The organism is Paenibacillus odorifer (genome assembly GCF_000758725.1).
GTDB classification, from domain to species: domain Bacteria; phylum Bacillota; class Bacilli; order Paenibacillales; family Paenibacillaceae; genus Paenibacillus_AQ; species Paenibacillus_AQ odorifer.
In genome coordinates, this window is sequence record NZ_CP009428.1 from 1,095,760 (window position 1) to 1,557,132 (window position 461,373).

The window sequence follows — 461,373 nt, forward strand, 5'->3', positions numbered from 1 at the left end:
AGAGATTTATTATACAAAAGAAAATGAGGATTCACGTGTCAGCATCATGAGAAGGCTCAGTCTTGCCTATGCTACGCATGGAGCTCCATTAACTTATCAAGTTGCCAACAAAGATGTGTTAGCCGACAAGCTGGTATATGTTCGGGCCGTGGATACTTCTACATTGAAGCCTCTTGCGGGAAGCGGAGCGACCTCAAATAAGGTGCTGGTTAATTTCGTTAACTTTGAGTCTACTCCACAAACTGTGAGTGTAAATGTGACTATGCCGAAAAACGGGGTGTATGAAGGGGAACGTTTTGGAAACGGGGATACGTATGAAAAAGCAAGAAGCTATGTAACAGGTAAAAAGGCTACTCCCACGTTAACTTTTACGGAGACACTTGCTCCAGGAGAGGCTGTGCAGTATATTTTGCAGCCTTCCTCTGAAGTAAAGCCGTCGGCCCCTAAAGGATTCAAAGCCGCAGCAACAAAAGGTTTAGCTGTAAAATTAAATTGGTTGGAGGCACCGGGAGCAAGCTACGAGCTGCTTCGTGCTGAAGGTAGCGGGGGGGAAATGAAGGTGGTAGCCACCGGTGTGAAGCTTACAGAATACACGGATCATAATTTACGTGAAGGGACGTTATATACCTACGCGGTAAGGGTATCAGGTTCAAATCTACTTTCCGACAAAATTCAGATTACAGCCACCGGCCTGGTTCCTCTGGATCGGACAAAGTGGAAGGTAACCTCAAATGTGAATACGGTGGCATCAGCTCCAAGTCTGGCCATCGATGGGGATCGGCGCACGCGCTGGGATACGGGGAAACATCAGGTTTCTGGAGAGTATTTTCAGATTGATCTGGGTGAAGCACATGAAATTGAGAGAATAGATTTGGACAGCACGTTATCACCATTTGATTATCCAAGAGACTATGTAGTTTATATTTCTGACGATGCTCAAAACTGGAAAAAACTCACGTCTGGTAAAGGTACGAAAGAGCTTACTAAGATATCCGTTTCTAAAGTGAAGACGAGGTATGTAAAAATTGTACAGACCGGAGCCGGCGGGAATTATTGGTCTATTCAAGAGCTACAGGTGTACTCCAGAGAATAAGCAATCCTTTGAATTTATATAACTGTTAATAGAGCATACTAAATAACCTCAGCGGGATCATTCTCCCGCTGAGGTTATTTTTGTGCTTTAAATAAAATGGAGACCAGACATATAAGGTAATGGAATTGCCTCAGATTCCCCTGAGGAATCTGAGGTGCGAAGCGGGCTCGCTGGATCAAACAGCAGCGAGATCAGCTCCTTGTCGTCCACGGACGACAAGTCGAGGCTACGCTTGCGGCATACTTCCGTCTGCCGCAAAAGCGCTTCCCGGTCTGCGATGCAGACCGTCCCGCTGTTCGCGCCGGCGCTTAAGGAGGCGCCGGCGTCCCGCAGAAGCGCGAGCAGGCTGCGCTCCTGCCACGGCACAGGCACTTGCAGCGTGCCAACGCCGCTGCACAGAGCCGCCTTGGCCAGCAACGCCGCTACCGCTTGCGGCTGGCCGGCCCAATCCACCGCCGTCGCTGGGCTCGGCGCCGGTACATCCGCCGCGGGCACAGCCATCGCGGCGAACCCCTCGATGCTGCCGTCCCGCACGGCTACGAGTGTGCGCTGGGACAAGCCCAGCACACCCGCGTAAGCCTCGGCACCCAACAGCAGCGCTAGCTCACCCGGACTGTACATCTGTCCGGCTTCGCGTTCATTCAGCAGCCGGTTGACGGCGAAGAAGTCGCCCGGCTGCATTGGCCGCAGCGTCCATTCATCCCCTGCTGCGGCAGCAAGTGCGTGAGCCGAGCTTGCGTTCAGCTCGGCAAATTGCGTACCGCCGAACGGTACGCATCCCGCTCGGGTATACAGCGAGCGGTCACCCGAGACAAAGATAAGTGATGCGCCAGCATTCGCAGCATGGGTCTGGCATAGCTGTAGAAGCTGACCGGCTAGTCCCTGGCCGCGATAAGCAGGATCTGTGCAAACTGCACCGATGGAGAATACGTTCAGGAGAGCTTCTCCAGTGCGGATCGTGGAGGGCACTAATCCCATAAAAGCAGCGATGTTACCGTCCTCGGCAACGGCTGCATAAGAGTGAGTGTAACCAGGGCTGAAAATCAGCGGAAACAGCTCTTTCATAGAAGTGTCGCCGGCTTTGCGAAAGATGGAATGGGCTAGAAGCGCGGCTTGATCCAGCTCCGCAGGTTTAATTAATCTCAATTGCATTTACAGTCAGCCTCCTTATATGTAAATACGAGCAGGGTAGGAAGGAATTATTTTAAGTATAAGCCCCAGCGGATGAAATCTTCAATCCTGCTTATATTATTCAATGTCTCAAAAGGATGTGGATAAGGGTAATAACGTACATAAATAAGGAAGCTTATATTTTAAGCTAGAAGAGAAAGGGAAGTGAATAAACGGTGACCCAACTTGCAGATAATATCATATTATTGCTGGCAGCTCTCTTACTTGTAGGTGTGTTTTCCACCAAATTCTCCACTAAATTTGGAATGCCAGCGCTAGTGCTTTTCCTTGCTGCGGGGATGGTACTGAGTCAATTTATCTTTTTTAACAATGCTTCCTTAACACAAATGGCCGGGATTTTTGCGCTGGTTGTTATCCTGTTCGAAGGTGGGATGCAGACCAGTATTAAGGATATCAAGCCTATTATTCGGCCGGCATTATCCTTATCTACGGTAGGCGTATTGTTAACGACAGCTATCGTTGGGGTGTTCGCTAAGCTGATTCTTGAGGTGTCATGGGCGGAAAGTTTTCTGTTCGGAGCTATCGTGGGTTCGACTGATGCGGCTGCGGTCTTTTCGGTATTAGGCGGTAAGAATATTGACAAACGACTGACCTCGACACTCGAAGCGGAATCAGGCAGCAACGATCCTATGGCGGTGTTTTTGACAGTATCGCTGATCGAATGGATTCAGCATCCGGATATGGCGATATGGGGACTTGTGCTGTCCTTTATATGGGAGATGGCAGTTGGTTTGGTGATAGGGATTGTACTTGGCAAAATCGCAGTATATCTTATCAATCGAATTAACCTGGATTCCACGGGGCTTTACCCGGTATTGGCGATTGGATTTGCTGTCCTAACCTACGGGTTATCTGCACTCGTTCATAGCAGCGGCTTGCTGGCTGTCTATGTAATGGGTCTTACCCTTGGCAATTCTGAGCTAATGTATCATCGAACAATTATGAATTTTAGTCATGGCTTCGCTTGGATGATGCAAATATTTATGTTTATATTGCTGGGTCTACTGGTATTTCCACAGGAGCTGGCAGAGGTGGCTTGGCAAGGTATATTGCTGTCCGTCATTCTGATGGTTGTGGCAAGGCCCATTGGTGTGTTTATAAGCTTGCTCTTTTCCAAATTCTCTATTCGTGAAAAAACACTGATTTCCTGGGCAGGCCTGCGCGGAGCCGTTCCAATTGTACTGGCAACCTATCCGCTGCTAGCCAATCTTCCCCACGGACGACTGTTCTTCAATGTGGTGTTCTTCGTCGTGCTGACCTCAGCAATGATTCAAGGAACAAGCATTTCACCGCTGGCTTCCCGGTTGAAGCTGGTGGGACAAGAGGATTCAGCACAGCCATCACTGATGGAGCTGGTCGCCCTTGGCAAGACAGATTCCGAGTTCAACCACATAGGAATTGAACCTTACATGCCCATTGCCGGGCAGAAAATCTCCGATATTGGACTGCCAGATGATATCTTATTTACTGCTATTATCCGGAATAAAAGCATTGTCACCCCCCATGGCAGTACCGTCATTGAGCCAGGGGATACTGTATATGTCTTAAGTCCAAAGAGCAAACGCGATGAGATGAGGGCTTTTTTCCGGAGTCAGAAAGGGAAGACGGCGGAGGAAAATATATCTTTGATTTAAGTTTAGAAAGAGGCTGTTATCCAGAGTGTGACAGAGATAATAGGCGGTATAACAAAAGTTATGCTAGAATCGGCAACATGTAAATCTTCAAAGTGGTTGCAAAAAGCAAAAGGATGTGTTAAATTGTATATAGATTTAGAATGAGTCTAAATACAATATAATAAATTAACCATAGGAGGTTTTATTAATGAGTACACAACTAAAGAGCCAAACTGAACTGCACGCTGCTTTGAACCGCCAGACCGCGAACTGGTTCCTGCTTGGGGTAAAGCTTCATCATTATCACTGGTATGTTAGCGGATCCCAATTCTTCACGCTGCATGAGAAGTTTGAAGAACTCTACAATGAAGCTGCTGGTTATGCAGATGATTTGGCTGAGCGCCTGCTTGCTATTGGTGGACAGCCTGCCTCCTCTATGAAACAATATTTGGAGCTTTCCGATTTACAGGAAGCTCGTGGTGGCGAAGATGCCAAGGGTATGGTAATGGAGCTGGTTAGAGACTTTACGACTGTCTCTAAAGAACTGCAAGCTGCGATTGCTACTGCAGAAGAACTGGCTGATCAACCTACTGCGGATCTGCTGATTGGTATTAGAAGCAGCATTGAGAAACATGCATGGATGTTGAATGCTTTTATCGCCTAAGACAACAGTCTTATAAAGGATAGAACCACAAAGAGCGCCTGCGTATAGGATACGCATGGCGCTCTTTGTTTTGTTGTTTTACTGCTGAACACAACTATTTAATAAACACACCCCCGAAGGGGACTACCTCGCGTAGAAATCGTTTAACAATTCCATCATCGTTATTATCTCTTTCGAATCGGCGGTTCTGACGTCCTGCCTGAAACAGCACAGGCCCGTGACCTGTCATCTTCCAGTGATAGCTCATATGCTGGCTAGCCAAATGGTTGCCGTAAACGGTGAGCTCCAGCTTGGCATTCTCAGGGTAGGCAATAATGCTGCCTGCATCGACATAAAGGGGGTTGGTCGGATGCAGTACAGCTTCACAGACCGTACCCTCCGTCAGTATGCCAATCATGCCATTGCCCGAAAATTTCACCTTTACAATATCCCGTGTAACGAGCACATTTTTCATGCTTAGCACCCGGGTCTCCAGCGAAATACCTATACTGTAGAAGAAGAGATGCTTAAAGTCGTATAGCAGATCGCTTTTACCATCGAGCTGCAGGATTTTTATGCGATAGCCTGGCGGAAGGGCGGCAACGAAATGGCAAGGACCTGCCATATCGGAACGAATCAACTTTCGCTTGCGGTATATGCCCTTTACATCCATAAATCTGTCCGCTCGTCCTGAGGAAGGACCTTGATAAGCGATAATTTGTTGTGGATGGAGTACATGAACCTCTTCCTTCTCCTGAAGGGAGAAGGCTACGGCTTGTCCGCTTCCACTGTCGCTTTCATCTTGGATATCGATGTTCATAGTTCATCTCCCTCATGCTGTGACTGTGATCTTCAATGAATACGTAAGACTAACGCAGACGATCGCCTTTTCGAGAACGGTAAAGCATGCTGAAACGAATAAAACGGATCAGTATAAAATAACCTAGGATTAGTCCAATCCCTGTAAAAATAGTCACTTTGATTTTATGATAATATTCTTCGCGTGCCGTCCGGTCATTTTTTAATTCATCAACCATCTGCGTCAGTTGGCGATTCTGCTCTTGTAGGCTTTCGTTCTGTATCCGGTAAGCTTCCATCTCCTGCGTGGTATTCGCGAGCTTATCCTTTGCCTGCTGAAGCTCTTCAGCAGTTTGCTGAAAACCTTCCTTTAATTCATTCACTTCGTTTGGCAGCTCGGAGAAATTTTTAACTCCATTATAGATATCACTGAATATATTAGCTTTTGCTACAGGAGCTGGCAGGCATACAGTAAGCATCAGCAAGAACAGGAGCGAATATAACAGCTGTAGATATGCTCGGGATTTATGTTGCTTCATCTATATAATCACCACCCAATTTAGGCTTGTAGTTCTTTTATTTTAACACAGCTTGACAGCTTCTGACAGCGTACGCCATGGGACTGGCAATGCTTATAATGAAAGTAATTTTTACCTCCTTAAGGTTTTCGTTTACTCATTATTAAACACGATCAGTCCGTGATTATCTCGATTGAGAAGAGGTACTATTTATCGTATACTTTGGACGAAAGGGGCTGCTGTCGATTGAACAAATGGCTTAAAACAATATTGCTTCTGATCGGATCTGCTTTTTTGACTAGATTGATCCCATTTTCATCTTTGTTTCGGAATTTAGACACGATGATTCATGAATTTGGTCATGCTCTGATGACCTTACTACTGTCGGGTAGTGTGCTGAGGATTGAATTATACGCAGATCATAGCGGTGTAACCTATTCAGCCATTCAAGAAGGGGGCAAGGCAATATTAGTTTCCCTCTCGGGTTATTTGCTAGCCTCCTTATTTGCACTTCTGCTCTTCTATTTATATAGTAAGGGACGCCATGATTGGGGCCTTATCTTAGCTACGGGTGTGGCGTTGATTATGCTCCTGCTATACGTACGAGGAAGCTTTGGCATGATGTGGTTGGGCGGATTTATTGCGTTAAATATTCTAATGCTGGTGGTTTGGAAGAAGGCCAGCAAATATTATTATTTGTTATTGGCCTTTTTAACCTTGGAGGAGTCTGTAATGGGAAGTTTATTTCTGGTATACGCGGCTGCTGTATCACCGTCCCGTGCAGGAGATGCCAGCAATCTGGCAAGAATGACTCCCGTACCGGCTATATTTTGGGCCACACTGTTTTTTATATTTTCTCTGTTGTGTGCCAAATGGGCACTGGGACTATTTTTCAAGCGAGAGCGAGTGCAGACTAAATTAGGGAGTCGATGAGAAAAAAAACATAAAATTTTCGTCATAAAAAGACAAAAGGGGTTGTTTTTACAAGAGTCAGTCTACTAAGCATGTAGAATGACTCTTTTTTTGTCGATAATATAGAACCGAACATACATTCCATGACATGGAGTTGTCCGCCATTATTGGTACATTAATAGAAGACCCAAAAAAAGAAAGAGGTGGAAATAATGATAGAAAGTATTCATCCCGTATTCACATGGAGTCAAAATCGTATTTTTGCAGGCGGCAATCGTAATGTTATCTTGCTTGTCGAATGGAAAGGGAATATGCCTTCAGAGCACAGCCGACCCAGCAGTTATAAAGTGGTTGCACGTGAAATCGAACTGCGGGTTTGGCTTGAACCCCATGTAACTTTTAAGCGCTCGTATGGGTGTGAGTTTGAAGTCGGTGAAGGCAGTTCGCTACTTCTTAAGCTTGGCAAAATAAAAACGGGGCAACGAAAGTTTATTGCACTGGAATTCAATATCTCTACTACTATTGCAGGTAGATATGAAGCTCTTTCCTTACAGTGGAAATATAAAAAGCCAACCGTAGAGCGTGTTCAAGAGCTTCCAGTAAAGGTTCTTGAGCTAGAATACACTCATCATACTCAGGTTCTGAATGAAACCTGCTGCTTTCATGTAGAGAAACATCTGGAATTGTTAAAAACAGCTGAAACGATTGAGGAGGCAACCACGTTGCAAAATGAAGGACAACATAGTCAAGCTCATGAAATGCTCTGCCGTCACGCAGATAAATTACTATTACTAGCCGTACGTTCTGGAGATCCTTTACTACTTAAAGAGGCCGAAATGTTGTATAAACAGATTGGATTCGAGTATCAGAAGCGGGGTAAAACTGCTACTGGAAATTGATATAGGACATACAACTAGAAGATGCATATTGACGAAAAAAGACCTATACATAAATTTGTTTTGTCAGCGGGTTCGGCGGAAAATAATCAGAAGAATTGTAATATAAAATGTGGTAACATAGTAAAAAAGTTCTATCACACTATTACTTTTTTTCATAAAATAATGGGTCTATTTAACCATAAATCAAGGGGAACTGAATATGACAGACCGATTAATCCGACTGATGCGCATTATTACACTTGTTCAAGCCAAGCCAGGGATATTAGCCCGTGAATTGGCGGAACGCTGCGGCAACAGCGAGAGAACGATATACCGGGATATGGACGCGCTTAGCGCCATGCATATTCCTATAACCCACCTTGGACATGGAAAAGGCTATGCTTTTATTGGCAATTTTGCACTTTATCCTTTGGATTGGTCGGAAGAAGAGGCGGCTGCGTTTTCGCAATTACGCTATATTATGGAAGATATTAAACCCGTTCTGCCTATCGATTTTGAAGGCGCTTATGAAAAAGTAGTCGCAGCTGAATACAAGCGAAAGGCAGAGCGGGAAGAAACGATAGAACGTGCAAGAAGAGAAGCAGGTACAAGCTGGTTGGAAAGAAGCGGTGCACAGATGGAGCATCAATCTTTTTTAACACCTATTTTGGAGTCTTTATTAAAGCAGAGGAGTATTCAAGCGAATTATTGCGAGAATGCGGTGGAGGAGAAGGAAATAACCATCGATCCTTATTGTTTAGTCCCACTGGAAAATCGTTTTCATCTCATTGGATTTTGCCATCATCAGGGTGTTATTCGTACATATCATATCAACGATTTTTCAAACGTAAAGCCATTAAACCGCTGCTTCTCAAAGGAATCATTTGATTTGCAAGCTTTTATGAAGCAAAAATGGTCACTTGACCGCGATAGTTTGCAGGTAGAGTTTAAAGTGAAATTTTCGGAGCGAATCATGGAAGGGCTAAAGAAAGAGGATTTGCCCTATAAGCCGAATAAAGTAGACCGTCAAGCTCGGTGTTGTTATTTTAAAGTCGCATTGGAACAAGATATTGCATTTGTCCGCTGGATTAAGCGATTTGAAGAGGATGCGGAAATTATAGAGCCGTTTTATTATCGTGAAGTGCTCAGGCAGCAGTTGGAGAAATGGATATCGCAATATAAATAAGATGGATTCTCACCTTCAAATGAAATATTCGTTTACATATATTGTTACAAATCAAAAATTATAGAATATTTCTCTTGTTTGGTGAGTCTTTTTATAATACCGCATACATTTAATAACATAATTGCAATTTAGAGGTTTATTTTTATCCTCGAATTTGACCTTTGTTCAATTTTATACAGAAGAGGGCTATTCTCTAGATCCATTTGATTCTTAAAAATGAATATATTAATCCGGGTGAGCTTCTTGGGGGAGTGGATTATCCATTATGTTGAATGTACTTGGCTTTAACCTGGTGGGTGACGGTCAACATGATGTGCTTGGCCCACAGATGAAGAATTAATATCATTCGTGAAATAGGTGTCTTTGCAGCCCTATTTAGGGGAGTCAGAGGCATCTTTTTTGTGTGCAAAAAGCCAAAATCATTATTATATATTGTCTAATTATAACAATATATAACTAAACATATCTAAACATATCTGTAGTTATAGAAAAACGAAAAAGTGTATGCTAGAATAGCATCTAAATATATACATACGAAATTGGGAGGAATGGAAATGTTTAAGAAATGGACACTCTCCGTGATGGGGATATTGGCAATCGTTCTGGTTGTGAATTTATCTGCAGGTCCAGGGAGAGAGGTGCAAGCAGCCACCAAGAAGACTGAAATTATTGTTTCCGCTGCGGCTAGTTTGCAGGATAGCCTGGATAAGATTGCCCTCCTTTATGAAAAGAAACATCCCGATATTGATTTGGTTTTTAATTATGCAGCATCCGGTACTCTGCAAAAGCAGATTGAGCAAGGGGCTCCGGCGGACCTGTTCTTCTCTGCAGGTGATAAACAGATGAATGCACTGGTGGAAGGTGGACTTATCTCCGATCATAAGGTTCTGCTTAAGAATCAATTGGTTGTAGTCGTACCCTCAGATTCAAAGGTTAAATTAACAACGATTACTCAGCTTACGGATAAAGCTTTTAAGAAGGTGGCAGTGGGACAGCCTGAATCTGTACCAGCGGGTCAGTATGCTCAGCAATCATTGACAGCGAAAAAGGTCTGGGATCCGCTGCAAAGCAAACTCGTATTTGCCAAGGATGTGCGTCAGGTTCTCTCTTATGTAGAAACAGGAAATGCCGATGCCGGTTTTGTCTATAAGACAGATGCGCTTACTTCAAAGAAAACTAAAATCGCTTTGACGGTCGGTCCACATGTACACAAAGCTATTAATTATCCGGCAGGCATCGTGAAGAGCTCGAAGAATCAAAAGGCAGCTAAGGAGTTGTATAGTTACCTTCAAAGCAAGGAAGCTAATGATATCTTTGTAAGTTATGGCTTCCTGCTTCCTTAAATAGAAATTACGAGTAGAAGCGGGTGGAATAAGGTTGGAAATAAATTGGACTGATTTCTTCGCCCCGGTATGGCTTTCCGTAAAAATATCTGTGATTACAAGCATTATTGTATTCATTTTGGCAACAGCTGCTGCGAAGGCTATGGCGGGCCGGAAGTTTCCCGGTCACAGCTTGGTAGAGACTATAATGCTGCTTCCGCTCGTATTGCCGCCGACGGTCGTAGGATTTGTGCTTTTAGTTATTTTAGGCCGACGAAGCTGGATCGGCAGATGGTATGAACAGATGACGGGGCAGACGATCCTGTTCACATGGGGGGCAGCTGTTATCGCCGCTGTAGTCGTAGCTTTTCCACTCGTATACCGCACAGTGAAGGCGGGTTTCGAAGGGATAGAAGCAGATCTTGAAGATGCGGCGCGGGCACAAGGGGCAAGTGAACTGCAGGTACTGCGTTATGTCACGCTGCCGCTTGCGGGCCGGTCGCTGGCAGCCGGTTATGTTCTTGGTTTTGCCCGCGGTCTTGGGGAGTTTGGCGCTACCATCATGGTAGCTGGCAATATTCCGGGCCGCACGCAAACCTTACCCACAGCGATCTATGTTGCGGTAGATGGAGGCAATATGACCCTCGCATGGATGTGGGTATGTTCAATTATTGTTATTTCAGCCGCTATGCTGATGTTTGTGAATCGGCGTTCTTAAAAAAACACCAGACAGCGATTCTCCGGTTATTGGAGAGTTGCTGCCTGGTGTTTTTGGTTTGAAGCGGGTGGTTTGAGCAGATGCTGGGCAAGTGAACCCGGCAACTTTGATGTCAGCTTCTAGCGCCGTCGGATTTTGATGGAGTCTGTGAGTTAACTGCATTCTATACAGTTATTCCGTCTGCATAAGGAATCGTTCTAACTTTAATTGTATTCTATACAACTAAAACTAGAAAAGTCGCCTATGGGGTAGTAAATCAAGAGAAATAGGTGTACCAAATACAGTTATATCTAATTTGCGAGTTATTCGAAGTAATATAGTTGTACGAAATACAGTTAAACGCTTCTGCATAATGCTCCCGTCTTCTGCTGTGACCCATTAAGTCTCATAAATTATCGTCCCTGTTTCCGTGAGATCATATCCGTGAATGGACCCAAGCTCACTCTGGAAGGCTGGTGAACGCAAAATATCAATCACGGCAGCAATCCATTGCTCATGATCCGGTTTTTTAATCATCACCAGATCGTAGCACTCCTGAATCATAGGAACGAAATCAACACCGTCGACAATCTTAGCGGCTTTCTCGGTGCCGATGGCTACATCTGCTTCTCCCCGGGCCACTTTACCGGCAACTGCCAAATGGCTGTTCTCCTCGTTCTCATAGCCTGATAGGCTGGCTGCTGGAATGCCATGCAATCGAAGCTGTTCATCCAATAATACGCGTGCACCTGAACCTCGTTCTCTATTGATCAGCGTGAGTCCGTTCTGCTCTAAGTGAGACCATTCATGAATACCCCTGGGATTCCCTTTTTGTACATAAAAACCTGCACTTCGGGTAAGTAGGCGAACTACAACATAAGAGCATCCTACGAGTATTTTTCGGATATAGGGTAGGTTGTATTCTCCAGTATCCCCGTCGAGCAGATGTGTGCTGACAATGTCCGACTCCCCTTTATACATGGCTATCAGGCTATCAAGACTCCCGGCATAAGAACGAAGAGGGCGTTCAGGCAGAGCCCGTTCCAAATAGGTAGCTAGAATATCCAGTGACATATCCTGACCTGTAATCACCAAGCTGTGTCCTACAGCTTTAAGGTGGGGAGATTGTGCTGGCATTTGAGCTGGATTTGTACCGGAAAAGGCCAAGGGTATTGCTGGTGGAGTCTGGGCCATTATAGTAGTAGGATTAGCGGTGGACGCCCCACTCCGTGTATTTTGTTTGTAGGTTTCCAAATCGGATTGATCCACGCGCATTTGTTTTCCTACACGGTAGGAGGGGAGCTCCCCTTTTTTAATTAGATCATATACTTTTAATTTTGATATTTTTAATAAGCGGGCAATTTCCTCTGTCGTATAGGATGTATTATCGGACATGACAAAAGCCTCCAGAACTTCATATTAGGACAAGACTACCCTATTTTGAAGTCCTGTGCAATTAGCCTATTGTTGTTTACCCGCCTGCTGTGTACTGGATAATTTGATCAACTCAGAGACAGTGACAAATCGAAAGCCTTTCTTTTCTAATTCCGGCAAAATAATTTTAAGAGCTTCTCTAGTTTGTGACTGCCCGTGCACATGATCATGAAATAGAACGATGTCCCCATTACGTGCATTTCGAATGACCTTGTTCGAAATACTGTACACGCCTGGGCGATTCCAGTCACGAGTATCTTGATGCCAGGACCATAATATTGGCTTCAAGCCCATATTGTTAGACAGATCAACTAAGGTCTCGTCATACATGCCGCCTGGTGGTCTGAACAGTGAACTATGTTTACCGGAGACTTTTATAATCTCTTCTTCGGTCAATCTTAGCTCCTGCTCAAATTGTGCTTCATTAATAGGTTTTTTAAAATAAACGTGATTGTAGGTATGGTTAGCTAATTCATGCCCCTCAGCAATAACTCGTTTCGCTACCTCTGGATAGGCTGCAATTCTTTTTCCTATCGCAAAAAAGGTGCATTTCGCATGATATTGATTCAATACCTTTAAGATTTGATCGGTTTCAGAAGGGTCAGGACCATCGTCGAACGTCAATGCAATCACTTTTTGGTTAGTATGTACTTCCCAAATCATGTCTCCTCTTTTTTCGTAGTAGTCGCGGTTTTTGCTTGGACTACCTAGAGCAGAGTTCGTGAAGCATAAAAAGAATGTAAGGGTGATCATCATAATTTTGCTGCAAGTTTTCATCATTTCACCTGTTTTTTTATTTTAGAGTGCTCCTTTTGGGGGTCGGTATATTCATAGTTTCAGTTTTGTATAGGCAACCAGTCTTTTTTCGTGCTCATTCTTCTTTCTACTATATCTTCATGTACAGGTTATGAGATTCATTTTGGCTTCTGACGATTACATAGTTATCCACGTGACCGTCTATAATTAAATTAGCCTTTGTATTTTGATGTGAAAATTGTTATGAAAATGCCTTATAATGAAGTACTATATACAGACATTTGGTTAGGGTGGTGGGAACATGACACTTATTGAAAAAAGAGAACACCGGCAGTATCCGGAGATTACCCGCCTAGAAACGTCGAGAGCTGCTTATGAGCGTGATTATTCACGCCTGATTCATTCGCCTACTTTTCGGAGGCTGCAAGGTAAATCACAAGTATTCGGGGCTGGGACGGGTGATTATTACCGCACGCGTCTGACTCATTCACTTGAAGTTGCACAGATTGCTCGTGAGGCGGCGAAAAGTCTGCTGCGATCGTATCCAGAAGTGGAAACCACCAAGGCGGAGAATCCGGGTCTTGTTATAGATCCAGAGGTAGTGGAATGCGCAGCTATCGCTCATGATTTTGGCCATCCTCCCTTTGGACATAAAGGGGAAGAAGTGCTGGATAATATTTTGGAACAGCTTATTGAAAAGAAAACTAACGAAGCTGCGCTGCAATCAGGCGCAACGGGTGTGGATCGCCTGCTGATCCATGAGCAGATGAAGCAACGTTATGAGCATTTCGAAGGCAATGCCCACAATTATAGGCTGATTATGTTTCTGGAGAAGCGTGAGAATATCGATGGGCTAAATCTGTCAGATGCTGTGCTGCTAGGCATAAATAAGTATCCTTTTCCCGGCACCTCGCTGAAGAAGGGGATGTACCTTCACGAATGGGGATATATTTCGGAGATCCGCAAAGAGTGGGGAATACCGGCAGGTAAGAAAACGTTAGAGGCTCAGCTTATGGACCTTTGTGACGATATCGCTTATTCTGCACATGATCTGGAGGATGGGATTAAAGCCGGAAAGATTGAAGTGCATGAACACTTTATGCATGATTCTTATATCCAGCGGTTAATCGTAGAGAAAATCACCACGCTCGAGGATTTCTTCTGGAAGGGCTGGGAAGAGGAAGGCATTCGCGCGAAGGTCGAGGAAGTGCTCAGTTCATTTCTTCGGGTTTGGAAGGAAAAAATGCCAACCTGCGAAAATGACTATTCCCGCACTCGACGTGAAGTTAAGGCTTATTGGGTAAGTACCTTTGTCGCCAGCTTGGGAGTGATCCAAGATGGAGACTGGAAGAAGGTCACCTTTATAAAGGAAGGAAAAGAAGACGAAGATATGCTGCGGACCGTAAGTGTGCTGAAAAGCTTCGCGTGGGTTACTATGATCCGTGATTTGCGTGTGCAGCGGCTGCAGAAACGTAGTGAGTGGATTTTGCGCCGTCTATGGGGAGCATTTTTGGATCCACAGACCTCTAAAGCCATTATTCCATCGGATTGGCTGCAGCGATTTGAGAAAGATCAGAAGCAGGCAAAACCGATTTGGACTTGGGAGCATATGGTGATTGATTATATCGCAGGGATGACTGATGCTTTTGCAGAGAAAATATATAATGAGCTGTACGGACTGAAAGTCGGCTCGATTTATGATTTGGATTAGAGGCTCTTAGACAAGTAGTCCCTGCTGTTCATTTAGGATGATCTAAATGAACAGCAGGGGCTATTTTTATAAGGATTATTGATTTAAATACCACTCATATGCAGTTCTTTCAAGATTAACCACAAATTCTTCTTTCCCGTCTATATAAGCTGCAATGTCCTCTGGGAATTGTTTGGCAAGAGTATCCTTCAAATCTCCGTACTGTTTAACCGTCTCCGGATGTGATCGAAGGTAGTCTCTTACAGCCAGATGACGGTCGATATCTATCTTATTATCCATTTGGAAGACATGAACATGATGGGTTCTGCTATTTCCGCCTTTTCTGAAATATCTTCTGCCACTGATACCGAACTCACCCATACATTCATAACCAAGTGCTGTCATTTGCTGGTTGAACTCATCTACAGCTTCGATATTTCGTACTACAGGCATTATATCTATGATTGGTTTAGCTTTTAGTCCGGAAACAGAAGTGCTGCCAATATGGTGAATATCAACGAGGGCATCAGCAAAGATGTCTTTAATCTTCTGAGCTTCTTCAATGAACATTAGACTCCATTGCTCGTTAAATTCTGTGACCGTGACCTTCATTTCACTAACCCTCTCTTTATGGATAACTTTGGATTTTCTTATTATAGAACAGATGTTCTTGTTTTGTAAAGCATATTATTAATATTGCCGGTCGTAATCAACAAGATTTAGAGAAGGTGTGCCTGATGATAAGTAAGACTTCACATTTTCGGTAAAAATATTAACGATCCGGTCAGCGTATTGATCTGTAATTCCAGCGGAGTGTGGAGTGATGATTACTTGCTCCATAGACCAAAGCGGATGATCCTGCGGAAGGGGTTCGGTCTCAAAAACATCCAACCCAGCGCCACGGAGTTGTCCGCGATTCAATGCATCGATCAGAGCCTCAGTATCGGTAGTTGCGCCACGGCCAATGTTAATGTAATAGGAGCCTTCTTTAAACGCGGAGAAGCTGGTGGCATTAAATAAATGCTTGGTCTCATCGGTAATAGGAAGGGTATTGATGATGAAATCGCCTTGGCTTACAGCTTCGGATAAACGATCTGTTGTATAGATTTGATCAAAGTCTGCGACTGGCTTACCGGAACGGCTGACACCGATAGTCTTCATCCGGAAGGCTTTAGCAATTCTGGCGGTTTCACTGCCGATCGCTCCAGTTCCAGCTATAACGGCTGTTTTGCCGGACAGCTCGCTTTCACTGCCATCAGATTTCCAAATATGGTTCTGCTGATTGCGTACAGCCGTATGCAAATTACGTGTGAAGAGAAGCATGAACCCGAAGATTACCGCAGAAATAGGCTCGGCATGAACTCCGCTCCCACTGGTGAGCAGGACTCCTTGTTCCTTAAGACGATCGAGAGGAAGTTTCTCAATACCAGCAGACCAGGACTGAACCCAGCGAAGGGAGGACTCGGGGCGAAGGAGTGTATCCGAAATACCTTTAGCCCAGCCGATTACGATTTCTGCGTCTGCAAGCAGCTGCAAATCTGGATTTTTGGCGTCTCCTTGTGTGAATGTATAGCCTGGGGCAGCCGCTTTGATCCTTTCCTGCTGCTGAGATGTAAGTGGTTGTAGACATACTATAGACTTAGTCATGATGTGTTCCTCCTACTTTGTGGTTTAATGGATATGGATCATGTTATAGGTTAAGAATACCAAATCTATTGGAGAAGGTGAAATTGACCATGAATACTAAAGTATCAGAGAACGAATCAGAACGGCTTTTTCTAGCTGTGAAATTACCTTCTGAGCTGCAAGAAATAGTGGCGCAGGCATGTTCAAAGCTAGCTGGAAATTTTGAATTTGCTAAATGGACAAATCCGCAAGATTATCATATTACCCTGCAATTTTTAGGAGATACCCCCAAGACCGTAATTCCAGATTTAGTAAAATCATTAAGGCAGATCGCGGGTCAAGGCAGCCCCTTCAATCTCTCTTTGGACAAATGGGACACATTTGGTCTTCCAGCTTCCCCAAGAGTCCTGTGGATAGGGGTTTCTGGCGAAATAGAGGCATTAAATCAATTAGCTGCGAGAGTGCATTCTGCGACGTTTCCATTAGGTTTTTCAGGCGAATCCAGGGCCTATAAACCGCATCTTACCGTGGCTCGAAAGTACCGGGGAAAAAATTCATATGATGATAAATTGCTGGAAAACTTACTGAAATTGGATGGTGATTGGAACCTAAAAAACTATCAGAGAGACTGGACGATTGATAGTTTTGTGTTGTATGCTACCAGAATGTATGCCATTCCTATGTATGAAATTATTGAAAAGTTTACAGTTTAAAATCGATAATAAAGTTTTCAAAGCTTCCGTTTTCGGTTACATACAATAGGAATGTGCCGTGAAATAGGAGGAATATCATGTTAATTTTTAAACAAAACCGCTATATTGCGTTGCTCGTTGGCGTTATACTAGTGTGTTTCTCTGCCATAAGCTTATTGCAACCCGAACAAGTTGCGGAAGGGAAGATGGACAGGGTGCAGATGGATAAGTTGCAATCCACCAGCCGTGCATCCGTACTTTCTCTTTTGCAAGATGAATCGAAGTCTAGTATAACGAGTAGCATTACGAGGGGCATTACTGAAGTTACACAAGCCAATAAGCTTAATAACACACTCAGTCTTTTAAGTTCCGCTTGGAAACCGGCGAAGGGTGTGGAATGGCTTAGTGTAAAAAAAATAAAACAAAAAAACACAAAAAACACATCGAACGTTTCCATTATTCGGGTGAAGGCTGATGTAGTACAATCCAAGCCAGCTGCGCAAAAAGCGTCGCAATTGGCGGAAACAGCAACAAAGAGTAGTCAGGCGACAGCGAAGATAGCCTCGGCTTCTCAGAAACATCCCCTCACAACATTGTACTTCTCTCGGACAGAGCTATTAAGCCAGGAGCAGCAAAGTAAAGCAACCCGGCGCTACGCTGTATCCGAAGAAGAACTGCTTCTGCTACAAAAAATTGTAATGGCAGAGGCGGAAGGTGAACCGTACAAGGGCAAGGTGGCAGTTGCCAACGTTGTTCTGAATAGGCTGCGGTCAGCCAATTTCCCCGACACGATATATAAAGTTATTTATCAGAAGAGCCAGTTCAGCCCTGTAGCTAACGGGCGTCTTAACCGTGTGAAGCCTAACGATGATAGTATTAAAGCGGTGAATGCTGCACTCTCCGGAGTAAAGGAAGTTCCCGATAATACTTATTTTTTCTTGTCGCTAAAACTTGCACAGGATCTGACCGTACATCATTCACAGACTTATGTTAAAACTATTGGCAATCATACTTTTTATAAATAATTTGGTGGATCTGTGAACCTCAGCGCTATATAGGGTAAACTAAACTATATGAATCTGGAGGTGGAAGATAACCATGAAAATCACTTATTATGGACATTCAGCTCTGCTGGTAGAGACGGGGAACGTGAAGGTTATTATTGACCCTTTTTTGTCAGGTAATCCGAACTCCGGTATTTCACCTGCCGATATTTCCGTTGATGCCGTTCTGCTTACTCACGGCCACTCTGATCATTTAGGAGATGCTGTCGAAATTGCCAAGCAGAATGATTGTCCGATCTTTGCGGTGTTTGAGCTTGCCGAATATTGCCGGATGAAGGGTGCACAGGTTAAGCACATGAATATAGGTGGTAGTCATACCTATGCAGGGATGACTGTGAAATTTACGCAGGCGTTTCATTCCTCATCCATTCAGGAGGGCGATTCTTGGATTTATGCTGGACAACCCGCGGGGATTTTGTTGACGATTGAGGGCAAGACGATTTTCCATGCGGGGGATACCGCACTATTCAGCGATCTGCGCCTCATTGGAGAAAGGAATGCGATTGCCCTGGCAGCTCTTCCTATAGGCGATATGCTAACCATGGGACCGGATGACGCCTTGCTGGCCGCACGCTGGCTACGGGCGGATAAAGTGATCCCGCTACATTACAATACATTTCCGGATATTGCTCAGGATGGTGCTGATTTCTGCGATCGCCTGCATCAAGAGGGAGTAGAAGGTTTTCCGCTTAAAGCTGGTGAGAGCGTAGAAATTTAACCAATCCGATTTATATTATAAAAAAAGCAGGTAGCCGGGGGAAATTCCCTGACTGCCTGCTTATTCTTTAAGGTGTAATACATACAGGTTCTTCATTACGTGCTTGCGCTCTTGTGCCTCTGATTTCAGTTGCCTCGCTTACGGGGTTACCTAACATCTTCAGAACAGTAGTCGCACAGCTTTGCGGTTGATGTTTATCTGGAGCGAGACGTCGTCTGCGTTGCTCTTCCAGAACTGAATATTCACGAAGCATCATAGTGAACCATTTGTTCACTACTTCCGAGTCGAGCACCTCTGCCAGCCCAAGCTCTACGAAATATTGGCAGTTTTTCTCTTCCTGACCTGGAATAGCTTTATAGAAAAGCATTGGAATTCCTTTGGCCTGACCTTCCGTACAGGTCATGCCTCCAGGCTTCGTAATCAGCAGGTCTGAGGCATCCATCAATTTATTGATTTCACTGCTATATCCCAGAATTTTAACATTGGGATGATTGAGCAGTGGATTGGACTTCATTTTGGCGATTAGCTTCTCATTGCTGCCCATACAGAAGACGAGCTGAATATCATCCATTCTGGCGGTGAGGGAATGCATAATCTCTTTGCCGAACATCAGCCCCCATCCTCCGCCCATAATGAGTACGGTTGGAATATCAGCCAATCCCAGTTCCTTGCGTAGCAGCGTCTTGTTGGAGCGTTCCCAGAACTTTGGATGCACTGGGATGCCAGTGACGGTTACTAGCTCTGGAGCGATCCCACGGCCTGTCAGAATGGACTTGACGCGTGGGGTAGATACGAGATAACGATTGACCTCAGAATTTACCCAACTCCCATGTGCATCATAATCAGTAATTAATGTATACAGAGGCACATGTAGTCCACGACGTTTCAGTCTGGAAATGACCGCAGCCGGAATGGGATGAGTGCAGATAATTAAATCAGGCTTTAGCTGCTCAATGACCTGTGAAGCATGTGTATAAAAAATCCGGTGAAGCGCCATTTTAGTCAACGGGTTCAATGATTTATGATATTGTGTCTTATACATCATGCCGACCAGCTTAGGCTGGCTGCTAACTGTTTTGCGGTAAGCGGAAAGAATCCAAGGGGCGACCGTCGGGTTAAGAAATTTCCCCAGCTCGATGACTCGGCATTGGACATCCGGATTCAGCAGCTTTATTCCTTCGGCCAGAGCATAGGCTGCTCCTGTGTGGCCCGTACCGAAGCCTTCCGAAAACAGCAGTACTCTTTTCTTTCGCATAAGTTCACCTGCTACTTTCCTTTTCTATAGAAATGCGTTTCTTCTTCTAATTATACTAGGAAATCTATACTATACTCACATTATACAAGTAAGACGTAAATAGAAAGTTAAAACCCTGCAATAAATAAAAAAAATAAAAGGTTCGCCCAAAGTATTGCAAACTAGAAAACAACATGATAAAGTAGTGAATGACCAATTGACCGGATTAGTAAAATGGTCAGAAGTCAGCGGGAACGATATTTTCTGGAGAAAGGAAGTGTGCACAGGTGGCAGTGGTGGATCGAAGACAGCAGGTGCTTCAGGCCGCAGCAAAATCTTTTTCATTATTTGGCTATAAGGCAACTACAATGGATCAGGTTGCTAAGATTGCAAATGTCGGTAAGGGGACCATCTACACCTTTTTTACAAACAAAGAGCAATTGTTTGACGAGATCCTGCACGATATGATGATGGAAATGAAGACGATTGCTGAGCGGGAGATCAGGCGAGACAGACCCTTCTTTGACAACTTGCATCGTGTGCTGGATGCTCTGCTTGAGTTTCGAAGTGAGCAGGAGCTATTCATAAAACTTTCCCAGGAGAATCGCGAATTCGGTACGCCGCAGGCTGGAGAAGGACTCGAGAAGATCGAGAACGTAGTTTTAGAATATTTAGAACGGGAGGTGCAACAAGCGCTCCAACAGGGAGAAATCAAACCTTGCGATCCCAAAATCGTCTCGGTAGTCATGTTCAGATTATATATTGTATTGACTGCTGAACTGAATAAAACACATACTCCCTTGGACAAGGAACAGATCAAGATGTATTTTCATTTGTTTCTCGCCGAAGGATTGGCACAGTAAGGGTTGATTCAGGACAGGGATGGCGTTCTCAGCTTCACTCGATTCGCTTTCCCTTAACAATTCTCAAGATGGATTAGGCATTGAAAAAGAGCCGCGAGGCATTTTTTTATACCCTGAATTGACCGAATGGGGAAAACAGTCACTTAGTGTTACGTAATATTTCGCAAACAAAGCATTTTAAAGAGAGCATAAGCTCATAAGGAGAGAACCAGAATGAAATCATTATCCGTATTTACCAAGGATCTTGGCGCAGCCCTTAGAAATCCGAAGGTGCTAATTCCAATGATTGCTATCCTATTTATTCCGGTGATGTACAGCGGATTCTTCCTGAAGGCATTCTGGGATCCGTATGGCAAGATGAATGAGCTTCCGGTTGCTGTGGTCAACCAGGATGTCGGCGCTAATTATGAAGGCAAGCAACTACAAGCCGGTAATGATCTTATAGAAGAGTTGAAGGTAACCGACGGCTTCCAGTGGAACTTCGTTTCCCTTGAAGAAGCGGAAGCAGGAATGAAGGACAATACTTATTATATGTCGATCATTGTTCCGGAAGACTTTTCTGCTAAAGCTACTACTCTTATGGATGATGAACCACAGCCTGCAAAAATTATTTATGAGCCAAATGAAGGTTACAACTTCTTGGCTGGTCAAATCGGTGGTACGGCTGTAGCAGAAATTAAAAATAAAGTATCTGCTAAAGTAACTGAAGCTTATGTAGAGTCTGTATTCAATCAGATTACAGAAGTATCTGATGGATTGGGCGAAGCAGGAGATGGAGCCTCCAAGATCGCTGATGGCGCTGGTAAGCTAGATGACGGAGCCTTGAAGCTGAAAGATAATCTACTTGTACTGACAGATGGTACAGGTAAACTTCAAAATGGTGTAGAACCCCTTACACAAGGCGTGACTGATTTGAATGCAGGTGCTACGGCGCTTAAAACAGGATCAACCACGTTGGCAAGCGGATTGCAACAACTGTCTACTGCACATACGCAGCTTCAAGACGGTGTTGCACAGAGTGCTGCCGGCAGTAAACAACTTAGTGACGGCTTGAAACAAGCTGTAACAGGTGCAACACAGCTTCAGGCGGGAACGCAGTCTGCTGTGGATGGTACTTCTAAACTACAAGCAGGAACACAATCTTTAGTTGATGGCAGCGCGAAGCTGGAAGCAGGCTTAACTTCTTCCGTAGATGGCAGCGCGAAACTGGAAGCAGGTTTGCAAGCTTCCGCCGCAGGCAGCACGAAGGTAACTGAGGGTGCTAAAGCGGTAGCTCAAGGATTGGAGCAATTGGCACAGGCTAGTCCTGAGCTGGCACAAAATCCAGCGGTACAGAAGCTGCTGGCAGCCAGTGCAGCTGTGGCACAAGGCAGTGAGCAACTGCAACAAAGTCAAGAGCAGCTGGCACAGGGTGCTACTGCACTCCACAGTGGGCAAGAGCAGCTGGCACAAGGTGCAACTCAATTGCACTCAGGTTCACAGCAGTTAGCTGCTGGTGTAACTCAGTTGCATGATGGAGCACAGCAATTAAATGCTGGTAGCACACAGCTTTTGACAGGACAACAAAAACTGGCACAAGGCGCATCTGCACTTGTAACCGGTGGAGATAAGCTGAATGCAGGGATGCAACAATTTGGTGCGAAGCTTAAAGAAGCTGCAGCTGGAGGCAGCAAGCTGGCTGAAGGCGGTAAAGCGCTTGGCGATGGTACTACAAAACTGTTAAGCGGTGTAGGCGAACTAGGTTCCGGTATCAGTGCTGTAGCAGATGGTTCGAAAAAACTGGCTGATGGCGCAGGCGAGCTGAAAGATGGTATGGATGATCTGAAATCTGGATCAACAGAACTGGCAACTAAGCTTGGCGATGCTGCTGAAAAAACAGGCAGTGTGAACAAAACAGATGCAATGATGGAAATGTTCGCACAACCAGTGGTGGTTGAGGATCAAGTTGTGAATCATGTTCCGAACTATGGTACAGGTTTTGCTCCTTACTTCCTATCCCTTGGATTGTTTGTAGGTGCTTTGATTTCAACAATTGTTATTCCAATGCGTGATTCGGCTGTCCTTGGTGCTAGCCGTATGAACCGTTTCATTAGCCGTACGCTTACTTTCACAATCATGAGCTTTATCCAGTCTATGCTGGCTGCTGTGGTTGTATTGTATGGACTTGGATTGGAAGTACAAAGTAAACCGCTATTCTTCGTATTTACATTCTTAACAAGTTTAGTTTACACATGGGTAGTTCAAGCGATTGTTACTTGGATGGATCAACCGGGACGTTTCGTTGTTATCGTTATTCTTATTTTCCAATTAACAACTAGTGCCGGAACATTCCCACTTGAATTGATCCCTGATTGGATGAAATTCTTTAATCCACTGCTTCCAATGACTTACACAGTTAGTGGTCTTAAAGCAGTAATTTCTACAGGTGACTTCAGTGCAATGTGGGGAGATGTAGGTATCCTGGCAATCTTTGGTCTTGGATTCCTTGCTCTTACCTTCGCTTACTTCATGACTCGTAGCCGTGAGAATGAAGTTGGAGTGAAAAGTGAACAAGTTTTGACTGTATAAACTGATAGATTTTTTGAAAAAAAAGTATAAAAAAGCGTCTCCTCCGGGAGACGCTTTTTTTGATTTAAAATCATAAAAACCCTTTTTCTTGCAAACATATTAGAAGGGATGAAAAATCGTGTAACGCTTTCATTGCATATGCACTTATGCGTTATTTATGTATAATTATGCATCGTGAAGTTTTTTTAAACTTTTACTCGCTAAAGCTGTGATGCAAAAACAAATGTTAATCAGCATCATAAAAAAGTTTAAATTGCGCTGATGTTACCTCGGTGATAAAATAATAGCACTAATCTGGATTGAATAATTATTAAGATTTTCATGTGAAAAATTTTCCTAAGACATTGCATACTTTATAATAGAAAGGTTGCGTTCGATGAAACACACTGAACTGCCCGTAAAACAGGGCCTGTATGATCCCCAGTTCGAAAAAGATGCTTGCGGCATGGGATTTGTAGCTCATATTAAAGGCACACCGTCTCACAATATCGTAAGTAATGCTTTGACAATGCTCTTTAATATGGAGCATCGGGGAGGCCAAGGTAGCGAACCCAACTCTGGTGACGGAGCAGGTATCATGCTTCAAATTCCGCACCGTTTCTTTGCAAGTGAAGCTCAGAAGCTAGGCTTTACTTTGCCGGAACAAGGCCATTATGGCGTGGGCATGATCTTTTTATCTCATAACGAAGAAGTTCGGGCGCAGCATGAAGCCCTCTTAAGCAATATTATTGCTGAAGAAGGTCAAATAGTACTCGGCTATCGTGATGTACCTACCTATGATGAAATGCTTGGCAAGACAGCGAAAGCTGCTAAGCCTTTTGTGCGTCAAGTGTTTATCGGCCGCTCGGCTTCGGTCACGAATGAATTGTCTTTTGAACGTAAGCTTTATGTTATCCGCAAACGTGCGGAGCTTGCCATTCGTTACGGTGGTGTAGAAGAGGCTGAATCCTTCTATATACCAAGCTTGTCGTGCCGTAAGATTGTATACAAGGGCATGCTGACTACAGAACAAGTCGGACAATTCTACCTGGATTTGCAGAACGAAGAGCTGGAATCAGCGATCGCGTTAGTTCACTCCCGTTTCAGCACGAACACCTTCCCAAGCTGGGAACGTGCGCATCCCTACCGTTTTATGATCCACAACGGTGAGATCAACACCTTGCGTGGTAATGTGAACTGGATGCATGCACGCCAGTCATTGTTCAAGAGCGAAGTGTTTGGTGAAGATCTGAACAAGATCAAGCCTGTTATTAACCCGGATGGATCGGACACTGCAATGTTCGATAACACCTTTGAGTTTCTCTATTTGAGCGGACGCTCCCTGCCACAGGTAGCCATGATGATGGTTCCTGAACCATGGAGCAATCATGATAGTATGGATGCTGATAAAAAAGCATTTTATGAATATCACAGTACTCTGATGGAGCCATGGGACGGGCCTGCTGCAATGGGCTTTACCGATGGGATACAAATCGGCGCTATTCTGGACCGTAACGGTCTGCGTCCTGCTCGTTATTATGTAACGAAAGACGATATGATTATTTTATCCTCAGAAGCCGGTGTACTGGACATTCCAGCAGAGGACATCTTATATAAAGACCGCCTGAAACCTGGACGCATGCTGCTCGTGGATACGAAGGAAGGCCGCATTATCTCGGATGAGGAAGTTAAATCGGCTATCGCCTCTGAGAAGCCTTATCGCCAGTGGCTGGATGAGCATTTGATCAGTCTTGATGAGCTTCCGGATGCGCCTGAACTGCCAAATCCTAAGCATGACAATGTACAACAGCTACAGCAGGCTTTCGGCTATACTTTTGAAGACTTGCGCAAGGTGCTTGAGCCAATGGCATCTACTGGTGCTGAAGCTGTCGGTTCCATGGGTTATGATGCTCCACTCGCTGTATTTTCGGACCGCCCGCAACGTCTCTATAACTATTTCAAACAAATGTTTGCTCAGGTAACGAATCCACCCATCGATGCCATTCGTGAAGAGCTGGTTACATCCACAACGACTACGATTGGACCAGAGCGTAATTTGCTTAAACCGGAACCGGAAAGCTGCCGCCAGATCTCGCTGCAAACGCCAATTCTTTCGAACGAAGATTTTGCTAAGATTCGCCATGTTCGCCGTGCAGGCTTCAAATCGATGTCTATTCCAATTCTTTTCCCGGCTGAGCTTGGGGCAGAAGGATTACGCATCGCGCTTGAGCGCATGAACGAGGCTGCTGACCGTGTTATGGCTAAAGGGCATAACATTCTGATTCTGACTGACCGCGGTGTGGACAGTGAGAATGCTGCGATTCCAGCTCTGCTTGCGGTATCGAGTCTGCATCATCATTTGATCCGCCAAGGAACACGGACGAAAGTAAGTATTTTGCTGGAATCCGGTGAACCACGTGAAGTCCATCATTATGCGCTGCTGCTCGGTTATGGGGTGAGCGCAGTAAATCCTTATCTGGCTTTTGAAAGCTTGGATGATATGATCGGCCAAGGCTTATTGCGGGGAATCTCGCATGAAAAAGCAGTGAAGAACTATATTAAAGCTGCGACTAAGAGCGTAGTTAAGATTCTTTCCAAAATGGGAATTTCGACGATTCAATCTTACCGCGGTGCGCAGATTTTTGAAGCTGTGGGTCTGAACTCTGAGTTCGTGGATCGCTACTTTACTTGGACACCTTCCCGGATTGGCGGTATTGGCCTGGAGGAAGTGGCAACTGAGGCACTTATCCATCATAACCGTGCTTTTACAGAAAAAGACGGAAATGATAAGGTGCTTGATTCCGGTGGCGATTATCAATGGCGTAATGATGGGGAAGAGCATCTTTTCAATCCACAGACCATTCATCTGCTTCAGCACTCTGTGCGTAGTGGGAATTATGATATGTACAAGAAATATGCTGCCCTTGTTCAAGGAGAAAGCGAGAAGCAATTGACGCTTCGTTCCTTGTTGCAATTCAAGTCAGCCTATGAACCGATTCCACTGGAAGAAGTAGAACCGGCATCGTCTATTATGAAACGGTTTAAGACGGGTGCAATGTCCTTTGGTTCCATTAGTAAGGAAGCACATGAGACACTGGCCATTGCGATGAATCGTATCGGTGGCAAGAGTAATACGGGGGAAGGCGGCGAAGATCCAGCTCGCTATATTCCGGATAGCAATGGTGATTCACGCCGCAGTGCGATTAAACAAGTAGCTTCCGGACGTTTTGGTGTTACCTCGAACTACCTAGTTAACGCTGATGAGATCCAGATTAAAATGGCTCAGGGCGCTAAACCAGGGGAAGGTGGACAGCTTCCAGGACGTAAAGTTTATCCTTGGGTCGCTGAAGTACGTGGCTCAACAGCAGGTGTCGGTCTGATCTCACCTCCACCGCATCATGATATTTACTCAATCGAGGATTTGGCAGAGCTGATCTATGATCTGAAGAATGCAAATCCACGTGCAAACATTAATGTTAAGCTCGTATCGGAAGTTGGAGTGGGTACGATTGCTGCTGGTGTAGCCAAAGGGCGCGCTGATATTATCTTGGTTAGTGGCTATGATGGAGGTACAGGGGCATCGCCGATGAACTCCATTCGTCATGCGGGTCTTCCGTGGGAGCTTGGCTTGGCTGAAACCCATCAGACATTGATGCTCAACAATCTGCGTGACCGTGTTGTTCTAGAAACAGATGGTAAAATGTTAAGCGGCCGCGATCTGGCTGTAGCTGTATTGCTTGGGGCTGAAGAGTATGGATTTGCTACTGCTCCGCTAGTATCTGTTGGCTGTATTATGATGCGTGTCTGCCAAATGGATACTTGTCCGGTTGGTGTAGCTACCCAGAATCCGGATCTTCGTAAGAACTTTACTGGGGATCCGCAGCATGTAGTTAACTTTATGACCTTCGTGGCACAGGATCTACGTGAAATTATGGCAAGTCTCGGCTTCCGTACAATTGAAGAGATGGTAGGCCGTACCGATTGCCTAGACGCAACTCAGGCGTCGAAGCATTGGAAGAAGAAAGGCATAGATTTGAGCAGCCTGCTGCATACACCGGAATTACCGGAAGGAAGCACACGCTTCCGCAGTAAATACCAGAATCATGGTCTGGAAGAGACACTGGATGTCTCGCAGCTGCTCGACCTGGCAGCACCTGCATTGGAATCGGGTACGGCTGTTGAGGCATCTCTGCCGATCACGAACGTAAATCGTGCCGTCGGAACTATCCTTGGCAGCGAGCTGACCCGCAAGTATGGGGCAGCAGGTTTGCCAGATGATACGATTCGGTTTCATTTCACCGGTTCTGCTGGTCAAAGCTTGGGTGCATTCGTGCCTAAGGGGATCACACTTACGGTGGAAGGAGATTCCAATGACTATGTAGGTAAAGGATTGTCAGGTGGTAAGATTATTATCAAGCCATCTCCGAAAGCTACCTTTGCTGCTGAGGACAATATCATTATCGGAAATACTGCATTCTACGGTGCAACAGGTGGAGAAGCTTATATCAACGGTATCGCTGGTGAACGTTTTGCCGTCCGTAACTCCGGAGCGAAGGTTGTTGTAGAAGGCGTGGGTGACCACGGCTGTGAATACATGACTGGAGGCCGAGTGGTTGTCCTTGGTGAAACTGGCCGTAACTTTGCGGCAGGGATGTCAGGCGGTATCGCTTATGTCTACGACCCAGATAGAACCTTCATCGGCCGCTGCAATCTCGAAATGGTACTGCTCGAGAGAGTGGAAGAGTCTGAGGAGATCGAAGAGCTGCGTGAGCTGATTATCCGCCATACCGAGCTTACAGGTAGTGCGGCTGGCGCACGGGTACTGGATCAGTGGGCAGATAGCTTGCCGAACTTCGTTCGTGTCATTCCGAAGGATTACAAACGGATGATGGAGCAAATTCGCAAGGTAGAACAAACCGGATTGACCGGAGAAGCTGCGTTGATGGCTGCATTTGAAGCGAATATGCGCGAGCTTGCCCGTGTTGGCGGCTAAACTGCTGTACCTGAATGAAATAGGAATTAAATGAATAAGGGAACCTGACTCTTCCTAATGCCGGAGAAGTCAGGTTCCTTTTTTTTAGATGGCAGACTCGTATCCTCTAGTGATTTTCGGGAAAAAGGGTATATGTGGTAAACTAGGTTATAGATGAAAGGAAGTGAGACTATGTCGAATACAGAAATATTGATGGAGCCTGTTGCCCGCCTGCAGGGAGTCACCAAAAAAATCGGCTCGAAAACGCTGGTGAGCGATTTAACGCTGGACATCCCGCCTGGACAAATCTTCGGTTTTTTGGGGCCCAACGGAGCAGGTAAGACTACTACAATACGGATGATGGTGGGGTTGATTTCCATTAGTCGTGGAGACATCTTGATCTGTGGCCGTAGTATTAAAAACCATTTTGAAGAGGCTATCGCAAATATAGGGGCCATTGTAGAAAATCCTGAGATGTACAAGTTCCTATCCGGTTATCAGAATCTGCGCCAATATGCACGGATGGTGCCAGGGGTAACGAAGCAACGGATAGACGAGGTCGTCGAGCTAGTTGGACTAGGTCAAAGAATTCATGACAAAGTTAAGACCTATTCACTGGGAATGCGTCAGAGGCTGGGAGTGGCTCAGGCACTGCTGCACAGACCCAAGCTGCTGATTCTAGATGAGCCAACCAACGGCCTGGATCCACAAGGGATACGCGAGCTTAGAGACTATTTACGCCGTTTATGTCAGGAAGAAGGAACAACTGTATTCGTCTCCAGTCATTTACTTTCCGAGATGGAGCTCATGTGTGACAGCGTGGCGATTATCCAAAATGGACGACTGGTGGATGTGAAGCAGCTGAAAGGGGTAGGCAATACTGCAATGCCTCTGGGAGAAACCTTGTTCGAGGTTGATAATGCTGAAGCTGCTCTAGCCCTCATTGGACGTGGAGTATTTAAGAGTGGGGGACTTGTGCTTGAGGCAGAGCGTGAGGAGATCGCAGAATTAAATGCCAAGCTAGTGGCAGGTGGGATTAAGGTGTATAGCATCAGAGCCCTTGCCCGTACGCTGGAGGATCAATTCTTAGAGGTTACAGGAGGTGAAGGAATTGGGTGAATTTACAGCTCTCATACATAATGAGAATATCAAAATATACAGCCGTGTCCGCACATGGATTATGCTGCTTATTCTTGCAGTGATGAGCGTGCTGCTTCCTGCGCTTATTTATTTCACAAGCGAAGGCGATTCATCGCTTATGGGGCTTTGGGATAACTTTCAGATGACGGTGAGTATTGCGTTCTTCTTGAATACAATATTTACCGTTGTAGTGGCTTCTGACTCCGTAGCGGGCGAATTTACCTGGGGAACCATCAAGCTGTTGCTGATTCGCCCGTGGAGTCGCTCCAAGATCCTGCTCTCGAAATATATTTCCATGGTGTTATTCAGTTTGCTTAGCACCGCAGTATTGATTGCTTTTGGCTTTGCTGCTTCGTTAATCTTCTCCTCATCTTCGGGAGATACGATGTCATCCATTACGGCTTGGAGCCCAGCGGAATATTCCTTCCTAGATCTCCTATGTCGTTACATTGAGCTTTTCCTGACCGCTGCTCTGGCTTTCATGGTATCTAGCGTATTCCGCGCAAGTGGACTGGCTATTGGATTATCCTTATTTATTATGTTTGCCAAGAGTATTTTTACGGTTATTTTTAGTCCAGAACGGTTTGAATGGGCCCAATACTTGATCTTCACACATATGGATCTAAGAGGCTACCTATTGTCGGATACGGGTCCGGGGGGCTCTACACTTGGCTTCTCCATAGCTGTACTAGCGGTGTACTATATCCTATTCCTGGCCATTTCCTGGATTGTCTTCCGTAAAAGGGACGTTGCCTCATAGAAATAAGTCTAGCCGGCTTCGAGTGTTCCTTGTGCTTTGGAGGAGCGCTTGGCTGCCTTGTCCTTTTTCATATTACTTTTGGGCTCACCTGCTTTTTCAGAGGTGGGCTGTTCTTGCATGGCAATGGAGCCATTCAGGAGGCTGCCTTCCATAATGCTAAGTGCTCCTGCTGAAATATTACCATGTAACTCCCCGGTTCCGGTCATAATGAGTCTGCGGTCTGCGGTAACATCCCCGTATACTTTGCCGGCAATCACGATTTCCTCCGCTTTAATACTGGAGCGCACTGTTCCTTCTTCTCCTACAGTCACGACACCACTGCAAATAATCTCACCGCTAAAGGTACCCTCAATCCGCAGGTTTGTATCGCATTGCACCTTGCCCTCCAGTGTTCCTCCATGCCCTATTAAGGAATCGGTAGATTTAAAGGGGACACGCTGCTGCCGTTTGTTCCACATTTATAAATTCCTCCTATTATATATATTGAATGAATCCTTAGGGTTTGACATACGCCAAAGGGTTGACAGTTTTATTCTGCTTCACAACCTGAAAATGAAGGTGAGGACCTGTGCTTCGGCCAGTGCTTCCAAGCAAGCCGATTTTTTGCCCCTTGCTAACCTTGTCTCCGGCAGATACGTTCATTCCGTTCAAATGCATGTACCAGGTTTCCAACCCGTTTGAATGCTTAAGCACGATGTATTTTCCGCGTGCGCCCATTTGTTCCGCAGTAATAACCTCGCCATCTAAGGCAGCATATACAGGATCACCGATGTTCCCGGCAATATCGACACCGGAATGGAAAGCAGACAAACCTTTGAATGGATCTGAGCGGTAGCCGAAGCTTGAAGAAATAACTTTGGACTCGGTAGGCCAAAGCGGTACTGCGTTAATTCTAGCCTTTTCTGCACGGGCCTTTTGAGCTTGCAGATTTGCTTGTACGTTATTCTCATGCTCTGCCTGTGTGATTGTCTGTGTGATACTTTCCACCATTTCATCAAGCATTCCGTGAATCTCCTCAAAGTCATCCTTAGTTTCTTCCACCAAGCTTGTAGCGTCGTTCTGATACACCGCGATGTATTCTCCACCAACCTGTGGGGTGAGTGTTTTTGGAAGGGCTGCAGTAATGGCTCCAAAGCGGAAACTTATGGCGGATAGAGAAGTGGAAGATGAGTTCTCTTCAGTACTCTGCTTAAAGGAGGTCTCTTTAGGAACAGGAGAAGAAAGACGGCTCGATAAACCTAATGTTGAATTTGAAGTGGCCGATCCAGCTTTTGATTTTTCTGTTGCGGATTTCTCCGGTTGGGATTCATTCGTGTCTGTAGCGGCAGCAGCACCTTTGCTTTTGTTAATCAATACTTGCAGCTCCTGTTCCAGTGCATTTACACTCTTCAGCTTGTCTTTAATGTTATCTGCCTCTTCCGAAAGTTCGCTGACCTGGCTACGAAGCTGGGTTAAATCTTTATCCTTGTCGGCGACCTTCATTTCCATGCGGAGATTGGTTAGCGATAGTGCGGCTGCCTCGGCTTCTAGCTGTGAGATGGACTGAGAGGCATGGAAATGCATAGAGGTGACCAGACTGGAGATAGAGAGGGCTGCTGCTGCCGGCAAAGCGAACGCTAGCGGTTTGGAGATGTGGAGCTGTTTGACTGGACGTCCGGCATCCCTTACGACAAGCAGCGTAATCCGTTTATGATCTGGCTGACTCTTCATGGCTTCTCCTTTCTGCGGCTTATGGCAGCCGCTTGCGATACCTGAGGCTAACGACTTTTCTTCCATTAGGCTCATCCGAATTGTCCTACTACTCTATGTATTCCATATCTTTCAGGAACATGACAACGGTTTGTTTGAATAAAGAAGGAGAGTTACGGCAAAACCTGTACTAGAGTCATCGCAGAGAGTCTATTGCATCTGTTTTTATTAATTGAGGGGGTAGAGAATTGAAGATTTTTGCGATAATTCTAATTCTTTTTATCATACAGATTGCATTGATTGTATTTCTGGAGTACCGCCGCCCGCAAAGGGCTATAGCATGGTTGTTTATTTCCTTCTGTTGTCCACCGCTTGGTCTGGCATTCTATTATTTTCTAGGTCGTGACTACAGACAGAATAGAAAATTGAACAAAAGATGTACTTCGCTCTTCCGGGAAATTCGTTCGTATGTCACTGGCAAGATTAAGGTAGTAAAACAAGCGTCGGATACTGGAAACGCTCAGTTTGAGAATAACGAAGGTTTATTGGTTTTGCTTGCAGAGCTCTCGGAAGGGCCTATTACAGGCCATAACAAAAGCAGAGTACTGTCAACTGCGAGAGAAGCGTACGACGCAATGCTGAAAGCCATGGAAGAGGCAAAAGAACATATCCACATGCAATTTTATATTTATCGTGATGATGAGATCGGAGAGCAATTTCAGGACGTTATGATTCGAAAGGCGCGGCAGGGAGTTAAGGTGCGTTTGCTTTGTGATGGACTGGGCAGTCATCGATTAAGCCGTAGGTTTATTCGAACCATGAGAAATGCCGGGGTGGAGTTCCACTTTTTTTTACCTCCGGTTAGTTCTTTACTGGATCGTCGTTTTAATTTCCGCAATCATCGGAAGATCCTAGTGGTGGATGGATTGATTGGTTTTACGGGTGGAATGAATATCGGGGATGATTATTTAGGAAAGGACGCCAAGATGGGTTACTGGCGCGATACTCATCTGCGTCTAGAAGGTGATTCTGTTTATTATATTCAGTATGTCTTCCTGAAGGATTGGAGACTGGCCTCTGGTGAAGGTATGAGCCATCCTCGTTTGTTCCCTGAGCACTCTTGTAAGGAGCAAGAAGCCGTGCAGATTGTAGGAAGTGGACCGGATGCTGCGATCGATGCTTCTCAGGAGATGTATTTTGCCGCTTTTTGCTCTGCTAGGGAACGGATCTGGATTACTTCGCCGTATTTTATTCCGGACCCTGCGATTTGTCGTGCTTTGAAGAGTGCAGTCCTTCGTGGAGTGGATGTTAGAATCATCATTCCGGCGAAGCCTGATAATAAGCTCGTTTATCATGCTTCTTTGTCTTATCTGGAGAATTTACAAGATGCAGGCGTGAAGTTCTATCGCTACACCAAAGGATTTATGCATGCCAAAGTCATGATTGTGGATGATCTGCTGGGTACGGTGGGAAGTGCGAATCTGGATATGCGCAGCTTCTATTCTAATTTCGAAATGACAGCGGTTTTGCTGCATCCTGAGACGATAGCAGTGCTAGTCGCGGGGTTTGAAAAGGATCAAAAGAACAGTGAATTCATTGATCCTGTAAAATTTAAGGAGAGAGGGAGAATTGTCAAACTCGGTGAAGGGCTATGTCAGTTGTTATCACCGCTGTTATGACCGGAAAGAGGACTAAATCTGAATTTTTCGAAGGATAGTACGTGTTCCATTCATTATTAGAGCATATTTTGTGATATAATAATTGTATAAGAAGAAATGTAAGAAAGTATAGATTGTAATTATACTTCCGAATGTTTCAAAACTATATTGTTAAATTGTAGGGGGAGTTCTATGAATGTGAGTCCACAAATGTTTACCAAAGAGGAGCAGAACAAACTGCAGAAGACCGGTGCCCATAAAATGGCTAAGTTCGCGCAGCGTATGGTTATGTTATCCATTGGGGCCGCCATGATGGCTGTTGCACTTGAGATATTCCTAGTACCTAATCAAATGATTGATGGCGGGATTACCGGTATCTCCATTATTTTATCACATTTATTCGACATTCCTCTGGGTATTTTATTGACACTGCTCAATCTTCCGTTCCTGTTAATCGGTTATAAGCAAATCGGTAAGACATTTGCCTTATCTACCTTATATGCGATTTTACTTATGTCTATCGGCACTTCAATGCTGCATCATGTAGAGGCCTTTACAGTTGAACCGATGCTTGCTGCCGTGTTTGGCGGTATCATACTAGGTGTAGGTGTTGGGTTGGTTGTACGTTTCGGGGGATCTCTAGACGGTACAGAAATTGTTGCGATTTTAGTGGCTAAGAAGCTTCCCTTCTCTGTAGGTGAAGTAGTTATGTTCTTCAACCTGTTCATCTTGTCCGGAGCTGGATTTGTGTTCGGTTGGAATAACGCGATGTTCTCCCTGATTGCTTATTATATTGCATTTAAGGTTATTGACATTACCCTTGAGGGTCTGGATCAATCGAAATCAGTATGGATTATCAGCGATAAATTCCGCGATATTGGGGAAGCTCTGACAGAGCGTCTCGGACGTGGTGTTACTTATTTAGATGGAGAAGGCGGATTTTCCGGTGAGAACAAGAAAGTGATCTTTGTAGTTATCACCCGGTTGGAAGAAGCTAAGCTTAAAACCATTGTTGAAGATTGGGATTCTGATGCATTCATCGCAATAGGTAACATCCATGATGTTAAAGGTGGCCGCTTCAAGAAGAAATCCATCCACTAGCGTAGCTCTTAAGTATCATTAACTGAAAGAAGGTATTTTTACGGATAAAAAAGCAATAAATACGGTGAACAAAGCTCGGCATGCCGTATTCTTATATAGTATACCTTCTGTCCTTGAGTGGGACGCCAAATAAGCTCGTAGCATGTAGTTGATGCTGCGGGCTTATTGCTGTTTTTGGGGCTTTTTTCAATGGGATTGCTCCTTTATGGGAGCTTAGCGATGAGTTGTTCAACAGGCTGTGGTGGCACTTTCTCTAAAAGATCTCCCATACGCTGAAGGCGTTCCTCGATATTAAGCAGATGAAAATTAGAGGGAGATACATTTTGCTGAACCTCCTCCCAGAGCAAGGGTGTAGAAACTGTAGCAAGCGGTCTTGCACGCGGTGTGTAAGGTGCAGCTAATGTTTTGCCGCTATAATGCTGGAGGTAGTCAAAATAGATTTTATCTCCGCGATTCTTTTTTAGACGTTCCAGTGTGAACAGGTTGGGATGCTTTTCGGTGACATAACGACCCACAAAATGCCCGATTTTCCGCAATCCATCAAAAGTAACACCAGTCTCGATAGGGACGATGATCTGCACCCCGGTAGCACCAGAGGTTTTGGGTACAGAGGAGAGGCCAAGGGAGGTTAAAACCGCCCCAACGATCGCAGTTGCTTCCATGATACGAGGTTCGATTTCAAGTGAAGGATCAAGATCAATCATCCATTCACAGGGCAGCTCGCTGCCTACATAATGCAGGGAAGGGTGAAATTCCAAAGCAGCCAGATTCCCCAGCCAGATCAGCTCAGGTAAGCCTTGCAGCTTGATATAGTTAATATTCTCGTGTACAGCGGTTTGGACAAAGGCCGGAAGAGGATCAGGCGCATTTTTCTGATAAAAGGACATTCCAGAGATGCCGTGCGGATAACGAATGACGGTAAGCAGCCGGTCTCGGCAATAACGCAGCAGATAGGGAGAGAGTGCAGCGAGCTTTTGCAGATAAATCCGTTTTGTAATGCCACATTCAGGCCACAGCAGCTTCTCTGGATTAGTGATGATGATTTCTTCTCCGTCTATGGTAATTGTACCTTTGATCGCTGCCGGCATCGGGAAACTCCTTTCTGTGATAGGAATGAAGGTATTATGTGTCAGTCTGCTCCTTTTCATGAAAAAAATATTCCCAAAGTGTCCCTTTTGGATGATCATAAGACTTATAAAGATATACGATTATTAGAAAGGGGAGTTTGCTGATTTTGGACGGGATCGAGCACACCGTTGTTCGGGTACAGGCAGGCGAGGTTGAGTCTTATGCCTTGGTCGTCGAGGCTTTTCAAAAGCCGATTTACCGCTATTGCTGTCGGCTGCTTGGGAGCCGTACTGAAGCTGAGGATGCAGTACAGGATATTCTGGTAAAGGCATATCAGCATATAGGCACATACCGCCCTACCGCGAGCTTCTCTTCATGGCTATATAAAATTGCCTACCATCATTGCCTTAGTCTAATCCGCAAACGTCAAAGCCATATAAAGTTTATGGCGCTTTATCAACCAGATCCGCCTGCAGAAAGCCCGGAACAGTTGATGGACCGTTACATATTTAACGAACATCTGACTTTAGCCCTCGCGAAGCTGAAGACAGAGGAGCGAAACCTGTTAGTACTTAGAATCTTTGAGGAACAGAGCTTCCCGGAGATTGCGGAGATTCTGGATAAGAATACTGATGCTGTGAAGAAGAAATACAGGCGAACGATTACGAAGCTTGGCAAAATGCTGAATGCTCAGAAAGGGGGAACGGAATGGTGCGGCAACGAAGCTTTGTTGAAGAGAAAATGATAAAGAAAATGGATGCGGTAGGGAGCTGCGAAGAGCTGGATGTAAAAGCAGCTGTTATGAAGCGGGTAAGAGCAATTCATGAACAACAGAATAGGATTGACGGTGAAAGGACGAGCATGGTTAGCGAGCTGAAGCCGTTCCCAGAACCGGAAGATCCTATTATGCAGAAGCAAAAGGAGATGCCCCAACACCCGTCTAGGTTTAGAAAAAGAGTGCTCACTGGAGTCTCCGCGGCTGTATTGCTGGGGATTATCGGGTTGGGTGCTCTGCAGCTGTCTGAACATGGAAAGTTATCGGAACAAGGTAGCCAGTTTACAATTGATATCACAAAACCCCAAGGTGGTATTATTACACTAGTGAACAGCGGAGGGAAGGCTGTTGTGAAGACGGTGCATAATAATACGCCTGATCCGACAACCTCGCCTGCGATAGAGAAGTATCAGAGCTTATCTATGACTTATAAAGAGCAAGTGCTTGCTCGTTTAAACACTGGGGAAATGGCTGCTTATTATGTGAAGGATGCTGAATTAAATAAGCTGGAGTTAGGGTTAGGCTATGGAAATCAATTGCAGTTTGCTTTTATTTCGCCGGTGTATTCGAAATATCAAGACTTCGTAAAAGAATTAAAAAATGTTGGCGATTTCTGGCCAGGGTTGCCTTCCTCGTTAGCTGATGGTTATGAATTCGAGCAAGGAACTTTTAATGCAGCTCCCCTATACAGGTCGCTAGACACAGAATATGAAGAAATCCTTGAACAATTTCAAAAAAAGGCTACAACCGATAAAACTGGCCAAAAGTTGTTTATGGAGAAGATAGCTGTAAATTCCATAGATAATGCTGAAGTTACCTACCACAAGGGACATGAAAGAATAACACTATCCTTAAGGCAGAGTGCCTTTAGGGGTTATACCATGCAAGTGTCTATCTTGGAAGGCCAGACTGCTGAAAAATGGTCTGTGACAGGCACGAGGAAAGAGGCAGTTTTTATCGCGGCGGGTACTGGAAAAGGGAAGAAAGCTTGGTCTTCTCAGAATCGATTGTATTGGTATGATGAAGCCACCCAGATGGTTCTTTCTCTAAGCGACAAGCAGGAGAGTAAACTGACTCGTGAGCAATGGCAAAAGATTGCCACCAGTTTTATTCACTAGCTACTGTACTAACTGTACATTATGAGAAGTTGTCTCAAAAGTAGTGAATTCTACTTGGGAGGCAGCTTTTTTTATGGAATAGGAAAAGTAATGGATATTACTGTGCCATGGGACGATATGCCACGCGTAGTGTTCTATGCTACTGATTGGGGCGGTGGGCGATGTGCTATGTGTGATTTTCGTGCGGCTTGCAGTAGATGATTTTGTGGAATTAGTGGTATATGTGACGGTGGACTATGGGCGTTACGTTCTGTGTTTGTGCAATGTATAGAGTGCTTTAAACTAATTAGGGAAAAACTCCCTGAAAATAGCCGCTATTTGCTCTAAATGAACGAAATCAGGGAATTTCTCCCTAATAATCATGGGAATTTCTTTATTCGTTGCCGAATTGGCTGAATTTCAGGGAAGTTTTCCCTAATTATAAGTCCGATGAACAGAAATCTCTGAATTTTAGGGAGAAATTCCCCAATTATTCTATAAGTGCTTTACTTATTGCATCACTTGGTGCGTCACTTGTAATGTTAAGAACAAAAAAGAGGCTGTCCCCAAAGTCGTGAACTAGTTGCTTGGGACGACCTCTTTTTTTGTGAGAAAATGTCCCTTTTTCTAATGATGGATTGTTATAGAAGTGTAGTTAAAAAAAGTGGTGAAAATACATTACCATTTTGAAGGAGAGGATGTTAGAAATTGAAGCTTCATTATGATTTCAAAAAAACACTGATCGCACTCTCTGCAGCAATCTTGCTGGGAACAGGAGTGGCCGGGGGTGTGGATGTACCTGGCTTGTCCCTTACAATTGCGGTGGCATCAGGACAGCAGGCTGCATCACAAACCGATCAGAAGACTCAAAAGGAATTGCAGGCACTCGTAGCTGGAGTGAAGGAAGGTTCGCTTTTGGCCTACTACGTACGGGATAAAGTCTCCAATCCACAGGATACGATCAGCTTCTCTGGTAAAGGGTTTGTTTTTAAAGACTATAAATCCTTTGCAGCTAAGTTTAAAGCGCTAAAGGGTCCGTCTTCTCCGCAGCCCGGAAATCTTCCCAAAGGCTTCGCTCTGGCGACAGCCATCATCTATCCACCGGCTGTAGCTAATGATTCAGAGCTGTACTTGCAACTAGAGCAGGAATTGAAAGCAGCAGCAGCTGCTGGTAATTCTAATAAACAGTTGTTTAGTAAAATCATCAGCTGGAACCAGACGAATTTGTCTATGCAGCTGTATGCCAAAGGAAAAGCTAATTTTAGCATTGTAACTGGGTCGCCGCCCGCCAAACTTCCGGAAGGAGCGGTACCTTTTGTAAGAGCTTCGGAATCTAAGAAAGAATTAACGGTCAACGGCAGGAAAGTAGTACTTACAACTGATTCCGCTAAAGACGCAAGCTTTAACACAAAGCTAGTGTGGCTGGATAACTCAGGCACGATACAATATACCCTTTCAGACAATCGGGCTAGTACGCTGACGACAAATGAAATGTTGGCGGTAGCTAAAACCATAATCAAATAACCAAGGGGTTAAAGGAGGATATTATAATGATGATTAAGAAAAGTGCGGCGATTACAGCCTTAAGCTTATTAGTATTGATGAGTGCGGTGAGTGGAACAGCAGGTGCAGTGCCTGCGGGAAGTAATAATAAAAGTAAAGCTACCGCACCCGTTGAGCAGAATACGCCGGTATCTTCAACGATTGAAGCTTTGATTGCCAAAGAAAATACGGTTCCCTTACAAGCAGGCGAACTTAAGGTTCTGTATGTAAATGATAAGAAATCTAATCCATATGAAACCTTGAGTATAAGCTATATGCCATATAGATTCAGTTCTGTAAACGAAGCGGCGCAGAAGTTTTTTTCCTTAAGCGGGAAGTCACTCCTGATACCCACTTCTCTACCAGAGGATTATAAGTTGCAGGATGTCGTTTTAAATCCAGTGATTCCAATGTTTTTTAGCTCAGAGTATAAGACTCTCAGGGATCAGTTAAAAGCTAAAGCCCAAGCTGCTGGCAAAAAGGTGATTTCGCAAAGCTTGAAGTGGAGCAATACAGAAACTTCTATCACCTATCTACGAAATGGAGAGAGGGTGAATTTAAGATCTGCACCTGCATACACGCTACCGGAAGGGGTGACTTTGGCCCAGCTGCCTGGCGACCAAGATGAGAATTTGAACATCAACGGAGTTGAGGCGGTTTACACAGTTTTTGGGCCTCATCACGGAGATCTTAAAGTCCAGCTGGTATGGTCCAGTGCTGATGGAAGTGTCGATTATACGCTTACGAGTACAAAAAATACTGCGCAGACAAAGGCAGAGCTGGAGGCCCATGTAACAAGACTTACAGTGCAATAAGAAACGTCCTCCCACTTCAGATTGGGAGGACGTTTCTTTATTAATTTATCCTTTTTGCTCCATTGTGCATGACTCCGGGGGAAGATCCACTTTAGCTTGAGTAACAGGCTGACGCAGAGTGCCTGAGGTGTTCCATTCCAGAAAATGAACTTTGAAGACGAGCTCCGGCTTTATCCAAAAAGCACCCTTGCCTCGCTGTGGAACATCAGCAAAGGGCATCCGATCCAGCTTAAGGCGGTGTGCCTCCGCAGTTAAGTCGCGTTTATCCTGTACAGTCAATTTGCCCGGACCGGCATGTCCGATATAATGCAAATTTCCTTTATCATCATAAAGACCAAGAAGTAGTGCGTTGACGATACCGTCACGGAACGTCACACCCCCGGCTACAGCTGTAATATCAGAACTGATTTTGCGTTTCTGCCAACGTTTATCTTTTCCGCCCGGAGCATAAGTACTGTTGATGTCCTTGCAGACGATTCCTTCCAAACGCTGGTTCTGAGTGGCGGCGAACAGTTCTGTAGGATCGGTATAACTTGGCACAGCTTGAACATGGGGATGGGGCAGCAGAATGTCACTTAACAGCTGCTGCCGCAAGAATAATGGTTGATCCATCGTCGATTGGCCATTATAAAACAGAATATCAAAAATCATATAAATGACAGGAACCTGATGCCTAACGACGGAAATCGTGGAACCATTTTTTAAACTGTCCCTCCGCATCACCTCGTGAAATGAGGGTTTGCCGTCCTTGAGTGCGATGATCTCACCATCAAGAATAACGGAGCCAGCCTTGCAGTAAGCAGATACATCAGTAAGCTCCGGGTATTGCATGGTACGGTAATTGCCACGTCTGTTAATAAGCTGAGTAGTGCTTCCATCGTAATAGGACAACATCCGCACACCGTCCCATTTAATTTGTGCGATCCACTGGTCACCTGCTGGAAGCTGCCCAGCCAGTATAGGTTCAAAAGGAATAATGGGCTGAAGCTTCATCCGCAGAGCCTCCTAAGATACGGTTGTTTTGCTTTTTGTGCTGCGGCGTTTCGGTTTCGGCGTAATAACAGGAGTCGGCCCGGAGACCTCGTTTTGCTGCTCCGCAGGTTCCGCGGCGGTTGTTTTGGTCTTGGTTGTTTTTCTTTTGGCAGCAGGAGCCGCTTTAGTTTTGGTTTTTGTGGTGCCTGTTAATGAAGGACCAGGGTCTGAAGGAATATGCTGCACAGCTTGAATACTGGCCTGCAAGGCAGCCATTAGATCAATCACATTGCTTTCCTGTTTAGCAGGAGCGATATGAAATTCCTCGCCTGCAATTTTATGTGAAATCAGATCAAGCATACGCTGGCGATAATCATCGGTATATTTTGCCGGATCAAAAGGAGTGGATAGCTGTGAGATCAGCAGCTTAGCCATTTCCAGCTCTTTATCGTTCACTGTCCCTGCTTCGGGCAGACCGGGCACTTGTGAGATCGGCCGCACCTCATCTGGATAAAAAATGGTCTCAATCGCAAGGCAATCCTCAAGCACACGGATCGCTGCCAGACTGCTTTTTGAGCGAATTGAAATTTTGGCGATGCCAATTTTACCTGTCTGCTTCATGGCCTCCATAAGAAGTCGATAAGCATTTGAGCCTGCCTGATCCGGGGATAAATAATAGGTTTTTTGAAAATAAATCGGATCGATTTCCGTCAGGTCAACAAAGTCGAGAATGGAGATGCTTTTACTGGTCTCGTCGGATAGTTGATCCAATTCCTCTTTGTCGAAGAGAACAAACTTCCCTTTTTCATACTCATATCCTTTACCGATCTCTTCCCAAGCGACCTCTTTGTCACACACCGGGCATTTGCGTACATACGACAGCGGGCTGCCACATTCCTTATGGATATAACGCAGAGAAATGTCCTTGTCTTCCGTAGCGGAGAACATTTTAACCGGAACATGCACAAGCCCGAAGCTGATGGCACCTTTCCAAACGGTATGCATGAGAAACACCTCCTGATCTAAGTTGATTTGCTTTGGGTTAGTATGAGGCAGGAAAGGCTTTTCTAGCCGGGTGCATTTTTTGAGAAGCTTGGGAAAAAATAAACTCGGACCTGTGAAGTTGAGGAGGAGAATCTAAGGTATGGAACCAAGAGATAACGAATGGAGCGATGCGCTGAGCGAGCAGGATATTCCGGCCACAGTTGTGGATTGGGAGAGCATTATTGCGCCCACGGAGGCCAGTCAGGTATCCGATTCGGAAAAGCTAGATGCGGAACGAACCCTCGAAGATACGTCACCCTTAGAATCGTAAACTTTAGGAAAGATAAAGGAGGAGAACAGTTGTGGACGTCAAACGGGCACAGGATATTTATGCTTCTAAAGAAACGGTAAGTGTACATTTGGATGGGGAGCCTGTATGGATTGAACATGTGGATGAAGAGAACGGAATGGCTACGGTACAAGTTGGCTCTCGACCAACCAATACGCACACTGTGGGTGTTGAGCGACTCGAAGAGCAAGAGCACTAACAAAGGTCTACTTAGAGCGTACGTTAAAGCTGAATTATAGTTTTTAAAAAAAGAGACTTTTTATGCTTAAGTTTGCGTAAAGGTCTCTTTTTTGATTTGGAGCATAACTGACATCAAGGTTGACGGTGTAAGATTTAAACCAATATATTGGATCAGGCAGGACAGTCCATTATTGTTGCGCTGAGTTCAGGAGTTATTGCGACAGTATTATTTTTTCAAGCTACGGATATGGTAAGGAGCAGTATGAGCGGATTAGCGGTAGTCGAAGCCACTCAATCTCGCAGCGTTCTGTATCGAAATCCAGCTTAACCATGCAAGTGAAAAAGAGGGCTGTACCTCCTTCGGCTTAAACAATGGGCAGGGACAGTTGTTGCGGTGGATGGACCATACCGATATAATTGAATGTAATGGTTTTCGACAGGGATATTTTAAAAGGTGGTAGTTGTAGTTGGACAAAACAGTCGAAACGGTGTTCACGTACCGTTCTTACAATCTGCAGGATACGGAGCAACTGGCAAGTGCAATAGCTGCTGCTTCAACGGCAGGAATGGTTATCGGTTTGGACGGTGATCTAGGCGCAGGAAAAACGGCCTTCTCGCAAGGTTACGCTCGCCATCTTGGAGTGAAAGGGATCGTAAACAGTCCTACTTTTACTATTATTAAAGAGTACGAAGGTCGTCTGCCGTTATATCACATGGATGTATATCGGATTTCACTTCAGGAAGCAGATGAGCTTGGATTGGATGAGTATTTCTATGGTCAGGGTGTTTGTTTGGTAGAATGGAGCAGTATTATTACGGAGTTAATGCCGCCGCGGCATATGCATATATACATGGAAACAGTTGGACCGGAGGAACGAATCATTACGGTGACCGGAATCGGGGCGCCTTATGGTGAGCTTTGCCGGGAGCTGATCCAGAAGTGGGGTTAATGAATATGACGAATGAGAATACAGAGCCGCGCAAGCGGCTTTTAGCGCTGGATACATCAACTGCTGTATTGGGGGTTGCAGTGACCGAAAATGGAGAATTATTGCATGAAATTAATGCTTCCGGTGAACGGAATCATTCGGTGCATTTGCTGCCGATTATAGAGCAGGCGCTGCAAGCTTCGGGAACAACCGTTGCTAATCTGGGCGGGATTGCAGTTGGTGTGGGTCCGGGATCTTATACGGGAACACGGATCGCGGTTACGGCTGCCAAAACGCTGGCTTGGGCATGGAATGTCCCAGTAGTTGGTGTTTCGAGCCTGCATGCTGTGGCATGGGGTGGGTATGAAACAGCCCTTAAGAATAAGACGACAGCAGAGTCAGGACAAGCCAGTGCGAACAGTGGCTACGGTCCAGACTGGATCATTCCACTGATGGATGCGCGCCGAGGACAGGTCTACACAGGGTTATTCGCAGCGGATGGGAATAGTGTTCTCAGCCGCCTTGAACCAGATGCCATCCGGTTGATGGCCGACTGGGTGGAGTACTTGGCAGAACGTTTACAACAGGCTTCAGCCGAAGGAACTAAACCAGCTATTCTATGGTTTGTTGGAGAAACCGCTGTACATGGCAGCGAAGAATCACTACATCCGCTGGCGGAACTCGGCACTTCTGTAGCTGTTCCTTATGAGCTGGAGGGGCGTTGGACAGGCTTCCTTGGTGAAGCCCGGCTGCAAGTAGAGAATGATGATATTCATAGCTTAATCCCTAACTATACTCAGATTTCGGAAGCGGAGGCCAATCTGCGGTTAAGTAGTAAAGGAGGCTTAAAACGATGACGGAAGTGGAATCATTGAGAGCACAAGAGGCTGATCTTGTTTTTCGCCTGATGAAGCTGGAGGATATACCGGACATCCTTATTATTGAGCGTGAAGCCTTTACCATGCCGTGGACAGAGGAAGCTTTCCGGAATGAGCTGACGCATAATCATTTTGCTAAATACATGGTCATGGAGCTGGCGGGTCATATAATTGGCTATGCTGGAATGTGGGCTATCGTGGATGAGGCGCATGTGACGAATATTGCCTTACTCGAAGCTTATCGTGGACGTAAATGGGGTGAGCGCCTGTTGGAAGAGTTAATGAATACTGCCTCTTACGTAGGCATGAAGTCCATTACACTTGAGGTGCGGGTATCCAACGAGGTAGCTCAGAATTTATATCGTAAAAAAGGCTTTCGTTCTGCCGGCACGCGCAAAGGATATTATTCCGATAATCGCGAGGATGCACTCATTATGTGGGCGGATCTACCGGAGTATAAGGAGCACGGCTATTTGGAAGGAAGCGTGGACTTGAAATGAAGACAGAAACAGGCACAGCTCAACCTGTACTAATACTTGCTATAGAGACGAGTTGTGATGAAACCTCGGTGGCCGTGGTCAAAAACGGATCAGAAGTGTTATCCAACATTATCTCGAGTCAAATAGAGACACATCGCGCTTTTGGGGGCGTGGTGCCAGAAGTGGCTTCCCGTAAACATGTGGAGGTAATTACGCTCGTAATCGAGGAAGCGCTCGCCAAGGCAGGCGTTACACCCGAACAATTGACTGCGGTAGCGGTGACTCAAGGCCCGGGGTTGGTGGGCGCTTTACTGGTCGGTGTAGTAGCAGCTAAAAGCCTTGCCCTTGCATGGGGCAAGCCGTTAATTGGCACGCATCATATTGCAGGCCACATCTATGCTAACCGCCTGGTTGCAGAGTTGCAGTATCCTTGCATGACACTAGTAGTGTCAGGTGGACATACTGAACTGGTTCATATGGAGCGTGAGGGTGAATTTCGAATTATCGGCCGCACGCGTGATGATGCTGTAGGTGAAGCATATGATAAAGTGGCTCGGGCGCTTGGGTTTCCTTATCCCGGTGGCCCCCATGTAGACCGCCTGGCACGCGAAGCGACGGAAGTTGTTGCATTGCCGCGGGTATGGCTGGAGCCGAACTTTTATGATTTCAGCTTCAGCGGTCTAAAATCGGCGGTGCTGAATGTGGTGAATCAGAGCAAAATGAAAGGTCTTGAACCCAATGTCGCAGGCATCGCCCGGGGGTTCCAAGAATCCGTAGTAGAAGTGCTGGTGGAAAAGGCGGTACGCGCCGTTAAAGCCACTAACTCCAAACAGTTATTGCTCTGTGGGGGTGTCGCTGCTAATGGTGGACTCCGCTCGGCATTAATCTCGCGCTGTGAAACGGAGGGCATTGAACTTATTATTCCTCCACCGGTGTATTGCACGGATAATGCGGCGATGATTGGAGCGGCTGCATACGTGAAGTGGCAGCATGATGGAGGAATACCGCTGGATATGGTTGCTGACCCTGGATTCTCACTGGAACAATGGTCTGTATCTGCCTATTGACATCATTTGGAGCTAACGGGTATAATCAGTTCAATTAAACAAGCAAACGCGATGAGCGGAAGTAGTAAGGATACTCTGGGATAAGAGAACTGCGGGTGGGTGCAACGCAGTCGAAGGAGTCCTGAACTCGTCTGGGAGCGGAGCGGTGGAAGCATTACTGGCAATTGTCGCCGGAACGTTTGTACACCGTTTACGGGTAACCTCCGTGATAGGGTGGTCTAGTACCTAACATACTGGACCGTAGAGTGGATGTTCAATTGGAATCGGCAGGAACTTAGCCGATACAGAGCATCAACAAGAGTGGTACCGCGAAGGTTAACAGCCTGTCGTCTCTTGAATGAGATGGCAGGCTTTTTTGTATGGATTTAGAGTGGTGAATAATTTATATAATACACGCTAAGAACGGGAGTAGTAGAGTTTGACGGTGAACAGAGAGCTGCGGGTTGGTGCGACGCAGTCACCGGATTTCTTGAAGCTCGCCCGGGAGCGGAGCGGCGGAACAAGAGTACGCTGCCTACGGCTGTCCTCGTTATCGGACCTTCCCGGTTTAAGCTGGCACTCCAGCTTAAACCGGGAAGAAGAGCTGGACGCAGCTTTAAGGCTTGTTATTAAGACAGCCGATGCGTCAAAAAGAGTGGTACCGCGGAGGGGTAACCCGCCGTCTCTTTATTAGAGACGGCGGGTTTTTGCGTTCTTGTAGAAGAAGTCCGAGTTATGGACTCATCGCTACATAAGACGCCAAAATTGAACGCTCTGCACATTGTGCAGAGATTCATTTGTATCAGCTGCCGGCAGCAGTGGGTGGGAAATGAGCAGAACCGCAAGTCGACGTGTGGTTCTGCGCTGAAGCATAGGATAGAGATAAAGCATCCAATTACATGAAAACAAACTAGGAGGAATTCAGATGATTATTCCAGTTAAGAAACGTATACAAATTTTCGATACGACTCTGCGCGATGGTGAGCAAGCCCCTGGGGCGAGTCTGACTCCTGAGCAAAAAATATTGCTGGCCTATAAGCTTGCTGATCTGGGTGTTGATGTAATGGAGCCGGGGTTCCCGGTATCGAGTCCTGGAGATTTTGCAGCGGTGCAGACGATTTCGCGCAAGGTGCGCAACGTGGAGATTTGTGGTTTCGCGCGGGCCGTAAAAGGAGACATCGATGCTGCAGTCCGGGCCACTCAAGACGCTGAACGTCGGCGGATTCACTTGTTTATTTCTTCTTCTGATATTCATTTGCAGCATCAACTGCGTATGAGCAGAGCTGAAGTCGTAGCTAAAGCGCGCGAGATGACGGCTTATGCGCGACAATTCTGTGATGTAGTTGAATTCACGGCCATGGACGCTGCACGGACAGGGATTGATGATCTGATTGAAATGGTTGAGGCAGTTATAGAGGAAGGGGCCTCCATTATTAACCTGCCGGATACAGTAGGATACGCATTGCCACATGAATATGGCGAGATGTTCCGGAGAGTGCGGCAGGGAGCAAGAGGCGGCGGCAAGGTCAGCTATAGTGCCCACTGTCATAATGACTTGGGGCTGGCTGTAGCTAACAGTCTGGCAGCGATTGATGGAGGGGCGACTCAGATAGAAGTCACCGTGAATGGTGTAGGCGAGCGCACAGGGAACTGCGCGCTGGAAGAGCTTGTTATGGCGCTCGAAACCCGCGGCGATGCAATCGGTGCAGAAACAGGTATCGTGCTTGATAAACTGTATGATACTTCCCGGCTGATTAGTGGAGCGATGCATTTCCCAATCGCCTATAACAAGCCGGTCGTCGGAAGAAATGCCTTCCAGCATGAATCCGGGATTCATCAGGATGGCCTGCTCAAGGATCGTAGTACCTATGAGATTATGGATCCCGAACGGCTGGGCATCCCCCGCAGCATGATCATTCTGGGCAAACATTCTGGCAGACATGCGCTGAAGGATCGGGCTGCGAAGTATGGAATAACGCTGGAGCCTGCGGAGCTGGATGCACTTTATGAGTCCTTTAAAGAGACCGCTGACCGTCAAAAGGTGGTCAGTGATGACCAACTGCTGCAAATGGTAAGCAGTACAACTGGACAACAAGCTCAGGTCTATGAGCTGGGTGAGGTTCAGGTATTGGCGGGCAGTGCCCAGCGCCGTGTAGCTGCAGTTACGGTACGCCATCTGCAGACTGGCCGGGAAACGTCACATACCAGCACTGGCGAAGGCCCGCTTGAAGCGATTATCGCCGCTATTGGGCAAGGGATTGCTGAGGAGATAGACTTTGCAGGACTCGAGCTTCATTCGCTTGGAAGCGGAGAGAATGCTCAAGCAGAAGCAGCGGTGATGGTGGAGTGGGAGGGCCTAAAATTCAGAGGCACGGCCACTCACCAAGATATAATTATGGCGGCTGGCATCGCTTATATCGCAGCCTGTAATGCTGCCCTGCTCTCTACACAGATTGTCTAAAATACGACGTGCCCGCTGTCAGTTTAGGAGATAGCGGGTTCTTTTTTTAGCATAAATTCGGTCTTGTAAAATGGGGTTACGTCTTTTGTCAAGTTGTGGACAACGTTATCCACATATTCTGCCTGAGTTGTGTAAAAAGTGCGTAAAATCAGCAATAACGGCTTTTTTCAAAATGCTCTAATAAACAATTTTGTTGGCAATGAAACACTGTGAGAATTGTGGATAATGTGGATAGATCCGTGGATAATAATTCCTTTTCCTTGAAAATACCGATTTAACGCATAAAAAAGACCCCGAAGGGTCTTTTAAAGTAGGGAGTTATACACGAAACCTGTGTATAGAGCTGTGGATAACTATTTATGAACAAATCTAGAACGATGAAAAAATATTTATAAGGAGGATTTACATTATTCGTCAGCAAGGATTTCCCATTCGCTAAAGAAATCTGCCAGCTGAGATTTTTTGTTCTTTAGGTCCTCTTCATAACCTTGAAGTGCTAAATAATCCTGATAAACTTCAGGTTTAGTCATTTCATGCTCTATAAATACGATCGATTCTTCGAGTGTGGCGATGTTCTCCTCAAGCTCTGCGATACGCCGTTTGCGGTTACGCTCTTCACGCTTAGCCTGCTTGTCTGCTTCAAAAGAGGTTACAGCGCTTTTTTCAGGTACAGCAGTGTCCTTATTGACGTTTTTAGTAGCTAGTTCAGCGGCATCTTTTGCAATCTCTTCTAATTCTCGTTTCTTCTCGACATAGTCATCGTAGTTGCCGAGGTATTGGTCGATCCCTTCGGGATGCAGCTCCAGTACGCGTTCAGCCATTTTGTTCAAAAAATAACGGTCATGGGAGATGAACAGCAGGGTGCCTTCGAAATCAATTAAAGCAGATTCCAGAACCTCACGGCTGACCAGATCCAAATGGTTGGTAGGTTCATCGAGAATTAGCATATTTGCACCGCGGAGCATTAGTTTAGATAACGAAACCCGAGCTTTTTCGCCGCCGCTGAGTGCGGAAATTTTCTTAAGAACATCCTCTCCGCTAAAAAGAAAATTGCCAAGGATCGTACGAATTCTGGCTTCCTCGATCATTGGATATTCACTCCACAGTTCTTCCATAACCGTATTTTGTGGATTAAGTCGGGTTTGTTCCTGATCATAATAAGCAATTTTTACTTTAGTGCCCCAATTCACCGTTCCGGCAGAAGGCTCACGGGTTCCGGTCATACACTGCAGCAGCGTGGATTTACCGATACCATTGGGACCAATCAGGGCAGCAGTCTCCCCGCGACGAAGCTCAAAAGAGGCGTCCTTGAATAAAGGTGAACCTTCATTAAAGGCAACCGCAACATTGCGCACTTGAAGCACCTCTTTTCCAGACATGAAGTCTGGCTCAAAGGAGAAGCTAGCTTTCTTCAGATCGCCCATTGGGCGATCTAGACGATCCATCTTTTCAAGCGCTTTGCGTCTGCTCTGTGCACGTTTTGTGGTGGATGCCCGGACAATATTTTTCTGAACGAAATCCTCCATCCGCGAAATTTCATCCTGTTGCTTCTCATATTGCTTCATCCGTGCTTCATATTCGGCAGCCTTCAAATCTACATACCGACTGTAGTTACCTGTATAACGCCGGGACTGGTGCCGCTCGATCTCTACAATAGTAGTCACGAGCCGGTCTAGGAAATAACGGTCATGGGATACAACCAGAATCCCGCCAGCATAGCTGCGGAGGTAATCCTCCAGCCACGTTAACGTTTCGATATCCAGATGGTTAGTAGGCTCATCCAGCATCAGAAGATCCGGAGCCTGAAGCAAAATACGGGCCAGCGCGAGCCGGGTCTTTTGGCCTCCGCTAAGGGTAGAAATGGGTGTATCCGGTGGAAAATCACTGAAGCCCATGCCGTGTAGGACACTGCGAATCCGTGTATTCATTTCATAGCCGCCGTGGTCCTTGAACCAATCCGAACGCCGCGCATATCGTTCAAGCAGTTCTTCGTACCGCTTGGGATCTTCCGCGAGCTTAGGATCAGCAATACTTACTTCTAACTCTCTCAGCTCAGTTTCGGCTTCGATCAGCGGAGCGAAGACCGCCATCATTTCTTCATGAATGGTTTTGTCAGATTGCAGTCCGCTATTCTGAGCTAAATATCCGATTGTTGTTTCTTTTGATTTATGAATTTGACCGCTGTCATAAGACATCTCACCGGCCAGAATTTGTAGAAAAGTTGATTTGCCGGCACCATTCACACCCACTAGCCCGACACGTTCCTTTTCATTTACCTGTAGGCTTATGCCATCCAGTACGTTCTGTATACCATATGATTTAGTAATTCCTGTCGCTTGAAGAAGCATAACGATGAAACCTCCACCCTTGCATATTTCGCCTTGGTATTTATCCCTCAGCCGTATGAACAACTTATTCTATAGTTTACATGAAAAGCGTTTCCCAAGCGAGGGTTCGATCTAATGTAAGGAGGGAATAACGACCTAGTCCGATAACACAGTTCTATCCACCTTGGCGAACCGGGGAGAAGAGTGGTAAACTGGATTTACAAACAAGGATAAACTAGGGATGAATAAGAGGGGGAAGCCGACAATGTCCAGCAAGGAGTCGGAGATCTCCAGAGTAAAGCAACAACTACGAGCGGAGAAGACCATCGCCCGAAACGAGCTGTCTTCGGACCAGAGAAGTAAACTATCATTTCAAGTCTGCCACTATGCATTGGAGTGGCTGGACACGAAGGATATAACTTCACTAATGGCCTATGTGTCTTTTCGTTCAGAGCTTGAAACCCGCCCACTTATCACACAGGCGTGGAAGGATCAGCGTAAGGTGCTGTTGCCGCGTGTAATTCCAGCAAGCGGTGAAATGAGTGTCCACGTGGTGAATGCATGGAGCGATTTAGAGCCGGGAAATTATGGTATCCATGAACCTATCGTCTCCAGCAGAGATTTATTAGAGGTTGAAGAGATTAAGCTACCTGCTGTTGTTTTCGTACCAGGGCTAGCATTTGATCTTCAAGGCGGCAGGCTTGGCTACGGTCGAGGATACTATGACCGGCTACGTGTGTCTTGGGAGAACGCCGGGTACGTTAGCGCACAGCCTCCGATATGGATCGGGTTAGCTTACAGCATGCAGTTGGTTCCAAGAGTGCCGATGGATGAGCATGACGCTTTAATGGACATGCTGATTACTGAAAATGGTATAGTGCACTGCCGAAAAGGAGAGTGAGCCATGGAATTGACCCATTTCAACGAGCAGGGAAGAGCTCGTATGGTGGATGTGAGTGAGAAGGAGATCACGAAGCGGACAGCTGTCGCGCGGAGTATGATCAAGATGGCTGCTGGAACGCTGAGCGCCATTAAGAGTGGCAAGATCAGCAAAGGTGATGTCCTTGCTGTTGCACAGATTGCCGGAATTATGGCGGCTAAGAAGACGTCAGACTGGATTCCGATGTGCCACCCGCTGCCACTTACCGGTATTGATATCAGCTTCTCCGATAACAGCGAAGATGAACTTTATATAGAAGCAACAGTCCATACTACAGGAAAAACCGGAGTAGAGATGGAGGCTTTAACCGCTGTTTCTGCCTCAGCACTAACGGTGTACGACATGTGTAAGGCTATTCAGAAGGATATGATTATCGGACCGACGCTACTGGTATCTAAGAGCGGGGGCAAGAACGGAGATTATACGCTCGAATAAGTATCAGTTGCTTATGTTCGAAGCGCTGATGCGAGCAGGCTGAACTGTACAGCCAACTATACATATAGAGAGGAAGGACAAACCTATGGCGTGGAAGACAGCAATCCTAACGGCCAGTGATAAAGGGGCCAGGGGCGAACGGGAAGACACGAGCGCCCAGGTTATTCGGGAGCTGGTGGAAGAGGAACTAGGTGGCGAGATCATTGAATATCGAATCGTTCCCGATGAACAAGATGAGATTATCGCAGCATTGATTGAACTGACGGACTATTTTCAGGCAGATTTGGTACTGACCACCGGAGGCACAGATCTGGCAATTCGTGATGTGACCCCGGACGCTACTCGGCGAGTGGTAGAACGGGAAGTGCCTGGGCTCTCAGAAGCTATGCGCAGCACAGTGATGCAAAAAAACCGTGCAGCTATGCTTTTCCGTGGGATATGCGGCATTCGTGGACGCACGTTGATTGTCAATTTACCTGGAACGCCGAAGGGTGTCCATGAGAATTTGGCAGCTATTATGGATCAATTGCCGGAAGCGCTGCTCATGGTAACTGGCCAATACCGCCAATAACCCTTTGTCATCTTCTTGTCACGTCACAACGATAATCTATTTATAGAAGAAAGTGGATGTAACTGTGACATAAGTTATGGTATTATTAAATTAAAGTAAACGATACCATGAACGGACAGGTGGACAAGGAGGAATAATAATGTTTAGTGGAATTGGAACTCCTGGTATTATTTTGTTGGTCATACTGGCACTTCTGCTCTTTGGCCCAAATAAACTGCCAGAGCTAGGCCGTGCAGTTGGACGAACCTTCCGTGAATTTAAGGAAGGCGCGCGTGAAATCATCGGGGATAATGAACCGGTGAAGAAGAGCGAAGCTCCTGTGCCGACGGCCCCGCAAACGGTCGCTGCAGATATTCCTCAGGACAAACGCCTGCCGGAATAATAGAAGATCTTTCAATGGGGCAATCTCAGGAGTCTACTAGACTTGAGGAGACGCCCCTTTTTCTTTGCTTTCCGCAGCAACGGACACTGCTTTGAAGAAAGTTAGTGTTATCTTTTTTACTCTTGTCATGGGATGGTGTCTGGATGTCTCTGAAATCGGAAGAAATGTCGGTGGTGGATCATCTCACCGAGCTGCGCAAACGGATTATTTATGTGTTAATCGTATTTGTCCTTGGATTAATAGGCGGTTTATTTTGTGCAAAACCCATTTACGATTATTTGATTAGCACGGACCTGGCGCAAGGTTTTGTTCTGCATGCATTCTCATTCTGGGATGGCATTGGGATGTACATGAAGATCGCGATGGCCGTTTCGCTAGTGATTTCTGTCCCGTTTATTGCCTACCAATTGTGGGCATTTATCAGTCCAGGCCTTCGGCCGGAGGAGCGAAGTGCGACACTGCGTTATGTTCCTTATGTGTTTGTTCTTTTTCTTATCGGTCTTTCTTTTGCTTATTATATTGTTTTTCCAATGGCACTTTCGTTCACAATCTCAATTACCAGAAGCATGGGACTGGAAGAGACCTACGGGATTGCACAGTATTTTAACTTCATGTTCAGCCTGGTATTGCCGCTGGCCTTGCTGTTTGAACTTCCATTGCTGGTGATGTTTCTGACCAAACTAAGAGTTCTCAACCCGCTACGCTTGCGTAAAATGCGTCGGTATGCCTATTTCACGCTTGTATTTATCGCCGTGGTTATCACACCCCCGGATTTTATCTCAGACTTTCTGGTGACGATTCCACTGCTCATCCTGTATGAGTTCAGTGTATTTTTATCTGCATTTGTCTATCGCAAGCAACTTGCTGCGGACGCGGCACGGGATGAACGGTATGTTCAGAAGCAGGAGTGAGGAAAAAAGGCTGCCGCTAAGTAGATTTTCTACGAATGTGGCAGCTTTTTTGCTATAAGTTGATTTCATTAGTTGGATTGAATACACTTAATAAGTAATTGTTATCGATCGATCAGGATCATTAGATGCAAAGGTCTAACCATTCTAGCAACGTTCATATCTATAAGGGGTGAGAGGAAAGCGCTGGAATCCTACGCATATTTTCAAAACCCGTGGATACAATGTAATAGAGTGTGTGCTTGGACAAGCATTGAAACGTATTTTTTTGCGAAAACTAATACGAATTTGTGTAAAAAGACTTGAAATCCGGGCTCAAGTTGAGTATCATAAAAATTGTTGTTAGCACTGCACGCTGTTGAGTGCTAACGCTCTTGAAAAATAGGAGATGGGCTGGAGATTAGCAGGCTTCCATTGATATTTTTCAAGAACATCACAGAATTCTAAGTTTGGCCCGTAAGTTCTAAACTATGTTTTGAAGCAAAATAACATAATTTTAAAGGAGGCTATTTTTTCATGATCAAACCATTAGGTGAACGCGTATTGGTGCTACCGAGCGAGCAGGAGGAAACAACTTCATTCGGGATTGTGCTTCCGGACTCCTCGAAAGAAAAGCCACAAGAAGGAACGATTATCGCAGTAGGTAGCGGAGCTTTGAAAGATGGAGTACGTGTAGCGCTTGAAGTTAAAGAAGGCGACCGTGTTCTTTTCTCTAAATATGCAGGAACAGAAATCAAATATGAAGGTAAAGAATATTTGATTATGAAAGAAAGCGACATTCACGCGATTCTTGACTAAGCAGGAGTCGATCATAAGCTAAATCTAAACTACTTAAAGTAATAGGATATACAAAAAATTCTAGGAGGTAATTACACAATGGCTAAAGAAATTAAATTCAGTGAAGAAGCTCGCCGCTCTATGCTTCGTGGTGTAGATGCTCTGGCAAACGCGGTAAAAGTTACACTTGGACCAAAAGGCCGCAACGTGGTGCTTGAGAAGAAATTTGGTAGCCCACTCATCACTAACGATGGTGTAACGATCGCTAAAGAAATCGAACTTGAAGATGCATTCGAGAACATGGGTGCTCAATTGGTTAAAGAAGTTGCTACTAAGACTAATGATGTAGCCGGTGACGGTACTACAACTGCAACGGTTCTGGCTCAAGCTATGATCCGCGAAGGTCTGAAGAACGTGACTGCTGGTGCTAACCCAATGGTTATCCGTAAAGGTATCGACAAAGCGGTTCGTGCAGCTGTTGAAGAATTGCAAAAAATCGCTAAGCCTATCGAAGATTCCCAAGCTATCGCTCAAGTAGCTGCTATCTCTGCTGCTGACGATGAAGTAGGTCAATTGATCGCTGAAGCTATGGAAAAAGTAGGTAAAGACGGTGTTATCACTGTTGAAGAATCCCGTGGATTCGCTACTGAGCTTGAAGTAGTAGAAGGTATGCAATTCGACCGTGGTTACATTTCCCCGTACATGATTACTGATACAGACAAAATGGAAGCTGTTTTGGAGAATCCATACATCTTGATCACTGATAAAAAAATCAGCAGCACTCAAGAAATTCTTCCATTGCTTGAAAAAATCGTTCAACAAGCTAGACCGCTTGTTATTATCGCTGAAGATATCGAAGGCGAAGCACAAGCTATGCTGATCGTGAACAAACTGCGTGGAACATTCAACGCTGTTGCTGTTAAAGCTCCTGGCTTTGGCGACCGCCGCGAAGCTATGCTGCAAGATATCGCTGCCCTGACTGGTGGCCAAGTGATCACTGAGAAGCTCGGTCTTGATCTGAAGAGCACTTCCATTGAACAACTGGGTAACGCACGTCAAGTACGCGTAACTAAAGAAAACACAACAATCGTAGACGGAAGCGGCGACAAAGCGGACATCAATGCACGCGTAAGCCAAATCCGTGCTCAACTGGAAGAAACAACTTCCGAGTTCGACAAAGAGAAATTGCAAGAGCGTCTGGCTAAATTGGCTGGCGGCGTAGCCGTTGTCAAAGTTGGCGCTGCAACTGAAACTGAACTTAAAGAGCGCAAACTTCGCATCGAAGATGCCCTGAACGCAACTCGCGCAGCAGTTGAAGAAGGTATCGTATCCGGTGGGGGTACAGCTCTTGTGAACGTATATAACGCTGTTGCTGCTGTAGACGTAACTGGCGACGAAAAAACTGGCGTTAACATCGTGCTTCGCGCGTTGGAAGAGCCAATTCGCACCATCGCAGCTAACGCTGGTCAAGAAGGTTCCGTAATCGTGGACCGCTTGAAAAAAGAAGCAGTAGGTATTGGTTACAATGCTGCTACTGGTGAATGGGTGAACATGTTCGAAGCGGGTATCGTTGACCCTGCTAAAGTAACTCGTTCCGCTCTGCAAAATGCTGCATCCGTAGCGGCTATGTTCTTGACTACTGAAGCTGTTATCGCTGACAAGCCTGAGCCTGAAAAAGGCGGCGGCATGCCAGATATGGGCGGCATGGGTGGAATGGGCGGCATGATGTAAGGAAATCATTATCGAAGCAATTCGATGATGAGTTTCCTTGAGAGGAAACACCATTTGACCACATAGTACAAAAATGAGAGACCTTCATAAGTTCATTGAACTTTTGAGAGGTCTCTCATTTTTTTGTGGGTATAATTTAATCTAATTCTTGCTCTAAAACCGTTTTTACTAAACGACGTACTTCATCTGTTGATCTTGTATTCATTAATTGGTTTCTTAGTTCGCCTGCGCCTCTAAATCCACGAACATAGATTTTGAAAAAGCGAAGAAGTGGTTTAAATAAACGTGGCTCGAGTTCACTAGAATATTTATCGTGAAGATCCAACTGTAAAAGAAGTAAATTGAGAAAATCCTTCGCGCTATGTTCTTTAGGTTCTTTTTCAAAAGCAAATGGATTGGTGAAAATCCCGCGGCCAATCATGACTCCATCAACGCCGTATTGTTCTACTAATTTTAATCCTGTTGCGCGGTCAGGAATATCTCCATTAATAGTTAACAACGTATTTGGAGCAATTTCATCGCGTAATTTTTTTATTTCAGGGATTAGTTCCCAGTGTGCCTCTACTTTACTCATCTCTTTTTTTGTACGAAGGTGGATGGAAAGATTGGCAATATCTTGTTTCAATATATGTCCCAGCCAATCGCGCCACTCGTCAACATCAGAGTAACCCAATCTTGTTTTAACACTAACCGGCAATCCGCCTGCTTTTGCTGCTTGAATAATTTCTGCTGCTACTTCAGGATGTTTTATTAATCCAGCACCTTTTCCATTCGATGCGACGTTTTGTGCTGGGCATCCCATGTTTAAATCGATACCACGAAAACCAAGTTTTTTCATATCAATGCTCATCTGTTCAAAAAATACGGGTTTATCACCCCAAATATGAGCGACAATCGGTTGCTCATCTTCTGTGAACGTTAATCGACCACGTACGCTGTCTTTTCCTACAGGATGACAATAGCTTTCTGTATTTGTGAATTCTGTGAAAAATACGTCGGGCTTTGCAGCTTCACTAACGACGTGACGAAATACAACATCTGTGACATCTTCCATGGGTGCTAATATAAAAAACGGCTTCGGTAAATCCAGCCAAAAGTTTTGTTCGTTACTCATAATATCTCCTCTTGTTGTAATATATAAAAACGATATAAGGATAGCAAAGTCCTATACCCATCATACATAGTATCATTTTTTTTCGTTTGATGCACAGAATCAATGATGTGAGAATGTTCGTCCATGGCTATTTGTTTATAATCTGTTTATTGATACTTGTTATAATCCTGTAGATGAAAAGTTTGTAATATAAAGTCGAATCGTGTTAACGAATCGATTATAGACAAACGACATAACGCAACCAAAGAACAGGGGGATAAGCAAGTGAACAAAAAGCAATGGATAAGCTCTATATTGGCTGCTGCTGTATTATCAAGCCCTATCATTATGCCGACCAAAGGATCGGCAGCTGCTTCCTTTATTGATATTGATGGCTCATATGCAAAGAAAGCGATTGTTGAGCTATTCGATCAGGGGATAGTGACCGGTGTTGGAGAGAGTAAGTTCTATCCTACGTCGAATATTACAAGGCAGGATTTTGCAATTATTTTAGCAAAGACATTAAAGCTGGATGTTTCGAACCCTCCTGCACTGCCAACCTTTCTGGACGTTCCCACAAGCAACTACGCATACAGCTATGTGGAGGCAGCTGTCAAAGCCGGATTGATTAAGGGTACAGGCAGTAATCTTTTCGGCACGGGGCAAAATTTATCACGTCAGGATATGGTCGTCATGTTCGTGAGAGCATTGGGAGTCAATCCTACGGGTAAAGCTGGAACTTTGCAATTTGCTGATAGTAGCCAAATTGCTGATTATTCTAAGGATTTTATAGCTGCCGCTGTGGAATATGGATTGATTACAGGATATAATAATTTTTTTAATCCTGATACCAAAGTAGATCGTCAGGCCGTAGCTCTAGTAGCTTCTAAGTTTCTGAAGTTTAAGGAGAACGGAAACACTGAGCAGCCCGCTTCCACCCCAACTGCTCAACCGAGCAAAGAACCGGTAACAGTGCCTACTCCTGTTGTTGGAGGGTCTTCGTCTTCGCAAAGTGAGCATAGCAGTAATTCAGATACAAATGCACCTGTGGTTGAAAGTACCAAGTTCGAGGCGATCGACAACTACAACGGGACACAAGATCAGCTTCGCGGGTTAGCGGGAGCCATCGGGGAGCAAGGAGCAGCGGTACAAGCCTACCTGTGGACGGATGCGAATGAGAACGGTGAAGTAGATGCCGATGAATTAGGAACAGCCATCACATTAGGCACCAGTGCAGCAGATGGATCTGTGAGTGCGGCTAATATTGGTGATCTGAACGCAGGAACGTATCGTTTCGTGATTACCGCTAAGGATTCATCCAATAATGAATCAGCGAAGAAAGCTGCACATGCGGTTACGGTGACCTTGAGCAAAAACGATGTTCCGGATACGACTGCACCGGTAGTGGACGCAACTAAGTTCGAGGCGATCGACAACTACAACGGGACACAAGATCAGCTTCGCGGGTTAGCGGGAGCCATCGGCGAGCAAGGAGCAGCAATACAAGCCTACTTGTGGACGGATGCGAATGAGAACGGTGAAGTAGATGCCGATGAGTTAGGAACAGCCATCGCTTTAGGCACCAGTGAAGCAGACGGATCTGTGAGTGCGGCCAATATTGGAGATCTGAACGCAGGAACGTATCGTTTTGTGATTACCGCTAAGGATTCATCCAATAATGAATCAATGAAGAACGCTGCACATGCGGTTACGGTGACCTTAAGCAAAAACGAAGTTCCGGATACGACTGCACCGGTAGTGGACGCAGCCAAGTTCGAGGCGATCGACAACTACAACGGGACACAAGATCAGCTTCGCGGGTTAGCGGGAGCCATTAGCGAGCAAGGAGCAGCGGTACAAGCCTACCTGTGGACGGATGCGAATGAGAACGGTGAAGTAGATGCCGACGAATTAGGAACAGCCATCGCATTAGGCACTAGTGCAGCAGATGGATCTGTGAGTGCGGCCAATATGGGGGATCTGGCCGCAGGAACGTATCGTTTCGTGATTACCGCTAAGGATTCATCCAATAATGAATCAGCGAAGAACGCTGCACATGCGGTTACGGTGACCTTAAGCAAAAACGAAGTTCCGGATACGACTGCACCGGTAGTGGACGCAGCCAAGTTCGAGGCGATCGACAACTACAACGGGACACAAGATCAGCTTCGCGGGTTAGCGGGAGCCATCGGGGAGCAAGGAGCAGCGGTACAAGCCTACCTGTGGACGGATGCGAATGAGAACGGTGAAGTAGATGCCGACGAATTAGGAACAGCCATCGCATTAGGCACTAGTGCAGCAGATGGATCTGTGAGTGCGGCCAATATTGGGGATCTAACCGCAGGAACGTATACTTTCGTGATTACCGCTAAGGATTCATCCAATAATGAATCAGCGAAGGACGCTGCACATGTGGTTACGATTGAGCTTGTTAATGGTGTTCTGACCACACCTACGGTTACTAGCTCTATATATGGCTTTGACGGAGGCGGCGGTTCAAAAACAAAACAACTGATAACGGGTTCTACACAATCGCGCATTCGCTTCGACTTTTTCTCCGGAGAAAGCTTTACGAATGCTGAAATTCAGGTAACGATGGAAGGCATTACCTTTACCACAAACGACTATTATACCATTAGTGGATGGACACATCCGACGAGTGATCAAATTAGCAATAATGGGCATACGTTAACTTTCACAGGAAGTAACATAGGTGTTTCGGATATTGCTTTTGAACTTCACAATAAAGTGATGCCGGCACCCGGGACCTATCTCATTAAGTTCAAAGCAGATGCGGATGGACCTGGAACAGCCAGATCTTATTCCGAGGAACGAGTCATTACCTTAATTATTTTGCCACCGGCTTAAACTAGAAGCTTCTCATGAGTTCTTTGAACTTGTGGGAAGCTTCTTTTTTTATGAAAAATAGGATTGCTCAATATAGTCTAAATGAGTATTATGAGTAAGGTATGTTCATATAAAAATAGAGATAAACAGGATGGAGAGCACCATGAAAACAACACGTCAGAACGCATTGATTTTCTCGTTTACTTTTATGGCTTTTATTCTGGGTACGACGGAGTATATTATTGTTGGTTTACTCTCTGAAATATCCTCAAGCCTCGGAGTTACGCTTGCGACAGCCGGGGGATTGGTATCTGGCTTCGCGATTTCTTATGCCATTGGTACACCAATTATGATGTCCTTGTGCAGCCGTGTTCCGAAACGGATTACGATTCTTGTATCACTTGTATTGATTTTGCTGCTGAATTTGTGGAGTGCTGTAACTGGAACTTACAGTATGCTGCTGGTGACTAGAATAGTTACTGCCATACTATGTGGCTTTGTTCTTTCTGTAGCCATTACGGTAGCGAATGAAGCGGTTGATCAGGAGAAGAGAGGCAAAGCGATTGCTACAATTTTGAGTGGTTTTGCTATTGCGAATGTTTTTGGTGTGCCGATCGGTACTTTCGTCGGGCAGTTTTTTAATTGGCCAGCAGCGTTTGTTCTGAATGGGATATTAGCTGGAGTTGCCATAGTCCTAAATTATATCTATATTCCACGCCAATTACCGAAACCTGTGCCTAGCTCACTCAAGGATCAGATCGGATTGCTCACAAACGGCCGCATTATTCTTGCATTTCTCATTCCGGTTACGGCAGTGGGAGCCGTATTTGTGATGTATACTTACATTACACCTATTCTGGAGCAAGTCATGAATGTTCCTAAAAGCTCGGTTAGCGGTGTGCTGTTTGTATACGGAATTGCCACGATTGTCAGCAACTGGATTGGTGGCAAGGTTGCGACCGGGAATGCGGTTAGTAAGCTGAGATTCGTGTTCCTTATCCAAGCTGTGGTCTATGTTATCTTTAGTATGACCGCATCTGTTTCCATTCTTGGAATGATTGTGCTAATGGCTCTAGCCATGATGTCGAGTATTGTGAGCGCCCCTGCACAGCTCTATTTGATTGACTTAGCTAAGCAGTTCTCACCAAAAACGAAGGATCTTGCTGCCTCATTGAATCCAGTAGCCTCAAACCTGGGAATTGCAGGCGGGTCCGCGATCGGTGGAGTGGTTGCCGGGCATGGAGGATTAATCTCTCTTCCTGTAGCTGCTGCCATCCTGGCGATATTGGCCTGTGTGATTACGTTGATATGTTATAAGATGGATCATCAAAGCCACGCAGCGGTCATCACTCAGCATCATAACTTAACCTAATGAGATGATATAAGATATCCCGGCTTCATACGAGTTCATTGAACTTGTGTGGAGCTTTTTTTATATGATAAGCTTCAAAGCGTTGACTTCCTACAGATTCAGTGCTAAACTTATCTTAAGTTAAAGATATTTAAAGTGAAGATAAAAAATCTCGATACTATCCACCAAAGAGCTTGTACAGTAGAAAAAGATCTTTTTTTTAAGTGATATCTTAACATTAAGATAATTAAACTAAACCTTCTTGTTCTTGGGAATTATATTACGAGTCAAAATCAACTAAACATTAGGAGTGTATAACAATGAGAAACTTAAAAGGGATTCACCACGTTACAGCCATCACAAGCAGCGCAGAGAAAAATTACGAGTTTTTTACTTACGTGTTAGGTATGCGTCTAGTGAAGAAAACAGTTAATCAAGATGATATTCAGACGTATCATTTGTTTTTTGCAGATGATAAGGGCAGCGCCGGAACAGATATGACCTTCTTTGATTTTCCTAACATCCCTAAAGGGGTTCATGGAACTAATGAGATTGCGAAAACATCCTTCCGGGTACCAACAGATGCTGCATTAGACTACTGGGTTAAGCGTTTTGATCGGCTTGCAGTGAAGCATACCGGCATTAAAGAGCAATTCGGCAAAAAGACATTATCCTTCGTAGATTTCGATGATCAACAGTATCAACTTATTTCAGATGAATTGAATAAAGGTGTCGTATCAGGTACACCGTGGCAAAAAGGGCCTATCCCTTTGGAGTATGCAATAACGGGCTTGGGACCGATCTTTGTACGAATTGCTGACTTCAACTACTTCAAAGAAGTATTGGAGAAAGTGATGTTGTTTAAAGAAATTGCTCAGGAAGAGACGTATCATTTATTTGAAGTTGGCGAAGGCGGAAACGGTGCACAAATTATTGTAGAGCATAACGAGTTCTTACCGAATTCACGCCAAGGTTTTGGGACTGTTCACCATGCTGCATTCCGTGTAGAGGATCGTGCGATGCTGGACGAGTGGACAGAGCGTTTTGAAGGCTTTGGATTCCAAACTTCAGGATATGTAGATCGTCACTTCTTCGAGTCGTTGTATACACGTGTTGCACCACAAATATTGTTTGAGCTTGCCACTGACGGGCCAGGATTTATGGGAGATGAGGAATATGAAACCGTTGGCGAGAAGCTTTCTTTGCCACCTTTCTTGGAACCTAAACGTGAGCAAATTGAGAAGTTAGTCCGTCCTATTGATACCGTTAGAAGTACGATCGACTTTGTGAAAGAGTGAAGAAGGGGCTGAGGAAATTGATTTCAATTGATCCAAAGCACAACAGTGAGCGGGAAAATTACAAATTATTAATTGGCACTATTATTCCTAGACCTATAGCCTTTGTCACAACACAATCAGAAGAGGGTCTCTTAAATGGTGCACCTTTTAGCTATTTTAATATCGTTTCGTCTAATCCTCCAATGGTTTCATTGGCTATTCAAAGACCAGCAGGCCGTTTAAAAGATACAGCCCGTAATATTTACGATAATCAACAGTTTGTTGTGCATATTGTAGATGAGGAGAATGTTGCGAAGATCAATCAGACTGCAGCCACATTACCTGCATCTGAAAGTGAAATTGAATTGGCGAATCTTACACCGATTCAAAGTACAAGTGTAGCTGTGCCTGGCGTTTTGGAAGCGAAGGTGCGGATGGAGTGCAAGCTTGTTCAAGCAATCCCTCTAGGGGGTGAAGAACCTGGGAGTGACTTGTTTATTGGCGAAATTGTTCAATTCCATATCGATGAATCGATCTATCAGGAGGGGCACATTGACCCGAGAGTTCTAAACGCTGTGAGCCGCTTGGCGGGAAATAATTACGCAACTCTTGGAGAGATTTTTACAATAGATAGGCCGGAATAAGCAACTATAGAATAGACCTGCTAGTAAGCAATGAAGCCTACTTAGCAGGTCTTTTTGTGTACCGAAGCTACAGCTCGTCCGCAACCCCCAACAAAGCAATCCCTAGAATCACAACGATAATAACGGCATATTGTGCCTTGCTTAGTTTTTCTTTGAGGAAGATGCGCGATAATATTACGGAAAAAATGCTGTATGAAGCAATAAGTGGTGCCGCGATAATCGCGTTGCTGGACATAGCAAATACGTAGAAGAATTGTCCGGTCGTTTCCAGAATGGCTGCGAAGCCCTTATCCCGTTCTTTAAATAGGTTGAACTTTACCTTTTTAAAAAATTTCAGGTATGTAAAAGACAAGATGGCACATATAAAGAAGGTGTATTCATACGCGAGCAGAGCTGCTTTTTCGCTAATCAGGCTGAGTTCATCCAAATAAATAGCATCGGCAAAGGTGCCAAGTCCATCGATTAGGCAGTATAGGATTGGAAAAATGATGGCGATCACGCCAATCTGATATTTTTTATCAATCTGTGTGGCACTTTTTTGAAGCGCTTGGTGTTCTGCTTTCTTTTCCAAGATGGCGATGCCGATAATGCCTAAGGTGATAACGGCAACACCAACGATTTCAAACGCTCCTAGCTCATGGGTGAAAAAGATGAATAATAATATCGTCGTTACAGCGCCAGATGAATTTTGTACGGGGGAGGCAATGGATAACTCAATATATCTAAGTCCAATATAACCGACTGCCATCGACAGGATATAGAGTGCAGACACAGGGAAATATCGGATTAAGTCCATAGGATCAAAGGTCAATCCTTGAATGAGCATATAAGCTGTCGCGTGAATACCCATGACTATCCCCACGATAATGACAATCTTAATATGGCTATACCGATCCTGACTATCGGTCCCCTTTTTATAAAATAAGTCAGCCCCTCCCCAAGCGAAGGCCGTTAATAATGCAAACATAAACCACATGATCATTGCTCCTTGATGTAATTTAAAATCCCCGCCGATTATACCAGATTAGATTCTACACAGGGTGGTCATTTCGTCACACATAAAAAATACACCCTCAAGAATCGACTGGACAAACCATAGGTTTATCGAATGTCTATTCTAAAGGGTGTACTTCATAACATAACAGAGGCGTAAGGCGTTCTATCTTAACGTAGAGTTTTCAATGCGCCACTCCAAGCCAAGACTTGATCCAGCATCCCATTAAGATTGGTAAGATGCAGATCCGCTGGTTTAAACACAGTTCCGTTCTCGAAATCAGTGAACAGTGACAACGCAGGGTGTACACGAACGTCTGCTACAGATAGTTCTCCCAAGATTCCGCGTAGATGTTCAGCTGCACGAGCGCCCCCTACGGAACCATAACTTACGATACCTGCTGCTTTATTATTCCAAGCTTCACGGGCATAATCGAGCGCATTTTTCAGTGATGCAGAAATACTGTGGTTATATTCTTGTACGATAAATACGAAACCGTCTAGTGTAGCAAGTTTAGTGTTCCAAGCTGTTGCTTGTTCAGTTGCATCAGCCTCACCCAATAGTGGAAGCTTGAAGTCTGCAATATCTATGATCTCATAATTAGCATCCCCGCGTGCATCCGCAATCTTTTTAACCCATTCTCCTACTTGCGGGCTTAAACGACCTTGACGAGTACTTCCGAGAATAATACCGATGTTTAATTTTGACATTGTTTGTTCCTCCTCAATTTTTGTTCTACCAAATAGTTTGTCTAGAAATCCCATGAAGTACACAACCTTTAAAAATTATTTATCTCAAGAGTAGTAAACTCTGGTTGTCTTTAAGTTAAGTATCTTTAAGATGAGATAATAATACCGCACATAGTGTGCTTTGTCAAGCAACTTTATAATAGTTAGTTCATAGCTTTGATTCACCTTTACAAAATTAGTTGTTAGGAATATAATTGTTTAAGCAACTATTAAAACAGTGTTAATTGAGAAGGGATACGATCATGACGACAAAGCATAACCAATCCGAGCTTACGTTAGGATTTATGATGGGTACGACCTACCGTAAATTAAGCATGTTATTTCAAAATGGGCTGAAAGAACATGATATAACACCGGAGCAATGGTCAGTCCTTTTTCATATTGACAGAACGGAAGGTCTGATTCAGAAGGACATCGCTAAGCGCTCTGGTAAGGATAAGCCAACTACAACGCGAATTCTGGATCATTTGGAAGGAAAGGGACTGATCTACAAAAGAACCGGTGAAAACGATCGGCGTTCTTTTAAAGTCTATATCACAGAAAAAGGAAGGTCTCTGGTGAAGGAAACCGTTCCTATTGAAGATAAGGTGACAGAAGAGATTATGAACTGTATTTCTAGTAAGGAATATGAGTTGCTCATGGAATTGCTGCTAAGAATAAACAATCATGTAGATCAAATAACAGATGGAGAGTAGGAAGGCAAGTTATGTTAGAACAACAAGAACTACGTACGAAATTATGGACCAAATCTTTTATTGCTTTAACGATTAGTGCTTTATTTTTATTTATGAATTTACAGATGTTGTTATCTTCATTTCCGTCTTACGTAAAAAGCGAATTTCAGGCCGGAGATATTATGGTCAGCCTCGTTACCAGCGTCTTTGCATTAACTGCGATCGCTTCACGTTTTATGACCGCTTTTCTGATGCGGAAGGTTAGCCGCAATGTATTATTATATATTGGCTTAGCAATTGCCGCCGCTATAACCGGCCTTTATGTTGTAGCAGATTCCATTGGCTCGCTGCTGCTGATGCGTGTGGGCTATGGGATTGGATTCGGGATTGCCAGCACGATTATTCCAACGATTGTTTCGCAGATTATTCCGAGCAAAAGAATGGGTGAAGGGATAGGTTATTTCGGTTTATCTACCAGCCTGGCGATGTCGATCGGTCCGATGATTGGCTTAAATGTGATGAAACAATCGGGTTTTGGAACACTGGCTATGATTGGTATGGTAACCTTACTTCTTGCCTTTCCAGTACTTTTATTTTCTCGTTCACTTCCTGCACAACCGAAAAAACAGCCAACCCCAACTCAAAGCGAATCCACCAAACCTCTCAAGGTTCCGTTTAATACAAAGTTAGTATTGCCTGCCATTCTAAATGTCATGTTGGCAATTACCTACGGGGGATTGCTAAGCTTTATCGCTTTATTCGGCGAATCAGTTCATCTGGAGCAAGTGGGTCTGTTCTTTTTATTTAATGCGGTTACGATCATCATTATAAGACCTATCTCCGGCAGATTATTTGATAAAAGAGGACCAGCTTCTGTCCTAATCCCGGCGGCGGTTTGCGTCGTTGCAAGCTTAACTGTGCTTTCTTATACGACCTCTATGCCAATGCTCATCGTTTCCGCTTTGCTATATGGACTTGGTTTCGGCGCTATTCAGCCAACGATCCAGGCTTGGATGCTTCGCACCTCAACACCTGCACAATATGGTATGGCCAACAGTATGTTCTATAACTCAACGGATTTGGGTGTAGCCAGCGGAGCCATTATTCTGGGGGCAATCTCGGCAGCAACTGATTATGGGATAATGTATCGTTATTCGGCTGGGTTTATGGTGTTGTTCCTTATCGTGTATGTGGGAATTCAGATTAACAAGGCTAGAGTGAATCCTTCAACCTTAAGTCAATAGGGTTCGGAGATTAAGCCAATCTTTATCTACTATTCATATTATTTTAAGCTAAGAGGGTTATAGTAATCACATAACCCCCTTATAATATAGACTTTGACCCTGCCGGACGTTGGCAGGGTCCTTTTTTTGTGTATGAAGAGAAGAAGTACATTATGTCGATGCACTTTTCTGGCAGGATGGATTATGCTTAGAAGAATAGGAATCGAAGGGGGAGAGATTTGCGGATGAATATGACATGGAACTTAGATAGTTTATATCCTTCCTTTGAATCGGAGCAGTTAAAAAGGGATCGCAAGCTACTGGGCCAGCATGTACAAGATTTAAAGCGGTGGGCTAAGCACCATTTGAATGTAAAAGACGTTACAGCCATGCCTGTGGAGGGCTTTTTAAGAATTTATAATGATTATAAAAGCGTATATGTATGCTTGTTAGCTTATGCAGAGTTAACACTCAGCGCAGATAGTGGCTGCGAGGAAGCTATGAACCTTGCTGATGATATTGAGGAGGCCAATTCAGAAATCATCGGGGTAGTTGTGGCTTTTAAGCGCTGGTTTAGCACTTGTGATCATATGGATGAGCTTATAGTTAGCTCACCTTATCTAATGGAGCATCAATTTTATTTGCGAGAACTCCTGTTACAATCCCGCTATGAGTTAAGCGAAGAACTTGAAATGGCCATAGCCAAAATGCAGAGTACAGGATCCAAAGCATGGAGCAGACTGTATATGGAGAGGACTTCAAGTACACTTGCAGATTTAGTGGTAGATGGGGAAACTAGACAAGTGACACTTGCGGAGCTAAGAAGTATGGCTTATGAGAATAATGCCAGCTTAAGAAAATCTGCTTATGAAGCAGAGGCAGAAGCCTGTAGTCTTATTGCTGAGGTCTGCGCAGCCAGCTTAAATGGCATTAGTGGTGAGGCGCTGACGATTTATGGCATGCGGGGTTATCAATCTTCTCTGGAAAAAGTGTTAATCGCTTCGAGAATGGACAGCGAGACTTTAGCAGCTATGCTCACTGCTCTTGGGGAGAGCCTGCCAGCCTTTCATACCTATTATCAAAAGAAAGCCGAGCTGCTGGGACATCCGGCAAAGCTGCCTTTTTACGATATTTTTGCACCAGTCGGTGTAGAAAACGGGAAAATTACATACGCTAACGCCAAAGATACAATCATCTCGAGCTTCGCAACCTTTAGTGAGGAACTGGCTTGTTTTGCTCAGAAGGCTTTTGATCAGCAATGGGTTGATGCAGAACCTAGATCAGGCAAAGGGGGTTATGGATTTTGCATCGATATTTTCCCGATTGGCGAGAGCAGAATTATGACCCAGTTCACCGGAAATGCCATAGATATTAGTATCCTTGCCCATGAGCTCGGCCATGCCTATCATAGCTCCTGTCTGGCTAATGAAACGATGCTGAATACGGATTACCCGATTCCGATTGCTGAAACGGCTTCGATTTTTTGTGAGACGATAGTGAACCATGCCATAATTACAAATTCAACGGAGAAGGAAGCTCTGCTTATTCTGGAGAGAAGTATTTCTGATGCCGGTTATTATCTTGTAGACTTTTATGCCCGTTATTTATTTGAGATCAAATTATATGAGAGAAGAGCATTAGGCCCGCTGTCTGTTCAAGCGCTAAATGAATTGATGATTGCCTGTATGGTGGAAGCCTATGGTGAGGGCATTGACCCGGGTACAATCCATCCGTACATGTGGATGAACAAAGCTGGATATTTTATGGCTAGTAATGAATTTTTGAATTTCCCGTATTCCTTTGGTTTGTTATTCTCTAAAGGACTGTACGCGGAATATTTAAAGAGGGGCGAAGAGTTCGCCCCTAAGTATCGCCAGTTCCTTAGGGATACCAGCAAACATAATATTGTTGATGTAGCAACAACAATGGATCTAGATGTTCACTCCGTCGACTTCTGGAGAAGTGCGTTGAAGCTGATAGAGAGCGACATTGGGGTGTTCATCGCTAAAGCCTAAACAACTCTCCAATTATGGTCACAGGTAGCTTCAATTTGGCCATGCTTTTCAATGTAGTCGGTGACAATTTCAGATATGTCGATCATAATTTCTTGAACAATCGGCTTACCCTTATACATCTCATAATCTCCGCCACCGCTGGCTCTATAATTGTTCATAACAACCTCATATTCTTTAGAGTCCTCTATAGGCTGACCTTGGTACAGCAGATGGAGGACTCTTTCGCCTGCAGGTCTAACGGTATCAAGCTCGTATTGTATTCCTTCCCACATATCATAATTGTAATGCTGTGGTTTAGGCTCGATGTAGGCGGGGTTAACGGCTATTATTCCGTTCTCGTCTTGTTGGAAATAGTTAGCGGTTTGTTCTAAGGCCTCTCTAATATCTTGTCCTGTCAGTCTTAGGACGGTTAAGGTGTTGGGATAAATGAAGTTCGATAAAATGTCTCTGCGTGTGATGGTTTCGCTGAAACCCTTGCAATCGTTACTGAGTAAGGCTGCTGTAGAAATGTCTACGCCAGCAGCCTCCATTTGTACCTTATTCATAAATTCTATAAAAGGATGGTCAGCCAAGCGGCATTCATCAGCACTGGAAATAGACAGGTCCCCGATAACCGTTCCTATTCTCTCATCCAGCCAGGTTTGTGTTTCTGATTCAAGAGTACTGCTCAGCTCTAGGATTATTTCATCTGCAGCTGTTGTCTCATTAACGGTAAGGAGCTCGGCATGTTTACGCTGAATCTTCCAGTGTGTATTTTCTTTTTGGAAGATAACTGAAATTTTACCGAGGGAAAGTCCATTACAACCAGGTTGTATGATTGTAACACCGTTCAACTCCCCAGCTATGGAGCGGTGCTGATGTCCGGTAATTAACACATCTATGCCCTCTACCTCTGTACACATGGCGTAGGCTTGATTCTCCCCCGTTAGTCTCTCTACAGGTTCTCCACTGCTTAGATCGCGTTCGAATCCGCCGTGGTAAGCTACAACGAGCAGATCAGGCTGCTCTTCTGCCCGTATAATGGCACACCAATGCTTTACAGTCTCTAGCGAATCCTCAAATTGAAGCCCTTCAATATGGCTAGGGTTCTCCCAGTGGGGGATGTAATGCGTCGTAACCCCTAGAACGGCTACTTTGATTTTATCTACCCATTTGATGATATAGGGTTTACCAAAGGCGGGTTGATTTGTCGTGTTATCTATAATTCCAGCTGATAACCAAGGAAAGCGGGAATCCTGAACGGCTTTATTCAGCAGAGTTTTGCCAAAATTGAATTCATGGTTGCCAATAATTGCAGCGTCATATTTCAATTCATTTAGTGCAGCTATGCCCGGATTCAGCTCATTACTATAATGTGTAGCTGCATAATAAGTTAACGGTGTGCCTTGAATAAGATCGCCGTTATCTATAAGGATCAGCTCAGGAGTATGGGATCTTTCTTGTTTAATGAGGGTAGCAATTGTTGCTAAGCCTGCTGGTCGTTTCTCCCCCGTGCGGTAATCGACGGGCCCAAAATGTCCATGTAGATCACTTGTTACGAGGATTTCACAGGTTATTGAATTCTCTTTATTCATAGGTAGCCCCTCCTGATAATAAGTTCAGACCTCATTCTAGCAGATAAATTGCTAACTTTAAGAGATTGGAATAAATTTTACATATATTTGATGCTTGGTTGCTATTGATTTAATAAAACACATCTATAGTTTAGAAGTACTCAAAAATAAAAATAGAAAACAGTGGAGGTCTTTCGTTTGAGAAAAATCAGTAAATTCGTATTGCCGCTAATGATGTCTATTACATTGCTTAGTGGTTGTGGCGCTAACAACACTACAAATAATGCAAACCAAGGATCGACGGACGGGGCAAATGCACCGAAGGAAACGGCAGCTCCTGTAGCAGAGGGTTATGTTCCAGAGAAGCTTACTGTACAATTTGTTCCTTCTCAAAATGCAGATACGCTCGAAGCTAAAGCGAAACCTCTTGAAAAATTACTGGGTGACAAGCTCGGTATTCCTGTAGAAGTAAGTGTCTCTACTGATTACAACACCGTTATCGAAGCTATGGCCTCTAAAAAAGTGGATGTAGGTTTCCTTCCTCCAACTGCTTACGTGTTAGCTAAAGAAAAAGGAGCAGCTGAGGTTATTCTTCAGGCTCAACGTTTTGGTGTAAATGATGAAACCGGTGGTCCAACAGATGAATTAGCGGATTTCTATAAATCTATGATTATCGTCAAGAAAGATTCTGCGATCAAATCGGTTGCCGATTTGAAAGGTAAAAAAATTGCCTATCAAAACGTTACATCCTCTGCAGGATTTGTATGGCCGGCTGCAACGCTTATGGATGCGGGACTTGATCCGCTGAAGGATGTACAAGCCATTACGGTTAAAGGTCATGATCAAGGCGTGCTTGCTGTGCTGAATGGTGACGTAGATGCAGCAGCTATTTTCCAAGATGCCCGGAACACGGTCGTTAAGGATTATCCAAAAGTATTTGAAGATACTCAAGTTCTCGCCTTTACTGATAAAATTCCTAACGATACGATTTCGGTCCGTTCAGATATGAATAAAGAATGGATTGAAAAAATCCAGCAGGCATTCATTGATATCGCAGCTGACACAGAAGGCCATGAGATTATCAAAGACATTTACTCTCATGAAGGTTATGTGAAATCACAAGACAGCAACTTTGACATTGTTCGCGAATACAACAGTAAAGTAAAAACAGAGTAGAACAGGCCGTTCAAGGATACAACGATGTTGGTGTATAACAGGCATTAAGGATAGCCAGCTCCGGATTCCCCCCCGGATCTGGCTATCTCTTTTATACGAATATACGAAAACACATAAAGGGATGATTTCATGATAGAGCTTCGTAATGTATCCAAAACGTATCTAAACGGAACCAAAGGATTAAACAACATTAACCTGACCATTCCAGCCGGAGAATTTGTAGCTATTGTTGGTCTTTCGGGAGCAGGGAAGTCGACCTTGCTGCGTTCCATTAACCGGCTTCATGATATTTCCGAAGGTAATATTCTTATTAACGGACAGTCCATTACGAATGCAAAAGGAAGCCGGCTACGAATGATCCGTAGGAATATCGGAATGATCTTCCAAAGCTTCAACTTAGTGAAACGTACGACGGTGCTTCGTAATGTTTTGGCAGGACGGGTGGGCTATCATTCCACACTGCGGACGATACTTGGCAGATTCCCACAAAAGGATATCGATTTAGCCTTCGAATCGCTTGATCGGGTAAATATCGCCGAGAAGGCCTATACACGTGCAGATCAGCTATCTGGAGGTCAGCAGCAACGTGTAGCTATTGCCCGTGTTCTTGCGCAGGAGGCACAGATTATCCTCGCAGATGAACCTGTAGCTTCACTAGATCCGCTCACAACCAAGCAGGTTATGGATGATCTAAAGAAGATTAATATGGAACTCGGGATTACGACCATTGTGAATTTGCATTTTATTGATCTGGCTAGAGAATACGCTACCCGGATTATCGGGCTCCGGGCAGGAGAGGTTGTCTTCGATGGTCCTGTATCAGAGGCAACCGATGAGAGGTTTGCTGAGATTTACGGCAGACCGATTCATCAGGATGAGTTGTTGGGTGAGCCTGTACTCGGAGGCGTGTGAGATGAGTGTGAATGCAGAGAAGCTACATCCCAAACCGCCAAGAAAGATAAAACATTATTTTACAGCCATTATATTAGTAGTATTACTGTGGAGAAGTGCTGTCTTAACCGATTCATCCTTCGGAGAGCTGATTTCCGGTCTGCCGAATATGCTTGATTTGCTTAAGGAAATGTTTCCCCCGAACTGGGGGTATTTTGACAACATTATAGATGCGATGCTGGAGACGATCCGGATGGCGCTGGTTGGCACAACGTTTGGTGCCATTCTTGCGGTTCCGGTTGCGCTGTTGTGTGCAAGCAATATTACGCAAAGCCGTTGGCTTCATTATCCGGTCCGTATGCTGCTGAACCTGATCCGCACGATTCCCGATCTGCTGTTGGCTTCTATCTTTGTGGCCATTTTCGGCCTCGGTGCGCTTCCTGGGATATTTGCTTTGACGATATTTTCGTTGGGGCTGATCGCCAAGCTTACCTATGAAACGATGGAGACGATTGATCAAGGACCTTTGGAAGCAATGACTTCAGTGGGGGCTAATAAGATTCAACGCATTATGTTCGGAGTCATTCCACAGGTACAGGCTCATTTTATGTCTTATGTCCTATATGCCTTCGAGATTAATGTTCGTGCTGCGGCGGTTTTAGGTCTGGTAGGAGCGGGTGGGATCGGCCACTATTATGAAGTCACCCTAGGCTTTTTGGAATACGATAAGACTTGCACCATCATCTTGTTCACATTAGCAGTAGTACTGATTATTGATTATGTAAGCACTAAGCTGCGGGAGAAATTAATATGAGTAAATCATGGAATACCCTTGTCCCTAAACCCCGTAAAAATCGTTTTCGTTGGCTGATTTATGTAGCCCTAGCTGCGTTATATATTTGGGCTTTTTCGGGAGTGCCGTTTAATGGATTCAAAGAAACCGCCGGGATCATTACTAAAGCAATTTTTGCCGGGATATTCTCACCTGACTGGGCCTTCGTTTATTTACCAGATGGGGAGGATCTCCTGCGGGGATTGCTCGAGACGTTAGCTATTTCAATCCTAGGCACTTTTATCTCGACCTTTTTATGTATTCCTTTTGCATTTTGGGCTGCAGTTAACATGAGCAAGGGAAAGGTAATTTCAGGTTCCGGCAAGCTGATGTTGAGCTTTATACGAACCTTCCCTGAGATTATTATGGCTTTGTTATTCATCAAGGCTGTTGGACCGGGTTCTTTTGCAGGTGTGCTGGCTCTGGGACTACATTCGGTGGGCATGCTCGGCAAATTGTTCGCGGATGAGATTGAGAATATCGACAACGGTCCACTCGAAGCTTTAATTTCTTCTGGCGCCAGCCGCATGCAGGTATTGTGGTTTGCGGTGTTACCGCAGGTGCTGCCGGGATTCTTATCCTATACCTTATATAGATTCGAAATTAACGTTCGTTCGGCTACGATTTTAGGTGTGATTGGAGCAGGGGGGATCGGCACACCGTTAATCTTCGCGCTCAGTTCACGGAATTGGGACCGCGTGGGGATTATACTGCTAGGTATCATTGCGATGATCACAATTATTGATTTGATTTCCGGCAAGATCCGGAAGAAGCTGGTGTAATCGAGTTGCATAATGATATGTGAGACAAAGACCTCCTTAGGGTATGAACCGAACCTAGGGGAGGTCTTTTATGATATGATCCATACTATATTGGACCATTCGAAAATGGATGAAAAAGTAATAATTATTTTTTCTGAAACATATGTTGGTCTATCCGACTTGTACCAAAGGAGTTGAAGGTTTGGAATCTGCGCTTATTGGCAGCTTTGTATCGGCAATGGCTACCGTTCTTGGAGCATTTCCGATCCTGTTCGTGAAGAGGTTATCCGAGAAGTGGAAAGATATCCTCGTAGCCTTCACTGCGGGGATTATGGTGTCCGCCTCCACGTTTGGACTCATGCCGCAATCGATCAAAGAATCGGGGATTATCGCTTTAACCTTGGGCTTGATTACCGGAGTGCTGCTGCTTGATTTAATTGAAAATAACATCCCGCATATCGATGTGGAGAATAAGCCCGGTTATACCAATATGGATTCAAAAGCGCTGCTTGTTATGATTGCGCTGTTCATCCACAACATACCAGAAGGCCTCAGTACAGGTTTCAGTTATGCCAGCGAACAGGCCAGTTTAGGTCCTACCGTGGCGATTGCCATTGGCGCACAGAATATGCCGGAAGGTTTGATTCTTGCAGTCTTTCTAATGAATTCGCGAACAAGCAAGCTAAAAGCCTTAGGAATCGTTACGCTTACCGGTTTGATGGAGATGGTATCTGCGGTGATCGGGTATTTTACTGCCAGTTACCTGCATAATGTTGTGGGTTATGGTCTCGCTTTTGCAGCCGGAGCTATGCTCTTTATCGTCTACAAGGAGCTGATTCCGGAGAGTCATGGCCATGGTTATGAGCGGCCTTCGACGTATTCGTTTATTTTTGGATTATTGATCATGGTGTACATCACGCAGATATTTGGGTGAGCAAATAGAACTCTAATCTATAAAAAAGAAGACCAATGAAATGCCAGAGCAGCTTTAAGCTGCCTGACCTCATTGGTCTTTGTCTTGTTATAACTAAGCTTTATCCCCGCAGAATCGCCTCAATTTGCTCTAGCTCTTCAGCGCTAAGCTCTGGGGCATTTAAGGAAGCGACGGCATCTTCAATCTGGCTTACCTTACTTGCGCCGATCAATGCAGAAGTTACTTTGCCTCCACGGAGTACCCAAGATAAAGCTAGCTGAGACATTTTTTGTCCACGTGCGGCAGCAATCTCGTTCAGTTTGCGAACCTTGCCGATCGCCTCTTCGGTAATGGCATTCTCAGACAGGAATACACTTGGGCCAGCGGCACGGGAATCAGGAGCGATTCCGTTTAGATAGCGATCGGTTAGTATGCCACCTTGTAGCGGGGAGAACACAATGGAGCCGATGCCTTCTTCAGACAATACATCCTGCAAGCCATCTTCAATCCAGCGGGACATCATGGAATAGTTTGGCTGATGAATCAGGCATGGCGTGCCAAGTCGACGCAGAATTTGTGCCGCTTCGCGTGTTTGTTCAGGTCCGTAATTCGAAATCCCGACATACAGCGCTTTACCTTGGCGTACCACGAGGTCCAGCGCAGCCATGGTTTCTTCCAGTGGTGTATTTGGATCTGGGCGGTGGTGATAAAAAATATCAACATAATCCAGTCCCATACGTTTTAAGCTTTGATCTAGGCTGGAGACGAGATATTTTTTGGAGCCCCATTCACCATAAGGACCAGCCCACATATAATATCCAGCTTTAGTCGAGATAACCATCTCATCACGATAAGGGGTCAGATCCTTTTTAAGAATTTGGCCAAAGCTTTCTTCGGCGGAGCCTGCGGGTGGACCGTAATTATTGGCAAGGTCAAAATGAGTGATTCCAAGATCAAAAGCTCTTCTTACCATGGCGCGGCCATTCTCAAATAAGTCGTTGCCGCCAAAGTTATGCCATAGACCAAGCGAGATCGCTGGCAGGAGTAGACCGCTCTTTCCGGTGCGATTATATTTCATATTGTCATATCTGGTAGCGCTTGCGTTATACATGATTTATTCCTCCTATAAACACTTATTACTTAGTAAGTTACGTCCTTATTGTAGCGAAAGATCGCGGACAAACGTATGTCAGCAAGGAAGGAGTTTATAGTACAATGTCATTTTCGAGATGACGGCTACGGTATTCTTTTGGCGAACAACCTTTCACCTTCTTGAACATCCGCGAAAAGAGTAAGGGGTCCTGATAGCCTACAGAACGTGAGATTTCACCAATCGTGCATAGGGTCTCTGTCAGCAGCTCGCACGCCTTAGCGATGCGGAAATTTAATAGATACTGCTGTGGTGGCATACCTATTGTCCGTTTGAACAAGGAGGATAAATATTTGCGATCCAGCTTAAGCGAAGAGGACATCATCTCAACCGAAATATTTTCACAATAATGTGTATGCAAAAAGTGCAGGCATTGCTCGACGTAAATACTCTTTTGACGTGGTAGAGGAAGTACATCTGGAACTGCTGGCACCGCTCGAAGTAACAGAGAGAAGAACTCATACATAATTGCTTTTAGAGGTAGATCCAGGCTGTCCGAAGCTTCAGCTGCTTGTGTCAGGAGCTCGTACAAATTAGGCATAAGCTGCTCATCCATTGGAAAGATCGGATGCTCAGGTGACAAGGCAGTTTTGGCTAAAATATAATCAACCTGCTCCCCGGTAAAAGCTACCCAAGAATAGGTCCATGGATTTGCTATGTCTGCTGTGTAGGCAGTTACGATATGCGGATAGGTGAGAAAAGCTTGTCCTGGTTTAAGATAATGGGTCTGTTCACCCACAGTAACTTCACCTGTTCCTGTATGGATAAAATGTATCTTATATACGTCACGGACCCCAGGCCCAAAAAAATGCCCGGGAAGACACTGCTCCCGCCCCCAGTAATGGAGATGCAAGTCGGGATTGCCTCGGAAGGGACGCTCAGAATTATAGTTAAATATCGCCATGGATGATTCCTTCTCTTTCTTCTATAGAGTTGATCTAGGGTAGTTGTACCCGCTTACTTTTATTATACAGCATATTTTAGAAGGAATATTAACTCGGAATTGCAGGCAATTCAAAGATCGTAGTTTATCCTTGTCCAGTTTGGTTAAGTAAGCTATGAAGCTGAACGTATGAGCTAACTACATCAATAGGAGGTAATGGAGATGAATAAGAGAATAGTGGGTGTCTTTGCTGCCGAATACGAAGCTTCGCGAGCTATTGAGGAGTTGAAGCGTCAGGGCTGTAGGACAGAGGATATTTCGATTATCGCGAGAAATAAAGCGGATGAGGAAACGCTTAGAGACGAGTCGGGAACCGTGGCCCCGGAAGGTATGGCTACTGGTGCAGCTACTGGTGGCCTGCTGGGTGGAGTAACGGGGCTGCTGATGGGAATTGGCGCTTTGGCTATTCCTGGTATTGGACCTATTATTGCAGCAGGACCTCTTGCGGCAACGCTTGCCGGAGCGGCGATAGGCGCAGGCAGTGGCGGGTTAGTCGGCGGGCTTATTGGCCTTGGCATTCCTGAAGAGGAAGCAGAGAGCTACGATAATTACGTGGATGAAGGTCATATTCTAGTAATGGTGGATGTGGAAGGCGAGCAGAAGGAGCAAGAAGTGAAACAAATCTTCGCAAAGTATAACAGCCTGAACGCAGAACGCTTTGAGAAAGTTGCTAATATAGATCCATTAGCGAGTGAGCGTATTGGAAATAAATAAGAAGCAATTAGCATTCAGTGTAAAAAAACAAAACAGGCTATCTCACTAGCAAAGGATACTGCTAGTGAGATAGCCTGTTTTTTGTGGTTTTATAGAGACACAGCATTTTGTCTAACGGTCTGCGCAGCCGGTATTTCTTTTCCTGGCAGGAAATGAATGCTGCGGATATAGCGGATTGTCCGGCTCTGTGCCCGCATGATTACCGAATGTGTCTCCGCGCGTTCTTTGCCGATAAAACGGACACCGTTCAGGAATTCACCTGACGTTACACCCGTGGCGGCAAAGAGGACGTCGCCCGTGCCAACCATGTCTTCCATGTATAGCACTCGCGTTGGATTGGCAATTCCCATGCGTACACAGCGCTGCAGCTCTATGGGTCCATCCGGGAGCAATCTGCCCTGCATTTCACCACCAAGGCATTTCAGTGCAGCGGCAGCAAGAACACCTTCCGGTGCTCCACCGGAACCCATATATAAATCGACATCGCTGTCTGGTAGTGCAGCCGCAATAGCGCCAGCGACATCTCCGTGACCAAGCAGCTTAATTCGTACCCCGGCTTCACGCAGGCTATTAATCAGCTGCTCATGCCGTTTGCGATCCAGCACCATTACGGTTAACTCGGAGAGGGATTTGCCAGTGTAATGGCAGGCTTTTTGCAGAGTGATCTCTACAGGGTCCTCGAGTCTAAGCTTACCGGCAAGCTCGGGTCCGCAGGCTAACTTCTCCATATAAATGTCCGGGGCATGCAGCAGGCTGCCTTTATCTGCTATAGCAATAACAGATTGCGCATTATGCAGGCCGCAGGCAACAACCTCAGTTCCTTCGAGTGGATCGACGGCTACATCGACAGAGGGACCTTTTTGGTTCCCGACTTTCTCACCAATATAGAGCATTGGAGCATCATCCATCTCTCCTTCACCAATCACAACAGTTCCGTCGATGGACACAGAATCGAACATGGAACGGATCGCAGTCGTGGCTGCATCATCTGCCGCATTTTTATCGCCCCGCCCAATCCAACGAGCCGAGGATAAAGCACCTAGTTCAGTTACCCGTACAATCTCAAGGGCCAGTTCGCGCTCCATTCTAATTCCCTCCAGTGCATTCTATATATTTTGTAAACTGAAATTTAGATATAACCCATAATAATACCAGCGGTTTCTTCTATAGCCTTGTCAGTAATATCAATTACAGGACAGCCCAGCTTGTTGAACAATGAAGCGGCGTATTCCATCTCTTCGGTGATCCGCTCCAGACTTGCATATTGGGAGCCTGTCGGTAATCCGAGAACCTTAAGCCGCTCAGAGCGGACCTTCAGCATGTACTCGGGTTTCATGGTTAATCCGATAAGCCGGTTCGGCGGCAAGCTTAATAGTTCTTGTGGAGGACCAATCTCCGGGATAATCGGATAGTTAACGACTTTTTTTCCTCTATGGGCTAAAAAGATGCTAAGCGGTGTCTTTGAAGTACGGGACATGCCCAGCAGAACGATATCGGCTTTGAGCATGGCACCCAGATCACGGCCGTCATCACAGGCGACGGTGAATTCTATAGCTTCTATGCGGCGGAAATAATTCTCGTCGAGCTGGTGGAGAAGACCCGGCCGCTGCTGAGGAGCATCGTCGAAGGTATCAATGAAGGCCTGCATCATAGGGCCCATGATATCAACGATCCGCAAATCAAGACGTACCGCTTCCTCGCGGATCATTTCTCTTAATTCTGGCTGCACTAATGTATAGGCGACAAAACCTTGATGCTGAGCTGCTTCTTCCATAAGCTTGCGTAGCTCGTCTTCATGCCTAATATTGCCGTATCTTTTAATGGTGACCTGCTGATTCTGAAATTGGTGAATAACGGCCTGCACGACAGCCTCTGCCGTATCTCCTATAGAATCCGAGCATATCGTTATTAAGTTGGAAGATTGCTCGATGCTCATGGGTTCCTCCTGTTATCCTTTGGCTTCAAGTTCGAGGAGAAGTTTGATGATGGAGGTTTTTGTTAAACGTCCTACCACATCCAGTTTTGTACCGCCGTCTTCAGCAGCGCTGGGAACAACCACCGGCAAACTGTCTACCTCGTGAAAAATCATCTTATGTGCAGCTTCAAGCACCGGCTCATCCGGTGAAGTTGTGACCACTTTGGGCTGGCGCGTCATAACCATGCTTACGGGCATGGAGACTGCACCGGGGTTGCCCAAGGTTACCTTTAGGAAATCCTTACGTGAAGCAACGCCCGTGAGTTTACCCTCTTCGTCACAGATAATAAGAGTGCCTACATCTTGTAGAAAAAGCGTAACTACGGCATCTTGAATAGTTGTGGTCTCACGGATAACTATAGGTACACTTTGAATTTCTTTAACCATCGTTTCCTGCAGCAGATAACCGCTTCCCTGACGACTGGATGATTTCAATCCTGGGAAGTACCCGACCTTCGGCTTGGCGTCGATATATTTGAGCATAACCAAAACAGACAGATCCGAGCGAATTGTAGGCCGGGTAAGATTCAAACTTTCGGCAATCTGTTCGCCGGTAATCGGAGCTCTTTTGTTAACGATATCGATAATCTCTATTTGACGTGATGTCAGTTCGATCACAATTCCCTCCACTTCCGATAAAAAAGGCATTCCTCTTTAGAAAAGAAGCGCCGTTAAGCGAATCCTCCTTTCATATATGAGTCATATTTAGCTGTGTTTAATTTAACTTGTTTATATAATACGCAATAGTGGTCATAAATGCAATATATAGTACGTCATATATTTGATTTTTTTAACGCAACAGTGTTTATCTTCTTTTTTTGCAGTAATTGCTTTAAAGCATCAGCATTCACTAGGATTGTTCCGGCAATGATGGTGAACACTCCGAGAATTGTAATCCAAGATACGGACTCCTTGTAAAAGAAAAAGCCTACACCCACCGCAATCGGTGGAGAAATATAAAGCCAGGTAGAAGGAAACACTGGGTTGGTCTTAGCTACGAGCCAGTAGAATAAGGTATGGCCGACCATGGAGCCGATAACTGTGAGATAGAGCAGTGAACCTGCTGTCTCGAATGAGAAGAGAAATGCAGGATGTACTTTTTCCGTGGCAAAAGAAAGAATGAATAACAGTGCACCGCCATACATCATTTGAGCCGCATTCAGTGCGATCGGTGAGACTTCAGGTATACTGTTAATTACTTTTTTGGAGTAAATCGCACCTACAGCATAGCAACACTCTCCAATTAGGACTACAGCGCAACCGATGAGCCACAGTGGTGAAATATCAACGGCGAGATTGGGGAGAACCAGCAGCAGTACGCCAGTGAAGCCGATGATGCAGCCATATAGGGAGATGGCGGGTGCTTTTTGCCGAAGAATAGAGGTTTGGAGCAGCAGGATCATGATCGGTCCAGTGGCAGAGAGTACAGCTGCAAGCCCTGAAGAAACATATTGTTCAGCCCAGTAGAGACCCGCGAAGGTGCCGAAGGTTAGAGCAGACCCGGTGAACAACATTTCTTTGCGCAACAGCAAGGAGAAGCTGGCTTTTCGTTTCCAGACCATCCATAGGAATAGAACAGCGCCCGCGACAAAAAATCTTAAGCCCGCTGAAAAAAAAGGAGGCGCACCGGCATCTACACCGATTTTGATAGCTAGAAAGGTCGTGCCGAAGATCAGACATACAAGTGCATAAGCAAATAAGATCATTTTGAAAGTCCCCTTTTGTGTGCTTTATAAAATATAAGAATTTATAAGCTGGCATTTTGTTAATCATATAGGGGAGTGGACAGAACAGATTACCTTGAGTAGAACAGATTAATTCAGAAATCGTGTACAATATGATTACTAGGTTGTTCGGAGAGGAGTTGGTCAGATGAAAAAAGTTGTAGGAGCGGAGCATAATCATCCCTTGTTTCGGCAGGTCTATGAATTTCTATTAAATCGCATGGAGCGAGGGGAGTGGGTCGCACATGATAAGCTTCCTTCTATACGGCTGCTGGCGGAGGAGCTTAAGGTACATCGACTGACCGTATTCAAAGCGTACAGACGGTTGACGGAGGATGGAAAGGTTTATGTAAAAGATAAATCAGGATATTACGTGGCACCCATAATCTCGCTTCCTGCTATTGAAGTAGGAGCCGCAGTATCGGCTTATGCGCTCACTAACCCGCTGTCTGATATTCAGAGAGTGCCAGTTAAGTATCAGTTCTCGCAGGCGCTGATTGATCCGGGGCTGCTGCCGAATCTTTTTCTATCTGACTATGTCAAAAAAGTGTTCGATCTATATCCCAAGGTAATGGGAACGTATGCCTCGGTCCAGGGGGATAACGAGCTGCGTGAGACGTTAAGCCACCATTTTCGGAAGCAACATCGGCTGCAGTTAACTTCGGAAGAACTGCTTATTACCTCGGGTGCGCAGCAGGCGATCAATCTGATTGCCCGGGTTGTACTTGGTCCTCTGGATACAGTGCTTGTGGAGCGGCCTACTTATAGTGTTGCTATGGATATTTTTCGCCGGGAGGGGGCACGGTTGGTTCCGGTAGAGATCACTCCGGAGGGATATGATCTGGAGGAAGTAGAAGCTTTGATGAAAAAGCATAAGCCGCGTATGTTCTACATTAATCCAACGCATCACAATCCAACTGGATACACGGTACCTGTGCAACAACGCAAGCTGTTGGTAGAACTAGCCGAACGTTATCGCTGTTTACTGGTGGAGGATGACCCGTTCCGCGATATGTATTTTGATGAGGAGCCGCCGCCGCCCTTTTTTGCTTATGATACGGAGGGGTGGGTGATCTATATCAGCAGCTTCAGTAAATATGTAGCCCCTGGCTTACGAATCTGTGCGGTGGCTTGCCGATATCCATTTATGGAGCGTCTAATCACGGCCAAATCACTCGCGGACAATGGCACTCCGCTGCTGAATCAAAAAATATTTCTACATTACTACACCTCCCCACGCTTGCAACAGCATCTCGGTAAGCTGCGCATTGCGCTTCAAGTGCATAAGGAAATCGTAGAAGAGGAGCTGGCGGGTACTGGCTGGGAATGGACGACTCCGCAAGGCGGATTAAATCTATGGGTGAAACTACCGGAGCATCTTACGATGGATCACCTGTTTGCTTCAAGTATGGCGCAGTCGATCGCTTTTGTTCCTGGGGAGTTATTTGATCCACTGGGGGAAATGAAGTCAAGGCTTCGCCTAAGTTATTCCTTTGCAAGCGAAGGGGTGCTACGCGAAGGAATACAGCGTTTGATTGGGATCGCGCACAGTTTGTGAGTGGGTACAGCAGGTATGGGGGATTAATGAAGAGGATATGAGGAGTTTAAGAAGATTAGAGGAATTGCTACCGGATAAACTTGTATCACTTGTTTGGGAATTCCTGTAACACTTTCCACGTTTGCTCCGTCTGTAAGGTAAAGAAGGGGGTTATCAAAGTGCGAAAGATCAATTTCCGAAAGTTCAATTTCCGAAGTCCAATGATGATATTTCTAGGTGTCCTATTAATATTTACGGCTTTGCTGACGGTGCGGCCCTCAGTCACTTACGCCTGTTCCTGTGTTATGCCTGCGGAGCCACTGGAAGCTCTTGAGAAAAGTACAGCTGTCTTTGTCGGGAAAGTAGTGGACATGAAGGAGCCGTCACAGGGGAACATAATTTCTTCTGCTGATCCAGTAAAGGTAACCTTTGAGGTGGATTCCAGCTGGAAAGGGGTCGAGGGGAATCAAGTTACATTGACTACGGCTTTATCTTCTGCAAGCTGCGGCTTTGAGTTTGTGGAAGGGGAAAGTTACATTGTCTATGCTTATGCTAGAGACGGTGGAGACTCTGGTAATCTGGAGGCTAGTTTATGCAGTCGAACTAAGCGGCTAACCGCTGACTCAGTGGATCTGAAAGAACTGGGGCCCGGTATTTCGGCAACGACACCTACCGCTTCTCCGGAGGTAACCCCGAATAATTCACCGGAGTCAGGAGCTGGGAGTAATGAGTCTGATTTAACGGGGAATTCTTCTGGGGACAGTGATTCCGTTCCACTTGTTACTGTGGGGATCAGTGGCGTGATTATCGTTCTGATAGCTATAGCTGGCGCTGTTCTATACCGTCGTAGAAATGGTGGAACGCGTAAAAAATGACTCTAACTGTACTGTAGAGTCACGATATGTAATGGTGAGATCAAAGTGGGCAGTAAGAGTATATAAGGTGTTGTGCTGAAACAAGCGGTCGCTCGGGATAACATCCGAGCGACCGCTTATTTGTTTGAGATGACCTTGAGTAACTGGTGGGCTTGTTGGTGGCTGCTGGTGCTGGTGGTTGTGCTGGTGCTGGTGCTGGTGCTCAATTGTAGCTCGGAACCATCTAGAATCAATAATTAGGGAAATCCTCCCTGATTTTATCGTGTTTTACTCAATATTAGCGATAATTGCGGAATTCCTCCCTAAAATTCTGCGGAAATTGCCCTTTTTGCCTATAATCGGCTAATTATTAGGGAGAAATTCCGCAAAAAGTTCAATGTGTGCTTATAAAGTTCGATTATTAGGGAGAAATTCCCTAAATATGAGTTCAAGGAGGGCAGAATTCTGTGAAGCAAGATGAACTCTAGATATTGTAGGTGTTGCAAAGTGTAGCAAGGTTAATTTGGGTGATGTGATTAAGGTGAATTTAATGAGTTAATGATGAATTTTTGCGATGTAAGTTGAAATCAGTTGAAGTTAGTTGTGAAGTTACTTGAAGCTAGTTGAAGTCAGATAAAGTTAGTTAAAGTTAGACGATGTCACTTGAGTTTAGATCGCAAACCTACCTCACCCTCGTCACACCCACCCAAATAACCGGGCAAGCTGAGCGACAGCAAAGGTTACTCCGATGGCGATACCCAGCGGAATAACTGCTGAGAGAACGGCCCACTTCATGCTTTTTGTTTCCTTGTAAATGTTCACGAGTGTCGTACCACAAGGATAGTGAAGCAGGGAGAACAGCATCATGTTGAGTGCGGTCAGCCAGGTCCAGCCATGTGAGAGAAAGACATCTTTGATACTGCCTAAACTGTCGATATCAACCATAGCGCCTGAGGACATATAGCCCATAAGCAAGATAGGCAATACGATTTCATTCGCAGGAAGTCCAAGAATAAAGGCCATGATGATAAAGCCGTCCATGCCGAGCATATGTGCAAACGGATCAAAGAATGCAGCCATATGATTCAGTACAGAATCGCCGCCAATAAACAGATTGCCTAGAATCCAAGTGATAATCCCGGCAGGGGCAGCAACGACGATAGCCCGAGTAAGTACGTTAAGGGACTTATCTTTGGAGGAAATAAGTATGGTCTTCCAGATTTGTGGACGGCGGTAGGGAGGAAGCTCCAATGTGTAATGTGTGGGAACCCCACGCAGCGCAGTTTTGGACATGACCAAGGAAACAGTCAAGGTAACAATGATGCCGATTAGAACCATCCCCATTAGGACGGAGGCAGTGGTGAATGTACGAAGCGCACCTGTCGTAGCGGCTCCTGCCATAAATAAGGAAGACAATAAAATCAGCGTGGGCCAGCGGCCGTTGCAAGGGACAAAATTGTTGGTCAGTATAGCCAGCATTCGTTCACGCGGCGATTCGATGATTCGTGTGGAGAGGATAGCGGCCGCGTTACAGCCGAAGCCCATGGACATGGTTAAAGCTTGCTTGCCATGACCACCTGATTTTTTGAATAGTCGGTCCATGTTAAAAGCAACGCGTGGCAGATACCCGAAATTCTCAAGCAGAGCGAATACGGGGAAAAAGATCATCATTGGTGGCAGCATGACACTGATTACCCATGAGGTGCCTCGATACAAGCCAAGCACAAGCACGCCGTGCAGCCAAGCTGGGGCATGGAGAGCCTCAAATCCCGCTGTCAGATATCCTTCGATGAAGCCAAAGAAGGTAGCGAGCCAGCTAGAAGGGTAGTTAGCCCCGGCAATCGTAATCCAGAATACGACACCGAGAATGGCGAGCATGATGGGAAAACCCCAAATTTTGGAGGTCACGATATTATCCAGCTTATAAGTGCTGTTCAGTTTCTTCTTATCCCGATAAGTAACTGCATCCCCGCAGATGCCTGCGGATACGCCATATATACCACTGACAATCTCATCCCGAATGGCTCCGCCGTCAGCGAGCTTTTTTGCGGTAGACAATAGGGAATCTAGAGCGTCAGAACCCTTAGTGATAGGCAGTGACTCCATGGCCGATGACCTCCTTTGCTTCGGGTAAATCCTTGCTTTTCATATGTTCTTTGAGTGAAGTAAGCAGGCTGTCATCACCGTCCAATAAGCGCAGTGCAATCCAGCGAGCGGGATATTTGGTGCCGATGGTTTGCTCTACCAATGGTGTAAGCTCGGCAATTCCCCGTTCGATCTCTTCGTTGTAACTAATGCGCAACGGCTGCGCTGTGAATGCGCCTGTAGCCACTCGCTCCACTTGATCCAATAAGGCATCGATCCCGATTTTATTGCGTGCCGATATCGCAACGACGGGTACGCCGAGACGTTTGGAGATACTCTTCAGGTTGATGTCGATGCCCAGCTTACGTGCTTCATCAATGAGGTTGATGCAGACAACCGCCCGTCCGGTAATCTCCAGCACTTGCAAGGCAAGATTGAGATTACGTTCCAGCGAAGTAGCGTCAAGCACTACAAGTGTCACATCTGGCTGTTCAAAAATAATATAATCTCTAGCCGCTTCTTCATCCGCGGAATTTGAGTATAGGGAGTACGTTCCTGGTAAATCTACCGCGAGGTATGAATGGTTATTGTGTTTGAATTCCCCTTCGGCAGTAATGACGGTTTTACCTGCCCAGTTTCCAGTATGCTGTCGCATGCCGGTTAGCAGGTTGAATAGTGTGCTTTTTCCAGTGTTAGGATTGCCTGCAAAAGCGACGGTGAACTGACTCATGCTTCTACACCTCCAATTAATTCTCCGAATATTAAAGAACTTTCTTCTCTACGCAATGCAATGGTCGTATTGCTTACCCGAAAAGCTATAGGATCTCCTAATGGACTACGCCGCAACACCTCTACGATATTCCCGACTACGAACCCGAGGTCCAGTAATCTTCTTCTAAGCACACCTTGGACTTCAATGTCGCTGATGCGCAGCGTGCTACCCTTTGCAGCTTCTGATAAAGGAATAGTTGTTCCAGTCATGAGATCCCTTCTTTCATTTATATTTTTACCGCCTATGGTTTTTATTTTGTGTATTAGAACATTTCTTGTAGTCTGGCACAACATTAGTATATGGCAACAACTTTGTCCCTGCAACAAGAATGTTTCCCTTAGGCAAAATAAAATTAAGCAAAAAAAGCCCCTGACGAAAAAGGGCTTGTACGCTCTTTTCCGCAGGGTTGAGCTTAATTCCTAATTAGCAGTAAAATTACGACCAGCTGCCAAAATCAAGTGTACGTCCGGTCTCGACCAAGGTTTTAATATTACTCAGAACCTGCCACCAGGCGTTGATACTGCCAGCATATGAAGGATCATCAGGATGCCATTCATCGTGGATAAGCGTAAGCTTAGTAGTTCCACCCACCGGTTCAAGCAGCCAAGATATACGCGATTCATATCTTTCTGTACCCTTATGATAGGAGGGGCCGACCTTATGCGTGAAACGAAACGCTTTTTGTGGAGTGAACTCCAGCAGAGTCCCATATACATGTATCGTTTCATCGCCATCTTCACCGGGACCAACATATTCCAGCAATTCGCCTTCTTTAAAGGTGGATTGGATTACGCTACCGTAGTAAATCTGTTTAGTACCTTCCGGAGAGATCAAAGTCTCCCATACCTGCTCAGGTGTTCCGCCAATATAAAATTCATAGTGAAGTTCTTTCATTTGTTATTCCTCCTTGGTTTGTACAATCATTAATTCCCTTAGACTTATTTACACTATACAAAAGGATCACTGACAATTACGGTCAGTGATCCTAAAATAATCATTTTAAGTTTTATAATAAGCTGCCAGATCGGTAGCTATTGCGGACAGCTTTTGCTTCAGAGCTAAAGGCTCTAGGATTCGTAGTGTTGATCCATAAGGCAACAAGAAGTAAGGCGCATAAGTCAGTAAGGAGGTCTCATCGACTTGAAAGCGGGCTTGTCCGTCAATACGCTGCACCAGAGTATGTCCAAACAGCCAATGACTGCATAGATCGTTCAGGATTCCTTCATCAGCGGCGATGACTACTGCTATGAGTTTCTCTGGAGTATTTGGTGTTGGCAGCAAGCTTTTTAACAAAAAATCACGTGCAGAGAAGTCAGCAGGACGGGCAAACACAGCTTCTGTACGTTTCAGTTCAGTCATTCTATCGACTCGGAAAGACCGAATTCCTTGCCTCTGATGGCAATAAGCAACGGTGTACCACTGCCCTTTCCACAGTACAAGTCCATAAGGATCAATAGCGCGGGAAGAAATTGTCTCCCCGTTTCCCTTCCGATATTCCATCTGGAGGGTATGTCCGTTCGCCGTCGCTAATTCAAGCTCTTGCAGCAGGTGGGGAAGCGGCACAGCAGGGGAGTGGATGGTTTCTATCCCGCCCTCATGACGCTCCATCTGTTCTAATTGCTGCGCATTGCTGTATCGTTTCAGTTTGGCGATTGCTTGATCTAGAGCTTCTACATAAGGATATCCAGTTCCCCGCGCAAAGGAGGCGGCTTGCAGGAGGGAACGCTGTTCGTCGGAGTCAAAGAATAACGGGGCCTCGGAAAAATGTTCCGGAAGGCTATAGCCACCACCAGGTCCACTATCCGCGATAATGGGTACGCCACTGATGCATAACGCGTCGATGTAACGATAGACAGAGCGGACACTGATCTCTAGCGCTTCTGCTAGTTCCCCGGCGGTTCTTCCCCGTTGCTTGAGCATCCAGAGAATGGATAACATGTGATCAGCCTTGGACATAAATCAAGAACCTCCTTGCTTCATTAATTAATAGCTCACTAACTATAGCAAATTGTCTAATGATCAGCTAGAGAACCTTTTGGTGCTGACATAAGTTCCAAGCCGCGAAGTACATCCAGGGTTATGATTCTTTTCGACATGTCGTTACACCATTATTTTCTTGAGACTATGAATGTAACGTGATCTCGCAATAAGGAAATAGATAGTTTGCACAACCAGAAATACAGCTGATGTAGTAAGCACGGGCACAGTTACATTTGTGATATTAATCTGTTTCAGTATCGGACGAATCACGACAAGAGTCTGGATGGTGGCAATAATAATCGGAATATAGAAAAGTACCGAAATCTGTTTGGTAGCAGAAGCTGACATTTCTTTAGTGCTTAAACCGATTTTGGATAAAGCATTATACATTTGCTTATCTGTATTGAGCTCAGTATGAAGCTTAAAAAAGAGAAAGCTGGCCGATGAAAGTGAGAAGATCAGAGCGATAAAAATCCCTATAAAGCTAAGCATGGCGGCTCCCTGCTTGGTCGATAGATAGCTGTCTGCTCGCGATCCCAGTATAGAGCTGTATTGATGATTAGCCTTGTTAGCGGCTTTATTCCATTGGATGAGGTCTCTGGTGACAACAGCTTCAGCTGAGCTGTCATTAGGTGTAGGACCGTCCCATGCAGGGATTTTGTATAGATATTTCACATAAGGTCTCGTGTACTTCTCTGTTGAAGTAGAAATCTTATGATATAAGTTGTCATCTACGATTAGAAGTGAGGTGGCCATTGGATCTACTGGATGCACCTTTGGTGTTCGTAATTCTTTTAGCATCAGCTCCTCATCTTTCTGAACCTTCAAATGAATCGCTCGATCAGCAGCAAAATTCTGTGAATCCATATGTGGGTTCAGCAGTAATACAGCTTCTTTTTCAGACAAGGGCCCAACCTCGGACACATCCATTTGTAAGCCCAGTTGATTGAACTGTGAGCGGGATATCAGATCAATTCCAAGTATTTTTTCCTTATCGATTCCTTGAATGGAAGCAGAGATTAGTTCTACTTTATTCTCTGTGTACTCGACTTTAGCATTCTTTAATTTAGTGTGAATGGGCTCTAAATCTGGTGCTTCATCCTTCGGATCATAAATCGTATAACTCACAGCGAATGGGGATTTTTTATAGAGGTCTGAGTTCGCTTGATTAATCGATAAAAGAATCCCCGATGCCATGCAGGCAAGCGAGGTAACTACAGTTACAAGGAAGAGCATTCTTGCATTGTCTTTAATCTTATAACTCATCTCAGAAATCCACAGCAGATTGGTTCCGCGCCACAGCCGCTTGCGTCTTAGTTTTAGTAAGCGAATGCCCAATACAGATAACTGAGAGTAGAAAAAGTAGGTTCCAGCGATACCTGTGACAGCGGCGACTAACAGTGAGGTCGGGGACAATTGCTTCCGAATCGCGAGAGCGCCGACGGTCAACAGTAGAAGCCCAAAGAATGAGAACAATAAGGAGACACGGGGTTCTTTTTTAGGTTTAACATTTCCCTTAAGCAGTTCAAGAACTTGATGCTTACGAATGAACAATAATGTGAAGATCGAAATGACCAGAAATAATGAAATGAAAGAGATAGAGGTAATCATTAACGCCTTCATTGGCCAATAAAAGGGCAGTGGCTCCATGCCCATAATTGTCGTGCTTAGCAGCAAAAATAACTTGGATAAAAGCATGCCGAAAGACACACCTGTTACAATAGAGAGCAGTCCGATAAGCATATTTTCTATAAGAATCAGCTTGTTGATCTGGCCAGGGCGTGCGCCTAAAATCATCAGTATGCCGAACTCCAGATTACGCATTTTCAGAAATGCGCTAATCGAATATAGAACGAAAAAGAACGCAAAGATAAACACGATGTAAGAAGCAATTTGCATGCCGGAGGCTGAATTCGCACCCAGCTCGATGTTGGTAATACTAGGGTGGTAAATAAAGACTGAATAAGAGAAAAAGATCATGACCATAAAAGCACTGCTTAAGAAAAAAGCAAAATAAGCGCGTGAATTACGGCGTACATTATTAAACGCGAATTGAGGAAAGTTCATGACTATTCCCTCCCCAGAACGAAAGTGTGTCGATAATCTTTTGGAAGAAGGCCTGACGGTTATCGCCCCGATGAATTTCCGCTGCTAGTTTGCCGTCTTTTATAAAAACAATTCGGTTGCAGTAGCTCGCTGCCAGTGGATCATGTGTTACGAGCATTAGCGTGGTGCCTTCTTTGTGATTAATATCCTCCAGCGATTCCATCACCATCCGCGAAGAATTGGAGTCAAGCGCACCCGTAGGTTCATCGGCCAAAATAATCGAAGGAGAGGTGATGATCGCCCGGGCAATTGCGGTCCGCTGACGTTGTCCCCCTGAAATTTCATAGGTGCGTTTGCTCAGAATATCGGTAATGTTTAAGCGTTCTGCGACTCTTTGAAGCAAGATCTCCATCTGGGAGAGCTTACGGTTATCCAAAGTCAGGGGCAGCACAATATTCTCGGCGACGGTTAATGTCTCAAGCAGGTTGAAGTCCTGAAACACAAAGCCTAGTTGTTTTCGGCGAAAGTGGGCGAGCTCTTTTTTATTCAAAAGATAAGGGTTGCTGCCGTTGATATTCACTTCGCCAGAGGACGGCTGGTCGATTGTGGATACCATATTGAGCAGTGTTGTTTTACCGCTACCAGACGGTCCCATAATTCCGACAAATTCACCTTTTTCAATATTTAGATGAATATCAGTGAGGGCTTGGGTCACTATTTTGCCGGGGTATACCTTATGAAGTCCTTTGACTTCCAATACGTTCATATCATTCATTCCTTCCAATACAAAAATGATTTCATCCGCCTTATTCGGGGAACGGGTTATGTATATAATTTATAAGATCGAGAGATTAGCTGCTATGGATTTACCTTAAGGTTTCCTTACAGAGAAGTTAAGGTTATGTTCGCCTTTCTCCTTGTGAAGAATGGGTTGAGAGATAAGTAACCTATAAAGAAGAAGGAGGCTTCAAAGCCATGAATAATGACGACGAAGTCCCCTCAATATTATTTCTGTAGATGATCACTGTTGCTAAAAATAAGCCGCACGCGGGTTCCTTCCCCGAGCCGGGACTGAATATCCACCTTGTGTTCGAGCCTGTTGCAAATCTCCCGGACGAGATACAGCCCCATCCCTGTCGATTCATGATAATGTCGTCCGCGGTCACCCGTAAAGTAGGGATTAAAGACCCGCTTCAGATCCTCAGGAGAAATGCCGATCCCTTGATCGGTAATATCCAGAATAGTGTCGGTGCCCACACGCTGAGCTGAGAGGGTAACGGTTTTGCCAGAACCGGAGGTATAGTTTACGGCATTAGTTAAGATTTGGGCCAGCATAAACATTAACCATTTGGCATCGCTATATACCGCTAGATTGGCATCCACCTGTATATCTACTTTTATGCCCCGGCGTATGAATAGTCTGCGATTTTCGGCTACCGCCTCACTAACGGTTTTGCGCAGAAGTAACGGTTCAACTTGAAAATCATTTTCAAATCGGTCAAGTCTTGAAGTGTAGATAACCATCTCCAGCCCTCCGCGCAGACGTTCCAGTTCCTCCTGAATACTTGCGGCAGCCTCCTCTTCAAGATCCTTTAGCGTAAGCTGAATTACAGAGAGCGGGGTCTTCATTTGATGAACCCAGCGATTCATGAATACGATATGCTGATCCATCTGGCGCGCATGCGCATTCACTTGCTCTTGATACTGGCGGTCAATAAGCTGCAATAACTCATGGATAGCTTCTGAAAGAGGAGTGTCTCCTAAGGAAACAAGATGTTTTTGGAGCATGTCCATAGGTTCGCTTAATGCTGCATACAATCTCCGGTGCTGAACGTATCGGTAGCCTAGATATAGCAGTAGAACTACGGTACTCAAGGCGATTCCATAAAGCATGATAGAGATAGGTCTGTTCTCACCAGACAGCCAATACAGCAAAGGGATAAGCAGCATCTGAAGCAGATAGAATAGGATCAGTGAGATCTGGTCTCTCCAAAAAAGCCTCATGGCGTATCCTTAGAGACATTAAGCCGATAGCCAGCGCCTCTTACGGTTTCCACAATGTCACCAAGACCGAGATCCTTGAGCTTTTTGCGGACACGGGTTATGTAGACATTTAATGTATTGTCATCTATGAAATGCTGATCCTTCCACATGAGATCGAGCAGACGCTCCCGGTTAACCACTCGTCCTTCCTTAAGCAGTAAAGCTTCCAGTAGAACCGCTTCCTTCTGGGTTAGCTCACTCGTGTGCCCGTCGTATTGGATCACATATCGTTCAGGATAGAGGATTAAACCTCCAGACTGGAGTTTATGCTCTTCTTGAGTCTGTGAGTATGAACCGTATGCTCTACGTATGTGGCTGCGGATTTTGGCAAGCACAACCTCATAGTGAAAAGGCTTAGTGATATAATCATCCCCGCCATTCTCAAGCGCCATCACCTGATCCATTCCACTATCCCGTGCAGAAATGAACAGAATCGGGCAGAGTGAGAGGGAACGGATCTGGCGGCACCAGTAGAACCCATCATATTTAGGCAGATTGACGTCCAGTAAGATAAGGTCAGCCGAGCTTTCATTAAAAGTCTCCAGCACCCTGTTGAAATCTTCTACAATAATTGTAAGGAACCCATATTTTGATAGATACGTGCTCAGCAAGCTTGCCAGCTTGGCATCGTCCTCTATGATTAGAATTGTCTCCATATTTTCACTCCTTTGTTCAGTAATACAGTAACATGGACAAGGAAAATTATGCAAAAAGAGTACTCGTATTCGTGGTCAACGTAAGAATCTAGCTAGTTTTACCGAAGGGGAATTTAGCTGATCTAAGTCTAGCTGACCTAAGTCTAGCTGATCTAAGTCTAGCTGATCTAAGTCTAGCTGACCTAGCCTAGCTGGCCTAGCTCTAGCTGATCTAGCTCTAGCTAACCTAGCCTAGCTGACCTAGCTGTAGCTGATCTAGCCTAGCTGACCTAGCTGTAGCTGGCCTAGCTCTAGCTGACCTAGCTTTAGCTGACCTAGCTCTAGCTGAATAGCTCTAGCTGATCCAACTTTAACCGATCTACCGCTAATCGATCCAAAACTAACTGATCTAAAATCTAACTCAGCTAGATCTATGCAATCCAAATTTAGCTCAAGCGGCTTATCCAGACTTAATTGCACTTTGTACACTTATTTCTGCGTAGATAGTCCATAGAAGCCATTTAATTGCACTTCGTGCAACTAAAAAGGGTGAATTCGGTGCAATTAAAGGAAAACCGGAAATTTAACTGCACGAAATACAACTAAACTAACTTTTGAATGAGCATTCTGAGGAATAGTTGCACTAAATGCAGTTAACGGATGCGTGGAGCTCATAATTATCGCTTGAAAAAGCTTGATCAGTGACTTTTTCCTCCGGAAGAAGATCGCGAACGCCAAAACTTTCTCTAATTGCACTTTGTACACTTATTTCTCCGTAAATAGTCCCTAGAAGCCATTTAATTGCACTTCGTGCAACTAAAAAGGGTGAATTCGATGCAATTAAAGGAAAACTGGAAATTTAACTGCACGAAATACAACTAACTATCTTTTAAAGGAGCATTCTGAGGAAATAGTTGCACTAAATGCAGTTAACGGATGCGTGGAGCTCATAATTATCGCTTGAAAATACTTGATCAGTGACTATTTCCTCCGGAAGAAGACCGCCCACTCCAAAACTTTCTCTAATTGCACTTTATACACTTATTTCTGCGTAGATACTCATTAGAAGCCGTTTAATTGCACTTCGTGCAACTAAAAAGGGTGAATTCGGTGCAATTAAAGGAAAACCAGAAATTTAGCTGCACGAAATACAACTAACTATTTTTTTAAGGAACATTCTGAGGAAATAGTTGCACTAAATGCAGTTAACGGATGTGTGGAGCTCACAATTTCCACTCAAGAAATGTTTGTTTTGTGAACGTACGGATCATATTCGGTAGTATAAAATAATAATAACTAATTATGATATATGCTTCATTTTGCATCCCCCTTAATATGAAATTAAAGAGAGGGGCGCGGAAAATGAACATTAATTTTAGAAGCTACCGTTCAGAAGATCTGCTAAAGGTACGTCATTTTCTTATACAAAGTTATAGTAAGCTAAAGACTCCAAATACCTGGCTTATAGACCGCTGGGAATTCGTTGTTTTTTTTCAGGAGACGAGAAGTGGAACGCTGGAGCAGTGGGAACAAAAAGTAGGCTTATGGGAGTATGAGAATGGAGAGCTTGCAGCTGTAGTGTGCATGGACGATGGGTTCTATTTTCAGTGTGCTGAGATGAATCCTCCGGAAAAATTACTTGAAGAAATGTTCGCTTTTGCTGAACAAAAAGCTGAGGAAGAGAACGGTGGTTACGTAGAGCTGTATGTGCCAATACCGGAGAATATGACTTCTGCGGCGGAGGTTGCTCGTAAGAGGGGGTATCATCAAACGGGTGGTAAGGAAAGCGTAAACTCCTTGCGATTGAATAAGGAATTTCCTGTGGAGCTCCCCTCTGGATTCAGAATTTGCAGCGGAGATGAGATCGAGGTTACTGCAAAAGCGCTCGGACATATTATGGCCTTCGACTATGCAGAAACGGTGGAGGCAGAGCTCACGCTGCTGCATTATGGGAATATGAGTAACGCTCCAAGCTATAATCCGCAGCTCGATCTTAGCGTTGTGAATGACGCGGGCGAAGTGGTTTCCTTTTGTAATATTTTTTGGGACAGCAGCAATAGAATTGGCGTTCTGGAGCCTGTAGGCACATCCATTAATTATCGAAAGCTGGGACTGGGACGGGCGGTCCTACACGAAGGATTTAACCGTTTAAAACAACTCGGAGCTAGTAAAGTTTACGTAGGTTCGATGCAGCCTTTCTACGAGAAATTGGGCTTTACTACTGAAGTTTGGTTGCAGGTGTGGGAATATTCAGGTCACACAGATTAAGTTGCACCGGCTGCCCCCAACACTGGATCTGTCAGCAGTACCTAAACTGGCAACGTACTATGAAAAATCCCCTTGATGGGTAAGTCATCAAGGGGATTTTTGGGTTTGAGCTTGGCAATCATATGCTGCACAGTAGTTTCATACGTCGTACAGCAATCATACCGCCATAGCAATTATGCGCTGCAAACTGCCTCTGATTGCACTTTGTACAATAGAATCATATATTCTTAGTAGCCGTCTGGCCAAGAGATTTTATTGATATTTGACTACAATTGCATTGCTGATCTGACGCCCGGGGGACGTGAGATATTTGCCGTTGTAGTAGAGCCCGCTGGATGCACCACCATCCAGATTCATGGCTTGATACGCTCCAGCTTGCTTCATCATTTCTGCCAGCTGTGGGATGGTGGCTCCACCAGTGGTTAGCAGAATGAGCTTATGGTCGCGTGTTAATCCGAGCGCGCTGCGGGCTCCGCCGCCGGTCAAGATTTTCGGATCCTTGAAGCCTTCTGCCGCAACATTAAGGGATACCTTGCCGTTCACAAGAAGACGCGGGCCGGCTTGAAGAGCTCCTTCCATGGAGCCGGAAGCGAAGCGGCTTGTGAAATCCAGCCCAGGAATCAGTGACGCCAGATGGTTGCTGTCATAGGTAAAAATCGTCCGGCGATCCCCGGAGCTATTTTTAAGCATTTTTCCACCGCTGACAATGTAACCGTATGGAGCTTTGTATGCCCCTTTTGTATAGGCATCAAAAAACGTTCCGTTAATCGCAACTACGGCATTATTACGTTTAGCCAGACTGCTTAGGTCCTCCACTTTTCCAACCGTATTTCCAGCCAGTACGACATCAAGTTTCACCTTAGGATGCAGCAGGGACACTGTAACTGTCTGGGCTTTGAAGGATCTGCCGCCAACCTTGAAGGTTTTACTAGCGCTGACAACTGGTGAAGAATCCGCTTTGATTAGTGCGCCGGACTGTACAGGAACAGTGGTTGCAATATCATTACTCTTAAGGGTTAATGAAGAGGCTTCCTTATCCCAAGTTAATTGAATGCCAAGTGTTGTGCTGATAAAAGACAACGGAATATATACCGTGCCGTTATCACTGAAAGCAAGATCAGTTAGTGTAACCGACTTTTCATTGACGAGCGCAGCGGTTTGACCTAATGTAAGCGTTATGGTTGTGTCTGCATTCGTAATGCTTATACGTTTTTCGTTAGGATTCCATACAGATTGTATACCAGTGAAGCTATTTAATAGACGCAGTGGTATGTATGAATGGTTATTCTTGTCCACATAGACGGTGTTTTTAGGAAGCGGTGTTGCACCAACAGTGGAAGGGCAAGTGGCGACAAGTGGAATGAGCAGTAAGAAGGTAAGAAACAAAGTGGACCCTAGCTTTTTCATCATAAACAATTACTCCTTATCTTGTAGCTGTTGTAAAAAACGACAAGGTTTATTATACCTCATGTTCAAAAACTTGGATAACCTTTATTTTTAAATGTTCATAGGGTGAATCTGATAGAATATAGATTATATTATTTATATTAGCACTGAAGTAGCACTGAAATTAGCACTATAACTAGCACTATAACTAGCACTACAACCAGTATCACAACTGCCACTAGACTCATTAGCTAAAAGGAGATTTTTATGACTACAATAGGTTTAATTCGCCATGGAAGTACCGCGTGGAATAAAGAAGGCAGAGTGCAAGGGCATACGGATAATTCATTGGATGCTGAAGGCCTGCAACAGGCACAACTACTGGCTGAACGTCTTAGCACAGAACAATGGGATTACATATATTCAAGTGATTTACTCAGAGCGCGGCAAACGGCAGAGGTTATTGCAGAAAGATTAGGCCTTGAGATCACGGGTTTAGCGCCGGGCATTCGAGAGATGTATGCGGGACTTATTGAAGGAACTACGCAGCAAGAGCGGATTGAACGATGGGGAACCGATTGGAAGACGTTAGATTTGGGTTTGGAAACTCCAGAAGCCAGCGAGCTCAGAGGCAGCGAAGTGATTGAAGAAATTGCGGCGAGACATCCAGGCAGCCATATTCTGATCGTTAGCCATGGTGCAATTTTACGCAGTAGCCTTAGAAGACTACTTCCAGAACTGGACGGCACAGTATTATTGAACAATACGTCAATTACGCGAATAACAAAATCCGAATCGGATGGCTCCTGGAACTGCGAGTTATATAATTGTGCGCGGCATTTGGAGAAAGAGTAAGTGTTCAGATAATGTTCAGAGCTTTTTTATATATTGGTATCGCAGTACAGTAAGCTAATTATTTGTAGTTCAGAAGGATGTGCGAATTAAAGGTGGTAGAGGTTCAGATTTATTTACAAACGTTAATGTCCATTATCATCGCAGGAGTTGTAGGTTATTTAGTATTGAGATTTTACCGGGATGTTGCTAGTAAGGAATCAAAACAAAGAGCGGTTTACACGGGCCTTTCCATTATAACTATCGTCGTTGGATTGTGGGCAATGCATCAGTTAGGCAAAAAATCCTTAGAAGAAACTATAGAGGTCAATGGGGGGATTTTCACTCCGTTATTGATATACGCGCTTACGATAGCTGTTTTAATGTTTTTGCTTACACGGCTGAACCTTGTTTTGGCGGAAAGAGAGCAGCTTAAGGAACTTGCCTATAAGGATGGCTTAACGGGGCTGTTAAACAAGAATGGAATGGATCACTTTTGGGATCGCTGCAAAGTAAATGAGCAACTAGCCGTATTGTTTATGGATTTGAACCGTTTCAAATCAATTAATGACAGCTTAGGACATCATGTGGGCGATTTACTGCTGCAAGAGGTGGGAGGAAGGTTAAGTCAATTCTCCAGCAAAAGAAAACGCCATATTTTCCGCATAGGCGGTGATGAATTTGTGATCGTAGCTAAAGGCTGCAATCAGAAGGAAGCGGAGCAGTTAGCGGTGCAGATTCTGGAGAAGACGACCAGACATTATCAGCTGGGAGAGCACAACCTCTTTGTATCTGCGAGCATAGGCATCAGCATTAGTCATGGCAAGGTGGATCATTTCAGGCTGCTGCATGAAGCAGATACAGCGATGTACACCGCCAAACAGCTCGGGACAGGTCGTTATTCAGTTTTTAAAAATTAGTTTGTTAAATGTAAAATATAAGCGTCAGCCTTGGACATAAATAGATGTCTAAGGCTGACGCTTTTTTAGGCTCCCGGTGTGTGAAACTTGTGGGGTACTTGCTTGCGTCCCTTCATCAAGAAAAGGCAGAGCAGGGCAACCGCCATACTAATCGCTGCTACATAGAACAGGATGGAGTAATCAAAAATATCAATCATTAGCCCCAGCAAAGGAGGCGAGCTGATCGCTGCCAGTGAAGAGACCAAATAATACATCCCTGTTCGAGTACCAATACTTTCCTCAGTCCCCGTAGCAACAACATAAGGATAAGAGTTGATGTTGATACAAGCCCAGAAGATTCCTCCTGTCAGGAGCAACGCTCGAAGCACCAGCAGGTCCTGTGCAAACCCAACAAGCGCAAAGACCGTCATCAGGCCACATACGCCGACGATAATGATCTTCTTTTTCCCGAATCGCCCACCCAGCCAACCGCTCGGAATAGCGAACAGCACAAAGGCAAGGGAGAAAAAGGTAAGGGAGAAGGAGGCTGCTTGTTCACTGAGGCCCAGATGGTTTTTACCATACAACGTGAATAAGGTTTCGACCCCTTGATAAGCTACAAACCAGAAGAAAATCGCTGCCAGTAGAAATACTGTAGTACGATCCAGCTGGCCGCGAAAGGAGACTCTGGAAGGCTTAACTATCGTCGCAGAAGGGCTCCCCGCTGTATCGGATAGAAGCGTAGGGCTTATATTCACACCATCCCGTTTTTCTTTGATGAAGCGCGATACGATAAACAGACATAACAGGGTAATCAGTCCAGCAACGAGAAACGGCAGCGCAGGATTTGATTTATAGAGGATCGAACCCACGCCGAAAGCCAGAATTGATCCGAATCCACCCATGAAATTAATTAGTCCGTTAGCCTTTGTACGCTGCTCTTCAGGTGTTATGTCGGGCATGAGAGCGACGGTAGGGGAACGGTATAAACTCATGGCTAAATTCATCAGCATCATAAATAAAAGCAGTGTAAATAGTCCGGTATGAAACGGAATCAGCATAGTCAGCACGGCAGCGAAGGGCATACCGATCATAAGATAAGGCATTCTGCGTCCAAAACGCGAGGTCGTGCGGTCACTCCGATTGCCGATCCAAGGCTGCAAGAATAAGGCGAAGTAATTATCAATCGTCATCATGAAGCTGATTAGGGCTACACTATGTACATATTTTTCGAGGAAAAAAGGTACAAATGCGTTATACAGACTCCATGTAATGCTGATGCTGAAAAAGCCGAATCCGAGCAGCCAGACTTTTTTCACACCATCACACTCCCTTGTCAGCCAGAAGTCCAGCCAACAGGTCTGGATGATCGGTAATAATGCCTGATACACCAGCTTCAATTAAATATTTCATCCGCTCGGGATCGTTAACGGTCCAAGGATGGTAGGCGACGCCATGCTTTGCAGCTTCTTCGACGAATTCAGGCAGTACCGCAAAATGATACGCATGCAACGCGGTCGCTCCAAGCGTAGCTGCATAATCCCAAGGACGATACAGACCTTCCCCGTAGAGAATTCCTGTTCTGATCTCCGGTGCCAGCGACTGACAGTAAGCTAGTGAATAATGGTTGAAGCTCGAAAAAATGACGCGATCGCTCATCTTGAAATCCCGTACGGCCGCGATCACTTTTTCCTCCATGCCCGGATATAAAAAAGTGCCATTTTTAAGCTCGATATTTAGTATGGTATCTCTACCTTGCAGCAGATCTAATAAATCCTCCAGCAATGGAAGGCGCTCATCTTTGAATTCAGGTCCGAACCATGAGCCTGCGTCCACTTCCAGCAATTCTGCGAGTGAATGATCCTTCACATAGCCGGTTCCGCTTGTCGTGCGGTTTAGAGTTTCATCATGAATGAGGACTAGGCCGCCATCCTTGGTCATTTGTACATCAGTTTCTATTCCAGTTGCACCCAGCTCAAGACCTTTGCGGAATGCTGCCATAGTATTTTCTGGACACACTGCCGACGCTCCACGATGCGCAAAATTAATGATGTTGTTCATAAGTTATTGTCCCTCCAACTTTAGTGTTTGCTATGCCCCTATAGATGGGGGCTACTTGTCATATTCCACAGAGAGTAAAGAAACCCTGTCTGGAATTTTAATTCAGTTGTTCATAGCGCCATAAGGGATTCGTTCCAAAAGTCCAGCTTCATAGATGCTCCGCAGCTTCAGCTCGGGCATATGAATATAACCGATATAACAATCGCATACCTTCATGCGGCAGCTTCTAACCGCAGAGAGACCTTCGAGCCCATCACGGTAAAGATTGCCTATGACACCTCTGTCCTTATAGCAGCGTTTCACAAGCCCAGCGCCCTGTACATAAAAAACATCTTTTCCTGCATTGCAGGCTTGGCCAAGGCTTTCATAATCCATAGCATTTACAGAAAAATGTGGATCAATCTCGCTAAGGAAGGCAAAATCCTCAGCTGTATAATAATCCGGTTTATCTTTGTAAGCATTGACCCATAAGTACACGTTCTCTGGTAATGCAGAGCGAAGTGAAGCTATAGCTGAAAAAGCGCTGCGTATTCCAACGCTTCCCACACTAAACGGAACGTCGTTCTCGTATAAAGTCATACATTGCGCCAGAAATTTATCCTCCCGCACTTGTCCGGGGTGGTAGGTGGCCCAAAAGGCCACTTTTTTACGATTCAGCTGGGAGATGAAATCCAGGTTGGCAGAAAGGTTGGTCTGAATCGCTACCTTCTCTACATGGTCCATATTGGAGAGCGCAATCATTGCTTCTTTGTACCAGCGATGAATCAGCCCTTCGCCATAGGGATTAAAAAATATAGAAAGCCGATGACCTGCCGCACCTTGCTCAGACGCCCATGCTACAAAGGCCTCCAACCCCTGGCGGTCCTTGGCGAGCGTAGCTGCGCTGTCTCTTGTTTTGCCAAAAGGACAATAGGGGCAATCATAGTTGCAGGACGTGAGGGAGCCGCGGTAGTAGAGGACCGCATTCATGGCAATACGAACCTTTCCATCTGCTCTCGGATCTCCCCAGAAATAAACCAATCCCCAATCGAATCAGAGTAACCCATCCCTTCGGTGGTAAGACGCAGGATGCCATCTCCCTCCTGCCCAAGACCGGAATGAAGCAGGTTGGACAGCTCAGGATAATCACTCCAGAGTGATTGATCGAAACGCTGGCTGTAATCTTCAAGCTTCAGCCCTTCGCTATGTAGAATCGCCTTCAGAATAAAGCGGCGTTTCTGTTCTTCAAGACTCAGCACAATTCCGTAATCCGCAGTATCGTAACGATCCGTCGCAATGTAATCAGCAATAATGCTCTCGGTTGCTTTACGGCTTACCCCATAACGGGAAGCGTAATGCACATGGCGGGTGTAGGATCTGGCTCCGCAGCCCAAGCCGACCATTCCTTCTTCTTGGCAGCTATAATCGAGAATGGGTTTAGCTGTTCCTGCGTCTTCCTTGGCGAAACGACGCATGGAGTATTGGCGATATCCTCTCGCTCTAAGCAGCTGCCCAGCGGCTTTGTAGCAATCTAGGCGAATATCGTCCTGACGCTGGATATCACCAGGCTTCACAATCGTATGCTCTCGGGTGTAGAGCGGATAGATGAAAATTTCCTCTGGCTCAAAGCTGATCGCTTGATTGAGCGAATATAGCCAAGAGTCGACCGTCTGCCCCGGAAGCCCGTAGATCAGATCTAAATTTAATATGGGAAAATCATATTTCCCCAGCAGCTCTAGTGCCCGATACACCTCATCCGGATTTTGTGGGCGATAGATGGCCGCCGATTCAGCAGCGACAAAACTTTGGATGCCCATGCTGACCCGATCCACCGTATATTCTTTTAGAATATTCAACTTCTCTTCGGTAATCGTCTCCGGTGAAGTTTCCACTGAGATGGAGGCTGTATTTGTATCCAGTCCCATCGTATCAACGGCAATGTGGAACAAGCGGCGGAGCTGATCTGCTGCCAGCAGGGTGGGAGTTCCGCCGCCGATCGCAAAGCGCGCATAAGGTTTATGTCTGGTGAATTCCGCCCATTGCTTTGCTTGGCGTTCCAGTGCATCCACGTATGTGGCATGAACATTTGCGCGTTTATCAGGCAGGGTAAATAGGTTGCAGAATCCGCAGCGTGCGCCACAAAACGGAATATGCATATATAGAAAGAAAGATTCCGCAGGCTCATCACGCCAGAGTGTTTCTAGCGGCATCGGAGGCTGCAAATCCCTGTAAGCCGTTTTGTGTGGATAGGAATACAGATAAGAACGGTAAGGGTGGGCAGTAATGCTGTTTTTCCACTTATGAAGCTCTTCTAAAGAGAAGGACGATAACGTCATATCAGTTCTCCATCCTTTCCTTGGTATAAATATTATAAAATAAACTCCCGATAAGGGACGTTCCATACCGTCTCGTGGGCTAGGCGATGCCCCTGATAGCCATCTTCCCCATAAGCGGTTCCATGATCTGAAAAAGCCAGGCAGAAGACCGGATTGCCGCGTTCCCGGAACGCATCGAACAACCGGCCCAGTTCACCGTCCACATAACGAAGAGCGGCGCGCTGGCTGTCTACGGAGTCTTTTTTAGCACCAGGTACAAAATAATGATTTGGTCCGTGAATGGCAGAGACGTTGAGGAACATAAACAATCTTTGCTCGCTAGGAGTATCCTTTAGCAGCTTCAAGGCATGGTTCACCTGATGCTCTGTGGAACGCGGATTGGTCACACCGAAGGTCATCCGCCAGTAGCTTTGCTGGAAATAGCTTGGCAACACACGAGCGAGTGGATTTTTTTTGGTGAAAAAAATAACACCTCCAATACAAACCGTACGATAGCCCTCAGCAGCAAGTCCTGACACGATATCCGGCGTATCGAACAGCCATGTATGGGGATGCGTCTTCATTCCGGTGTTTCGGGAATGGAACATGCGGATATGCTCGGTTTTATCCGTTGTGGCTGGAGTTGGCAAGAAGCCGCCGAAAAAAGCGTGATGGGCCGCATAAGTAAAGCTGCCGGGAGTATGTCTTTTCTCCCAGGGTCCCGTTCCGCACAGGTTCGGGCAGTTCGCTTCCTCCATAGTAGCTGCATCGTATCGAAGGGTATCGAGTGTGATCATTAGAATGTCATGGGTGCCAACGATAGTGTTCATATCCATTAAGAGGATCCTTCCTTTATAAGCGGTGTTGAGGGATGAGTAATATAGTCTCTGGCGGTCAATACCTTCATTTCCCATTCGTAGGTGCTGCAGCCACGGTATTTCACATCGTACAGCAAATCGCCAAAAGGATTAACATCGGCGACAAAACACTGCTGCGATCCTCCAGATATCAGCACGTCTATCCCGGCAACTCCAGAACGGGGAAATGCCGCCAGCGCTTGCAACGCGGTATTTCGTACCTGCTCCTGTATGAATTCTGATAGACCGGCTTCCGAAGGAGACATCCGCTGGCTGCGTAAATGCAGATTCGTAATTGGGGTGGAACTTACACGAGCAATTGCATGACAGGCTTCGCGGAGAACCACGAGCTGGCGGATATCGAAGGCTTTGCCGTTATGGCCGATCTTAGGAATCCATTGCTCGGCATAACCACCATGTCGATAAATCCAGTTAATAATGCCGGAGATCGTAGCGGTATCTGTGTACCGCCGCAGTTTACCGGAATTATAGTAAATGGGTGGTCGGGTGATATAATTCTCGACCCCCACTGTAGTTAAGGCAACTTCGGCACCTGTAACGGGATGGAGCTGATAGGCGATCACCCCGGAAGCGGCAGAGCCGAAGGCTAGCTTGATGAATACCCGGTGCATTCGCCGGGATATCATCATCTCACGGAGAGAGGCATAGTCCGTAGGCTGCTGTTCCACGCCTAATGGACGAGGAATAGTGATGCCTGCCTCACTTAGAATCTGTTGTGTCCGACGTTTATCGGTCATGGCCGCAATGTCTGCGGGGTCATTTAACCATAGCGAACCTGAACAAACCTCTTTGGCTTCGCGCTGTAGTCTAGCCAGCATGCGGCAATAACCGCGGAACCATTGCGAAGGATGATGCAGGACACCCTGCATCTCCTTCAATTGATGAGCTACCTTCACACGGAGTGGGCGCGGATCAGGTCTTTCAGCGTAGGGATGCAGCGAATCGTCAACATCAACGGCATCAGGTGCGCCAAGAGCGATTAAGGCACGTTCTACTTCAAAGCTGCTTCCAGGCGATTCCAATCTCAGCAGCGGGGGAGCCGCACTGAGATCTATTCCGTTATAAACAGCCGGCTGGCTGGATAACTGCTGCTTCTGCACTTCCAGCAGATCACCTAACGATTGACCTTGCAGGAACTCAGCATACGATAAAATGATGGCGGGTGGCATTCCGAGATCGGAACGCGCTTGCTGAATGCCGCTAGTTCGTTTATCTCCGGGAATACCAATAACGATCATTGGCCGCATGAGGGGCTCATTCTGTGATGGAAGGATAACGCCAGTCTTCCTCATCATCGCTTTCCTGCTTGTCGCTGACATCGACAGGCAATCCACTCTTTTGCCAGCGGCTGATCATCTCGTCAGACATATAATGATGGCTTAGGTTCAATGCCTTTAGTCCCTTGATTCTCTCGCTGGCTAGAAGCAACTCAGCCCCCTCGTCGCTGAGGGTACCTAGAGACAGATCTAGCGTATCCAACTGATCCAGAATTGGAGCATTTGCTACTGCACCGGCGATTTCATCTTGTATTTCGCTATTTTTTAATCCCAGATAGGTAAGTTTAGGGAACTTTCCTACTTCTAAAAGAGGTAGAATATCTGCGAGGCTTCCGTCAAAGCCGTAGTTATCTACGCCAAGATATAGTTCCAGCTTACGCAAATTCGGCAATTGGCTGGCTGCAATATTTTCAAGCACGGTTTTACTCAAGCCACCAGTGATAATAATTAGCTTTTCTAACTTGTCATGTTTTAGCTCTGAGAGGCTTAGCTCATTTCCACCTTGAATGGTGAGTGATTGTAATTCTGGAAAGGCAGGCAACAGCGGTGATAGATCGCTTTGGGTAATCCAAGAAATCTCGCACTCCTCATAACCCATCTCACCAATAAAAAGCTTGCGTAAAGCAGGGAAGCTTGCACTATGCGTAACCAGCGCATCCACAACCTCATCGGAGCTATTCTCGTAGGCTTGCCCCCAATCACCAATAATTAGGCTGGTTAGTGACGCACTTTCAGCGCTGCTGCTTAACTTCTCAATTGCTTTGCCAATTCTTTGACCTTCTTCGAATTCGTCGTATCCGATGCTAAGCTTTACTTCCGTCATGGGTGTTCCCTCCCGGAAAAATTTAACTTCGAAAATACCCTATCATCTGTAGCCGAGGGAGTCAAATAGCTGAATATAACTATAGTTAAACTCTCCATATTATTGAGGTGAAATTTTGTGGTAGGTTTATACTAGAGGCATTTTTATTTTTTTGGAAGGAGTTATTCGTATGAAGAATAAACTTCAGGAATGGATTATTGAGACGGATATAATTAAAATGCAAGAGGCTCTGGAAGCAGGTTTAATCAACTCAGAGGATATAGTTCAAGTGTATTTGGAGCGGATCCATAAATACGATATAGACATAAACTCTATTTTAGAAATAAATCCAGAGGTTATACAAATCGCGCGAGCACTCGATAAAGAACGAGCAGAAAAAGGGAGCCGGGGGAGCCTGCACGGTATTCCTATTGTATTGAAGGATAATATAGACACCGCGGATAAGATGCATACGAGTGCCGGTTCTGTAGCTTTAGCTGGATCAATTGCGGCAAAAGATTCATTTGTAGCGGCCAAGCTTCGATTGGCGGGGGCTATTTTACTTGGGAAGGCGAATATGTCGGAATGGTCTAATTTTATGTCTAGTACAATGCCTGCGGGATATAGCTCGCGGGGAGGGCTTGTACTGAATCCGTATGGACCTGGGACGGTATTTGTCAGTGGTTCCAGCTCTGGGCCTGCGGCAGCCGTAGCAGCGAATCTGGCAGCAGCAGCGATCGGAACGGAAACCGCAGGATCTATTATCGGTCCAGCCAGCCAACATGCTCTTGTCGGAATCAAACCTACGGTGGGATTAGTCAGCCGTACTGGAGTCATTCCCATTTCAGTAAGTCAGGATACCCCTGGGCCTATTGCTAGAACGGTTACAGATGCGGCAATTATTTTAGGGGCATTAACCGGAGTGGACGCCAACGATTCAGCAACATTTTCAAGCAAAAAATACGCTTATACAGACTATACTTCAAGTTTAGATAAAAGCTTTATACGACAAGCAAGAATAGGTATTCCACGGCATTATTATAAGCATTTAGACACTGAGAGGCTTGCAATTATGGAAGCAGCTATCTTGACCTTGAAGAACGAAGGGGCTACCATTATAGATCCTGTCACAGTACATGTTGAACAACAGAATTGGAATAATGATGTGATTTGTTATGAATTTAAAAAAGGGCTCAACCAGTATTTAGCACAAGTAGATGAATCCGTTCCGATTCACTCTTTGCAGGAATTGATAGCCTATAATGAAAGACATGCTGAGATTGCCTTGCAATATGGACAAGACACTCTGACAAGATCAGAAGAAATAACATTAACTGAAGAGGTCTATGAAGAGAAGAGACAAGAATACAAGGAATTAGCGCTTGAGCAAGGAATAGATTATGTGTTGGAACAATATAGTTTAGACGCGTTATTGCTGCCTGGTGATGTAGATGGCATGTATATTGCGGCACGCTTAGGTTATCCATTAGTTACCGTTCCGGCGGGATATGTATCTCAAGGCATTATTGATGCGGATGGGGATTCGACCAGGGGGCCTTTTGGTGTTGTTTTTTCCGGAAAAGCTTATAGCGAGCCTACGCTCATAGCCTTAGCATACGGGTTTGAACAAGCTACGTATCACCGGATTCCTCCTCAATTGGAGTAGAATTAGGCTAACTTAGAATAGAAGGAAGCGATCAGTTTGAAGTATTGCCTGGAATGTGGGACTGCGTTAGTAATGAAAGAAGCCGATGGGGAAGGGCAGGTACCTTATTGTAATGCATGTGAAATGTTCCGATTCCCTATTTTCAGCACGGCGATTAGTACAGCAGTATTAAACAGGGAGAAAAACAAGATTTTATTAATTCAGCAATATAATCGGCCAGACTACATATTACTCGCAGGATACGTGAACAAAGGTGAAGATGCGGAAACGACTCTCGTACGTGAGGTAAAAGAAGAGGTAGGACTTGATATTGTCGCTTATGAATATATGCGCAGCTTGTACTTCGCACCATCCAATACGCTAATGCTGAATTTTATAGGTGTTGCAGATTCGGAGGACTTGAGCCAGGTGAGTACTGAGGTTGATCATGCTGAATGGTTTACCTTGGAAGAAGCCGCCAGAGCGATTAAAAAGAACAGCCTAGCCGAAACCTTCTTACTGGCGATTATTGAGAAATTGAACGCGGGACAGGTACAGGTCAATCCGGTAGCTGTTGGAGGAAATTAAAAAGGAGCCATGAGGCTCCTTTTTGTTGTTTCCATGCAAGGGGGGAATTATTTAAGCTTATACACACGAGCTTCATAAGGGCGAAGCTGAATTGTGTTTAGTTCTTCTTCTGGATTTACTTCGTAGTTGGCAATAAGCAGTTCCTTCGTTTGGAATTTCACAGTAGAAGGAAGTTCGAAGGTCGCGGGCACTCCGAAGAAATTCAATACAACCAGTAGCTGTTCTTCTCCAAGAGTACGCAGATAAGCATAGATCTGCTCGTTCTCTTCAGCCAAGATCGTATAGCTACCATATACGATAATTTCATGCTGCTTGCGTAGCTCAATAAGTCTCTTATAATAGTAAAAAATAGAATCAGGATCAGCCAGCGCCTGCTCCACATTAATTTCCTTGTAATTAGGATTTACGGCTATCCAAGGAGAGCCCGTCGTGAAGCCTGCCTGCGGCTCGGCGTTCCATTGCATTGGCGTACGGCCATTGTCCCGGCCTTTAATGTAAATGGAGTTCATGATAGCTTCTTCCGAATGTCCGGCAGCCAAGTATTCTTTATACATATTCAGGATTTCAATATCTTTGTAATCGTTGATGGAATTAAACTGTACATTCGTCATGCCGATTTCTTCGCCTTGATAGATGTAAGGTGTGCCTTGGAGCGTGTGCAGCAGTGTTGCGAGCATCTTGGCAGACTCTTTCGGATATAGCTTATCATCTCCGAAGCGGGATAACATACGCGGCTGATCGTGGTTGTTCATATACAGACTGTTCCAACCTTTACCGTCCAGCGCGACTTGCCATTTGGAAATGATGGACTTGATGTCCGCCAGCTTCCAAGGCTGCACATTCCATTTGCCTCCAGGTCCGGAATCGACGTCCATGAGCTCGAAATGGAATACCATGTTAAGCTCGTTGCGATCCTCGGAAACATACAGTGAAGCTTCTTCTGGAGTGACATTAACGGCTTCGCCCACTGTCATGATATCGTACTTGGACAGGACCTCACGGTTCATTTCCTGCATATACTCATGTACGCGTGGTCCGTTAACGAAATAGTCTCCTCCGAAGTGGTACGTAGGCTGTTCTCCGTTATTTTCTGGGGCAACGCTAGGTAATTCCGGTACTTTGGAAATCAAGTTGATTACATCCATGCGGAATCCGTCAATACCCTTGTCCAGCCACCAGGTCATCATATCGTAGACTTCCTGGCGCAGCTTAGGATTATCCCAATTCAGGTCGGGTTGCTTTCTCGAGAAGAGATGGAGGTAATATTCCTCCGACTTCTCATCGAATTCCCAAGCCGAACCGCTGAAGAAGGAGCCCCAGTCGTTAGGCGTCTGTCCGTCCTGGCCCGGCCGCCAGATATAATAATCACGATAAGGATTATCCTGCGATTTGCGGGACTCCACGAACCAAGCGTGCTCATCAGAGGAGTGGTTGACCACGAGATCCATAATCAGCTTCATGCCGCGGCTGTGAAGTCCAGCTAGCAGTTCCTCCCAATCAGAGAGTGTTCCGAAATCATCCATAATACTTTGATAGTTACTGATATCATAGCCGTTATCGTCGTTTGGCGACTCATATACCGGGCATAACCAGACTACGTCGACGCCAAGCTGATTTAAATAATCGAGTTTCGAGATAATGCCCTGCAGATCACCGATGCCGTCCCCGTTACTGTCTTTGAAGCTGCGGGGGTAGATTTGATAAACTACGCTTTCTTTCCACCATTTCTTATCCATGTATAACTCTCCTATCTCTCTATATAAATCTTAGTTATTTAATGGACCCTGATGTTAGTCCACTTATAATCCATTTTTGCGCGAACAAATAGACCACGAGCATCGGGGATAAAGCGAGCAGATACGAAGCAAAGGCTAAGTTGAAATCTGTGCTGAATTGACCTTGGAAGACATACTGTACAAGCGGAAGTGTGTATGAATCCTGATCACCGAGCAGAATCAACGGCAGCATAAAGTCGTTCCAAGTCGACAGACAAGAGAGGATACCAATTGTTGCACTGACCGGAGCAAGAAGTGGGAAAATAATCTTCCAGAACGTTCCGAATGTCGTTGCACCATCTACTGTGGCAGCTTCCTCTAGCTCATAAGGAATAGAGCGGATATAGCCAGTGTATACAAACACGTTAAAAGCCAAGCCATAAACAATGTATAGAATAATAAGACCCAAAATGTTGTTCATATGCAGATCCGTTGTCACTTTGACCACAGGCAGCATAATAATCTGGAAAGGAATAAACATTGCGCTGATAAAGTAAAAGTAGAGCGCTTTGAAGAATTTTCGGTTCATATTGCGGGCAATCGCGTAGGCTACCATGGAGTTGGTAAGCAAGATGAACACTACTGATGTTATTGTGATCGTGGCGCTATTTCCCAAGGCGTTGAAGAAATTAGTTGCCTTAATGGCATTGGCGAAATTCTCAAAATGCAGGCCAGTCGGCAGTGAAAAGATGGATTGAGCCATTTCCTCGGGATTCTTTAACGCGATAGCAATAGTCATGTACAGCGGAAAAAGGATTAGTAGTGAGCCTAGCGCGATAAGAATCGTTGCAGGCCAGTTGCTTGATTTTTTGATCATAAGTCCATCTCCCGTTTCTGCAGAAATTTAAGCTGAAGGGCGGAGATCACAACGATCACGATAAAATAAATCACGGCGTTCGCCGATTGATAGGCAAATTCTCCGCCTTGGAAGCCGCCTGTATAGATTAAGTGGGCAATGGATTGTGTTGAACGTCCAGGTCCCCCACCTGTCAAGGCTACGATTTGGTCGAATACCATTAAGCCGCCCTTCATCGCCAGCACCATGTTGATCGTGAAGAAGGAAGCAAGCATTGGAAAAGTAATGCTCCAGAATTCTCTCCAGCGGCTAGCGCCGTCCAGATTGGAGGCTTCGTAAAGATCTTGCGGAATCGTCTGTAGACCTGCCAGATAGAGAATCGTGTTATAAGCAATTCCCTGCCAGACGGCTACAATGACGATACCGATCCAGGCCCAATCGGAGTTGCCGAGAATGTTCTGCGAAAGGAATTCGCTGCCAAGCTTCTCGCCCCAGATAGGGAATACATTTGCGAACAAATAGTTGAAAATAAAGCCGACAATCAGCACGCTGAGGATATTAGGCAGGAAATATACACCGCGGAAAAAGTTTTTGGCTTTAATCTTGGCGTTAAGCCCAAGCGCAATCAACAAACTGATGATGTTGATGAGAATAGTTGTTAAGATGGCATATTTAAAAGTGAACACATATGAATTCAGCACATTTTCGTCTTGAAAAATGTTAATGAAGTTCTTAAATCCTACGTAATCAAAGCTGTCACTGAAGCCGTCCCAGTTAGTGAACGAATAATAAATACCCTGCAGTGCAGGAAAGGTGTGAAAGGCAAAGAAAAGAAGCAATGCCGGTATAGTCATTAGATAAAAGGCGACTCGGCGTTTGGCCATCATGTAATCCTCCTTGGAAAAGAGAAAGAGAAGGGGGAGTCCCGTTCTCTTTCTCGGCTCTTATTTGTCAGGTCTTGTTATTTCCGGTCAGCTACCTTATCCCATTCTTTATCAAGCTGTTTCAGGTACGCATCAACATCTTTCTTTTGCAGGAAGGCTTGATTGATGGTATCCACTTTCATTGCACTTGGGATGTAGTGGTCCGCAAAGTCGGCCAAGTTACCTGAGGTAAATGCTGCTTTGAAGCCGTCCATTGTCGGATCATCTTGTGTTACACCTTGCACAGCTGGGAATGCTTTTTGCTCGTTAATGTAGAGGCTGACATTCTCAGGCTGGAGCAGGAATTCAACGAATTTTTTAGCTTCTTCTTTATGTTTAGTGCTTTTAGAGATAGTCAACAATGTGTCTACGCCAGAAATGACCTTATTGTTAGCAGCATCATTTGTCGCTGGGAAAGGGAATACACCAAGCTCAATGGATGGATTAGCCTTCACGATTTCTGGGATCGCCCATACCCCTTGCAGATACATTGCAGATTCACCTTTTGCGAAAGCTGTGTTGCCGTCATTGTAGCCTTTTCCAAAAATATCTTTCTGACCGAACTCCGTCAGCTTAAGCAGCTTTTCAGCAATTTCGTTGAAGCTGTCTGCGAAAGTCACAGTACCTTCAGTACGCTGCTTGAAGAAATCATTGCCTTTTATGATTGTAGAGAGGGAGTTGAACGGCGTAAGGGTTGTCCAGGAATCCTTAAGGGTCAGGTAAAAAGCATTTTTACCGCTGTCCTTGAACTTTTGAGCGACGGCAATGAACTCGTCCCAAGTGGTTGGCACAGTAACGCCGGCTTCAGTGAACATCGCTTTATTGTAAATGACACCACTTGCGTTCGAAGAGAATGGAAGACCATTCAGCTCGCTAGAACCCGTCAGGTCTTTCAGCATTTGAACATAAGCAGGCTGGATACTTTCAGCAAGTGGATCACTAGAGAAGTCTTCAAACAGACCACTTCCGGATAATGTTTTGTAGGTGTCAGTGGCACCGATACCTACCACGTCAGGAATGTCTTTTTTAGCTGCACGAGTCTTCAGTACTGTTTCGGCATCTGGTGGGTTCACTTGAGTGACTACGATGTTCGGATTGGCTTCATTAAATTTCGCAACCAGCTTGTCGAAGGTGGCTTTGGCTTCGGTCTTATTTTGGAAAAACTCGATTTTCACCTTGTCACCGGAGGAGTTCCCGCCGCTAGATGTGTTGTCAGCCGCATTGTTACCACTATTGCTACCGCAGGCGCTAAGCACGGACATAGCCAGTAGACTAACCATTACGGGTTTAATTGTTTTTTTCATGATAAATCCTCCTAATAATGTGTTGGTATTATGGTGAATTTGGTAAGAGTAAACGTTTACGTTGATTGCAAATTTAAATGATATTCATGTTCTTCTAAGCGACGGGTATGCCATAAAAGAAACAGTAAACGTTTACGTAATATTGATAAAAAGACTTAGGTAAGCGATCTTACCGTTTGTCTTTCCACAATTGTGTGATCGACAATCTGGCTGTTCACAGACTCGCCTGTTTCAATCATCTGAATGAGCTTCTCCACGGCGATCTTTCCAATATCGTACAGCGGTTGGCGTACTGTTGTTAAAGGCGGAATAACCATTTTGGCTAATCCAAGATCGTCATATCCCATAATGGAGATATCCTCGGGCACGCTTAGACCATTTTTGATAACGGTGGAGAGGGCACCAATCGCCATTTCATCACTAGCAGCAAAAACGGCAGTCACATCAGGCGCTTGCTCCAAAAGAGTCTCCATAGCTATACTTCCGCTCTCATACAAAAAATCTCCGTAAGCAAGATAGCGGCTGTCAAAAGGAATGCCATTTGCTTCAAGCGCATGCTTGTAACCTTCTGCTCTTGGCGCACCAGCGATAAGATCGCTAGGGTTCCCACTAATCATGGCTATTTTGCGGTGACCTTTTGAAATTAAATAGAGGATAGCGTCAAAAGCAGCTCGATAATCATCTACTTTCACATAAGGGACCTTGGCGAATTCTGTTTGGGAAGAGACCAGTACAACGGGGATCCTCATGGTTTCTAGCACATCGTAATATTCTTTCTTAAGGACTTCACTCGAAAAAATAATGCCATCAACCTGTTTCTCTCTCAGGAGCTGCAAATACTTCAACGTTCTTTTACCGTCCTGATCGGTATTGCATACCATCACACTGTAGTTCCGTTCATTGGCCAATTCTTCAATACCTTTGAGCAGATCGGAAGAGAAGGCACCAGAAACACTAGGGAACATTACACCAATGGTCTGTGTACGCTTATTGATTAGACCCCGGGCAATCGCATTGGGTTGATAACCAATTTCTTTGATCGCCTCATTTACCTTTTGTTTCGTTTTGTCCGAATACCCACTTAAATTGTTTAGCACGCGAGAGACTGTGGCAATGGAAACGTTCGCTTTCTGTGCAACATCTTTAATCGTTGGGTTCATTCCTATGAGCTCCTTAAACTACGGTTATCCTTGAATTAAACGCTTACGCTGATGAGAGTAAGTTATGAAGGAAGAGAACGTAAACGCTTACCCCGAATATAAATGCTGGTAGGCGCTTTTGTCAACTGTACTTAAAAAATAAAAAAATGATCAAAACTACGCAAGAGCAGTAATCTTTTAATAGGAATGATACCGATGTATATACCAAAAATTTACTTAGAAATATCGGAATTGACAAAAGAATATTGGAGGTCTAACATTTAGAGAGTAAACGCTTACGTAAAATTTTAAAATATGGCATGCAAGCCCTGGTTTTAATGATTTACTCGGATAAGGAGTTGCATTTATGAATATTTATCTCGAGATTCCGGATGTAGATAAGCACTTTCCTTACCGCAGTTTACTCTGCAATGGTGATACGTTGTGTTATCCGCATTGGCATAAAGAAATTGAAATTATCTATGTTACCAAAGGAAGCCTGAATCTGGGAATTAACGATACCCCTATTCACATGGAGCAGGGCGAGGTTCAGTTTATCAATGGTGGGGATGTGCATTATTTTCTCTCTTCACCTGAGAGTGAACGGGTAGTGATTCAATTTGACCTGAATTTGTTCCAAGAAGTAGCCGCTTTGAACGGTAATGACTACTCACTTCGTGAGGTCTTTACGCTTATGGAGTATTCCAGTTCAAGATGGCCCGTGGCAACTGCCGCGAAGGTCAAAGGGCTGATTGAGAGTATTTACGAGGAAGATGTACAGCGAAGAGAAGGGTATGTTTTTCTAATCAAGGCTAGATTGTTTGAACTGCTGACCGTTATTTTACGGGAGGTGCCGAAAAGTCCGATCAAGAAACAGCCTAAGTTCTCGGAAGATACACTGAATCAATCCAGAGAAACACTGGAGAGACTAGAGCGGATTTTTATTTATGTGGAGCAGCATTATCAGGAGGCTATTTCGCTGAATGAGGTAGCTAATTATATGGGTTTTAGTCCTTATTATTTTACCAAATTGTTCAAGAAAAACACGGGCATGACCTTTATCGCGTTCTTAAATGAATACCGGCTTAACAAAGCCAAATGGATCTTGATTAATGAAGATCTGCCGATGTCTGCCGTGGCGGAAGCAGCCGGGTTTGGCAGCGTGAAGACCTTCCATCATTTTTTCAAGGAAGCAACGGGGATATCCCCGCTGAAATACCACAAGACAATATTCGGGAATAATACAGCAAGATTGCAGGAAGAAAGCCCTTCCTCAGCTTTGTATGATAGAGATATCAAAACAGGAATAAGTGGAGGTTAGACCAGAATGACTTTAACAGTAGGAATTATCGGCTGCGGAGGTATTGCGAACGGCAAGCACATGCCCGCGTTAAAAAAAGTAGAAGGTGCGCGAATGGTTGCTTTTTGTGATATCGTCGCTGAACGTGCCGAGAAGGCAAAAGCGGAGTTTGGAGATGAGCAGTCCGTAGTTTACACAGATTATAAAGAGCTTCTTAACGATGCAAGTATAGATGTGATTCATGTATGTACGCCGAACATTTCCCATGCGGAGATTTCCATTGCGGCTATGGAAGCAGGCAAACACGTAATGTGTGAGAAGCCGATGGCTAAAACCACGGCAGAAGCACAAGCGATGATCGAGGCCTCAGAGCGAACTGGGAAAAAGCTGACCATCGGTTATCAGAACCGTTTCAGACCAGATTCAGCTTATCTGCATGCGGTATGTGAGAATAATGAGCTTGGTGAGATCTATTACGCCAGAGCTAAGGCTATCCGTCGTCGCGCTGTCCCAACTTGGGGTGTGTTTTTGGATGAAGAAGCGCAAGGTGGCGGTCCGTTGATTGATATCGGCACCCATGCGCTCGATTTGACCCTGTGGATGATGGATAATTACAAACCTAAATATGTCGTGGGCAACGCTTATCATAAGCTGTCCGGTCGTAAAAATGCTGCAAATGCTTGGGGCCCGTGGGATCCTGAGAAGTTTACAGTTGAGGATTCCGCCATTGGATTCATCACTATGGAGAATGGGGCTACCATCGTCTTAGAAGCAAGCTGGGCACTGAATACACTCGATGTCGGTGAGGCCAAAACGGTACTTTGTGGGACTGAAGGCGGAGCAGATATGGAGAACGGTCTGCGCATTAACGGAGAAGCCTACGGTAAAACATTTGAAAAGCATATCGGTCTGGATGCCGGTGGCGTCGACTTTTATGATGGTGCGGGAGATGATCCTGCGATGATAGAGGCAGCTCAGTGGATTGACAGCATTGTAAATGACACCGAACCTGTAGTGAAGCCGGAGCAGGCGTTGGTTGTGACTCGCATCTTGGAGGCTATTTATAAATCCTCTGAAACTGGAATGCCTGTGTTTTTTGAATAATTAAGCAAATTCGATGGTCATAGATAAATATGAACTAGGAGTGTGTCCCAAGTGACAAGAGTAACCGTATGGAATGAATTCCGTCATGAACGGCAGGAAGAAAGAATTCTTAAGGTCTATCCGCAAGGTATTCATGGACAACTGGCCAGCTTCCTTCAAGAAGCAGGACTGGACACTCAGACAGCTACGCTGGATGAACCAGAGCACGGACTGACGCAAGAGGTATTGGATAACACGGATGTACTGATCTGGTGGGGACATATCGCCCATCATGAAGTAAGTGATGAGATTGTAAACCGTGTACATGCGCGAGTGCTGCAAGGTATGGGACTTGTAGTGCTTCATTCGGGCCATATGTCCAAAATCTTTATGAAATTAATGGGCACCAGCTGCGATCTGAAATGGCGTGAAGCTGAGGAGAAGGAGCGCCTGTGGGTCATGGACCCAAGTCACCCGATTGCTGAGGGCATTGGTGAATACATCGACTTGGAGCAAGAGGAAATGTATGGTGCGCATTTTGATGTGCCAGCACCAGAGAGTCTTGTATTTGTCGGCTGGTTCGAAGGCGGCAACGTCTTCCCAAGCGGATCGACCTACCGTAGAGGCAGCGGGAAGATCTTTTATTTCCAGCCTGGTCATGAATCTTACCCAACCTATTACAACAAGGATATTCAAAAAGTTATCATCAATGGCGTGAACTGGTGTGCCCCAACGAAACGTGACTATCCGGTTTACGGACATTCTGAAGCCTTAGAGCCTATCAAAGAAAAGGTGGTCGTATAAATGAAATTAGGCGTATTTGATCCTGTATTTGGAAGCTTGAGTCTTGACGAGATGTTAGATAAAATCGCCGCCGCAGGTTTGAATGCGGTAGAAATCGGCTCGGGTGGTAATCCCGGTAATGCTCACTGTCCGACAGATGAGCTGCTTGCCAGCGAGTCAGCACGTCAAGAATATTTGGAAAAGTTCACGAAACGTGGCATTATGATCAGTGCCTTCAGTTGCCATAATAACCCGATTTCACCAGATAAAGAAGAAGCCCGCGCTGGGGATGAAATTCTCCGTAAATCGATCAAGCTGGCTTCACTCATGGGTGTTAAGGTCGTGAACACCTTTTCGGGAACGGCTGGGGACAGCGATGAGGCAAAAGCACCGAACTGGCCAGTCACGCCTTGGCCTACCGTGTACAGCGACATCAAAACCTGGCAGTGGGAACATAAGCTGATCCCTTACTGGAAGGAAATCGGCAAGCTGGCCGAGGAGCATGGCGTTAAGATCGGCATCGAGCTGCATGGCGGCTTCCTGTGCCACACCCCTTATACGATTTTGAAGCTTAGAGAAGCAACCTGCGATGCTATCGGAGCCAATCTGGATCCGAGCCATCTGTGGTGGCAAGGTATTGATCCTGTAGGTGCTATTAAGATTCTCGGTAAAGCTGGCGCGATTCACCATTTCCATGCCAAGGATACTTACTTGGATCAGGACAACATCAATATGTATGGTTTGACCGATATGCAACCTTATGGCGATGTGCAGACCCGCGCATGGACCTTCCGCTCCGTTGGTTGTGGGCACAGCATATCTGAGTGGTCAGATATCATGAGCGCGCTGCGCACTTACGGTTATGATTACGTGGTGAGCATCGAGCATGAAGACCCTCTTATGACGGTTGACGAAGGCTTCCAACGTGCAGTAACCAATTTGCAATCCATTCTTATTCATGACCAACCTCAGGGTATGTGGTGGGTGTAAGGTCAATTTAGAAAGCCTTGATTCTCTATTAAGAGAATCAAGGCTTTTTCTGTGTGTAGTGGGGGTGGAGGGGAAAACGGAAGAGCGGAAGGGAGTAGAAATGAGCTGGCAAAGAGATAGGGAGGAGGTAGAGACGAGTAGGAGCTAATAAGAAACGAACTAGAAACTAACCCAGAAATGTACTGGGAACGAACTAGTAACTAAACCAGAAATGAAACAAGAAACGAACGAAAAACCAACTAAAAACCAACTAAAAACCAACTAAAAACCAACTAAAAACGAACTAAAAACGAACTAACTAACTAACTACCAATCAAAAATGAACTAGTTTGCTAACGGACTCAAATGCAGCTATTCGCGTGTTTTAGGTCTTTTTGAGCGAGTTTCGGACCCGAGAGACCTTATTGGTCGTGAAAAGCAAGGGATTCGAGGTGTTTAGAGCAAATAACTGCGCTGGAGTCCGATAGCATCTCAAAACAGCGGATTTGTTGCAAATAGGGTCTCTGGAGTCCGCAACTAATGTGCTTATGCGCTAGCTGATCTTCGATGGTAAAACCGTAGTTAGTTTGGGGGCTGGTGCGTTGAGCTTCGGTAGAATGGGATACGGGTAAATGTGCAGCGCAGTTAGTCTGGGACTGGAGCGGAGCGTGGTGGAGATGTGTTGGAGATGTGGTAGAGAAGTGGTGGAGATGTGGTGGAGAAGTGGTGGAGATGTGGTGGAGAAGTGGTGGAGATGTGGTGGAAAAATGGTGGAGTTTTGGTGCAGATGTGGTAGGTAACTGTGCTAACGGTAACGGGCAAATGAGCGGACGCAGTAATGAACGCAGTAATGTATGAGACGTAGGGCGGAAATGTATGAGACATAGGGCAGAAGTGTATGAGATGTAGGGCAGTAATGTATGAGACGTAGGGCAGTAATGTATGAGACATAGGGTAGAAATGATAGAGACATAGGAAAGAACAAGGTAGAACTGTGCTAAAGGACTCAGATGCAGCTATTCGCGTGTTTTAGGGTTTTTTGAGCGAGTTTCGGACCCGAGAGACACTATTGGTCGTGAAGAGCAAGGAATTCGAGGGTATTTGAGCAAATAACTGCGCTGGAGTCCGATAGCATCTCAAAACAGCGAAATAGATGCAAATAGGGTCTCTGGAGTCCGATAGCATCCCAAAACAGCGAAAAAGTTGCAAATAGGGTCTCTGGAGTCCGCAACTTATGTGTTTATGCGTTAGCTGATCTTTGCGTATCCAAAGGTCGGCTTTTTGTCGTGCATTCACTGGTTACAGTATTGCAATCTCTGCGTCAAGCGGGAGGGGACGAGTTGAAAAGAATAGGTACAGGCTGGTACGCAACATATTTGAAATGATTTCGTCTTTATATAACGGAGGTGGAGCAAGATGAATTTATGCTTTTCGGGAGGCCGGTTTCAAACTTTTTTACAGCGGAACATTAAACTGATGCTTGTATTTGGGCTTTTGTTCGCTGCTTGCTTTACAGGAGTTGGAAGGGTGGAAGCTGCTGGCTCAGATCTGATCATCGTGAACAAAAAAACAAACAAACTCGCGTATTTCAGTGACGGCAAGCTGGTGAAGACTTTTCCGGTTGCCACAGGGAAGTCGAAGGAACTGACGCCAGAAGGTAGCTTCAAAATGGTGGTTAAAGTAAAAAACAGACCCTACTACAAAGAGAAAATTCCCGGTGGGGATCCGGCCAATCCGCTTGGCGACCGCTGGCTGGGGCTGGAAGTGAACGGGACCTATGGCACGACGTATGCGATTCACGGCAATAATAATGAGTCATCGATAGGGAAGTATGTTAGCGCTGGTTGTATTCGAATGCATAATGATGATATTCATTGGCTGTATCCAAAAGTAGCCAAGAATACTCGAGTTATCATTACAACGAGCACACTGGCTATGGAGAATATTGCAACTAAAAACGGGTATTCTGTAGGAAGCAATAAGTTTGCGGGGACTTTTGAGATCAATGGGACGACAACAAAGCTGAAGGATCCTTTTATATTGGAAAATTCCCGTGTGTTTGTTCCGCTGAGAGAATCCGTGGCCTTACTGGGTGGAACTTTGCAGAGTGAAGCGGGGACAGGTGCACTGCTAATTACGATCGGCAATCGTACGGTGACACATAAGCCATTATCCAATAAGGCTATTGTGAATGGAAAATCCATTACGATTTTACCGTCACGCAATGAAAATAACCGATTACTAATTCCGCTGAGTATCTTGCCTGATTTATTTGCTGTTCAGGTGCAGTGGAATGCGCAGACTCAGGTGGTAAAGATTAAGTTATAATTGTTCTTGACCTTTTATTTCTGATTTAAATTGTTATATACTGTACTTATTCTAAAAATACGGACAATTACGGAGGGCCACCGACTGATGAATAACTAACACGTTTCCTGAAACAGACCATAAAGTTTGTGAAGTGCATATGCACAAGTCACGGAGCACCCGCGCAGGGTGATAACGGTCAGGGATACGTGTGTCGGTCGGGGGCCTTACGATGCTTTTATATGGATAGTTCTATCTATTGTGTTGGTTTACTCTGCATCCAGCAGGTGATCACGGCCGTAGTCTATCCATGTCTGGGCACATTCCCCCTTCATACGCTATTCGACCGCAGACCGCTGGCTGCGGTTTTTTATTTGCAATGAAATCGGAGGAATGAAAGATGACTGTAATTAAAGCGAAGAATTTACGTAAGGAATGGAACGGGATCCCTTTATTTAAGGAGGTATCCTTTGAGATAGCAGAAGGAGAGCGCGTGCTTTTATTTGGACGAAATGGGATTGGCAAAACCACACTGCTTAAGGGGCTGATCGGTCGGCTTACTTTTGAAGAGGGAAGTATCTATCATGGCCTGTCATCTGAAGAATGGGGTGTGCTCGATCAACAGCTTGAGGTACCAGGGGAAGTAACCGCATTGGACTACGTTCTTTCAGGGTCAGCGCAGCTGCCTGAATTAAAACGCCAGCTGGAAGCCCTCAGTCAGAGATTGCAGGAGCAGAAAGCTGATAACGAAGCTGAGTTGGCTGAATATGCAGAGGTGTACGATCGTTACTTGCAGCTTGATGGATATGGCTGGGAGGTCAAAGCGGAAAAAAGTCTAAAGCAGCTCAAGCTTGAACATGCAGTCTGGGAATTGCCATACGCCTCACTTAGTGGAGGGCAAAAGACACGGGTGCAATTAGCAGCATTATTAGCCCGGCAGCCCAAGCTATTGATTCTGGATGAACCGACCAATCACATAGATGGAGAAACGATGGAGTGGTTGGAGCATTGGGTGTGCAACTACCCTGGAACCGTGTTTTATGTATCACATGATCGAACATTTATTGATCGAACTGCGACGTCTGTGCTGGAGCTTAGTCCAGAGGGATGCCGGCGTTATTCGGGTGGATATACACAGTACCGGGAGCAGAAGACTATAGAGCTGAGGACATTGGAGGGACAATATAAAAAGCAGGAGCAGGAAAAGGAGAAGCTGCTGGAGAGCATTAGGCGGTATGCAGAATGGTTCCAGCAAGCGCATCGTGCTGCCGGACAAAACGATTTCCTGCGTTCGAAATCCAAGAAAAATGTGTCTCGTTTTCATGCCAAGGAAGCTGCGCTGGAACGGTTAAATAAGAACCGTGTAGAATTGCCCCGCGAGACTGGCAAGCTGAAGATGAAGCTGGAAAGCGAAGAGTTTCTGGCAGATTCTTTACTGACACTCCGTGAGATAGAGTTTGCCTATAAGGGGAGTGCGCCTTTTCTTAGGAATTTCAGCTTGTCGCTAAACCGGGGAGACCGATTGTCTATTCTGGGTCCTAATGGTGTTGGAAAGTCTACGCTGCTGAAATTAATTGCAGGGATCAATAAGCCTACACAAGGTGAAGTACGGCTGCATCCACGGACGACAATCGGTTATTTTGCACAAGAGCTAGATAACTTAGAGATGAACTCTACGATTCTGGATAGCTTGCTTGAACTGCCGGGAATGACCCAGACGGAGGCGCGGACAATTCTGGGTTGCTTTTTATTTACGCGGGACGATGTATTTAAACGGATTGGGGATTTGAGTCTGGGGGAGAAATGCCGTGTGGCTTTCCTCAAGTTGTATTTTGGAAAAGCGAATTTATTGGTCTTAGATGAACCCACTAATTATCTGGACATTGACACTAGGGAACGTGTAGAAGAGGCACTGATGGTGTATCCCGGTGGACTAGTGATGGTCTCTCATGACCGTTATCTTCACTCTAAAGTGGCTAATCGCTTGGTGATATTAGAGCCGTCTCAGGCACCAAAGTTTTTTCAAGGAACGTATGCTGAATACTTCGCAAAAGACAGAACCCGTCTGCTTACTGGTATAGAACAGGCTCGGGAGGATGACCTTGCCCTTCTGCAGCTGCGTCTGAATCAGTTGATTCAGAGTAGCAGTGTGGATTCTGAGGCGGAAAATGCAGCGCTAGTGGCAGAAATCGTTAATTTGCAGCGACAAATACAGGAACTAAGGGGCGAGGGGAAACCCGCATCCTCCTAAGCTGATAAAAAACACAACCTTGCTCAGGATGAATTTATCTTGAACAGGTTGTGTTTTTAGATAGGAGACGTAAGGTGTAAGGTGTATAATTTGGAGGAATGTGGATTTTTTGGCGATAAAGAAACCTTGAGAGGATGGTTGCAGAATTGCTGAAATTGGGCTCTTTTATATTGGAATTACTTCGATTATGTATATTGCTTGTGCTGACTTTATTAGTTTTGGGTTGGGCAGAAAGATTGATCTATCAATTGATATTTGGTCAGCCCGTGTATAACTGGAGTATGGGATTCGGGAATTTATTGTTATTTTTTATGCTGTACCGGAATCATTTTCAGTTTAAAGGCTGGTATAAATCAGAGAAGAACCAAAAGCTAACGCTCCTCACCACAAGAATAATCACCGTAATTTCCATAGGACTAATAATCCTGCCGCTAGGGCTGAGCTGAGCTTATGAAGATTAGGATCATAGGTGCTTGCGGCAGCGGCAAATCCTATATTGCCCGGGAGTTATCTAGAAAATATGGTGTAGAGTATTACGAGACAGACAACTTGGTATGGGACAGAAGTGCCGAGAATTTGCGTTTTTCAGTTGAAGCAAGGGATGCTCAGTTGGAAGAAATCCTTGATAAACCCTCATGGATTCTGGAAGGTGCACATTATAAATGGGGACAAGAGAGTTTTAAAGCTGCTGACTTAATCGTTATTTTGAACCCTAATAAAGTGATCAGGGATTTGAGAGTGTTTACAAGGTATATAAAAACAAGACTGGGTTTAGAGCAAGCGAATTACAAGCAGTCATTTAAGAATCTGTATGTGATGATTTTTGAATGGAACCGTGGATATGATCAGGAGGCCGCACATAGGATTATAGAGTTAACGGATACTCTGTCTGATAAACGGGTAATTGTTAAAAATAACAAAGAGCTGGAGCCCATTATCCAAGAGCATCTGAGGAAGGGATTGTTAAATAGGGATTGAGCGACAAAGTAAACGATAGAGAGAGGAGTGCTTGCATGGATAACATTCTACCCGAGCATTTGGATCAGGAGAATTTCATAGGGTTTTGGAAAAGAGTGCTGGCTTCCATTCTTGATTTCTTGGTCATTGGAATACCTGGGGTTATCGTATACTGGATACTCAATTCATTAGCTGTTTCATTACACTCGGAGATACCTATTATCCTGGAGTACATTTTGTTTATCGCATTTGATATCTTTATGATCGTTAGATTTGGCGGAACCCCTGGGAAGCTGATTTTAAAAATAAAAATTGTCAATGAACACGGGAATTACCCAACAGTGAAGGAAGCTCTGATTCGAAATGTTTTCCGAATGATTAGTATGATTCTTTCAATGGTAATTGCGGTCAGCAGCTATGACTTTACCGTTATTTCCGCCAAATTATCCTTATGGTCGGATTTGGCTTTTGACCTCACTCAAATCTTGGGTCCAATCATGCTGGTGGATTACCTGTTGGTTGGATTCCATCCCCGTAAACGTGCGATTCACGATTTGCTGGCTGGCACTTATGTTGTTGATAAATCCGCAATTTGAAGAATGCTTTTCACCAAGCATTCTTTTTTTAAATATTAGGTATTTTACTATTAAATATTTTAGTGTTAAAATACTTTTATAAGCAGCCGATCATCATGAATGTCAAAGGAGAACCTCTTGGAAAATCCAGATATTTTTAAGCTAATACATGCAGTTGAATTATTTACGAATGAAGTTATTGTTCGATGGATGAACGCATTTGATCACAATATTGGGATATCTCCAGTTCTAGTCTTGGGTGAATTGAATAAAAAAGGCCCCTTGAAGCAGACTATTTTGGCTAAGAGACTAGGATATACGCCGGGAGCAATGACAAACATTGCTAATCGACTAATTAAGCAGGGGATGGCCGAGCGAAAATATAACGAAGATGATCGACGGAATGTACTTCTATCTATCACGGACAAAGGAAAAGACGTTCTGAAGGAAGCACAGCTTAAGGGACAGGAGCTAAGAGCTGAAATGTTCCAAAAGCTCAATGAGGAGGAACTGCAGCAATTCTTGAAAATCTATGAGAAGTTGTTAATGAGCTTTGATAGCTCTGAAACATAAACCAAGTCATCTTAGAAGCACAATAACATTATAAAGGGGTATGAACATGGGAAGAGTTCAAGGTAAAGTTGCATTAGTAACTGGAGGCGCTTCAGGTATTGGCTTATCAGCTGCCACTCTATTAGCTAGAGAAGGAGCAAAGGTTGTCATTGCCGATTTTAATGTGGAAGCAGCCAAAGAAGCAGCATCTAAGATTAAATGTGAAGGCGGAGAAGCTGAAGGTCTTTTCTTAGATGCCTCCCAAGCGGATTCGATCAAGGAAGCTGTTGATTTCACAGTTGCTCAGTATGGCACCATCACAATATTGTTTAATAATGTAGGTCTAACTAATCTGCAAAAAGACCTTGATGTGGTCAATATAGATTTGGAAGAATGGGATCGCCTGATGAACGTGAATACTAAAAGTGTTCTGTTAGGCAGCCGTTTTGCTATTCCTCATATGATTAAAGCGGGCGGAGGGTCGATCATTAACACGGCTTCGATGTCAGCATTCGCTGGGGATTCATTGCGTACTGCTTATGGCTCCTCTAAGGCAGCGGTTGTGAACCTTACTCGATACATTGCTACACAATATGGTAAAGACAAAATCCGTTGTAACGGCGTGGCACCAGGGCTGATCCTGACACCTGCGGCAGCAAGAAATATGCCGCCAGCTGTATTGGATATTTTTCAAAAATTCAACGCCCTACCTTATCACGGTGAAGCCGATGATATCGGCAATACGGTTTTGTTCCTGGCATCGGATGAATCCAAATTCATCACAGGCCAAACGATTGAAGTAGAGGGTGGTCATTATATGTCTAACCCAAGTATCACGGATTTCCAGAATTACATGATGGAAGCTAAATCTAAATAAAAGATTATGTGTAATTAAAAATCCGGTCCATGCTCGAATTTATCGAGCGGGACCGGATTTTGGTATTTTAATGAATTAGCGTACCTCTAAAACCTCCTGCATAAAGGTCTTCAGAGCGGAGGGTTTGGCACTTGCGATCCATTGCTTTAACTCATCAGTTTGACCATTCATATACCATCCAAGCTTCTCTTTTAACTCTTGGTCAAAGACTTTAGGTTGATTTTTTCGTTCCGCTAACAGTTGTTTAATCATTTGTGGCCAGCGATACCCACTATGACCAAAGCTGAGTTCAGGATAACGCTCAGCAAGTGTCATTACCGAAGAGAGTGATTCACCAGCGTATAATTCTGCCGCCAAAAAGCTGCCAATAAAACGATGGCTATCATCATACTTTAGGGCGATCGCGAATTGTTTACGAGCTTCTTCAAGCTTCCCTTGTTGCATGAGGGCTGTGGCGTTAATAGAAAGTACATAACCGTTAGTATTGGGTCGGTTTAGTTCGTTGTAGTAGGAATAATATTTGTTATACGACTTCCAGTCGGCATGGTCAAAATAGTACTGCGATAATGTGAAGGCGTAATTAGTAGAAGGCTGTAGTTGTATTAGCTTTTCGAGTAAAGGAATCGCCTTATCTTCTAATGTTGTATCCTTTGTGAGGGACGATTTTGCCAGCATCATCTTTACTAGCATGTGCAGGGCATGAACATCCTGTGGGTCATCGGCAATATTTTGTTGGTACATTTCTAGTGCCTGATCCGTTTTCTTATCCAGTAGTAGTTGGTCAGCCGCAGTAAGCTCTCTTTCCTTGAGATAAAAGAACGGCAGATTGCCGACAGTGTCTTCGTTCAGCCTGTAGCCATTACTGCGGGTAATCAGGCGTCCATCTGCATCTAAGGCTTCAATATTCCAAGAAAAGCGCACTTCGGGATTCATAAATCCGAGAAGGGAGAGGGGGTCAATAGATTCCCAGCCATCTCCACTGCTGCCATAGGAAAAACCGCCGCCATCGTAAAGTTCTTCTACTGGAATGGAGATATGATTATCTACAATACGATCCCGAATTTGTACACCCAACACGGCCCCCTCCCCGCCACCGCTTAAACGATAGTAAGCTGCACCTTCAACAGCTTTCCAGCGGAAATCTATGGTCTTGCCCGTTAGGGTTTCCTGATTAATGGGAGACTGCAGCTCAAGCAGAGGTTGTAGAACTATGCTCTCATTCAACCTGCCATCCGGTTTAACTTCAATCCAATCGTCATATTGTACAGGCCAGGTCCAACCGTCGATCTGATCATAGCCAAGTCCAAGCTGTAACTGATAAAAGCCCGGAATCACACCGTGAAATTCGAAACGTCCTTCAGTATCTGTGACGATTCGGTAGGGTTCAGCAGAAGTGATGCTATGGTTAACTTCGCTTTCAGCACGGAGAAAAATACCTGCCCGCGGAACTGGGGTGCCATCGCTTCGTGTAAGGGTACCGGAGACGACAGCAGTTGAAGTATTTCCCATATCTATAGCAGACTGAATTGCGGTTCGAAGCGATTCCAGCTGTCTTTCAGTATCTGAAGTCCCAGCTTCTGGTGCTGCTGCTGATCCTGTATTGTCTGTGGAGCCTTCGTTCGAACTGCTGGTGGCAGCGTTCATTTGTTTATGAATATCCTGCCAGAATTTTTTGTACCTCTCCAAGCCATCTTTTACTACGGCAAGTGCTTCCTGCGCTTCGCCTTTTGTAAAGAGTAAACGCCCGGTAAGCCATGCTTTTTGTGCGTTTAGCTCTTCCTGATACTCGGATGGAAAGGGGGTTTGTTCAAGAATTGTTTCAGCGGTTGTTATATCGCCACTATTTAGGGCTCGCTCCGCTCGAAGGAGCTCCAGTTGTTTAGCTATATCGGAGTTGCTGTTTGACTGTTTCGTTGCGGTGATTAGCGCTTGATCTCCATCTTCCTTTCGGCCAAGAGCATCATATTCATAAGCTAACTGCTTAGCCGCAAATATACGTGTATTGTCCGAAGGCCCCTCAAGGATATATTCCTCAAGCAAAGGTACTATGTCCTCCGGTAACAGACCGGAACGCTGGGTTTCATCATTACTCCACTGGCTCATCGAAGGGCTGACATTAACGTCATATCTGTAGGGATCATAGCTGTGATCCTTATCAAGGATGTTTGTACGGATTAGCTCGATACGTTTACTCCCGGTTGTGGAAGCCAGCTTTTGCAGAAGATCAGTTCTAGCTATGTTAGATTGAATAGCTGTGCTCTGATCTATCTGCCTTTGTGAAGGTAAGAAGTTAAACAGAAGAATAAGCAGGGAGGCAGGGAGTAACACGAATAACACCAGATGTTTGATTTTTATCTTAATTCTCATGTTTTTTCACCGCCTGCTCGTAGATATCCTTCCAATACGTATTGCCTCCAGCTTCGATTAGTTCTCGGTTCGCACGCTGCGGGGTATTTTGTTGTGGCTGTTGTTTAACCTCTGGTTGATGTAGGGTAAGCGAAACTACTAAAATAATAGCACCGATCGCACCTATAGGTTTGACAGGGATCTCAATTTCTTTATTCCACAGCGCCAATAAACGGGCTCCAAAGGTTGGAGGATGAGTCTGCTTAATGACCCGGTCGTGTCCAGTGAACTGGAGGTTCTTTAATTCTTCATCCAGCTGCTTTTTGACCGCATCGCGTTCTGTATTCATAAGAAATGTCCCTCCTTCACCAAAATCTTTTTTAAGAGCGTCCGGCCTCTGGCGAGTCTGGATTTGATCGTATTTTCAGATGTATTTAATTGCTCGGAAATTTCCCGGATACTCATCTCATGAAAGTAATATAACGTCAGACATTCACGGTATAGATAGTCGAGATTTCTCATGGACTCGGCGAGCCTGACATTATGCCATTCCACCATAAAAAGCTCTTCCGCTCCGGCTGTGAAGTCAGCATCCTCGTTAGTTTGCAGCTCTGACCCTCCCGCCGGGAAAATATTACGCCAGCTCCACGTCCTTTGCCTCATGCGGCAGCGATTGACTACTATCCGTATCAGCCATGCCTTCAGCCGATCCGGCTCCTGTAACTGACTCATTTTGGCATAAGCTTGAATAAAAGTATCTTGTACCGCTTCTTCGGCACTTTGTCTATCTTTGAGCAGTAAAGAAGCGGTTCGCAGCAGCATATCTCCATATTCGTCCATTAACAGGCGGAGAGCTGACTCATCTTTTGCCACAATTCTCTCTATAATATTCAGATGTAGCTCCCCTCCCTTTACTAATAAGATGCGGATTGGAGGATTAAGGTTGCGTTTGGATGGAAAATTATTCAACAAATGTCGCGATTGCAGTTCGCCGGATAAGAGGTTACTGTTGGAATCTATTGTACAGATTGCAATGGGTCGCTTTTTCAAGCAGGATTAGCTCCTTTCTATTGTACGTTCTGCAATGAAACCCTTCGAGGCTGGGAATGACGGGTAAGGTCATATAGTTCATAGGTTTATGAGTTTACGAGTTTATAGTTAGATGGAGTTATGTGGAGATTTTAAAAGAGAAACTTACTTGAGTTAGGTGTCGGAAAAAAGGGTTTTATGTAGAAAAATAGAGTGTGTATGAATTTATATTTGTAGATATGGGTAAAAGAGGGTTATCCAGAAAAATTGCCGCTATCCTGCAACTATTTGATTTTCAGCTCGTCTGTATGTTCAGTTTCATTTTTTGTAAGACGACTTTAAGGTAATCTATTAAGGAGATGACATCATGCCAGTACAGATAAAATTAATAGCAGGCTCTATCCTACTCGCAGGAATGATTGGGCTTGCTGGATGCAGTTCGAACAATGAGGCGGGGAATTCAGAATCCCAGGCAACGGCGCCAACAGAAACGGCTGTAACAGCAACCTCTGAGCCGGAAGTTAGTCCATCAAGCACCCCAGCAGAAACTGCACCAGCAGCGACTTCCTCCCCTACGGAGACTGATAAAGATTCAACCGGCTCAAATTCACAAAATAGCGACAAACAGCTTAAAGAGTTGCTCGAGCTTGCCAAAAAGGGGAAGGTACCCGGTGTAAAATATGCCGCTCATACCGGACTCATTGATGAGGTCGAAGCGGATTGGGGCAAACCTGATCAACAAGAGTCAGCGGGAAAAGGTATTTATGCTACCTACACTGACAAACATGTCGTGTTTGGATTTAATAAAGGAAGTTTAATCTTCGATGTTCGTTCAAGTGATTCCACACTGCAAAAGCTGACGCTGAAGCAAATTGAGGCAACACTCGGCAAGCCTGACGATACCAAAGTGAACGGAGACGATAAGATTTACACCTATCAAGCCAATGACCAATACCAGCTGAAATTTATTATTCCAAGCTCGACCGGTACAGTAGATCATATTTCCGTGTTTAGTGAACAGGACTCTTTTAACAATATGGCTGGGTAAGTGGCATGGGTTAGAAGAGGAGAGAGCAATTTTGCAGAGGAATCTGTGGGTTGCTCTTTTTGTATGTTCTTTTTTGAGGTGGAGTAGGCCTTGGACGGACTGTTATAATGTAACCAATGAGCGGGTTCGGGGAAAGTGAGGTTCTATCATGCAGCTGGAATTAAACGAAAGTGAATATAAAGTGACCGCAGAAGGGATAACGATAGAATTATTCCCAAAAGAATTTACGCTTTTTCAGTTCTTGTATAAAAATAGAGGGCGTACATTCAGTCGAGAACAGCTGTTGGATAAAGTATGGCCGCTTGAATATCCGGTAGAGCGAACAGTAGATGATCATATTTATCGGCTTCGTAAAAAGCTAGGCAAGTTTCAAGACTTAGATATTAAGACTGTTCGGGGATTTGGTTATAGTCTGACTATGCAGGAGCCCTCAGCTGCTATGGCCAATCCGACTACATATGACTTAGAGATGCAAAAGACGATGCGGGAGGTATTCAAGAAATATCACCTATATGGCCAAGGTCGCTCGATGTTAATCCTCGCACGCCAACAGGATGTTTTGGGGTATGCGATGGATCCGTTTTATTCGATCTATATTCATTTTGTACAGGGAGATTTGGATTGGCTGCTGAACACAACCGAGGTGGGGATAGAGGAACGGTTTTATTCCTTATTAATCTGTTATGTTCTATTGGGTGATCCTAAGAAAAAATTAGAGTTCTGTGAGTTGGTCCTTGAGAAAAAAATTCTTTTGCCGCCTCAGCATCGCGAAGTGGAGATTCTAAATATTCTGGATTTGTACACGCTGGCAGGGCAACCGGAAAAAGCACTGGAACGACTAAAGCTAACATATGAAGTGATTAAAGAGCCGGGGTATGAGAGTTTCATTCCTATAACGGCGACCTCAGAAATGCTTACACACTTGTGGATGGGAACAGAAGATCACGTAATAGAACGGATGGCAACAGACATTGAAGCACTTTTGCTGGAGAAACCTTATTTGCGTGAGATTGGTAGTTATAAAGTTACAAGGGGCTTGTGGTTTCTACGGCGCAAGTCTTGGCGTGAAGCCGAGCAACTGTTGGATGAGGCACTTCAGGTGCTTGAGATGTCAGGGTTCGTGCCGATACGGATATATGCATTGTACCGAATAGTTCATTTTTGTAAACAGTTTCCACCTAAGCCAGCTTTGTATCGCAAATATGTGGATATATTTGAACAGGAGAAGGAAGAGCGGGGATTCCATCGGTTAGAACAATCCTTGGATACCGTGCTTACGAACCTTGTGACTGCCCCCTGATAATTCTCTGACAATTCTCCATTACATTAAGGTCATGCTAATAAGTTCTTAATTGTAATTTGGAGGAATGTTTAATGAATGCTTCAACACAAGCAGGCACGAGCCTGCTTAAGAACAAGGTGTATATGCGTGTGTACAGCGCATATGCGACGGCTACCTTTGGGGATTGGTTCGATGCCTTAGCAATTCAGGTACTCGTAGGGTACCGCTGGCAGGCCAGCCCGCTAATGCTGGCTTTGATTCCGGTCTCCATAGCTTTGCCGGGGATTTTGCTGGGCTCGTTCGCAGGGGTAGTGGCTGACCGACTGAACAAGCTGAAGCTAATGCGGATGTGTGATCTGCTTACGGCATTGTTAACCGTATTCGTATTATTTGCTCCCAGTATGGTGTGGTTGCTCCCGTTATTGATGTTGCGTGCTGCCATTTCTACGTTAAACGTGCCTGCTCAGCAGTCGATGACCCGTAGTATGGTTAGAGAAGACCAACTGCTTCAAGCTACCTCGCTTAATGGGCTTGTAAATCAAGGCTCGAAAATCGCGGGACCTTTACTGGGCGGCTTCGCGTTGTCTGTTCTTACGCCACAGTGGTGTATATTGATCAATGCTTGCCTTAGAGGCTGTTCCTATTTGCTCCTACTTACAGTTAAGAAAAGTGAAGTAGAACAAGTTGGCACAGAAGGCAAGGGCGATCAAGAGGAACGTGTTGCTCTCCGCACGATGTGGAAAGAAGGCTGGAATTTTATGCTGCATAGTAGGTTGCTGCTAAATACCATGCTGTTTGGCATAGTCTGTTCAATGGCTATTCAGATGATTGATTTTCAATTCACCAGTCTATTTAGGGTACTTGCACCCTCTAATGAATCTTTACTGGGCTGGCTCGTGGCGGCATCCGGAGGCGGTGCTGTATTCATCATTATGGTCATGAACAAAATGAATCGCGGAACAGGTTATGGCTGGAAGCTTGGAACGGGTTATGTGCTGATGGGTTTATCGGTTGGGGGACTTGGACTGCTTCAGCCAGGAGCTTCCAGTATTTCTGTATTGCTATTAGGGTTCTTACTAGGTATTGGGAATGGAATTTTTATTATCACGTTCAATTATTGTCTGCAAAAAGAAACACCCCCGCACATGACAGGGCGTGTGTTCGGTATTCAGAGTACCATTCTTAGCGGAGTTATGATTGGCGCACCACTTCTCGGCGGAATGATGGTTCAGATTGCTGGGCCTAGCCGTATCTTTTTGAATTTCGGCATCGTAATCGCTCTGATTGGTGTGCTGGGCATCGCATTTGGGCGTGTGCTGTGGCCTGCGCAGAAAGAGATGAACGATAGCTCTGCGGAGCAATCTAGGACAGTTGAGGTGATGGAGGGGAGCTAGCAGGTAGCACGCTAGTCTAGCTAGCGGGACTTCCTAACTGGACTAGATTAGCTAGACTGGGAAGGTTGAGTGGCAGAGAGAACCTAGCGTGACAACCTAGCAGATACTTAGCTAGACTAGACAGGTTGAGTGGCAGAGACAATCTAGCGTGACTCCCTAGCCGATACTTAGCTAGACTAGACAGGTTGAGTGGCAAAGATAATCTAGCGTGACTCCCTAGCAGATACTTAGCTAGACTAGACAGGTTGAGTGGCAAAGATAATCTAGCGTGACAACCTAGCCGATACTTAGCTAGACTAGACAGGTTGAGTAGCAAAGATAATCTAGCGTGACAAACTAGCAGATACTTAGCTAGACTGGAAAGGTTGAGTGGCAAAGATAATCTAGCGTGACTTCCTAGCATTTAGTTGCAGAATGTGCAGTTAAATTCCCCTCCATCGATCAAACTGGGATTTAGTTGTATTTTGTGCAGTTATTATTTGATATTCTCCCTTTTAGTCTAGGAATGATGATTTTTAGTTGCACAAAGTGCACTTATTTGCTCAGGATGTCTCTTTTTACGCTTAATAGCTGTATATAGTGCAATTAAGAGTCTCCTTAGTCATAGTCGCCTTAATATGTGACTTCTCAGTATGTGACTTCTCAGTAAGTGACTTCTCAATAAGTATCTCCTTAATAAGTGACCTCTCAATAAGTTATTACTTTGTGATCTAAAGCAACTGCTGCACGAAACGTTATAAGTTACAATATTACCTAGCCCGATAGGACAGTTTCTCGTCCGTAAGGGCTTTTTTAGTGTGTAGAGGAGATTGGCTAGAACATTAGAATTTGTAGAGGTAAAGGAGGGAAAGGATGGCTACTTTTATTTATATGGTGAGGCACGGTGAGTCGCCCAAACTGCCCGGAGAAACTGAAAGGACTCGCGGACTAACCGCGAAGGGGGAGGAGGATGCCCGCAAGATAACGGAAAAACTACGTCTGGAAGGAATTCAAGTCTTCTATTCAAGTCCATACCTTCGGGCTATACATACGATTTCTGGATTGGCGCAGGAGTTAGGAGCAGAGATTCAGAGTGTTGAAGACCTCCGGGAAATCCATTTCTCGGACGGAAATAAGATTACGACTGATCAGGAGCTGTATCCATTACTGACAAAAATGTTTGAAGATCCGGATTTTGTCCCAGTTGGTGGGGAATCCATTCATGCGTGTCAGAAGCGTTCAGTTAGTGTGCTGGCAGAAATACTGAGCAATCACAGCGGTCAAAAGGTTGCTATTGGAACTCACGGGGCAGTCATGACGCTTATGATGAACTATTTTGATGCCAAATATGATCTGAGCTTTCTTCTTCAAACCACAAAGCCGGATATTTATAAAATGAAGTTCGCAGGCGGAACGTTAGTGGATGTGGAGAGGTTATGATTATTGGGGACTGCTTACAAGCGTCCCGAGTCATCATCAACCTGAGGCTTACGGACCCAGATGACATTATTCGCAGATTATTAGCCTTTGGAGCATGGTTTCGGACTCCAGCGTCGTTATTCCTTAAAAAGAGCACCTTATTGGGTGTTTTTTATGCCAATAGCGACTCTGGGGTCCTTTCTCATCCCAAAAGTGGGGAATTGCTGCATATAAGGTCAGCTGTGTCCGATAGCGGCTTCACACACGTAAATACGTACGAGTAAATACGCACGAGTAAATACGTACGCGTAATTAGATACACGTAAATGGGTACGCGTAAAATACATACGCATAAATAAGTACACATAAACACGTACGCATAAATGCGTACAGGTATAAGTACGCGTAAACTACGTCCACGTAAATACATACGCGTAAATTACGTACGCATAAATACGTACGAGTAAATACGTACGCAAAAATATTACCGAAACGAAAATGGGTAAGGGGATCTGGATTAAGTAAGGTTGGCTTGTGAACAGTACTTCCACTATGAAAAATACGGATTCTCAAGCCAAGCTGTGTTTAATCATAACGTTAGTCTAGCGTTAGACTAGGCTAGCTAAGGTTCACCCTTTCATCTACTCTAAGAATAGATCTATCTATAGTCTATAGAGCTATCTACAAGCTATAAAACTATCTACAAGCTATAAAATCGCTTAGTATTCGCAGTCACTAACTCTTCCGCTTCGCCGGGGGTGTAACCATGGAGCGCTCCCCAAGCAGCGGCGACTTCCCGAATCATAGACGGATGGGTGATTTTCCCCGCAAAAGGTCCTTCGAACGGCCAAGGCCCATCGGTTTCAGCCATGACTAGCTCTGGGGGATAACGGCGGGCAAGCGCCTGTATCTCCGGCTCATACAGGATATCCGGGGTGAAGGAGATATAGTAGCCGTTCTTAATCATACGGGCAATGGCTTCTTCTGGACCTTTGAACCAGTGAAAGTGGGCATGCTGTATGTTATGTTTTTCCAGGAGATCACAAGCAATAAGCGCATCTTCATAGACAGCATGCAGCACCACAGGTTTATCGAGACGGGCAGCTAACCCAAGCAACTGATCCAGCAGCTCAATATAGGGCTCCATATCAAAGGTTTCGCCACGTTCTAAAGCTTCAGCACGCGTATAGTAAGGCAGCCCGATTTCCCCCACAGCAATATAATCCTCACTAGATTGACTCTCGATCCATTTCAGCAGAGCAGCCAGCTCAGCATCCTGCGGCAGGGGTTGCTCTGGATGAAAGCCATAAGCTGGACGGACCACGCCGGGATTTATGGCTGCAAGTCTTTGGGTGCGTATACAAGAGTCCAAATTCATAGAGACAGCGATAAGGGCTTTAATTCCCATGTCAGGTAGTTCACTCAGTATCTGTTCGGCAACTTCAGGTTCATATTGCTCTAAATGTATATGGGCATCAATCATAACTGTTTACCCTCCACGTAAGAAGCTAATTCCTCATGAACCTCAAAGCGAATAGAGTCGGGTTCCATTCCATCTTTTCCCGGTTTGTAGGCAAAGGTTAGTGTGCCAATACTCTCCAGAAATCCAATATAAACATTTGTTTCCGCCTTTAGCTTGCCCTCTTCCACTATGTAGTGAGTAACAGCACCAATGCCGGCTTGTTCGCCTAGATTGCCATCCTCAGCACGATCTGGATATCGCAAAGTCACCATGGATGGAGTTGAGCCTTTAACTTGAATTTGAATCAGGGCGTCCCCTTTTTCATTAGAAATTTTTGACGTAACCAATGCGGAGGCGGCTTTATCTGCAGAAGGGACAGTGACTTCTTCCCACGGGTTAGGCTTAATCACGTGAAGTTCCTGCATGGACATGCCCGTACCTGTTCCGAGCCACAGAATGACAACGACTTCTTCCTGTCCATCCTGATCGATGTCGGCATAATGAATCTCAGGAGGGTAACTTAGGAGTCTGGGTGTTTCCCAATCAAATGTATGCTTGTTACCGTTCACCTCTACAACAAATCCTTCGTAGGTACCGCCATCTTTAAGGGCAGTATACAGCTTCACTTGGTTATTTTCTGTAGCAATAGCGAGAGGTTCGCTGGGTGTTCTGACGGTAGTACTAACATCCCCTGATGTTATTAATACTTCAGTTCCAGCTGCATTCAGCTGCGCAGTGGCACCAGACAGAGAGTTTAAGGAATCGGCAGGAATATATAAAATACCATTTCGTAGAATAGCTGGTCCTTCAAGCGAGGTTTGATATCCATCAGCTTGCATATACTCATTGTCCGGCGTCAGAACATAACTACTGCTTCCATCAGAGATGGTCAAGGTCTTTAAGTTATTATCCCATTTTTGTTCTGAGGTGTAGTATTCCATTAGTACTTTTGCAGGTACATAGACCTTATCATCTAGGAAAAAAGGGGAGAGAGTAGGAAGAACGGCTTCGCCGTCCACGATTAGTTTCAGTGGTGCTGAAGTAGCTTGTGTTTGATTAATAGCCATTGTTGTATCCATATCTATGGTTGCCGATGCTCCGCATCCGGCCAAAAAGAGCGTGATAGCTCCTATAGCGATGATTTTATTCATAATTACCTCCAGGATAAAGTCCAGTCCCCTTAAGTATAGAATAAAACAGCGCGTTGTAGGTCACTTTCTATTAACAAAGAGAATACAAGCTTGTTACAGTTCGCTAGTTTTTTATAAAATGCAGGCATCCACGCAATAAACGACGAGTGTAATAGAAAGAAATGAACAAAAGTAAGGAGAGGCACAGACCAATTGGAAGGCTGAGAATGTTCGGGAAATCATAATCTGGGAAGGCATTTAGTCCTATCCCTTTGATGCCAACAATACCTAGCACACCACCGATAGGTGCAATGATTGCACAGACAACACTCCCCACGGCCCAGACACTAAGGATCGGTACACAGAACAAGATGGTGGCACCTTTGGCGATATTTTTGAGTATAGTGGCTCCTGACAAATGAGTGATTTTTTCCATGTAGACTCTCCTTTATTGGTTTAAAAATACAGTTCGGTCAACTTGCGACTTAAGATCCACCGTTAGACTTTTGCTATAGCGGATTTCCCCAATGGTACAACCCGGTCCGACGATGATTTCTTCACCGCACACAAGGTCAGCTGTCGTCCGGTATAACGTTATGCTAGTTCCTTCAATCGTTGTGCAGGTGAGTTTTCGAAAAGGGTGCATCAGCGCATTAATCAACTTGGAAGAGGGTTTAACGATAATGTCACCGCCAGCTCTCATAACCTCGACTGTGCTTCTATTGCCTAAACGGATCTCAATCGATGAATCTGCATTTAGTCTCTTTATGTTCACAGCACCTTCAGCATAAAAAGTCCCGGCTGCAGCATTTTCTGCTACGGACATGTATCCAGAAGATCGGAGATTATCTGCTTGGATATTTTGAACGCGCAGACTCCCTAGATTGTTTACCTGATTGGCCTTACAATTCCCCCCAATTGTACAGTCGCCAGATACTTTGAGTTTTGATGTCGAGACACTACTTTTAGTACTTAAGTGGCCAAACACATCAACAGTAACCGCACGAATATTCTCTCGGACAAACAGCGAACCTCTTACCTTCAACGGTGGATCGATCATGTCAGTACGTTCATAAGTATTGTTATTATTGGACATTTACAGTACCGTCCTTCAAAATATATTTTAATAATTAAAATATATATTCATTATAATATATAGTCAATATAATAAATTGGGAGTTTAACATAAAAAACACTGCCGTCAGTTTCCTGACAGACAGTGTTTATAGAAAAGAGTATAGCTGATAAGGAGCAAAATGAAGGCTGTTAGTGCATCATTTGTTCCATCAATTTATTTATTTGTTCTAAAGTTCCGGAGATTTTATTCAGATCTGAGGTAGGAAATGCTTCAAATATTGTATGGATACGCTGATCGCCTTGTTCTGTAAGGACAATATTGACAACTCTGCGGTCTTCTTTAGTCCGCACCCGTTCAATAAGTCCGGCTTCCTCAAGTTTATCGCACATGGAGGAAGCGGCTCCGGGTGTGACCACGAAGCGTTCAGAGATGTCAGTAATGTTCAAGCTTCCGGTAAGCCGGAGTTGAAACAGCAGCATGATCTGATTGTGAGTCAGGGTTTCCTTTTTAGTGATCATATCAATGAAAAACTGGGATTTCTGCTGCACATTTGCCATAGATTCCATGACCTTATGGATAGCATTTTGTTTCTCTTCCTTTGTGCTCATAACATTGCCTCGCTCCAATTTACTTTAGTTACTAAAATATATAGAAGCTATATTAAGCTTGTCAAGTTGACGGGTTACTGTAGCTTGGTTAGAAAGACTGAATTTAGCGCTGGAACCCTTCTTTTTTTTATATCTTGTAATGAAATTGGAAATATATCGTATTAACTGATGAATTTACTTAGCTAAGTGAAAATTTGGTGGGAAAGGAGAGTTAGATTGATGCATGAGCGCGCATTGCTTCATCCTTTTGTAAAAGAGAATATACAGGAAAATACTGACATAGATGTTTTGTTCACAACGATTTTTGAAACCTACTATAAAAGAATATTCAACTACATCGCTTACCGGGTTAGTTCTCTCCATACGGCTGAGGATCTGACAAGCCTTGTTTTTGAGAAAATGTTGGCGAAACTATCGACCTATTCTCAGGAAAAAGCTCCTTTAGAGGTATGGTTATTCGCCATTGCCAGAAATGTGGTCAATGATCATTACCGGAGTTTTAAAAGGAAAAGTTTCTTTTCGCTGGATGCCGTCAAGGAACTGGTTTCTAGCAGAAAAGATCCGGAAAGCTTGATCCTCCAGGGAGAACGTAGTGGAAGGCTTAACGAAGCCTTGAATACATTGAGCTCAAAGGAGCGGAATATTGTGGCTCTTAAATTTGGTGCTAATCTGAGAAATAGAGAGATTGCCCAGGTTACGGGAATTTCGGAGAGCAATATCGGTGTGATACTCTACCGGACTATGAAAAAGCTGAAGACTGAAATAGGGAGCGTGGAGCAGCTATGAACAGTAAAGACATACAGCAGAAGTTCTCAGCAGATTTAGATGAAAGTATATATGGAGCGGCAAATGATTTAAAGGGTGCTGGGGAGTACAAGGAGCTGCTGGAGCTAGGCAGGGTTCTGGCCCATAAAGATTTCAGCGAGGGCTCTGACAAAACAGCCATTCTGAATAAGGCTCGGAGAAAGTATGCCGGCCAAAAGGAGGAGAAAGGATTGCGTACAAAACATAGATTAAGACGTCCTGCTGTTATGCTGGCAACTTTGCTAGTGGTTAGCGTATTAAGTGTAACTTTTGTGCAGCCGTCATTTGCACAGGAGCTGTTAATGAAAGTATTGCAAACGATAAACTTAGGCCATATTGTAGCCCATGAAGTAGAATTTTCTGCGGATTCCAACGTGATTCCGGATGACTTTAAGGGGAAGATTTTTGATAGCAAAGGAAATGCGCTTGTGACCCTCGACGCTGCTCAAAAGGCAGGTGATATCTACAATGCTGATGGGGAAAAAATCGTCGGAGTTGAAGACGGCAGACTGGTTACGCAATCTGAGAGGGATCAAGAGAAAGCGGAATTGCTGATCGAGAGGGATTCTAGCAAGCTAAATGAATATACGATTTTTAATGTGGGATTGCCGGAGTATTTGCCAGACGGTTATACCTTTGATCGTGCAGAGTTTTATAAGGATAGCAATGGTGAAGTAATCAACAGCAAATATATTAATTTATATTTTGTTAATGAAGCTACCGATGAGATCATCTCGATGCAGCAGCGGCACGCTGATTCCGAAACGGCTTATGAGATGTCGACGGATGGCACAATCGAAAAAGTGAAGATTAACGGAGCTGATGCTGTATTGGTTAATGGAAAAGGGTTGGACTGGGAAGCCAATGGAGTCTTATACGGTGTAACATCAGCTAGCTTGGACAAGAATGATTTGATCAAAGTTGCTGAGTCTATCCGCTGACTGATTTTTTAGAGAGATAGGCGGTTACTGTTCGAGTATATATAGGCAAGGGGATGATCCATATGGATCTCCCCTTTTTCGCTTTATTGAGGGCACATGCAAACAACGTTTGGGAGAATATAGCTGTACTTCGTACAACTATATTTCTGCGAAATAACGCTTGGATGGATATAATTGTATTTCGTACACTTATTTTCACGATTTATCCCACTATAGGAAGTTTCTCCGCTTTTTAATTGTATAGAATACACTTAAAATCAGAGTAAACCTTTTTGCATATGGAATAAGTGTACAGAATGCAGTTATCTCATAGATTTCTGCGGGATCCGGCCAAAGCTGGCGTGTAAAGCCGAACATCAGCTTCCACCTGTCCATAATCTGTTCAAGCAAAGCTGAACATCAGCTTCCACCTGCCCATAATCTGTTCAAGCAAAGCTGAAGACTAGCTTCCACCGCCCATAATCTGCTCAAGCAAAGCTGAAGATCAGCTTCCACCGTCCGTAATCTGCTCAGGCAAAGCTGAAGACTAGCTTCCACCGCCCATAATTTGCTCAAGCCGAACATCAGCTTCCACCTGTCCATAATCTGTTCAGCTGGCGGTCAGCCTCGGCTTACTTCATCTACTCCATTAAGCCGCTGCAGAGTAAAAAATAAATCGAACGATTTATTCTCTATGTACCAATACATAGTGTAAGACCGAAGGAGGGATTGAGAGGGATGAAACATCCAAATGAATATTCTCAGCTCATTGCGCTTACGCTAGACGGCAGCCGTGAAGCGTACAGTGAACTATATGAAGCAACGATTCGGGATGTGTATCAGACCGTTCATTTTCTCGTTCGCGAAACCTCCGATGTGGATGATGTTGTTCAGGAGATTTATATTCAGGTGCACCGGTCGCTTGAGCAATTTGACGTCAATCGTCCTTTTAGGCCTTGGCTTATGGGGCTGGTTATGCGGCAAATTCATGCCTATCGAAGAAAGAGATGGACGCATCTCCGAATGGTTAAAAAAGTAGAGCAGACTGATTTAAGGATGGAACCTGATTTCACTAGTGATGTTGTGGACAGGTTAGCTAACCGCCGTCTACTAGCAAGTGTAGATCGTCTTCCATTTAAGCTGAAGCAGGTGATTATTCTGCACTATTTAAATGAATATTCACAGGAAGAAAGTGCCGCGATACTGGGTATCCCTCTGGGTACGGTGAAATCCCGTATTCATGCTGCACTGCACAAGCTTCGTCAGAAGCCGGAGAATCATACTCTTTTTAAGGGAAAGGTGGAGGACCTGCATGAATTTCAATGAAGAGTTACGGACAGTTCTGCAGGAAGAGGCGAGAAATCTAAGTGCCCCACCGGAACTGAAGAAGCAAATACTAAATCAGACCGAGACGAGATCAGGGGGAAGACGAATGAAAAAATGGCTTGTAGCAAGCATTTTGGCGGCTGCATTATTAATTCCTACTGGAGCATATGCCGGATATAATTATTTGGCGGATACCCTGTATGGCTCACAAGCAACTGCTGCTACGATTGGAGTAACCCAGCAACAATATGACAGGCTTGAAGCCAAGCTGCAGAACGCGAAACAAAGCTTTAACGAAGAGGAATTTACAAGATTGATGTCTTTACTAGAGGAATTGGGAGCTTACAATCTGCAAATGGCCGATGCTGACGGAGTCTTTCACCTAGAACAGTTAAGTGCGAAAGATCAAAAGGCATATAATGATTTACAGGTTGAGCTTAAACCTTATTTCGAGAAAATGAATGAAAATGAAATCCCTCAGGCAAAGGCGGCTGTCGTTGATCGTGATACTTTCTGGAATGGCGTGCTGGAAAAAGCTGAACAGAGGTTTACTAAAGAAGAGTTTGAGGAGATCGAACAATTAATAAATGAGTTGCAACGCTATGATGCCAAGGTATTTGATGCAGATGGAAGTGTTCATATGGATCGGCTTTCGAAAGAGGAGATACAAAACCAAGAGAAGTTAATTGAAGCGCTCGGTCCTTATATAAATAAGCTGGACATGATGATTAAACCTAGTTCTTAGTTGAATTTAAATGCATGTATTGAATAACTATGGATAGAAGTAGCATTAGAAAAGCCACCAGAAAAGGTCTAATACACCTTGTGTTCTGGTGGTTTTTTACATTCGGCTAATTTGTATTTTATACATCACTAATTGAATAAATGTATAATCAATTAAGCCAAAAAAAAGTATTTGACCACTGGAATAATTAGACATATTATTATTTAAATACTATTGATCTATATATGAATCATGATGGCGAAAGGTGGCTTTGATCATGAAGCAGATGACCATTCGTGCAGAACTGGCGGACTACCTCAAGAAGAATGGAATAACAATTAATCAATTCGCAGAGGTATCTAAAGTGAATTCGGGCACAATTAGCAACATTATCAATGGGAATCGGCCTATAGCCATGCAGCAATTAGACCGTATTACAAAAGGTATGGGATTAGAAGAAGGCGGCTTTTATGATATGTATGTGGAGGAGTGTTTCATACATTCCAATCCCAATTGGAGACGACTTCGACCTTTTCTATATCGCTGTGCTGAACTAGATAAGCTGGAATGTATAAGTCGGGTGATTGGAATCATGATGGACAGCCTATCTTATACACCCTCGTTGTTTGATACAGCAGAAGATTTTTTTGTACAAGGAAAATATGATGCTGCAGCGTTGTTATACCGGAGTGTCGCGGAGAGTGAGAAGTATCAGCATTCAGAGCGGCTGGCTTTTTGCCAATACAGACTGTTCACGATTGCTCTAGGAGGCGATCAGGATCTGAATTTGCGAGCAGCTGTGCAGTTTGAGGGTTTTGTAAATCGGCTTGATGAAGTCGATCAACTTGACGCGCTGAAGGCTCTGGCGAATACATATAGCGCATTGAGGTATTGGGATAAGGTAATGCTCATAGCTATTGAAATTGAAAAAAAAGCATCCATTCAATATAAGTATAATAATGAGCGAGCCAGAAAAAACGGGTTACAGAAGGAACCTGCAATGCCCTTATTTTCATATATTCTATTTTCTTATGTGTTACGTTCAGTAGTTTACAGAGAGCTGGGAGATTATGATAGAGCATTGCAGTATGTTAACCTTTACATGGATATGAGCTGGATCCGTGAGGATACGGAGGAAGCTTTGCAACTTATGAATCGATGTATGGGTTGGGCACAGGGCAATATATATTTACTGAGAATTTTAAAAGGTGATGTGACAGCGCTTCCGGAATATGTGACCTATATTGAAAAAAGAGAGGAAGACATTCTTCCAGGTCTGTTCAAAATCCTTCAGGCAGCCAATCACTATGATTTTAATGTGGATGATATTCTTCAGCGGTTTGAGCAAGAAATATCAGATTATAGAGATCAGCAGAGAAATCTTAAATGTTATAATCGACAAATTATCGAAGACAGATACACTTTTTTTATGGCTGAAATAGCATTGTATTATATAAGAAGAGGAAAATATGAGCTTAGTATAAAGTATATAATGGATAGTTTGGAGACTTCTGTAAGGATTAATAACGAATCCTGTATAATAAAGTGTGTCAGAATGTTTGAGCAGCTTCGGCATACTGCATCTTTAGAAACGCAGAAGCAATACCAAAATCTGATTAGAATCAATGAAAAGAAAAATGGTTTTGTTATTGGAAGTGCCTAGTATTGATAGTTTTATAGAAGAAACAAAAAAGAGTTTTCAGATTAAATCTGAGATCGCTATCTATTGAATTGTAGTAATGCACTTTAATGTAAAATATAGAATTTGACATATACCTCTAATATATTAAATTAGGGAGGTAGTGTTAATGAATGATCAGGAAATTATCCAAAAGAGAATAGAGGGTGCTAGAAAAAAACTTTATTTAATGGAGAGGCAACACGGAGGGCTTTTGCATCCGAATGTGATCAGACAGTCCATGAGATTAGATGAATTAATTAATCAGTACAATAAAGCAGTACATAGCGATAATGAGGATTGAAGAGAATGGTTAAACACCCTACATAATGATATTGCAACTTCTGATGAAGTATAGAGCCAGCGCTGTGCGCGGGCTTTTTGGCTTGTTGGATCTCATAAAATAAATCAATGCTGCACGCTTGTCATGCCCGTCTGCATATTGCGGCCAAGTCCCTCATAGACATGTACTAATCAATGCATTCAAAACAGGTTAAGGGGATGATGTCATGCGCCGGATAACATGGGTACTCGCGATCATTATGAGCGTGGCCCTGGTGATGACGGGGTGCGGGAAGAAGGATGCCGCTTCCGTAGTCAAGGATTTGAACAATGTGGCTGACAAGTTGGAAAGTAAGCAGGGAACGTACCAAGGTTCTGGCACAATGACCCTGTATACCGGGGAACAGCCGCAGGAGTATAAGGTAGAAGTATGGTACAAGAATCCTTCCTACTACCGGATCAGCTTGGCAAATGTTCAGAAGGATATTACGCAGATCGTACTTCGTAATGATGAGGGAGTGTTCGTACTCACACCAAGTATGAATAAGAGCTTCCGTTTCCAAAGCGATTGGCCGGATGATCAAGGTCAGGTCTATCTGTATCAGACGTTGGTTCGTGGCATAGTTTCGGATAATAACCGCCAATTTGTGGAAGATGGAGATAACTATGTGTTCGAGGTAGCCGCGAATTATCAAAGCAATGCCCTTGTGCGGCAAAAGATTTGGCTTGATAAAAAGACTTATGAGCCTAAACAGGTTCAAGTCTCTGATTCTGAGGCGAAGGTAGTTGTAAACGTGAAGTTTGACACCTTCAAATTCGATACGGATTTCACCAAGGATTCCTTTGATATGGAAAAGAACATGGCCTCGGGTAAGTCCGCAGAGAGCACAGTAGCTGAGGTTGATGAGAATGGTAATCCGGTTACAGCTCCTGAGGGCCAAGAACAGGCTGAACAACCAGTGGCAGCAGAGCTTGGAGACTTTGGGATCATTGAACCTGATTATATTCCAGCTGGTGTAGAGTTCAAGGACTCGCATAAATTGGAGGGCAACAAAGACCATGCTGTTCTCATCCGATATGATGGGATTTATCAGTACACTATTATGGAATCCCGTCCACTGGACCGTGCGGTAGCACTGGCGCCTGGAACCCTGAAAGACCTTGGTTTTACGTGGGGAGTTCTGAGTGGGGATGAGCAGCAGACATTGACTTGGATGTCTGAGGGTGTAGAGTACCGAATTACAAGTGCCAATCTTCCTGCTAATGAAATGATGCAAATTGCCGCTTCTATGGAGGCACAATCGGGTAAATAATAAAAAGTAGGCGGATACTGCGTTTTGTGGGATTCTTTCCTCTACAACGTAGTATCCGCTTTTCTTTATTTGCCGGGGCTCCAGCACACATTGACAGCCACCTTCTGTAGCATTACCATTGGTACTAAGACAATGATTAATGCAATGCAGCAATGACGTTTTACTACAACGTAAGAAGGTGACTTGAAGTGCAAGCAAGCTATCGACCGACAGTAGCCGAAATTAATCTGGATGATTTGCGTGCCAATTACGAAGCCTTTCGCCGCTACTTGCCGGCAGAGACAAAGTTTATGGGATGCGTCAAAGGAAATGCGTACGGCCATGGAGCAGTGGAAGTGACACGGGAGCTGGAAAGACTCGGAGCAGATTATGTTAGTGTGGCTTTTTTGGATGAAGCATTGGAGCTGCGTCAGGCGGGAATACTGATTCCTATACTGGTGCTTGGCTACACTTCCCCAGAAGGAATAGCCGTTGCCTGGGAGAACCATGTAACTGTAACACTGTTCACACCGGAGGTACTGGAGGCTATAAGACAGCTTCCTATAGATCCGGAACATCGGCTAAAGGTGCATATCAAGATTGATAGCGGGATGGGACGACTGGGTCTTTTACCAGCTGACGCACCTGCATTTATCTCTGAAGTGCAGTCTGTTGCGCAGGCGGAGCTGGAGGGTATGTTTACCCATTTTGCCAAGGCAGACGAACAAGACAAAAGCTATACACTGGAACAGCATCGACGGTTCATGAGCGTGGCGGAAACGCTGCGGGAGCAGAACATTCAGATCCCGATCATACATACGGGCAATAGCGCTACGGCCATTGATTCACCTTATTTATCCAGCAACATGGTGCGTGTAGGCATCAGCTTGTACGGATTTTATCCCTCCACAGAGGTGAACCGTCAACTGGTAGAACTACGTCCGGTATTGACGCTGAAGACGCAGGTTGTATATGTCAAAAGCCTGCCTGCCGATTGGGGCGTCAGTTACGGCACTAGGTACATCACAGAGAGCGAGGAGATTATTGCAACGCTACCTGTGGGGTACGCAGATGGATATTCCCGCATGCTAACTGGCAAAGCGGAGGTGCTAATACGTGGACGCCGCGTTCCTGTCGTCGGAACAATCTGCATGGATCAGTGTATGGTATCACTCAAATCTTTCGCTGCAGAAGCGGAACAAATTAAAGCAGGCGAAGAAGTTGTTCTCATCGGCCGTCAAGCTGACGTGATGATCACGGCAGACGAGTTGGCTCTCCAGCTTGGAACAATTCACTACGAGGTTATCTGCATGTTGGCTCATCGGGTGCCACGCGTTTATATAAGTGAAGGCACACTTCCTAAATTAGTAAATGCTCTACTCACAAACTGAAAGTTCTTGACAGTGATGTTATACAAGGGAGAAAATAGAAGGAATTGTATCGTATTAGGAGATGTGACTAAAAGCCTATACGAACCACCATTTCTAGTTTATAATGGGATGCAGCATACTTGATATACTGGCGGCATATATTCCTTGTATAAAATTCCTTGTATATTGTAACACTGGAACACAAGGGCAGAAGGTTTGTGGGGGTGGAAGAGAAGGTGGCTAATTTGCAGAACACCAAAAGAATCATGATCAGCTTGCCCGATCATCTCTTGCAGGAAGTGGACGGAATTGTTCAATTGGAGAATTCCAACCGGAGTGAATTGATTAGGCAGGCCATGAAGCTGTACTTGAGCGAACGGAGGAAACGTTCCATCCGGGAGTCCATGCAGCGCGGCTACATGGAAATGGCTAAGATCAACTTGACCATGGCATGCGAGGCTTTCCTCGCGGAGGAAGATGCAGACAGCACTCTTGGCCGCTTAGTAAGCGGGGTGTAGACATTGATCGTTAAACGTGGCGATGTTTTTTTTGCTGATCTTTCGCCGGTTGTAGGTTCTGAACAAGGCGGAGTAAGGCCAGTTCTGGTCATCCAGAACGATATTGGCAATCGCTTTAGCCCGACGGTAATTGTGGCTGCAATCACAGCCCAAATCCAGAAGGCTAAGTTACCTACACATGTGGAAATTGACGCAGCTGCTCATGGCTTTGACAGAGATTCTGTTATTTTGCTGGAACAGGTTAGGACGATTGACAAACAACGCTTAACTGACAAGATCACCCACCTTGATGATGAAACGATGAAAAAGGTGGATGAATCGCTGCAAATCAGCCTTGGTCTGATTGATTTTTAATCACCCTAGGTTATAGATAACTCATGAGATTGGCGCTCGGGTACGAATCCGGGCGTCTTTTAATGTGCGTTTTTGCGTATAGTAAATAAAGAATCGTTAGGTCTTCACTTTTTGAAAATGATCTGATATTATTAGACCGTACGGTCGGTTTAGGAGGTGCTTAGAATCAAAGGACGCTCAGACGGAGAAGAAACTAAAAAAAGAATTGTGCGTAAGGCCACGCAGCTGTTTGTACAGAAGGGTTATGCTGCCGTAACTATGAATGAAGTTTGTGTAGCCTCGAATGTCAGTAAGGGCAGTCTGTATCACCATTTTCCGAGCAAGGATGAGCTTTTTCTATTTGTAGTGGAAGTGGATACGTTAGAGTGGCTGCAAGCGTGGAATGATAAGAAACAGGAAATTGCAGGGATCGAAGAACGATTTTATGCGTTAGCCGAGCACTACGCAAATGATTTTCAGAATCCACTGATTCATGCGCTCGAGGAATTCTCCAGAAGCAGATGCCACCCGGAAGAGATTAGCAAGCGGCTTTCACTTCTTTATGAAGCAGCCTCACATGCTTGTCGTGATCTTTTGAAGGAAGGGATTGAAACAGGATATTTGGTAAAAGGCGACTTGGAGAACTATGTAATTATCGTGAGTGGCATGCTTGAAGGGATTGGAAGAGTTTCTGAATTCTCGATTCATGAGAAGACCCGGGAGGATATAAAAAAATATTACCGGGAAGCAGTAAATTTATTATTACAAGGGATTCGTACGGGGTAAGATAACGAGGGGCATGAAAAGAAGCTTTACATTCAGGATTATGAAGGCTGAAGCTTCTCAAAGGCACCGGAATAGGAAGGGTTATTTTTTTACTATTATTTAGACCGGATGGTCGGTCTTAACATCATAATATTCGAAGATTTGGCTTTAAACACACGGAGGGTTAATACAATGTCATTGTTACTTAGAAACAGAGGCGCTATGCTGCTTGTTATGCTTAATATTTTTCTGGCTTTCACTGGAATCGGGCTTGTAGTCCCAATTATGCCAACCTACATGAATGAGCTTGGGATCAGCGGAAGTACCGTCGGGCTCTTGGTCGCCTCATTCTCGCTTGCCCAATTATTAATATCGCCATTTGCCGGCAGATTATCCGACAGAATCGGTAGAAAAAAGGTGATTGTCGCAGGTCTGATTGTGTTTGCGGTATCGGAGCTGATTTTCGGTCTGGCCAATGTACCTTGGCTCTTGTTCGTTTCGAGATTGCTTGGTGGTGCAGGAGCTGCTCTAATTATGCCGGCAGTTATGGCTTATGTAGCGGACACGACTTCTTTTGAAGAGAGAGCTAAAGGAATGGGACTAATTAATGCAGCCATTACCACCGGCTTTATTATTGGTCCTGGGATTGGCGGTTATCTTGCTGAGCTTGGAATGCGGGTACCCTTTTTCTGTGCGGCTGGTGCAGCTGGAGTTGCAGCTCTAATTACAGTTTTAATCTTGCCCGAGTCTCTGTCTGAAGAGAAACGTAAGGAAGCGAAGTTATCGAAAAATAATCAGGAAAGCTTCTTGACACAGCTGATGCGTTCTTATCGCGAACCCTATTTTTTCGGCTTAATTATTGTATTTGTCATGGCTTTTGGACTGGCTAATTATGAAACGGTGTTCGGATTGTTCGTGGATCATAAATTTGGCTTTACGCCTAAGGATATCGCTTTTGTAATTACCTTTGGTTCTATTGCAGGTGCGGTGGTGCAGGTGTCCGCATTTGGCTGGATCTTGAATAAATTCGGGGAGAACAAGGTGATCTCCACTTGTCTTATAGTCTCATCATTGTTTATTCTGCTGACCTTGTTTGTAAGCGGCTTTTGGGCGATTATTACGGTTACCTTTATTGTGTTCTTTGCAATGGATATTCTGCGTCCAGCAGTAGGTACACAGCTTTCCAAAATGGCCGGAGAATCGCAGCAAGGTTTCGTAGCGGGAATGAACTCAGCTTATACAAGTCTCGGAAATATTGCTGGGCCTATCGTCGCAGGGTATTTGTTTGATCTTAGTATTAACTTCCCATATGGGGCAGCCGCGCTCGTTCTGGCTTTGTGTTTTGTATTGTCACTGAGTTCCGGCAAACGGGGAATGGGGCAGCGGGCGTAATCGCTAAATCCGGGCTCTGACCCGTCCACGATGCCTCGCTATATGCGCACAGCGGTTCAGTACAACGCGCGCTATTCGGGCTGGTCTTTGGTGCAGAGCCGAATCTGTGATACTATTTTAATTATGAGATCAAGATATGTATAAGCAGATTGTGTACGGGAAGAGGGATACTAATGGCGGTAGATAACAGCAATACGGAAGTCATTACGGATGAGGCAAACGCACAGCGGGAGCAGGAATTGATAACCGTAGCGATTGCCAAGGAATTGAACATTAGTGTGAAACAGGTACGCACTACGGTAGGATTGCTGGATGAGGGAAATACCATTCCGTTCATCGCCAGATATCGGAAGGAAATGACAGGTGAGCTGGACGAGAATGCGCTTCGTGATATTGAAGAACGGCTGGGTTATCTTCGCAATCTAGGCGAACGTAAAAAAGACGTTATACGCAATATTGAAGAGCAGGGCAAGCTGACCAAGGAGCTTCATGAGCAAATTATCAATGCGGTCAAGCTTCAGGAAGTAGAGGACTTGTATCGTCCCTTCAAGCAAAAGCGTAAGACGCGGGCTAGTGTTGCGAAGGAAAAAGGACTTGAGCCGCTGGCTAACTGGATCTTGGAGCAGCAAAGACAAGGGGACCCGCAGACTGAAGCATCGAAATATATTGATGTGGAAAAGGGAGTAGAGAGCGCAGACCAAGCGCTGCAAGGCGCACTGGACATCATTGCCGAGAACATAGCAGATGATCCTGCGATCCGCTCTTGGGTTCGCCAGTATACAGCAAGTCAAGGTATTCTTGTGTCTGAAGCAAAGGATGCAGAACAAGAATCCGTATACGAAAATTATTATAGTTACCGTGAACCTGTACACAAAATGCCACCTCACCGCATCCTAGCAATTAACCGTGGTGAGCGTGAAAATATATTAAAGGTAGGCATTGAGGTCGTCACTGATAAAATTCATGCCTATATTGCACGGAAAATTATTAAAGGGCCATCCCCGGTGAAGGAACTGCTGGAAGCAGTGACTGAGGATGCCTACAAACGTTTGATTGCTCCTTCAGTAGAGCGCGAAGTTCGTGGAGAGATGACCGAACGTGGGGAGAACCAGGCGATTTCGATCTTCTCTGGCAATCTACGTAGCCTGCTGCTGCAACCGCCAGTCAAGGGGCGTTGTGTTCTGGGGGTTGACCCTGCATACCGTACTGGATGTAAGCTAGCCGTTGTAGACGATACTGGTAAGCTGCTAGAGGTAGCCGTGACCTATCCGACGCCGCCGAATAACAAGAAGCGCGAAGCTGCTGCTAAGTTCAAAGAGTTGATTGCTAAGTACGGCATTCAGCTCATCGTAATCGGCAATGGCACAGGCTCGCGTGAAACGGAGCAGTTTACGGCAGAAGTGATTGCCGAGATTGGCAATCCAGAGCTGGCGTACCTGATCGTTAATGAAGCGGGAGCGAGTGTCTATTCTGCTTCCAAGCTGGCGCAGGAGGAATTCCCGGATCTGGATGTAGCGGAGCGCAGCGCGGCTTCTATCGCCCGCCGTGTGCAAGACCCGCTGGCGGAGCTGGTGAAGATCGATCCGAAAGCTATAGGTGTGGGACAGTACCAGCATGACGTCTCCCAAAAGCATCTGGAGGAGAGTCTTAAAGCCGTCGTGGAATCGGCGGTTAACCATGTTGGCGTAGATGTCAATACGGCATCTCCTGCCTTGCTCTCTTATGTAGCAGGGGTTAATGGAACGATTGCTAAGAATATCGTTAAATTCCGGGAAGAGAACGGCAAGTTCACGACCCGGAAGCAGCTGCAAAAGGTTCCTCGTCTAGGTGCCAAGTCCTATGAGCAATGTATCGGCTTCTTGCGGATTCCGGGTGGAGACAACACCTTGGACCGCACGCCTATTCACCCCGAGTCCTATCCGGTGGTGGATCGTTTGTTCCGTGAGCTAAGCCTCGATGTGAATAAGCTTGGCAGCAAAGAAGTAGCCTCACAGCTTGAGGTACAAAATGCCGAGGAGCTGGCTGTGAAGCTGGATGTCGGCGTGCCTACGCTGCGCGACATCCTGGAGAGCTTGCAGCGTCCGGGCCGCGATCCGCGCGAGGAGCTGCCGCTGCCGATCTTCCGCACCGATGTGCTGAAGATCGAGGATCTGGTTCCTGGCATGGAAATGCAGGGAACCGTCCGCAACGTTATCGATTTCGGCGCATTCGTCGATATCGGCATCAAAAATGATGGGCTGGTGCATATTTCCCAGCTCAGCGGCAGCTTTGTGAAGCACCCGATGGACGTCGTCTCCGTAGGAGACAATGTCACCGTCTGGGTGATGGGTGTTGACCTGAAGAAGGGCCGGGTCAGCCTGACCATGCGTCCGCCGCGTGTTGAGGCGGGAAGCGTGAAGTAGACAGATAGCAGTGATCCTCAAAGAACGACAACAAGAAGCCAGTCTCCTATTATTGGGGACTGGCTTCTTGTTGATTATTTTCAGCTGCAACCCTTTTTGTCATTATAGTAGTGAAGGACGTGCACTCTTTGGGTAAGTTTAGAGTAACAGTTGAACTAAGCGTTTATTACTAGGAGGAGATAGATGTGGGAAATCCATTGAAAGAATTAAAGAATAGTGTGAATGGCCTAAAGCAATCCCTTGATGGAGTTAAGCAATCGGTAGAGGGATTGAAAGAACCTATAGATGAGAAGAAGGGAAATATTCAGGTCACGTTGGAGCAAGCGAAGGACAGATCTGAGGAATTTAAATCGGAGATCAGTCGTATGAAGGAATGTGTGGAGGAAACTAAGCTGGTTGTTAATGAGGCGAAGGAAACGGTAATGGAGGCGGGCGAGGTGCTATACACTCAGAAACGCTATAAAAAATTGTTGAAGCGAAACCGAAAAATGCAGCCTGCAAAGGCAGGCCGCCGTTTACTATAATCCGCCGGAAGTCCAAACACGAAATCTTTTTAATTATAGGAATGAGAGGGAAGCGCATTTAAAAAAATCTGCAACAGCTCATTTACCGAAGCCTCCATATTGGAACGTTGCTCAGCTGCAAGCCAATCCTCTTGAATGATGATGTAGCTGCAGGAGCTGCTTTTTAAATAGCTGTATATTATTTGTGCTTCGTCAATTTCATGGCGCCCGATCGCTGCCGAGGTCTGATTGGGTTCACTGTGAAAAGTGGTCATAATCGCTGACTTTATTGCCGCTTGCAGGTGGGTGATATCCGGTTGATCATATTGTAGCTTGGTATGGGACAGGATACGGTTGCCCTTGAGCAGAATGAGTTTAAGCGTCTGTTCATTCATGGCCTCAAGAACTGCAATATTCTGATTCTCCTGTGCGAATTCGATGACCTTCTCTTTGTGAATCAGGAAGCTGACAGCTCCAATATAGTCCCTGTATTTGGCGGCGGTTTCGAAGTCATAGTGCTCCGCGACCACTGCCATCCGTTGCTCCATTTCCTCAAGGATACTGGAATCTGAGCCGTTTAGTAAGCCAATGACTCGATCAATAATTTTATTATATTGAACAGCGGCATCTCCGCCTGCACACATCCCTATGCATAGGCCAAGCGAATGGTTTAGGCATAGGGAATTTTTAAAGCTAGGGTTACTGCAAAGGATTCTTGAACTTTCTTTAATGCCTTGCACGGCCCGTTCCACGGTGCTTCTGCTCGTATAGGGACCAAAAACCTGAGTGCCTTCTTTGACCGCAGGATCATAGGTAATCTCTAACGAACGTATTTTTTCATCCGCTCCTATTACGATATAGGTATAAGCCTGCGGATTTTTCATTTTTTTATTGTACATGGGTTTGATCTCTTTAATTAATTTGCATTCCAGCATAAAGGCTTCAAATTCGGTATCCGTAAGGATGATTTCCAGATCTTTAATATTTCTTACAAGCTGTTTAACCTTTGGGGAATGAGATTTTGAGTTTTGAAAATAGGATTGGACTCTCCGTTTTAACTGTTTTGCCTTGCCAACATATATAATATGACCGAGATTATCCTTCATGAGATAAACGCCGGGAGTTAGGGGAAGGCTTTTAAGTTTTTCTGTTAAATGAATAGTAACCCCGCCCTCTCATAAGAGTTGTATGATTGATAGTTTTAGTATAAGCTTGCAACCTTCATTTGTTCAAATCAGTCTAAAGAGTGAAGAATCAAAGCTAAGGAGGGATCTTATGTACTTCGCAAAAAAAATCGGTGGGCTGGCGCTTATAGCAGCTATGTTATGGCTTACAGCCTGCAGTGGAACGCCAGAAGCGGGAACGGAGCCGAAGCAGACGCCTGAGCAGTCACAAGAGCAGGCACCAGTGCAGACGCCAAAGCAGACACCAGAGCACACACAAACTGCACAGCCAGCGGCTACTACACAACCACCACAGGAGACGGAACTACCACAGGAGACGAAGACATCAAGTACGGGGCAGCCGCAGGATCTAGAGGGATTGCCGCCATTAGTTGAGGAAGCGGCGTCTACGGTAATGAACTCCATTAAGAATAAGGATATGAAGCAATTAGCGGCGTGGGTACATCGGGATAAAGGGCTACGCTTCTCTCCTTATGCATACGTGGATACAAAAAATGATCTTGTATTCACCCAGGAGGAAGTAGAAGGATTAATGAATGACTCTACCAAAAGAGTCTGGCGAACATTTGCTGGCTCCGGTGATTTAATCGAGCTTACATTCGCAGATTACTACAAGCGGTTTGTCTACGATGCGGACTTCATTCAGAAGGCCGAAATTGCTGTGAACAAGGGGCTTGGACAAGGGACGACGATCAACAACTTAAACGAAGTGTATCCAAAGGAGCAATATGATTTCGTTGAATATCATATTGCTGGAATCGATCCTTCTGTCGAGGGAATGGATTGGCGCAGCCTGCGTCTAGTTTTTGAGAAGATCGGAGAAGACCATGCATTAGTCGGCATTATTCATGATCAATGGACGCCTTAGCTTACGGACTCAGATGACGCTAATATGGACGCCTTAGCTTACGGACTCAGATGGCGCTATTATGGACGCTGTTTGCCTGCTTCAACTGATTATTCACATCCGTTGGCATACGCTGATCCTTACGGACCTAGATGACGCTATTCGCGTTTTTTTAGCGATTAGAGCACAGTTTCGGACTCCAGTGCAGCTATTCATCAGAAAAAGGCATATCTATGGTGCTTTTTGAGCCAATAGCGACGATGGAGTCCTTTAGTAGTCCAAATGTGCGATTATGCAACGAATAAGGTCAACTGGGTCCGATAGTAGCTGCATTCCTATCCGCTGTAGCCCCATCTGTTGCACACCTAACTGGTGCACACCTAACTGCTGGACACCTAACTGCTGCATACCTAACTGGTGCACACCTAACTGCTGGACACCTAACTGCTGCATACCTAACTGGTGCACACCTAACTGGTGCACACCTAACTGCTGCATACCTAACTGCTGCATACCTAACTGGTGCACACCTAACTGCTGTGCACCTAACTGCTGTGCACCTAACTGCTGTGCACCTAACTGCTGTGCACCTAACTGCTGTGCACCTAACTGCTGCACACCTATCTTCTGCACACCCATCTGCTGCGTTCGCATAACGCAAACATTGGAGCATCGCTGACCTGTATTTTGTTTTTGGCTACCTGCTTCAGCGGATTTTCATATCCGTTGATACACGCTGATCCTTACGGACCCAGATGACGCTATTCGCGTGTTTCTAGCGATTGGAGCACAGTTTCGGACTCCAGTGCAGCTATTCAATAGAAAAAGGAATATTTATGGTGCTTTTGGTGCCAATAGCGACTATGGAGTCCGATAGCATCGTAAAAGTGGCATATTTTTGCGTATAAGGTCATCTGAGTCCGATAGCTGCTGCGTCTGTGTAAATATGATCTAATCGCTCGAAGTTTGATGTTCATCATCGTCAAGTAGCTTCATGCACAAATATGATCTAATCGCTCGAAGTTTGATGTTCATCATTGTCAAGTAGCTTCATGCACACAAATATGATCTAATCGCTCGAAGTTTGATAATCCTCACTGCCAAGTAATCAGCATTTCTGAGCCTGAGTTAGCTTGAGGACCCAGATGACGCTATTCGTATGTTTTTAGCGATTGGAGCACAGTTCGGACCCCAGTGCAGCTATTCGTTAGAAATAGGTTCATATTGAATGCTTTTTGAGACAATAGCGACGATGGAGTCCGATAGCTAACAACAAGTTGGATTATGAGACGATCTATGGGGAATTACCAAAGACGTCCCACCCCTGCTTAAATATGTGTCAGACCCTCGTGGGGCCTCCTCTGTAAAAGTGGGGGCAAAAATTATAATCAGTACAGCTTTTTTTCGGGAAATATGCTTTAAACATGGAGTCTCAAGTGCGCTTCTGGAATTTCCCCCTGCACCGGAAGCCACACCAAAAAAACCGGCAGAGGATTCTGCCGGGTAATACAGGATAGATTAAGAAATTAAATATTAGCAGGTTTAAGCTTTCTCGCTTCTTGCAGATGAAAAGACAAGTATAATCCTAATCCGGCAAGAGCCGTCAACGTCCAGAATGCAATGTGGACCCCTTTGAGCATATCCAATGGAAAGGATAAGGAACTGGCACTCGCAGTAGAAGTCATTATCGTTACAAGCAAGGCGCCTCCTATTGAACCGCTGAGCGAGCGCAGCGTGATTGTCATTGGAGAAGCATGTGCAACCATGGTGTTGGGGATACTTGCCATGGCATAGGCCGTAATTGGAGCCATAACTGCCCCTACTCCAAACATAAGCAGGGCATACATTATAACCAGTAGATTAAAGGACGTCTCAGTTGATAACGTGAGGGAAAGAGCCGCTGCCATGATCAGAATGAGCAGAAATCCTCCCTGGGTTACGCGGCTAACCCCAAACCGGTCATATAGTCTGCCTGAGATCAGACCGGAGACACCAATCAGCAGTGCACCTGGCAACAACATAAGCCCGGACTCCCTTGGTGTTAAGCCTCTTATCGTCTGTGCATACAGAGGAAGAAGGAGTTCAACTCCCATCATCACCGCAAATAAGATCACCCCCACAATAGAAGAACGGGTAAAGGAGCGGTGCCGAAACAGCTTGAAATCGAGCAAAGGTGCCGTGAGCTTGAGCTGTCTTTTAATAAACAGCGCCACGATCAGGAATCCGGCCAGAAGGATGATCCCTGCGACAACAGGATTTCCCTTTTCTTCCCCGACAATGCTAAAACCATATAATATACCAGCGAATCCGAGTGAAGAGTAGATAATGGACCTGGTGTCGAGCTTGGTCTGATGAGTCTCTCCCACGTTCCGCAGCGTGAAATGCGCTAAGAATAAATTGGCGGCTGCGAGCGGAGCCACAGCATAAAACAACAGTCTCCATGAATGATTCTGAACCACGAACCCAGACAGAGTAGGCCCAAGTGCAGGAGCCAACCCCAGAACCAAACCGACTACTCCCATCGCTGCACCGATTTTCTCCTTCGGGAAGACTCTGAGTATCGTCGTCTGAAACAGAGGGAACAGCAGACCCGCACCGATGCCTTGAACCAAACGCCCCGTCAGGACTAGGGGGAAACTCCAGGCGATCCCGGCAATCAGTGTTCCTGCTGTGAACGCTCCGACAGAGGCCATGAACAAGGCCCTCGTAGTAAACTTTCCGATCAAAAATCCAGCAACAGGAACAGTTATACCTATCATCAGGTAGTACACCGTAATCAGCCACTGCGCTTGATTCTCATGAATGGCAAGATCCTGCATGACACGCGGCAACGCCGTATTTAACATCGTTTGCATTAATTGGGCTAGAAAATTGGCAACCACCAGAGAGGCTACAATAATGCTGGGTTTATTAGTCAAGCTGTCTTCACCGCTTTCAGAGGTATTATTCGGATGCAGTGAGCTGCTGCAAGGCATGTATGGATAATATCCCCACCTCTTGTTGCCGTGGTTGTCCATCCTTGAATATGAGTGTGGCCGGTATACTCATCACGTGGTATTTTCCAGTCGTCTCCGGGTTGTCATCCACATTGACCTTCACTACAGTTATTGTAGCATCCGACTCCCGCTCAAACTCTTCCAGCACAGGTGCAAACATCCGGCACGGTCCGCACCAGGGCGCCCAGAAGTTGACTACAGTTATTCCTTTCGGTTGAATGAGTTGTGCAAAAGTAGCATCTTCCGCATGGAGAACTGCCATTATGAATCATCCTTTCAAGATTGATAAAATATATTATAGATCCATTATATCTATAATTAGGATAAATAATAGACTTAGTGTATCCACAATATATCTAAATCAGTATTTTGTCAAACCGATTTTCACTTACTCCTGTGCTTGTACATATAAAACAAAAAGATCCGTTAAGTGCGCTTGAAGCAGTTGATAGATCTATGATTGTAAATGATGCGGTCGAGAGGACTCGAACCTCCACGATATTGCTGCCACACGAACCTGAATCGGGCATGCAATTCGGTCACTAGCGGGTTGTAAAATCCTTGTATAATCAAGGATTTTTGCGGTTTTTCTGTTTTTCTCAAGCACAACAAGGGGATGCCGAGTTCACCCAAAACGCAGTCAATTTTGTAAGTTTGAAAGAACTCAGAGAGAACTCAGAGAGAACTAGACAAGAAACAGCTGTGTTTAAGGTCATCTGAGTCCGATAGCGGCGTTACTTAATCAATTAGAGTTCGGAGTTGGGATAAAGGGGGAAGGAACAACAAACAGCAAACAAGGGATGCTTCAGCAGCCATATGATGGCTTTTGAGGCATCCCTTCTCCGTATCTCAGCCGTCATAAACGGCAGCTGGAAGTCCAAATATACACCGCAGTTGCGTTGGACTCTTAACTCTAAAACCTTCAAGTTGAATTTATATTATTGTGCCGCGCTAGAAGACGAATAAGAAGCAGAGCCAGTTACAGGTTGAGCGACAGCTTTGTATCCATCTGGCAGATAAGTGGCAACAGATGCCTTTGTGATCACCTGCGCGTACATTTTCCCTGGTTCAGGAGCAGTCACGTTAAAGTAAATCACAGCCGTATTGTCTTTACCAAATTCGATTCGCTCAATCACCAGCCCATACCCGGGGTTAGGCAGATTATTAACGGTAAGTGTGGCTTTATTTACGCCTTCACCCGCTTTGGTCAACGTAACCTCTGTTTCGTAGGTGGGAGTAGTGGGACTGCCATTAGATACAATTACACGTTTAGCAAAAGCGGCTGCATCATAGATGAGAGCGGCTGCTTCAGAGCGGGTAATAGCATCATTTGGCCGGAAATTACCGTTCTTATCGAGTGTGGCAATATGTGTATTCAGCAGGATCTGGAGACTATTTATAACCTCCGTAGAGAGTTTATCGCCATCCTTAATGTCTACATACATCAGCGTAACAGGGAAGTTACCTTTACTTTGCAGCGCTTGCGTCAATAAGTGAGCGAACTGAGCACGGGTGATGGTTCCGTTAGGATCCACTGTCCGGTCGAGTGAAAGACCATTTTGCTTGGCAGTCAGGAAAGCCGAAGCATACCAGGCTTTGTCGTTTACTTTATCGAAATAATCACTGGCTTTGGAAGAGTTACTACCTACCGCTGGTTGCGGAGTCAGATTCAGACCCCCAACGATGAATTGTATCCCTTGCGCAAAGCTTACCTTAGATTTAGGGGCAAACTTATCTTTGTCTACTCCGTTTATAATCCCCTCTTTATGCAAAGAGTTGATTTTTGCTTCCGCAGGATCACCTTTCAAATCTGAAAAAGCAAAAGCGGATGCCCCAAAAGACACACTCGCTGCCAAAATGCCGCAGGCTATAGTCATTTTTTTAGCGTTATTTATGAATAATGGTTTTTTCATTTGCGTCACCTCCATACTCTTAGATGGTAGATTAGACCAAAATGTTGCATAGATTTTAAAATATTATAACGATTCGAGTAAAAACTTATCCGCGCAGGAGTGACTCGGCACCATCTACATAAATCTCAGTTCCCGTAACATGAAAAGATTCATCCGATGCGAGAAATAATACCAGATTGGCAACCTGCTCAGGCTTACCCGGTGCATTTTCCAGCGGATGATTACCTTCCGGAAATTCCACAGGAATCTTCACTTCTTGAAGATCATCGCTTTTATACGTATTATCTCCAATTTGTGTATCGATTGATCCAGGACAGATTGCATTTACACGGATGCCGTATTGCGCCAGCTCTAGTGCAGCCATTTTCATAAAAGCAACTTGTCCTGCCTTGGAAGATGAGTAAGCGGAAGCGCCAATGTTCGAGAATACTCGGTTGCCGTTAATGGAGCTGGTGATAATGATGCTGCCGCCATTTTCTTTCATATGGGGGATGGCATATTTTACTGTGGCAAAGGTGCTGCGTAGGTTGGTATCCAGTGTCTGGTCCCAATCTTCGATTTCTAGTGTTTCGATTGGAGACCATGTACCATTAATGCCAGCATTGGCAAAAACAATATCAATCTTCTCGGCCGCCTCCCCAACCTTACGAATACTTTCTTCGACCAGACCTGGATTGGAGACATCGCATTCAATTACTGTTGCTGTACCGCCAATAGATTCAATCTCACGTTTAGTTTCATAGGAATCCTCGGGAGTGCGGTCAAGCATATATACCTTAGCTCCGTGTTGGGCAAACCTTATGGCTGTAGCTTTTCCAATACCGGAACCAGCACCTGTAACCACTGCAACTTTATCCTGCAAACGTTTATCTGTCATGATGAATTTCCTCCTCGGCGTTAGATTTCTTATTAGTAATTACATACCCGGCATAGCTGAATCTAACCAATTGAACTGGAGGGTGGAACAACGTGGGTGGATATATTACTATGGAATATAAGGATGTAAATAATATAAATTCAGATAAATCTAGCTCATGATAGGGGAACTATAGATGATTCAGCAGCAGGGAGCAGAACGGATTAATGTGGGGATATTTGCCCATGTGGACGCCGGGAAGACGACAACAACGGAGCATATTTTGTATGAAAGCGGTCGCATTCGCGCGCTTGGCAGCGTAGACACTGGGACGGCATTGACGGATTCAATGGATGTGGAGCGGCAGCGGGGGATATCCGTACGGGCGGCATTGGCTTCTTTTGCTTGGAAAGGTGTGCAGATTAATCTGGTCGATACCCCGGGGCACGTCGATTTTCTGTCCGAAGTTGAGCGGTCTTTGCGGGTGATGGATTGTGCGGTGCTTATTCTTTCAGCCGTGGAGGGTGTGCAGGCCCAAAGTGAGATGATCTGGAACGCGCTGCGGAAGCTGGGAATCCCCACGCTTATTTTTGTGAACAAAATGGATCGCGTAGGCGCTAACCCTGAAGCTGTGCTGGCAGAAGCGCGAAATTATTTGTCTAGTGATATCATTCCAGTTCAGCAACCCATCGGCAAAGAGAAGGGGTACATAGGAGCAAGAGATTTATGGGAGAACGAAGCTGATGCTAGCGCACGAACAGAATTATTAGAGGCGTTAGCGGAACGGGACGAAGAGCTGTTGGAGAAGTATATGTCAGGTAGCACTATTGATTTGGCTGAATGGAAAAAATATATGAAAACAGCCTCCTCATCAGGCCGCTTTTTTCCGATGGTTTATGGCGTCGCCGCCAAGGGGCTTGGGATTACTGCCTTGCTGGATGCGATGGTTGAGTATTTTCCGCGCGCTGGTGGGAATGTGGAGGGGGCGGTGTCAGGCATCGTATACAATATTCAGCGTGATAAAAGTATGGGACGGATGGCGTTTGTCCGCCTTTATGAAGGGACGATCCGTAACCGCGATACGCTGATGAATTATACGCAGGATATTCAGGGGAAAGTGACCCAGATCCGCAAGGTCGAAGGTGGTCGGACCGAGGATGTCGGAGCGCTTGAAGCCGGAGATATTGCTGTTATCTATGGCCTTTCAGGGGTGCGCATCGGAGATGTGCTCGGCCATCCGGGGGCCATTCCGGAGGAGGCGAAGCTGGCTGTGCCGCTGCTAACGGTGCGTGTATTCTGGGAACCAGATGTGGATGACCATAAGGTTATCGGAGCGCTGCAGGAACTGGCGGATGAAGATCCGCTTTTGGATGCGCAGTGGCTGCAGGATGAGCGGGAGCTGCATATCAAAGTAATGGGACCGATTCAGCTGGAGATTCTGAACAGTGTTCTGGAGGAGCGATATGCGCTGAAGGTTACTTTCGGTCAGCCTTCTGTCATATATAAAGAAACGCCAGCCCGTGCCGGGGAAGGTTTTATCGCTTACACGATGCCGAAACCGTGCTGGGCGATTCTACGCTTTCAGATTGAGCCGGGATCTCCGGGCAGTGGTTTAGTCTACGATTCGGTAGTGCGGAGTTCCGACCTGCTGCCGCAATACCAGAGCGAAACCGCACGCCGAGTACCAGAAGCCTTACAACAGGGTTTGTATGGCTGGGAGGTTACCGATCTTAAAGTGACCTTGATCGAGGGACAACATCATGTGTGGCATACCCATCCGCTGGATTTTGCGGTGGCGACTCCGATGGGAATTATGGACGGACTCGCTCGGGTAGGCACTAAACTCCTAGAGCCGATTCTGCAGGTTCGCATCGTGGTTCCTGAGGAGAATGGCGGACGGGTGATGAACGACCTCGTTCAGATGCGCGGCACGTTCGAGCCTCCCGTGCTGCAAGGCGAGCGGATGATCATCGAAGGACGTCTGCCGCTGGCAACATCGCTCGATTATCCCGTCAGCTTAAGCTCCTACACGAAGGGGCGCAGCACGTTTACTTCTTTTTTTGCCGGCTATGAAGAATGTCCACCAGACGTATCTGCTGAGCGCACCCGCCGGGGCGTGAACCCACTTGATCAGGCGAAATATATATTAAGTGTGCGAAAGGCACTGCAAGGTTAAATTGAGGTAGAAGGACTATTGAGACTAATAGGCAGGGTGAAGACAAAGGAGCGTGTCAGCGATGTTAGTACTAAGATATACTCAGAAATTATTAAAAGATATGAAAGTAGCTCCAGTAGAAGTAGAAGACATATCCTCCTTTTTTAGTTGGCATGTGAATATTATGCAACTCAGAAAAAAACATATTTTATTTGTACATGATGCAAGCCGGTTATGTATATTATTGGATGGAATAAGAAGTGGTCAAGCTGATAAATTGGTTGAAAAGTTCAGAATAGAACTTAAGGAGTATTTATTGCAGGAGGGTTTTAAGAAGCAGCTCATAAATCAGTATTTATTAGAGGCCGGAGAAATCACTATATCCCGTACAAATAATAAAAGTGTACTTGGAACAATGAATGAAATAACACTATACAATTCAGTAGCTCAAAGTGATTTCAGCAGCTTGCTTGAGAGGAATAAGTGGTTGAACACTATTATATATAAACCTATTGATTATAAAGAGCCCATTAATGTCTTTAGAGAATCCTTAAATAGTTACTATTCATAAGCAAGTACTGTCAATCTTGGACTAGCTGAAGCTTTTATCGGAAATCTGAGGGGGAAATAAATTGAAGATTAGAGAAGCAACAGCTAGTGATATAGACGGGATCGCTGTTGTCCACGCTGCGAGTTGGAAAACCACGTACAGAGGGCTAATTTCGGACGAGTTTCTCGATAAAATCACCGTGGAAGCAAGAAGAAAGCTCTGGATTCGGAATTTTGAAAACCCCAATAAAGACGAGGTTATGTATGTGGCCGAAGATGGGGCTGGGACGATTATTGGTTTTGCAAATGGTGGTGCGCGAAGAGGGTCAGATCTCTCTGATCTCTATGATGCGGAGCTATATGCACTCTATTTGCTTAAGGAACAGCAAGGAAAGGGTCTTGGAAGGCAACTCATAAGAAGCGTAGCACAGAATTTATTGGAGAAAAATTATAGCTCGTTCATGACTTGGGTGGTAACAGGAAATCCCGCGATTCATTTCTACCACAAAGTGGGTGGGCAATCTGTTGCGACAAAAGAAGTGAAGCTTGGGAATGAGATTGTTGAAGAGATCATGATCGGGTGGAGGGATATTGGGGTTGTTGGGGATTAAGAGCCAAGGAGAGCGATGTGCAGAAGCTTTTAACTGTATTTTGTACAACTATAATCCCACAAATAACCCGCCAAAGGATATAACTGTATTTCGTACACCTATTTTTGTGATTTATTACTCTATGGGCACATTTTCTAGTTTTTAAGTGTACAGAATACAATTAAAGTCCTGATGATCCCCCTTGGATGCGGAATAAGTGTATGAAATGCAGTTATTTTACGAGTTCATAAAGCTCCGTGCACAAAACTATCTAGAGAAGGCCAGGTTTTTTTCACTAAAAAATAGGATGAGTTAAAGGTTGTGAGAAAGTGAGTGATAAACAAGCACGGCTATTTCGTATGGAGCAACTGAAAAAAAGAGTGAAAATAGAGAACCCACTAGGTTCCCTGTACAGTGAGTGTATCGAAGCTTTAGGTCCCAACACAAGAATATATAGTTTAGAAAAGTCGTCCGAGATTGTAGCTATGATGGAGAGTATAGTTAATTTCACACAGTGGGCGCGGATTGACTGGGAATCTATTGATCAAAAGAAATCCCTTAAGACACCGGAAGAACTGAAAGACATAGAGTCTATTTTATTGCGTGATAACTATTTTATTGTGTGGAATGAGTTCAATCTTCCGGTAGTGGAGACTAATTTAAAAAATATTATAAACAATTTCAATGATGTTATTGCTGTTGGATTTGATACATGGATTGTAAATTTGGATAAAGGAATTATTATTGAAAGTCATCACGAGGGGGATTTAACAGTGGGTTGGATCTCGCCTCCTCCACTACCAGCTTAACCATAGGCTCTAATGGATGCACAGAGAGTAAAAAATGTACGTAATTCACACTGCGCTAATAACCTCAAGTTTATCCTTCATACACATAACAAGCTTATATTAAGTATAAGAGTCTTAATATGATCTATTAGCCTATAGACTTTATTCCCCCTCAGACTCAGCCTTCTTCCGCGCCCGGAAACGCCGCACCTTCATAAGGTTGCCACAGGCTTTGTCATCGCAGTACCGCTTGGAGCGGTTGCGTGTATCATCGTAATAGACCCAGAGGCAATCGGGATTCTCGCAGATACGGAATCTTGTGGGTTCTTTTTCAAGTAATGCCTCGGCAAAAGACGCTGCAATCTCCGCCATTACCTGCTCCCAGCCACTATGGAGTGGCAATAGCTTTATTTCCGCTTGCTCGTCGCTTTTCCACACAATTCGCCGTATAACAGGACCCTTGTCCATATAGACATTGAGCTGTTCCAGTATTTCTCCATACACCGAGTTTCCTTGCACAATGGCCTGTACCCAGTTCCATAGTAGTGAGCGAAGCTTTTTAAGCTGCGCCATTTCTATCGTGTTCGGCATCTGTGTTTCTAATAGAGCATACTCCTTCAGCCATTTAAAAACCCACTCTTCTTCATCGAGTCTGTCCCGGTCTTTATTCTTATCTCCTGTTCGCCAATCCCGCCAGTAGCTGTTAATGAAATCCTCCCACAACACGGTCTGTTCATCCTTTCCGATTCAACGCTCATTACAAATCATTGTAACAGTTAAAAATAAGTTTAGCTAGTTACTTGAATACAATCTGGAAATATGCTACATTTCTTTTGTAACCACTATATTATGGTTTAAGTAGTTACATATTAGTTCGCTTTGAAGTAGTTCTTTTTGAAGCTACACCATGAAGTTTATGCTTACACAAATTTTTAGGAGGTTGAACATGCAAAATAAAATCAGTGAGGTCTTGCTCCAAAATTGGGATTATTGCATGGATATCGAGGATTGGGCTCCGCCGCTTAGCGATGCGCTGGAAGGTGTGGATAGCAAACAGGCTCTTTGGAAGCCAGAGGGTGGGGCGGCCAATTCTATCTGGGAAACGGTTAACCATCTAACTTATTATAAGGTGCGTTTGCTGCGAAAGCTAAAAGGGTTGCCCAAACAACCCGATGCTGAAAGCAACGATGATACCTTTACTGTAACAGCTGAAGGAGAAGAAGCATGGGCGAAAGCCGTTGCAGACCTGAAGGACGTGCATGCTGCTCTTAGAGAAATCATTGAAGCGTTGGAAGAAGGCGCGTATGATTGGGGCGGTTCGGGTCATGCGCCAGGGGAAGAAGTAATGAGCCTTATCCTACACGATTCTTACCATACTGGACAAATTATTATGCTGCGTAAATTGCAGGGTTCTTGGGTGTCCAACCGTAGTTTTAATTAGAACCTCCACATTTAAAAATACAAGCCGTACACTGCTATTCCGGTATACCCGGGTCAGCGGAGGTACGGTTTTTTTTTGTGCAACTCTGGTAGGCACGAGTATATATTCTATATTGTTTTTTTTGGTTGATTTGGATAAATTAAAACGCGATATGGATATGGGCTCAGAAACTAATCACTGATATCATATAATCCAAAGGCTGAATTAACAAAGAACTAGAGCTGCAGATGATTCCTGAAGATTTAAGGGTCATCTTTTTTGATGAGGAATCAAGTTTATCAGGCGGAAGGGAGTGTAAAGATTGACGAGGTTTGGACAGTTAAACACATTGCGTAATCAAATTTTCCTGGGTTTTATGTTTGTCATGGTGATCGTACTAGCCACGGTTGGTTTTTTTATGTACGGGCAAGTTTCGGTTCTATTACGCAATAGTGCGGAGAAGCACATTGAACAGACTGCAGTTCAGGCAACGGGCAAATTGGATGTACTGATCCGGCAGATTAATACGTTGACGGCGCAAGTGGCAACCAACGCCTCCATTCAGCGATTGCTCGCTCAAGAGGCTGAAGGAAAGCCGATCAGCTTCGCCGAACGTCAAACCATCCAGCAGGAAGTACGTAAATATGAGGCGTATGCGACAGGGATTCGTTCCATTGAGCTGTATGCAGGTGATTATCAGAAATTACTTTCGGTTGATGACGCCAGCCTGAACAATCGAGTATCCGAAGAATGGATCAGCCGGGTGGACGAGGGCAAAGGACGTCTCGTATGGTTTGGACTTGACCCGCGGAATTCGGATATCGTCATTGCGATTCGTAATATTAGGCTGATTGATCATTCATTCACGAAAGCTGGCTATATTATGGTTCAAATTGAGAAAAGTTACTTCCAGCTTACGGATGAGGTGGACAGCTCACAGGCGGAAACGCGTGAATTAATGAGATTATTTGATGAAGCGGGACGGCAAATTTCTTCCGATTTTTCCGTAAATGTCAATGCAAATAAGATACTGGATCATGGAGGAGAAAAGGTTGAGGTTGGCGGAGAAGACTACATTGTAATTCAGAAGCAGTCCAAGGCAACAGGTTGGAGGCTAGTAATCCTTACTCCAGTTGACTATACGACAGAGGGGATATCTGTCCTTCGTACAGCGATCATCGTATCCGGTGTTGTTGGCAGTTTATTGTTTCTCATCTTTACTTTTATTTTATCCACGATGATTACACGGCCCATACTGAATTTGATAAAAGTGATGCGCGGTTCACGATTTGGAACCTTGAAACCGATTTCAGTCACTTCTACCACTATGGAGATCAATGAGCTCAATAATACTTACAACCAGATGGTTCACTCTCTGAATGAACTAATTGAAGTCGTCTATCAGAAGGAGATCGTCCAGAGTCGCACAGAATTAAAGGCACTTCAGGCTCAAATCAATCCGCACTTTCTATTTAACACATTAGAAGCATTCTACTGGGCCCTCGATGAAAAAGGTGAGGAGGAATTAGCTCAAATTGTGGTTGATATGTCGGGGCTTTTTCGTTATGTCATCAATCGAACTGATGATGATGAATGGGTGACTATCGGCGATGAGCTCGACCATGCCGAAAGATATTTGAAGATTATGGAGATGCGTATGCTCGACAGGTTATCCTGGCGGATTGAGTCAGATGAAGCTTGCCGAAGTGTCCCGCTACCGAAGCTGTTAATCCAGCCTCTTGTCGAAAATGCGATTCTTCATGGCGTAGAGCAAAGGGTTGGACCGGGGACAGTCATGCTAATTGTCAGACCTTCAAGTCGTCCGGGATATACATTGGTTACGGTAACTGACGATGGTCCAGGGATGGATGCAGCAAAGATATCGTCTATCTATCACACCATGGAGAAGGGGAGCATGAGGTCTTCCAAAGGGACTGGGATTGGTATTGCTAATATAGAGCGGAGACTGAAACTCAGTTACGTAGACAATACGGACGGGCTTGAAATACGAAGTGAAGAAGGTTATGGAACTAGCATCTCTTTTGAAATACCAAATGAACCTGGAGAGGGGAAAAACACGTGAAAACTATACTCATCGTAGATGATGAACCGAGAACAAGAGAAGGGGTTCGTAAAACATTAGAAGCCTGGTCATCCGGTCAATATCGCATCGAAACCGCAGCAAGCGGTGTTGAGGCACTGGCATGGCTGCAAAATAACGAAGTTAATCTACTTATTACCGATGTGCGCATGCCTGAGATTGGAGGGCTAGAATTAGTTGAAAAGCTGAACGAAATGCCTCATCCTCCAGTGGTTATTGTGATCTCCGGCCATCCTGAATTTGACTATGCACAGAAAGCCTTGCAGTTTGGTGTAGTTGAATATTTACTGAAGCCACTCGACAAAACGAAGCTGGTCCGAGCAGTGGAATTAGCATTGAAACGCAAGGATGATATTTATCGAATCGAACGAATGGAGAAGCTGATCGATCCCAAGCTTATGGAAACGGTACAGCAGGAGAAAGTGTATAGCACTCAAGTGCGTGAGGCACTCCAATACTTAGACGAACATCTTCACGAATCGATATCCATGCGTGATATAGCGGATCAATTACACATGAATGCCAGCTATTTCAGCGTCCTTTTCAAAGAGCAGACGGGACTGACTTACAGTGAATATGTAACGAGAAGGAGAGTACAACGAGCCAAAGAACTACTGGTGAGCACCCGGCTGTCCATTGCTGAAATCGCGGAACAAGTAGGCTATCAGACGGCCAAATATTTTGTGAAGGTATTTCGTGCACTCGAAAATGTTAGTCCAGGGCAATACCGGCAGAACGTCATGACCACGGAGGAAAGAATCCAATAATAGTGGTATTAGTCCCAATCCTTATGACCTTACGACATCATGGGATCCAAGCTACAATTTAGTTAAGCGGTTACAAGGCCGCTAGACAACAATAGAAAAGGGGTTGTAAGCGTGCGCAATAAAAAATGGACAATATTGTTCTTAACGATGTGCCTCGTTCTTGTCACAGCTGGTTGTGGTCAAAAAGATAACAATGCAGGTGAATCTAAAGGTAGTGCAAATGGGGGAAGCGACAAAGTCACCGTTAACTTCATGCATTTATGGCCAGAAGGTGTTTCTGCCGGACAAAATAAAATTGTTAATCAAATCATTAAAGAATATCAAACAGAGCATCCCAATGTTGTAATCAAGCAAGAGGTTCTGGACAACGAGCAATACAAAAATAAGCTGAAGGTATTGTCTGCTTCTAACGAATTGCCAGACGTTGGGGTAACTTGGGCCGCTGGCTTTTTGCAGCCTTACGTTGAAGGAAATCTGTTCGCACCTGTAGATGACTTGTTGAATGGTGAATTGAAAGACAAGTTCGTCGCAGGAACTACAGAAGCTTATGCTATTAACGATAAAACGTATGCGCTTCCACTTGAGTTTAACATCGCACCTATCTACTACAATAAAGCTATTTTTGAAAAGTATAATCTTGAGGTTCCACAAACCTACGATCAGTTTAAGCAAGTTGTAAAAACACTATCTGATGGGGGCATTGCACCGATTGCTCTCGGCAATAAGGATCGCTGGACAGGATCGCTTTGGTATATGTATCTGGCTGATCGGATCGCAGGCCAACAGGCACTTGCAGGTGCGATCAGTGGATCAGGCTCATTTATGGATGAAGGATTAGTAAAGGCGGCATCAGAGGTCCAATCACTTGTAGACAGCAATGCATTTGTTAAGGGATTCAACGGTTTATCAAATGAAGAGGCAAAATCAGAGTTCGTAAATGGCAAGGCGGCAATGTACATGATGGGATCATGGGATCTGCCAAACTTCACAACGAATGAAGAAATTCCACTGGAATTCCGTAATAGTGTTGGTTTCTTCAAATTCCCGACAGTTGAAGGCGGGAAGGGAGACATTAACAGCTGGGTAGGTGGACCAGGTGTAGGATTATTTGTCGCTGAGAACTCTGAGGTAAAAGAAGAAGCAAAATTATTCGTCGAGTATTTCGTATCCAAATGGGGAGAGCAATCCGTAACTGGAGCAGGCGTTATTCCAGCTACGAAGGTGGACACCGCCACACTGGATCTACCACAGCTCTACATCGATTTGTTTAACGAAATGAACAAAGCTAGCAGCATCACTTTATTCGCAGATGTTCAAATGCGTGCCAATGCAGCAGAAACGCATCTGAATATGATCCAGGCTCTTTTTGGCAAAGCGGTGACGCCAGAGAAGTATTCCGAGGAGCATGACGCGGCCATCTCCAAAGGCAACTAAAGCTTCGACAACTAGGCGAAGGGGACAATTAGCTTATCCGGCAGCGTGATGCCGGATAAGCCTTTCCTCAAACGGTTTATGAAGGAAAGGAGTCGGACACTTTGGATAAAGTGATGTCTAACAAAAAAATAATCGCGTTATATGTATTTCCCGCCTTGCTTCTCATTCTGGCTATTGTATATATTCCGATTGTTCTAACGGGTTATTATGGACTGAATAAATGGAATGGCATAGGTGCTCTGACTTTTATCGGATTTGATAACTATAAAGCTTTGCTAACAGACCAAACCTTCTGGAATAGTGCTTGGCATTCTCTGCAGTTAGCGTTGTTTTCTACCCTAAGTCTCATTATTTATTTGGCAATTGCTATGGTATTAGCCGCCCGGATCAAGGGAGCTAACTTGTTTCGCAAAATATATCTGATTCCGATGCTGTTATCGTCCGTTGCGATTGCGCAGCTTTGGCTAAGAATTTATCATCCGACGAACGGAATTGTGAACAGCTTATTAGTTTCCATTGGTTTTGCTAATCCTCCTGCATGGCTTGCAGAGCCTACATTAGTTTTGTTTGCTTTATTTATTCCCATTCTGTGGCAATATGCTGGTTTCTATATTCTGATCTATTACGCAGCACTCAAGAATATCCCGACCTCTCTGGAAGAGGCAGCAAAGATTGACGGAGCCTCTGCCTTACAAATCGCTTGGAAAATTAAGCTTCCACTCGCAATGGAAGTCATCAAAGTTACGATTGTTCTAGCCGTTGTAGGTTCTCTGAAGTATTTTGACTTAATCTTTGTTATGACGGATGGAGGTCCTAATGGCTCTAGTGAAGTGATGGCGTCTTATATGTATCATCAGGCTTTTCGGGCTTATGATTTTGGCTACGGGAGTGCAATTGGATTCTTCCTGCTCGTCATCTGTCTCGTCATTACTTGGGTCATTCGCAAATTAACTGCTACGAAAGAATCGATCCAATACTCATAAGGAGGGGCGCTTCATGATGTCTGGAACTGCAGGAAGGCTAGAAATCGGGCCAAAGACAGGCGGCGCAGGTGCGGAGATCACACGTAAATTCGGCTACTCATTGCTATATATCGTGTTGATTGCCGTTGCTGCTCTGCAATTGTTTCCGCTTGTATGGCTGCTGTTTTTCTCATTAAAAAATAATCAGGAAGTGTTCAACCTTCCTGCTCTATCGTTGCCGATGAATCCTCACTGGGAGAATTACGCGAAGGTCTGGAATGTAGGGAACATCAACGTGTATTTCTTCAACAGCGTATGGATTACCATCGTGGCTACGGTGTTAACGGTTATCTTCGGGAGCTTGGTTACGTATGCAGTTACCAGGATGAAATGGAAGGGAAGCTCGTTCGTACTGGGTTTGTTTATGGTAGCGATGATGATTCCTGTTCACTCCACGCTTATTCCGTTATTTAGTATATTCAATAAGATTGGCTTAACGGATCACCCTTTGTCACTTATTTTGTCTTATGTCGCTTTTAACATGCCGATAACGATTATGATTTTGCTGGGTTTCTATTACGCACTGCCACGCGAAGTGGAAGAGGCCGCGGTTATTGATGGTTGTTCCGTGAACAGAATGTTTTTTAGAATTATACTTCCTATGACAAGCTCGGTGATCGCGACTACAGCCATTATTAATATGATCTATAACTGGAACGAATTTATTTTTGTAAACACATTTATTAGTTCTGATTCTTACAAGACGCTGACCGTGGGGGTGCAAAACTTCATTGGTCAATATACAACGGATTGGGGTGCGATCGGGGCAACGCTTATGATCAGTATTTTGCCTATCCTGATTACATTCCTGTTCCTCAGTAACCGTATCGTTGAGGGAATTGCGGCGGGTTCGGTTAAAGGGTAAGTAGAAAGAAGACCTGAATTTCTCAGCTCGAAAAGCTGAAGAGAATTCCGGTCTTTTTTTTTAATCCAATCTAGAATTTTGATTCAATCCTGAAAGCCTCGGGTTAATGGAGGCTATCAAAGATGAACATTCGAAAGGAGAGATTGCTGATGGAACCGGGCTATAAGGATAGAAGTGTTGAAGTGGAGCATAGGGAGGTACAACGGAAATCGGATTCCAGCGTTGTCGCATCTACCTTTATTAAATATGCTGCTTACATTATAATATTTTTTGGTTTTCTGTTCTTTTTGGTTAAATATGTATTTCCTAAGTTTTAAAAACAGAATATGTTCCATGTTATTGAAAAAGGATGTGCCTGCTATTTAGGGACATCTTTTTTTGCTGTAATATGTTAGTATGTATTTCAATAATTTAGGATATTTCCGATTGTGGCAACTTATCAAAAATATGGGTTAAATGATGTCAACGAGTTAACGTGGGGGCTGTGAGATAATGAAAAATATGAAAAAAGTTATTTTGCTAGGCATTATAGTGGTACTTGCATTCGCGATAGTAATTAAATTTAACCATGGAGATACTGCTGGGGAAGATTCTCTAGTAGCTGAGGCTACAGTAGTACATGAAGTGCCTCCAACGACGTCTTCTAAGGAATCTGTAGTGGCAACAGCTGAAATCTCTGCCTCAGCGGACGGAAAAGATTTAAAAATACGGATGTCTGGAGGTAATTCTAATAATTTTGGCAGAGAAACATGGGGAAAAGGTGAGATAATCTCATTTTCTGTGACGAATTCAGAGGAACAAGAACTTGAGATTGGGCTCATGTCGGTAGAGACTGAAGAGATTATCAGTGAAACACTTCGGACGGGTACAGGCATAGTGGAAATTACCATCCCCGAAGATGGTGTTTACCGTATCTATATAAAAAACCATGCTCCTGATCCTGCCAACTTTGAAGTTAATCTAAATAAGGAATTATTGAGCCCTCTAGTGTAACCGAGTATTGCCTCTAACAAAAACGGATACCGTCTTCTTAAAAGACGATATCCGCTGCTTTAAAGATGTCCTAGATCTTAATCATACGAGGCTATAACTTCATCTCATTACTCGATTCCGCAGAATTACGATAAAAGAACCAGCACTCATTCAGCAGCTTGATCTGACGGCGGTCTTTTTTGTAATAGGCTTTCATTAGCTGATGGCAGAGCCACTGTGGCAAGCGAATCCCTCCTCTAACAACTTACGTAAGTTAGAATATGGAGAAATAAGCCTAAAGGTGCGGATTACAGTAGGCTTTCTGCTTCCTCTTCGTACCACTGCTCCAATTGAGCCTGTAGCGCTCGGATCTCAGTAAGCAGGGAGATCAGTGGGTAGTTCTTCTGCTCTTGAACAGAGGCGAAGGCCTGTTCCAATCTATTGATATAATCCAGACCGGACTCCAGGGAGTAATCCTCACGTAACAGATCCAGCGAGTCACATTCGGCGATGGCTAAGGGCAGATCCGGAACATTATCGGCTGTCAGCTTATCGATTTCTTTGTTCAGGCGTAAATTGAGCGCACTTAGTTGGTACGCATATTCCTCAGGCATTTCCACGAATTGTAATTCTTGATTTTGCTGCAAAATTACATACCGCATTTTCGGCATTGTTCATTCTCCCTCCGTACTTGTCTTCCTTCTTGACAGTTTAGCCTATGCACAAGTTACAATTCAAGTAGAGATCTTATTTCCCGTGGAAAGGACTTGTGATAGAACGCTATGGAAACTATGAGCAACGAAGAGCTGCAGCTGTGGATTGAGCAGGTATCACGGGACAGCTTTGGCGTGCCGTTTAGACACAAGGCGAGCTTTAACAGCCGGTTGTCCTCAACGGGCGGCCGATATTTTACCAAAAGCCATAATATAGAGATTAATCCCCATCAGCTTGCCATGTTTGGCAGAGAAGAGACGGAGCGGATTATCAAGCATGAGCTCTGCCATTATCATTTGCATTTGGCTAAGCGAGGGTATATGCATCGTGATGCTGATTTCAAAAGCCTGCTGGCGCAAGTCGGCGGAAGCCGCTACTGTCAGACACTGCCGGGTGCAAAAGCTCGGAAGTCGTTGCCCTATCGATATAAGCTTGTATGCAGTGCCTGTGCCATGGAGTATCCGCGTAAGCGAAAAGTAGACCCTAAGCGTTATCGCTGCGGTAAATGTTCGGGCAAGTTGAAGTTATTTATTTTATAACCAAACCTAATAATCCGACAAAAGAAACAGCTTGCTGAGGCGAAATGATGCATCCTTCTAAATCTTTGATATCCACGATCAAGCCACTGAACTCGCAGTCACTAAGATCGATCCCATTAAGCTTTGATCCTGACAATGTGGCTTGATCCATATTACACTCGCTGAAGCTGATTTTTTGGAAATTTGACTGATAGTAGTCGGAACTCATTAATGAACTGCTCTCAAAAGCAACCTGCTTCAGATTAGCGAATCGAAACGTAGCAAAATCCCCGATACAATCTACTACACGAACATTTTGGAATCTGCCTCTTGTAAAGTCTGTGCCAATAAGCTTGCAGTTTCTAAATTCAGTTCGATGAATAATGCCATTCGTAAAATCCACATTAGATAGATCACAGCGATCAAAAATCACGTCCATAAGCTCGATCCCAGTTAGGGAGCACTCCGTAATCGTTACATTTTTAAAAATCACGCGATCAAAGCTGACCTTATTAGCCTCTTGATTATCAATAACCGTATCGCTGATGCCGCAACAGCTGAATTCGTCCTTGGTTTGCAGCGAATATATTTGCTCAGGAAGAAGAGAGTCTGGATCTGCTATTTTTGGCGAATCAATTTTGAAATTCATATGTACCTCCGTTTGTTTACTCTTTGCGGGTAGCTAAAACTAACTATCATCGCGTTAAACCGATTTGTCAATCTTCATGAAGGTTGTAGGGATTGGATATCCGTACAAATACACCTTTTTCTGGATAAAATCGCACATCGTTTTGTAAGCGTTCCCAAACTAATATGAAAAGGAAGTCCATATTAATTAGAGGGGGCACATGTATGAAACGAATCAGGTCCGCAATGGCGGGTCTGCTCGCGCTGCTGCTGATTTTTTTAAGCTTGCCTGTAATGGGAACCGGTAAAGGTTCCGTAGGAGCAGAAGGGGTTGGAGGAACAGGCGCTGAGCAAATTCCATCAGGTACGGTACTCATCAAGAATAAGTGGAAAAACAACTTTTTATATGAGACATCCGCAGGAATCGTGCGTTATGGCATGACCAATCCAGCCGATACTTCAGCGCATTGGACGGTTGAGACGGTGAATGGGCTGTCACGAATCAAGAATGTGAAGACAGGCCATTACATTACAATGGATGGTAACAACGGCAAAGAGGATTCACTTAAGGCGGCAGAACGCCAAGGTTCAGGAAGTGTTGCGGATCAGTGGCTGATCGATACTTCCAATCGCAATGGATACATGATCATCCGAAGTGCGACTGTGCCAGAGGGGAAGTTGGTTATCCACGAGGAGAATCAGCTTGGTTATGCGCAAGTAAGCTCGGATATCAATGTTACGTTTGAGAGTCCGCAGTGGGCTTTTATAGTTCCAAATGCAGCACCTGTACGGCTAGAGAGCCGTCTCCGCCCCGGTCAGGTAATGTATGAAAGTGAAGGGAACGTTCTTTACGGTAAACAGCCTGTCAGCAATGAAGCAGCACAGTGGTATCTTGAATCAGGGACGGATGACGGAACAGTAATGATTCGCAACCGTGCGACAGGCCATTATATTAAGCAAAATGAAGTGACCTGGGCTGGGGTTTTTTCGCAGGAAGTCGATATGGATCACGTGAAGCTAAGTGAGTGGACCCAAGAGCATGCACCAGGCCCTGATGGAACGGGCTTCATTACCCTTCGTAACAGTGGTTTAACTGAAGAGGGTAGTCCATTATGGCTAAATCCGCAATTCAGCGATGACAATAATGTGCGATCTAACAGCTGGCCGGGTTCAGCCTCTAATCCAAGTGCACAGTGGAGAATCGTGCCTATTTCCGAATTACAGCCTGTACGACTGGCAACTTATACGGATGCACAAGTGGCTACAGATTTTTTATATGAATCCGTAAACGGCGAGCTTAAGCATGGAATTATTGCGCCAGATGCCGCCAACACCTCTGACTATCTATGGTATATAGAGGATTATGACGGCAATAAGCGTATCCGTAATGCGGCAACCGATCATTATGTTTCTTATAGTGAAGGTACCGCCAAGGCCTTGCAGATTAGCGGAAGTCAGCCGTCGGATCAATGGATTTTTAATGATTCCGATGATTATGATGATTACCAGACGCTTCAGAATCTCGAAAGCACAGGCATTTATTTGTCTACATTGGGTGGAGAACAGGCTGGTGCGATTGGGGATGCGACTTCTTTGAGCGCTCAGTGGCAGCTTTTAGATCCTAACACACCGACTGACGGCACAATGCCATATTACCGGATTCAGAATGGCTGGAAGTCATTTTATTGGTATGAGAGTGTTGATGGTCTTTTAAAATATGGAAATATGCAAAAGGACGGCTCCGATCAATGGCTCGTGGAGAAATATAACGGCCGCAAGCTGTTCAAAAACAAGAAAACGGGCCATTACATGAACACGATGAACATGCCAAATGGCCACCTTCAGGTCACAGAGCTTCCAGACAGAAATCATGTGGAACGAGAATACATCTGGACAGGCAAAAATGTTGGGAACAACACCTACGTAATCAGTAGCGTTCTAGACAAGGAACTTAATAAAATCCCAGAGAAGTATATTTCACTTCAGAACCTCACTAAATATGCTGAGTACGGAGTGATCAATCCAGGTTGGGGCAGTCCGCAGTGGAGATTTGTACCGGTTACCGAGATAAAACAAGACTTGTTCCGTTTTCAGCTAGATGCTGTAAATGGAGAGGATCAATATCTTAAGGACGGTCCTTTGCTGACTTCTCCAGCTGCACTAGAGGAATTGCCAGAATCTAAGACGGTTACTGAAGCTGTCTATGCTGACCAGGACTCTGCTCACTCTAACCAAAATCTTGCACCTCTAGCAGCTGCCAACGAGGATGTAACAGTAGGCCAGGCTACTTATGGTCCACTTGATTTGAATGACGATTCCTTTGTCTGGCAGTTGCAAGAAATAGCCGGCAGCAATGGATCGGTGAAGATAAAAAATAAAGGCACTGGACGCTATCTCTCCCTTGAGCATATAGGTGGGGCTGTAGATGAGATTGATCCTAAAGTTAGCGTTCAGACTTTGCAAACAGTGTACGATGTATGGGCCAGCATTAAGTGGAAGGTTGATATGCAGGCGTCCGGTGTGACTACCATTATGAGCTCATGGGCTGGTCACTATATCTATGGTGCGCCGGATGATAACGGCAACCCAATTCTCCGAATCAGTAAAGCTGCAGATACAGCGGAAAAAAGCAGTGCACATTTTACTGCTGAAGCGGTTGAAGCGATTGCTCCGCCATTGCCTGATTACCCTGTAAGATTCAAGAATGCAAGCAGTGGAGAGTATTTATACGAAAATGAGCATGGGGTTGTTCTGTACGGGCAGCCGTCAGCAGACAATGGATTTTCGCACTGGAATGTATCTGTGCAGGAGGGTAAACAGACGATCACCAACCGGGCAACAGGTCATTTTTTAACGCTGAATGGTGATTATTCATATTTGGAGAGCAGTAGTACAGATCCTGCTGTAGACGGAGCATCCGCCTGGGAAGTGAGCTTGGCTTCCGATTATACACATTACACCATTCGTAGTCTCTTTGGAGAATACGACGATGAATTAATAAACATTGCCAATAAGACAGGATATGCTGAACGTGCGCTTTTGCTAGAAAGTGAGGGTACGGCACTATGGACACTTGAGGCGGCTCCACAGGAGTTTACTACTCCATCTGGAGAACTGCGCAATAACAATACAACAACTCCAGTTCAAAATGATACCAACATCATAACCATTGTACCGAAAGGCATGGCTGGTAAAGTATTGGCCGAAAAAGAGGGGGCTGTCCTATATGCAGATGCTTCCGATGTGGCGGCTCAATCCCAGTGGCTGGTGCAGGAGATAAACGGACGCAAACGAATTATGAATGTTCAGACACAACATTATCTTTCACTCAATGAATCGGGCCAAGTGGTCTTGTTAGCTGCTGGAGATACAGAAAGATCCCAATGGAAGCTGGAAGAGAAGTTAGGTTATGCTGTTCTGCTAAGTGCGAATGGAACAGGTCTTCTTTCTCACAGCGCATCGGCTGTTCAGCTTGGTTCTGCTGCAAATGGAACTGATAGTGAGCTCTGGAGCTTCTTACCTATCCCTGCTGATGCAATTTATGCAGGAGGAGAAGCATTCAAAGGGGAACGTGTTATACGGTTTGCAGTCAACGCCCAGCAGGCTGGGGAATACGATGCTGTTATTCGATACAAAAATACCGCTGCTGCCGCAACGGATCTGGCACTAGAGGTGAATGGATTAAACGAAGGGGGCAAGGTTAGTCTTGGCAAGTCTGCCTCTTGGAAGACTGTAGCGGTAAAACTGCAGCTTCGCGCAGGCATCAACACGGTTTCTCTAAGCAGTGACAACGTGGATTGGAGTAAAGTAACCCTTGATAGCCTGACCGTAAAAAACAGCGTAAACAAAACATACCGTGGAGCAACGGTTCCATATATCAGCTATGAAGCTGAGGATGCGGCAACAAACGGAACGTTGATTGGTTCGTCGCGGAAATATCTCAGCATGGCTTCCGAGGCTTCTGGACGACAAGCGGTGGCCTTAAAGAATACGGGAGATTATCTAGAGTTCAAGCTTGCAGAATCAGCTAACTCCATCGTTCTTCGATATTCTATTCCTGATAGTCCAGATGGGGCTGGTGCGGAAGAAACCTTGACTCTATATGTGGATGGAGTTAAGAAGCAGCTTAAGCTGACATCCAAATATGCTTGGGAATATGGCAGCTACCCATGGTCAAATGACCCTCGCCAAGGCAGTGGACACCGCTTCTTTGACGAAATCCATGCTCTGATCGGCGATGCTCCTGCCGGAGCAACTATTCGCTTAGAGAAGGGAACAGGAGACAACGCAGCTTCTTACGTCATTGACCTGGTGGATATGGAGCAGGTTGCCCCTGAGTTGGCTCGCCCGGACGGATTTATTTCCGTAACGGATTTTGGAGCGGGAGCGAATGATGAGGGAGATGATACCGCAGCCTTCAAGGCAGCCCTTGCCGAAGCGAATGCGACAGGTAAAGGTGTGTGGTTCCCGGCGGGTACCTTTAATGTCGGTGAGGGTCTGCTGGATCTGGATACCGCTGAAATACGTGGTTCCGGCATGTGGTATACAGTTCTGAATGGAGCTAAGTTTTATGGTCACGGCGGTAAGGTTGGTGTTTACGATCTGATGATTGAAGGCGGCATTAACGAACGGGATGATGAAGCGATCACCAACGCTTTCCATGGTGCTTTTGGCCAAGGTTCGATTATACAGAACGTTTGGATAGAACATACCAAAGCAGGCTTGTGGTTAACTCAGCCGATGGGTGAAAAGGCGCGTACGAATGGTCTGTACATGGCAGGTCTGCGGATCCGCAATCTTATGGCAGACGGAATTAACTTTGCCGTAGGGACTGGCAACAGCATGATGGAACAAAGTGACATCCGCTATCCAGGGGATGATGGAATCGCAATGTGGTCGTTTACTGACGGCAAGTTGACGGATGTGAATGGTACGGAACGTACACCGAGCTATAACAACACGGCACGTTTTAATACGGTATCCTTGCCTTGGTTAGCGGATAACATTGTAATCTTTGGGGGGAAAGATAACAAAGTCCAGGACAACGTGGTAAAAGACACTGTGACTAATGGAGCCGGGATTGCAGTCTCTACCCGTTTCACCGCCGAGCCCTTCCAAGGAACAACGGTTGTGGAGCGAAATACCTTGCTTAGAACTGGCAGTTACGATTCCGGTTACGGCGTGAATCTGGGTGCGTTATGGCTTTATGCTGGTGAGAGTGATCTGAAAGGAAAAGTACTCATTCGCAACAATACGGCACTGGACAGCACTTATTCGGGGTTGATTGCTCAAGGTGATCTAGAGGGAGATACTCTCACTTCCATTGATGGAGTTGTGCTGACGAATAATGTATTGGATGGCGCAGGTACAAGCGGTATAGAAGTTACGAAAAATCTGAAAGGGAGTCTGTTGGTCGACAACATGATTATTCGTGGTGAACGGATGAACCTACTGACCAATGCCTCTCCTGACTTAAGCATTAAAGAACAAAATCAAGGAATAGCCTCAGCCATTAAACCGTTCTCTATCAAACTAGCAGATGGACAGAGCGGGCCTGTGATATTAGAGCAGGGTAAGTCAGCTACGCTTAAGGTACTAGATAAAGAAGGCAGAGATCTTACCGCACAAGCTACTCTAAATATTATGAGCAGTGAGATTGCTACATTTACCAACGACAGTCTTAATGGAATTCAAGCGGGAATCACAGACTTCACGGTAACTGTGGGCAACGAGAAGAGGGGATATACAATTGAGGTGCTATCACCTGGCGGGACAGATCCTGTAGATCCGATCGATCCTGTGGACCCAACAAGTACTCCTAGTCCGACGAGTACTCCAGAACCAACAAGTACTCCTGGTCCAACAGACCCTACAGGGTCAGTGAACCCTGTTCAACCCGGCACACCGACGGCTACACCAGCACCTACGCCAGCAGCTAATCATGATGTGCAGCTAAAAGCTAAGGCGACTGCAGGGCAGGCTGTTATCGAGATTTCAGCTAACGGTGACGGCACAGCCCGGTTTAGTGCAGATGCTTTACGTAAGGCGGCGGCACTTAGCCCCAAAGCTGTGCTTGTTATTGAAAGTGGGGGGATGAGCTACCGCTTCCCGTTAGAGCTTGTGGAGAGTGTGCTCAAAGCCGCACAAATGCCGGCAGGCACACTGGAGTTCAATGTAAATTCGCTAAGCGGAAAAGGATTGGAACAACTGCTTGCCAAAGCTAAGCAGCAAGGCTTTACTGTGCAAGGAACACCGGCTAATTTCACTCTAAAGGTAACGGATGGAAAAACCTCTGTAGCAGCAAGCGGGTTCGGTACCACTTATGTAGATCGTACATTTATGCTTAAGGAGGCGCTGGATGCGAAGACAGGTGTAGTCCTTATTTACGATGAACAGACGGGTTCCTTCCGTTATGTACCTGCATTGTATGAGCTCGTTAATGGGATGACCAAGGTTACGGTTAAGAGCAGTATTGCGAGCGGTGTATTTGTCGCTGCGCTGCACCCTGTGACTTTTGGAGATATTTCCACACATTGGGCGAGAAATGAGATTGAGAGACTTGCCAGCCGACTGATCTTGACCGGACAATCCACAGATACCTTTGCACCTCAGAAATCTGTCAGTCGTGCCGAGTTCGCAGCTATGCTGATTCGATCGTTAGGTCTTGTAGCTGCGAATACGACGAAGACCTTCAGTGATGTGTCCGATTTATCTTGGTATGCAGCGGACGCCAGAGCTGCTGCAGCCTTAGGACTGGTTCAAGGCTATGAGGATGGAACCTTCCGTCCGAACGTCCCTATTACACGGGAGCAAATGGCTGTTATGGCAGCCAGAGCAATGAAGCTGCTGAATCTAGAAGCTGAAGGATCTAGAGCAATCGTTGCTGCAGATGTTTTCAGAGACGCTTCAACTATTTCCTCATGGGCTAAAGAAGCAGTGTCTGACCTGGCTGCAAAAGGCATTATGAAAGGTCAACCATCAGGCAGCTTTGCACCTAGCAGTGATACTAGCCGTGCAGAAGCCGCCGTAATTCTTGTACGGTTGCTTAGAGCAGCTGAATTATTGAATTAGCTACCGTAGTAGAAGCTACAATATGGCATAAGTAAAAGGACAGCAGAGCAACGATCCTCCGGTTATTGGAGGATCGCTGCTCTGCGTTTTTGACGATGGCTGGCCTGCTATAAAAGCTTATGAGCAAGCGAAAGCTCATTGACTTTGAGTAACCCAATCACTTGCATAAACACCAACACCAACATCGCCGAGCTATCATTGGCTGAGGCTTGCGGACCCCAATGACGCTATTGGCAAGTTTTTAGCCTTTTGGGCAGGGTTTCGGACTCAAGTGATGCTATTCGTTCGAAAGAGGCTCATATTTGGTGTTTTTCGTGCCAATAGAGGCAATGGGGTCCGATAGTATGCCAAATATGCGATTATGCTGAGTATAAGGTCAACTGGGTCCGATAGTAGCTTCATATCCGATTCCGATACAGACTTATTTCAGTTTTCCCATCGATAGATTGACTCTGTAATTTCCGAACTTCAGCAGTTCGTCGAGAAAGCTATTCAACTCCTTTTGGCTTCCGGTACGAACACGTATCCAGTAGCAGCCTTCTCCGCTGACCCTATGTATTTCTTTTACACTATCATGCTGCTTTGCGAATGTCTGAAAGGCTGGGTGAACCGTATTCGAACCCAAAAAAACAGTAATAAAGGCATGAATAGTCTCCCCAACCTTATCCGGATTCCAGCGGACCGTGTAGCCTTCAATCACTCCGGTGTCCTGCATTTTGCGAATACGTGCGCCCACAGCCTGACCGGTCATATGCACTTGCTGCCCAATATCTTTGTGACTGATCGTGGAATCTTCAATTAGAAGCTGCAGGATGCGAAAATCCACATCATCTATAAAATAAGAACTCATTATTATCTAAAATCCTTTCTGCGTGAAAGTAGAACAGGCCAATCTTTTTCCAATCTCAATGTATTCTGTTTCAAGGTCCAACTATAATTAATTGTAGCAGAAGATATCTGAAAGAAAGAAGGGCTTCCGATGAAAATACAGCATATTCGCAACGCGACCCTATGGCTAGAGTATGGTGGCAGTACATTTTTAATTGATCCTATGTTGAGTGAACAGGGTGCTAATCCACCTATTTTTAATACTGACAATGATCGCCGCAATCCGCTCGTTCCTTTGCCGGGAGCCGTAGAACAATGGCTGAGTCCTAATGCAATTCTTGTCACACATCTACATCAGGATCATTGGGATGCCGCTGCTATTTCTTTGTTGCCGCATGATCTACCACTATTATGTCAGGAAGGAGATGGAGATAAATTAGCGAAGCAGGGGTTTGAGCATACCACGGAAATTAGCGGTTCACTGACGTTTAATGGAATAACTATAACACGTACTGATGGACGGCATGGCACTGGAGTGACTGGTAAACTTATGGGTAAGGTATCCGGGTTTGTGTTTCAGGCGGAAGGCGAACCTGTTCTATATGTGGCTGGGGATACGATTTGGTGTGATAAGGTGAGAATGGCATTGGAGGTTTTTAAACCTGAGGTGACCGTTGTGAATGCTGGTGGTGCGCAGTTTTTAAGCGGATGCCATATTACAATGAATGAGCAGGATGTCGTAGACCTATGTGAATATGCTCCTTCTACTAAAGTGATTGCTGTGCACATGGACGCCATTAACCATTGTTTGGTTACCCGAGATAAGCTAAAAGCTCATTTAGAGAAGGAATCGTTGGGGGATCGGGTACAGCTTCCGCAGGATGGAGAATGGTGTAATCTATAGACGGAGAGGGATGGAAATCTCTTTAAAAAATCTAGCAAGCGGCCGAATAATAGCATAAATTTGAAAACGATCACAAAAATTATTTTGCCCGCTTGACTAGACCTTGAAATCATGATAAATTAATTCATGTTCACTTGTAATGTTCCCTGATAGCTCAGTTGGTAGAGCACTCGACTGTTAATCGAGTTGTCACAGGTTCGAGTCCTGTTCGGGGAGCCATTTTCATGGAGAGATACCCAAGTGGCTATAAGGGGACCCTCTGCTAAGGGGTTAGACTGCGTAAGCGGTGCGTGGGTTCGAATCCCACTCTCTCCGTTCTGAATTACATAAGAAGAGCTTCCATTCTGGGAGCTCTTTTTTGTTGTGTGTGAATTTATTTTTCGGTTGCTATATGCGATTCTGAGAAACGGTGTATTCAATATTTTGGAAGGGGAATGGTGTGGAGGGATCGAATGTTTAATTGATAAGTGTGAAGAGTTTAAAGGAGGGAGCATGAAAACAATAAATCAAATACAAACAAAACCGTCAAGCCGATATGATAGTTTTGATCCGGATCAAGAGGGGAATAAAAATACTATTTTTGCCGACGTAATAATTGATGGTAGATCTCTTTACCAAATGTTAAAAAAATATGATAGGGTTCCTTCCCTCGGGTGGGGTAGTGAAGAGCATCAAAGGAAAATGATTAATTATTTTTTGTTAAACGAAATGCATGAATATTTGTACTACAGGTACCCAATATTAGTCTGTCCCTGGTGTGGCGATGAAGAGTGTGGCTTTATATCCGTATTTATTGAGAAAGAAGAGGATCTTATCATATGGAGAGATTTCAAATTAGAATCCGGTAATAAGACTATTGATATAGGCCCTTTTTGCTTTAAATGGGATGAATACGAAAAAGTTATTAAAGAGACATTTGGAACTGCGGGGATTCAATAAAGTAAACCTGAAAACCCATGGAAGAGATGTGCTCAAATAATTTATATGGGAAAGATCTATGAGTAAATCCAATAACTACATGGTCAAAGGAGTGGAATCAACATGGAACTGTTTAAGCAAATCCCCTTGTACAGATTTTTGGCATTATGCAATGAAAGTGGTATGGAAAAAAACATATTAGACTGCGGAGCGGGAGGGGATTCACCTCCACTAAGTTTGTTTGCGAACTATGGATACAGTACAAACGGAATTGAGATGAATGACGAACAAATTAAAAGAGCTAATCAGTTCGCAACTGAAAGGGGACAGAATCTAAATATACAACAAGGCGACATGAGACAGTTGGCGCTAAGTGATGAGTCGATGAGTTTTGTGTATTCATATAACTCTATTTTTCATATGAGAAAACAAGATGTGGAAAAAGCGATAAATGAAATGAAACGCGTTCTAAAACCTAATGGATTATTATTTGTGAATTTTTTAACCCTAAAGGATTTTAGAGTCGGCGATGGAGTTGATTTGGGGGATAATCAGTTTGAACAAATGGAAGACGATGAATTCGTAATACACTCATATTATGATTATCATGAGGCGGATTCTATGTTTGATGATTTGCAGTTATTATACAAAGAAGATCGAGTACTGGAAAGAAAGTTTGAAGGCGAATGGATACGACAAGGATTTATCGATTACATATATAAAAAATAGCTGGATGCTGAAGAACATATTAGTAGCTCCGAAAAAACTAGATATCTGCGAACAATACGTTCACGCTGTGGACCACGAGGTGTTGGTTCGATAGAAGGTAAAGGTTTGAAGAAGAGTTAGCCAGGTGGACAACCCCACGAGTCTAGTGCAAACTACTGTTTCCTAGGGTGATTTAAGCCGCTTGAATGTCAATCAGCACTTGATGCTTGTTCGCAACCATTATACTTCGGGGGGGATTTCAGATGGATGTAATTATAAATAACTCAATGATTCAGTTGATTCAAGGAGATATAACTAAATTAGATGTTGATGCTATCGTCAATGCAGCAAACACAAGCTTGATGGGTGGAGGCGGAGTAGATGGAGCTATCCATAGAGCTGGTGGAAAAGCGATATTAGAGGATTGCATGAAAATTCGTAACCAAAGGGGAGGTTGTGAGGTTGGAGAAGCGGTAATAACAACAGGAGGAAATCTGAAATGTGAATTTGTTATTCATACCGTTGGTCCTGTTTGGAATAGTGGAAAGAATAACGAAGAAGAGAAGTTAAGGAATTGCTATAAAAATTTATTAATATTAGCTGAATCTAATGAAGTAACAAGTATTGCGATACCTAATATAAGTACAGGAATATATAATTTTCCGAAAGATCTTGCTTGTAGCATAGCTATAGATGAAGTTTCAAAATATATTATAAATAATAAGTCGGAAATAAATAAGGTTATTTTTATATGTTTCGATGAAGCGAACTATGAACTATATAGGAATGAATTAAAGAGATTTTGTTAGAATTTTGATGTTTACCAGAAAAGGAGATGTGCCAATGAATAACAGATCAGATTTGCTAAATCAGTTTAAGGAATGGAATGGATTTGTTCTAGAAATTATTGATTTAGATTGGAAAACACCCATCGCTGAAGGAAAATGGACCATTCATGATGTTGTTAGTCATATTTTGTTATGGGATAAATACTTCTATGAATCGACGATCGAACCGATAGCATGCGATAAAGCGATAACACTTCAACTTATTGATTTCGATCAATTCAATAATGATGCTGTTATATATGGTAAGACAAAAACCAAAGACGAATTAATAGAATTGACTGTGAAGTATCGTAACTTAATATTAGATTGTATAAGTAGTCTTGAGGAGGGAAAATACTCAGGCAAATATGTGGACGGAAGGTTTTCCTTTGAGTCCTATTTAAAGGATTTTATATCGCATGACCTACATCATATGATGCAGATTAAAGAATTAAAAAAGAAAATGATGAGTAATTGACTCGTGACGGAAGTGCAAAGAATGGAACTGACCACCCTAATTAGCTTTCTCTCACTCGATTATTGTGTGGGACAGAGCTTTTTTTTGCGCAAAAATAGAGATACAACTTGACCAGGAACTCATAATAAACTCGAAAAACACATATCCAAAGAGACAAATGTTATATTATTTATCATTAAATGCAATCTGTAGGTAAAATCAAAGACTCCCCCTCTGAAAATCAAACTTTAAAAATCTCCATAATTCTCCTGTTTTCTTCTCTTTACCCACTTTCTATCTATATACGTCCCAAAGGATTAACTCAAAATGTTATGTAATATAACATAAAATATTGAATATTATAGTAAAAACCACAAATTTTACTGACGAATGTATAGTGCTGTGTTAATATAAGTGACATAAAACGATGAAAATGAATGTAAGCTAAAGAAAGGTGTTTTTAAAAATAAATATGGGGATTGGGGGACGGCGATGGAGTATTTCATTCAACAGTTAATTAACGGGATTTCTGTAGGGAGCATCTATGCTCTGATCGCACTTGGGTACACCATGGTTTACGGAATTATTAAATTGATCAATTTCGCCCATGGGGATGTGTTTATGGTTGGGTCGTTTATTGGATTGTTCAGTGCCAGGTACTTGGCTTCAGCAGGGCTTCCTCCGATACTGGTCTTACTTATCTCATTGGTGATCTCTATGACAATCAGTGCGTTGCTGGGGATGTCAATCGAACGGCTAGCATACAAACCTCTACGAAAAGCTTCGCGAATCGCTGTGTTGATTACTGCAATTGGCGTTTCTTTTTTGCTGGAATACAGCGGTGTGTTTGTGCTTGGTCCTCAGGCTAAAGGATTTCCGGAGATTCTTAATAAGCAGCAATACAACTTGTTTGGTTCCTCGATTCAGGTGGACTCCAATCAAATCATGATCTTGGGGACGACGGTTATTTTGATGATCATCCTTCAGTATATTGTGCACCGAACGAAGATTGGTAAAGCGATGCGGGCCGTTTCTTTTGATATGGAAGCAGCACGGTTGATGGGGATTAATGTAGATCGGACCATTTCAGCCACCTTCGCGATAGGATCTGCACTTGCGGCAGCAGCAGGCGTTATTTTCGGAATGACTTACAATTCAGTGGATCCGATGATGGGGGTACTTCCGGGGCTTAAAGCTTTTGTGGCTGCGGTTCTAGGTGGCATTGGCAGTATTCCTGGTGCTCTGGTAGGGGGACTTCTGCTGGGCACAGTCGAGACAGAGGTTTCTTCTCTGGGATACTCTTCATGGCGTGATGGTGTGGCATTTGCTGTACTCATCCTAATCCTTATCTTTAAACCATCCGGGCTATTTGGTAAAAATGTCCGCGAGAAAGTGTAGGGAGATGCCTATGAAGAAGATAAACAAGTCATTTTGGATAGGCATTGTCTTTTCTATCATGCTATATATCGTCATTCAAGTTCTTCTAACAACGGGAATATTTGATGATGTCATGGAGTCTACGCTAATTCTAATTTGTATAAATGTCATGCTGGCGGTGTCTTTGAATCTGATTAATGGGATAACGGGGCAATTCTCAATCGGGCATGCTGGATTTATGTCCATTGGTGCTTATGTTTCTTCCATTTTAACTTTGAACTTTGAGATGCCATTCGTGCTGGCGCTAGTGATCTCTGGACTGATTGCTGCATTTTTCGGTGTGCTTATCGGGATTCCGACCTTGCGGTTGAATGGAGACTATCTGGCGATTGCTACGCTGGGATTTGGTGAGATTATCCGGATTGTCCTGCTCAATACAGAATATGTGGGCGGAGCTTCAGGTCTTAGCGGCATCCCCAATCAAACGACTTGGACGATTATGTTTCTGTTCACACTGGTCACGATTGTTGTGATCAATAACTTTATACGTTCCACTCACGGCCGGGCTTGTATAGCGATTCGGGAGAATGAAATTGCTGCTGAAGCGATGGGGATTAATACAACTTTGTACAAAGTCATTGCTTTTTCACTTGGAGCATTATTTGCGGGAATAGCTGGTGGTCTCTCTGCTCATAAGTTCTACGTCATCAATCCTGGCAGCTTTAATTTTCTGAAATCATTCGAAATTCTAGTCATGGTAGTGTTAGGTGGGCTAGGAAGTACAAGCGGGGCCATCGTGGGTGCGATTGTACTGACGGTGCTCTTCACGGTGCTTCAGGAATATCCGGAGCTGCGAATGATTATTTACTCGGCGATTCTAATTCTGATGATGATTTTTCGGCCTAAAGGGCTGCTTGGCAGCTCGGGTTTTTCTTTCTTGAAATGGTCTAAAAAGGAGGTCAAGCCAAGTGACAGCATCAACAGTGGAAGTGCTTCTTGATGTTCAACAAGCAAGTCGTGCATTTGGCGGGCTTAAGGCGCTTAACGAGGTATCTCTCCATATTAATAAAGGCGAGTTGATTGGGCTCATCGGACCTAATGGCGCGGGAAAAACAACCCTTTTTAACTTGCTGACAGGTGTATACCCGCCTTCCAGTGGCGATATTATCCTCAGCAATCAGGCAGTAGGCGGGATGAAACCTTATCGGATTAACCGAAAAGGGGCAGCGCGGACATTTCAGAATATCCGTCTATTTACTTCTATGACGGTGCTGGATAACGTTAAGATCGCATTTCACCAGCATGCCAGACATTCGATGTTCACTTCCATGCTCCGTCTGCCTAAGCATTTTGCAGAAGAAAACGAAATTACGCAAAAGGCTATGGATATTCTCAAAATATTTAATCTTGCCGATCAATGTGATGAATGTGCCGGGAATCTTAGCTACGGAAATCAAAGGCGTTTGGAAATTGCGCGCGCGCTTGCAGCAGGACCTAAGCTTTTGCTATTGGATGAACCAGCCGCAGGGATGAACCCGAATGAAACTCGGGATCTAATGAATCTTATTGCCTGGATCCGTGAAGAGTTTGGGCTGACGATCCTGCTTATCGAGCATGATATGTCCCTGGTTATGGGGGTGTGTGACCGGATTTATGTGCTGGACCGCGGAATGTTGATTGCTGAAGGTACGCCCGTTGAAATACGGAATCATCCCAAAGTCATAGAAGCCTATTTGGGACAGGAGGCGTAGTGGACCATGCTTAGCGTACAGAAGATCAATGTATATTATGGGGCTATTCATGCCTTGAAAGATTTAAGTATGAATGTAAAAGAAGGCGAGATTGTAACTCTAATCGGCGCAAATGGAGCAGGCAAGTCCACGTTGCTTAAGACGCTTTCGGGACTGCTGAAACCCAAAACAGGCAGTATAGATTTCATGGATAAATCTATTACGAATCAGAGTGTTCAGTCTATTGTAAAACAGGGGCTTATTCATTGTCCGGAAGGCAGGCGTGTATTTGCTAATATGTCTGTGGAAGAAAATCTGGAGCTAGGAGCTTTTTTACAGGATTCAGGCAGCTTAGCTGCTGATTTTGCCAAGGTCTACTCCACCTTCCCGCGTCTTTTAGAAAGAAAAAAACAGCTTGCCGGCACATTATCCGGCGGGGAGCAGCAGATGCTTGCTATGGGGCGCGCGATGATGGGGCATCCCAAGCTTTTATTATTAGATGAACCCTCGATGGGGCTTGCTCCATTGCTCGTTCAGGATATTTTTCGGATCATCCAGGAAGTAAATGCCTCTGGAACAACAGTGCTTCTTGTAGAACAAAATGCCCATCAGGCGCTTAAAATTGCTCATCGGGCTTACGTTCTTGAGACGGGCAGAGTGGTGCTTGAGGGAGATGCCAAGGAATTGGCAGATTCGGAAGAGATCAGAATGGCTTATCTGGGACATTAATTCATCGGCTAGTTCACAACAGCATCACAGAAAGAACCTATAAATTATTTATTTTGGGAGGCTGGAAGAGGATGAAGAAAATCGGGGCCATATTGCTGACTGCGTTACTGGCTGGTGGATTGCTGGCAGGCTGTGGGAACAAGACAGACAACACTACTGCTGAAGGTGGGAATGCTGGTGGAGGGACCATCAAGATTGGAGCAGACCTTGAGCTTACAGGCGGCCAGGCTTCCTTCGGTGATTCTGCACTCAAAGGGGCAAAGCTGGCGGTAAAAGAAATTAATGACGCAGGTGGAATACTCGGCAAAAAACTTGAACTGATTGAAGCGGATAATGCTTCCAAGTCGGAAGAGGCGACACGCGCAGCGCAAAAGCTGATTACTACCCATAAAGTTGTAGCTATTATCGGTGCAACTACATCTACGAATACCCTCGGGATTGTTCCCGTTGCTCAAGAAAAAGGCATCCCGCTGGTTAGCTCCTCAGCCACCAATCCCAAAGTAACAGTTGATGAACGTACTGGAGATTTGAATGAATGGGTATTCCGGGCCTCATTTATTGATCCTTTCCAAGGCGAAGTAATGGCTAACTTTGCTAAGGATACACTTAAAGCGAAGACGGCAGTTATTTATACGGATGCTTCAAGCGATTATTCCAAAGGGCTGCAGACTTTCTTTAAAGCAACGTTTACTAAGAACGGTGGCTCTATCTTAAGCGAAGAATCCTATCAACAAAAAGATTCTGATTTTAAAGCTGTATTAACACGTATTAAAGAAGCTAATCCCGATGTTATTTATCTTCCAGGCTACTATGAGGAGGTCGGCAAAATCGTAAAGCAAGCTCGCGAAATGGGGATCACCGTTCCGTTTATGGGCGGGGATGGCTGGGATTCACCTCAACTGGCTGAGATTGCCGGAGCGGATGCCCTAAACAATACGTTTATGTCCAATCACTATTCACCTGAAGATAGCTCGCCAGAAGTGAAATCGTTCGTAGATGCCTTCAAAGCTGCTAACGGTGATCTTGTTCCAGATGGGATGGCTGCGCTTGGATATGACGCCGTGAAACTAGTGGCAGACGCCATTACACGTGCGGATTCCACAGAACCTGAGAAGCTGAAGGATGCACTGGCGGGGACGAAGGATTTACAACTGGCCACGGGTAAAATCACAATGAATGAAACGCATGACCCGGTAAAAGCAGCTGTGGTGCTAAAATTTGTAGATGGGGTACAAACCTTTGAGGCAAAAGTAAATCCATAAGCGTTGTGATTAGAGGCGCGTACCTTTATTGGTGCGCGTTTCTTTTAGTTTAAACTTTTTTTAAAAAAAGGCTTGTCAAAATTCTTATGGTTTGATATACTCATTTTTGTTGTGACAAGAAAATAACTTGTAAAGCATGGCCCGTTGGTCAAGGGGTTAAGACACCTCCCTTTCACGGAGGTAACATGGGTTCGAATCCCATACGGGTCATATTATGCGGTAGTGGTGGAATGGCAGACACGCTATCTTGAGGGGGTAGTGGGTGTATACCCGTGGAGGTTCGAGTCCTCTCTACCGCATACAAATAAAAAGTAAGAAACCCTTTGTTCGCAGAGGATTTCTTACTTTTTTTTTATAAGATTAGAAGTGAAATTCAGTGGCCTCAGGTCATCTCTTAAAAGCCCCAGCATACTGGGGATAGAGCTGTCTTATGCAGTCTGGGCAGATATCATGGGTGAATTGCAAAGAAAGTTGATGCTTTAAGAAATGTTCAATGGTGATCCATTCATCCTTGGGATTACGAATACATTTACAGGAAGCACAGATTGGGATTAGCTCAAAAGATGATGGTAAGGTTGAACGGAGGTTTATGATCTCCGGATGAAGAGGTTCTTCTTTATAGGGGCCCACATCATATAGTGAAATTATAAAAGTGGCTTCTGGGTGCGGATCTGAGAGAAATGGATAGATCTCCAAACGGAAGATTCGTTTCCCTTTATTAGCGGTTTGTATGGAGAATTCGGAAGTATAAACCTGATGCTCTCTGCGGAGTATATATTTCACTGATTCATAAAGCTTGGCCCATTGATCGGGATCGATAATCACATCTTGCATGAGCTCTGAGTAATACGCACCAATCCATTTCTTATTAGTAGAAAGACCATATTCATGACTAAAGGCCTTCCACCTACTGTTGGTGAACTGGATAATCCCATGACTGTTGATTACCACCGCATTGTGCGGTAAAGCTTCAAGTGAATGGATAATGGAAGATGATAAGCATTTTGACAAAAGTCACCGCTCCCTCCTAGAGATCATTCAGGATGATAAGTTAACAAAGGGGGCCAGACGGTATTCTAACAGATACTTGTCACCTGAGTCGCCTCTTATCGTCACTCCAGCCATATGATATAATCGGATAATACATAACAATACTAATTATATACTTTTTTACGTTATTTTGCAATAGGTAATTACGTAAATAAGTAATTTATTTTTAGATGGAGGGCGATTCACCGATGCAGACCATATACGAACGTATAGAATACCTGATTAAGCAGAAAGGTTTGACCAAAAAATCATTCTGTGAGCAGTTAAATATCAGCACAGGTAATATGGGAGATTGGAAGCGGGGGAAGACTACTCCAGGAACACATAAGCTGATTGAGATCGGTGATTTTTTTCATGTTAGTCTGGACTGGCTTATTCTCGGCAAAGATACACCGGATACTGTACGAGAGAGCGGCGTAGACTATGATTTGAGTGATGTTCAGCTATCGGAAAGCCGAGTAGATGAATTACTTCCAGCAGAAAAGAATTTTATCAAGGAATATATAGCTTTTGCTGAATATCGTAAACAGAAAATGGTCGACGAAGAATCTTAAAATCTGCATCTTTACTTTTGAGAAAAGTACATTTATAATAATGAATGTTGACCTCAAACAATTTATGTTCTATGTTTAACACACCGCGCGGTAGTGGTGGAATGGCAGACACGCTATCTTGAGGGGGTAGTGGGTGTATACCCGTGGAGGTTCGAGTCCTCTCTACCGCATACAGAATGAAGAAAGAGGCCTTGCGATGCAAGGCTTCTTTTTTTGTACATTCCTCAATCCACAACCTACTTCTTTACAAGCGGCACGCATAGATTGGCTTCGAATCCTTCATCATCCGGACCGGACTTTTCCGTGTATTGGATGTAAAAGACTCCATCAGGGTTGAACTTATAACCGGAATCCGGCAGCCATTCATTATGTATATAATTCCAGGTATGTTGAAAAGCCAACTGAGGGAATCCTTTTGCAGTAAATATAGCATAGGCAGACGCAGGAAGTTTCTTATGAACAAGGCCTTCAGGGATACAATCTAACTGCTCGACTTCAACGCAAAGGAAAAAATCAATATCCCATGTGGTATGCTCCCACAGTTTAGGCACGGATGTACGGTTCTGAAATAGACCGAGATAACAACCGCTGCTTTGAACTTTTGTGGGTATAGTATCAAATTTTGCATCAATATCCAGCTCGCCAAAAACATATTCCCAAAGATTCGCGTATGGCTCCCCGGATGAGTTTACATTTGTCCAGCCAATAACATTTAGTTCGGGTATATCAAGCAGTTGAACAGTCACCGATTGTCCCTCCCAGCAAAAATATTTCAACAATATTATAAAATATTCCAAGAGATTAAAGGGTGCTGATATATAGCGATATTATGACGTTCTTTCTAGTTAAAAAGGATACTTTACCGCATAACAACAGGGGGCTGTGTGATGTGGTGAGTATCCTTTTTCTAATGAATTATTTTAAAAGCTTGGAAATATCGGATTCGATCTGCTGTGGAGTGGTCTTAGGAGCAAACCGTTTTAGAACACGGCCATCTTGGTCAACCAGAAACTTCGTAAAGTTCCATTTCACACTTTTTGAGCCTAAGACACCAGGAGCTTCTTTGGATAAGTATTTGAATAATGGATGTGCTTCATCGCCTTTTACGTCAATCTTCTCGAACATAGGGAAGGTTACCCCATAATTAATCTCGCAGTATTCCGCAATTTCATCACTTTCGCCAGGCTCTTGTCCAGCAAATTGATTGCTTGGAAATCCTAAAACTTCGAACCCGCGGTCCTTGAATTTCTCGTACACTTCCTGAAGACCTTTATACTGGGGAGTAAATCCACATTTGCTGGCAGTATTCACAACCAGGAGTACTTTACCCTTGTACTTTGACAATGATTCCTCTTCACCCTTAAGAGTGTTGACCTCAAAATCATAAATACTCATGGATGACACCTCCATAGCTAATTTAAGTTTTTAACAATTTAATTGTACACTATTTATGGTCTGGAGCCAAATAAGAAAGTATTATGAATCATTCCTCATCATCGTTTCAAATCATACCTGTTGTTTAAAGTATAAAGTATGAGCATGACCAATACAGCTTGATGAAGGAGAAGATGACTCATGAAAGCATTATACACAGCAACTACAACAGTCCATGGCGGTCGTGAAGGCTCCATTGAATCCTCGGATGGCGTGTTAAAGCATAATCTAAGCATGCCTAAAGAGCTTGGAGGACCGGGAGGTTCTGGTACCAATCCAGAGCAATTATTCTCGGCTGGTTATGGAGCGTGTTACGAGAGTGCACTAGCGAATATCGCGCGTAAAGAGGGCGTGAAACTCCATGACGTGGAGGTAACTTGTAATGTGTCCATTGGGAAGGATGACAGTGATGGAGGCTTTAGACTAGCTGTGAGAATGGATGTGAAGCTGCCAGGGATTGAGCATGACAAAGCAGAGGAACTGGCGAAGAAGGCTCACGAATTCTGTCCTTACTCCAAAGCAACCAGAGGTAATATCGAGGTTGAATTAAAGATTGTTGATTAAATGTATCTGTATATATTTTATGGAAATAATGGCTAAATAGAGACGTAAATCATAAAAGAGTAATAAATAGCTGCCGTGTTAGGCGTCTTTGGTTGACATCACCCTTAAAATTCTTTAATATGTCTAAGTATCTGAGAATGTGCCTGCGTGTGCAATTTACAACCAAAAATTTAAATAATGGGTGATGAAGATGTCTTACAGACCGAATATTACGAATGTGACCAAAGCCAGCAGCAACGATAAGGAAGGATTGTACGAGTTCATTATCAAGCTTGCTGATGGAACGGAGTGCCGCGCGTTTTATCATCGGTTTCCGGAATGGAAAATGACGAACATCAGCCGCCTGCTTAAAACTCCATGTCCAATTTGCCGCAAAGATTTCATCTGCAAATGCATGGAGGCATTCACTGCTGATTTCGAAGGGCAAATGATCGGGGATCAATGGATTGAGAAAGCAATCGCAGAATAATTAAAGAACGGCACTTGATGGCGCGGGAGGATATCCCGCGTTTTTGTTTACCCAAAAAAGCAGAAATTTACGCCTTTAAGACGGAGGGGGAGCCATGAACGAAGAACTGAACCTTATGAAAGATAAGTCCATTGTGTTGATAGACGGAGTGTGTCATCTTTGCCAGGGGGTAGTTCGTTTCATTATCCCGCGTGACCCCGAGGCTAAATTTCTATTCGCACCTTTACAGAATGAAATTGCGGCAAATCTAATGAAAGAGTCCGGACTTCAGCCTGGACAATTAAACACGGTGATTTTACTGGAGAACGGAGTGTATTATACAGAGTCGGCCGCTGTGCTAAGAATTGCCCGTAAATTGAGATTTCCTTGGCCTGCCGCATACGTGTTCATCTTAGTACCACGCCCATTGCGCAATGCCCTTTATCGGTATGTAGCTAAGAACCGCTATCGTTGGTTCGGACGTGATGAGCAGTGTATGCTCCCTACCCCAGAGATCAAACGGAGATTTTTGTAAACCATAATCTGGGAGAATGTTATAATGAAACTATAAATTGGTATAGTTTTTTCATATTATCACTAGGGGTGAACGAATAGTGAAACGGAAAGGGCTTCTGCTTTTTATAGTCATGTTGTTATCTTTAAGTATGATCGGTACGGCCTCAGCTGCCCCCAAGCTTCGTATTATGGTGAACAATTCAAGTGTGGATGTTGGTGTGCAAATCGTGTCGGGGAAGACGCTGGTTCCGCTGAAAGCTTTTGAAAGATTCAAGAATACTTCTATTCAATGGGATGCCAATACCAAGCAAGCTACGATTGCTAGAGATTCTATGAAGATTAAACTTACGGTTGGTTCACGGACGGCTTGGAAGAACTCGGAAGCTGTACAATTGGATGTAACGGCCAAAATAGTGGATGGAAGAGTAGCGGTACCCATGCGATTTATTGCGGAGGCTCTTGGAGCGAGAGTAACAGTAGATGCTGCTACGAATACAGTCTGGGTTCAGGAACGGGCCAATGCTAAACTTGTGCAGAATTATAATAGTAATGACTTAGTTGTTTCCCGCATAGCTGCTTTGCAATTCCCGGTTGAAGAAAGAGAACCCTCCAAATTGACGGGTGATAATGAAGCATTGTCCATGACGTATTATTTTCCTGAAGGCAGATCTGATGGTTATTTTATAATGTATGGACATTTCGTAAAGTATTATGAGATCAAGGATAATATTGTAAAAGTAGTTTGGGAAGCTGATCTAGATATGTCCAAAGAGGCTACAAATAAAGATTTTACCGCGATATTCGGTTACCCAGTTGCGAAGGAATATGGTAAAGCACCTGTTCTAGCTCCATCTTATGCCTCTTTTTATACGAGTGTTTGGGGAAGTCAGATTATTTATGGAATGGTTCATGCGGATGGAACTACTAAAGTTTCAGGACAGTCTCTGACTTGGGACGATACTAGAAAACCATTTGTTGTGGCTATACCTGGAGAGACCAAGCTTCAGTAATATATAAGTCAAATAAATATGGAGATGAATTATGAATAAGGGGAAACCTAAAGGTTTTATGCGTTTTGATTGGCCTTATCATTTTGTAACTATGCCGCTTGCGCTGATTATATTTGTATGGTCGGGAATTTATGTCGTTCAGGTGTTACGTGATGATGGTGCTTTAACAGTGCCCTTGCTATTATTTGGTTTATCTCTATGCCTGTTATTTGCGATTACTCGAATTCGAATTTATGCGACAAAAAATCAGGATCGAGTAGTGAGGGTGGAGGAGCAGTTCCGGTATTTCCGATTGACAGGTGAAGCATTAAATCCAGAGCTTGAATTAGCTCAGATTATTGCGCTTCGGTATGCAGGAGATGAAGAGTTTCCGGCACTATGTCAGCGGGCGGTGAAGGAAAAGCTTAGTCCTGCCGATATCCGGTCTGCCATCAAGAATTGGCGCGAAGATACGATGAGAGTCTAAAAACCACTTGATGTGCGAAAAAACTTATTGCTGCCTTCTTATATATATGCTACTATAGCTGTAAATTAAAGGGATAGTAACGGAAGCACCGTTCAATGTACCGTATCCACGGTTATTGTCGGTGCTTTTTTGCTGTCTTTTTTTTGATAATATTTATAAATTTCTTGCGAAAGGAGAGAGGTTTTATGGCGGCAAGGATTGTACTCGCAGTGCGTGAAAGTCAATATATCGAACCATTGCTACACTATCTTCATCATAGTGAGTATGGAGAAATGCTGCGAATCACGGCTTTTAGTCGGCTGGATGCTTTTATCGAATTTATGAGGGGAGAGGATATGCCCGATGCTGTTGTAGGTGACGTTACTTTTATCGAGGCTTGGCTTGTGGAGGGAAGAAATAAGGTGCCTTGGGCAGTTTTAAGTGAGGAGGGAGCTTATCTTAGCAGGAGTTCTAAAAGCTTGGCTGGAGGCATCATGATTGCGAAATATCAGGCACTGCCTTCTCTGCTGGGAGCATTTATTCAGCTATGTGAAGTGAAACGAGCTAGAGGTTCCTCTGTATTAGATGAAACGCTGCTGCTCGGTATCGTCTCCTCAAGCGGGAATACGGGCAAAACTACAGTAGCTATGAATATGGCTAAGCAGCTAGGTGAATTGGGGCTTTCGGTCTTTTATTTGAATCTTGAAAGTGTGGACAGCAGTGGATTATTTTTACGGCCCCCTGCAGGAAATACGCCTGGACTAGAGCGGCTCCTTTATGAAATCAAAGCCAGCCGGGATAAGGGCGGAGCCGATACGATTGATTTGGGACAATACGTGATTAGGTATGATCACCTTCGAAGTGCTGCTTTTAGGCCAATTATTAATGTAAAAGAAATGCTGCAGATGACTACGCAGGATACGCTAGATTTGTTGGCGCTGTTGGTTGCGGAAAGAAATTTTGACGTAATTATAATAGATACCGGCAGTATTGAAGAAGAACGTGCCAAAGCTGTGTTACATAAATGCGGAATTCTATTGTGGGTAGTTAGAAATGACGAGGTAAGCATTCATAAGACCATGAGATGGCTATCCCATTGCAATGCTCCTAATTCTGGTATGCCCAGCCAAGTGATGGACAAAAGTAGATTTGCCGTGAATTTTGCCGCAGATGGTTTAGAGGTGTGGGCACCTCCGGAAGGAATTACCGTTGAAGGTGTACTTCCGTATATCCCATCTTGGACGCTGCAGCACCGTGAGGAGCTTTTTCTGAACTCACCACAATTCCAAAAGGAGATCTTACAGCTGTGCAAGCAAATTATAGAACCGTCGCTTCCGCAAGTATTCACTGGTAAAGGTTTACATGAATGAGGAAATGTTTAAGGCACTTCGCAGTGATATCCGGGCAGGATTAGATGTTACTTCTGCAGTTGGGAATCGTGAACTCACCCAATATATTGAAAGGACAATTTTGGACAACGAAAATCTGCGATATTTAACAGCACAGGAGAAACATGAGCTCGTGAAGAGATTGTTCGATTCTTTTCGAGGATTGGATGTGCTCCAGCCATTAGTGGATAATCCGGCGATCACTGAGATTATGATTAACAGCCATAGTGAGATTTTTGTAGAAGAGGAGGGGCAGATTCGTCGTCTTCATTTGGAATTTGAGTCCAGCAGCAGGTTGGAGGATATTATCCAGACGGTTGTATCCGGTGTGAACCGGGTTGTAAATGACTCTTCTCCTATCGTTGACGCTCGGCTAAAAGACGGATCGCGTGTAAATATCGTGCTTCCGCCAGTAGCTCTGAAGGGCCCGGCGATGACCATTCGTAAATTCCCTGAAACACCGATGACGATGCAGGATTTAGTCCGTCGTGAAGCCTTAAGCTTGGAAGCCGCAGAGCTGCTGCAGATCTTAGTGGCTGCTAAATACAATATTTTTATTAGTGGCGGGACCGGCTCTGGGAAGACCACATTTCTTAATGCGTTATCTCAGTATATCCCCCCACAGGAGAGGGTCATTACGATAGAGGATTCCGCTGAACTGCAGATTGTAACTGTGCCGAACCTTGTTTCACTGGAGACCAGGAATGCCAACACGGAAGGTAGAGGGGAGATTTCCATCCGGGATTTGATTCGTTCTTCCCTGCGAATGCGGCCCAACCGGATTGTTGTGGGGGAGGTACGGGGAGCGGAATGTCTCGATATGCTGCAGGCGATGAACACCGGACACGATGGAAGCTTGTCTTCGGGCCATAGTAACAGCGCACACGATATGGTCAGTCGACTGGAGACGATGGTGCTGAGTGCTGCGGAGCTTCCGGTAGCTGTTGTTCGCCAGCAAATTTCATCGGCAATTGATATCTTCGTACACTTATCACGTCTCCGTGATCGTTCCAGGCGGGTGATGGAGATCAGTGAGGTTGCGGGGCTGAAAGACGGGGAAGTAATCTTGAATCCTTTATATGAATTTCAAGAAGCTGGTGAACGAGAGGGAAGGGTGCAAGGGGGGCTGCTTCCCTGTGGTAACCCATTGTTGCATACAACGAAGCTTAGGATGGCTGGCGTAACCTCCTATCCATTGGCTCAATAGAGATTCAAAATTCCAGAAGGGGGGAGGTCATGCTTAAGTTTAAATTTGTTGCTGCAAAGCCTGTAGAAGCGGATCCTGACGGTCCTTCGTTATTACCAGATTATAAGGTATACGAATTGACCTTGCAGCAGAGGATTCTGACCCTTATTGCAGGTGGACTGCTGATGCATGGAATTGGATATCTTTTTTATCATCATTGGCTGCTGTCGTTGCTGCTTATGCCGGGCGGAGCTTATGCCCCGCATATACTGCGTAACTATCTACTGAAAAGACGTCGAAATGCACTGAATTTACAATTTAAGCAGACGTTATTTTCGCTGTCTTCCTCCCTTTCAGCTGGGCGTTCGGTGGAGAATGCATTCCGAGAGGCGGTTCAGGATTTACGTATGCTCGACCCGGAGGGAAGCAGTGATATGATCTCCGAGTTAAACATTATCTGTGCACGCATGGAATATGGACAGCCTGTGGAAGAAGCGCTGCGGAACTTTAGTGAAAGAGCGGGAATGGAGGACATCGAGCGATTCGCGGATGTGTTCTCGGTCTGTAAACGTACTGGTGGTGATCTTGTAGAAGTGGTGCGCCGTACATCAACGATTATCGGTGAGAAGCTGGATATTCAGCAGGATATTGCTGTAAGTATTGCTCAGAAGAAATTTGAGGCTAAGGCACTGCTGATATCTCCGCTGATCATGGTGATGTTTATGAGTTTGACGGCTGGAGAATATATGCAACCTATGTATACAGGAGCGGGTATAGCCATATCGACAATAGCGCTTGTTGCTTTATTCCTATGTTATCTCTGGACTACTAAAATAATGGACATTCCACTGTGAAGGGGGTGAAAACATGCGCTGGCTATGTGCGGTGGTTACTGTTATTTTGCTAATAGTCTGGGTTCTACTGCGAATTCAATGCGGCAACAGATATGTCGCGTTACGCAGTCTTCCTATGGAAGGATTACGGCTTCGGAAGTTAGGCGAACCGTTATTACTGCTTATTGAGAAGAGTGGTATCGCCAGTCGGTTTCCCTCACTGCTGTTCAGAATTCAGCGTTCTCTACAGCGCAGTTATGGGATGCGTTATAGCGCAGAGCGGACCCTGCTGTTCATGGGTGAGATGATAAGTTACAGCTGGCTGTTGCTTGTAGGTGGAAGTTTGATTACAGCATTTAGTGGCGAACAGGCAGGTATGACATTGGGTGTATTTTTGGCAATTGCTCTACCAACCGCTATGGTCAGTGATCTGCACAAAAAGGTGAGAGTTAGGGAGCAGAATATTATGCTCGAATTGCCAGAGCTGCTGAACAGTATTGTGTTGTTGGTTGGCGCAGGAGAGACCGTGCAACGAGCTATTATTCGCTGTGTGGAAAGCCACCGGGGGGATACGAATCATCCTCTGTATAAGGAGCTAATGACTATGACTAGTGAATGGGAGGGCGGATATTCCTTCCAGCAGGCGTTTGAAAATTTCAGCAAGAGATGCGCTGTGCAGGAGGTATCGGTATTCACAACGACAGTTTTGCTGAATTATCGCAGAGGTGGAGCGGATTTTGTGCTATCGCTACGTGATCTGTCGCGGATGCTGTGGGATAAACGAAAGGCACTTAGCCGGACGCGCGGAGAGCAGGCATCCTCCAAATTAGTTTTTCCGATGGTAGTTATCTTTTTAATAGTAATTGTACTGGTGGGAACGCCAGCATTTTTGATGTTAAAAATGTAGGAGGCTGAAGCTGATGGTATCAACAATGTTGGACAGTATGAAGAACTTTTGGGAAGACGAGGAAGGGTTAGGAACTTTGGAGATGATTTTGATTATTGCTGTGTTGATTGCGGTTGTTCTTTTGTTTAAGGACAAAATTCAAGAGGTAGTAGAAGCCTTAATTAAAACGGCGGGTGAAAAGAGCCAGGAAGTATTCGATTGAACAAGCTTAAGGGTGATCAAGGCAGCTTTACTATTGAAGCGTCACTTCTGTTGCCGATCGTCATGTTTATTACGATGCTTCTTTTGTTTTTTTGCTTGTATAGCTATCAGAAGTCCATGCTGTTGCAGGTGGCTTCAGGAGCTACTGAACGGGCGGCTTACAACTGGGACAACAGTCACAAAGAGGTCTCTGGTTCTTACATGGCTGGTGAGTATGACTCCCTTTATTGGAGAATTGGGGATGATGCCTTGCTAACCTCATTATTCGGTGGAGAAGCTGGCAGTGCTGGCGTGACAATAGAGTTGCCCGGTGAAGTATCAGATAAGGGTGATTTGCCAGTGCTTAAACTGGGCCATTCGTCTACCATGATTCCGGACAATATGCCAGGAACTATGCGTTATGCTCACAGCCTTACAGGACGGAGAGTAAGTGCTGAGTTAAACCGTCTGCTGAGCTTACCTGTGCTTGATAAGGTTCTATCGGATGAGGCTAAACCAACTGTTGAAGCCCAGTCTATCATTGTTGAGCCTGTTGAGTTTATTCGTACGGTCGATCTGATGCGTTATTTCGGAGCTAAATTTAAAGGGGGCCCTGAGGGCAGTGGATCAGCAGTTTACATGGATAAGAAGGATGCTTCTGCTATGCTGACCAAGCTTCAGGATAAGTAAAATCTCTGCTCAAGGGAGGGGGTTTTAATGAAAAGTAAATTTACCGGTTGTCCTGCTAAGGGCAAAACAGAAGGCTCAGTTACAATTTTTCTAATCATGGTGCTGGCTTTCGTCTTTCTTTTTACTGCTGTGCTGATTGATTATGCGCGAATTGCTGCGTTCAACGTTCAGGAGGAACGATTAGCGAGAGCCAGTGTCCGCTCTGTTATGTCTTCATATCATGTTGAATTACGAGAGAAGTACGGTTTGTTTGCATTTGGTGATAGCAATGGAGATATGCTGCTGTCCAAAGTGCTCAACGAAAATTTGCATAAAAGTGGGCGGGGGGATACGTTCAATCTCTTACCCTTTGCACTGGAATCCTCCTCCTTGGAATGGAGCCGGCCGCTGGGAAGTTATGATGTTTTTCGTCATCAAATACTGGAAGAGATGAAGTATAAGGCTCCGGTAGATTTCGCCTTGGAGCTGGCAGGTAAATTCAAACCGCTGTCAGGCGTAATGGCAGAGACCTCAAGAGCTACCGAATTACTTAGTAAGCTGCAACCTTTATATGATGAACGTGAAGAGAATTTGGATCTAATGTTAGAGCGGAGAAGCCAAGCGGCGGAGAGTGGAAGAAGAATACTGCTATGGATTATGAATCCGCCCGGGGATTCTATCTCGGCCCATTCGCTCGGAAGCATGCAAGCAGCCGCGGATATACCAGCACAGTATAGTGACTATCTCGGGAAATATTACGACGATCTGTATCGTGATAGTGAAAAGCCTGCAAAGTACACTTATCAGTTGGCACTTTATCAGAGCCGAACTTCAGAGATGTTATCGCGGCTCCCAGCCTTATTAACAACCTTTCGTGAAGAACATGGACAATCAATGGAGGAAGCGAAGGATGCGTTAAACAAGGCGCAGCAATTGAATGACGAGATGAGAGATGTTTTGGCAGCTTCCCGAATAAGTGGCGTAAATCTGGCGGACGATCCTGCTAAAGACTGGGATATTCCGGGAAGTTCAGGGGAAATAAGTGCTGAGCCACTTAAAAAGCTGCATGAACAGGAAGATGCCTTGATCCTCTCTTCGGCTGACATTAGTAGTATGGAGAATAGTTTATTTATGCAACAAAGTGTGTACGAATCCATTGAACCGACGGTAACAGGATTGTCAGCAGAGCTGCATGAAGCTTTGGGAGTCAACGGCGATTCCTACCAAATGATTTCCTCTGTTCTAGGGGCTTCGCATGTAGTGGACAACTATTATAAAAAATACGGTAAGAAGGGAAGTGTTATCGCTAGTGATTTGGCTTTTCTTGAACAGCATCGCAGCTCGGATAAAGCACGTAAGCAAGTAGAGTGGGAAGCCAAATCCAAGCTGGGCGAGGTTAGAGCACTACTGAACAAGATTAGAATGCTAGGTAGCGGAGCGGCAGCTTCGATGGAACGTTATCAAATCCTTCATCAATTTTATGAGGACAATGTTTCATTTAACAACGGATTGGAGTCTCAATCCTCTGATAAATCTGAAGTATCCTCAGATCCCTATGCTGCTGGAAGTTCGGCGATGAAGGATATTGACGGGATTTATGCAGCAATGAGTGGCATTATGGGGGGCGCTAGAGACAGGCTTTTTCAAACGGAGTATTCCGCGCTTTATTTTCAGCATTTTGATGTTTCAAAGTTAGCTAGTCTGGCACTGAATTCTCTGGAAGACACTAGTGAGCTCACAGATCAGCTTGATCCTCGCGCTCAGGAGCTGGAATACATTTTATACGGATTTCATAATCCCGCGGGGAATGTGGCCGCAGCCTATGCCGAAATATTCGCGATGAGGTTGTCCATTCGCACGATGGAAGGTTTTATAGAGAAGGCAACCTTGGGAAATCCACTGGCTGTTCTAGCGGCGGCACTGTTGTATGGAATCCAGCATGCCATTCAGGATATGTTGCAGCTTTGTGAGAAGGATGCGATTCCTTTATCTAAATATATGCCGGCGCAGCTGACTTACCGTGATCATCTGCGACTGTTCATGATAATGCATGGAGGCGGGGAAGTGCAGCTATCGCGGATGCTGGCTCTGATTCAACTGAACACAGGAATAAATCCAGAGGAAAGAAACACCTATCTATCATCGGACATTAAGCTCCAAATGCAGTTATGGTTTCTGCCAGGTGTAGTTAAAATGTTGAATTATACTGCTGGTTTTCCGGGAGATGTACAAGGGAATAAGTATCTGAGGGCAGTAAAAGCTGATTATTCTTATTAGCGGGAGGTTGGTAAGGAGATGGGGGATGGGTATGGAATCAGAGGGGAGGACAAGGAAGAAGGTAGCATGGTAGTAGAAGCGGCGATGATTCTTCCGTTCTTCCTGCTATTCGTCCTGTTCCTGATTTCTATCGTACAGATGACCTTGTATTCGACAGCTTTGCAAAGTACAGCATCAGACACTGTAAAGTCTATTTCAACTCATATGTATCCTACGGCTTTGGCGGTGCAGAAATGGGGAATATTCAGCGAAGTAAGTGATGATTCAGGAGGGGATGACAGTGATCATTCTGCTGGCCTGAATTGGACTATTCCTCGCTTGTCACTTACTGATTGGGGCGATAGTTATGCTGAGTCTTTACCCAAGCCGTTAAATGAGTGGGTTATGTCGGCTTTAGAAAGTGGTGAGGGACCGTTGCAGAAGCTTCAGGCAGAGACTAGTGAAAGTGTACTTGATCTTGCGATCAAACCTTTATTGAAACCATACCTGACATCAGATTTACTGGATTATGAGCGAATTCATGTATCTAATGTTATGGTGCCGGAGCTAAAAGAGGGTACTCGTCCCTACCTTGGGCTAGTGGTTAGTTATAAGCTGCCGATGAAGGTCCCCTTTCTAAACCAAAGTATTGTTTTAGAAGCAAGTGCTGTTGAACGTCTCTGGATCGGGGACACGGGAGAAGGCACAGCCAAGGAGGGGAACGGTACTGGCCAACCAGATGAATTCATTGAAATCTTAGAAAAGCCGAACCCGGCTGTAGCGAATAAGCAAGGCAAGGTTCGTGCCAGAATACCGCCGAATGCTTCTGCCAGCTTGTCAGTCTTTTATAAGAGCGGGGGCAGTACTGCCAAATATTTAGGCTGGAAACAAGCGGATGAAGATGGATATATCGAGTGGGAATGGAAAATTGGTGTAAATACCACACCGGGCTCGTGGCCGTTTGTTATACAACTGGATGATGGTAGATCTGTTGAGGTTATGTTCACAGTAGTGAAGTGAAAGGGTGGAAAAAGGAGTGTAATAAATGGCAGAGTGGACATTTTGGGGATGTCTACCGTTTTTAGCAGCGGCACTGATTACAGATTTGAAGTCGATGAGAATACCAAACTGGATCACCTTGTCAGGCTTGCTCACCGGTCTGCTTGCACAAGGGGTGATCAATAGCTGGCATGGACTGCTGTGGGCTTTCGGGGGAGCTGCTGTAGGATTTACAGTCCTTCTGATCATGCATTTAATAGGGGCGGTTGGCGCGGGGGATGTTAAGCTTTTTGCTGGAATCGGCGCGTGGACAGGGATGTTGTTTACGCTGCAAGTCGTCATGTACTCCGTACTATTTGGTGCTTTAATAGGCTGGTTAATTGTTTTAAAGAGACGGGAGGCGGTCAGTCGTTCGCGTAAGATCATCAGCAGAATTTCTGGATTTATTTTATGGAAGAGCCCGTTTCTATTAAAAAATAACGATAGTGAACTGTTGAAATTCCCTTTCATGCTGGCTGTTATCCCTGGTTCCATATGCGCTTATCTATACTTTTAGTTCGGGAGCTGATGTTTGTTGTTCGGATTAACCCGTGATTTTATACAACAGGATGGTATATATATGATCCTTGGTGAACCCGAAGGAATACCTGCGGAGAAGCTTAATTTGATTCAGGCACGCATGCTGATGAACACCGACATTCCTCATCATTTGAGGCTGTTACTTAGAGAAATAGATATGAAGGTTACTATGGAATACGCTGTTTTACGCAAAAAAATGCTTAGTCATCTACTCAAAGGAGAAAAGCTAAGTATGAGCTCATTTTTCGGGTTATTGCTGCAAATTGCCCAAGGCATGGAAGATGGCAGGTTATATATGCTGCGGGCGGAACAGTATGCTTTGCATGCAGATTACATTTTTATTGAAGGGTCGTTACAGAGCGGTAAAGTATACCTGACCTACATACCCATTCAGGAGAATAAGTCTGGTTCAAAGCTTGGAGAGTCACTCAAGTCACTAATCATGGTGTTAATGGCATCTATCACAGAGCTAACTGGCAGTGGTGTGCAAAGACTATTGCAATATTGCAGTGAAGAGGGATTTACTCCAGCTGGCTTAAAGATTCTTTTATCAGAGTTGCTGACAGAAAGAGAGCCCGTTACACCTGAAAGACAGCTTCATGAAGGCGTAAAAGAATATCTAGTGAAAGAGGCAGCAGCTCCACCATTAAGAAAAATATATGAGCATCGCGAAGATAAGGAATTGGAGCTGCAGCCGACTGCTACTCCTTGGATCAGCAGCTATCCTAATCTTAAGATAAAAGAGGAGGAGAGCCTGTCTCTAAGCTTGGAGGATGAGCAGGTAACGAATCCACAAGCCTCAAGCTCAAGAACCTATATAGTGCTAGGGTTTCTATTAGGCGATGCACTACTGTGGAAGTTTCTATATTTGGATAGTCCCAAGCCGTTATGGCTTGCCGTCTGTGGAGTTGTGACGATTGTATTGGCTGTTTTAAGCTGGATGGTTTGGAGCGGAAGGCTAAAGGTTGGTAAAGAAGATGTTGATGGCCTGGGTGAGGATTCTGAAGATACTAACTGTAATCCGAGTCGAAAAGAATTGGAGTGGAATTTTGGCAGGAACCCTGTGACTTCTACGCGTTCTCCAGCAACAATTCCAAAGATAACTCCGCAATCCTCGGATTCAGCAGCTAGCGTTCCGGCAACCCGTTATGAATCACTAGCAGAGGAACAAAGTTCTGTTAAAGCACCAGAAGCAATAGCTCCAACAACCTTATTATCACAGGAGAAACCGCCTGAGCAAGGACGACAAATCGAAAAGCTGGATCGGAGTATTCCTTATCTCCAAAGAAGCGGTGAGGAGGGCGAAGAGGCAGAGATGATCGAGTTAAATCGAACTAGCTTCATTATCGGCCGATCGGCAGAGGTGGCTCAATATGTGGAAAGATCAGAAGGCGCCTCTAGAGTACACGCTGAGATATCTAGAAGCACCAGCGGATATATTCTGAAGGATCTTGACTCCAGAAATGGAACGCTTTTTCAAGGTGAAGCCATGGTCCCGTATAAAGAGTATCCACTAACAGAGGGGACCACATTTAAAATTGTAAAAGGAAGCTACACATTCCATACAGTATGAAGGTGAGTTCTAACGATGAATGTGGCTCTATAATTTTTGTTTTTTCAAATCATCTAAAGCGACTTGAAGTGTAGGGAAGGTAAAGTCAAAGCCATGATTTAATGCCGCTGCGGGCAGGACGCGCTGACCTTTGAGTAAGATTTCGGATAATTCTCCGGCTGCTGTTTTTAACAGGAAGGCTGGCAAAGGGAACCAGTGCGGCCGTTTGTAGACTTTGCCAATCGTTCTGCCGAACTCTTCGTTCGTTACCGGATGTGGAGCAGTCGCATTAACAGGTCCGTTAATCGTTGGATTTTGCGTACAGAAATCAATTAGACGGACGATATCCGTCAGATGGATCCAAGAGAGCCACTGCTTTCCAGAGCCAATGTTTCCGCCAAAACCTAATAAATAAGGCAGCTTCATTTTGGGGAATGCTCCGCTCTCATTGCCGAGCACAACTCCGGTACGCAGCTTGACCACGCGGATATCATGGTAGGTTTCATCTGAAGCTTCTTCCCATGTCTTAACTACTTCTGAAGGGAAATCCATGACCTGGGCTGGTGAGGACTCATTAAAAGTATCCTCTAAAGAGGTACCGTAAATCGCCACGGCGGAAGCCTGAATGATTACGGAAGGCTTTTGCTTCATTTGATCTACTAACTTAGCTGCTGCGGAAACGGTTGCAAGTCGGGATTGCATAATCGCTTTTTTGCGACTTGGACTCCAGCGCTGGCTAAGGGAAGCTCCGGCGAGATTAATTAGGGCAGTTGCTTTTTCCACTGGAGCGGGATTAGAACTTAGACTGTCCCAGGTGTGGTAACTCAGCTTAGGATGAATTGTTGTTGCGTCTTTTGGTAAATTCCGACCTACAATAGCAACTTCATTACCTGCTTGCAGCCAGTATTTTGCTAGTTCGCTACCTATAAAACCGGTGCCGCCACATATCACATATTTCAAAGGAGGGCCTCCGTTCTAAATCGTACAATTCATTAAAAATTACTTAAACAAATGCTGGTAAGCAGAGTAATCGATTTTATTCTTTTCGAGAAAATTGACAAGAAAACGGTTATCGCGCCGCGGTGTGGCAACTATGTAACCTTTAATACAGTGATCGCGAGTAACTTCTTTTGCATTGCTCTCGACTGCGATTTTTCCGATCTCGGCAGCAATAGAATGCTTCGCAATATCACGAAATGGCCCAGGTACAGGTTGAACAAGCTGGTCCAAAAAGGCCTTTGTTTCGTCACTCCAGAGCGGGCGGCTACGTTCTACCCAGTAATTTTGCCAGTCTAGCTTTGACTTTCCATCAGCTTTGGGCAGGACCTTTAGGAATTTGCGGAACATAAAAAAACCGCCGATACACATGGAACCAAGCAGCATAAATGTCCAGAAAGCGATAGAGTTCATAAACCAATTGCTCGGTGTGGATAATAAACCAAGTCCTGATTGGATAAACATGCATACACCACCTTTTGGCAATGAGGATTCTCACACGAATTATTCTCATATTAAAGTATAGCTTATTTCCAAAGTTTTGCGAAGCAGAACCCGGCATATTGGCCTCGTCTAGATTTATTTTTCCGATCACGGTAGAATAGGGGTTAATTCGTGAAGGAAAGAGGGAAGAAGTATGCTGAAAATAGGTTCACACGTGTCTTGCTCGGACAAGGGTCTTTTGACCGCAGCAAATGAAGCAAATGAGTATGGTTCCAGCTCGTTTATGATATATACAGGAGCGCCGCAGAATACGCGCCGCAAGCCGATTGATGCCATGTATCCCAACGAAGGGAAGCAAGTTATGAAAGAAAATGGTGTAGAGGAGATTGTTGTCCATGCACCTTACATTATTAATCTCGCTTCCTATAAAGAGAATACGTATCAACTGGCTGTTGATTTCCTGCAAGAGGAAATTCGCCGTACCCATGCACTTGAGGTCAAGCATATTGTATTACATCCAGGTGCGTTCACTGATAAAGATGCTGAATATGGTATTCAGCGGATTGCAGATGGCTTGAATGAGGTGCTTGGAGGCACGAACGAAACGGAAGTGCATATCGCTCTAGAAACTATGGCTGGCAAAGGAACAGAGATCGGCCGCAGTTTTGAAGAAATCGCTTCTATTATTGCTAAGGTCGAACATAACGAACGTCTGTCGGTCTGTCTTGATACTTGCCACATTCATGATGCTGGCTATGATATCGTTAATGATTTGGACGGTGTTCTCAACAAATTTGATGAGACTATCGGATTGAACCGTCTTGGTGTAATCCACATTAATGACAGTAAAAATCCATGTGGCGCTCGCAAAGACCGTCACACTCCAATTGGCTCGGGTTGGATTGGCTTTGATACGATTAACAAAATCGTACACCATGAAAAGCTGGAAGGTCTGCCTTTCATTCTGGAGACCCCATGGATTGGTAAGGATGCTAAGACACAACGTCCGATGTATGAGGTGGAGATCGCTTTGCTGCGTGGTAATGTAGCTGAACGGTTTGGAGCGGAATTCGTGCAGGATGTTGAAACATTACGTGAATTTTTTGCCAAGCAGGAGATCGATTCCCGTCAATATGTACTTAATGTCTGGGAGCTGCTGAAGAACGATGCCAAAGCTAAAAAAGCTGATCCACGTGAACCACTGGAGCGTCTATACGATGAAGTTGTCGCTGCCCAGCTGTTCCCGCAGCTAAGCGAGGAAGCTATTAATCATCGCTTAATTGCTTGGTTAGCAGGCAAATAAGTGCTCGTGAACGCTTAAGCTATACTTCAGATTGCGTATGTAGATGAGAGGATGGGAAGAGGGTCATGGAATTACACGTAAAAAGAAACAATTCGTCAGGTGTCGAGCATTATTCCAACCGGGCACGTATGCTCATTTCCTGTCCTGACGGACCGGGAATTGTGGCGGCTGTATCACACTTTCTGTATCAGCATGGCGCAAATATTGTGCAGTCGGATCAGTATACGATGGATCCAGATGGTGGAATGTTCTTTATGAGAGTCGAGTTTGACCTACCTGAATTAGGCGATCGTCTGGAAGAGATTCGCTCTCAATTTGGCGGAGTGGCGGAGCGTTTTAAGATGGACTGGAAGATCTTTAATGTTCGTCATAAGAAGAAACTTGCCATATTCGTCTCTAAAGAAGACCATTGTCTTGTTGAACTGCTCTGGCAGTGGCAAGCGGGCGATCTCGATGCCGATATTGCCCTCGTCGTTAGTAACCATTTGGATATGAAATCTTATGTCGAGTCGTTTGGCATTCCATTTCATCATATTCCAGTCACAGCGGATACTAAGGCTGAAGCAGAAAAACGCCAGTTAGAGGTCATCGGAGACGATATCGATGTTATTATATTGGCACGGTATATGCAGATTATTTCGCCGTCCTTTATTGAGCATTATCGCCATCAGATTATTAATATTCATCACTCTTTCCTGCCTGCCTTTATTGGCGGCAATCCATACGCCCAAGCATATCAACGTGGGGTGAAAATTATCGGGGCAACTGCTCACTATGTTACTGAAGAACTAGACGGTGGACCGATTATTGAACAGGATGTACAGCGGGTAAGCCACAGTGATGATGTTATTGAGCTGAAACGGATTGGACGTACCATTGAACGTGTTGTTCTGGCTCGTGCGGTGAAATGGCATATCGAGGACCGAATTCTCGTCCATCAGAATAAAACTGTAGTATTTAAATAAAGGTATTCTCCGGTGAAAGCAACGATTATGCCCGAGGGCTTTCACCGGAACCCTTTAATTTAATAGTTCTCTAAATCTCTATGAGGTAAAAAAGCATTTTACCAGCAGCTTGGCTATTTATGCCAAGGTGCTTTTTGTCGTTCTCAAAAATCATGTAGTTAAGGAGGTGGAAGGTTTGTCGTTACAGCGGGGACGTTTGTTAAAACGTAATTATTTCTTCGCAAGTCTCATTTTGATTACTGGATTCGGGGGATTGCTAGGTTATGATCTCTATTTCAAGCCCTACGTGCTTTCCCAAACCGTGGTCAAAGTTAAGGTGGGAGCTGGGGAATCTCTACCTAAAAATTATGAGCTGAAAGCAAGTGATTTGTATCTGGATTCTGTTCAGACCAAGGACATACCCTCTGGTGTAATTACGGAGATCGCACAAGTGGAGCACAAAATTACGAATGTGAATCTGACTAACGGTAGTATTTTGACAGCATCACTGGTGGATGTTAGTGATTTAGAGCCTTTGCGGGATGAAGGCATATTTCCTATTCCGAAGGAGGCCATCTATGCCATTAATGGTTCGTTACGAAGCCGGGATAAGGTAGACATTTATCTTGTAGAAGGTGATCGAGAGAAGCAGCGAGAGGCGCTCGTTTCAAATACAGGGGAAAAAGAAAACGAGGAGCAGGTGAAAGAACAAAGCTGGCTTAGCGATCCTACTAAAGAGATCTTCTTATCTGGAGTTACCGTGAACTATGTGCGAACAGAAGACAATAATGATGTGCAGGATTCTGAGAAAGGTAACAACAATAACCGATTCACTTCTACTGGCAAGGTGGCGACACCAGAATTGAAGCTGAAGAAAAATGAGGGTCAAAGGCTAGGGAAATTTTTGGAGCAGGGCAAAAAGCTGTGGATCGTACGGGTAGAGTAGGGGGAGATTGCCTTGAAAATATTTAGTCTGGGCATAGATCAGTTAACGATTAATGATATCAAAAACGCGGGATTTAATGTAGTTACACAAAACGTGTATCCCGATCCGGCGCATACCGAAGGTCATATGTTAATGGTTACTAGTGACCAGGTACCTGTTCAAGCGCTTAGCGAGCTGCGATACAAATATCCAAGCTCTATGATCCTGTATTTATATCTGCAAAAGGGAATTCGGGGCTATCAAGCTGTGCATATGTTATGTGAAAGCTTAGGTCTATATTTTATTCCTCCTCGTTCTACCTCGTCAGCAGTGATAGAGAAGATTCGTTTTATCCTGGAAGAGGATGGGGAGGAACGGAGCAATTTGGTTGGTTTTTTTGGCTCAGGTCCAGGCATTGGTTGCACAAGTGTGGCGAAGCTGTTTGCAAGACGAATTGCTGCGGCAGGTCTACGTGTTCTTGTACTTGGTTTGGATCTATATGATCCCGGGTATGAGCGCAAAGCTACGATCAGTCTAGACAAACTGCGCCCCAAGCTTACAGGGAAGATGATTCATGATGAAGATTTCCAGCAATTGATTAGACAGGATGGCTATTTGTATCTACCGGGAAATTACGACTACTTAAGTGTTCAGGATTATCTGGAGGAGGAGATCGAATATTTCTTGGCTAGAGCTGGAGCAAATGCAGATGTGGTTATTGCTGATTTCGGTTCAATTCCCGAGAGTGCTGCGTGGTATGTCGGTATGCAAAAGTCGTCGTTACGCATGATTGTCACTCATCCTAAACATGAATACAGATTAGAACCTCTTTTCGAGCTTACGGGGCATATAGATCTGCGTCCGCATGATTTCCAGCTGATCATTAACCGCAGTAATGTGGAGGAAATATCTTCGTCCAAAAATATGGCCCTTAGATTTGGCACTGAAATCTTGCTGGAGTTACCGTATTACCAGCCCTTGCAGGAAAGCTTGCCTCTAGGCAAAAAAGAGCTGCAGCATGTGGATGATAAGGTACATTCTCTATTGGTGTCGATGGGATTAGCGCCAGAGGCCAAAAAGAAAGGGATATTTCTATGATTGAAACTCTCGCGAGTCGTCCACTCTTTTCTCTAAAACAAAGCGTGTTACGCACTAGCAAACCGGGCAAGGAAGATTTTTATGCTTTTTTACAAAAAATGAAGACCGAGATGAACGAAGGATTAGAACGTGAGGATGACGCTTACTTCGAGCTAAATGCAAAGGCTTTGATTGGCGATCCGCAGGCAGTTAGTTTTTTTATGAATGAGATTGAGAAGTACTTACGAAAAACACCTTTTACTGGAAAGGTTCCAGAAGCGTACCGAACGGCGGCAGAGGCGCTGTATCACGAGTGGAAGGGCTTTGGGCCAGCGTATCGTTGGTTTACTGATCGTGCATACAGCGAGTCAACCGGATTACAAATGATTGGGAAGCAAATTTTTTATAACTATAAAGGTGAATTTATAGCTTATCCGTATGAGATGCCTTCACTGGATCGGGTGGAGCAGCTGAAGCGTTCCTTACTAAAAAGTGATCCCAATAAAAAGCTGAACAAGGATAATCCTTCGGTGGAGTTCAAAATGGATGATCCGCTCTGGCCAGGTCGATTTATTCGGCTTGCGATTTGGGTATCACCTAGGGTCTGGGAGGGTTTTACTACGATATCACTGCGGCGACAAGTTGTAGAATTTCTGGATTTGGAGGATCAAGCGGGTACGGAATGTATTCCTGCGGAGGCGGTTGAGTTCATTCGGGCGTTATCGTCCACGTTTCGTAATACCATTATTGCAGGTGCTGTAGGGTCAGGAAAAACAACCTTTGCCAATACGATTGTTGGTGAGCAGCTGCTTGGCTCTTCATCCTGCATGGGAGTGGTGATGATAGAGAAACATCCGGAATCCATTTTACCGTATCAAATTAAAGGCCATCGGATTATTCCAATTCAAGCTGCGAATGAGGAACTGATGGAGGTGGGAGTAGAGTCGCTGCGGCATGACCCAAATATTTTGTATATGACGGAGATGCGTTATAACGAGTGGGAATTTTATTTGTGGAGTGGGGAAAAAGGGTACGACGGGATTACCGGAACCTTCCACACCGTGGATTCGGAGGACATTCCTTATCAAGGTGCGTTTGCTGTGTCGACAAGAATTGGCGGGAGTCTTAAGGGGCATTTGATCTCTGCGCTGAAATCATGCGAGCTAGTGTTTATTTTGGAGAGTGTTCCGAACGGGAAGAAGCGGCTGGCGCGAATATCAGAAATCTTTTACGAAGAGGATAGAAATTCGGTGTTTGCTAATGATCTTATGCGCTGGGAGCCGCAGGAAATGTGTTGGTCTTACAATGACAAGCTGACGAAAAATCTGATGCTGAAAATGACTAAGAAAAATGCGCAGGCTACGCAGATTGTCCAAAAAGAGCTGGGACGACTTGCTTCAACAAAGCCGATGGATCAGCCGCTTAAAGAAAGCTTGAAATCTAAGATAGTACTTAATGAGTGAGGAGGTGCAACTATGGATTTACTATTTTATATTTTTCGTTTTGTCCTTCATTTATGGATTGCGTGGGGACTGTGGTTACTCACCAAACTGCTCATCGAAAGGCATTTACGGCAGGTAGTCCAGAAAGTGGATTTTCGAATTAAACATAAGATGAGTATTTTTGGCAAAAGGGTCAGCTCGGTTAAAAAAAGGCTGTGGCTCTACCGCCATCTGGACAAGCTTCTCTATTTCGTACACCGGAAGTATGAACCGGGCATTAGCGTTATGCGTTTTGTTATGCGTACAGCCATTTTGTTTATTGCGGTTTTCTTATCAGGACTACTGACGCTTAGTGAGCTCCCTGGAAGGTTGCGTTTTAACAATCCTTTTTTGGTGGGGATTACTTTTAATGAGGGACAGCCGATTCAGGGGGCGTGGAGATTTCCGCTTTTTATAGCTGTAATATCTGCGACGATTCCTTATTTTCGTATGAGATACATCTATGCACAGCGGAAGGTACATGGAAGCTACGATCTCCTCGATGTAGTCAAAATCTCCACCAAATTCACTCATTTGTCGGTAGATTCGATTCTTGATCGTACAGCGGATTTTCTAACAGATAAAAATGTACTAAAGAGTCCTCTGAAGCTGCTTGGTGCCGCATTTTCTAATTATAGTAATGAGAAGGAGCTTGTTGAGGAGGCAGGGAGATTCTCCAGCGCGATTGGCACCACCTTCGCTTTAGAGTTTATATCAGATTTGCTCTATGCCGAGAAGGAGGGAACCCGTTATTTAAAAAGCTCGCTAATGCTGTTGAATCGTTCTATGGAGCAGCAGAGAGAGACGATTTTAACTGTAAAAGCAGGAAGCAGAGATGCGATCAGCCTTGGCTTATATGGGAATCTTCTGGTGCTGGTATCTACGGTTGGAACCTTTATGTATATGCTGAAGCCCGATGTCTATTTTCAACTGCAGTTCGAAACTACGGTAGGCCTTTCCTTTTTGATGGTGATCGTCTCCGGCCTTTTTATCTCTTTTGTGATCAGTACTATTCTTGCCAGGCCCAAACTGGACTACCACTAAGGTGATGAACTATGGATAGATTATTACTACTAATTACAGTGATCGGAATCGTGTATGTCGCATTACTTGTGTTTGTGAGCAGCAGCAGTAAGCAGGAACGATATCTTGTCCGACTGGGCATCCGGTGGAATTCGCTGGGTGAACACGTGCAGAGTGATAGATTTCAGCAATTGTTGAATGAATGCGGTTTATCAATTTCAGCTCGAAAAGTTACGCTATTTCGTTATTCAGCGGCAATCATCTATTTATTTAGCCAAGTCGTCAGCGATTTCATCCGATCTGTTCCTTTTTCATTCTATGACCCTCTAATTGCTCTACTTATTCTCGTAATCAGCAGTCCGATGCGTTATCTTCCGCTTGGTTGGGTGTTGGCGTGGCTTCACCAAAAGACGAATATTCAAAAAGATGGCGAGTTGATCTCCTTCATTCGCCTCTATGAGAATAATCGCCTACGTAAGCGCGGATATGTGCAGTTTGGTGCTTTTTGTGGGAGTACAGCGGGACATTTTCAATATATACGTCAGGACTTGTATGAGCTGTCAGAACGGGCAGTAGATGAGGGTGTGGAGGGGGCGATTGAATGGTTTTGTGCCAAATTTCCGGATAACCATCACTTTATTAATGACATCCGGTCCATTTTACTGGCTACAGAAGGTATGGATGATGACACGGAAGCTGCAAACTATTTGCGTGAACAAGGCAAGATTATCTCCAAAATCTCCAGCGATCAGTATTTAAAAAAATGGTCATTCATCGGTGATCTATCGACGATTATTAATGTTATTCCATCGATTGCTACTTTTTTGATGATCGTTGCGATGGCGATGCAGTACATTTTGCTAATCAAAGGAAATTTTAATGGAGTCGGCATGTTCCAGTGAAAAATTGTATATTCAACCTTATTTTTAAAACCTAAAATAAAAAGGGAGAAATTAACAATGAAAAAAGACGCTATTTCTACAGGTTTGTTTATCGCTATCGGTTTTTTGTGTGTAGCCATCGTAATTGCCATTTTGATTCCTCTGGTGCGTGACGTGATTAATGCTGCCGATGATAATAGACCGACGATCCCGGGGGTATCTCTAACTCAACCGCTGGTTCCTAGCCAAACTGCTGTAACTATGTCCATGACTCACGTTTCGGTATAAATCAGATGAAAAAAGACTCTATTTCCGTCGCTATGTTTTTGGCCATTGGATTTATAATAGCGGGGATGTTTGTCACGGTAGCTACGCATATGATCGGCAGCAGTCAGGACGACATCATCTCACATACTAAGCAAGTGGAACAGTATTAGAAGGAGGCGTATCTAATGAAGGAGACCGTCCTCCGGGCATTGTTCATGTGGCTAGTCCTGTTTATTATCCTGCAGCCTATCTTCACCTACATAGATTATCTGCTAGATTTACAGGTCAAAGCTAATACGTCCTATATCACACAAAAAGCAGCAACAGAGGGGATGGTTACAGCTTCTATGCGGAATGAAGTAATTTCAAATCTGAAGGCGATTGGATTTTCTGAAGCTTCGATAGAAATTACGAGCAGTACAGACACCGTTCAAGAGCGAAAGCAACGAATTGATGTGTATGTAACCGCGCCGCGGATAAATCTGTTTCCTTATAATTTTTCTACGGTTTCGCAGCCGACTCGATATTATGGGCATGGATCAATTATGAGTGAGTATCTCGATTGACTAAGGGATGAGCGTAATTTATGGATTACATTATTAAGCTGGCATTTGTCCTACTGATCTTTATCTACTCCTGGTTCTTTCAGATCCAGAATCAGGAGTGGGACCAGCTGCGCAGCATGTTAAAAGACGCAAATAATATGGCTGTTCACGATGCCGCACAGGAATTAGATGAGACCGAATTGACTCGTGGTCATCTGATTATAGATCATACAGAAGCGTACGATACTTTTCAGCAAACCCTGCAAAACAATCTAGGCCTTGATAGCGGTCTTTCCCCCCAAGGGGGCAGTCGTTTTAAGACACAAGTGAAAATTGTGAAATTCGATATTATTGACGATTCCGATGGCGTGACTTTTCCACTTTTATACGAGGATAGCGAATATGGCATAACCAAATACATCGCAGGTCCTTCGGTTATTGCCGTCATTGAGACGGAGCACCCGGTTCTGATCTCCAGATCCAAAACACAACAGCCCATCAGGGTACCAGCAGTTCAGGAGTATAAGTTCAATAAGTAATAAAAATCCAATTAAAGAAAAGGGAGAGATTCAGTGATGAAGAAGACCATTGTAAGGGCAGCTTTGACTACGACAATGTTATTTAGCATGGTATTGGGGCAGAACGTGATTACTAACGCAGCAGCGGTTACACCAGTAGCCACGGCTACACCAACAGCTACAGCAAAACCTACTGCTACAGCAAAACCTACTGCTACACCAGTACCTATTATGAGGGATAACTTAAGTAAATATGGTTTGAAAAAGGATTTGGAGTTGCCGGTTACGGTTACGGCAGGTGGGCTTAGCTATACGCTTGAGAAGTTTATGATTTATGATTTCAAGTCAAAAGATGCACAAAATCTAGTGAAGAAATATGATTATGATTCTTTTGGAGTAATGGTTAGCAAACCTAAACATTTCATCTGGACAAAGATTACGATTAAGAATAACAGCAATAAAATTGTTAAAAGATCCTTAAATGATCAAAAAGAAAAATGGATTTTAAGTTTACAAGGTAAGGGACAATTAGACCAAATTTGGCCAAAAGTAAATGTGGAAAAATTAAATAATAAAGAAGCGTTTTATTATTATACTCTTAAGCCAAGTGAGCAATTAACTACTTATCAAGCATATTTATATGATCAGGATTTTAACTATTTTGCCATCCGCTTGTTCCATGATGGCGGATTCGACGAAAAATTTATAGTTAATTCTCCGGAGTAAGTATAAATGAAAAAAATAATCATCTCATGTCTATGTTTTTTATTGCTCATTCAGCTTATGACAGCTATTTCAGTAAAAGCAGCCGAGACGAAATTGACCTCGGTTGCTGTCCCAATTACTACAGGTTTACAAGGATCAAACAATGCTGCTAAAGACTTCTATTTGGAACTTCCTAGTGGAGTATCTAGTTCTTCAGTTAAGACAGATACTTTAAAATATAGTGGATCTAACGAAAAAACTAGCCTCTCTCTTGAGAACGGGAAGATTAAAGTGACATTACAAGGGGTTGCAAATCAAAAATATATAAAAGAGGTTCAGGGTTATAGAGCATCCTTTGAGTTGCTATATAGGACCGATATTTATAATTCAATATGGTTATACTCTGACGGAAGAAGATGGCAAATAAATCAGTATGATGAAAAAAGAGATAGTTTGGTGACAGATGATAAAGTTGCAACTGATAGTTATCCTTCTAAGAATCCACCAATAACGGTAGTAACCGCAGGACCTTATCAAGATAAAGATTACCTAAAATGGTATAACGGATCTAAAACTGAGGTTATTGATTCTCAAAATATCATTGAGTCTACTATAAAACCTCAAGTAGTTAAGAAATCTTCTTATGCTCAAGATCCAAAGTTTAAAAATGGAAGAATTATTTTGAACTATACGATTCCTACAGGAGTGCCTTGGGATCCTGAAGATAATACGGGTTTAACTGGAAAAGCGGAAGGACGAAAGTATAAAGCATTCGCATCCTACTATTACTTGGCTGACGTCAAAGTCACCACCTACAGCTACGGGGGAACAGTCAGCTTTGAATATGGTCTCCCAGATGAAGCTACTCTTACAGGTTCTGCAATTCTAGAACAACCTAATCCAAACCCAATTAAGTTTGATAATAAGAATGTGCCAGTTAAAATTGCTTTGAAGGGCGAACTCGTATCCTATAAAGATACTTCGAACATTTCAGAATGGATTTTTTATGCCAAAGAAAAAGGGAATGACAGTTCACTCCAGACAAAAAAGGTGTATACCAAAACTCTAACGGCAAACGAAACTTTCAGGTTTGAAATTCCGAAGGAGAAAGTGGCAGATAAAAGTAACTACAGTCAAGAGTACGAACTAAGTATAGTAGTGAGATTTAAGAATGAAGTCGTGACCAAAAGAAGTAAGTTCGATTCGTTAAAAGAATCTTTTACAGTCAAAGCAGGAGTGTATACAACCTCAGGTCCTCCGGGAGGAGGGTTTCCAGGTCCTACATCACCGCCAGAACTACCGAGAGAGTTAAAACCTCCAGTAGCTCTTATAAATGCACCGAAAACTGTAAAAGCAGGACAAGAGTTTGTAGCCAGTGCAGCAGGGTCGTATGACCCCGATGGTTATATTACGGATTACTTTTGGGATACCCCTAATGCTAAGGGAGAATTGAGCACTTTGCCAAGGGGAACGCTTTGGTATGATAAAGACCATTTGGGGGAACAAACACTTGCTTTGACTGTAATGGACGATGACAAAATGACTGGAAGTACTAGCACTGAGATTAATGTCATCGAGCCAAAACCAGATGCATCTATCAGGGTAGATGGTACATTAAAGCAAAATCGAAAGGTTATCATACAAAGTTACGTTAGTAGCCCGACTCACTATCCATTAGTAGATGCTAAGACTAAAATCACCATCACAGCCGTATCAGGTGGAACGAATTCTGATATTAAATATAGCGGATCGCTGAACGGGGTATATAGCAAAGATGTGCTATTCAAGAAGCCAGGGAAATATGAAGCAACCATTTATGTGGAGAATACATTAGGGCTAACTGCGAGAAACGAAACAACTTTTGATATAGCACCAGACCAGAAACCTTTTGCGTACTTTACGATGGCTGGAACAGCGTATCGCAATCCTTCAGATGGTAATCAAGCGACCCTATCAATAGATGATATGTCTTACTCTCCAGATCAAGATATTGTGGCTCGTAGGCTTTGGGAATACCGTTACGATTCAGATAACAACGGTAGTTTTACAGGTGAGCCATGGGCTATTTTTAGCAATGAGAATTTAGATCGTTTGAATCTCAAGGTAAAGGAAGTCGGGAAATACGAAGTAAGACTAACTGTATTTGAAGAGTTTGGTCAGCCTACTATTGCTGAGTTTGTGACGCAGGCTGATCGGCAATCCATAGATTCGGAAGCTACACAAAATGTAATCGAACGAATCTTTACGGTTAAAAATCAAGCACCTGATGTCGATTGGTCATGGTAGAGAGGATTAGAGATGCGGAAATTTAAAAAAACAATTTCAACGTTTATGGCCCTTGTATTACTACTTCTTTCATTCCCTGAATTTTATTCGGGGAGTGTTAAGGTAGAGGCGGCAGGTGACCCAAATATCGTCAATTTTATGGATATTCGTCTTGAAGGATTTAATAAAACAACTCCTTGGGAGCCTGCTATGGGGAATATAGGATCTTTGAATTTGAATATGCCTGCTATGACCCTAACCAATATTACTTTTAATCTAACAACAAGAATACTGCGCTACGATTATGTACCTGATGCGCCTGTAGTTTTAACATCAGGGGATATTAATTGGTACTATGATACGCAGCGTACTAGATTTCTTAATATTTACAGTTATATGTACAGGACAGATGGAAGTGGTAATACTGATTATGCTACTGATGCCTCATGGAGAATTGAAGAAATGCCACCTGTGAAAAGTTCGGATAGTCTTCAGTTTAACCTTGACAGAAATACAACCGCTTTTTATGAAAGTTATGCTTATCCAGCGAAGTATGGCATTCCAAAAGCCCTTAGAGTCGCGCTAAGAGCAAGTGATGCGCAACACCAACCTAACGAATGGATGAATGGTTGGCATAACAACGTATATTATGATTGGGAGAACATACCTCTAGTAATAAATTCGGCACCTACTCTTACAGTGACTACACCAAGCGAGCAGCAGCTATTAAATGAGCCAGGATTCAGTGGAATGAACATCGAGGGATATGTTCGAGATGTGGACAATAATGATCTAGTCGTTAGTGCTGAAATCCCTAATGTGTTCTATAAACAAGTCAATGTCCAACAGGCACTAAATAATAAATGGTTTTCCATCCCAATAGATGTTTTGGCAGACGGAATTCCTCCCGGACGACACAATATCATTATCAAGGTTGTGGATCCCTATAATTATAAGGATGAGAAATCGTTGGTTGTTAATGTATCTTATAGGCTTAGGAATAAATCCTTTATATTGATTAACACTCCTATAGACGTATCAACCACATACAAGGACTATGAAGGAGATTCTAAATATCAAGAACGCTATAGATACGATCATAACCCGTATTTCTTCGATAATTCAATGGGTATCGTTTCGGATAGTGGGTTATGGCGTTCAGAAAGGTATACCTCCTTTCCATATAGCGGACTCTATAACGCAACCTTTCAAGCACGAGATAATCCTAAAAACGATGACCGATTCGATGACTATCGTTTATGGAGTCGAGATAATTTATCCTCAATGACCTATCATGTTCATCGGAAGCCCATTGCATTGTTTGCTGCCAAACTGGCGTGGGGATCTCTTCAGCTAACAGATAGTTCCTACGATTTGGACCACATCATGGCTGTTAATAAGGGACTTATAGCTTGGCAATGGCAGTATAAAAAAACTGATTCTGAAATATGGACAGACGGTCAACCGCCAGCTCAATTACCGAGTTCTGGACAATATGACATACGCCTTAGAGTACGTGATGTCGATGGCGAAAATGGGTTAGGGGTCTGGAGCGACTGGTGTGTAAGGACGGTGGGGGCTGCAGGTAATCTACCTCCCGTAGCGCTATTTACTGTTGATCCTAATATTGTTTCCTATCGCAAAGCTACTACCATAACAGACAAATCGTTTGATCCGGATAATGATCCATTAGATATGTATTACTGGACGGTTATCAAAGATGGTTGGAACAAAGTTTGGGAGCATTGGGGTGGAGCTACAACGCCACCTAATATCGCAGCTTTTGGAATCGGTAATTATCAAATTAGTTTACAAGTGCATGACAACCGAGGTTTATGGTCAGATTGGTATCGCCAAAATGTCCAGGTGATTAATCACCCACCCGCAGCAGCATTTAACATGCCAGCTGAAGTATATCGAGATACTGTAATTACAATGGATAATCTAACACCAGATCCTGATGAAGATGGAGATTCGCTTGCTTATTTATGGTACGCCAAACTCAACAATAGTCCTTATTATTATGCTGGCAGCAACCGCAACCAATCTTTGACGATACGAGATCTTATTGCTGGAAACGGAATTTCACCGCAACAGGCTATATCAGAAGGATGGGAAATGCGCCTTAAAGCAACAGACGTACCTAATCCCTCAAGTATTGGAGCTTTAAGTTCCAATGCAACACGTGTATTTACTGTTAAAAATCATGTTCCAACAGCTGCTATTAATGGTCCATCGGCAGTATTCCAATATGATACCCGACAATATACATCTTTTGATGAGGATGGAGATCCCTCAGATCTCGCTAGTCTGCAATACTTCTGGAAAGTAACAGATAGTGATGGCATTACGCAATGGTTTCGAACTCCTAATATTGATGTTAATTTTCCTGAGTCCGGTATCTATACATTGGAACACTGGGTTATCGATCAGATCGGTGATAAGTCTAATATAGCTACGTTGAAGGTGAATGTTACTAAGAATCTAGCGCCCTCGATGACATTGATAACCCCGTCGGGAACCGTAACCAATCCATCCGTAATAGATGCCGAAATACAAGGAGATCCATTAATTAAATGGAATTATACAGACCCAGAGAGTGATCGGCAGGAGAAGTACCGTTTAGAATTTTTTTCAAAAGACGGACTCTTAGTTAAGACAGTTGAGAACCTTGACACCACAGGTCAGCTGCGGCAATATCAACTCCCTAACCATACATTCAATCGATTTGAATACTTCACTGTATATGGGCGGGCTTATTCCAAGTTATCCTGGTCAGAAATATCTAACGAAAAAACGTTTATCATCGACAATCCGCCGCAGCCTGGATTCACACTAATCACGGATACAGGTAGAGATGCTGCCAAAGAGCCGATTTATCGGACGGATCTTCTTAATATCAAGAGCAAAGCGACGGATCCAGACCTTCCAAAAGGAGATACGATCAGCTATAAGTATGATTTGAAATCATCCAACGGGACGTACGGATTGGCTAGTACTCAAGCTGAATTTACGAAGAAATTCACCTCAAATGGCGTCTTCACCTTGAAACAAACCGTTACGGATTCTCTAGGACTGTATCGAGAGCTATCTCTGATTATCACCGTAGCCAACCGTAAACCGACCGTAACGATAACGTACCCAACAAGTACTGACTCAAGTAAGCCTATGATCGCAAGTACGCTTACACCAATCATCAAGTGGGATTATCAAGATGAGGATGGAGATGAACAACAGCGGTATAAGGTACAAATTATCAACTTGGCGACAGGGATGGTTAAGGTTCAATCTGGCGAACAAAATTCAAGTGCCAAACAGTGGCAAGTGCCCGCGGGAATATTGGTTGAGAACGAAAAATATGCCGTGGAAGTGGAAGCTTTTGATGGTTATAACTGGAGTAATATCTCAGCGCGTAAATATTTCATGGTTAATCTGCTGAGTATTAAAGGTGGGGTCCAGCACACAGAGGAATGGAATAACAACCGTAAAGGCTACAATTTGAACAAGAGCGGTAATGAGGAGAGTCCAAGAGGCTACAATGTGTTTTGGGCAGGTGAGCGATTTATATTGCAAGGGATAGCAACCGGTCTACCTGATACTGTTGAGGTAACGATGACGGGAGGTTATTCTACGCAACTAAATCCAACGAACAGTGACAAAACCTTGTGGACAGGCGAATTATATGATCCAGCATTTGTGAAACTTCCCGATGGTCCAGTGAAATTTACCTTCACAGCTAAGAATGAGTACAATACCAAAATAGATACAGTTACTGTTGTGATCGCTGGCGATTGGTCCGAATATTTTCGGAACCATCGTGTGAAGTAATGATATATCTACGACTTTATCCTTTTTTCATCTAAAAAGGGCTACGCGGAAATACGATCCGCATAGCCCTTTTTTTACGAGCAACAACTTATATAACTCCTTCAGTCCGTTCTTCATTCATTCTCATCATTCTTGTCGCAACGGAAGGTGTATGTAAAGGTATATTCGTCGAACGCGCAGAGGCTCTTTGAGCTCTACGCACATAATAGGATAACTTGCCGCTGAATATTTTATGGGAACAGAGTGAAAGAGCGAAATCCTCCGGGGTAACAAAGCAGGAAGGCTTATTCACAGGCTGAACTGCGGTATTTTCAAATAAGGAAGCAACAAAATGAGAGCAGAAATAAGCGTTCTCTCGATCTATTTTAACATTTAGAAGTACGCCGATCAGGCCTAAAAGATGGTATTTATAACGTTCCTGATTTTTCATCATCCCTTGGACATGATTGTACATGGCATCGTATTCCGTGGCACTAACACGTAACTGATAAATAGAGCAATTTGCGCTGCTATAAAAAGGGTGAATGAAATTTTCTTGAATCAGACCCGCGACGAATGGATTGTGCATTTTTTTTCTTCCGAAGCTGTACACCTCACGTAGTTCACTATCAAAGGCGATCGAAGCATGGTTCAGATCAGCTTTTGTAAACCACTTAATGAAACCACTGAAGGCTGTACCTGTACCGGTAAGCACAATATAAACATCCTTTTTCGAAGTCATGTTCAGAATTCCTTTCCACTTGGAGATATTGGATAATGAATGAAAATTTTACTTGAGTAACTCCATCTTACTTTATATTCGAGCATTGTAAAACAAACTTTAGTCGCAATAGAAAACTAGACCATAGGCTAAGTAAAAACCCGTCTCATGACATAGTTACTTTTGCGTATATAAATGCGTAGATATTGCAAAACATAAGCTGTCAAACAAAGAGTTTTTAAAAACAATTGGAATTGCTTCCACACTAGTGATACAATAAGAGTCAAAATGACATTCTTGAGATTTCAGAGGAGGAACTATTAAATGAGTGAACAAGAACAAGCGATCCAGAAGGAAGAAAACTCAACAGTAGATAACTTGTCTATCACAACAATTCGTACGTTGGCTATTGATGCTATCGAAAAAGCGAATTCCGGCCATCCAGGTATGCCAATGGGTTCTGCACCAATGGGCTACCAACTGTTTGCAAAAACAATGAATCATAACCCTGATCATCCAACATGGGTAAACCGCGATCGTTTTGTATTGTCCGCTGGACATGGTTCCATGCTTCTGTACAGCTTGCTGCACCTTAGCGGCTATGATCTTCCTATGGAAGAATTGAAACAATTCCGTCAATGGGGTAGCTTGACTCCTGGTCACCCGGAAGTTGGTCACACAGCTGGTGTTGATGCAACTACAGGTCCGCTTGGACAAGGTATTGGTATGGCCGTTGGTATGGCTATGGCCGAAGCTCAATTGGGCGCAACCTACAACAAAGAAGGACATAACGTAGTTGACCACTATACTTATGCTATTTGTGGTGATGGTGACCTTATGGAAGGGATCTCTTCTGAGTCCGCTTCTCTTGCGGGTCATTTGAAACTCGGAAAATTGGTTGTATTGTATGATTCAAATGATATTTCCCTTGATGGTAAATTGAATCTTTCTTTCTCCGAAAATGTAGCTCAACGTTTTGATGCTTATGGTTGGCAAGTTCTGCGTGTAGAAGACGGAAATGACCTTCCGGCTATTGAAAAAGCTATTGCTGAGGCGCAAGCTGAGACTAGCAAACCGACTTTGATCGAAGTGAAAACAGTTATTGGTTATGGTAGCCCTAACAAACAAGGTAAAGGCGGCCATGGCGGTACTCACGGTTCCCCACTTGGAGCAGAAGAAGCTAAGCTGACCAAAGATTTCTACAAATGGGTATACGAAGAAGATTTCTATGTGCCTGATGAAGTTCGTGCACATTTTGCAGAAGTGAAGAAAAACGGAATCGCAGCTAACAAAGCTTGGGACGACAAATTTGCGGCTTACAAAAAAGCATATCCAGAGCTAGCTGCACAATTCGAAACAGTAATCAATGGCGATCTTCCAGAAGGCTGGGATGCTAACCTTCCAACTTACACTACTGAAGATAAAGCAGTATCGACTCGTGTCGCTTCCGGTAGTGCGCTTAACGGTCTGACTGCTGGCGTTCCTCAGCTAGTGGGTGGTTCCGCTGACTTGGAAAGCTCCACTATGACGCATTTGAATGGTTTGACATCTTTCACACCAGAATCTTATGATGGCCGCAACATTTATTTCGGCGTACGTGAGTTTGGTATGGCTGCTGCAATGAACGGTATTGCTCTGCACACTGGTCTTAAAGTATTCGGAGGAACATTCTTCGTATTCACTGACTACCTGCGTCCAGCAATTCGTTTGGCTTCGATCATGAAATTGCCAGTAACCTATGTACTGACACATGACAGTATTGCAGTTGGTGAAGATGGTCCTACGCATGAACCAATCGAACAATTGGCTTCCCTGCGTATCATCCCAGGTCTAACTGTTATTCGTCCGGCTGATGCTAACGAAACTTCTGCAGCATGGGCTTATGCTATGGAAAACAAAGAGAATCCGGTTGCTTTGGTTCTGACCCGTCAAAACTTGCCAATTCTTGCTGGAACCGTAGATGGCGTTCGTGAAAACATCAAACGTGGTGGTTATGTTGTCTCTGATTCCAAAAATGGCACTCCACAAGCACAACTTATCGCAACTGGTTCTGAAGTACAGTTGGCAGTTAAAGCGCAAGCTGCTTTGGCAGAAGAAGGCATCGATGTTCGTGTAATCAGCTTGCCAAGCTGGGATCTGTTCGAAAAACAAGACAAAGAATATCGCGATTCCGTAATTCTTCCAGGAGTCAAAGCTCGTCTTGCTATCGAAATGGCACAAACCTTCGGCTGGGAACGTTACACTGGTGACCAAGGCGATATCCTAGGCATCACTACTTTCGGAGCTTCCGCCCCTGGCGATAGAGTTATGAAAGAATACGGCTTTACTGTAGAGAACGTAATTAGCCGTGTGAAAGCACTTCTGTAATTAACTGAATAATCATTAGGGGGAGAACAAGTAATGAGTCAGTTTAACAACGCAACGATCGAAAAAGCAGCCAATGTATATTATGGCGGACAAGTAACCAGCCGTACGGTAATTTTGCAAGATGGATCTAAGGTGACACTGGGCATCATGTTGCCGGGTGTGTATGAATTTGGTACAGATGGTCCTGAAATTATGGAGATTCTGTCCGGCGATCTTAAAGTGCTGCTTCCCGGCACTGAGGTATGGCAGGAGATTAAGGGAGCGTCAACGTTCAATGTTCCTGGCAACTCTAAATTTGCGTTGGAAGTATTTGAAGTAACTGATTATTGCTGTTCTTACCCGGTTCTATAGAAAACAGACTTTTCTAAGGGTTGTCCTATAAGTAGCTTTTTTCATTGAGTGAGACGACCCGGATACACTTTAAAAATCGTAGAAGTCAGCAAAGCAGCTGTTCTCCCGTTATTGGAGGATCGCTGCTTTTTGTTGTGGCTGGTGATTGCTTGATGTTCAATTATGTATTCATCATTCTATTTTGAGGCTTAAGGACTCAAATGACGTTAGAGCTGAATCGGATAATCACTAAATTAGCACTGAGTCATAACCATCCCCACCGCGTACGGACCCAGACGACGTTAGCGCTGGAGCAACACTAATTTAACACTGGGTCAGCACCATTCCTACCACTTAAGGACCCAGATGACGCTATTAGCAAATTTATAGCCTTTGGAGCAAGCTTTCGGACTCCAGTGCAGCTATTCCATAGAAACAGCCTCATAATTGGCATTTTTTATGCCAATAACGACTATAGAGTCCGATAGCATGCCAAATGTGAGATTATACTACGAATAAGGTCAGCTGAGTCCGATGGCACTGTGACATCACTAACTTTAGGCACCGGGTCCGCACCAACCCAATGCTTACGGACCTAGATGACGCTAACACTGGATCAACACCAATGTAGCACCGGGTCGACACCAATCCTACCACTTAAGGACCCAGATGACGCTATTAGCAAATTTATAGCCTTTGGAGCAAGCTTTCGGACTACAGTGCAGCTATTCTATAGAAACAGCCTCATAATTGGCATTTTTTATGCCAATAACGACTATGGAGTCCGATAGCCAGCGACTAACTAGCCTAACCAGTAACTAACCAGCATTTCACCACTAATTCAGTAACTTTTTGCGACTAACCAGTACTTCGCGACCTTCTTAGTAACTATCCCACCAACACCGCCACAACGTTATGAGTAACACCACAGCAACCAATATTTTCTTGCACTAAAACAGTTAATTTGGTATTATAAATACACAAACAAACGTTCGTATATTTGGTTTGACAATGGGATTGTCTATAAAGAAAAGACCGCATCGCAATATCATGTGCGGGGCGGTCGTAAATGTTCTTATGAAGTAGGTATTGAGTTCTTGAATTTATTTATCGGATACATTTGCACCCATCTTTTGGCCGATCCACTCTTCGTAACATTTCACTACAGCAGAGAGATCTTCTTCACCATAACCTTGGGTGAATCCAGCTTGGAACATGCTTTTAGCCAAGCCCAGCATAGGAGAAGGAACGCCTGTTGAATCGCTGTGGGCAGAGGCAAGCTTCAAATCCTTAAGCATTAGAGCGAGGGAGAATTGATTGCTGAAATCATCTTCTATGATTTTACGTCCTTTAAGCTCAGCTTGTTTGCTGCCCGCTGAACCAAGTTGTACCAGTTCCAAGAACTTGTCTGCTGGTACGCCTGATTTAACGGCAATGGCGAACCCTTCGGCTAGGGCAACATTATGAATGCCGACCATAGCATTGTGAGCCAGCTTAGCTACAGCACCGCTGCCGTTTTCACCCATATGTAGCAGCTTCTTACCCAAAGTATCAAAGATATCACGATGTTGTTCTATGACCTCAGCACTACCGCCGACCATGAACACTAAGGTTCCTTCAATCGCTGCTGGTTTGCTTCCAGTTACTGGAGCGTCTAGGAAATGTCCACCACGAGCTTCTACAGCGGCGGCAATTTCGCGAACCAGTCCCGGTGAAATTGTGCTGGAATCAATAATTAGTCCACCAGGCTTCACAGCATCAAGAATACCATCTTGATCATAAAACACTTCACGAACCGAATCATCATTGCTGATCATGGTAATAATAACATCCTTACCCTCAGCCGCTTCGCGGGGCGTGAGAGCAGTCTGGGCACCTTCTGCTTCAAGAGGTTTACATTTGGCTGCCGTACGGTTGTATACCGTAACCTGAAAGCCGCCACGTAGTAAATTGGAGGCCATAGGCGCACCCATTGTTCCGAGTCCGATAAAACCGATTTGTTTCATTTATATAGCCACCTTCCGTTTTCTTTATTCTATCACGGCACTTTGTCCAGCACCACAGCACACCTATGTCTTTTGATACAGGAAACGCTTCCAAGGAACTTTGAAAAACTTGGTTCTAATGCCCTCTATGTGCCCTAAGACCTTGCCAGTCAAGGCAAATTAAAGTATCCTAATTATAAAGTTGTAACAAACGGTTTTAAATTTAAAGAGATAAAACAGGAGGTTACCATTACCGATGTCTAAGAAGATTAATTTTGACTACACAAAAGCTCTTTCGTTTTTTAACCAACAAGAAATCGACAACCTTGCCGCCCCAGTTAAGCTAGCACACGAACAGTTGCATAACAAGACTGGTGTAGGTTCTGACTACCTTGGATGGATCGATCTGCCGACAGCTTACGATAAGGAAGAATTTGCTCGCATTCAACAAGCTGCTAAGAAGATCCAAAGCGATTCCGAGGTGCTGATTGTAATTGGTATCGGAGGTTCTTATCTGGGAGCACGCGCAGCTATTGAGGCGCTATCGCATTCTTTCTACAATAACCTTTCTAAAGATAAACGCAAAACTCCAGAAGTTTATTTCGCTGGTAATAACATTAGCTCTACATACATCACGCATCTGCTTGATCTAGTAGAAGGCAAAGACTTCTCCGTGAACGTAATCTCCAAATCAGGAACTACTACTGAGCCAGCAATTGCTTTCCGCATTTTCCGCGCTGCGCTGGAGAAGAAATACGGCAAGGAAGAAGCTCGTAAACGCATTTACGCTACTACAGACAAGGAAAAAGGTGCCCTTAAGAAATTGGCAACTGAAGAAGGTTATGAATCCTTCATCATTCCAGACGATGTAGGCGGACGTTACTCCGTATTGACACCTGTAGGCTTGCTGCCGATTGCTGTAGCTGGCATTAACATTGAAGAAATGATGCAAGGTGCTGCTGCCGCTGCGGATGAGTTCAACAATCCAGATGTAGCTACTAACCAAGCTTATCAATATGCTGCAGTTCGTAACTCTTTATACCGTAAAGGTAAAACAACTGAAATCCTCGTCAACTATGAGCCTTCCTTACACTTTGTATCTGAGTGGTGGAAACAATTGTTTGGCGAAAGTGAAGGTAAGGACTTCAAAGGAATTTATCCTTCTTCCGTTGATTTCTCCACAGATCTACACTCCATGGGTCAATTTATCCAAGAAGGTAACCGCAACATTTTTGAAACGGTTATCCAAGTAGATCAAGTAGCTCATCATGTTACGATTGAGAATGATCCGGATGATCTGGACGGCTTGAACTTCTTAACAGGTAAGACTATGGATTTCGTGAATAAGAAAGCTTTCCAAGGTACAATGCTTGCACATACAGATGGTCAAGTACCTAACCTTATCGTTACTATTCCTGATCAAACACCATACACCTTTGGATATTTGGTGTACTTCTTTGAAAAAGCCTGCGGTATCAGCGGATACTTGCTCGGTGTTAACCCATTTGACCAACCAGGCGTAGAAGCATACAAGAAAAACATGTTCGCATTGCTTGGCAAACCAGGTTACGAAAAAGAAAAAGCAGAGCTGGAAGCAAGACTTACTGAATAGTATTGCAGAAGGTTTTACAATGGCTATTAATCACAGAACATTCATACTAATGTAAGTCACCAGGAGCAGTCCATAGGTAATCCAATACCGGGACTGCTCCTGACATTATATGAAGACATCATATGTAAATAAGGACTGGAATAATTATGTTAGAACAATATCAAACGGTCCGCTCTTCCGGCTCAAAGGAAGTTGTGATCCGTAAATCCCGCTTCATTGGTCATGTTATGCCAGTGGAGAATGAAGAAGAAGCTTTGTTGTTTATCGAGGACATCAAGAAGAAACATTGGAACGCAACGCATAACTGTTCTGCTTATGTGATTGGGGAGAGAGACGAAATCCAGAGGCAATCGGACGACGGGGAGCCGAGTGGTACAGCCGGCAAACCGATTTTGGAAGTAATCCGCAATCAGGGAGTTAAAAATGTCGCAATCGTAGTTACCCGTTATTTCGGAGGCATTATGCTGGGTGCCGGTGGGCTGATTAGAGCTTATACGGATGGAGCAGTGCTTGCGCTTGAAGCAGGAGAAGTAATCACCCGTGTACTGAGACGAGAGGTATTCGTAGAGATCGAGTACACTTGGCTGGGCAAGGTTGAGAACGAACTTCGAGGAAGAGGGATTCAGACTGGCGAGACTTTGTTCACCGACAAGGTAACGTTGTTATGTTTGCCGCGAAATGATGAGGGTGACACTTTTATGGCATGGATGACAGATCTAACCCAAGGGCAAGCCCTGATAACAGAAGGGCGGCGGATTTACTACAGCGAAGGGGATTAGTATATGGCAAGGAGAGCAGTGGAGCAGGAGTTGTCGAGGGAAAGGATTCTAGAGGCCGCTAGGCATCTATTTATAACCAAAGGGTATCGGGCAATTTCAATGCGAAGTATTGGTCAGCATTTGGGATATAGCCACGGCTCTCTCTATTATCATTTCAAGGAAAAGGCGGAGTTGTTCTACGCTATTGTTGTAGAGGATTTTAATCATGTGGCTGCTTTACTCAGCCAAGTAATGAATAAACCGCCTGAAGAAGGAATGACAAGGGTAGAACAGCTGATTATGGAATTTATTAGATTTGGAATAGATCATCCCTATCAATATGAAATTATGTTCATGATTCGCGATGAGGAATTGCTAGCTTATTGTAGAGCAGAACAGGGACGATGTTTTGATTTATTCTCAAGTATTGTACGCCGTCATATGAAGGAAGAGGGATATGTGTCTGAGGACTGGCAGAATGTGCCGTTAACAATGTTCTTGTCTGCACACGGATTTATTTCTTATTATATCCAGGATAAAGTATCGTTTGACGATGTGAAAGAGGCAGCGTTAGCTCATATAAAGGTTTTATGTCGCAGCCTTTAACATGCTGTTTTTTTTATAGATCTTCACTTTAAAGCTGTGCATTGGTATAACACTGCTTCTCTGCTTGATGAAAGTATTACTAGACTCTAGTTATAGTCTAAATGGCCGCTCCGTAGCGATAACGGAAGCGGCCATTTGTATGTTTATTATCCCTCTACTATTTTTAAGAAACATTGCCGGCGTCTAGGTCCATCGAACTCACAGAAATAAATACCTTGCCAACGACCGAGAACTAATTCACCTTCGTGGATAATCAGGGTCTGGGAAGGCCCGGTAGTAATAGATTTAAGATGAGAAGCAGTATTGCCTTCCGCATGCCGATACTTCGGATGCTCCCAAGGGTAGACCTCATCCAGACGCATCAGAACATCATGCTTCACATCAGGATCCGCATTTTCATTAATAGCAATACCAGCAGTGGTATGAGGACAATAAACTACAATCAATCCGTCTTGAACTCCACTTTTTTTTACATAAGAAATGACTTCCCGAGTAATATCACGCAATTCATCCCGCTTTGTAGTAGTGATCTCCAGAGTATGCAACATAATCATTCCCCTTCCTGTGAGGTGCCATTTTTTAGTGTACCTTTGATACATATATTTTAACCCAAATTCACTTGAAAGTAATTGACGGCGGTGAGAAGGATTTGGTAAAGTAGTAATAATATAAAACCAAGTATATAAATAGGAATAATTAATGAGGATTTTGGTTAGTATACCGACCGGTTATCCGGAGGTGGGAGGGCAAAAATCATTGAATTCGCTGCTTAGACACAAAGGCTGGACTTGGGGTTTCCGAACTACAATTTTGCTTTATTTTGTAGTATTGATCGTGTTGCCCATACTCGGGGTCTATTACAACTCTTTTTCTCTTGGTTTTGGCAATTTTGTGGAAAGCGTCAGCGACCCAATTGCTTGGAAGTCGGTGCTGTTAACCTTAAAGCTGGCGATTATCGCTACTTTAATTAATGTCTTGTTAGGAACTATGATTGCTTGGGTCCTTATTCGTTATCAATTTGCTGGTAAAGCGCTGCTAAACAGTCTGGTCGATTTACCTTTTGCACTGCCAACAGCAGTCGGAGGTTTGATGATTCTACTGCTGCTTGGACCAGGTAGCCTTATCGGCAAAGCAGCTGAGGCACTTGGATTTGAAATTGTTTTTCATCAACCGGCTATCGTAATTGCTATGGTGTTCGTGACGTTTCCATTCGTGATTCGAGCGGTTCAGCCCTTGCTGGAGGAGTTGGATCCATCCGAAGAGGAAGCAGCATATACAATGGGTGCCAAGGGGGCAAGGGTATTCTGGCAAGTTATTCTTCCATCTATGGCGCCTGGGATGATCAGTGGTGGGATGCTCGCATTTTCAAGAGCGCTTGCGGAATTTGGTGCAGTGGTACTCGTCGCAGGTAATATTCCGGGCCGTACGCTTGTATCTTCTGTTTTTATTTTTGGTGAAGTTGAAAGTGATAATCCGGTCTCCGCCGCTGCGGTTTCTGTTATTCTCTTGACCTTATCCTTTCTCATTCTTTGGCTGATTAATATGCTGCAGATGCGGGGGAGACGCTCATGAGAAAACTATGGATTGCTCTTACTTATTTAGTGTTTTTTTTGCTGATTGCTGCTCCATTAGGAAAAATGGCTATGGGTGCTTTTAGTGAAGGATTTGGTGGATTCTGGAATGCACTGACTAGGCCCGAAGCGCTGCATGCGCTAATGATGACTGGGCTTGTTGTGATAGTAGTTACGTTATTAAATACATTGTTCGGTATTATGATGGCTCTGTATCTTGTTCGGGCGAACTGGATCGGCAAGCGTCTAAAAGGATTATTGAACAGTATTGTAGATTTGCCTTACGCAGTATCCCCTGTAATCGGAGGATTGATGATTGTCCTGTTGCTGGGTCCCGATAGTACCTTGGGGGCGATTTTTGAGGGGATTGGACTAAAGATCGTTTATGCGATTCCCGGAATGATCATTGCCACTTTATTTGTTACCTTTCCTTTAATGGTGCGCGAGGTGATGCCGGTGCTTCAGGAGATTGGTTCACAGCAGGAGGAAGCGGCTTCGACATTGGGCGCTCGTAGCTGGACTATTTTTTGGAAGGTAACTTGGCCTTCGATTCGTTGGGCGGTTGTGTATGGTGTCATTCTTACGGTGGCACGTTCACTTGGAGAGTTCGGTGCGGTGCTCGTGGTCTCGGGGAACATTATGAATAAAACCCAGACGGCGACAACTTTAGTCTATCAGGATGTTGAGAATTTTAATGTAACGGCTGCTGGAGGAATAGCGCTAGTTCTGGCTGCATTTTCCGCAGGTCTGCTGCTGTTGATGGAATGGACCAAGAGAAGAAAGGAAGTGCAGTAATATGCATGTAGAAGTGCGGGGGTTAAACAAGCATTTTGGAGATTTTCATGCGGTCAAGGACGTCAATTTCACCATTACAAAAGGTCACCTGATTGGATTGCTCGGCCCAAGTGGAGGCGGGAAAACCTCAATTCTACGTATGCTGGCGGGACTGGAGTCACCGGATACCGGAGAGATTATTTTTTATGGTCAAACGGTGAACAATCTTCCTCCTCAAGAACGTGGGATCGGCTTCGTCTTCCAGAACTATGCACTCTTCAAACATATGACTGTATTTGATAATATCGCTTTTGGTCTAAAGGTTAAAAAGGCTAACAAAACAGCCATCCGCGATCGTGTTATGGAACTTGTGGAGCTTACAGGGTTAAAAGGGTTCGAGAAACGTTATCCGCATCAGCTATCAGGGGGACAACGTCAGCGTGTGGCTTTTGCACGTGCGCTTGCGCCTGAACCACAGCTGCTGCTTTTAGATGAACCTTTTGCCGCTATTGATGCGAAGATCCGCCAGGAGCTGCGCGCTTGGCTGCGTGAACTGATTGAACGTGTAGGTATCACCTCTATTTTCGTAACCCATGACCAAGATGAAGCGATTGAAGTAGCGGATGAAATCATGATTATTAATCAAGGACGCTTGGAACAAAAGGGTACCCCGTGGGATATTTACAAGGAGCCTAAAACACCGTTCGTGGCAACATTTATCGGTGAATCTACGCTGATTGAGAACGCTTCTGAGGTTAAAGGCTTTACAGGTGCGGGGGACGGCAAGCCTACCAAAGCACTGATTCGTCCTGAATATATTGAAGTGGGTAACCTGCATGAGTTCAAGATGGCTTCTGCCACGGAAAAAGGTGTTGTGAAACATCTGCATTTCCGCGGAAGCGAATGGCTCGTTGAGGTTGAAGTAAATGGCCACAAGCTGGTCACCTACCGTTCGTTGGAGAAAGAAACCTTGCAGCCGGGTCAGGAAATTTCAGTACTGGTACATCGGGCTTATTTATTTAATGATGAGCGCAGCTGGATCCAGGAGAACAACCTGAAAGAAGATCCAATGCCGATTTTTATTTAAAAATAAATAAAATGATTTTCAATTTTTTTGATAGTAGCGAATGTGATGAACTAGGATTAGAGGAACTGATGTGAAGGTAAGAAGTAATGAAGTGGAAGTTTGGAACTGTAGGAGCGGAGTGACCGCCTTTGTTTCCGGATTTAATCCGCTGAGAATATAAAATCAATAAATCTGGGAACAACAGCGGCCGAAAGTCCAAACATTCCACGTAATTACGGCAAATAACGAACGTTGGTTACTTGAATTTTAAGTTTCAGCCATAGAGCTACTTTCAAGGAAATATTAAAAATCATTACCTCGAAGGATGTGGGCCGCAATGAATGTCAAAAGGAGCAGACAACTGCACGGATGTTTTGCTGCCCTAATGCTGGCTATACTCACACTGACAGCAGTCGGTTGCGGGAATGAGAAGGCAGTTACGACGATGGCAGAGCCTTCGAAGCAAGGGGATGTTACGCTGGTAATTGGCGCATACAGTGTGGCTAAGGATGCAATGCAGGATATTTTGCCGTTATTTGCTGCGAAGTGGAAAGCGGATACGGGTCAGGATATTAGTTTTCAGGAGTCTTATGAGGCTTCAGGGACACAGGCACGAGCGATTGTAGGTGGATTTGAAGCGGATGTGACGCTGCTAGCCATGGAAGGTGATGTCGAGAAGCTAGTTAAGGCTGGACTCGTAGCGTCAACATGGAAAGAGCAGGGTGAACAAGGTATGGTGACACGTTCAGTAGTTGCTCTTGGTACCCGCGAGGGAAATCCCAAAGGCATTCGCGATTTTGCGGACTTAGCCAAGCCGGGGATTAAAGTGTTATATCCCAACCCTAAGACCTCTGGTGGTGCGCAATGGGATATCAACGCGATCTATGGGGCTGGTCTGAAGCTGTCAGAGGAGCAGGAGGGCGCAAAGGATCCAGCAGCAGCCAAAGCTTTTTTGGAAAGTATCCATGCCAATGTAGAGTCTCTGGATAAAAGTGGCCGCGCTTCTATGGCAGCCTTCGAGTATGGAGTGGGGGATGTAATTGTCACCTATGAGAACGAACTGCTGGCGCGGATTGCTCAGGGAGTCAAATACGAAGTTATTATTCCTAAAAATACAATTCTGATTGAGAATCCGGCGGCTGTTGTAGAGAAATATGCGGATGAGCATGGGACACGCATAGCATCAGAAGCACTGGTTGATTTTTTGATAACCCCACAGGCACAAGAGATCTTTGCAAAATATGGCTTTCGTCCCGTGGATAAACAAGTCTATGCTGAGCACAAAAGCGATTACCCTGATCCGGCGGGCCTCTTTGATATTAACTATTTAGGAGGCTGGGATGAGGTGCGAAGCTCACTTTATTCCAAGCGTGGAATTTGGTATCAGGTACTTGCCGGAATATAAGGTAGAGGTATAACAAAAGAGTCATCCCAGCAGTTCTTCTGTGGTGGGGATGGCTTTTTTTGGTGGGTCTCTTTAAGATAGAGAGAGGGTAATTTAGATTTATTACTTCGTTGAAGAGAACCTGAAGGAGAGATAACAGATGGATACGTTGGTGTTTTTGGGTACAGGGGATGCCATGGGGGTTCCTCGGGTATATTGCAGCTGTGAGACCTGTACAGAGGCAAGGGAACAGGGGGAAAATATTCGCCTGCGCTCTTCTGTACTTATAGATAATGGCAGTGACTTTTTAGTGATCGATTGTGGGCCTGACTGGCGGCGTCAGATGGAAGCGCAGGGAGTACGAAATATGCGCAGACTGCTGGTGACGCACGCTCATTTTGACCATATTGGTGGGCTGCCGGAATGGGCGGATGCCTGCCGCTGGATGGGATATAAAGGCCAGCTCTATGCCCCAGCAGAAGTGATTCCGATTATTGAGCGGCAATATCCATGGCTGCGCAATCAGATCGAGATGATTCCTTGTGATGAAGGCATAGAGCTAGACGGCTGGACAATAGATATCTGGAAAGTGAACCATGGCAAGAATGGATACTCGTATGCTTTTCGTCTGGAGAAGGAGGGCTATGTATGGGTGTATTGTCCAGATTCCATTTCTCTTGGAGCTGAAGAGACACGCCTGATGCATGGAGCTGACTTGCTGGTATTAGGTACAAGCTTCTATTACGAAGCAGCGGAGTTATCCACTCGTTCTGTATATGATATGACGGAAGCTGCGGAGCTGCTGCAAACTGTGAAGCCTCAAAAGGCAATCTATACCCATATGTCGCATGATGTGGATATGAGAAAATCATATATTTTACCGGAAAATGTTACGCTGGCCGAGACGGGGATGAGAATACCCTTAGGATCTTCAGATGAAATTTAGGTAAAAAGAAAACTCCCTTCATTTGCTGGAAGGGAGTTTTCTTGATCTTATTTAAACCTGTTATATTCCGCCTTGTTGAATCTGTTTAATTAACTCTTCAAGCCAATAAATGGAGTGGTCCGCTTTAGTTGAGATATTCACTAAATCAAAAAGGGACATCATTCGGGCAACTTCAGCCTGTTGATGTTCCTTTTGTGATTTCTATTGCATTCAGTATTCAGATCCCGATATATACTATATAATCAAAAAGCATATCGTATTATTTTTACATATTTAGAATAATTATCATCGCCAGAGGAGGAGTACGAAGTGGCTGACTCCAAGGATCCAATCCTGCTTGATTTTCCCGAGAGTTTTGAAACAGAGAGGCTGCTCATTCGTGCCCCTTTATGGGCAGATGGAGTTAGCATGAATGAGGCTATCCGTGAAAGTATAGATGAATTGAGACCTTGGATGGCTTTTGCTCAAGTAATACCCACATTAGAAGAATCAGAGAAAGTTACTAGAGAAGGCAGACTGGAGTTTCTAAAAAGGGATAAGCTACATATGCGTATTTTTAGAAGGGATACGGAGGGTTTTATCGGCTGCATTAGCCTGCATCATCTAAACTGGGAACTCCGCAATTTTGAGATTGGTTATTGGATCCGGAGCGCCTGTGCAGGCAAAGGATATATGACAGAAGCCGTAAATGGAATCACCAATTTTGCCATACGGGAATTAGGGGCGAATCGTCTCGAAATCTTTTGTAGTGCACGAAATATCAAAAGTGCCGCGGTAGCCGAACGTGCGGGTTTTACACTGGAGGGGATCCTGCGCAGTACGAGTCTTGGGCATGATGGGGAATGGCATGACAGTAAGGTGTTCGCTAAGGTTAGAGGTATAGAATTTTAAGTGAGAGGGCTGGTTCTTTGAAGCAGAAAGGCGTATTTTCAAGATTAAGTACATATATGTTAAGGCACAAGCTCTTATATACGATTTTATTATTTACGACTTTATTTGGGATTGTTCTGGATTTAACGATTGCTTGGCTGCTCTCAGTAATTACGGATGCTGCGGTTAGACTCGATGTGAAAGCTTTTAAAGGGCTGGTTATTTTCGGATTAATCTACTTATTAGTGAGTGCAATTAACGGTTTTATCGATCGATATTTCAAAAATAAAATCTCTGCCAAGATCAGAAATGAGCTGCGGTTGGATATGATGCGGCATGCCTTAGCTCTTCCTCAGTCTTATTTTGACCGTAATCATTCTGGGGATTTATTGTCCCGCTTTACTAATGATAATCAATCTGTTGGTAATGCTGCAGGCGAGGTAATGATTGATCTAATCCGTAACCCTTTACTAGCCCTCGCGGCTTTTGGTTATTTGCTCTATATTAACTGGTTACTGGCATTGATCTGTTTTGCAATGGGGCCTTTGATGTTCCTTACGGGAAAAATCTTCGGTTCAGCGATGCGTGAGAACAGTGTGAAGATTCAGACTAATATGAGCAAGATTACTTCCTTTTTACATGACATTCTAGGCAGTAGTATGGTGTTTAAATCCTTTAGCATTGAACGCAGACTAATGAAGCAATATCAGGAGCATAGTGAGAATATTACTTCTGAAGAATTAAAACGGGGAAGAATTGAGGGAGCTACTGGCTCATTCTCCTCTTTTTTGGGAAACTTTACGTTTCTTCTGGCGCTGGTCGTGGCTGGTTATTTTGTGGCAAAAGGATCACTTGAGGTCGGTGCGATGATTGCTTTCATCCAGCTCATGAATTATTTAGTGATGCCGTTCTCGTCATTGCCGGGACTGATCAATTCGATGCAGCAATCACTTGGGGCGGCGGGACGGATCTTTGAGGTGTTGGATAGCCCGGTGGAGGTTGAGACCCTTCCAGAAGTGGAGACAAAGCAACCAGAATTTGAGAGTATGGTTATGTCGTCGATCTCTTTCTCGTATCCGGGAGCAGAGAGACAAAGTATAAACAAGATCAGCTTAGAGCTTCAAAAAGGAACACAGATGGCGGTTGTGGGACCGAGTGGTGGAGGTAAATCTACGCTTTTCAAACTATTGCTGGGATTGTATGAACCCGATGAAGGCGAAGTAATAATCAATGGGCAGCGGATCAACGAGATGAGTCTGGCTAAGCTTAGAAGTTATTTTTCCTATGTGCCGCAAGAGGCAGGTCTTTATACGGGAAGCATTCGTGATAATATCCGGAATGGAAATCCAGAGGCGGATGAGCAAGAAATTCTGGAAGCTTTGCGAAAAGCGAATGCCTATGATTTTGTAATGGAATTGCCTGAGGGACTGGATACTGATATTGGTGAGGAAGGCTCACGACTGTCCGGGGGACAACGTCAGCGGCTTTCCATTGCAAGAGCAATTCTGAGAAACGCTCCTATTCTGCTGTTGGATGAAGCTACTGCTGCACTTGACAATGAATCAGAAAAACTGGTGCAGCAGGCCATTCGTAAACTAATGGGAGACAAAACTACACTCGTTATCGCGCACCGTTTATCTACGATTCAGAACGCTGATATCATTCTCGTGATGGAGAATGGTGAAATTGTGGAGAGTGGAACGCATGATGTACTGCTTGCTGCTGAAGGAAGATATAATGATTTGTATTATTCTCAGCTAGAGCAGGAAGAAGAGAGTGGAATGGGACCCGAGAAAGTGGAATTAGCTTCTACAGGTGTTTGAGTGTTGGAATAAAAAAGGGTGCAGCAACGTCATAAAATATGGCGTTGCTGCACCCTTTTGCTTAAGGAAGTTTAGTTCACTTTATTAAGAATGAATTTATCAATCGCATATTTCACGCCATCGTCATTGTTGCTTAAGGTCACAAAATCAGCAATTTCTTTCAGAGCAGGAATAGCATTCTCCATAGCGACGCCAAGTCCGGCAGCTTCCAGCATCTCATGGTCGTTCCAAGAATCACCTACAGCGATAGTCTCGGAAAGCTCACAGCCGTAATGTTTGGCTAGGAATTCAAGTGCAATGCCCTTGGTTCCTTCATGATGCATGATTTCCAGGAAGTGTGGTTTGGATTTGGTAATATGCACGGAATCACCAAGCAATTCATGCAGGATTGGAGCCAGTTCATCCAAGAAATCAGGATCATCGATAATTAGCATTTTTGGTGTTTTTTGCGGGACAAGCTTTTCCCAGTCAGGCTCAATAAAATATTGCGTTTTATTCAAGTCCGTATAGTCTTTGATCTTTTGGTTGTCTTCACGGGCATATAGCTTGTCGTCAATGTAAGTTTGCAGATGCAGATTATGCTCCACGCAGTAAGTGAACAGCTTGCGGACTGCATCTTGCGGGACGTAACGCTCATACAGTACTTTTTCATCGAGCAAGTTCTTAACGAGTGCACCCTGGTAAGTAATGATAGGTACGTTTAGTCCAGTTTGACGGGCAATGGCTTGAGCGGAAGCGTAAGCACGGCCTGTAGCAAGGGTTACAACAACACCTGCGGCAACAGCCTCTTCAAGCGCAGTTTGGGTAGCGGGTGTTACTTCCTTGTCATCATTAATCAGAGTGTCATCAATATCAATCGCGATCAATTTGTACATTTGTCTCTCTCCTTATCTCTTTCTAAATAGATGTAATTTGGAAAAATAACTCTTCTTATGTTGATTCTGACCCGGTTCCGGGCTCAGCTCTGCCATAAGCATAGCCCCCAGAATACAACCACAACCGAGCAGAGCGGACAACCCGAGTGTTTCCCCGCCAAAGGCTAAACCCGTCAGAACGGCAAATACCGGTTCTGTGGCATAAATAATGGCTACCCGTGATGGGGTAGTATATTTCTGACAGGCGGTTTGAATCCAGAAGGCAAAAGCGCTGGTTGGCCCGATGGAGATCAGCAGAGCCCAAAGCACATCTGGGTCCTTAATCAGCTCCCCGCTGTGGGCGAGCGGTGTTGCCCCTTCAAAAATAAGCGAGGCAGCAATACTGAACAGCCCAACGAAAGCAAGCTGCAGAGTAGCTAGCGGCAACGCCGGATAATGAGGTGCATAAACGCCAGTATAGGCTACCTGTAACGCAAAAGCTATGGCACACAGAAGAATCAAGGCATCGCCTTTATTCAAGGATAATGCAGAGCCCGTGAAGGTCAACAGATAAAGCCCGATTGCGGCGAGTGCCGCACTGAACCAAGTGTATCGTGAAATCGCATGCTTCAATAAGGCTAGAGACAGAAAGGGTACTAGGACAACTGATAGCCCGGTAATAAAGCCGGTATTAGAGGTTGTTGTATATAGAAGTCCCATAGTCTGAAAGCCATAGCCCATAAACAAAAAAAGGCCAAGCAGCAGAGAATCGCGTACCATGCGGAAACTTAGCTGTTTCCAATCCTTGCGGTAAAAAATAACTGTGATTAGAGCCAGCAACAGGGCAGCGCCCATAAAGCGGATGCTATTAAACGCGAGCGGTGGCAGCACCTTGACAGCATTTTGTACAATCAGAAAGGTACATCCCCACATCATCGCCACTAATAGCAGGCTAAAATCGGCTATACGGGAACGCTTCACTACTTAGGTCATCCTTTCTTCAGCAGCTGTCGCCTCTATGTAGACGACAAGGTCAAGTTGTCCAAATTGTATCGTATATTCATGGAGAGGACAAGATAGAAATCGCGTAAAGGCTTATATACTAAGCGATTTCAGCGTTTTATGTAGACAAAAAATCCGGGTCTTGATATACTTCGATAACCGCACATTTGTTCTTGTTTTTGCATCTTAGAAAGGAGCGGTTTCACTATGATGGGCAGATCCCATTTAATTATCAGCACCGGGGTTACCCTATCTGTTATGAGTTTGATGGCCCATGAGATTACAATCCCGGTTATTGCCGTCGCGGCATTAAGTTCGCTCCTGCCAGACATTGATGAACCGAATTCGTTACTGGTACGCAAGGCGATTCCTGACTTTCTGCTCAGGATACTACAGGTTGCTTTGATAGGAGCAGCGATTTATCTTTATTTTGCAGGAATCGTTGAAAGCCCTTGGAATATTGTACTGGCCCTACTTGTGGGGAGTGTAACTTTCCTGCCGGGAAGAAAGCTGCGGCATCTGGTGATGGTACTAATCGCTACTGCGGTATTTGCATACGGAGGGGCGTATGATCCTTGGAACTACATAGTAGCTTGTATACTCGTAGTTACATCACTTGTCCCGCATCGTGGATTGACTCATACCTTATATGCTGTTGCAGGCTGGAGCACTTTATTGTATTTTGCTTCATCGGGTATACAGGATGGTGGCAGTCTATGGATAGCAGGCGGCATGTCTTATGCGCTTCATCTATTGGCCGACTCTCTCACCCAAAGGGGAATTACGCCCCTGCCGCCCATTCCATTTAAGCTGCGTCTAAAGCTAATGAGTACAGGCACGAAAAAAGGTGGAGCTGTAGAGAATGTTTTTATCCTGCTCACACTCGCCCTAGTTGTATATGTATTTATACTTTCTCCTTGAGATTTACGGATATGAAGCACATAATGAATTACCGCTAGAACACACAGGAGGCGGCTGTTATGCGGGGGGATTCCTTAGTGAAGTGGTTTGGAAGATTGCAGATTCGTAATAAAATAATCCTTATTTTTATACCGTTGATCATTTTTCCATTGCTTGCTTTAGGCTTGCTCTCAGGGCAGATGTTCAGCCGTTCGATGATCGAAAAGGCTAAGTACAATTTTAAAGATGAATCCAAGCTCATCATGCAGCAAATAGATACGATTGTAAAAAATACGGAGAGCAGTGCCAACATTATAACTACCGACATCCATCGGATGTATGCTGAACGTCCGTTGTTATCCTCGACAGTGGAGCAGACGCGGTTTCGCAATTTAATGCAGAGCCAGCTTTCTATCGATCTGATTATTTTTCCGGATGTCGATTCTGCTGTATTTGTGGATACGGAAGGCCAGATTTATTCCTCTTACGCCTACGGTAATCCTAACGAGCAGAAGGTATTTACCAGCGATATGCTGGAGAAGGCTAAAGAAAAAGGCAGCTACGGTGTCAACCGTTGGCTTCCCATGGAACAGAGAGATTATCTGGTTAGTGATCCGGCAGTTCCGGTGCTCACACTAAGTAAAGTCGTGTACAATCTTAAAACGGGCAACCTAATAGGTACATTATTTGTGAACGTAAAAGAAGATGCTCTCTCTGCTTTTCTGGAAACCGCTAGAGAAACCTCTTCGGACAAGAAATATTTTATAGTAGACGGAACGCAAAGGACCGTGTCCACCCCTGATAAATCAAAGCTTCTACTGAAGCCTGAGGACAGACTGAACGGCAGTCTTAGGAAGACGGGAAGCTCTGTCTCGGAAATTATCGGCAAGGGGAGCGGGCGAGAGCTGGTCACTGTGACGTATTATGATAAGCTGAATTGGAAGCTTGTGAATACGATTTCGCTGCAGAAGTTAACTGCGGATATTCACCGTAATATAACGTTAACTATATTCGTGGGAATAGGATGCCTGTTACTGTCTCTGCTGCTTGCAGGAAAGCTGTCACAGATTATCGTAAATCCGCTTCTTCAGGTGACGAAGGCGATGCGTAAAGTAAGGGAAGGCGATCTGAATGTCACCTCACCAGTGACTACAGAGGATGAGACTGGGCTGATCTCCACCGTATTCAATTCCATGGTTGGTCGTATTCAGGAGCTGATGCGGACGATTACGAACGAACAAGTCCGGAAACGTGAATATGAACTAGCTCTGATTCATGCCCAGATTAAACCCCATTTTCTGTATAACACACTGGATACGATTTATGTACTCAACGATTTGGAGCTTAATGAAGCAGCTCGGGATACGACCAAGGCACTGGCAGACTTCTATCGGGTTGTTCTTAGCAAAGGGAACGAGGTTATTCCACTGTCCGAGGAAGTATCAAATGCAGCTGATTATTTGGCTATTATGCAGGTTCGCAACCCCGACGTATTACGTTACGAGATTAATATCCCGAAATCTCTCGAAGGAGTCAAGGTACCCAAATTGTCCCTGCAGCCGCTCATCGAGAATGCAATCTACCATGGATTAAAAACAAAGGGAAGTCAGGGGCTAATCTCAATAGAGGCTTATACACACGGAAGAGAAGTTATCATTACCGTGGAGGATAACGGTGTTGGCATGTCAGGGGAGCAGGTGTCGCGGATTGTAGAATACCGCTCACGAGAAGGAAAACCGGCATCCATTGGCATTTACAGCGTTCATGAACGGATTAAGCTGTATTTTGGAGAACCATATGGCCTATCGGTAGAAAGTAAACTGGGAAAAGGTACTGTTATGAAAATGACGATTCCCGGTACGGAAGCGCAGGGGGGCAGCGTAGATGTATAAAGTGATGGTTGTAGATGACGAGCCGCTGTTTCGTTATTATATGCGGACCAAGCTGGATTGGAGTAAATATGATTTCAGTGTCTGTGGTGAGGCGTCAAATGGCAGAGAAGCGCTGGAAGAAGCGGAACGGACGAAACCAGATTTGGCTTTAGTGGACATTAGTATGCCCTATATGGACGGTATGGAGCTGGTTACCCGGTTACAGGCCAATGCTCCTGATATGCTTATTGTTTTTGTAACAGGGCACAATGAATTTGATTATGCGCAAAAAGCGATTCGGTTAGGTGTACAAGATTATTTATTGAAACCGTTTAACCAGCAAGAGTTTAACGAGATGATGATCAAGGTGAAGCAGCGCCTTCAGTCACATAAAATAGGTGCACGCAAAGCTGGGAAGCCGGAAATAATTGCAGAAGGAACGGCTTCCAATAAGCTCTTTCCACTCCAAATGGACGAGCAGAATTCCTCTGAAGGGATAGAGGAGTTCTCCTTTCCATCCAAAGAAATCACTCATCTTGGAATTCAGGATGCCATGCTGATGGCGTTAAAGATGGGGGATGGCGATGCAGCGGCGAAGGACATAAGCAAATTAATTGAGATTCTACGACGCCAGAGAGGGGGAGGCAGCTATTCCTTTACTCTATTAATGAGTATAGTATCCCTTTGCCTTGCCTATGCTGGAGAAAGAGGGATCAATCCGGAAAGTCTCTGGAAACCAGCAGGTTCACCGGAGCAGCGGCTACGGGAGATGGATAACTGGGATGAGACTGAAAGCTGGATAAAAGGCTTGTACAGTAAAGTCATTGATCAAGGTCGTGAGCACCGCCCCTCTAAGTCGTACAATTTATTCATTGCCGCCAAAGAGTACATCCGGGAGCATTATTCCGATTGTGAGCTGACAGTTGACCAGGTGGCGAATGGCGTTTATGTAGATACCAGCTATTTACGGAAGGTTTTTCGAAAAGAAGGTGGAATCTCTGTACTTGATTTCATTACCTATACTCGTATGAAGCAGGCCAAGGAACTGCTTGCTGGAGGAAATGTGAGGCTGTCTGAAATCGCCGGTAAAGTTGGCTATAATGACCCGAATTATTTCAGTAAATGCTTTAAAAAACACTATGGCATGCCGCCGTCTGAATTTGAGCAGCTGGCTGCCCGTTCCCGCCATATTGGCGTTAATAATGAAATTTAATAAACATATTTGGTGGCGGCTCTCTGGTGAGGCCGCTTTCATTTTGTCCTGTTTATTACCGATTGTGCCCGATATGGCTCTTTTTGGGTCTTCAAGGCTCAAATATAATAGAAACAGGACGATGAAAACGCTAACAAATAGCGGATTCAACTAGCTCCACTAAATAGAGCATCAGAAAGGGGATTCATTATGAGCAACAAGCTATTCAGAACACTGGGGGTTGCAACCGTTTTATCCTTAGCTTTCTCACTTACAGCCTGTGGTGGTAACAATGCCGGAAACGGTGGTTCAACCTCTGAAGGTTCCAATACGACCGCTGGGAATACCGATAAGAAAATTCAAATAAAAATTTATGCACAGCATTTTGACGAAGATACTTCAAAGCCATTTGATTATGCCGTAGAGGAATTAAAAAAGGAAATGCCGGAGGTGGAGATTGTACTGGATGAGGCTGTTCAAGATGGCTACCAGAAGCTGAAAACATATGCCGCGACTGGGAACATGCCGGATATTTATGAAACAGACTGGCCTACGCTGCAAACCTTCGCCAAATCTAAAAATGTCGAGCTGCTTGATGAATACCAAGCCACCAAAGATTTCAAAGCGAATCTAAATACAGGGAATGAATCCCGTCTGATTGCCCCAGACGGTCATGTATATGCATTCCCATATACGGGAATTGAATTCCAAATGTTGTTTTACAACAAGGATATCTTTAAAGAGGTAGGCATCGAGATGCCGATCAAGACGATCGATCAGCTGGCTGAAGCGGCTAAGAAGCTTTCTACAGCAGGGTATACACCGCTCTCAATTTTCGCGAAGGAGAAATGGATCACTACTTCTTTTTATAGCGGACTTGTGACTCGTGAGGAGACGAAAGGGTTTGGCCCACTCGAAACGAAGGGAACGACAACATTGCCTTCGCCTTATGTAACAGCAGCAGAACAAATGAAGAAGCTGGAAGAAGCAGGCTTGTTCGACGTCAATGCTACGAATACCAATTATGATCAAGCTTCATCTTTGTTCTACCAAGGAAAAGCTGGCATGTTCGTCAACGGTCAGTGGGAAATCTACAGCAGTGCTGAGAAGCTTGGGGATAAAGTGGATTGGATGTACTGGCCAGCTAAGGACGAAGCGACTTATGAGAACAACAAAATGTACATTAACGGTGCAGGAGGTCCTGGTGGCTTTGCCGTTTCTCCAAGCAGCAAGAATGTAGAGACTGCAGTGAAAGTAGCTAGTTTCATCGCACAAAAATATAGCGAATACAAATATACACAGCTGGGTAGCCCGATCGTAGCGACTAAAGTGGATAAAGAAATGACCGGTGAAGTGCCTGCCATGATGAAAAGAATCGCTGAAGAAGTGCTGCCAAACGTGAAGGGTTACGCCAATGCGGTAAGCAGTGTTCAAATTAAAAATGCACTGGACGACAATACACAAAATATGTTGATTGAAGGATTCTCGGCTAAGCAGTTCACGGATAACATGAACCGAGTGCTGAACAAAGAAAATAAATAATTAGAGAAATAAAATAAATAAAAATTGGTCCATGCCCTGCCGCTCACCCGGATCGAGCCCTTATATCGGGTGAGCGGCTTGGCAAGGAAGGAGTGGAATCTTACCGCATGCATAAATACTTAGGTAATAAGAAAGCCATAATGCTGTTTCTGCTTCCCGCTCTGTTGATTTATAGCGTAGTGATTATCTATCCAGTGCTTCAATCCTTTTATCGTAGCTTTTTCGAGTGGGACGGGCTCAGTACGGCTACTTTTAACGGATTGTCCAACTATGTAGAGATGTTTGATGATCCATTGCTTTTGACTTCCCTTCGTAACGGCCTTATTTTTGCACTGGTACTCGCTGTATTTCAGATCGGATTGGGAACCATTCTTGCGCTTGCCTGTGCCGATCCGCGAATCAAAGGGCGTAAATTGTTGAAAACAGCTTATTTTATTCCCGTAGTTCTGTCGGTTACGGTTGTTTGTCAGCTATGGATTGCCATCTACGATCCGAATAACGGATTGATCAATAGGCTTTTTGAAATTTTGCATATTCCTTATCAACAAAACTGGCTTACTTCTCCAACCACATCCATAATTGCGATTGCCTTTGTTAATGCCTGGCAGTTCATGGGTTACCAGTTCAGTCTTTTATATGCGGGGGTTAAATCTGTCCCTGAGCAGTACATGGAAGCTGCCACGATTGACGGTTGCTCCAAATGGATGGCGCATCGTAAGGTGACAATTCCAATGATGAAGGAGACGTTCAAATTCTGTCTGATCATTGCCATTACTTCAGGAATCGGTGCTTTTGTACAAATGTTGATTATGACTAACGGCGGACCGGGAACGAGTAACTATACGCTTACCTTTATGATTTATCGTTATGCATTCTTGGAAAGCAACTACGGCTATGCCTGTGCGGTATCGGTTGTGCTTGTCCTTCTGTCGCTTCTGGCCACCATTATTATCAACAAGACATTTGACCGAAATGAAGCATAAGGCAGTACGCCGGAAAGGAAAAGGAACGTTATGAAAAAAGTGAGAGCATTGCTCATACAGCTTCCCTTATGGATTTATTTTATCATTTCCATCTATCCGCTATTATGGATGATTTCTTATTCTCTGAAAAATAACGATGAGATTTTTGTCACCAACCCTTTCGGATTTCCGACTAATTTCCGGATTGAAAACTATGTGGCCGCTTGGTCACAGTTCAATATACCGCGATATTTTACGAATAGCTTGGTAGTCTCTACGATTTCAACGCTACTTATTATCATATTATCGCTGATGTTCTCATTCGCAATTTCCCGGCTGCGGTGGAGATTCCGTGAAGGGGTCAGATTGTATATGACGATCGGAATGTTCATGCCGCTGCAGGTAATTATGATTCCACTTGCCATACTCGTACGGGATTTACATCTGACTAATACCTACGGTGGGCTGATTGTTCCTTATGTCGCCATTGGATTGCCGTTCTCTTGTCTGGTATTCTACGGCTTTATGAAGGGTATCCCTGGGGAGCTGGAGGAATCCGCTTGTATGGACGGCGCGAATGTATACCGGATGTTTCTGCAGATTATTGTGCCGGTTGTAACGCCAGCTGTCGCAACAGTAGCCATTTTTCAATTTCTGAACAACTGGAATGAATTTTTGCTGGCTTATATTCTGATCTCTGATGAGGGGATGAAAACACTGCCGCTGGGTCTATTGTTCTTCCAAGGCCAATACAGCACAGACTGGGGTGGCATGGGGGCGGTTATGACGATGGCGAGTCTGCCAATGGTTATTGTCTATTTGTTCTTTAGTGAGCAAGTGGAACGGGCAATGACAGTTGGATCTGCTGTAAAAGGATAAAGCGAAGAGTATTAATTCATGCAAAAGAGGACTTCTGGCAAATGCGCAGGAGTCCTCTTTTTGATTCAAATCATGACCAGTGAATTCATCCTATTCCTCTAGGAAGACCAATCCGATAAAATCCTCCGGCTCAATACGACCGAAATAATGCTTCAAATCGAGATCAGCTAATGCTTCTCTAACCTCAGCCTCGTCATAACGTTTGCCACGAAGTGCATTTTCAACATCTACTACGTCACCGACTCCGAAGAAGTCACCATAAATTTTGATGTCTTTAATAAGGGAATCTTCAATATCCATCCGAATATCAATAATTCCGGCAGGGAATTTGCGTGTGTGCTTAACGTTGCTTTTTGGTGACAGACCGTAGTTCCAGTCCCAGTTCTGGTAATGCTCCTTGGAGATCTCGTTAATTTTGTCCCAGTCGGCTTGTTGCAGCTTGTACTGAGGAACCTCAGAAGAATCCATGCCAAAGATCGAACGCAGCAGGCCGGCGCGGAACTCCTCGATCGTCATATCTGTACCCAGCAGCTCTTTGATATTCGCTACACGACTGCGTACGGATTTGGTGCTCTTTGATTTAAACTTCTCTGGATTCACTTTTAGAGAGGCTTGTACATCATCTAAATTAAGATTGAACATCAAGGTACCATGGCTGAACATACGTCCGCGTGTGGAGAACTGAGCGTTACCGGAAATCTTTTGCTCACCAACTTGCAGATCATTCCTTCCGCTTAGCTCGGCGTTAACGCCCATGCTTTGCAGGTAATCGATGACCGGTTGGGTGAATTTCAAAAAGTTATGAAAGGATTGGCCGTCATCCTTGGTAATAAAGCTGAAGTTCAAATTTCCAAGATCGTGATAAACAGCTCCACCGCCGGATAGACGACGTACGACCTGAATATTATTATCTTTTACATACTCTTGGTTAATTTCTTCGATAGTATTCTGATGTTTCCCGATGATGATGGATGGGCTGTTGATATAAAAAAGCAGGTAACTCTCGTCCATCGGCAAGTGCTTCAGCGCATATTCCTCAATCGCCAAATTGATGGATGCGTCAGTAATCCCTGTGTTATCAATAAAAAGCATAGTGAATTCCTCCGTCGCAGCAAAATTGATTACAACCTTCATTTTAAACCAAAAGCGGTTTTTTAACAAAAGAGATCACATCTTTGAGATTCATGTCGGTTTGGGGGAAGCAGGGGATTTAGCTGGTTCCTTCTGCGAAAGCATTGACGTTCTTCCGGCAAAGAGTCAATAATGGTGGCAATGACATACATATCGTGCTAGAGAAAGTAGATAGAGGGAGTGTAATTATGCTTGAAAAATATGGACATGGCGGTGATTTGCTGACGGCAGCGGAGCTCTATGGAGAAGCTGGGGGCACATTTCTCGACTATAGTGCCAACATCAATCCACTCGGTCCTCCACCGGAAGTTTTGGAGCTGCTTAGAACAGCACTGTCAACGGTGGTTACATATCCGGACCCTGGACACCGACGCTTTAAACAACTACTGGCGGAAAATCTTGGCGTAGATAGTGGCTGGTTAACCGTGGGTAACGGAGCAGCGGAATCTATGGCTTTGCTGCTGTTGGCGATAGCTCCGCAAAAGGTTGGCATCGTGGAACCTTGTTTCTCTGAGTATAGGCAGCTTTCCGGGCAATTTGGTGCTGAAGTATTGTCGGTCCAGGGGACTAGGGAACAGCATTTTCGCGCTGGAGTGGAGGAGATTGCCGGGCTGCTGGAACAGGTGGAGCTGTTATTTCTCGGACAGCCGAATAATCCCAATGGAGTTCAGTATGCTGTGGAGGAACTGCGCTTGTTAGCGCAGAAGGCTGAAAGCTGCGGGACTTATTTGGCTGTGGATGAAGCTTTTATTGACTTTATCCCGGAGTCAGAGCGAAATACACTCCTGCCGGAGCTGGAGCAGTTTCCGCATACGGTTCTGGTGCGGTCGATGACGAAGTTTTATGCGATTCCCGGACTGCGTCTCGGGTTTGCGATTTCGCATCCGAAGCTGGCGAAGGCGATGAGCGGAAAGCAGGTCACCTGGAGTGTGAACGGCTTGGCGCTGCTGGCAGGGGAAGCCTGCCTTACAAGCGGACGTGACTATGAACAGCGCACGCGTGAGCTTATTGCAGCAGAACGCGAAACGCTGCGGCAGGGTCTAGTGCAGCTGGGTTGCGATGTCCCACCGGGAGAAGCCAATTTTCTGCTCTGTGGCTTGCCGTCACCGTGGAGTGCGGCTGAGCTGCAGACTAGGCTTGGCCGCGTAGGTATACTTGTGCGCAGCTGCGCTATGTATGCAGGGTTAGGTTCAGGGCATATTCGAGTTGCTGTTAAGGGACATGAGGATAATGCCCGCCTTTTGCTGCAGATGGCGGAGATTCTAGCGACTAAGTGACAGGTGCACGTATTCCTTAATGATGTGCGGAGGGAGCTGACAGCGCTATTGGCGGGGCATCCTTTCGAGGATGGTTGTAAGTATTCAATGAAAGAAATGAGCGGTGAAAGGAGCGGGATCGGCTATGGTGGAAGTGAAGATTCCATTTAATCTTGCAGGGGGAATCAGGGAGTATCATCCGGCCGTCTGGCCAGGGCTTGCTCTGCAGTGGAAGGATAAGCATCTGCTGCTGGAGCTGCCAGCAGCAGCGGATGGTTTATCGAGCGCGTTCTACGGCGGAGGAATGAACCGGCTGCAGCGGGCGGTTAATTTATATGTAGATCGCAATTACGAATGTAGTGATCCTGTCCAGGATATGGAGAATAAGCTGCGCGATTGGGGTTATCCTTTATCCGGCTGTGCCGGTCTGATGACGGCTGTACCGCTAGAGCATGCAGCGGTAGCTGAAGAGGACACGGGTTCAGCGGGGATTTTTGTTTGCGTTACAGCCGCCGCAGGAAATGCTGCGCGCTCAGGCGTGGAACGCAATGTATTGGCTGTGTATCGGCCGGGTACGATTAACATCATGCTCTGCATTGATGGCCGCCTGACACCGGCGGCCATGGTCAATGCTGTGCAGACAGCTGTCGAAGCCAAAGCTGCTGCGCTGGCAGATCTCGGGATTACCGATCCGGAGAATGGCCTAATCGCAACCGGCACAACTACGGATGCTATTGTACTCGCTGTGAGCCAAAGCGGGAGATACAGCGCCGAGCATGTCTACGCCGGAACAGCAACCGATCTCGGAGGCGCTATCGGCCGGCTTATATATAGCGCTGTGACGGGCAGCCTGCTGTCGGTGCAGGCAAGGAAGGACAGCTAATGACAATGGATAGCTGGAGAAGTAGAAGATTGTTCAGAGGTGATTGCCTGTGACAATCGCTTTGGTGTTGCTTGCGGCTTATGTGATTGACCGGATCGTAGGTGATCCGCGTAACCTGCCTCATCCCGTAATTGGTATGGGCAAAGCAATTACGGCTCTGGAGTGGGCGATCCGTCGTTTATGGTCCCGCCCGCAAAGCCTGCGCAGAGCTGGGGTGTTACTTCCGCTATGTGTGGCGGGCGGTGCTTGGGCACTGACAGCCATCCTGCTATGGCTGCTGTCATATATCTCACCTTGGCTCGTCTGGATAGCCGAGGTTTGGTTGATTTCAACCACGATTGCCTCCAAGGGACTAAAAGATGCAGGAATGGCGGTGTACGTGGAATTGCAGAAGGGCGATCTCCCTGCTGCCCGCAAGGCTTTGGGGATGATCGTGGGACGTGATACGACTTCGCTAGACGCCCCTGAAATTGTCCGTGGAACGGTGGAGACCGTAGCAGAGAATATTGTCGATGCGATTATTTCTCCACTTTTCTACGCGCTGATTGGCGGTGCGCCGCTTGCTATGGCTTATCGGGCGGTCAATACACTCGATTCAATGGTTGGTTATAAGAACGATAAATACCGTGATCTCGGCTGGGCATCTGCCCGGCTCGATGATGTTGCTAACTTCATCCCGGCACGGATTACGGCATTACTTTTGGCTCTATGTGCAGGGATGCTTCGTCTGGATTGGCGTAGTTGCCTGCAAATGGTGAAGCGGGATGCACATCTACATCCAAGCCCTAACAGCGGTTATCCAGAATCAGCTGTGGCTGGCGCACTTGGCATCCGACTCGGAGGCGAAAATGTGTATCATGGCGTCGCTTCTTTTCGGGCTTATATGGGTGATCCGGTACGTACGATGGAACCAAATGATATTATCCAGACCTCGCGGATGATGATGCTCTGCTCTTCAATATTTGTAGGTCTATGCGCGGTTGCGGCATGGATATGGATTGGAGGCTGAGCGTCGGTATGGCAATTCCCTCTATAGAGCTTGAGCTAGTGCTTATCCGACACGGGCAGACGAAATGGAATGTTGAGCATCGTTACCTGGGACATACGGATCTTCCATTGCTTCCTGACGCAAGTGAGCGGCTATCCCAACTTCAGCAGCAGATCTGCATGCAGGCTGAGTTATCAGGTGGTTTTTGGCGTGTGTTCTGTAGCGATTTGCTAAGATGTCAGGAGACCTTGGCTTTCGTAGCACCTTCACTAGAGCAGGACGCTATTTACGATCAGCGGCTTCGTGAAATGAACTTCGGAGCTTGGGAAGGCTGCACCTATGAGCAGTTGAAAGATAACTCTCTATATAGACATTGGATTGATGATCCTTCAAAGGTTACACCGCCAGAAGGAGAATCGTGGACAGAATTCGATGCACGGTTGCGTAGTTTCCTGTTAGATCTAGGTCAAGCTGCTATGGCTGCATTTGGATGCTGTGCTATCAAGGAGAAAAAAAGTGAGGTTACATCGAATAGAGTAATGGTAGTGACGCATGGGGGGGTAATCAGGAATTTACTTGCACAGTTAGTTCCTGACCTCACATTCTACAGTGCAGTGGCTCCTTCTCCAGGGAATGTAATGGTACTAAAAATACTCTGGCAGCATGGACAATGGTCAGCTGATAAAGCTGATATTGTGGAAAAAGGATGATTACATGAAAAAAGGGTTCCACATCATTAGGAAAACCTAATAGGTGGAACCCTTTATGTTTGAACTATCGTTTGCTGTCAGCAGAATAACGTGGTTAATTAGAGGTTAGGTAACCATTCCGTATAGGTATCTGCACGTGATTGTAATTCATTATACAGCATGCTGGCATGGTAACCGTCGCACACAGCATGGTGGAATTGCCCCGAGATGGGTAATAGTATTTTTTTGTCTTGCTGAAAATATTTCCCTATCGTAAAGATGGGAAGTAGGTAGGTTCCCTCGTTATACACGTTCAGGTTAAAGCTCGTGAAGCTGACCCACGGAATGCTGGAAATAGGGAAGGTGTTCGATGGTTCGTTTGCTTTAGCGATAAATTGTTTCACACTTCCGTACATTTTCATATCATCGAGATAACGGTTATAGAAATCATTAAACTGTTCACCGTACGAAGTCCAGATGCTTGAGAAAGTTTTATCATCATCATGGAAAATTGTAAAACTAGGTGACAAGCTATCCCAATAACCTAATCTACCTTCAGAATCAAAACATGTGCGGAATTCACTATGACGGTTCACCACCGTAGTTATCATGTGGATTAGTGCTGGGTACAGCTTAATTCCCTTATGCTTAAGCTCTGACAGTAGAAGGGTGATATCAATATTTACGGTCATGCTATAGGTGCATCTGACATTGTTTAAATAATGTTCAAAATAGGGTTTTCTACTCCAGTTATCAATGACAATCGGGTTAAAAATCATTTATTATGACCTCCTAAAATTATTTCGTTTTTCATTTTAGGAGGTCTGCTGGACTGATTTCACCATATCCTTATCACTATCCCTTGAGAAAGTATTTTGTAACGATGAGTATACCATCAATTGGAAGGGAGATGCATTTATAATGCTGAGCGAAAAGTTAGTTATTGAAAAATTGCTTCAGCAAAAGCGTACGAGTGTTGCTTCCATCGTAGTGATGATGTGCGGTGTAGCGGGGTCGGGTAAAACAACTTTTGCTAAAAAGCTGGAGAAAGAGGGATTCGCCAGACTTTCGATAGATGAAGATATTTGGGCCACGCACGGCCGTTTCGGGGTGGATTATCCAGAGCAGAATTATGAGTTCTATAAAGAAGAGTCGGAGATAAAACTGCGGGGGGAGCTGGTGAATCTGCTTCAGGCAAAACATCATGTTGTCATCGATTTCAGCTTCTGGCAACGTCAGAGACGGAACGATTACAAGCAACTTATTGAGGATTATGCTGGCGTGTGGGAACTGATTCACTTAAAGGTTCAGCCGGATGAATTACGTCAGAGACTGCTTATCCGGAGTGAACGTTTTGACGCCAATGCCGCATTTCCGATTACTGAGGACATATTAACCCGGTTTTTAAATGGTTTTGAGATCCCTGCTGGAGAAGGGGAGCTTGTGATCGAAGCATAGATCTGTAACTTGATTTTTGGGCATTTGTCCCCTCATAGAACCACAGCCGGATTAAAATCCCATGGCTGTGGTTCTTTTTTTAAGCGAGTGATTGTGCCATGATAGTCATGGGGGCGATTGAGAGATGTTTAAGGATTTTAAGCTCATAGCCGGACGGCCGGTGTATATACAAATTAAAGACTATATGAAGCACTTAATCATAAAAGGCGGTCTGCAAGGCAATCAAAAGCTGCCCTCCACACGAGAGCTCAGCACATTGCTTAAGGTTAGCCGCAACTCCGTAATCTCTGCTTATGCAGGGCTTGAGGATGATGGCTTTGCTTATGCCGTGCAAGGGCAAGGAAGTTATGTTGCAGCTACGCCGCCCGGCAGTGAAACGATCTCTTCCTGGACGATGGACTGGAAGTCACGTCTCAATGATCGCGCGGTGCTGGCGGAGGAACTGGATATCATGAAGCGCGGGATTCGAGCGGAGAAGGGGACGATCTCCTTCACCAGCATAGCGCCTGATGAGAGTCTTTTTGATCTGGATAATGTGAAGCGGTCCTTTATGGATCGGATGTCGGTAGAAGGCAACGTTCTGCTAAATTACGGCTATGCCAAAGGGTATAAGCCTTTAATAGACTATTTGAAGCAGTATATGGAGCACAAGGGCGTTGAAATGAGGGGCAAGGATATATTGATCACCAATGGTTTTACAGAGGGGTTCGATATTGTATTGTCTGCTCTGAGTAAAAAAAATGGTTCGGTCATTTGTGAGAATCCGACGCATCATACAGCGATCAAAAATTTGAAGCTGAACGGTTTTGAGATCACCGGGATTTCGATGGAGCGTGATGGGATTGATTTGGCGGAGCTGGAGAAAGCATTGCAACAGCAAGCTTTTGACTGTGCATACTTCGTCCCTTCTTACCATAATCCGACCGGAATTGTAATGTCTCCAGAGAAAAGACAGCGGCTAATGAAGCTGATGAATCGCTACCAAGTCCCGGTGATTGAGGATGGTTTTAACGAGGAATTACGATATTCGGGCTCACATGTGGCTCCACTTATCGCAGCAGCAGGCAGCGGCAACAGCGTGATTTATCTCGGCAGCTTCTCCAAGGTATTATTTCCGGGACTACGTGTAGGTTGGGTGCTGGCGGATCAGGAGTTGATTAATTCCCTCGAAAGCGTCAAGCGCGCCCGTACCATTCATACCTCGACGCTGGATCAATCCATTTTATATCAGTATTTATTGGGTGGCCATTTAGAGAAATATTTGAAAAAAGCCAGAGCGGAATACAAACGAAAGTATGAATTAACCCTGCAATGCTGCAAGGATTTTATTCCTTATACGGCGCTGTCAGGGGACGGTGGCCTGCATCTTTTTGTATCCTTCGCGGAGGGCTTTAATACAAGGACGCTGTTGGCGGCCTGTCATGAGCAAGGGGTTATTTTTACAGCAGGAGATATATTCTTCACGGACGGTAAGGGTCAAAATACGATACGGATCGGTTTCTCCAGAGTGACGGATGAGGATATCCGCAAGGGGATCGAGATTATTGGCAGAACAGCTCGACAACTAATGGGATAAAGAGGTGCTTGAGATGAAGGTAGGCGTAATTATGGGCGGGGTATCCTCAGAGTATGAGGTATCCATGAATAGCGGTAGAGAAATATTGAAGAATCTAGACCCCAATAAATATGAAATTATTCCAATTGTGATCACCAAGCGTGAGGAGCTTATTGAGCAGGCAAAAGGGATCGATATCGCACTGCTTGCACTTCATGGAGCTTACGGCGAGGATGGTACGGTTCAGGGGACGCTGGAGACGATGGGGATTCCGTATACGGGCAGCGGGGTTTTGTCTAGCAGCATTTGCATGGATAAAGATCTCTCCAAAAAGCTTATGCGCTGCGCAGGCGTCAATACAGCAGATTGGCTATGCTGGGACAGTATGAAGGATTATTCGGCTGAAGTGGTGGAACGGCTCGGATATCCGGTTATGGTGAAGCCATGTTCAGGCGGCTCGAGTATCGGAATGGAAAAAGTGAGCAGCAGCGAGGAGCTGTTGTGCGCAGTGCAGAAGGCTTTTGCCTGTGATCAGTCGATTTTGATTGAAAGCTACATTCAAGGCCAAGAAATTACCTGTTCTATTCTAAACGGAGAGCTGCTGCCTATTCTGGGAATTACCTCAGCAAATGCCGAGTGGTTCGATTACAGTGCTAAGTATGAAGAAGGCGGAGCAGATGAACGGGTCATTGAATTGCCTACTGAAGTGCATGAGCGGGTACGCGAGGCTGCCTTGAGCTGTTATAAAGCACTAAAATGTAGCGTGTATGCACGGGTTGATATGCTGCTTAAAGAGGGTATTCCTTATGTGCTGGAGGTGAATACGTTACCAGGCATGACGAAGGCCAGTCTTTTACCCAAAAGCGCGCAAGCGGCAGGCTACACCTTCAGCGGACTACTGGACGAAATCATCTCCCTTTCCCTAACGGAAAAGAGTGCAAAAGAAGAGGTGTACAGCCATGCATAATGAATGGATTGCTCCACGAGTGCGGGAGATTGCGCCATCGGGGATTCGGGCTTTTTTTGACCTAAGTACGGGGAATCAGGATATTATATCGCTGGGTGTAGGGGAACCAGATTTCGTTACACCGGAGCATGTAAGAGCTGCCTGTATTCGTGCCTTGAACAATGGGGAAACGATGTATACGCCAAATTCCGGTTTACTGGAGCTTAGAGATGAGATCGCTTCTTATCTGCACACAAGTTTCAAGCTTCGCTATGAGCCAAACGATGAGATTATGGTTACGGTGGGAAGCAGCGAGGCTGTGGACTTGGCATTACGAGCTTTCATTACACCTGGGGATGAGATTATCGTCCCTTCTCCGAGCTATATCGCATATTCGCCGATTACCCATTTGAACGGGGGGGTTACGGTGGAGGTAGAATCATCGGCCGAGCAGGGGTTTAAGCTTACTGCTGAAGCGTTACGGAAGGTGATTACCCCGCGTTCGAAGCTTCTTATGGTGAATTTTCCGACTAATCCTACAGGTGCAGTAATGACTTATGAGGATTGGCTGCCTATTGCACAGATTGTAAAAGAGAATAACCTACTGGTCATTTCAGATGAAATTTATGCCGAGCTTACGTATGACAGTCAGCATGTCAGCATCGCCTCTCTTCCCGGGATGCTGGAAAGGACGATTGTGATTAGCGGCTTCTCCAAAGCTTTTGCAATGACTGGCTGGAGAGTTGGTTATGCTTGTGGCGATCGAGAATTAATTGCTGCGATGCTAAAAATCCATCAATACACTGCGATGTGTGCCCCCGTGCTCGGTCAAATTGCTGCGATTGAATCATTGCGCAACGGAATGCAGCATAAGGAACACATGAAGCAATGCTTCGATGAGCGGAGAAAGCTGCTGGTTAGTGGATTTCGATCCATCGGACTACCTTGCCACGAACCGGCGGGCGCTTTTTATGCCTTTCCTTCCATCGCTCATACCGGAATGAAATCAGAAGACTTCGCTTTGCAGCTGCTCAGGGAGGTCGGTGTCGCTGCGGTTCCGGGTCATGTTTTTGGAGCAGGCGGAGAGGGTTATATTCGCTGCTCCTATGCCGCTTCCTTACAAAAATTGACAGAGGCGCTGGAGAGAATCGAAGATTTTATGAAAGTGAAGTTGTAATTCTAGAAGTCCCCCTCTATCATAGATGGGGGCTTTTCTGCGAATATGAGATAGAATAGGTTATACGGATACATTTAATAGGAGGTCGTAATTATATGCTTTCAGATATTCAAGACGTAATTAAACAAATCATTCCGGCTGATGATCAGTCCATCCTCAAGGCGGAGCATCGGCTGAACATTCTGACCAAACCTCCGGGCAGTTTGGGACAATTGGAACCTCTAGCTGTTAAGCTCGCTGGAATTTCGGGTACGGAGCAGCCTAGTTTCACCAAACGAACAGTTGTTGTGATGGCTGCTGACCACGGGGTATGCTGCGAAGGGGTTAGTGCATTTCCACAGGAAGTCACGCTGCAGATGGCCCATAACTTTCTCAGCGGTGGAGCGGCTGTAAATGTATTGGCACGTCAAGCTGGGGCAGAGGTACAGTTTGTTGATATCGGCATAAACGGCGATCTCGGTCATGTTGATCTGATTGATCGTAAAGTGCGCCGGGGAACGGATAACATGGCTGTGGGACCTGCGATGAGTCGTGAGGATGCCATGAATGCTCTTCTTGTTGGGATAAGAGTTGCGCAGGAAGCGATTAAAGACGGAACGGAGATTTTTATAACAGGCGAAATGGGCATTGGGAATACTACGGCTAGTGCTGCCATTCTATGTGCTCTCAAAGGAATAGCCCCTGAAGTAGCTGTGGGACGAGGAACGGGAATTGATGATGAACGTTTACTACATAAAATTGCAGTAGTGGAACGCGCCTTAAAGGTAAATCAGCCGAATTCAGCAGATCCGTTGGATGTATTATCTAAAGTTGGCGGACTGGAAATCGCTGGCTTGGCGGGACTGATTCTTGGTGCGGCTGCTAATCGGACACCTATCATTTTGGATGGTTTTATTTCGGGGGCGGCAGCGCTTGTGGCAAAAGCCCTTGCACCTGAATCCATCGCTTATATGATAGCCTCTCATGTATCAGGAGAACGGGGTCATAAGCTAATGCTAGAGCAGCTTGGACTTGAACCGCTGCTTAATCTCGGTCTGCGATTGGGTGAGGGAACAGGGGGAGTATTATGCCTTCATTTAATCGAGGCGATCTGCCGCATTTTGAGCGAAATGGCAACCTTTGAAAGTGCAGGCATCTCTGGAGCTGGTCAACGATGAGCATTCTTGTAACGGGAGGCGCACGTAGCGGTAAAAGTGGTTTTGCAGAAAAATTGATGCATTCACTGGCAGATCAGGCCTTCTATGTAGCAACCGGACAGGCTTTTGACGACGAAATGAAGGAACGGATTGCTCTGCATCAGCATCAACGAATGGAAAGTGGTTACGCTTGGGAGACGCTTGAGGAACCGTATGATTTACCAGATCTGCTAAAGCGATTATCGGGTGAAAAAGCGGTGCTCGTAGATTGTTTAACCTTATGGTTATCCAATGCATTATTGGCCGTGGAAGGTTTTGAAAATAGGCAAGAGCTTGTTGAGAGTGAGATAACAAGACTTGAAGACAGTGTGCGTTCTTTCCAAGGGACGCTTATTCTGGTCACTAATGAGGTTGGCGACGGGATTGTTCCAGAGTATGCGCTTGGCCGATTGTATCGTGATCTGGCGGGACGAATGAACGCGCTGATCGCTCGGCAATGCGAACAGGTCTTTCTAGTAACTGTTGGGATTCCGATTGAGCTGAAGAGCAGGGAGTATCGTTTATGAGGGAGCGTAGGGATGCGGCCGTAGCTGCCTTTCAGTTCTTATCACGATTTCCTGTAAAAGGTGATCCGGGATTCTCTCCTGAACTGCTGCGCCGCAGTGTGATCTTCTATCCCATGGTAGGCGCAGCAATTGGGCTGTGCGTAGCTGCTGGAGCAGCCCTGACGGGATTGCTTTTACCTGCTTGGCCAGCAGCAGTGATCACTCTGATTCTGTGGGTAAGCCTCACAGGCGGGTTGCATCTTGATGGCTGGATGGACAGCGCAGATGGTCTGCTCAGCTATCGGCCACGGGAGCGTGCCCTGGAGATTATGAAGGACAGCCGTGTGGGTGCGATGGGCGTACTCGCCTGCGTGCTGCTCCTGCTGTTTAAAGCTTCTTTGCTGGCAGCTCTAATCGAAGGCTACACCTACTACGAGCTGCCGCTGCTCTTGGTACCAGCGGTCTGGAGCCGCTGGTATATGGTGCGGGCAATGGTGTGTTATCCCATTGCCCGTGGAGACGAGGGGCTGGCCGCGAACTTCGCCGGCCTAGCTTCCTCGCATGAGCGGCGCGCGCTGGCAGTCGCCGCGCTGCTCTCGCTGGCCGCCGCCGCTGCGCCACTGGCGCTCGGCGCTGGCTTAGCCGCGTGGCCGCTGCATCTGGCGGCAGCTCTGCTGCTGCCGGTCGCGGCCTTGGCCTGCGGCACCGCAGCTGCGCGGCGGATCAGCAGCCGGCTCGGCGGGCTCACCGGCGACGTGTACGGCGCGCTGAACGAGCTGCTGGAGGTTGTGCTGCTGCTAGTGTTATTGCTGCTCCAGCACAATTTAATGTAAGCTCCACGGATGTATCTTGAGTAGTTTGCTGTAGGTAGCCCCACGGATGAACCTTGAGTAGTTTGTAGGTAGCTCTACGGGTGAACCTTGAGTACAATTTGTTATGAGTAACCTTTGCGTTTTAAGGAGATTGACAGGGAAGAGGGATGACATGTTATTTGCCATTCTGCTATTTATAATTGCTGGCCTTGCTGAGATCGGTGGCGGATATTTAGTGTGGTTATGGTTGAGAGAATCAAGGCCACTTTGGTACGGCTTAGTGGGGTCCTTGATTCTGATAGCGTATGGGATTATCCCTACGTTGCAGAAATTCCCTTCCTTCGGCAGAGTGTATGCGGCTTACGGCGGGGTGTTTATCGTGCTCGCGGTCTTATGGGGATGGCTTGTAGACAAGAAGACACCAGACGTATATGACTGGGTCGGAGCAGGTATTTGTGTGATTGGTGTATCGGTCATCCTCTGGGCACCGCGACACTAAGTTGAGTGATGTTTGCTTAGCCATAAAAGCTGAATGAAAGCTGAGTAACCTAGTTTTTACTGAGTGAGTAACTTGGCTTCGGACTCAAGGGACCTTATTTGCGAAAAAAAGGGTTATTTTGGAGCGTTTTCGGACACCAGAGGCGCTATTTGAACAAAAAAGGCTGAGTCTGGGTTGATTATGAGGCCATAGCGTCTCTCGAGTCCGAAAAAGCCTCCAAATGGCATTTTTTCGAGTAATAGCGGCATCTGAGTCCGCAAGCCAGCAGCAAATAGCGTGCTGAGGTCTAAGTGAGAGCTTCGCGCAAGCTAGTGCATGTAGCTGATTCTATTGCTGTAGGTAGCATCCACGGAGGAACTTTGAGTAATTTGCTGTAGGTAGCATCCACAGAGGAACTTTGAGTAATTTGCTGTAGGTAGCATCCACGGAGGAACTTAGAGTAATTTGCAGTAGGTAGCATCCACGGAGGAACTTTGAGTAATTTGCTGTAGGTAGCATCCACAGAGGAACTTTGAGTAATTTGCTGTAGGTAGCATCCACGGAGGAACTTAGAGTAATTAGCTGTAGGTAGCATCCACGGAGGAACTTTGAGTAATTTGCTGTAGGTAGCATCCATGGAGGAACTTTGAGTAACTTGGCTCCGGACTCAGGAGACCTTATTTGCGAAAAAAAGGGTTATTTTGGAGCGTTTTCGGACACCAGAGGCGCTATTTGAACAAAATAGGCTTAGTCTGGGTTGATTATGAGGCCATAGCGTCTCTCGAGTCCGAAAAAGTCTCCAAATGGCAGTTTTTCGAGTAATAGCGGCATCTGAGTCCGCAAGCCAGCAGCAAATGGCGTGATGAGTCTAAGCGAGAGCTTCGCGCAAGCCTAGCGCATGCACCCTGAGTCTAAGCGAGAGCTCCGCGCAAGCCTAGCGTATGCACCCTGAGTCTAAGCGAGAGCTCCGCGCAAGCCTAGCGCATGCACCCTGAGTCTAAGCGAGAGCTCCGCGCAAGCCTAGCGTATGCCCCCAAGCCTAAGCGAGACCTCAGCAAGCGCTAGCGAGCCATAAACTAAAAAACCCCCTTCAACACTTTCGTGTGAACGGGGGTTTTTAGTTTACAAGCGTTAGATCTTAAATTGCTGCACAGCTTCTTGGAGTTTCTTGGCTTGCTCATACAGATGTTTAACGGTTTCTGCATGGCCTTCCAGTTCGACGCGCTGCCGCTCTGAGTTAGCAGCGAGTGTGTCCGCACTTTCTTGCGATCTTGATGTAATTTGTGCAGTTTCTTCGACGGAAGCACTGACTTCTTCTGTACTTGCCGAGATTTGCTGTGTAGCCGCAGATACGGATTGGATGCTGTGATTGATGCTTTGGATAAGGATCAAGAGGTGATTAAAGGCATCACCTGCTTCTGCTACCTTGCCGACTCCAGAGGCAACCTCAGAATTCACGTGGTTCATCTCAGTAACGGAGCGGCTCATATCTTCCTGAAGGCCAAGTAGGAAGTCACGGATCTGTTCGTTTGCGTTACGGGATTGTTCAGACAGCTTGCGTACTTCTCCGGCAACAACAGCAAAGCCGCGTCCATGCTCTCCTGCGCGTGCAGCTTCGATTGAAGCATTCAGCGACAGCATTTGGATCTGTTTCGTAATTTCAGTAATGCTGTGAACGACTTCTCCGATCATTACTGAACGCTCATTCATGATTTGTAATTGATCCAGCGACTGTAGGGAAGCACGTTCAACCTGGCGCATTTGCAGCACGGCACTTTGAGCAATTTCATTACCGCCACTTGCTTCAGCGGAAGCCTCACTGATTTGCTCCGTGACTTCATTCGCTGCTGAGGCAATACTTTGAATGCCTAAATTGATTTCTTCCATTGCTCTCGAGTTATCTGATGCACTGCTAGCGATAGTCGTACTACCTTTGCCGATTTCTACTACCGATGAGCTGGAGTGTTCTGCCATATCATTGAGAACCTCAACACGTTCTTTTAAAGAGTTGGAATCTGCAACGACAGTATTAGAGGTTACCAGTACATGTCCGATCATTTCTTTCAGGCGTTGGGTCATCGCTTGGAAGCTTACGGACAACTGTGCAACTTCGTCATTTCCTTTAATTGATAATTCTTCGGTGAAATCTCCCTCTGCGAGCCGGGCACTATAAGCTGCCAGTTTTGAGATTGGACGTGTTATACGCACACTCATAAACCATGCACCAGTTAGGCCGATGATCAACGTCAGAAGTGTGATGCCGGCACTTGTCCATAGAATGCTGTCTGTTTTTTCTTGAATGAAGCTTACGTCACTGCTTACACCGATGATCATCGTACTTCCGGGAATACCGATATAAGCTGTTTTATGTATACCATGTGCGTCGCTATATGTATCGCTTAGTCCAGTTTTTCCTTTAGAGGCTTGTTGCATTGCAGAGGATACGGTGACACTTTCTGCCCGTTGCAATTTTGCATCGTGATCTGCGGATAGAATCTCAGCTTCTTTCCCTTTCAGATTGACCAGAAAAATGGTTTCCACTCCATGTTGTTTCCTCTTTTCCTGAAAATAGAACTCGAGATTGGTGGCAGACTGATCGTTCTTATTTAGGGTTTGCTGGGCGTGCATTACGTTGAGATTCTTATATACGTCCTGAGCAGCGGCAGTAAGGATTTTGTTAATCTGTGGCATAACATAGCTGTTGAAGATATTGATGGAGATAAAGTAGAAGCTGGTGCTTAACAAAAGAGACGTGAGCAACAGAACAACAAATAATAAACGCGTGAATTTGCGACTGATCGAATGCTTGATACGAAACATATCGTTCTCTCCTTTTTTTATGGACGGTGAGGTCATTTCTTTTTTTGGTCTTCACTAGATACTCCATGCCAACTGCTGGAAATTGGCGACCCGAGATATATTCCATAGTTATGTCATATTTCTACTAAATGGATCGGGAATAAGGTGTTTGATACTATTCTATAGAATTAACCTCTGGATGAATAGTGAAAGTTTTGTCCTATAGAGCATTTTTTTCTGAAAAAAATGAATTATTGCTGACTATTTTAGATAATTGTCGAAAAAAAAGAACTGGAACTACCAATTTCATATAAAAATATTATTTTTATGGATTGTTAAGCGCTATTGTGATAGAGTATTAATGTTTTGTTCCAAAAATTTAATAATGTAAGCCGCGGTTCGTAACCATCCCGCGTAAACAAAACTAGGAGGAGTTTCAGTAATATGTTTAATTTGTTGTGGGGAGTTTTATTTGTTATTGTCAATTTTGCCTTTTTTCTACTCTGTTACCGCCTGTTCGGGAAAAGTGGAATGTATGCCTGGGTAGGTATTGCTACTGTAATTGCTAACATTCAGGTAGCTAAGACGATTGCTATGCCATTTGATATTGTGATGACACTCGGAAATACGATGTATGTCACTTTGTATATGACCAGCGATTTGCTTAATGAGAAGTACGGAAGAGCGGAAGCACGTAAAGCGGTCTGGTTTGGTTTCTTCACCTTGCTTATGACTACAGTCATTATGCAGATGGTACTAGTATTTAAGCCACAGGAGACCGATATCGCTCAGTCTTCTTTGGAGACGATTTTTGGGCTGATGCCTCGACTAGCTTTGGGTAGTCTTACTGCTTACTTCATTAGTCAGTTCCTAGATGTTCGGTTGTACTCTTGGATTCGTAAATATTACAGCACCTCAAGTCAGCTGTGGATTCGTTCCAACGGCAGTACGATGATTAGCTCCTTTGTGGATACACTTATCTTCTGCACCATTGCGTTTGCGGGCTTGTATGACTGGAATGTATGGCTTGAAATTTTGCTTACAACTTATCTAGCGAAGTTCTTACTAACCGCAGTAAGCACACCTATCTTATATATCGCCCGAACCTTTACTTTTTCTGAAGAGGGTACACCATCGACCGTTCAAAAGAAGGACTAAACAACAATACAGCCAGCGCGTACCGATCATAATCGATGCGTGCTGGCTATTTTTTTAGTTGTAAGATGGACTTAATAGTTACATGAAAATGTGTACATAAAAATAATATAAAGCTAAAATAAGCTATCATAGCAATTCTAGCGGGTTAGTTTAACAGGAGCGCCTGCGATGGCGCTTAACACATATACTTTAGTCTGGGCTGGACTTGCGGGGCAGTCCGATTGAAGAAAATGTATATAATTGGTAGTCACAGAAATTACGAACAGGTGTGATCAAGGATGAATCTAGTAGTTCCTATACTGTGTCATGCAGCACAGCAGCCCGACAGCATTGCCTTAACCCATGACCAAGCAAGTCATACCTATGCCACATTAGTAAAAACGATGCGGAGAATCGCGAATGGCTTACAGCAAAAGGGTCTGAGGCATGACAAAGTCGCGATTTTATCTACGAATCGTATTGAATTTGTTGAGGTTATCTTGGGGGCGATTTATGCGGGCTGTGTTCCCATTCCCTTAGATCCCAAATGGAGTGCTAATGAACTGCAGGTTATTATAGAACAGTGCCAGCCGACAATGATTTTTGCCGAGCCGGAAGCCGCAAAGAATCTGGTCTTCAAGGATCAAGCGATCCCAACATTGACCTTCTCAAATGAACGAACAGGTTCCTATGATCAGTGGCTGGCTGCCCTGAAGCCGGAGGCTGAGTTGGATGAGACGAATGAATTATTATTTATTGGCTTTACTTCAGGCACAACCGGGTTGCCCAAAGGTTATATGCGTACCCATTTATCATGGTTAAAAAGCTTTGAGGTCTCGAATATTGCTTTTGAATTGGACGCTATGAAGGATGTTTTGGCACCAGGTCCATTTGTGCATTCCCTATCCTTATTCGCCGTAATGCAGAGTCTATATTGTGGAGCAACCTTTCATATCACACAAAAATTTAGTGCCACGAAGGTGTTAGAGCTGTGCCAGCAAATTCCGGGTGTGGTGCTGTTCGTCGTACCAACAATGATCGAATCCATGATGTTGCAGGCTGTACCTGGGCAGATACAGATTGATGCGATTATTAGCTCAGGTGCAAAGTGGTCGGAGTTGTCCAAGAAAAGGGGCATGGAAGTGTTTGGTGGAGCGCGCCTTTATGAATCCTACGGTTCTTCAGAAGCGAGTTATATTAGTTATTTGAATGTTCTGACCGAGCATAATCCGACCTCTATAGGAAAACCTTATCCCGGGGTGCAAATTTCCATTCGTGATGAACAGTTCCGGGAAGTCCCTACTGGGGAGATTGGGCAGCTATATGTGCGTAGTGATATGATATTTTTAGGCTACCATCAATTGCCGAATGAGACAGCAGCAGCTTTTAAAGAGGGATGGCTTATTTTAGAAGACTATGTTTATCAGGATGAAGCTGGTTATTTATATATGGCGGGACGTTTGAAGAATAAAATCATATCCGGAGGCCTGAACGTTTATCCAGAAGAAATAGAGAGGGTGCTAGAGTTTCTTCCGGAAATAGATGAAGTGATGGTGCTTGGCGTGCCTGACGATTACTGGGGAGAACAGCTGATAGCCCTCGTGAAGTGGAGCGGAGAGCAGCACTTATCTGTCGACGAAATTAAGAATTATTGCCGCCAGTATTTAGCAAGCTACAAAGCGCCGAAGCAGCTGCTAACCCTGGATGAATTTATCTATACAAGCAGTGGCAAAATTGCCCGGCAAGCGATGAAAGACTATGTGAAAAGAGCGATGGTATGATAGAAGCAGTAATTGTCATGGCAAAACGTACACCGATTGGCAGAATGGGTGGCTTATTAAGTACACTTGAGCCGGAGGCATTACTGGCGCCACTTATTCAGCATATTGTAGCCGAAACGAACTTGCCTAAAGAACTGATCGATGATGTCATTATTGGGAATGTTGTGGGCCCAGGAGGTAATATTGCCCGGGTAGCTGCGCTTGAAGCGGGGCTGCCTGTTTCGGTTCCGGGCGTCACCGTGGATCGTCAGTGCGGATCTGGGCTAGAGGCAATTAATATAGCAGCAAGACTGATTCAAAGCGGCGCTGGTGAGATTTATTTAGCGGGTGGTGTCGAAAGTACGAGCCGTGCTCCATGGAAAATGGCTAAACCACAGACCTTAATGGGGGTTCCGCAGCTATATACCCGTGCACATTTTACGCCTAGCTCTTACGGTGATCCGGATATGGGAATTGCTGCAGAGAATGTAGCTCGGAAATACGGGATTTCTCGAGAAGAGCAGGATCAATATGCCTTGAAAAGCCATCAAAGGGCGGTTCATGCTCAGCAAAGTGACCGGTTTCAGCAGGAGATAGTACCTCTTCAGGTAGAGGGGCAGTGGGTGAACACCGACGAATGTCCTCGGGCTAATACGAGTCTGGACAAGCTGCAAAAGCTGCCGCCAATTTTTGAAGAAAGGGGTACCGTCACTGCTGGAAATGCCTGTCCTATTAATGATGGCGCAGCGCTTCTATTAATGATGTCTCGGGAGAAATGCCAGCAGCTTAAGCTGAAGCCTATTTTACGGGTCGTGGATGCGCAAGCTGCGGGTGTAGATCCGAACTATTTAGGGATAGGGCCTGTACCAGCTGTGCAAAAGGTGTTAAAACGCCAAAAGCTTACCGTTGCCGATTTAGATATCGTAGAGTTTAACGAGGCTTTTGCTTCACAAGTATTGGCTTCACTGAATGAGCTTCAAATTCCACAGGAAAAGGTCAATCTTGGCGGGGGGGCATTAGCAATAGGCCATCCATACGGAGCTTCCGGGGCTATTTTAATGACTCGGTTATGTGCTGAAATGCAAAATGCTCCTTACCAACGAGGGCTTGCTACTCTGGGAATCGGCGGCGGGATAGGTCTGGCAACACTCGTGGAGGTTATAGAATGAACAGTGTCCGACATCAGATCCATATGACTGCTGAATGGATTTCGGACTACGCACAGAGTATTGAAGCACCCTTGCAGACGATAAATGGAAAGCTGATCGCTCCTACGACGATGCCTATTATTTTCTGGCAAGACTTCGATATTCCTTGGTTAATCATCGGTGAACCCTTGCTTCACGGCACTCAGAAATTTTCATATCAGGCTCCGATTACGGCGGGGATGATTTTGGATTGTGAATTAGCGTTAACGGGCGAGGTGCAAAAAGAAGGAAGACAGGGTAAACTGACTTTTTACACACATACGCTGGTTTGTAGGTGTGAGGGTGAGCTTATAGTCACCGCAGAAACGGTGTTAATTCGGGTAGGTGATGATCATGATAAAAAAGTGCATAACTGCTGAGGCTATCCGGCAATATGCAGCTGCTTCCCAAGATTTGGCGCCTATACATCTAGATGCAGAGGCCGCAGCTAAGGCTGGTTTGGAGCGACCCATCGCACATGGGATGTATCTTATGGGATTAGCTCAATCCTTGTATATTGCTGAGCACCCTACACAGTGGATCACTCAATATGATATGAAATTTCATAAGCCTATAGAGGTCGATAGTGTCGTGATTTTTGATTTTGCAGCTGACGACTGCTTTGTGAAAGTGATCCTTACAACAGAAGCTGGCGATGTTATTGCTGCGGGAGCTTTTGCAGTGAAAGAGGTGTAGTGATGAATAGAGTAGCCTTAATTACTGGTGCAACAAGAGGGATCGGACGTAGTATTGCCATGCAGCTTGGCAAGTCAGGTTATATAGTGGTTGTAAATGGTACGAAACAAGTCTTAATTGATGAGGTTGTGCGCGAGATCCGCCAGGCAGGCGGAGAGGCGCTAGGGTACGCTGCTAATGTAGCCGATCCAGTCGCAGTCACTGCCATGGTAGATGAGGTCATTGCCCGATACGGTCGTATCGAGGTGTTGATAGCTAACGCGGGGATTTTGCAGGATCAGAAATGTCAGCGTATGACGGATGAACAGTGGAAGACTGTTCTGGATGTGCATTTAAATGGCACCTATTATAGCATTCAACGAGTATTACCACATATGCGTGAGACAGGTGGGGATATCCTGTTGATGACCTCTGCTGCTGGACTAGCAGGTTCCGTGGGTCAGGTGAATTATAGTGCAGCCAAGGCTGGAATACTCGGCATGATGTGGACGCTCGCAGCAGAGCTGAAACGTGACCAGATTAGGGTCAATGCGATTTCTCCAGCGGCGTTAACGGATATGACCAGACCTATAATTGACCATCTGAGGGAAAAACATGCCAGTCGGAATGAACCTTTGCCTGACTTTTGGAGAATAGGTGACCCGGAGGCTATTGCTTCCTTCGTGACTGCATTATTGAGGGAGTCCGACGCGGATTTAACCGGTGAAATCTTTGCTGTGAATGGATCAAAAGTGACAAAATGGGAGAAGCCTGCACCTGCATTTTCCGAGAACAGCATTGAGGCATTTTTTGCTGCTTGGCACCTTCAAAAGGGGAGTGAATAAATGCTTACCTTCGATCAAGTTTGTTTTTATTATAAAAAGGGACAACCTCTCCTGGAGGATATTAGCTTTACGATAGAAGCAGGGGAGTTTGTGGCGATAGTTGGCGCGAATGGTTCTGGCAAATCCACTATTGCAAAGCTCATGGACGGACTGCTGCTGCCACGAAAAGGGGCTGTACAATTTAAGAGCTTGGATACGGCAAAACCAACGGATCTTGCGGAGATTCATCAGCAAATCGGTTTTGTTTTTCAGAATCCAGAGGATCAGTTTATCACCACAACCGTTATGGATGAGGTGCTTTTTGGTTTGGAGAATATCCGTGTGCCGAGGGAGGAAATGCGCAGCCGATTGGATCATGCCTTGCAGGCCGTTCAAATGGAGGATTATCTGGAGGCTATGCCACATCAGCTATCTGGAGGTCAAAAGCAACGTGTCGCTATCGCAGCTATATTGGCGATGCGCCCGCAAGTCATTATTTTTGACGAGGCTACCTCAATGCTTGATCCTCAGGGAAGACAGCAGGTTCTTTCCATCATGCAAGAGCTGCATCGTCAAGGCCTGACCCTTATTCATATCACCCACCATATGGAGGAAGTGCTTGCAGCAGAACGCGTATTGCTCCTGCACCAAGGACGACTTGAGTTTGACGGCGATCCACTGACTTTTTTTGAAACCATGCCTGTTGCGGACTATCAATTACATCTGCCCTTCGCAGTGCGTGTACATACATTGCTCCATTCAGCAGCACCGCTAACAGCCGATTGGAAGGGGATAATTCGATCACAATGGTCTACCAATTAAAAAATCTAAGTGTGAACTATGCCGATCATGTGGCTTTGCACAATATAAACTGCACTATTCCTGAGGGCAAATGGATTTCTATTATCGGTCCAACAGGCGCAGGAAAGTCTACCTTTGTCAAAGTGCTGAAGGGCTTGATTCCCACCGTAAAAGGAGACTATTGGATTAATCAGCAGCCTGCCAGCAGAGATGCCAAAGGGCGCTTAAAGGTTGTCCCTGAGTTGGGTTTCGTTTTTCAATATCCTGAGCATCAGCTATTCGAAACAACGGTGTATAAGGAGCTTGCTTTTGCTCTGAATCAACAGGGCGCTTCACGTCAGCAAATTACAGAGGCGATTGAAACGATTTTGCCACAAGTGGGTTTGCCTGAGGGAATTCTCCCCTTAAATCCATTCCAGTTAAGCGGTGGTGAAAAGCGCCGTGTAGCTATTGCCTCTGTACTGATGACAAATCCGAAGCTGCTGATTTTGGATGAACCGACAGCGGGTCTCGATCCTGCTAGCCAAGTGTCTTTGCTGAAGCTACTAAAGGAATGGCAGCAACAAGACAATCACACGATCCTCTTCGTTTCGCATCAGATGGATGATGTTGCCGAATACTCGGATGAGGTCATTGTTTTTCATGAAGGTCAGTTAAAAGGGCATCATGATATCAGAACATTATTTCTGGAAAAGGAAGAATTACTGCTGGAACTTGGACTATCCTTGCCTGAACCCGTACAGCTCTTGAAGCTAATGGAGGAATTATCTGACCAGAAGATTGAAGTTGCCAGCTGTAAAGAGCAGGATATCCTCGAAGCGATTTTGCCGATTTGGCATTCGAGGGGGCAAGAGCATGGCTGATTCCGTATTAGTCGGTCAATATGTGGAGACACATTCGATTTTTCATCGTTTAGATCCTCGTACAAAGCTTGTAAGTATCGTGATACTCATGCTTAGCTTTATGATGCTTGGAACGGGGATTAGTTATGTTGTTGCAACCTTTTTTGTACTGGGAATGTTGTTACTGTCGAAAGTTCCTGTGCATTTTTTTTGGCGAGGGCTGCGGCCGGTATTATTTATTTTATTGTTTACTTTTGTTTACAATGCCGTGTTCACCAAAGGGACGGTTCTCTGGTCATGGTTTTTTATCGAGGTGACTGAAGAGGGACTGCGAATAGGATTACGTTTTGTATGGCGTATTATATTGCTCATCTTGTTAGCCTCAGTTCTAACCTTAACTACTAAGCCGCTGGACTTAGCTTATGGTCTGGAAAAGCTGCTTGCCCCTCTATCCAAATTGGAGGTACCCGTAGAACAGTTCTCTTTAATGATAGTGATTGCGATCCGTTTTATCCCTACCCTCAAGGAGGAGCTTGATCGTATCTTTCTCGCACAAAAGGCTAGAGGTTATGATCTTACAGTATTGTCACTGCCTAAACGGATATACGCGTACATTCCGATCATTATTCCTCTGCTCTTCACAACGATTCAACGTGCTGAACAGCTGAGCTATGCAATTGATGCGCGTGCTTATGGTAATGGTAAAGGAAGGACTTCTTTTAAAAGACTGCAATTTCAGCAGATAGATTATCTGGCAGGGGGAGTTGCCCTTTTATTTGCCGTGATTCTGCTTTGCTTAAAGATAGGAAAGGTGTAGATGAAGATGAAATGGAACACCCGTATTACGGAGTTATTGCACATAGAATATCCTATTATTCAAGGAGGACTTGCTTATTTAGGTTATGCAGACCTCGCGGCTGCGGTTTCAAATAGCGGTGGACTGGGTCAGGTCACAGCAATGAGTCTTCCGGATGCTGAGGCCTTACGTGCAGAAATACGGCGGGTACGAACACTAACAGACAAGCCATTTGGTGTTAATTTTGCTATCGGCATGCATGGGATTGGTTATGAAGACCGGGTGCAGGTCGCCATCGACGAGCAGGTTCCCGTGGTGAGCCTCACTGGAGGGAATCCAGCCCCTATACTGGAAATGTTACTGCCCACCGATATTAAAACGCTCGTGCTCGTCTCCTCACGCAGACAAGCCCAAAAGGCCGAACAATTAGGCGCTTCTGCGGTTATTGTTGTTGGGCAAGAGGGCGGGGGTCACTTAGGGCGTGACGATGTTGGAACCATGGTGCTCGTTCCTCAAGTGGTCGATGCGGTTAATATCCCTGTGATTGCTTCCGGAGGGATCGGAGATGGCCGTGGATGGATGGCTGCTCATGCGCTTGGGGCTGAGGGAATCGAAATGGGCACTCGGTTCGTTGCTACAGTGGAATGTGTGCACGCGGCTGTTTCTTATAAAAAAGCTTTAGTAGAAAGCTCAGAGTCGGATACGGTTGTAATCAAACGTTCTATTGGAGCACCCGCACGAGTGTTGCGTAGTGACTACATTGATCAAATTCTTGAAATCGAGCGCGTGACACCGACCTATGAAGCATTAAAAGAATATATCAGTGGTGCAGCCAACAAGCGCTGGATTTATGATGGTATCAAAGAAGAGGGCATCGGCTGGGCAGGTCAAGTAACAGGAATGATCCAAGATATACCTACAGTCGCGGAGCTGGTCGGCAGGATGGTTAAAGAGGCTGGGTCGATTCGCGGGATGTGGGGAACACAGGTTTAAATAAAAACAAACACAGAGCGGTGATTCTCTCATTATTGGAGGAATCGCTGCTCTGTGTTTTTGACCGTGGGCTTGTAATTCTTTTCTACAAATGAAGAATAGTCAGTTCCTTAGGGAAGCTTGTTAAGGTCTCTGCGCCTTCAGCTGTAATAATCAGATCATCTTCGATACGCACACCCGCTAGTCCAGGCACATAAATTCCTGGCTCAACGGTGAACACATTGCCGATCTCGATAATGTCATCGTTCTGTCCGTGAAGTGATGGATATTCATGAACATCCATGCCCAGTCCGTGTCCGACACGGTGCAAGAAATATTCCCCGAATCCAGCTTCCTCAATTACATCACGTGCAGCTTTGTCGACTGAGCCGAAAGGTGCTCCAGGATTGGAGGCAGCGATCCCAGCTTCGTTGGCAGCCAGCACAGTGTTATAAATAGTGATTAGCTTGTCGTCCACGGATTCAATTGCAAAGGTACGTGTAATATCAGAAGCATAACCATCGGCATACACCCCGATATCAAACATCAGGAAATCGCCTGGCTGAATGACCCGGTTGCCAGGAACACCGTGAGGTAGGGCAGTTTTCGGACCAGAAAGCACCATAGTGTCGAAGGAAGGACCGGAAGCGCCAACCTTTTTCATTAGATATTCTAGCTCCGCTACTAGATCGTTTTCTGTAACGCCTGTTTTTACGTGGGTAAGAACGCGGCGCAAGGCTTCCTCAACTAGCTCAGCGGCATGTTTCATGCGCTTAACTTCATCCGGGGTCTTTTTGGAGCGCATGCTGCGCAGCAATGGACCAATATCACTAAACCGTTCAGCTGGAACAGCAGCGGTTAGGTGTTCAAAACGGGCTACTGAGAAATGTTCCTTCTCTATGCCAAGAGTTCCAAGCTTGCTGCTGCCGAAACAATCTTTTAGCAGGTTATAGGGATTATCAGTGTCACTGTGAGTTAGGATTTTGGTGACCGAAGAAGCCGCTTGAGCCGCTTCTGCATCCAATGCAGGCAGAATGAGCATAGGCTCTTCTCCGCGTATCAGCAGCAGACCCAGAAAACGTTCATGCGGATCGCTGGCGAAGCCGGTTAAGTAGTAGACATGCTTGGGATCTGTTACGAGCAGGGCATCCAGGCCTTCGCCCGCCATTTGCTGCTCTAGGCTTGTCAGAGCATTATTCATAGTTGGTGTTCCCCTTTCAACTTCACGATTAGAACTGCAATATTCCTATTATAGATCAAAAATAGACCAGACGCACCTGACGAACTATAACTATCGTTGGCTAATCATGACATGAAGCTTTTCTTAACCCTACTAGTTGGTGTAACATATCTTTAAATATACTTCTCCTAAGGTTAGGCTAAAGCTTATTCGGGTACGGTTGTTGAGAGAGGAGTGATTCTTGGAATGAGAGGAACAATCGCACTTGTTACCGGAGCGAATTCCGGTATGGGGCTGGCTACAACAGTTGAACTGGCTCGCAAGGGAGCCAAAGTCATTATGGTTTGCCGTAATCGCCAGCGGGGAGAAGAAGCACTTGCTGCCGCCAAACAAAAGAGCCACTCCGAGGATATCGAGCTCATGTTGTGTGATCTGGCTTCACTTGAGAGCATTCGCAGCTTTGCTGAGGAATTTACTATGAAATATCCGGTTCTAGACATACTTATCAATAACGCCGGGGTAGTCACGATTAAGCGTCAGCTTACGAAGGACGGCTTTGAGATGGATCTTGGCGTAAATCATTTGGGGCATTTTCTACTTACAAATCTGTTACTTGAGTCGTTGCAGGCAGCAGAGCAAGGCCGTATCATTGTGGTTGCCTCCGGTGCTTACAAAATAGGTGCGCTCCATTATGAAGATCCAACCCTGGCTCGCCGTTTTAATCCTGCAAAAGCCTATGCCCGATCCAAGCTAGCCAATATTCTGTTCACGCGGGAGCTGGCTTCGCGTCTTCACGGAACAAGGGTGACGGTGAATTGCTTGCATCCAGGTGCAGTGGGGACGAATATAGGTGTAAACCGGCAGACAGGCTTCGGCAAGTCGGTACTTAAGTTACTCTCATACTTTTTCTTAACACCTGAACAAGGCGCCGATACAGCGATTTATTTGGCTACAGATCCTGATCTTGAAGAGGTAACCGGTCAATATTATTATCGAAGAAAGATTAAACAACTGTCTCCCAGAGCGCAGAATACAATAGAGGCCGAACGGCTGTGGCAATGGAGCCAGGAGCAGGTCGGCCTGAGTTAATTAACACATTTGGAGGAATTAAGGGATGAATTGGGAGAACAGCAGAATTGAAGATGCGACATCTGCAGACTTAGCAGCTATTGTAGATATTTATAACTCAACGATTGCTGGGAGGATGGTAACTGCAGATCTGGAACCCATTACTGTTGCAGACCGGGAGAAATGGTTTCTTGAGCATAACAGCCATCACCGTCCCTTATGGGTACTGAAGCAAGGAGATGAAATTGCAGCATGGTTCAGTTTTCAATCCTTCTATGGTCGTCCAGCGTATAATGCAACAGCAGAAATCAGCGTATACGTGAATGAAAAGTTCCGTGGTGGTGGTGCTGGCAGAATTCTTCTGACAGAGGCCATTGAGAAAGCCCCTAGTCTCGGAATTAAGAATCTAGTCGGCTTTGTGTTTGGACATAATGATCCAAGCCTTGGTTTGCTGAAAAAATTTGGTTTTAAAGAGTGGGGAATGCTGCCTGGTGTGGCTGAACTTGACGGTATAGAGCGTGATTTAGTCATTGTAGGCCTTAAAGTCTAAAATACCAGATAAAACGCTTACATTTTGAGAGTTGGATTTAGGTTATCGGTGTCGCAATCGACCCATTCTTTGGACCAACTCTGTAAGTCTCGGATGACTGATTCCAGGGCAAGACCTTTATCCGTCAAAGAATATTGGATTCGCACGGGGGTCTCTGGGAACACTTCTCGAAGAACGATCCCTTCCTGTTCCAGCTCTTTGAGCCGTTCGGAGAGCAGTCTTCCACTGATGGGCAATGCCGCTTCAATTACATTGAAACGTTGGGGTCCTTGAAGGAGCTGGTAGATAATTAAACCAGTCCAACGCCTGCCGATAATATCCATACTTTTTTGTAGCCGGGGACATAAATCATTGGACTTCATAGGGCTCACCTCTTAGTAAACATTATAAACGAAAAGACCAATAACTTAAACAAATTCCAATTTAATTCAGCTAGAAAGGATGATGGACAGTGGCTAAAAAAAAGAAAATGCCTACCACACCAAGAGCCGCTACGAATGATGGCCCTGCTACGTTAAAAGACCTGCTAAGCAGTGATGTTCTAGGAAAGCTGAAGGCGCAATCTGATGCGTTGAAAGCGGAGGAAAATGACCGTAAAGAAGCTGCCCGTAAGGCAGTGGAAGATCAGTGCAAGGCTGAGCAGAAGCGGTTGGATAATGATTTTGCACATTTGCTGGAGAACAGTAATCAGGATTGGAAGAAATTTAAATAAATCCTATGGCTTAGCGCTAAAAATATGGCAGAGATTAAAGAGGCACCCGTTAGGGTGTCTTTTTTTATGTAACTTAAGCAGATAAGCCTAATTCTTAATTATTTTAAATTTAAGTATATGAAAGGGTTGACCCTCAAAGTGGGCTTAGGTATAATTTAAAACATTGCGAATGAAAATCATTATCATAAAATCGCATTTGTAAACTATTAAACAGATAAGGAACAACTCATGAAACTAAAATATTTGTCCCTACTTCTAATAGTATTTTCATTTATTTCTTTGTTTATAGGCGTTAAAGATATATCCCCATTAGATCTCTTTCATCTTACGGAATCTCAAGCACAGACCTTGCTGGTAAGCCGGATTCCCCGGTTAGCCGCATTGATTATCGCTGGAGTCAGCATGAGTATTGCCGGATTAATTATGCAACAGCTGTCACGCAATAAATTCGTCTCACCGACTACGGCAGGGACGATGGATTCCGCAAAATTTGGTATTCTCGTATCCCTCATGTTATTCACAGGCGCAACGCCAATGCAGAAATTGCTTGTTGCTTTTGTTTTTGCGCTATTGGGCACCTTTATTTTTATGAGAATCCTGGATCGGATCAAGTTCAAGGATAGTATTTTTATCCCGCTGGTCGGACTCATGTTCGGCAACATTGTAGGCTCGATTACAACATTTTTTGCGTATAAAAATGATTTGATTCAGAATATCTCATCTTGGATGCTTGGGGATTTCTCGACGATTATCAAAGGCCAATACGAATTAATTTATATCAGCATTCCACTTGTCATTCTGGCGTATCTCTTCGCTAATAAATTTACGGTAGCCGGTATGGGCGAGGATTTTTCCGTCAATCTTGGCATGAACTACAAAGCGGTGGTCAACGTGGGATTGGTAATTGTAGCGTTAATCTCTTCTGTTGTCATTTTAACCGTAGGTACGATTCCATTTCTGGGTCTAGTAGTACCTAACATTGTAACGTTGTACATAGGGGATAACCTCAAAAAAAGTCTGGCGCATACAGCCATTCTCGGAGCGGTGTTCCTCCTGTTCTGCGATATTCTGGGCAGGCTCATTATCTATCCATATGAAATATCAATCAGTCTCACGGTAGGCGTCATCGGTAGTGGTCTATTTATCTACTTGCTGATGAGAAGAAAGGCGAACTAGAGATGAAGACAAAACTAACTATATTATCAATAAGTGCTGTCGCCCTCATCGTCTTGTTTATGACGTATCATGCTTTGGGAAATTGGGACTACGTTCTGCCCAGCCGGGGAAGAAAGCTGGCGGCCATTCTGATTACCGGAGCTGTGATAGCTGTCTCTACCGTAGTTTTTCAGAGCATCACGAACAATCGTATTTTGACACCAAGTATTCTCGGGCTCGATTCCCTGTACATGTTAATCCAGACGTTCGGTGTTTATGCCTTAGGTTCATCGAATATGACCTTTATGAATAAAAACATCAACTTCTTGTTCTCTGCGTGCCTCATGGTCCTGTTTTCAGGCGTATTGTATAAGCTAATGTTCCGTAGGGAAGGACAAAATATTTATTTCCTGCTGCTGGTAGGGCTGATCATGGGGACGATGTTCCAGAGCGCGTCTTCTTTTATGGAAGTGCTTATTGATCCGAACGAATTCCTGATTCTACAGGGGAAAATGTTCGCCAGCTTCAACAATGTCAGCAGTGACCTATTGATTCTTTCTACCATTGTTCTGACGCTAACTACGTTGTATTTCTTGCGATTTGTTAAGTATTTGGATGTTATTTCGCTTGGGAAAGATGAAGCCATTAATCTGGGGATCAATTATGACTATGTGGTCAAAAGGCTGCTAGTTATTGTATCTATCTACGTTTCGATCTCGACGGCTCTAGTGGGGCCAATCACTTTCTTAGGTTTGTTGGTAGCTAATGTGGGACACCAGCTGTTCCGTACCTATAAGCATGCCTATCTGATTCCTGGAACGATTCTGCTGAGTATTGTTGCGCTTGTCGGTGGGCAGTTCCTGGTCGAACGTGTTTTTGGATTTAATACTACGGTTAGTGTGATTATCAATTTTGCAGGCGGCGTCTACTTCGTCTATCTGCTGTTAAAGGAGAATAAGTCGTGGTAGAAGTTAAAAATTTAACCAAATGTTATGGCGGAGTAACCGTCGTTGATGATGTGTCCTTGTCCATTAAAAAGGGCGCAATCACCTCGTTTATCGGACCAAATGGTGCGGGTAAAAGTACACTGCTCTCCATGATCAGCAGACTTATCTCCAAAGACGCGGGAGAGGTGCTGATCGAAGGTAAGGAAATCGGTACCTGCAAAAGTAATGAGCTTGCTCGTAAAATATCGGTGTTAAAGCAGTCCAATCATATTAGCGTACGCCTCACTGTGAAGGAGCTCGTTTCTTTTGGGAGATTCCCGTATTCACAGGGGAAGCTGAGTCCGGAGGATCGGGCGTTCGTTGACGAAGCGATTGCTTACATGGATCTCCAAGAAATGCAGGATAAATATATTGATCAGCTCAGTGGAGGGCAACGCCAGCGGGCATATATTGCCATGGTCATGGCTCAGGATACAGAGTACATTCTGCTCGACGAACCGCTCAACAACCTTGATATGAAGCATTCCGTCCAAATTATGAAGGTGCTTCGCCGCTTGGTGGACGAGAAGGGGAAGACGATTGTGCTCGTTATCCACGATATTAACTTTGCTTCTTGTTACTCTGACTACATTGTTGCGCTTAAAAATGGAAGAGTAGCTTCCTCGGGTACAGCGGATGAAATTATAGATTCTGCAGTTCTTAAAGAGGTATATGACATGGACATTCCTATTGAAACTATAGGAGGCCGAAAAATCGGTGTCTATTTCTAAAAAGGTAACTATTACTATGCGGATATTATTATGACGTAACGTAAGAAGTGAAAGGCGCCAGCTTCTTAACGCATACGCGAATAATTCAAATAGCTTCACTATAAAAATTAGGGGTGAATACATTGAAGAAGAACTTATCTTTACTGATGATGACAGTATTTCTTGCGGTAATCTTGGCGGCTTGCGGCTCCAATAATGCAGCAACTTCAAATAACAATACAGCAGCGGCAGGCAATTCGGAGGCTACTACTGCACCAACAACGGAAGCAACTACAGCACCGACAGAGCTTACTTTCAAGCATGCGCTTGGCGAAACAACTATCAAAAGCAATCCGCAAAAAGTGGTTGTTTTTGACTTCGGTACACTGGATACGCTGGATAAACTGGGCGTAGAGGTGACTGGAGTGCCTCAAAGTAATGTACCGGCTTATCTCTCTAAATATAACGATGCTAAATATGAGAATGTTGGTGGTTTGAAAGAGCCTGACTTCGAAAAAATAAACAGTCTTTCTCCGGACCTGATCATCATTTCCGGCAGACAACAGGATTCTTATGAAGAATTCAGCAAAATTGCACCTACTCTGTATGTGGCTGTAGATAATGCAAACTATATGGAATCTTTTACGAATAACGTGAAAATGCTGGGTCAAATTTTTGGAAAAGAAGCAGAAGTAGAAACTGAGCTTGCGACTATCAATGATTCCATCAAAGCTTTGAATACGAAGGCAACAGCTGATGGCAAAAAAGCACTTGTTATTCTCGCGAATGAAGGAAAAATCAGTGCTTACGGTGCAGGTTCCCGTTTTGGGATTATCCATGACATGTTCGGATTTGCACAGGCAGATGATAAAATTGAAGTATCCACTCACGGACAAAGCGTATCTTACGAATATGTAGCGGATAAGAACCCGGATTATCTGTTTGTAGTAGACAGAGATGCGGTTGTGAAGAGTGATGGCGGTGAATCCGGTTCAGCTAAAAAAGCAGTTGAAAACGATCTAGTGAAGAATACAAATGCCTTTAAAAACGGTAAGATCATCTACTTGGATCCTAACTACTGGTATTTGTCCGGTGGCGGTTTAATATCCGTTAGCGAAATGCTCAAAGAAGTTGAAGTTGTTCTGTAAGCAGAGTAACTTGGTGAATTAAAAAGCCTGTTGGCGGGAGTAATACTCCTTGCCAGCAGGCTTTTTTCGCTTTTTTCCATAGATTTACTGGTATATTCATACTAGTTGCTAAATTTATCTGTAACTTTTCAGGCTGGGATACGTGGTTAGGTTAAGGGGGGAGTGCATGAAGCGAAATTCATTGGATGAAATATATCAGATGTATGTGATGGATATTTACCGCTATTTGCGCTCCCTTTGTGGTGATCATTATGCGGCTGAAGATTTGATGCAAGAAACCTTTTATCGCGCTTATCTACATTTGGAGAATTGTAAAGAAGAGAAGATTAAACCATGGCTGTTCCGTGTCGCTTATAACGCCTTCGTAGATTACAAGCGAAAGGAAGGTCGCAGTACAGTTCAGAGTGAGGATTATTTCAAAAAGCTTGCTCATCCAGATACCACAGAAAGCACACTGCTTCATCAGGAACGTTGGGAAGAGATGAGGATAGCGGTAAGTGAGCTACCGGACAATCAGAGAAATGCACTGCTGCTGCATGATTTTCATGGGCTGAGTTATCGGGAAGCATCGGACATTATGGATGTGGGCTTGTCCCAATATAAGATATTGATCTTTCGGGCCAGACAGAAGCTGCGTGAGGCAGAGCGGAGGAGAAATGAACATGAGTGAAGAGTTTAAGGAGAAGTTAAGAAGGTATGGCGAAGGCACTCTTGCTGATGAGGATAGGGATGAGGTTGAGCGTGAGTTAGAGAAGATGGAAGCTTACCAGGCTTATCTGGATGAACTCATGGGCGAAGAAAAGCCGGCTCCAGATGAGGAGAAGAGCATAAAATTCGGAAAGGGTAAAAGAAACAGACCCGGCAAAGAAAAAAAGATCATCCGCCGTGGCAAGTGGAAAGCACGTATATCGAATACTTTAACGGTGATTTCTGCGTTTTTGATTTTTTTGATTGTCAGCAGTATCATCACAGCGGTATTTTATAGCACTGGAGAAAGAGGAGAGACTTACCGTGATGTCGTTTCTTCCGCAATTGCTGTTTCACAGCCGAATACGATCGTCCATTTGAGTAGCGATTCCGGACCGTTTTTTAGTATGAATCTGCAGGGTGAAATAATAAAACAAATTGGTGATGCGCGGATTAATGTTGGAGATTATTCGATGAAGTTTCTATTAGGCTGGCCTAGAATCTATAGTTATTCATGGACATATGAACGCAGTGGGACAGGTAATTACTTTATCTATCCCATTGAGAACCAGTCTGCAGAAAATAGGATGGATGACAGCAGTGAGTGGGAAAAACTAGAGAAGCTCCCTGAAGGTACGGTAGGAGAAGCCTATTTGTCTTTTGAACAATTTTTTACGACAGATGAGCTATTGAAGAAGTTTCAGCATAAAAATCTTGAACTTTTATGGTTCGCAGCAGATACAGGTCCAAGGACACAAGAGCCAGTAATAAATGATCCCTTAGGATTTCCAAGTATGCCTATCTGGCATGCTGATGATATGAAGGTGACACAAGAATCAAAGAAAAAGTGGGGTTGGTTTGGAGGGGTGACTAGCCGCACGAGTGTTTCTCCATCTGTTGACTCATATGGGGATGGTGAACTGCGTAATGCGAACTTCCTTAAGACACTGCACTTAATGCAGGAGCATAAATCGATCGCCAACAAGGTAATTCCGTTTATTGATCTGGATGACTCCATTAGCTATCTGGAGAAGAACGGAGTTAGGCTGTATGGAGCTGTCGTAACCGGTCCGGTTAAAGAGTTGCTCAAGTTAAAGGAAGAAAAATGGGTCAGTAATATTCATGTTGAAGAAGTAAGATTATGGAATTGGCAGGATAGAGAGAACTGAGTTGGGATGCTAAATACTGTAGAAGGTAGTAAGCGTAAATGATTTCTTCGTAATTACTTAATGGCAGTCGGATATGCCCTGTGTTAGTGGGGTGTACCCGGCTTTTCTGTGTGGGAGAAGTCACAGAACTTGCTTCTCGTTTAAGCAAATCGTACAATTATTTGATTATGAGATGAGTATGATAGATTAGGAGCTGAGTTATATGAAAGTAGGCGTGGTATCAGATACACATATGACAAGAATGGCTAAGTCTCTGCCCAAAGCGCTTGTTGCTGAATTCCGGAATGTAGACTTGATTCTGCATCTTGGAGATTGGGTGAGTATGGGAATCTACGATTTGTTGGCTGAATTAGCTCCAGTGGAAGGGATTGCTGGAAATAACGATGGAATAGAGATCATTGAGCGTTTCGGGGAGCGTAAGCTGCTAACGCTTGAGGGAGTCCGGATCGGAATGGTCCATGGGCATACGCCACACTCCCGCAAAGGAACGGACGGGAATGCGCTGCTTGCTTTTGCGAACGATAAGGTGGATTGTATTCTTTTTGGTCATTCGCATCAGCCTTTATTGCGGGAAGAGAATGGGATTCTGCTCTTTAATCCAGGATCGCCAACAGATAAACGACGTGAGAAACTGTATTCCTTCGGAATCTTGGATATCGAAGAGGGTAAAGTCAGTGCCCGGCATGTGTTCTACGATTCCAAAGAATAAGAATAATTGTCCAAATGATCTGGCGTTCGCTCCATGGTGCACGGTACGGCTGAAATATACAATAACGTTAAAACGGCCCAAGCCGGAAAGTGAGCGCTGAGGATGAACAACTATCGTATTGAACGTGCGATCTATGATGATTTGGAACGGCTTATCCCATTGTTTGATGAGTATCGGGTATTTTATGGGGCAGTCTCTGATCTGGATGGTGCACGTGCTTTTTTATCAGATCGATTGAAGCTGAACGAACCGGTAATCTTTATTGCGGTGGGGGGAGAAGGCGAGGAGAAAAGAGCGTGGGGCTTCACTCAGCTCTATCCCTCTTTTTCATCGGTTTCTATGGAGCGTCTCTGGATATTGAATGATCTATATGTAACTGCGGAACTGCGAGGCCATGGGCTCGGCTCCAAGCTGCTGGAAAGTGCCAGAGCTCATGCGCTCGCTACGAATACGAAGGGCTTGTCCCTGACAACAATGACGGCGAATGTGGGGGCACAGCGCTTATATGAAGCGCATGGCTACATTCGGGATGATGATTTTTATACCTATAACCTTTTTTTCTAAAGCTAGAGAGAAAGACGAGTAAGGGGCGTTAAAGTGGATACAAGTAATAAGCTGGCAATCTTTTTTGACCTTGATGATACTTTATATGATCATTTGGTTCCATTTAAAGAAGCGGTGCGTCAAGTACTTAAACCGGATGAGAGCAGTCTGGACTTTGCGGAATTATTTTATAAAGTAAGACATCATAGTGATGTATTATGGCCTATGTATTTACGTGGAGAAATTCCGCTGGAGGAAACTAGGGTACGCCGATTGGAGCTTGCTTTTGCAGAGTATGGTCTACAGCTTGATCGTGACCAAGCCACGGCGGTACAAGCGGCATACATTGGCCGTCAGTACACCATTCAAATGATAGATGGAGTCCGGGAGCAATTGGAAAGGTTCATTGCTGCTGGTCATAAAGTAGGCATCATTACGAATGGACCCAAAGATCATCAAATGAAAAAGATTCGCGGATTAGGTCTGGATCAGATGATCCCCGAGGAGATGATTTTTATTTCTGACGCTGTAGGTCTGGCCAAACCAGATCCGCAACTCTTTTTGCATGTAAATCAGCAGTCTGGCACTTCACCAGACCATTCACTTTATATAGGCGATACCTGGGCTAATGATGTAGTAGGAGCGCTTGCGGCTGGCTGGAAGGTCTGCTGGTATAATCCGAGAGGCAGACAGCCGGCTACGGATCATAAGCCTAGTTATATTTTCACGAATTATAAGGAATTTAGCGAGTTGCCTTTGGTGCTGCAAAAATCTTGATCGGGAATTAATTAGGGAAAAACTCCCTGAATTGAACCGGTTAGAGCGTGAAATTGAGGTTATTGGGGAATTCCTCCCTAATAAAACCTAAATAAACATGGTTATAGCCATATTCGGGTGATTTTTAGGGAGGTTTTCCCTAATCGAAGGTTTACATTGAAAAAATCTATTGATTTTAGGGAGGAATTCCCTAATTATCAGGCTGCTGGGCGATGAATGGGCGATGAATATCCCTCAGCCACGCCAAAGAACCTTTATCCACAACAAAAGAGCTTGCCTCCCAAAGCCAACAACGGCCTTATGGGGGCAAGCTCTTTTCGTTTAATCAGCGAAGCTGTACGTAGGGTCAGTCAGATTCATTCTTTCTTTAATGCCTGGTGTGGCGTAGATTTTGTTGTCATCGGTAATAAAGAAAGCTTCTACATCTTCAGGTAACGACTCCAGATATTTCATACCTTCTTCGATCCCCATCAAGAACACCCCAGTGGACAAAGCATCCGCATCTGTTGCATTAGGGCTCATAATGGTCAAGCTTTTGAGACCGTTCTGAGAAGGGTAACCTGTGCGTGGATCAAGAATATGGTGATAACGAACATTGTCTTGCATAAAATAACGTTCGTAAACACCAGAAGCATCGATGACCTCATCCGCGATTTTAATCGTTCCTAGCTGCGTGCCGCGGCTTTGGTCAGGGTCTTGCAGACCAATATTCCAATCCGTTCCGTTTGGTTTCGTACCTAACGCAATAATACTGCTGCCGCCGAGGTTGATCATTGCACTGTTAAGGCCTTGCTCTTTTAAATAATCAGCGATACGGTCAGCAGCATACCCTTTGCCGATACCTCCAAGATCCAGTACCATATTTTCCTTCAGTAGCTTCACGGTCTTAGCAGCCTCGTCAATTTCAACGTCCCTGTAATTGGTTAGGCTCTTGGCTGCATCGATAGCTGCTGGATCAGGGACTTTATCTCCGCCACTACCGATGTTCCAGAGGTCGATCAGCGGACCAATCGTGGGATCGAATAGCCCGTCCATTTCTTTTGCATATTGCACGGATTGTTTTACAACATCTAAGGTCTCGTCCGAAACGACAACCGCTTCTTTTCCTGCTGCTTGATTGACTGCGTAAACCTCGCCGCCTTCTTTTGTACGGCTAAGCTCCATATCCATGCGCTCCAGCATTTGCTGGATATCATCCATATTTTTTTGGGCTACATTTTCTCCGAACACTTTGATATTCACGACCGTGTCATAGATATAAAAGGTCTGTGAGAGTGACTTGGCTTCGCCTTTTCCTGAAGCTGTTGCGCCACCCGGTGTTTCCGTCGCTTTGTCATCCTTATTTTTAGTAATTAGCCAAGCGCCGACAGCTATGACGACGATGACGATAACAACGAGGATCAACGTCGTTTTTTTGTTCTTGAACATATTCCACCATCCATAAAGTTAGTTTCTAAAACACATTATTACTATCATACCCTAGATCAGAAGTTGATGGAAATTAATTTCATGGCGTATTTACGTACAACTCCGTCTGCACGAAAAAAAAGCCCCGCAATCTGATTCGGAGCAACGCTGTGGATATAGAGGTAGCTATTAAGCTAATCTAGCATGTATTCACGGTATTTGTTTTTACGAGGATTCATTACGAAAAGGATTCCTTTGGCATAACCGCTAACGGCTTTAAAATTTCGTTTGAGAGTTTCTTTACCTGTAAGACAGGTTAACGTCCAGATCAATGCGGCATAATTCATAGGGGGTGCTTTACGTAAGTTGAGCAGATAATAATGATTGATGGCAGTAGCTCTTGCAACAACGCCCGCCTTATCCCGAGATCCCGGCGACTCATGATGAATGATTTTCATAGCCGGGTTAATGACAAGCTTGCCATAACGGCTAGCCAAATGAGACAAGTAAATATCCTCGGCAATGGAGTAACTTGTCATCCAGGGATAGGGTTTCATATCTTGTAATGCTGAGCGCCGGAATGACATATTACAGCCGTGAAAAAAATCCGTCTCAAAAACCTGCTCCTTCTCTCCCCAGAGGAATAGGGAGCCTGCAAACATGCTTGGGGATAATCTGCCCGGGGATCCGGACATTTGTCCGGTCAGCATGCCAAACAGCCGGCCCGGTTTGCTGCTGCGCATGCCTTTAGCCACCCCGCCTACACCTACAATTGAATCGTCCGCTGCATAAGTATCAAGTAATCGTCGAATATATAAGGAATCATCTAATTCTGCATCATCGTCTAAATGAAGCACAATTTCAGCATTTACTAGTCCAAGTGACTCATAACGGGAAAGCCAGAGTCCCGGATTAGTCTTACGATGATATCGAAACTCAGCCTGTGGCAATTTGTTCAGTATGTTACGATAATAGGTTAATCTTTCTTCAGGAATCTCACCGTCATCCACAATCCAGAGCTCGATGGAGACATTCTCTAGCTGTGTCTGCTTGCTAATAGACTCTATGCACACTGTAAGGTCGTTTATACGGTTACGGGTAGGTATCACTATAGATACATCATGCATATGGGGATCTCCCTTCGGAATTTCTGGTGTTAACTTTATTCTATCTGCCCTGAAGGGGAGCGTATATACCACTTTCGTTTACTTTTTGCTTTAGCATTCACATCTATAAATGTTATTTTAATAAAAGTTAAGTTTGTAATTTTGAGTTTTTAACTATATAATAGTAAGCGACATATATTTAGTTATTACTCTTATATAACAGCTACAAATTATCAATAATATTAGGAGGTTTTTTCGTGAGAATAGATATCTGGTCCGATTATGCATGTCCTTTTTGTTATATTGGCAAAAGACGTTTGGAGAATGCGCTAAGCCAATTCCCGAACCGTGATCAAGTAGAGGTAGTATTCCGTAGCTTTCAACTGGATCCACATGCAGAGGTAAGTACAGACAAGAGTATTCATGAGCTGCTGGCTGCCAAATACGGGATGACCGTAGAAAAAGCAAAAGCAATGAACGCACAACTAGCGGAGCAAGCTAAAGATGTGGGCTTGGAATTTAATTTTGATACAGTGAAGCATACCAACACTTTCGACAGTCACCGACTGAGTCATTTTGCAAGCACAAAGGGAAAAGGTGCAGAAATGTCCGAACGTCTGCTGCGCGCCTACTTTACGGATTCATTAAATCTTGGAGATCGCAGTGTACTGGCTTCACTCGCTGCTGAAGTAGGTCTGGATCAAGCAGAAGCTGCGGCAATGCTGGAAACGGATGCTTTTGCGAATGAGGTTAATGGCGATATTGAAGAAGGAAGCCGTCTTAATATTACCGGTGTACCTTTCTTTGTATTCAACAATAAATATGCTTTATCTGGTGCACAACCAGGTCCTGTATTTACAGAGGTACTGGATACTGTGTGGGCGGAGGAACAAGCAGGACCAACGTTGCAAGTGGTTGGTAAGGGGAATTCTGAAGTATCTACCGATGATGGCTGCGCAGATGGATCTTGCAATATTTAAAGTTTGGATTCGAGTAAAACAAAAGAGCTGAGGGAGCCCTCAGCTCTTTTTGTTTTGATAAACCTGTTCTTTTGTTGCTTCCCACACTCAAAAACAAGCGCTCCCGATATCCGGAAGCGCTCGCCGCTGATTGTGGTTTTATCTGAAAGATGTAACAAAGCTTGAGAATAGTGTACGTACATCGTATTGATATTGGTTGATTGGCTCGATAGGCCGTTCGATACCAAGTAGAGTATATACCGCAATTCTCGCTGCTCTTACGGAGTATTCTTCAGTGAATACAACGTCATCTGGAATTTCACAGAATTGTCCAATAAAGGCCAGGTTTGTGGAACCCTCAGGGACAACTTTTGGTCGGTCACTATTGAGTCTAGGCATGAACTGAGAAGTGATATAAGGCATCATGCAAGGAATACAGTTGGCGGTAGCCATGATCTCGTCCTTATGTTCTTCAAAGTGAAGATGACCGATCAATTCTTGCATGATTTCTTCGCCGGTACAATCACACATTCTCTTTTTCACAAAATCCCCAACTTTGTCTGGATACAGTCCGTAACCCCAGAACACTTTAACATGCTCAGGCTGATTGCGGAAATGCGGTTGGTAAGCCAGTACAACGGACATAAACCAGCTCGAATCCTTAAATGTGACCAAAGCGCCTGTGCCGGCACGGTTACGTGTGAATTTTTCCATCAGATCGAAGAATTTGGAGTCATGGAAAGTTACAGTAAAGGACTCCCATTTCGAACCGTCTACATGATCATCGAACGAAGAAGGATTGCCAAGACTTGGTTTCTTGGAAGCGATGTTTTCCCATAATTTCCACGAGCTTCCCTTGCCGTTAAGGCGTGGAGCAGAAGTCATAGAGCCAAGGCTGGAGCCTTCGGTCATAGAACCGTTTGTGATAATTACGAGATCATCTTCTTTTACATCAATCACATCTTTGACACCTTCGCGCACTACATTCATTTGGGTTACGGTAATTCCGTCACCTTTTTTGAACTGCAGATCAGTAACTGTACATTTCAGTGTGAAATCGACACCGAATGGTTCAAGATATTTGTGCAAAGGCAGAATGATGGAATCATATTGGTTATAAGGAGTGCGAGTTACACCTTCCAGTGTTTGAATTCTTGGGAATTCATGGAAGAAACGCAGCATATATCTTTTAAACTCTACAGCGCTGTGCCAAGGTTGGAATGCAAAAGTAGTAGCCCACATATACCAGAAGTTTGTTGTGAAAAAGTGAGGGGCGAACCAGTCGTTGATACGCGCTTTACCCATTTTATCTTCTGGTGTAATAATCAGCTTGCCCATAGCGAGACGATCAGCCATATCAAAACCCATGGACAATACATCTTCTACTTTGCCGTCTTTATTTACAAGTCTGGCGTTTGAGTGTGTTGGATTAGCGGTATCAAAAGCAATAATTTCATCCCGCACAGACAACCCCGGACGGTCGACAGAAGGAATCGTTGTTAATAGTTCCCAGAGATTCTCATAAGCTTCATCGTTGAGCATACGGCCGCCGCGGACAACGTAACCATGTTCAGCGTCACCTGCGCCGTCATTGCTACCACCAAGAATCTTCATCTCTTCAATAATGTGAATGTTTTGTCCCGGAAAATCACAGTCTCTGACCAGGTAAGCAGCGCCCGCTAGGGATGCAATTCCGCCACCGACAAAATAAACCTGTCTATTACCGTACTCTTTTTTCACAATGGTCGCCTCCAAGTAGTTGTTTAAATAATCACACTCTTAATGTAAACCAACTCCTATTTTGAAGGTATAATCAAACTCTTTAGAGTGTCTGGATTTTTGTCATTATGGGTGATCTGTCTAGTTTTTAGACAAAAAAACCGCTGCAACCAAAGGGTTACAACGGATGGTTCTCATATTTGTGTAAAGCTTTCAGAAAATTCCCTTCAATTAGATCACTTAGCTTCTCAATCATATGGTGCGGTTGTTCCCTCATGCCTTCTCTCATCCACTGAATGATTAGGCCTGTGAAGGCTAGCGTGTAGAAATTGGCTATAAAGTGCTTGTCTTCTTCGCAAACCTCCATCCCGGAGGACAACTCGTTTATAACCCCCATGATGAGATCGTTTGTCACTTCGTACAGATATGCATCCAGGTGATTTCTGCCTAGTGAATTTAGCGTGTTACAGCAAAAGGATTTATTCCGCTCAATGTAGCAGAAAATTCTATAAAAACCGTCCGTCCAAGTGCTGTAGCTGCGATACTGGGCGAGGCTTTCGACAGCCTCAGTCTTATAGATCCAACCTAGCAAATCAAATATATCCTGAAAATGATAATAGAAGGTTTGTCTGTTTAGTCCGCAATGGTCCACTAGTTGTTTAACAGTAATTTTATTGAGCGGTGTATGCTCCATTAGTTCTTTTAAAGAATGGGACAATGCATTTTTGGTTAGAAAAGAATTGGACAACAGCGTTTCACCTCTTCCATTCAAGACTTCGATGCTCGCGTATACAGCAGACGAATACCTTCCGCTAATAAACCCAGTGCAAATCCGGCACATGAAAATAAGGAAAATGCGAGGAAGCCTGCGAGATCCTCCCAACCGGACATCTCTTTGTAGGTGTAGCCCAGCATAAATGCCGCGCCTATGATTATTCCCGCCGTACTAAATACCCAGAGCAGACGTGCTCCGAGCCAGCCTAAAGTGTTGACGATGCCTGCCACTACTACGGAAAAAAGAGCAAAGCGCAGTAAGAGTGTGGCATCCATTTCCTGGGCCAGCATCACGAATCGGTGTAGAGGGAAGAGAAGCCATAGAAGAATGGCATAAACGGTCATCCAGAGAAACCAACTTTTACTTTTGGCAGCAGGCAGGAATTTCATTTCATGCACACCTCTTTTCCCATAGTACGAACGTTAAAAAGTAGGGATTATACCGTGAAGGATTCTAGTTCTTCCGCACTTTGCAGCAGGTGGCTTAGCAGGTTTGGAATGTCCTCCATTTGCTCTTCTGTGAGTTGTCTTTTGAATTGCAGCTCGATGCAGTTATTGTAAGTTTCACTTTCCTGGCCATATATAAAGCTTAAAGATTGCACAGGCTGGAAATCAGGTCCCCAGATCGCTTTTAGAATACTGTCTATCGCCTGACATTCGCTAGGAATATCTTCGACTTCCATATAAAAACGAAGTGAAAGATTACAGCCGGGATCCGTATTAGGAACCTCCAAGATTTCATCGCTGAGATCTTTCGTGGACGAAGTGAGCAGGATTTCGGCGGTTACTTTCCTGCCTGCAGTTAATTGGAAGGAGAGACTGAACTCTCTGGACATCAGCGCCATATTCAGAAGGTCGGAGCGATCCGTAACCACCAATATTCCGTCTAAATTATCGTAGTCATAAATCTGGTTCTCAAAGGCGATCTTAATATTATCGAAAACTGTAGGGTGGAACAATAAGAGCACCTTCTTTGTTTATTTATATTGTAACATGATGTGATAGGAAGTTAAAAAAAGACGCCCTGGACCAAATGGACCGGGCATCTTGTGTAGAAGTTACGGCTTCCCATAAGAGGGAATACTCCTCGGTTGTGGGTATACGTTCACTTCTTAGTTTGTAGGCGCAGGCGCAGGCGCAGTATATTTCAGGAACGTCTTCGGAATCGGGCTCTCAAAGGTCATCAGTTCTCCAGTGGTTGGATGAATAAAAGAGAGCACTCGAGCATGTAGGCCAAGTCTTCCTACCGTTTTGGTCTCTGCACCATATTTCTTGTCACCTGCGATAGGGTGGCCGATATCTGCCATGTGCACCCGAATCTGATTTTTTCGTCCGGTTTCGAGCTTAACCTCTAGCAAGGAAAAATGGCGGTTAGCCTGAATGAGTTTATAATGTGTAATTGCATGTAGTCCATCACCTTCATGAGGACTGGAATACATTTTAAGGGTTGAGGTTTCTTTGAGCCACGAGCTTATCTTGCCTTCAGGTCTTTTAACCGCGCCTTCCACGAGCGCTACGTAAGAACGTTCCTTCACGGTATCTTTCCAAGTAGTTTGTAGCGCTTGCTGAATCCGTTCGCTTTTGGCAAACATCATTACGCCTGATGTATCTCTGTCCAATCGATGTACGACAAAAATCCGATTTTGTGGATTGCTAACACGGACATGCTCCATGAGCTGGTGGTAAGCCGTCAATTCATTTTCTTCCGCAGTGGCGATAGATAGCAGTCCAGCATCCTTTTGAACAATAATCAGGTCTTCATCCTCATGAACGATTTTAAGTCCGATCATCTCTGCTGTTTGTACAGGCTTCTCTTGATCAATAGTAACGTTTTGACCCGGATGCAGTTGGAAATTATGCTGTGTAACTACCTTATTATTCACCGACACTTGTCCACGCGATAGGATGGATTTAATCGCATTTCGTCCGCGACCCGTGACGTGGGTGAGTAAGAAGGGCAATAGTTCAGAAGGTTCGTTTACAGTAAATGTTTTGGGTGCTGCGGGTGCTTTAGTTTTATGATTAAGCTTGCCAGTAGGCTTGCTGTGAGAACGAGTACCTCTTTTGGCTGTTTCCTTAGGATTTCTTCTTGAGTTCATGGATGCATTCTCCGTCCTTTAATATTGTACTCCTCAATATACCATGGGCTGTTAAGAAATACTATGGAGAGGCAGGCGTACTGGTTTGTTTTGTAAATGCTCATAGATAGAACAGCTGGGCTAATCCAAGAAGCAGGAATAAACCGAGATATACCCAGCCTAACCTGCGGGCATATTTCTTTTCCCGGGGCATGGCGCTTACAGCATAGATCTTGGTATCCACAGTAAGCAGGAATAGTCCGGAGAGCAGGAGCACGAGAGTTAAATAAGTTAGTTGATGATAGATCATTTGAACACATCCCCATATCTAGTCTTCTTTAAGACCGACTCTTTCAATATTCGTCTTCACATTAAGTTCTATAGAGAGATCAGAATACTGTTGCTCCCAGTCATGTTTGTCACGAACATTAGCTTTCCAGTAGGAAGGAGCATATGCACGAACATATTCACCCATACCAAAGATATCCGAGTGAGCCTGTTGCGTCTGTTTAATCAGATGGTCGAAGATGGTGAGGACTCCTTTTTGAAAGTTGGCCTCAAGTTTTTTTAAATCCTGGCTGGAATCAATACGAATATTATTACCTAGGTGCTCATCTAGCGCTGCTTCTAAATAAATATTTATAGTGATATGGGGTTTGCCGTCTTTGATTTTAACTTTAGACCTTGTAAATCGGTCGTTAACTTTAAGAGTCAGTGGGCCAAAGTCCTCTGAATTGAACATGACGGAATATCCCCCAGGATCAAGACCTTTCATGGACATATATGCGCCAATCTCAATGGGAGTAGTCGAACCAACCATAACGCCTCCGCTAAAGTAAGCAAGACCTTTTATCAACATATTGTCTTTTTGATGTAAAGACACATAAGGCAGATAACCGCTCTCTCCCCATTTAGATTCAGCTGACCAGAATACGCCTATATAGTTAGCTGGGAACTTTCCGGATCTCACGGCTTTTTCCATGGTGGATAGGATATAGAGGGTTGGAACTCGCTGAAGTGGTGGATTAATATTCATAAATTTAGAAGCCTCGCCTTCGGACACTAATAACCAGGTACGGCGACGAACTTCAGGGTTGCGGCGTAAATAATCATTTAAATCCGACAGGTTTTTGCGTGCAAAATCCTCGCTGATGATAATCACCCGAAGATGGATGAGGTAACGTGGGTCAGAGATCTGTTGTTGCAAATTGTTTAAGGCATCATCTAGTGAGTAACCGTAAACTTGTACAACCCAAACCGGATTTTGATTCCCCCCGCTACCTTCTCCCCCGCTGCTAGGACCTAACGGAACTCTCCCTGGAACTGCAATTTGGGCGGTCACACGGATTTTGGGCAAATTAATATTTGCGCTTTTTAGATGTGTCGTTTGATCATCTTCGGTTTTACTATTTGCTGGCACTGAATCTATAGACAATCCCAGCACTAATGCACGATCTTCAATTTCGAGCTGGTCCCAGCAGCCCGTAAGGAATACAAATACCAGAGAGAGAAGGAGGAGAAGACTAATACGCTTGTTAATTACTTTATTCATTCGATAGCCCTCCTTTTTGCCGAATCAGAGCTATTAACCATAAAAGAAGAGGGTAGAGAGTCAAAAAAATTAACCCGATAATCGCTGTGACGGAAGAAAAGGTATAAACCTGATAAATATTTCTTGGCAAAAGTGAAAAGACGAAGATAAGTGGAAGTGAGAAGCTTGATACAAGGCGGTGATCTTTGTACCGAAATACTTGCTGAAGTGAATATGCTGCTAAGTAGTAGTTCGTAAAAATGGTAGTAAATATAGATATTACCCAAACAGTAATAAACAGCGCATCGAATCGTTCTAGTAGTCCTGCACCAATAGAAATGGAGCGGGCGGTTTCTAAGGTTGGATAAGCGAGTAATTTGGTTTCTTGCGCTCCGAACATTCCTAAAGTGGCCGCAACAATCATTACATAGATGAAGCCAATAATAAAAAGGGCAGCAGCTCCTGCTTTAAGCACTTGCTGAGGTTTTTTCATTAAAGGAACCAGCAGTGTGATGACAAATGTGCCCTGATAAAGGGCAGCTGAAGTGACAGTCCCTTTGGAAAAGCTTGAAAAGGTGATGTAATTTCCAGTGAGTGGAAGTAAGTTTAAAGCATCTACATTTTTCATGGCTACTAATATAATGCTGAGAACGGTTAACAAGATGAAAGGCAAATAAAAAATATGTACATAGGTGAATTTCACAATGTTTCTGCGGATAGATAAAGCAGCCAAAATAAGCATTAATAGAATGACCGCTTCGATAGGTGTTTTTTTAAACACGACCGCAACACATACCTCTCCGAATTGACGCATGGTAATCCCGGCAGTGAAAGCAAAAAACAAAGAGATAAGTACATTGAAAATATCCGCGATGCTTCTCCCGACTAACCGGCGGCTGAATACAAACAGAGTTTCATTGGGGAATTTCCGACATACAGCGGCTGTAAACCAGCAGCCTAGAAATGCAACAGGGATGCCTGAAGCCGAAACCAGTGGCGCCCCGCTGTCTCCAGCTTCAGCCATATAACGGGGAATACTCAAGATACCTATTCCAATAATCGTACTAACGACTACTGCCACGACTTGGATCGTTGTTATGGGGCGGTTGTTGTTCATCGAGTTCACCCTTCTCCTTAAAAATCTGATCTGAATACGTCGTTGGTAACTCATGAGCGAGACGAGTAGGGTCTTGAGTGTTCAAGAAGCTCGGACGTCTTCTCATCCACCATAAGGGGACACGAATCAGACTGTCCTTCAGATCTCTCCATTTCGTGGGCACATATGGTGTCATGTAAGGAACGCCAAAGGATTCCAAGAATAATAAGTGATTCACGATAACGATGGTACCTAACATGACTCCGTAAAGACCAAAACAACCGGCTAGAATAATCAGTGGAAATCTTAGCATTCTGGATGAGATAGCGGCATTATAGGCAGGGGTGGCAAAAGAACCGATAGTGGTTATAGCGACAATAACAACGGTTGTCGGACTTGCTAGACCTGCTGAAACAGCAGCCTGACCAATAACAAGAACACCTACAATAGAAAGGGCGCCCCCAATCATTTGTGGTAGACGAATAGTTGCTTCGCGGAGCACCTCCATGAAGACCTCCATAATCAGAACTTCCAAGACCGCTGGAAAAGGAACGCCTGCTCTACCCCCTGAAATCGCTACGGCAAATTCGGTAGGCATAAGCTCCGGGTTGAAGGAGATGACGGATACATATAGAGCAGGGAAAAAAAGAGAGAACAACAGGGCAATTAGTCGAATCCCCCGGATTAGGCTGCCTACAATAAAACGTTCCGAATAGTCGTCTATGGTCTGAAAAAATTGATTGAACAATGCAGGGACGATGAGCGAGAATGGGGAGCCATCTACCAGAATGATGACTCTTCCTTCCAATAAGGCTGCCGCTGATTTATCCGGACGTTCTGTTGGTTGAACCTGAGGAAAAGGAGATAATGGGTTATCCTCAATGAATTGCTCGATGTACCCTGCATCAAGGATGCTATCTGTGTTTATCATGGATAATCTCTTCATCACTTTTTCAACCAATTCAGGATCTACTATCCCTTCTATATAGCACACAGCAACCTGTGAGCGTGTCCGCACACCAAGCGGAGCAGTAATAACCCGGAAATCTGGCGTTTGCAGCCGATAACGGAGTAAGGAAAGGTTTGCCTCCAAGTTTTCTATAAAACCTTCGCGTGAGCCACGAATTACCTGCTCGGTCTGTGGCTGTTCAATGCTGCGATGTTCGATTTTACGCAAATTGAAGTGAAGTGCTTGATCCATACCATCTATAAGGAGTACAACGCTCCCTTCTAATAGAGCGAGTGGCAGAGAATTTAAGTCCTTCGTTCGGTTCCCAGCCGCTATTTGTATGGTCGTATTCCAGATGAAATCAGGCAGATCCTTGCGCTCTTCAGGAATTGTCGAGAGATCAGCGGGAGGGCTCATTAACGGTTTAAGCACATGCTCATGAATTTGATTTTGGTCCACCAAAGATGAAAAAAAGATAATTACCGCATCATATAAACCGTATACCCGAAAATTACGCACAACGAGATCTGCATCTTCTCCAAAAATTTGGCTAATGGCTTTAATATTATTTTTTAGGTCGGGATCTAGTGGCTTTTCCGAACGCTGATCAGGAATGGTGGGATCTTCGTGCGTTTTTTTTTGCTTAAAAGAACTATAGTTTTGCTTCCAGTTTTGCACGGCTATTCCCCTTTCCTAAAGAATGATGATTTTTAAAGCTTGGCTCAAAAGCGCTCCTTTTATGTAATTTTTCCAAAAGGAGAAACGAAAGAAGGACTTCTAGAGTGTTGCTCATTACACCATTGACCGCTAAACTAAAGATAGAAACGCCTAAGGAGTCATGATAGATATGAAGATGCAAGCACCTACTATTGAACAGGCGCAGGCTGAGCTGCAAAAATATTACGGTTATCCAGACTTTCGGGATGGCCAGAAAAAGATTGTTCAGAACTTGCTGGAAGGACGCGACACATTGGGAATCCTCCCTACGGGTGGCGGGAAATCAATCTGTTATCAGGTTCCTGCACTGCTCCTGCCAGGGCTGACACTGGTGATATCACCACTGATCTCGCTGATGAAAGACCAGGTGGATGCGTTAACTACCGCGGGTATTCCGGCAGCCTTTATTAATAGCACGTTAAGCGGAAAAGAAGTGAATGAGCGGATTCGGGCTGCCCGGCGGGGTGATTTGAAGCTGCTCTATGTTGCGCCCGAAAGGCTTGAGCTGGACTGGTTCCGTCTGGAAATGGCTGAGCTGTCAATTTCCTGCGTGGCTGTTGATGAAGCGCACTGTGTATCCCAGTGGGGGCATGATTTTCGGACAAGTTATCTGTCTGTGTCTCCATTTGTAGATGAGCTGCCTGACCGGCCGATCTTGGCTGCATTTACTGCCACGGCGACGCCGGAGGTTATGGAGGATATGGTCCGGCTGCTGCGTTTGCGCGAGCCGGGTATTTTCATGACGGGACTAGGAAGAGACAATCTGGCAATGTCCGTGCTGCGGGGAGAGAACAAGCGGGAGTTCGTTATGGATTATGCGGCTACGCATTCCCACCAGCCGGGGATTGTATATGCGGCAACCCGCAAAGAAGTAGATGATCTGTATCAGAGGCTGCAGGCCTCTGGCATAGCAGCAGGTCGCTATCATGCGGGTATGAATGATCAGGAGCGGGCAGATAGCCAGGAAGGGTTCCTCTATGACGATATCCGGGTTATGGTGGCTACGAATGCCTTTGGGATGGGGATTGATAAATCCAATGTCCGATACGTAATTCACTACAATATGCCCAAAAATATGGAAGCTTATGTTCAGGAAGCGGGTCGTGCTGGACGTGACGGGGAGCCGAGTGAATGTATTTTGCTGTTTAGTGCGCAGGATATTATGACGCAAAAGTTCCTGATCGAGCAGAATCCACAGGATACTGACCGTAAAGCTAACGAATATCGCAAGCTTCAGCAAATGATTGATTATTGCTATACTACTCGCTGCTTGCGCAGTGCCCAGCTGGATTATTTCGGGGAAGAACATGGGGACAAGCCATGTGGTATCTGCAGCTCATGTACGGATGAACGAGAGCTAGTGGATATGACCGTCGATGCGCAAAAGATCTTCTCCTGCATTCACCGCATGCGGGAGCGTTATGGTGTAGCGTTGGTAGCATCTGTGCTGAAAGGCTCTCGCAATCAAAAGGTGATGCAGTACGGCTTCGATAAGCTGCCCACACATGGGGCGATGTCGAGCCGGACGGAGAAGGAAATCTCAGAGAGTATCAATGTGCTTATCTCAGAAGGGTATCTTGCCTTGTCGGAAGGCCAGTACCCTGTAGTACGGCTCCAGCCTCTGGCTGCCGAGGTCCTGCGCGGACAGCGTGAGGTGATGCAGCGTGTGGCGCGGCCTTCGCGGGCAGGCACAACATCCGGTACGAGAGTTCGTAGTCGGGGGCATGACCTGTCGCCATCAGCCGTCAATGAGACTGTCTTTGAGCAGCTGCGTCTTATCCGGCGTGAATTGGCAGGACGCGAGCATGTGCCATCGTACATTATTTTTAATGATGCCACGCTGCGTGAGATGAGTGTGGTTTGCCCGCAGACCGAAGCGGAAATGCTGAGGGTAAAGGGTGTTGGGGAAGTGAAATACCGGAAGTACGGTAAGGCATTCTTAGAGTTTTTTCAAAATGAAATGTAGAAAAGGTCGTGTAACATGAAAATCGTCCTGACCACGTTAAACGCCAAATATATTCATACCTCACTCGCAATCCGCTTGCTAAAAGCGTACAGTGAGCATGAATTTAAGGATATTCATTTGGCAGAGTACACCATCAAAGATCCCGTGATGAATATCGTGTCCGACTTGTTTCAGAAACGGCCAGATGTGATTGGCTTCTCCTGTTATATCTGGAACATCGAAGAGACGCTGAAGCTGATTGGTATTCTTAAGCAAGTGATGCCTGAAGTTACGATTGTTCTCGGAGGACCGGAAGTTTCGTATGAGCCGCTTCATTGGATGAAAAGAGAAGCTGGCATTGATTTTATAGTTAACGGAGATGGGGAAGAGACGTTCCACCATTTGCTGCAGGAGCTAAGGGATGATCGTAAGTTTCACTTTGTGTATGGAGCCGCTTATCGCAAGGGAGAAGAGATCATCGTCAATCCTCCACGTCCCAAAAGCGATCTGAATACGCTGCCTACGCCGCATCGTTTTCCTGAGGATATTCCAGATTTGAGTAAACGTATTGTTTATTTTGAGACGAGCCGCGGATGCCCATTTAACTGCCAGTTCTGTTTATCCAGTATTGAAGTAGGCGTACGTTATTATGATATTGAACGAGTGAAATCTGATCTGCTTTATTTAATACAGAATGGCGCCAAAATCATTAAATTTCTGGACCGTACCTTCAATATCAACCGCAACTATGCGATGGAAATGTTTCAATTCCTGATCGATAATCATCAAGGCTGCGTGTTTCAGTTCGAAATTACCGCAGATATCATGCGGCCGGAAGTTCTGGATTTCCTATCTAAGAATGCGCCCCCGGGTATTTTTAGATTTGAAATTGGGGTGCAATCTACCAACGATGAGACAAATGAGCTTGTTAAACGCCGCCAGAATTTCAAAAAGCTGTCCCGTACCGTAATGAAGATTAAGGCAAGCGGCAATATCGATCAGCATCTGGATTTGATTGCCGGACTACCTATGGAGGATTACAGTACCTTCCGTAAAACGTTTAATGATGTATTCGTTATGGAGCCGGAAGAGCTACAGCTAGGATTCCTCAAAATGCTGCGGGGAACGGGGCTGCGGGCGCAGGCGTCTAAATATGATTACACGTATATGGAACACGCACCTTATGAAATCCTTAGCAGTCATATGATGCCCTTCTCTGACATTATCCGTTTGAAGCGGCTTGAGGATGTGCTGGAGAAATACTGGAACAGCCACCGGATGGACCATACGGCCAAGTACTTGATCCGTCATGTATTTGATTCGCCATTCGATTTCTTTCAGGAGTTCGGTGACTACTGGGAGGAGAGAGGCTGGCAAAAGATTGGCCATCAGCTGGAAGATCTCTTCACCCGCTTGCAGTCCTTCCTGATAGATCGCGGGACGCCATCTATGGATGTTATAACTGGCTTGATGAAGCTCGATTATTTCCTTGGACACAAGTACAAGCCGCGCAAAATCTGGTGGGATTTCGTGCTGGATAAATCGGATTGGTCGAGCTATTTGAAGGATATCGCGGCTAATCCGGGTCAAATTTCTGCCCAATTGGCTGAAGCAGGACTTAACGAAAGAGAACTGCAAAAGTATACTGTGCTGGAAGTGTTGCCATTCTCGCTGGAAGCGGTGTTGGATTCCATCAGCGGCATGCGTGCCGATGAGGGCCTTGAGGATGGTGAAGCTGATATGGCTAATCTGGAGGCTTTGCCTTCGGCAGACTCGCCATTACAGGGAGCAGCAGATAGTAGTTTAGAAGAGACTGCCCAAGCAGCAAGCTCGGCTGTAGCAGTAGCGGAGCCCGCTTCCATTAGGGAAGGGCGCACGCTACTAATCGTAATGTATCAGCAGAACGAGAGCCAACGCGCTCAGTACTACACACTGCCTTTGTGATAGGCGGGTGGAAGGATAGACCGTTCCTTAATGGGACGGTCTATTTCTTTTGCCTTGTGCGCTAGCGCATCTGAGTCCGGAAGCGGCGTGGGAAGTGATGATGTGTAGTTAGCGTCATCTGGGTCCGAAAGCGGTGAGTAACCCGTCGCAGGCGGACCCAGGGGACCTTATACGTGGAATTATCCTGTTTTTTGGATGCTAACGGACCGCATAGTCGCTATTGGCATGAAAAACACCCAATATGGACCTGTTTCGCTTGAATAGCTGCACTGGAGTCCGAAACCCAACTCGAAAGGCTATAAATTAGCAAATAGCGTCATCTGGGTCCGGAAGTAGCGGGGAGAGTAATGATGTGTAGTTAGTGTCAACTGAGTCCGGAAGTGGCGGGAGAAAGTGATGTGTAGTTAGCGTTAGCTGAGTCTGAAAGTAGCGGGAGAAAGTGATTAGTGTAATGACTCGGCGCAGGCGGACCCAGCGGACCTTATACGTGGAATTATCCTGTTTTTTGGATGCTAACGGACCGCATAGTCGCTATTGGCATGAAAAACACCCAATATGGACCTGTTTCGCATGAATAGCTGCACTGGAGTCCGAAACCTAGCTCAAATGTCTGGAAATTAGCAAATAGCGTCCACTGAGTCCGGAAGTAGCAGGGGAGAGTAATGATGTGTAGTTAGCGTTAGCTGAGTCCGGAAGTGGCGGGAGAAAGTGATGTGTAGTTAGCGTTAGCTGAGTCTGAAAGTAGCGGGAGAATGTAATTAGTGTAATGACTCGGCGCAGGCGGACCCAGCGGACCTTATACGTGGAATTATCCTGTTTTTTGGATGCTAACGGACCGCATAGTCGCTATTGGCATGAAAAACACCCAATATGGACCTGTTTCGCATGAATAGCTGCACTGGAGTCCGAAACCTAGCTCGAAAGGCTATAAATTAGCAAATTGCGTCATCTGAGTCCGGAAGTAGCGGGGAGAGTAATGATGTGTGGTTAGTGTCAACTGAGTCCGGAAGTAGCGGGGAGAGTAATGATGTGTGGTTAGTGTCAACTGAGTCCGGAAGTAGCGGGGAGAGTAATGATGTGTGGTTAGTGTCAACTGAGTCCGGAAGTAGCGGGGAGAGTAATGATGTGTGGTTAGTGTCAACTGAGTCCGCAAGCGGCGTGGGAAAGTAATGATGTGTAGCTAGTGACAACCGAGTTTGTACGTGGTGTGGGAGAGCGATGAGCTGAAGACAGCGTCAACTGAGTCCATTAGCGGTGGCGGAAGTTTATTTACTAAAGTTCAGATGCGCGGAGGAACTGGAGATTGTTAGATTGAGAAGTCTGCTGAGATAAGCTACCCAAACCGCAAACCGCAAACCGCAAAGAAGCGACCCCCAAAATAATTGGAGCATCGCTTCTATGTTGCCACATTTGTAATCTCGTTTCTCGTCTCATAAATTCACTAACAACCGCGTTTTTTTCTTAACTTATCGTAGAAACCTCTGAAGGAAGGTGGCTCTCTAACCAGTTGAGTACATCGGCTGTGACTTGATCTCGATTTACTTCATTTAGCATTTCGTGTCTGCCTTCTGGATAGAGTCGGTACTCAACGTCTGATACTCCTCGTTTCTTATACAACTCCGCAAGACGGGGAATGCCTTGACCGTTCATCCCGACAGGGTCCTTATCCCCACCAAATATATAAATGGGCTTACCTGTACATAATGTGCTAAGTGATTCCTCAGTATGAATCTCTCTTAGGAGGTGGAAGAAACCACGGAAAAAGCGGGTTGTACAAATAGCTCCGCAGAATGGATCGGAAATGTACTTATCTACTTCCGCAGTATCGCTACTCAGCCAGTCAAATGTTGTTCTGACCGGGGAAAAAGCACGGTTATAGCTGCCGAATACCAGACTGTTCAGCAGTACACTACGATGATGCTCACCCTTTAGCTTAAGCTGCGCGCTAGCCAAAGATTCTCCAATACGCAGCATACTGCGTGGACCGTTTGTCCCGCTTAGGATAAACCCTGAATAGATTTCGTTGCCTTCTTCGCACATGAGTTTTTGACCCAGAAAGGAACCCATACTGTGTGCGAATAAAATGATGGGCATTCCTTCATGCTTGGAGAGTGCTGCGGCACCTACCTGCAGAAGATTGCGCCGCATCCAATAAAATCCGTCCTCCCCAACATCACCAAGCAGATTGACTTGACCAGCGGTTCTACCATGTCCCCGGTGGTCATTGGCATATACTGCATAACCAACCCCGGTTAAAGCTTCCGCAAAACGAGCGTAGCGGGCAGCAGTTTCACACATCCCGTGTGAAATTTGCACAATTCCTCTAACTGGCACATCGGACTCAGGTAACCATTCATAGACATGGATGGTTACACCTATGGGATCCGTTAGAGTAAAGCTGTTTTCCTTCATGGTCCATTCCTCCTAAAGGTTCTCGACTTATGGTAAATAAGAGCGAAGCACAGTAGAATGACCCTCGATAGTATAACGGCCTAGGTTGGAAGGAATCAGATAACATTCCCCTGCGGCATAAGGCTGGGAGCCGCCTTCCCAAGTCAGATGTCCGCTGCCTTCGCAGATAACCAGAATAGTGAAGCTGTCTTCTGAAGTGGTGAGATCCCATGAACCATTTACGATCCCTTTTTCGACAATAAAATAAGGTGAAGCGGCAAGCTGCAGCCACTCTCCAGGCACTGCATGATCGGTCTTCATCGAAGTAGCGCCGGCGCCTTCATAAGCTGTAACATTCAGAGAATCCTCGATATGAAGCTCGCGTGGTTTTCCATCTAGACCTGGACGGTCGTAGTCATAAATACGGTATGTAGTGTCGGAATTCTGTTGAATTTCCGCTACAACGACACCAGCGCATAGAGCATGTACCGTTCCGGCAGGGATGTAGAAGGAATCGCCAGCGGAGACAGATACCTCTTGAAGGCTATCCATAACCGTGCCGTTTTCCAGTGCTTCGCGTAATGTTTCACGGTCTACGCCTTCTTTAAGGCCGTAGATGATTTTTGCATCTGGCTTAGCGTCTAGTACGTACCACATCTCTGTTTTACCCAGTTCACCTTTAGGCAATCCTACATAATCATCCGTAGGGTGGACTTGAACGGAAAGGTTGTCGTTGCAATCCAACAATTTGATCAAGAGTGGAAATCTTCCGCCAGCTTCTGATATTCCCTTGCTTCCGAACCACTCATGACCAAATTGCTCACGAATTTGATCCAGACCTTGTCCAGCTAATTCTCCATTAACCACCGAAGATGTTCCATTCGCATGATCGGCAATCATCCAGCCTTCACCAATATGACCTTCTGGTAGATTCAGGCCGAATTTCTCCAGCGCGCGGCCACCCCAGACACGTTCTTTAAACTCCGGTTGAAATTTTAAAGGATATGGTTGTGTCATTCATAATCTTCCTTCCCAATTACAAGATTGTTTGATTGTTTACAAAGCTTAAGATGGGGAACCTTTTTTCTTCTCGAGGGCAATTACATACGGTGCGTCCGTGCGCTGCAGCTGGCGATATACAATGCTCTGCGCTACCTTAGGGGAAACAGTCGTTGCCCAAGCTTCAACAGCGGCGGCTTCGAGATCTCCGCCTGCATGGCCAGGATACAGTACAGCTGTAATAATTCCCCCCGGACGCAGCAGCTGAAGTGAAGCTTCCAGGGCTGCAATAGAGCTGTCCGGCTCAGTAATGATATTCTTGTCGGCATCGCCTGAAGGCAGATAGCCAAGATTGAACATTACAGCACCAACGGTGCCTGGCCAGTTAGCCGGGACGGCTTCTGCCATTTCGGCATGGCTGCGTTCCAGTAAGGTAACGCCAGAGAGTGAAGAAGTTTCCTCCCGCGCAAGCCGGAGACGTTCTTCTGCCAGCTTCAGCGCCGCAGCTTGAATGTCAAAGCCGTAGACTTCGCCACGAGCTCCGGTTGTTTTGGCTAGAAAAAGCGTGTCAGCACCAGTACCTACAGTTGCATCAATCGCACGGTCACCTAAAGTCAGCCGCTCAGAGATTAATTTATGAGCAAAGCTTAGAACGGACATAAAGCCCATTAGCCCTTCCTCCAATACTTACCCTGCCAAGTATCACGAGCAACAAGCTCATCGTCAATGGCATTTAGCACTTCCCATTTCTTGAGACTCCACATCGGTCCAACTAAGAGATCCCGTGGGGCATCTCCAGTCAAGCGATGAACAATCATCTCAGGGGGCAGAATTTCAAGTGAATCAGCAATCAGCTTCACATACTCGTCCTGTTCCATGAATCGGAGCAATCCTGCTTCATACTGCTTCACCATTGGTGTTTTGCGCATGAGATGCAGAAGGTGAATCTTAATTCCCTGCACATCCATGCGAGCTACAGCAGATACCGTTTCAAGCATCATTTCGTGCGTCTCCTGTGGGAGACCGTGAATGATATGGGTACAGATTCGAATATTGTGACGGCGCAGCTTCTCTACAGCCTCCACATAACACTGCGTATCATGCGCCCGATTAATAAGCTCAGAAGTGGAGTCATGTATAGTCTGAAGACCCATCTCTACCCAAAGATACGTACGCTTGTTGAGCTCTGCTAAATATTCGACTACATCATCGGGCAGACAGTCAGGGCGGGTAGCAATAGACAATCCAACGACACCAGGCTGCTGCAAAATAACTTCGAAATATTCTTTCAGTTCTTCGACCGGAGCGTACGTATTAGTATAGGCTTGGAAGTAACCGATATATTTAGCATTTGGCCATTTCAAATGCTGTCTGTCACGGACGTTATTGAATTGTGTGACTAGGTCATCTCGGCGGCTTCCGGCAAAATCACCAGAACCTCTGGCACTGCAAAATGTGCAGCCTCCCTTAGCGATGGAGCCGTCACGATTGGGACAGGTAAAGCCTGCATCAAGCATAACTTTGAATACCTTGGTGTTCATGTGTTCACGCATTTCGTAATTCCAAGTATGAAAACGTTTATCTCCCCAAAGTTGCGGAGGAGAAGTGTATTGAAGATTAGACACGAGAAGCCCCTTTCTGAAAATATAATTATGGATAAGTTCCCTTATCCTTATATTTTTCTGAGACAGATGGCGTCCTTATCCCAGAGAACGCACAGCCGTTTCTTATAATCCAATACATTGTATCAAAAAACCGAGCTCGGCGTAACATTGACTCCCCATAACGGCATGAAAAATAGGCAGGAAATAAGGCGCTTTCGGCTTGAAAATGCTTACATAGTATGTTATATTCAGAGTGTGAAAAGCTGCTGTGGCATAAAGAAATTCATCCAGGAGTTCATAATTTCGTGTCGTCCGATCCATAATAATAACCGTGAGGTGATAGCAATGAATTCTCAAACGGTATATGCTGAGGGTAAAGATTCGATTGAAGTGCATTTAACGCCAGATGAAGCCCTTGCACTAACGGGCGTGGAATTTAACGGCAACCCTAAGATCAAGACAGATGCGCAGCGTAAAATTCGTAGCGCATTCGAAAAAAAGACATTTGCCACAAACACAAAGTAAATCCTGATCTGCCAGACAAGAACGAAATTTATTTCCAATATACAACAACGAAGGAATTCCTCTGAACAGCTCATTTAAGAGCTGAACCAGAGAATTCCTTTTTCTTTTTTACCGCAATCCCTTTACTTTTTGGGACAATTTCGGCACAATATTGCAAGTGACAGTTATCGTATAAGAGATAATCGGAGGAATACCTATGCGTTTACGCGGAAGAAAAGGAATACGTGAAAGTTTGGAAGAACAGACGGATTTAGTCATTCTAGATCCTCGGAGTTATAAAGGTGAGTGGTCCAAGCTGTTCGGTAACGATCATCCGATCCATGTGGAGTTCGGAATGGGCAAAGGACAGTTTATCAGCCAAATGAGCTTTAAATATCCTGATATTAACTTTATCGGAGTGGATATGTATGATGAGCTGATCCGCCGTGCTGGAGATAAGGCTAGAGCAGTATGGGAGCCGGCAGGACATGAAACACCGCCTAACCTGAAATTGGCACTTGCAAATATCGATTATGCTGAGGAAGTATTTGCTCCGGGAGAGCTTGAACGGATTTATCTTAATTTCAGCGATCCATGGCCTAAAAGCAAGCATGCCCGGCGTCGTTTGACACATCCGCGTTTTCTTGACAAATATCGCGGTTTGCTTAGCGATCTAGGTGAAATTCATCTGAAAACAGATTCCCGCAGTCTTTTTGAGTTCTCATTAAATGCCTTTGCGGACTTTGGCTTGCAGATGAAAAATATTTCTTTGGACCTACATGCAGATGGCATCATCAACGAGGATCATATCATGACAGAATATGAGACGAAATTTGTCGGACGTGGCGTGAATATCCATCGTTGCGAGGCAATTGTAGGCGCAGAAGCACTCAAACAGTATCAGGCTACCCGATTGGATAAATATCGGTTGTAGTTACAAAGCACTGCTCCATAAGGCATGCTTCAATAAAAAAGCGGCAAGTCTCCATGTGGTTTGGAGGCTGCCGCTTTTTTTATTAACTATTCCAATAATTCGATGATACTCTGAGCACATTGTAACGGGTGATAGCGAGCGATTTCTTCAAGGTGGAGTTTGCGCTTGTTTTGCACATCCTCATAGTTGTTCAAGAGGCGCTCCATCCACATTTCTACAACCTCTAAAGATTCGATGGGTTCTCCGAAGCCGGCTGCAGTAAAGTAGCGGCAATTCTCCTCCTCCTGACCGGGAAGAGGGTGATGGAAGAGCATCGGAATACCCTTTGCCAGCCCTTCACTGCAAGTCATTCCACCCGGTTTTGTAACCAGCAGATCGGAGACCTCCATTAGCTTGTGGATTTCACGCGTAAAGCCGATTAAGGAAATATTAGGATGATTATAATGCGGGTCTTCTTTCATTTCCTTTAGCAGCAGCTCATTTTTGCCGAGACAGAAAACAATTTGAATCTTGTCACGCCATTCCGCCAGACAAGCATTTACCACTTGGTCGTTCATGATTCCCCAGCCGCCGCCCATGACTAGAACGGTTGGCATCTCCCGCAGATTGAATTGCTCTCGAATCTCCTGCTTTCCGGGATGCTTCCAAAAATTAGGGTGTATTGGTATGCCTGTTACCTGAATTTTCGTGGCAGGAATATTTCGGCTGCGCAATTTGGATTTAACCTCAGGTGTTGAAACCAGATAAAGGTCTACCTCTGGGCTAATCCAGGTAGCATGCGCATCATAATCTGTTATAACGGTGACGAGCGGCACTTTTAAGGTAGGATCTAGTCTCTTTAGGCGGGATACTACAGCACCTGGAATAAAATGAGTGCAGACAATTACGTCAGGTTTCAGTTGTCTCACAATATTTTTGGCATGCGTATAAAATATACGATGCAAGGCAAGCGTGGTAAGACGATTAAATGATTTCTGGTGACGGTAGACATAACCCATTAATTTTGGCTGTGTCGTTACCGTCTTTCGGTAAGCAGACAGAATAATAGGTGCCATCTTGGGGTTTAGAAAATTTCCAAGTTCTAGCACCTTCGTTTGTAAATTAGGCGATAATTGGCGCAGACTGCTCGACAACGCATAAGCTGCTTGTGTATGTCCGGCGCCAAAACCTTCCGAGAGTATTAAGATTCTTTTTTTACGCAATGTTGATTCACCTATTCTCAAGGGTTTTCCCGGTTATTAACAATAAATGCTTCACATCCATAAGGCTATAGTACCAGCTGCTACGCAGGAACCGATCACTGCGCCAGCTATAACATCTGATGGATAATGCAATCCAAGATAAATACGAGAAAATCCGACAATACAAGCTAGCGGCAGCAGAATAACGGTCATAGCAGGAAACGCCAGCATATAAGGGACCGTAGAAGCAAAGATAGCTGTAGTATGACCAGATGGAAAAGAATGATCCTTTAATGGATTACGAAAAGTATTGGTTTCCGGTAACGCCAGATATGGACGCATTCGCGGGTACAGCTTTTTGGCGATAGCTACGGGTATATGGCTGACAGCTAGTGCTGTCAAGGCTTGTAAACCTGTAGTTCTCCAAGGCTCAGGAGCTAATACCCATATCAGTATATTGATAACAATCGTGCTTGTAGCTCCACCCAAATGAGTAAGGTAAAAGAGCCAAAAGTTCAAAAAACGATTATGCATTCGTCCGTTGATCCACTTAAAAAGATGCCGCTCCCAGAGATGTAGTTTCATGAATAAATGTCTCATATCTAATTCCCTCCGCTAGTCCGGTTACCGTTAACAGATGTTAATGCAGTAATCCGTTCTATAGCTTAGATCTGTCTTAATCATACTTTTTAAAGGTAGTTCATTTCAAGGAAAAGCTCAGGTTTACTCGAAATTTGCCAGTTTTGACTTAGAGCACTATTACGCTTTACAATGATTCAAGCAGACTAAACCTGTTTAAAAGGGTAAGAGATAAATAAGGATTCAAAAAAAGGAATCCATAGAATTCTTTTAAACAGCATATATAAAAATTGTGAAGTCTGCCGAGAATAAGAATACTCTTGGTCTATTGTTAAGGGATGCAACAAAAGGGTCAGAAAGAACGTCAAGCAAGCTAGAGAGAAAAAAAAGAACACCAAGAGTGAAAAAAGGGGGCATCAAAAGGTCATGACAGACGCACTGTTTGTTACGCTCCAAGTGATCTTGGCAGCAATCGCAGTCTATCAGTTTACGTTTTCATTATTCGGGCTGCACAGGAAAAAGAAAAAGACGCAGTATAAGCCGGAAAAATCTTTTGCCGTACTTGTTGCCGCACATAACGAGGAAGAAGTTGTCGGCGCATTAATGGAGAATCTGAAGCAGCTTAATTATCCATCAGAACTGTACGATGTATTTGTAATTTGTGACAATTGTACAGATGGTACAGCTCGCATCGTTAGAGAACACGGCATGAACGCTTGTGTCCGCACCAATGCAAATCTGAGAGGTAAAGGCTACGCAATAGAATGGATGCTTAAAGAGCTGTGGGCTATGCCGCGGCAATATGATGCTGTTGTCATGTTCGATGCCGATAACTTGGCGCATACTGAGTTCCTGATGGAGATGAATAATGATCTTTGTTCAGGTGCACGGGTAATCCAAGGTTATATCGATACCAAGAATCCAGAGGATTCCTGGATTACAGCTGCTTATGGTATTTCGTACTGGTATATTAACCGTTTGTGGCAACTTTCACGCCATAATTTAAATATGGCTAACTTCCTTGGCGGAACCGGAATGTGTTTTGAGACCACACTTCTTAAAGAAATGGGCTGGGGAGCTACAAGTTTGGTCGAGGACTTGGAGTTTACGATGCGTAGTGCAGCACATGGTGTATATCCTAAGTTCAATTATGATGCAAAGGTATTTGATGAGAAGCCGTTAACCTTCAAGGCCTCCTCAAGACAGCGTCTGCGTTGGATGCAGGGGCACTTCACTGTTGCTCGCCGTTATTTTTTTCCATTGCTTTGGCAAAGTATTAAAGAACGCAGCTTAACGAAGTTTGACCTCGCGCTTTATGGAGCGAATGTATATATTGTATTGCTCACTTTTTTAATGACGGCGGTAATGTGGGTGGATATGGCGTTCTTTAACGGACCGAATATCGCTAACATTTACGGCAGCTTGCCGATCTGGCTCAGCTTCCTAGCTATTGGCGCCAATCTGGTGACTTTTGGTATTGCGATGGCATTGGAGAAGGTTACGTTCAAGAAAGTATATGCTTATCTTGTATTCTTCCCGATCTACTTGATCTCGTGGTATCCGATTACGTTCTATGCGTTCTTCACGCAGAACAATAAGCAATGGAGCCATACCAAGCATACTCGCGTAGTACGACTTGAAGAGGTACAAAGTAAGCAGGTATAAAGTTCACGAAATTTCTGCATAAAAGGATTGACACCCCAAATAGTGTGGTGTATAGTATTCAAGTACGCAAATCATAGGGATTGCAAGAAGAAGCACCTGCTTCTCACCTGACTGGCATATTCGCCGGCTGGTTTTGATCTCAATGCTTTATGAATGTTAATGTTCATGAACGTTGATCAAACACGGGGTGTCGGGTGTTACCGGCACCCCTTTTTTATGGAGTTACGTGAGAATAGTTGTTAAAAAGATCCGGAGGTGGAGAGTTATCAGTAAGGAACATATGATCAATGATGAAATTCGGGCCAAAGAGGTACGGTTGGTTGGTGCGGAAGGTGAGCAAATCGGAATTAAACCGATCCGCGAAGCGCTGCAAATGGCGATCGATCTTAATCTGGATCTAGTCAATGTAGCACCACAGGCTAAGCCGCCGGTATGCCGCATCATGGATTACGGCAAGTTCCGTTATGAAACGCAGAAGAAAGAGAAGGAAGCGCGTAAAAACCAGAAGGTCGTTGATATCAAGGAAGTCTGGTTCCGTGCTAACATTGAGGAACATGATTATCAAACTAAGTTCCGCAATGTGATCAAGTTCTTGGGTGAGGGCGATAAAGTGAAGTGCTCCGTACGTTTCCGCGGACGTGAGATTACACACGCGAATATCGGCCAAAAAATCCTCGAACGAGTGAAGAACGAAGTGGCTGATATATCTGTTGTTGAGCGCCAGCCAAAGCTGGAAGGCCGCAGCATGATTATGATTTTGGCTCCTAAAGCTCAATAAATCTGGAGTCACTTGCTTATCTGCAATTTGGCGCCGCATAATATTCAAGGAGGAAACACCATGCCTAAGATGAAAACACACAGCAGCCTGAAAGGCCGCTTCAAAATTACCGGAACTGGTAAAGTAACACGTTACAAAGCTCACAAAAACCACTTGCTGTCCCACAAATCTAAACGCGCTAAGCGCGTTCTGAACGGAAATCCAGTAATGGCCCCTGGGGATGTAAGACGTTTGAAACAAGGATTGGCTAACTTGAAATAGTTTATTACACATTTTTGGGAGGTTTATTAATATGGCAAGAGTTAAGGGCGGATTTGTAGTTCGTCGTAAACATAAAAAAGTGTTGAAATTGGCAAAAGGTTATTTCGGTTCTAAACACCGTATTTTTAAAACAGCTAAAGAACAAGTAATGAAATCGATGGTTTACGCTTACCGCGACCGTCGTCAAACTAAACGTAACTTCCGCAGACTGTGGATCGTTCGTATTAATGCAGCAGCTCGTTTGAACGGTCTTTCTTACAGCAAGCTTGTATACGGCCTGAAATTGGCTGGTGTAGAAGTTAACCGTAAGATGCTGGCTGATCTGGCTGTGAATGATCTTAACGCATTCAACTCCTTGGCTGGTATTGCTAAAGAGAAAATCAACGCGTAAGTGTTGTAATATAACCGAAAAGCACCGCCTGCGGGTTGCCCATGCAGCGGTGCTTTTTTGTGCGGTAAGATAGGTAGGAAGCAGCATTGGGTTTCCCTACATAAAAGAAAAAGCTCTGCGGATGCAGAACTATTCCCAATACTTTATGGTATTTAATTGAGCAGCGAGCTTTTTGCTGATGTTGCGGCGTACTTTTCGCAGCTCGGAACGTTCATTAGCGGATTCATTGATCAGCTTCTCTTCGTCTGTCTCTGGGATAATAGCTGGAACCGGAGTAGGTGTGCCATCCTCTTCGACTGCGACAAAGGTTAGAAATGAAGTGGCAGCGACAGCGCGCTCTCCAGTATATAGATTTTCTGAAATGATCTTTACAAACACCTCTATGCTTGTCCGTCCAGTCCAGGAGACGAAGGATTCAAAACATACGGAGTCAGTAGGCCGAATGGGTCTCAAGAAGTCTACAGAGTCTGTAGAGGCTGTGACGACGTTAGTTCGACAATGGCGCATAGCTGAAATGGAGGCTACTTCATCGATGCCGCTCATAAGCTTGCCGCCGAATAATGTTTTGTGATTATTGACATCATTAGGGAAAACGCGTCCGGTTTTGAAGACACGGGATTCACGGCAATATTTGAAGGCCGGTGATGTTTGTGGATTTATTTCTTCGGTCATGATCTGATAACTTCCTTTCAAGTGCAATTACTAAGGAATCATAATAATAGAAAACACTTAAGTGTGCAATAATATTTGTAATGTGTTGGAATACTATACAGAGTAAAATCAGGGTTTCTGACATTAACCAGACATAACTGTAACATGCTATGTCATGGAAAGCGGTTACTTGCTAAAAAGTGCAAATTATTATTGACCTGAGGTCATTTATGCACTGGATTTTAGATTTTATTGCAGTTATAATTTGAACTAATGGAATGTCCAAGCAGAACACAGAAGACATCCAATATTTTAAGGGGGATTACATTCAATGAAAAAAGGTTTAAAGCTATCTCTTGCAATGTTGCTGTCTCTTACAGTCGTTTTGACAGGCTGTGGAAACAACAATAACAACGCCGCTAAAGGTGAAACTAATGCAGGAACCAATGCAGGAACAAACGCACCTAAATCCGATTTCAAATTTGGTATGGTTACTGACATTGGTGGCGTAAACGATAAATCGTTTAACCAATCCGCATGGGAAGCATTGCAAGCTCTTGAAAAAGAAACAGGTAGTGGCGTTAAGTACTTGCAAAGTAAATCAAATGCTGACTATGAGCCAAACCTTAACTCCTTCGTTAAAGATGGATACAACTTGACTTGGGGTATTGGTTTTGATCTTGGCGACGCAATTAAAAAAGTAGCTACTGAGAACCCAAATGCTAACTTGGCTATCATTGATAGCGTAGTTGAAGCTCCTAACGTAGCTTCCGTTACTTTCTCCGAAAATGAAGGTTCTTTCTTGGTTGGGGTGGTTGCTGGTCTGACTACAAAAACTAACAAAGTTGCATTCATCGGTGGTCTGGAAAGCCCTGTAATCAAACGTTTTGAAGCTGGCTTTAAAGCTGGTGTAGCAGCAGTTAACCCTTCAGCTAAAGTAACACCTACTTATGCTGGTGGTTATGACAAACCAGACGTTGGTAAATCTCTTGCAGCTACATTGTATAACGACGGAAACGACATTATCTTCCCTGCTGCTGGACAAACAGGAAATGGCGTATTCAACGAAGCTAAAGCTCGTAACAAAGCAGGCGGTTCTAAAGTATGGGTTATTGGTGTAGATAAAGACCAATCCATCGAGTTTGGTACTGACGTTACTTTGACTTCCATGATCAAACGTGTAGACGAAGCTGTTCTTAAAGTTTCTAAAGAAGTAATTGACGGTACGTTCAAGGGTGGTACTACAACCGTTCTTGGTCTGAAAGATAATGGTGTAGGTATTTCTGATACTAAGGACAACGTTTCTGAAGAGATCCTGGCTAAAGTTGAAGAATACAAAAAACAAATCATTGATGGAACAATCACTGTTCCTTCCGAGTAATAGTTAGTCTCCATTTATTGCATTACAATAAGGATCAAAGAATAAGGCCGGTGTTGTGCTGGCCTTATTCCTTGTTAAAGCACTGGTTATGATATGAGGAACATAGATATACCGCCTTACAAAGGGCGGTACATCCGTGTCTATAAGGTAGTTATATATTCTGTGATGAGGGTGATTCCATGAGTGCTGCGGCTCCTGTCGTAGAGTTGAAGCAAATCACAAAACGCTTTCCCGGTATTGTTGCTAACGATTCCATTAGCTTGACGCTTAAAAAGGGTGAAATTCTTGCATTGCTTGGTGAGAATGGTGCAGGCAAGTCCACTTTAATGAATATTGTATTTGGATTGTATCAACCGGATGAAGGCAGTATTGAAATCGACGGGAAACCGGTTATTATTGATAACCCCAATAAAGCTATTGAGCTTGGTATTGGTATGGTTCATCAGCATTTCAAGCTTGTGGAGCCTTTTACGGTGACCGAGAATATTGTTCTTGGGATGGAGCCGAAAAAAGGTCTTAAAATTGACTATAAATCCGCTGCGGAACAGGTTCGGAAGCTATCGGAGCAATATGGCCTGCAAGTGAATCCAAATGCCGTTATTCATGACATTTCGGTAGGTATGCAGCAAAGGGTAGAGATTATGAAGACCCTGTACCGTGGAGCGGATATTCTCATATTTGATGAGCCGACCGCAGTACTTACGCCTCAAGAAATTACGGAACTCATGGCGATTATGAAGCGGCTTGTTGCAGAGGGAAAATCCATTATTTTGATCACGCATAAGCTTAAAGAAATCATGCAAATATCTGATCGGGTCACCATTATTAGACGTGGGAAAGTAATTGATACTGTGAATACCGCAGAGACTAACCCTAATGAGCTAGCTGAAAAAATGGTTGGGCGTGGCGTAACTTTCAAAGTGGACAAGAAAGCTCCTGAGGTTGGTCAATCTGTACTCAAACTGAAGGATGTCAGCAGTAAGAGTAAAGACGGGGTCTCCGTACTGGATGGTCTTAGCTTTGAAGTTAAAGCAGGGGAAATTCTCGGGATTGCTGGCGTAGATGGCAATGGACAAAGTGAGTTGATCCAGGCCATTACAGGTCTGCGCAAAATTGATTCGGGTTCGATTACCGTGTCTGGCAATGAAATTGCTAATTTATCACCGCGGAAGGTTTCAGAGATGAATGTCTCTCATATTCCTGAGGACCGCCACAAGCATGGGTTAGTGCTTGATTTCACCATGAGTGAGAATATGGTTTTGGAAACTTATTATAAGAGTCCTTACAACAAAAATGGCTTTTTGCAAAATGATGTCATTGATAAGTACGCAGCGAAGCTTATAGAGCAATTTGATGTACGTACACCTTCAATAGAGACCAAAGCCCGTTCTTTATCCGGCGGAAATCAACAGAAAGCGATTATTGCGCGGGAAATAGATAAAAATCCGACATTGTTAATTGCCGCACAACCTACACGCGGTCTAGATGTTGGGGCTATCGAATTTGTTCAGAAGCAACTCATAGCTCAGCGTGATCAAGGAAAGGCTGTTCTACTTATTTCCTTTGAATTGGACGAGATTATGAACGTCTCTGACAGAATCGCTGTTATCTATGAAGGGAAAATTGTCGGTGAAGTGTTCCCGCAAGATACGAATGATCAGGAACTGGGTCTTATGATGGCAGGCAGCTTGCAGCGGGGAGGTAAGGCAGTTGAATAAGTTCAAAAAAATCTTCACAACTGACAGCTACATCGTTCCTCTGGTTGCCATCGTGCTTGGTTTTCTTGTGGGAGCAATAGTTATGCTTCTGGGCGGTTATGATCCGATAACTGCTTACTCCGCACTGTTCAAACGGGTGTTTGGTAATTTGTATAACTTTGGTGAAGCTGTGCGCGAAATGACACCATTAATGCTTACAGGGCTAGCCGTAGCTTTCGCATTCCGTTCAGGGATGTTTAATATCGGGGCAGATGGCCAAGTAATGATTGGTATGACAGCGGCAACAGTGGTGGGTATTAAGATGGCAGGTCTGCCGTCCTTCCTGCTTGTCCCGCTTGCTGTAATTATTGCGGGTCTCTGCGGTGGTTTATGGGCAGGGATTGCCGGTTATTTGAAAGCAAAACGTGGGATTAATGAAGTTATTACCACAATCATGTTAAACTGGATCGCTCTTTACCTGTCGAATTATATCGTTAGAAACTTTTTGTTGCTTCCAGGACAAAATCGTTCCGAGGATATTCCGGCCTCACTTTCCATGACCTTTTTGAATTCGATATTTGATAATGCACGTCTACACTGGGGTACAGCTATTGCTCTTGCTGCAGCGGTATTCTTCTATGTGTACTTATGGAAGACCAAGCAGGGCTACGAAATGCGTGCAGTTGGTTACAATCCACATGCTGCCGAATATGCAGGGATGAATGTTGGACGTAACGTTATGAAGGCAATGTTCATAAGTGGTGTATTCGCCGGTCTGGCCGGAGCAGGAGAGGTGCTTGGTGTATTCCATTATCAAGCTATTTTCGCGGCATCGCCAGGATATGGATTTGATGGTATCGCCGTTGCTCTTCTTGGTTTAACACATCCACTTGGTGTTATTCTGGCTGCGATTCTCTACGGTACGCTGACTTATGGTTCTGCGGGTATGAGTTTTGCTGCAGATGTTCCACCGGAGCTTATTCGTATCGTTATTGGTTCAATCATATTCTTTATTGCGGCACAAGGGATTGTGCGCTGGGTGCTTAAGCCCTTTTACTTCAAGCGCAAGAAAGAGAAGGTGTTATAGATGGATCTGCAGACGTTAGGTCAACTGCTTAATACAACGCTTGTTTTTTCCACAGCGCTCATTTTTGCCTCACTTGGCGGCATCTTCTCTGAACGTTCCGGTGTCGTAAACATTGGACTTGAAGGTTTGATGATGTTTGGTGCCTTTGCGGCAGCAGTAGGCGGTTATTATGCTCAGGACGCTGGAATGGGCGAATGGGCTCCTTGGGTTGGTGTACTCTGTGCTATAGCTGTTGGTGTGCTAGGCTCACTAATTCATGCGGTTGCATCTATAACCTTTAAATCTGATCAGACGATTAGTGGTACGGTTATTAACTTTTTAGCTGCAGGCAGCACGCTCTACATGGTTAAGCTCCTGTTTGATGGATCTGCTGAAACTCCGATCATTGACGGATTCAGCAAGGTTGCAATTCCTGGGCTCTCCAAAATCCCAGTGATTGGTGAAGGGATTTTTAATTCCTATCCTACAACTTATTTGGCCATAATACTGGTCATCGTTATTTATTTGGTTCTGTTTAAGACGCCATTTGGATTGCGTTTGCGTGCTGTAGGTGAGCATCCAAGTGCTGCAGATACACTAGGTGTAAAAGTTAATCGGATGAGATATATCGGTGTAATGTTGAGTGGATTGATGGCGGGTATTGGTGGGGCTACAATCACTTTAACAACGACCGGAACCTTTGGACATAATACAATCTCTGGTCAAGGTTTTATCGCCATTGCAGCGATGATCTTTGGGAAATGGAATCCACTTGGCGCCTTTGGTGCAGCGGTATTCTTCGGATTCTCCCAAGCGATTCGCAACTATGTTCAATTGTATGAGTGGTCACAAAATATTCCTCAAGAGTTTATCTTTATGATCCCTTATGTACTGACTATCATCGTACTGGTAGGGGCTGTAGGCCGTTCCTCTGCTCCTAAGGCATTAGGACAGCCATACGATCCTGGTAAGCGATAGAAATGTAACTTTTCAAAGCCGTATTTCCGGTCTTTTCCCGGAAATACGGCTTTTTTATTAGGATCAGCAAGGATAAACATTGAGGTAGGAGGGCAAGTGTACAGGCGAAGGTCCTTTCCAACGAATAGACTGTTTTGTAGATGATGCGAATGAGAGGCGTACAAAACATTTAGGAGGGGATCATATGACTAAGCCAGTTACGAAGAAGCAAGTTATGAGACTCGTAGGTAAGCAGATCATTGCAGTAAAAAAAGACGGTACTCAGGTGACAGGTAAACTGCTGCGTGTATCCGGAAATCGTCTGATATTACAACGCGTAAGTGGTAAAAAAGTACAAACCAAAGCAATCATTCCTTTAGTGTTGTTTGATTTGCTTGCCATTGGTACAGCACCTTATGCTTTTGGTAGTGGCTATGGCGGTGGAGTACCTTATGGTGGAGGTCCTGGCTATGGCAATCCTTATGGAGGCTATGGGTACGGAGGCACACCCTATCCACCTTTCGGATTCTTTTAAGTTCAGTTGAGTTTTGATTTAATTAGATGAACCTTTTTTCCAGTTCGTAACAGAAGCTTAGGGATTGATAACGGGCTACGCTGTAGCCCAATTTTTGATAAAAGGCAAGAGCTGCTGTATTTCCTAAATCGACGGATACCTTAGCCCGATGACATCCGCGTGATAGTGCAAATCGTTCTGCTCGATCCATGAGCATATTCCCCAAGTGTTTGCGCCGTGCTGCGGGTGCTATGGCTAACATATCGATATAAAGTAAATCACCATGCAGCAGGAAATGGACAAACCCCATTGGATCACTCTCATAGTCGGGACAGGCGACTAAGGTGATACCGTGTCCCAGACGACGGGGGATATCTTTTTTGATTTTGGCAATTTCAGTCTTTGGCAAATGAGATAATGGTACAAGCTGTCGCTCGATTAAATCAAGGATAATGACGTCATCCTGCTTGGGTCGACGATAACGGATCATAGAGCGCCCCCTTTCTACGCATTGTCGTACATCATATGTCGGGAGCGGGGTGGGGGTTCCCAGCACGTAGAAGTAGGAGTTGTGACAATATTAAAAATAAGGGTATTGACTTATCCATGTTAGGAATCATATAATGTGTCTAAACATTTTATCGAACATACATGTATCGGCAATGATGAGGACGAAGTTTTAAGGGCTCTTTTGCTCAGAGAGTGTGAGGATCTGCTGCAACCTCCACCGAAATCCCTTATATACGAGCTCACCTCGGAGCTGTTTTCCTGAAAGGTCCACTGGCTAGAGTGGTGGAATTATTAGGGGAAATCGTTTAGTCCGCGTTAGGGACTTCAGGTTACAGAGATTAGGGCCCTTGCCTACATCGATGGATTTTTGTATACCTGATAAGGCGTTGCATCGCGAGATGTAATGCAAACATGGGTGGTACCACGGAAGATCAACCTTTCGTCCCTCACGCGCTAATACTGTGCGTGGGAGGCGAAAGGTTTTTTTGTTTTATAAGGAACCATTTGCTGATGTATAAAGGACGGTCCGTCATTTGCATAATGAATGTTAAATATCGGAGGAGGAATACTGATGAGCGCGCAAATACCGGAATTACGGTCTACTGAGCAGTTAAAAGAAAAATGGATGGAGCCGGAGGTCATTTCCGGTTCCGAGATATTACTCCGCAGCCTTGTATTAGAAGGTGTAGACACTGTATTCGGATATCCGGGTGGAGCTGTATTGTACATCTATGATGCATTGTACGGTTTTACGGATTTCAATCACGTGTTAACACGTCATGAGCAAGGTGCTATTCATGCAGCTGACGGTTACGCTAGAGCAAGTGGCAAACCAGGGGTATGTATTGCTACCTCGGGTCCCGGAGCAACGAATCTTGTAACAGGTATTGCTACAGCATATATGGACTCCACTCCATTGGTTGTAATCACAGGTAACGTATTCTCCAGCCTGATCGGTACAGATGCTTTCCAGGAAGCAGACATTACCGGGATAACGATGCCAATCACTAAGCATAGCTACTTTGTAAGAGATGTTGAGGATCTCCCGCGTGTTATACATGAAGCTTTCCATGTGGCGAATACCGGTCGTAAAGGTCCAGTGTTGATCGATATTCCGAAAGACGTGTCAGCAGCGAAGACGTTGTTCACACCAGTGAAAACAGTGAATCTTCGGGGCTACAATCCTTGTACAGTTCCAAACAAACTGCAGCTTGATAAATTGGTTCGTGCGATTGCGGTTGCTGAACGTCCGATTATCATTGCAGGTGGTGGAGTTATTTACTCCGGAGCACATGAAGCTATGTTCGAATTCGTGAAACGGACAGAGATTCCAATTACTACAACCTTGCTGGGTCTCGGAGCTTTCCCTAGTGCAGAAGAACTTTGGATGGGAATGCCGGGTATGCATGGTACGTATACCGCGAATAATGCGATTCAACAGTGCGATTTGCTCATTAATATCGGTGCACGTTTTGATGATCGTGTTACTGGCAGACTGGACGGCTTCGCGCCAAAAGCCAAAATCGTGCATATCGATATAGACCCTGCAGAAATCGGGAAAAATGTATCGCCTGATATTCCGATTGTAGGCGATGTGAAAACTGTATTGGAAATGCTGAATCCTGAGGTTGGACGCGCATCTAATGCTGATGCTTGGAGAACACAGATTGCTCAGTGGAAGCTAGATCAGCCGCTTCGGTATAAGGATTCAGAAACAGAGCTTAAACCACAATGGGTGATTGAAATGATCAATGACACCACTAAAGGTGAAGCGATTGTCACAACGGATGTTGGTCAGCATCAAATGTGGGCTGCACAATACTATAAGTTTAATCATCCGCGTTCATGGATTACTTCAGGCGGTCTTGGAACGATGGGCTTCGGATTCCCGTCAGCTATCGGTGCACAGATGGCACATCCTGAACGGTTGGTAGTATCGATTAATGGTGATGGCGGCATGCAAATGTGTTCCCAAGAGCTAGCAATATGTGCGATTAACAATATACCAGTCAAAATTGTAGTAATTAACAATCAGGTGCTTGGCATGGTTCGCCAATGGCAGAATCTTATCTATGATAAACGTTACAGCTTTACAGATCTCGCAGGCAGTCCGGACTTCGTTAAGCTGGCTGAGGCCTATGGCGTAAAAGGTCTACGGGCGACGAATAAGGAAGAAGCACGTGATGCATGGCAGAAGGCACTGGAAACACCGGGTCCAGTATTGGTAGAATTCGTTGTTCCAAAAGACGAGAATGTCTACCCGATGGTAACTCAAGGTTCAACCATCGATCATATGCTGATGGGGGATGAATAACAGTGACAAGACATACGATTTCTGTACTCGTAAATGACCAGCCGGGTGTGCTTCAACGGGTGTCGGGTTTGTTCGGTCGCCGCGGATTTAATATTGAGAGTATTACGGTTGGCCAGTCTGAAGAGGTTGGATTGTCCCGGATGGTTATCGTTACTCTTGGAGACCAGCATACGCTTGAACAAATCGAGAAGCAGCTCTACAAGTTAATTGATGTAATTAAAGTCGTTGATCTTGGATCTAAGCCAATGGTTGCTCGTGAGCTGGCTCTGATTAAAGTGAATGCTGATCCAAGTGAGCGTCCGGAAATTATGGGCGTTGTAGAAACCTTCCGGGCTTCAGTTGTTGATATTGGCAGCACTACATTGTTAGTACAGGTAGTTGGAGATACAGTGAAGATTGATGCGATGATCGAGCTTTTGAAACCTTATGGAATCAGAGAGCTGTCTCGCACGGGTATTACGGCTATGGTACGCGGTAACTCTTAAATATTTTATTTTGCGACTTTAACGGATTACTGCTTGATTGCATTAATCTGATATGATATGAATGAACTTCCCGCTAAAGAGCGGGAGCTTGAGGAGCAGCTAGATCTTCTATGAATCCAGTTCTCTTGAAGCACCCGCTCTTTATGATGGGTCTCAAATTAAAGGAGGATATTGACAATGGCAGTTACAACGTACTATGAACAGGATGCAGAACTTAGTGTATTAAAAGGAAAGACAATTGCGGTAATCGGGTACGGTAGCCAAGGACATGCCCAAGCACAAAACCTGCGTGACAGTGGTCTTCAAGTTGTCATCGGTCTTCGTGAAGGTAAATCTTTTGAAACTGCGAAAAATGACGGTTTTGAAGTATTGCCAGTAGCTGAAGCAGTATCCCGTGCAGATGTTGTGCAAATCCTAATGCCAGATGAAACACAGGCTTCGGTATATAAAAATGAAGTAGAACCAAACCTTAAAAAAGGCGCAGCTTTGATGTTCTCCCACGGCTTTAACGTACACTTTGGACAAATCGTTGCTCCTAAAGATGCAGACGTGCTGCTTGTAGCACCAAAATCTCCAGGTCACATGGTTCGTCGTACTTATGTTGAAGGCTTTGGCGTTCCTGGCTTGATTGCTATCGAACAAGATGCAACTGGAAAAGCTAAAGAAATCGGTCTTGCTTATGCAAAAGGTATCGGCTGTACACGCGCAGGGGTTATCGAAACTTCCTTCCGTGAAGAAACCGAAACTGACTTGTTCGGTGAACAAGCTGTACTTTGCGGTGGTGTATCCGCACTGATCAAAGCTGGCTTCGAAACATTGACAGAAGCAGGATATGCTCCTGAGATGGCTTACTTCGAATGTCTGCACGAATTGAAGCTGATCGTTGACATGGTATACGAAGGCGGATTGTCCAGCATGCGCGATTCTATCAGTAACACTGCTGAGTACGGTGACTATGTAACTGGACCACGTATTGTAACTGAAGATACTAAAAAAGCTATGAAAGCTGTTCTGACAGATATTCAAGAAGGTAAATTCGCTCGTGACTTTATCCTTGAGAACCAATCCGGACGTGCTTTCCTTACCGCTACTCGCCGCAACGAAGCTGCTCACCCAGTAGAAGTTGTAGGTAGCCAATTGCGTGAAATGATGCACTGGATTAAGAAATAATCATAATCATACTTATGATTAAATAGTATTACCTTCAAATGCGGCCGTGACTTTGCGAGCCGCATTTGAGAGTTTCAGCACAATTTTTGGGAGGTGCTTAGCATGCGGAAAATTTATGTGTTCGATACGACACTGCGAGATGGAGAGCAGTCACCAGGTGTGAACCTCAACACGCGTGAGAAAGTGGAGATCGCTTACCAGTTAGAGAAGCTGGGAATTGATCGCATGGAAGCGGGTTTTCCTGCAGCTTCTCCAGGTGATCTAGCTTCTGTTAATGCGGTGGCAAGAGCTGTGAAGAACGTCACGGTAATCGGCCTTTCTCGTTCTAGAGAGACAGATATTGATGCTGTAAAAGAAGCACTACAGGGAGCGCAGGACCCTTGTATTCATATTTTTCTGGCTACATCTCCTATTCACCGCCAGCATAAGCTACGGATGGATAAGGCTCAGGTGCTGGAAACTGCACAGTCTGCTATCCGATACGCTAAAAAATATTTCCCTAAGCTCGAGTTTTCATTAGAAGACGCGGGCCGTACGGAGTATGATTTCATGGCTGAAATGGTCGGCATGGCTATCCGGGAAGGCGCTAATGTTGTTAATATCCCGGATACTGTAGGTTATTTGAATCCTTCGGAGTACGGAGCTATCTTTAAATATCTAAAAGAGAATGTGCCTGATATTGAACGCGTACAGCTTAGTGCCCATTGTCATAACGATCTTGGTATGGCTACAGCAAATACGTTGGCTGCGATTCAGAATGGTGCAGATCAGATCGAAGGAACGATCAACGGTATCGGTGAACGTGCCGGGAACACAGCGATTGAAGAAGTTGCGCTAGCGCTTGAGACACGGGCTGAATTTTTTGGTGCAAAAACATCGCTTACGTTATCTGAGATCTCTCGCACAAGCCGTCTGGTCAGCAAGCTGACAGGTATGGTGGTTCCAGGGAATAAAGCGATTGTAGGAGCTAACGCATTTGCTCATGAATCGGGTATTCACCAGGACGGGATGCTAAAAGAGAAAACTACCTACGAGATCATGACACCGGAGACTATTGGACTTAAAGAGAGCAAGCTGGTACTCGGCAAACACTCTGGACGGCACGCTTTCCGCGATAAGTTGAGTGATCTTGGGTATGATTTGTCCGAAGAAGAGCTGAACACCGCTTTTTCTAGATTTAAGGATTTGGCAGATAAGAAAAAAGAAGTATCAGATGAAGACATTTTGGCTTTGATTGAAGAGAAATTAATTGATACGCCAGAAGTCTTTAAGCTGCAAACGATGTTCGTTACTTATGGTAATGAAGCTGTTCCAACCGCCAAGGTTATCATTGCGGGTCCGGAAGACCAGCCGATTGTAGCTGAGGCCGAAGGTAATGGTTCAGTAGATGCCATCTACAATGCTATTGATAAAGCTACGAATGAGGAAGTTACCCTTGGAGATTATTCGATTAAATCGGTCTCCCGTGGTAAAGATGCGCAGGGTGAGGTTCATGTGGTGCTTTCGCAGGGAGAAGTAGCTGCACAAGGCCGTGGACTTAGCACCGATATTCTAGAAGCAAGTGCCCGCGCTTATATTGATGCGCTGAACAAGCTTCTGGAGAAGCGTAAGACTTACACCAAACGTGATCACGCTAGTCTATAAGATGTACAATGTTATTTTTATTTTCCACTAAGTAGTAAATACGACAGGGATATGCGAGTTATTGCGCATATCCCTGTTTTTTTTTGCAATAAAAAGATCTCCAAGACTGCAATAGGACGCTGTTCAGATTATGTATAGATGGACTATTTACAATAGTTGTTAGGTTGCAAATTTATATCATGAGAAAGAGTCAAGGAGGTTAATGCGGGGGAGTAGAGTACGGGATTCAAAGGATAAAGCTTAGGAAAAGCACGATAAACGGAGTGATAAAGGAGGCATTTTTAATAATGTTATCAAAAAAGAAAATTAGCGCATTGCTCGTAGTATTCTTGCTTGTGACGCAATGGGCTTACAGCTTTGGCTTTGGAGTCAATTCGCAGGCATATGCGAGTGGCAACGGTACTGTAATTGGAGATGACCTCATTACTAGTGTTACGCTTGCTGTATACACCGATGATAAATACACAAATACGGTTACAGAAAGCGTATATGAACTTGATTCCTATTCGGAATTGAACTATACATGGTCACTTCCAGATGGGCATGGATATAAGGATGGGTCCACCTATACCTTTGATCTTCCAACACAGTTTGAACTTTATAACGATCTGAATGGTGATCTTATTTTTGACGATGAACCTGTAGGGACTTATACCGTCGACAAAAATACTAACCGCGTTGTATTTACATTTAATGCGTATATCGAAACCCACGATAAAGTGGGAGGGACTTTCTCCGTAAGGTCGCTTTTGAGCTCCAAGAAGATTACTGGCTCCACGAAGCAAACCCTGATTTTCCCGATACAAGGCGGTACTCAGACCATTGAGCTTAATTTTAAGCCGAAGGTTAGCTCTACTATAGAAAAAGACGGTTCGCCTAAGCCGCAGTATTATAACCCAACAAGCATCGCTTGGACGGTTGATGTGAATAAGGCACTGGAAAGCGTAAAAAATGCAGTTATCACAGACACACTCCCTGCGGGATTATCACTAAATACGGTATCTATTGCTGTTTATGAGCTTGATGTGAAGGTCGATGGGACTGTGAGTCTTGGCAATATAGTGGACAGCAGCAAGTATGATGTGACAGGATCCACTTTGGGAGAGTTAAAGCTGAAATTTGCGGATAACCCGCTTACTAAGGCCTACCGGATTGGCTTTTCTACGGATATAACTGGTACTGGTGTAGATGCGAAAACCTTTTTGAATGAGGCAGTCTTAACAGGAGATAACGGATTTTCTAAAAAGGCTAGCACTACAGTTACAGTAGGACGTGGCAAACCACTATCGAAAGAGTCCACTAAATACGATGCAGCGAATCAGGTGATTTCCTGGGCTGTTAATTTCAATTACAATGAAAAAACAATTTTAGCGGCAAATGCTATTTTGAAGGATACATTCAATAACACCCAAGATCTGATTCTCAGCTCGGTTAAAGTTTATCCTGTAACGATCGACAGTAATGGCAACGGGGTTAAAAGCGCGGAAATCGCTTCAAGCGAATATACAATAACTCCAACAACTGCAACGGGATTAAATGGTTTTGATCTGAAATTTAACAATGATATTAATTCTGCCTACCGTATTGAATATCAGACAAAGGCAAATGGCAGAGTATTTGATGATGGCAAGATTACGAACAAGATTACTTATGATGGAAAAACAGAAACGGGTTACAGTGATATCAAGCAGCAAATTCTCCATAAAAATTATAGCAACGTTAATTATGCGACTAAGACCCTCGATTGGACTATCCAAATTAACGACGACAGCAAGACTATGGAAAATTTAGTGGTGACAGATACTTTTGGCAATGCCGGATTAAAGCTTGTCCCGGGTACATTAAAGGTTCAACCAACTAAAGGTGGAACTGCTACCGTCCATAGTGTTGTTTACAATGCGCATGATCCGGTTGCAGTAAACGATGGATTTGTGATTACTTTTAATGCGCCGATAAATGAGCCTTACACAATTACTTATACAACAAGCTTTAACTATGATTGGCTGGCTCCGGGCAAAACTCAATTCACTAATACAGGTGCACTCGATTGGAAAGAAACGGTTAATGGGGTGAAGGAGTCTAAGCATAAAGAAGCGACCGCAACCTTTAATCCAAGAGATGAGGTTAAAAACAATGGGAAGAAGAGTGGTTCCTACAATGCTGTAACTAAGGAGATCACTTGGAACATTGGGGCTAATTATAATCAGAAAACGTTAAGCCAAGCTCAACTGGTTGATACCATTTCAGCTGGCCAAGTTGTAAATATGGATTCTGTGAAAGTGAATAAATGGGAGTATGGAAAGGATGGAAATCCTTCTCCTCAAGCTAGTGTGAATTCCGCTGATTATAAAGTGGAGCTGGATGGCAGTGAGCTGAAGGTGACATTTAATAAAACGATTAATTATGCGTTCTACGTCACTTTCAAAACAACGTTCGCGGATCAAGCGATTGATTCAAATGAAATTAAAAATACAGCTACGTTATATGACGGTGCGAAAGTAGAGTCCGCTAAACTGCAAGCTTCTGTTAATATCCCTCAGGGCGGGGAATATGTTAACAAAGAAGGTGCGCAGGATGGAAATAAAATACATTGGACGGTTTACATCAACCGTAACCAATCTTTTGTAAAAGAAGCGGTAATTACGGATATTCCAAGCGACAATCAAATCCTGCTGTCCAATACATTCCATGTCTACAAAACGAAAGTTGCAAGCAATGGGGATGTAACATCGACCAACCAAGAATTGGTGAGTGGTACAGATTATAAGCTGGAAATCACTACGGATAATGACGGAAAAGAAAGCTTTAAGCTTAGTTTCCTGAAGGATATTTCCGAAGCTTATATTTTGAAATATGACTCCCTGATCACAGCACAAAACAATGATAAGGTAACCAATAAGGTTAGTTTCGATGGTAAAAACATCAAGGTAGTTCCAGGTGTAAGCACCGAGGAAATTATCGTTAAGCTCTCTAGCGGCTCCGGCACAGGAAGCGGCGTAAGAGGACCGTTGACGATTACCAAAGTAGAAGACGGGAATACGAGTAAGGTGTTAAGTGGGGCCGTTTTTGATCTGTATCGGGTAGTTGATGCCGATAAGATCTGGATTAAGGAAGGCACTACGGATACAAACGGGATACTTGAATTTACCAAACTAACAGGTGGGAAATATGTATTAATTGAGAAAACAGCACCTGCTGGTTATGTTCTTGATCAAACACCACATGAAGTGACTATTTCTTCGACGACAGGGATAAGCCTTCAGGTTAAAAACAAAGTTCCGACACCAACAGCAACGCCTATACCGACCGTAACGCCAGCACCAACGGTAACACCAACGCCAGCGCCAACAGCAACACCAACGTCGACGCCGACAGCAACGCCAACGTCGACACCAACAGCAACACCAACGTCGACGCCAACAGCAACACCAACGTCGACGCCGACAGCAACACCAACGTCGACGCCAACAGCAACACCAACGTCGACACCAACAGCAACACCAACGTCGACGCCGACAGCAACACCAACGTCGACACCAACAGCAACACCAACGTCGACGCCGACAGCAACACCAACGTCGACACCAACAGCAACACCAACGTCGACGCCAGAGGAACCGACAGGTCCTATCTGGACACCATCACCGACTCCGGAAGTAGTCGTTACTTCTACGCCAACACCAACACCAGTTGTGGTGGCAACACCTTCACCAACACCGATGGTAACGCCAGTGTCGACAGCAACGCCAACGGTTACGCCAACAGCTACTCCAAGCCAGCCTGTGGCAACTAGTACGCCTGTTGTTCCGCAGGTAACTCCACCTGTGCAGAAAGAGATTACCAATGAAGATGTTCCTATTGAAGGTGAAATTCCACTTGGGGGAGTGCCAAGCCTGGGAGATGAGCCGGGACATGGTAAAGTAATTATTACTAAGGATGGCAAATGGGTCTACACACCTGATCCGGGCTATATTGGTAAAGATAAGTTCACCATTATTGTTACAGATGAGAATGGAAATGAAGAAGAAATCCTCATAGAGATTGATGTGGAGGAAGTACCAAAGGGTACAGTCACTAAGCCAGGAAATAACAGCAATAAACCGACTCAGCTTCCGAAAACGGGAGAAGACAGCGCATTTCCGATCTACTTGGTAGGTGGAAGTCTGGTACTACTAGGGTTTGTATTAACAAGACGATTCAAACGTAATAACTAGGAAGGTAATAATAAAGACACCCGGTTTTATCCGGGTGTCTTTATTATGTCTTGATAGGGTATTTAGCTCATCGCACTCTATGGTTAAACTGTTCCCATTGCTCGTACCAGTGCTCAACGCTGGCTGGAAGGCCAAGGTTAAGTTCCTTTTGGAACAAATCCTTGAGCAGCTTGTACTGCTCTTCCACAGCGGAACGTTCTCCAATACTGTCGTAGACCTTCATTAATCCTAAATGCCCTTGTTCAAAATAAGGCTGCAGCTGCACTACTCGTTGATAGACAGTAACGGCTTCGGCAATTCTGTTGCTTTCTATATAAAATTGGGCAATGCCCATTGCATGGTGCAGCCAAATGGTACGAAGGCGTTGCCGCTCACTTTCGGCCCATAAATAATCATAATCGTCAAAGTAATCTCCAGAATAAAGCTCGAATAAAACTTGATGCTCCGCACAATTAACTTCACTAATGGTTTCCAGAGCCAGAATCCCCTGTTCCCACTTATCTACATCGATCAACATTGATCCGGTTTCAAGGGTATAGCCTTCCCCCCCGCTAAGGTTGCTGATATGCAGGTCGACTTCATTCTGCTTTAAGCATTGCCGGACTTGATAAATTGTTGTATAGAGATGGGTAGAAGCCTTTTTCAGATTAAAGTCAGGCCACAGCAGTTCAATCAGCATGTCTTTACTTACAAAGCGGTTGCGATTATGGAGCAAAAAAGCAAATAACTCTTGGGCCTTAGAGGTTCTCCAACGCAGATTATTCAGAGATTGTCCACCTCGTTCAAAACGAAGCGATTGAAGACAACGAATGGTTACCTCTTCTGTTGCAATGATGAGTTTTGGGGCAAGTGACAATCTTTCTTCTAACCGTTGGACGGCCTTCAGTAGTCGGTCATTTCGCACAGGCTTCAAAATATAATCGAGCGCATTGATCTCAAAGGCTTCCACAGCATAATGGTTATACGCGGTAACAAAGATAATATTTGCGTTTGGACAGGTCTCTTGGAGCATCTCGGCAGCTTGAAGACCATTAATTTCAGGCATTTCAATATCAATAAAAATAACGTCAGGATGATAAGACGGAGCCTCTTGAATGGCCTGCGAGGGGTCCGTATAGGAAGCGGCTATATGTATGGATGGTATTTTTTTTAACATAAACTCTAATTTCACAAGGGCAAGCCGTTCATCGTCAACTAATATTGCCTGAATCATTATTAATCACCACTCAGATATAGTATTTTAGCCAAAAATACGTCGAATCCTTACTTGATATTTGGGTTCACAATAGTTTGTCTGTTAATCAGAAAGTTTTCGAATCGGATTTTTTTTGTCAGAAGGAATAATAAAACTCACAGAAGTTCCTTTCCCTTCGGAGCTTTTAATCTGCAGCCCTTTTCCGTAGACCCGCAACAGCCGTTTATGTGTATTTAAAAATCCGATTCCTCGTACATCATTAGACGGATTGCTGAGCAACTGCTGGAGTTGTTCGTTTTTCATGCCTTGGCCATTGTCTGATATCGTGATTTCAATATCGCCAGCTTGTTCCTTGATGGTTATGGACACCGTTCCTCCTTGGGAGCGACTCAAAATACCGTGCCGGACAGCATTTTCAACCAGTGGCTGTATAGTCAGAGGCGGCAGCTGAAAATGCAAGCTTTCCTCATAATCCCAATGAATGGTCATCCTATCTTCAAAGCGCTCCTTCTCTATGTAGAGGTAGGCATGAACAAGCTCAAGCTCTCGTTCAATCGGTATCATAGGCTCAGCATTCAGGAAATTGAAGCTTAAACGCAAATAAGAGCTGAAGGCATCCACAAGGTGACTCATTCTATTAATATCAAAAGAGGCCAGCGCGGATATTGAATTTAATGTGTTGAACAAGAAATGTGGTTGTATTTGCGCTTGAAGATAGGCAGCTTCCACACGAAGCCGTTCGTTTACGGACTGTTTTAGATCTGTTAAGGAGCGTACACGGGCCTTCAGCTCTATTGCATTCATAGGCTTCATTACATAGTCATTTGCACCTGAAATGAATCCGGTATAAATATCTTCTGGTTGGTTTCGTGCCGTCAGAAGCAAAATGGGAAGCTCAGCAATGGTGTAACGTTCACGAATTCTATGCGCCAGTTCATACCCGGACATTTGTGGCATCATTACATCTGTAATAATTAAATCCCACTGAGCGGTATCCAGCAATAGTAAAGCATCGTTTCCGCTGGTCACCGTAACGATTTCATAGTCCTTGATGGAAAGTACGTTGGTAAGTATTTTTAGATTAACCGGATCATCATCTACAGCCAGAAGCTTGGGTCTCCTGCCATGGGCTGATGAAACGATACCCGGCGCGGTTAATTTGGATAAAGTGATCATAGATGGCGTGTCCGAGAATTCAGTCATAGAGGGCAGTTCTGAATTCAATACCCGGCTGGTTGAATCGTATAACGGCATTGTGAATGTGAAGGTAGTACCTTCTCCAAGTGTAGAGACTACACTTATTTTCCCGCCGTGAAGTTCAACTAACTGCTTGCTGGTGCTTAATCCAAGCCCGATGCCACCGCTAACTTCGTTCATGCTGGAGTCGCCCTGTTCATAGGGCTGGAAAGCTCTGAGCAACGTCTCCTCGTTCATGCCAAGACCAGTATCCGTAATATGAATCTGCGCCGATTTTTTATGAATATCTGCATGGATTCTTATCGTGCCTACAGTCGTATATTTAACAGCATTTTGAAGCAGATTGAACAAGATCTGAATGAGTCTTTTTTCATCAGCCACAATAGAAGGGAATGAATCTGGTATTTCTGAGATTAAGGTTAAAGATTTCCCTTCTGTTAAGAATTTGAACATATCAAGCACACCCACTGCGAAGGATTGAATCTTAAGTTCTCTGAGCTGCAATTGTATATTGCTTTCACGGAGCTGGGATTGATCCAGCAGATCGTCTACCAGAAGGGACATACGTCTTCCAACGGTAATGAGCAGTTTTAAATTCTCAGCATTTTGATGCGTTACAGTGTCACGCTCGCTGTCCAGAACAGTTTCGGCAATGTTAATGATACTGTACAGCGGATTTTTTAATTCATGTGAGGTGTTAGCCAAAAAAACATCCTTTTGCGTAACACTTCTCTGCAGGCTGTGCGCCAGTTTTTCTGTCTCCTTAGTATTCCAGTGATATCGCTTAAATCCAAAAGTCGCAAAGCACAAAAAGGCGATAATTAGATCAAAAGGATAATAGGTAACGTTGACCCAGTTATAATTCTTGAACATTCCCCAAAGTGTGCTGTTAACGATGGCAAGCATGGATAACAACAGGAAAATAGAGCCTTCGTAATTTTTAACAATAGATCTCAGAAAAAGAATTACGACACCTAATGCTAAAACTAATAAATTTATGCCGAAAATCAGTGTGTGAAATTCATAATAGTGAACAACGGGTCCAAATAATATGAACAGGATGTCTACTATGGACAGGATGGTTAGGATACGAATACTTTTTATTTTTAAATCCGCGAACAAAAGATGTTTGCTTGTCTGCAGGATAAAAATAAATACAGCAATATAAGAGATAAAAAATAGTTTGAAATTCCATTGATAGTTCAAGGGAAGTACGTGCAATAAAAGCCTGTCATCATCTATAAGTACAGTAGTTATAGCGGATATTACCAGCAGAAAAAAATAGATCAACATCTTTTGCCGCAGCCCAATTATATATAAAATAACAGCATATACAGCGTGCAGCAGCAGTACAACACATAATAGCAACTGTAGGCTAATAGAGAGCAGTCTTTCCTGTGTTAAAGCTTTTTCGCTGCCAAATACAATCGTTTTAGAAATGCCTCCCGTTTGGGAAAAGGAATAGTTGGCTACATGGATCACAATTTCAAGTTCACTTTTATCGGTTGTAAAGGATACTGAATAAGGCAGTATGTATGGGATATAGTGCTCTTTACTCTCAGCAGGAGTGCCAGAGCTGCCCAGCTGTTCACCATTGATATACACTTCTGAAGAAGAGCGAGCTCCGGAAATGAGAAGACTATAAGATTGCTTCTTATTATTATCTGTAAGCACACGTAGTCGATAGGAGCCGTAGCCATAAGCCGATTTATCACTATCGCTATCGCTAAGTGCATCTTTCCAGTTCCCCGGGACTTGTATATATTTTGTAGGAGCAGAAGTTAGAGATTGTTCGTTGAATGAAGGAAGCAGCATACCCGGGTAGAACTCCCACTGCCCATTTAAAATAAGAAGTTTGTCCGGATTCAAATTTTGATCCCGTAAATCCAACACCCCATTGATCAATGGTGGTTGTGTGGTGTGTGGAGAAATCATTACCCATAGGATACGAAATCCAGTGAGTATAATAAGAAACAATGCGATAATTAAGAAGAGTTTTCTTTTAGTCATAGTAGTTAAACATTATTCGACAACAAACTATATATTCCTCTCTTCGGCCTATTTCAAAAAATTCAAAAAAATTTATGCATAGGTTGCAGGGGGGAAGGATTGTCTGGCGTCTAACGTTATGAAGGTGAAGGAGGGGAGAAAGCTGGAAGAGGCAGAATGGATTGCTGCTGTGCTGAACGGTCAACATCAAGCCTTTGGGCATTTGGTGACACGTTACCAAGGCATGGTATACAGAGTATGCGTCAAAATCACAGGGGAAGCCGAATCGGCCAAAGATATGGCCCAGGAGGTTTTTATAAAAGCATATAAAGCGCTCCCCTCTTTCAGAGGACAGTCCTCCTTCTCGACATGGCTGTATCGGATTGCCTACCGCACCTGTCTGGACTGGAAACGGGCCAACGATAGGGAGTGGAAGTACCGAAGTGCAGCTGATTACACAGAAAATGATTGGGTAACGTCTCAAACTCCGGAGCATGAGGTACTTGAGCAGGAAACATCAGCTGAATTAGGAGAGAATGTGAACAGTCTGGCGGAACCGTACCGGTCGGTCGTCCAGCTGTACTATTTTCAGCGGAATTCCTACCAAGAGATTGCAGAGCAAAAGGGAGTTTCCGTGAAAACAATCGAATCGCAGCTTTATCGAGCCAGACAGATGATGCGTAAACAAAGGGAGGAATGGCGATGAATTGTGCAATAGTGAAGGAATGGATGCCACATTATATAGACGGCCTACTGTCTCCAGAGATGGAGCTGAGTATCCGATTGCACATAGAGTCATGTCCTGATTGCGCAGAGTGGCTGGAGGAAGCCAAAGCAATGTCGGAGCTGTGGTCGGAAATGGATGCTGACAGAGAACAGCTGCAGGCGCAGATGGACTTCCCGGATCTCGCAGCAGATGTTATGACACATATTGAGCAGCTCGAAACAGGGCGCAGATCACGAGCGACTAAGGCGACAAATGTAAGACGTCGTTCTGCCCCAAAAACCTCATGGATTCATTATGGAGTGGCTGCTTGCCTCAGTTTGTTATTGTTGCAGTTTGGGGTATTTGAGAATTTGGCCTATGGCATTACCGAAATAAACGGCCATATGTCGAATTCAGTAACCCAGTGGTTTGGTGGCTTTGGGAGATAGAAATAAAATAATTGACCATTAATAGATGTTTAAATTGGCTAAAGTTTTTCTACCCAAATTTTAGGAGGATATATTATGATTAAGAAGAGACGTTGGCTCACTTTTATGCTGGCTATGGTACCTGGAGTAGGTCATTTGTACTTAGGCTTTAAAAAGCAGGGTTTACAGTTTATGATCGGGGCGTCCTTATGTATAATGTTTATTCCGTCCGAGCCCTTGATCTTCCCGTTTGCCCTGGCGGCGCTGTGGTTTTATCAATTGTTTGATGCCCTGCAGAAGGCGGCTTGGATGAAAATAACTGCTGCTGAACACGAACGAATGATGTTTCATCCAGACAGCTTCGGAGCCCCTTGGACCATGGGTATGTCCTCTATGCCTGGATATCCGCATGAAGAGATCAATCCAGCTTGGGTGGGAATCGGCTGTGTTGTTGCTGGATTCCTCATGTTGGTAATCACAGCTTTCCCTACCCTTTGGGATATGCTGACTGAGATCAACATCGGCACGATCTTATTATCAGTGGGTCTGATTGCGTACGGACTAAAGATGTTAAGGAACAATACGAGAGCATAAGAAACGGGGATTTAACTATGGGGAGATGGAAAATAGGAAGTTTCACAGCAGCCTTGGGCTGCATTGCCCTTGGTGTCATTATCGTGATGGCTCAGTATGATATGATCAGCTATGAGGTGCTTGGTTTTTTATGGCCAGCGTTGTTGGTCTTATTCGGACTTGAGATGTTGATAAGACTTTTTATCAAATCCGATGTCAAAAGCCGTGTAAGCGGCTGGGCCATCCTGTTAATTATTGTACTGATCGGAGCAAGTGGTGCTCAGACAGTAATGGCGGGAGGTTCACTCAGCAATCTGATCGGTAATACACATCTAACTCCGCTTAGTGGGAATGTGGAAGTGAAAGAGAATATTACGACGCTCAAAATCGTACTTCCGAGTGGAAAAGTAAAGGTTGAGGGTGTAGCTGGAAGCTCTTTGGATTATGAGGGAAGTTTACTGCTGCCTGGAAAATCGCAAAGTGATGCTGAAAGTGCACTGGAAAAGAAATGGAAGGTTAGTACTGAAGGAGATACACTGATTATGGAGCTTGATTCCGATCATAATTGGTTCTCTAACATTCAGTTTGGATTCAATACCAAAAGTCCTTATCTAAATGTAAGTGCACCCAATAACCTTGCTGTTGAGGTTGAGACAAGTGATGGCTCTATAGAAGCCTGGAATCTAAAGTCAGGTATAGAGGTTGAGACAAGTAATGGTGCATTAAATATTCATGATATTGTCGGCGAAGTGGATGCGCATACCAGCAATGGGTCACTATCCGTACAGAATATCCAAGGTGAAGTTGAACTCGTGAGCTCTAATGGAGCCATAGTATTGGATAACATTGATGGGGCGTTGTCAGCCAAGAGCAGCAACGGCAAAATTACTATAAACTCAGCAGTGACCGGAAACTGGAAGTGTACATCCAGTAACGGAAAGATTATAGTGGGCTTGCCGGCCGTGTCGGATGCGAAGATTATTGCAGATACAAGCAATGGCTCGCTGAAGGGGAATGTACCCTGGGATCGGGACGGCGATAGCTATGGTACCGCTGTGCTTGGTAAAGCCACTTATACTGTGGACTTAAGCACGAGTAATGGAAGTGTGACCGTGGACACAGCTGAATAAGAATGAATAAAAGGGAGCTGGGGCTTCAGCGTATTGATTCTGCTGAGGCCTCAGCTCCTTTGTGATAGAACTTACCTACCAAGCATACGCTTTAGGGGCTTCACCGCCGGGTCCAGGGAATATTTCATCTAGTCGTTTAAGCACAGCTTCATCTAGCACAATCTCAAGACTGCGCAGCGCACTCTCAAATTGCTCCAGGGTGCGGGGGCCGATAATTGGAGCAGTTACAGCAGGATTAGCCAGTAACCAAGCAAGAGCGACATTATCCTGTGGTTCTCCCAGCTCCATACATAAGCTGGCAAAAACCTCAAGCTGGCTCTTGTGCTGCTCTACACGATCTGCATTTCCGCCACTTCGGCTGCCCTCTATTTTTTTGAGTGCATTTCTTCCGAGAAGACCTCCATCGAGTGGGCTCCAAGGAATAATACCTAGCCCCAGATGGCGAGCGGCTGGCAAAACTTCAAGTTCAGGAAGCCGACAGGTCAGGCTGTATTTATGCTGCTCTGAGACTAGTCCAAGAAAACCACGAGCCTTAGCTTCTTGTTGAGCTATGGCGATATCCCAGCCTGCAAAGTTACTGGAACCGACATAACCAATCTTGCCTTGACTCACAGCCAGCTCGAAAGCCCCCCAGAGCTCTTCCCAGGACGTACTGCGGTCTATATGATGCATCTGGTACAATTCAATATGATCGGTCTGAAGACGCTGCAGGGACCCTTCAAGATGGCGGCGAATGATATATGAGGATAATCTTTCTTCATCATTAGGACCATCAAGTTTATCATTCATGGCTCCATAAACTTTGGTGGCTAGTACAACCTTTTCCCGCCGCCCGCCGCCTTGCTTAAACCAGCGTCCAATAATGGTTTCAGTCAGGCCAGAATTTTCACCCCAGCCGTAAATGTTAGCGGTATCAAAAAAATTAACACCTGCATCCAGTGCAGCGTCCATGATGCGGAAGGCTTCTTTTTCATCCGTCTGCGGGCCAAAATTCATCGTTCCTAGACATAGGCGACTGACCTTCATGCCGGATTTGCCAAGCTTTGCATATTGCACTTCGCATTCACTCCTTTGATAGATGACTTCATATTAATTGTAAACATCTTCAGAACTAAGAGCAAATATGCTCAGCATTGAGGGTGGTGGTCTGATCCTGATTGTTTATAGGCTATACCTATCAGCTCAATAGAATCTATATCTTTGTCCTTTACGACTGGGTATGATACAACAATATAAAGAAGAACTATGTCTGTTAGAGCAGAAAACTTGAGGAGTGACTGAGATGAGTGAAGTTAAAAAAATCGCCGTAATCGCAGGGGACGGTATTGGACCAGAAGTTGTAGCAGAAGCGGAAAAAGTATTAAAAGTAACAGAAGAAGTATTCGGTTATGCTTTTGAAACAGAGCACGCATTATTTGGCGGTATCGCAATAGACGAGAAGGGGACTCCGCTGCCGGAAGATACACTTGAAATCTGTCGTAGCGCAGATGCTGTGTTATTGGGTGCTGTTGGTGGACCGAAATGGGATAATAATCCAAAGGAGCTTCGTCCCGAAACCGGACTGCTTGGAATTCGCAAAGCACTGGGGTTGTTCTCCAACCTGCGTCCAGCTGTCGTATTTGACTGTCTTAAGGATGCTTCGACTTTGAAGCCTGAAGTCCTGGAAGGCACAGATCTTATGGTAGTTCGCGAACTGACTGGCGGGATTTACTTCGGAGATAAATTGCGCCGTCAAGGAGAACATGGTGAAGAAGCTGTGGACACCTGTGTATATAACGTAATGGAAGTAGAACGAATTGTCCGCCAAGCTTTTGAGATTGCCGGCAAGCGCCGTAATAAACTGGCGAGTGTTGATAAAGCGAATGTACTTGAAACTTCACGTTTGTGGCGTGAGGTTGTGAATAAGATTGCTCCAGAATATCCGGAGGTAGAGGTAGAGCATGTACTGGTTGATAACTGCGCAATGCAGCTGCTGCGCCGTCCATCTAGCTTTGACGTTATCGTTACTGAGAACATGTTTGGTGATATCTTGAGCGACGAGGCTGCTATGCTAACAGGTTCTATCGGTATGCTTGCTTCAGCTTCGATGGGTGACGGCAACTATGGTCTCTACGAGCCCGTTCACGGCTCTGCTCCTGATATTGCCGGACAAGGGCTTGCGAACCCGATCGCAACAATCTTGTCGCTGGCCCTGATGTTCCGCTTAACCTTTGGTTATGAGGATGCTGCTGCTGCAATCGAAGCGGCAGTTGCTGCAGTATTGGATGCAGGACACCGTACAAGTGATATCGCCGTGGATAAGAGCAAAGCGATCAGTACAACTGAAATGGGCGACCTGATTGTTGCAGCAATCCGCAAAGCCTAATGCTTTATTTATAATAATTATAAATAAATAATTGATCTAATCTTGACTTTGATTTTGTGCGATGATACCATTTGTTAAGTAGACAAGATATTATCTATTTCAGCATTTTTCAGTATATTGAGAGATACAAATGGTATTTTTTCTTACATAATCAGAGGGAGGATTCTAGCAATGGCGGAACGTTTTGTAGGTAGACCGGCTCCCGATTTTACTATGGAAACCGTATCAGGTGATGGTAAGGATTTTGGTAAAGTAAGCTTGTCTGATTATCGTGGCAAATGGCTTGTATTCTTCTTCTATCCGCTTGATTTCACATTTGTATGTCCAACTGAAATCACAGCTCTCAGTGACGCAGCAGCACAGTTTGAAGCACTTGATACAGCGATTCTCGGCGCAAGCATCGATTCGATCCACAGCCACAAAGCTTGGATTAATACCCCTAAGGATTCCAACGGCCTGGGTCGTTTGAATTTCCCGCTTGCAGCTGATATTACGAAACAAGTCTCTAAAGACTATGGCATTCTGATTGAAGAAGAAGGTATCGCATTGCGTGGCTTGTTCATTATCGATCCTGAAGGCGAATTGAAATATCAAGTCGTTAACCACAATGATGTAGGCCGCAGTGTGGAAGAAACTCTTCGTGTTCTGCAAGCCTTGCAATCTGGTGGTTTATGCCCAATGAACTGGAAGCCGGGCGATAAGAATCTGTAAATTTTAGACCGTTATCATAGTGATCTTTGATATTCTGATTTCTACCTCCTTGCAGAAAATTTTCTGTAAGGGGGTTTTTTGCACCAAAAGATCTTGTATATCTAAATAGATTTGAAAATAGGCGCGAAAAGTTATATTATGTCCTCGAGTGGAGGAATCTCCATTGGGGTAATGTAATACAATAATAAACAATCAAAGGGTTACTTCTAAGGAGGGCGAACAAATATGAGCTTTTGCTGTGGAGCGAGTATGGTAGGAACAAAGGGGACCCTAAAACATTATCGCACGCAAGTCCATAATGTTCCCCTGCTTTTTTGTCCGGTATGTCATCGTGTGGAGGTTCACTACAAGGTCGAGAATGAATATGAGATCTTAGCGGAATATGCACATGGAGATGGTGTTACCGACGTGGACTTTCAGGACTATGTCATGGAAGACGAAACTGCAATTTTCGAGAACGTCATTAACGTCGAGAGTGAAGATCCTCTAGCCGTTGTACGCAATCAAATCGATATGGCGCTTGATCTGCTAGCTGTAGCCAAACAGATTGAGGATACCAAGTGGGAACGGGAATTGAAAAAAAGGTTAGCTGTGATGAGTCAGCGCCGTCTACGCCTGCAACAAAAGGCATAAGTTTATTACTAATTTTTTGGGCATGCCCCATTTTTCCATGTAAGCCTCCGCAATCGCGGGGGCTTTTTAGCTTTTTATAATCCTTTTTAGTTTTTCGTGATCCTTTTTAGATTTTTTTAAATCATTTAGGCGAATAAATAGCGATAAATATAATTTGATGTGATGTTTCATATGTCTTTGGAATCATTTTATGAATTTTTTTACCATTCGACAGTTTCTCCGATTGCGTTGTCTAGTTCTCTTGGATATGATTGGAATATAATTGAACCGGTTGGAAAAAGTGCAACGATTACCGAATGTTCTGGCGGCTTCGTCATACACTCAAATACATAGTAATTTGATGTCGCTTAAGCGTCTTCGTCAAATGCAGTAAAAGGGGGAACTTCGTATCGTGATTAGCCAATATCAAGAAAGTCTTCTATTACCGGGAAGAACCTATCAAACTGGACCTGTGGATACTACATACGAGGATGTTCTAGAGAATATTGACAGCGGAATCATGCTTTTTGATGAAGAGGGAGTTATAAGTTTTGTAAATAAGCAAATGTACGGGATGCTTGAACTTACCCGTCACTCTCTTGTGGGCTGCACATTTTCCCATCTACTGTCTAATGTTCGACTGAGCCGTTCCAAGAAAAAACAAGTAATGCAGAGCTACAGAGAGATGGTATACAAAGGAAAATCAAATTATGAGTTTCTAGACGAGTATGGCCGTTACTGGAAGGTTACTTTATGCTGCGGAGAGCAAATGAAAGGATGTTATTTGTTCACTGTCAAGGAAATCTCGGATTATAAGTTAATCGAACAAACGGCTTACCAGAACGATAGCTTGGCTATGCTAGGCAAATTATCCGCATCTATTGCCCATGAAATCCGGAATCCGTTGACCGCGATCCGGGGATTTATTCAACTGCTTCATCCATACTTGCACCAACTGGGGAAAGAGGAATATGCCAAGATTATATTGGCCGAGATCGATCGTGCGAACGATATTATCCATGAATTTCTCTCCTCCTCTAAGCCGTCAGTTCCGCAGGTGGGGATGATACCCGTGTCCGCATTGCTCAAGGAGGTTGTTCTCCTTACAGAGAGCGAAGCTTTAATGAAGGGCTGCCAGATCAATCTTCATCCTCTTCAAGAGGACATGGTGATTTCTGGAGATGTCAAACAGATGAAGCAAGTTGTGCTTAATATGATTAGAAATGCGATGGAGGCTGTAGCGGATCGAGAAGATGATTCGATGGGGAAAATCGAGGTTGGTGCCCGCAGAGAAGGCTCTGAGGTCCGTATGTTCATATCTGACAACGGTAAAGGAATGGATATTCGTACACTGGACAGGTTATTTAATCCTTTCTTTACTACCAAAGAGAATGGTACAGGATTGGGTCTTTCCGTAAGTGACCGCATCATCAAAAATCATGGCGGATGCATTTCTGTTAGCAGCAGAGTTAACGAGGGTACTCATTTTGTGATCTCTTTGCCATTAATCCATTAGAATAAGTAATAAGAGGCTGATCCCTGCGGATAATACAGATGCGGAGATCAGCCTTTGCTTATGTTACAATGGGTGTTGGTTTTGGGAAACAAATGGAGGTAATCACAATGAATATAGAATACAACAGTGGTGTTGCCAACAATGTGCAGGGTGATGCCCTTATCCTTATTATTTCTGAGTCTGAGGTCGAGAATGGAGGCTTTTCCGAAGGATGGGATGACAGAATTCGCCTATTGGGAAAGACGGGTTTATTTAAAGGCAAGCTTAATCAGACTTATGTACTACCTGCTGAGAATTCATCTGGTTGTCCTGTTGTTATTTTGGTTGGCAGGGGGGACCAACTTCTCACGACTGAGGATCTAAGGCAAATGGGGGCTCAGACAGCTCGTGCAGCGCTTCGTTTGAAGGCGCTCAAGCTGGTATTTGAAGTGCCGGACAAATTACAGGAGCTTACCGTAGAGAAGGATGTGACTTCTATTGCTTATGCGCTGACGGAGGGGCTAATGCTAGGTTCCTATCGCCGGGCTACCTATAAGCAGGTGCAGTCTTTTTATACAGGCCCAACAGCAGTTGTTTTCACTATAAAAGAGAAATTAGAGGGTAATGCCGGACGGGATTGGACTCAAGGCATTCAGAAGGGGCTAGCTTTCGGTGAGGCCACGAATTTGGCGCGGAGCTTGACCAACATGCCTGGTAATCTATTGACCCCCTCAGACCTTGCTGTGGCCGCTATAGAGGTTGCTGAGCGATATGGCTTTCCTTCTGAGGTGCTGGATGAACGGGAAATTGAGCAAAAAGGAATGGGCGGATTGCTCGCAGTCGGAAAAGGAAGTGTAAACCCTCCACGAATGATCGTCATCCGTTATCAGGGGACAGGGAATTGGGATAAGGTAGTGGGGCTTGTAGGGAAGGGAGTTACCTTTGACACCGGCGGGATTTCCTTAAAAAGAGCACCAGGCATGGAAGAGCTGATTAGTGATATGGGTGGGGCAGCGGCTGTACTCGGAGTAATGGAGGCGCTTGGCCGCTTACGTCCACGAATTAATGTCGTTATGGTTATTCCGTCTGCGGAGAATATGCCATCGGCCAATGCTTTTAAGCCTGGAGATGTTATTACCTCCATGAGCGGACGAACGATAGAAGTGTTGAATACCGACGCTGAAGGCAGAATTGTACTGGGAGATGCGCTGACTTATGCTCGGGAATGGGGAGCGAAACGTATTATCGATGTAGCTACACTGACAGGCGCTGTGTTGTCCACTTTGGGAGATATAGCAACAGGTGCTGTAACTAATGATGAAGCGTTTCTGGAGCGATTTCTGGCCGCTTCAAGCTATTCAGGGGAAAAGGTCTGGCAGCTTCCGGCATACCCGGAATTTCGTGAGATGCTAAAGAGCGAGGTTGCCGATATCCGTAACACTGCTGGAAGATATGGTGGAGCCACTACAGGCGGATTATTTGTAGGTGAGTTTGCTGAGGGCTTGCCATGGATTCATCTAGATATTGCTGGCACTGCATATGTATCTAAAGAACGTGGAGTTAATCCTAAGGGAGCAACAGGTGTCATGGTTCGTTCTATCATTCAGTGGCTGCTGAGCGAAAGCGAGATCTAAACATCCGGGGAGCTGTCCGATCTAAACAACAAGGGGTGTTCCCTAAACCAGAGTCTGGTTTAGGGAACACCCCTTTATTGAAATCCAAGAGCAGAAGCTTAAACAGTACGACTGGATTTTTTGGCCTTCGATTGGGAAGTGTAAGATTGAATGCCGTTCATAATTTTATCGCGAGTTCCCTTATTCTTCAGTAAATATGCTGCTCCCAATGCGACCGTTGTAAATAATGTCTTTTTGGTATTCATAGGAATTACCTCCTTGGTATTGTCTGTAGTTGCTTATAACAAACATACCCGTTAGTTAAGGAGGCTAAACGATAAATCACTATTTATTGCCCATTTTACAAGCCTACTTCTTGTTGTTAACCGGTGTTGAACAACAAGAAAGCGGGGAATCCATCGATGCTGCCGAGCAGCTTTTTCCTTTATCACAGCCTGCACAAGCGCCCTGCTTTCCCTTTTGCACATGTCGATAGATGGTCCAGCCAGAATAACCGAAAATTAAGGCGACAATCACAACATTTATCATAATGGTACCCCACTTTCATCATGAGAATCTTATAATTTACAAGTCTACGACCATCCTAATAACCGTCCGCCTTGAAAAATAATTAAAGATACGATATACGCCAGAACGAGAGAATACCCCATGGAGAAGAAGGTCCATTTCCAAGACGCTGTTTCTTTTTTGATAACCCCTACAGTAGCCAAACAAGGAATATAAAGCAGGATAAAGGCCATGAAGCTGATCGAACTTAGCGGTGTGAAGACTTGAGAGATTTGATTTTCTAAACCAGCAGCATCTGGTGCATGATAGATGATATTCATGGTAGAGACTACGACCTCTTTTGCCAAAAATCCCGGAACCAACGTAGAGCCAGCCTGCCATGTTCCGAAACCAAGCGGTGCCAGTAGCGGTGCGATCATACCCCCAAACTTAGCCAGGAAGCTGTGATCCATGTCCACATCAAACCCGCCAGGACCGGCATAAGACATAAACCAAATAATTGCTGAGCCTGCAAGAATAATAGTTCCAGCTTTTCGCAGGAAACCCTTGCCCTTTTCCCAAGTGCTGCGCGATAAGGTCTTGATCTGCGGCATACGATAAGGTGGAAGCTCGATCATGAAAACTGAGGATTCATTTTTGAATAAATATTTAGAGAATACCTTACAAAGAATCAGAGCAAACACAATACCCATCACATACATGGACAGAACTGCTACGGCCTCTTGCGCCGGAAAAAACACAGCTGCGAATAAAGCGTAAACAGGCAGTCTCGCAGAACAGGACATCAGCGGCATTAGCAAGGTGGTCAGCATGCGGTCTTTGGGCTGTTCGATGCTGCGCGCCGCCATTATGGCAGGTACATTGCAGCCGAAGCCAATGATGAATGGAATAAATGCTTTTCCGTTTAGTCCCATACGTTCCATGGTGCTGTCCATTAATAAGCAAACCCGAGCCATGTATCCTGAATCCTCCAAGAAGGAAATGATCAGGAAGAGAATGAAGATTTGCGGGACAAAGACGAGGACGCCCCCTACACCGCTAATTAATCCATCGACAATCAGGGCATGCGTGAAGCTGGATGCTCCAAGCGTCTGAAGCAGGGAATTGGCTCCATCACTAATCGGTCCGGAGATCAGGCCATCGAGGAGATCTGATAGAGGTCCGCCGACCCAGTCAAATGTGGTCTTAAAGAGAGCATACATAAAGAAGATAAATAAGGGCAGTCCTAGAAAACGATGCGTCAATATGGAATCTAATCTTTCTGTTAAGTTATGAGGTTTCTGCGTTGTTGTATCAAGTACAACCTCACAAATGGAGTGGATATAATCCATCCGCTGTGAGCGAATCCATTGGGGGAGCGTCAGGGCCAGCTTTTTGATCTGTAGCTCACTCTGACAGGATTCACAGATGTTTAGCAGGCGAGTGGTGTCCATACGTGTCTTCAGAAAATGAAGAATAACCGGATTCTGCTCCATAAGCTGTAAAGCAATCCAGCGGTGATTGGGTAAGTCCTTGATAGGAAGTAATTCCTTTTCTATAGAAGATATCGCATGCTCTACAATCTCACCGTAGTTCAACTTGAACTTTACAGCGGGAATCGCAGAGGATTTCTCTAAAATACTGAGGACTTGTGCGCAGCCTTTTCCCGTTCTTGCAACAAGCGGGAGGACAGTTATACCCAGTCGTGATTGTAAGACTTCATGATTGATGCGAATTCCACGTGCATTAGCGACGTCAATCATATTCAGTCCGAGTAAGGTAGGTTTGCCATACTCAAGTAATTGAAGCGTGAGCAGCAGATTTCGTTCCAGCTGTGAAGCATCCACGATATTAATTAAGGCTTCTGGAGATTCTTCTATTAGATACTGGGCAGCAACCCCCTCATCGCGTGAGAGTGGGTGCAAGGAATAGATGCCCGGCAAATCAATGAGCTTGCCAGCGCCGTTCTTCAGGCTGCCGATCTTCTTTTCTACAGTTACCCCTGACCAGTTACCAACATATTCGTATGAGGAGGTTAACGTATTGAAAAGAGAGGTTTTACCTGTATTGGGGTTACCTACAAGAGCTATTGAACTCAAGACACGTTCACCTCAATCAATGAAGCTTCCTTCCGGCGGATGGCGAACAGTTGTCCATTGCACTCTAAGGTAATAGGTCCTAAAAAAGGTCCTTTTCCTTTCAGGCGAATGCTCACACCCTCGGACACTCCAAGATCAGCCAGACGACGGCGTAGGATAGGATTGATTCCTTCTATTTTATGAATATATCCGGTCGAACCCGGTTGTAGTCGCAGCAATGAGCAAGAGGTAGAAGCCATTTTTATCCCTCCAAAAGAGACTGATAATCAATCTCAATGATTTTCTTGTAATGTAGCATTTTTAGGGCTTATTTACTGTGATCATTGTCGCTGACACGATGTGGTAATAGCATTAAGGAGAAGAAGATGAAATTCCTTTACATTTTATTCTTCATTAAAGTATGATTATACGATATAAATTGCATAGTAAAGCTATATTCGCGGTTATAATGATTGCAATAGTTGAAGGGAGATAATTATGAAGACTAATCAATGTAAGATTGTTGACTGCACCATCCGAGATGGGGGCCTAGTGAACAACTGGGATTTTAGTGTGGAATTTGTACAAAACTTATATGCCGGCTTGAATGAAGCTGGTGTTGATTATATGGAAATCGGTTATAAAAATTCACCAAAATTGCTCAAAGGAGCAGAGGGTGCCGGACCATGGCGTTTTCTGGACGATGATTTCCTGCGTAAAGTGATTCCGCAAAAAGGTCACACCAAGCTATCTGCTTTGGTTGATATCGGCCGCGTGGATGAGAATGATATTTTGCCCCGCAGCGAAAGTATGCTGGATTTGATTCGTGTGGCATGCTACAGCAAAGATGTAGAAAAAGCCCTCCAATTGGTACAAACTTTCCATGATCTAGGCTATGAGACAACGATCAACATTATGGCTTTGTCTAATGTTATGGAGAATGAATTGTTGGAAGCTTTTGAAATGATCCGTGAGAGCGTTGTTGATGTGGTATATATTGTAGATTCATACGGCAGCTTGGATCACAATGACATGAATTATCTGGTTGAGAAGTTCAAGACACATCTGCCAAACAAACGTCTAGGCGTACATACTCACAATAATCTTCAGTTGGCGTTCTCCAACACGTTGATTGCTGCTGAGAATGGTGTAGAGTTACTGGATGCTTCTTGTTATGGGATGGGACGAGCTGCAGGAAATTGCCCTACAGAGCTGTTAGTAACTCATTTGAAGAATACACGTTACTCCTTGCGCCCTGTGCTTGATATTATTGAACGCCTGATGATTCCTTTGCGTGAGAAAGAGGAGTGGGGCTATATCATTCCTTATATGATCACAGGTACACTTGATGAGCATCCACGTTCAGCAATGGCACTTCGTGCATCTGCAGACAAGGATAAATCCGTTGATTTTTTTGATAAGCTTACAACACCAGAAGTAACCTTTGGTGACAAATAAACCTGAGTTTCTTAGAAGCACTGAACCCTTTCGTAGGGGGAAGTGCTTTTTTGGTTGCCTGCTAGCAGAAAATGGTTTATATTTATGCAAGATTTATGAATATATAACTTATAAACGCGCCTTCCATTTGAATGCCGATAAAAGAAATGTAACTTAAAAGTCCTATCCCGCCGATATTTATACGTAGGACATAACTATACTTGAATGTTAATTAATAGATATTATTTTCAGACGCGAGGGACTTATGAGACAAGAAGAGAAAAAGACAATTCAAGCAGCTGCTGTAGGCGCCTTGCTGTTCCTTTTAATTCAAATTTTCCATACATCGCTTAACCGATTGGACGATTGGGATATTATTTCTTCTCTCTATCTCATTGTCGGCTGCTGTAATGTTGCTTTTGGATTTGCAATATTTGCACAGGGCTGGTTATTCTTCTCTAGCAGATTATCTAAAGGAAGATTATATGCCGCTGCTCTTTTTGGTGGAATATGTATTATTGATTTTTTGCATACACTGGGTTTTGTGGGCATCCCGTTGATTTCATCATTCATAACTTTTGAAGAATCGTTGTGGCTGCGAACCCTCTCACGACTAATCAGCGGTTTAGGAATGTTGTTTATTTTTAGCAGGGAAGATAAGCCCGTGTCTGTCTCTGAAAAAAGAAAGTTGTTTAGAATAGCCTTCATGCTGATTGTGCTTTCCATTGTTTTGTTTATATTCAGCCACTCGGCGTTACCTCAGTTTTTAACTAAACCTTGGATGAATCCTTTGAAGCAGATTGCTGATTTGGCAGTTCTTTTTGTTTACTTGGCAGGTGTTGCAGTTATTGTATTTCCTGAAAAAAGTGAAAAGTCAGCCTCCCTGCTTATTATTATTCGAGCACTTATCTTTTTCTCTTTGGGCCAAGCCTTTTTTATGAGTCCGTTCAGTAGTGGCAATATAGATGATCTTTTTGGAATGGTGTGTAGCGGTGTTGCATACTATTTGCTTCTTACTGGAGTATATCGTCTGACGATTGAAGAACCCTTTTACGAAAAGCAGTTGGCTGAGGAACGGATCAATTATTTAGCCTATCATGATGATTTAACGGGACTTCCCAATAGACGTCGTCTGACGCAGCGTGTAGAAGAGATGATTATTGCTGGAGAGAAGAAAACGAGCGATAAATTCTCAGCGTTAGCTATTATGAATATTAATCATTTCAAGAATATAAATGACTCCCTGGGCCATTTTGCCGGAGACCATTTACTGAAGCTGGTGTCTGAGCGCCTTGTGAATGAGGCTAAATTTACTGAAGAGCTTTATAGTATGGGGGCGGATGAGTTCGCTTTTCTTATGATGGAGAGAGCAAGTCTTGGAGAATGTTTGGTTCGAGCTACGGAGCTGCATCGATTGTTTGAGGTACCTATTGCCTTAGAGTCGGGGGAGTACCATATTTCGCTTAGTATGGGGTTAAGTATTTATCCCGGTGACGGTGAAACTGCGGAACATCTAATTCAGAATGCTGATACGGCTGTACATAATGCCAAGGAACAGGGAGTAGAGATTCGCAGGTATATCCCAGCCATGCAGATGAAAGCAAAGGAACGTCTAAAGCTGGAAAATGACCTCCGCAGAGCGCTTGAACGCAATGAATTCTTTCTGGTGTATCAGCCAAAGGTTTTGCTGGAGACGGAAGAGATCGTAGGAATGGAAGCTCTGCTCCGCTGGAATCATCCGAAGCGTGGTCTGGTCTCTCCTGCGGAATTTATCCCGTTAGCTGAAGAGAGTGGACTCATTGTTCCGATTGGGGAATGGGTACTCAAAACAGCTTGTCTGCAGAATAAAAAATGGCAGCTGGCCGGCTATGTGCCGATTTGCGTCTCCATAAACCTATCTATGCGGCAATTCCTTCAGCCCAATCTAGCAGGGAGGATTCATACCATCTTAACCGACATTGGATTAGATCCGTGTTATGTCGACCTTGAGATTACTGAGAGTATGACCTTGGATAAAGAAACAGCCTTTGATCAGCTGAAACGTCTGAAAGAGCTTGGTGTCTTCATCAGTATTGATGATTTTGGTACAGGCTACAGCTCCCTGCATTATCTAAAGAACATGCCGATCGACAGATTGAAAATTGACAGGTCGTTCGTATCAGAGGTTATGGAGGACAGCAACAATGCTGCTATAGTCTCTACAATCACTTCTATGGCGCATCATTTGAAGCTGAAGGTTACGGCTGAGGGTGTGGAGAACAAGGAGCAGCTGCAATTTCTGCGGGAGCAGCATTGTCATGAAGCTCAAGGATTTCTGTTCAGCAAACCTATTCAACCAGCAGAGTTTGAGGCGATATTTTTAAAAAAGGCACCCCTCAGCGCTTCCCTGTAAACTAAAAAAATGTTGATTTTTACTTGTAGAGATGATACAATAACTCTTGTATTCACTTTCTAGTGCGGGTGTAGTTCAATGGTAGAACTTCAGCCTTCCAAGCTGATAGCGTGGGTTCGATTCCCATCACCCGCTCCATAATTCAAACTTCCAAATCCTTGCGATGCAAGGGTTTTTTTTATATCCCATCAGCCTATATTGGTTGGTGGGATTTTTTTTGTTTATACTATTTGCCTAATGGAAAAACTTTAATATAGCGTACTTTTAAGAAAAGGTTGTGAAAATTTTGAATGGTGCAAAGATTGCGTTCCTATCTGTACTTAGCAATACATTTATCGTTTCTTTAAAGCTTATGGTCGGAGTACTTACAGGTTCAGTAGCAATTATCTCGGAAGCGATCCACTCCTCCTTAGATTTAGTTGCTTCGTTGATTGCTTTTTTCTCGGTCCGATGGTCGAGTCGCTCTGCGGATAAAGCTCATCCTTATGGTCATGGCAAAGTGGAGAATATCTCAGGGACGATTGAAACGTTGCTTATTTTTGTAGCTGGATTCTGGATTATAAATGAGTGTGTTCATAAAATAATGAATCCAACCGCGATCGAACTTCCCTTTTTGGGCATTATTGTGATGGTGGTCGGAGCGGGGATCAATTATATGGTTTCACGCAAGGTTAAAAAGAAGGCAGACGAACTTCACTCTGTGGCTATGAAATCGAATGCTCTGCATTTGCTTACGGATGTTTTCACCTCTTTGGGGGTTGCATTCAGTTTATTATTGGTCACCCTCACTGGATGGACGATACTCGACCCTGTCATTGGGATTGTGTTGGCTCTGTATATTATGGGTGAAGCCTATAAGCTTCTAAAGGAGTCATTTCCTCCGCTGTTGGATGCACGATTAACTGAGGCAGAAGAAAATGAAATATTACATGTCATAAAGTTATTTCAAGGGCGATATATTGAATTTCATGATTTTCGTACCCGCCGATCTGGTCCAGAAGAGTATGTCGACTTTCATCTTGTGATTCCTTCTAAAATGAGTGTTGCTACTGCGCATCAATTATGCGACGAAATTGAACTAGCCATTCAAGGCATATTTGAACGTGCCCAGGTGTTGATTCACATTGAACCCGAACATGAACAGTTAGCTAACAAACCTATATTACATGAAGGATAATATTGGTGATTACTCACAGAGTTTCTCTGCTATTTCAATATTTTGTATTAAGTGATATGGTGATTATATCTCTTTTATATTCATTCTATATGGGGGACGGATAATGATCGCTTATTTAAGACCTTTAATAATAAGTAGCTCAGTTAAAAGCCTGATTTTTCTTTTAATAATAATGGTGATAGCAATGGTATGGTGGTTTTATAAATGGACTAAGCAATGATGCTCTTTTGTTTGGCCGCATACTAAAAAGCCAGGCTCCCAACTTAGGGAACCTGGCTTTATTTGTTTGTAGCTTGTGTATCTTAAACAGTCTTTAGGAACTCAACAATGGTGAGTAATCCCTTGTCGAAGTTCTCCAGGTTGAAATGCTCATCCGGTGCATGCAGGTTCTCATCATCGAGACCAAAGCCCATCAGAACGACAGGTGCTTCCAGCACACGGGAGAAGCTCTCCATGATCGGAATGGAGCCGCCGTCTTTGGTGAAGAGGGCACGGGTTCCATATACTTTGCCATATGCGTCTGCTGCAGTTTGCAGAATAGGATTCGACGGATCGATGTTAAAGGCACGTGCCTTCTCCATTTGCTTAACATGCACTTTCGCTCCGGTCTGAATATTAGCCTTCAGATGTGCTTCAACGGCATCGAGGATATGCTGTGGATCCTGATCGCCAACTAAGCGGCAGGTAATTTTCGCATGTGCTTCTTTAGGGATAACCGTCTTACTGCCTTCCCCTTGGAAACCGCCGTATACGCCGTTAAGCTCAAGCGTAGGACGAGCGCCAATCCGTTCTACAAAGGAATAACCTTCTTCTCCGTATAACGATTCCAATCCAAGACCTTCGCGGATTTTATCTTCATTCACACCTTGCTTCACGAATTCTTCCCGCAGCATTGGGGAAAGTTCAGGAACGCCATCATAGAATCCGTCTACAGATACGCGTCCTTTGTCGTCATGAAGCGAGCTTAGCAAAGATACTAGGGCATGCAATGCATTCGGAACGCCACCGCCGTAAGAACCAGAGTGCAGGTCTGTCAAAGCGGTAGTTACATCAACTTCAAGGGAAGCTAGACCACGTAGCCCAGTGCAGATGGCAGGACGACCGCGTTCCAATAGGGATGTATCGGAGACTAACACCGCATCCGCAGCGAGCTTTTCTTTATTGGCTTCAAGGAACGGAGGCAGATTCACACTGCCGATTTCTTCTTCACCTTCGATGCAAAGCTTGAGATTCACAGGAAGAGTACCTTCTTGTTTCAGGATCGCCTCAATGGCTTTGAGGTGAACGAATACTTGTCCTTTGTCATCTGTTGCTCCGCGTGCATAAAGCTTGCCATCACGAATCTCTGGTTCAAATGGAGGTGTGGTCCATAGGTTTAATGGATCTACTGGTTGTACATCGTAGTGACCATACACGAGAATGGTTGGTTTGCCTGGAGCATGAAGATAATCGGCATATATAACGGGATGTCCCGCTGTCGGATGCAACTCAATGTTCTCAAGTCCGGCTTTTTTCAGGGTGTCTGTCAGCCAATGGGCTGCCTTCAGTACATCGTCCTTATGTTCAGATAAGGCAGAAATACTTGGAATTCTGAGCCATTGTTTTAGTTCTTCGAGATGTTCATCCCGGTGGGTTGAAAAATACGTTTCGTATGACATAGTGAGTATGTACCTCCTTAAGTTTTGCTGCGCAAAACCGGCTTTGTAAGCGCCTGGGCATAAGCTTATTGGCCATGCGTGACCGTCTTGTTTAGCATTCTATAGGAACCATTATACTGGAGAACTCACTATGGATCAAAAGCGATGGGGCAAACCTCTCACCAGATGATTGTAGCCGGTGTCACACCTTGGGGAAAAGTATCCTCAGCTTTGCTTTTGTTCATATACATCTCATACCAAACATCAGCGATGAGTCCTGGATCTGTAGCGGTGCCGGGTTTAATGAATACACCAAGTGCTAAATGACCTACATAGATTCCTTGTGGAGCCAAATCTGCATGCAGGTTAAGTGCGTAGTTTCTTAATCCGCTAAGCGCAATGCCTACATTACCCATCATCTGCATGGGATAGATGGAGGACAATCCGGTTGTGAACAGCAGTGCGCCGCTGCGTTTCTCCAGCATCTCAGGCAAGACCTGTGCTACGCTGCGGATAGCGGCTACAACCAGTGCCTGAAAGGCATCCTGTGCATTTTCTTCTGTTACTTGTGAAGCAGGAGTAGGAGGGTAATTTCCACTTGTCGGGCTGAACTCGAGCACATCGATAAAGCCGTATTTTTTCTTGATATTATCGAAGGCTGTGGCTACTTGTTCTTTATTGTATACGTCGGCAGGAAAAGCAGCAGCCTCGATATTCAGTGCTTGCAGTTCCTGAACAAGGGTGTTCAGCTTCTCTTCATTTCGAGAGATTAATGCCACTTGAAATCCGTTGGCTCCGAATTTTTTGGCGATTGAGAGTCCTAAGCCGGGTCCAGCACCTATGATGGCAATGGTCTTTTTCATGATTTATTAGTTCCTTTCCGGTTGTTGATTACTAACAGTAACCATGATAAGCTGAATAGGCTTGAGGGACAAGAAGGCACTATTACATGCTTAAGTTACATGGAGGTAACCACAGTTGGAACATTCAAAGGAAGAACCCACCCGGTTCATGCCGATGCTGGAGGATTGCTCCATTACCCGCCAGATTCTGGACAGGGTCGGAGATAAATGGAGTGTACTGATCATAGTCAATTTAGGTGCTGAAGCTTTGCGGTTCAAAGAGTTGCAAAGGCGCTCTGGAGGGATATCACAACGGATGCTGACCCAGACCCTGCGCCATTTGGAACGGGATGGATTAGTTTGGCGTAAAGCGACGCCTACAGTCCCATTGACTGTGGAATACGGTCTGACGAGCATAGGAGAATCATTGTTGGGACCTTTAACCTCGCTTGTGGACTGGGTCAACAAAAACAATGGGAAGATCGCCAAAGCGCGTATAGATTATGACCACCAGCACGACACACAGGAGTAACAAGACAGCAGAACAATTCACTGGGATAGAGGATGGATTATATTGCATAAGGAAAGTGGAACAAACACATTTATTTATACTTACACCTGTTCAGAGGACGAGTTATCGCTGTGTCAGATGGAGCTGCGATGTCTTTTTGGTGAGCAGGTGCCGACTGTTCTTTTTAAGAGTGAGGTTGAGGTGGATGTCAGCCGCAGTCCCTTCATTAAAGAGCGGATAGATGTAATGTATGAAGGGGACAGTCTGCCTGAGATTTATGATCAAACGGAGCAGGTGGAGCTTGGCGGCAAGACGTTTAAGGTTATTTTTGTGAAGACCAACGATCTGGGCCCTTCAGACAAAATAGAGTATGATGAGCGCAGAGTGATCGAGCGGGAAATTGGGTTGCGGATTGAAGGAGAAGCGGATGTTAACCATCCGGAGCTGGTATACGGCATTGTTACGCTGGGTGGACGCTGGTACTTCGGATCTTATCATAAAAACAAGGCAACTTGGTTCCGCCAAATGAAGAAGCCACGCAGCTATTCTATCGCGCTTAGTACACGTGTTGCCCGTGCCGCGGTTAATATGGCTATTCCGAATCCTGAAGGTATACGTGCTATAGATCCTTGCTGCGGTATTGGAACTGTAATGGTAGAAGCCTTGTCAATGGGAATCGATATGGTTGGACGTGATATTAACCCTATGATTGCTATCGGTGCGAGAACAAATATTGCCCATTTTGGATTCACCAGTGAGGTTACGCTCGGGGATATTGCGGATATCACTGATCATTACGATGTAGCCATTGTAGATATGCCATATAATCTATATTCTAGTATTACACCTGAGGAGCAGTTCGCGATTCTAGTGAATGCGCGCCGGATTGCAGATCGGGTGGTTATCGTTGCGATTGAACCGATGAACGAGATGATCACTGAAGCTGGATTTACAATCATAGACCGTTGTGAAGCTAAAAAAGGAGCCTTCTCGCGTCATTTAATGCTTTGCCAGTAATCCTAATCAAGGTACCGAAAAAGGGGTGCAGCAATGGAGCAGAAATGGTTAACGTGGGCCAAAGAAATTCAGGCCATCGCACAGACTGGATTAACTTATGCTAAGGATGTTTATGATATAGAACGGTATCAAGCTTTGCGTGAGCTCAGTGTAGATATCCTCGCTAATTATACCTTCGAAAGCAAGGAGAGAATTAGACTCTCCTTTGCGGGTGAAGGGGGTTATGCTACCCCAAAAGTTGATGTCCGTGGTGTTGTATTCCGGGAGGATAAAATTCTACTTGTTCGCGAGAAGTTGGACGGGAATTGGGCGCTTCCTGGTGGCTGGGGGGACATTGGACTGTCGCCGAGCGAAGTTGTTGTGAAAGAAATCAAAGAGGAATCGGGTTTTGAGGCAGAAGCAGTTCGCTTACTGGCTGTACTGGATAAGAAATTTCATAGCCATCCGCCGGAGCCTTATCACGTGTACAAGTTCTTTATTTTATGCCGCATCGTGGGCGGAGAGGCAATGGAAGGGGTAGAGACAAGCGAAGTTTCGTTTTTTGCTGAAGATAAGCTGCCTGAGCTTTCAGCGGAGCGGAATACAGAGGCACAGATTCGGACGATGTTTGAATATTTACGAAATCCGGAAAAAGTAGTAATATTGGACTAAGAATCTGCATATACTGTATGACTTCCGCAAATTTAAGTTTTTAATTATTCAAAATTTGGTTAATAACTAATATGTAAGCACTTACAACGGTTTGGCCGCTGAGCCTTTATATCTACCAAAATTCAAAATTTTAATTTTTTGGGTCGAGCGGTCTACATTTTTTCCTCTACTGTGACGATAAGATATTTTAGGAGGGGATCGCATGGAACAAGAAGAATTGAGCATTCCATTGAAACAGGAAAATGTGGTGCGTCCTGCAGAAGGCAATATTGCCACTGGGCTGGTTTGGGGTATTTTAATCAGCATTCCGTTATGGATCTCTGTTATTGGCTGGATTTTGGGATTTTGGCACTAAACCATAAATTAATGAGGATCTAATTCTGTTGATTTTATAGTATACACAAAAGGCTGTCCCTTCCTTGTGGAAGAGACAGCCTTTTGCGTTTTCTGAAGATCTTAGTCTTTTGTATATACCACTCTAAAGTTCTCACAAACAACTTTCATCTTTGGATCAAAGGGTTTGTTTAAGAATTTTAAGGATTCTCTGGTGAAGAACTGCTCATGATCATGACGCCATGACTTAAGCGTCCGGTCACCTTCTCCTTCAGTATAGGCAAACTCAGCGCTAACCTCATCAAAAGGTATAATTTGTACATCTGTAGTAACAATTATTGCCCGCGGATCACCAGATCCATCCAGCACGATACTGTGACCGCCAACTTGTGGAAACGTCTCGTCACAAGTTTCAAATATATCATAATTCGAAGCAGTTCCTGTCTTGATCCCACGAATCACCAGATCGAGCAGCTCATCGGCCATCTGGGGACTGTCACCAAAGGCCCAGGCGTCATAGTTATCCGCTGCTTGTGGATGAAGCTGGGTGTATTCTTTCCACAATAACTTAATCTTCTCTTTGTTGCTCATATGCTCATCTCCTTATAGATCAATCTATTCTATAGACCAGTTGTCTCCATCCATCCTGTATAGAGCTCATCCAACTGTTCCTGTATCGCATCACGTTCTTGTTGCAGCTCAGCAAGTTCAGCTGCATCGCTGCTGATCAGGGGATCTAACATCTTAGCATCGATCACGCCAAGGCGTTCCTCTACCTCTGCAATGGCCGTTTCCCAGTCGAAGGTGGCGTTTTTCCTACGGGAACTGGTGGATTTAGCGTTGGTTTCTTTCCCTGAATCGTTAGATTGAGGCTTATCAGGGCGTGAACTTGTTCGTTCTGCAGAGACAGGTTTAGCTTGATCCGCAAAAGAGGGAGCTAGTAATGCTTTTTCAGCTTGTTTTTCCTTGTAATATTCATAGTTTCCGTTGAACACTCCAAACCGCCCGTCTTCAATGGACCATAGTTTGTGAAATAGGCGATTGATGAAATAACGGTCATGAGATACCGCCAGAACCGTGCCTGGAAATTCCTCTAATGCTTCTTCGAGTGCTTCACGAGAATCTATGTCCAGATGATTGGTCGGCTCATCCAGAATCAGCAGATTTGGCTTGCGATGCATTAGTACAGCGAAACGCAGGCGGGTCCATTCACCACCGGACAGATTCGTAATGTCTTTGAATACATCGGGACCATAAAATAGGAAACGTGCAAGCTGCCTGCGTGCTTCACCTTCTTCAAGTCCAGCTTCTTCGCGGAAGTAGCGGAGTACAGACTGTTTGTTATTTTCAGGAACAGCCTCTTGTGCGAGGTAGCCGACCACAGTTCTTGAGCCGAGTGTACAGCTTCCGCTGTCCGGGGTTTCCTGCCCTAAAATAATTCTTAAAAGTGTACTTTTACCTGCTCCGTTACCGCCGATGAGTGCCGTAGTCTCTCCGTAGCGAAGCACTTCGTTTGCCTCTGCGAAAAGGCTTCGCTGACCATATGCTTTTCCGATATCCTCCAATATGACAACCTGATTACCGGAACGGTCATTTTGCTGTAGCTGCAAATCCATCGATTTGCGCTCCAGAATAGGACGTTTAACCTTCACCATACGATCCAGTGCTTTTTGCATGGATGCTGCTCTCCGGTAAAAGGAAGGGTTAGGAGGTGTCCCGCGATTGCCAAATTCAATGAGACGTTTGATGCTTTCCTGCATTTGTTTTATTTTTTTCTGCTGCTCTTGATAATCGGCAAATTGTTGAAGAAGTTGTGTTTCCTTCTCCACTTGGTAGCCGCTGTAGTTGGTATGGAAGGTAAAGGCCTCGCCATCCTCAATCTCGATCACTTTCTTGACTACAGCGTCCAGAAAGTAACGGTCATGGGAGATCGCAAGCACTGTTCCATCATAACTCTGTAAAAATTGCTCCAACCATTCAATGGCGCTCATATCGAGATGATTGGTTGGTTCATCCAATAGAAGGATGTCTGGACGGCGCAGCAGCAGCTCCGCAAGTCCGACTTTTGTTTTTTCTCCTCCTGAAAGAGAGGCGAACAATCGGCTGTATTGTCCGGTTCCAATCCCGAGACCCGAGGCTACGCGCTGAATAGAGGATTCGATCTCGTAACCTCCGGCGGCCTCGAACTTATCCTGCAAGCTGCCATATTCTTTCAGCAGCCGATTCCAGAGGGTTTCATCCGTTCCGCTGTTAAAGCTGGACATTTTCAGCTCAAGCTCCCGCAGGCGGTGCTGCCATTGCAAAGGTTCGGCAAAGCTGCGCTGCAGAACATCATATACGGTTTCTTTTTCGTTAACTTCTTGAATTTGAGCTAACAGACCTACTACGCTGCCTTTGCGTATTGAGATTTGCCCTTCATCGGGGCGTTCCTCCCCGTTCAGCAGGTGGAATAGTGTCGTTTTGCCACAGCCGTTGCGGCCGATCAGGCCGATTTTTTCCCCTTGGCGGATATCGAAGGTAATGCTATTCAGCACGAGTTGTGCCCCGTGGTATTTTTGAACATTTTGGCATTGGATGATCATATATATTCTCCTTTAAGAATGCCCTTCGCACCGCCAGTACCCTAAATGGCTCCGAAATCCTGTAAAAAACCATAAAAAAAGACCGTAGGGAAATTTCCCCACGGCCTTATCATTCTCCGGTTAACTGATCCGTCCGGGTGATGGCAGGAAAGGCATTTCACAATTGTGTAGTGTTATTAAATTCATACAAATGGACAGACTTCTCCCGTTATCGCCATTTACATGAGCAATGCCAGCTATCGCTTTAGGTAGCCGACTCATAACACTGTTGGTCCAATTGTGATCCATTCCTTCCACACCCCTCTCTTAGTAAATTTAATGACAGTGTAATCAAAAATCAGAAAATAAGCAAGTAAAAAGATGTCAGAGAGTATTTTTACACAGCATAGAATATGAAAAATAGAATAATATGGTTCTGTAGTGGGGGGCAAGTGGCTAAATTTAACGGATGAAAAGAGGAAGAGATATGGCACTTTTTGACGGATTAATGGGCAATGCATCACAAGTAAATCTTACGGAGGTCCAGCGGGAATACGCACAAATTCTTGCTCCTCAGGAGAAAATCGAACGCGCCTATAAGCTGATTAGAGATATGTTCATTTTTACGGACAAGCGGCTTATTCTGGTGGATAAACAAGGTCTGACGGGCAAGAAAACAGAATATCATTCGATCCCTTACAAAAGCATCTCGCATTATTCCGTGGAGACGGCAGGGCATTTTGACCTGGATGCGGAGCTATGTATCTACATTTCCAGCAGCACGCTTCCGGTGAAGAAGACCTTCAATAAATCCGTAAATATTTACGAGGTGCAGGCCGTGTTATCGCAATATATTTTAAAATAAATTGTTTATTCGGTGTTTCAAAGCACAAGCCCCCCTCTAAAAGTGGCTAAGATTACTAAGGTTAGATGCAGCTAGATATATTTGAGATAGGTAGCCATTGGTGGCAAAAGGTCACAAGACATAACCGAGATAGGTAGCTATTGGCGGCAAAAGGTCACTAGACATATTCGGGATAGGTAGCTATTGGAGGAAATAGGTTAGAGACATAACCGAGATAGACAGCCATATGGCGGCAAAAGGTCACGGTAGTACGCGATGGTAGTATGCGGCTCCCTGTAATTAAAATGATTTTATAATATTCGTAGGCGTGAATCTACAAGGTTAAACAAAGATGACCTCTTATTTGTGCATAGCTCACAAAAAGAAGAGGTTTATTTTGCGTTTCAGCGTAACCGATTGACAAAGGATTTTCGTGTAATGTTAAATGACACTAATTAAGTCAGAAGTTATAGGGGGCTCGCAGAGGAACCTGCCGCAAAAGATAGGAAGATTGAATATGTTGAAGAAACCCGCCGCAAAAAAATAAGGAGTTGGGACATGGGCGGAGAAACTCGTAAAAAAACTAAGGGGGATGGATATGGCGGAGGGGTGGAACCCGTAAAACGTAGAGGAATGGCATGGGGAAGAAACCCGAAAAACATAGAGGGAAGGGCATGGCGGAGCGGAGAAACCCGTAAAAGATAGGGGGACGGAACATGGCGGAGAAACCCGTAATAGGCACAAAAACTATGGTAGTTAGCCCCCATTATTTAGCCTCGGCTGCTGGTGCACGTATGTTGGAAAAAGGGGGTAATGCCTTTGATGCAGCGGTGGCGATCAGTGCGACACTAGCTGTTGTATATCCGCATATGACGGGGCTAGGCGGAGATTCCTTTTGGTTGACCTATAACACGCAAGAGGCGCGTGTTCGGGCCTATAACGGAAGCGGGCGCTCCGGGTACGGAGTCCGCAGAAGCAGCTATGCCGGGGAAGCTTTCATCCCGCGGCGGGGGATTCGCAGCGCCATTACGGTGCCGGGGATGGCGGACAGTTGGGATGCCATACTGAGTAAGTATGGCCGCTTTATGCTGGCGGAGGTACTGGAGCCTGCCATTGGTTATGCTTTGGAGGGATTTCCGCTGTCGCCGGATCAGCGGAATAACATGGCTGTTGCGGGCTCTGCGCTGTCGCCGGAGGCGGCAGCGATTTACACGCCAGGCGGCGTGATTCCTTGTGCTGGATCGCGATTCCAGCAAAAACAGCTGGCGGCCACCCTGCGGACATTGGCGGCGGGTGGGCGGGATGCTTTTTATAAGGGGAAGATTGCGGAGGACATCTGTGACTATATGCTGGCAACTGGCGGGTATTTGACTCGGGATGACTTTGCGGATCATCAGGGGGATTGGGTCGAGCCGATTCATACGGATTATCACGGGCATACGGTATATCAAGTGCCGCCTAATTCTCAAGGTTTCACTGGACTAATGAGTCTTAATTTATTGGAACATTACAATTTTGAAGCAATCGGGCATGGTTCGTATGAATATTATCACCTGCTTGTTGAAGCGTTGAAGCTAAGCTTCCGCGATCGGGATAGGGTGCTTACAGATCCGGATTTTAGTGCTATTCCTTTGGAGCAGCTGCTGGATAAACGTTATGCAGGACAATTAGCGCCTACCATCTCGATGCAAAAAGCTGCACAACTGACAAGTCAGCCTATCGGCAGTGATACAGCTTATGCTGCGGTTGTGGATGAGGACGGGAATGCGGTCTCTTTTATTCAGAGTCTGTATTTTGAATTTGGTTCGGGCGTGGCCGCTGGGGATACTGGGATTCTGCTGCAGAATCGAGGTTCGTTTTTTTCGCTGGACCCCGGGCACATCAATACGCTTGAGCCGCATAAGCGCAGCTTCCACACACTGATGCCAGCGATGGCCTGCCGCGAGGGCAAACCTGCGATTCTGTACGGGACGCAAGGTGGCGAAGGTCAACCACAGACTCAAACCCTGCTGCTCACACGGATGCTGCATTATGGCATGAATCCACAAACGGCTGTGAATGAGCCGCGTTTTGTGTGGGGGAGAACGTGGGGGGAGCCTACGCAAGAGCTAAAGGTGGAGAGCAGGGTAGCTGATGAGGTGCTGGCAGATTTGGCCGCAGCCGGTCATATTGTCCGGAAAGTAGATGACTATGATGGGATTATGGGTCACGCTCACATGATTTCGATAGATGACAATGGATACCGCAGTGGGGGAACGGACCGACGCTGCGATGGTGCGGCGATTGGGTGGTAGGTATAGGTGTGATGGAAGGATTGGAAGGACTCTGAAGGAATCGTAGGTGGAATGATGGATGGAAAAGCTGCTGATGGGGTCGTAGGAGGAAAGATGGAGAATTGGAAGGACTGCTGGAGGAATCGAAGGCGGGATGGTGTGGGATCCGAAAGGCTGATGGAAGAATCGTAGGTGGAATGATGGATGGAAAAGCTGCTGATGGGTCGTAGGAGGAAAGATGAGGAATTGGAAGGAACGCTGGAGGAATCGTAGGAGAAGCGTGGGATCCGAAAGGCTGATGGAAGGGTAAAAGTAATGGTCTAGGGAGGAGGGGGAATTATGGTTTTGGATAATCGGTATGGTGCGTTTATAGATCCTGAGCTTACGGTTGAGAGTTTAGGAAGCGGGATATTGGATGGACTGACCTTTGCAGTAAAAGATGTATTTGCTGTAGCTGGACACAGCTCTTCTGCAGGTAATCCTGATTGGCTGCGTAGCCATCATCCGTCCACGGAGCATGCGGTGGCTGTACATCGTTTACTGTTGTCGGGTGCTACACTTCGTGGTGCTGCCCATACGGATGAGCTGATGTACAGTCTGGGCGGCGAGAACCATCATTATGGAACGCCGATTAATCCGCGTGCTGTAGGTCGTATCCCAGGCGGATCTTCAAGTGGTTCGGCAGTAGCGGTAGCTTCTGGTAGTGTTGATTTTGCGCTCGGAACAGATACCGGTGGCTCAATTCGAGTACCTTCCTCTTATTGCGGAGTATATGGCTTCCGGCCAACGCATGGAGCTGTGGATTTTCAAGGTGTTATTCCATTATCTCCGGCTTTTGATACAGTTGGCTGGGTGTCGGATCGCTTGGATGTGCTCCAGAAGGTAGGGGAAGTGTTACTTGTGGCTGGGAGTACATCTGTAAAGACGTCGAAGAAAATAGGAAGTAGTCTAGAAGAAACTGTAGGGAAGAGCATAGAGAAGAATGTATTGGAAAATTTAGAGAACAACTTAGAGGGAGACATGGTGAAGACTGATAAAAATAATTTAGAAAAGAGCCAGAAGGAAAGTTTAGAAACGATTTTGGAGAAACGTATTGAGAAGAGTACTGAGAAGAGTACGGAGAAAATTTTAGAGATTGGCCCGGAAAACAAGGTAAAAAAGAATATGGAAGACAAAAATAAAATGGGTACTTTATTTGTTGCTACTGACTGCTGGGCTTTGGTTAATCTGGAGAATGCAGCTATTTTATCGGAGGGATTAAGGTGTTTGCGATCCGGGGCAGATCATCTCATGGAGATAGAGATTGCTTTGGAGGGGTTAAAGGTCTGGATGGATGTTTTTAGAGAATTGCAGGGTAATGAAATTTGGGAAACTCATGGCGTTTGGATTGAGAACGAGAAACCAGTCTTTGGACCTGATATTGCAGCGCGATTCTCGTGGGCTGCCAGTTTGGCGGAAGAGGATCATAGCGTTGCACAATGTAAGCAAAAAGAGATTTCTAATCATTTGCGCTTGCTGCTAGGAGAGGACAATTGTCTTGTGATTCCGACAGTTCCGGGACCAGCGCCGCTGCGTGGAGGGGATTTGCGCCAATTGGAGGTGAATCGTAGTGGTGCGATGATGTTGAGTTGCATAGCTGGGTTGGCAGGTTTGCCTCAGGTAACATTACCTATGCTCTCCACAAGTAGATTGCCACTGGGATTATCCGTTATTGCCGGACATGGTCAGGATCTCCGGTTACTCTCTTGGGTGAATGAAGTGTGGCAGCAGTCTTGAGAGGCTGAGTGCAGTGGTCTTGAAAAAGCAGCGATACTAAACAGACCGTAGCTACGAACAACATATCTTGACACTTTTCTAGTTACATTTCTAGTTACTTTTCTAGTTACTGTTAACCGATACTCCTCCATTACTCTCTTGGAATACACTCTAGAAATACATTTTAGGAAGACGCTTTAGGATTACACTCTAGAAATACACTCTAGGAAGACGCTTTAGGATTACATTCTAGCAATACACTCTGGGAATACACTATAGGATTACACTCTAGCAATACACTCTAACGCCACACTCACTTATTGATTCACAAATTAACGAAATACACATGTCATTCCCTCCTACTCTTAGTTTTATTTACACCGGGGAGCCCAGTGGAGTTGATTTAAAAACTAAGGTAGCTTAAGTTGGCTCAATAGTGGAGTGGTAGAGTGAAAAAGATAAATTCAGCGCTCGATTATGTGGTATAAGACCAGTTGAATTAAGTGAATACGTCGCTGGAGAGAAAAGAACGGTATAACTCCCGCAGAAATCGGGGGAAGTGCTTAAGTAACTAAAAAGAACGGTATAACTCCCGCAAAATCCAGGAAAGTGGCCCAAGTAGCTAAAAAGAACGGTATAAATCCCGCAGAATCTGGGAAAGTGGCCCAAGTAGCTAAAAAGAACGGTATAAATCCCGCAGAATCTGGGAAAGTGGCATAAGTAACTAAAAAGAACAGTATAAATCCCGCAGAATGTGGCGAAGACGCCTATGTAGTCAAAAAGAAGGGCAAAAAGGCCCTTCATCCCGGCAATTCCGGCCGAATAGCCAAAAAGAAGTGCAAAAGTGCCCTCCACCTCTACCGGCAGCAGTGGATCTATAAGAGCTTGTACCTCCGCCACAGCTACAGTGGGGTGGTTTTATCTCTGCTCGTACGGATCTCCTACACCGCTCAATTCCCCGTCTTGCAGCGCTGGTGTGCCTGGGACTTCGATCCGATGCTAATGCGAATGGCCCGAGCATGCCCTCCCATCAACTCCCATGTTGAACCCGTAAAAACTTGTTTTTACTCGAAAGCCCTCCCTCAACTCCACCTACTATTTTCCAATCCCCTTATACAGTTCACATGAACGATATGAGCTAAAGTTCAATAATTCATAATTCATAATTCATAATTCATCATTCATCATTCATCATTCATCATTCATCATTCATCATTCATAATTCATCATTCATAATTAATAATTAATAATTAATGATCCATGTTCATTTTGTGTTAAGTTTATTAACATATAAATCATGAAAATTTAACTTCCCTCTATTCAACACGGTTCATTTTAATTATAATGTTACATAAAATAACATTATAAATCAGAAATGGTTCTATTGATCCTAATAAGGAGGGGCGGCATGCATCTTACGGTTGAAGAAGCGTTGTCCATTTATCCTTTGTCCGAGGCGAAGCTTATCGCTGGGTCTAAAGGGAAACATCGAATTGTGAAGTCAATTAATGTGATGGATGCCCCCGATATCTCGGATTGGATCAAAGAAGGCGAGATGCTGCTGACGACAGCCTATTTGATAAAGGACAATATGGAGGAAGCCTCTGCCTTGCTGCAGACTTTGAATCGCCGGGGATCTTCGGCCTTGGGCATTAAGCTGGGGCGGTTTTGGGATGAAGTACCAGAGCAACTGGTTGCAGAAGCGGAGAGTCTTAACTTCCCACTAATCCAGCTGCCGTTCGAGTTTACTTTTTCGGATCAGATGAATGGTCTGTTTCGCGCCGAGCTTAGCCGCAGCACTCACGTTCTGCAGAACATTATGGAGAAGCAGAAAAAGCTGATGCAATTCGCCTTAAGATCTGTCCGCAGCCGTCCATTGTTTGATTCGGTATCTGAAGTGATTGGCCATTCACTTGTGGTGGTTAGCGCAAGGGGGGATGTGATCTACAACAACTCTGAATACCATCCTTCACAGCTGCTGGAGGGGTGGCCGTGGCAGAAACGGAATCAGCGCTTTCGTGTTGGAGATCATGTGGGCTACCGTACACCACTTTTGCAAGGAGAGAAGTGCTCCGGATATCTATTGTTTTGTGCCATCGACCCTTTATTGCTCCCAATGGAAGAAAGTTTGTTCGTTCAGGGAGCTGAACTTATTTCATATCATATTCATTCAGGATACGAAGATTATTTTGAACAGGCAGAACACAGGGAGTTTAGCGGATTGCTGAGACGTTGTTTGAGCGGTAATTTATCTTACACAGATTTGGCGCAGGCTGCTCTCGACTTGAAGATTGAGCTGCTTCAATCACCATTTTGTCTCTTATTGACCGATACAGCTGCGACTGGGGAAGAACGCCAAGGGGAGCTGCTCAGACTAAAAGAAGAATATCTTGAACATCCCGGGCTGCGGGAAGTAAAGGGAATTCATGTGATCATAGATCAAGGACTTTTGTCTATATATCCGGGAGATCGTCAGCGTCCTGAACAATTCCGGGATATAATCCAGGCTTGTTTTAACAACATGAAGTTTGATAAGGGATATTATCCGCGAGCTGCGATAAGCAGTTGTAAAACGAAGCCGGAGGGGCTGAAGGAGGCTTTTGCGGAGGTAAAGGATTGTATGGGAATGCTTCAGGGCGGGGGAGTAAAAGGGAATGTTGTGCATTACCGGCAGCTTGAGCTTAACCTGCTACTCGGGCAAATTCCGGCAGAGGTTATGGAGAAATATTGTAATGGAAGTCTTAGAGGGTTGCTTAACCGAGAACCGGAGTATGTCAGGGAAATGCTGCGGACGCTGGAAGTTTATCTAGAGAACGATGGTCATGTTAATGAGACGGCTAAGAAACTGTTTATTCATCGAAACACGGCTACCTACCGGATCGAGAAGCTTAGTGAGCTGCTGGACGTCGATTTTAAAAAAATAAATGATCTAATGAGGTTGAAGTTAGTATTCATGTTTCGGAGGATGCTCGGAAGGGACTAAGGTCTAAGTTCTAAGTTCTAAGTTCTAAGTTCTAAGTTCTAAGTTCTGGGTTGAAATGCAAACACGGAGGAGGGGAACCTCGTGAATACACATGAAATCGCAATGCATATTCAAACCCATCAGGCGCCTGCGGTGCTGGCAACGCTGATAGAGGTGGAGGGACACTCGTATCGTAAAGCCGGAGCGGTGATGTTGTTTTTTGAAGAAGGTACGATTGGGAGCCTGAGTCCAGGTTGTCTGGAAAACGATCTGCAGCTGCGAACTTCTGAGATCTGGGAACGAGGGCTGCCCGAAATTGTGGAATACAACATGCTGTCTCCGGATGATCTGTCCTGGGGTGAGGTTGTCGGCTGTGGAGGCAAAATCAAAGTAGTGCTAGAACCCGTGCAGGGTCAGCTCTACAAGCTTTTAGTGCAGGCGAGTGACAGATTGGCTAGGGGAGAGAAGCTAATTTTGTTCCGCGAAGCAGTGGAGAAAGGTTTTATCTATAAGCTGGAGCTGGATCCAGACATTGTACTGCCGCAGAGCAAGAAACATCCGAAATTATCCCACTCGGCAAAAGAAAGCCTGGCGGCAGGTCGCTTTATGGCCGCTCCAGCAGAATTGACAGCATTCCATACGTCTTTCGTGCCCAAACCGCGGCTTGTGATTTTTGGCGGGGGACGTGATGTGGTTCCTATTGCGGAACTTGCTGACAGAGTTGGCTTTCGGGTAGCGGTTGCGGATTGGCGTGAAGGAAGCTTACACAATAAGTTTCCTCGAGCTGAACAAGTAATTTGTTCCCCTATGGAGGTTGTTCAGCGATTGGGCGTAGCTCGGGAGGATTATGTATTGATTTGCAGTCATCAACTTGGGCGGGATAGACAGTTCCTGGAGAGTGTGATTCCGCTTGCTCCTCTATATATAGGGATTATCGGTTCGAAGGCGCGGATATCTCTTTTACTGGAAGGGCTTGAGGCTCCTGCATCTTTGCATGCACCTGTAGGGTTGCCGATTGGAGGAGAAGGTCCGGAGGAGATTGCGGTCAGTATTATAGCGGAAATAATTCAAATTAGAAGGGTGGGCTCACGAGAGCTGCCCAAAGGAGCGGATAGTATTGAAGGTAGCAGGAATATATTTGGCAGCGGGGCAGAGCAGGCGGATGGGCGTGTCCAAGGTTTCACTGAAATTGTCGCAGGAGGTCTCACTCGGGAGCGTCGCGCTTAGTGAATTGGATCGTTGCAATCTAGAACCGCTAATCGTGGTAGTGCGTGCGGATGACAACTTGGAATGGCTGCCACCCGCGATTGAACCGCAAGCATCCAGACGTACCGAAACTTGCTTAACCGCACATCTAGGATTGTCTTTTTCACTGCGCTGTGGCCTTAATGCGGTATTACCTTTACAGCCCGATGCAGTAGTTGTGGCGCTTGCGGATCAGCCATTTATTACTACAGCATTAGTGAACCGTCTAATACAAACGTTTGAACAATCTCCGGAGATGGATTATGTCGCTAGCGTCAGCAATGGGTCGGCTATGCCCCCGGCTTTGTTCTCGAAGACGTTGTTTCCAGCACTACAGGGATTAGATGGAGATCGAGGAGCGGCGGGGATATTGCGTTCACCTGATTATAAGGGGATTGTTCTGGAATCTGAGTCTGCCCATTATTTCATGGACGCAGATACAAAAGAAGATTTTGGTGAGATTCAGGAGCAATGGATTCTGAGAAATGGAAAGTGAAGTAAAGAATAGTCTGAAAAGTAATCTGAAACAGTGTTCCTTTTCCACCTTTGGTCATATAATATGACACGAAACTCACCATACCAAAACCAATTAGTGCATTACACACAAAAAAAGTTCTGATTCTTATATTCATATACAAACGTATGTTATATAAATTTACGCCAAGGCCACCTCTAAGTATAGTAGAAGTACATTAATGGTTGCAGCCATGATGAGAGATGATTTGGAGGAGGAGAATTATGAAAAAAAGGGGTCAGTTCATAACATCTTGTCTTGCATTAATGGTTCTAATGACGGTGGCTTTGGTGGGGTGTGGCAGCAATAATAATACTTCTACAAATGCAACGGAGGCACCAGCGACAACTACAGCGGCAACAGAGGCAACTGCAACAACAGAACCGGCTGCAAAGAAACCGACGGTTGCTTTTGTTTATATCGGACCTCCAGGGGATGGCGGCTACACATACCAACATGATCAAGGACGGCTGTATATGGAGAAGGAGCTAGGGATTAAAGCTGACTTTGTAGAAAATGTCCCTGAAAGTGCTGACGCCGAACGAATCATCACCGAGCTTGCACAATCACACGACATCGTGTTTACAACGAGCTTCGGATATATGGATTTTACATTAAATGTAGCGGGCAAATTCCCCAACGTGAAGTTCCTGCATGCTTCGGGTTACAAAACCGCAGAGAACATGGGAACCTACTTCGGGAAAAACTATCAGGCCAGCTATCTGAGCGGCATAGCGGCAGGAAAAATGACCAAAAACAATCAGCTTGGTTATGTGGGCGCTTTTCCGATCAGCGAAGTGATTTATAACTTGAATGCTTTTACCCTTGGAGCACAAAGTGTCAATCCTGATGTAAAGGTGAATGTGGTATGGACGAATACATGGTATGACCCGACGACTGAACGTCAAGCGGCAATCAGCTTGCTGGATAAGGGTGCGGATGTGCTTTTGGCCTATCAGGATTCACCTGCAACACTGCAGGCTGCTGCTGAACGAGGGGCTTTTGCCGGGGGGAATGACTCGGATATGAGCAAATACGCTCCGGACAATTATTTGACGAACCCGGTATGGAATTGGGGGCCGTATTACGTAAAAGCTGTGCAGGCAGTTATGGATGGAACCTGGAAGAGCGAGCAATATTCCGGTGATATGGCTGACGGTATGGTGGAGCTGGCTCCTTTCGGGAACAAGATCCCAGATGATGTGAAAAAGCTTGTCGAAGACGCCAAAGCCAAAATTATCAGTGGTGAGCTGGAGGTTTTCACAGGTCCGATCTCAGATAATCAAGGGAATGTGAAGGTTCAGGAGGGTCAGAAGCTGACCTTGGAGGAAGTGCTGGGCATGAACTGGCTCGTAAAGGGTGTGGAAGGAACTATCCCGCAATAATGTTTAAAAATAGGGAATAAGATGTGCACAATCTATGGGTGGGGCGGGTTCCGTTAAGCGGAAACTTCCCCACCCGTACTACAACTTGAAGGAAGGAGGGGTTCAGGCCATGCGGGGAACTTCAGTTGAAATGCGGGGGATTGTGAAAAAATTCGGCTCGGTAACCGCCAGTGATCAAGTCGACTTTTCGGCAAATGCGGGTGAGATTCATGCGTTGCTTGGGGAGAATGGGGCCGGAAAGAGCACGGTGATGAACATGCTGTCAGGGGTGTATAGAGCAGACGAAGGAGAAATTTTCATTCATGGGAAAGGTACTCAGATCCGTTCTCCTAAAGATGCTGCGCAGCTGGGTGTAGGTATGGTGTTTCAGAACTTTAGGCTGGTGCAAAGCCTCACAGCAGCAGAAAATATCGTGCTTGGCGAAAAGTCGTCTTTCTGGCGCGGCCGTAAGTGGATGAAGAAGAAACACAAGGAGATCGAGGCATTAGCGGAACGGTTTGGACTGAATTTCCCGGTGGATCGCCCGATCTGGCAGTTGTCCGTGGGTGAGCAGCAGCGTGTTGAAATCGTTAAGACGCTGTATCGCGGGGCTGACATTATTATTCTGGATGAACCAACCTCTGTACTGACCCCGGGAGAGGTGGAACAGCTATTTGAAACGCTGTGGGTCATGAAGCAGGCAGGAAAAACGGTCATTATGACTACTCATAAAATGAAAGAGGTTATGGCGTCCTCCGATCGGATTTCCGTCATGCGCAAAGGAAAAATGATCGCCACGCTGACCACAGCAGATACAGATGAACTGGAGCTGGCTCGTCTGATGGTGGGCAAGGAAGTAACCATCACCCGTCAAGAACGGGAAGCCACTGAAGGGGATTCTTTATTAGAAGTGAAAGATGTGGACGTATATGCCGATCACGGGCGAAAAGCACTGGATCACTTCTCTCTGAACGTATGTAAAGGAGAGATTGTAGGCGTAGCTGGGGTAGCTGGCAATGGGCAAAAGGAACTGGCTGAAGTGTTAACTGGTCTTAGAGGCTGGAAAAGTGGTGAAATCACGTTTGATGGAAAGACGGTGAAATCGGCTTCGGTTAGAGGGGCAATTGATTCAGGAATCTCCCACGTGCCGGAGAACCGGATGAAGAGCGGTTTAGCTGGACGCCTCGGATCGGTGGATAATCTTTTGTTTAAGTCTTACCGCTCAGAGGAGCACTCCAAATTTGGTTTCTTGAAGTCCGCGAAGAACCGTTTGTGGTCACAGGAGCTGGTCCAGCGCTTTAACGTCAAGACACCTGAGCTGGAGACGCCAGTACAACAGTTGTCAGGTGGTAATCAGCAGAAGCTGCTCTTTGCACGTGAGATCAGTCATCGGCCTAAGCTGATGGTCGCCGTTCATCCGACACAAGGGCTGGATGTAGGTGCCACGGCAGGTGTTCACCACCTTCTTATGGAGCTGCGTGGTTCAGGTAGTGGCGTGTTGTTAATTTCGGAGGATTTAGATGAATTGCTTCAGTTGTCCGACCGGATTCTAGTGATCTATAACGGCTCAATTATTGGTGAGAGTACACATGAGGAAGCGAATCGAGAGAGCATCGGACTACTAATGGCTGGTATTCATAATAGAGAGGAGAGCGCCGTATGAGTCTGGAGAATGGAAGAAATACCGCAGCAGCTGTACTGGAACCCCTCCCCTCCCACTCCGGAAAACGATTCTCTCTACGTTTCGAATACGATGCCAGCCGCATCCGTTCTCCTTGGTGGACACCTATTGTATCTATAATTTTAGCGCTATTGTTGTGTGCCCTATTTATTGCGGCGAATGGTATGAATCCGGTGCTGGTCTATGAAAAAATGTTCCGTGGCGCATTTGGCACTGCGTATGGGCTCACGGAAACGATGGTTAAAGCGATCCCGCTACTCCTATGTGGGCTTGGGATTGCTGTGGCTTACCGCATTTCGGTATGGAATATTGGAGCAGAAGGCCAGTTAACTGTTGGGGCTATGGCGGCCACAGCGGTCACGATTTATTTTCCTGACTTACCTTCATTCTGGTCCCTGAGCTTAATGCTGCTGTTCGGGATTGCCGCGGGTGCGCTTTGGGGATTGCTGACTGCTATTCCGCGGACACATTTTGGAGTGAATGAGCTAATCACTTCATTAATGCTGAATTATGTTGCCCTATTGGCGCTCGATTACGTGGTATTCGGACCTTGGAAAGATCCTAAAGGATTTAATTTCCCGGGATCACCTATGTTTACTGCGGCTCAGTCGCTGCCTGTTCTCGGAAGTACAAGATTGCATATTGGATTGTTATTTGGACTTATCGCCGTTGTGATTTATTACTTAATGATTCGTTTTACCAAGTGGGGTTACGAGCTCCGGCTGATTGGGGCCAATCCTGTTGCAGCCAGATACGCGGGGATTCCTATCAAGCGCCATATTATTATCGTCATGCTGATCAGTGGGGGGCTCGCCGGGATCGCTGGCATGGCGGAGGTCTCCGGTGTTACACACAAGTTGATGCAGGGCATTTCACCGGGGTATGGATACACCGCCATTATTGTGGCTTGGCTGGCCAAATTGAATCCACTCGGTCTAATCGTTACTTCTATTTTATTCGGTGGCTTAATTGTTGGCGGATATAGTGTTCAAACCATCGGGCTGCCCTCATCGATATCAGAAATGCTGCAGGGCTCCATCCTGTTTTTCTTGATTGCTGGCGATATGATCTATCGTTTCCGCATTCGCCGTAGCCGGGTTCAGCTGAAAGGGGGGAGATAGGCAATGGATTTTACAACACAGCTACTTATTGCCGCTATTTCCGCAGGGACCCCGCTGCTGCTGGCTACGCTGGGAGGCATTCTAAATGAACGAGCTGGCATTATACAGCTTGGGGCTGAAGGTCTGATGCTGATGGGAGCGGTCATCACTTGTATCGTGTATATTCGCTCCGGAAACCTGCTGCTCGCTCTGTTGGCTACCGTAGCTGTAACGGCTGTGCTTGGTTTGCTGCATTCTTTTCTCTGTGTGACCTTGCGGGCGAATCAAACGATGTCCGGTCTTGCGATGACCCTGTTTGGCAGTGGGTTGAGCGCTTATCTTGGTAAACCGATCAGCGGCATTCCTTTGCCGGGAACCTCCCCTAAGCTGCATCTGGCTTGGCTGGAAAATGTACCGTTCATCGGAAAAATATTCGGCAACATGGACTACCTAACCTGGTTCAGCCTGCTGCTAGTGCTTGCTCTGCATCTGCTAATTCACCGCACTTCATGGGGCCTGCATTTGCGGGCAGTCGGAGACAGTCCGGCTACCGCAGATGTGATGGGGATCCGTGTACAGCTTATCCGCTACAGCTATGTGATCACCGGTGCTGCTCTCATCGGCCTGGCCGGAGCGGATATGGTATTGGCCTACGCGCCAACCTGGAATGAAGGGCTGACAGCCGGCCGGGGCTGGATTGCGGTAGGGCTGGTGATTTTCGCCAGATGGAATCCGCTGCGTGCCTTGTTCTGCGCCTACTTTTTTGGGGCATTGGATTCACTTGGCTTCCGTATTCAATTGCTGGGCAGTGCAGTTCCGCCCTATTTTCTCAAAATGATTCCGTACCTTGTGACCATTCTGGTCCTGATGTACCTGGGGTACCGCAATCGCAACAAACCATCCGGCACACCGGAGGCGCTCGGAGTTCCTTATATTCGGGAACAAAGGTTTTAAGGCAGGCTATACGAGAAGGGAAGCGGCAATCTGGTACTCAAAAAGGGAGGCGGAGTGTATGGGAGCTATACGGGAAGAGGAAGGAAGGCTACCTGAAGTAATTCAACCCCGCAGCCTGCACGAAGCTTGGGAGAGAAAGACGGCGTTTGGAGACAGTGCCCGATATGTTGCAGGGGGAACACTGCTGAGAACAGGGTGGGAAAATGGAACGACTCATATGCCCAAACAGCTGATTGATCTTCGGCAAATTACAAATCTCGGCGACATTACCTTAACGGAATTTCACTTATCTCTGGGCGCTCTTGTTCCACTCTCCCAGTGCCGCAGTAATGAGCATTTGCAGGCCGTAGCTCCTGCGCTGCAAGAGGCTGCACGTTGCATAGCGGCTCCGTCGGTGCGTAATCTTGCCACGCTCGGGGGCAATATCGCTTCTGGCTTCGGAGATATTCTACCTGCGTTACTGGTCTATGACGCGGAGTTAATCTCCTTTGACGGCAAATTTATGACGGCACTACCTTTGATAGAGTGGCTAAACAATCACTGGAGCGGGATAAAATCTGCGGCGGATCTTGTGGCTGAGATTCGCATCTCACCTACTCGCTTAGAGAGTCCGTTAACGGATAGGCTAGAAATTTTTCGTAAGGTTGGCCGCAGGGAAGCGTTCACCCCTTCACTTGTAACGGTAGCAATCTCAGCATCAATCGATGAGGAACACCGTTTCCGTGAGGTGCGTATCGCCGCAGGTGGGGGCTCTGGTCGGCCACAGCGACTAAGTAGGGCTGAAGTTATGCTTGAAGGTGTGAGGTATACAGATGAGCTGTTGGCTTCTTTATATGAAGGGGTTGAGAACAGCTTTGAGACGTATAGTGATCCCTTTGCAACAGAACTTTACAAGAAAAAGACTGCTGGGAATTTGGTTGTATCTGAGCTGTGGAAGGCTATGAATATACGGAGTTTAGAGGTGAATAACCCGACGAAAGGAGAGAGGGAAAATGCTGCTGAATAAGGAATCCAGCGGTAGCCGCTGGCGTACACGACCTGATGGAGAGGGCAAGGTATCCGGTAAGCTGCAGTATTTGACCGACATGAGGGCAGAAGGAATGTTGATCGGCCGCGTGCTCCGCAGTGAGCAGGCACATGCTCGTATTTTGTCCATACGCATTGAGAAGGCCATTGAAGTCCCTGGTATACACGCTGTAATCACTCATGAGGATGTGCCCGGACTTAACGGCTTTGGCATAGCTTTGCCGCATCAACCGGTATTTTGCAGTGATCGTGTGCGTTACACTGGCGATGCGATTGCGGCAGTCGCGGCTGAGACGGACGAAATTGCGGAATACGCCTTATCTCTTATCGAAGTGGATTATGAGCTTCTACCCTTGCTGGAGAATCCGGAAGAGGCGATGAAAAAGGACGCAATTTTGCTGCATGCCGAGGGAAACGTGCTTCATCATACGGAATATCGGAAAGGGGAGCCGGAAACGGTATTTACGGATTGCTGTCATGTGGTAGAGGAGACTTACTATACACCACGCCAAATGCACACCTATATGGAGACTGAAGGTGGACTGTTTATCCCAGAGGATAACGGACGGCTTACCGTATATTCAGCTACACAACATGGGTTGATGGATCGCCTGCAGCTATCCAGAATTCTGGCTATTCCTCAAGAAGATATTCGCGTCATCTCGAGTCCTATCGGCGGGTCCTTTGGAGGAAAAGACGAGCTGAATGTACAGCCGTATGGAGCGCTGCTCGCCTTGCGGACACTCCGTCCGGTAAGACTGCATAATTCGAGAGCTGAATCGGTACGTGCAGGACTAAAACGCCATCCCATGAAAATCACCATGAAGACTGGCTGCGACCCCGAAGGAATCATCAGGGCACATCAGGTCAGAATTATTTCGGATACGGGAGCTTACGCAACACTGGGGGCGGAGGTGCTCAACTTTGCGACAGAACATGTGATGGGCCCCTATATCATCGATCATGTGGATGTGAAGGGTTTTGCTGTATATACCAATAACGGTGTATCTGGTGAATTTCGCGGGTTTGGCGGCAATCAGGCGATTTTCGCTTTGGAGGGACAAATCGATCGGTTGGCTGAGCGATTGCAGATCGATCCGTGGGAAATGCGCCGCCGCAATTTGCGTAAATATGGAGATCTGGGGCCACTGGGTCAGGAAATTGCTCAGACCGATGGTGCCTTTCAGGTGTGGGAAGCGCTGGCGGGTTCGCCTCTTATGACTGAGGCCGCATCTACAGACAGTGATTCAGGTGTTGTGGAACCTTGGATCGTAACTGGAACGGGTGCTGCTATAGCTATGCATGGTGCAGGACTTGGTTATGGTATTCCCGATCCGGCGGGTGGCAGGCTCTCTTTGACGCTAGAGGGCAAGATTGAGGCGGTGTTTGGTTACGAGGAGTTTGGTCAGGGGTTAATCGCAACAATGGAACAAATGCTGATTGAACAGTTTGGCTTGGCGGCAGAGGATCTAAGCATCGTCATTGGCGATACGGATGTTGTGCCTGATAGCGGATCTAGTACGGCTTCCCGATCAACCAGCATGATGTGGATGGCCTTGAAACGGCTGCGTCCAGACTTCACCGCTCGAGTGCTGCAGGCAGCTGCGATGATAAAGCCAGAGCTGGATAACTATGAAATGAAGCTCGGCCCTGGCGGCATTTGGCTAAAAGACGGCGGTCTGCTTCTGACTTACAAGGACTTGGCACAGCGTATTTCAGAACCCATTGTCTGTAATACAAAGTTTACTTATCCAACCACACCCTTTAAAAGAGTGGGGGCACATTTCCTATACACCTATTCTGCAATCGCAGTCCGCGTGGAAGTTAATCTACTTACTGGACGTGTCCGTGTACTGGACCAATATCATGCGGTAGCGGCGGGACCGGTGGCTAATCCGCAAGGTTATCTCGGGCAGATCGAAGGTGGCAGCAGTATGGCGGTAGGCTTCACCTTGTCAGAGGATGCTGTGATGTCAGGCGGCAGCTATGTCACCAAAAATTTAGACACCTATTTGGTGCCGACCATTGCCGACATGAATGGCAGCATTCAGGTGCAGCCGATAGAGGATTTGCCGGATCATGACACGTACGGTCCTCGCGGCATTGGAGAGGTGGGTTCCGTCAATTTAGCTCCGGCAGTCGTGTCAGCCATATTTCAGGCTGTAGGGAAGCATGTAACCAAGCTGCCCATTGATCCCGAATGGCTGCAGTCTACACCGTTTATTCCACAAAAGGTGGTGAACATCCATGCCGAGTCATAATTCAGATCACAATCTAGATGAAGAGAACCCAATCCCAGCTTCGTCTGAGGAAGCCTTCACAGAAGAGAGGTTCACCTTTAATTGCAATCTTAATGGGAAAGCGATATCCATGGAGATTCCACCCTCCCGCCGGCTTTTAAATGTCATACGTGAAGATTTGGAGCTGACCGGCACAAAACGTTCTTGTGAGATTGGCCGCTGCGGGGCATGTATGGTGCTGGTGGATGGACGTCCAGTGAATTCATGTCTGGTCATGGCCTATCAATGCTCAGGTGCGGAAATTACAACGATTGAGGGTCTTAGTGAAGTAGGCCTGCACCCCGTTCAACGGGCTTTTTTAGAAGAGGGGGGGTTCCAATGCGGTTATTGTACACCAGGGATGGTTATCTCGGTGGTTGCTCTGCTGGAAGAGAACCCGCATCCTACTCAGGGTGAAGTGGAAGAAGCTTTATCGGGTAACATTTGTCGCTGTACAGGGTACGGAGGCATTTTACGGGCTGTTAACAAAGCTATTGGAGGTTGAGTGGATGGTCGTTTCTGAAGGCAGGTTTACGTTGGAAGAGATAAATGCCATGAGTATAACGGATTTTGTGAAGCATCTAGGCGGCATTTTTGAACATTCACCGTGGGTAGCAGAGGAGGCGTATAAGCAGATTCCGTTCCATTCTTTAGAGCATTTGCATAGCACAATGATGCAGACCGTACTGAGTGCTGACCGGAGCCGAATGGAGGAACTATTAAAAGCTCACCCAGATTTGGCGACTAGGCTTCAAGTTACGGCTTTATCTGCCTCAGAGCAGCAGGGAGCTGGACTGGATCGGCTAACAACGAAAGAGTTCAATCTATTAAATGATCTGAATCGAAAGTATACGGACAAATTTCATTTCCCTTTTATTCTAGCTGTTCGTGGCAAAAACAAAGATGACATTATCAGCGCCATTGGAGTGCGAGTAGAGCGTTCCCCTCAGGAGGAATGGGTTCAAGCCTTTTCTGAAGTCGGTACAATTACGAGATTTCGCCTAAGTGATTTAATTATTTAATCATTCATTCATTCATTCATTCATCATAAACGGGGAGGGTGTCAGCCATGCTGGAACCAATTAACGGACGTACAATGTTTTATGGAAAAAGTGATGTGCTAACTTATCGTACCTATGCTAAACCGCTGGCCGTTACCCCCGTTCCCGAATCTTCCTTCACGGGCTGCGACAACATTATATTCGCACATAATATTACATTCGCAGTCACGGGCGAAGCGTTTCTTCCTTCTTTTTCAGAGGGGAATAATTCCATGGTCGTTGCTACCGATTCTATGAAAAATTTCATCCTGCGCAATACCGCGGACTACACAGGAAGCACAACGGAGGGGTTATTGCAGCTTCTAAGCAGCCGTTTTCTCGATAAATACGATCATGTCACCGCAGTTTCAGTTTCCGCAGACCGGTTACCTTTTGAACAGGTGATGGTGCCCGGGGTTGACGGGCTTAAACAGAGTCATTTAGTACTGCGTCACTCCAATAATGAATCTTATTCGGCTTCGTTAACTATAAAACGTGGAGAGAATGGGACTGAGGTTATCGCTCATGAATGCCGATTGAAGGATTTACAGCTGATAAAAGTAAGTGGAAGCTCGTTTTATGGATTCGTCCGTGATGAGTATACAACATTGCCGGAGAGCTTTGACCGTCCGCTTTATATTTTTCTGAATATTAACTGGACCTACAGTGATGTTGAGCATGCTCTGGATGGAGATTTAGGCCAATATGTGGCTGCGGAGCAGGTTCGCGATATCGCCCATAGCGCTTTTCATGAGCTGAACAGTCCTTCAATCCAATCGTTGATTTATCAAATTGGGCTGCGCGTATTGTCCCGTTTTCCACAGCTGGCTACCGTTTCATTTGAGTCCAATAACCGGACTTGGGAAACCATTGTTGAGCCTGAAGAAACTAAAGGTGGAGTCTTCACCGAACCTCGTCCACCCTATGGTTTTCAGGGCTTTTCTGTCAGCCGTGCAGATCTGGCCGGAGAGACAGCGTAATGAGCGGGCGTCTTACCACCCATGTGCTGGATCTGTCGCGGGGGATTCCTGCTACAGGTCTGACGCTTCAGCTCTGGAAGCTTACGGATGGGATGAGCAAGCTTCTGTGTGAAGAAGTCACGAACAGTGACGGGAGGCTGGATGCTCCGCTGCTGGAGGGAAACGAAATGGAGGCTGGATGTTACGAGCTGCTGTTTATGGTTGGCGATTACTACCGTAGAGCTGATGCCAAAGCGTCAGCAGCTGGCATAGAAGTAACAGAAAGCTCAGTAGACACTCAACGTGAGATGTCTTTTTTTCTAGAACAGATACCTATTCGCTTTCATATAGAGAGCTCCATGCAACACTACCATGTACCTTTGCTAGTAGCTCCTGGTGGATATAGTACGTATCGGGGAAGTTAGGAGAAAGTTGACGACCGGAGGAGGTGGCAGCTCATGAAGGAATCCTATGAACTTGTGATTAAGAACGGGAATGTAGTGCTGCCCGATCAGGTACTCAAGCTGGATATTGCAGTATCAGAGGGTAAGATTGTCGCACTTGGAGAGGAACTTTCGCTTGCGCCGCTAACCAAAGTCATCGACGCAGATGGGTTCTATGTCCTCCCCGGTATGATTGATATGCATGTCCACTTTAATGAACCAACGTTTGGACATTGGGAAGGTTTTCGCAGCGGTTCTGCGGCGTTGGCAGCTGGCGGCTGCACAACCTATGCAGATATGCCGCTTAACGGCAATCCACCGACTGTGAACGAGGCTGCACTTCGTCAAAAGGTAGATGCTGCGGCTGGAAACTCTGCCGTTGATTATGTGCTGTGGGGTGGGCTCGTTCCTGGCAATCTGGATGATTTAGAAGTTTTGGCAGCCTCTGGTGTCACTGGGTTTAAAGCCTTTCTCTCCAATCCTGGAGGGGAGGGCGAAGGCAGATTCCGTGAAGTGGATGAGGATACACTCTATCAAGGGATGCTGCGAATCGCTTCTCTGGGCGGGATTTTGGCGCTGCATGCAGAAAGTGAGGCTATCACGGCGGTGTTGACCGCAGATGCAGTGCGAAATGGCAGAACCAGCGCAAGTGATTTTGCGGCTTGCCGCCCTGCTGAAGCAGAGCTGGAGGCAGTGTCCAGGGCGCTGCTGTACAGTGAACGAACGGGCTGCCGGTTGCATTTTGTTCATATCAGCACGGCCGCCGCCATTGAGAAAATCTATGAAGCTAAGCTTCGAGGTCTGGACGTTTCGGCAGAAACCTGTCCACATTATCTGGTCCTCACTGAAAATGATATGAAGGCTTTAGGTCCTGTGGCGAAGTGTGCGCCTCCGCTGCGAAGTGCGGTGGAGCAGGAGAAGTTATGGGAGATGCTGGCCCAAGGCAAAATCGATTTGATTGCTTCGGATCATTCCCCCTGTCCAACGGAATTGAAGGTGAAGCCGGACTTGTCTTTTTTTGCAGCGTGGGGTGGGATCTCGGGTGCGCAGAGCAGTCTGGAGCTTATGTTCCATGAAGGCGTGAATGTGCGGGGGTTGGCTGTTACATTAATTTCTAGTCTACTCGCAGGGCAACCCGCAAAACGTTTTGGAATAGAGCATCGCAAAGGCGCTATAGCTCTAGGTCTAGATGCCGATCTAGTTCTGCTTAATCCAAGCACAACCTATACGCTGACTGCGGAGGATTTATTGTATCGCCACAAGCACAGCCCCTACATCGGAAGAACTTTATCCTGCAAGGTAGTTGCTACGATCTGCCGCGGGAATGTGGTCTATACCTCTGAAGAAGGAGTGATCAGTGAGGGAGGTGGACAGTGGCTGCGAATTAGGAAGGAGCAGTACAGCCTATGAATGATTCCAGAGTTGAAGCATCGACTCAGAAACTGCTGGACCTGCTGGAGGAGCTGGCGGCATTCAGCACAGCTGGGCCAGGAGTTACTAGACTGCTATATACGGAGGAATGGAGCCGGGCGCAGATTTTTTTGCAGGAAAAAATGGCTGGGCTCGGCTTAGAAGTTTCCGTGGACAAGGTTGGCAATGTATATGGACGATTGAGTGGACGCGATCCGCAGCAAAAGGTTATTTTAACCGGATCGCATATCGATACTGTAGTCAATGGTGGAAAATATGATGGTGCCTATGGGATCGCTGCGGCTATGATTGCGCTTCAAGATTTGCAGAGGAACTTTGGCCAGCCGCAGCGGACGCTTGAGGTCGTATCTTTTTGTGAAGAAGAGGGGAGCCGATTTCCGCTTGCTTATTGGGGTTCGGGCCATGTCACGGAAAGGTATGACGGAAGCGAGGCCGAGACCTGTATGGATGCAGAGGGCGTGACGTTAAAAGCAGCAATGGCACAATCCAGCTTCTTACAGGACATAACGGAGGAGAAAGCTTCTAAGCGGACTGGAGTCAGAAATGATATTGGTGCTTTTGTAGAACTGCACATCGAGCAGGGGATTATTCTGGAGAAGACGGACACTCAGATAGGCGTAGTTCAGGGGATTGTTGGACAGAGACGATATGTGGTCAAGGTTAGTGGTATTGCTAATCATGCGGGCACGACACCGATGTTTATGCGGCAGGATGCACTGGCTAGTGCGGTTGAAATGCTGTACGTGCTTGAAAGTTCTGCTAAAACGGCTGGTGAACCTCTTGTAGCAACCTCGGGTAAGCTTGAGGTGAATCCGAATACGCCAAATGTAATCCCGGGTGAGGTTCTTTTTACATTAGATATCCGCCATAGTGAAGAGGACGAATTGGAACGTTTCTGTGAGAAGCTTCTTGCGGAATGTAATGAAATTGCCGTTAAACGTGGGGTAACTCTGGAGGCTACATCCGTGCTCCACACAGTCCCTGCGCCTATGGATATGAAGCTATCTGAAATGCTGGAAAATATCTGCCGCCTACAGGGGAAGACGTACCGCACGATGGTAAGTGGAGCGGGACATGATGCCCAGCTATTGGCGCCGCGTTGCCCTACTGCGATGATATTTGTGCCAAGCCGAGCTGGCATCAGCCATTCTCCGGAAGAGTATACCTCCCCTGAGCAGCTCGCGGCTGGGCTTGAGGTTCTGACTGCGATGTTATATGAGTTAGCTTATTAAAAAGAGTTCGCCGAACTTTTAAGGGAGGATCATCATGAAGCGTTACGAAGATTTGTCGCCGTCCCAACGCTGTATTATGACTCCGGGTCCGGTCGAGGTAGATCCGCGTGTACTGCGGGCGATGTCTTTTCCGGTGCTGGGTCAGTTTGATCCAGAGTTCACCTCTATTATGAATGAAACGATGGAAATGCTGCGGGAGCTGTTCGCTACTCGTAATTCATGGGCTTACCCTATCGATGGTACCTCCCGTTCTGGAATTGAAGCCGTGATGGTTAGTTTGATCCTGCCGGGTGAGCGTGTGCTGATTCCGATCTTTGGCCGCTTCGGACATCTATTGCATGAGATTGCTGAAAGATGTGGCGCTGAGGTGTTCGTGCTGGAAAAGCCATGGGGGAGTGTGTTTGAGCCGGATGAAGTGATAGCAGCTATGGAGACTTTTAAGCCACATGTGGTGGCAATGGTTCATGGGGAGACCTCTACAGGACGTGTGCAGCCACTCGCGGAAATCGGTAGAGCTTGCCGCGGGATGGATGCTTTATTCATAGTTGATGCAGTTGCAACCATTGGGGGCCTTCCTGTCGAGACAGATGCTTGGATGTTGGATGCCGTCGTTGGCGGTACACAGAAATGTCTGTCCGTCCCTTCCGGAATGGCACCGATAACGTATAATGATCGTGCTGAAGCTAAGCTCATGACCCGAAAACGAGTAGAACGCGGGATTAGAACAAGTGATGTCCAGCCAGGTGACTTATCTTTTGTCCGCAGCAATTATTTCGATCTCGGCATGCTTCAGGATTACTGGAGTCCACAACGTCTCAATCATCATACAGAGATGACCTCAATGCTTTATGCACTGCGGGAGGGCTTGCGGCTTACCCTTGAAGAAGGGCTGGATGCCAGATTCGCCAGACATATCCTCCATGAAAAAGCACTTGTAGCTGGATTAACAGCTATGGGTTTAGAACTATACGGGGATCCTTCCTGCAAGCTTACTGTTGTTACCTGTGTGCTGATCCCTGAGGGGATAGATGGGGAAGCTGTCCGTTCGCTGCTGCTGGGGCGGTTCGGAATTGAAATTGCCAGTTCTTTTGGACCGTTAAAGGGAAGGATCTGGCGCATCGGTACGATGGGTTTTAGCTGTCGTGAGAATAACGTGTTGCGGCTGCTTGGAGCGCTGGAAGCCGCATTACAGCGTCATGGATTTAAGGGGCCTTGCGGGTTTGGGGTTCAGGCAGCGCTTGACGTATATGAGGCAAAAGTAAGATAATCGTTGGAATAGAGCGGATGGCGGGAGAGTAAAAACAGGGGCATGTCCGGATGGTTTGGACAATCTTTGGGAATAAGTAAACGGCTATCATCTACAGGGATGATTGAGCCGTTTTTTCTTACAAATACAGACCTGCGCAACTATATTATCCTAGGCTTAATAGTTAGGCAATCCTCTATGATTACGGATCTATTCACTACATCAAGACAACACTTGGATACTAACGGGGGAGAGATGAAGATGACAACTTTTACAAGAAAGCCTTTAGCAGATTGTGTACCTGAGCTTGTGGCTACGGCAAGAGGCGATAAACCGGCAACACTGGTAATTACAGGTGGAAAGCTGGTTAATGTATGCTCTGGTGAAATTCTAGAAGGAATGTCTGTTGGTGTTCAAGGTGGACGAATTGCTTATGTTGGTAAAGATGTGACACATATGATTGGCGAAGGAACGCAAGTTATTGATGCGAACGGCAAGTATATAGCTCCGGGATTGCTCGATGGCCACTGCCATATTGAGAGCACCCAGCTAACCGTTACTGAATTTTCCCGCGCTGTTCTGCCGCTTGGCACAACAGGTGGTTTCTTTGATGCGCATGAGATTGCTAATGTATTCGGGCTGAAGGGTATTCAATTGATGCTGGATGAGATGCGGGGTACGCCGTTAGCTGCTTACATGCAGGTGGCTTCTTGTGTGCCTGCGGCAGGTGCGGAATTCGAGACAACGGGTGCCTCAATGGGTCCTGAAGAAGTTGCCGAAGCTTTTACTTGGGGCAAAGATGTGATTGCTCTGGGCGAAGTGATGAATTTCCCTGGCGTTGTTTACGGCGATGAGAAAATGCTTGGAGAGATTCAAGCTACGCTGCGGGCAGGCAGATTTGTTGACGGTCATTTCACATGGCCTTCCAGCGACTGGAGACTGCCAGTGTATGCTGCGGCAGGGGTGACTGGTGATCATGAGTGTGTTACAGCAGACGATGTGATTGAGCGCGTTCGACTGGGCATGTATGCCAAAATGCGCCGGGGCTCGGCTTGGCATGATGTTGCCAAGACCATCACCGCTCATACAGAGCGTGGACTTGATCCGCGCCGCATGATGCTGGTAACTGACGACCGCAGCTCGGAATCGTTACGCGACGAAGGTCATATGGATTTCGTTGTTCGCCATGCGATTGCTCAAGGCGTGAAACCAGTAACAGCCTTCCAAATGGCAACTATTAATACAGCAGAGCGTTTTGGGTTGTCTCAGGATATCGGATCTATTACTCCAGGTTCTTTTGCGGATATTATTCTGCTGGACGGGAATTTGGCCGATGTTCACGTGGTACTTACGATTGCCGCGGGTGTAGTAGTTGCCGAAAATGGTGTGATGACGGCAGAGCTTGCTAAATTCACTTATCCAGAGGAAGTTTTGGCTTCGGTTCATTTGCCACAGCGTCCTACCGCCGAAGATTTCATTATCGCGGCTCCAATTGAAACAGGTGAACTTACTGCAAGAGTTATTAAAGTAAGAGAAAATCATGTAGAGACCATTGAACGTATAGTTTCGGTACCTGTAGTGGCAGGGCAGTTGGATGTAAATGCTGTGGAGGGTCTGTGTAAAATCGCTGTGCTCGAACGGCATAAAGGAACAGGAAATAAATCAGTGGCTGTTGTGGAAGGCATCGGTTTTAAAGAGCCGGCTGCTATCGCAATGACTGTTGCTCATGATAGTCATAATGTACTCGTCATCGGCAATGATAATGAGTTAATGGCTAAAGCTGCGAATGCGGTGGCGGACGCTCAAGGTGGGGTTGCCGTAATTACTTCTAGTGGAGAAACGTTATTCCCGTTGGCCATTGCAGGCCTAATGTCTACAGAGCCATTTGAAATTGCTGCTGAGAAATCAGCTGCGATCAGCAAAGCGTTGTATGATGCCGGCTGTACTTTGAATTACGCGTTTATGACTTTATCGCTGCTTGCTCTGGCGGTTATCCCAACGTTACGTATCACCGATAAAGGACTCGTGCGGATTTCACCTGAGGGAATACAGTTAGTGCCACTGTTTGTTTAAGTAAATTAACTGAAGCATAATCCTAATGCGAAAAACTGTTCTGAGGTCGTAATGACCATTCAGAACAGTTTTTTTTGTTTAAATATAAGAAAGCAAAAGCTTCACATGATGCGTAATCTTTATACATCTTATTGTAATGAACAATAATATTAAACGGATTTTTAGAGAATGAAACATTTTTCTGAGCGAAATCCTAAAAAAATATAAATAAAGCATAGTCAGGTGACGATAATAATGTTAAATTAGATAAAATTAAAGTGAATTAATGGAGTTAATTTTACAATAATGGCATATAAAGAATTATAGATAATGGCAGGTTTCGAATAACCCAACTAAGAGGGACGAGGTGCATGGAGAGATGATCAGACTAGAAACGCAAGATATTTTGAATATTAGCATGAAGCAAATTGCTACTATTTTTAAGATGAAGCCGCTTGAACTGAGATTTGTCACCGATTTTCAGGGTGAGAAATATCTCTTAACTAATGATAAGTTACACCTCAACAACCAGCAATATTGGGCAAAGGTTATGGAATGTGTCTTTGATGATCATGTTAGACCTGTGTTAATGTGTGAGGTATTATATTTCCTTCGTAATGAATTTCTGGAAAGTGACATTAAGTTATGTTTTTCTTATGATTACGCAGAGGATGGGAATGGCGCAGCTACAGCTATGGCTGAAGTATCCTTTAATGACTCAGCAGATTTACAGCCGAGTGAGATTGCCGAGCTGATTGATTTTGCGTTGACCTTACAGGACAAGCAGTGGTTCCATGAACTGACTACGAAATATAAGCAGCTTACAGCATAAGTATCTTTTCGATTCTTCATGCTTAACAATTGATATAGCTAACCGTCTTGTCTGCAACAGAGATGATCTGTGGACAAGACGGTTTTTTGTTTTACCACCCTTGGGCATTTTTTTCTACAAGTTCAGCCAAAAAATCAAGCCAATCCTCATGGTTATTCAAACAGGGAATTGCCATAAATTCCTCTGCTTGTCCTCCACCAGCCTCGAATTGTTCTCGTCCTTCTATGGCTAGCTCATGCAGCGTTTCCAGACAATCGGTCACAAGACCCGGTGAAAAAATCAGAGGTCTACGTATTCCTCGTCCGGCAAGCTCTCCCAGAACATCCGCTGTAGACGGTCCTACCCATTCTTCTCGCCCGAAACGTGATTGAAAACTAAGCTGCCAGCGTTCGGGCTCCCAATTCATAGCAGAAGCAAGAAGACGTGCGGTTTCCATACATTGCTGCGGATAAGGATCACCGGTATCCGCATACCGTTTGGGAATCCCATGGAAGGTCAGTACAAAATAATCAGGTTCTATGCTCAGAATCTCCATTTGACGCAGCAGGTGTGACTTCAAGGCTGAAATATAACCGGGCTCATTATAGTAGGCATCAATAAATCTTAGAGCCGGAATCAGACGTTTAGTTACAGGACCAGTGGAGCTTTGGCGACCTAAGGCTGCAAAGCTGGCCTGATCGAATACGGATGCGGTAGTCGTGGACGAATATTGCGGAAACAGCGGCACAATGATAATTCGGGTAACTCCGGCCGTGTCGAATTTCGCCATCGCTTGCTCCATGCTGGGTTCGCTATAAGCCAATCCAAGCTCTACCTGATACCTTGGACCCAGCAGTTCTTGCAATCCAGATTGCTGAGCTGAAGAATGAAGGAGCAGTGGTGATCCTTCGGTTGTCCATATTTGACTGTACAGCTCAGCGGACCGGCGTGGACGTGAACGCAGAATCACGCCTCGCAGCAAAGGCTGCCACAGCAGAGGAGAATAATCTATGATTCGGCGATCTGATAAAAAACGTTTCAGATAAGGCCGTACAGCTTTTGCAGTTGGTGCAGTAGGGGTGCCGATTTGGGCGAGTATAACTCCAATAGGTGGCTGTTTGCTCAAAGCACAGAACTCCTTTCCCATATAAGAGATCGTTCTAAAATAGCATAGCTAACCTTGAATGCACAGTTATTGAGATCACTTTGCGTGTATAAATTAATTTTAATCGCAAATAGTGATGTTTCTTATAGGGTGTGTGATTTTCGATACAGAAGAACCGCAGAAAGGTCTGGTAGTATCAAACCAGAAATTGATGGAAAACGGGTGTAAGTGTTTTTATAATAACTTATGTGAATTATTTCACCTTTTATGCAGCTTTGTGTTAAAAGGAAGAAATGAAATAGATTCAAGATATTTTTTTTATTGAAAATCGAGCGTGCAAAAGCATGAGAGGGGGGATGAGTTCTTATGAAGAGAGAAGTTATGCTTCATAAGAAGAGAAGGGGCGCATCGTACGAAAAAGGTTTGGTTAACAAAAAGCTACATATCACTGGGGTTTGGTAAAGGAGAATTTTCATTGAAAAAACTAATTTCTTTAACGGTTAGCGCGGCTATATTGTTAGCGCCGTTTGCTTACACACTTAATGTGCCTGCTGTAAACTTGAAGGTGGATGCAGTATCGGCAGCCTCCGAAGAAGCGGATGCACCGGCAGCAAAACCAACAGCAAAACCAACGGCAAAACCAGCAGCAACACCAAAAGCAACGGCAAAACCAGTAGCAACACCAAAGCCAACAGCAAAACCAACAGCAACGCCAAAGCCAACGGCAAAACCAACAGCAACGCCAAAGGCAACAGCCAAACCAGCAGCAACCCCAAAAGCTACAGCAGCACCAGTAGCAACCCCAAAAGCAACCGCTGCACCGGCAGCGACAGTAGTACCAGCGGAAACTGTTAAGCCTGTGGCTACAGCAAAGCCTGTTACAGTTAATGAAAACGTATACCAGGATGGAGTTTACGTAGCTTATGGCGATGCATACTCCAAAGGCACGGAAGGTGCCAAGATCGAAATTAAAGCTGGCAAAATTACTAGCATTGAGCTTTTGAGAACCAGTCCTAAGCTGATTGATAGAGATGCCCGTAACAATTATAGTGCTTTATGGCAAGCTTATGGATTGATGAAGGATAGATTGCTTGGCAAAACAAGAGATGGAGCAGCGGCAGTTGATGCTGTTTCGGGAGCTACCCGCTCCAGTAATGGCTGGAAATTGTCTGTAGATAGAGCGTTTGAAAGAGCTCTAACAGTGAAAGATACAAATGCCGGTTACTTTGATGGAGTTCATATGGGCGTAGATCCTACAGGTAAATATTCTGTATTTGCGACCTACGAATCCAACAAGCTCACAGATGTTAAAGTGTATCCTATGAACAGCGCTGGTGATTTCATTGAGGAGAAAGCTTACACAGCTGAGCAAGCGGCAGCGGTTGCAGCTATAGCTCCAGCCTTGCTGGCCAAAGGAACAGAGGCACAACCTGCTGCAGGTCTTGAAGCCGACTTTAAAGCAGCGATTAACGCTTTCTGGGATGCTGAGCAGAATGCAATAATCAACAATACATCTGCTTATGTAGACGGATTCTATTCCTCTTATGGTACGGCAAGAAGTGTTGGCGTTGAAAGAGCTGACATCGTGATTCGCAACGGTAAGTTGGTTGATGTGAAGCTGTTTAGACTTGGCAACAACCTGATTGACAGAGGGGCAACAGCTTATGCGGAAGTAGTAAAAGCAAATGCTCCTATGACAGCTAAGCTGCTAGCGAATGGTTCATATATCGCTAACTATGATGAAAAGGTTGACGGAATTTCCGGAGCTACGGAAAGTAGTCACAGCTGGAACCAAGCTGTAGAAAGAGCATTTGAGAAGGCGCTGAAGGTTCCTGCTGAAGGTCAATATTTTGACGGCAAATTTGCCGGAGTAGATAACCAATCTAAAGTGCTGCTGCTAGTTGATGTTGATGCAGATGCGGTAACAGGCATTAAAGTAAGTCTGTTTGGAGCTGACGGCAAGCTGATTGCTGACGATAAACTGAGTGCAGAACAAAAAGGATGGGTAGCTACACTCACATCCGGGCTGTTAGAAAAAGGTGTGCAAATGGCCGATATTACAGGCCAAGAAGCATTGTCGGCAGCAGCTAAAGCAGCACTGACAGATGCTTTGACCAATGCATCCAAAGTCCAAGGAACCTATAAAGACGGAACCTTTACTGCATTTGGTGATGCTTATGATAAAGGAACGAACAGAGCGGACGTTACCCTGCGTAACGGCAAAATCGTAAATGTAGCATTGTATCGTGTAGGAATGAACCTTGTAGATAGAGGGAACGCTGCTTACCCTGAGGTGGTAAAAGCAATTCCTCAGTTGACGGCTAGCTTCCTCGCAGCAGGTACTAGAGAAGGCGTGCAGGAAGTAGATGCTGTGTCCGGTGCAACTAGCAGCAGCGTGGCTTTAAAGACTGCGGTGGATAGAGCATACGGAAAAGCTGAGGTTGTAGAAGCTAATAAAGCGGCTTATTTCGATGGAATCTTCATTGGTGTAAGTGCCGATAAGCTTGTAAATGTTATGGTGAATGTAGAGTACGGTGTTCCTGTCAAAATGCTTGTTTATTATTTGGATAAAAACGGAAGTGTAAGAACAATCAATCAGTTAACGGACGCGGAGCTGGCAGTGAAAGGTGAAATCGAGTCGACATCGACCGGATATAGCCTGCACAAATATGGTTACCGTCCAGCAGTCTTCGGAAAAAATGATGCAGAGAAAGAAATATCCGCTAAAGCGGTAGAAGCTATTAAATCAGCACTTGAATCGGCTGGTAAATAATTATCGTTTTATAATAAAAGGAGGATATTCCAGTGCCAGAATATGGCCGGGGAGTAGCCTCCTTTTTCAAATATTCTTGGCTTGTACATAAATATGAAAATAGATCGTATAGTGATTTAAAGGGATTTTGGAGGTGAGTGTCTAAAGTTTAATATAGAGAGCAGGCCGAAAGCCTGTTATTAATAGGAGGCTCCAACATGACACAAATTAAACAGCTCGCTCCACAAGATGAATTTGTTGGCTTTTATCTTTTAAGAGAGCTGGCAATTAAACAAACGAACGGCACTCCTCCAAAAGATTATTTTGACATCGTCCTGGGGGATTCCACTGGACAATTATCCGCGAAATATTGGGATGCCAGCACAACTGATAAAGAAACTTTTTTTCCTATGGCGCTTGTGAAGGTACGCGGGATTGCTCATACTTATCGTGAGAAATTACAAATAAAAATTACTAAAATCAGGTTGGTTAACGATGAGGATGGCGTTGCACTTACGGATTTCATCCGTTCTGCCCCAATTCGTCCAGTAGACCTTATTCATACGATTAAAGGGGTTATGGCAAGTATTTCGGATCCGGAAATTGCTTCAATTGTCTCTTTTTGTGTGGGTAAAGTGGAAGAGAAATTGATGCATTATCCGGCAGCCAAAACACATCATCATGCTTATTTTGCCGGACTTGCTTATCATATGGTGCGTATGCTGGAAATCGGTGATTTTCTGTGCAAGCAGCGTCCGTTCTTGAATCCAGATCTAATGAAGGCCGGGATCATTCTGCATGATATCGCGAAGCCGGAGGAGATGGTCTCCCAGCTTGGGATTGTCTCGGAATATAGCGTTCAGGGCAAATTAATTGGCCATATCTCGATGGCGTCTAATTGGATCACGGAAGCGGCTATCCGCTTAGATATTGATTTGAATTCGGAAAAGGTTATGGCGTTACAGCATCTCGTATTGTCACATCATAATCTGGGCGAATGGGGGAGTCCTGTTCAGCCACAGACAGCTGAGGCAGTCGCTCTGCATCATATCGATGCGATGGATGCGAAGCTGCAAATGGTGGAGGATGCTTTGGATACCACACCGGAGACCGAGGAATGGACACCGTTCATCAGAGGTCTAGAGAATAAGGCTGTGTATCGTTTGAAGATTTAAGTGATGTTCTGTAAAACCAAACCCCCAATCAGCAGAAAAGAGCTGGTTGGGGGTTTTTAATGTTCTTGATTATTTCGACAAAGTGGCGCGGCTGCTATAAATGGAGGGTTTATGTTTAGTGCCTTGTTTCTTAACAGGCTTTTTCGCGCGAGTCGAAAATGGGGTATACCCACCGGCAAATATCGTTCCGCTAGTATATCCTTGACTGGCAGAGAGCAATAGAGGATCATAGTGCTCCTCCTGCTCCATAAGTTTTACTAGAATTGCAGCGGCTGCGCGTGCGTCATCCAAGGCATCATGGTGCTTTAGCGTAATGCCGAAAAAATCGGAGACTACATTAAGTTTATGGGAGGGCAGGTCGGGCAGCATTTTTTTGCCTAATAAATAGGTACATAAGTATTGAAAGCTTGGGTAGCTCAGGGACATTCCATCGAGACAATAACGCAGGACGCTCATATCAAAAGCAGCATTATGCGCCACGACGATTTGTCCGTGTAGTAAAGGTTCAACGGTGGGCCATAGCTCTTGAAAAGTAGGTTGGCCGATTACCATTGATGGTGTGATGCCGTGTATCGAAATGTTCATGCCATCAAACCGCTGCTGCGGGTCAATTAGCCAAGAATGCTCTGCGGTTATATTTCCAGCTTTAACTTCCACAAGTCCCAAGGCACATGCGCTGGATCGACTGGAGTTCGCGGTCTCAAAGTCAATTGCTATAAAGTCCATTCGTAAAGCTCCTTATCTATCATATATACGTTTCATATTAAAGTAGTAAAATGATAAATACAATCTAGTGAATCACAATGAGCTGTTCAGTAAAAATAAGGAGATGATAGAGTGCGGCTTATAAAGGGGCAAAAGGTGGATATTACGAAAGGGAGAAACGTGAACAAGCTTTTGCTGAAATTTGGGTGGATGACTGCTGATATTAGAATTGGCATAGACTCTGCTGCTTTTTTACTGTCAGAACAGAACCGTTGCGAACGCGATGAGAACTTTATCTTTTATGGCAATCCGTTGTCTATAGACGAAGCTGTAACTCATTCTGTCTTACAACTAGGGGATAAAGAAGCTATCGCCATTACGCTTTCTCGACTTCCTAAGGATATTACTAGAATAGCTTTAACTTTAACGATCTATGAAGGAGAAAAATTAGGACACTCTATGAAGCAAGTAACCTCTCCTTATCTACGCTTAGTGGATGCTGCTAGCGGTGAGGAATTATTCGTTTTCGAGTATGGCTCTGACCTGTCGACGGAGACAGCTATTGTGGTTGGAGAGCTATATCGCTATGGTTCAGAGTGGAAATTCAGTGCAATTGGTAGTGGCTTTGAGGGAGGATTGGCTGCGTTATGTACAAACTATGGGCTCGTTATTGAAGAAGACGAAGGGAACCCTGAGGTAGCGGCCACAGCTGAGTTAACCCTGCCTTTAGAGACGATCCGCTATGAAGAGAAGAATGTACTGTCCTCTATTGATTTACGTAAAAAAATTGTTCAGATCACCTTAGAAAAAAAGAATCTGACAGGAGTCATTGCAAGGGTAGGCGTTGTCCTGGATATTACAGGATCTATGAGAAATCTCTATAATAATGGAACCGTTCAAGAAGTAGTTGAGCGTATATTAGCCGTTGCCTGTAAATTTGATGATAACCAATCGTTAGATGTGTGGGTGTACGATACGGAGTTTAGCCGGCTGCCACCTGTGACAGAGCAGGATTTAGGAAGATATGTGTTTACACATATTTTAAATAATCGTACCATTCATAAGTTTGGCCGCAATAATGAACCGCCAGTAATGGAGGATATCATTAAAAAATATACGGAGGAAGAACCCGATTCTACACCGGTATTTATCATATTTATTAACGATGGTGGTGTAGTGAAATCCACTAAAAATGTGATTATGGCTGCTTCGGTCCAACCAATTTTTTGGCAGTTTGTCGGAATCGGTAACTCGGATTTTGAAGTATTGAAGCAACTTGATACGATGAAGGGACGTTTGGTGGATAACGCCAATTTTATTCATCTGGACCAAATTGAAAAGGTGACTGATGAAGATCTGTATGATCAGCTACTGAATGAATTCCCCATGTGGCTAAGGGCAGCGAAAGAAAAAAGAATCCTGCGAGCATAAAAATACATTATTCAGAATGAATAAGCCTATGCGCTACAATAAGCCATAACCACCTATCTTAGGGATGTTATGGCTTTTTCCAGTTTCGCTATCTTGCTATTCTATTCAACAATCCGTACACTGCCAAATAGGTATTGTATATTAGGATTAGGGTCATCACTATCAGATACGGGAGGAAACACTTTGAGCAGCGTAATTACTAAGTTTTTTGATTATGGGCAAGAAGACATAGATTATCTCCGAAGTGTGGATCCAGTACTTGGCGCAGCTATGGCACGGATGGGCAGAGTGGAACGTGTAATTATACCGGATCTTTTTACTGCGCTTATCTATGCTATAGTAGGACAGCTTATTTCAGTAAAAGCGGTTCGGACCATTTGGAACAGAATGTTGGCTCAGTTCAGAGACATCACTCCGCAGCAGTTAGCGTTACATACGGCGGATGAGATTCAAAGCTGTGGGATGACGATGAAAAAGGCACTATGTATCCATGAGATTTCCAATTTGGTCGCTCAGGGTGATTTTAAGCTGGAGGAATTGCCTGGGTTATCAGATCAAGAGGTTATACAAAAACTTATGACGTTAAAGGGCATTGGCAAGTGGACGGCAGAAATGATGTTAATCCATTCTATGGAACGACGGGATGTGGTCAGCTGGGGAGATATTGCGATTCGTCGGGGGATGATGAAGCTGTATGGACTTGATAAGCTTACCAAAGATCAATTTGAACAATACCGGCTAAACTATTCTCCTTTGGGTTCTGTGGCTTCTATATATTTATGGGAAATTTCATTTGAATAATGGACGGGTAAGGAGTACTACTATGGAAAAAACAATAAGAGAACAGCTATTGAATTTGGCAGAGGTGGACTACCAAAAGTTTTCTGCGGCCTTAATTCCGACGATAGATAATGTTATAGGCGTCAGGCTACCGGAATTGCGCAAGCTTGCTAAAATCATTGCAAAGGGTGATTGGAGAGCCTATTTGGAGCATGCCGAGACAGATTATTTTGAAGAAGTGATGCTGCAAGGTATGGTGCTTGGCTACGTGAAGACAGATCTTGAAGAAATCCTACGTTATATCGCAGACTTTATTCCCAGAATTGATAACTGGTCCGTATGCGATAGCTTTTGCACAGGCCTGAAGTTTACCGTAAAGAATAAAGAACGGGTGTGGGAGTTTATAATGCCTTACCTATTGTCAGATCAAGAATATGAAATCCGTTTTGCTGTGGTAATGATGCTTAATTTCTTTATTGAAGAGGCGTATATCAGCCGGATTTTACAATTGCTCGATAAGGTCAGTCATGAAGGCTATTATGTAAAAATGGCGGTTTCTTGGGCGCTTTCGATTTGTTATGTGAAATTGCCAGAGCCTACGATGAGTTATTTGAGAAACAACAGCTTAGATGATTTCACTTACAACAAAGCTTTGCAGAAAATCACTGAGTCTTATCGTGTGGATCCAGAAACGAAAAAATGGATTCGCGGGATGAAAAGAAGTAAAAAACAAGCCCCTTATTCAGCTCAATAGCTGAGTAGTAAGAGGCTTGTTGTCCTATTTATTTTTTCTCAGTGTTTACTTCAGTGTTGGTTTTACGGTTGCGGATTCGCTCGATTTCGATGTCAACGGCGCTACGCAGGTTAGGATCGATGGAAGGACTTATTCCTGTGCCTATATTGAATTTATTTTTGGAGTTTTCCGCCAATGCTTCCCACTCGAAAATCTTTTCTTCCATTCGTTCGAAACCTTGTGAAGCTGATCCTACATTTAGACCTTTCGTAGAAGAACGTGGAGCAGAGTTGAGTGTTTCTGTCGCTTGTTGAGCGCGAGCGATAAGTTCAGTTCTTTTCGCTTTGAGATGTTCACGCTCTTCTTTTGCTCTAGCGATATTGATCTCAAGCTCTGCAAGGGATTGCTTAGTTTGTACTTGGCTATTTATGGACTCTTCCAACTGTTCTACGTACCGTAACTTGGCTATGAGTGCCAGACGAGCTCTTTCTTCATTTCCTTGTTCAACTGCTTGAACGGCTTCGGCTTCACTTTGCTCTACTAACTGAGTATATTCTTGCTTACGGCGTTCCAACACACTTGCTGTAACTTGCAGATCACGCTCATTGCGTTCCGCCTTAGCGATATCATTTTCAAGATCACGTAAATACTGACCTGTCAGCAACACCGGGTTTTCTAATTTGTTTAAACCTTCGTGTAGGGCTGCTTTAGTAATTGTGGAAATTCTTTTTAATAGACTCATGTTCTATCTCTCCTTTTTTATGGTTGGATTAGGGTTAGTTTGTATTAAACGACGATTTATTAATAGAAATCATGTCCATCTGAAAAGCTGTTAAAAGGTTCTTTAGGAACGATGATACTAGCGATGACGTAGAAGATAAGTACTGTTCCGAAGCTGAACAATGCTGCGGCAACAGCAACGAGACGGATTACTGTAGCATCAATACCAGACCAACGAGCAAGACCTCCGCACAAGCCACTTATCTTCTGATCACTTTGGGAACGATATAATTTTTTCATTTATTGTTTTCTTCCTCTCGTATGGGTGTGATTGTTATTGAATCCTGCAACCCGTTTGCTTATGTACTCATTCTAATGTCTTTTTGCATGCGAAAAAACGGCCTGGAGGCGGTTTTGTATACCAGACCTGAGTCGAGGTTCGTTCCCGCAGGAAGGCGGGGAAAGGGTTAGTAAATCGGTTATAGGCTACAAACCATGGACGAAGTTAGGTACAATAAAGAAAGGAATACTTCTGGCGGTGTCGAAATATGCTTATATATGACTACTACGGAATTGGGGGCTGAATATGAGTTTTTTTAACAAAGTAAAAGCAGGGGTAAGCGAGGCTGGGAATAAAGCAAAAACAGTGGTGGAGATTAACCGGTTGAAGCTGCAAAATAACGGTAAGCAAAATGATATTGACCAGCAGTATCAGGTTATGGGCAAACTGTTATTTGAAGCCGTAACTCAAGGTGCAGGACCACTGCCAAGTGAGCAAATCGAGACTAATATCAATCGTATTCTCGAATTGAAGGCTGAGATTGAGACGAACCTTCAGCAAATTGCTGAGTTGTCCGATGTAAAGCATTGCAAAGCATGCGGTGGGAATGTGGCGATCGAGGCACGCTTTTGTCCGGCCTGCGGATCCACTTTTGAAGTGGCAAAAGAACCTGTCAGTGATGTAACTCCGTCCTCGATTTCTTTGGATAAGAAGGAATAGATTTACTTCATACAAGAAACTTATGAATAAAGAGGCTGTCTCAAAAGTAGTGAATACTACTTATGAGGCAGCTTCTTTTTAGTAAAAAGGCTATAAGCGGATTCTTGCTGTAGCCAATAGACTATGGGCTACGCACACAAAGTATTCTATGCCATTAGGTTGGGCGGCGGAATATTCATTTTGTGTGATACCTGTTGGGGACGATATCTATTGGACGGTGCGATAAGCAGTATGCGGGGGCCGTTTGTGTTGTCTGCGTTTATGAATGTGCGAAGCCGGCCTAAAACTAATTAGGGAAAAACTCCCTGGAAATAACCAATATTCGCTCTAAATGAACGAATTTAGGGAATATCTCCCTAATAATAAGGGGAATTTCTTTAATTGCTAACGAATCAGCTGAAATTTAGGGAGGTTTTCCCTGATTATTAGTCTAATGAACGAAAATCCCAGAATTTCAGGGAGAAATTCCCCAATTATTTTAGCGGAGCTTAATTAGATCTTTAAGCGGGATTCGTATCTACAATCTTAATTTCACTTGTCTATAATCTAGTGTCGTTTAAACCTTAGAAGCACGGCGTTTCTTAAATTGATACACAATTAGCAACATAAGCGGCAGAACAAATGCACAGGTGAAATCCCAATCTACCCAGTAGGCGGGGATCTCCTTTACGTAGAAAATGATGTCTTTGGCAATCAGTTGTGACATACCGAATAACAAAAATCCAGTAGGTATGATCAGAGGACGGTGGCTTTTGAGTTTAAATAATTGGGCTGTACCTAAGGTTAAAGCATAGTAATAAACTGCTGTTTTGAAGTACGTGCTGATAATCCATGCTGTAGCCATAAGCGCTTCAATACGTTGCAGAGAATTAGCAATATTAATTTTCTGAGCAAGAATATAAGCGGCATAAAATTGATGTTCAGAAGCGTAAACACCTAGAACGGTAAGGGAAAACAATAAGATGAGGTTAAGGCCCAGAGCTCCGATGATCAAGGCTATGAAAATATCCCGGCTTGTTTTGCTATTTTTCTGAGCATAAGGATATATCATTAGAAACACGCACAATTCGCCAAAAGGATAAAAAACACCATACATCAAAGTATGAAGCATGTCCGGTACTGGTGTGTTTAAGATGGGGTATAAACGTTCCATTTTGACATCGGGGGTCAGCAGGAGCAGCAGACCGATCAAAAAAACTGCAAATAAAGGGAAAAAAAGCTGAGCTGCCCGGCCCAATGTTTCTAGGCCAAGTCGTACCCCATATACCAGCAGGAAAATGGCCATGAAACGAATAACCCCACCGGGTGTTTTCTCGTAAATCTGTGTACACATGAAATCTTCAATTTCTCTTATGTAGGTGGAGGCAGCAATCAGGAAGAACCCTAAATAGAATAAGGCCACAGCAGTTCCGACCCATTTTCCTAAAATTTGTAGGCTAAGCTCGATAATATTCTTGTTGGGTTCAAGGTCTGCTAAGCAGAGTAACAATTTTATGGTCACTAGACCCAAGGGAATACTAATCAAAGCAGCAATCCATGCATCTTGTTTCGCTCCTGATATCATTAACGCCGGATACACAAGCGCCATATCCCCAATAAATGTGAATAGCCCGAGTATAATCATTTGATTGGTACTAATTCGATCTTTCTCCAAACTCATATACCCCCTCAAATTTATTGGACTAGTTTTAGTATGGTTGTAGTTACCAGAATTATGCCATCCCGATTTTTTAATCCGAAGGAATAATTATCATAATAAACATCAAACTATACTCATCTATCTATGGAGAAGTGGAGGCTGCATCATGAAAGATACGGAGATTGGTACATTATCAAGCCGGTTGGAAGTTAATATTGCTAATTTGTACCAATTGATGGGTGAAAGCTCTGATGTAGTGATAAAAGAGTTGCAGATAGAAGAGAACACTCATATTTCTTTGATTTACATAGATGGTCTTGTGGATACTCAGGTGCTGCATAATTCAATTTTGTATTCCTTGCAGGAACACATTCCTTACGAACAGCTGAGGGGGCTTTCTCCCGAGCAGAAGTTTGAGATCATTAAGAAACAGATATTAATAGCCGGCGATATAGCCGTCATTGACGATTACAGCCAATTTATTCATCATTTATTGTCCGGTAATATAATGCTGCTGCTTGACGGGTTATCCAGCGCTCTGCGGATCGGCTTACCAGGCTGGGAAGATCGTAATGTAGGGGAGCCTAGCTCACAGTCGGTTGTTCGGGGTCCAATGGAAGGATTCACTGAGAATTTACGGACGAATACGGCACTGGTTCGGCGAAAAATCAAAGATAGCCATTTATGGCTGGAAACCGTTCAGATCGGAAGGGTGACTCAAACCAGCGTATCCATTATGTATCTAAGTAACATCGCGAATAAGGAACTGGTGCAAGAGGTAAAGCGCCGTCTGAATAAAATAGATACGGACAGTATTCTCGAGAGTGGATATATTGAGGAGTTTATTCAAGAGACGGCAGTTACACCTTTTCCTACCGTATACAACAGTGATCGTCCGGATACGATTGCAGCGGGTATTTTGGAAGGAAAAGTGGCCATTCTTGTTGATGGAACTCCTTTTGTACTGCTGGTGCCCACATTTTTTGTGGCATTTTTCCAGTCAGCTGAGGATTATTACCAAAGGGCTGATATTGGAACATTGCTGAGATTAGTTCGTTTTATTTCATTTTTTATTACTTTGCTTGCCCCTTCATTGTATGTTGCGATTACTACCTATCACCAGGAGATGATACCGACCAATCTTGTAATCAGTTTAGCTGCCCAGCGGGAGAGTGTTCCTTTTCCTGCTTTTGTTGAGGCGCTGATCATGGAAATGACTTATGAGATTTTGCGGGAAGCCGGGGTGCGGATACCCAAAAATATTGGTCAGGCGATTTCCATTGTCGGAACGTTGGTGATTGGACAAGCCGCGGTAGCAGCGGGTTTTATTTCATCCGCAATGGTCATTATTGTATCGCTAACAGCCATTTCTAGTTTTGTTATTCCGGAGACAGGAATGTCTATAGCTGCGCGGATGATCCGTTTTGTGCTTATAGCTTTGGCCGGATTTATCGGATTATATGGAATTCTCTTCGGTATTTTCATCATCGTATTGCATTTGTCGAGTCTGCGTTCTTTCGGAATGCCTTATATGAGTCCGCTCGGACCGTATAATTCCAAAGATTTAAAAGACTCTATTTTTCGCTTTCCGTGGCCGTTTTTAAAGACAAGGCCTGCTGAGAATAAGACGCAGAACCTGTTTCGTCAAAGCACATCCAGTGATAAGGAACCAACCAAATGAATAAAAAATTAGTTAGAGGCGTTCTTCGATTAATGATAGCTCTCCAATTTACGTTAGTGCTAAGCGGCTGTTGGGAAAGAAATGAGCTGAATGAGATAGCTTTTGTCTTGGGGATAGGGATTGACAAGGCAGAAAAAGGTTATACCGTTTCGATGCAGGTCGTTATTCCATCTGCGATTTCCTCCCAAACGAATGGAGGAGGGGGAGGCAGTGGAGTCCCAGTGGTTGTATATAAATTTACTGTACCTACGTTTTATGATGCGCTGCGTAAGCTGAATCTGGATAGCTCTAGGTCAAGTTATCTCGGTCATATCCGGGTGTTGGTGATTGGGGAGGAGCTTGCCCGCACCGGAGTGGGTGAGATACTCGATGTATTTAAAAGAAGTCGGGAACCCCGGATGGATTTCTACGTTATGGTTGCCAGAGATACAACCGCCAGCAATGTCTTGAATGTCCTTACACCTATGGATAAATTACCAGCGAACAAATTATTTAGCTCTTTGGATAATTCTTATAAAGATTCAGCAAAAACAGTCGCTGTCACGCTGGATGATTTTATTGAGAATTTATTGTCTGAAGGTGAGAATCCTGTGCTAACCGGAGTGAAAATTATAGGAGATCCCAAAGATGGAGAGGACAAAAGCAATGTAGAGCGAACAATGCCTAAGGCAAGATTGGAATACCATACTGTAGCTGTGTTCAAAAAAGACAAGTTGATCGGTTGGCTAAACGAGGGAGAAACGATTGGTTACAATTATATCAACGATAAGGTAACCGCACATTCTGGCTCGATCGCAGGGGAAGACGGAAAGCCCATTGTAATCGAAGCGATCCAGGCTACAACTAAACGTAAAGTGAAAATCATTAATGGGGAGCCGCATATTTACCTTAGTGTTAAGACGCTTTGCAATATTGAAGAAGTGCAAAGTGTAGAAAATTTGGAATCGGAAAGCACTATAAAACGTTTGGAAAAGGAAACAGAGGAGCGGATTATAGAGCGGATGCAAAAAACTGTGGAGCATGTAAATGATCGTTTCAATGTTGATATTATGGGATTCGGACAATCGATCTACCATGCCAGCCCTAAAGCTTGGGCAAAGCTGCAGCAACAAAAGGGTGACGATTACCTTAAATCATTGCGCATCCATTACAAAGCCTCAGCAGTTATTAACCGCGTGGGTCTCACAGATAATTCTTTTCTTGAAAAAATCAAGGAGTGAAGTCAAATGCTAGTACTGTTATTCTTGGTGATTGCTGTAGGTTGTATGGCACTTGATTTGCCTAAATTAATGCGAAAGCGCCGAGTGCGTGATCTTAGCGTATATTTTATTTTTTGGATTTTGGGTCTTGGCGCGACCTTCTGCTCGTTGTTAAAATTGAACATCCCCAGTCCGCTGTTTCTTATTATCTTTATCTATAAGCCAATAAATAATTTATTTGGCTTATTGTTTCATTAACAATGAAGCTGCAATTATCGCGGCTTTTTTTGTTTTATCATGTAGAAGTTCTTGTCCTTAACTTAAGAATATTTCATAGAATGAAAATGAGAGGTTGACCATATTTGTCGGTGGGGCATATTATTTGGAATGAACAATTTTTAAGTAAGCTTACGGCTTTACTTGTACAGGAGCTTGCTCCTTGTTGGATGTATTGTATACTAACGAATAAAAAGAAAACGGTTACAAAGAGATTTTCAATTCAAGGAAAAAGGCATAATCATTCTCAGGGCTGCAAGGGGGAAGAAATGAAACCAATATTCAAAATTATGATTGTTGATGATGAGATGCTTGTAAGACAAGGAATCAAACATCTTTTGGATTGGGAAAATGAAGGGTATCGAATTGTTGGTGAGGCTGCTAACGGTCTTGAAGCACTAAATATGATGGATGAGGTTAATCCTCATGTGATCATTACAGATATTGTTATGCCAATAATGGGCGGGGAGAAACTGGTCAAGATCGTTAAGGAGAAATACCCTCATATTGAAGTAATCGTCTTAAGTAGTTTCAGTGAATATGATTATGTCCGATCCACATTTCAAAGTGGTGTAGCGGACTACATTCTGAAGCCAAAGTTGGAAGCTGATTATCTGTTAACCATCCTAAATAAAACCACTGCTAAATTGGTAGGGATGGAGATGACCGATCAAGGAAAGGATCCTGGGGAAAAGCAAGTTTTGCTAGTTATCGAGAAGCTTATGACCGGATATGAGTCTGGGCTTGAGTCTGCTTTGCTTCATGCAAAGTTTCCACACACACTATTCGCGTTTTTCGGAGCGGATATGAAACATATTAAAGATTCTGGGGATAGGTTAACTTTCACACAAAAAATAGAAAAAGGGCTTAGTAAGCTCCCTTTGGGCGATACAGTGTTTATTCGGCTGAAGTTTGTCAATGATTCGGTTATATATTTGCTTAATGCAAAGCCGGAACAGTGGGACGAGCTTGTTATAGAGCTCCGATATCTAGTCTCGGAGATGGACCATTGGGCGAGAGAAACACATTTCGTTATCAGTCAAAGCTTTACGGATTTTAATAAGCTGGGGGAGATTTATCGAGACAATTATTTAAAGCTTACACGATACAGTTTCTACTTGCCGGATCGAAGCTTAATTGAAAATGATCATTTGCCCAGCCTTCCGAGTGCATATCAGGAATATGATATGGGCGAATTAATGGAACAACTGAAACGTAAGCAATACCAGAAGGCATTCACTGGATTTCTGGAATATGTTCATCTCCGTTCGATGGATTATCGGACCGATATTTTCGAATTCAAATCGTTATTGGGGAATTTTATATTTAACGTAGCGACCACACTTGGAAAAATGAAGTATGAGACCGGAGGCTTGGAGGAATCCAAATACGACTTCTTTCGAAAAATAGATGAAGCGATGTATGCCGGAGATGCAATCGCTGTTGCTGAAGCTTTTATTCGCGAAGCTGAACGTGCGATTGGTGAGACGAACCTAACGATCAATCCAAATATGACCCGCTTGCTTGAATACATTCAGGATCATTACGCTGATCCCATCACGTTGACTGGGGTTGCGCGGCAGTTTCATTTCAACGCTTCTTATTTATCGAGCCATTTCACAGCTCAGAATGGTGAAGGATTTAATGAATATCTGAACAAAGTCCGTTTGGAGAAAGCCATGGAGTTACTCGTGACAACGGAAAAAACAATTTCTGATATTAGCGCTAGTGTGGGCTATTCGGATCAGAGTTATTTCACTAAAGTGTTTAAGAAGCAGGCTGGCATTTCTCCGAGCCAGTACCGAAGACGGGACGTAGAGCGACCATGATTGGAACAATCATCAACAAGATTAGAAAACAGGGCTTATTTCTCAAGCTTTTTCTTGTGACCCTCATAAGCATTGTTGCCGTATCCCTTCTGACTTTGTCTATTACCATCCGTATGTCAGAAAATTTATTCTTAAAGACCTTCAGCATAACGAATGGCAAACTACTGAACCAGATGAAGACAAACTTGGAGTCCTACAACAACGTTGTAGCTACGGGTGCTACAATGACAGCTCAGAATGGTGCCATCCGCAGCTATTTGTCCGGGGGAGAGACGGATTCATTGACGCTTGCTATCAAAACCTACCAGATGACAGAAAGCATGCGTGCAGTCCGCTCCAACCTGAGTGCCTTTGATGTGGGTATTATGATTGTAGGTGCGAATGGCAGAAGTTATTCAACCGATCCTTGGTATTGGTCTGCTACTGCTGATGAACTGAAGAACCACCCGATTACGAAAGCGACAGTGGCCCATCCACAGCAAATTCTGTACCAGCTTTATCAAAAAGAGGATGGTCAAACCAAAAAGAAAGAGATCCTGTTAGTGGCTTCTAAAGCTCTATTTGATCATTCGACCGGCCGTATCTATGGCACTATGTACATTGCAATTCGTGATAGCGATTTTAAGGCCTTCTATGCCAATTTTACGAGTGAAGGTAATGATGTTGTTTTGCTGAATGCAAAAGGGCAAATTGTATCCAGCAACAGGACAGAGCTGATTGGGCTGACCGATCAACAGCTGCTTCATGAAGTAGTTGATGAACAGAGCACAGGAGACAATGGAGAATCTGTCTATGTGATGGGGAATGAACGGGTAGTATTCTCGGAATACTTGCCTGAATTTGATGTTTATTTGGTGAATCTGATCGATAAGAAAGCTGTAACGGGTCAGATGGTAAATGCTAAAGCAGTGTCGTTGACGATCATGGCTATCGTAGCCATTTCGCTTATTATTGTATTTTTAATTACCAGGAAAATGACGAAGTCCCTGCGTGTACTCGTTGAACAGATGTCGAGTATTCCTAAGGGGGGATTTGATAATCATGTGGATGTCGCCACTAGTAGTTATGAAGTTAAGGAGCTAGGAAATGCCTTCAATTTTATGCTTGATTCCCTACATGATTATGTTGATCGGTTGATGGAGACCCAGAAGCAGCAGCGTAATGCGGAGCTGGCCGCCCTTCAAATGCAGATCAATCCACATTTTTTATATAATACGCTGGCTTCTATCAAATTTCTGGTGCAACAGGGCAACAAGGAAAAAGCAGCTGGAACAATAAATTCGCTAATCTCACTCCTGCAAAACACTGTCAGTGATATTCAATCCACTATACCTGTTAGTCAGGAATTAGAATCGCTGAAGCATTATGTGTATATCAATCATGTAAGGTACGGTGAAAAGATTCGCGTCAATTATTTTGTGGAGCCTGAAAGCTTGGATTATCATATGCCAAAGCTAATTCTGCAGCCTTTTATCGAAAACGCGTTCTTTCATGCATTCAATCTTAAAGATGAGGGAAGAATTCTGATCATGATCGCCGTTCAGGAAGATCAGCTTGTATGCGAAGTTGTAGATAATGGTGATGGGATGGACCTTGATCCGAATTTGATGAAAGAAGAACAGCTGCCAGCCTCGAAGCACAAACGACAATTATTCTCCGGGATCGGTATACGGAATGTTGATGACAGAATCAAATTGTTGTACGGAGAGCGCTATGGTATTAACATTACAAGCAAACGAAATGAAGGTACGAAGATCATAATTACGCTTCCATTGTTAAAAAGCTAAAATTTTTACAAGAACCTAAAAATAGTACCAGAGTCGATCTTAGAGTAAAAATAGAATCCAATAATAACACCAAAGCTAACAAAGATACTGCCAAAGAAAGCGAATACAAAATGATAAGATGGAAGCGTAGCAGAGAAAACGCTTCCATCTTTATTATTTTACAGATTATCAAGGGGGTTACGAAGTGAAAAAATTATTATCCGTAATGCTGGCTAGTGTGGTTCTACTTTCGGCATGTTCCTCAGGTGGAACGAAAAACGAAACGAGCAACTCCGGAAGCGAAGGTAGCAGCAAGCCACAAGAGATCACAGTTTGGGCTTGGGACCCAGCGTTTAACATTGCAGCCATGAATGTTGCTAAAGAAGCTTATGCGAAAGTCAATCCAGACGTAACGGTAAACGTCGTTGAGAACGCGCAGGCTGATATCGTGCAAAAGCTGAACACAGGACTGAACTCTGGATCTACGAAGGGTCTTCCTAACATTGTATTGATTGAGGATTACCGTGCGCAAAGCTTTTTGCAAGCGTATCCGGATTCCTTTTATGAATTGACGGATGTTGTAAAAGCTGCTGATTTTGCGGATTACAAAATTGGCCCGACCAGTGTTGACGGCAAGCAATATGGTGTTCCGTTTGATTCTGGTGTAACTGGAATGTATGTACGTACAGACTATCTTGAGCAAGCAGGCTATAGCCTGGATGCACTACAGGATATCGACTGGAAGCAATATATCGAGATCGGTAAGGCTGTAAAAGAAAAAACCGGCAAAAGCATGATCACACTGGATCCCAATGATCTTGGACTTATCCGGGTCATGATTCAATCGGCGGGTGCATGGTATACGGGTGAAGACGGTCAAACTCCGACCATTGCAGACAACGCTGCTTTGAAAGAGGCGCTTGTATTGTACAAAGAAATGATGGATTCCGGCATCGTGAAAGTTAACTCAGACTGGAGTCAATTTGTAGGCGCATTCAATAGTGGTGAAGTGGCTACTGTGCCAACGGGTAACTGGATTACACCTTCAATTAAAGCCGAAGCTTCCCAATCCGGTAAGTGGGCAGTAGCTCCACTTCCTAAGCTGGCAGCCACAGCAGGCTCCGTCCATGCATCCAACCTTGGGGGCAGCTCCTGGTATGTAATGAATGTAGATGGTAAAGAAGCTGCTGCGGAGTTCCTTGCAAAAACATTTGCTTCTGATGCGGAATTGTATCAGACGTTAAATACAAAAGTTGGTGTTATCGGCACTTTAAAAGCTGCGGCAAGCGGAGAAGCTTATTCAGCTGCGGATGAATTTTTCAAAGGTCAAAAGGTCGTATCCGATTTTGCGGCTTGGACCGAACAAATTCCTAACGTCAACTATGGCATGAACACTTACGCAATAGAGGACATTATGGTTGTAGCAGTGCAATCTTATCTTGGTGGAAAAGATGTAGATACTGTTCTGAAGGATGCCCAGAAGCAAGCAGATACCCAAGTTCGCTAATCACACTTAGGCTGTACAATCTAGGCCCTTGCTTCTTCTTCTCCTGTAAATTGGATTTCTACAGAAGGATGGGTAGCAGGGGCTTTCATCTCTAATTTATCAGACAGAAGGGTGTGGAGTGGAGTGGAAACTGTAAAGCCAGGGCTAAGCCCTCAAAGACATGAGAGCACTAAAGGTCAACGGCAAATCCATCTGACAGGCTGGTTATTCGTTCTTGTGCCGGTCATTATGATCAGTATTTTCTATTTTTATCCAATGATTCAAGCCTTAATTCTATCCTTCAAGACAGGCAGAGGCAACAATCTTCAGTTTACCGGCCTTGATAACTATATTCGTCTGTTTAGCGACACCACTTTCCTTACAGCCGTCAAAAACACTTTTATTTACTTGATTATTCAGGTCCCAGTTATGCTGGTGCTGGCGCTCTTTATCGCTGTGCTGCTAAATGACGAAAGACTGAAATTTAAAGGATTTTTCAGAACGGCGATATTTCTGCCAACGGTAACTTCACTTGTAGCGTACTCCGTTGTTTTCAAGTACATGTTTGGAGCCGAAGGTATCGTCAATAAATTTCTGGTGAATCTGCATCTAATCAGCGAACCGATTCAATGGATTACCGATCCCTTCTGGGCCAAAGTTACTATCATTATCGCTATCACTTGGCGCTTTACTGGCTATAATATGATTTTCTATTTGTCCTCACTGCAAAATGTCGACAAATCAATATATGAGGCTGCTCATATAGATGGAGCGAGTGCATTTACACAATTTTTCAAAATTACAATTCCCCTATTGAAGCCGATTATCTTGTTCACGACGATAACATCGACCATTGGAACACTTCAGTTGTTTGACGAGGTGGTTAACATCACGAAAGGTGGACCCGGCAATGCAACCATGTCGATTTCCCAATATATTTATAACCTTTCCTTTGAATACACACCTAACTTTGGATACGCTGCAACCGTCTCCTATTCGATTGTTGTAATGGTGCTCATTCTGACGCTTATTCAGAACAAACTAGGAGGGGATAAGAGATAATGAAAACCAAACGCATGTTTACTTACGTATTTCTAATCATCGCTGCGCTGATCTCTATCTTTCCATTTATCTGGATGGTTATAAGCGCCACGAACCAGTCGGTTGATGTAACCAAAGGGACATTGTTGCCGGGTGCACATTTAGTGGGAAATATAAACAATCTATTTAGTTCAGTGGATATGTGGCAGGCTCTCTGGAACTCTGCAAAAATCTCTGTGGTGACTACTGTGCTTTCACTGCTAGTAGCATCGGCGGCTGGATATGGTTTTGAAATGTACCGCAGCCGGAGTAAAGATATCGTATTCAATATTTTGCTGGCTTCAATGATGATTCCATTTGCGGCGATTATGGTACCTCTATTTCAAATGTTCGCCAAAGTATCTAGTGTAGTGCCGTTTCTCGGTATCGATACAGCATCGGCAGTCATTCTTCCGACATTTACAACAGCATTCCTAATTTTCTTCTTTCGTCAAAGTACAAAAATGTTTCCTAAGGATATGATGGAGGCTGGGCGCATCGATGGGCTCTCGGAATTTGGTTTGTTCTTCCGCATTTATATGCCAACGATGAAATCAACTTACGCCGCCGCTGCGATTATCACATTTTTAAACAGCTGGAACAATTATCTGTGGCCTTTGATCGTATTGCAATCACCAGAAAATATGACTGTGCCCCTTCTTATCTCGAATCTAGGCTCAGGTTATGCCCCTGACTATGGTCTGATCATGTCAGCGATTGTCATTACGACCTTACCGACAGCATTAGTGTTTTTCATGATGCAAAAGCAATTTGTAGCTGGGATGACGGGTTCGGTTAAATAAGTTAGCGTTCATGTGAAGAATAGAGGAGGAAGTATAGATGAAGCAGCAGGTTGAACGAAACCTCACTCCAAGTCTGGAATGGTTATCAGACCCGTCCATTTATGCAATAGGCAGAGTGCACGCGCATTCTGACCATCGATATTACCAAACGAAAAATGAAGCCGAAGCGCTTGGAGAAATGCCCTGGCGCCATAGCCTGAACGGCAGCTGGAAATTTAGTTATGCCCAAAATGCCATGGAACGACAGGTTCATTTTTATAAGGAGGACGTGTCTTGCAGAGGCTGGAAGGATATTAAAGTTCCCGGTCATATCCAACTTCAGGGTTATGGGCAGCCTCAGTACGTGAATACGATGTATCCATGGGACGGTCATGAGCATCTTAGACCTCCGATGATCTCTGAGGACCACAATCCTGTAGGCAGCTATGTCAAATATTTTGAAGTTCCTGCGGGCTGGGAGCAACGTCCGGTGTATATATCTTTTCAAGGAGTTGAATCGGCTTTTTATATATGGCTAAACGGGGAGTTTGTTGGCTATAGCGAAGATAGCTTTACACCGAGTGAATTTGATTTAACATCGTACTTGACGGAAGGCGAAAATAAGCTGGCGGTTGAAGTCTATCAGCGCAGCACGGGGAGTTGGTTGGAGGATCAGGACTTCTGGCGTTTTTCGGGAATTTTTCGTGAGGTGTATCTATACACCGTGCCGGATGTTCATGTGCGGGATCTCCACGTTCAAACCGATTTGGATGAAAAGTTTGAGCAAGGAACGCTGACGGCTGTCATGCAATTGATAGGTAAGTCTGCCTCAAAAGTGCTCCTTGAGCTTAAGGATAGAGCAGGTAATCTTGTGGCTAGTACTGAAAGTGAAGTTTCAGGAGATTCCCTTTCGCTTACGCTTGCGGCAACAAAGGTGCAGCTGTGGAGCGCAGAAGCTCCTAATCTGTATACCCTTTACGTATCAGTTTACAACGCATCCGGGGATCTTGTAGAAGTTGTGCCGCAAAAAATTGGTTTTCGGAAATTCGAAATGATAGATAAGATTATGCACTTAAACGGCAAACGTATTGTATTTAAAGGCGTTAACCGGCATGAGTTTAATCCGCGCTTTGGACGCAGTATTACAAAAGAAGATATGCTGTGGGACATAAAAACCTTGAAGCAGGCGAACATCAACGCGGTTCGGACCTCGCACTATCCGAATATGACACTGTGGTATGAGTTGTGTGATGAATACGGAGTCTATGTCATTGACGAGATGAATTTAGAGTCGCATGGATCATGGCAGAAAATGGGGGCAGTTGAGCCGTCTTGGAACATCCCCGGCAATAAGCCTGAATGGCAGGATATCGTGATGGATCGTGCGATTTCCATGGTGGAGAGAGACAAAAATCATCCCTCCATTCTAATTTGGTCCTGTGGGAACGAATCTTTTGCAGGAGAAGTAATTCTGAACGTAGCCAATTATTTTCGAGAGAAGGACCCTACTCGGTTGGTTCATTACGAAGGGGTGTTCCATAACCGTGAATATGATGATTCGAGCGATATGGAGAGCCGGATGTATGCGAAAGCAGCAGATATCGAAAGGTATTTAACAGAAGATCCGCTAAAACCATATATTAGCTGTGAATACATGCATGCGATGGGCAATTCCGTCGGGGGGTTGCATAAATACACAGAGCTAGAGCAGAAGTATCCAATGTATCAGGGTGGATTTATCTGGGATTATATGGATCAGGTGATTGTGAAAAATGATCGATACGGTAAGCCCTTCATGGCTTATGGAGGAGACTTCGATGACCGTTCAACCGATTACAACTTCTCTGGTAACGGAATTGTGTATGCGGATCGGAGATGGTCGCCAAAAATGCAGGAAGTGAAATTTCTGTATCAGAACTTCAAGCTGCTCCCGGACAGTCAGGGTTTTACAATCAGAAATGAAAACTTATTTGTGGGCTTGGATGCTTATGAATTACAATACGCTCTGAACTATGAGGGTAGGGTCATCCAGCGTGGAACTGTCTTCGCTCAGGTTAATCCGGGCGAGGAAAAATATGTAGAAGTTGATCTACCCGATATTAAGAATCAGCCTGGCGAGTATAGCTTGGATGTTTCTCTTGTTCTGAAGGAAGATTCTTTATGGGCGAATAGCGGTTATGAAATCGCTTTTGGCCAGCATGTTTTTCAAGTGGCAAATACGTCAGCCGAGGAGTCTTTAACAGATGCTAAGATAACATCTGTCGTGAATGATTTTCGCGTGGTTGAAGGAGATGTGAATATTGGCGTACATGGTCGTGACTTCTCCGTAATGTTCTCAAAGCAGGCGGGTACATTAATTTCTGTTAAATATTCAGGGCAGGAAATGATCTCTTCACCGCCGGCACCGCTCTTCTGGAGAGCAATGACAGACAATGACAAGGGGGCGGGAATGCATTTCGACTCTTCCCCTTGGTATGCAGCAAGCTTGACCCGTAGAACGTTAAGCTTCGAGCTCGTGGAGGAGAAGGACCGTGCGACGGTGACTTACGTGTATAAGCTTAGTGTATCAGAGGGAGTACGGGTAAGTGTAACTTACACAGTGTTCTCCGATGGAAGCATACAGGTGAAATCAAGCTACCATGGAGCAGCGGGTTTACCAAAGCTTCCGCTCTTCGCTTTAAGCTTTAAGGTGCCAGCGGATTATCATCAGCTGAATTGGTATGCAAATGGGCCGGAAGAAAATTATATCGACCGTGCGTATGGGGCGAGATTGTGTCGCTTCCAGAATCATGCGATGGATAATGTGTCGTCCTATTTGGTGCCGCAGGAATCGGGCAACCGCACAGGTGTGCGCGAAGTATCCATAATGAATGATTATGGCCAAGGCATTATAATATCTGCACCAGCTACAGCCCCTGTTGAAGCCAATATCTCGCCTTACTCGGCAATGGAGCTGGAGAATGCGACACATCATTATGAGCTGCCGAACGTTCACTATACCGTTGTTACCATTGCTGGACGTCAAATGGGCGTAGGCGGGGATGACAGCTGGGGAGCTCCAGTTCTTGATGAATATCAAATCAATCCATCCTTAGATATGGATTTTGAATTTACAATTCGCAGAGCATGATTTTTTTGCAATATTTGAAGTTCATGTATTAGATGATAAATATTCCAGGCTCGGTTCAACGTTAAATTTGAACCGAGCTTTTTTATGCTCGTTATAATCCCGTATAATTTGAGCTCAGTAAAACCTTATAAAGTCCTTAGATTTGCTATATATGATCAACGTATAGCAAATGAGAGGATGATAAAGGATGGGAGAGTATATTTTACAAACTAATAATTTATGCAAGAATTTCAGGGGGCAGCGTGCGGTTAACGATATCAACATAACCGTAAAAACTAATTCGATTTATGGACTGTTAGGCCCAAACGGCGCAGGTAAATCGACGACTCTAAAAATGATAACAGGAATACTTCGAGCGACGTCAGGACAAATTTTATTTGACGGTCATCCATGGACACGTAAGGATTTACTACACATTGGAGCGCTGATTGAGTCCCCGCCACTTTATGGGAATCTGACTGCTGTCCAAAATTTGAAGGTACACACGACAATATTAAACTTACCGGATTCTCGGATTCGGGAAGTTCTTGAAATTGTTGATTTAACAACAACAGGCAAAAAAAGAGCGGGACAATTCTCTATGGGCATGAAGCAACGTCTCGGGATTGCGATCGCTTTGTTAAATCAACCTAGACTCTTGATTCTGGATGAACCGACAAATGGGCTTGACCCGATTGGAATTCAGGAATTACGTAAGCTTATACGCTCATTTCCTGCACAAGGGATTACAGTTATTTTATCGAGTCATATTCTTCATGAGGTGGAGCAAATTTCCGATCATATTGGAATCATTAGTAATGGTGTTCTAGGGTATCAGAATGCAATATTTCCTGGTGATGATTTGGAGAAATTGTTCATGGAAGTCGTGAGTCGGAACAGACAGGAGGTAACCAGATGATCCACTATCTTTTATCCGAAAATATTAAATTCAAACGAACATTTTCGCGAAAATTGATTGTCGTGGTGCCACTGTTTTTTCTTCTATTTTCATTTTTCACACAACAGAACCTGCAAACTGAAGACCACTATTTTATGGAAATGGTCTTTAATTGGTGGCCGCTGTTATTCATGACCATAGGATCTGCTTTGTTGTCTACACTATCGAATAACAAGGATCGTAAGGCTGGAGGATACCGCAGCTTAAGCAGTCACGGAATTAGCATCGCTAAACTTTGGCTCAGTAAAATTATTGTGGTGTCATATTATTTGCTGTTGTCTTCGCTGCTCCTTATTGCAGTAATGTACCTATCTGGTCTTTTGTTTCCTTTGGGTGCAGCACCCTTATCTGAAATTACAACAGCCGCTATGGTTGTTTGGTTGACCTCTTTGGGGATGATTCCAATCTATCTATTCTTAGCTGAACAATTTGGGTCTGTAGTATCTATTCTTGCAGGTCTGTTTGGGATGATTGTGAGTGTACTAGCAGCGGATCAACCTTCATGGATTTATGTTCCGTGGAGTTGGGCTTTAAGGTTAATGTGTCCCATTGTTGGTGTACGTCCAAATGGTGTGGCTCTTTCAGCACAGGATGCTCTAAGAGACTCTTCGGTTATTTTACCTGGAATTGTGGTGTCGCTTGTATTCTTTTTGGTAACCCTCACCTTAACTAGCTGCTGGTTTAGTAGAAGAGAGGTGCGATAGAGATGGTGATACTCCGGCTATTACAAGCTGAATGGTTGATGACTAAGCACACTGCAATTCGTTGGTTGATATTCCTTGTTCCTGTTCTATATCCGATGATGGTACTTTGGTATTTTTCACAGCGTGCGGATCAGTTTCACATCTATGATGGTTATTTTTCATTAATAGCCTTTGGGTTACCTGTTGGGATAGGATTATTCTCTGCTTTAATGAGTGGTTTAGAGGAGGGGGCAGGGGGATTCTATAATCTATTAAGTGCTCTTTCACGTCCGAAGTGTTATATAAGAAAACTCGGGTTCATAATCTTGGCGATGATATGGATCGTATTCGGTTCAACATCAATTCTAATACTGGGCATGAAACAAATTTTGCATATAGAGCAGATACAATATCTAATATTCTGGCAAGGAGCTTGTTGGGTTGTAGGCACTGCTCTAATCTTAATGATCTTTCATCTCATCTTAAGTTATGCTGGAGGTTTGGGACTTTCTCTAACGGTGGGTAGTGCAGGTACGCTAATTGCAGCCATCGTAGGTGGAACCATTGTAGGAGATAAAGTGTGGTTATACATACCGTGGGCCTGGTCGATGCGGATGATTCAACTTCCCTTGTTTTATGCACAACCCAACGGGTTCATTGAAACGGAAGTATTGAAGCTGCAACTTCTTCATTCCGTACCTGCTATACTTATTAGTACAATGATAATGGCAATGTTAGGCTTGACATGGTTTCATTACTTTCAGGGTAGGAAATCATATGAATAAATAGGAGTGAGGTCACTGGCTAATATTTTAATAATAGATGATGAACCTGATATTTTGGCGCTAGTAAATAATATTCTTAGCAAAGATCACCATAGGGTTACGGTAAAAACAAGTGCACGACATATGCCTTTGAACGAGTACTCGACATTTGATTTAATCCTATTGGACGTGATGATGCCAGATATCGATGGTTTTGAGCTCTGTACTCAAATCAGGGATATCGTAGACTGTCCGATTCTGTTTCTTACAGCTAAATCAATGGAGACAGATATTATGTTTGGACTTAGTGTAGGGGCAGATGACTATATCGTGAAGCCTTTTCGCGCAGGCGAGTTGAAGGCTCGGGTTAACGCTCATTTGCGGCGTGAGGATCGAGGGAAAAATCATATGTTAAGCGCATCTGGAGTGAAATTCAATCTCTCGGCAAAGGAGGTTTCTATTGATAAAGAGAAAATAAATCTCACTAAAAGTGAATATCAGATATGTGAATTTCTTGCTAGAAATAAAGGTCAGGTTTTTTCCAAAGAACAAATTTATGAATCGGTTTATGGCTATGACAGAGAAAGCGATAGCTCAACTATTACAGAACATGTAAAAAATATCCGCAGTAAGCTGAGTGCGAGGGAGGTTTCACCGATTGAAACCGTTTGGGGGATAGGTTACAAATGGGTGTGAAACGAATACGGCTCCGTACAGTCTTCATTCAATATTTATTATCATTAGGTGCGTGTACTCTATTATTGGCATTTCTGTGTTTAGGGGTATTTACTCTCTTAATGCAGTATGGAATGATTGTTCCAGCAAACCATACTGAGCAATCCATTGCAAAGTCTTGGGATGTTTTGCAGCGTGCGCCAGAAATTACGCAAGAAATGATCCCTTGGGGAGCGGAACATGCGGTATTGGATCAGCAAAAGAACTATATTTCAGGAAATATTCCTAAAGAACGCGCTCTAGATATATTGCAGAAGAATCAAAGCAGTTGTAATCTCATGGGTACAAACTGCACCGATGTGATTGAGCGGGAGCATGAGGTTATCGTACTGCAATATGCAATCGTACCGCAGTTCACCTCGAATTTTCTGCATAACACGCTGCCTAATCCGCAATTAACGTTATTGCTGTTTTTTGTAGTTCTGATGTTACTGGAAGTTATTCTGATTTCTGGATTTTTCGCTCGAAGACTGAGTCAAAAAATGGCTTCCTTGCAAGAAGCTGCACATCACATTGAAGCTAAGAATTTGGATTTTACTGTCGTGTATTCTGGGGTCAGTGAAATTGATGAGGTGCTATCATCCTTGGAACAGCTGAGAGAGGAATTGAAAAAGTCGCTAGAACAGCAATGGAATTTGGAACAAATGAAAAAAGAGCAGATTTCTGCGCTTGCCCACGACATTAAGACTCCTCTTACGATTATTCAAGGAAATGCAGATTTGCTGATAGACTCAGATTTAGCGGAGAATCAGCAAGAATATATAGGGTATATTTCCAAAAATGCGGATCAAATCGAACAATACATGGCAACACTTATTGAGATTTCTAATACGAGGAAACAAATTTCTCCCCGCTCTAAATGGGTTAGAACGGAAGCTTTTATCCAGCAAATTCGTACGCAGTTAGATGCGTTGGTTGTCCCTAAGCATCTTCGGATAGAATTCCACCAGGACAATAATCTGCCCCCTGAGGTGTTGATAGACAATGAACTACTTCATCGGGCTGTGATGAATGTACTCGCTAATGCGGTAGAGTATTCCCCGTATGAGAGTGTGATTTATTTGCAGGTTGAGGCAAAACAAGATTGGTGGAGTATAACGGTAGCAGACAGTGGATCAGGATTTACGAGTGAAGGACTCCAATCTGCAGTTAAGCAGTTTTATCGAGGGGACAGTAGCCGTACCTCCAAAAGTCACTATGGATTGGGACTTTATATTGCCGACACCATTGTCAGGCAGCATCAGGGCAGTCTGCATATTAGCAATTCTCCCCTGACGGGTGGAGGTCAAGTTCGAATCGACGTCCCAGTTCGTGGAGTTAGGTAGAGGTTTATTACACCTCTTAGAATAACATTGGATAAAACTTCTGGTTTATCTGATGAAATTCTAAGGGGTGTATTTTTTATGACGATCAAAACCAAATTCTCAATTGTTGGAAAAGTAGATTAAAATATTGATTGCTATATACAATTAAATACAATAAAGTTGTCATATAGAGGATAATTTTGTCGATTTTTCTGCAAAAATGTTCCAATCTACACTGTATCAGGTGACATTAGGGTCTATGAGGTTCAAATCCTCTTCCTGAAAAAGACATAAGAAAGTGGTGCGCATAATGAGTAGCAACAGATTTGAAAACAAAGTAGTTATTATTACGGGTGCTGGTACCGGAATCGGAAAAGCTACAGCATTGAGAGTAGCAAGAGAGGGTGGTACTGTAGTAGTTGCCAATCGATCAGATGCTGGCGCTAACACAGTCGAAGAAATCAAAGCTTTAGGTGGAGAAGCACTGTTTGTGCGGTCAGACGTTTCAGTTGAAGCAGACTGCAAAAATATCGTAGATCAAACCTTAGCAGCTTATGGAAAGATTGATTGCCTTTATAATAACTCAGCAATTACAGGAGATAATGCGGATGTTACAGAATATGATCCGATATTGTTTCAAAAGGTGATTCAGACAAATCTTAATGGTCAATTCTACATGTTGCATTATGCATTACCACATATGAAATCCGGTGCTTCCGTTCTAAACTGTTCCTCCTTGCATGGTATTTTTATTGGGATGGCAAATGATGCAGCTTATTCAGCAAGTAAACACGCCATTGTGGGCATGACTAAATCGGTTGCTAAAGAAGTGGGTCACCGTAATATCAGAGTAAATGCTATTTGCCCTGGTCCTATCCCTACACCAACCATGAACAGATACGAAAAGCTGTTGTCTGATGATGTAGAGATGCTTCAATCTCTTATCGCTTCTGGAACGGCTTTGGGCAGATATGGTACGCCTGAGGAAGTAGCTGCTTTTGCATGTTTCCTTCTAAGTGATGAGGCTTCATTTATTACAGGTACAGCACATGTGATTGACGGGGGCTACTCCGCAACTAAGTAATTAGTCGGATTAATTTACTTATATAAGCATCTAGTATCGAAGGCTTTGCGGCGTATTCCTGTTCGGAAATCCTGTAGGATAAATGGACTGGAGTTGAAGGCGCACGCAGAGCCTTTTTTAGTTGTTTCTAAATGATAACGGAATTACACAAGTGTGAATGAAATTAAGGCAAATATAACCATGGATATGTTGGAATTTGTAGAAATTTGTATTTTAATATAAATAAAAAAAGAAATTTGTCGATAATAATATAGGTAATAGGTATGAGTTAAAATATATTAGAAAGGATGTTGCAATAAAACGATACAGGAAATAGATGTCATTTACTATTGATTGTAACGATATGGCATCATTTAAACAAGGCAGTTTGTTCCAAACCCAGTTGCCAAAAGTAGAAGTTACTAAAAAGCCTGGGCAGAAATTTTTTGTCTGTTGGAGTTACATACATTTCTTTCTATTATTAAAAAATAACTATTAAAACTTGGAGGAATACAATTATGTCATACACAATTAAATACAACAAAAGTGAAAACCACATCGATGTAGTATCTATCGATTTTTCTGCTGAGGATGTTCCAGGATACTTGAAAGATTTTGAGAATATCATGAAGCTTGTTAGTCCTAAATTTACGGGTACAACTGATGTAACTGAATCTGCAAGTGTACTTTCTCCTGAAGTTGCAGCAATGTTGGCTCCAACAGGTGAGATGGCGAAAGCAGCTGGTCAAGCAGGATGGGCTTATGTAACTAAAAACCCAATTTGGAAAATGCAATTGAAACGTATTTTTGGCAGAGATTTTGCTGATGCTTACGATACCTATGAAGAAGCTAGAACAGTTCTGAAAAAATTGCAATAATCTAATAAATAGAGTTAGCAAAAAGTGCGGAGAGCTTTCTCCGCACTTTTTGTTTTTCTTTGGAAAACTTATGCCTATATAGTGGAGATACTATGGATATGAATAGCCAGTAGAGCAAGCTTGTTTTGTTTGAAGAGGTTTATTCGGCTAGAGTTTAATCCAAAAAGAGTATGCTATAATGATGATAAGAATGCCTACAGGATGGAAGGTGAATGGTTATGAATCTTGTTCAAGATTTGCATAAATTAATCAAGCTTACAGGCGAACGAGCCAAGTTGGATGCAAAAGCAAACGGAACTTACATTGTATATAAAACGAAAAATGGTTTGATTGTTAAGGAATATCCAAATGGTGTGATCGTACCTATAGATAATCAGGAGACATCTCATGAGTGAGCCCTCTGCGATGATGTATGTATTTGCTGGGAATAATGGCAGCGGGAAAAGTACAATTAGGAATTTGATTGTAGATCGACTTGGAATTAGTGTGAATATCGATCCTGATGCTTTAGCTCGCCGCATTGATCCCGATGATCCAAACCGTCGGAAGATATCCGCAGGTAAAGAGGCGATAAGACTAGCTAGGAACTGTATAGACAATAGGCGTGATTTCACAATAGAGACAACATTGGCCGGTGGAAATGTAATTCGACTCATGCAGAGTGCTAAGGAAAGCGGTTTTGAGACAACTATGTTCTTTGTAGGACTTGGTGATTATCAGCTAAATATCGAACGGGTTGCTTTACGCGTTCGAAATGGTGGCCACGATATTCCAACTGAGGATATTATTAGAAGACATACAACATCAATTCAAAACTTACTTTCTAATTTGTACCTTATTGATCATTTGATTGTTATCGACAACAGTAAGTCGGATGGAGAAATTGTTTTGGAAGCAGGGTATTGCTCTATAAAATATCAGGTTGATCCTCTCCCAGCTTGGGTCCATAAAATTAAGGAGAATTTAAAAGTTGAACCATTATAAATAACCTTAGTCCGAAAGCCTACTGGACTAAGGTTATTTAATTTAGACATGAAACATTTATTGTAAATAATATAATACACTTGAGCTGGCATCTATTAGATACAACAACCTCTGATGATTTTATTTAAAATTGAAAATCTTCATCCTTCAGTGGCTCCACATTAAGCGCCCGGACATATCCGTTGCCTTTCTTCGAGAAGAAGTCATGCTGCTTGGTGTGGGTGCTGATCCCGTTCTGAACAATCGGGTTGATCTCTTCCTCGTCAAATAGCGGATCATGGCCCAGATTCATCATCGCTTTATTGGCATTGTATCTTAGGAAAGTCTTAACCTCGTCCACCAATCCGATAGGGGCATAGATCTGCTCGGTATAATGCTCTTCATTCTCATGCAGCAGTCGAAGCAATTCTACCAGCGTATGGTGAAGTTCGCGTTGCTCGTCTTCTGGGAGCCCGTCAAAGATCTCTTGTGCCAGCACGCCGACATATACCCCATGGATGCTCTCATCCCGTAGAATAAGGTCGATGATCTCACCGCTGCAAGTCATTTTGCCCTGCCCAGCCAGATATAGGGGATAGAAGAAACCACTGTAGAACAAGTAGCTCTCGAGCAGGACGGAGGCTGCCATGGCAAGGTACAGGTCTTTAGGTGAGTCTATGTTTTTGTAATATTGTGATATGGTCTCCGCTTTGAACTGGAGGAAGGGGTTCTCTTCTACCCAGCGGAATACACTGTCGATCTCCTCTGTAGAGGACAAAGTGGTGAAAATACTGCTGTACGATTTGGCGTGAATTTGTTCCATCATGCCCATGAAGCCCAGTACGGCTTTACGTTGAAGGCCTTCGACATGCTCCATAATCTGCGGCATTCCGACTCCGCCTTGAATCGTATCCAGCAGTGTCAGGCCGCCCAGCACCTTCATATAGGAGTCCTTTTCTTGCTCACTGAGCGTGAGCCAGGACATTTTATCATCGGATAATGGAATTTCATCGTCCGTCCAGAATTGCATAATGTTCTGATTCCAGAACATCAATGAGAAATCGTCGTCGGGACGGTTCCAGTTAACGGCTTGGATAGCGGTCATAATATTGCAATCTCCTTTTCTGCGGCTATAGCCTTCCTTTTAGATTGAGCAGGTGAGGCATTCCTCGACAGACAGCTTTTTGGTCCGGGTGTAATACAGCGACTTCAAGCCTTTATGCGCCGCATACAGGTAGGAGCGGGCCAGTTCTCTGGTGGAAACATCACTGTTAACATGCAGAACGGTCGAGATACCTTGGTCGATATGGGGCTGAATTTCCGCGATCAGATCGATTACCTTGAACTGGTCCATCTGGTAAGCCGATTTATAGAAAAACACATTGTCCGGCCGCAGGTACGGCATCGGATAATAAGTAGTTGAATTAGCATAAGTCCGAGTCTCAATCTGCTCAACAATCGGCATAACGCTTGAAGTGGCGTTTTGGATATAGGAAATGCTGGCCGTTGGCGCAATCGCCAAACGGTAAGCATGGTATAGGCCATTTGCTTTTACCGCATCCCGCAATTGTTCCCAGTCAGCTGGGGATGGGATATAAATATCTCCGAATAACTCTTGTACCCTTGGGGTAACCGGACGGTAATCGGTAGTCAGGTAACGCTCAAAATAAGCTCCCGTAGCATAATCAGAAGCCTCAAATCCATGGAAAGATCGGCCCGTCGCGGCAGCGATTTCCATGCTTTTCTCCAGCGAGTGGAAATTCATGGTCATAAAGAAGGTCCGGGCAAAATCGCGGGCCTGCTCGCTTTCATAAGCAATGTTGTTCTTAGCCAGATAGCCGTGCAGATTCATGACGCCAAGACCGACAGAGTGCATCTCCTTGTTTGCTTTGGCTACGCCTGGGGCATTGGAAATACTGGTCATATCGCTAACAGCGGTCAGGGCGATCATGCCCTCATGTACGGATTCACGGATTTTGCCATGTTCCATCACGTTAACAATGTTCAAGGAAGCCAGATTGCAGCTTACATCGCGGCGGATTGTACTCTCCTGTCCGTAGTCGGCAATCTCTGAGGTCTCCTGCAGCTGGAAGATTTCAGTACAAAGGTTGGACATTTTGATCTGTCCGACGTTTTTCAGAGCATGGGCCGCATTGGCATTGCTCTTGTTCATGATATATGGATAGCCAGATTCCAGCTGGATCATGGCAATTTTGGTCAGCATATCCCGTGCGCTCATAGCTTTCTTCTTTTTGACACGTGGATCGGCCAGCAGCTTATCATACATGTCATCCAGATCCATATCGTCGAGATGCGTTCCGTAGGCTTTGTACACACTGTAAGGAGCAAATACATGCAGTGCTTCATTGTCCTTCGCCAGCTTATAGAAGCGGTTCGGAATAATCAGGCCGATGGACAGGGTTTTGAGTCTTGTTTTTTCGTCGGCATTGATCTTCTTGCTGTCGAGGAATTCCAGAACGTCCCAGCCAAAAATGTTGTAATAGGCTGCTCCTGATCCTTTACGCTGACCCATCTGATCTGCATAGGAGAAGCCGTCTTCCATCAGCTTAAGTACAGGTATAATTCCCTTCGCAGCATCCTCAACACCCTTGATAGTTTCACCACGGGAGCGTAGCTTGGATAGGTTGACGGCCACACCGCCACCGATCTTCGACAACTGCATGCAGGTATTCAGCACATAGTTGATGGAATTGAGCGAGTCGTCCATTTCGATTAGGAAGCAGGAGACGAGCTCACCACGCCGGCTCTTACCGGCATTTAAGAAGGTTGGGGTCGCAGGTTGCAGGCGCTGTTCCATCATCGAACGGGCAAGTACCCCGGCAGTATCGGCGTTGCCGCGTCCCAGGTGAAGGGCGACTGCCGCCACACGGTCCGGGTAATGCTCCAGATATTGTTTGCGGTCATTGGTTTTTACAGCGTAATCCGTGTAGAATTTCGAAGCTGCCATATAAGATGGAAAACTGAAGTTGTAGGCGTGGGTAATCTGGTAGACTTCTTCAATCTCCGCCGTGCTGTACTGTTCGTAAAAATTCTCGTAGAAATCCTGTTCAATCATATAATCAACCTTGGCTTTTGTATTCGCAAAAACCAGACTCCGGCGCTCTACATCCCGCATAAATTCGGCTACTGCCTCAAGATCTTTGTCTAACTGAAAGAAGCCACTTTCGTCTCTCTTCATCAACATGTTGTTTAATTCAATATGCCGCAACCCGGCTCACCTCCTGTTTAATCCGTTCTACATCGCCAAATGTACCCGATAACTCAAATTTACCGATAACGGGCACGTTATACCGATCTGCAATCAAGTCCGCGCTGTGCGCGAACAGCTCGCCCCAGTTCTTATTGCCGCTGGCGGCGATGCCTTTCAGATTGGCATTATTGTTCTTCAAGAAAGTAGACACCTTTTCTGGAATCTGTCCAAAGCCGGTGGTATATGTAATAAGCACATAGGGCTCGTCAATCGTCATATGCTCCTCAATCTGCACAGCCGGCAACTTAAGTTTGCTGATGAAGCGTCTGACATTTCCTGTTTTTGAATCATACGCGACTAGCATGGTGTCTGTCCCCCTGTAAATATTAAAAACTATTGAAAATAGTATGAAAACTGAATGGATAAGCTTTAAATACTGAAAAATCGTATCTATACTATATTTAGTGTGCGTTGTTTATTTTAATTACTATATGTTGAAAAGTCAATATGGGAACAGCCGTCTTAATAGCTGGGAAAGTGTCTCGTAAGCGGTTTTTTGGTAGACTTTTAGGGCAGAAAGACCGGAGTATTAGCATTTTGCTAGTTTAAAAATAAAAATAAAAAAATTGCAGGAGAAAGGGTGATACTTAGGGTTGCTGTCTGAGGGTGATGGCAAGCCAATAAATCTGCAAGGAACAGAGCCTGCTCCCTGCAGATTTATTGGCTTTATTTTTGCGAAGTGGGATTATTCTTAATAATCTCTTGATCTCAAGAACGGTTGTTTACTCCGAGGCTTCGGTCAGGCGGTGAATCTGCTTTAAGTTGCTGCATGTATTCTCTGGGGGAAATTCCGGTTACCTTTTTGAAGACCTTGCTGAAATAGAAGGCACTCTCATATCCCAGCTTCTGTGAGATTTCGTAGATGCGACCTTCCCCGCGTGCCATCATTTCTTTGGCTGTCGTGATTTTGATCTCCGTGATATATTCCACATAGTTGACCTTGGCAACCTTGGAGAAAAGGTGGCTCAGATAGTTGGGACTGAAATTGAAGACATCCGCCACTTGATTGAGCGAGAGCTTAGTTCCGAGATTTCGTTTAATATACTCTTGGACATTTTTGACGAGCTGCTCCTTGTAGCTTTGTCTGCGGGTAGAGAGGATGTCCGAGCAACCGTCCCTGAACTGGATCAGCCAGCCGGCGATCTCTTCAATCGTATGCATCTGGTAGATAGCCCGGTAGCCCTCCGGTTCATTTTCGAAAATTTGCTCCACAATATTCTCACCGTCTGCAAGTAGTGAAGTGGCCATATACAGAATGTTGCAGGCGGCATCAGTGGCGGGAACCAGCAGGTCGGCCCGGCCGTCGAAGATTTCGATCATTTTGGAGATAATGGCGTATAAAGCTTGGGTATCCATTTCTTCAAAAGCACGGCGGATCTCTGTACGCAATTCGGAGAAATCAAACAACAGATGATCCTGCTCCAGCGACTCTCCTTCGGCAAAAAACACAAACGACTGTGCTTTAACCGCAGCAGGAAGCGCTTTTCGCGCAGCGAGGTAGCTTTCCCGCAGCAAATAAGGATCCTCGACCGCAAAGCCGATCGCGCCGATGATCCTTACATTGAAGTAGTTATGGAGTATGGAGGCCATATGGGTCAATAGCATTTCAATCTCAGGCATCCATTGCCGTGAATCCGTCCCGTTGACGGGCAGGGTTACAGCAAAATTGCGCAAGTCCAGACTGGTCACATAACAAGGTCTTATGGAAGTAAGCGTATCTTTGGCCATTTGGACGGTACTTGAGCACAGAGCAACCATTTTATCGCCGCGGGGCGGGACACTGTCTGGTCCCAAAATACGGCAAGTGCAGACTAGATATGCAGGTTCCTTGAGCTCAAGGTTTAAATCATCTCTCTGCAGAAGGTACTGGTTTTTATTCGCAAACAAGTTATTGAATAGGCGGATGAAAAATTTATCGCGTTGGGCTTGTAGATTGCCTCTATGAGCAAGCATGGGATAGCTGTCTAGGGTTTGAAAAGCCTCCAACTGGGAAATTGCTTTCCGAATGGAGGCATCAAGTGCCTCTGGTGTCAGTTCCAGCTTCACTAGATAATCTGTGGCTTGCACTTCAATCGCTCCACGTGCGTATTCGAATTCCTCGTAGCTTGTTAAGATGATGAACAGAGGAAGCCGGCCGTGTTTTTTGCGTACCGCATTGGCAACTTCTAAGCCGCTTTTAATTGGCATTTTTATATCGCTGATTACGATGTCAGGACGGAGGGTGTCAATCATTTCTTCCTCTTGAGCCCCGTTGTGTGCAATGCCGACAATTTCTATATTATATTGCTCCCACTTCAGCATGGACTGCAAGCCGATACAGACCAAGGCCTCGTCATCAGCGATTAACAACTTGATCAATTCCATCACATCCTTGCTTGGTATGCTACTCTATTCCTTTTGCAGGAACGGCAGAAGAATCTTCATCCGGGTATATTGGCCCGACTCACTCTCAATCGAAAGACCGTAATTATCCCCAAATGCCAGGCGCAAACGTTCATTTACGCTGCGGAGTCCAATATTCTCGGGCATTTCTTTGCTTCCGTCACCTGGATTCGACAGAATCGTGGAGATTTCTTCTTCCTTCATCCCTACACCGTTGTCTTCAATCGTAACTAGAATATCGGCGAATCCACTTTTGGCCACCTTAATGAGAATTTCTCCTCTGCCTTTGGGCTCAATGCCATGGAAGATGGCGTTCTCGACCAGGGGCTGGAGCGTGAATCGTGGAATTAGGCCGGTTAGCAGTTCCTCGTTGTCAATCTCCTTTACCATAGAGACCGTACTGCCATAGCGGTATTTCTGAATCAGAAAATAATCATCCAGCAGGCTCAGCTCATCCTTCAGCGGCATCAGTCTACGGTTGTCTTTGGCGATGCTGCGCAGCAGTCTAGATAGTGAAGTGGTCATTTCTGCGATGCCGGTAGCATTCTGAATTGTAGCCATCCATTTGATCGAATTCAGTGTGTTGTACAGGAAATGGGGATTGATCTGACTCTGCAGCATCCGGTATTCCAGCTCCTGTTTCTGTTTCTCGTCAGCGAGCCGGCTGTCCATAAGCGCTACGATATCTTGGGACAGGCGGTTAATACCCCGTCCGACATCGCCAAGCTCGCTGTTCCATTCGATATTGCGGTCCAGCAGGAAATTGCCCTGGGCGATCTTATCAATCCGCTTCTTCAGTTTTTCCACCGGAAGACTGATGGTACGGGTCAGATACAGCGTAATGATAGCGCTTAAGACAATAACCAGGAGACAGACGCCGAGCATAACCAGAATCCATATATTTGTCTTGGGAGCGAACAGGTCATTGGATAAAGTCTGTGACAGAATGACTCCGCTGCGTACGGGATAAGATACCACGATATGGCTCTCTTTCTCGTCCGCCAGCTTGACCATGGACAGCTCGGTTTGCGGACCGACAGGTTTATCATTGGTATAGGCCACCGGTTCATACGGCTCTGCAATGGCGATGACCTGATCGCCGATGAGCTGATAATGATGATTGCCGAGCGTCAGCAGCAGCCGGGAATTCTTCGGCAGGGAGTACCCTTTCAGCTTGTCGGTAATAACAGTGGTATTCGCTAACAGGTACACTGTTCCAACGCGGGAAGCTCCTTTGCCGTAAATAGGAAAAACAAAAGGAATTCCGTTCGTGTTGGAGAGCGGGTCCTTGATCACCCGGTCCCATTTCTCCTCGGCATCATTGCTAAGGCCGGTAATTTGACCGATATTGTGTATGGTAAGCGGAACAGAGGTGCCGGTTTTATCCACCTGCAGAAACTTGCCGTTGCTATCCGTAACAATCAGACGGCGGGCATAGCTGTTGGAGCGGTTGTTCAGGAAGTCCTGCTGCATCGAGTTGAATACATTAACTGCTTCCTTAGAGCTAGCCTTAGGTGAGCTGAAGTAGTCTGTGATCAGGGTATTAGTAGAAGAGTTAGTGCTGCAGGTCATCGCCAGGGATGACAGATCAATCAAATCCTGTTCAATAATATGAGATACCAGCTGCAGATTGAACTCGGTCGCCTGGATGGTTGTTTTACGCTGATAATAAGTAATTAATTCATAGCTGAAAAAAGACAGCAGCGACGCTATCAGCAGTGCGAATACGGCCATGAGCAGAATAATGCGACTTTTAATGGTGGATTTTCTTACCGTATTTAACACTCCTCTACAAAATGTGGAAACATATAAAGCGTTTTCATATACCATAGCATATTCCTGCGTTCCGATACAGGGGGAGGTACATAAGCTGAATATTTTACATGTTTTAGATAGAAAATTACAGGTTTGAACCGTAGTAGGGAAGAAGAACACAGAAAAGTGAATGAACTTTGTTTGATAATGCATGCCATTCTTGCGGAAAAAGCTATAAACTTTGAACTAAGCTCAGAAGAGCCGATCGTAGTTACACAATCAGAAGAAAAGGGGATATTTAAATGAAACTGAAAAGATTCTATGGCATAACCCTCGCCACAGTATTCTCCATGAGTCTGCTGGCTGGATGTTCTGGTAATAACAACAACGAAGGTGCTGCTGCAACGACAGCTCCAGCAACGGGGAATTCTGCAAACGCTTCCGCTGAACCGAGCCAGGAGCCTGTGACTTTGAAATGGGCCTTGTGGGATTGGGAAGCTACCGCTTACTACAAGCCACTGATCGATGCCTACAAAGCTGAGCATCCGAATGTAACGATCGAATATGTCGATCTGGGGTCGACGGACTATATGACCATGTTAAGCACACAACTGTCCGGTGGCGCAGATCTGGACGTACTTACAATTAAAGATATTCCGGGCTACTCGAACCTTGTGAAACAGAATCACCTAGAGCCGCTTAAAAGCTTTATGAGTGGCAACGCTATTGATCCTTCGGTATATGGAGGTACTGTAGAACAAATCGAAGTGAACGATGAGGTGTATGCGCTTCCTTTCCGCAGCGATTTCTGGATTCTCTACTACAATAAAGATTTGTTCGACAAAGCAGGAGTGGAATATCCAAGCAATGATATGACATTCGAGCAATATGATGAGTTGGCCAGAAAAATGACTTCCGGCAGCGGTTCTGAAAAAGTGTACGGAGCTCACTACCATACTTGGCGTAGTGCGGTTCAACTGTTCGGTATTCTGGACGGCAAGAACACTGTTGTTGACGGAAACTACGATTTCTTGAAGCCAACCTATGAGCGGATCCTGAAAGAACAGGAAGACGGCATCGTAATGGATTACGCCACACTGAAGACTTCAAGCACGCACTATTCTGGCGTATTCTACAATAATTCCGTTGCTACTATGAACATGGGCAGCTGGTTTATCGCTACACAGATTGAGAAAGTGAAGAGCGGCGAGTCCCAATCGGCTAACTGGGGCATTGCGAAATACCCTCATCCGGATGGTGTGGAAGCCGGTACAACCCTGGGTACAATTACTTCTCTGGCTGTAAATCAGAAATCCAAACATAAAGAAGCAGCACTTGATTTCATGAAATTCGTGACTGGTGAAGAAGGCGCTAAAGTTATTGCTTCCACCGGAACCATTCCAGCGATTAAGAATGATGAAGTTATCAATTCTATTACTTCCATCGAGGGCTTCCCTGCGGATGAGAACAGCAAAGCGGCACTGACTACTGTTAAGACTTATCTGGAAATGCCTATGCATGAAAAGAGCGCGGACATCGAAGTTATTTTGAATGAAGCGCATGACAATATTATGACTAAAAATGCTTCGATTGACGAAGGTTTGGATGATATGAATGCTCGCGTACAGCAGCTCTTGAATAATTAACCTTAAGAGAGCCGGTTCTAAGGGCGGGTGAAAGCCCGCCTTTTATATTAAAGCGTATAGATTTGTGGGGAAGTTTTAGAAGGTTTGGAGGAGAAAGAATGCAGAACGAAACCATATTGGGTACAAAAAAGATCCCTAAACGTCATTTGTCAAAAGGTGTCCGGGAAAACCTGGTAGCTTACAGCTTCATTGCGCCGAACTTTATCGGATTTGCCCTGTTTACGCTGGTACCTATGTTTTTTGCCTTTATCCTTGCTTTTGTGAAATGGGACGGGGCCAATCCAATGAAGTTTATCGGGCTGGACAATTTCACCCGGTTGATCAGAGATACAACATTTCACAAAGCATTATGGAATACCATTGTTTACACTATTGGCGTAGTACCGTTTACCATGATTGTCGCGCTGGCGCTGGCGATCCTGCTTAATCAGAAGATAATGGCCCGCAATTTCATGAGAACCGTATTCTTTTTCCCTTATGTAGCATCCCTGGTAGCCGTTGCTGCCGTATGGAACTTTATCTTCAGTCCTACGATGGGTCCGATCAACAATATCCTGCATACCCTTACCGGTATCCCGCTGGAGGATCTTCCCCGCTGGGCGGCGGATAAACACTGGGCGATGTTCACAGTAATACTGTTCACAGTGTGGAAAAACATGGGTTATTACATGGTTATTTACTTGGCAGGTCTTCAGGGCATCAACCCTGAATTGTATGAGGCTGCTGAACTTGATGGTGCGGGCGCGTGGAGAAGATTCCGCAATGTGACGGTCCCTCAACTGGCGCCTACCTCTTTCTTTGTTCTGATGATTCTAGTCATCAATTCGTTCAAAGTCTACGATATCTTTATCAACCTATTTGCCGGCGCCGATAACCAGTTGAATGATTCTACAAGGGTTATGGTGTATCAAATCTACAATACGGCGTTCCGCTCGCTTGATTACGGATATGCCAGCGCCATGGCCATTGTATTGTTTCTGCTGGTACTTGGCATCACCATCGTCCAGTTCCGCGGCGAGAAGAAATACGGACAATAGGAGGATTCAAAAGATATGGTTGGTAAAAGTAAAGGACTTAGAATCAGCCTTATGGTTCTTGTGTATATTTTGTTGTTTGCGACAGTACTGGCGATGCTGGTTCCGTATATATGGATGTTGTCTTCTTCACTCAAGATGAACAAAGATGTGTTTTCCTTCCCAATGCAGTGGATTCCACAGAATCCGCGCTGGGAGAATTTCGCGGATATCTGGACACGCATTCCGCTGGGCCGTTTTATTTACAATACGGCGAAATTATCGATTATCGTAACGATTCTACAACTACTGACTTCCAGCTTTGCTGCGTATGCGTTTTCCAAACTGCATTTCCGGGGAAAAAACATTCTATTCCTTGGATATATTGCAACAATTGCGATCCCTTGGCAGGCTTACATGGTGCCGCAATTTATCCTGATGCGTTACATGGGGCTTAACAACACGCATTTGGCAATCATACTGCTGCAGGCATTCTCGGCATTTGGAGTATTTCTGATGCGCCAGTTCTATCAAGGTGTTCCGGATGAATTATGCGAGGCTGCCCGTATTGACGGCTTGAGCGAATATGGAATTTGGGCGCGAATCATGCTGCCGTTGTCCAAGCCAGCATTGTCTACATTGACGATCTTCACCTTTGTCGCCACCTGGAATGACTTCCTGGGGCCAATGATTTATCTGACGGATACGAAACTCAAGACCATCCAAATTGGACTAAGAATGTTCATCTCGCAATATTCCGCCGAATATGGCCTGATTATGGCCGCAAGTGTGGTTTCCATTATTCCGGTTGTAATTGTTTTTCTGGCTCTGCAAAAGTACTTTGTACAAGGTGTTGCAGCATCGGGCATTAAGGGCTAGAACCGTATTTCACCTGGCAGTTGCATTTTTTATAGGCTGCCAGGTTTTTTATAAGTCAAAGTGGTCTGTATAAGTCTAGTGATTATTCGTTTAACAACGAAATGAATACGCTTTCTTTTATTGATTTACAATCAAAGGAGGAGAAGAGAATGAACAGAAGGCACTTTCGTAAAAGGTTTTTCTCAATAACGATGACTACTGCGCTCGTAGTTGGGATGTTTCCGGCATTCACTCTGTCTGCAGCCTCTGCTGCTACCGTAAATTCTATCTACGCTGCCGCCCATATGGGGGCGACAACAATTGCAGATACTACTCTGCCATCCAGCATTGATATCGGAGACCAGAGCACAGCAGTGAACTGGAATATTGGTGCAGATACCTTTGCCGTGCCATACGATGCCGTGACCGTCAGCGGTACAGCGAACGGGGGGCGGGTCGTTGCCAGTGTGGAAGTTATTCCGCCCGCAAGTAATCCGTTGGTTTACTTTGTGGATAGCGGCAGAGGGGGCGATTCCGTAGGCAACGAGCCTACTTCCTCGCCGCTGTACGAAGCGGTTCGCACGCTGAGCGGCAGCGATTTGCTCAACCAGTCCCCCGACCAGAAGTATATCAGCGGTACGGCGGACTGGGGATTTGATGATTCCGTAAACAAGGTCAAGAATTCCAAAGACGGGGGACTTACCGATCCAGCTACTGATCCGTCCCTATGGACTGTCGGACTTCGTGCCGACCCTGCCAGCAATCATATCGTGTATAAATTAAAAGCGCTTGAAGCTGGAACCTATACGCTCAGCAGCGGTTTCCATGATTGGTATGGCAGCCGCTCCCGTGTAATACGTCCTCAGATCGAGTATAAGGATGCTAGCGGGGCAACCAAGACGATCTTGTTTGACCAGTTCAACACTAATGTGACTAAGCTAATTTCAGGCGAATTCACCATTCCTGGAGACATTGACGTTAGTAGTCCAATGACGTTGACTTACGCCTATGTTGCTGACGAAAAACCTATTTTGAGCTGGTTCGCCGTTGCCAAGGGCGGAATCAAGAAACAGATCGAAGAAGCTACACAGAGCGCAGCTTCTATGGTCAAGGTTCTGCTTGACGGCAACGATATCCAAGCTGACAATGTCAACGGCCTCACATTCAAGGGATTTGGTGTACTAAGCGCTAACAGCACCAGTGCGCTTTTGATGGATTATAAGTCAGAGCATCCAGAGGCTTATGCAGAAACGCTTCAGATCTTATTTGGTGGAGAACATCCGCTCATGACGCATGTGAAAATCGAGATGGGCAATGACCGCAATAACTCCACCGGACCTGACCCGGCGACTATGCGTACGGCCGATGAAGAGGCAAATGTTACCCGGCATCCCGGCTTCCAGCTTGCCGCAGATGCCAAGGCAGTGAACCCTGATCTTAAAGTGAGCATCCTGCGATGGAGTGCTCCGGCCTGGGCGAATAACAACGACAAAATCTATACCTGGTACAAAAAAACCATTCTGGCCGCTTATCGTGAATACGGTTATATGGCCGATTACGTTAATCCTTATATCAACGAGCACGCTCCAGATTTGGCGTGGACCAAACAGTACGCTGAGAGAGTCAAGACTGACAGCGAAGGCTTCAACAGCACCGAAGAGGGGGAACTGTACAACCGGATCAAGTCTGTGATTTCCGATGAAGTCGGGATTGGTAGCTTCGGTGCCAGTATGGTGAGTGATCCTTCTCTGCGGGAAGCTGTGCCGATTGCTGGATACCACTACAACACGGACGACGACAGCGCAGGCAATTTCAAAAAACTCGCAGAACAATATGATATTGAGGTCTGGAACAGTGAGGCGCAGTCTACCTTCAGTAATTCCTCTTTCCGTCCTAACAACAATATGAAAGATCCTACAGTGGCAGGAACCGGCATTGGTGGTGTCGGCAGTCCGCTGGAGATGAGTAACACGATTATTAAAGGATTCGTTAACTCCCGCCGGACGCACTTTATTTACCAGCCAGCCATTGGCTCCTTCTATGAAGGCGGACAATATTCCTTCAAGGAATTGGTCAGCATGCGCGATCCGTGGTCAGGCTGGATTCATTATGATGCGGGTCTTGTTACTCTGCAGCATTACAGCTGGTTTGCGAATGTAGGCTGGGAGAACGAGGATAATACTGCTGGGATCTGGCGAGCGGTTCCTCAAGCCAGCTCCACAGGTGCGGCAGGCACCAATCCGGTCAGCGGCCGCAACGGTTCCCCTAGCTATATAACCCTTGCAGCACCTGATAAAAAAGATTTCTCGACGGTTATCGTGAACGACAGCGAGTATTCCAAAATCTACAAGCTGCAGACAGTCAATATGGCTTATACGGGTAATCCATCCATGGAAGTATGGGAAACCCGTGCTGCTGATGCAGGAGAAGCGTTCAACAGCAATTATATGCAGTATCTCGGTGATATCACTGCTGATGGCAGCGGGGTGTATACCGTTAAAGTTAAACCGTATTCGACCGTGACCGTGTCTACTTTGAAGAACAAGGACAAAGAAGAATATAATACACCGCTGCCTGTAGAAGGCGAGCGTACCGTACTGGATACCGATACTACAGGAGCGGGACACAGTACTGGGGACAACATTCTGTACGCTGATGATTTTGACTATTCTAAGCAAACAGTCGTGAAGATTGGTGCAGGCGGCCAATATGAGGGTACCCAGAGCTATATTGAATCCCGCGGCGGTTCCCAAAGCGTTACCCCGCGTTATACCCATGACCGCAATGGGGCATTTGAGGCCTATCTTCCGGACGGGTCTGATAATTATGTCCTGCGGCAGCAGCTGGACACGGGAACCATGGGGCTTGGCGGCACATGGAACAGCGGAGATCCAGTAACGGCCATCGGCGACAACCGGTGGATGAACTACAAGGCCAGTGTTGATGTTTCGTTCGAAACAAACAATACTCAGGGCGGAGCCAATTATGCTGCGATAGGTGCCCGTTATCAGGGAGGTGGCAGTTCCCACTCCATAACCGGTACACCGTATGTGCTGAAATTCTGGTTCGACGGCGGCTGGCAGCTGCTGGTCAACAATAGCGCAGTTGCGAGCGGAAATGCCGCGAACGGTTCCGGCGGCGTGAAGATCGACGGATTCGATACCGCATATGACGCATGGCATAATATTGCCGTTCAGGTTGCGGGCGATAAAGTGACCGCCTATCTGGATGGGGTGAAGCTGGCTTCCTATACCGATCCTACTCCTGAATTGTCCGGCCGGGTAGATCTGGCCAGCGGCTACTATCACGTCCGCTTCGATAATTTGAAGGTGGAGAAGGTTGAGGGCTACACGCCGTATTATTCAGAGCTTCTAGACAATCTTGAAATGTATGACCTGGCTGCTGCTCCGAACCCTAAATTGATATATACCGGGTCGTGGAGCCATATAAACGGAGCGGGCATGTACATTTACCAGCGTTCTCTTTCTACCAGCCAGGCTGTAGACGCTGCAATGGAATACACGTTTGAAGGTACCGGACTGGATATTCTAGGAGCGAATAACGGATCGGCGAAGCTTGAGGTAACGGTGGACGGAAAAGTTATTACTCTATCGGCTGATACATTAGCTTCCAAGGAGCTGTACCAGACGTACACACTCCGCGGGCTTAAATATGGCCAGCACCATGTGCAAATAAAGGTGGTAAGCGGCACCTTGGTTGTCGATGCGGTGGCGGTTGTTTCCGGGGAAGTAACCGGTACTGTAGATACTGCTGCTCTTCAGGCGGCGGTAACAGCCGCGAAAGAAATGAACAAACAGGATGAATATTCGGACAGAGACTGGCAGCTCTTCGTAGATGCACAGAGCGCTGCACAGGAAGCGCTGGATAATCCTATTTTATACAAATTGGATCAGGAAGGAGTTACTCAGCTTGAAGCACGCCTGATCTCCGCCCAGAACCAGTTGACTACGGGAGATATACGGGAGCTTGTCGCTCCTCAGGATTTGGCTACTTATGCCGGAAAACTGCCGAATCTTCCAGACAAGGTGGAAGCCACTCGGGCAGACGGATCCAAATTGCTGGTATCAGTAAAGTGGAATGTAAATGCGGCCAGCTTCAATAATCCGTATGAACGGGTAGCTGTAACCGGCACTTATGGAAATCTGAAAACAACTTGTTATGTGGAAGTGGTGCCGGAGGGGCTCTTATACTTCCTCGATGCTGGTGTATCGGTGGACGGTATCACGCCGCCGTATACGTTAATCAAGGATTTTGTAGGTGACAGCTTGTTTAATAACAAGGCGGATCAGCCTTCGACAGGCAATAGCGTATGGGGGCATACCAGTACTAAGTACCTCCTCAAGGGGCTTGGTGGCGCTGTAGTTCCTTCTGATAAAAGTCAGACAGGTGTTTATGGTTCGGATACAAAAAATAATCCACTTGTATACCTGCTCCCTTTGAACGCAGGCAAATATACGATTACGTCATTCCATCGGGACTGGTGGAACAACACCAACCGCACGATGGATATTACGCTCAGCTATATTGACTCTGAAGGGAAAGAAGTGACCAAACCGGTCCGAACCGGCCTCGTCGCAGGTCCTAATGGCGCTATGATTAACTATGACTTCACGCTTCCGTTGAGCGGTACTGTGAAATACTCAATAAACAATACGTATTCAGGCAATCAGGCTGCATTGATCAGCTATGTGGCTGTAGCTAGAGATAAAGCCAGCGTTGCTAATGAGCAGGCTGTAAATGAGGCTAAGAGTATCATAGAAGGTGCGGTATACAGCGTGCAGAAGGAAGCGGCAAACAGCGAAGAAGCTGTCCAGACTTGGCTGCTGCAGACGATAGGCGCTCTGCCCGGTCTCAATGATACTGGAGTTGCGATCGGTGAGATTACCTTGGCTTCCTTCCAAGAAGCAACCGATGAGACTAACGGAAGCTTCAGCTTTACGGTATCACTGAGTAAGGGAGAGGCTACAGCGGACAGTTCAGCGAGCGGAACAATCAAGCTGCCGGAGCCGGATACTGTTCAGCCTTTGATTACTCTGTTAGGTGATGCGACAGTGATTTTGCACATCGGTTCTGAATATACAGATGCAGGAGCGACTGCTTATGATGACAAGGATGGTGATATTACAGACCGTATAACTACAACAGTTAGCAGTGAAGTATACGGCTTGACTGCTCTCGATACGGCGAAAGCTGATATTTATACCTTCCATTATAATGTCAGCGATACTGCAGGCAATGCGGCTGCGGAAGTGACAAGAAAAGTAGTCGTTGCACTTGATCCGGATGTAATGAAGCCGGTGATTACACTGCTTGGTGAACCATCCATTCAACTGGAAAATGGCGCAAGCTATACGGATGCCGGAGCCACAGCGGTAGATGACCGTGACGGCGACATTACGGAGCACATTGTAGCAACGATTACGAAGAATGAGGAGAATGTGCTGGCACTGGACACTAAGGCGGCAGGCATCTACACCTATCATTATAATGTGAGTGATGCGGCGGGCAACGCGGCTATCGAAGTGACTAGAACCGTGACAGTGGGCGAAGCAGAGCAACCTCCGGTAGTGACACCAACACCAACACCAACACCAACACCAACACCAACACCAACACCGGAACCGGAGCCGGAGCCAACAACAGTACCAACATCTCCGCCGGCGCCAACGGAAGCACCAGTGTGGACGGCAGCACCAACGCCAGCAGTCACCCCGTCCCCGGCGCCAACACCGCTGCCGCAGGCCGAAAAGGTTCTTGATCGAAAGGATTTTGCGGCACCGGTTGGAGGAGTAATAACGGTTCAGCTCACTGAAGCTACAGAATCCATATTGCTTCCAGCAGGATTATCAGGAATCATCGGAGAGAACACTCTACGTCTGGATTGGAGTAAGGTTGCTATCTATCTGACCCCAGAAGTGTTGAAGAGCATTCAAGAAAAAGCTATTGGAGGTCAAACGGAGGGGGCGCGAATTAAGCTCTCAGCAGTGAAGGTATCCAGAGATGCTGTGGAACAGTTAATCAATAATCGGGCTGCTAATGGTTCCGTACATTTATCTGCGGCAAGTGATGTGATCAACTTCAGCTTGGAGGTTGTTGCTGCGAACGGCACTGCTGTAACGGTAACTGCTTTTGATAAACCGTTGACACTTACGTTCAACGTAGATCCGGATGCCAATATAAGCTTGCTAGGCAGCTACTATATTTCTGCAAATGGTGCGCTTGATTTCATGGGCGGAACGTTGACTAATGGTAAGTGGACTGCTGAAATACGGCATTTCAGCCAGTATGCGGTCCTGGAATACGATAAGCTGTTCACGGATGTCAGCAGTGACAGCTGGGCCACTAATGTGATTAAGACCATGGCCGCGAAGCATATTATCGAAGGCATTTCCAGTACGGAATTTAATCCGCAAGGGGATGTAACTAGGGCACAATTCGCTGCTATGATTGCACGCGCGCTTGGGCTTAAGGCAGGAAGCCATGCAACATTTGGTGATGTGGATTCCAAGGCCTGGTATGCCGAAGCCGTTGCAGCTGTTAGCGGAGCTGGCATCGTGCTCGGACGAAGTGCAGATTCGTTCGCACCGGATCAGAGCATTACCCGCGAGGAAATGGCTGTGATGATCGTTCGTGCTTATGAATATTTGCAGGGAAGCGGGACCAATGAACCTGCTGTAGGATCGTTCAGTGATTATTCCCGGATTCATGACTGGGCGAAGAGCGCAGCAAATATCGCCGAACAGGCGGGACTGATCAAGGGACGCGGCAATAAGCAATTCGCGCCACAAGAGACGATGACCCGTGCCGAAGGTGCGCAAGTTATCTCCAATCTGCTGGGATATTTGTAAGTAGCATTTCAAAGAACCTGGCAGGCTGCATTAAGCGGGCTGCCAGGTTCTTTATAGATTTGGAGAGGCAGGGAGTGCTTAGGAAAACAGCGGCCGGAAGTCCAACTATTCACCGCAGTTGCGAGTGCATCTTTTTTTGAAAAATCCTTGAATTTGAGTTTTATAGCTCAGCTCTTTTACCATATTTCCCAGGTGGAATGCCCGTGATGTTCTTGAAGGTACGGATGAAATTGGCATAATCGTTAAAGCCGGACAGATAGCAGGTATCGGATACGGAGTTCCCGGCGGACAAGAGCTGCTTGGATAACGCTATTTTTTTGAGCAAGACGTAACGGTAGATGGTTCCGCCTGTCTGCTGTTTGAACAGATGGCTGAGATAATATTTATCGACGTTCAGTTCTCCAGCGATTTGCTCCAGTGACAGATTTAGATGCAAGTGGTTGTCGATATAGCTCATGGCTGATTGAATATGTGAGGAAATAATGCTGGGCACGGTGGATCGGGTACGGCTGTACAGCTCATTGATGAGGACGAGGATCTGAACCAGGTAGGTCAGAGCCAGAACTTCGCTCCCGTACTGCTGATTCTCTAATGTCTCAATCAGGCGGGAAGCAAGGGTTGTATACTCTGCAATCAGCGGTTCATCCATTTGCGCGAGATTATGTTCTCCGGGCTGGCGGTTCTGGAAACAAGCGAGCAGATTTGTAGATGCGGTACAGAAGGGATAGACAAGTGGAGCTTTGAAATGGATTGTCAACCGTTCATAAGGCTCTGGAGATAAATTGATGATTTTATGAATCTCGTGATTGTTGAACAACAGAACATTGCCCCGCTGCAGGGGATAGCTGAACTGATCTACAAAACCGTTCACCTTGCCGCCCAAGAACAGGAAAATCTCATAGTGATCATGGATGTGAAAATCCCTGGTAGGTGAGATGGGCGAGTTTCCGATACCTGCCAGAATATCTCCATCGAACGGCTCATAATACTGGGCATGCTTCATTGGAATTGCCCCTTTCAGATTGATCACAATATACGCAACAAAACATCATTATTCGCAAAGACATTGCAATAATACAACACTAAACTATAGTAGAAGATTACGCAATATAACAAGATTCAGGCGGTAGGCAAGAGAAATAGCTGTAGCTGATTAGACGCAATTGGAAGGGTGGAATTGTGCATGAATGGGAAGGAACAGCGTAAATACTGGCTGGATACAATGCTGCTGATCGGGGGGCCTGTGCTGAATGCTTTGGCTGAGCGGAAATTAAAGGAACAGCTGCCTACAGAGTTTCATAGGGATCGGAGCCAGTTTGCCCATTTGGAGGCTTTTGCGAGATTGGCTTGCGGAATGGCCCCTTGGCTTGAACTAGAGGGACTTGAGGGTGCGGAAGAACAGCTTAGAGCACGTTATGCAGGGCTAATGCTGGAAGCCATTGATGCCGCTGTTGATCCGAATTCACCTGATTATATGGAATTCAAGACCGAAGGCCAACCGCTGGTTGATGCGGCATTCCTGGCACACGCGCTGGTGCGTGCGCCAAAGCAGCTTGCCGGCAAGCTGAGTGCGCGGGTCAAAGGGAACTTAATAACAGCGTTGAAGCAGACACGCCGGACAGCGCCAAGCGGAAGCAACTGGCTGCTGTTCAGTGCAATGGTGGAAGCCGCTTTGTATATACTCGGCGATCCTGAATATGACCGGATGCGCGTTGGTTATGCGGTCCATATGTTCATGGATTGGTATAAGGGCGACGGAGTTTACGGGGATGGCAAGGACTTTCACTGGGATTATTACAACAGCTTTGTTATTCAGCCGATGCTGGTGGATGTAGTAGCACTTTTTAAACAGGAGTCGGAGCAATATTCCGCATTGAAACCGCTGATTCTGGAACGGGCACAGCGATACGCTACTGTTCTCGAACGGAGCATTGCACCGGATGGAACCTATCCCTTTATCGGGCGTTCGATCGTTTACCGTTTTGGGGCGTTTCAACTGCTGTCGCAGGCGGCGCTGCAGCATTTTCTCGAGGAAGCATTGCCTCCTGCACAGGTACGCTGCGCTTTGACAGCTGTGATTACGCGAATTATGGAATATCCGGGTACGCTGGATGAGTCCGGATGGCTACGTCCGGGGGTATACGGTTATCAGCCGGAGCTTGCGGAGAGCTATATCAATACAGGCAGTCTTTATTTATGCGCCTCCGTATTCCTCCCGCTGGGGCTGCTCCCTTCTGATCCTTTCTGGTCAGGGGAAGAGATGAAATGGACTTCATTAAAAATTGCAGCCGGTGAGGATGTTATGAGAGATCATGCCTTGGAATAAAAAGTATTCAGCCATATTAGTGAAGAATAAGATGCTTCGCGGATCTGACTGATCTATAAGGAGGAAAAAAGGCATGAATAAACAGATGCTTTTGGAAATAGTGCATAAAATGAAGCCAGTCGATCTGAGCTTGTATTATCCAAAGGGGGATGCGGTTGCTTTTTGGAAACGGGCGTTATCATCGGGAGTACTACAGGTAGATATCAGCGAAATCCGCGCGGAGGCGGTAAGGCTGGACGGGCAGTCTATACCTGAACTGTCGTATACGTTATTTTCCATTTATTCGCGTACGGGTTCGAGGCTGGAATATGAACGGGTCTATTTTGAACGGAGAAGAAGGCTGAATACTTATGTATTTCTGGCTTTGCTGGAGCCGGATCATCCGGAAGTACTGGAGAAGCTGGAGGACATCCTCTGGGCTATATGCGATGAGTACACCTGGTGTCTTCCGGCCCACCTCCCAGCGGATCATAATGCAGCTGATATCAACCGGTATATTGATCTGTTTTCTTCCGAGACCGGATTTACTTTAAGTGAAGTTTTACTTTTGCTCGGGGAACGACTTTCGCAGCTTCTGAGATCCCGAATCCACCATGAAGTAGAGCGGAGACTGTTTCGTCCATTTCTTGAAAATGGCCCTTATGATTGGGAGACAGCGCGGCATAATTGGGCAGCGGTCTGTGCGGGATCAATCGGGGCTGCTGCCTTGCTGTCTGTGGAGGACCCGGCCATGCTTGCGGATATTCTGCTGAGGACAGAGCGCGCCATGTTGTATTACCTGGAAGGGTTCGGTGAGGATGGTGCCTGTCTGGAAGGCCTTGGGTACTGGAATTATGGGTTTGGTTATTTCACTTATTATAGCGATCTGCTCTGTTCCAGAAGCGCAGGCAGACTGGACTGGTTCAAGCAAGAGAAGGTAGCGCAAATCGCGCGCTTCCAACAAAAATGTTTCATTGACGGAAGTCATGTAGCCAATTTCTCTGATTCAGTGCCTCAGGTGCTAGTACATATGGGATTGTCCCATTATCTGGCGGAAGTCTGTACGGATGTCGAACGCCCCCCATCCGCTTTGCGTGCTCCTTACACTGAAGATCATTGCAGCCGCTTTGCACCGGCTTTCCGCAATCTGATCTGGACCAGGGCTGGCAAGGAGGACGAAGCTTGGCGAGCCGCCAGCTATTTTCTCCCTGATGCCGCTTGGCTTGTCTCGCGTCATATGTCGGAGGCGGGTTCATTCGGATTCGCCACTAAGGGCGGGCACAATGCTGAACCGCATAACCATAATGATCTGGGACATTTCATTCTGAGCGGCCGGGGAGAAATCTATGCATCCGATCTTGGGAGCGGAGAGTATACTGCTGATTATTTTGGGGCTGGCCGTTACCAGTATGACTGCAATGGATCGCAGGGTCATTCGCTGCCGATCATTGATGGCCAGTATCAGCTGGCCGGTCGGGAGTTCAGCTCCACAGTGCTGCATGCATCGGCGGCGGAGGAGAGTGATGAGCTGACACTGGATCTGACACAGGCTTATCAGGTAACAGGACTACAGTCCTTAATCCGTTCGTTCGTCTGGCATAAAGAGGAACGTCCTCGGCTGGAGCTGACAGATACTTACCGGTATGCGGGAATTCCGGCGAGCTGGACGGAGCGGTTTGTCACCTGGCGTGAGCCTAAGCTCCTTCATCCGGGTACCTTGCTGCTGCCGGGGACTACGGCTCGCGGCGTTGAAGTGACATACGATTCACTGAAAGTTGAGCCGGAGATTACTGTGCATGTGTACCGGGATCATTTTGGCATGGAGAAGCTCTGGTATAGTCTGGACTTCCATGTGCTTCAGCTTGGCGCGGAGGGCAAACTGCTATTCACTTTTCAATTTCTATAAAAGATGGGCATGAGCTTATAAAAAGTCCTCTATCAGAGGGTAGAGGCTAATTCGAATAAAGGCGGGATTTAGATGAGTAGATTAGTAAAGCAAGCTTGGGTAGACGAGGCTTGGGGCAAAGCCTTGGAGAAGACTAGAACGAACAGCCGGAGAATCGGTGCAGAATTCCCCCATGCGAGTCAAGGCGGCAAATACGTGCTTGAAGCACCAAACTGGTGGACAGCCGGCTTTTGGCCGGGAATGCTCTGGCAGCTCTATGCTGAGAGTGGTGATGAGGATTTGAAAGCGGTTGCTGAGCGGTGTGAGGAACGGCTTGACGAGGTGCTGGATGGTTATGTGAAGCTGGACCATGACCTAGGCTTTATGTGGCTGTTGACCAGTGTTGCGAACTACAAGCTCACGGGCAGAGAGGCATCACGAGTCCGGGCGTTGAAGGCAGCTAACTATCTGGCGGCCCGCTTCAATCTGAAAGGAAGCTACATCCGGGCCTGGAATCCATGGAGTGAAGGCGAGGATAACAGTGGGGTAGCCATTATCGATTGCTGCATGAATACCAGCCTGCTTTTTTGGGCCTCCGAAGTAACAGGGGATCCACGTTATCGACATATCGCTGAGGCGCATATGGATACGGTGCTGGAGCACTTCATCCGGCCGGATGGTTCGGTTTATCACATCGTCAACTTCAACCCGGAATCGGGCGAAGTGGTTGAGAAGCTTGGCGGGCAAGGTTATGCGCCTGAGTCGGCTTGGTCGCGCGGGGCGGCCTGGGCACTCTACGGACTGTCATTGGCCTATCATCATACGGGCAAGCAGAGTTATCTCAATACAGCCAAGCAGGTTGCGCATTTTTTCTTGACCCGTCTGCCCGAAGATCATGTTCCACATTGGGATTTTCGTGCTCCCGGTGAAGTTGGGGAGATTCGGGATAGCTCTGCTGGTGCCTGTGCAGCGAGTGGCTTGCTGTTGTTAGCTAGCCAAGTAGATGACTCGGAGGCGCATGTATATCAGAACGGGGCTATAAGAATTACAGAATCCCTTTATAGGAATTATGGAACTTGGGACAATGCAGAAGAAGAAGGATTGCTGCTTCATGGTACGAGTAACTATCCTGAGAATCGGAATATAGATGTTCCGCTTATCTATGGTGATTTCTTCTATGTCGAAGCGCTAGCCCGGCTAAAAGAAGCCGGACCGTTCTACTGGGAATAGGGGGCACATAATGCAGACTGAGAAGACATTTACGACTATTGCTAAAAATCCGCTAAAGACCCGGGAGGATCTGATCTCTGCTCTTGAACAGCTTACAGATCCGCTTCGGCCGCTCTACAGCAGAGGCGGTGCACGGCTGGCAATCGGCGGAACAGGAGCGAGCTATCCGGCTGCAACTGCAGAAATGGAAGGTTTCTCCCGGGTATTGTGGGGCTTAGTGCCCCTGCTCATGGGAGGCGGTGAAAGCGGGCTTTGGGATACTGTGCTGGATGGCATACGCCACGGCACGGATCCTGCCCATGAAGAATACTGGGGTGTAGTTCAAGATTATGACCAGCGTCTGGTAGAGATGGCGGTCTTCGGTTTCGCCTTAGCCGCCATTCCTGAACAGATCTGGTCACCACTTACCCAGAAGGAACAGGAGCAATTGTACAGTTGGCTGAATCAGATTAATTCCCATCCTTGCTATGACTGCAACTGGCTGTTCTTCAACGTGCTGGTTAATGTCGGATTCCGCAGAGTCGGCTGTCCCTACGACGCGGAGCAGCTGGAGAACAATCTGAAGCGAATGGATGATTTTTATCTGGGTGATGGCTGGTACAGTGATGGAATTAACGGGCATAGCGATTATTATGTTCCTTTTGCCATCCATTACTATGCGCTACTGTACGCGAAGCTGATGGAACAGGAGGACCCGGAACGTTCACAGGTGTTCAAAGAACGGGCCCGGCTTTTTGCCACCGAATTCTTGGGCTGGTTCGCTCCGGACGGATCTGCCCTTCCTTATGGAAGGAGCTTAAGCTACCGTTTTGCTCAGTCTGCTTTCTGGGGTGCCCTCGTCTATGCAGGCGTTGAAGTATTCCCTGTAGGTGTGGTCAAAGGATTAGTACTGCGCAATTTGCGCTGGTGGTTCAGCCAGCCGATCTTTGATGCCGGAGGCGTTCTGACGATTGGTTATACCTACCCCAACTTGGTCATGGCGGAGAATTATAATGCTCCCGGTTCCCCCTATTGGGCGTTAAAGACATTCCTGCCATTGGCTCTCAGCGCGGAGCATCCATTCTGGAAGGAAGAAGAACTGCCGCTGCCGGATATTCCTGCAGTTATAGTCCAGAAGCCTGCGCATCTTGTCATTGTCCGCGAACCTGCTTCCGGCCATGTGGCTGCCTTCAACAGCGGTCATCTATATACGAATGAACATACCCACACGTCTGCCAAGTATGAGAAATTTGTATACTCAACAGGCTTCGGATTCAGTGTGCCCCGCTCCGAATGGGGATTGTCTCAAGGGGCATTTGATTCCATGCTCGCTCTGAGTGAGAGCGGGGACAACTTGTATCGGGTCAGACGGCGGAATATGGAGACAACAATTGTGGACAATGTGCTGCACTCCGTCTGGAAGCCATGGACTAATGTGGAGGTTCGGACCTGGATCGTTGCTGGGCTGCCCTGGCATATTCGGATACACCGGATCGAGACCGGACGACCGTTGGACGCCGCAGAGGGCGGCTTCGCGCTTGGTCAGGAAGCGGGGGTGGAACAGCAGATCGGCCTTACAACCGCCGCAGTATCTACAGCATGGGGAACAAGCGGAGTCAAGGGTTTGATCGGCTATGAAAAGGCGGAGCTAATTTGGCCTAATGCCAACACAAACCTGCTTCATCCCCGGACTGTTTTGCCTACACTGACGACTTTCCTTGAACCTGGAATCCACTGGCTGGCTTCGGCTGTATACGGTGATCGGTCCGGAGATTCTTGCGGCGGTATTATAGAACAATCACCTGAGTCTATTTTGAAGGTTACTTTTGATAAGGACATCATAAAGGTTTTTACGTCTAGTGAAGCGGAAGTTATTATCAAAAGAGAGTGAGAATTACCGCTAACAACATCGTGTTAAAAGACAAGTGAATGAGTAGAGTATGACTGATTTCTCGTATAAAAAATAAATTTCTGTGGTTGTACAATTTCCCCCGTACAGGCACTTCTAGGCGCACGCCCACATACAATAAGGATGACCATGAACCCGTAAGGCAAACAGATCGGTTTCATTGTACAAGTGCGGGAGGTGTCGCCAAGTTGCCTGGATTCTTAAGCACGATTGCGTTGCTGATCAAAGAACTGACGCTGCTGGTATCATACGTAAGGAATAATGCATTTCCACAACCGCTCTCGGAGCAGGAGGAAAGCCGATACTTAGGGATGATGGCTGAGGGAGATGCCAAGGCCCGCAATTTGTTGATTGAGCATAATTTGCGGCTCGTTGCCCATATAGTGAAAAAATTCGATAACACCGGAGAAGACATGGAGGATCTGATCTCCATCGGCACCATCGGCCTGATTAAAGCTATTGAGAGTTATCGTCCGAACAAAGGGACAAAGCTAGCCACATTTGCAGCACGTTGTATTGAAAACGAAATTCTGATGCACCTGCGTTCGCTCAAGAAAACACGTAAAGACGTATCCCTGCATGATCCAATTGGGACGGACAAAGAAGGTAATGAAATTACTCTCATCGATATCCTTGGTTCGGAAGCGGATGATGTTATTAAAGAAGTGGATTTGAAGATCGAAAAGAGTAAGATTTATCGTAATCTTGATATACTGGATGATCGGGAAAAAGAAGTTGTCGTGGGGCGGTTTGGATTGGATACAGGTGGAGAAGAGCGGACCCAGCGGGAAATTGCCAAGGAACTGGGGATCTCGCGGAGTTATGTGTCGAGGATTGAGAAAAGGGCGCTGATGAAGCTGTATCATGAGTTTTATAAGGCGAAAAGATAATTGATTTTATGAACCTAGAGATGAGGATCTTCATTACTCATATCTAGGTTTTTGTGTTTTAATAAGAAACTAGCAGCATAATTATTTACTGTGTTTAATATTGTGTTATATTGACTGAAAAGTAAATGTCAATCCAAATTACCTGTGTTTGAGCAGCTACCTCGGCTTGATGATCTAACCCAATCTATAAATTAACAAATTACCATGATAGCTCGCATGTAAAAATCATTTATTAAGAGGGCGATATCTATTTAAAATACGAAGCGGTTAATGCTTCAGAATTTTCTAGTTGACATTGATACGATGGTTTAAATTACAGGAAGAGTTTTATGAAACTGCTAGGTGTTTGGTATAAATACTGCAATGGTAGGGAGCTCCGCTATGGTAGTGGCAGACGCTCCTTAATTTTGAATGAAGAGAAGTATTGTTACAACCATTTAGTTGAAGTATCACTTCCAAATATTACTTTGACACTAACCTACCAGCTATCTATCATTAATAAAGAAAGAAAAACTAATGATATGAACGGTGATCATATGAAAAAAAAATTCGAATGGCAAAGATGTTGGTATCCATTAGGCGATCCGGTACAGGTAGATAGCTATGGTTTTTTAAACAACCAAGATTCCCAACAGAAGGAGTTAAGCGCTATACCCCTTACAGATCTCACTGAAAAAGAATGTTTGATCCTTTTGGGTGAACCAGGAAGCGGTAAGTCGTATACGCTACAACAAACATTCGATTCAGAATGCACAAACTTAGCTCAAAAATCTGAAGACATACAGTTTATTGATTTGCGGCATATCTCGTCACGTGAGGTACTTGAGAAAGAGTTATTTGATCAAGATTATTTTAGGTTATGGATCAGTGGTTCACACAGACTAACTCTTTATATTGATAGCTTCGATGAGTCCTTGATGCAGTTTGAATCATTGGTCGATGTTTGGGTTAAACATCTTCAAAAATATCAAACTCACATAAGCCGATTGAAATTACGATTGGCTTGTCGAACTGGTGTTTGGATTGACGATCTTTGTCATAGCTTAGAAACCTTATGGACTAAAAATAAATTTTCAATTTATAACTTGGCTCCATTGAGCAAAAATGATGTAATTCAAGCATTACATCAAAGTGGAATAGAACCCACTTCATTTTTAGAAGAGGCTAAGCTTAAGCGAATTAGCTCCTTCCTCGCTAAACCGGTCACGCTAAATTTTATATTGGAAAGCTATCACAATGCAGAACAAAAGCTTCCTGAATCGCAACTTGAAATCTATGAACATGGCTGTCGTTTGTACTGTAGTGAAATTAATCGTGAAAGAAGCCGCAAGCGGAGTATTGCTGACAAGTCAAATGAAGAACAAAAATATGAAATTGCATCCCAAATTGCGGTTCTAATGCTAACAACTAATCGTAGTTTGGTTAATATTAATACTACTGTTACTCAGTCTAATGAGCTTGGGCTACAAGAAATTCGTACTGCTTTTCCCACAATAGAGAAAAAAATGTTGGAAGAAACGCTTCGAACTGGTTTATTTACCCTAGTGAATGGACGGCGCTTCCAATGGTCTCACTTAACATTTGCTGAATATTTGGGCACGACATATCTAAGCAAGAAAGTCAGTATAAAGCAATTAGCGAATATTTTGTTTCACCCTGAGATGAGAGAGATGCTTATACCTCAACTTAATTCTGTTGCAGCTTGGTTAGCAGGAATGAATGAAGAAATGTTTGATTTAATTTTAAAGTATGATTATCAGGTGTTATTTTTATGTGATTTCACTAGAATAAGCTTCACACAAAAACGTAAACTCATCGACTCACTCCTAAAGAATAAGAATTCCCGCGTTAACTTCACACACTATATTGATTATAGAAAATACTCCTTATTAAATCACCCCAGCATTGAAGACCAACTACGTCATTTTTTAATGAACGGGTTGAACGAAGAGCACTCTCTACAAATCGCTATAGCTATAGCTGTTGAGTGTAATTTAACGGGATTACAAAATGAATATTTAAGATTAATTAAAGATCACTGGAATCAAGTCCAGTCAAATGCTTTAGAAGCCTTCATAAAAATTGCGGATCGAGAAGGCCTAAGAATGTTAAAAGAAGTTCTTTTGAAGGACTCTATATCTGACAATCATGTATATCTTCACGTAATAATAAGGATGAAAAAAGAAGGGATATTGAATGTAATTGAATGGTTACAACTGATAAGTCGTTCAAGCTATTTAGACCGAGAAATAAGTTTTGCTACCGATACAATAAAAGTATGGATTTCTACATTGAGTCAGGTTGAACTAATTAAAGCGATTAAATGGGTAATTTGCCAATATGTAAAACCAGTGAAAAGCAGAAACTCTTCAACCATCTCATTAATATCAGACCTTGTTCTGATTCATGCTTGCCCTTGGTTAAGTGATTCAGAAGTGAAAACGGAATGGATTCAGCTTCTAAATGTTCGTACCTTTTATATAGACATGGGAATTACATTTACTGCTTCTAAATTGTCCGTACAGGATCAATTAGATGACTCAGCTCGTAGATGTCTCCTAGAAAAGATAGTCAGCAATAAATGTTTAATTAATGTTCATGAGATTAAGGAACTGGCTAATTCACTAAAGAACTATGAAAATGATGCCCAGTGGATTCGGGAATGTATCGCCACTACTAATGATAAAAAAGAGTCCGCTCGCTGGAAGTGGCTGTTAAATTCGTTAACTAAGAAAAACAACAATAACAGTTTAAAATTAAAGAAAACTAGTGTGAGCATACGTGCAGAAAGACTGAAACCCTTTATTGAAGCAATGAATACGAAAGCTGATTCATTTGAAGATAACTGGATTAGGTTCAGCCAACTCAAAGTAGTATCGAGGTTAGATCGCATATTAAATGATAAAGCATATGAGGTTTATATATTTTTATGTAGAGATTCGAATATATGTAATTTATTGTTAAATGCCGCGGAAGCGTACTTAAAACTTGTTTTACCTTCTCTGGATGAGTGGGAGAAGTCCCTCAATTCTAATAGAATATCAGCTGGAAGTTTAGCACTGAACATTTTATTTAGTAATTCTCGCGAGAGGCTAAACGAACTTCCTTGTGAAGTATGGGAGGCGTGGCTGCCGGGGATTATAGAACCTCAATTATATATAACGGGTTATAGAGATGCAGATTTAGATCTACAACAGTTTGTTGCTCAGCTCCACTCAACTCTAACAGTTCAAGTATTTTTGAATATGGTTGATAAAAAAAATCGCTTAAATAATTTAGTCTCTAATTTCTGCTATAAAATTTGGAATGATCAGCTGGCTCAAGGTATGTTAGAACGCACTCGCTTGGATGATATCAACCCTGATAAAATGGAGCGGTTACTATGTGTCCTCCTGAAAAAGAACGACGAGCAAACTCTTCTTTATACTCATTCATTGTTACAGTTACCATTACCAACTGAAAAAAAACTAAGAAATAGATGTGTCATTGCTGCTAGAAGACTCATGACGCATTCTTGGGATGGTGGTTGGAAAACTGTATGGGCATGTTTGGAAAACGATATTGCTTTTGGAAATGAAGTTATTCAATCATTCGCTTCGATTCATCGAGACAATTTATATATAGGAGATTTTATTCGTAATGACCAACTTCTCCCTGAACATTTAGGCCAGTTTTTGCTATGGTTAGAACAACACTGTAAAATCTCCGAAAACGATGGAGAGTATTGCTTCTATAATGAATTGAAATATAAAGTAGAGGAATGGAGAGAAACTGTGTTGCGATGTTTACGAGACAGGAAAACGAAATCTGCTTATGACGAATTAAAAAAGCTGGCTGAACAAATGTCTGAATGTGAAGAAGTGGTACGGGTATGGAGTTATGTTCGAAATGATTACCTACGTATGACTTGGGAGCCACCTAAACCTGCTATGATAAGTGCTTTACTTCAAAACAGTGAAGTCAGATTAGTATCGAGTGGCCAAATGTTAATGGACATAGTTATAGAATCACTAAACAGGTTAGATGAAAAACTACAAGGTACGCCACAATATGCCCGATACTTATGGGATAAACAAAATGATGGATCCTTTCGCCATATAGATGAAAATGACTTTTCAAATTTTGTGCATCAGCACTTGATAGAAGACCTTAAAAATAGAGGGATTATCTCTAACCGTGAGGTGGAAATTCGTCGTGGTTACGGAGGCGGAAAAGGGGAACGTCCGGATATTATTATTCAAGCTGTTTCAAAAGGGGGCACCCATGATGGATATGATACGATTACAATCATTGTTGAGGTGAAAGGCTGTTGGCATATTGATGTTGATACCGCCATGAATGACCAGCTTTTGAAGCAGTATTTGCAGGATAATAAAGAATGCCAAATAGGTTTATATTTAGTCGGATGGTTTTATTGTCCTCAGTGGAAAACATCTAAAGAAAGCTTACAAGATTCAAGAAAGCGATTTGAAGCCCAAGCGGAGCAACTCACCAATGGTACGAAAGGCAAAAAAGTTCTAAAGTCTTACGTATTGAATGCGGCGCTTCGAATTTGAAATTACACAAGAGTGAGAAAATTCGCTTAGAAATAGTGATAGTAGTACAGTTCTTAAATAAGGGGGACGTACATTGAATATATTAAATGCAAATGGATTCACTTAATGGTGGATAGCCTAGATTAATATTTACATATTGATAATGAAAGTTTCGAAGTAAAGAGACCAAAAATTAGGAACGATTGAAAAAAGTCAAATAAACTATCTAACATCGTAACTTATCGCGTTGTTTTTTACATCGCATCGTGTCCACAACCTCAAAAAATTCGATAATATCGGCGAAGACATGGAGGATCTAATCTCCATCGGCACCATTGGCTTGATTAAAGCCATCGAGAGCTACCGCCCGAACAAAGGGACAAAGCTGGCCACTTTTGCTACCCGTTGTATCGAATACGAAATTCTGATGCACCTAAGATCCTTGAAGAAAACTCGTAAAGACGTTTCTCTCCACGATCCGATTGGGACAGACAAGGAAGGGAATGAAATTACACTTATCGATATCCTTGGCTCCGAGGCTGATGATGTCATTAAAGAGGTCGATCTGAAGATTGAGAAGAGCAAGATATACCGTAACCTTGATATTTTGGATGATCGGGAAAAGGAAGTTGTCGTGGGGCGGTTTGGATTGGATACAGGTGGAGAAGAGCGGACGCAGCGGGAGATTGCGAAGGAGCCTGGCATCTCGCGGAGTTATGTGTCGCGGATAGATAAAAGGAAGCTGTATCATGAGTTTTATAAGGCGAAGCGGTGAGACTACAGAGTCTGTCTACGGGCAGACTCTTTTTGTTGTCGAAATTAAGACGTATAGTTCAAAAAAAATATGTGAAAAGTAGGGTTCATATGTAAAATATTTGAATTTTAATGTTTGGATGATCTTATTTGCGCAATTTATAAGGGGAAAGGTGGTTCGTAGGTTTTGAGAATAATTATTAAGGGAAGGCTCTTTTATGTAGAAAAATCAATAGTAACTTTCAATAAGGCTGTTAGGCTGCTGAAATTCTTAGCAGCCTAACAATAACGAATATCATTTATTCTAAAAATGTCATGGTTAAGTGTATGCTTATAATGTTACTTAAATAGAGAAAGCTGAATAAACTGACTCCAATTTTCAACTCTTTTCTCTAGAGACTCATGAATTTTGGGATAATGATCTTGAGAAAGCATCAGATGGAGTAGAGGTGATTCTGTCTCACCAAGAATTTTTTCAGCGAAAATAGATTCAGCCATACATTGATTGATTTTTTGCCAACTATCTATATGCTCTGAACCTGATAAGAATCGATCCCAAATTTGTAGCTCATCACAAAGAACTTCCAAATAAAGTAAAGGATCCTGATTAAGGTTAAAAGTTACACCAGGTATATTATGATACGCTACAGCTCTGCATGCTGGGATCACATGTTTCATCAATGTTTGGGGATAGTAATGAAACATTGAGTTCATTTCCTTATATAACACAGGGCTAGACTCAGCTGCTTGATTACTAAACCAGTACCAAATAGATGAATACTTTAATAGCATAAGTCCACTTGCTACACCATGATCAATTACTGGTTCTCCATTGTAACCAGTTTTGGCCATTTTAAAGGCAAACTCAGTTAAATCTATTCCACTAATTGAATTTAACAATTGGAGTCCAGAATGGTAATTTGGAATCAATTCAGCTAACCAAGGTATATTATCAAGCATTTCAATTAGATTGAGGGAGTTTTCTTGTTCTGCATGATTAGGTAATCCATATTTCTTTACGAAAGAATTCCATAACTTTTTGAATTCTGAAGCTCCTTCACTGCTTAGTTTTCCTGAAAACTGAAGTAATGAATCATAGTCAAACATTTTATCATATACTTTCCAAGATTTAATATTTATTCTCTTTTCAAAGTCATAGAACAAGTAACCTATATCATGAAGTAAAGATGAAAAAGTCCATTGGAAAATAAACATTTTAACTGGCTTGTTACTATCAATCGATTTGTTAATCGCTTGCTTAAGTTCGGAAATATTATCATAGGCCCATATTCCAAGTAGAAATAAATATAAAGTATGAGCAGTATGATCAGATTGCTTTTTATAAGATATAAGTCTTTTGACTTCTAACGTTGCTACTTCAGCGCGGATTGGAATAATATCAGAAAAGTCTGTTAAATCTAAAATAAGTTCGCATAAAAATTCAGCCCGTTGTAAACGTTCTATATCAGATCGACTAGAGAAAAAAGTGGTTAGATATTGATTTATGCCTGGTATTTTACCTCGTAGGTAACCCGCTGCTCCTCCTCCATTTTGAAAATGATTAAGTAATAGAACATTAATGTTTTTATTAGTTGAAATCTCCATAATAGTTCCTCCGCAACTTTCTCTATATAATTTGATGTCTTGCTTCTTCCTTAGAAGCAGAATACTTAAGTGCCTGAATTAAAACAGGTTCACCAGAATGACGAATAAAGTCAAAATGTGTGAAGTGTTCCTCAAAAAAACTAAACTTTCTTCGGAATAAGTTAGCTACTTCAGGATTAGCAGTTGTGAAAAAAATTTGCCTGCCAGATAGAGTGAAATCACGCAGAAGATCTAACAAATTCATGAGGTGAAGATCATCCATATTAGCAACTGGCTCGTCCATGATTAGAAACTTAGGAGCATTTGGAGCAGCTAAGTGAACAGCGAACATGACAGAAAGTGCTAGAGAAGCACGTTGCCCTGATGACATTTGATAGGCTTTAATCCTTTTATTATCTGATTTTCTATAGAGAATTAATCCTTCTTTTTCAAGAGTTAAATTATCAAACTCTCTAGGAGCATGAAGGGATTTGAAAAAATTAGCAATTATATCAATATTACCTTTGATAAATAGTTCCGTAAAATCCTGAAGAGGTCTTAGTTTATTCATTATCTCACATGCTTCTTTGCAACGTGTCAGTTGTTTGCGTACTAAATTTAATTCTCCCTGTGTCTTTTTAATATCTAATAGTATTTGATTCTTGAGCTGTTCATTTTGATTTCTTTTTAAAATAAGCTCGATTTGAATAATGACTTTCTCAATTTGTTTAGCCCAGGATCTTAAGTTAATATTTTCATCCAAGACAAAATCATTGAATAAAATGTTCATGCTTTCGATGAATTTTTCTAATCTATGAATTTTTTTTCTTTGTTCATCAATATTCGAATCTATTTTATCAAAAGTAATTTGTTGGATTATTCCTAGCAAATCAACAATTTGTTTTTGAATCCTTTCGCTTAGATTAATATTCTCCGATATTTTTTTATTTGTATTTCTTTGCAATGTAATAAGGTAGTTCTCAAAAGGAATAGATGAATTTTGACTAAGAAATTCTTGATATATAATATTATCTTTCTGGAACATATCAGCATTGATGATGGCTTCCAATGAATAGCCGGTCTCATCAAGTGCCTGAAGCTGGTTTTGAATAGTATTAGCTTGATTTTTCCATAACTCTTGATTTGAGGAAAAGTCATGGATTGCTTTTAACATTTCTTCTACCGTCTTAGCATTCATTTCAAACTCTAAATCCGAATAATTCATTAATTCTGTAAAGGCATCTTTTACCTGCTCAATATTATTCTTTACTTTATCATAAAGTATAATTTGGTAGTTAAATTGTCCAAGCTCTTTTTGTAATGATTCGAGTTCTTTTCTTAGGTTATTAAGTTCATTCTGGCCTTGTTCGCTTGCAGATACAGTAGAGTGTATTGCATCTGCTAACGAATTTGGATTACTGTGTTCGTGCGAACAGAGCGGGCAAATTGCAGAATGTGGATTAACACTAAGAAATTCTTTTCCTAAGAACTGCAAACGAGAAAAAATCGTACTTATTTGATCCATGAGTTTTTCAAATGAGTCAATTTGATTTTTTATCTGAGAAATTGAATTTTCTTTTTCTTTCACACTTTTTTCTAATTCTTTTAACTCATTTTCTGTTGGCAAAAATATATCAGTGTTTTTGAAAAAGAAAATTTGCTTAAACTTTGAGAGGAAAAGATCCCATGTTTCAATTTTTTTCTTAAATTCGTTTAGACTATGTTCTAATTGTCGTCTTAAAAATACCTGAGAGGGGATCTCTATTACTTTTTGAATACTACGCCACAATAATAATGTTTCATCTATTAAGACCAGATATTGTTTCTGATTAAAATTTTCAGCTTCAATAGATTGAGCATCTGATTGGAATTTAGTTAGTTCGGTTTCTTTTAGCTTTTGATAAGTATTCATTGTGTTTTTTTCTTGAGTAAGAAAATTAAGTTTGCTCAAATCTTGCTTCAATTCGAATCGTACCTGTTCTAATGAGAAATTAATATTAGAAAATGGTAAATTATATATCTCTTGTAACCACGGTAATGCAGATTTAGTATGTAATTCAATTCTTCTTAAGAAATCAGTTGTTGATTCACTATTTACTTTTTGCGTGATAGACTTTGGAAGTCTAATTGTTGGTAATAATGATTCTAAGTCAACAGCCTCCTCACCTTCAGGATTATTCATCAAAGATAATTGATTATTAAAATCACTAAGTATTGATTCGGTTGTTCCATTCTTTTTAAGCAGCTCCTTTAAATTATCCTCAAATTCTTTTTTGTAACGAAGCCATTTTTCTTCGGTACTTAAAATTGAATCACCAAAGACAAGACGACTTAAATTACGTGCATAGTCAAAGTTGCTAAATTGATCATGGCCACTCTCACTCAATGCAAAACGATAGGCTGCCTCGGAGTCGAAAAAATTAAATCGATGATAATAATAATTTAACTCTGACTGATGACCAGGTACAACTCCATACCATGACTGTGCTAATTTTTTATAAAAAGCAACAGGATTTCTAGGTCGAAAGGGGATGCTTTTCTGAGTTTCTGTACTGCAGATTAACTTAAAAGTATCTGATGGTTCCTCCAATGTATCACCAAATTCTGAACTTCGTCTGATTTGATTTGTAATAGCGTATTCTATTGACTCTAAAACAGATGTTTTTCCAGATCCATTAGACCCCGATAATAAGTTGACTTTGGTTGGGAGAATGGGTTTTGTATTTGAGAAACAATGATTACGGAACCCATCGAAAGATATTTCATCAATACACTCAATTCGCTCTTCATAATCTTCGAAAATTTGGCGTTTACGATTGCGCGGCATACTGAAATTAAAAGGTTCGCCTGATAAGTATTGTTTTACATTTTGTGTAGCAAATGGACTAGGCGATAAACAACCAGTTAGCTGAGCAGATTCAAGGATTTTTATCCATTCCTCTATAGGATCTGTTCCTAGATTTTTGTCATCAACACTGGGATTCAGCCATTTTTTATCCATCCATTCTAAAGCATCCGTTGGTGTTGCTATGAATTTTCTTGCGTAATCAATATCGTTCTCAATCTTTTGAAGGACAATATTATCCTTTAATAGTTTATAATTTTCCACTATTAATATTAGATAGATATTCCATCGAAGATCTGTTTTGTTAGAGAAAAACACTTTAGATAACAGCTTGCTTTGAAATTCCCTGAAATATAATAAGTCTGTATCTTCCATCATTAAAGTAATAACTGATTCAGGTATGTCGACAAAAAAGTATTCAGAAAAAACAATATCAGGTAAAGCATCTTCTTTTCTTTTAACGTGAAAAAATTTAATTAATTGATTTCGAAACCGGAATATTTGTGGTTCTGCGTCACTTTCAAAAGGCAATTTCTGGATTAAATCGCTCATGTTCATTAGTTTTCCTCCTAAAAACTACCCTTAATGGAACTTAAAGATTTTGAAAAAGATGCTTTGTCAATACGAGTTTGTTTTAAATGTTCATCAAAATATTCATATTTCTCTGTTTCTCTAGAAAAATAGTAAATGACTACTTTATTACGAAAACTTCTGTGGAGTTTCTTGCAAATATCATCAACTTGTCTAGCAACCTCAGTTTTTTCATTATATTCTGATATAATAAAAAGGGCAGAGTGATAAGGATTTAATTCATCAAAAGGAATGTCTTTGGGATAAACATTTCCATACTTCCATTTATCTTCTGCTGTTTGAGAGTCTAAGTGCAGAAAATGATTATTTATTAGATTTTCTAGTTCCATTGGGAAAACTTGTTTCTTTATAAGTTTCACTAGAAGGTTATATTGACTAACTTTACTGGTACGTTTCTTATCAGATTCTACATCTGGTCCAAGCAGTAACCTCGAAGTAAGTTCATCATTATCTGCTGAGAGTTCTCCCTCTAGGAAATGTCCGAAACAAAGACCGAAAAATGCATCACAATCATTTATATCTGCATACATAGGAAAGCTATAGTCCTGCCCATGTTCATCTATAAGTGCACGAAATGTATAAGTTTGATCATTACAAGCCTCCGGGTTCCATTTATCTTCCAAACCAAAAGAATAATACTCTCGAGTAATTGGTTCATTTCGAGGATTTGCAGGATAGAAGGAACCTGGTTGAAAACCTTTATTTATATCAAATAGTTTGCAATGCTCATCTTTGCATGAATACCATATCTCAGTATACTTGCGATAGAGTGCATAAAAAGTTCCTTTATTTTGATTTATGTTCCGAAGTTCTCGTTCTGCTATGTTCCCAGACTGTTCTTTTTTGTAAAATGCTGACCACGGTTTATCGAATTTCTCCCCGTCAATTATTGTTCCATCAGCCCAATTGAGTGTAATTATTCTAATATCACGTCCATGATCTCGATCAAGAAAATAATCTCGGAAAGCTCTAAATGTACTATCTCTTGGTTTATGGTTTAATTGAGCATGAAATAGAGTAAGGTTCTTCCCTACAGTAAAATTAAGAATATCTTTCGGCTCAATACAAAGGGCATCTGAACAAATAATAGACATAAATCTATTCAGATCATGCGATGAGCCTACTAAGTCAAATACATAGATTAAGTCACTAGTTGAGAGTCTTCCAGATTCATATTCATTCATTCTTTCCGACATATGTGATGTTTTGAATTGGGGAATTACACAAAGGTTATTATCATCTGTGATGAATAAGTACACTAGGGAATCGATGAATGAACGTGAGCTCAATCTTTCCCATGCATCCTTGACGATCAAGATACGACCTGTTGCTGTCCAAAGTTCTAATTTTTCGGAAAATTCCTTAATGGTAGATCCTTGCATACTTAAACACCACAACGCGCCTTTTCTTGGCCATATCTCAGGTGTTCTAACGATTGTATCTAAAACTTCATTTGGAAAAGAATACTCAGGTGTTAATACTAGATCGGAATTAGTCTCCTTTGCTAATTGAATAAATTCTATAGCTTTGATGATAAATAAGGGATCTGTGGTGAAGACACCTTTTTGTAAATCAGCTACAGGTTCACTTTGACACTGCCATTGCAATACCTTAATAGGCTCATTATTAGATAGACAGATTTGAAGTCCACTGTGTGGAGGGATAATTTCGGAAACGTTAATAAACTCAGCCATGGAGCACCTCTGTATTAAAATCAATATATAGGATAATCTTACATTGGTAATAGATTCCTGTAAACTTAATATCTCATAAGTAGAAGACGTAGATTATTAAAATTTTATGAGAAAAAATTATTCGGAAACTATTCATATTTTTTAAAATACGTAGAATGTATATTGATTAATTCTATTTCGAGTGCAACAAGTTTATCTTCCCTATTTAGAAAAATGTAAATTTCTTCGAGGTATTTGAAGGCGGGGAAATGATTGGATCGAACATAAGTGATAAATTCTTGTTCAGAGCAACCCTTGAAATATCTGATCCATCTTATGCGACTCTCATTAATGATTTCGTTTCTCAAGGCAGTAGCAATATGCCATAAATCATTCCTAGTCAATTCGAGGAATATAGTATTTTTTTTAATCTGTATCATTTTTTATCCTCCTAGAAAACTGAAAGTATTTAACTTATATATATGGGTTACACCATTAGCTTAAGAAGAACTTTTTTATAAAGTTAATTTTTTTTAACAATATCTTTATTGTTTTGATGCACGTTAATTTCCTCTGACAAATCCTTTGTAATATTTTAGTCGGTTGCTGAAAGTTTTTTACCATATTAAACTTAAAAAAGTATTTTTAGCCTCTCATAAGCTTTCTTTTGTGAAAGTCTGCTCATTCAGTTTAGTGATACACTCATTTTCTTAAGTCTATTTAGCTTATCAACATTCGAATGTTTATGTACGTTGTTGCAGTTCTCAATCTAAGAGTATTCTTGAGAAATTGCCATTCCATAATTTAAGTACTTAATATTCAAATGGTTTTAAGTATTTAAGCGATGCAATATCCTTCATCTCGTAGTAGATATTATTCTCTCAAAAGCATCATTTTTTGAGTCATGTTCTGTGTGAAATAAAGGAATTTGCCCTAGGAGCCAAAGATAACTCCCATGTAATATACCGGAAAGTTAAAATAATTTGTTATTCTTTTGATTATTGCTGTTGATACTTCTATACAAGAAGAACTCCTTTAAAGCATCCGGTCGACATTACAAATTTACTGAAGGAATTTGAGACTAGAATGAAATAAGTCTAGTAATACATACTCCAGATTTGAAAGGGGGTTATAATATAGACATTGATGGCTTTTTAAGGATGTGAAATACCTTGGGAAGAACTAATAGAGGTTGATTTAAATTCTTAGCCGTATTTATTTTTTTTGCGAAGAAGGGATTAAATAACGATTGAAATGAATTTATATTAAGGAAAGCAATTGAAAATCAATTCGAGTTCCACTAAAGGATACACAGTTATGAGCCTTAATATAGCGTACAATAAGAAACTAGACTGATTAGTCCCTTTCGGTAAAGTATTGGTTAAACTATGGAGAAGTGACTCCAACCAGCCTCTCTCTAATGTGAGAGCAAAACTACCTGTAATTTATTTGCATGTGGATTTACTAATAATATTGATGGCTCGAAATTGAGGTGTGAAGTATCGTTGAAGAAATGCTGTGTGATAAATAAATAAACCAAGTGTTGTTCAATGTGGTCAGAACTCAAAATAAGTAATGGAATTATTTATTTAACATGTCTAGGAAGGTTGTGATTACAATGAGTGATTCAAAAATATTACGCCGAGTAAAACTAACTAGACAGAATAAGGATTTGTGTATAATGCAGCT

General features: G+C 44.6%; 414 protein-coding genes, 6 tRNA genes, 3 pseudogenes, 1 riboswitch and 2 other annotated features (2 of these 426 cut by a window edge). Of the genes and pseudogenes, 298 read left to right on the plus strand and 125 right to left on the minus strand.

The window, feature by feature from the left end; translation table 11 throughout:
• Positions 1 to 1,093, plus strand: partial view of a discoidin domain-containing protein gene (locus tag PODO_RS04620; RefSeq protein WP_080742406.1) — the 3' portion only. 1,613 nt of this gene lie to the left of the window's left edge; the window shows 1,093 of its 2,706 coding nt (coding positions 1,614–2,706); its start codon lies off the left edge, out of view; its stop codon occupies positions 1,091 to 1,093.
• Positions 1,094 to 1,180: 87 nt separating this feature from the next.
• Here PODO_RS04620 and PODO_RS04625 read toward each other — a convergent pair whose 3' ends face one another.
• Positions 1,181 to 2,245, minus strand: coding sequence for a GNAT family N-acetyltransferase (locus tag PODO_RS04625; RefSeq protein ID WP_038568904.1), 1,065 nt, complete (start codon positions 2,243 to 2,245; stop codon positions 1,181 to 1,183).
• Between the two features lie 194 nt (positions 2,246 to 2,439).
• On the opposite strand from PODO_RS04625, the gene PODO_RS04630 reads away from it, so the two are divergent.
• Together PODO_RS04630 and PODO_RS04635 are read left to right on the plus strand one after the other, a co-directional pair.
• Complete coding sequence (locus PODO_RS04630; protein ID WP_038568906.1) at positions 2,440 to 3,918, plus strand: potassium/proton antiporter; 1,479 nt, start codon at positions 2,440 to 2,442, stop codon at positions 3,916 to 3,918.
• Positions 3,919 to 4,105: 187 nt separating this feature from the next.
• Positions 4,106 to 4,561: a Dps family protein gene (locus PODO_RS04635; RefSeq protein WP_036676579.1), complete on the plus strand. Its 456-nt coding sequence runs from the start codon at positions 4,106 to 4,108 to the stop codon at positions 4,559 to 4,561.
• A 94-nt stretch (positions 4,562 to 4,655) separates the two neighbouring features.
• Here PODO_RS04635 and PODO_RS04640 read toward each other — a convergent pair whose 3' ends face one another.
• Together PODO_RS04640 and PODO_RS04645 are read right to left on the minus strand one after the other, a co-directional pair.
• Positions 4,656 to 5,360, minus strand: a complete 705-nt coding sequence (locus PODO_RS04640) for an AIM24 family protein (protein ID WP_036676578.1) — start codon at positions 5,358 to 5,360, stop codon at positions 4,656 to 4,658.
• A gap of 49 nt (positions 5,361 to 5,409) precedes the next feature.
• Complete coding sequence (locus PODO_RS04645) at positions 5,410 to 5,877, minus strand: DUF3450 domain-containing protein (RefSeq protein ID WP_036676577.1); 468 nt, start codon at positions 5,875 to 5,877, stop codon at positions 5,410 to 5,412.
• 225 nt (positions 5,878 to 6,102) lie between these two features.
• Between PODO_RS04645 and PODO_RS04650 the strand changes: the two genes are divergently transcribed.
• The 6 genes and pseudogenes from PODO_RS04650 to modB all read left to right on the plus strand — a co-directional run bounded on the left by PODO_RS04650 (position 6,103) and on the right by modB (position 10,872).
• A complete protein-coding gene (locus tag PODO_RS04650; RefSeq protein WP_036676576.1) occupies positions 6,103 to 6,789 on the plus strand; it encodes a M50 family metallopeptidase in 687 nt (228 codons plus the stop codon).
• Between the two features lie 191 nt (positions 6,790 to 6,980).
• Positions 6,981 to 7,667 carry a hypothetical protein gene (locus tag PODO_RS04655; protein WP_038568908.1) on the plus strand — a complete coding sequence of 229 codons (687 nt, stop codon included), beginning with the start codon at positions 6,981 to 6,983 and terminating at the stop codon, positions 7,665 to 7,667.
• A 223-nt stretch (positions 7,668 to 7,890) separates the two neighbouring features.
• A complete protein-coding gene (locus PODO_RS04660) occupies positions 7,891 to 8,832 on the plus strand; it encodes a helix-turn-helix transcriptional regulator (RefSeq protein ID WP_280513477.1) in 942 nt (313 codons plus the stop codon).
• Positions 8,833 to 9,085: 253 nt separating this feature from the next.
• Positions 9,086 to 9,172 (plus strand): annotated as a pseudogene (locus PODO_RS32275) (oligopeptide transporter permease oppC); the annotation flags it as partial.
• A 208-nt stretch (positions 9,173 to 9,380) separates the two neighbouring features.
• Positions 9,381 to 10,175, plus strand: a complete 795-nt coding sequence (gene modA / locus PODO_RS04665) for a molybdate ABC transporter substrate-binding protein (protein WP_169744738.1) — start codon at positions 9,381 to 9,383, stop codon at positions 10,173 to 10,175.
• Positions 10,176 to 10,215: 40 nt separating this feature from the next.
• Positions 10,216 to 10,872: a molybdate ABC transporter permease subunit gene (gene modB, locus PODO_RS04670; protein WP_174890050.1), complete on the plus strand. Its 657-nt coding sequence runs from the start codon at positions 10,216 to 10,218 to the stop codon at positions 10,870 to 10,872.
• A 378-nt stretch (positions 10,873 to 11,250) separates the two neighbouring features.
• Here the strand turns inward: modB and PODO_RS04675 are convergent, their stop codons facing one another.
• Both PODO_RS04675 and PODO_RS04680 read right to left on the minus strand, forming a co-directional pair.
• Positions 11,251 to 12,246, minus strand: coding sequence for a helix-turn-helix transcriptional regulator (locus PODO_RS04675; RefSeq protein WP_038568912.1), 996 nt, complete (start codon positions 12,244 to 12,246; stop codon positions 11,251 to 11,253).
• A 66-nt stretch (positions 12,247 to 12,312) separates the two neighbouring features.
• Positions 12,313 to 13,041, minus strand: coding sequence for a polysaccharide deacetylase family protein (locus PODO_RS04680; RefSeq protein ID WP_244886424.1), 729 nt, complete (start codon positions 13,039 to 13,041; stop codon positions 12,313 to 12,315).
• 301 nt (positions 13,042 to 13,342) lie between these two features.
• Between PODO_RS04680 and PODO_RS04685 the strand changes: the two genes are divergently transcribed.
• On the plus strand, positions 13,343 to 14,752 hold the full coding sequence (locus PODO_RS04685) for a deoxyguanosinetriphosphate triphosphohydrolase family protein (RefSeq protein WP_038568916.1): 1,410 nt from the start codon (positions 13,343 to 13,345) through the stop codon (positions 14,750 to 14,752).
• Positions 14,753 to 14,827: 75 nt separating this feature from the next.
• Here the strand turns inward: PODO_RS04685 and PODO_RS04690 are convergent, their stop codons facing one another.
• Positions 14,828 to 15,343, minus strand: a complete 516-nt coding sequence (locus tag PODO_RS04690; protein ID WP_036676563.1) for a GrpB family protein — start codon at positions 15,341 to 15,343, stop codon at positions 14,828 to 14,830.
• Positions 15,344 to 15,421: 78 nt separating this feature from the next.
• Positions 15,422 to 16,378: a D-2-hydroxyacid dehydrogenase gene (locus PODO_RS04695; protein ID WP_036676562.1), complete on the minus strand. Its 957-nt coding sequence runs from the start codon at positions 16,376 to 16,378 to the stop codon at positions 15,422 to 15,424.
• An 89-nt stretch (positions 16,379 to 16,467) separates the two neighbouring features.
• Here PODO_RS04695 and thpR point away from each other — a divergent pair, with 89 nt between their 5' ends.
• The 3 genes from thpR to PODO_RS04710 all read left to right on the plus strand — a co-directional run bounded on the left by thpR (position 16,468) and on the right by PODO_RS04710 (position 18,831).
• The gene (thpR, locus tag PODO_RS04700; protein ID WP_036676561.1) at positions 16,468 to 17,070 is read left to right on the plus strand and encodes an RNA 2',3'-cyclic phosphodiesterase; all 603 of its coding nucleotides are present in this window, start codon (positions 16,468 to 16,470) and stop codon (positions 17,068 to 17,070) included.
• 77 nt (positions 17,071 to 17,147) lie between these two features.
• Positions 17,148 to 18,074: a cell wall hydrolase gene (locus PODO_RS04705; protein WP_038568918.1), complete on the plus strand. Its 927-nt coding sequence runs from the start codon at positions 17,148 to 17,150 to the stop codon at positions 18,072 to 18,074.
• 73 nt (positions 18,075 to 18,147) lie between these two features.
• A complete protein-coding gene (locus PODO_RS04710; protein WP_036676555.1) occupies positions 18,148 to 18,831 on the plus strand; it encodes a metal-dependent hydrolase in 684 nt (227 codons plus the stop codon).
• Between the two features lie 67 nt (positions 18,832 to 18,898).
• Here PODO_RS04710 and PODO_RS04715 read toward each other — a convergent pair whose 3' ends face one another.
• Entirely contained in the window at positions 18,899 to 20,086 is a 1,188-nt protein-coding gene (locus PODO_RS04715; protein ID WP_038568920.1) for a UDP-N-acetylglucosamine--LPS N-acetylglucosamine transferase, read from the minus strand.
• 266 nt (positions 20,087 to 20,352) lie between these two features.
• On the opposite strand from PODO_RS04715, the gene PODO_RS04720 reads away from it, so the two are divergent.
• The 5 genes from PODO_RS04720 (at position 20,353) to PODO_RS04740 (ending at position 30,347) form a co-directional block, all read left to right on the plus strand.
• Positions 20,353 to 20,928, plus strand: coding sequence for a TetR/AcrR family transcriptional regulator (locus PODO_RS04720; RefSeq protein ID WP_036676550.1), 576 nt, complete (start codon positions 20,353 to 20,355; stop codon positions 20,926 to 20,928).
• 213 nt (positions 20,929 to 21,141) lie between these two features.
• Positions 21,142 to 23,496, plus strand: a complete 2,355-nt coding sequence (locus PODO_RS04725; protein WP_038568922.1) for a YhgE/Pip domain-containing protein — start codon at positions 21,142 to 21,144, stop codon at positions 23,494 to 23,496.
• Positions 23,497 to 23,872: 376 nt separating this feature from the next.
• On the plus strand, positions 23,873 to 28,468 hold the full coding sequence (gltB, locus tag PODO_RS04730) for a glutamate synthase large subunit (protein ID WP_038568924.1): 4,596 nt from the start codon (positions 23,873 to 23,875) through the stop codon (positions 28,466 to 28,468).
• A gap of 171 nt (positions 28,469 to 28,639) precedes the next feature.
• Positions 28,640 to 29,566 carry an ABC transporter ATP-binding protein gene (locus PODO_RS04735; RefSeq protein WP_235219382.1) on the plus strand — a complete coding sequence of 309 codons (927 nt, stop codon included), beginning with the start codon at positions 28,640 to 28,642 and terminating at the stop codon, positions 29,564 to 29,566.
• Positions 29,559 to 30,347 carry an ABC transporter permease gene (locus PODO_RS04740; RefSeq protein ID WP_038568926.1) on the plus strand — a complete coding sequence of 263 codons (789 nt, stop codon included), beginning with the start codon at positions 29,559 to 29,561 and terminating at the stop codon, positions 30,345 to 30,347. The genes PODO_RS04735 and PODO_RS04740 overlap by 8 nt, the downstream gene beginning before the upstream one ends.
• Positions 30,348 to 30,355: 8 nt before the next feature.
• On the opposite strand, the gene PODO_RS04745 is transcribed toward PODO_RS04740, so the two are convergent.
• Both PODO_RS04745 and PODO_RS32120 read right to left on the minus strand, forming a co-directional pair.
• Entirely contained in the window at positions 30,356 to 30,805 is a 450-nt protein-coding gene (locus PODO_RS04745; RefSeq protein WP_038568928.1) for a bactofilin family protein, read from the minus strand.
• 37 nt (positions 30,806 to 30,842) lie between these two features.
• Complete coding sequence (locus PODO_RS32120) at positions 30,843 to 32,123, minus strand: peptidoglycan DD-metalloendopeptidase family protein (RefSeq protein ID WP_280513450.1); 1,281 nt, start codon at positions 32,121 to 32,123, stop codon at positions 30,843 to 30,845.
• A gap of 161 nt (positions 32,124 to 32,284) precedes the next feature.
• Between PODO_RS32120 and cls the strand changes: the two genes are divergently transcribed.
• Positions 32,285 to 33,715 (plus strand): cardiolipin synthase, encoded by a 1,431-nt coding sequence (gene cls, locus PODO_RS04755; RefSeq protein WP_038568930.1) that lies wholly within the window; start codon positions 32,285 to 32,287, stop codon positions 33,713 to 33,715.
• Between the two features lie 240 nt (positions 33,716 to 33,955).
• Positions 33,956 to 34,795 carry a YitT family protein gene (locus tag PODO_RS04760; RefSeq protein WP_235219386.1) on the plus strand — a complete coding sequence of 280 codons (840 nt, stop codon included), beginning with the start codon at positions 33,956 to 33,958 and terminating at the stop codon, positions 34,793 to 34,795.
• Between the two features lie 203 nt (positions 34,796 to 34,998).
• On the opposite strand, the gene ligD is transcribed toward PODO_RS04760, so the two are convergent.
• Positions 34,999 to 35,883, minus strand: a complete 885-nt coding sequence (gene ligD, locus PODO_RS04765; protein WP_036676536.1) for a non-homologous end-joining DNA ligase — start codon at positions 35,881 to 35,883, stop codon at positions 34,999 to 35,001.
• Between the two features lie 146 nt (positions 35,884 to 36,029).
• Here ligD and PODO_RS04770 point away from each other — a divergent pair, with 146 nt between their 5' ends.
• The 4 genes from PODO_RS04770 to PODO_RS04785 all read left to right on the plus strand — a co-directional run bounded on the left by PODO_RS04770 (position 36,030) and on the right by PODO_RS04785 (position 40,092).
• The gene (locus PODO_RS04770) at positions 36,030 to 36,608 is read left to right on the plus strand and encodes an RNA polymerase sigma factor (RefSeq protein ID WP_052096798.1); all 579 of its coding nucleotides are present in this window, start codon (positions 36,030 to 36,032) and stop codon (positions 36,606 to 36,608) included.
• Positions 36,572 to 37,756: a hypothetical protein gene (locus PODO_RS04775; RefSeq protein ID WP_038568932.1), complete on the plus strand. Its 1,185-nt coding sequence runs from the start codon at positions 36,572 to 36,574 to the stop codon at positions 37,754 to 37,756. The genes PODO_RS04770 and PODO_RS04775 overlap by 37 nt, the downstream gene beginning before the upstream one ends.
• A gap of 687 nt (positions 37,757 to 38,443) precedes the next feature.
• Positions 38,444 to 39,259 carry a hypothetical protein gene (locus tag PODO_RS04780; protein ID WP_038568934.1) on the plus strand — a complete coding sequence of 272 codons (816 nt, stop codon included), beginning with the start codon at positions 38,444 to 38,446 and terminating at the stop codon, positions 39,257 to 39,259.
• 26 nt (positions 39,260 to 39,285) lie between these two features.
• A complete protein-coding gene (locus PODO_RS04785; RefSeq protein ID WP_038568936.1) occupies positions 39,286 to 40,092 on the plus strand; it encodes a hypothetical protein in 807 nt (268 codons plus the stop codon).
• Between the two features lie 45 nt (positions 40,093 to 40,137).
• Here PODO_RS04785 and PODO_RS04790 read toward each other — a convergent pair whose 3' ends face one another.
• A complete protein-coding gene (locus tag PODO_RS04790) occupies positions 40,138 to 41,085 on the minus strand; it encodes an ATP-dependent DNA ligase (protein ID WP_038568937.1) in 948 nt (315 codons plus the stop codon).
• Positions 41,086 to 41,097: 12 nt separating this feature from the next.
• Positions 41,098 to 42,069 (minus strand): non-homologous end joining protein Ku, encoded by a 972-nt coding sequence (gene ku, locus PODO_RS04795; RefSeq protein ID WP_038568938.1) that lies wholly within the window; start codon positions 42,067 to 42,069, stop codon positions 41,098 to 41,100.
• A gap of 139 nt (positions 42,070 to 42,208) precedes the next feature.
• Between ku and PODO_RS30905 the strand changes: the two genes are divergently transcribed.
• The 8 genes and pseudogenes from PODO_RS30905 to PODO_RS04830 all read left to right on the plus strand — a co-directional run bounded on the left by PODO_RS30905 (position 42,209) and on the right by PODO_RS04830 (position 48,370).
• Positions 42,209 to 42,379, plus strand: coding sequence for a hypothetical protein (locus PODO_RS30905; RefSeq protein ID WP_155288087.1), 171 nt, complete (start codon positions 42,209 to 42,211; stop codon positions 42,377 to 42,379).
• A 31-nt stretch (positions 42,380 to 42,410) separates the two neighbouring features.
• Positions 42,411 to 42,596, plus strand: a complete 186-nt coding sequence (locus tag PODO_RS04800) for an H-type small acid-soluble spore protein (protein WP_036676525.1) — start codon at positions 42,411 to 42,413, stop codon at positions 42,594 to 42,596.
• A gap of 147 nt (positions 42,597 to 42,743) precedes the next feature.
• Positions 42,744 to 42,890: pseudogene (locus tag PODO_RS30400) on the plus strand (multidrug resistance efflux transporter family protein); the annotation flags it as partial.
• A 154-nt stretch (positions 42,891 to 43,044) separates the two neighbouring features.
• Positions 43,045 to 43,527, plus strand: a complete 483-nt coding sequence (tsaE, locus tag PODO_RS04805; RefSeq protein WP_036676523.1) for a tRNA (adenosine(37)-N6)-threonylcarbamoyltransferase complex ATPase subunit type 1 TsaE — start codon at positions 43,045 to 43,047, stop codon at positions 43,525 to 43,527.
• Between the two features lie 5 nt (positions 43,528 to 43,532).
• On the plus strand, positions 43,533 to 44,363 hold the full coding sequence (tsaB, locus tag PODO_RS04810) for a tRNA (adenosine(37)-N6)-threonylcarbamoyltransferase complex dimerization subunit type 1 TsaB (protein WP_038574144.1): 831 nt from the start codon (positions 43,533 to 43,535) through the stop codon (positions 44,361 to 44,363).
• Complete coding sequence (gene rimI, locus PODO_RS04815) at positions 44,360 to 44,884, plus strand: ribosomal protein S18-alanine N-acetyltransferase (RefSeq protein ID WP_036676521.1); 525 nt, start codon at positions 44,360 to 44,362, stop codon at positions 44,882 to 44,884. The genes tsaB and rimI overlap by 4 nt, the downstream gene beginning before the upstream one ends.
• Positions 44,881 to 45,930: a tRNA (adenosine(37)-N6)-threonylcarbamoyltransferase complex transferase subunit TsaD gene (tsaD, locus tag PODO_RS04820; protein ID WP_038568939.1), complete on the plus strand. Its 1,050-nt coding sequence runs from the start codon at positions 44,881 to 44,883 to the stop codon at positions 45,928 to 45,930. The genes rimI and tsaD overlap by 4 nt, the downstream gene beginning before the upstream one ends.
• 42 nt (positions 45,931 to 45,972) lie before the next feature.
• Positions 45,973 to 46,267: a binding site (T-box leader), on the plus strand.
• A gap of 52 nt (positions 46,268 to 46,319) precedes the next feature.
• Positions 46,320 to 46,599: a binding site (T-box leader), on the plus strand.
• A 235-nt stretch (positions 46,600 to 46,834) separates the two neighbouring features.
• A complete protein-coding gene (locus PODO_RS04830; RefSeq protein WP_036676518.1) occupies positions 46,835 to 48,370 on the plus strand; it encodes a 2-isopropylmalate synthase in 1,536 nt (511 codons plus the stop codon).
• Positions 48,371 to 48,777: 407 nt separating this feature from the next.
• On the opposite strand, the gene PODO_RS04835 is transcribed toward PODO_RS04830, so the two are convergent.
• Positions 48,778 to 50,718, minus strand: coding sequence for an ABC-F family ATP-binding cassette domain-containing protein (locus tag PODO_RS04835; RefSeq protein WP_036676516.1), 1,941 nt, complete (start codon positions 50,716 to 50,718; stop codon positions 48,778 to 48,780).
• A 244-nt stretch (positions 50,719 to 50,962) separates the two neighbouring features.
• Between PODO_RS04835 and PODO_RS04840 the strand changes: the two genes are divergently transcribed.
• The 7 genes from PODO_RS04840 to groL all read left to right on the plus strand — a co-directional run bounded on the left by PODO_RS04840 (position 50,963) and on the right by groL (position 56,441).
• Complete coding sequence (locus tag PODO_RS04840; RefSeq protein ID WP_038568941.1) at positions 50,963 to 51,598, plus strand: 5-formyltetrahydrofolate cyclo-ligase; 636 nt, start codon at positions 50,963 to 50,965, stop codon at positions 51,596 to 51,598.
• A 3-nt stretch (positions 51,599 to 51,601) separates the two neighbouring features.
• Complete coding sequence (gene moaC, locus PODO_RS04845; protein ID WP_036676513.1) at positions 51,602 to 52,072, plus strand: cyclic pyranopterin monophosphate synthase MoaC; 471 nt, start codon at positions 51,602 to 51,604, stop codon at positions 52,070 to 52,072.
• Positions 52,073 to 52,157: 85 nt separating this feature from the next.
• Entirely contained in the window at positions 52,158 to 52,643 is a 486-nt protein-coding gene (locus PODO_RS04850; RefSeq protein WP_036676512.1) for a MogA/MoaB family molybdenum cofactor biosynthesis protein, read from the plus strand.
• 139 nt (positions 52,644 to 52,782) lie between these two features.
• A complete protein-coding gene (locus tag PODO_RS04855; RefSeq protein ID WP_036676510.1) occupies positions 52,783 to 53,025 on the plus strand; it encodes a twin-arginine translocase TatA/TatE family subunit in 243 nt (80 codons plus the stop codon).
• A gap of 143 nt (positions 53,026 to 53,168) precedes the next feature.
• A complete protein-coding gene (gene tatC / locus PODO_RS04860; RefSeq protein ID WP_038568942.1) occupies positions 53,169 to 53,936 on the plus strand; it encodes a twin-arginine translocase subunit TatC in 768 nt (255 codons plus the stop codon).
• A gap of 513 nt (positions 53,937 to 54,449) precedes the next feature.
• Positions 54,450 to 54,731 carry a co-chaperone GroES gene (groES, locus tag PODO_RS04865; protein ID WP_036676506.1) on the plus strand — a complete coding sequence of 94 codons (282 nt, stop codon included), beginning with the start codon at positions 54,450 to 54,452 and terminating at the stop codon, positions 54,729 to 54,731.
• 78 nt (positions 54,732 to 54,809) lie between these two features.
• Positions 54,810 to 56,441 carry a chaperonin GroEL gene (groL, locus tag PODO_RS04870; protein WP_036676504.1) on the plus strand — a complete coding sequence of 544 codons (1,632 nt, stop codon included), beginning with the start codon at positions 54,810 to 54,812 and terminating at the stop codon, positions 56,439 to 56,441.
• Positions 56,442 to 56,577: 136 nt separating this feature from the next.
• Here groL and PODO_RS04875 read toward each other — a convergent pair whose 3' ends face one another.
• Complete coding sequence (locus tag PODO_RS04875) at positions 56,578 to 57,555, minus strand: tRNA dihydrouridine synthase (RefSeq protein ID WP_038568944.1); 978 nt, start codon at positions 57,553 to 57,555, stop codon at positions 56,578 to 56,580.
• A 264-nt stretch (positions 57,556 to 57,819) separates the two neighbouring features.
• Here PODO_RS04875 and PODO_RS29855 point away from each other — a divergent pair, with 264 nt between their 5' ends.
• The 4 genes from PODO_RS29855 to PODO_RS04895 all read left to right on the plus strand — a co-directional run bounded on the left by PODO_RS29855 (position 57,820) and on the right by PODO_RS04895 (position 63,653).
• On the plus strand, positions 57,820 to 60,402 hold the full coding sequence (locus tag PODO_RS29855) for an S-layer homology domain-containing protein (protein WP_052096799.1): 2,583 nt from the start codon (positions 57,820 to 57,822) through the stop codon (positions 60,400 to 60,402).
• A gap of 142 nt (positions 60,403 to 60,544) precedes the next feature.
• Positions 60,545 to 61,753 carry an MFS transporter gene (locus tag PODO_RS04885; RefSeq protein ID WP_038568946.1) on the plus strand — a complete coding sequence of 403 codons (1,209 nt, stop codon included), beginning with the start codon at positions 60,545 to 60,547 and terminating at the stop codon, positions 61,751 to 61,753.
• A gap of 299 nt (positions 61,754 to 62,052) precedes the next feature.
• Positions 62,053 to 63,030: a ring-cleaving dioxygenase gene (locus tag PODO_RS04890; RefSeq protein ID WP_038568948.1), complete on the plus strand. Its 978-nt coding sequence runs from the start codon at positions 62,053 to 62,055 to the stop codon at positions 63,028 to 63,030.
• A 17-nt stretch (positions 63,031 to 63,047) separates the two neighbouring features.
• Positions 63,048 to 63,653, plus strand: coding sequence for a flavin reductase family protein (locus PODO_RS04895; protein WP_038568951.1), 606 nt, complete (start codon positions 63,048 to 63,050; stop codon positions 63,651 to 63,653).
• Positions 63,654 to 63,720: 67 nt separating this feature from the next.
• On the opposite strand, the gene PODO_RS04900 is transcribed toward PODO_RS04895, so the two are convergent.
• Positions 63,721 to 64,629 (minus strand): DMT family transporter, encoded by a 909-nt coding sequence (locus PODO_RS04900; protein WP_038568953.1) that lies wholly within the window; start codon positions 64,627 to 64,629, stop codon positions 63,721 to 63,723.
• 188 nt (positions 64,630 to 64,817) lie between these two features.
• A complete protein-coding gene (locus tag PODO_RS04905; protein WP_036676495.1) occupies positions 64,818 to 65,357 on the minus strand; it encodes an NADPH-dependent FMN reductase in 540 nt (179 codons plus the stop codon).
• A gap of 281 nt (positions 65,358 to 65,638) precedes the next feature.
• Between PODO_RS04905 and PODO_RS04910 the strand changes: the two genes are divergently transcribed.
• The 3 genes from PODO_RS04910 to PODO_RS04920 all read left to right on the plus strand — a co-directional run bounded on the left by PODO_RS04910 (position 65,639) and on the right by PODO_RS04920 (position 69,308).
• Positions 65,639 to 66,091: a MarR family winged helix-turn-helix transcriptional regulator gene (locus PODO_RS04910; protein WP_038568955.1), complete on the plus strand. Its 453-nt coding sequence runs from the start codon at positions 65,639 to 65,641 to the stop codon at positions 66,089 to 66,091.
• Between the two features lie 11 nt (positions 66,092 to 66,102).
• A complete protein-coding gene (locus PODO_RS04915; protein WP_038568957.1) occupies positions 66,103 to 67,314 on the plus strand; it encodes an MFS transporter in 1,212 nt (403 codons plus the stop codon).
• Between the two features lie 224 nt (positions 67,315 to 67,538).
• The gene (locus PODO_RS04920) at positions 67,539 to 69,308 is read left to right on the plus strand and encodes a M3 family oligoendopeptidase (RefSeq protein ID WP_038568959.1); all 1,770 of its coding nucleotides are present in this window, start codon (positions 67,539 to 67,541) and stop codon (positions 69,306 to 69,308) included.
• Here PODO_RS04920 and PODO_RS04925 read toward each other — a convergent pair.
• The gene (locus PODO_RS04925) at positions 69,305 to 70,882 is read right to left on the minus strand and encodes a bifunctional metallophosphatase/5'-nucleotidase (protein ID WP_038568961.1); all 1,578 of its coding nucleotides are present in this window, start codon (positions 70,880 to 70,882) and stop codon (positions 69,305 to 69,307) included. The two genes, PODO_RS04920 and PODO_RS04925, sit on opposite strands and share 4 nt — an antisense overlap.
• Positions 70,883 to 71,059: 177 nt before the next feature.
• Between PODO_RS04925 and PODO_RS04930 the strand changes: the two genes are divergently transcribed.
• The 5 genes from PODO_RS04930 (at position 71,060) to PODO_RS04950 (ending at position 75,455) form a co-directional block, all read left to right on the plus strand.
• Positions 71,060 to 72,037 carry a phosphate/phosphite/phosphonate ABC transporter substrate-binding protein gene (locus PODO_RS04930; RefSeq protein WP_038568963.1) on the plus strand — a complete coding sequence of 326 codons (978 nt, stop codon included), beginning with the start codon at positions 71,060 to 71,062 and terminating at the stop codon, positions 72,035 to 72,037.
• 129 nt (positions 72,038 to 72,166) lie between these two features.
• Positions 72,167 to 72,949 carry a phosphonate ABC transporter ATP-binding protein gene (gene phnC / locus PODO_RS04935; RefSeq protein WP_038568965.1) on the plus strand — a complete coding sequence of 261 codons (783 nt, stop codon included), beginning with the start codon at positions 72,167 to 72,169 and terminating at the stop codon, positions 72,947 to 72,949.
• A gap of 1 nt (position 72,950) precedes the next feature.
• Positions 72,951 to 73,742, plus strand: a complete 792-nt coding sequence (gene phnE, locus PODO_RS04940; protein ID WP_036676482.1) for a phosphonate ABC transporter, permease protein PhnE — start codon at positions 72,951 to 72,953, stop codon at positions 73,740 to 73,742.
• Positions 73,739 to 74,542 (plus strand): phosphonate ABC transporter, permease protein PhnE, encoded by an 804-nt coding sequence (phnE, locus tag PODO_RS04945; protein ID WP_036676480.1) that lies wholly within the window; start codon positions 73,739 to 73,741, stop codon positions 74,540 to 74,542. Before phnE (PODO_RS04940) ends, phnE (PODO_RS04945) begins: the two co-directional genes overlap by 4 nt.
• Before the next feature lie 181 nt (positions 74,543 to 74,723).
• A complete protein-coding gene (locus tag PODO_RS04950; protein WP_036676473.1) occupies positions 74,724 to 75,455 on the plus strand; it encodes a ZIP family metal transporter in 732 nt (243 codons plus the stop codon).
• 100 nt (positions 75,456 to 75,555) lie between these two features.
• Here the strand turns inward: PODO_RS04950 and PODO_RS04955 are convergent, their stop codons facing one another.
• Positions 75,556 to 76,545 (minus strand): aldo/keto reductase, encoded by a 990-nt coding sequence (locus tag PODO_RS04955; RefSeq protein ID WP_370510570.1) that lies wholly within the window; start codon positions 76,543 to 76,545, stop codon positions 75,556 to 75,558.
• Between the two features lie 94 nt (positions 76,546 to 76,639).
• The gene (locus PODO_RS04960; protein WP_038568967.1) at positions 76,640 to 77,488 is read right to left on the minus strand and encodes an AraC family transcriptional regulator; all 849 of its coding nucleotides are present in this window, start codon (positions 77,486 to 77,488) and stop codon (positions 76,640 to 76,642) included.
• Between the two features lie 201 nt (positions 77,489 to 77,689).
• Here PODO_RS04960 and PODO_RS04965 point away from each other — a divergent pair, with 201 nt between their 5' ends.
• Positions 77,690 to 78,241, plus strand: coding sequence for a general stress protein (locus tag PODO_RS04965; RefSeq protein ID WP_038568969.1), 552 nt, complete (start codon positions 77,690 to 77,692; stop codon positions 78,239 to 78,241).
• 89 nt (positions 78,242 to 78,330) lie between these two features.
• Here the strand turns inward: PODO_RS04965 and glpX are convergent, their stop codons facing one another.
• The 4 genes from glpX to PODO_RS04985 form a co-directional block, all read right to left on the minus strand.
• On the minus strand, positions 78,331 to 79,326 hold the full coding sequence (gene glpX / locus PODO_RS04970) for a class II fructose-bisphosphatase (protein WP_036676445.1): 996 nt from the start codon (positions 79,324 to 79,326) through the stop codon (positions 78,331 to 78,333).
• 44 nt (positions 79,327 to 79,370) lie between these two features.
• Positions 79,371 to 80,177 (minus strand): pyruvate, water dikinase regulatory protein, encoded by an 807-nt coding sequence (locus PODO_RS04975; RefSeq protein ID WP_038568970.1) that lies wholly within the window; start codon positions 80,175 to 80,177, stop codon positions 79,371 to 79,373.
• A 12-nt stretch (positions 80,178 to 80,189) separates the two neighbouring features.
• Positions 80,190 to 80,864: a helix-turn-helix transcriptional regulator gene (locus PODO_RS04980; RefSeq protein ID WP_051490920.1), complete on the minus strand. Its 675-nt coding sequence runs from the start codon at positions 80,862 to 80,864 to the stop codon at positions 80,190 to 80,192.
• A 125-nt stretch (positions 80,865 to 80,989) separates the two neighbouring features.
• Entirely contained in the window at positions 80,990 to 81,922 is a 933-nt protein-coding gene (locus tag PODO_RS04985; RefSeq protein ID WP_038568971.1) for a DMT family transporter, read from the minus strand.
• A gap of 166 nt (positions 81,923 to 82,088) precedes the next feature.
• Between PODO_RS04985 and PODO_RS04990 the strand changes: the two genes are divergently transcribed.
• The 3 genes from PODO_RS04990 (at position 82,089) to PODO_RS30910 (ending at position 84,592) form a co-directional block, all read left to right on the plus strand.
• Positions 82,089 to 83,498 carry an aminotransferase-like domain-containing protein gene (locus PODO_RS04990; protein WP_038568972.1) on the plus strand — a complete coding sequence of 470 codons (1,410 nt, stop codon included), beginning with the start codon at positions 82,089 to 82,091 and terminating at the stop codon, positions 83,496 to 83,498.
• Positions 83,499 to 83,656: 158 nt separating this feature from the next.
• On the plus strand, positions 83,657 to 84,352 hold the full coding sequence (locus PODO_RS04995) for a hypothetical protein (protein WP_052096802.1): 696 nt from the start codon (positions 83,657 to 83,659) through the stop codon (positions 84,350 to 84,352).
• Positions 84,353 to 84,424: 72 nt separating this feature from the next.
• Positions 84,425 to 84,592 (plus strand): hypothetical protein, encoded by a 168-nt coding sequence (locus PODO_RS30910; protein ID WP_155288088.1) that lies wholly within the window; start codon positions 84,425 to 84,427, stop codon positions 84,590 to 84,592.
• A 435-nt stretch (positions 84,593 to 85,027) separates the two neighbouring features.
• Here the strand turns inward: PODO_RS30910 and PODO_RS05000 are convergent, their stop codons facing one another.
• The 10 genes from PODO_RS05000 to PODO_RS05045 form a co-directional block, all read right to left on the minus strand.
• The gene (locus PODO_RS05000; protein ID WP_038568973.1) at positions 85,028 to 86,437 is read right to left on the minus strand and encodes a nucleoside recognition domain-containing protein; all 1,410 of its coding nucleotides are present in this window, start codon (positions 86,435 to 86,437) and stop codon (positions 85,028 to 85,030) included.
• Positions 86,415 to 87,146 (minus strand): FeoB small GTPase domain-containing protein, encoded by a 732-nt coding sequence (locus PODO_RS05005; RefSeq protein ID WP_038568974.1) that lies wholly within the window; start codon positions 87,144 to 87,146, stop codon positions 86,415 to 86,417. Before PODO_RS05005 ends, PODO_RS05000 begins: the two co-directional genes overlap by 23 nt.
• Positions 87,143 to 87,397 carry a FeoA family protein gene (locus tag PODO_RS05010; protein WP_036679839.1) on the minus strand — a complete coding sequence of 85 codons (255 nt, stop codon included), beginning with the start codon at positions 87,395 to 87,397 and terminating at the stop codon, positions 87,143 to 87,145. The genes PODO_RS05005 and PODO_RS05010 overlap by 4 nt, the downstream gene beginning before the upstream one ends.
• 226 nt (positions 87,398 to 87,623) lie before the next feature.
• Positions 87,624 to 88,082 carry an SRPBCC domain-containing protein gene (locus tag PODO_RS05015; protein ID WP_036679837.1) on the minus strand — a complete coding sequence of 153 codons (459 nt, stop codon included), beginning with the start codon at positions 88,080 to 88,082 and terminating at the stop codon, positions 87,624 to 87,626.
• Positions 88,083 to 88,187: 105 nt separating this feature from the next.
• Positions 88,188 to 89,144 (minus strand): helix-turn-helix transcriptional regulator, encoded by a 957-nt coding sequence (locus PODO_RS05020; RefSeq protein WP_038568975.1) that lies wholly within the window; start codon positions 89,142 to 89,144, stop codon positions 88,188 to 88,190.
• Positions 89,145 to 89,288: 144 nt separating this feature from the next.
• Entirely contained in the window at positions 89,289 to 91,235 is a 1,947-nt protein-coding gene (locus tag PODO_RS05025) for an FtsX-like permease family protein (RefSeq protein WP_038568977.1), read from the minus strand.
• On the minus strand, positions 91,210 to 91,980 hold the full coding sequence (locus PODO_RS05030; protein WP_036679832.1) for an ABC transporter ATP-binding protein: 771 nt from the start codon (positions 91,978 to 91,980) through the stop codon (positions 91,210 to 91,212). The genes PODO_RS05025 and PODO_RS05030 overlap by 26 nt, the downstream gene beginning before the upstream one ends.
• 239 nt (positions 91,981 to 92,219) lie before the next feature.
• Positions 92,220 to 93,218, minus strand: a complete 999-nt coding sequence (locus PODO_RS05035) for a sensor histidine kinase (protein WP_036679831.1) — start codon at positions 93,216 to 93,218, stop codon at positions 92,220 to 92,222.
• Positions 93,215 to 93,913, minus strand: coding sequence for a response regulator transcription factor (locus PODO_RS05040; protein ID WP_036679829.1), 699 nt, complete (start codon positions 93,911 to 93,913; stop codon positions 93,215 to 93,217). The genes PODO_RS05035 and PODO_RS05040 overlap by 4 nt, the downstream gene beginning before the upstream one ends.
• Before the next feature lie 255 nt (positions 93,914 to 94,168).
• On the minus strand, positions 94,169 to 94,381 hold the full coding sequence (locus PODO_RS05045; RefSeq protein WP_141118572.1) for a hypothetical protein: 213 nt from the start codon (positions 94,379 to 94,381) through the stop codon (positions 94,169 to 94,171).
• An 873-nt stretch (positions 94,382 to 95,254) separates the two neighbouring features.
• On the opposite strand from PODO_RS05045, the gene PODO_RS29860 reads away from it, so the two are divergent.
• Positions 95,255 to 96,160, plus strand: coding sequence for a GNAT family N-acetyltransferase (locus PODO_RS29860; RefSeq protein ID WP_052096804.1), 906 nt, complete (start codon positions 95,255 to 95,257; stop codon positions 96,158 to 96,160).
• A gap of 252 nt (positions 96,161 to 96,412) precedes the next feature.
• Here the strand turns inward: PODO_RS29860 and PODO_RS05060 are convergent, their stop codons facing one another.
• Positions 96,413 to 97,567 (minus strand): phosphodiester glycosidase family protein, encoded by a 1,155-nt coding sequence (locus PODO_RS05060; RefSeq protein WP_036680436.1) that lies wholly within the window; start codon positions 97,565 to 97,567, stop codon positions 96,413 to 96,415.
• Between the two features lie 246 nt (positions 97,568 to 97,813).
• On the opposite strand from PODO_RS05060, the gene PODO_RS05065 reads away from it, so the two are divergent.
• Together PODO_RS05065 and PODO_RS05070 are read left to right on the plus strand one after the other, a co-directional pair.
• Positions 97,814 to 98,401 carry a histidine phosphatase family protein gene (locus PODO_RS05065; RefSeq protein ID WP_038568983.1) on the plus strand — a complete coding sequence of 196 codons (588 nt, stop codon included), beginning with the start codon at positions 97,814 to 97,816 and terminating at the stop codon, positions 98,399 to 98,401.
• 77 nt (positions 98,402 to 98,478) lie between these two features.
• Entirely contained in the window at positions 98,479 to 99,297 is an 819-nt protein-coding gene (locus tag PODO_RS05070) for a GGDEF domain-containing protein (protein WP_080742411.1), read from the plus strand.
• A 65-nt stretch (positions 99,298 to 99,362) separates the two neighbouring features.
• Here PODO_RS05070 and PODO_RS05075 read toward each other — a convergent pair whose 3' ends face one another.
• The 7 genes from PODO_RS05075 to PODO_RS05105 form a co-directional block, all read right to left on the minus strand.
• Complete coding sequence (locus PODO_RS05075; protein WP_036680370.1) at positions 99,363 to 100,595, minus strand: SLC45 family MFS transporter; 1,233 nt, start codon at positions 100,593 to 100,595, stop codon at positions 99,363 to 99,365.
• A gap of 4 nt (positions 100,596 to 100,599) precedes the next feature.
• Positions 100,600 to 101,337: a glycerophosphodiester phosphodiesterase gene (locus PODO_RS05080; RefSeq protein WP_036680373.1), complete on the minus strand. Its 738-nt coding sequence runs from the start codon at positions 101,335 to 101,337 to the stop codon at positions 100,600 to 100,602.
• Positions 101,338 to 101,439: 102 nt separating this feature from the next.
• Positions 101,440 to 102,306 (minus strand): STM4011 family radical SAM protein, encoded by an 867-nt coding sequence (locus PODO_RS05085; RefSeq protein WP_036680376.1) that lies wholly within the window; start codon positions 102,304 to 102,306, stop codon positions 101,440 to 101,442.
• Positions 102,303 to 103,652 carry an STM4012 family radical SAM protein gene (locus PODO_RS05090; protein ID WP_038568985.1) on the minus strand — a complete coding sequence of 450 codons (1,350 nt, stop codon included), beginning with the start codon at positions 103,650 to 103,652 and terminating at the stop codon, positions 102,303 to 102,305. Before PODO_RS05090 ends, PODO_RS05085 begins: the two co-directional genes overlap by 4 nt.
• A gap of 32 nt (positions 103,653 to 103,684) precedes the next feature.
• The gene (locus PODO_RS05095) at positions 103,685 to 104,467 is read right to left on the minus strand and encodes an STM4013/SEN3800 family hydrolase (RefSeq protein WP_038568987.1); all 783 of its coding nucleotides are present in this window, start codon (positions 104,465 to 104,467) and stop codon (positions 103,685 to 103,687) included.
• Complete coding sequence (locus PODO_RS05100; protein WP_244886425.1) at positions 104,467 to 105,804, minus strand: STM4014 family protein; 1,338 nt, start codon at positions 105,802 to 105,804, stop codon at positions 104,467 to 104,469. Before PODO_RS05100 ends, PODO_RS05095 begins: the two co-directional genes overlap by 1 nt.
• Positions 105,764 to 106,609 (minus strand): STM4015 family protein, encoded by an 846-nt coding sequence (locus PODO_RS05105; protein ID WP_038568990.1) that lies wholly within the window; start codon positions 106,607 to 106,609, stop codon positions 105,764 to 105,766. Before PODO_RS05105 ends, PODO_RS05100 begins: the two co-directional genes overlap by 41 nt.
• Before the next feature lie 169 nt (positions 106,610 to 106,778).
• On the opposite strand from PODO_RS05105, the gene PODO_RS05110 reads away from it, so the two are divergent.
• A complete protein-coding gene (locus PODO_RS05110; protein WP_038568992.1) occupies positions 106,779 to 108,254 on the plus strand; it encodes an amidase family protein in 1,476 nt (491 codons plus the stop codon).
• A gap of 36 nt (positions 108,255 to 108,290) precedes the next feature.
• A complete protein-coding gene (locus PODO_RS05115) occupies positions 108,291 to 108,821 on the plus strand; it encodes an NAD(+) diphosphatase (RefSeq protein WP_038568994.1) in 531 nt (176 codons plus the stop codon).
• A gap of 47 nt (positions 108,822 to 108,868) precedes the next feature.
• Here the strand turns inward: PODO_RS05115 and PODO_RS05120 are convergent, their stop codons facing one another.
• The 5 genes from PODO_RS05120 to PODO_RS05140 all read right to left on the minus strand — a co-directional run bounded on the left by PODO_RS05120 (position 108,869) and on the right by PODO_RS05140 (position 114,779).
• Complete coding sequence (locus PODO_RS05120; protein WP_038568996.1) at positions 108,869 to 110,557, minus strand: glycoside hydrolase family 13 protein; 1,689 nt, start codon at positions 110,555 to 110,557, stop codon at positions 108,869 to 108,871.
• 34 nt (positions 110,558 to 110,591) lie between these two features.
• Complete coding sequence (locus tag PODO_RS05125; protein ID WP_172628781.1) at positions 110,592 to 111,413, minus strand: carbohydrate ABC transporter permease; 822 nt, start codon at positions 111,411 to 111,413, stop codon at positions 110,592 to 110,594.
• Positions 111,410 to 112,276 (minus strand): carbohydrate ABC transporter permease, encoded by an 867-nt coding sequence (locus tag PODO_RS05130; RefSeq protein ID WP_038568998.1) that lies wholly within the window; start codon positions 112,274 to 112,276, stop codon positions 111,410 to 111,412. Before PODO_RS05130 ends, PODO_RS05125 begins: the two co-directional genes overlap by 4 nt.
• Positions 112,277 to 112,353: 77 nt before the next feature.
• On the minus strand, positions 112,354 to 113,619 hold the full coding sequence (locus PODO_RS05135) for an ABC transporter substrate-binding protein (RefSeq protein ID WP_038569000.1): 1,266 nt from the start codon (positions 113,617 to 113,619) through the stop codon (positions 112,354 to 112,356).
• A 155-nt stretch (positions 113,620 to 113,774) separates the two neighbouring features.
• Entirely contained in the window at positions 113,775 to 114,779 is a 1,005-nt protein-coding gene (locus tag PODO_RS05140) for a LacI family DNA-binding transcriptional regulator (RefSeq protein ID WP_038569002.1), read from the minus strand.
• 346 nt (positions 114,780 to 115,125) lie between these two features.
• Here PODO_RS05140 and PODO_RS05145 point away from each other — a divergent pair, with 346 nt between their 5' ends.
• From PODO_RS05145 to PODO_RS05195, 12 genes are all read left to right on the plus strand, one after another.
• The gene (locus tag PODO_RS05145; RefSeq protein WP_052096809.1) at positions 115,126 to 116,079 is read left to right on the plus strand and encodes an AraC family transcriptional regulator; all 954 of its coding nucleotides are present in this window, start codon (positions 115,126 to 115,128) and stop codon (positions 116,077 to 116,079) included.
• A 6-nt stretch (positions 116,080 to 116,085) separates the two neighbouring features.
• The gene (locus PODO_RS05150) at positions 116,086 to 117,162 is read left to right on the plus strand and encodes a Gfo/Idh/MocA family protein (protein WP_038569004.1); all 1,077 of its coding nucleotides are present in this window, start codon (positions 116,086 to 116,088) and stop codon (positions 117,160 to 117,162) included.
• Positions 117,163 to 117,213: 51 nt separating this feature from the next.
• A complete protein-coding gene (locus PODO_RS05155; protein ID WP_038569006.1) occupies positions 117,214 to 117,945 on the plus strand; it encodes a ThuA domain-containing protein in 732 nt (243 codons plus the stop codon).
• Positions 117,946 to 118,914, plus strand: a complete 969-nt coding sequence (locus PODO_RS05160) for a sugar phosphate isomerase/epimerase family protein (protein ID WP_036680409.1) — start codon at positions 117,946 to 117,948, stop codon at positions 118,912 to 118,914.
• A gap of 669 nt (positions 118,915 to 119,583) precedes the next feature.
• Positions 119,584 to 119,751: a hypothetical protein gene (locus PODO_RS30915; RefSeq protein WP_155288089.1), complete on the plus strand. Its 168-nt coding sequence runs from the start codon at positions 119,584 to 119,586 to the stop codon at positions 119,749 to 119,751.
• Between the two features lie 558 nt (positions 119,752 to 120,309).
• Positions 120,310 to 121,221 carry a L,D-transpeptidase family protein gene (locus PODO_RS32125; protein WP_052096810.1) on the plus strand — a complete coding sequence of 304 codons (912 nt, stop codon included), beginning with the start codon at positions 120,310 to 120,312 and terminating at the stop codon, positions 121,219 to 121,221.
• Between the two features lie 379 nt (positions 121,222 to 121,600).
• The gene (gene abc-f, locus PODO_RS05170; protein ID WP_038569008.1) at positions 121,601 to 123,451 is read left to right on the plus strand and encodes a ribosomal protection-like ABC-F family protein; all 1,851 of its coding nucleotides are present in this window, start codon (positions 121,601 to 121,603) and stop codon (positions 123,449 to 123,451) included.
• A 146-nt stretch (positions 123,452 to 123,597) separates the two neighbouring features.
• Positions 123,598 to 123,897 carry a hypothetical protein gene (locus tag PODO_RS05175; protein WP_155288090.1) on the plus strand — a complete coding sequence of 100 codons (300 nt, stop codon included), beginning with the start codon at positions 123,598 to 123,600 and terminating at the stop codon, positions 123,895 to 123,897.
• Between the two features lie 4 nt (positions 123,898 to 123,901).
• Positions 123,902 to 124,429, plus strand: a complete 528-nt coding sequence (locus PODO_RS05180; protein WP_038569012.1) for a P-loop NTPase family protein — start codon at positions 123,902 to 123,904, stop codon at positions 124,427 to 124,429.
• A gap of 35 nt (positions 124,430 to 124,464) precedes the next feature.
• On the plus strand, positions 124,465 to 125,004 hold the full coding sequence (locus PODO_RS05185; protein ID WP_038569014.1) for an RDD family protein: 540 nt from the start codon (positions 124,465 to 124,467) through the stop codon (positions 125,002 to 125,004).
• Positions 125,005 to 125,121: 117 nt separating this feature from the next.
• Positions 125,122 to 125,556, plus strand: coding sequence for a MarR family winged helix-turn-helix transcriptional regulator (locus tag PODO_RS05190; protein WP_038569016.1), 435 nt, complete (start codon positions 125,122 to 125,124; stop codon positions 125,554 to 125,556).
• A gap of 46 nt (positions 125,557 to 125,602) precedes the next feature.
• Positions 125,603 to 126,412, plus strand: coding sequence for an SDR family NAD(P)-dependent oxidoreductase (locus tag PODO_RS05195; RefSeq protein WP_038569017.1), 810 nt, complete (start codon positions 125,603 to 125,605; stop codon positions 126,410 to 126,412).
• Between the two features lie 75 nt (positions 126,413 to 126,487).
• On the opposite strand, the gene PODO_RS05200 is transcribed toward PODO_RS05195, so the two are convergent.
• From PODO_RS05200 to PODO_RS05210, 3 genes are read right to left on the minus strand one after another with little or no spacing between them, the layout of a single operon-like run.
• Positions 126,488 to 128,779: a carboxypeptidase-like regulatory domain-containing protein gene (locus PODO_RS05200; RefSeq protein ID WP_038569019.1), complete on the minus strand. Its 2,292-nt coding sequence runs from the start codon at positions 128,777 to 128,779 to the stop codon at positions 126,488 to 126,490.
• On the minus strand, positions 128,769 to 129,107 hold the full coding sequence (locus PODO_RS05205; RefSeq protein WP_038569021.1) for a hypothetical protein: 339 nt from the start codon (positions 129,105 to 129,107) through the stop codon (positions 128,769 to 128,771). The genes PODO_RS05200 and PODO_RS05205 overlap by 11 nt, the downstream gene beginning before the upstream one ends.
• A complete protein-coding gene (locus tag PODO_RS05210) occupies positions 129,104 to 129,631 on the minus strand; it encodes an RNA polymerase sigma factor (RefSeq protein WP_280513451.1) in 528 nt (175 codons plus the stop codon). The genes PODO_RS05205 and PODO_RS05210 overlap by 4 nt, the downstream gene beginning before the upstream one ends.
• A gap of 523 nt (positions 129,632 to 130,154) precedes the next feature.
• On the opposite strand from PODO_RS05210, the gene PODO_RS05215 reads away from it, so the two are divergent.
• The 4 genes from PODO_RS05215 (at position 130,155) to PODO_RS05230 (ending at position 134,930) form a co-directional block, all read left to right on the plus strand.
• Complete coding sequence (locus PODO_RS05215) at positions 130,155 to 130,835, plus strand: YjgB family protein (protein ID WP_038569023.1); 681 nt, start codon at positions 130,155 to 130,157, stop codon at positions 130,833 to 130,835.
• 148 nt (positions 130,836 to 130,983) lie between these two features.
• Positions 130,984 to 132,135 carry a winged helix-turn-helix domain-containing protein gene (locus PODO_RS05220; RefSeq protein WP_052096812.1) on the plus strand — a complete coding sequence of 384 codons (1,152 nt, stop codon included), beginning with the start codon at positions 130,984 to 130,986 and terminating at the stop codon, positions 132,133 to 132,135.
• 74 nt (positions 132,136 to 132,209) lie between these two features.
• Positions 132,210 to 133,511 carry an MFS transporter gene (locus tag PODO_RS05225; protein WP_036680431.1) on the plus strand — a complete coding sequence of 434 codons (1,302 nt, stop codon included), beginning with the start codon at positions 132,210 to 132,212 and terminating at the stop codon, positions 133,509 to 133,511.
• 852 nt (positions 133,512 to 134,363) lie between these two features.
• Complete coding sequence (locus PODO_RS05230) at positions 134,364 to 134,930, plus strand: histidine phosphatase family protein (protein ID WP_038569027.1); 567 nt, start codon at positions 134,364 to 134,366, stop codon at positions 134,928 to 134,930.
• Positions 134,931 to 135,609: 679 nt separating this feature from the next.
• On the opposite strand, the gene PODO_RS05240 is transcribed toward PODO_RS05230, so the two are convergent.
• The 5 genes from PODO_RS05240 to PODO_RS05260 all read right to left on the minus strand — a co-directional run bounded on the left by PODO_RS05240 (position 135,610) and on the right by PODO_RS05260 (position 139,187).
• Complete coding sequence (locus PODO_RS05240; RefSeq protein ID WP_038569031.1) at positions 135,610 to 136,392, minus strand: TatD family hydrolase; 783 nt, start codon at positions 136,390 to 136,392, stop codon at positions 135,610 to 135,612.
• The gene (locus PODO_RS29865; RefSeq protein ID WP_052096814.1) at positions 136,389 to 137,522 is read right to left on the minus strand and encodes a copper amine oxidase N-terminal domain-containing protein; all 1,134 of its coding nucleotides are present in this window, start codon (positions 137,520 to 137,522) and stop codon (positions 136,389 to 136,391) included. The genes PODO_RS05240 and PODO_RS29865 overlap by 4 nt, the downstream gene beginning before the upstream one ends.
• A gap of 103 nt (positions 137,523 to 137,625) precedes the next feature.
• The gene (locus tag PODO_RS05250; protein WP_038569032.1) at positions 137,626 to 137,937 is read right to left on the minus strand and encodes a hypothetical protein; all 312 of its coding nucleotides are present in this window, start codon (positions 137,935 to 137,937) and stop codon (positions 137,626 to 137,628) included.
• 12 nt (positions 137,938 to 137,949) lie between these two features.
• Positions 137,950 to 138,597, minus strand: a complete 648-nt coding sequence (locus tag PODO_RS05255) for a hypothetical protein (protein ID WP_036686760.1) — start codon at positions 138,595 to 138,597, stop codon at positions 137,950 to 137,952.
• Positions 138,598 to 138,767: 170 nt separating this feature from the next.
• Positions 138,768 to 139,187 (minus strand): MarR family winged helix-turn-helix transcriptional regulator, encoded by a 420-nt coding sequence (locus tag PODO_RS05260; RefSeq protein ID WP_051491478.1) that lies wholly within the window; start codon positions 139,185 to 139,187, stop codon positions 138,768 to 138,770.
• A gap of 219 nt (positions 139,188 to 139,406) precedes the next feature.
• On the opposite strand from PODO_RS05260, the gene PODO_RS05265 reads away from it, so the two are divergent.
• Together PODO_RS05265 and PODO_RS05270 are read left to right on the plus strand one after the other, a co-directional pair.
• Entirely contained in the window at positions 139,407 to 139,973 is a 567-nt protein-coding gene (locus tag PODO_RS05265; protein WP_038569035.1) for a sigma-70 family RNA polymerase sigma factor, read from the plus strand.
• Entirely contained in the window at positions 139,970 to 140,932 is a 963-nt protein-coding gene (locus tag PODO_RS05270) for a DUF4367 domain-containing protein (RefSeq protein WP_038569037.1), read from the plus strand. Before PODO_RS05265 ends, PODO_RS05270 begins: the two co-directional genes overlap by 4 nt.
• A 399-nt stretch (positions 140,933 to 141,331) precedes the next feature.
• On the opposite strand, the gene PODO_RS30920 is transcribed toward PODO_RS05270, so the two are convergent.
• Complete coding sequence (locus PODO_RS30920; RefSeq protein ID WP_143758648.1) at positions 141,332 to 141,514, minus strand: hypothetical protein; 183 nt, start codon at positions 141,512 to 141,514, stop codon at positions 141,332 to 141,334.
• Between the two features lie 135 nt (positions 141,515 to 141,649).
• Here PODO_RS30920 and PODO_RS05275 point away from each other — a divergent pair, with 135 nt between their 5' ends.
• The 12 genes from PODO_RS05275 to PODO_RS05330 all read left to right on the plus strand — a co-directional run bounded on the left by PODO_RS05275 (position 141,650) and on the right by PODO_RS05330 (position 153,517).
• Positions 141,650 to 142,237, plus strand: coding sequence for a sigma-70 family RNA polymerase sigma factor (locus PODO_RS05275; RefSeq protein ID WP_038569039.1), 588 nt, complete (start codon positions 141,650 to 141,652; stop codon positions 142,235 to 142,237).
• Positions 142,224 to 142,982, plus strand: a complete 759-nt coding sequence (locus tag PODO_RS05280) for a DUF3600 domain-containing protein (protein ID WP_038569041.1) — start codon at positions 142,224 to 142,226, stop codon at positions 142,980 to 142,982. The genes PODO_RS05275 and PODO_RS05280 overlap by 14 nt, the downstream gene beginning before the upstream one ends.
• A gap of 256 nt (positions 142,983 to 143,238) precedes the next feature.
• Positions 143,239 to 144,624 carry a helix-turn-helix domain-containing protein gene (locus tag PODO_RS05285; RefSeq protein ID WP_038569043.1) on the plus strand — a complete coding sequence of 462 codons (1,386 nt, stop codon included), beginning with the start codon at positions 143,239 to 143,241 and terminating at the stop codon, positions 144,622 to 144,624.
• Positions 144,625 to 144,769: 145 nt separating this feature from the next.
• On the plus strand, positions 144,770 to 144,943 hold the full coding sequence (locus PODO_RS05290; protein ID WP_094903681.1) for an aspartyl-phosphate phosphatase Spo0E family protein: 174 nt from the start codon (positions 144,770 to 144,772) through the stop codon (positions 144,941 to 144,943).
• Positions 144,944 to 145,148: 205 nt separating this feature from the next.
• Positions 145,149 to 146,234: a LolA family protein gene (locus tag PODO_RS05295; protein WP_036686774.1), complete on the plus strand. Its 1,086-nt coding sequence runs from the start codon at positions 145,149 to 145,151 to the stop codon at positions 146,232 to 146,234.
• A gap of 188 nt (positions 146,235 to 146,422) precedes the next feature.
• On the plus strand, positions 146,423 to 147,604 hold the full coding sequence (gene alr, locus PODO_RS05300; protein ID WP_036686775.1) for an alanine racemase: 1,182 nt from the start codon (positions 146,423 to 146,425) through the stop codon (positions 147,602 to 147,604).
• A gap of 215 nt (positions 147,605 to 147,819) precedes the next feature.
• The gene (locus PODO_RS05305; protein WP_025698676.1) at positions 147,820 to 148,101 is read left to right on the plus strand and encodes a CopG family ribbon-helix-helix protein; all 282 of its coding nucleotides are present in this window, start codon (positions 147,820 to 147,822) and stop codon (positions 148,099 to 148,101) included.
• A 3-nt stretch (positions 148,102 to 148,104) separates the two neighbouring features.
• Complete coding sequence (locus PODO_RS05310; RefSeq protein WP_036686777.1) at positions 148,105 to 148,455, plus strand: type II toxin-antitoxin system PemK/MazF family toxin; 351 nt, start codon at positions 148,105 to 148,107, stop codon at positions 148,453 to 148,455.
• Positions 148,456 to 148,611: 156 nt separating this feature from the next.
• Complete coding sequence (locus PODO_RS05315; RefSeq protein WP_052096817.1) at positions 148,612 to 149,220, plus strand: TetR/AcrR family transcriptional regulator; 609 nt, start codon at positions 148,612 to 148,614, stop codon at positions 149,218 to 149,220.
• Positions 149,221 to 149,391: 171 nt separating this feature from the next.
• Positions 149,392 to 150,591: an MFS transporter gene (locus PODO_RS05320; RefSeq protein ID WP_038569046.1), complete on the plus strand. Its 1,200-nt coding sequence runs from the start codon at positions 149,392 to 149,394 to the stop codon at positions 150,589 to 150,591.
• Between the two features lie 173 nt (positions 150,592 to 150,764).
• Positions 150,765 to 152,993 carry a Tex family protein gene (locus PODO_RS05325; protein ID WP_038569048.1) on the plus strand — a complete coding sequence of 743 codons (2,229 nt, stop codon included), beginning with the start codon at positions 150,765 to 150,767 and terminating at the stop codon, positions 152,991 to 152,993.
• Positions 152,994 to 153,178: 185 nt separating this feature from the next.
• The gene (locus PODO_RS05330) at positions 153,179 to 153,517 is read left to right on the plus strand and encodes a hypothetical protein (RefSeq protein WP_038569050.1); all 339 of its coding nucleotides are present in this window, start codon (positions 153,179 to 153,181) and stop codon (positions 153,515 to 153,517) included.
• Between the two features lie 29 nt (positions 153,518 to 153,546).
• On the opposite strand, the gene PODO_RS05335 is transcribed toward PODO_RS05330, so the two are convergent.
• Positions 153,547 to 154,602 (minus strand): GIY-YIG nuclease family protein, encoded by a 1,056-nt coding sequence (locus PODO_RS05335; protein ID WP_052096819.1) that lies wholly within the window; start codon positions 154,600 to 154,602, stop codon positions 153,547 to 153,549.
• A gap of 169 nt (positions 154,603 to 154,771) precedes the next feature.
• Here PODO_RS05335 and PODO_RS05340 point away from each other — a divergent pair, with 169 nt between their 5' ends.
• Both PODO_RS05340 and PODO_RS32280 read left to right on the plus strand, forming a co-directional pair.
• Entirely contained in the window at positions 154,772 to 155,548 is a 777-nt protein-coding gene (locus PODO_RS05340; protein WP_036686786.1) for a hypothetical protein, read from the plus strand.
• Positions 155,549 to 155,847: 299 nt separating this feature from the next.
• The gene (locus PODO_RS32280; protein ID WP_425311687.1) at positions 155,848 to 156,183 is read left to right on the plus strand and encodes a pentapeptide repeat-containing protein; all 336 of its coding nucleotides are present in this window, start codon (positions 155,848 to 155,850) and stop codon (positions 156,181 to 156,183) included.
• A gap of 870 nt (positions 156,184 to 157,053) precedes the next feature.
• On the opposite strand, the gene PODO_RS05350 is transcribed toward PODO_RS32280, so the two are convergent.
• The 4 genes from PODO_RS05350 to PODO_RS05365 form a co-directional block, all read right to left on the minus strand.
• The gene (locus tag PODO_RS05350) at positions 157,054 to 158,502 is read right to left on the minus strand and encodes an MDR family MFS transporter (RefSeq protein ID WP_080742413.1); all 1,449 of its coding nucleotides are present in this window, start codon (positions 158,500 to 158,502) and stop codon (positions 157,054 to 157,056) included.
• Entirely contained in the window at positions 158,471 to 158,785 is a 315-nt protein-coding gene (gene trxA, locus PODO_RS05355) for a thioredoxin (RefSeq protein ID WP_038569055.1), read from the minus strand. Before trxA ends, PODO_RS05350 begins: the two co-directional genes overlap by 32 nt.
• A 676-nt stretch (positions 158,786 to 159,461) precedes the next feature.
• Positions 159,462 to 160,436 (minus strand): S-layer homology domain-containing protein, encoded by a 975-nt coding sequence (locus PODO_RS05360; RefSeq protein WP_051491481.1) that lies wholly within the window; start codon positions 160,434 to 160,436, stop codon positions 159,462 to 159,464.
• An 85-nt stretch (positions 160,437 to 160,521) separates the two neighbouring features.
• Positions 160,522 to 161,313 (minus strand): SDR family oxidoreductase, encoded by a 792-nt coding sequence (locus tag PODO_RS05365; protein WP_038569057.1) that lies wholly within the window; start codon positions 161,311 to 161,313, stop codon positions 160,522 to 160,524.
• A 175-nt stretch (positions 161,314 to 161,488) separates the two neighbouring features.
• Between PODO_RS05365 and PODO_RS05370 the strand changes: the two genes are divergently transcribed.
• From PODO_RS05370 to PODO_RS05385, 4 genes are all read left to right on the plus strand, one after another.
• Positions 161,489 to 163,468 (plus strand): GTP-binding protein, encoded by a 1,980-nt coding sequence (locus tag PODO_RS05370; protein WP_038569059.1) that lies wholly within the window; start codon positions 161,489 to 161,491, stop codon positions 163,466 to 163,468.
• A 61-nt stretch (positions 163,469 to 163,529) separates the two neighbouring features.
• On the plus strand, positions 163,530 to 164,018 hold the full coding sequence (locus PODO_RS05375) for a DUF6933 domain-containing protein (RefSeq protein WP_036686793.1): 489 nt from the start codon (positions 163,530 to 163,532) through the stop codon (positions 164,016 to 164,018).
• Positions 164,019 to 164,079: 61 nt separating this feature from the next.
• Complete coding sequence (locus tag PODO_RS05380; protein ID WP_038569062.1) at positions 164,080 to 164,607, plus strand: GNAT family N-acetyltransferase; 528 nt, start codon at positions 164,080 to 164,082, stop codon at positions 164,605 to 164,607.
• A 308-nt stretch (positions 164,608 to 164,915) separates the two neighbouring features.
• Positions 164,916 to 165,395, plus strand: coding sequence for a CDI toxin immunity protein (locus PODO_RS05385; RefSeq protein WP_038569064.1), 480 nt, complete (start codon positions 164,916 to 164,918; stop codon positions 165,393 to 165,395).
• Between the two features lie 141 nt (positions 165,396 to 165,536).
• On the opposite strand, the gene PODO_RS05390 is transcribed toward PODO_RS05385, so the two are convergent.
• A complete protein-coding gene (locus PODO_RS05390) occupies positions 165,537 to 166,100 on the minus strand; it encodes a CGNR zinc finger domain-containing protein (protein ID WP_038569066.1) in 564 nt (187 codons plus the stop codon).
• A 220-nt stretch (positions 166,101 to 166,320) separates the two neighbouring features.
• Here PODO_RS05390 and PODO_RS05395 point away from each other — a divergent pair, with 220 nt between their 5' ends.
• The 8 genes from PODO_RS05395 to PODO_RS05430 all read left to right on the plus strand — a co-directional run bounded on the left by PODO_RS05395 (position 166,321) and on the right by PODO_RS05430 (position 173,976).
• Positions 166,321 to 166,815: a DinB family protein gene (locus PODO_RS05395; RefSeq protein ID WP_036686798.1), complete on the plus strand. Its 495-nt coding sequence runs from the start codon at positions 166,321 to 166,323 to the stop codon at positions 166,813 to 166,815.
• Positions 166,816 to 167,116: 301 nt separating this feature from the next.
• Positions 167,117 to 168,877, plus strand: coding sequence for a cache domain-containing sensor histidine kinase (locus PODO_RS05400; protein WP_038569068.1), 1,761 nt, complete (start codon positions 167,117 to 167,119; stop codon positions 168,875 to 168,877).
• Positions 168,874 to 169,662 carry a response regulator transcription factor gene (locus PODO_RS05405; RefSeq protein ID WP_038569070.1) on the plus strand — a complete coding sequence of 263 codons (789 nt, stop codon included), beginning with the start codon at positions 168,874 to 168,876 and terminating at the stop codon, positions 169,660 to 169,662. The genes PODO_RS05400 and PODO_RS05405 overlap by 4 nt, the downstream gene beginning before the upstream one ends.
• A gap of 111 nt (positions 169,663 to 169,773) precedes the next feature.
• Complete coding sequence (locus PODO_RS05410; RefSeq protein WP_038569072.1) at positions 169,774 to 171,096, plus strand: extracellular solute-binding protein; 1,323 nt, start codon at positions 169,774 to 169,776, stop codon at positions 171,094 to 171,096.
• 101 nt (positions 171,097 to 171,197) lie between these two features.
• The gene (locus PODO_RS05415) at positions 171,198 to 172,079 is read left to right on the plus strand and encodes a carbohydrate ABC transporter permease (RefSeq protein ID WP_038569074.1); all 882 of its coding nucleotides are present in this window, start codon (positions 171,198 to 171,200) and stop codon (positions 172,077 to 172,079) included.
• 13 nt (positions 172,080 to 172,092) lie between these two features.
• Positions 172,093 to 172,983, plus strand: coding sequence for a carbohydrate ABC transporter permease (locus PODO_RS05420; RefSeq protein ID WP_036686804.1), 891 nt, complete (start codon positions 172,093 to 172,095; stop codon positions 172,981 to 172,983).
• A 122-nt stretch (positions 172,984 to 173,105) separates the two neighbouring features.
• Positions 173,106 to 173,300 (plus strand): hypothetical protein, encoded by a 195-nt coding sequence (locus PODO_RS05425; RefSeq protein ID WP_036686806.1) that lies wholly within the window; start codon positions 173,106 to 173,108, stop codon positions 173,298 to 173,300.
• 175 nt (positions 173,301 to 173,475) lie between these two features.
• Positions 173,476 to 173,976, plus strand: a complete 501-nt coding sequence (locus PODO_RS05430) for a hypothetical protein (RefSeq protein WP_036686807.1) — start codon at positions 173,476 to 173,478, stop codon at positions 173,974 to 173,976.
• 91 nt (positions 173,977 to 174,067) lie between these two features.
• Here the strand turns inward: PODO_RS05430 and cmpA are convergent, their stop codons facing one another.
• Entirely contained in the window at positions 174,068 to 174,199 is a 132-nt protein-coding gene (gene cmpA / locus PODO_RS30925) for a cortex morphogenetic protein CmpA (RefSeq protein WP_094903512.1), read from the minus strand.
• A gap of 64 nt (positions 174,200 to 174,263) precedes the next feature.
• A complete protein-coding gene (locus PODO_RS05435; RefSeq protein ID WP_036686808.1) occupies positions 174,264 to 174,626 on the minus strand; it encodes a hypothetical protein in 363 nt (120 codons plus the stop codon).
• Positions 174,627 to 174,746: 120 nt separating this feature from the next.
• On the opposite strand from PODO_RS05435, the gene PODO_RS05440 reads away from it, so the two are divergent.
• Positions 174,747 to 175,208, plus strand: a complete 462-nt coding sequence (locus PODO_RS05440; protein ID WP_080742673.1) for a SprT family protein — start codon at positions 174,747 to 174,749, stop codon at positions 175,206 to 175,208.
• On the opposite strand, the gene PODO_RS05445 is transcribed toward PODO_RS05440, so the two are convergent.
• Positions 175,198 to 175,836: a pentapeptide repeat-containing protein gene (locus tag PODO_RS05445; protein ID WP_038569077.1), complete on the minus strand. Its 639-nt coding sequence runs from the start codon at positions 175,834 to 175,836 to the stop codon at positions 175,198 to 175,200. The genes PODO_RS05440 and PODO_RS05445 overlap by 11 nt on opposite strands.
• Positions 175,837 to 176,039: 203 nt before the next feature.
• Between PODO_RS05445 and PODO_RS29870 the strand changes: the two genes are divergently transcribed.
• The gene (locus PODO_RS29870; RefSeq protein ID WP_052096821.1) at positions 176,040 to 182,885 is read left to right on the plus strand and encodes an S-layer homology domain-containing protein; all 6,846 of its coding nucleotides are present in this window, start codon (positions 176,040 to 176,042) and stop codon (positions 182,883 to 182,885) included.
• A gap of 421 nt (positions 182,886 to 183,306) precedes the next feature.
• Here PODO_RS29870 and PODO_RS05455 read toward each other — a convergent pair whose 3' ends face one another.
• Positions 183,307 to 183,735 (minus strand): Lrp/AsnC family transcriptional regulator, encoded by a 429-nt coding sequence (locus tag PODO_RS05455; protein WP_038569079.1) that lies wholly within the window; start codon positions 183,733 to 183,735, stop codon positions 183,307 to 183,309.
• Positions 183,736 to 183,864: 129 nt separating this feature from the next.
• On the opposite strand from PODO_RS05455, the gene PODO_RS05460 reads away from it, so the two are divergent.
• From PODO_RS05460 to PODO_RS05525, 14 genes are all read left to right on the plus strand, one after another.
• Entirely contained in the window at positions 183,865 to 184,617 is a 753-nt protein-coding gene (locus PODO_RS05460; protein ID WP_038569081.1) for an MBL fold metallo-hydrolase, read from the plus strand.
• A 143-nt stretch (positions 184,618 to 184,760) separates the two neighbouring features.
• A tRNA-Asn gene (locus PODO_RS05465) sits at positions 184,761 to 184,836 on the plus strand.
• A gap of 7 nt (positions 184,837 to 184,843) precedes the next feature.
• Positions 184,844 to 184,932, plus strand: a tRNA-Ser gene (locus PODO_RS05470).
• Positions 184,933 to 185,109: 177 nt separating this feature from the next.
• Entirely contained in the window at positions 185,110 to 185,556 is a 447-nt protein-coding gene (locus PODO_RS05475; protein ID WP_038574166.1) for a hypothetical protein, read from the plus strand.
• A gap of 102 nt (positions 185,557 to 185,658) precedes the next feature.
• Positions 185,659 to 186,264, plus strand: a complete 606-nt coding sequence (locus PODO_RS05480; protein WP_038569083.1) for a class I SAM-dependent methyltransferase — start codon at positions 185,659 to 185,661, stop codon at positions 186,262 to 186,264.
• Between the two features lie 242 nt (positions 186,265 to 186,506).
• Complete coding sequence (locus tag PODO_RS05485; protein WP_212592233.1) at positions 186,507 to 187,052, plus strand: O-acetyl-ADP-ribose deacetylase; 546 nt, start codon at positions 186,507 to 186,509, stop codon at positions 187,050 to 187,052.
• Between the two features lie 34 nt (positions 187,053 to 187,086).
• Positions 187,087 to 187,548, plus strand: coding sequence for a DinB family protein (locus PODO_RS05490; RefSeq protein WP_038569085.1), 462 nt, complete (start codon positions 187,087 to 187,089; stop codon positions 187,546 to 187,548).
• A gap of 549 nt (positions 187,549 to 188,097) precedes the next feature.
• Entirely contained in the window at positions 188,098 to 188,925 is an 828-nt protein-coding gene (locus PODO_RS05495; protein ID WP_370511630.1) for a branched-chain amino acid ABC transporter permease, read from the plus strand.
• 10 nt (positions 188,926 to 188,935) lie between these two features.
• Positions 188,936 to 189,904 (plus strand): branched-chain amino acid ABC transporter permease, encoded by a 969-nt coding sequence (locus PODO_RS05500; RefSeq protein ID WP_038569089.1) that lies wholly within the window; start codon positions 188,936 to 188,938, stop codon positions 189,902 to 189,904.
• Complete coding sequence (locus tag PODO_RS05505; protein WP_038569091.1) at positions 189,873 to 190,655, plus strand: ABC transporter ATP-binding protein; 783 nt, start codon at positions 189,873 to 189,875, stop codon at positions 190,653 to 190,655. The genes PODO_RS05500 and PODO_RS05505 overlap by 32 nt, the downstream gene beginning before the upstream one ends.
• Positions 190,656 to 190,661: 6 nt before the next feature.
• A complete protein-coding gene (locus PODO_RS05510; protein WP_038569093.1) occupies positions 190,662 to 191,363 on the plus strand; it encodes an ABC transporter ATP-binding protein in 702 nt (233 codons plus the stop codon).
• Positions 191,364 to 191,434: 71 nt separating this feature from the next.
• Positions 191,435 to 192,625, plus strand: coding sequence for an ABC transporter substrate-binding protein (locus PODO_RS05515; RefSeq protein WP_036681667.1), 1,191 nt, complete (start codon positions 191,435 to 191,437; stop codon positions 192,623 to 192,625).
• Positions 192,626 to 192,763: 138 nt separating this feature from the next.
• Positions 192,764 to 192,835 (plus strand) — tRNA-Glu (locus tag PODO_RS05520).
• 6 nt (positions 192,836 to 192,841) lie between these two features.
• Positions 192,842 to 192,924: transfer RNA gene (locus PODO_RS05525), tRNA-Leu, on the plus strand.
• An 88-nt stretch (positions 192,925 to 193,012) separates the two neighbouring features.
• Here the strand turns inward: PODO_RS05525 and PODO_RS29875 are convergent.
• Positions 193,013 to 193,636: a nitrogen regulation protein NR(II) gene (locus PODO_RS29875; protein WP_051491199.1), complete on the minus strand. Its 624-nt coding sequence runs from the start codon at positions 193,634 to 193,636 to the stop codon at positions 193,013 to 193,015.
• A 227-nt stretch (positions 193,637 to 193,863) separates the two neighbouring features.
• Between PODO_RS29875 and PODO_RS05535 the strand changes: the two genes are divergently transcribed.
• Positions 193,864 to 194,229, plus strand: coding sequence for a helix-turn-helix domain-containing protein (locus PODO_RS05535; protein WP_036681672.1), 366 nt, complete (start codon positions 193,864 to 193,866; stop codon positions 194,227 to 194,229).
• 87 nt (positions 194,230 to 194,316) lie between these two features.
• Positions 194,317 to 194,399 (plus strand) — tRNA-Leu (locus PODO_RS05540).
• Between the two features lie 66 nt (positions 194,400 to 194,465).
• Here the strand turns inward: PODO_RS05540 and PODO_RS29880 are convergent.
• Both PODO_RS29880 and PODO_RS05550 read right to left on the minus strand, forming a co-directional pair.
• The gene (locus PODO_RS29880) at positions 194,466 to 194,975 is read right to left on the minus strand and encodes a GyrI-like domain-containing protein (RefSeq protein WP_052096823.1); all 510 of its coding nucleotides are present in this window, start codon (positions 194,973 to 194,975) and stop codon (positions 194,466 to 194,468) included.
• Between the two features lie 169 nt (positions 194,976 to 195,144).
• Positions 195,145 to 195,624, minus strand: a complete 480-nt coding sequence (locus PODO_RS05550; RefSeq protein WP_038569095.1) for a glutathione peroxidase — start codon at positions 195,622 to 195,624, stop codon at positions 195,145 to 195,147.
• Positions 195,625 to 195,804: 180 nt separating this feature from the next.
• Between PODO_RS05550 and PODO_RS05555 the strand changes: the two genes are divergently transcribed.
• The 15 genes from PODO_RS05555 (at position 195,805) to PODO_RS05625 (ending at position 209,216) form a co-directional block, all read left to right on the plus strand.
• On the plus strand, positions 195,805 to 196,227 hold the full coding sequence (locus PODO_RS05555; RefSeq protein ID WP_036681676.1) for an organic hydroperoxide resistance protein: 423 nt from the start codon (positions 195,805 to 195,807) through the stop codon (positions 196,225 to 196,227).
• Between the two features lie 190 nt (positions 196,228 to 196,417).
• Positions 196,418 to 196,696 (plus strand): hypothetical protein, encoded by a 279-nt coding sequence (locus PODO_RS05560; protein WP_036681678.1) that lies wholly within the window; start codon positions 196,418 to 196,420, stop codon positions 196,694 to 196,696.
• Between the two features lie 94 nt (positions 196,697 to 196,790).
• Positions 196,791 to 197,210 (plus strand): thiol-disulfide oxidoreductase DCC family protein, encoded by a 420-nt coding sequence (locus tag PODO_RS05565; protein ID WP_038569098.1) that lies wholly within the window; start codon positions 196,791 to 196,793, stop codon positions 197,208 to 197,210.
• A 79-nt stretch (positions 197,211 to 197,289) separates the two neighbouring features.
• On the plus strand, positions 197,290 to 198,201 hold the full coding sequence (locus PODO_RS05570) for a copper amine oxidase N-terminal domain-containing protein (protein WP_038569100.1): 912 nt from the start codon (positions 197,290 to 197,292) through the stop codon (positions 198,199 to 198,201).
• A gap of 31 nt (positions 198,202 to 198,232) precedes the next feature.
• Entirely contained in the window at positions 198,233 to 198,667 is a 435-nt protein-coding gene (locus PODO_RS05575) for a DUF6526 family protein (RefSeq protein ID WP_036681683.1), read from the plus strand.
• Positions 198,668 to 198,852: 185 nt separating this feature from the next.
• A complete protein-coding gene (locus PODO_RS05580) occupies positions 198,853 to 200,016 on the plus strand; it encodes a P-loop NTPase family protein (RefSeq protein WP_052096825.1) in 1,164 nt (387 codons plus the stop codon).
• Positions 200,009 to 201,241: a TadA family conjugal transfer-associated ATPase gene (locus PODO_RS05585; protein WP_038569102.1), complete on the plus strand. Its 1,233-nt coding sequence runs from the start codon at positions 200,009 to 200,011 to the stop codon at positions 201,239 to 201,241. The genes PODO_RS05580 and PODO_RS05585 overlap by 8 nt, the downstream gene beginning before the upstream one ends.
• Positions 201,242 to 201,270: 29 nt before the next feature.
• Positions 201,271 to 202,074 carry a type II secretion system F family protein gene (locus PODO_RS05590; RefSeq protein ID WP_038569105.1) on the plus strand — a complete coding sequence of 268 codons (804 nt, stop codon included), beginning with the start codon at positions 201,271 to 201,273 and terminating at the stop codon, positions 202,072 to 202,074.
• A 13-nt stretch (positions 202,075 to 202,087) separates the two neighbouring features.
• Positions 202,088 to 202,960 carry a type II secretion system F family protein gene (locus tag PODO_RS05595; protein ID WP_038569107.1) on the plus strand — a complete coding sequence of 291 codons (873 nt, stop codon included), beginning with the start codon at positions 202,088 to 202,090 and terminating at the stop codon, positions 202,958 to 202,960.
• 13 nt (positions 202,961 to 202,973) lie between these two features.
• A complete protein-coding gene (locus PODO_RS05600; RefSeq protein WP_036681690.1) occupies positions 202,974 to 203,162 on the plus strand; it encodes a Flp1 family type IVb pilin in 189 nt (62 codons plus the stop codon).
• Positions 203,159 to 203,830: a TadE family protein gene (locus PODO_RS05605; RefSeq protein WP_244886427.1), complete on the plus strand. Its 672-nt coding sequence runs from the start codon at positions 203,159 to 203,161 to the stop codon at positions 203,828 to 203,830. The genes PODO_RS05600 and PODO_RS05605 overlap by 4 nt, the downstream gene beginning before the upstream one ends.
• 27 nt (positions 203,831 to 203,857) lie before the next feature.
• The gene (locus PODO_RS05610; RefSeq protein WP_038569111.1) at positions 203,858 to 206,086 is read left to right on the plus strand and encodes a hypothetical protein; all 2,229 of its coding nucleotides are present in this window, start codon (positions 203,858 to 203,860) and stop codon (positions 206,084 to 206,086) included.
• Between the two features lie 18 nt (positions 206,087 to 206,104).
• Positions 206,105 to 207,085 (plus strand): TadE/TadG family type IV pilus assembly protein, encoded by a 981-nt coding sequence (locus tag PODO_RS05615; protein ID WP_038569114.1) that lies wholly within the window; start codon positions 206,105 to 206,107, stop codon positions 207,083 to 207,085.
• A 25-nt stretch (positions 207,086 to 207,110) separates the two neighbouring features.
• On the plus strand, positions 207,111 to 207,620 hold the full coding sequence (locus PODO_RS05620; RefSeq protein WP_036681695.1) for an A24 family peptidase: 510 nt from the start codon (positions 207,111 to 207,113) through the stop codon (positions 207,618 to 207,620).
• 18 nt (positions 207,621 to 207,638) lie between these two features.
• Complete coding sequence (locus PODO_RS05625) at positions 207,639 to 209,216, plus strand: DUF6382 and FHA domain-containing protein (RefSeq protein ID WP_038569116.1); 1,578 nt, start codon at positions 207,639 to 207,641, stop codon at positions 209,214 to 209,216.
• Positions 209,217 to 209,243: 27 nt separating this feature from the next.
• On the opposite strand, the gene PODO_RS05630 is transcribed toward PODO_RS05625, so the two are convergent.
• Both PODO_RS05630 and PODO_RS05635 read right to left on the minus strand, forming a co-directional pair.
• A complete protein-coding gene (locus PODO_RS05630; protein WP_326048280.1) occupies positions 209,244 to 210,146 on the minus strand; it encodes a TIGR01777 family oxidoreductase in 903 nt (300 codons plus the stop codon).
• Between the two features lie 48 nt (positions 210,147 to 210,194).
• Positions 210,195 to 210,656 carry a DUF2621 domain-containing protein gene (locus PODO_RS05635; protein WP_036681700.1) on the minus strand — a complete coding sequence of 154 codons (462 nt, stop codon included), beginning with the start codon at positions 210,654 to 210,656 and terminating at the stop codon, positions 210,195 to 210,197.
• A gap of 172 nt (positions 210,657 to 210,828) precedes the next feature.
• Between PODO_RS05635 and PODO_RS05640 the strand changes: the two genes are divergently transcribed.
• From PODO_RS05640 to PODO_RS05700, 14 genes are all read left to right on the plus strand, one after another.
• A complete protein-coding gene (locus tag PODO_RS05640) occupies positions 210,829 to 211,938 on the plus strand; it encodes a deoxyribonuclease IV (RefSeq protein WP_038569120.1) in 1,110 nt (369 codons plus the stop codon).
• A 65-nt stretch (positions 211,939 to 212,003) separates the two neighbouring features.
• Positions 212,004 to 212,903 carry a formyltetrahydrofolate deformylase gene (purU, locus tag PODO_RS05645; protein WP_036681703.1) on the plus strand — a complete coding sequence of 300 codons (900 nt, stop codon included), beginning with the start codon at positions 212,004 to 212,006 and terminating at the stop codon, positions 212,901 to 212,903.
• Positions 212,904 to 213,078: 175 nt separating this feature from the next.
• Positions 213,079 to 213,828 carry an SAF domain-containing protein gene (locus tag PODO_RS05650; RefSeq protein ID WP_038569122.1) on the plus strand — a complete coding sequence of 250 codons (750 nt, stop codon included), beginning with the start codon at positions 213,079 to 213,081 and terminating at the stop codon, positions 213,826 to 213,828.
• Between the two features lie 12 nt (positions 213,829 to 213,840).
• Positions 213,841 to 214,905 carry a CpaE/TadZ family protein gene (locus PODO_RS05655; RefSeq protein WP_038569124.1) on the plus strand — a complete coding sequence of 355 codons (1,065 nt, stop codon included), beginning with the start codon at positions 213,841 to 213,843 and terminating at the stop codon, positions 214,903 to 214,905.
• Positions 214,906 to 215,003: 98 nt separating this feature from the next.
• Complete coding sequence (locus PODO_RS05660) at positions 215,004 to 216,347, plus strand: P-loop NTPase family protein (RefSeq protein ID WP_169744740.1); 1,344 nt, start codon at positions 215,004 to 215,006, stop codon at positions 216,345 to 216,347.
• A 12-nt stretch (positions 216,348 to 216,359) separates the two neighbouring features.
• Positions 216,360 to 217,409 (plus strand): hypothetical protein, encoded by a 1,050-nt coding sequence (locus tag PODO_RS05665; RefSeq protein WP_038569125.1) that lies wholly within the window; start codon positions 216,360 to 216,362, stop codon positions 217,407 to 217,409.
• An 11-nt stretch (positions 217,410 to 217,420) separates the two neighbouring features.
• Complete coding sequence (locus PODO_RS05670) at positions 217,421 to 218,290, plus strand: hypothetical protein (protein WP_036681711.1); 870 nt, start codon at positions 217,421 to 217,423, stop codon at positions 218,288 to 218,290.
• Between the two features lie 57 nt (positions 218,291 to 218,347).
• A complete protein-coding gene (locus PODO_RS05675; protein ID WP_036681712.1) occupies positions 218,348 to 218,557 on the plus strand; it encodes a hypothetical protein in 210 nt (69 codons plus the stop codon).
• A 5-nt stretch (positions 218,558 to 218,562) separates the two neighbouring features.
• The gene (locus PODO_RS30930; protein WP_155288092.1) at positions 218,563 to 218,706 is read left to right on the plus strand and encodes a hypothetical protein; all 144 of its coding nucleotides are present in this window, start codon (positions 218,563 to 218,565) and stop codon (positions 218,704 to 218,706) included.
• A gap of 15 nt (positions 218,707 to 218,721) precedes the next feature.
• Positions 218,722 to 219,102 (plus strand): hypothetical protein, encoded by a 381-nt coding sequence (locus PODO_RS05680; RefSeq protein ID WP_036681716.1) that lies wholly within the window; start codon positions 218,722 to 218,724, stop codon positions 219,100 to 219,102.
• 20 nt (positions 219,103 to 219,122) lie between these two features.
• On the plus strand, positions 219,123 to 219,620 hold the full coding sequence (locus PODO_RS29885) for a hypothetical protein (RefSeq protein WP_052096826.1): 498 nt from the start codon (positions 219,123 to 219,125) through the stop codon (positions 219,618 to 219,620).
• Positions 219,621 to 219,656: 36 nt separating this feature from the next.
• Entirely contained in the window at positions 219,657 to 220,325 is a 669-nt protein-coding gene (locus PODO_RS05690) for a hypothetical protein (protein WP_038569127.1), read from the plus strand.
• Between the two features lie 6 nt (positions 220,326 to 220,331).
• Positions 220,332 to 222,590, plus strand: a complete 2,259-nt coding sequence (locus PODO_RS05695) for a PKD domain-containing protein (protein ID WP_038569128.1) — start codon at positions 220,332 to 220,334, stop codon at positions 222,588 to 222,590.
• Positions 222,591 to 222,602: 12 nt separating this feature from the next.
• Complete coding sequence (locus PODO_RS05700; RefSeq protein ID WP_038569130.1) at positions 222,603 to 226,397, plus strand: glycoside hydrolase family 78 protein; 3,795 nt, start codon at positions 222,603 to 222,605, stop codon at positions 226,395 to 226,397.
• Between the two features lie 88 nt (positions 226,398 to 226,485).
• Here PODO_RS05700 and PODO_RS05705 read toward each other — a convergent pair whose 3' ends face one another.
• Positions 226,486 to 227,118, minus strand: a complete 633-nt coding sequence (locus tag PODO_RS05705) for a hypothetical protein (RefSeq protein ID WP_036681725.1) — start codon at positions 227,116 to 227,118, stop codon at positions 226,486 to 226,488.
• A gap of 303 nt (positions 227,119 to 227,421) precedes the next feature.
• Here PODO_RS05705 and tkt point away from each other — a divergent pair, with 303 nt between their 5' ends.
• Both tkt and ppnP read left to right on the plus strand, forming a co-directional pair.
• Entirely contained in the window at positions 227,422 to 229,464 is a 2,043-nt protein-coding gene (gene tkt, locus PODO_RS05710; RefSeq protein ID WP_038569131.1) for a transketolase, read from the plus strand.
• A gap of 33 nt (positions 229,465 to 229,497) precedes the next feature.
• Positions 229,498 to 229,815, plus strand: coding sequence for a pyrimidine/purine nucleoside phosphorylase (gene ppnP / locus PODO_RS05715; RefSeq protein WP_036681729.1), 318 nt, complete (start codon positions 229,498 to 229,500; stop codon positions 229,813 to 229,815).
• A 1,082-nt stretch (positions 229,816 to 230,897) separates the two neighbouring features.
• Here the strand turns inward: ppnP and PODO_RS05720 are convergent.
• Positions 230,898 to 231,800: an NAD(P)-dependent oxidoreductase gene (locus tag PODO_RS05720; RefSeq protein ID WP_036681731.1), complete on the minus strand. Its 903-nt coding sequence runs from the start codon at positions 231,798 to 231,800 to the stop codon at positions 230,898 to 230,900.
• Positions 231,801 to 232,035: 235 nt separating this feature from the next.
• Here PODO_RS05720 and PODO_RS05725 point away from each other — a divergent pair, with 235 nt between their 5' ends.
• The 3 genes from PODO_RS05725 (at position 232,036) to PODO_RS05735 (ending at position 234,755) form a co-directional block, all read left to right on the plus strand.
• Positions 232,036 to 233,391, plus strand: a complete 1,356-nt coding sequence (locus tag PODO_RS05725; RefSeq protein WP_038569135.1) for a glucose-6-phosphate isomerase — start codon at positions 232,036 to 232,038, stop codon at positions 233,389 to 233,391.
• Between the two features lie 146 nt (positions 233,392 to 233,537).
• A complete protein-coding gene (locus PODO_RS05730) occupies positions 233,538 to 234,170 on the plus strand; it encodes a YigZ family protein (RefSeq protein WP_038569136.1) in 633 nt (210 codons plus the stop codon).
• A gap of 3 nt (positions 234,171 to 234,173) precedes the next feature.
• A complete protein-coding gene (locus PODO_RS05735) occupies positions 234,174 to 234,755 on the plus strand; it encodes a TetR/AcrR family transcriptional regulator (RefSeq protein ID WP_036681739.1) in 582 nt (193 codons plus the stop codon).
• A gap of 146 nt (positions 234,756 to 234,901) precedes the next feature.
• Here PODO_RS05735 and PODO_RS05740 read toward each other — a convergent pair whose 3' ends face one another.
• Positions 234,902 to 235,303 (minus strand): secondary thiamine-phosphate synthase enzyme YjbQ, encoded by a 402-nt coding sequence (locus PODO_RS05740; protein ID WP_038569138.1) that lies wholly within the window; start codon positions 235,301 to 235,303, stop codon positions 234,902 to 234,904.
• A 208-nt stretch (positions 235,304 to 235,511) separates the two neighbouring features.
• On the opposite strand from PODO_RS05740, the gene cysT reads away from it, so the two are divergent.
• The 7 genes from cysT to PODO_RS05775 all read left to right on the plus strand — a co-directional run bounded on the left by cysT (position 235,512) and on the right by PODO_RS05775 (position 243,189).
• Positions 235,512 to 236,327 carry a sulfate ABC transporter permease subunit CysT gene (gene cysT / locus PODO_RS05745; protein WP_038569140.1) on the plus strand — a complete coding sequence of 272 codons (816 nt, stop codon included), beginning with the start codon at positions 235,512 to 235,514 and terminating at the stop codon, positions 236,325 to 236,327.
• Positions 236,324 to 237,121, plus strand: a complete 798-nt coding sequence (locus PODO_RS05750) for a sulfate ABC transporter permease subunit (RefSeq protein WP_036681745.1) — start codon at positions 236,324 to 236,326, stop codon at positions 237,119 to 237,121. Before cysT ends, PODO_RS05750 begins: the two co-directional genes overlap by 4 nt.
• A 1-nt stretch (position 237,122) precedes the next feature.
• Entirely contained in the window at positions 237,123 to 238,187 is a 1,065-nt protein-coding gene (locus PODO_RS05755; RefSeq protein WP_038569142.1) for a sulfate/molybdate ABC transporter ATP-binding protein, read from the plus strand.
• 316 nt (positions 238,188 to 238,503) lie between these two features.
• Positions 238,504 to 239,571, plus strand: coding sequence for a sulfate ABC transporter substrate-binding protein (locus PODO_RS05760; protein ID WP_038569145.1), 1,068 nt, complete (start codon positions 238,504 to 238,506; stop codon positions 239,569 to 239,571).
• 139 nt (positions 239,572 to 239,710) lie between these two features.
• Positions 239,711 to 240,496: an MBL fold metallo-hydrolase gene (locus PODO_RS05765; protein ID WP_036681762.1), complete on the plus strand. Its 786-nt coding sequence runs from the start codon at positions 239,711 to 239,713 to the stop codon at positions 240,494 to 240,496.
• 309 nt (positions 240,497 to 240,805) lie between these two features.
• Entirely contained in the window at positions 240,806 to 241,387 is a 582-nt protein-coding gene (locus PODO_RS05770) for a GNAT family N-acetyltransferase (RefSeq protein WP_038569147.1), read from the plus strand.
• A 17-nt stretch (positions 241,388 to 241,404) separates the two neighbouring features.
• Complete coding sequence (locus PODO_RS05775; protein ID WP_052096828.1) at positions 241,405 to 243,189, plus strand: ABC transporter ATP-binding protein; 1,785 nt, start codon at positions 241,405 to 241,407, stop codon at positions 243,187 to 243,189.
• A 71-nt stretch (positions 243,190 to 243,260) separates the two neighbouring features.
• On the opposite strand, the gene PODO_RS05780 is transcribed toward PODO_RS05775, so the two are convergent.
• Positions 243,261 to 244,064, minus strand: coding sequence for a Cof-type HAD-IIB family hydrolase (locus PODO_RS05780; RefSeq protein ID WP_038569149.1), 804 nt, complete (start codon positions 244,062 to 244,064; stop codon positions 243,261 to 243,263).
• A 12-nt stretch (positions 244,065 to 244,076) separates the two neighbouring features.
• Positions 244,077 to 245,024, minus strand: coding sequence for a DMT family transporter (locus PODO_RS05785; RefSeq protein ID WP_052096830.1), 948 nt, complete (start codon positions 245,022 to 245,024; stop codon positions 244,077 to 244,079).
• Positions 245,025 to 245,252: 228 nt separating this feature from the next.
• On the opposite strand from PODO_RS05785, the gene PODO_RS05790 reads away from it, so the two are divergent.
• The 6 genes from PODO_RS05790 to PODO_RS05815 all read left to right on the plus strand — a co-directional run bounded on the left by PODO_RS05790 (position 245,253) and on the right by PODO_RS05815 (position 252,391).
• Positions 245,253 to 245,966, plus strand: coding sequence for a metal-dependent hydrolase (locus PODO_RS05790; protein WP_038569151.1), 714 nt, complete (start codon positions 245,253 to 245,255; stop codon positions 245,964 to 245,966).
• Positions 245,967 to 246,025: 59 nt separating this feature from the next.
• On the plus strand, positions 246,026 to 247,837 hold the full coding sequence (locus PODO_RS05795; RefSeq protein ID WP_052096832.1) for a cache domain-containing sensor histidine kinase: 1,812 nt from the start codon (positions 246,026 to 246,028) through the stop codon (positions 247,835 to 247,837).
• Positions 247,830 to 249,029: a response regulator transcription factor gene (locus PODO_RS05800; RefSeq protein ID WP_051491207.1), complete on the plus strand. Its 1,200-nt coding sequence runs from the start codon at positions 247,830 to 247,832 to the stop codon at positions 249,027 to 249,029. The genes PODO_RS05795 and PODO_RS05800 overlap by 8 nt, the downstream gene beginning before the upstream one ends.
• Before the next feature lie 189 nt (positions 249,030 to 249,218).
• Entirely contained in the window at positions 249,219 to 250,550 is a 1,332-nt protein-coding gene (locus tag PODO_RS05805) for an ABC transporter substrate-binding protein (RefSeq protein WP_052096834.1), read from the plus strand.
• Between the two features lie 107 nt (positions 250,551 to 250,657).
• Positions 250,658 to 251,533: a carbohydrate ABC transporter permease gene (locus PODO_RS05810; RefSeq protein ID WP_038569153.1), complete on the plus strand. Its 876-nt coding sequence runs from the start codon at positions 250,658 to 250,660 to the stop codon at positions 251,531 to 251,533.
• A 30-nt stretch (positions 251,534 to 251,563) separates the two neighbouring features.
• Complete coding sequence (locus PODO_RS05815; RefSeq protein WP_036681776.1) at positions 251,564 to 252,391, plus strand: carbohydrate ABC transporter permease; 828 nt, start codon at positions 251,564 to 251,566, stop codon at positions 252,389 to 252,391.
• A gap of 90 nt (positions 252,392 to 252,481) precedes the next feature.
• On the opposite strand, the gene lplA is transcribed toward PODO_RS05815, so the two are convergent.
• On the minus strand, positions 252,482 to 253,483 hold the full coding sequence (gene lplA / locus PODO_RS05820; RefSeq protein WP_036681778.1) for a lipoate--protein ligase: 1,002 nt from the start codon (positions 253,481 to 253,483) through the stop codon (positions 252,482 to 252,484).
• Between the two features lie 227 nt (positions 253,484 to 253,710).
• On the opposite strand from lplA, the gene PODO_RS05825 reads away from it, so the two are divergent.
• The 4 genes from PODO_RS05825 (at position 253,711) to PODO_RS05840 (ending at position 257,359) form a co-directional block, all read left to right on the plus strand.
• The gene (locus PODO_RS05825; RefSeq protein ID WP_038569156.1) at positions 253,711 to 254,799 is read left to right on the plus strand and encodes a pyridoxal phosphate-dependent aminotransferase; all 1,089 of its coding nucleotides are present in this window, start codon (positions 253,711 to 253,713) and stop codon (positions 254,797 to 254,799) included.
• Positions 254,800 to 254,902: 103 nt separating this feature from the next.
• The gene (locus tag PODO_RS05830; RefSeq protein WP_306018976.1) at positions 254,903 to 255,661 is read left to right on the plus strand and encodes an adenosylcobinamide amidohydrolase; all 759 of its coding nucleotides are present in this window, start codon (positions 254,903 to 254,905) and stop codon (positions 255,659 to 255,661) included.
• A gap of 49 nt (positions 255,662 to 255,710) precedes the next feature.
• Complete coding sequence (gene cbiB / locus PODO_RS05835; RefSeq protein ID WP_038569160.1) at positions 255,711 to 256,670, plus strand: adenosylcobinamide-phosphate synthase CbiB; 960 nt, start codon at positions 255,711 to 255,713, stop codon at positions 256,668 to 256,670.
• An 8-nt stretch (positions 256,671 to 256,678) separates the two neighbouring features.
• Positions 256,679 to 257,359, plus strand: coding sequence for a histidine phosphatase family protein (locus PODO_RS05840; RefSeq protein WP_052096836.1), 681 nt, complete (start codon positions 256,679 to 256,681; stop codon positions 257,357 to 257,359).
• 98 nt (positions 257,360 to 257,457) lie between these two features.
• Here the strand turns inward: PODO_RS05840 and catA are convergent, their stop codons facing one another.
• Positions 257,458 to 258,117 (minus strand): type A chloramphenicol O-acetyltransferase, encoded by a 660-nt coding sequence (gene catA / locus PODO_RS05845; RefSeq protein WP_038569162.1) that lies wholly within the window; start codon positions 258,115 to 258,117, stop codon positions 257,458 to 257,460.
• 142 nt (positions 258,118 to 258,259) lie between these two features.
• Between catA and PODO_RS05850 the strand changes: the two genes are divergently transcribed.
• From PODO_RS05850 to PODO_RS05885, 8 genes are all read left to right on the plus strand, one after another.
• Positions 258,260 to 258,796: a P-loop nucleotide/nucleoside kinase family protein gene (locus PODO_RS05850; protein ID WP_036681786.1), complete on the plus strand. Its 537-nt coding sequence runs from the start codon at positions 258,260 to 258,262 to the stop codon at positions 258,794 to 258,796.
• A 124-nt stretch (positions 258,797 to 258,920) separates the two neighbouring features.
• Positions 258,921 to 260,372 (plus strand): MocR-like pyridoxine biosynthesis transcription factor PdxR, encoded by a 1,452-nt coding sequence (pdxR, locus tag PODO_RS05855; protein ID WP_038569164.1) that lies wholly within the window; start codon positions 258,921 to 258,923, stop codon positions 260,370 to 260,372.
• A gap of 13 nt (positions 260,373 to 260,385) precedes the next feature.
• The gene (locus tag PODO_RS05860; protein WP_036681791.1) at positions 260,386 to 261,318 is read left to right on the plus strand and encodes a D-alanine--D-alanine ligase; all 933 of its coding nucleotides are present in this window, start codon (positions 260,386 to 260,388) and stop codon (positions 261,316 to 261,318) included.
• Positions 261,311 to 262,474: an aminotransferase class I/II-fold pyridoxal phosphate-dependent enzyme gene (locus PODO_RS05865; RefSeq protein WP_038569166.1), complete on the plus strand. Its 1,164-nt coding sequence runs from the start codon at positions 261,311 to 261,313 to the stop codon at positions 262,472 to 262,474. Before PODO_RS05860 ends, PODO_RS05865 begins: the two co-directional genes overlap by 8 nt.
• A gap of 95 nt (positions 262,475 to 262,569) precedes the next feature.
• The gene (gene cobT, locus PODO_RS05870) at positions 262,570 to 263,631 is read left to right on the plus strand and encodes a nicotinate-nucleotide--dimethylbenzimidazole phosphoribosyltransferase (RefSeq protein ID WP_036681796.1); all 1,062 of its coding nucleotides are present in this window, start codon (positions 262,570 to 262,572) and stop codon (positions 263,629 to 263,631) included.
• The gene (gene cobU / locus PODO_RS05875) at positions 263,628 to 264,176 is read left to right on the plus strand and encodes a bifunctional adenosylcobinamide kinase/adenosylcobinamide-phosphate guanylyltransferase (protein ID WP_036681798.1); all 549 of its coding nucleotides are present in this window, start codon (positions 263,628 to 263,630) and stop codon (positions 264,174 to 264,176) included. The genes cobT and cobU overlap by 4 nt, the downstream gene beginning before the upstream one ends.
• Entirely contained in the window at positions 264,173 to 264,988 is an 816-nt protein-coding gene (gene cobS, locus PODO_RS05880) for an adenosylcobinamide-GDP ribazoletransferase (RefSeq protein WP_036681799.1), read from the plus strand. Before cobU ends, cobS begins: the two co-directional genes overlap by 4 nt.
• Before the next feature lie 151 nt (positions 264,989 to 265,139).
• Positions 265,140 to 265,466 (plus strand): YnfA family protein, encoded by a 327-nt coding sequence (locus PODO_RS05885; RefSeq protein ID WP_036681801.1) that lies wholly within the window; start codon positions 265,140 to 265,142, stop codon positions 265,464 to 265,466.
• Positions 265,467 to 266,576: 1,110 nt separating this feature from the next.
• Here the strand turns inward: PODO_RS05885 and PODO_RS05890 are convergent.
• Positions 266,577 to 268,265 carry a methyl-accepting chemotaxis protein gene (locus PODO_RS05890; protein WP_038569169.1) on the minus strand — a complete coding sequence of 563 codons (1,689 nt, stop codon included), beginning with the start codon at positions 268,263 to 268,265 and terminating at the stop codon, positions 266,577 to 266,579.
• A 367-nt stretch (positions 268,266 to 268,632) separates the two neighbouring features.
• Positions 268,633 to 268,678: riboswitch (PreQ1 riboswitch) on the plus strand.
• Between the two features lie 10 nt (positions 268,679 to 268,688).
• On the opposite strand from PODO_RS05890, the gene PODO_RS05895 reads away from it, so the two are divergent.
• The 10 genes from PODO_RS05895 (at position 268,689) to PODO_RS05940 (ending at position 277,259) form a co-directional block, all read left to right on the plus strand.
• On the plus strand, positions 268,689 to 269,402 hold the full coding sequence (locus PODO_RS05895) for a queuosine precursor transporter (protein WP_038569171.1): 714 nt from the start codon (positions 268,689 to 268,691) through the stop codon (positions 269,400 to 269,402).
• Between the two features lie 278 nt (positions 269,403 to 269,680).
• Complete coding sequence (locus PODO_RS05900; protein WP_038569173.1) at positions 269,681 to 271,162, plus strand: AMP-binding protein; 1,482 nt, start codon at positions 269,681 to 269,683, stop codon at positions 271,160 to 271,162.
• On the plus strand, positions 271,159 to 272,310 hold the full coding sequence (locus PODO_RS05905) for a thiolase family protein (protein WP_038569175.1): 1,152 nt from the start codon (positions 271,159 to 271,161) through the stop codon (positions 272,308 to 272,310). The genes PODO_RS05900 and PODO_RS05905 overlap by 4 nt, the downstream gene beginning before the upstream one ends.
• Positions 272,307 to 272,708, plus strand: coding sequence for an FAS1-like dehydratase domain-containing protein (locus PODO_RS05910; protein ID WP_038569177.1), 402 nt, complete (start codon positions 272,307 to 272,309; stop codon positions 272,706 to 272,708). The genes PODO_RS05905 and PODO_RS05910 overlap by 4 nt, the downstream gene beginning before the upstream one ends.
• Positions 272,683 to 273,024: a MaoC family dehydratase gene (locus PODO_RS05915; RefSeq protein ID WP_052096837.1), complete on the plus strand. Its 342-nt coding sequence runs from the start codon at positions 272,683 to 272,685 to the stop codon at positions 273,022 to 273,024. Before PODO_RS05910 ends, PODO_RS05915 begins: the two co-directional genes overlap by 26 nt.
• A gap of 2 nt (positions 273,025 to 273,026) precedes the next feature.
• Positions 273,027 to 273,848, plus strand: coding sequence for an SDR family NAD(P)-dependent oxidoreductase (locus PODO_RS05920; protein WP_080742418.1), 822 nt, complete (start codon positions 273,027 to 273,029; stop codon positions 273,846 to 273,848).
• A complete protein-coding gene (locus PODO_RS05925; protein WP_036681818.1) occupies positions 273,849 to 274,649 on the plus strand; it encodes an energy-coupling factor transporter ATPase in 801 nt (266 codons plus the stop codon).
• The gene (locus tag PODO_RS05930; RefSeq protein ID WP_038569181.1) at positions 274,634 to 275,491 is read left to right on the plus strand and encodes an ATP-binding cassette domain-containing protein; all 858 of its coding nucleotides are present in this window, start codon (positions 274,634 to 274,636) and stop codon (positions 275,489 to 275,491) included. Before PODO_RS05925 ends, PODO_RS05930 begins: the two co-directional genes overlap by 16 nt.
• On the plus strand, positions 275,484 to 276,287 hold the full coding sequence (locus PODO_RS05935; protein ID WP_038569183.1) for an energy-coupling factor transporter transmembrane component T family protein: 804 nt from the start codon (positions 275,484 to 275,486) through the stop codon (positions 276,285 to 276,287). The genes PODO_RS05930 and PODO_RS05935 overlap by 8 nt, the downstream gene beginning before the upstream one ends.
• Before the next feature lie 6 nt (positions 276,288 to 276,293).
• On the plus strand, positions 276,294 to 277,259 hold the full coding sequence (locus tag PODO_RS05940) for an NAD(P)H-dependent flavin oxidoreductase (RefSeq protein WP_038574185.1): 966 nt from the start codon (positions 276,294 to 276,296) through the stop codon (positions 277,257 to 277,259).
• Positions 277,260 to 277,344: 85 nt separating this feature from the next.
• On the opposite strand, the gene PODO_RS05945 is transcribed toward PODO_RS05940, so the two are convergent.
• Positions 277,345 to 278,439 carry a M24 family metallopeptidase gene (locus tag PODO_RS05945; RefSeq protein ID WP_036681827.1) on the minus strand — a complete coding sequence of 365 codons (1,095 nt, stop codon included), beginning with the start codon at positions 278,437 to 278,439 and terminating at the stop codon, positions 277,345 to 277,347.
• Positions 278,440 to 278,664: 225 nt separating this feature from the next.
• Here PODO_RS05945 and PODO_RS05950 point away from each other — a divergent pair, with 225 nt between their 5' ends.
• Together PODO_RS05950 and PODO_RS05955 are read left to right on the plus strand one after the other, a co-directional pair.
• Positions 278,665 to 279,507, plus strand: coding sequence for an SDR family oxidoreductase (locus PODO_RS05950; protein WP_038569185.1), 843 nt, complete (start codon positions 278,665 to 278,667; stop codon positions 279,505 to 279,507).
• 25 nt (positions 279,508 to 279,532) lie between these two features.
• Positions 279,533 to 280,036, plus strand: a complete 504-nt coding sequence (locus tag PODO_RS05955; RefSeq protein ID WP_036681829.1) for a GNAT family N-acetyltransferase — start codon at positions 279,533 to 279,535, stop codon at positions 280,034 to 280,036.
• A 17-nt stretch (positions 280,037 to 280,053) separates the two neighbouring features.
• Here PODO_RS05955 and PODO_RS05960 read toward each other — a convergent pair whose 3' ends face one another.
• A complete protein-coding gene (locus PODO_RS05960) occupies positions 280,054 to 280,398 on the minus strand; it encodes a winged helix-turn-helix transcriptional regulator (RefSeq protein ID WP_036681832.1) in 345 nt (114 codons plus the stop codon).
• An 89-nt stretch (positions 280,399 to 280,487) separates the two neighbouring features.
• Between PODO_RS05960 and PODO_RS05965 the strand changes: the two genes are divergently transcribed.
• The 10 genes from PODO_RS05965 (at position 280,488) to PODO_RS06010 (ending at position 288,632) form a co-directional block, all read left to right on the plus strand.
• Complete coding sequence (locus PODO_RS05965) at positions 280,488 to 280,748, plus strand: YqkE family protein (protein WP_038569187.1); 261 nt, start codon at positions 280,488 to 280,490, stop codon at positions 280,746 to 280,748.
• 228 nt (positions 280,749 to 280,976) lie between these two features.
• Positions 280,977 to 281,924, plus strand: coding sequence for an ABC transporter permease (locus PODO_RS05970; RefSeq protein ID WP_036681839.1), 948 nt, complete (start codon positions 280,977 to 280,979; stop codon positions 281,922 to 281,924).
• 2 nt (positions 281,925 to 281,926) lie between these two features.
• Positions 281,927 to 282,871, plus strand: coding sequence for an iron chelate uptake ABC transporter family permease subunit (locus PODO_RS05975; RefSeq protein WP_036681842.1), 945 nt, complete (start codon positions 281,927 to 281,929; stop codon positions 282,869 to 282,871).
• Complete coding sequence (locus PODO_RS05980; protein WP_038569188.1) at positions 282,865 to 283,620, plus strand: iron ABC transporter ATP-binding protein; 756 nt, start codon at positions 282,865 to 282,867, stop codon at positions 283,618 to 283,620. The genes PODO_RS05975 and PODO_RS05980 overlap by 7 nt, the downstream gene beginning before the upstream one ends.
• A 122-nt stretch (positions 283,621 to 283,742) precedes the next feature.
• The gene (locus PODO_RS05985) at positions 283,743 to 284,747 is read left to right on the plus strand and encodes a siderophore ABC transporter substrate-binding protein (RefSeq protein WP_280513452.1); all 1,005 of its coding nucleotides are present in this window, start codon (positions 283,743 to 283,745) and stop codon (positions 284,745 to 284,747) included.
• A gap of 166 nt (positions 284,748 to 284,913) precedes the next feature.
• Complete coding sequence (locus tag PODO_RS05990; RefSeq protein ID WP_038569189.1) at positions 284,914 to 285,417, plus strand: sigma-70 family RNA polymerase sigma factor; 504 nt, start codon at positions 284,914 to 284,916, stop codon at positions 285,415 to 285,417.
• Entirely contained in the window at positions 285,410 to 286,603 is a 1,194-nt protein-coding gene (locus tag PODO_RS05995; protein WP_038569190.1) for an anti-sigma factor, read from the plus strand. The genes PODO_RS05990 and PODO_RS05995 overlap by 8 nt, the downstream gene beginning before the upstream one ends.
• Before the next feature lie 202 nt (positions 286,604 to 286,805).
• Positions 286,806 to 287,312: a metallophosphoesterase family protein gene (locus tag PODO_RS06000; protein ID WP_036681852.1), complete on the plus strand. Its 507-nt coding sequence runs from the start codon at positions 286,806 to 286,808 to the stop codon at positions 287,310 to 287,312.
• Positions 287,313 to 287,414: 102 nt separating this feature from the next.
• Entirely contained in the window at positions 287,415 to 287,876 is a 462-nt protein-coding gene (locus PODO_RS06005; protein ID WP_038569191.1) for a GNAT family N-acetyltransferase, read from the plus strand.
• A gap of 33 nt (positions 287,877 to 287,909) precedes the next feature.
• Positions 287,910 to 288,632: an HAD family hydrolase gene (locus PODO_RS06010; protein ID WP_038569192.1), complete on the plus strand. Its 723-nt coding sequence runs from the start codon at positions 287,910 to 287,912 to the stop codon at positions 288,630 to 288,632.
• Between the two features lie 321 nt (positions 288,633 to 288,953).
• On the opposite strand, the gene PODO_RS06015 is transcribed toward PODO_RS06010, so the two are convergent.
• Both PODO_RS06015 and PODO_RS06020 read right to left on the minus strand, forming a co-directional pair.
• On the minus strand, positions 288,954 to 290,060 hold the full coding sequence (locus PODO_RS06015; protein ID WP_036681858.1) for an FAD:protein FMN transferase: 1,107 nt from the start codon (positions 290,058 to 290,060) through the stop codon (positions 288,954 to 288,956).
• A 173-nt stretch (positions 290,061 to 290,233) separates the two neighbouring features.
• A complete protein-coding gene (locus PODO_RS06020) occupies positions 290,234 to 291,166 on the minus strand; it encodes a glycosyltransferase family 2 protein (protein WP_036681860.1) in 933 nt (310 codons plus the stop codon).
• A gap of 236 nt (positions 291,167 to 291,402) precedes the next feature.
• Here PODO_RS06020 and PODO_RS06025 point away from each other — a divergent pair, with 236 nt between their 5' ends.
• Positions 291,403 to 292,125 (plus strand): DsbA family oxidoreductase, encoded by a 723-nt coding sequence (locus PODO_RS06025; RefSeq protein ID WP_036681863.1) that lies wholly within the window; start codon positions 291,403 to 291,405, stop codon positions 292,123 to 292,125.
• 138 nt (positions 292,126 to 292,263) lie between these two features.
• Here the strand turns inward: PODO_RS06025 and PODO_RS06030 are convergent, their stop codons facing one another.
• The 9 genes from PODO_RS06030 to PODO_RS06070 form a co-directional block, all read right to left on the minus strand.
• Entirely contained in the window at positions 292,264 to 293,844 is a 1,581-nt protein-coding gene (locus PODO_RS06030; RefSeq protein ID WP_038569194.1) for an oleate hydratase, read from the minus strand.
• A gap of 157 nt (positions 293,845 to 294,001) precedes the next feature.
• Entirely contained in the window at positions 294,002 to 294,595 is a 594-nt protein-coding gene (locus PODO_RS06035) for a TetR/AcrR family transcriptional regulator (protein ID WP_244886428.1), read from the minus strand.
• The gene (locus tag PODO_RS06040; protein WP_036681440.1) at positions 294,592 to 294,987 is read right to left on the minus strand and encodes a hypothetical protein; all 396 of its coding nucleotides are present in this window, start codon (positions 294,985 to 294,987) and stop codon (positions 294,592 to 294,594) included. Before PODO_RS06040 ends, PODO_RS06035 begins: the two co-directional genes overlap by 4 nt.
• Positions 294,988 to 295,034: 47 nt before the next feature.
• Positions 295,035 to 295,556 carry a hypothetical protein gene (locus PODO_RS06045; RefSeq protein ID WP_036681441.1) on the minus strand — a complete coding sequence of 174 codons (522 nt, stop codon included), beginning with the start codon at positions 295,554 to 295,556 and terminating at the stop codon, positions 295,035 to 295,037.
• Positions 295,557 to 295,709: 153 nt separating this feature from the next.
• The gene (locus PODO_RS06050; RefSeq protein ID WP_038569198.1) at positions 295,710 to 296,696 is read right to left on the minus strand and encodes an RluA family pseudouridine synthase; all 987 of its coding nucleotides are present in this window, start codon (positions 296,694 to 296,696) and stop codon (positions 295,710 to 295,712) included.
• 100 nt (positions 296,697 to 296,796) lie between these two features.
• Positions 296,797 to 296,985 carry a CLC_0170 family protein gene (locus PODO_RS06055; protein WP_038569199.1) on the minus strand — a complete coding sequence of 63 codons (189 nt, stop codon included), beginning with the start codon at positions 296,983 to 296,985 and terminating at the stop codon, positions 296,797 to 296,799.
• An 18-nt stretch (positions 296,986 to 297,003) separates the two neighbouring features.
• A complete protein-coding gene (locus tag PODO_RS06060) occupies positions 297,004 to 298,227 on the minus strand; it encodes a Ger(x)C family spore germination protein (RefSeq protein WP_038569201.1) in 1,224 nt (407 codons plus the stop codon).
• Positions 298,220 to 299,323: a GerAB/ArcD/ProY family transporter gene (locus PODO_RS06065; protein ID WP_038569202.1), complete on the minus strand. Its 1,104-nt coding sequence runs from the start codon at positions 299,321 to 299,323 to the stop codon at positions 298,220 to 298,222. Before PODO_RS06065 ends, PODO_RS06060 begins: the two co-directional genes overlap by 8 nt.
• Positions 299,271 to 300,929 carry a spore germination protein gene (locus PODO_RS06070; RefSeq protein WP_063829804.1) on the minus strand — a complete coding sequence of 553 codons (1,659 nt, stop codon included), beginning with the start codon at positions 300,927 to 300,929 and terminating at the stop codon, positions 299,271 to 299,273. The genes PODO_RS06065 and PODO_RS06070 overlap by 53 nt, the downstream gene beginning before the upstream one ends.
• Positions 300,930 to 301,098: 169 nt before the next feature.
• Between PODO_RS06070 and recQ the strand changes: the two genes are divergently transcribed.
• Both recQ and PODO_RS06080 read left to right on the plus strand, forming a co-directional pair.
• Positions 301,099 to 302,934 (plus strand): DNA helicase RecQ, encoded by a 1,836-nt coding sequence (gene recQ, locus PODO_RS06075; RefSeq protein WP_038569203.1) that lies wholly within the window; start codon positions 301,099 to 301,101, stop codon positions 302,932 to 302,934.
• Between the two features lie 15 nt (positions 302,935 to 302,949).
• On the plus strand, positions 302,950 to 304,857 hold the full coding sequence (locus tag PODO_RS06080) for a B12-binding domain-containing radical SAM protein (protein ID WP_036681458.1): 1,908 nt from the start codon (positions 302,950 to 302,952) through the stop codon (positions 304,855 to 304,857).
• Positions 304,858 to 306,318: 1,461 nt separating this feature from the next.
• Here PODO_RS06080 and PODO_RS06085 read toward each other — a convergent pair.
• Genes PODO_RS06085 through mnmL form a run of 4 tightly spaced genes read right to left on the minus strand, consistent with a single transcriptional unit; the run spans position 306,319 to position 309,872 of the window.
• Positions 306,319 to 307,269, minus strand: a complete 951-nt coding sequence (locus tag PODO_RS06085; protein WP_038569205.1) for an alpha/beta fold hydrolase — start codon at positions 307,267 to 307,269, stop codon at positions 306,319 to 306,321.
• Positions 307,270 to 307,296: 27 nt separating this feature from the next.
• Positions 307,297 to 308,265 carry a type I phosphomannose isomerase catalytic subunit gene (locus tag PODO_RS06090; protein ID WP_038569207.1) on the minus strand — a complete coding sequence of 323 codons (969 nt, stop codon included), beginning with the start codon at positions 308,263 to 308,265 and terminating at the stop codon, positions 307,297 to 307,299.
• A 48-nt stretch (positions 308,266 to 308,313) separates the two neighbouring features.
• Positions 308,314 to 308,916 (minus strand): tRNA 5-(aminomethyl)-2-thiouridylate-methyltransferase MnmM, encoded by a 603-nt coding sequence (gene mnmM / locus PODO_RS06095; protein WP_036679532.1) that lies wholly within the window; start codon positions 308,914 to 308,916, stop codon positions 308,314 to 308,316.
• The gene (mnmL, locus tag PODO_RS06100) at positions 308,916 to 309,872 is read right to left on the minus strand and encodes a tRNA modification radical SAM protein MnmL/YtqA (protein WP_038569209.1); all 957 of its coding nucleotides are present in this window, start codon (positions 309,870 to 309,872) and stop codon (positions 308,916 to 308,918) included. Before mnmL ends, mnmM begins: the two co-directional genes overlap by 1 nt.
• Before the next feature lie 324 nt (positions 309,873 to 310,196).
• Here mnmL and PODO_RS06105 point away from each other — a divergent pair, with 324 nt between their 5' ends.
• Together PODO_RS06105 and trmB are read left to right on the plus strand one after the other, a co-directional pair.
• A complete protein-coding gene (locus PODO_RS06105) occupies positions 310,197 to 310,376 on the plus strand; it encodes a hypothetical protein (protein WP_036679526.1) in 180 nt (59 codons plus the stop codon).
• A gap of 196 nt (positions 310,377 to 310,572) precedes the next feature.
• Positions 310,573 to 311,289, plus strand: coding sequence for a tRNA (guanosine(46)-N7)-methyltransferase TrmB (gene trmB / locus PODO_RS06110; protein ID WP_036679523.1), 717 nt, complete (start codon positions 310,573 to 310,575; stop codon positions 311,287 to 311,289).
• An 86-nt stretch (positions 311,290 to 311,375) separates the two neighbouring features.
• On the opposite strand, the gene PODO_RS06115 is transcribed toward trmB, so the two are convergent.
• Both PODO_RS06115 and PODO_RS06120 read right to left on the minus strand, forming a co-directional pair.
• The gene (locus PODO_RS06115) at positions 311,376 to 312,491 is read right to left on the minus strand and encodes a UDP-N-acetylglucosamine--LPS N-acetylglucosamine transferase (protein WP_038569210.1); all 1,116 of its coding nucleotides are present in this window, start codon (positions 312,489 to 312,491) and stop codon (positions 311,376 to 311,378) included.
• A 51-nt stretch (positions 312,492 to 312,542) separates the two neighbouring features.
• Positions 312,543 to 313,070 (minus strand): phosphatase PAP2 family protein, encoded by a 528-nt coding sequence (locus PODO_RS06120; protein ID WP_036679516.1) that lies wholly within the window; start codon positions 313,068 to 313,070, stop codon positions 312,543 to 312,545.
• 405 nt (positions 313,071 to 313,475) lie between these two features.
• On the opposite strand from PODO_RS06120, the gene PODO_RS06125 reads away from it, so the two are divergent.
• The 4 genes from PODO_RS06125 to rplT all read left to right on the plus strand — a co-directional run bounded on the left by PODO_RS06125 (position 313,476) and on the right by rplT (position 316,144).
• On the plus strand, positions 313,476 to 314,714 hold the full coding sequence (locus PODO_RS06125) for a glycosyltransferase family 2 protein (protein WP_036679513.1): 1,239 nt from the start codon (positions 313,476 to 313,478) through the stop codon (positions 314,712 to 314,714).
• A gap of 280 nt (positions 314,715 to 314,994) precedes the next feature.
• The gene (gene infC / locus PODO_RS06130) at positions 314,995 to 315,492 is read left to right on the plus strand and encodes a translation initiation factor IF-3 (RefSeq protein ID WP_036679510.1); all 498 of its coding nucleotides are present in this window, start codon (positions 314,995 to 314,997) and stop codon (positions 315,490 to 315,492) included.
• Positions 315,493 to 315,552: 60 nt separating this feature from the next.
• On the plus strand, positions 315,553 to 315,753 hold the full coding sequence (gene rpmI / locus PODO_RS06135; protein ID WP_036679507.1) for a 50S ribosomal protein L35: 201 nt from the start codon (positions 315,553 to 315,555) through the stop codon (positions 315,751 to 315,753).
• A 31-nt stretch (positions 315,754 to 315,784) separates the two neighbouring features.
• Positions 315,785 to 316,144: a 50S ribosomal protein L20 gene (gene rplT, locus PODO_RS06140; RefSeq protein WP_036679505.1), complete on the plus strand. Its 360-nt coding sequence runs from the start codon at positions 315,785 to 315,787 to the stop codon at positions 316,142 to 316,144.
• A gap of 129 nt (positions 316,145 to 316,273) precedes the next feature.
• Here rplT and PODO_RS06145 read toward each other — a convergent pair whose 3' ends face one another.
• Positions 316,274 to 316,816 carry an acyl-CoA thioesterase gene (locus PODO_RS06145; RefSeq protein WP_052096840.1) on the minus strand — a complete coding sequence of 181 codons (543 nt, stop codon included), beginning with the start codon at positions 316,814 to 316,816 and terminating at the stop codon, positions 316,274 to 316,276.
• Between the two features lie 310 nt (positions 316,817 to 317,126).
• Here PODO_RS06145 and PODO_RS06150 point away from each other — a divergent pair, with 310 nt between their 5' ends.
• From PODO_RS06150 to PODO_RS06170, 5 genes are all read left to right on the plus strand, one after another.
• Positions 317,127 to 318,176: a BMP family lipoprotein gene (locus PODO_RS06150; protein ID WP_036679503.1), complete on the plus strand. Its 1,050-nt coding sequence runs from the start codon at positions 317,127 to 317,129 to the stop codon at positions 318,174 to 318,176.
• Between the two features lie 179 nt (positions 318,177 to 318,355).
• On the plus strand, positions 318,356 to 319,894 hold the full coding sequence (locus tag PODO_RS06155; protein WP_036679500.1) for an ABC transporter ATP-binding protein: 1,539 nt from the start codon (positions 318,356 to 318,358) through the stop codon (positions 319,892 to 319,894).
• Positions 319,887 to 320,960 (plus strand): ABC transporter permease, encoded by a 1,074-nt coding sequence (locus tag PODO_RS06160; RefSeq protein WP_036679498.1) that lies wholly within the window; start codon positions 319,887 to 319,889, stop codon positions 320,958 to 320,960. Before PODO_RS06155 ends, PODO_RS06160 begins: the two co-directional genes overlap by 8 nt.
• Positions 320,961 to 321,917, plus strand: a complete 957-nt coding sequence (locus PODO_RS06165; RefSeq protein ID WP_036679496.1) for an ABC transporter permease — start codon at positions 320,961 to 320,963, stop codon at positions 321,915 to 321,917. It abuts the gene before it with no gap.
• Between the two features lie 184 nt (positions 321,918 to 322,101).
• Positions 322,102 to 322,431, plus strand: a complete 330-nt coding sequence (locus PODO_RS06170; protein ID WP_038569211.1) for a hypothetical protein — start codon at positions 322,102 to 322,104, stop codon at positions 322,429 to 322,431.
• 22 nt (positions 322,432 to 322,453) lie between these two features.
• On the opposite strand, the gene PODO_RS06175 is transcribed toward PODO_RS06170, so the two are convergent.
• A complete protein-coding gene (locus tag PODO_RS06175) occupies positions 322,454 to 322,900 on the minus strand; it encodes a GNAT family N-acetyltransferase (protein WP_036679492.1) in 447 nt (148 codons plus the stop codon).
• Between the two features lie 591 nt (positions 322,901 to 323,491).
• On the opposite strand from PODO_RS06175, the gene ilvB reads away from it, so the two are divergent.
• The 5 genes from ilvB to PODO_RS06200 all read left to right on the plus strand — a co-directional run bounded on the left by ilvB (position 323,492) and on the right by PODO_RS06200 (position 332,747).
• Entirely contained in the window at positions 323,492 to 325,234 is a 1,743-nt protein-coding gene (gene ilvB, locus PODO_RS06180) for a biosynthetic-type acetolactate synthase large subunit (protein WP_036679490.1), read from the plus strand.
• Positions 325,231 to 325,719, plus strand: coding sequence for an acetolactate synthase small subunit (ilvN, locus tag PODO_RS06185; protein ID WP_170914191.1), 489 nt, complete (start codon positions 325,231 to 325,233; stop codon positions 325,717 to 325,719). The genes ilvB and ilvN overlap by 4 nt, the downstream gene beginning before the upstream one ends.
• A 177-nt stretch (positions 325,720 to 325,896) precedes the next feature.
• A complete protein-coding gene (ilvC, locus tag PODO_RS06190) occupies positions 325,897 to 326,889 on the plus strand; it encodes a ketol-acid reductoisomerase (RefSeq protein WP_036679485.1) in 993 nt (330 codons plus the stop codon).
• Positions 326,890 to 326,991: 102 nt separating this feature from the next.
• Complete coding sequence (locus tag PODO_RS06195; protein WP_038569217.1) at positions 326,992 to 328,533, plus strand: 2-isopropylmalate synthase; 1,542 nt, start codon at positions 326,992 to 326,994, stop codon at positions 328,531 to 328,533.
• A 287-nt stretch (positions 328,534 to 328,820) separates the two neighbouring features.
• The gene (locus PODO_RS06200) at positions 328,821 to 332,747 is read left to right on the plus strand and encodes a collagen binding domain-containing protein (RefSeq protein ID WP_038569219.1); all 3,927 of its coding nucleotides are present in this window, start codon (positions 328,821 to 328,823) and stop codon (positions 332,745 to 332,747) included.
• A 67-nt stretch (positions 332,748 to 332,814) separates the two neighbouring features.
• On the opposite strand, the gene PODO_RS06205 is transcribed toward PODO_RS06200, so the two are convergent.
• Both PODO_RS06205 and PODO_RS06210 read right to left on the minus strand, forming a co-directional pair.
• A complete protein-coding gene (locus PODO_RS06205) occupies positions 332,815 to 333,960 on the minus strand; it encodes a response regulator (protein WP_051491105.1) in 1,146 nt (381 codons plus the stop codon).
• An 84-nt stretch (positions 333,961 to 334,044) separates the two neighbouring features.
• Entirely contained in the window at positions 334,045 to 337,149 is a 3,105-nt protein-coding gene (locus tag PODO_RS06210) for a hybrid sensor histidine kinase/response regulator (RefSeq protein WP_038569221.1), read from the minus strand.
• Between the two features lie 118 nt (positions 337,150 to 337,267).
• Here PODO_RS06210 and PODO_RS06215 point away from each other — a divergent pair, with 118 nt between their 5' ends.
• The 4 genes from PODO_RS06215 to PODO_RS06230 all read left to right on the plus strand — a co-directional run bounded on the left by PODO_RS06215 (position 337,268) and on the right by PODO_RS06230 (position 339,965).
• Complete coding sequence (locus PODO_RS06215) at positions 337,268 to 337,834, plus strand: RNA polymerase sigma factor (RefSeq protein WP_051491104.1); 567 nt, start codon at positions 337,268 to 337,270, stop codon at positions 337,832 to 337,834.
• Complete coding sequence (locus tag PODO_RS06220) at positions 337,831 to 338,283, plus strand: anti-sigma factor family protein (protein WP_038569222.1); 453 nt, start codon at positions 337,831 to 337,833, stop codon at positions 338,281 to 338,283. Before PODO_RS06215 ends, PODO_RS06220 begins: the two co-directional genes overlap by 4 nt.
• A 75-nt stretch (positions 338,284 to 338,358) precedes the next feature.
• Entirely contained in the window at positions 338,359 to 338,856 is a 498-nt protein-coding gene (locus PODO_RS06225; RefSeq protein WP_036680114.1) for a hypothetical protein, read from the plus strand.
• Positions 338,857 to 338,873: 17 nt separating this feature from the next.
• Positions 338,874 to 339,965: a LiaI-LiaF-like domain-containing protein gene (locus tag PODO_RS06230; protein ID WP_038569223.1), complete on the plus strand. Its 1,092-nt coding sequence runs from the start codon at positions 338,874 to 338,876 to the stop codon at positions 339,963 to 339,965.
• Positions 339,966 to 340,040: 75 nt separating this feature from the next.
• On the opposite strand, the gene PODO_RS06235 is transcribed toward PODO_RS06230, so the two are convergent.
• The gene (locus PODO_RS06235; protein ID WP_038569224.1) at positions 340,041 to 341,021 is read right to left on the minus strand and encodes an aldo/keto reductase; all 981 of its coding nucleotides are present in this window, start codon (positions 341,019 to 341,021) and stop codon (positions 340,041 to 340,043) included.
• A gap of 226 nt (positions 341,022 to 341,247) precedes the next feature.
• Between PODO_RS06235 and leuB the strand changes: the two genes are divergently transcribed.
• The 5 genes from leuB (at position 341,248) to PODO_RS06260 (ending at position 346,782) form a co-directional block, all read left to right on the plus strand.
• Positions 341,248 to 342,330, plus strand: coding sequence for a 3-isopropylmalate dehydrogenase (gene leuB, locus PODO_RS06240; protein WP_036680106.1), 1,083 nt, complete (start codon positions 341,248 to 341,250; stop codon positions 342,328 to 342,330).
• Positions 342,331 to 342,501: 171 nt separating this feature from the next.
• The gene (locus PODO_RS06245) at positions 342,502 to 343,041 is read left to right on the plus strand and encodes a peroxiredoxin (RefSeq protein ID WP_038569225.1); all 540 of its coding nucleotides are present in this window, start codon (positions 342,502 to 342,504) and stop codon (positions 343,039 to 343,041) included.
• 225 nt (positions 343,042 to 343,266) lie between these two features.
• Positions 343,267 to 343,674: a hypothetical protein gene (locus PODO_RS06250; RefSeq protein ID WP_036680100.1), complete on the plus strand. Its 408-nt coding sequence runs from the start codon at positions 343,267 to 343,269 to the stop codon at positions 343,672 to 343,674.
• Between the two features lie 391 nt (positions 343,675 to 344,065).
• The gene (locus PODO_RS06255; RefSeq protein ID WP_038569226.1) at positions 344,066 to 345,169 is read left to right on the plus strand and encodes an ATP-binding protein; all 1,104 of its coding nucleotides are present in this window, start codon (positions 344,066 to 344,068) and stop codon (positions 345,167 to 345,169) included.
• Positions 345,170 to 345,276: 107 nt separating this feature from the next.
• Entirely contained in the window at positions 345,277 to 346,782 is a 1,506-nt protein-coding gene (locus PODO_RS06260; protein WP_143766164.1) for a leucyl aminopeptidase, read from the plus strand.
• Positions 346,783 to 346,880: 98 nt separating this feature from the next.
• On the opposite strand, the gene PODO_RS31440 is transcribed toward PODO_RS06260, so the two are convergent.
• The 4 genes from PODO_RS31440 to PODO_RS06275 all read right to left on the minus strand — a co-directional run bounded on the left by PODO_RS31440 (position 346,881) and on the right by PODO_RS06275 (position 349,606).
• Complete coding sequence (locus tag PODO_RS31440; protein ID WP_169744741.1) at positions 346,881 to 347,027, minus strand: hypothetical protein; 147 nt, start codon at positions 347,025 to 347,027, stop codon at positions 346,881 to 346,883.
• A 103-nt stretch (positions 347,028 to 347,130) separates the two neighbouring features.
• Positions 347,131 to 347,310, minus strand: a complete 180-nt coding sequence (locus PODO_RS06265) for a FeoB-associated Cys-rich membrane protein (RefSeq protein ID WP_038569228.1) — start codon at positions 347,308 to 347,310, stop codon at positions 347,131 to 347,133.
• A 44-nt stretch (positions 347,311 to 347,354) separates the two neighbouring features.
• Positions 347,355 to 349,367: a ferrous iron transport protein B gene (feoB, locus tag PODO_RS06270; RefSeq protein WP_036680095.1), complete on the minus strand. Its 2,013-nt coding sequence runs from the start codon at positions 349,365 to 349,367 to the stop codon at positions 347,355 to 347,357.
• Positions 349,364 to 349,606, minus strand: coding sequence for a FeoA family protein (locus PODO_RS06275; protein ID WP_036680093.1), 243 nt, complete (start codon positions 349,604 to 349,606; stop codon positions 349,364 to 349,366). The genes feoB and PODO_RS06275 overlap by 4 nt, the downstream gene beginning before the upstream one ends.
• A gap of 238 nt (positions 349,607 to 349,844) precedes the next feature.
• Here PODO_RS06275 and PODO_RS06280 point away from each other — a divergent pair, with 238 nt between their 5' ends.
• The 4 genes from PODO_RS06280 (at position 349,845) to PODO_RS06295 (ending at position 354,352) form a co-directional block, all read left to right on the plus strand.
• On the plus strand, positions 349,845 to 350,804 hold the full coding sequence (locus PODO_RS06280) for an aldolase catalytic domain-containing protein (RefSeq protein ID WP_170914180.1): 960 nt from the start codon (positions 349,845 to 349,847) through the stop codon (positions 350,802 to 350,804).
• A 244-nt stretch (positions 350,805 to 351,048) separates the two neighbouring features.
• Positions 351,049 to 353,175, plus strand: coding sequence for a putative bifunctional diguanylate cyclase/phosphodiesterase (locus tag PODO_RS06285; RefSeq protein WP_038569230.1), 2,127 nt, complete (start codon positions 351,049 to 351,051; stop codon positions 353,173 to 353,175).
• A gap of 64 nt (positions 353,176 to 353,239) precedes the next feature.
• Positions 353,240 to 353,313, plus strand: a tRNA-Gly gene (locus PODO_RS06290).
• A gap of 148 nt (positions 353,314 to 353,461) precedes the next feature.
• On the plus strand, positions 353,462 to 354,352 hold the full coding sequence (locus tag PODO_RS06295) for a cation diffusion facilitator family transporter (protein ID WP_038569233.1): 891 nt from the start codon (positions 353,462 to 353,464) through the stop codon (positions 354,350 to 354,352).
• Between the two features lie 302 nt (positions 354,353 to 354,654).
• Here the strand turns inward: PODO_RS06295 and PODO_RS06300 are convergent, their stop codons facing one another.
• Both PODO_RS06300 and PODO_RS06305 read right to left on the minus strand, forming a co-directional pair.
• The gene (locus PODO_RS06300) at positions 354,655 to 356,010 is read right to left on the minus strand and encodes a dipeptidase (RefSeq protein WP_036680069.1); all 1,356 of its coding nucleotides are present in this window, start codon (positions 356,008 to 356,010) and stop codon (positions 354,655 to 354,657) included.
• 158 nt (positions 356,011 to 356,168) lie between these two features.
• Positions 356,169 to 356,852, minus strand: a complete 684-nt coding sequence (locus PODO_RS06305; protein ID WP_038569235.1) for an SDR family NAD(P)-dependent oxidoreductase — start codon at positions 356,850 to 356,852, stop codon at positions 356,169 to 356,171.
• Between the two features lie 115 nt (positions 356,853 to 356,967).
• Between PODO_RS06305 and PODO_RS06310 the strand changes: the two genes are divergently transcribed.
• From PODO_RS06310 to PODO_RS30935, 4 genes are all read left to right on the plus strand, one after another.
• The gene (locus PODO_RS06310) at positions 356,968 to 357,363 is read left to right on the plus strand and encodes a winged helix-turn-helix transcriptional regulator (RefSeq protein ID WP_244886429.1); all 396 of its coding nucleotides are present in this window, start codon (positions 356,968 to 356,970) and stop codon (positions 357,361 to 357,363) included.
• A 42-nt stretch (positions 357,364 to 357,405) separates the two neighbouring features.
• Entirely contained in the window at positions 357,406 to 358,359 is a 954-nt protein-coding gene (locus tag PODO_RS06315; RefSeq protein WP_038569236.1) for a TRM11 family SAM-dependent methyltransferase, read from the plus strand.
• A gap of 33 nt (positions 358,360 to 358,392) precedes the next feature.
• Positions 358,393 to 359,010 carry an NUDIX hydrolase gene (locus tag PODO_RS06320; RefSeq protein ID WP_036680055.1) on the plus strand — a complete coding sequence of 206 codons (618 nt, stop codon included), beginning with the start codon at positions 358,393 to 358,395 and terminating at the stop codon, positions 359,008 to 359,010.
• A gap of 202 nt (positions 359,011 to 359,212) precedes the next feature.
• Positions 359,213 to 359,365: a hypothetical protein gene (locus PODO_RS30935; protein ID WP_155288093.1), complete on the plus strand. Its 153-nt coding sequence runs from the start codon at positions 359,213 to 359,215 to the stop codon at positions 359,363 to 359,365.
• A gap of 101 nt (positions 359,366 to 359,466) precedes the next feature.
• On the opposite strand, the gene PODO_RS06325 is transcribed toward PODO_RS30935, so the two are convergent.
• Complete coding sequence (locus PODO_RS06325; RefSeq protein WP_038569238.1) at positions 359,467 to 359,934, minus strand: ASCH domain-containing protein; 468 nt, start codon at positions 359,932 to 359,934, stop codon at positions 359,467 to 359,469.
• A 29-nt stretch (positions 359,935 to 359,963) separates the two neighbouring features.
• Positions 359,964 to 361,925 (minus strand): ABC-F family ATP-binding cassette domain-containing protein, encoded by a 1,962-nt coding sequence (locus PODO_RS06330; protein WP_038569239.1) that lies wholly within the window; start codon positions 361,923 to 361,925, stop codon positions 359,964 to 359,966.
• 466 nt (positions 361,926 to 362,391) lie between these two features.
• Between PODO_RS06330 and PODO_RS06335 the strand changes: the two genes are divergently transcribed.
• From PODO_RS06335 to PODO_RS06435, 22 genes are all read left to right on the plus strand, one after another.
• Positions 362,392 to 362,769, plus strand: a complete 378-nt coding sequence (locus PODO_RS06335) for a PH domain-containing protein (RefSeq protein WP_036680049.1) — start codon at positions 362,392 to 362,394, stop codon at positions 362,767 to 362,769.
• Between the two features lie 537 nt (positions 362,770 to 363,306).
• Complete coding sequence (locus tag PODO_RS30945; protein WP_155288094.1) at positions 363,307 to 363,453, plus strand: hypothetical protein; 147 nt, start codon at positions 363,307 to 363,309, stop codon at positions 363,451 to 363,453.
• 11 nt (positions 363,454 to 363,464) lie between these two features.
• Positions 363,465 to 365,042, plus strand: a complete 1,578-nt coding sequence (gene ggt, locus PODO_RS06340; RefSeq protein ID WP_038569241.1) for a gamma-glutamyltransferase — start codon at positions 363,465 to 363,467, stop codon at positions 365,040 to 365,042.
• A 324-nt stretch (positions 365,043 to 365,366) separates the two neighbouring features.
• On the plus strand, positions 365,367 to 366,797 hold the full coding sequence (locus PODO_RS31815; protein ID WP_425311688.1) for an amidase family protein: 1,431 nt from the start codon (positions 365,367 to 365,369) through the stop codon (positions 366,795 to 366,797).
• 1,387 nt (positions 366,798 to 368,184) lie between these two features.
• The gene (locus PODO_RS06350) at positions 368,185 to 369,759 is read left to right on the plus strand and encodes a PucR family transcriptional regulator (RefSeq protein WP_038569242.1); all 1,575 of its coding nucleotides are present in this window, start codon (positions 368,185 to 368,187) and stop codon (positions 369,757 to 369,759) included.
• A gap of 81 nt (positions 369,760 to 369,840) precedes the next feature.
• The gene (locus PODO_RS06355; RefSeq protein WP_052096844.1) at positions 369,841 to 370,965 is read left to right on the plus strand and encodes an XdhC family protein; all 1,125 of its coding nucleotides are present in this window, start codon (positions 369,841 to 369,843) and stop codon (positions 370,963 to 370,965) included.
• Positions 370,907 to 371,479, plus strand: a complete 573-nt coding sequence (locus tag PODO_RS06360; RefSeq protein ID WP_162164265.1) for an NTP transferase domain-containing protein — start codon at positions 370,907 to 370,909, stop codon at positions 371,477 to 371,479. Before PODO_RS06355 ends, PODO_RS06360 begins: the two co-directional genes overlap by 59 nt.
• Before the next feature lie 242 nt (positions 371,480 to 371,721).
• Positions 371,722 to 372,882, plus strand: a complete 1,161-nt coding sequence (locus tag PODO_RS06365) for a BMP family ABC transporter substrate-binding protein (protein WP_036680038.1) — start codon at positions 371,722 to 371,724, stop codon at positions 372,880 to 372,882.
• A 109-nt stretch (positions 372,883 to 372,991) separates the two neighbouring features.
• Positions 372,992 to 374,524 (plus strand): ABC transporter ATP-binding protein, encoded by a 1,533-nt coding sequence (locus PODO_RS06370; RefSeq protein WP_038569244.1) that lies wholly within the window; start codon positions 372,992 to 372,994, stop codon positions 374,522 to 374,524.
• Positions 374,521 to 375,663 carry an ABC transporter permease gene (locus PODO_RS06375; protein ID WP_038569246.1) on the plus strand — a complete coding sequence of 381 codons (1,143 nt, stop codon included), beginning with the start codon at positions 374,521 to 374,523 and terminating at the stop codon, positions 375,661 to 375,663. Before PODO_RS06370 ends, PODO_RS06375 begins: the two co-directional genes overlap by 4 nt.
• Before the next feature lie 3 nt (positions 375,664 to 375,666).
• Positions 375,667 to 376,596 carry an ABC transporter permease gene (locus PODO_RS06380; protein ID WP_038569247.1) on the plus strand — a complete coding sequence of 310 codons (930 nt, stop codon included), beginning with the start codon at positions 375,667 to 375,669 and terminating at the stop codon, positions 376,594 to 376,596.
• Between the two features lie 58 nt (positions 376,597 to 376,654).
• Positions 376,655 to 377,602: an FAD binding domain-containing protein gene (locus tag PODO_RS06385; protein WP_038569248.1), complete on the plus strand. Its 948-nt coding sequence runs from the start codon at positions 376,655 to 376,657 to the stop codon at positions 377,600 to 377,602.
• Positions 377,589 to 379,883: a xanthine dehydrogenase subunit D gene (pucD, locus tag PODO_RS06390; RefSeq protein ID WP_038569249.1), complete on the plus strand. Its 2,295-nt coding sequence runs from the start codon at positions 377,589 to 377,591 to the stop codon at positions 379,881 to 379,883. Before PODO_RS06385 ends, pucD begins: the two co-directional genes overlap by 14 nt.
• Positions 379,870 to 380,406: a (2Fe-2S)-binding protein gene (locus tag PODO_RS06395; RefSeq protein WP_080742422.1), complete on the plus strand. Its 537-nt coding sequence runs from the start codon at positions 379,870 to 379,872 to the stop codon at positions 380,404 to 380,406. Before pucD ends, PODO_RS06395 begins: the two co-directional genes overlap by 14 nt.
• Before the next feature lie 4 nt (positions 380,407 to 380,410).
• On the plus strand, positions 380,411 to 380,923 hold the full coding sequence (gene uraD / locus PODO_RS06400) for a 2-oxo-4-hydroxy-4-carboxy-5-ureidoimidazoline decarboxylase (protein WP_038569250.1): 513 nt from the start codon (positions 380,411 to 380,413) through the stop codon (positions 380,921 to 380,923).
• 47 nt (positions 380,924 to 380,970) lie between these two features.
• Complete coding sequence (gene pucL / locus PODO_RS06405) at positions 380,971 to 381,921, plus strand: factor-independent urate hydroxylase (RefSeq protein ID WP_038569252.1); 951 nt, start codon at positions 380,971 to 380,973, stop codon at positions 381,919 to 381,921.
• Entirely contained in the window at positions 381,921 to 382,325 is a 405-nt protein-coding gene (gene uraH / locus PODO_RS06410) for a hydroxyisourate hydrolase (protein WP_038569253.1), read from the plus strand. The genes pucL and uraH overlap by 1 nt, the downstream gene beginning before the upstream one ends.
• 33 nt (positions 382,326 to 382,358) lie before the next feature.
• Positions 382,359 to 383,753, plus strand: a complete 1,395-nt coding sequence (locus tag PODO_RS06415) for an allantoinase (protein ID WP_038569254.1) — start codon at positions 382,359 to 382,361, stop codon at positions 383,751 to 383,753.
• Positions 383,750 to 385,006, plus strand: a complete 1,257-nt coding sequence (locus PODO_RS06420; protein ID WP_038569256.1) for a Zn-dependent hydrolase — start codon at positions 383,750 to 383,752, stop codon at positions 385,004 to 385,006. The genes PODO_RS06415 and PODO_RS06420 overlap by 4 nt, the downstream gene beginning before the upstream one ends.
• A gap of 34 nt (positions 385,007 to 385,040) precedes the next feature.
• Positions 385,041 to 386,273, plus strand: coding sequence for a pyridoxal-phosphate-dependent aminotransferase family protein (locus PODO_RS06425; protein ID WP_038569257.1), 1,233 nt, complete (start codon positions 385,041 to 385,043; stop codon positions 386,271 to 386,273).
• Between the two features lie 240 nt (positions 386,274 to 386,513).
• On the plus strand, positions 386,514 to 388,325 hold the full coding sequence (locus PODO_RS06430) for an adenine deaminase (RefSeq protein ID WP_425311662.1): 1,812 nt from the start codon (positions 386,514 to 386,516) through the stop codon (positions 388,323 to 388,325).
• A 358-nt stretch (positions 388,326 to 388,683) separates the two neighbouring features.
• On the plus strand, positions 388,684 to 389,136 hold the full coding sequence (locus PODO_RS06435) for an IDEAL domain-containing protein (protein WP_036680123.1): 453 nt from the start codon (positions 388,684 to 388,686) through the stop codon (positions 389,134 to 389,136).
• Positions 389,137 to 389,227: 91 nt separating this feature from the next.
• Here the strand turns inward: PODO_RS06435 and hemH are convergent, their stop codons facing one another.
• Positions 389,228 to 390,241, minus strand: a complete 1,014-nt coding sequence (gene hemH / locus PODO_RS06440; protein WP_038569259.1) for a ferrochelatase — start codon at positions 390,239 to 390,241, stop codon at positions 389,228 to 389,230.
• 454 nt (positions 390,242 to 390,695) lie between these two features.
• Here hemH and PODO_RS06445 point away from each other — a divergent pair, with 454 nt between their 5' ends.
• Positions 390,696 to 392,993 carry an FMN-binding protein gene (locus tag PODO_RS06445; protein WP_038569260.1) on the plus strand — a complete coding sequence of 766 codons (2,298 nt, stop codon included), beginning with the start codon at positions 390,696 to 390,698 and terminating at the stop codon, positions 392,991 to 392,993.
• 197 nt (positions 392,994 to 393,190) lie between these two features.
• Positions 393,191 to 394,147: a 3'-5' exoribonuclease YhaM family protein gene (locus PODO_RS06450; protein ID WP_036680004.1), complete on the plus strand. Its 957-nt coding sequence runs from the start codon at positions 393,191 to 393,193 to the stop codon at positions 394,145 to 394,147.
• 69 nt (positions 394,148 to 394,216) lie between these two features.
• Here the strand turns inward: PODO_RS06450 and PODO_RS06455 are convergent, their stop codons facing one another.
• Positions 394,217 to 394,873 carry a 3'-5' exonuclease gene (locus tag PODO_RS06455; protein WP_038569262.1) on the minus strand — a complete coding sequence of 219 codons (657 nt, stop codon included), beginning with the start codon at positions 394,871 to 394,873 and terminating at the stop codon, positions 394,217 to 394,219.
• A gap of 111 nt (positions 394,874 to 394,984) precedes the next feature.
• On the opposite strand from PODO_RS06455, the pseudogene PODO_RS31820 reads away from it, so the two are divergent.
• The 4 genes and pseudogenes from PODO_RS31820 to PODO_RS06470 all read left to right on the plus strand — a co-directional run.
• Positions 394,985 to 395,500: pseudogene (locus tag PODO_RS31820) on the plus strand (TerD family protein); the annotation flags it as partial.
• Between the two features lie 111 nt (positions 395,501 to 395,611).
• Positions 395,612 to 396,283 carry a vWA domain-containing protein gene (locus PODO_RS31825; protein WP_036680121.1) on the plus strand — a complete coding sequence of 224 codons (672 nt, stop codon included), beginning with the start codon at positions 395,612 to 395,614 and terminating at the stop codon, positions 396,281 to 396,283.
• Positions 396,284 to 396,466: 183 nt separating this feature from the next.
• On the plus strand, positions 396,467 to 397,084 hold the full coding sequence (locus PODO_RS06465) for a DNA-3-methyladenine glycosylase family protein (RefSeq protein WP_038569263.1): 618 nt from the start codon (positions 396,467 to 396,469) through the stop codon (positions 397,082 to 397,084).
• A 22-nt stretch (positions 397,085 to 397,106) separates the two neighbouring features.
• Positions 397,107 to 397,817: a DNA alkylation repair protein gene (locus PODO_RS06470; RefSeq protein ID WP_036679998.1), complete on the plus strand. Its 711-nt coding sequence runs from the start codon at positions 397,107 to 397,109 to the stop codon at positions 397,815 to 397,817.
• 28 nt (positions 397,818 to 397,845) lie between these two features.
• Here PODO_RS06470 and PODO_RS06475 read toward each other — a convergent pair whose 3' ends face one another.
• A complete protein-coding gene (locus tag PODO_RS06475; RefSeq protein WP_038569265.1) occupies positions 397,846 to 398,538 on the minus strand; it encodes a PspA/IM30 family protein in 693 nt (230 codons plus the stop codon).
• A 59-nt stretch (positions 398,539 to 398,597) separates the two neighbouring features.
• Positions 398,598 to 398,816, minus strand: a complete 219-nt coding sequence (locus PODO_RS06480; RefSeq protein WP_038569266.1) for a PspC domain-containing protein — start codon at positions 398,814 to 398,816, stop codon at positions 398,598 to 398,600.
• A gap of 286 nt (positions 398,817 to 399,102) precedes the next feature.
• Here PODO_RS06480 and PODO_RS06485 point away from each other — a divergent pair, with 286 nt between their 5' ends.
• Entirely contained in the window at positions 399,103 to 399,516 is a 414-nt protein-coding gene (locus PODO_RS06485) for a zinc ribbon domain-containing protein (RefSeq protein ID WP_036679993.1), read from the plus strand.
• 556 nt (positions 399,517 to 400,072) lie between these two features.
• On the opposite strand, the gene PODO_RS06490 is transcribed toward PODO_RS06485, so the two are convergent.
• Entirely contained in the window at positions 400,073 to 401,176 is a 1,104-nt protein-coding gene (locus tag PODO_RS06490; RefSeq protein WP_038569268.1) for a GerAB/ArcD/ProY family transporter, read from the minus strand.
• Positions 401,177 to 401,321: 145 nt separating this feature from the next.
• Here PODO_RS06490 and PODO_RS06495 point away from each other — a divergent pair, with 145 nt between their 5' ends.
• The 18 genes from PODO_RS06495 (at position 401,322) to PODO_RS06580 (ending at position 421,732) form a co-directional block, all read left to right on the plus strand.
• On the plus strand, positions 401,322 to 402,836 hold the full coding sequence (locus PODO_RS06495) for a spore germination protein (RefSeq protein ID WP_038569269.1): 1,515 nt from the start codon (positions 401,322 to 401,324) through the stop codon (positions 402,834 to 402,836).
• Complete coding sequence (locus PODO_RS06500) at positions 402,833 to 404,056, plus strand: Ger(x)C family spore germination protein (RefSeq protein WP_038569271.1); 1,224 nt, start codon at positions 402,833 to 402,835, stop codon at positions 404,054 to 404,056. Before PODO_RS06495 ends, PODO_RS06500 begins: the two co-directional genes overlap by 4 nt.
• Before the next feature lie 6 nt (positions 404,057 to 404,062).
• Positions 404,063 to 404,293 (plus strand): hypothetical protein, encoded by a 231-nt coding sequence (locus PODO_RS06505; RefSeq protein ID WP_036675888.1) that lies wholly within the window; start codon positions 404,063 to 404,065, stop codon positions 404,291 to 404,293.
• A gap of 287 nt (positions 404,294 to 404,580) precedes the next feature.
• On the plus strand, positions 404,581 to 406,140 hold the full coding sequence (locus tag PODO_RS06510) for a response regulator transcription factor (protein ID WP_036675962.1): 1,560 nt from the start codon (positions 404,581 to 404,583) through the stop codon (positions 406,138 to 406,140).
• Positions 406,137 to 407,927, plus strand: coding sequence for a sensor histidine kinase (locus PODO_RS06515; RefSeq protein ID WP_036675887.1), 1,791 nt, complete (start codon positions 406,137 to 406,139; stop codon positions 407,925 to 407,927). The genes PODO_RS06510 and PODO_RS06515 overlap by 4 nt, the downstream gene beginning before the upstream one ends.
• Before the next feature lie 184 nt (positions 407,928 to 408,111).
• Positions 408,112 to 409,413 carry an ABC transporter substrate-binding protein gene (locus tag PODO_RS06520; protein WP_036675885.1) on the plus strand — a complete coding sequence of 434 codons (1,302 nt, stop codon included), beginning with the start codon at positions 408,112 to 408,114 and terminating at the stop codon, positions 409,411 to 409,413.
• Between the two features lie 228 nt (positions 409,414 to 409,641).
• Positions 409,642 to 410,454, plus strand: coding sequence for a carbohydrate ABC transporter permease (locus PODO_RS06525; RefSeq protein WP_235219373.1), 813 nt, complete (start codon positions 409,642 to 409,644; stop codon positions 410,452 to 410,454).
• Positions 410,454 to 411,275: a carbohydrate ABC transporter permease gene (locus PODO_RS06530; RefSeq protein WP_038569273.1), complete on the plus strand. Its 822-nt coding sequence runs from the start codon at positions 410,454 to 410,456 to the stop codon at positions 411,273 to 411,275. Before PODO_RS06525 ends, PODO_RS06530 begins: the two co-directional genes overlap by 1 nt.
• A 37-nt stretch (positions 411,276 to 411,312) precedes the next feature.
• Positions 411,313 to 414,384 carry a beta-galactosidase, LacZ type gene (lacZ, locus tag PODO_RS06535; RefSeq protein WP_038569274.1) on the plus strand — a complete coding sequence of 1,024 codons (3,072 nt, stop codon included), beginning with the start codon at positions 411,313 to 411,315 and terminating at the stop codon, positions 414,382 to 414,384.
• Between the two features lie 187 nt (positions 414,385 to 414,571).
• Positions 414,572 to 415,282 (plus strand): lantibiotic protection ABC transporter ATP-binding protein, encoded by a 711-nt coding sequence (locus tag PODO_RS06540; RefSeq protein WP_036675879.1) that lies wholly within the window; start codon positions 414,572 to 414,574, stop codon positions 415,280 to 415,282.
• Positions 415,279 to 416,025, plus strand: coding sequence for a lantibiotic immunity ABC transporter MutE/EpiE family permease subunit (locus PODO_RS06545; protein WP_038569275.1), 747 nt, complete (start codon positions 415,279 to 415,281; stop codon positions 416,023 to 416,025). Before PODO_RS06540 ends, PODO_RS06545 begins: the two co-directional genes overlap by 4 nt.
• 2 nt (positions 416,026 to 416,027) lie before the next feature.
• Positions 416,028 to 416,789 carry a lantibiotic immunity ABC transporter MutG family permease subunit gene (locus PODO_RS06550; RefSeq protein ID WP_038569276.1) on the plus strand — a complete coding sequence of 254 codons (762 nt, stop codon included), beginning with the start codon at positions 416,028 to 416,030 and terminating at the stop codon, positions 416,787 to 416,789.
• A 15-nt stretch (positions 416,790 to 416,804) separates the two neighbouring features.
• On the plus strand, positions 416,805 to 417,464 hold the full coding sequence (locus PODO_RS06555; RefSeq protein ID WP_038574204.1) for a response regulator transcription factor: 660 nt from the start codon (positions 416,805 to 416,807) through the stop codon (positions 417,462 to 417,464).
• Between the two features lie 113 nt (positions 417,465 to 417,577).
• Positions 417,578 to 418,828: a HAMP domain-containing sensor histidine kinase gene (locus PODO_RS06560; protein ID WP_178944342.1), complete on the plus strand. Its 1,251-nt coding sequence runs from the start codon at positions 417,578 to 417,580 to the stop codon at positions 418,826 to 418,828.
• A gap of 289 nt (positions 418,829 to 419,117) precedes the next feature.
• On the plus strand, positions 419,118 to 419,891 hold the full coding sequence (locus PODO_RS06565; protein WP_036675873.1) for an SDR family NAD(P)-dependent oxidoreductase: 774 nt from the start codon (positions 419,118 to 419,120) through the stop codon (positions 419,889 to 419,891).
• A 497-nt stretch (positions 419,892 to 420,388) separates the two neighbouring features.
• On the plus strand, positions 420,389 to 420,748 hold the full coding sequence (locus PODO_RS06570) for a hypothetical protein (RefSeq protein ID WP_036675871.1): 360 nt from the start codon (positions 420,389 to 420,391) through the stop codon (positions 420,746 to 420,748).
• Positions 420,749 to 420,966: 218 nt separating this feature from the next.
• The gene (locus PODO_RS06575; protein ID WP_170914185.1) at positions 420,967 to 421,143 is read left to right on the plus strand and encodes a hypothetical protein; all 177 of its coding nucleotides are present in this window, start codon (positions 420,967 to 420,969) and stop codon (positions 421,141 to 421,143) included.
• Complete coding sequence (locus PODO_RS06580; protein WP_036675867.1) at positions 421,136 to 421,732, plus strand: ATPase; 597 nt, start codon at positions 421,136 to 421,138, stop codon at positions 421,730 to 421,732. The genes PODO_RS06575 and PODO_RS06580 overlap by 8 nt, the downstream gene beginning before the upstream one ends.
• 124 nt (positions 421,733 to 421,856) lie before the next feature.
• Here the strand turns inward: PODO_RS06580 and nrdF are convergent, their stop codons facing one another.
• The 5 genes from nrdF to PODO_RS06605 form a co-directional block, all read right to left on the minus strand.
• On the minus strand, positions 421,857 to 422,816 hold the full coding sequence (nrdF, locus tag PODO_RS06585; protein WP_036675865.1) for a class 1b ribonucleoside-diphosphate reductase subunit beta: 960 nt from the start codon (positions 422,814 to 422,816) through the stop codon (positions 421,857 to 421,859).
• Between the two features lie 39 nt (positions 422,817 to 422,855).
• Positions 422,856 to 424,940 (minus strand): class 1b ribonucleoside-diphosphate reductase subunit alpha, encoded by a 2,085-nt coding sequence (gene nrdE / locus PODO_RS06590; protein WP_036675863.1) that lies wholly within the window; start codon positions 424,938 to 424,940, stop codon positions 422,856 to 422,858.
• On the minus strand, positions 424,927 to 425,286 hold the full coding sequence (gene nrdI / locus PODO_RS06595) for a class Ib ribonucleoside-diphosphate reductase assembly flavoprotein NrdI (protein ID WP_036675861.1): 360 nt from the start codon (positions 425,284 to 425,286) through the stop codon (positions 424,927 to 424,929). The genes nrdE and nrdI overlap by 14 nt, the downstream gene beginning before the upstream one ends.
• Before the next feature lie 404 nt (positions 425,287 to 425,690).
• Positions 425,691 to 427,340 (minus strand): response regulator, encoded by a 1,650-nt coding sequence (locus tag PODO_RS06600; RefSeq protein ID WP_052096847.1) that lies wholly within the window; start codon positions 427,338 to 427,340, stop codon positions 425,691 to 425,693.
• A 30-nt stretch (positions 427,341 to 427,370) separates the two neighbouring features.
• A complete protein-coding gene (locus tag PODO_RS06605) occupies positions 427,371 to 429,098 on the minus strand; it encodes a sensor histidine kinase (protein ID WP_244886431.1) in 1,728 nt (575 codons plus the stop codon).
• 323 nt (positions 429,099 to 429,421) lie between these two features.
• Between PODO_RS06605 and PODO_RS06610 the strand changes: the two genes are divergently transcribed.
• From PODO_RS06610 to PODO_RS30955, 4 genes are all read left to right on the plus strand, one after another.
• Entirely contained in the window at positions 429,422 to 430,765 is a 1,344-nt protein-coding gene (locus PODO_RS06610; RefSeq protein ID WP_038569278.1) for an ABC transporter substrate-binding protein, read from the plus strand.
• A 98-nt stretch (positions 430,766 to 430,863) separates the two neighbouring features.
• Complete coding sequence (locus PODO_RS06615) at positions 430,864 to 431,802, plus strand: carbohydrate ABC transporter permease (protein ID WP_036675858.1); 939 nt, start codon at positions 430,864 to 430,866, stop codon at positions 431,800 to 431,802.
• Positions 431,803 to 431,817: 15 nt separating this feature from the next.
• Positions 431,818 to 432,657, plus strand: a complete 840-nt coding sequence (locus PODO_RS06620) for a carbohydrate ABC transporter permease (RefSeq protein ID WP_080742424.1) — start codon at positions 431,818 to 431,820, stop codon at positions 432,655 to 432,657.
• A 149-nt stretch (positions 432,658 to 432,806) separates the two neighbouring features.
• Positions 432,807 to 439,505 carry an S-layer homology domain-containing protein gene (locus tag PODO_RS30955; RefSeq protein WP_155288095.1) on the plus strand — a complete coding sequence of 2,233 codons (6,699 nt, stop codon included), beginning with the start codon at positions 432,807 to 432,809 and terminating at the stop codon, positions 439,503 to 439,505.
• 160 nt (positions 439,506 to 439,665) lie between these two features.
• Here the strand turns inward: PODO_RS30955 and PODO_RS06630 are convergent, their stop codons facing one another.
• Positions 439,666 to 440,535 (minus strand): helix-turn-helix domain-containing protein, encoded by an 870-nt coding sequence (locus PODO_RS06630; protein ID WP_141118462.1) that lies wholly within the window; start codon positions 440,533 to 440,535, stop codon positions 439,666 to 439,668.
• Between the two features lie 153 nt (positions 440,536 to 440,688).
• Here PODO_RS06630 and PODO_RS06635 point away from each other — a divergent pair, with 153 nt between their 5' ends.
• The 7 genes from PODO_RS06635 (at position 440,689) to sigK (PODO_RS06665) (ending at position 453,013) form a co-directional block, all read left to right on the plus strand.
• Positions 440,689 to 441,831 (plus strand): DUF2264 domain-containing protein, encoded by a 1,143-nt coding sequence (locus tag PODO_RS06635; RefSeq protein WP_038569282.1) that lies wholly within the window; start codon positions 440,689 to 440,691, stop codon positions 441,829 to 441,831.
• A 73-nt stretch (positions 441,832 to 441,904) separates the two neighbouring features.
• Positions 441,905 to 443,716: a heparinase II/III family protein gene (locus tag PODO_RS06640; RefSeq protein ID WP_038569283.1), complete on the plus strand. Its 1,812-nt coding sequence runs from the start codon at positions 441,905 to 441,907 to the stop codon at positions 443,714 to 443,716.
• A gap of 72 nt (positions 443,717 to 443,788) precedes the next feature.
• Positions 443,789 to 444,925, plus strand: a complete 1,137-nt coding sequence (locus PODO_RS06645) for a glycoside hydrolase family 88 protein (RefSeq protein WP_038569285.1) — start codon at positions 443,789 to 443,791, stop codon at positions 444,923 to 444,925.
• 10 nt (positions 444,926 to 444,935) lie between these two features.
• Complete coding sequence (locus PODO_RS06650; RefSeq protein WP_038569286.1) at positions 444,936 to 446,795, plus strand: DUF2264 domain-containing protein; 1,860 nt, start codon at positions 444,936 to 444,938, stop codon at positions 446,793 to 446,795.
• Between the two features lie 206 nt (positions 446,796 to 447,001).
• Positions 447,002 to 447,703 carry an RNA polymerase sporulation sigma factor SigK gene (gene sigK / locus PODO_RS06655; RefSeq protein WP_036675850.1) on the plus strand — a complete coding sequence of 234 codons (702 nt, stop codon included), beginning with the start codon at positions 447,002 to 447,004 and terminating at the stop codon, positions 447,701 to 447,703.
• Positions 447,704 to 448,032: 329 nt separating this feature from the next.
• Entirely contained in the window at positions 448,033 to 452,259 is a 4,227-nt protein-coding gene (locus PODO_RS06660; RefSeq protein WP_038569288.1) for an NACHT domain-containing protein, read from the plus strand.
• Positions 452,260 to 452,479: 220 nt separating this feature from the next.
• The gene (gene sigK, locus PODO_RS06665; protein ID WP_080742425.1) at positions 452,480 to 453,013 is read left to right on the plus strand and encodes an RNA polymerase sporulation sigma factor SigK; all 534 of its coding nucleotides are present in this window, start codon (positions 452,480 to 452,482) and stop codon (positions 453,011 to 453,013) included.
• Between the two features lie 317 nt (positions 453,014 to 453,330).
• Here the strand turns inward: sigK (PODO_RS06665) and PODO_RS06670 are convergent, their stop codons facing one another.
• From PODO_RS06670 to PODO_RS06680, 3 genes are read right to left on the minus strand one after another with little or no spacing between them, the layout of a single operon-like run.
• Positions 453,331 to 454,596, minus strand: coding sequence for a hypothetical protein (locus tag PODO_RS06670; protein ID WP_038569291.1), 1,266 nt, complete (start codon positions 454,594 to 454,596; stop codon positions 453,331 to 453,333).
• A gap of 22 nt (positions 454,597 to 454,618) precedes the next feature.
• Positions 454,619 to 457,978, minus strand: a complete 3,360-nt coding sequence (locus PODO_RS06675; RefSeq protein ID WP_038569293.1) for an ABC-three component system middle component 1 — start codon at positions 457,976 to 457,978, stop codon at positions 454,619 to 454,621.
• 11 nt (positions 457,979 to 457,989) lie between these two features.
• Entirely contained in the window at positions 457,990 to 459,705 is a 1,716-nt protein-coding gene (locus PODO_RS06680) for a hypothetical protein (protein WP_038569295.1), read from the minus strand.
• Positions 459,706 to 461,302: 1,597 nt separating this feature from the next.
• On the opposite strand from PODO_RS06680, the gene PODO_RS06690 reads away from it, so the two are divergent.
• Positions 461,303 to 461,373, plus strand: the start of a protein-coding gene (locus tag PODO_RS06690; RefSeq protein WP_038569299.1) for a DUF8371 domain-containing protein. The gene runs 2,365 nt beyond the window's last position; 71 of the gene's 2,436 nt are visible here — the first part of the coding sequence; its start codon is at positions 461,303 to 461,305; its stop codon lies off the right edge, out of view.

What these genes read in the sequence shown, in the direction of transcription:
- PODO_RS04625 (WP_038568904.1), bottom strand. Translation starts at nt 2,245, where the DNA reads ATGCAATTGAGATTAATTAAACCTGCGGAGCTGGATCAAGCCGCGCTT.
- PODO_RS04635 (WP_036676579.1), top strand. Translation starts at nt 4,106, where the DNA reads ATGAGTACACAACTAAAGAGCCAAACTGAACTGCACGCTGCTTTGAAC.
- PODO_RS04640 (WP_036676578.1), bottom strand. Translation starts at nt 5,360, where the DNA reads ATGAACATCGATATCCAAGATGAAAGCGACAGTGGAAGCGGACAAGCC.
- PODO_RS04645 (WP_036676577.1), bottom strand. Translation starts at nt 5,877, where the DNA reads ATGAAGCAACATAAATCCCGAGCATATCTACAGCTGTTATATTCGCTC.
- PODO_RS04655 (WP_038568908.1), top strand. Translation starts at nt 6,981, where the DNA reads ATGATAGAAAGTATTCATCCCGTATTCACATGGAGTCAAAATCGTATT.
- PODO_RS04660 (WP_280513477.1), top strand. Translation starts at nt 7,891, where the DNA reads ATGCGCATTATTACACTTGTTCAAGCCAAGCCAGGGATATTAGCCCGT.
- modA (WP_169744738.1), top strand. Translation starts at nt 9,381, where the DNA reads ATGGAAATGTTTAAGAAATGGACACTCTCCGTGATGGGGATATTGGCA.
- PODO_RS04675 (WP_038568912.1), bottom strand. Translation starts at nt 12,246, where the DNA reads ATGTCCGATAATACATCCTATACGACAGAGGAAATTGCCCGCTTATTA.
- PODO_RS04680 (WP_244886424.1), bottom strand. Translation starts at nt 13,041, where the DNA reads ATGATGATCACCCTTACATTCTTTTTATGCTTCACGAACTCTGCTCTA.
- PODO_RS04685 (WP_038568916.1), top strand. Translation starts at nt 13,343, where the DNA reads ATGACACTTATTGAAAAAAGAGAACACCGGCAGTATCCGGAGATTACC.
- PODO_RS04690 (WP_036676563.1), bottom strand. Translation starts at nt 15,343, where the DNA reads ATGAAGGTCACGGTCACAGAATTTAACGAGCAATGGAGTCTAATGTTC.
- PODO_RS04695 (WP_036676562.1), bottom strand. Translation starts at nt 16,378, where the DNA reads ATGACTAAGTCTATAGTATGTCTACAACCACTTACATCTCAGCAGCAG.
- thpR (WP_036676561.1), top strand. Translation starts at nt 16,468, where the DNA reads ATGAATACTAAAGTATCAGAGAACGAATCAGAACGGCTTTTTCTAGCT.
- PODO_RS04705 (WP_038568918.1), top strand. Translation starts at nt 17,148, where the DNA reads ATGTTAATTTTTAAACAAAACCGCTATATTGCGTTGCTCGTTGGCGTT.
- PODO_RS04710 (WP_036676555.1), top strand. Translation starts at nt 18,148, where the DNA reads ATGAAAATCACTTATTATGGACATTCAGCTCTGCTGGTAGAGACGGGG.
- PODO_RS04715 (WP_038568920.1), bottom strand. Translation starts at nt 20,086, where the DNA reads ATGCGAAAGAAAAGAGTACTGCTGTTTTCGGAAGGCTTCGGTACGGGC.
- PODO_RS04725 (WP_038568922.1), top strand. Translation starts at nt 21,142, where the DNA reads ATGAAATCATTATCCGTATTTACCAAGGATCTTGGCGCAGCCCTTAGA.
- gltB (WP_038568924.1), top strand. Translation starts at nt 23,873, where the DNA reads ATGAAACACACTGAACTGCCCGTAAAACAGGGCCTGTATGATCCCCAG.
- PODO_RS04735 (WP_235219382.1), top strand. Translation starts at nt 28,640, where the DNA reads ATGTCGAATACAGAAATATTGATGGAGCCTGTTGCCCGCCTGCAGGGA.
- PODO_RS04745 (WP_038568928.1), bottom strand. Translation starts at nt 30,805, where the DNA reads ATGTGGAACAAACGGCAGCAGCGTGTCCCCTTTAAATCTACCGATTCC.
- PODO_RS32120 (WP_280513450.1), bottom strand. Translation starts at nt 32,123, where the DNA reads ATGGAAGAAAAGTCGTTAGCCTCAGGTATCGCAAGCGGCTGCCATAAG.
- PODO_RS04760 (WP_235219386.1), top strand. Translation starts at nt 33,956, where the DNA reads ATGGCTAAGTTCGCGCAGCGTATGGTTATGTTATCCATTGGGGCCGCC.
- ligD (WP_036676536.1), bottom strand. Translation starts at nt 35,883, where the DNA reads ATGCCGGCAGCGATCAAAGGTACAATTACCATAGACGGAGAAGAAATC.
- PODO_RS04775 (WP_038568932.1), top strand. Translation starts at nt 36,572, where the DNA reads ATGGTGCGGCAACGAAGCTTTGTTGAAGAGAAAATGATAAAGAAAATG.
- PODO_RS04785 (WP_038568936.1), top strand. Translation starts at nt 39,286, where the DNA reads ATGATGATTAAGAAAAGTGCGGCGATTACAGCCTTAAGCTTATTAGTA.
- PODO_RS04790 (WP_038568937.1), bottom strand. Translation starts at nt 41,085, where the DNA reads ATGAAGCTTCAGCCCATTATTCCTTTTGAACCTATACTGGCTGGGCAG.
- ku (WP_038568938.1), bottom strand. Translation starts at nt 42,069, where the DNA reads ATGCATACCGTTTGGAAAGGTGCCATCAGCTTCGGGCTTGTGCATGTT.
- PODO_RS30905 (WP_155288087.1), top strand. Translation starts at nt 42,209, where the DNA reads ATGGAACCAAGAGATAACGAATGGAGCGATGCGCTGAGCGAGCAGGAT.
- tsaB (WP_038574144.1), top strand. Translation starts at nt 43,533, where the DNA reads ATGACGAATGAGAATACAGAGCCGCGCAAGCGGCTTTTAGCGCTGGAT.
- rimI (WP_036676521.1), top strand. Translation starts at nt 44,360, where the DNA reads ATGACGGAAGTGGAATCATTGAGAGCACAAGAGGCTGATCTTGTTTTT.
- tsaD (WP_038568939.1), top strand. Translation starts at nt 44,881, where the DNA reads ATGAAGACAGAAACAGGCACAGCTCAACCTGTACTAATACTTGCTATA.
- PODO_RS04830 (WP_036676518.1), top strand. Translation starts at nt 46,835, where the DNA reads ATGATTATTCCAGTTAAGAAACGTATACAAATTTTCGATACGACTCTG.
- PODO_RS04835 (WP_036676516.1), bottom strand. Translation starts at nt 50,718, where the DNA reads ATGCTTCTTCAAGCGACAGGAATTACTAAATCATATGGTATACAGAAC.
- PODO_RS04840 (WP_038568941.1), top strand. Translation starts at nt 50,963, where the DNA reads ATGTCCAGCAAGGAGTCGGAGATCTCCAGAGTAAAGCAACAACTACGA.
- moaC (WP_036676513.1), top strand. Translation starts at nt 51,602, where the DNA reads ATGGAATTGACCCATTTCAACGAGCAGGGAAGAGCTCGTATGGTGGAT.
- PODO_RS04850 (WP_036676512.1), top strand. Translation starts at nt 52,158, where the DNA reads ATGGCGTGGAAGACAGCAATCCTAACGGCCAGTGATAAAGGGGCCAGG.
- PODO_RS04855 (WP_036676510.1), top strand. Translation starts at nt 52,783, where the DNA reads ATGTTTAGTGGAATTGGAACTCCTGGTATTATTTTGTTGGTCATACTG.
- tatC (WP_038568942.1), top strand. Translation starts at nt 53,169, where the DNA reads ATGTCTCTGAAATCGGAAGAAATGTCGGTGGTGGATCATCTCACCGAG.
- groES (WP_036676506.1), top strand. Translation starts at nt 54,450, where the DNA reads ATGATCAAACCATTAGGTGAACGCGTATTGGTGCTACCGAGCGAGCAG.
- groL (WP_036676504.1), top strand. Translation starts at nt 54,810, where the DNA reads ATGGCTAAAGAAATTAAATTCAGTGAAGAAGCTCGCCGCTCTATGCTT.
- PODO_RS04875 (WP_038568944.1), bottom strand. Translation starts at nt 57,555, where the DNA reads ATGAGTAACGAACAAAACTTTTGGCTGGATTTACCGAAGCCGTTTTTT.
- PODO_RS04885 (WP_038568946.1), top strand. Translation starts at nt 60,545, where the DNA reads ATGAAAACAACACGTCAGAACGCATTGATTTTCTCGTTTACTTTTATG.
- PODO_RS04890 (WP_038568948.1), top strand. Translation starts at nt 62,053, where the DNA reads ATGAGAAACTTAAAAGGGATTCACCACGTTACAGCCATCACAAGCAGC.
- PODO_RS04900 (WP_038568953.1), bottom strand. Translation starts at nt 64,629, where the DNA reads ATGTGGTTTATGTTTGCATTATTAACGGCCTTCGCTTGGGGAGGGGCT.
- PODO_RS04905 (WP_036676495.1), bottom strand. Translation starts at nt 65,357, where the DNA reads ATGTCAAAATTAAACATCGGTATTATTCTCGGAAGTACTCGTCAAGGT.
- PODO_RS04910 (WP_038568955.1), top strand. Translation starts at nt 65,639, where the DNA reads ATGACGACAAAGCATAACCAATCCGAGCTTACGTTAGGATTTATGATG.
- PODO_RS04915 (WP_038568957.1), top strand. Translation starts at nt 66,103, where the DNA reads ATGTTAGAACAACAAGAACTACGTACGAAATTATGGACCAAATCTTTT.
- PODO_RS04920 (WP_038568959.1), top strand. Translation starts at nt 67,539, where the DNA reads ATGAATATGACATGGAACTTAGATAGTTTATATCCTTCCTTTGAATCG.
- PODO_RS04925 (WP_038568961.1), bottom strand. Translation starts at nt 70,882, where the DNA reads ATGAATAAAGAGAATTCAATAACCTGTGAAATCCTCGTAACAAGTGAT.
- phnC (WP_038568965.1), top strand. Translation starts at nt 72,167, where the DNA reads ATGATAGAGCTTCGTAATGTATCCAAAACGTATCTAAACGGAACCAAA.
- phnE (WP_036676482.1), top strand. Translation starts at nt 72,951, where the DNA reads ATGAGTGTGAATGCAGAGAAGCTACATCCCAAACCGCCAAGAAAGATA.
- phnE (WP_036676480.1), top strand. Translation starts at nt 73,739, where the DNA reads ATGAGTAAATCATGGAATACCCTTGTCCCTAAACCCCGTAAAAATCGT.
- PODO_RS04955 (WP_370510570.1), bottom strand. Translation starts at nt 76,545, where the DNA reads ATGTATAACGCAAGCGCTACCAGATATGACAATATGAAATATAATCGC.
- PODO_RS04960 (WP_038568967.1), bottom strand. Translation starts at nt 77,488, where the DNA reads ATGGCGATATTTAACTATAATTCTGAGCGTCCCTTCCGAGGCAATCCC.
- PODO_RS04965 (WP_038568969.1), top strand. Translation starts at nt 77,690, where the DNA reads ATGAATAAGAGAATAGTGGGTGTCTTTGCTGCCGAATACGAAGCTTCG.
- glpX (WP_036676445.1), bottom strand. Translation starts at nt 79,326, where the DNA reads ATGGAGCGCGAACTGGCCCTTGAGATTGTACGGGTAACTGAACTAGGT.
- PODO_RS04975 (WP_038568970.1), bottom strand. Translation starts at nt 80,177, where the DNA reads ATGAGCATCGAGCAATCTTCCAACTTAATAACGATATGCTCGGATTCT.
- PODO_RS04980 (WP_051490920.1), bottom strand. Translation starts at nt 80,864, where the DNA reads ATGCCTTTTTTATCGGAAGTGGAGGGAATTGTGATCGAACTGACATCA.
- PODO_RS04985 (WP_038568971.1), bottom strand. Translation starts at nt 81,922, where the DNA reads ATGATCTTATTTGCTTATGCACTTGTATGTCTGATCTTCGGCACGACC.
- PODO_RS04990 (WP_038568972.1), top strand. Translation starts at nt 82,089, where the DNA reads ATGAAAAAAGTTGTAGGAGCGGAGCATAATCATCCCTTGTTTCGGCAG.
- PODO_RS05000 (WP_038568973.1), bottom strand. Translation starts at nt 86,437, where the DNA reads ATGGAGTCACTGCCTATCACTAAGGGTTCTGACGCTCTAGATTCCCTA.
- PODO_RS05005 (WP_038568974.1), bottom strand. Translation starts at nt 87,146, where the DNA reads ATGAGTCAGTTCACCGTCGCTTTTGCAGGCAATCCTAACACTGGAAAA.
- PODO_RS05010 (WP_036679839.1), bottom strand. Translation starts at nt 87,397, where the DNA reads ATGACTGGAACAACTATTCCTTTATCAGAAGCTGCAAAGGGTAGCACG.
- PODO_RS05015 (WP_036679837.1), bottom strand. Translation starts at nt 88,082, where the DNA reads ATGAAAGAACTTCACTATGAATTTTATATTGGCGGAACACCTGAGCAG.
- PODO_RS05020 (WP_038568975.1), bottom strand. Translation starts at nt 89,144, where the DNA reads ATGTCCAAGGCTGATCACATGTTATCCATTCTCTGGATGCTCAAGCAA.
- PODO_RS05025 (WP_038568977.1), bottom strand. Translation starts at nt 91,235, where the DNA reads ATGAACTTTCCTCAATTCGCGTTTAATAATGTACGCCGTAATTCACGC.
- PODO_RS05030 (WP_036679832.1), bottom strand. Translation starts at nt 91,980, where the DNA reads ATGAACGTATTGGAAGTCAAAGGACTTCATAAGGTATACCCCGGCAAA.
- PODO_RS05035 (WP_036679831.1), bottom strand. Translation starts at nt 93,218, where the DNA reads ATGAGGCTTTTTTGGAGAGACCAGATCTCACTGATCCTATTCTATCTG.
- PODO_RS05040 (WP_036679829.1), bottom strand. Translation starts at nt 93,913, where the DNA reads ATGGAGACAATTCTAATCATAGAGGACGATGCCAAGCTGGCAAGCTTG.
- PODO_RS29860 (WP_052096804.1), top strand. Translation starts at nt 95,255, where the DNA reads ATGAACATTAATTTTAGAAGCTACCGTTCAGAAGATCTGCTAAAGGTA.
- PODO_RS05060 (WP_036680436.1), bottom strand. Translation starts at nt 97,567, where the DNA reads ATGAAAAAGCTAGGGTCCACTTTGTTTCTTACCTTCTTACTGCTCATT.
- PODO_RS05065 (WP_038568983.1), top strand. Translation starts at nt 97,814, where the DNA reads ATGACTACAATAGGTTTAATTCGCCATGGAAGTACCGCGTGGAATAAA.
- PODO_RS05070 (WP_080742411.1), top strand. Translation starts at nt 98,479, where the DNA reads ATGTGCGAATTAAAGGTGGTAGAGGTTCAGATTTATTTACAAACGTTA.
- PODO_RS05080 (WP_036680373.1), bottom strand. Translation starts at nt 101,337, where the DNA reads ATGAACAACATCATTAATTTTGCGCATCGTGGAGCGTCGGCAGTGTGT.
- PODO_RS05085 (WP_036680376.1), bottom strand. Translation starts at nt 102,306, where the DNA reads ATGAATGCGGTCCTCTACTACCGCGGCTCCCTCACGTCCTGCAACTAT.
- PODO_RS05090 (WP_038568985.1), bottom strand. Translation starts at nt 103,652, where the DNA reads ATGACGTTATCGTCCTTCTCTTTAGAAGAGCTTCATAAGTGGAAAAAC.
- PODO_RS05095 (WP_038568987.1), bottom strand. Translation starts at nt 104,467, where the DNA reads ATGGATATGAACACTATCGTTGGCACCCATGACATTCTAATGATCACA.
- PODO_RS05100 (WP_244886425.1), bottom strand. Translation starts at nt 105,804, where the DNA reads ATGATGAGGAAGACTGGCGTTATCCTTCCATCACAGAATGAGCCCCTC.
- PODO_RS05105 (WP_038568990.1), bottom strand. Translation starts at nt 106,609, where the DNA reads ATGACGGAAGTAAAGCTTAGCATCGGATACGACGAATTCGAAGAAGGT.
- PODO_RS05110 (WP_038568992.1), top strand. Translation starts at nt 106,779, where the DNA reads ATGAAGAATAAACTTCAGGAATGGATTATTGAGACGGATATAATTAAA.
- PODO_RS05120 (WP_038568996.1), bottom strand. Translation starts at nt 110,557, where the DNA reads ATGGATAAGAAATGGTGGAAAGAAAGCGTAGTTTATCAAATCTACCCC.
- PODO_RS05125 (WP_172628781.1), bottom strand. Translation starts at nt 111,413, where the DNA reads ATGATCAAAAAATCAAGCAACTGGCCTGCAACGATTCTTATCGCGCTA.
- PODO_RS05130 (WP_038568998.1), bottom strand. Translation starts at nt 112,276, where the DNA reads ATGGCCAAACGCCGAGTCGCCTTTTATCTAATGACTATACCGGCATTG.
- PODO_RS05135 (WP_038569000.1), bottom strand. Translation starts at nt 113,619, where the DNA reads ATGAAAAAAACAATTAAACCCGTAATGGTTAGTCTACTGGCTATGTCC.
- PODO_RS05140 (WP_038569002.1), bottom strand. Translation starts at nt 114,779, where the DNA reads ATGAACCCAACGATTAAAGATGTTGCACAGAAAGCGAACGTTTCCATT.
- PODO_RS05145 (WP_052096809.1), top strand. Translation starts at nt 115,126, where the DNA reads ATGAATATTTATCTCGAGATTCCGGATGTAGATAAGCACTTTCCTTAC.
- PODO_RS05150 (WP_038569004.1), top strand. Translation starts at nt 116,086, where the DNA reads ATGACTTTAACAGTAGGAATTATCGGCTGCGGAGGTATTGCGAACGGC.
- PODO_RS05160 (WP_036680409.1), top strand. Translation starts at nt 117,946, where the DNA reads ATGAAATTAGGCGTATTTGATCCTGTATTTGGAAGCTTGAGTCTTGAC.
- PODO_RS32125 (WP_052096810.1), top strand. Translation starts at nt 120,310, where the DNA reads ATGAATTTATGCTTTTCGGGAGGCCGGTTTCAAACTTTTTTACAGCGG.
- abc-f (WP_038569008.1), top strand. Translation starts at nt 121,601, where the DNA reads ATGACTGTAATTAAAGCGAAGAATTTACGTAAGGAATGGAACGGGATC.
- PODO_RS05180 (WP_038569012.1), top strand. Translation starts at nt 123,902, where the DNA reads ATGAAGATTAGGATCATAGGTGCTTGCGGCAGCGGCAAATCCTATATT.
- PODO_RS05185 (WP_038569014.1), top strand. Translation starts at nt 124,465, where the DNA reads ATGGATAACATTCTACCCGAGCATTTGGATCAGGAGAATTTCATAGGG.
- PODO_RS05195 (WP_038569017.1), top strand. Translation starts at nt 125,603, where the DNA reads ATGGGAAGAGTTCAAGGTAAAGTTGCATTAGTAACTGGAGGCGCTTCA.
- PODO_RS05200 (WP_038569019.1), bottom strand. Translation starts at nt 128,779, where the DNA reads ATGAGAATTAAGATAAAAATCAAACATCTGGTGTTATTCGTGTTACTC.
- PODO_RS05205 (WP_038569021.1), bottom strand. Translation starts at nt 129,107, where the DNA reads ATGAATACAGAACGCGATGCGGTCAAAAAGCAGCTGGATGAAGAATTA.
- PODO_RS05215 (WP_038569023.1), top strand. Translation starts at nt 130,155, where the DNA reads ATGCCAGTACAGATAAAATTAATAGCAGGCTCTATCCTACTCGCAGGA.
- PODO_RS05220 (WP_052096812.1), top strand. Translation starts at nt 130,984, where the DNA reads ATGCAGCTGGAATTAAACGAAAGTGAATATAAAGTGACCGCAGAAGGG.
- PODO_RS05225 (WP_036680431.1), top strand. Translation starts at nt 132,210, where the DNA reads ATGAATGCTTCAACACAAGCAGGCACGAGCCTGCTTAAGAACAAGGTG.
- PODO_RS05230 (WP_038569027.1), top strand. Translation starts at nt 134,364, where the DNA reads ATGGCTACTTTTATTTATATGGTGAGGCACGGTGAGTCGCCCAAACTG.
- PODO_RS05240 (WP_038569031.1), bottom strand. Translation starts at nt 136,392, where the DNA reads ATGATTGATGCCCATATACATTTAGAGCAATATGAACCTGAAGTTGCC.
- PODO_RS29865 (WP_052096814.1), bottom strand. Translation starts at nt 137,522, where the DNA reads ATGAATAAAATCATCGCTATAGGAGCTATCACGCTCTTTTTGGCCGGA.
- PODO_RS05250 (WP_038569032.1), bottom strand. Translation starts at nt 137,937, where the DNA reads ATGGAAAAAATCACTCATTTGTCAGGAGCCACTATACTCAAAAATATC.
- PODO_RS05255 (WP_036686760.1), bottom strand. Translation starts at nt 138,597, where the DNA reads ATGTCCAATAATAACAATACTTATGAACGTACTGACATGATCGATCCA.
- PODO_RS05260 (WP_051491478.1), bottom strand. Translation starts at nt 139,187, where the DNA reads ATGAGCACAAAGGAAGAGAAACAAAATGCTATCCATAAGGTCATGGAA.
- PODO_RS05265 (WP_038569035.1), top strand. Translation starts at nt 139,407, where the DNA reads ATGCATGAGCGCGCATTGCTTCATCCTTTTGTAAAAGAGAATATACAG.
- PODO_RS05270 (WP_038569037.1), top strand. Translation starts at nt 139,970, where the DNA reads ATGAACAGTAAAGACATACAGCAGAAGTTCTCAGCAGATTTAGATGAA.
- PODO_RS30920 (WP_143758648.1), bottom strand. Translation starts at nt 141,514, where the DNA reads ATGGACAGGTGGAAGCTGATGTTCGGCTTGAGCAAATTATGGGCGGTG.
- PODO_RS05275 (WP_038569039.1), top strand. Translation starts at nt 141,650, where the DNA reads ATGAAACATCCAAATGAATATTCTCAGCTCATTGCGCTTACGCTAGAC.
- PODO_RS05280 (WP_038569041.1), top strand. Translation starts at nt 142,224, where the DNA reads ATGAATTTCAATGAAGAGTTACGGACAGTTCTGCAGGAAGAGGCGAGA.
- PODO_RS05285 (WP_038569043.1), top strand. Translation starts at nt 143,239, where the DNA reads ATGAAGCAGATGACCATTCGTGCAGAACTGGCGGACTACCTCAAGAAG.
- PODO_RS05290 (WP_094903681.1), top strand. Translation starts at nt 144,770, where the DNA reads ATGAATGATCAGGAAATTATCCAAAAGAGAATAGAGGGTGCTAGAAAA.
- PODO_RS05295 (WP_036686774.1), top strand. Translation starts at nt 145,149, where the DNA reads ATGCGCCGGATAACATGGGTACTCGCGATCATTATGAGCGTGGCCCTG.
- PODO_RS05320 (WP_038569046.1), top strand. Translation starts at nt 149,392, where the DNA reads ATGTCATTGTTACTTAGAAACAGAGGCGCTATGCTGCTTGTTATGCTT.
- PODO_RS05325 (WP_038569048.1), top strand. Translation starts at nt 150,765, where the DNA reads ATGGCGGTAGATAACAGCAATACGGAAGTCATTACGGATGAGGCAAAC.
- PODO_RS05335 (WP_052096819.1), bottom strand. Translation starts at nt 154,602, where the DNA reads ATGAAGGATAATCTCGGTCATATTATATATGTTGGCAAGGCAAAACAG.
- PODO_RS05340 (WP_036686786.1), top strand. Translation starts at nt 154,772, where the DNA reads ATGTACTTCGCAAAAAAAATCGGTGGGCTGGCGCTTATAGCAGCTATG.
- PODO_RS05350 (WP_080742413.1), bottom strand. Translation starts at nt 158,502, where the DNA reads ATGCCTTGCAGCAGCTCACTGCATCCGAATAATACCTCTGAAAGCGGT.
- trxA (WP_038569055.1), bottom strand. Translation starts at nt 158,785, where the DNA reads ATGGCAGTTCTCCATGCGGAAGATGCTACTTTTGCACAACTCATTCAA.
- PODO_RS05360 (WP_051491481.1), bottom strand. Translation starts at nt 160,436, where the DNA reads ATGAAAAAACCATTATTCATAAATAACGCTAAAAAAATGACTATAGCC.
- PODO_RS05365 (WP_038569057.1), bottom strand. Translation starts at nt 161,313, where the DNA reads ATGACAGATAAACGTTTGCAGGATAAAGTTGCAGTGGTTACAGGTGCT.
- PODO_RS05370 (WP_038569059.1), top strand. Translation starts at nt 161,489, where the DNA reads ATGATTCAGCAGCAGGGAGCAGAACGGATTAATGTGGGGATATTTGCC.
- PODO_RS05375 (WP_036686793.1), top strand. Translation starts at nt 163,530, where the DNA reads ATGTTAGTACTAAGATATACTCAGAAATTATTAAAAGATATGAAAGTA.
- PODO_RS05395 (WP_036686798.1), top strand. Translation starts at nt 166,321, where the DNA reads ATGCAAAATAAAATCAGTGAGGTCTTGCTCCAAAATTGGGATTATTGC.
- PODO_RS05420 (WP_036686804.1), top strand. Translation starts at nt 172,093, where the DNA reads ATGATGTCTGGAACTGCAGGAAGGCTAGAAATCGGGCCAAAGACAGGC.
- PODO_RS05425 (WP_036686806.1), top strand. Translation starts at nt 173,106, where the DNA reads ATGAACATTCGAAAGGAGAGATTGCTGATGGAACCGGGCTATAAGGAT.
- PODO_RS05430 (WP_036686807.1), top strand. Translation starts at nt 173,476, where the DNA reads ATGAAAAATATGAAAAAAGTTATTTTGCTAGGCATTATAGTGGTACTT.
- PODO_RS05435 (WP_036686808.1), bottom strand. Translation starts at nt 174,626, where the DNA reads ATGCCGAAAATGCGGTATGTAATTTTGCAGCAAAATCAAGAATTACAA.
- PODO_RS05440 (WP_080742673.1), top strand. Translation starts at nt 174,747, where the DNA reads ATGAGCAACGAAGAGCTGCAGCTGTGGATTGAGCAGGTATCACGGGAC.
- PODO_RS05445 (WP_038569077.1), bottom strand. Translation starts at nt 175,836, where the DNA reads ATGAATTTCAAAATTGATTCGCCAAAAATAGCAGATCCAGACTCTCTT.
- PODO_RS29870 (WP_052096821.1), top strand. Translation starts at nt 176,040, where the DNA reads ATGAAACGAATCAGGTCCGCAATGGCGGGTCTGCTCGCGCTGCTGCTG.
- PODO_RS05455 (WP_038569079.1), bottom strand. Translation starts at nt 183,735, where the DNA reads ATGAGTTCTTATTTTATAGATGATGTGGATTTTCGCATCCTGCAGCTT.
- PODO_RS05460 (WP_038569081.1), top strand. Translation starts at nt 183,865, where the DNA reads ATGAAAATACAGCATATTCGCAACGCGACCCTATGGCTAGAGTATGGT.
- PODO_RS05475 (WP_038574166.1), top strand. Translation starts at nt 185,110, where the DNA reads ATGAAAACAATAAATCAAATACAAACAAAACCGTCAAGCCGATATGAT.
- PODO_RS05480 (WP_038569083.1), top strand. Translation starts at nt 185,659, where the DNA reads ATGGAACTGTTTAAGCAAATCCCCTTGTACAGATTTTTGGCATTATGC.
- PODO_RS05485 (WP_212592233.1), top strand. Translation starts at nt 186,507, where the DNA reads ATGGATGTAATTATAAATAACTCAATGATTCAGTTGATTCAAGGAGAT.
- PODO_RS05490 (WP_038569085.1), top strand. Translation starts at nt 187,087, where the DNA reads ATGAATAACAGATCAGATTTGCTAAATCAGTTTAAGGAATGGAATGGA.
- PODO_RS05495 (WP_370511630.1), top strand. Translation starts at nt 188,098, where the DNA reads ATGGTTTACGGAATTATTAAATTGATCAATTTCGCCCATGGGGATGTG.
- PODO_RS05500 (WP_038569089.1), top strand. Translation starts at nt 188,936, where the DNA reads ATGAAGAAGATAAACAAGTCATTTTGGATAGGCATTGTCTTTTCTATC.
- PODO_RS05510 (WP_038569093.1), top strand. Translation starts at nt 190,662, where the DNA reads ATGCTTAGCGTACAGAAGATCAATGTATATTATGGGGCTATTCATGCC.
- PODO_RS05515 (WP_036681667.1), top strand. Translation starts at nt 191,435, where the DNA reads ATGAAGAAAATCGGGGCCATATTGCTGACTGCGTTACTGGCTGGTGGA.
- PODO_RS05535 (WP_036681672.1), top strand. Translation starts at nt 193,864, where the DNA reads ATGCAGACCATATACGAACGTATAGAATACCTGATTAAGCAGAAAGGT.
- PODO_RS05550 (WP_038569095.1), bottom strand. Translation starts at nt 195,624, where the DNA reads ATGAGTATTTATGATTTTGAGGTCAACACTCTTAAGGGTGAAGAGGAA.
- PODO_RS05555 (WP_036681676.1), top strand. Translation starts at nt 195,805, where the DNA reads ATGAAAGCATTATACACAGCAACTACAACAGTCCATGGCGGTCGTGAA.
- PODO_RS05560 (WP_036681678.1), top strand. Translation starts at nt 196,418, where the DNA reads ATGTCTTACAGACCGAATATTACGAATGTGACCAAAGCCAGCAGCAAC.
- PODO_RS05565 (WP_038569098.1), top strand. Translation starts at nt 196,791, where the DNA reads ATGAACGAAGAACTGAACCTTATGAAAGATAAGTCCATTGTGTTGATA.
- PODO_RS05575 (WP_036681683.1), top strand. Translation starts at nt 198,233, where the DNA reads ATGAATAAGGGGAAACCTAAAGGTTTTATGCGTTTTGATTGGCCTTAT.
- PODO_RS05580 (WP_052096825.1), top strand. Translation starts at nt 198,853, where the DNA reads ATGGCGGCAAGGATTGTACTCGCAGTGCGTGAAAGTCAATATATCGAA.
- PODO_RS05585 (WP_038569102.1), top strand. Translation starts at nt 200,009, where the DNA reads ATGAATGAGGAAATGTTTAAGGCACTTCGCAGTGATATCCGGGCAGGA.
- PODO_RS05590 (WP_038569105.1), top strand. Translation starts at nt 201,271, where the DNA reads ATGCTTAAGTTTAAATTTGTTGCTGCAAAGCCTGTAGAAGCGGATCCT.
- PODO_RS05595 (WP_038569107.1), top strand. Translation starts at nt 202,088, where the DNA reads ATGCGCTGGCTATGTGCGGTGGTTACTGTTATTTTGCTAATAGTCTGG.
- PODO_RS05600 (WP_036681690.1), top strand. Translation starts at nt 202,974, where the DNA reads ATGGTATCAACAATGTTGGACAGTATGAAGAACTTTTGGGAAGACGAG.
- PODO_RS05610 (WP_038569111.1), top strand. Translation starts at nt 203,858, where the DNA reads ATGAAAAGTAAATTTACCGGTTGTCCTGCTAAGGGCAAAACAGAAGGC.
- PODO_RS05615 (WP_038569114.1), top strand. Translation starts at nt 206,105, where the DNA reads ATGGGGGATGGGTATGGAATCAGAGGGGAGGACAAGGAAGAAGGTAGC.
- PODO_RS05620 (WP_036681695.1), top strand. Translation starts at nt 207,111, where the DNA reads ATGGCAGAGTGGACATTTTGGGGATGTCTACCGTTTTTAGCAGCGGCA.
- PODO_RS05635 (WP_036681700.1), bottom strand. Translation starts at nt 210,656, where the DNA reads ATGTTTATCCAATCAGGACTTGGTTTATTATCCACACCGAGCAATTGG.
- PODO_RS05640 (WP_038569120.1), top strand. Translation starts at nt 210,829, where the DNA reads ATGCTGAAAATAGGTTCACACGTGTCTTGCTCGGACAAGGGTCTTTTG.
- purU (WP_036681703.1), top strand. Translation starts at nt 212,004, where the DNA reads ATGGAATTACACGTAAAAAGAAACAATTCGTCAGGTGTCGAGCATTAT.
- PODO_RS05660 (WP_169744740.1), top strand. Translation starts at nt 215,004, where the DNA reads ATGAAGACCGAGATGAACGAAGGATTAGAACGTGAGGATGACGCTTAC.
- PODO_RS05665 (WP_038569125.1), top strand. Translation starts at nt 216,360, where the DNA reads ATGGATTTACTATTTTATATTTTTCGTTTTGTCCTTCATTTATGGATT.
- PODO_RS05670 (WP_036681711.1), top strand. Translation starts at nt 217,421, where the DNA reads ATGGATAGATTATTACTACTAATTACAGTGATCGGAATCGTGTATGTC.
- PODO_RS05675 (WP_036681712.1), top strand. Translation starts at nt 218,348, where the DNA reads ATGAAAAAAGACGCTATTTCTACAGGTTTGTTTATCGCTATCGGTTTT.
- PODO_RS30930 (WP_155288092.1), top strand. Translation starts at nt 218,563, where the DNA reads ATGAAAAAAGACTCTATTTCCGTCGCTATGTTTTTGGCCATTGGATTT.
- PODO_RS05680 (WP_036681716.1), top strand. Translation starts at nt 218,722, where the DNA reads ATGAAGGAGACCGTCCTCCGGGCATTGTTCATGTGGCTAGTCCTGTTT.
- PODO_RS29885 (WP_052096826.1), top strand. Translation starts at nt 219,123, where the DNA reads ATGGATTACATTATTAAGCTGGCATTTGTCCTACTGATCTTTATCTAC.
- PODO_RS05690 (WP_038569127.1), top strand. Translation starts at nt 219,657, where the DNA reads ATGAAGAAGACCATTGTAAGGGCAGCTTTGACTACGACAATGTTATTT.
- PODO_RS05695 (WP_038569128.1), top strand. Translation starts at nt 220,332, where the DNA reads ATGAAAAAAATAATCATCTCATGTCTATGTTTTTTATTGCTCATTCAG.
- PODO_RS05700 (WP_038569130.1), top strand. Translation starts at nt 222,603, where the DNA reads ATGCGGAAATTTAAAAAAACAATTTCAACGTTTATGGCCCTTGTATTA.
- PODO_RS05705 (WP_036681725.1), bottom strand. Translation starts at nt 227,118, where the DNA reads ATGACTTCGAAAAAGGATGTTTATATTGTGCTTACCGGTACAGGTACA.
- tkt (WP_038569131.1), top strand. Translation starts at nt 227,422, where the DNA reads ATGAGTGAACAAGAACAAGCGATCCAGAAGGAAGAAAACTCAACAGTA.
- ppnP (WP_036681729.1), top strand. Translation starts at nt 229,498, where the DNA reads ATGAGTCAGTTTAACAACGCAACGATCGAAAAAGCAGCCAATGTATAT.
- PODO_RS05720 (WP_036681731.1), bottom strand. Translation starts at nt 231,800, where the DNA reads ATGAAACAAATCGGTTTTATCGGACTCGGAACAATGGGTGCGCCTATG.
- PODO_RS05725 (WP_038569135.1), top strand. Translation starts at nt 232,036, where the DNA reads ATGTCTAAGAAGATTAATTTTGACTACACAAAAGCTCTTTCGTTTTTT.
- PODO_RS05730 (WP_038569136.1), top strand. Translation starts at nt 233,538, where the DNA reads ATGTTAGAACAATATCAAACGGTCCGCTCTTCCGGCTCAAAGGAAGTT.
- PODO_RS05735 (WP_036681739.1), top strand. Translation starts at nt 234,174, where the DNA reads ATGGCAAGGAGAGCAGTGGAGCAGGAGTTGTCGAGGGAAAGGATTCTA.
- PODO_RS05740 (WP_038569138.1), bottom strand. Translation starts at nt 235,303, where the DNA reads ATGTTGCATACTCTGGAGATCACTACTACAAAGCGGGATGAATTGCGT.
- PODO_RS05750 (WP_036681745.1), top strand. Translation starts at nt 236,324, where the DNA reads ATGAGAAAACTATGGATTGCTCTTACTTATTTAGTGTTTTTTTTGCTG.
- PODO_RS05755 (WP_038569142.1), top strand. Translation starts at nt 237,123, where the DNA reads ATGCATGTAGAAGTGCGGGGGTTAAACAAGCATTTTGGAGATTTTCAT.
- PODO_RS05760 (WP_038569145.1), top strand. Translation starts at nt 238,504, where the DNA reads ATGAATGTCAAAAGGAGCAGACAACTGCACGGATGTTTTGCTGCCCTA.
- PODO_RS05765 (WP_036681762.1), top strand. Translation starts at nt 239,711, where the DNA reads ATGGATACGTTGGTGTTTTTGGGTACAGGGGATGCCATGGGGGTTCCT.
- PODO_RS05780 (WP_038569149.1), bottom strand. Translation starts at nt 244,064, where the DNA reads ATGTACAAATTGATCGCGATTGATATTGATGACACTCTGATTAATGAT.
- PODO_RS05790 (WP_038569151.1), top strand. Translation starts at nt 245,253, where the DNA reads ATGATGGGCAGATCCCATTTAATTATCAGCACCGGGGTTACCCTATCT.
- PODO_RS05795 (WP_052096832.1), top strand. Translation starts at nt 246,026, where the DNA reads ATGCGGGGGGATTCCTTAGTGAAGTGGTTTGGAAGATTGCAGATTCGT.
- PODO_RS05800 (WP_051491207.1), top strand. Translation starts at nt 247,830, where the DNA reads ATGTATAAAGTGATGGTTGTAGATGACGAGCCGCTGTTTCGTTATTAT.
- PODO_RS05805 (WP_052096834.1), top strand. Translation starts at nt 249,219, where the DNA reads ATGAGCAACAAGCTATTCAGAACACTGGGGGTTGCAACCGTTTTATCC.
- PODO_RS05810 (WP_038569153.1), top strand. Translation starts at nt 250,658, where the DNA reads ATGCATAAATACTTAGGTAATAAGAAAGCCATAATGCTGTTTCTGCTT.
- PODO_RS05815 (WP_036681776.1), top strand. Translation starts at nt 251,564, where the DNA reads ATGAAAAAAGTGAGAGCATTGCTCATACAGCTTCCCTTATGGATTTAT.
- lplA (WP_036681778.1), bottom strand. Translation starts at nt 253,483, where the DNA reads ATGCTTTTTATTGATAACACAGGGATTACTGACGCATCCATCAATTTG.
- PODO_RS05825 (WP_038569156.1), top strand. Translation starts at nt 253,711, where the DNA reads ATGCTTGAAAAATATGGACATGGCGGTGATTTGCTGACGGCAGCGGAG.
- PODO_RS05840 (WP_052096836.1), top strand. Translation starts at nt 256,679, where the DNA reads ATGGCAATTCCCTCTATAGAGCTTGAGCTAGTGCTTATCCGACACGGG.
- catA (WP_038569162.1), bottom strand. Translation starts at nt 258,117, where the DNA reads ATGATTTTTAACCCGATTGTCATTGATAACTGGAGTAGAAAACCCTAT.
- PODO_RS05850 (WP_036681786.1), top strand. Translation starts at nt 258,260, where the DNA reads ATGCTGAGCGAAAAGTTAGTTATTGAAAAATTGCTTCAGCAAAAGCGT.
- pdxR (WP_038569164.1), top strand. Translation starts at nt 258,921, where the DNA reads ATGTTTAAGGATTTTAAGCTCATAGCCGGACGGCCGGTGTATATACAA.
- PODO_RS05860 (WP_036681791.1), top strand. Translation starts at nt 260,386, where the DNA reads ATGAAGGTAGGCGTAATTATGGGCGGGGTATCCTCAGAGTATGAGGTA.
- PODO_RS05865 (WP_038569166.1), top strand. Translation starts at nt 261,311, where the DNA reads ATGCATAATGAATGGATTGCTCCACGAGTGCGGGAGATTGCGCCATCG.
- cobT (WP_036681796.1), top strand. Translation starts at nt 262,570, where the DNA reads ATGCTTTCAGATATTCAAGACGTAATTAAACAAATCATTCCGGCTGAT.
- cobU (WP_036681798.1), top strand. Translation starts at nt 263,628, where the DNA reads ATGAGCATTCTTGTAACGGGAGGCGCACGTAGCGGTAAAAGTGGTTTT.
- cobS (WP_036681799.1), top strand. Translation starts at nt 264,173, where the DNA reads ATGAGGGAGCGTAGGGATGCGGCCGTAGCTGCCTTTCAGTTCTTATCA.
- PODO_RS05885 (WP_036681801.1), top strand. Translation starts at nt 265,140, where the DNA reads ATGTTATTTGCCATTCTGCTATTTATAATTGCTGGCCTTGCTGAGATC.
- PODO_RS05890 (WP_038569169.1), bottom strand. Translation starts at nt 268,265, where the DNA reads ATGTTTCGTATCAAGCATTCGATCAGTCGCAAATTCACGCGTTTATTA.
- PODO_RS05895 (WP_038569171.1), top strand. Translation starts at nt 268,689, where the DNA reads ATGTTTAATTTGTTGTGGGGAGTTTTATTTGTTATTGTCAATTTTGCC.
- PODO_RS05900 (WP_038569173.1), top strand. Translation starts at nt 269,681, where the DNA reads ATGAATCTAGTAGTTCCTATACTGTGTCATGCAGCACAGCAGCCCGAC.
- PODO_RS05905 (WP_038569175.1), top strand. Translation starts at nt 271,159, where the DNA reads ATGATAGAAGCAGTAATTGTCATGGCAAAACGTACACCGATTGGCAGA.
- PODO_RS05910 (WP_038569177.1), top strand. Translation starts at nt 272,307, where the DNA reads ATGAACAGTGTCCGACATCAGATCCATATGACTGCTGAATGGATTTCG.
- PODO_RS05915 (WP_052096837.1), top strand. Translation starts at nt 272,683, where the DNA reads ATGATAAAAAAGTGCATAACTGCTGAGGCTATCCGGCAATATGCAGCT.
- PODO_RS05920 (WP_080742418.1), top strand. Translation starts at nt 273,027, where the DNA reads ATGAATAGAGTAGCCTTAATTACTGGTGCAACAAGAGGGATCGGACGT.
- PODO_RS05925 (WP_036681818.1), top strand. Translation starts at nt 273,849, where the DNA reads ATGCTTACCTTCGATCAAGTTTGTTTTTATTATAAAAAGGGACAACCT.
- PODO_RS05930 (WP_038569181.1), top strand. Translation starts at nt 274,634, where the DNA reads ATGGTCTACCAATTAAAAAATCTAAGTGTGAACTATGCCGATCATGTG.
- PODO_RS05935 (WP_038569183.1), top strand. Translation starts at nt 275,484, where the DNA reads ATGGCTGATTCCGTATTAGTCGGTCAATATGTGGAGACACATTCGATT.
- PODO_RS05940 (WP_038574185.1), top strand. Translation starts at nt 276,294, where the DNA reads ATGAAATGGAACACCCGTATTACGGAGTTATTGCACATAGAATATCCT.
- PODO_RS05945 (WP_036681827.1), bottom strand. Translation starts at nt 278,439, where the DNA reads ATGAATAATGCTCTGACAAGCCTAGAGCAGCAAATGGCGGGCGAAGGC.
- PODO_RS05950 (WP_038569185.1), top strand. Translation starts at nt 278,665, where the DNA reads ATGAGAGGAACAATCGCACTTGTTACCGGAGCGAATTCCGGTATGGGG.
- PODO_RS05955 (WP_036681829.1), top strand. Translation starts at nt 279,533, where the DNA reads ATGAATTGGGAGAACAGCAGAATTGAAGATGCGACATCTGCAGACTTA.
- PODO_RS05960 (WP_036681832.1), bottom strand. Translation starts at nt 280,398, where the DNA reads ATGAAGTCCAATGATTTATGTCCCCGGCTACAAAAAAGTATGGATATT.
- PODO_RS05970 (WP_036681839.1), top strand. Translation starts at nt 280,977, where the DNA reads ATGAAACTAAAATATTTGTCCCTACTTCTAATAGTATTTTCATTTATT.
- PODO_RS05975 (WP_036681842.1), top strand. Translation starts at nt 281,927, where the DNA reads ATGAAGACAAAACTAACTATATTATCAATAAGTGCTGTCGCCCTCATC.
- PODO_RS05990 (WP_038569189.1), top strand. Translation starts at nt 284,914, where the DNA reads ATGAAGCGAAATTCATTGGATGAAATATATCAGATGTATGTGATGGAT.
- PODO_RS05995 (WP_038569190.1), top strand. Translation starts at nt 285,410, where the DNA reads ATGAGTGAAGAGTTTAAGGAGAAGTTAAGAAGGTATGGCGAAGGCACT.
- PODO_RS06000 (WP_036681852.1), top strand. Translation starts at nt 286,806, where the DNA reads ATGAAAGTAGGCGTGGTATCAGATACACATATGACAAGAATGGCTAAG.
- PODO_RS06005 (WP_038569191.1), top strand. Translation starts at nt 287,415, where the DNA reads ATGAACAACTATCGTATTGAACGTGCGATCTATGATGATTTGGAACGG.
- PODO_RS06015 (WP_036681858.1), bottom strand. Translation starts at nt 290,060, where the DNA reads ATGTTCAAGAACAAAAAAACGACGTTGATCCTCGTTGTTATCGTCATC.
- PODO_RS06020 (WP_036681860.1), bottom strand. Translation starts at nt 291,166, where the DNA reads ATGCATGATGTATCTATAGTGATACCTACCCGTAACCGTATAAACGAC.
- PODO_RS06040 (WP_036681440.1), bottom strand. Translation starts at nt 294,987, where the DNA reads ATGAAATTCCTGCCTGCTGCCAAAAGTAAAAGTTGGTTTCTCTGGATG.
- PODO_RS06050 (WP_038569198.1), bottom strand. Translation starts at nt 296,696, where the DNA reads ATGAACTCAAGAAGAAATCCTAAGGAAACAGCCAAAAGAGGTACTCGT.
- PODO_RS06055 (WP_038569199.1), bottom strand. Translation starts at nt 296,985, where the DNA reads ATGATCTATCATCAACTAACTTATTTAACTCTCGTGCTCCTGCTCTCC.
- PODO_RS06060 (WP_038569201.1), bottom strand. Translation starts at nt 298,227, where the DNA reads ATGAATAAAGTAATTAACAAGCGTATTAGTCTTCTCCTCCTTCTCTCT.
- PODO_RS06065 (WP_038569202.1), bottom strand. Translation starts at nt 299,323, where the DNA reads ATGAACAACAACCGCCCCATAACAACGATCCAAGTCGTGGCAGTAGTC.
- recQ (WP_038569203.1), top strand. Translation starts at nt 301,099, where the DNA reads ATGAAGATGCAAGCACCTACTATTGAACAGGCGCAGGCTGAGCTGCAA.
- PODO_RS06080 (WP_036681458.1), top strand. Translation starts at nt 302,950, where the DNA reads ATGAAAATCGTCCTGACCACGTTAAACGCCAAATATATTCATACCTCA.
- PODO_RS06085 (WP_038569205.1), bottom strand. Translation starts at nt 307,269, where the DNA reads ATGAAGGAAAACAGCTTTACTCTAACGGATCCCATAGGTGTAACCATC.
- PODO_RS06090 (WP_038569207.1), bottom strand. Translation starts at nt 308,265, where the DNA reads ATGACACAACCATATCCTTTAAAATTTCAACCGGAGTTTAAAGAACGT.
- mnmM (WP_036679532.1), bottom strand. Translation starts at nt 308,916, where the DNA reads ATGGGCTTTATGTCCGTTCTAAGCTTTGCTCATAAATTAATCTCTGAG.
- PODO_RS06105 (WP_036679526.1), top strand. Translation starts at nt 310,197, where the DNA reads ATGAATTCTCAAACGGTATATGCTGAGGGTAAAGATTCGATTGAAGTG.
- trmB (WP_036679523.1), top strand. Translation starts at nt 310,573, where the DNA reads ATGCGTTTACGCGGAAGAAAAGGAATACGTGAAAGTTTGGAAGAACAG.
- PODO_RS06120 (WP_036679516.1), bottom strand. Translation starts at nt 313,070, where the DNA reads ATGAGACATTTATTCATGAAACTACATCTCTGGGAGCGGCATCTTTTT.
- PODO_RS06125 (WP_036679513.1), top strand. Translation starts at nt 313,476, where the DNA reads ATGACAGACGCACTGTTTGTTACGCTCCAAGTGATCTTGGCAGCAATC.
- infC (WP_036679510.1), top strand. Translation starts at nt 314,995, where the DNA reads ATGATCAATGATGAAATTCGGGCCAAAGAGGTACGGTTGGTTGGTGCG.
- rpmI (WP_036679507.1), top strand. Translation starts at nt 315,553, where the DNA reads ATGCCTAAGATGAAAACACACAGCAGCCTGAAAGGCCGCTTCAAAATT.
- rplT (WP_036679505.1), top strand. Translation starts at nt 315,785, where the DNA reads ATGGCAAGAGTTAAGGGCGGATTTGTAGTTCGTCGTAAACATAAAAAA.
- PODO_RS06145 (WP_052096840.1), bottom strand. Translation starts at nt 316,816, where the DNA reads ATGACCGAAGAAATAAATCCACAAACATCACCGGCCTTCAAATATTGC.
- PODO_RS06150 (WP_036679503.1), top strand. Translation starts at nt 317,127, where the DNA reads ATGAAAAAAGGTTTAAAGCTATCTCTTGCAATGTTGCTGTCTCTTACA.
- PODO_RS06155 (WP_036679500.1), top strand. Translation starts at nt 318,356, where the DNA reads ATGAGTGCTGCGGCTCCTGTCGTAGAGTTGAAGCAAATCACAAAACGC.
- PODO_RS06165 (WP_036679496.1), top strand. Translation starts at nt 320,961, where the DNA reads ATGGATCTGCAGACGTTAGGTCAACTGCTTAATACAACGCTTGTTTTT.
- PODO_RS06170 (WP_038569211.1), top strand. Translation starts at nt 322,102, where the DNA reads ATGACTAAGCCAGTTACGAAGAAGCAAGTTATGAGACTCGTAGGTAAG.
- PODO_RS06175 (WP_036679492.1), bottom strand. Translation starts at nt 322,900, where the DNA reads ATGATCCGTTATCGTCGACCCAAGCAGGATGACGTCATTATCCTTGAT.
- ilvB (WP_036679490.1), top strand. Translation starts at nt 323,492, where the DNA reads ATGAGCGCGCAAATACCGGAATTACGGTCTACTGAGCAGTTAAAAGAA.
- ilvC (WP_036679485.1), top strand. Translation starts at nt 325,897, where the DNA reads ATGGCAGTTACAACGTACTATGAACAGGATGCAGAACTTAGTGTATTA.
- PODO_RS06195 (WP_038569217.1), top strand. Translation starts at nt 326,992, where the DNA reads ATGCGGAAAATTTATGTGTTCGATACGACACTGCGAGATGGAGAGCAG.
- PODO_RS06200 (WP_038569219.1), top strand. Translation starts at nt 328,821, where the DNA reads ATGTTATCAAAAAAGAAAATTAGCGCATTGCTCGTAGTATTCTTGCTT.
- PODO_RS06205 (WP_051491105.1), bottom strand. Translation starts at nt 333,960, where the DNA reads ATGATTCAGGCAATATTAGTTGACGATGAACGGCTTGCCCTTGTGAAA.
- PODO_RS06210 (WP_038569221.1), bottom strand. Translation starts at nt 337,149, where the DNA reads ATGACTAAAAGAAAACTCTTCTTAATTATCGCATTGTTTCTTATTATA.
- PODO_RS06215 (WP_051491104.1), top strand. Translation starts at nt 337,268, where the DNA reads ATGAAGGTGAAGGAGGGGAGAAAGCTGGAAGAGGCAGAATGGATTGCT.
- PODO_RS06220 (WP_038569222.1), top strand. Translation starts at nt 337,831, where the DNA reads ATGAATTGTGCAATAGTGAAGGAATGGATGCCACATTATATAGACGGC.
- PODO_RS06225 (WP_036680114.1), top strand. Translation starts at nt 338,359, where the DNA reads ATGATTAAGAAGAGACGTTGGCTCACTTTTATGCTGGCTATGGTACCT.
- PODO_RS06230 (WP_038569223.1), top strand. Translation starts at nt 338,874, where the DNA reads ATGGGGAGATGGAAAATAGGAAGTTTCACAGCAGCCTTGGGCTGCATT.
- leuB (WP_036680106.1), top strand. Translation starts at nt 341,248, where the DNA reads ATGAGTGAAGTTAAAAAAATCGCCGTAATCGCAGGGGACGGTATTGGA.
- PODO_RS06245 (WP_038569225.1), top strand. Translation starts at nt 342,502, where the DNA reads ATGGCGGAACGTTTTGTAGGTAGACCGGCTCCCGATTTTACTATGGAA.
- PODO_RS06250 (WP_036680100.1), top strand. Translation starts at nt 343,267, where the DNA reads ATGAGCTTTTGCTGTGGAGCGAGTATGGTAGGAACAAAGGGGACCCTA.
- PODO_RS06260 (WP_143766164.1), top strand. Translation starts at nt 345,277, where the DNA reads ATGAATATAGAATACAACAGTGGTGTTGCCAACAATGTGCAGGGTGAT.
- PODO_RS31440 (WP_169744741.1), bottom strand. Translation starts at nt 347,027, where the DNA reads ATGAATACCAAAAAGACATTATTTACAACGGTCGCATTGGGAGCAGCA.
- PODO_RS06265 (WP_038569228.1), bottom strand. Translation starts at nt 347,310, where the DNA reads ATGATAAATGTTGTGATTGTCGCCTTAATTTTCGGTTATTCTGGCTGG.
- PODO_RS06275 (WP_036680093.1), bottom strand. Translation starts at nt 349,606, where the DNA reads ATGGCTTCTACCTCTTGCTCATTGCTGCGACTACAACCGGGTTCGACC.
- PODO_RS06280 (WP_170914180.1), top strand. Translation starts at nt 349,845, where the DNA reads ATGAAGACTAATCAATGTAAGATTGTTGACTGCACCATCCGAGATGGG.
- PODO_RS06285 (WP_038569230.1), top strand. Translation starts at nt 351,049, where the DNA reads ATGAGACAAGAAGAGAAAAAGACAATTCAAGCAGCTGCTGTAGGCGCC.
- PODO_RS06300 (WP_036680069.1), bottom strand. Translation starts at nt 356,010, where the DNA reads ATGTCATACGAAACGTATTTTTCAACCCACCGGGATGAACATCTCGAA.
- PODO_RS06305 (WP_038569235.1), bottom strand. Translation starts at nt 356,852, where the DNA reads ATGAAAAAGACCATTGCCATCATAGGTGCTGGACCCGGCTTAGGACTC.
- PODO_RS06320 (WP_036680055.1), top strand. Translation starts at nt 358,393, where the DNA reads ATGGAGCAGAAATGGTTAACGTGGGCCAAAGAAATTCAGGCCATCGCA.
- PODO_RS30935 (WP_155288093.1), top strand. Translation starts at nt 359,213, where the DNA reads ATGGAACAAGAAGAATTGAGCATTCCATTGAAACAGGAAAATGTGGTG.
- PODO_RS06325 (WP_038569238.1), bottom strand. Translation starts at nt 359,934, where the DNA reads ATGAGCAACAAAGAGAAGATTAAGTTATTGTGGAAAGAATACACCCAG.
- PODO_RS06330 (WP_038569239.1), bottom strand. Translation starts at nt 361,925, where the DNA reads ATGATCATCCAATGCCAAAATGTTCAAAAATACCACGGGGCACAACTC.
- PODO_RS06335 (WP_036680049.1), top strand. Translation starts at nt 362,392, where the DNA reads ATGGCACTTTTTGACGGATTAATGGGCAATGCATCACAAGTAAATCTT.
- PODO_RS30945 (WP_155288094.1), top strand. Translation starts at nt 363,307, where the DNA reads ATGGGCGGAGAAACTCGTAAAAAAACTAAGGGGGATGGATATGGCGGA.
- ggt (WP_038569241.1), top strand. Translation starts at nt 363,465, where the DNA reads ATGGCGGAGAAACCCGTAATAGGCACAAAAACTATGGTAGTTAGCCCC.
- PODO_RS06350 (WP_038569242.1), top strand. Translation starts at nt 368,185, where the DNA reads ATGCATCTTACGGTTGAAGAAGCGTTGTCCATTTATCCTTTGTCCGAG.
- PODO_RS06365 (WP_036680038.1), top strand. Translation starts at nt 371,722, where the DNA reads ATGAAAAAAAGGGGTCAGTTCATAACATCTTGTCTTGCATTAATGGTT.
- PODO_RS06370 (WP_038569244.1), top strand. Translation starts at nt 372,992, where the DNA reads ATGCGGGGAACTTCAGTTGAAATGCGGGGGATTGTGAAAAAATTCGGC.
- PODO_RS06375 (WP_038569246.1), top strand. Translation starts at nt 374,521, where the DNA reads ATGAGTCTGGAGAATGGAAGAAATACCGCAGCAGCTGTACTGGAACCC.
- PODO_RS06380 (WP_038569247.1), top strand. Translation starts at nt 375,667, where the DNA reads ATGGATTTTACAACACAGCTACTTATTGCCGCTATTTCCGCAGGGACC.
- PODO_RS06385 (WP_038569248.1), top strand. Translation starts at nt 376,655, where the DNA reads ATGGGAGCTATACGGGAAGAGGAAGGAAGGCTACCTGAAGTAATTCAA.
- pucD (WP_038569249.1), top strand. Translation starts at nt 377,589, where the DNA reads ATGCTGCTGAATAAGGAATCCAGCGGTAGCCGCTGGCGTACACGACCT.
- PODO_RS06395 (WP_080742422.1), top strand. Translation starts at nt 379,870, where the DNA reads ATGCCGAGTCATAATTCAGATCACAATCTAGATGAAGAGAACCCAATC.
- uraD (WP_038569250.1), top strand. Translation starts at nt 380,411, where the DNA reads ATGGTCGTTTCTGAAGGCAGGTTTACGTTGGAAGAGATAAATGCCATG.
- pucL (WP_038569252.1), top strand. Translation starts at nt 380,971, where the DNA reads ATGCTGGAACCAATTAACGGACGTACAATGTTTTATGGAAAAAGTGAT.
- uraH (WP_038569253.1), top strand. Translation starts at nt 381,921, where the DNA reads ATGAGCGGGCGTCTTACCACCCATGTGCTGGATCTGTCGCGGGGGATT.
- PODO_RS06415 (WP_038569254.1), top strand. Translation starts at nt 382,359, where the DNA reads ATGAAGGAATCCTATGAACTTGTGATTAAGAACGGGAATGTAGTGCTG.
- PODO_RS06420 (WP_038569256.1), top strand. Translation starts at nt 383,750, where the DNA reads ATGAATGATTCCAGAGTTGAAGCATCGACTCAGAAACTGCTGGACCTG.
- PODO_RS06425 (WP_038569257.1), top strand. Translation starts at nt 385,041, where the DNA reads ATGAAGCGTTACGAAGATTTGTCGCCGTCCCAACGCTGTATTATGACT.
- PODO_RS06430 (WP_425311662.1), top strand. Translation starts at nt 386,514, where the DNA reads ATGACAACTTTTACAAGAAAGCCTTTAGCAGATTGTGTACCTGAGCTT.
- PODO_RS06435 (WP_036680123.1), top strand. Translation starts at nt 388,684, where the DNA reads ATGATCAGACTAGAAACGCAAGATATTTTGAATATTAGCATGAAGCAA.
- PODO_RS06450 (WP_036680004.1), top strand. Translation starts at nt 393,191, where the DNA reads ATGACACAAATTAAACAGCTCGCTCCACAAGATGAATTTGTTGGCTTT.
- PODO_RS06455 (WP_038569262.1), bottom strand. Translation starts at nt 394,873, where the DNA reads ATGGACTTTATAGCAATTGACTTTGAGACCGCGAACTCCAGTCGATCC.
- PODO_RS06470 (WP_036679998.1), top strand. Translation starts at nt 397,107, where the DNA reads ATGGAAAAAACAATAAGAGAACAGCTATTGAATTTGGCAGAGGTGGAC.
- PODO_RS06475 (WP_038569265.1), bottom strand. Translation starts at nt 398,538, where the DNA reads ATGAGTCTATTAAAAAGAATTTCCACAATTACTAAAGCAGCCCTACAC.
- PODO_RS06480 (WP_038569266.1), bottom strand. Translation starts at nt 398,816, where the DNA reads ATGAAAAAATTATATCGTTCCCAAAGTGATCAGAAGATAAGTGGCTTG.
- PODO_RS06485 (WP_036679993.1), top strand. Translation starts at nt 399,103, where the DNA reads ATGAGTTTTTTTAACAAAGTAAAAGCAGGGGTAAGCGAGGCTGGGAAT.
- PODO_RS06490 (WP_038569268.1), bottom strand. Translation starts at nt 401,176, where the DNA reads ATGAGTTTGGAGAAAGATCGAATTAGTACCAATCAAATGATTATACTC.
- PODO_RS06495 (WP_038569269.1), top strand. Translation starts at nt 401,322, where the DNA reads ATGAAAGATACGGAGATTGGTACATTATCAAGCCGGTTGGAAGTTAAT.
- PODO_RS06500 (WP_038569271.1), top strand. Translation starts at nt 402,833, where the DNA reads ATGAATAAAAAATTAGTTAGAGGCGTTCTTCGATTAATGATAGCTCTC.
- PODO_RS06505 (WP_036675888.1), top strand. Translation starts at nt 404,063, where the DNA reads ATGCTAGTACTGTTATTCTTGGTGATTGCTGTAGGTTGTATGGCACTT.
- PODO_RS06510 (WP_036675962.1), top strand. Translation starts at nt 404,581, where the DNA reads ATGAAACCAATATTCAAAATTATGATTGTTGATGATGAGATGCTTGTA.
- PODO_RS06515 (WP_036675887.1), top strand. Translation starts at nt 406,137, where the DNA reads ATGATTGGAACAATCATCAACAAGATTAGAAAACAGGGCTTATTTCTC.
- PODO_RS06525 (WP_235219373.1), top strand. Translation starts at nt 409,642, where the DNA reads ATGATCAGTATTTTCTATTTTTATCCAATGATTCAAGCCTTAATTCTA.
- PODO_RS06530 (WP_038569273.1), top strand. Translation starts at nt 410,454, where the DNA reads ATGAAAACCAAACGCATGTTTACTTACGTATTTCTAATCATCGCTGCG.
- lacZ (WP_038569274.1), top strand. Translation starts at nt 411,313, where the DNA reads ATGAAGCAGCAGGTTGAACGAAACCTCACTCCAAGTCTGGAATGGTTA.
- PODO_RS06540 (WP_036675879.1), top strand. Translation starts at nt 414,572, where the DNA reads ATGGGAGAGTATATTTTACAAACTAATAATTTATGCAAGAATTTCAGG.
- PODO_RS06545 (WP_038569275.1), top strand. Translation starts at nt 415,279, where the DNA reads ATGATCCACTATCTTTTATCCGAAAATATTAAATTCAAACGAACATTT.
- PODO_RS06550 (WP_038569276.1), top strand. Translation starts at nt 416,028, where the DNA reads ATGGTGATACTCCGGCTATTACAAGCTGAATGGTTGATGACTAAGCAC.
- PODO_RS06560 (WP_178944342.1), top strand. Translation starts at nt 417,578, where the DNA reads ATGATTGTTCCAGCAAACCATACTGAGCAATCCATTGCAAAGTCTTGG.
- PODO_RS06565 (WP_036675873.1), top strand. Translation starts at nt 419,118, where the DNA reads ATGAGTAGCAACAGATTTGAAAACAAAGTAGTTATTATTACGGGTGCT.
- PODO_RS06570 (WP_036675871.1), top strand. Translation starts at nt 420,389, where the DNA reads ATGTCATACACAATTAAATACAACAAAAGTGAAAACCACATCGATGTA.
- PODO_RS06575 (WP_170914185.1), top strand. Translation starts at nt 420,967, where the DNA reads ATGAATCTTGTTCAAGATTTGCATAAATTAATCAAGCTTACAGGCGAA.
- PODO_RS06580 (WP_036675867.1), top strand. Translation starts at nt 421,136, where the DNA reads ATGAGTGAGCCCTCTGCGATGATGTATGTATTTGCTGGGAATAATGGC.
- nrdF (WP_036675865.1), bottom strand. Translation starts at nt 422,816, where the DNA reads ATGACCGCTATCCAAGCCGTTAACTGGAACCGTCCCGACGACGATTTC.
- nrdI (WP_036675861.1), bottom strand. Translation starts at nt 425,286, where the DNA reads ATGCTAGTCGCGTATGATTCAAAAACAGGAAATGTCAGACGCTTCATC.
- PODO_RS06605 (WP_244886431.1), bottom strand. Translation starts at nt 429,098, where the DNA reads ATGGCCGTATTCGCACTGCTGATAGCGTCGCTGCTGTCTTTTTTCAGC.
- PODO_RS06610 (WP_038569278.1), top strand. Translation starts at nt 429,422, where the DNA reads ATGAAACTGAAAAGATTCTATGGCATAACCCTCGCCACAGTATTCTCC.
- PODO_RS06615 (WP_036675858.1), top strand. Translation starts at nt 430,864, where the DNA reads ATGCAGAACGAAACCATATTGGGTACAAAAAAGATCCCTAAACGTCAT.
- PODO_RS06620 (WP_080742424.1), top strand. Translation starts at nt 431,818, where the DNA reads ATGGTTGGTAAAAGTAAAGGACTTAGAATCAGCCTTATGGTTCTTGTG.
- PODO_RS30955 (WP_155288095.1), top strand. Translation starts at nt 432,807, where the DNA reads ATGAACAGAAGGCACTTTCGTAAAAGGTTTTTCTCAATAACGATGACT.
- PODO_RS06635 (WP_038569282.1), top strand. Translation starts at nt 440,689, where the DNA reads ATGAATGGGAAGGAACAGCGTAAATACTGGCTGGATACAATGCTGCTG.
- PODO_RS06640 (WP_038569283.1), top strand. Translation starts at nt 441,905, where the DNA reads ATGAATAAACAGATGCTTTTGGAAATAGTGCATAAAATGAAGCCAGTC.
- PODO_RS06645 (WP_038569285.1), top strand. Translation starts at nt 443,789, where the DNA reads ATGAGTAGATTAGTAAAGCAAGCTTGGGTAGACGAGGCTTGGGGCAAA.
- PODO_RS06650 (WP_038569286.1), top strand. Translation starts at nt 444,936, where the DNA reads ATGCAGACTGAGAAGACATTTACGACTATTGCTAAAAATCCGCTAAAG.
- PODO_RS06660 (WP_038569288.1), top strand. Translation starts at nt 448,033, where the DNA reads ATGAAACTGCTAGGTGTTTGGTATAAATACTGCAATGGTAGGGAGCTC.
- PODO_RS06670 (WP_038569291.1), bottom strand. Translation starts at nt 454,596, where the DNA reads ATGGAGATTTCAACTAATAAAAACATTAATGTTCTATTACTTAATCAT.
- PODO_RS06675 (WP_038569293.1), bottom strand. Translation starts at nt 457,978, where the DNA reads ATGAACATGAGCGATTTAATCCAGAAATTGCCTTTTGAAAGTGACGCA.
- PODO_RS06680 (WP_038569295.1), bottom strand. Translation starts at nt 459,705, where the DNA reads ATGGCTGAGTTTATTAACGTTTCCGAAATTATCCCTCCACACAGTGGA.